Source organism: Methyloradius palustris, from assembly GCF_019703875.1.
Classification (GTDB): domain Bacteria; phylum Pseudomonadota; class Gammaproteobacteria; order Burkholderiales; family Methylophilaceae; genus Methyloradius; species Methyloradius palustris.
In genome coordinates, this window is record NZ_AP024110.1 from 286267 (window position 1) to 747639 (window position 461373).

The 461373-nt window shown below is 46.2% G+C and carries 433 protein-coding genes, 5 tRNA genes and 1 pseudogene (2 of these 439 cut by a window edge); 247 read left to right on the plus strand and 192 right to left on the minus strand.

The genetic code is table 11. The features are described from left to right. From tuf to rplQ, 29 genes are all read left to right on the plus strand, one after another. Window positions 1–435: the end of an elongation factor Tu gene (gene tuf / locus ZMTM_RS01470; protein ID WP_221764568.1), read on the plus strand. It extends 756 nt beyond the left edge of the window; the window shows 435 of its 1191 coding nt (coding positions 757–1191); its start codon lies beyond the left edge, outside the window; the stop codon is at window positions 433–435. Window positions 436–516: 81 nt separating this feature from the next. Then, on the plus strand, window positions 517–825 hold the full coding sequence (gene rpsJ, locus ZMTM_RS01475; RefSeq protein WP_221764581.1) for a 30S ribosomal protein S10: 309 nt from the start codon (window positions 517–519) through the stop codon (window positions 823–825). Window positions 826–946: 121 nt separating this feature from the next. Next, window positions 947–1603 (plus strand): 50S ribosomal protein L3, encoded by a 657-nt coding sequence (gene rplC, locus ZMTM_RS01480; protein ID WP_221764582.1) that lies wholly within the window; start codon window positions 947–949, stop codon window positions 1601–1603. After that, window positions 1603–2229 carry a 50S ribosomal protein L4 gene (gene rplD, locus ZMTM_RS01485; RefSeq protein WP_221764583.1) on the plus strand — a complete coding sequence of 209 codons (627 nt, stop codon included), beginning with the start codon at window positions 1603–1605 and terminating at the stop codon, window positions 2227–2229. The genes rplC and rplD overlap by 1 nt, the downstream gene beginning before the upstream one ends. Continuing rightward, entirely contained in the window at window positions 2226–2537 is a 312-nt protein-coding gene (gene rplW / locus ZMTM_RS01490; RefSeq protein ID WP_221764584.1) for a 50S ribosomal protein L23, read from the plus strand. The genes rplD and rplW overlap by 4 nt, the downstream gene beginning before the upstream one ends. Window positions 2538–2545: 8 nt before the next feature. Beyond that, the gene (gene rplB, locus ZMTM_RS01495) at window positions 2546–3379 is read left to right on the plus strand and encodes a 50S ribosomal protein L2 (RefSeq protein ID WP_221764585.1); all 834 of its coding nucleotides are present in this window, start codon (window positions 2546–2548) and stop codon (window positions 3377–3379) included. A gap of 5 nt (window positions 3380–3384) precedes the next feature. Then, on the plus strand, window positions 3385–3660 hold the full coding sequence (rpsS, locus tag ZMTM_RS01500) for a 30S ribosomal protein S19 (RefSeq protein WP_221764586.1): 276 nt from the start codon (window positions 3385–3387) through the stop codon (window positions 3658–3660). Window positions 3661–3670: 10 nt separating this feature from the next. Further along, on the plus strand, window positions 3671–4000 hold the full coding sequence (rplV, locus tag ZMTM_RS01505; RefSeq protein WP_221764587.1) for a 50S ribosomal protein L22: 330 nt from the start codon (window positions 3671–3673) through the stop codon (window positions 3998–4000). Between the two features lie 10 nt (window positions 4001–4010). Further along, complete coding sequence (rpsC, locus tag ZMTM_RS01510) at window positions 4011–4724, plus strand: 30S ribosomal protein S3 (protein WP_221764588.1); 714 nt, start codon at window positions 4011–4013, stop codon at window positions 4722–4724. Continuing rightward, on the plus strand, window positions 4708–5124 hold the full coding sequence (gene rplP, locus ZMTM_RS01515; RefSeq protein ID WP_221764589.1) for a 50S ribosomal protein L16: 417 nt from the start codon (window positions 4708–4710) through the stop codon (window positions 5122–5124). Before rpsC ends, rplP begins: the two co-directional genes overlap by 17 nt. Window positions 5125–5126: 2 nt before the next feature. After that, the gene (gene rpmC / locus ZMTM_RS01520; protein WP_221764590.1) at window positions 5127–5327 is read left to right on the plus strand and encodes a 50S ribosomal protein L29; all 201 of its coding nucleotides are present in this window, start codon (window positions 5127–5129) and stop codon (window positions 5325–5327) included. After that, window positions 5324–5596: a 30S ribosomal protein S17 gene (gene rpsQ / locus ZMTM_RS01525; protein WP_221764591.1), complete on the plus strand. Its 273-nt coding sequence runs from the start codon at window positions 5324–5326 to the stop codon at window positions 5594–5596. The genes rpmC and rpsQ overlap by 4 nt, the downstream gene beginning before the upstream one ends. 183 nt (window positions 5597–5779) lie before the next feature. Then, entirely contained in the window at window positions 5780–6148 is a 369-nt protein-coding gene (rplN, locus tag ZMTM_RS01530; RefSeq protein ID WP_221764592.1) for a 50S ribosomal protein L14, read from the plus strand. Window positions 6149–6158: 10 nt separating this feature from the next. After that, complete coding sequence (gene rplX / locus ZMTM_RS01535) at window positions 6159–6476, plus strand: 50S ribosomal protein L24 (protein WP_221764593.1); 318 nt, start codon at window positions 6159–6161, stop codon at window positions 6474–6476. Between the two features lie 9 nt (window positions 6477–6485). Beyond that, window positions 6486–7025, plus strand: a complete 540-nt coding sequence (rplE, locus tag ZMTM_RS01540; protein ID WP_221764594.1) for a 50S ribosomal protein L5 — start codon at window positions 6486–6488, stop codon at window positions 7023–7025. A 7-nt stretch (window positions 7026–7032) separates the two neighbouring features. Next, window positions 7033–7338 carry a 30S ribosomal protein S14 gene (gene rpsN / locus ZMTM_RS01545; protein ID WP_221764595.1) on the plus strand — a complete coding sequence of 102 codons (306 nt, stop codon included), beginning with the start codon at window positions 7033–7035 and terminating at the stop codon, window positions 7336–7338. 14 nt (window positions 7339–7352) lie between these two features. Continuing rightward, window positions 7353–7748, plus strand: coding sequence for a 30S ribosomal protein S8 (gene rpsH, locus ZMTM_RS01550; RefSeq protein ID WP_221764596.1), 396 nt, complete (start codon window positions 7353–7355; stop codon window positions 7746–7748). Window positions 7749–7757: 9 nt separating this feature from the next. After that, window positions 7758–8291 (plus strand): 50S ribosomal protein L6, encoded by a 534-nt coding sequence (gene rplF, locus ZMTM_RS01555; protein WP_221764597.1) that lies wholly within the window; start codon window positions 7758–7760, stop codon window positions 8289–8291. A gap of 8 nt (window positions 8292–8299) precedes the next feature. Continuing rightward, the gene (gene rplR, locus ZMTM_RS01560) at window positions 8300–8665 is read left to right on the plus strand and encodes a 50S ribosomal protein L18 (protein WP_221764598.1); all 366 of its coding nucleotides are present in this window, start codon (window positions 8300–8302) and stop codon (window positions 8663–8665) included. A 31-nt stretch (window positions 8666–8696) separates the two neighbouring features. After that, window positions 8697–9203: a 30S ribosomal protein S5 gene (rpsE, locus tag ZMTM_RS01565; protein WP_221765529.1), complete on the plus strand. Its 507-nt coding sequence runs from the start codon at window positions 8697–8699 to the stop codon at window positions 9201–9203. Window positions 9204–9205: 2 nt separating this feature from the next. Next, window positions 9206–9412, plus strand: coding sequence for a 50S ribosomal protein L30 (gene rpmD / locus ZMTM_RS01570; protein ID WP_221764599.1), 207 nt, complete (start codon window positions 9206–9208; stop codon window positions 9410–9412). Then, window positions 9412–9846, plus strand: coding sequence for a 50S ribosomal protein L15 (rplO, locus tag ZMTM_RS01575; protein WP_221764600.1), 435 nt, complete (start codon window positions 9412–9414; stop codon window positions 9844–9846). The genes rpmD and rplO overlap by 1 nt, the downstream gene beginning before the upstream one ends. A 40-nt stretch (window positions 9847–9886) precedes the next feature. After that, entirely contained in the window at window positions 9887–11173 is a 1287-nt protein-coding gene (gene secY, locus ZMTM_RS01580; protein ID WP_404804701.1) for a preprotein translocase subunit SecY, read from the plus strand. Between the two features lie 11 nt (window positions 11174–11184). Further along, a complete protein-coding gene (gene infA / locus ZMTM_RS01585) occupies window positions 11185–11403 on the plus strand; it encodes a translation initiation factor IF-1 (RefSeq protein ID WP_221764602.1) in 219 nt (72 codons plus the stop codon). Between the two features lie 42 nt (window positions 11404–11445). After that, window positions 11446–11559, plus strand: a complete 114-nt coding sequence (gene rpmJ, locus ZMTM_RS01590) for a 50S ribosomal protein L36 (protein WP_019899738.1) — start codon at window positions 11446–11448, stop codon at window positions 11557–11559. 147 nt (window positions 11560–11706) lie between these two features. Next, window positions 11707–12069, plus strand: coding sequence for a 30S ribosomal protein S13 (rpsM, locus tag ZMTM_RS01595; RefSeq protein ID WP_221764603.1), 363 nt, complete (start codon window positions 11707–11709; stop codon window positions 12067–12069). Between the two features lie 26 nt (window positions 12070–12095). Next, window positions 12096–12485 carry a 30S ribosomal protein S11 gene (gene rpsK, locus ZMTM_RS01600; RefSeq protein ID WP_221764604.1) on the plus strand — a complete coding sequence of 130 codons (390 nt, stop codon included), beginning with the start codon at window positions 12096–12098 and terminating at the stop codon, window positions 12483–12485. 59 nt (window positions 12486–12544) lie between these two features. After that, entirely contained in the window at window positions 12545–13528 is a 984-nt protein-coding gene (locus ZMTM_RS01605) for a DNA-directed RNA polymerase subunit alpha (RefSeq protein ID WP_221764605.1), read from the plus strand. A gap of 43 nt (window positions 13529–13571) precedes the next feature. Continuing rightward, window positions 13572–13961 carry a 50S ribosomal protein L17 gene (gene rplQ / locus ZMTM_RS01610; RefSeq protein WP_221764606.1) on the plus strand — a complete coding sequence of 130 codons (390 nt, stop codon included), beginning with the start codon at window positions 13572–13574 and terminating at the stop codon, window positions 13959–13961. Window positions 13962–14026: 65 nt separating this feature from the next. Here rplQ and ZMTM_RS01615 read toward each other — a convergent pair whose 3' ends face one another. Next, window positions 14027–14266 carry a glutaredoxin family protein gene (locus ZMTM_RS01615; RefSeq protein ID WP_221764607.1) on the minus strand — a complete coding sequence of 80 codons (240 nt, stop codon included), beginning with the start codon at window positions 14264–14266 and terminating at the stop codon, window positions 14027–14029. A 191-nt stretch (window positions 14267–14457) separates the two neighbouring features. Here ZMTM_RS01615 and mgtE point away from each other — a divergent pair, with 191 nt between their 5' ends. From mgtE to ZMTM_RS01630, 3 genes are read left to right on the plus strand one after another with little or no spacing between them, the layout of a single operon-like run. Then, window positions 14458–15942, plus strand: a complete 1485-nt coding sequence (gene mgtE / locus ZMTM_RS01620; RefSeq protein ID WP_225907056.1) for a magnesium transporter — start codon at window positions 14458–14460, stop codon at window positions 15940–15942. A gap of 11 nt (window positions 15943–15953) precedes the next feature. Continuing rightward, window positions 15954–17246 carry a mechanosensitive ion channel family protein gene (locus ZMTM_RS01625; RefSeq protein WP_221764608.1) on the plus strand — a complete coding sequence of 431 codons (1293 nt, stop codon included), beginning with the start codon at window positions 15954–15956 and terminating at the stop codon, window positions 17244–17246. Window positions 17247–17272: 26 nt separating this feature from the next. Further along, window positions 17273–18463, plus strand: coding sequence for a DesA family fatty acid desaturase (locus ZMTM_RS01630; protein ID WP_221764609.1), 1191 nt, complete (start codon window positions 17273–17275; stop codon window positions 18461–18463). A 76-nt stretch (window positions 18464–18539) separates the two neighbouring features. Here ZMTM_RS01630 and rpmG read toward each other — a convergent pair whose 3' ends face one another. The 4 genes from rpmG to coaBC all read right to left on the minus strand — a co-directional run bounded on the left by rpmG (window position 18540) and on the right by coaBC (window position 20700). Next, window positions 18540–18695: a 50S ribosomal protein L33 gene (rpmG, locus tag ZMTM_RS01635; protein ID WP_011478679.1), complete on the minus strand. Its 156-nt coding sequence runs from the start codon at window positions 18693–18695 to the stop codon at window positions 18540–18542. 9 nt (window positions 18696–18704) lie between these two features. Beyond that, on the minus strand, window positions 18705–18941 hold the full coding sequence (gene rpmB / locus ZMTM_RS01640) for a 50S ribosomal protein L28 (RefSeq protein WP_221764610.1): 237 nt from the start codon (window positions 18939–18941) through the stop codon (window positions 18705–18707). A gap of 95 nt (window positions 18942–19036) precedes the next feature. After that, a complete protein-coding gene (gene dut, locus ZMTM_RS01645) occupies window positions 19037–19489 on the minus strand; it encodes a dUTP diphosphatase (RefSeq protein WP_221764611.1) in 453 nt (150 codons plus the stop codon). Between the two features lie 23 nt (window positions 19490–19512). Further along, window positions 19513–20700 (minus strand): bifunctional phosphopantothenoylcysteine decarboxylase/phosphopantothenate--cysteine ligase CoaBC, encoded by a 1188-nt coding sequence (coaBC, locus tag ZMTM_RS01650; RefSeq protein WP_221764612.1) that lies wholly within the window; start codon window positions 20698–20700, stop codon window positions 19513–19515. Between the two features lie 49 nt (window positions 20701–20749). Here coaBC and radC point away from each other — a divergent pair, with 49 nt between their 5' ends. After that, window positions 20750–21424, plus strand: coding sequence for a RadC family protein (gene radC / locus ZMTM_RS01655; RefSeq protein ID WP_221764613.1), 675 nt, complete (start codon window positions 20750–20752; stop codon window positions 21422–21424). 72 nt (window positions 21425–21496) lie between these two features. Here the strand turns inward: radC and ZMTM_RS01660 are convergent, their stop codons facing one another. Further along, a complete protein-coding gene (locus ZMTM_RS01660) occupies window positions 21497–21856 on the minus strand; it encodes a hypothetical protein (RefSeq protein WP_225907057.1) in 360 nt (119 codons plus the stop codon). A 183-nt stretch (window positions 21857–22039) separates the two neighbouring features. Between ZMTM_RS01660 and ZMTM_RS01665 the strand changes: the two genes are divergently transcribed. From ZMTM_RS01665 to ZMTM_RS01675, 3 genes are all read left to right on the plus strand, one after another. Then, complete coding sequence (locus ZMTM_RS01665) at window positions 22040–22261, plus strand: glycine zipper 2TM domain-containing protein (RefSeq protein ID WP_221764614.1); 222 nt, start codon at window positions 22040–22042, stop codon at window positions 22259–22261. A gap of 216 nt (window positions 22262–22477) precedes the next feature. Then, complete coding sequence (locus ZMTM_RS01670) at window positions 22478–24532, plus strand: carbon starvation CstA family protein (RefSeq protein ID WP_221764615.1); 2055 nt, start codon at window positions 22478–22480, stop codon at window positions 24530–24532. Between the two features lie 29 nt (window positions 24533–24561). Then, window positions 24562–24747 (plus strand): YbdD/YjiX family protein, encoded by a 186-nt coding sequence (locus ZMTM_RS01675; protein WP_221764616.1) that lies wholly within the window; start codon window positions 24562–24564, stop codon window positions 24745–24747. 21 nt (window positions 24748–24768) lie between these two features. Here ZMTM_RS01675 and ZMTM_RS01680 read toward each other — a convergent pair whose 3' ends face one another. Together ZMTM_RS01680 and lgt are read right to left on the minus strand one after the other, a co-directional pair. Further along, window positions 24769–24957 carry a hypothetical protein gene (locus tag ZMTM_RS01680; protein WP_221764617.1) on the minus strand — a complete coding sequence of 63 codons (189 nt, stop codon included), beginning with the start codon at window positions 24955–24957 and terminating at the stop codon, window positions 24769–24771. Window positions 24958–25158: 201 nt separating this feature from the next. Further along, window positions 25159–25947 (minus strand): prolipoprotein diacylglyceryl transferase, encoded by a 789-nt coding sequence (lgt, locus tag ZMTM_RS01685; RefSeq protein WP_221764618.1) that lies wholly within the window; start codon window positions 25945–25947, stop codon window positions 25159–25161. A 114-nt stretch (window positions 25948–26061) separates the two neighbouring features. On the opposite strand from lgt, the gene ilvD reads away from it, so the two are divergent. The 3 genes from ilvD to ZMTM_RS01700 are packed head-to-tail and all read left to right on the plus strand — an operon-like array spanning window position 26062 to window position 29249. Continuing rightward, window positions 26062–27912: a dihydroxy-acid dehydratase gene (gene ilvD / locus ZMTM_RS01690; protein ID WP_221764619.1), complete on the plus strand. Its 1851-nt coding sequence runs from the start codon at window positions 26062–26064 to the stop codon at window positions 27910–27912. A gap of 47 nt (window positions 27913–27959) precedes the next feature. After that, the gene (locus tag ZMTM_RS01695; protein WP_221764620.1) at window positions 27960–28895 is read left to right on the plus strand and encodes a D-hexose-6-phosphate mutarotase; all 936 of its coding nucleotides are present in this window, start codon (window positions 27960–27962) and stop codon (window positions 28893–28895) included. Window positions 28896–28922: 27 nt separating this feature from the next. After that, window positions 28923–29249 (plus strand): c-type cytochrome, encoded by a 327-nt coding sequence (locus ZMTM_RS01700; protein WP_221764621.1) that lies wholly within the window; start codon window positions 28923–28925, stop codon window positions 29247–29249. Between the two features lie 82 nt (window positions 29250–29331). On the opposite strand, the gene ZMTM_RS01705 is transcribed toward ZMTM_RS01700, so the two are convergent. Genes ZMTM_RS01705 through dusB form a run of 7 tightly spaced genes read right to left on the minus strand, consistent with a single transcriptional unit; the run spans window position 29332 to window position 36509 of the window. Beyond that, window positions 29332–30729 (minus strand): APC family permease, encoded by a 1398-nt coding sequence (locus ZMTM_RS01705; protein WP_221764622.1) that lies wholly within the window; start codon window positions 30727–30729, stop codon window positions 29332–29334. Window positions 30730–30785: 56 nt separating this feature from the next. Continuing rightward, the gene (gene hemF, locus ZMTM_RS01710; protein WP_221764623.1) at window positions 30786–31715 is read right to left on the minus strand and encodes an oxygen-dependent coproporphyrinogen oxidase; all 930 of its coding nucleotides are present in this window, start codon (window positions 31713–31715) and stop codon (window positions 30786–30788) included. Window positions 31716–31721: 6 nt separating this feature from the next. Beyond that, window positions 31722–32273, minus strand: a complete 552-nt coding sequence (locus ZMTM_RS01715) for an L-threonylcarbamoyladenylate synthase (protein WP_221764624.1) — start codon at window positions 32271–32273, stop codon at window positions 31722–31724. 10 nt (window positions 32274–32283) lie between these two features. Continuing rightward, entirely contained in the window at window positions 32284–33552 is a 1269-nt protein-coding gene (purD, locus tag ZMTM_RS01720; protein WP_221764625.1) for a phosphoribosylamine--glycine ligase, read from the minus strand. 15 nt (window positions 33553–33567) lie between these two features. After that, a complete protein-coding gene (gene purH, locus ZMTM_RS01725; RefSeq protein ID WP_221764626.1) occupies window positions 33568–35163 on the minus strand; it encodes a bifunctional phosphoribosylaminoimidazolecarboxamide formyltransferase/IMP cyclohydrolase in 1596 nt (531 codons plus the stop codon). A gap of 48 nt (window positions 35164–35211) precedes the next feature. Continuing rightward, on the minus strand, window positions 35212–35445 hold the full coding sequence (locus ZMTM_RS01730) for a Fis family transcriptional regulator (RefSeq protein WP_221764627.1): 234 nt from the start codon (window positions 35443–35445) through the stop codon (window positions 35212–35214). Window positions 35446–35477: 32 nt separating this feature from the next. Next, complete coding sequence (dusB, locus tag ZMTM_RS01735; RefSeq protein WP_221764628.1) at window positions 35478–36509, minus strand: tRNA dihydrouridine synthase DusB; 1032 nt, start codon at window positions 36507–36509, stop codon at window positions 35478–35480. A gap of 266 nt (window positions 36510–36775) precedes the next feature. On the opposite strand from dusB, the gene ZMTM_RS01740 reads away from it, so the two are divergent. Next, on the plus strand, window positions 36776–39067 hold the full coding sequence (locus ZMTM_RS01740; protein ID WP_221764629.1) for a putative bifunctional diguanylate cyclase/phosphodiesterase: 2292 nt from the start codon (window positions 36776–36778) through the stop codon (window positions 39065–39067). 27 nt (window positions 39068–39094) lie between these two features. Here ZMTM_RS01740 and ZMTM_RS01745 read toward each other — a convergent pair whose 3' ends face one another. From ZMTM_RS01745 to polA, 5 genes are all read right to left on the minus strand, one after another. Beyond that, complete coding sequence (locus tag ZMTM_RS01745; protein WP_221764630.1) at window positions 39095–39835, minus strand: competence/damage-inducible protein A; 741 nt, start codon at window positions 39833–39835, stop codon at window positions 39095–39097. A gap of 8 nt (window positions 39836–39843) precedes the next feature. After that, window positions 39844–40185 carry a HepT-like ribonuclease domain-containing protein gene (locus ZMTM_RS01750; protein ID WP_221764631.1) on the minus strand — a complete coding sequence of 114 codons (342 nt, stop codon included), beginning with the start codon at window positions 40183–40185 and terminating at the stop codon, window positions 39844–39846. Further along, window positions 40178–40468 (minus strand): nucleotidyltransferase family protein, encoded by a 291-nt coding sequence (locus tag ZMTM_RS01755; RefSeq protein WP_221764632.1) that lies wholly within the window; start codon window positions 40466–40468, stop codon window positions 40178–40180. Before ZMTM_RS01755 ends, ZMTM_RS01750 begins: the two co-directional genes overlap by 8 nt. Window positions 40469–40545: 77 nt before the next feature. Continuing rightward, window positions 40546–41592, minus strand: coding sequence for a nuclease-related domain-containing protein (locus ZMTM_RS01760; protein ID WP_221764633.1), 1047 nt, complete (start codon window positions 41590–41592; stop codon window positions 40546–40548). Window positions 41593–41618: 26 nt separating this feature from the next. Then, window positions 41619–44375, minus strand: a complete 2757-nt coding sequence (gene polA / locus ZMTM_RS01765) for a DNA polymerase I (RefSeq protein WP_221764634.1) — start codon at window positions 44373–44375, stop codon at window positions 41619–41621. 19 nt (window positions 44376–44394) lie between these two features. Here polA and ZMTM_RS01770 point away from each other — a divergent pair, with 19 nt between their 5' ends. The 4 genes from ZMTM_RS01770 (at window position 44395) to ZMTM_RS01785 (ending at window position 47407) form a co-directional block, all read left to right on the plus strand. Then, entirely contained in the window at window positions 44395–45129 is a 735-nt protein-coding gene (locus tag ZMTM_RS01770) for an LOG family protein (RefSeq protein WP_221764635.1), read from the plus strand. A 97-nt stretch (window positions 45130–45226) separates the two neighbouring features. Beyond that, entirely contained in the window at window positions 45227–45565 is a 339-nt protein-coding gene (locus ZMTM_RS01775; RefSeq protein WP_221764636.1) for a DUF2782 domain-containing protein, read from the plus strand. A 57-nt stretch (window positions 45566–45622) separates the two neighbouring features. Then, window positions 45623–46573: a homoserine kinase gene (gene thrB / locus ZMTM_RS01780; protein WP_221764637.1), complete on the plus strand. Its 951-nt coding sequence runs from the start codon at window positions 45623–45625 to the stop codon at window positions 46571–46573. A 36-nt stretch (window positions 46574–46609) separates the two neighbouring features. Continuing rightward, complete coding sequence (locus ZMTM_RS01785) at window positions 46610–47407, plus strand: BPSS1780 family membrane protein (RefSeq protein WP_221764638.1); 798 nt, start codon at window positions 46610–46612, stop codon at window positions 47405–47407. Window positions 47408–47434: 27 nt separating this feature from the next. On the opposite strand, the gene ZMTM_RS01790 is transcribed toward ZMTM_RS01785, so the two are convergent. The 6 genes from ZMTM_RS01790 to ZMTM_RS01815 all read right to left on the minus strand — a co-directional run bounded on the left by ZMTM_RS01790 (window position 47435) and on the right by ZMTM_RS01815 (window position 53802). Beyond that, window positions 47435–49645 carry a UvrD-helicase domain-containing protein gene (locus ZMTM_RS01790; protein ID WP_221764639.1) on the minus strand — a complete coding sequence of 737 codons (2211 nt, stop codon included), beginning with the start codon at window positions 49643–49645 and terminating at the stop codon, window positions 47435–47437. A 280-nt stretch (window positions 49646–49925) separates the two neighbouring features. Beyond that, window positions 49926–50432 (minus strand): DUF4124 domain-containing protein, encoded by a 507-nt coding sequence (locus ZMTM_RS01795; RefSeq protein ID WP_221764640.1) that lies wholly within the window; start codon window positions 50430–50432, stop codon window positions 49926–49928. Window positions 50433–50675: 243 nt separating this feature from the next. Further along, window positions 50676–52319, minus strand: a complete 1644-nt coding sequence (gene groL / locus ZMTM_RS01800; protein WP_221764641.1) for a chaperonin GroEL — start codon at window positions 52317–52319, stop codon at window positions 50676–50678. A 61-nt stretch (window positions 52320–52380) separates the two neighbouring features. Continuing rightward, window positions 52381–52671, minus strand: a complete 291-nt coding sequence (gene groES, locus ZMTM_RS01805; protein ID WP_221764642.1) for a co-chaperone GroES — start codon at window positions 52669–52671, stop codon at window positions 52381–52383. 124 nt (window positions 52672–52795) lie between these two features. Beyond that, the gene (locus tag ZMTM_RS01810) at window positions 52796–53371 is read right to left on the minus strand and encodes an alpha/beta hydrolase-fold protein (RefSeq protein ID WP_221764643.1); all 576 of its coding nucleotides are present in this window, start codon (window positions 53369–53371) and stop codon (window positions 52796–52798) included. A gap of 95 nt (window positions 53372–53466) precedes the next feature. Next, on the minus strand, window positions 53467–53802 hold the full coding sequence (locus tag ZMTM_RS01815; protein WP_221764644.1) for a hypothetical protein: 336 nt from the start codon (window positions 53800–53802) through the stop codon (window positions 53467–53469). A 217-nt stretch (window positions 53803–54019) separates the two neighbouring features. Here ZMTM_RS01815 and bioA point away from each other — a divergent pair, with 217 nt between their 5' ends. From bioA to ZMTM_RS01840, 5 genes are all read left to right on the plus strand, one after another. Continuing rightward, window positions 54020–55333 carry an adenosylmethionine--8-amino-7-oxononanoate transaminase gene (bioA, locus tag ZMTM_RS01820; protein ID WP_221764645.1) on the plus strand — a complete coding sequence of 438 codons (1314 nt, stop codon included), beginning with the start codon at window positions 54020–54022 and terminating at the stop codon, window positions 55331–55333. A 37-nt stretch (window positions 55334–55370) separates the two neighbouring features. Further along, the gene (gene dacB / locus ZMTM_RS01825; RefSeq protein WP_221764646.1) at window positions 55371–56768 is read left to right on the plus strand and encodes a D-alanyl-D-alanine carboxypeptidase/D-alanyl-D-alanine endopeptidase; all 1398 of its coding nucleotides are present in this window, start codon (window positions 55371–55373) and stop codon (window positions 56766–56768) included. A gap of 95 nt (window positions 56769–56863) precedes the next feature. After that, complete coding sequence (locus ZMTM_RS01830; RefSeq protein WP_225907058.1) at window positions 56864–57337, plus strand: FKBP-type peptidyl-prolyl cis-trans isomerase; 474 nt, start codon at window positions 56864–56866, stop codon at window positions 57335–57337. A gap of 27 nt (window positions 57338–57364) precedes the next feature. Continuing rightward, window positions 57365–57790: an OsmC family protein gene (locus ZMTM_RS01835; RefSeq protein ID WP_221764647.1), complete on the plus strand. Its 426-nt coding sequence runs from the start codon at window positions 57365–57367 to the stop codon at window positions 57788–57790. Next, a complete protein-coding gene (locus ZMTM_RS01840) occupies window positions 57790–58203 on the plus strand; it encodes a VOC family protein (RefSeq protein ID WP_225907059.1) in 414 nt (137 codons plus the stop codon). Before ZMTM_RS01835 ends, ZMTM_RS01840 begins: the two co-directional genes overlap by 1 nt. Before the next feature lie 10 nt (window positions 58204–58213). Here the strand turns inward: ZMTM_RS01840 and ZMTM_RS01845 are convergent, their stop codons facing one another. The 3 genes from ZMTM_RS01845 to ZMTM_RS01855 are packed head-to-tail and all read right to left on the minus strand — an operon-like array spanning window position 58214 to window position 60626. Continuing rightward, entirely contained in the window at window positions 58214–58567 is a 354-nt protein-coding gene (locus ZMTM_RS01845; protein ID WP_225907060.1) for a DUF2322 family protein, read from the minus strand. Beyond that, window positions 58564–59184 carry a 2-polyprenyl-3-methyl-6-methoxy-1,4-benzoquinone monooxygenase gene (gene coq7 / locus ZMTM_RS01850; RefSeq protein ID WP_221764648.1) on the minus strand — a complete coding sequence of 207 codons (621 nt, stop codon included), beginning with the start codon at window positions 59182–59184 and terminating at the stop codon, window positions 58564–58566. Before coq7 ends, ZMTM_RS01845 begins: the two co-directional genes overlap by 4 nt. A 5-nt stretch (window positions 59185–59189) precedes the next feature. Then, entirely contained in the window at window positions 59190–60626 is a 1437-nt protein-coding gene (locus ZMTM_RS01855) for a S41 family peptidase (RefSeq protein ID WP_221764649.1), read from the minus strand. Window positions 60627–60787: 161 nt separating this feature from the next. Between ZMTM_RS01855 and ZMTM_RS01860 the strand changes: the two genes are divergently transcribed. Further along, window positions 60788–61078: a SelT/SelW/SelH family protein gene (locus ZMTM_RS01860; RefSeq protein ID WP_221764650.1), complete on the plus strand. Its 291-nt coding sequence runs from the start codon at window positions 60788–60790 to the stop codon at window positions 61076–61078. Between the two features lie 129 nt (window positions 61079–61207). Then, window positions 61208–61678, plus strand: a complete 471-nt coding sequence (locus ZMTM_RS01865; protein ID WP_221764651.1) for a ferritin-like domain-containing protein — start codon at window positions 61208–61210, stop codon at window positions 61676–61678. Window positions 61679–61749: 71 nt separating this feature from the next. Here ZMTM_RS01865 and ZMTM_RS01870 read toward each other — a convergent pair whose 3' ends face one another. Continuing rightward, window positions 61750–62343 carry a C40 family peptidase gene (locus ZMTM_RS01870; RefSeq protein WP_404804682.1) on the minus strand — a complete coding sequence of 198 codons (594 nt, stop codon included), beginning with the start codon at window positions 62341–62343 and terminating at the stop codon, window positions 61750–61752. Window positions 62344–62532: 189 nt separating this feature from the next. On the opposite strand from ZMTM_RS01870, the gene ZMTM_RS01875 reads away from it, so the two are divergent. From ZMTM_RS01875 to ZMTM_RS01905, 7 genes are all read left to right on the plus strand, one after another. Further along, a complete protein-coding gene (locus ZMTM_RS01875; RefSeq protein WP_221764653.1) occupies window positions 62533–62868 on the plus strand; it encodes a hypothetical protein in 336 nt (111 codons plus the stop codon). 33 nt (window positions 62869–62901) lie between these two features. Continuing rightward, window positions 62902–64581 (plus strand): ABC1 kinase family protein, encoded by a 1680-nt coding sequence (locus ZMTM_RS01880; RefSeq protein WP_221764654.1) that lies wholly within the window; start codon window positions 62902–62904, stop codon window positions 64579–64581. A 159-nt stretch (window positions 64582–64740) separates the two neighbouring features. Next, entirely contained in the window at window positions 64741–66165 is a 1425-nt protein-coding gene (locus tag ZMTM_RS01885; protein WP_221764655.1) for a circularly permuted type 2 ATP-grasp protein, read from the plus strand. Between the two features lie 29 nt (window positions 66166–66194). After that, on the plus strand, window positions 66195–67142 hold the full coding sequence (locus tag ZMTM_RS01890) for an alpha-E domain-containing protein (protein WP_221764656.1): 948 nt from the start codon (window positions 66195–66197) through the stop codon (window positions 67140–67142). A gap of 87 nt (window positions 67143–67229) precedes the next feature. Continuing rightward, window positions 67230–67397: a hypothetical protein gene (locus tag ZMTM_RS01895; RefSeq protein WP_221764657.1), complete on the plus strand. Its 168-nt coding sequence runs from the start codon at window positions 67230–67232 to the stop codon at window positions 67395–67397. A gap of 44 nt (window positions 67398–67441) precedes the next feature. Continuing rightward, window positions 67442–68674, plus strand: a complete 1233-nt coding sequence (locus ZMTM_RS01900) for a hypothetical protein (protein WP_221764658.1) — start codon at window positions 67442–67444, stop codon at window positions 68672–68674. A gap of 21 nt (window positions 68675–68695) precedes the next feature. Next, a complete protein-coding gene (locus ZMTM_RS01905) occupies window positions 68696–69433 on the plus strand; it encodes a proteasome-type protease (RefSeq protein ID WP_221764659.1) in 738 nt (245 codons plus the stop codon). Between the two features lie 97 nt (window positions 69434–69530). Here ZMTM_RS01905 and ZMTM_RS01910 read toward each other — a convergent pair whose 3' ends face one another. The 7 genes from ZMTM_RS01910 to ZMTM_RS01940 form a co-directional block, all read right to left on the minus strand. After that, window positions 69531–70388 carry an SMP-30/gluconolactonase/LRE family protein gene (locus ZMTM_RS01910; protein WP_221764660.1) on the minus strand — a complete coding sequence of 286 codons (858 nt, stop codon included), beginning with the start codon at window positions 70386–70388 and terminating at the stop codon, window positions 69531–69533. 93 nt (window positions 70389–70481) lie between these two features. Then, on the minus strand, window positions 70482–71813 hold the full coding sequence (locus ZMTM_RS01915) for a PQQ-dependent sugar dehydrogenase (RefSeq protein ID WP_221764661.1): 1332 nt from the start codon (window positions 71811–71813) through the stop codon (window positions 70482–70484). A gap of 234 nt (window positions 71814–72047) precedes the next feature. Beyond that, window positions 72048–72383 (minus strand): hypothetical protein, encoded by a 336-nt coding sequence (locus ZMTM_RS01920; protein ID WP_221764662.1) that lies wholly within the window; start codon window positions 72381–72383, stop codon window positions 72048–72050. Window positions 72384–72465: 82 nt separating this feature from the next. Continuing rightward, a complete protein-coding gene (locus ZMTM_RS01925; protein WP_221764663.1) occupies window positions 72466–73380 on the minus strand; it encodes a prohibitin family protein in 915 nt (304 codons plus the stop codon). Between the two features lie 143 nt (window positions 73381–73523). Beyond that, window positions 73524–74405, minus strand: coding sequence for a transglutaminase family protein (locus ZMTM_RS01930; protein ID WP_221764664.1), 882 nt, complete (start codon window positions 74403–74405; stop codon window positions 73524–73526). Between the two features lie 15 nt (window positions 74406–74420). Next, on the minus strand, window positions 74421–77030 hold the full coding sequence (locus ZMTM_RS01935; RefSeq protein ID WP_221764665.1) for a circularly permuted type 2 ATP-grasp protein: 2610 nt from the start codon (window positions 77028–77030) through the stop codon (window positions 74421–74423). Between the two features lie 160 nt (window positions 77031–77190). After that, window positions 77191–80487 carry a transglutaminase family protein gene (locus ZMTM_RS01940; RefSeq protein WP_221764666.1) on the minus strand — a complete coding sequence of 1099 codons (3297 nt, stop codon included), beginning with the start codon at window positions 80485–80487 and terminating at the stop codon, window positions 77191–77193. A 184-nt stretch (window positions 80488–80671) separates the two neighbouring features. Here ZMTM_RS01940 and ZMTM_RS01945 point away from each other — a divergent pair, with 184 nt between their 5' ends. The 8 genes from ZMTM_RS01945 (at window position 80672) to ZMTM_RS01980 (ending at window position 88717) form a co-directional block, all read left to right on the plus strand. Beyond that, the gene (locus ZMTM_RS01945; protein WP_221764667.1) at window positions 80672–82615 is read left to right on the plus strand and encodes an ATP-dependent DNA helicase; all 1944 of its coding nucleotides are present in this window, start codon (window positions 80672–80674) and stop codon (window positions 82613–82615) included. Between the two features lie 45 nt (window positions 82616–82660). Then, window positions 82661–83557, plus strand: a complete 897-nt coding sequence (locus ZMTM_RS01950) for an NAD(P)-dependent oxidoreductase (protein ID WP_221764668.1) — start codon at window positions 82661–82663, stop codon at window positions 83555–83557. Window positions 83558–83569: 12 nt separating this feature from the next. Continuing rightward, complete coding sequence (tsaB, locus tag ZMTM_RS01955) at window positions 83570–84259, plus strand: tRNA (adenosine(37)-N6)-threonylcarbamoyltransferase complex dimerization subunit type 1 TsaB (protein ID WP_221764669.1); 690 nt, start codon at window positions 83570–83572, stop codon at window positions 84257–84259. A 10-nt stretch (window positions 84260–84269) separates the two neighbouring features. Then, window positions 84270–84734 (plus strand): ribosomal protein S18-alanine N-acetyltransferase, encoded by a 465-nt coding sequence (rimI, locus tag ZMTM_RS01960; protein WP_221764670.1) that lies wholly within the window; start codon window positions 84270–84272, stop codon window positions 84732–84734. 10 nt (window positions 84735–84744) lie between these two features. Continuing rightward, window positions 84745–85593, plus strand: a complete 849-nt coding sequence (locus ZMTM_RS01965; protein WP_221764671.1) for a uracil-DNA glycosylase — start codon at window positions 84745–84747, stop codon at window positions 85591–85593. An 86-nt stretch (window positions 85594–85679) separates the two neighbouring features. Further along, window positions 85680–87407, plus strand: a complete 1728-nt coding sequence (locus ZMTM_RS01970) for a proline--tRNA ligase (RefSeq protein ID WP_221764672.1) — start codon at window positions 85680–85682, stop codon at window positions 87405–87407. Further along, the gene (locus tag ZMTM_RS01975) at window positions 87407–88012 is read left to right on the plus strand and encodes a lytic transglycosylase domain-containing protein (RefSeq protein ID WP_221764673.1); all 606 of its coding nucleotides are present in this window, start codon (window positions 87407–87409) and stop codon (window positions 88010–88012) included. The genes ZMTM_RS01970 and ZMTM_RS01975 overlap by 1 nt, the downstream gene beginning before the upstream one ends. A 183-nt stretch (window positions 88013–88195) precedes the next feature. Beyond that, window positions 88196–88717, plus strand: coding sequence for a DUF1097 domain-containing protein (locus ZMTM_RS01980; protein WP_221764674.1), 522 nt, complete (start codon window positions 88196–88198; stop codon window positions 88715–88717). Between the two features lie 65 nt (window positions 88718–88782). On the opposite strand, the gene ZMTM_RS01985 is transcribed toward ZMTM_RS01980, so the two are convergent. Then, window positions 88783–89667, minus strand: coding sequence for a hypothetical protein (locus tag ZMTM_RS01985; RefSeq protein WP_221764675.1), 885 nt, complete (start codon window positions 89665–89667; stop codon window positions 88783–88785). Between the two features lie 94 nt (window positions 89668–89761). After that, window positions 89762–90793, minus strand: a complete 1032-nt coding sequence (queA, locus tag ZMTM_RS01990) for a tRNA preQ1(34) S-adenosylmethionine ribosyltransferase-isomerase QueA (RefSeq protein ID WP_221764676.1) — start codon at window positions 90791–90793, stop codon at window positions 89762–89764. 34 nt (window positions 90794–90827) lie between these two features. On the opposite strand from queA, the gene ZMTM_RS01995 reads away from it, so the two are divergent. Beyond that, window positions 90828–90914 (plus strand) — tRNA-Leu (locus ZMTM_RS01995). Between the two features lie 86 nt (window positions 90915–91000). On the opposite strand, the gene ZMTM_RS02000 is transcribed toward ZMTM_RS01995, so the two are convergent. Both ZMTM_RS02000 and ZMTM_RS02005 read right to left on the minus strand, forming a co-directional pair. Then, window positions 91001–94072 (minus strand): efflux RND transporter permease subunit, encoded by a 3072-nt coding sequence (locus tag ZMTM_RS02000; RefSeq protein WP_221764677.1) that lies wholly within the window; start codon window positions 94070–94072, stop codon window positions 91001–91003. Then, window positions 94069–95361 (minus strand): efflux RND transporter periplasmic adaptor subunit, encoded by a 1293-nt coding sequence (locus tag ZMTM_RS02005; protein WP_221764678.1) that lies wholly within the window; start codon window positions 95359–95361, stop codon window positions 94069–94071. Before ZMTM_RS02005 ends, ZMTM_RS02000 begins: the two co-directional genes overlap by 4 nt. A 170-nt stretch (window positions 95362–95531) precedes the next feature. Here ZMTM_RS02005 and ZMTM_RS02010 point away from each other — a divergent pair, with 170 nt between their 5' ends. Both ZMTM_RS02010 and ZMTM_RS02015 read left to right on the plus strand, forming a co-directional pair. Then, complete coding sequence (locus ZMTM_RS02010; RefSeq protein ID WP_225907124.1) at window positions 95532–95846, plus strand: DUF4144 domain-containing protein; 315 nt, start codon at window positions 95532–95534, stop codon at window positions 95844–95846. Further along, on the plus strand, window positions 95839–96099 hold the full coding sequence (locus ZMTM_RS02015) for a GIY-YIG nuclease family protein (protein ID WP_221764680.1): 261 nt from the start codon (window positions 95839–95841) through the stop codon (window positions 96097–96099). The genes ZMTM_RS02010 and ZMTM_RS02015 overlap by 8 nt, the downstream gene beginning before the upstream one ends. Before the next feature lie 26 nt (window positions 96100–96125). Here ZMTM_RS02015 and ZMTM_RS02020 read toward each other — a convergent pair whose 3' ends face one another. Both ZMTM_RS02020 and ZMTM_RS02025 read right to left on the minus strand, forming a co-directional pair. Next, window positions 96126–96626 carry an arsenate reductase ArsC gene (locus ZMTM_RS02020; RefSeq protein ID WP_221764681.1) on the minus strand — a complete coding sequence of 167 codons (501 nt, stop codon included), beginning with the start codon at window positions 96624–96626 and terminating at the stop codon, window positions 96126–96128. Continuing rightward, window positions 96627–96980, minus strand: a complete 354-nt coding sequence (locus ZMTM_RS02025) for an ArsR/SmtB family transcription factor (protein ID WP_221764682.1) — start codon at window positions 96978–96980, stop codon at window positions 96627–96629. It lies immediately after the preceding gene. Window positions 96981–97080: 100 nt separating this feature from the next. On the opposite strand from ZMTM_RS02025, the gene arsB reads away from it, so the two are divergent. After that, window positions 97081–98151 carry an ACR3 family arsenite efflux transporter gene (arsB, locus tag ZMTM_RS02030; protein ID WP_221764683.1) on the plus strand — a complete coding sequence of 357 codons (1071 nt, stop codon included), beginning with the start codon at window positions 97081–97083 and terminating at the stop codon, window positions 98149–98151. A 77-nt stretch (window positions 98152–98228) separates the two neighbouring features. Here the strand turns inward: arsB and ZMTM_RS02035 are convergent, their stop codons facing one another. From ZMTM_RS02035 to ZMTM_RS02045, 3 genes are all read right to left on the minus strand, one after another. Next, window positions 98229–98585 (minus strand): hypothetical protein, encoded by a 357-nt coding sequence (locus ZMTM_RS02035; RefSeq protein WP_225907061.1) that lies wholly within the window; start codon window positions 98583–98585, stop codon window positions 98229–98231. A gap of 141 nt (window positions 98586–98726) precedes the next feature. Further along, entirely contained in the window at window positions 98727–99266 is a 540-nt protein-coding gene (locus ZMTM_RS02040; RefSeq protein ID WP_221764684.1) for a lipocalin family protein, read from the minus strand. A 137-nt stretch (window positions 99267–99403) separates the two neighbouring features. Beyond that, window positions 99404–99607, minus strand: coding sequence for a cold-shock protein (locus ZMTM_RS02045; protein ID WP_221764685.1), 204 nt, complete (start codon window positions 99605–99607; stop codon window positions 99404–99406). Between the two features lie 337 nt (window positions 99608–99944). On the opposite strand from ZMTM_RS02045, the gene infA (ZMTM_RS02050) reads away from it, so the two are divergent. Further along, window positions 99945–100202 carry a translation initiation factor IF-1 gene (infA, locus tag ZMTM_RS02050; RefSeq protein ID WP_221764686.1) on the plus strand — a complete coding sequence of 86 codons (258 nt, stop codon included), beginning with the start codon at window positions 99945–99947 and terminating at the stop codon, window positions 100200–100202. A 114-nt stretch (window positions 100203–100316) separates the two neighbouring features. Here the strand turns inward: infA (ZMTM_RS02050) and ZMTM_RS02055 are convergent, their stop codons facing one another. Then, entirely contained in the window at window positions 100317–100829 is a 513-nt protein-coding gene (locus tag ZMTM_RS02055; protein WP_221764687.1) for a PepSY domain-containing protein, read from the minus strand. Between the two features lie 422 nt (window positions 100830–101251). Here ZMTM_RS02055 and ZMTM_RS02060 point away from each other — a divergent pair, with 422 nt between their 5' ends. From ZMTM_RS02060 to ZMTM_RS02100, 9 genes are all read left to right on the plus strand, one after another. Next, entirely contained in the window at window positions 101252–101827 is a 576-nt protein-coding gene (locus ZMTM_RS02060) for an ANTAR domain-containing response regulator (protein WP_221764688.1), read from the plus strand. A 219-nt stretch (window positions 101828–102046) separates the two neighbouring features. Beyond that, window positions 102047–103348, plus strand: coding sequence for a CmpA/NrtA family ABC transporter substrate-binding protein (locus ZMTM_RS02065; protein ID WP_221764689.1), 1302 nt, complete (start codon window positions 102047–102049; stop codon window positions 103346–103348). A 27-nt stretch (window positions 103349–103375) separates the two neighbouring features. Continuing rightward, entirely contained in the window at window positions 103376–104293 is a 918-nt protein-coding gene (gene ntrB, locus ZMTM_RS02070) for a nitrate ABC transporter permease (RefSeq protein ID WP_221764690.1), read from the plus strand. A 10-nt stretch (window positions 104294–104303) separates the two neighbouring features. Further along, window positions 104304–105140, plus strand: a complete 837-nt coding sequence (locus ZMTM_RS02075; RefSeq protein ID WP_221764691.1) for an ABC transporter ATP-binding protein — start codon at window positions 104304–104306, stop codon at window positions 105138–105140. 105 nt (window positions 105141–105245) lie between these two features. Continuing rightward, window positions 105246–106643, plus strand: a complete 1398-nt coding sequence (locus tag ZMTM_RS02080) for a porin (RefSeq protein WP_221764692.1) — start codon at window positions 105246–105248, stop codon at window positions 106641–106643. Window positions 106644–106674: 31 nt separating this feature from the next. Next, window positions 106675–107439: a uroporphyrinogen-III C-methyltransferase gene (cobA, locus tag ZMTM_RS02085; RefSeq protein WP_221764693.1), complete on the plus strand. Its 765-nt coding sequence runs from the start codon at window positions 106675–106677 to the stop codon at window positions 107437–107439. A 48-nt stretch (window positions 107440–107487) separates the two neighbouring features. Further along, window positions 107488–109935 (plus strand): nitrite reductase large subunit NirB, encoded by a 2448-nt coding sequence (nirB, locus tag ZMTM_RS02090; protein ID WP_221764694.1) that lies wholly within the window; start codon window positions 107488–107490, stop codon window positions 109933–109935. Window positions 109936–109975: 40 nt separating this feature from the next. Then, window positions 109976–110284: a nitrite reductase small subunit NirD gene (nirD, locus tag ZMTM_RS02095; protein WP_221764695.1), complete on the plus strand. Its 309-nt coding sequence runs from the start codon at window positions 109976–109978 to the stop codon at window positions 110282–110284. Window positions 110285–110299: 15 nt separating this feature from the next. After that, the gene (locus ZMTM_RS02100; protein WP_225907062.1) at window positions 110300–113035 is read left to right on the plus strand and encodes a nitrate reductase; all 2736 of its coding nucleotides are present in this window, start codon (window positions 110300–110302) and stop codon (window positions 113033–113035) included. Here ZMTM_RS02100 and ZMTM_RS02105 read toward each other — a convergent pair. After that, the gene (locus ZMTM_RS02105; RefSeq protein ID WP_221765536.1) at window positions 113025–113942 is read right to left on the minus strand and encodes a LysR family transcriptional regulator; all 918 of its coding nucleotides are present in this window, start codon (window positions 113940–113942) and stop codon (window positions 113025–113027) included. The two genes, ZMTM_RS02100 and ZMTM_RS02105, sit on opposite strands and share 11 nt — an antisense overlap. 98 nt (window positions 113943–114040) lie before the next feature. Between ZMTM_RS02105 and metE the strand changes: the two genes are divergently transcribed. After that, complete coding sequence (gene metE, locus ZMTM_RS02110; RefSeq protein WP_221764696.1) at window positions 114041–116311, plus strand: 5-methyltetrahydropteroyltriglutamate--homocysteine S-methyltransferase; 2271 nt, start codon at window positions 114041–114043, stop codon at window positions 116309–116311. Window positions 116312–116326: 15 nt separating this feature from the next. Here the strand turns inward: metE and ZMTM_RS02115 are convergent, their stop codons facing one another. Continuing rightward, window positions 116327–116650, minus strand: a complete 324-nt coding sequence (locus ZMTM_RS02115; protein ID WP_221764697.1) for a FlxA-like family protein — start codon at window positions 116648–116650, stop codon at window positions 116327–116329. Window positions 116651–117027: 377 nt separating this feature from the next. On the opposite strand from ZMTM_RS02115, the gene ZMTM_RS02120 reads away from it, so the two are divergent. Both ZMTM_RS02120 and ZMTM_RS02125 read left to right on the plus strand, forming a co-directional pair. Beyond that, window positions 117028–117369 (plus strand): four-helix bundle copper-binding protein, encoded by a 342-nt coding sequence (locus ZMTM_RS02120; RefSeq protein WP_221764698.1) that lies wholly within the window; start codon window positions 117028–117030, stop codon window positions 117367–117369. Window positions 117370–117462: 93 nt separating this feature from the next. Next, entirely contained in the window at window positions 117463–117726 is a 264-nt protein-coding gene (locus ZMTM_RS02125) for a UBP-type zinc finger domain-containing protein (protein WP_221764699.1), read from the plus strand. 57 nt (window positions 117727–117783) lie between these two features. Here the strand turns inward: ZMTM_RS02125 and ZMTM_RS02130 are convergent, their stop codons facing one another. Further along, complete coding sequence (locus ZMTM_RS02130) at window positions 117784–118173, minus strand: hypothetical protein (RefSeq protein ID WP_221764700.1); 390 nt, start codon at window positions 118171–118173, stop codon at window positions 117784–117786. Window positions 118174–118457: 284 nt separating this feature from the next. Beyond that, window positions 118458–118718, minus strand: a complete 261-nt coding sequence (locus tag ZMTM_RS02135; protein ID WP_221764701.1) for an ArsR family transcriptional regulator — start codon at window positions 118716–118718, stop codon at window positions 118458–118460. A gap of 227 nt (window positions 118719–118945) precedes the next feature. Here ZMTM_RS02135 and ZMTM_RS02140 point away from each other — a divergent pair, with 227 nt between their 5' ends. From ZMTM_RS02140 to ZMTM_RS02160, 5 genes are all read left to right on the plus strand, one after another. Then, window positions 118946–119983, plus strand: a complete 1038-nt coding sequence (locus tag ZMTM_RS02140) for an LLM class flavin-dependent oxidoreductase (protein ID WP_221764702.1) — start codon at window positions 118946–118948, stop codon at window positions 119981–119983. Window positions 119984–120130: 147 nt separating this feature from the next. Continuing rightward, window positions 120131–121918 carry an adenylyl cyclase gene (locus ZMTM_RS02145; protein WP_221764703.1) on the plus strand — a complete coding sequence of 596 codons (1788 nt, stop codon included), beginning with the start codon at window positions 120131–120133 and terminating at the stop codon, window positions 121916–121918. Window positions 121919–122085: 167 nt separating this feature from the next. After that, the gene (locus ZMTM_RS02150; RefSeq protein WP_221764704.1) at window positions 122086–123228 is read left to right on the plus strand and encodes a recombinase family protein; all 1143 of its coding nucleotides are present in this window, start codon (window positions 122086–122088) and stop codon (window positions 123226–123228) included. A 138-nt stretch (window positions 123229–123366) separates the two neighbouring features. Continuing rightward, window positions 123367–124290 carry a type IV toxin-antitoxin system AbiEi family antitoxin domain-containing protein gene (locus ZMTM_RS02155; RefSeq protein WP_221764705.1) on the plus strand — a complete coding sequence of 308 codons (924 nt, stop codon included), beginning with the start codon at window positions 123367–123369 and terminating at the stop codon, window positions 124288–124290. Then, the gene (locus ZMTM_RS02160) at window positions 124280–125143 is read left to right on the plus strand and encodes a nucleotidyl transferase AbiEii/AbiGii toxin family protein (protein ID WP_221764706.1); all 864 of its coding nucleotides are present in this window, start codon (window positions 124280–124282) and stop codon (window positions 125141–125143) included. The genes ZMTM_RS02155 and ZMTM_RS02160 overlap by 11 nt, the downstream gene beginning before the upstream one ends. Window positions 125144–125201: 58 nt before the next feature. Here the strand turns inward: ZMTM_RS02160 and ZMTM_RS02165 are convergent, their stop codons facing one another. From ZMTM_RS02165 to ZMTM_RS02180, 4 genes are all read right to left on the minus strand, one after another. Continuing rightward, window positions 125202–126389: a TniB family NTP-binding protein gene (locus ZMTM_RS02165; protein WP_221764707.1), complete on the minus strand. Its 1188-nt coding sequence runs from the start codon at window positions 126387–126389 to the stop codon at window positions 125202–125204. A gap of 2 nt (window positions 126390–126391) precedes the next feature. After that, entirely contained in the window at window positions 126392–129046 is a 2655-nt protein-coding gene (locus ZMTM_RS02170; RefSeq protein WP_221764708.1) for a Mu transposase C-terminal domain-containing protein, read from the minus strand. 76 nt (window positions 129047–129122) lie between these two features. Beyond that, window positions 129123–129266, minus strand: coding sequence for a hypothetical protein (locus ZMTM_RS02175; protein WP_221764709.1), 144 nt, complete (start codon window positions 129264–129266; stop codon window positions 129123–129125). Between the two features lie 480 nt (window positions 129267–129746). Continuing rightward, the gene (locus tag ZMTM_RS02180) at window positions 129747–130475 is read right to left on the minus strand and encodes a SprT-like domain-containing protein (RefSeq protein ID WP_221764710.1); all 729 of its coding nucleotides are present in this window, start codon (window positions 130473–130475) and stop codon (window positions 129747–129749) included. Window positions 130476–130553: 78 nt separating this feature from the next. On the opposite strand from ZMTM_RS02180, the gene ZMTM_RS02185 reads away from it, so the two are divergent. Further along, window positions 130554–131798, plus strand: coding sequence for a DNA cytosine methyltransferase (locus ZMTM_RS02185; protein ID WP_221764711.1), 1245 nt, complete (start codon window positions 130554–130556; stop codon window positions 131796–131798). On the opposite strand, the gene ZMTM_RS02190 is transcribed toward ZMTM_RS02185, so the two are convergent. The 3 genes from ZMTM_RS02190 to ZMTM_RS02200 form a co-directional block, all read right to left on the minus strand. Continuing rightward, the gene (locus tag ZMTM_RS02190) at window positions 131784–133883 is read right to left on the minus strand and encodes an ATP-binding protein (RefSeq protein ID WP_221764712.1); all 2100 of its coding nucleotides are present in this window, start codon (window positions 133881–133883) and stop codon (window positions 131784–131786) included. The two genes, ZMTM_RS02185 and ZMTM_RS02190, sit on opposite strands and share 15 nt — an antisense overlap. Before the next feature lie 228 nt (window positions 133884–134111). Next, window positions 134112–135104, minus strand: a complete 993-nt coding sequence (locus ZMTM_RS02195) for a nuclease-related domain-containing protein (protein ID WP_225907063.1) — start codon at window positions 135102–135104, stop codon at window positions 134112–134114. A 146-nt stretch (window positions 135105–135250) separates the two neighbouring features. Continuing rightward, window positions 135251–135327 (minus strand) — tRNA-Arg (locus ZMTM_RS02200). Window positions 135328–135440: 113 nt separating this feature from the next. Here ZMTM_RS02200 and ZMTM_RS02205 point away from each other — a divergent pair. Together ZMTM_RS02205 and ZMTM_RS02210 are read left to right on the plus strand one after the other, a co-directional pair. Then, window positions 135441–136406, plus strand: coding sequence for a c-type cytochrome (locus ZMTM_RS02205; RefSeq protein ID WP_221764713.1), 966 nt, complete (start codon window positions 135441–135443; stop codon window positions 136404–136406). A 41-nt stretch (window positions 136407–136447) separates the two neighbouring features. Further along, the gene (locus tag ZMTM_RS02210; RefSeq protein ID WP_221764714.1) at window positions 136448–137281 is read left to right on the plus strand and encodes a symmetrical bis(5'-nucleosyl)-tetraphosphatase; all 834 of its coding nucleotides are present in this window, start codon (window positions 136448–136450) and stop codon (window positions 137279–137281) included. A 14-nt stretch (window positions 137282–137295) separates the two neighbouring features. Here the strand turns inward: ZMTM_RS02210 and ZMTM_RS02215 are convergent, their stop codons facing one another. The 8 genes from ZMTM_RS02215 to ZMTM_RS02250 form a co-directional block, all read right to left on the minus strand. Beyond that, complete coding sequence (locus tag ZMTM_RS02215; protein ID WP_221764715.1) at window positions 137296–138093, minus strand: lysophospholipid acyltransferase family protein; 798 nt, start codon at window positions 138091–138093, stop codon at window positions 137296–137298. 17 nt (window positions 138094–138110) lie between these two features. Beyond that, window positions 138111–138860: a GNAT family N-acetyltransferase gene (locus ZMTM_RS02220; protein ID WP_221764716.1), complete on the minus strand. Its 750-nt coding sequence runs from the start codon at window positions 138858–138860 to the stop codon at window positions 138111–138113. 177 nt (window positions 138861–139037) lie between these two features. Beyond that, on the minus strand, window positions 139038–139490 hold the full coding sequence (locus ZMTM_RS02225; protein WP_221764717.1) for an outer membrane lipoprotein: 453 nt from the start codon (window positions 139488–139490) through the stop codon (window positions 139038–139040). Window positions 139491–139523: 33 nt separating this feature from the next. Next, the gene (locus ZMTM_RS02230; protein WP_221764718.1) at window positions 139524–140465 is read right to left on the minus strand and encodes a carbohydrate kinase family protein; all 942 of its coding nucleotides are present in this window, start codon (window positions 140463–140465) and stop codon (window positions 139524–139526) included. A gap of 64 nt (window positions 140466–140529) precedes the next feature. Continuing rightward, a complete protein-coding gene (locus ZMTM_RS02235) occupies window positions 140530–141093 on the minus strand; it encodes a TetR/AcrR family transcriptional regulator (RefSeq protein ID WP_221764719.1) in 564 nt (187 codons plus the stop codon). Window positions 141094–141317: 224 nt separating this feature from the next. Further along, window positions 141318–142097, minus strand: coding sequence for a hypothetical protein (locus tag ZMTM_RS02240; RefSeq protein WP_221764720.1), 780 nt, complete (start codon window positions 142095–142097; stop codon window positions 141318–141320). Window positions 142098–142115: 18 nt separating this feature from the next. After that, window positions 142116–142529 carry a protoporphyrinogen oxidase HemJ gene (hemJ, locus tag ZMTM_RS02245; protein WP_221764721.1) on the minus strand — a complete coding sequence of 138 codons (414 nt, stop codon included), beginning with the start codon at window positions 142527–142529 and terminating at the stop codon, window positions 142116–142118. A 9-nt stretch (window positions 142530–142538) separates the two neighbouring features. Then, on the minus strand, window positions 142539–143075 hold the full coding sequence (locus tag ZMTM_RS02250; RefSeq protein WP_221764722.1) for a peroxiredoxin family protein: 537 nt from the start codon (window positions 143073–143075) through the stop codon (window positions 142539–142541). Between the two features lie 282 nt (window positions 143076–143357). Between ZMTM_RS02250 and ZMTM_RS02255 the strand changes: the two genes are divergently transcribed. The 3 genes from ZMTM_RS02255 (at window position 143358) to ZMTM_RS02265 (ending at window position 148492) form a co-directional block, all read left to right on the plus strand. After that, the gene (locus ZMTM_RS02255) at window positions 143358–147200 is read left to right on the plus strand and encodes a DUF3683 domain-containing protein (protein WP_221764723.1); all 3843 of its coding nucleotides are present in this window, start codon (window positions 143358–143360) and stop codon (window positions 147198–147200) included. Window positions 147201–147250: 50 nt separating this feature from the next. Then, window positions 147251–147526, plus strand: a complete 276-nt coding sequence (locus ZMTM_RS02260; protein WP_221764724.1) for a hypothetical protein — start codon at window positions 147251–147253, stop codon at window positions 147524–147526. A gap of 537 nt (window positions 147527–148063) precedes the next feature. Further along, window positions 148064–148492 carry a hypothetical protein gene (locus ZMTM_RS02265; RefSeq protein WP_221764725.1) on the plus strand — a complete coding sequence of 143 codons (429 nt, stop codon included), beginning with the start codon at window positions 148064–148066 and terminating at the stop codon, window positions 148490–148492. Window position 148493: 1 nt separating this feature from the next. On the opposite strand, the gene phoR is transcribed toward ZMTM_RS02265, so the two are convergent. Further along, entirely contained in the window at window positions 148494–149816 is a 1323-nt protein-coding gene (phoR, locus tag ZMTM_RS02270) for a phosphate regulon sensor histidine kinase PhoR (protein ID WP_221764726.1), read from the minus strand. A gap of 38 nt (window positions 149817–149854) precedes the next feature. Beyond that, window positions 149855–150541, minus strand: coding sequence for a phosphate regulon transcriptional regulator PhoB (gene phoB, locus ZMTM_RS02275; protein ID WP_221764727.1), 687 nt, complete (start codon window positions 150539–150541; stop codon window positions 149855–149857). 242 nt (window positions 150542–150783) lie between these two features. Between phoB and ZMTM_RS02280 the strand changes: the two genes are divergently transcribed. From ZMTM_RS02280 to ZMTM_RS02320, 9 genes are all read left to right on the plus strand, one after another. After that, window positions 150784–152442 (plus strand): OFA family MFS transporter, encoded by a 1659-nt coding sequence (locus ZMTM_RS02280; RefSeq protein WP_221764728.1) that lies wholly within the window; start codon window positions 150784–150786, stop codon window positions 152440–152442. Beyond that, window positions 152443–153009 (plus strand): DNA-3-methyladenine glycosylase I, encoded by a 567-nt coding sequence (locus tag ZMTM_RS02285; protein WP_221764729.1) that lies wholly within the window; start codon window positions 152443–152445, stop codon window positions 153007–153009. It begins immediately after the preceding gene. A gap of 134 nt (window positions 153010–153143) precedes the next feature. Next, entirely contained in the window at window positions 153144–153593 is a 450-nt protein-coding gene (gene ribH / locus ZMTM_RS02290; RefSeq protein ID WP_221764730.1) for a 6,7-dimethyl-8-ribityllumazine synthase, read from the plus strand. After that, on the plus strand, window positions 153590–154075 hold the full coding sequence (gene nusB, locus ZMTM_RS02295; protein ID WP_221764731.1) for a transcription antitermination factor NusB: 486 nt from the start codon (window positions 153590–153592) through the stop codon (window positions 154073–154075). Before ribH ends, nusB begins: the two co-directional genes overlap by 4 nt. A gap of 214 nt (window positions 154076–154289) precedes the next feature. Then, window positions 154290–156815, plus strand: coding sequence for a CHASE2 domain-containing serine/threonine-protein kinase (locus tag ZMTM_RS02300; protein WP_221764732.1), 2526 nt, complete (start codon window positions 154290–154292; stop codon window positions 156813–156815). Window positions 156816–156818: 3 nt separating this feature from the next. Next, a complete protein-coding gene (locus tag ZMTM_RS02305; RefSeq protein WP_221764733.1) occupies window positions 156819–157643 on the plus strand; it encodes a Stp1/IreP family PP2C-type Ser/Thr phosphatase in 825 nt (274 codons plus the stop codon). 11 nt (window positions 157644–157654) lie between these two features. Next, a complete protein-coding gene (locus tag ZMTM_RS02310; protein WP_221764734.1) occupies window positions 157655–158371 on the plus strand; it encodes an FHA domain-containing protein in 717 nt (238 codons plus the stop codon). A gap of 110 nt (window positions 158372–158481) precedes the next feature. Next, the gene (locus ZMTM_RS02315; protein WP_221764735.1) at window positions 158482–160113 is read left to right on the plus strand and encodes a GAF and HD-GYP domain-containing protein; all 1632 of its coding nucleotides are present in this window, start codon (window positions 158482–158484) and stop codon (window positions 160111–160113) included. 33 nt (window positions 160114–160146) lie between these two features. Further along, the gene (locus ZMTM_RS02320) at window positions 160147–160719 is read left to right on the plus strand and encodes a hypothetical protein (RefSeq protein WP_221764736.1); all 573 of its coding nucleotides are present in this window, start codon (window positions 160147–160149) and stop codon (window positions 160717–160719) included. A 17-nt stretch (window positions 160720–160736) separates the two neighbouring features. Here ZMTM_RS02320 and ZMTM_RS02325 read toward each other — a convergent pair whose 3' ends face one another. The 6 genes from ZMTM_RS02325 to ZMTM_RS02350 all read right to left on the minus strand — a co-directional run bounded on the left by ZMTM_RS02325 (window position 160737) and on the right by ZMTM_RS02350 (window position 165420). Further along, on the minus strand, window positions 160737–161024 hold the full coding sequence (locus ZMTM_RS02325) for a (2Fe-2S) ferredoxin domain-containing protein (RefSeq protein WP_221764737.1): 288 nt from the start codon (window positions 161022–161024) through the stop codon (window positions 160737–160739). Window positions 161025–161039: 15 nt separating this feature from the next. Next, window positions 161040–161792, minus strand: a complete 753-nt coding sequence (locus ZMTM_RS02330; protein WP_221764738.1) for a UDP-2,3-diacylglucosamine diphosphatase — start codon at window positions 161790–161792, stop codon at window positions 161040–161042. A gap of 15 nt (window positions 161793–161807) precedes the next feature. Next, a complete protein-coding gene (locus ZMTM_RS02335) occupies window positions 161808–162299 on the minus strand; it encodes a peptidylprolyl isomerase (RefSeq protein ID WP_221764739.1) in 492 nt (163 codons plus the stop codon). Next, the gene (locus tag ZMTM_RS02340) at window positions 162292–162978 is read right to left on the minus strand and encodes a peptidylprolyl isomerase (RefSeq protein ID WP_318840521.1); all 687 of its coding nucleotides are present in this window, start codon (window positions 162976–162978) and stop codon (window positions 162292–162294) included. Before ZMTM_RS02340 ends, ZMTM_RS02335 begins: the two co-directional genes overlap by 8 nt. 66 nt (window positions 162979–163044) lie before the next feature. After that, window positions 163045–164265: a L,D-transpeptidase family protein gene (locus ZMTM_RS02345; protein WP_221764740.1), complete on the minus strand. Its 1221-nt coding sequence runs from the start codon at window positions 164263–164265 to the stop codon at window positions 163045–163047. A gap of 21 nt (window positions 164266–164286) precedes the next feature. Beyond that, entirely contained in the window at window positions 164287–165420 is a 1134-nt protein-coding gene (locus tag ZMTM_RS02350; protein WP_221764741.1) for a L,D-transpeptidase Cds6 family protein, read from the minus strand. Window positions 165421–165611: 191 nt separating this feature from the next. Here ZMTM_RS02350 and cysS point away from each other — a divergent pair, with 191 nt between their 5' ends. From cysS to ZMTM_RS02390, 8 genes are all read left to right on the plus strand, one after another. After that, window positions 165612–167000 carry a cysteine--tRNA ligase gene (cysS, locus tag ZMTM_RS02355; RefSeq protein ID WP_221764742.1) on the plus strand — a complete coding sequence of 463 codons (1389 nt, stop codon included), beginning with the start codon at window positions 165612–165614 and terminating at the stop codon, window positions 166998–167000. A gap of 101 nt (window positions 167001–167101) precedes the next feature. Then, window positions 167102–167392, plus strand: coding sequence for a hypothetical protein (locus ZMTM_RS02360; protein ID WP_221764743.1), 291 nt, complete (start codon window positions 167102–167104; stop codon window positions 167390–167392). 262 nt (window positions 167393–167654) lie between these two features. Then, window positions 167655–168872 carry a TolC family protein gene (locus ZMTM_RS02365; RefSeq protein ID WP_225907064.1) on the plus strand — a complete coding sequence of 406 codons (1218 nt, stop codon included), beginning with the start codon at window positions 167655–167657 and terminating at the stop codon, window positions 168870–168872. After that, window positions 168872–170056 carry an efflux RND transporter periplasmic adaptor subunit gene (locus ZMTM_RS02370; RefSeq protein WP_318840522.1) on the plus strand — a complete coding sequence of 395 codons (1185 nt, stop codon included), beginning with the start codon at window positions 168872–168874 and terminating at the stop codon, window positions 170054–170056. The genes ZMTM_RS02365 and ZMTM_RS02370 overlap by 1 nt, the downstream gene beginning before the upstream one ends. 3 nt (window positions 170057–170059) lie before the next feature. Beyond that, window positions 170060–173161 (plus strand): efflux RND transporter permease subunit, encoded by a 3102-nt coding sequence (locus ZMTM_RS02375; RefSeq protein WP_221764744.1) that lies wholly within the window; start codon window positions 170060–170062, stop codon window positions 173159–173161. Window positions 173162–173206: 45 nt separating this feature from the next. After that, window positions 173207–173542: a P-II family nitrogen regulator gene (locus tag ZMTM_RS02380; protein WP_221764745.1), complete on the plus strand. Its 336-nt coding sequence runs from the start codon at window positions 173207–173209 to the stop codon at window positions 173540–173542. 132 nt (window positions 173543–173674) lie between these two features. After that, a complete protein-coding gene (locus ZMTM_RS02385; RefSeq protein ID WP_225907065.1) occupies window positions 173675–174913 on the plus strand; it encodes a glycosyltransferase family 4 protein in 1239 nt (412 codons plus the stop codon). A 53-nt stretch (window positions 174914–174966) separates the two neighbouring features. Beyond that, on the plus strand, window positions 174967–175983 hold the full coding sequence (locus ZMTM_RS02390; RefSeq protein WP_221764746.1) for a quinone-dependent dihydroorotate dehydrogenase: 1017 nt from the start codon (window positions 174967–174969) through the stop codon (window positions 175981–175983). A 16-nt stretch (window positions 175984–175999) separates the two neighbouring features. On the opposite strand, the gene ZMTM_RS02395 is transcribed toward ZMTM_RS02390, so the two are convergent. After that, entirely contained in the window at window positions 176000–176665 is a 666-nt protein-coding gene (locus ZMTM_RS02395) for a histidinol-phosphatase (protein WP_221764747.1), read from the minus strand. Window positions 176666–176746: 81 nt separating this feature from the next. Here ZMTM_RS02395 and ZMTM_RS02400 point away from each other — a divergent pair, with 81 nt between their 5' ends. Continuing rightward, complete coding sequence (locus tag ZMTM_RS02400) at window positions 176747–177415, plus strand: energy-coupling factor ABC transporter permease (RefSeq protein WP_221764748.1); 669 nt, start codon at window positions 176747–176749, stop codon at window positions 177413–177415. Window positions 177416–177467: 52 nt separating this feature from the next. On the opposite strand, the gene ZMTM_RS02405 is transcribed toward ZMTM_RS02400, so the two are convergent. Together ZMTM_RS02405 and pssA are read right to left on the minus strand one after the other, a co-directional pair. Further along, on the minus strand, window positions 177468–179018 hold the full coding sequence (locus ZMTM_RS02405; RefSeq protein ID WP_221764749.1) for a 2-isopropylmalate synthase: 1551 nt from the start codon (window positions 179016–179018) through the stop codon (window positions 177468–177470). Between the two features lie 318 nt (window positions 179019–179336). Continuing rightward, entirely contained in the window at window positions 179337–180140 is an 804-nt protein-coding gene (gene pssA / locus ZMTM_RS02410; RefSeq protein ID WP_221764750.1) for a CDP-diacylglycerol--serine O-phosphatidyltransferase, read from the minus strand. Between the two features lie 179 nt (window positions 180141–180319). Here pssA and tgt point away from each other — a divergent pair, with 179 nt between their 5' ends. From tgt to clpA, 7 genes are all read left to right on the plus strand, one after another. Continuing rightward, on the plus strand, window positions 180320–181429 hold the full coding sequence (gene tgt, locus ZMTM_RS02415) for a tRNA guanosine(34) transglycosylase Tgt (protein WP_221764751.1): 1110 nt from the start codon (window positions 180320–180322) through the stop codon (window positions 181427–181429). Between the two features lie 83 nt (window positions 181430–181512). Continuing rightward, entirely contained in the window at window positions 181513–181827 is a 315-nt protein-coding gene (gene yajC / locus ZMTM_RS02420; protein ID WP_221764752.1) for a preprotein translocase subunit YajC, read from the plus strand. Between the two features lie 77 nt (window positions 181828–181904). Beyond that, window positions 181905–183734 carry a protein translocase subunit SecD gene (gene secD / locus ZMTM_RS02425; protein ID WP_221764753.1) on the plus strand — a complete coding sequence of 610 codons (1830 nt, stop codon included), beginning with the start codon at window positions 181905–181907 and terminating at the stop codon, window positions 183732–183734. A 77-nt stretch (window positions 183735–183811) separates the two neighbouring features. Then, window positions 183812–184747 carry a protein translocase subunit SecF gene (secF, locus tag ZMTM_RS02430; protein WP_221764754.1) on the plus strand — a complete coding sequence of 312 codons (936 nt, stop codon included), beginning with the start codon at window positions 183812–183814 and terminating at the stop codon, window positions 184745–184747. A 78-nt stretch (window positions 184748–184825) separates the two neighbouring features. Continuing rightward, complete coding sequence (locus ZMTM_RS02435; RefSeq protein ID WP_221765542.1) at window positions 184826–186064, plus strand: HlyC/CorC family transporter; 1239 nt, start codon at window positions 184826–184828, stop codon at window positions 186062–186064. A gap of 118 nt (window positions 186065–186182) precedes the next feature. After that, entirely contained in the window at window positions 186183–186494 is a 312-nt protein-coding gene (gene clpS, locus ZMTM_RS02440; RefSeq protein WP_221764755.1) for an ATP-dependent Clp protease adapter ClpS, read from the plus strand. 13 nt (window positions 186495–186507) lie between these two features. Continuing rightward, window positions 186508–188799: an ATP-dependent Clp protease ATP-binding subunit ClpA gene (gene clpA, locus ZMTM_RS02445; protein WP_221764756.1), complete on the plus strand. Its 2292-nt coding sequence runs from the start codon at window positions 186508–186510 to the stop codon at window positions 188797–188799. 61 nt (window positions 188800–188860) lie between these two features. Here clpA and ZMTM_RS02450 read toward each other — a convergent pair whose 3' ends face one another. Next, window positions 188861–189466 carry a glutathione S-transferase gene (locus ZMTM_RS02450; RefSeq protein WP_221764757.1) on the minus strand — a complete coding sequence of 202 codons (606 nt, stop codon included), beginning with the start codon at window positions 189464–189466 and terminating at the stop codon, window positions 188861–188863. Window positions 189467–189495: 29 nt separating this feature from the next. Further along, window positions 189496–190302, minus strand: coding sequence for a cytochrome C assembly family protein (locus ZMTM_RS02455; protein WP_221764758.1), 807 nt, complete (start codon window positions 190300–190302; stop codon window positions 189496–189498). Between the two features lie 134 nt (window positions 190303–190436). Between ZMTM_RS02455 and ffh the strand changes: the two genes are divergently transcribed. From ffh to ZMTM_RS02470, 3 genes are all read left to right on the plus strand, one after another. Further along, the gene (gene ffh / locus ZMTM_RS02460; protein WP_221764759.1) at window positions 190437–191789 is read left to right on the plus strand and encodes a signal recognition particle protein; all 1353 of its coding nucleotides are present in this window, start codon (window positions 190437–190439) and stop codon (window positions 191787–191789) included. A 119-nt stretch (window positions 191790–191908) separates the two neighbouring features. Continuing rightward, window positions 191909–191984 (plus strand) — tRNA-Lys (locus tag ZMTM_RS02465). Between the two features lie 135 nt (window positions 191985–192119). Then, complete coding sequence (locus ZMTM_RS02470; protein WP_221764760.1) at window positions 192120–192341, plus strand: hypothetical protein; 222 nt, start codon at window positions 192120–192122, stop codon at window positions 192339–192341. A 120-nt stretch (window positions 192342–192461) separates the two neighbouring features. Here ZMTM_RS02470 and ZMTM_RS02475 read toward each other — a convergent pair whose 3' ends face one another. After that, complete coding sequence (locus ZMTM_RS02475; RefSeq protein ID WP_221764761.1) at window positions 192462–193772, minus strand: hypothetical protein; 1311 nt, start codon at window positions 193770–193772, stop codon at window positions 192462–192464. A gap of 491 nt (window positions 193773–194263) precedes the next feature. Next, the gene (gene pepN / locus ZMTM_RS02480) at window positions 194264–196885 is read right to left on the minus strand and encodes an aminopeptidase N (protein ID WP_221764762.1); all 2622 of its coding nucleotides are present in this window, start codon (window positions 196883–196885) and stop codon (window positions 194264–194266) included. A gap of 269 nt (window positions 196886–197154) precedes the next feature. Between pepN and ZMTM_RS02485 the strand changes: the two genes are divergently transcribed. From ZMTM_RS02485 to pqqA, 4 genes are all read left to right on the plus strand, one after another. Then, window positions 197155–197826, plus strand: a complete 672-nt coding sequence (locus ZMTM_RS02485; protein ID WP_221764763.1) for a PEP-CTERM sorting domain-containing protein — start codon at window positions 197155–197157, stop codon at window positions 197824–197826. A gap of 320 nt (window positions 197827–198146) precedes the next feature. Next, the gene (locus ZMTM_RS02490; RefSeq protein ID WP_221764764.1) at window positions 198147–198671 is read left to right on the plus strand and encodes a peroxiredoxin; all 525 of its coding nucleotides are present in this window, start codon (window positions 198147–198149) and stop codon (window positions 198669–198671) included. 98 nt (window positions 198672–198769) lie between these two features. Further along, entirely contained in the window at window positions 198770–200122 is a 1353-nt protein-coding gene (gene gorA, locus ZMTM_RS02495) for a glutathione-disulfide reductase (protein WP_221764765.1), read from the plus strand. A 158-nt stretch (window positions 200123–200280) separates the two neighbouring features. Continuing rightward, complete coding sequence (gene pqqA / locus ZMTM_RS02500) at window positions 200281–200352, plus strand: pyrroloquinoline quinone precursor peptide PqqA (RefSeq protein WP_081774944.1); 72 nt, start codon at window positions 200281–200283, stop codon at window positions 200350–200352. Window positions 200353–200442: 90 nt separating this feature from the next. Here pqqA and ZMTM_RS02505 read toward each other — a convergent pair whose 3' ends face one another. Then, window positions 200443–201366, minus strand: coding sequence for a LysR family transcriptional regulator (locus ZMTM_RS02505; RefSeq protein WP_221764766.1), 924 nt, complete (start codon window positions 201364–201366; stop codon window positions 200443–200445). A 175-nt stretch (window positions 201367–201541) separates the two neighbouring features. On the opposite strand from ZMTM_RS02505, the gene ZMTM_RS02510 reads away from it, so the two are divergent. The 9 genes from ZMTM_RS02510 (at window position 201542) to ZMTM_RS02550 (ending at window position 213433) form a co-directional block, all read left to right on the plus strand. Next, window positions 201542–202297: an SDR family NAD(P)-dependent oxidoreductase gene (locus tag ZMTM_RS02510; protein ID WP_221764767.1), complete on the plus strand. Its 756-nt coding sequence runs from the start codon at window positions 201542–201544 to the stop codon at window positions 202295–202297. 36 nt (window positions 202298–202333) lie between these two features. Further along, window positions 202334–202969, plus strand: coding sequence for a glutathione S-transferase family protein (locus ZMTM_RS02515; RefSeq protein ID WP_221764768.1), 636 nt, complete (start codon window positions 202334–202336; stop codon window positions 202967–202969). Between the two features lie 18 nt (window positions 202970–202987). Further along, window positions 202988–203782: an alpha/beta hydrolase gene (locus ZMTM_RS02520; protein WP_221764769.1), complete on the plus strand. Its 795-nt coding sequence runs from the start codon at window positions 202988–202990 to the stop codon at window positions 203780–203782. A 53-nt stretch (window positions 203783–203835) separates the two neighbouring features. Next, window positions 203836–205080, plus strand: coding sequence for an efflux RND transporter periplasmic adaptor subunit (locus tag ZMTM_RS02525; RefSeq protein WP_221764770.1), 1245 nt, complete (start codon window positions 203836–203838; stop codon window positions 205078–205080). Window positions 205081–205115: 35 nt separating this feature from the next. Next, a complete protein-coding gene (locus ZMTM_RS02530; RefSeq protein ID WP_225907066.1) occupies window positions 205116–208322 on the plus strand; it encodes an efflux RND transporter permease subunit in 3207 nt (1068 codons plus the stop codon). Between the two features lie 2 nt (window positions 208323–208324). Next, window positions 208325–209728: an efflux transporter outer membrane subunit gene (locus tag ZMTM_RS02535; RefSeq protein WP_221764771.1), complete on the plus strand. Its 1404-nt coding sequence runs from the start codon at window positions 208325–208327 to the stop codon at window positions 209726–209728. 223 nt (window positions 209729–209951) lie between these two features. After that, complete coding sequence (locus ZMTM_RS02540) at window positions 209952–210194, plus strand: hypothetical protein (RefSeq protein ID WP_221764772.1); 243 nt, start codon at window positions 209952–209954, stop codon at window positions 210192–210194. A 190-nt stretch (window positions 210195–210384) separates the two neighbouring features. Next, window positions 210385–211050, plus strand: coding sequence for a chemoreceptor glutamine deamidase CheD (cheD, locus tag ZMTM_RS02545; RefSeq protein ID WP_221764773.1), 666 nt, complete (start codon window positions 210385–210387; stop codon window positions 211048–211050). Between the two features lie 112 nt (window positions 211051–211162). After that, window positions 211163–213433 carry a diguanylate cyclase gene (locus tag ZMTM_RS02550; RefSeq protein WP_221764774.1) on the plus strand — a complete coding sequence of 757 codons (2271 nt, stop codon included), beginning with the start codon at window positions 211163–211165 and terminating at the stop codon, window positions 213431–213433. 39 nt (window positions 213434–213472) lie between these two features. Here the strand turns inward: ZMTM_RS02550 and ZMTM_RS02555 are convergent, their stop codons facing one another. Further along, complete coding sequence (locus tag ZMTM_RS02555; RefSeq protein ID WP_221764775.1) at window positions 213473–214000, minus strand: hypothetical protein; 528 nt, start codon at window positions 213998–214000, stop codon at window positions 213473–213475. A 417-nt stretch (window positions 214001–214417) separates the two neighbouring features. Here ZMTM_RS02555 and ppsA point away from each other — a divergent pair, with 417 nt between their 5' ends. Together ppsA and ppsR are read left to right on the plus strand one after the other, a co-directional pair. After that, a complete protein-coding gene (gene ppsA / locus ZMTM_RS02560; RefSeq protein ID WP_221764776.1) occupies window positions 214418–216778 on the plus strand; it encodes a phosphoenolpyruvate synthase in 2361 nt (786 codons plus the stop codon). Between the two features lie 127 nt (window positions 216779–216905). Continuing rightward, a complete protein-coding gene (gene ppsR, locus ZMTM_RS02565; protein ID WP_221764777.1) occupies window positions 216906–217718 on the plus strand; it encodes a posphoenolpyruvate synthetase regulatory kinase/phosphorylase PpsR in 813 nt (270 codons plus the stop codon). A gap of 43 nt (window positions 217719–217761) precedes the next feature. On the opposite strand, the gene ZMTM_RS02570 is transcribed toward ppsR, so the two are convergent. From ZMTM_RS02570 to epsA, 5 genes are all read right to left on the minus strand, one after another. Further along, the gene (locus ZMTM_RS02570) at window positions 217762–218142 is read right to left on the minus strand and encodes a VanZ family protein (protein WP_221764778.1); all 381 of its coding nucleotides are present in this window, start codon (window positions 218140–218142) and stop codon (window positions 217762–217764) included. Next, window positions 218132–219547: an undecaprenyl-phosphate glucose phosphotransferase gene (locus ZMTM_RS02575; RefSeq protein ID WP_225907067.1), complete on the minus strand. Its 1416-nt coding sequence runs from the start codon at window positions 219545–219547 to the stop codon at window positions 218132–218134. Before ZMTM_RS02575 ends, ZMTM_RS02570 begins: the two co-directional genes overlap by 11 nt. 495 nt (window positions 219548–220042) lie before the next feature. Continuing rightward, window positions 220043–220510: an FxDxF family PEP-CTERM protein gene (locus ZMTM_RS02580; RefSeq protein WP_221764779.1), complete on the minus strand. Its 468-nt coding sequence runs from the start codon at window positions 220508–220510 to the stop codon at window positions 220043–220045. 117 nt (window positions 220511–220627) lie between these two features. Next, complete coding sequence (locus tag ZMTM_RS02585) at window positions 220628–222040, minus strand: undecaprenyl-phosphate glucose phosphotransferase (RefSeq protein WP_221764780.1); 1413 nt, start codon at window positions 222038–222040, stop codon at window positions 220628–220630. After that, window positions 222037–222825, minus strand: a complete 789-nt coding sequence (gene epsA / locus ZMTM_RS02590; RefSeq protein ID WP_221764781.1) for an XrtB/PEP-CTERM-associated transcriptional regulator EpsA — start codon at window positions 222823–222825, stop codon at window positions 222037–222039. Before epsA ends, ZMTM_RS02585 begins: the two co-directional genes overlap by 4 nt. Before the next feature lie 406 nt (window positions 222826–223231). Here epsA and ZMTM_RS02595 point away from each other — a divergent pair, with 406 nt between their 5' ends. The 14 genes from ZMTM_RS02595 to ZMTM_RS02660 all read left to right on the plus strand — a co-directional run bounded on the left by ZMTM_RS02595 (window position 223232) and on the right by ZMTM_RS02660 (window position 237995). Further along, window positions 223232–223738: a cyclic nucleotide-binding domain-containing protein gene (locus tag ZMTM_RS02595; RefSeq protein WP_221764782.1), complete on the plus strand. Its 507-nt coding sequence runs from the start codon at window positions 223232–223234 to the stop codon at window positions 223736–223738. 22 nt (window positions 223739–223760) lie between these two features. Beyond that, window positions 223761–224987 carry an XrtB/PEP-CTERM-associated polysaccharide biosynthesis outer membrane protein EpsL gene (epsL, locus tag ZMTM_RS02600; protein ID WP_221764783.1) on the plus strand — a complete coding sequence of 409 codons (1227 nt, stop codon included), beginning with the start codon at window positions 223761–223763 and terminating at the stop codon, window positions 224985–224987. A gap of 100 nt (window positions 224988–225087) precedes the next feature. After that, a complete protein-coding gene (locus ZMTM_RS02605) occupies window positions 225088–225984 on the plus strand; it encodes an EpsD family peptidyl-prolyl cis-trans isomerase (protein WP_221764784.1) in 897 nt (298 codons plus the stop codon). Between the two features lie 43 nt (window positions 225985–226027). Next, entirely contained in the window at window positions 226028–226828 is an 801-nt protein-coding gene (gene epsE, locus ZMTM_RS02610; RefSeq protein ID WP_225907068.1) for a polysaccharide export protein EpsE, read from the plus strand. 24 nt (window positions 226829–226852) lie between these two features. Continuing rightward, window positions 226853–228262 carry a chain length determinant protein EpsF gene (gene epsF / locus ZMTM_RS02615; protein WP_221764785.1) on the plus strand — a complete coding sequence of 470 codons (1410 nt, stop codon included), beginning with the start codon at window positions 226853–226855 and terminating at the stop codon, window positions 228260–228262. A gap of 1 nt (window position 228263) precedes the next feature. Beyond that, window positions 228264–229145, plus strand: a complete 882-nt coding sequence (gene epsG / locus ZMTM_RS02620; protein WP_221764786.1) for a chain length determinant protein tyrosine kinase EpsG — start codon at window positions 228264–228266, stop codon at window positions 229143–229145. Window positions 229146–229240: 95 nt separating this feature from the next. After that, window positions 229241–230128, plus strand: a complete 888-nt coding sequence (xrtB, locus tag ZMTM_RS02625) for an exosortase B (protein WP_221764787.1) — start codon at window positions 229241–229243, stop codon at window positions 230126–230128. Continuing rightward, the gene (gene epsI / locus ZMTM_RS02630; RefSeq protein ID WP_221764788.1) at window positions 230128–230841 is read left to right on the plus strand and encodes an exosortase-associated protein EpsI, B-type; all 714 of its coding nucleotides are present in this window, start codon (window positions 230128–230130) and stop codon (window positions 230839–230841) included. Before xrtB ends, epsI begins: the two co-directional genes overlap by 1 nt. A 50-nt stretch (window positions 230842–230891) precedes the next feature. Continuing rightward, window positions 230892–232304, plus strand: coding sequence for a lipopolysaccharide biosynthesis protein (locus ZMTM_RS02635; protein ID WP_221764789.1), 1413 nt, complete (start codon window positions 230892–230894; stop codon window positions 232302–232304). 6 nt (window positions 232305–232310) lie between these two features. After that, window positions 232311–233621, plus strand: coding sequence for a capsular polysaccharide export protein, LipB/KpsS family (locus ZMTM_RS02640; protein ID WP_221764790.1), 1311 nt, complete (start codon window positions 232311–232313; stop codon window positions 233619–233621). A gap of 49 nt (window positions 233622–233670) precedes the next feature. Beyond that, window positions 233671–234510: a 3-deoxy-8-phosphooctulonate synthase gene (gene kdsA, locus ZMTM_RS02645; RefSeq protein WP_221764791.1), complete on the plus strand. Its 840-nt coding sequence runs from the start codon at window positions 233671–233673 to the stop codon at window positions 234508–234510. A 10-nt stretch (window positions 234511–234520) separates the two neighbouring features. After that, window positions 234521–235804, plus strand: a complete 1284-nt coding sequence (kdsB, locus tag ZMTM_RS02650) for a 3-deoxy-manno-octulosonate cytidylyltransferase (protein ID WP_221764792.1) — start codon at window positions 234521–234523, stop codon at window positions 235802–235804. Window positions 235805–235858: 54 nt separating this feature from the next. After that, the gene (locus tag ZMTM_RS02655) at window positions 235859–236932 is read left to right on the plus strand and encodes an acyltransferase family protein (protein ID WP_221764793.1); all 1074 of its coding nucleotides are present in this window, start codon (window positions 235859–235861) and stop codon (window positions 236930–236932) included. Window positions 236933–236975: 43 nt separating this feature from the next. Further along, window positions 236976–237995, plus strand: a complete 1020-nt coding sequence (locus tag ZMTM_RS02660) for a polysaccharide deacetylase family protein (RefSeq protein WP_221764794.1) — start codon at window positions 236976–236978, stop codon at window positions 237993–237995. 52 nt (window positions 237996–238047) lie between these two features. Here the strand turns inward: ZMTM_RS02660 and ZMTM_RS02665 are convergent, their stop codons facing one another. Then, the gene (locus ZMTM_RS02665; RefSeq protein ID WP_221764795.1) at window positions 238048–238998 is read right to left on the minus strand and encodes a KpsF/GutQ family sugar-phosphate isomerase; all 951 of its coding nucleotides are present in this window, start codon (window positions 238996–238998) and stop codon (window positions 238048–238050) included. A 335-nt stretch (window positions 238999–239333) separates the two neighbouring features. Between ZMTM_RS02665 and ZMTM_RS02670 the strand changes: the two genes are divergently transcribed. The 13 genes from ZMTM_RS02670 (at window position 239334) to rfbC (ending at window position 253367) form a co-directional block, all read left to right on the plus strand. Next, on the plus strand, window positions 239334–240755 hold the full coding sequence (locus ZMTM_RS02670; RefSeq protein WP_221764796.1) for an O-antigen ligase family protein: 1422 nt from the start codon (window positions 239334–239336) through the stop codon (window positions 240753–240755). Beyond that, window positions 240752–241276: a serine O-acetyltransferase gene (locus tag ZMTM_RS02675; protein ID WP_221764797.1), complete on the plus strand. Its 525-nt coding sequence runs from the start codon at window positions 240752–240754 to the stop codon at window positions 241274–241276. The genes ZMTM_RS02670 and ZMTM_RS02675 overlap by 4 nt, the downstream gene beginning before the upstream one ends. A gap of 54 nt (window positions 241277–241330) precedes the next feature. Then, the gene (locus ZMTM_RS02680) at window positions 241331–242560 is read left to right on the plus strand and encodes a glycosyltransferase family 4 protein (RefSeq protein WP_225907069.1); all 1230 of its coding nucleotides are present in this window, start codon (window positions 241331–241333) and stop codon (window positions 242558–242560) included. Continuing rightward, window positions 242544–243746 (plus strand): glycosyltransferase family 2 protein, encoded by a 1203-nt coding sequence (locus ZMTM_RS02685; protein ID WP_225907070.1) that lies wholly within the window; start codon window positions 242544–242546, stop codon window positions 243744–243746. Before ZMTM_RS02680 ends, ZMTM_RS02685 begins: the two co-directional genes overlap by 17 nt. A 49-nt stretch (window positions 243747–243795) precedes the next feature. Continuing rightward, a complete protein-coding gene (locus tag ZMTM_RS02690) occupies window positions 243796–244791 on the plus strand; it encodes an acyltransferase family protein (RefSeq protein ID WP_221764798.1) in 996 nt (331 codons plus the stop codon). A 50-nt stretch (window positions 244792–244841) separates the two neighbouring features. Beyond that, the gene (locus ZMTM_RS02695; RefSeq protein ID WP_221764799.1) at window positions 244842–246287 is read left to right on the plus strand and encodes an Atrophin-1 multi-domain protein; all 1446 of its coding nucleotides are present in this window, start codon (window positions 244842–244844) and stop codon (window positions 246285–246287) included. 87 nt (window positions 246288–246374) lie between these two features. After that, complete coding sequence (locus ZMTM_RS02700) at window positions 246375–247412, plus strand: glycosyltransferase family 4 protein (protein ID WP_221764800.1); 1038 nt, start codon at window positions 246375–246377, stop codon at window positions 247410–247412. Between the two features lie 227 nt (window positions 247413–247639). Further along, window positions 247640–248407 carry a WecB/TagA/CpsF family glycosyltransferase gene (locus tag ZMTM_RS02705; protein WP_221764801.1) on the plus strand — a complete coding sequence of 256 codons (768 nt, stop codon included), beginning with the start codon at window positions 247640–247642 and terminating at the stop codon, window positions 248405–248407. A gap of 30 nt (window positions 248408–248437) precedes the next feature. Beyond that, on the plus strand, window positions 248438–249862 hold the full coding sequence (locus ZMTM_RS02710; protein ID WP_221764802.1) for a mannose-1-phosphate guanylyltransferase/mannose-6-phosphate isomerase: 1425 nt from the start codon (window positions 248438–248440) through the stop codon (window positions 249860–249862). 47 nt (window positions 249863–249909) lie between these two features. Then, complete coding sequence (gene rfbB, locus ZMTM_RS02715) at window positions 249910–250974, plus strand: dTDP-glucose 4,6-dehydratase (RefSeq protein ID WP_221765547.1); 1065 nt, start codon at window positions 249910–249912, stop codon at window positions 250972–250974. Window positions 250975–250995: 21 nt separating this feature from the next. Beyond that, window positions 250996–251889, plus strand: coding sequence for a dTDP-4-dehydrorhamnose reductase (gene rfbD / locus ZMTM_RS02720; RefSeq protein ID WP_221764803.1), 894 nt, complete (start codon window positions 250996–250998; stop codon window positions 251887–251889). Between the two features lie 33 nt (window positions 251890–251922). After that, the gene (gene rfbA / locus ZMTM_RS02725) at window positions 251923–252822 is read left to right on the plus strand and encodes a glucose-1-phosphate thymidylyltransferase RfbA (protein ID WP_221764804.1); all 900 of its coding nucleotides are present in this window, start codon (window positions 251923–251925) and stop codon (window positions 252820–252822) included. Next, a complete protein-coding gene (gene rfbC / locus ZMTM_RS02730; protein WP_221764805.1) occupies window positions 252822–253367 on the plus strand; it encodes a dTDP-4-dehydrorhamnose 3,5-epimerase in 546 nt (181 codons plus the stop codon). The genes rfbA and rfbC overlap by 1 nt, the downstream gene beginning before the upstream one ends. 26 nt (window positions 253368–253393) lie before the next feature. Here rfbC and galE read toward each other — a convergent pair whose 3' ends face one another. Then, a complete protein-coding gene (galE, locus tag ZMTM_RS02735; RefSeq protein ID WP_221764806.1) occupies window positions 253394–254371 on the minus strand; it encodes a UDP-glucose 4-epimerase GalE in 978 nt (325 codons plus the stop codon). A 154-nt stretch (window positions 254372–254525) separates the two neighbouring features. Between galE and ZMTM_RS02740 the strand changes: the two genes are divergently transcribed. The 3 genes from ZMTM_RS02740 (at window position 254526) to galU (ending at window position 258581) form a co-directional block, all read left to right on the plus strand. After that, on the plus strand, window positions 254526–256013 hold the full coding sequence (locus ZMTM_RS02740) for a phosphomannomutase (protein ID WP_221764807.1): 1488 nt from the start codon (window positions 254526–254528) through the stop codon (window positions 256011–256013). A 75-nt stretch (window positions 256014–256088) separates the two neighbouring features. Then, window positions 256089–257264 carry a nucleotide sugar dehydrogenase gene (locus tag ZMTM_RS02745; protein ID WP_221764808.1) on the plus strand — a complete coding sequence of 392 codons (1176 nt, stop codon included), beginning with the start codon at window positions 256089–256091 and terminating at the stop codon, window positions 257262–257264. A gap of 375 nt (window positions 257265–257639) precedes the next feature. Next, window positions 257640–258581, plus strand: coding sequence for a UTP--glucose-1-phosphate uridylyltransferase GalU (gene galU / locus ZMTM_RS02750; RefSeq protein ID WP_221764809.1), 942 nt, complete (start codon window positions 257640–257642; stop codon window positions 258579–258581). 28 nt (window positions 258582–258609) lie between these two features. Here galU and ZMTM_RS02755 read toward each other — a convergent pair whose 3' ends face one another. Continuing rightward, the gene (locus tag ZMTM_RS02755) at window positions 258610–259500 is read right to left on the minus strand and encodes a DMT family transporter (protein ID WP_221764810.1); all 891 of its coding nucleotides are present in this window, start codon (window positions 259498–259500) and stop codon (window positions 258610–258612) included. Window positions 259501–259637: 137 nt separating this feature from the next. Here ZMTM_RS02755 and ZMTM_RS02760 point away from each other — a divergent pair, with 137 nt between their 5' ends. Together ZMTM_RS02760 and ZMTM_RS02765 are read left to right on the plus strand one after the other, a co-directional pair. After that, a complete protein-coding gene (locus ZMTM_RS02760; RefSeq protein ID WP_221764811.1) occupies window positions 259638–260843 on the plus strand; it encodes a cytochrome P450 in 1206 nt (401 codons plus the stop codon). After that, window positions 260840–262237 (plus strand): phenylacetate--CoA ligase family protein, encoded by a 1398-nt coding sequence (locus ZMTM_RS02765; RefSeq protein WP_221764812.1) that lies wholly within the window; start codon window positions 260840–260842, stop codon window positions 262235–262237. Before ZMTM_RS02760 ends, ZMTM_RS02765 begins: the two co-directional genes overlap by 4 nt. 3 nt (window positions 262238–262240) lie before the next feature. On the opposite strand, the gene ZMTM_RS02770 is transcribed toward ZMTM_RS02765, so the two are convergent. Next, window positions 262241–262888, minus strand: a complete 648-nt coding sequence (locus ZMTM_RS02770; RefSeq protein WP_221764813.1) for a hypothetical protein — start codon at window positions 262886–262888, stop codon at window positions 262241–262243. Between the two features lie 103 nt (window positions 262889–262991). Between ZMTM_RS02770 and ZMTM_RS02775 the strand changes: the two genes are divergently transcribed. Continuing rightward, on the plus strand, window positions 262992–263819 hold the full coding sequence (locus ZMTM_RS02775) for an alpha/beta fold hydrolase (protein ID WP_221764814.1): 828 nt from the start codon (window positions 262992–262994) through the stop codon (window positions 263817–263819). 30 nt (window positions 263820–263849) lie between these two features. On the opposite strand, the gene ZMTM_RS02780 is transcribed toward ZMTM_RS02775, so the two are convergent. The 4 genes from ZMTM_RS02780 to ZMTM_RS02795 are packed head-to-tail and all read right to left on the minus strand — an operon-like array spanning window position 263850 to window position 268763. Next, complete coding sequence (locus ZMTM_RS02780; RefSeq protein ID WP_221764815.1) at window positions 263850–265412, minus strand: DHA2 family efflux MFS transporter permease subunit; 1563 nt, start codon at window positions 265410–265412, stop codon at window positions 263850–263852. A gap of 18 nt (window positions 265413–265430) precedes the next feature. Further along, the gene (locus ZMTM_RS02785) at window positions 265431–266702 is read right to left on the minus strand and encodes an HlyD family secretion protein (protein ID WP_221764816.1); all 1272 of its coding nucleotides are present in this window, start codon (window positions 266700–266702) and stop codon (window positions 265431–265433) included. 54 nt (window positions 266703–266756) lie between these two features. Continuing rightward, window positions 266757–268220, minus strand: coding sequence for an efflux transporter outer membrane subunit (locus ZMTM_RS02790; protein ID WP_221764817.1), 1464 nt, complete (start codon window positions 268218–268220; stop codon window positions 266757–266759). A gap of 6 nt (window positions 268221–268226) precedes the next feature. Continuing rightward, window positions 268227–268763 carry a MarR family winged helix-turn-helix transcriptional regulator gene (locus ZMTM_RS02795; protein WP_221764818.1) on the minus strand — a complete coding sequence of 179 codons (537 nt, stop codon included), beginning with the start codon at window positions 268761–268763 and terminating at the stop codon, window positions 268227–268229. Window positions 268764–268994: 231 nt separating this feature from the next. On the opposite strand from ZMTM_RS02795, the gene ZMTM_RS02800 reads away from it, so the two are divergent. From ZMTM_RS02800 to ZMTM_RS02810, 3 genes are read left to right on the plus strand one after another with little or no spacing between them, the layout of a single operon-like run. Continuing rightward, window positions 268995–272201 (plus strand): efflux RND transporter permease subunit, encoded by a 3207-nt coding sequence (locus ZMTM_RS02800; RefSeq protein ID WP_221764819.1) that lies wholly within the window; start codon window positions 268995–268997, stop codon window positions 272199–272201. After that, window positions 272191–273363 (plus strand): efflux RND transporter periplasmic adaptor subunit, encoded by a 1173-nt coding sequence (locus ZMTM_RS02805; protein ID WP_221764820.1) that lies wholly within the window; start codon window positions 272191–272193, stop codon window positions 273361–273363. The genes ZMTM_RS02800 and ZMTM_RS02805 overlap by 11 nt, the downstream gene beginning before the upstream one ends. A 4-nt stretch (window positions 273364–273367) precedes the next feature. Then, entirely contained in the window at window positions 273368–274804 is a 1437-nt protein-coding gene (locus ZMTM_RS02810; protein ID WP_221764821.1) for an efflux transporter outer membrane subunit, read from the plus strand. A gap of 215 nt (window positions 274805–275019) precedes the next feature. Here ZMTM_RS02810 and ZMTM_RS02815 read toward each other — a convergent pair whose 3' ends face one another. Continuing rightward, window positions 275020–275895 carry a PA4780 family RIO1-like protein kinase gene (locus ZMTM_RS02815; RefSeq protein WP_221764822.1) on the minus strand — a complete coding sequence of 292 codons (876 nt, stop codon included), beginning with the start codon at window positions 275893–275895 and terminating at the stop codon, window positions 275020–275022. A gap of 175 nt (window positions 275896–276070) precedes the next feature. Between ZMTM_RS02815 and ZMTM_RS02820 the strand changes: the two genes are divergently transcribed. Then, on the plus strand, window positions 276071–279064 hold the full coding sequence (locus tag ZMTM_RS02820; RefSeq protein ID WP_221764823.1) for a bifunctional diguanylate cyclase/phosphodiesterase: 2994 nt from the start codon (window positions 276071–276073) through the stop codon (window positions 279062–279064). Between the two features lie 238 nt (window positions 279065–279302). Beyond that, window positions 279303–281453, plus strand: a complete 2151-nt coding sequence (locus ZMTM_RS02825; RefSeq protein ID WP_318840523.1) for a carboxy terminal-processing peptidase — start codon at window positions 279303–279305, stop codon at window positions 281451–281453. Window positions 281454–281486: 33 nt separating this feature from the next. Here the strand turns inward: ZMTM_RS02825 and ZMTM_RS02830 are convergent, their stop codons facing one another. Continuing rightward, a complete protein-coding gene (locus ZMTM_RS02830; RefSeq protein ID WP_221764825.1) occupies window positions 281487–282758 on the minus strand; it encodes a sensor domain-containing diguanylate cyclase in 1272 nt (423 codons plus the stop codon). A gap of 218 nt (window positions 282759–282976) precedes the next feature. Here ZMTM_RS02830 and ZMTM_RS02835 point away from each other — a divergent pair, with 218 nt between their 5' ends. Then, entirely contained in the window at window positions 282977–283666 is a 690-nt protein-coding gene (locus tag ZMTM_RS02835; protein WP_221764826.1) for an OmpW/AlkL family protein, read from the plus strand. Between the two features lie 91 nt (window positions 283667–283757). Here the strand turns inward: ZMTM_RS02835 and hemN are convergent, their stop codons facing one another. After that, window positions 283758–285170, minus strand: a complete 1413-nt coding sequence (gene hemN / locus ZMTM_RS02840) for an oxygen-independent coproporphyrinogen III oxidase (RefSeq protein WP_221764827.1) — start codon at window positions 285168–285170, stop codon at window positions 283758–283760. 140 nt (window positions 285171–285310) lie between these two features. Between hemN and fnr the strand changes: the two are divergent. The 5 genes and pseudogenes from fnr to cydX all read left to right on the plus strand — a co-directional run. Beyond that, window positions 285311–286051: pseudogene (fnr, locus tag ZMTM_RS02845) on the plus strand (fumarate/nitrate reduction transcriptional regulator Fnr); the annotation flags it as partial. A 183-nt stretch (window positions 286052–286234) separates the two neighbouring features. Beyond that, window positions 286235–286459 (plus strand): hypothetical protein, encoded by a 225-nt coding sequence (locus tag ZMTM_RS02850; protein ID WP_221764829.1) that lies wholly within the window; start codon window positions 286235–286237, stop codon window positions 286457–286459. An 11-nt stretch (window positions 286460–286470) separates the two neighbouring features. Next, on the plus strand, window positions 286471–288036 hold the full coding sequence (locus ZMTM_RS02855) for a cytochrome ubiquinol oxidase subunit I (protein ID WP_221764830.1): 1566 nt from the start codon (window positions 286471–286473) through the stop codon (window positions 288034–288036). Further along, entirely contained in the window at window positions 288033–289175 is a 1143-nt protein-coding gene (cydB, locus tag ZMTM_RS02860) for a cytochrome d ubiquinol oxidase subunit II (RefSeq protein ID WP_221764831.1), read from the plus strand. The genes ZMTM_RS02855 and cydB overlap by 4 nt, the downstream gene beginning before the upstream one ends. Before the next feature lie 9 nt (window positions 289176–289184). Next, window positions 289185–289289 carry a cytochrome bd-I oxidase subunit CydX gene (cydX, locus tag ZMTM_RS02865; RefSeq protein ID WP_221764832.1) on the plus strand — a complete coding sequence of 35 codons (105 nt, stop codon included), beginning with the start codon at window positions 289185–289187 and terminating at the stop codon, window positions 289287–289289. Window positions 289290–289370: 81 nt separating this feature from the next. Here cydX and ZMTM_RS02870 read toward each other — a convergent pair whose 3' ends face one another. Further along, complete coding sequence (locus tag ZMTM_RS02870; RefSeq protein WP_221764833.1) at window positions 289371–294464, minus strand: sulfotransferase; 5094 nt, start codon at window positions 294462–294464, stop codon at window positions 289371–289373. Window positions 294465–294520: 56 nt separating this feature from the next. Further along, a complete protein-coding gene (locus ZMTM_RS02875) occupies window positions 294521–295606 on the minus strand; it encodes a helix-turn-helix domain-containing protein (RefSeq protein ID WP_221764834.1) in 1086 nt (361 codons plus the stop codon). 305 nt (window positions 295607–295911) lie between these two features. On the opposite strand from ZMTM_RS02875, the gene ZMTM_RS02880 reads away from it, so the two are divergent. Further along, on the plus strand, window positions 295912–299643 hold the full coding sequence (locus tag ZMTM_RS02880) for an autotransporter domain-containing protein (RefSeq protein ID WP_221764835.1): 3732 nt from the start codon (window positions 295912–295914) through the stop codon (window positions 299641–299643). 149 nt (window positions 299644–299792) lie between these two features. Next, the gene (gene cysC / locus ZMTM_RS02885; protein WP_221764836.1) at window positions 299793–300395 is read left to right on the plus strand and encodes an adenylyl-sulfate kinase; all 603 of its coding nucleotides are present in this window, start codon (window positions 299793–299795) and stop codon (window positions 300393–300395) included. A 152-nt stretch (window positions 300396–300547) separates the two neighbouring features. Here the strand turns inward: cysC and ZMTM_RS02890 are convergent, their stop codons facing one another. Together ZMTM_RS02890 and ZMTM_RS02895 are read right to left on the minus strand one after the other, a co-directional pair. Further along, window positions 300548–304732 (minus strand): OmpA family protein, encoded by a 4185-nt coding sequence (locus ZMTM_RS02890; RefSeq protein WP_221764837.1) that lies wholly within the window; start codon window positions 304730–304732, stop codon window positions 300548–300550. Continuing rightward, the gene (locus tag ZMTM_RS02895) at window positions 304729–310146 is read right to left on the minus strand and encodes a beta strand repeat-containing protein (RefSeq protein ID WP_221764838.1); all 5418 of its coding nucleotides are present in this window, start codon (window positions 310144–310146) and stop codon (window positions 304729–304731) included. The genes ZMTM_RS02890 and ZMTM_RS02895 overlap by 4 nt, the downstream gene beginning before the upstream one ends. 366 nt (window positions 310147–310512) lie before the next feature. On the opposite strand from ZMTM_RS02895, the gene ZMTM_RS02900 reads away from it, so the two are divergent. The 3 genes from ZMTM_RS02900 (at window position 310513) to ZMTM_RS02910 (ending at window position 315239) form a co-directional block, all read left to right on the plus strand. Beyond that, on the plus strand, window positions 310513–311199 hold the full coding sequence (locus ZMTM_RS02900) for a response regulator transcription factor (protein WP_221764839.1): 687 nt from the start codon (window positions 310513–310515) through the stop codon (window positions 311197–311199). A gap of 47 nt (window positions 311200–311246) precedes the next feature. Beyond that, window positions 311247–312863: a FecR domain-containing protein gene (locus ZMTM_RS02905; RefSeq protein ID WP_221764840.1), complete on the plus strand. Its 1617-nt coding sequence runs from the start codon at window positions 311247–311249 to the stop codon at window positions 312861–312863. Window positions 312864–312935: 72 nt separating this feature from the next. Continuing rightward, window positions 312936–315239 carry a CHASE2 domain-containing protein gene (locus tag ZMTM_RS02910; RefSeq protein WP_221764841.1) on the plus strand — a complete coding sequence of 768 codons (2304 nt, stop codon included), beginning with the start codon at window positions 312936–312938 and terminating at the stop codon, window positions 315237–315239. Here the strand turns inward: ZMTM_RS02910 and ZMTM_RS02915 are convergent. Then, the gene (locus tag ZMTM_RS02915; RefSeq protein ID WP_221764842.1) at window positions 315236–315748 is read right to left on the minus strand and encodes a DJ-1/PfpI family protein; all 513 of its coding nucleotides are present in this window, start codon (window positions 315746–315748) and stop codon (window positions 315236–315238) included. The two genes, ZMTM_RS02910 and ZMTM_RS02915, sit on opposite strands and share 4 nt — an antisense overlap. Before the next feature lie 350 nt (window positions 315749–316098). On the opposite strand from ZMTM_RS02915, the gene ZMTM_RS02920 reads away from it, so the two are divergent. Beyond that, a complete protein-coding gene (locus tag ZMTM_RS02920; protein WP_221764843.1) occupies window positions 316099–316278 on the plus strand; it encodes a hypothetical protein in 180 nt (59 codons plus the stop codon). A gap of 29 nt (window positions 316279–316307) precedes the next feature. Here ZMTM_RS02920 and ZMTM_RS02925 read toward each other — a convergent pair whose 3' ends face one another. The 4 genes from ZMTM_RS02925 to ZMTM_RS02940 all read right to left on the minus strand — a co-directional run bounded on the left by ZMTM_RS02925 (window position 316308) and on the right by ZMTM_RS02940 (window position 321650). Continuing rightward, entirely contained in the window at window positions 316308–317015 is a 708-nt protein-coding gene (locus ZMTM_RS02925) for a Crp/Fnr family transcriptional regulator (protein ID WP_221764844.1), read from the minus strand. A gap of 38 nt (window positions 317016–317053) precedes the next feature. Beyond that, a complete protein-coding gene (gene glgX, locus ZMTM_RS02930) occupies window positions 317054–319117 on the minus strand; it encodes a glycogen debranching protein GlgX (protein WP_221764845.1) in 2064 nt (687 codons plus the stop codon). Between the two features lie 122 nt (window positions 319118–319239). After that, window positions 319240–319890 (minus strand): DUF1345 domain-containing protein, encoded by a 651-nt coding sequence (locus ZMTM_RS02935; RefSeq protein WP_225907071.1) that lies wholly within the window; start codon window positions 319888–319890, stop codon window positions 319240–319242. Between the two features lie 8 nt (window positions 319891–319898). Next, on the minus strand, window positions 319899–321650 hold the full coding sequence (locus ZMTM_RS02940) for an ABC transporter transmembrane domain-containing protein (protein WP_221764847.1): 1752 nt from the start codon (window positions 321648–321650) through the stop codon (window positions 319899–319901). A gap of 197 nt (window positions 321651–321847) precedes the next feature. Here ZMTM_RS02940 and ZMTM_RS02945 point away from each other — a divergent pair, with 197 nt between their 5' ends. Together ZMTM_RS02945 and ZMTM_RS02950 are read left to right on the plus strand one after the other, a co-directional pair. Then, complete coding sequence (locus ZMTM_RS02945; protein ID WP_221764848.1) at window positions 321848–322039, plus strand: YjfB family protein; 192 nt, start codon at window positions 321848–321850, stop codon at window positions 322037–322039. Window positions 322040–322148: 109 nt separating this feature from the next. Further along, the gene (locus tag ZMTM_RS02950) at window positions 322149–322610 is read left to right on the plus strand and encodes a hypothetical protein (RefSeq protein WP_221764849.1); all 462 of its coding nucleotides are present in this window, start codon (window positions 322149–322151) and stop codon (window positions 322608–322610) included. A gap of 59 nt (window positions 322611–322669) precedes the next feature. Here ZMTM_RS02950 and ZMTM_RS02955 read toward each other — a convergent pair whose 3' ends face one another. Further along, window positions 322670–323371, minus strand: a complete 702-nt coding sequence (locus ZMTM_RS02955) for a PEP-CTERM sorting domain-containing protein (RefSeq protein WP_221764850.1) — start codon at window positions 323369–323371, stop codon at window positions 322670–322672. A gap of 305 nt (window positions 323372–323676) precedes the next feature. Beyond that, on the minus strand, window positions 323677–324378 hold the full coding sequence (locus ZMTM_RS02960) for a pirin family protein (protein WP_221764851.1): 702 nt from the start codon (window positions 324376–324378) through the stop codon (window positions 323677–323679). Window positions 324379–324551: 173 nt separating this feature from the next. On the opposite strand from ZMTM_RS02960, the gene ZMTM_RS02965 reads away from it, so the two are divergent. Next, window positions 324552–325466, plus strand: coding sequence for a LysR substrate-binding domain-containing protein (locus ZMTM_RS02965; RefSeq protein ID WP_221764852.1), 915 nt, complete (start codon window positions 324552–324554; stop codon window positions 325464–325466). Between the two features lie 83 nt (window positions 325467–325549). Beyond that, window positions 325550–326425 carry a FecR domain-containing protein gene (locus tag ZMTM_RS02970; protein WP_221764853.1) on the plus strand — a complete coding sequence of 292 codons (876 nt, stop codon included), beginning with the start codon at window positions 325550–325552 and terminating at the stop codon, window positions 326423–326425. Between the two features lie 507 nt (window positions 326426–326932). Here the strand turns inward: ZMTM_RS02970 and ZMTM_RS02975 are convergent. The 5 genes from ZMTM_RS02975 to ZMTM_RS02995 form a co-directional block, all read right to left on the minus strand. Then, entirely contained in the window at window positions 326933–327169 is a 237-nt protein-coding gene (locus tag ZMTM_RS02975; RefSeq protein ID WP_221764854.1) for a hypothetical protein, read from the minus strand. A gap of 499 nt (window positions 327170–327668) precedes the next feature. Further along, window positions 327669–328670 (minus strand): transporter, encoded by a 1002-nt coding sequence (locus ZMTM_RS02980; RefSeq protein ID WP_221764855.1) that lies wholly within the window; start codon window positions 328668–328670, stop codon window positions 327669–327671. Between the two features lie 73 nt (window positions 328671–328743). After that, a complete protein-coding gene (locus ZMTM_RS02985) occupies window positions 328744–330339 on the minus strand; it encodes an inorganic phosphate transporter (RefSeq protein WP_221764856.1) in 1596 nt (531 codons plus the stop codon). A 271-nt stretch (window positions 330340–330610) separates the two neighbouring features. Further along, window positions 330611–331003, minus strand: coding sequence for a nuclear transport factor 2 family protein (locus tag ZMTM_RS02990; protein WP_221764857.1), 393 nt, complete (start codon window positions 331001–331003; stop codon window positions 330611–330613). 85 nt (window positions 331004–331088) lie between these two features. Further along, window positions 331089–331490, minus strand: a complete 402-nt coding sequence (locus tag ZMTM_RS02995; RefSeq protein WP_221764858.1) for a winged helix-turn-helix transcriptional regulator — start codon at window positions 331488–331490, stop codon at window positions 331089–331091. An 83-nt stretch (window positions 331491–331573) separates the two neighbouring features. Here ZMTM_RS02995 and ZMTM_RS03000 point away from each other — a divergent pair, with 83 nt between their 5' ends. The 6 genes from ZMTM_RS03000 (at window position 331574) to ZMTM_RS03025 (ending at window position 336449) form a co-directional block, all read left to right on the plus strand. After that, window positions 331574–332419 (plus strand): pirin family protein, encoded by an 846-nt coding sequence (locus ZMTM_RS03000; protein WP_221764859.1) that lies wholly within the window; start codon window positions 331574–331576, stop codon window positions 332417–332419. A 27-nt stretch (window positions 332420–332446) separates the two neighbouring features. Then, window positions 332447–333574 carry an NAD(P)/FAD-dependent oxidoreductase gene (locus ZMTM_RS03005; protein WP_221764860.1) on the plus strand — a complete coding sequence of 376 codons (1128 nt, stop codon included), beginning with the start codon at window positions 332447–332449 and terminating at the stop codon, window positions 333572–333574. A gap of 274 nt (window positions 333575–333848) precedes the next feature. Continuing rightward, the gene (locus ZMTM_RS03010) at window positions 333849–335090 is read left to right on the plus strand and encodes an MFS transporter (RefSeq protein WP_221764861.1); all 1242 of its coding nucleotides are present in this window, start codon (window positions 333849–333851) and stop codon (window positions 335088–335090) included. Window positions 335091–335536: 446 nt separating this feature from the next. Continuing rightward, window positions 335537–335878: a hypothetical protein gene (locus ZMTM_RS03015; RefSeq protein ID WP_221764862.1), complete on the plus strand. Its 342-nt coding sequence runs from the start codon at window positions 335537–335539 to the stop codon at window positions 335876–335878. A gap of 87 nt (window positions 335879–335965) precedes the next feature. Beyond that, entirely contained in the window at window positions 335966–336217 is a 252-nt protein-coding gene (locus ZMTM_RS03020; protein WP_221764863.1) for a hypothetical protein, read from the plus strand. 22 nt (window positions 336218–336239) lie between these two features. Beyond that, entirely contained in the window at window positions 336240–336449 is a 210-nt protein-coding gene (locus ZMTM_RS03025) for a hypothetical protein (protein ID WP_221764864.1), read from the plus strand. Window positions 336450–336732: 283 nt separating this feature from the next. Here ZMTM_RS03025 and ZMTM_RS03030 read toward each other — a convergent pair whose 3' ends face one another. Together ZMTM_RS03030 and ZMTM_RS03035 are read right to left on the minus strand one after the other, a co-directional pair. Then, window positions 336733–337047, minus strand: coding sequence for a helix-turn-helix domain-containing protein (locus ZMTM_RS03030; protein WP_221764865.1), 315 nt, complete (start codon window positions 337045–337047; stop codon window positions 336733–336735). Between the two features lie 147 nt (window positions 337048–337194). Further along, on the minus strand, window positions 337195–337452 hold the full coding sequence (locus tag ZMTM_RS03035; RefSeq protein ID WP_221764866.1) for a hypothetical protein: 258 nt from the start codon (window positions 337450–337452) through the stop codon (window positions 337195–337197). 97 nt (window positions 337453–337549) lie between these two features. Between ZMTM_RS03035 and ZMTM_RS03040 the strand changes: the two genes are divergently transcribed. Next, window positions 337550–338062 (plus strand): hypothetical protein, encoded by a 513-nt coding sequence (locus tag ZMTM_RS03040; RefSeq protein ID WP_221764867.1) that lies wholly within the window; start codon window positions 337550–337552, stop codon window positions 338060–338062. 254 nt (window positions 338063–338316) lie between these two features. Here ZMTM_RS03040 and ZMTM_RS03045 read toward each other — a convergent pair whose 3' ends face one another. The 4 genes from ZMTM_RS03045 to ZMTM_RS03060 all read right to left on the minus strand — a co-directional run bounded on the left by ZMTM_RS03045 (window position 338317) and on the right by ZMTM_RS03060 (window position 342212). Continuing rightward, the gene (locus ZMTM_RS03045) at window positions 338317–339492 is read right to left on the minus strand and encodes an LLM class flavin-dependent oxidoreductase (protein WP_221764868.1); all 1176 of its coding nucleotides are present in this window, start codon (window positions 339490–339492) and stop codon (window positions 338317–338319) included. 18 nt (window positions 339493–339510) lie between these two features. Then, the gene (locus ZMTM_RS03050) at window positions 339511–340575 is read right to left on the minus strand and encodes an LLM class flavin-dependent oxidoreductase (protein ID WP_221764869.1); all 1065 of its coding nucleotides are present in this window, start codon (window positions 340573–340575) and stop codon (window positions 339511–339513) included. A 245-nt stretch (window positions 340576–340820) separates the two neighbouring features. Continuing rightward, complete coding sequence (locus ZMTM_RS03055; protein WP_221764870.1) at window positions 340821–341423, minus strand: nitroreductase family protein; 603 nt, start codon at window positions 341421–341423, stop codon at window positions 340821–340823. A 99-nt stretch (window positions 341424–341522) separates the two neighbouring features. After that, a complete protein-coding gene (locus tag ZMTM_RS03060) occupies window positions 341523–342212 on the minus strand; it encodes a class II aldolase/adducin family protein (protein ID WP_221764871.1) in 690 nt (229 codons plus the stop codon). A gap of 513 nt (window positions 342213–342725) precedes the next feature. Between ZMTM_RS03060 and ZMTM_RS03065 the strand changes: the two genes are divergently transcribed. The 5 genes from ZMTM_RS03065 (at window position 342726) to ZMTM_RS03085 (ending at window position 351047) form a co-directional block, all read left to right on the plus strand. Then, a complete protein-coding gene (locus tag ZMTM_RS03065) occupies window positions 342726–345146 on the plus strand; it encodes a TonB-dependent receptor (protein ID WP_221764872.1) in 2421 nt (806 codons plus the stop codon). 171 nt (window positions 345147–345317) lie between these two features. Beyond that, the gene (locus ZMTM_RS03070; RefSeq protein WP_221764873.1) at window positions 345318–347099 is read left to right on the plus strand and encodes an ABC transporter ATP-binding protein; all 1782 of its coding nucleotides are present in this window, start codon (window positions 345318–345320) and stop codon (window positions 347097–347099) included. Next, on the plus strand, window positions 347089–348933 hold the full coding sequence (locus tag ZMTM_RS03075) for an ABC transporter ATP-binding protein (RefSeq protein ID WP_221764874.1): 1845 nt from the start codon (window positions 347089–347091) through the stop codon (window positions 348931–348933). Before ZMTM_RS03070 ends, ZMTM_RS03075 begins: the two co-directional genes overlap by 11 nt. A gap of 247 nt (window positions 348934–349180) precedes the next feature. Then, window positions 349181–350212, plus strand: coding sequence for an ABC transporter substrate-binding protein (locus ZMTM_RS03080; RefSeq protein ID WP_221764875.1), 1032 nt, complete (start codon window positions 349181–349183; stop codon window positions 350210–350212). Between the two features lie 283 nt (window positions 350213–350495). Continuing rightward, the gene (locus ZMTM_RS03085) at window positions 350496–351047 is read left to right on the plus strand and encodes an NAD(P)H-dependent oxidoreductase (RefSeq protein WP_221764876.1); all 552 of its coding nucleotides are present in this window, start codon (window positions 350496–350498) and stop codon (window positions 351045–351047) included. Between the two features lie 84 nt (window positions 351048–351131). On the opposite strand, the gene ZMTM_RS03090 is transcribed toward ZMTM_RS03085, so the two are convergent. After that, the gene (locus ZMTM_RS03090) at window positions 351132–352331 is read right to left on the minus strand and encodes a sigma-54 interaction domain-containing protein (protein WP_221764877.1); all 1200 of its coding nucleotides are present in this window, start codon (window positions 352329–352331) and stop codon (window positions 351132–351134) included. A 307-nt stretch (window positions 352332–352638) separates the two neighbouring features. On the opposite strand from ZMTM_RS03090, the gene ZMTM_RS03095 reads away from it, so the two are divergent. The 11 genes from ZMTM_RS03095 to ZMTM_RS03145 all read left to right on the plus strand — a co-directional run bounded on the left by ZMTM_RS03095 (window position 352639) and on the right by ZMTM_RS03145 (window position 361978). Beyond that, a complete protein-coding gene (locus ZMTM_RS03095; protein WP_221764878.1) occupies window positions 352639–353358 on the plus strand; it encodes a class II aldolase/adducin family protein in 720 nt (239 codons plus the stop codon). Between the two features lie 24 nt (window positions 353359–353382). Next, window positions 353383–354432, plus strand: coding sequence for an ABC transporter substrate-binding protein (locus ZMTM_RS03100; RefSeq protein WP_221764879.1), 1050 nt, complete (start codon window positions 353383–353385; stop codon window positions 354430–354432). 64 nt (window positions 354433–354496) lie between these two features. Then, window positions 354497–355567 carry an ABC transporter substrate-binding protein gene (locus tag ZMTM_RS03105; RefSeq protein ID WP_221764880.1) on the plus strand — a complete coding sequence of 357 codons (1071 nt, stop codon included), beginning with the start codon at window positions 354497–354499 and terminating at the stop codon, window positions 355565–355567. A gap of 300 nt (window positions 355568–355867) precedes the next feature. Beyond that, entirely contained in the window at window positions 355868–356761 is an 894-nt protein-coding gene (locus tag ZMTM_RS03110; RefSeq protein ID WP_221764881.1) for an ABC transporter ATP-binding protein, read from the plus strand. A gap of 45 nt (window positions 356762–356806) precedes the next feature. Beyond that, window positions 356807–357616, plus strand: a complete 810-nt coding sequence (locus ZMTM_RS03115; protein WP_225907072.1) for an energy transducer TonB — start codon at window positions 356807–356809, stop codon at window positions 357614–357616. A gap of 47 nt (window positions 357617–357663) precedes the next feature. After that, a complete protein-coding gene (locus ZMTM_RS03120) occupies window positions 357664–358422 on the plus strand; it encodes a MotA/TolQ/ExbB proton channel family protein (protein ID WP_221764882.1) in 759 nt (252 codons plus the stop codon). Beyond that, on the plus strand, window positions 358422–358829 hold the full coding sequence (locus tag ZMTM_RS03125) for an ExbD/TolR family protein (protein WP_221764883.1): 408 nt from the start codon (window positions 358422–358424) through the stop codon (window positions 358827–358829). Before ZMTM_RS03120 ends, ZMTM_RS03125 begins: the two co-directional genes overlap by 1 nt. A 65-nt stretch (window positions 358830–358894) precedes the next feature. Continuing rightward, on the plus strand, window positions 358895–359659 hold the full coding sequence (locus ZMTM_RS03130) for an ABC transporter permease (protein ID WP_225907073.1): 765 nt from the start codon (window positions 358895–358897) through the stop codon (window positions 359657–359659). A gap of 25 nt (window positions 359660–359684) precedes the next feature. Beyond that, window positions 359685–360470, plus strand: a complete 786-nt coding sequence (locus ZMTM_RS03135) for an ABC transporter permease (RefSeq protein WP_221764884.1) — start codon at window positions 359685–359687, stop codon at window positions 360468–360470. Window positions 360471–360502: 32 nt separating this feature from the next. After that, entirely contained in the window at window positions 360503–361552 is a 1050-nt protein-coding gene (locus tag ZMTM_RS03140) for an ABC transporter substrate-binding protein (protein ID WP_221764885.1), read from the plus strand. 156 nt (window positions 361553–361708) lie between these two features. Then, complete coding sequence (locus ZMTM_RS03145) at window positions 361709–361978, plus strand: HU family DNA-binding protein (RefSeq protein WP_221764886.1); 270 nt, start codon at window positions 361709–361711, stop codon at window positions 361976–361978. Between the two features lie 204 nt (window positions 361979–362182). Here ZMTM_RS03145 and ZMTM_RS03150 read toward each other — a convergent pair. The 3 genes from ZMTM_RS03150 to ZMTM_RS03160 form a co-directional block, all read right to left on the minus strand. Then, window positions 362183–362259, minus strand: a tRNA-Arg gene (locus ZMTM_RS03150). A 262-nt stretch (window positions 362260–362521) separates the two neighbouring features. Continuing rightward, a complete protein-coding gene (locus ZMTM_RS03155) occupies window positions 362522–362863 on the minus strand; it encodes a hypothetical protein (RefSeq protein ID WP_221764887.1) in 342 nt (113 codons plus the stop codon). 114 nt (window positions 362864–362977) lie between these two features. Continuing rightward, a complete protein-coding gene (locus ZMTM_RS03160; protein WP_221765550.1) occupies window positions 362978–363196 on the minus strand; it encodes a helix-turn-helix domain-containing protein in 219 nt (72 codons plus the stop codon). A gap of 116 nt (window positions 363197–363312) precedes the next feature. On the opposite strand from ZMTM_RS03160, the gene ZMTM_RS03165 reads away from it, so the two are divergent. The 5 genes from ZMTM_RS03165 (at window position 363313) to ZMTM_RS03185 (ending at window position 365925) form a co-directional block, all read left to right on the plus strand. Further along, the gene (locus ZMTM_RS03165; RefSeq protein WP_221764888.1) at window positions 363313–363819 is read left to right on the plus strand and encodes a hypothetical protein; all 507 of its coding nucleotides are present in this window, start codon (window positions 363313–363315) and stop codon (window positions 363817–363819) included. Window positions 363820–363902: 83 nt separating this feature from the next. Next, window positions 363903–364619, plus strand: a complete 717-nt coding sequence (locus ZMTM_RS03170) for a hypothetical protein (RefSeq protein ID WP_221764889.1) — start codon at window positions 363903–363905, stop codon at window positions 364617–364619. Continuing rightward, complete coding sequence (locus tag ZMTM_RS03175) at window positions 364609–365055, plus strand: DUF488 domain-containing protein (protein WP_221764890.1); 447 nt, start codon at window positions 364609–364611, stop codon at window positions 365053–365055. Before ZMTM_RS03170 ends, ZMTM_RS03175 begins: the two co-directional genes overlap by 11 nt. Then, a complete protein-coding gene (locus ZMTM_RS03180) occupies window positions 365048–365668 on the plus strand; it encodes a DUF4326 domain-containing protein (RefSeq protein WP_221764891.1) in 621 nt (206 codons plus the stop codon). Before ZMTM_RS03175 ends, ZMTM_RS03180 begins: the two co-directional genes overlap by 8 nt. A gap of 35 nt (window positions 365669–365703) precedes the next feature. Continuing rightward, window positions 365704–365925 (plus strand): hypothetical protein, encoded by a 222-nt coding sequence (locus tag ZMTM_RS03185; protein WP_221764892.1) that lies wholly within the window; start codon window positions 365704–365706, stop codon window positions 365923–365925. Here the strand turns inward: ZMTM_RS03185 and ZMTM_RS03190 are convergent. The 8 genes from ZMTM_RS03190 to recA all read right to left on the minus strand — a co-directional run bounded on the left by ZMTM_RS03190 (window position 365922) and on the right by recA (window position 374648). After that, window positions 365922–366125, minus strand: coding sequence for a hypothetical protein (locus ZMTM_RS03190; protein WP_221764893.1), 204 nt, complete (start codon window positions 366123–366125; stop codon window positions 365922–365924). The genes ZMTM_RS03185 and ZMTM_RS03190 overlap by 4 nt on opposite strands. Before the next feature lie 187 nt (window positions 366126–366312). Then, the gene (locus tag ZMTM_RS03195) at window positions 366313–367338 is read right to left on the minus strand and encodes a plasmid recombination protein (protein WP_221764894.1); all 1026 of its coding nucleotides are present in this window, start codon (window positions 367336–367338) and stop codon (window positions 366313–366315) included. A gap of 321 nt (window positions 367339–367659) precedes the next feature. Then, window positions 367660–368757: a tyrosine-type recombinase/integrase gene (locus ZMTM_RS03200; RefSeq protein ID WP_221764895.1), complete on the minus strand. Its 1098-nt coding sequence runs from the start codon at window positions 368755–368757 to the stop codon at window positions 367660–367662. A 223-nt stretch (window positions 368758–368980) separates the two neighbouring features. Next, window positions 368981–369074: transfer RNA gene (locus ZMTM_RS03205), tRNA-Ser, on the minus strand. An 89-nt stretch (window positions 369075–369163) separates the two neighbouring features. After that, window positions 369164–370390, minus strand: a complete 1227-nt coding sequence (locus ZMTM_RS03210; protein ID WP_221764896.1) for an aspartate kinase — start codon at window positions 370388–370390, stop codon at window positions 369164–369166. Between the two features lie 46 nt (window positions 370391–370436). Further along, on the minus strand, window positions 370437–373073 hold the full coding sequence (gene alaS / locus ZMTM_RS03215; RefSeq protein WP_221764897.1) for an alanine--tRNA ligase: 2637 nt from the start codon (window positions 373071–373073) through the stop codon (window positions 370437–370439). A 17-nt stretch (window positions 373074–373090) separates the two neighbouring features. Beyond that, entirely contained in the window at window positions 373091–373627 is a 537-nt protein-coding gene (locus ZMTM_RS03220) for a regulatory protein RecX (RefSeq protein WP_221764898.1), read from the minus strand. Beyond that, a complete protein-coding gene (gene recA / locus ZMTM_RS03225; RefSeq protein WP_221764899.1) occupies window positions 373611–374648 on the minus strand; it encodes a recombinase RecA in 1038 nt (345 codons plus the stop codon). Before recA ends, ZMTM_RS03220 begins: the two co-directional genes overlap by 17 nt. A gap of 266 nt (window positions 374649–374914) precedes the next feature. Here recA and ZMTM_RS03230 point away from each other — a divergent pair, with 266 nt between their 5' ends. Continuing rightward, window positions 374915–375235 carry a hypothetical protein gene (locus tag ZMTM_RS03230; RefSeq protein WP_221764900.1) on the plus strand — a complete coding sequence of 107 codons (321 nt, stop codon included), beginning with the start codon at window positions 374915–374917 and terminating at the stop codon, window positions 375233–375235. 63 nt (window positions 375236–375298) lie between these two features. Here the strand turns inward: ZMTM_RS03230 and ZMTM_RS03235 are convergent, their stop codons facing one another. Genes ZMTM_RS03235 through mog form a run of 4 tightly spaced genes read right to left on the minus strand, consistent with a single transcriptional unit; the run spans window position 375299 to window position 377814 of the window. Then, the gene (locus tag ZMTM_RS03235; protein WP_221764901.1) at window positions 375299–375793 is read right to left on the minus strand and encodes a CinA family protein; all 495 of its coding nucleotides are present in this window, start codon (window positions 375791–375793) and stop codon (window positions 375299–375301) included. Next, window positions 375772–376260 (minus strand): phosphatidylglycerophosphatase A family protein, encoded by a 489-nt coding sequence (locus ZMTM_RS03240; RefSeq protein WP_221764902.1) that lies wholly within the window; start codon window positions 376258–376260, stop codon window positions 375772–375774. Before ZMTM_RS03240 ends, ZMTM_RS03235 begins: the two co-directional genes overlap by 22 nt. Next, entirely contained in the window at window positions 376244–377212 is a 969-nt protein-coding gene (gene thiL, locus ZMTM_RS03245) for a thiamine-phosphate kinase (RefSeq protein WP_221764903.1), read from the minus strand. The genes ZMTM_RS03240 and thiL overlap by 17 nt, the downstream gene beginning before the upstream one ends. Further along, a complete protein-coding gene (gene mog / locus ZMTM_RS03250; protein WP_221764904.1) occupies window positions 377212–377814 on the minus strand; it encodes a molybdopterin adenylyltransferase in 603 nt (200 codons plus the stop codon). Before mog ends, thiL begins: the two co-directional genes overlap by 1 nt. Window positions 377815–377956: 142 nt before the next feature. Between mog and ZMTM_RS03255 the strand changes: the two genes are divergently transcribed. After that, window positions 377957–378778: a PDZ domain-containing protein gene (locus ZMTM_RS03255; RefSeq protein ID WP_221764905.1), complete on the plus strand. Its 822-nt coding sequence runs from the start codon at window positions 377957–377959 to the stop codon at window positions 378776–378778. Between the two features lie 147 nt (window positions 378779–378925). After that, a complete protein-coding gene (locus ZMTM_RS03260) occupies window positions 378926–380929 on the plus strand; it encodes a site-specific recombinase (protein ID WP_221764906.1) in 2004 nt (667 codons plus the stop codon). On the opposite strand, the gene ZMTM_RS03265 is transcribed toward ZMTM_RS03260, so the two are convergent. Both ZMTM_RS03265 and yjgA read right to left on the minus strand, forming a co-directional pair. Beyond that, the gene (locus ZMTM_RS03265) at window positions 380926–382179 is read right to left on the minus strand and encodes a putative Na+/H+ antiporter (protein ID WP_221764907.1); all 1254 of its coding nucleotides are present in this window, start codon (window positions 382177–382179) and stop codon (window positions 380926–380928) included. The genes ZMTM_RS03260 and ZMTM_RS03265 overlap by 4 nt on opposite strands. Beyond that, window positions 382176–382739 carry a ribosome biogenesis factor YjgA gene (yjgA, locus tag ZMTM_RS03270; RefSeq protein ID WP_221764908.1) on the minus strand — a complete coding sequence of 188 codons (564 nt, stop codon included), beginning with the start codon at window positions 382737–382739 and terminating at the stop codon, window positions 382176–382178. The genes ZMTM_RS03265 and yjgA overlap by 4 nt, the downstream gene beginning before the upstream one ends. A gap of 101 nt (window positions 382740–382840) precedes the next feature. Here yjgA and pmbA point away from each other — a divergent pair, with 101 nt between their 5' ends. Further along, window positions 382841–384139 carry a metalloprotease PmbA gene (pmbA, locus tag ZMTM_RS03275; protein WP_221765551.1) on the plus strand — a complete coding sequence of 433 codons (1299 nt, stop codon included), beginning with the start codon at window positions 382841–382843 and terminating at the stop codon, window positions 384137–384139. Between the two features lie 109 nt (window positions 384140–384248). On the opposite strand, the gene ZMTM_RS03280 is transcribed toward pmbA, so the two are convergent. After that, window positions 384249–385001, minus strand: coding sequence for an MlaA family lipoprotein (locus ZMTM_RS03280; RefSeq protein ID WP_221764909.1), 753 nt, complete (start codon window positions 384999–385001; stop codon window positions 384249–384251). Between the two features lie 200 nt (window positions 385002–385201). Here ZMTM_RS03280 and ZMTM_RS03285 point away from each other — a divergent pair, with 200 nt between their 5' ends. After that, window positions 385202–386221: a class 1 fructose-bisphosphatase gene (locus ZMTM_RS03285; RefSeq protein WP_221764910.1), complete on the plus strand. Its 1020-nt coding sequence runs from the start codon at window positions 385202–385204 to the stop codon at window positions 386219–386221. 31 nt (window positions 386222–386252) lie between these two features. On the opposite strand, the gene ZMTM_RS03290 is transcribed toward ZMTM_RS03285, so the two are convergent. The 5 genes from ZMTM_RS03290 to panD form a co-directional block, all read right to left on the minus strand. Continuing rightward, a complete protein-coding gene (locus tag ZMTM_RS03290) occupies window positions 386253–387095 on the minus strand; it encodes a DUF6279 family lipoprotein (RefSeq protein WP_221764911.1) in 843 nt (280 codons plus the stop codon). A 50-nt stretch (window positions 387096–387145) separates the two neighbouring features. Continuing rightward, window positions 387146–388576 carry a cryptochrome/photolyase family protein gene (locus ZMTM_RS03295; protein WP_221764912.1) on the minus strand — a complete coding sequence of 477 codons (1431 nt, stop codon included), beginning with the start codon at window positions 388574–388576 and terminating at the stop codon, window positions 387146–387148. 8 nt (window positions 388577–388584) lie between these two features. Then, entirely contained in the window at window positions 388585–389052 is a 468-nt protein-coding gene (gene rlmH / locus ZMTM_RS03300; protein ID WP_221764913.1) for a 23S rRNA (pseudouridine(1915)-N(3))-methyltransferase RlmH, read from the minus strand. A 22-nt stretch (window positions 389053–389074) separates the two neighbouring features. Next, window positions 389075–389416, minus strand: a complete 342-nt coding sequence (gene rsfS, locus ZMTM_RS03305) for a ribosome silencing factor (protein ID WP_221764914.1) — start codon at window positions 389414–389416, stop codon at window positions 389075–389077. A gap of 65 nt (window positions 389417–389481) precedes the next feature. Continuing rightward, entirely contained in the window at window positions 389482–389865 is a 384-nt protein-coding gene (gene panD, locus ZMTM_RS03310; protein ID WP_221764915.1) for an aspartate 1-decarboxylase, read from the minus strand. Window positions 389866–389989: 124 nt separating this feature from the next. On the opposite strand from panD, the gene ZMTM_RS03315 reads away from it, so the two are divergent. Next, window positions 389990–391738 (plus strand): DUF4153 domain-containing protein, encoded by a 1749-nt coding sequence (locus ZMTM_RS03315; protein WP_221764916.1) that lies wholly within the window; start codon window positions 389990–389992, stop codon window positions 391736–391738. An 8-nt stretch (window positions 391739–391746) separates the two neighbouring features. Here ZMTM_RS03315 and panC read toward each other — a convergent pair whose 3' ends face one another. From panC to cysT, 11 genes are all read right to left on the minus strand, one after another. After that, on the minus strand, window positions 391747–392580 hold the full coding sequence (gene panC, locus ZMTM_RS03320) for a pantoate--beta-alanine ligase (protein ID WP_221764917.1): 834 nt from the start codon (window positions 392578–392580) through the stop codon (window positions 391747–391749). Window positions 392581–392603: 23 nt separating this feature from the next. Further along, window positions 392604–393389 (minus strand): 3-methyl-2-oxobutanoate hydroxymethyltransferase, encoded by a 786-nt coding sequence (gene panB, locus ZMTM_RS03325; RefSeq protein WP_221764918.1) that lies wholly within the window; start codon window positions 393387–393389, stop codon window positions 392604–392606. An 11-nt stretch (window positions 393390–393400) separates the two neighbouring features. Further along, window positions 393401–394048 (minus strand): deoxynucleoside kinase, encoded by a 648-nt coding sequence (locus ZMTM_RS03330; protein WP_221764919.1) that lies wholly within the window; start codon window positions 394046–394048, stop codon window positions 393401–393403. Continuing rightward, on the minus strand, window positions 394045–394548 hold the full coding sequence (gene folK / locus ZMTM_RS03335; protein WP_221764920.1) for a 2-amino-4-hydroxy-6-hydroxymethyldihydropteridine diphosphokinase: 504 nt from the start codon (window positions 394546–394548) through the stop codon (window positions 394045–394047). The genes ZMTM_RS03330 and folK overlap by 4 nt, the downstream gene beginning before the upstream one ends. Window positions 394549–394568: 20 nt before the next feature. Continuing rightward, a complete protein-coding gene (gene pcnB / locus ZMTM_RS03340; protein ID WP_221764921.1) occupies window positions 394569–395975 on the minus strand; it encodes a polynucleotide adenylyltransferase PcnB in 1407 nt (468 codons plus the stop codon). Between the two features lie 126 nt (window positions 395976–396101). Further along, window positions 396102–396518: a DUF6691 family protein gene (locus ZMTM_RS03345; protein WP_221764922.1), complete on the minus strand. Its 417-nt coding sequence runs from the start codon at window positions 396516–396518 to the stop codon at window positions 396102–396104. Window positions 396519–396526: 8 nt separating this feature from the next. Further along, entirely contained in the window at window positions 396527–396952 is a 426-nt protein-coding gene (locus ZMTM_RS03350; RefSeq protein WP_221764923.1) for a YeeE/YedE family protein, read from the minus strand. A 49-nt stretch (window positions 396953–397001) separates the two neighbouring features. Next, window positions 397002–398249 (minus strand): OmpP1/FadL family transporter, encoded by a 1248-nt coding sequence (locus tag ZMTM_RS03355; protein ID WP_221764924.1) that lies wholly within the window; start codon window positions 398247–398249, stop codon window positions 397002–397004. Window positions 398250–398352: 103 nt separating this feature from the next. Continuing rightward, a complete protein-coding gene (locus tag ZMTM_RS03360; RefSeq protein WP_221764925.1) occupies window positions 398353–399420 on the minus strand; it encodes a sulfate/molybdate ABC transporter ATP-binding protein in 1068 nt (355 codons plus the stop codon). Window positions 399421–399477: 57 nt separating this feature from the next. Next, window positions 399478–400383, minus strand: coding sequence for a sulfate ABC transporter permease subunit CysW (gene cysW, locus ZMTM_RS03365; protein ID WP_221764926.1), 906 nt, complete (start codon window positions 400381–400383; stop codon window positions 399478–399480). 24 nt (window positions 400384–400407) lie between these two features. Then, on the minus strand, window positions 400408–401253 hold the full coding sequence (gene cysT, locus ZMTM_RS03370; RefSeq protein ID WP_221764927.1) for a sulfate ABC transporter permease subunit CysT: 846 nt from the start codon (window positions 401251–401253) through the stop codon (window positions 400408–400410). A gap of 314 nt (window positions 401254–401567) precedes the next feature. On the opposite strand from cysT, the gene ZMTM_RS03375 reads away from it, so the two are divergent. Then, window positions 401568–402842: a PQQ-dependent sugar dehydrogenase gene (locus ZMTM_RS03375; protein ID WP_225907075.1), complete on the plus strand. Its 1275-nt coding sequence runs from the start codon at window positions 401568–401570 to the stop codon at window positions 402840–402842. On the opposite strand, the gene ZMTM_RS03380 is transcribed toward ZMTM_RS03375, so the two are convergent. The 6 genes from ZMTM_RS03380 to ZMTM_RS03405 all read right to left on the minus strand — a co-directional run bounded on the left by ZMTM_RS03380 (window position 402839) and on the right by ZMTM_RS03405 (window position 411017). Continuing rightward, window positions 402839–403705: an EAL domain-containing protein gene (locus ZMTM_RS03380; RefSeq protein ID WP_221764928.1), complete on the minus strand. Its 867-nt coding sequence runs from the start codon at window positions 403703–403705 to the stop codon at window positions 402839–402841. The genes ZMTM_RS03375 and ZMTM_RS03380 overlap by 4 nt on opposite strands. A 25-nt stretch (window positions 403706–403730) precedes the next feature. Beyond that, on the minus strand, window positions 403731–404735 hold the full coding sequence (locus ZMTM_RS03385) for a sulfate ABC transporter substrate-binding protein (protein WP_318840527.1): 1005 nt from the start codon (window positions 404733–404735) through the stop codon (window positions 403731–403733). A 184-nt stretch (window positions 404736–404919) separates the two neighbouring features. After that, window positions 404920–405252: a copper-binding protein gene (locus ZMTM_RS03390; RefSeq protein WP_221764929.1), complete on the minus strand. Its 333-nt coding sequence runs from the start codon at window positions 405250–405252 to the stop codon at window positions 404920–404922. A gap of 40 nt (window positions 405253–405292) precedes the next feature. Continuing rightward, window positions 405293–408430 carry an efflux RND transporter permease subunit gene (locus ZMTM_RS03395; protein WP_221764930.1) on the minus strand — a complete coding sequence of 1046 codons (3138 nt, stop codon included), beginning with the start codon at window positions 408428–408430 and terminating at the stop codon, window positions 405293–405295. After that, window positions 408427–409746: an efflux RND transporter periplasmic adaptor subunit gene (locus tag ZMTM_RS03400; protein WP_221764931.1), complete on the minus strand. Its 1320-nt coding sequence runs from the start codon at window positions 409744–409746 to the stop codon at window positions 408427–408429. The genes ZMTM_RS03395 and ZMTM_RS03400 overlap by 4 nt, the downstream gene beginning before the upstream one ends. After that, window positions 409743–411017: a TolC family protein gene (locus tag ZMTM_RS03405; protein ID WP_221764932.1), complete on the minus strand. Its 1275-nt coding sequence runs from the start codon at window positions 411015–411017 to the stop codon at window positions 409743–409745. The genes ZMTM_RS03400 and ZMTM_RS03405 overlap by 4 nt, the downstream gene beginning before the upstream one ends. 764 nt (window positions 411018–411781) lie before the next feature. On the opposite strand from ZMTM_RS03405, the gene epsC reads away from it, so the two are divergent. The 3 genes from epsC to ZMTM_RS03420 all read left to right on the plus strand — a co-directional run bounded on the left by epsC (window position 411782) and on the right by ZMTM_RS03420 (window position 415613). Next, window positions 411782–412765, plus strand: a complete 984-nt coding sequence (gene epsC, locus ZMTM_RS03410; RefSeq protein WP_221764933.1) for a serine O-acetyltransferase EpsC — start codon at window positions 411782–411784, stop codon at window positions 412763–412765. Between the two features lie 63 nt (window positions 412766–412828). Beyond that, window positions 412829–413746, plus strand: coding sequence for a family 2A encapsulin nanocompartment shell protein (locus tag ZMTM_RS03415; RefSeq protein WP_221764934.1), 918 nt, complete (start codon window positions 412829–412831; stop codon window positions 413744–413746). Further along, window positions 413733–415613, plus strand: coding sequence for a family 2A encapsulin nanocompartment cargo protein cysteine desulfurase (locus ZMTM_RS03420; RefSeq protein ID WP_221764935.1), 1881 nt, complete (start codon window positions 413733–413735; stop codon window positions 415611–415613). Before ZMTM_RS03415 ends, ZMTM_RS03420 begins: the two co-directional genes overlap by 14 nt. Window positions 415614–415776: 163 nt before the next feature. On the opposite strand, the gene ZMTM_RS03425 is transcribed toward ZMTM_RS03420, so the two are convergent. From ZMTM_RS03425 to ZMTM_RS03445, 5 genes are all read right to left on the minus strand, one after another. Next, window positions 415777–416145: a DUF2325 domain-containing protein gene (locus ZMTM_RS03425; RefSeq protein ID WP_221764936.1), complete on the minus strand. Its 369-nt coding sequence runs from the start codon at window positions 416143–416145 to the stop codon at window positions 415777–415779. A 78-nt stretch (window positions 416146–416223) separates the two neighbouring features. Beyond that, complete coding sequence (locus ZMTM_RS03430) at window positions 416224–417234, minus strand: sulfate ABC transporter substrate-binding protein (RefSeq protein WP_221764937.1); 1011 nt, start codon at window positions 417232–417234, stop codon at window positions 416224–416226. A 35-nt stretch (window positions 417235–417269) separates the two neighbouring features. Then, on the minus strand, window positions 417270–418793 hold the full coding sequence (locus ZMTM_RS03435; protein WP_221764938.1) for an OprO/OprP family phosphate-selective porin: 1524 nt from the start codon (window positions 418791–418793) through the stop codon (window positions 417270–417272). A gap of 82 nt (window positions 418794–418875) precedes the next feature. Further along, on the minus strand, window positions 418876–419070 hold the full coding sequence (locus ZMTM_RS03440) for a YezD family protein (RefSeq protein WP_221764939.1): 195 nt from the start codon (window positions 419068–419070) through the stop codon (window positions 418876–418878). Window positions 419071–419425: 355 nt separating this feature from the next. Continuing rightward, window positions 419426–419971: a cob(I)yrinic acid a,c-diamide adenosyltransferase gene (locus tag ZMTM_RS03445; RefSeq protein ID WP_221765554.1), complete on the minus strand. Its 546-nt coding sequence runs from the start codon at window positions 419969–419971 to the stop codon at window positions 419426–419428. A gap of 120 nt (window positions 419972–420091) precedes the next feature. On the opposite strand from ZMTM_RS03445, the gene murI reads away from it, so the two are divergent. Then, a complete protein-coding gene (murI, locus tag ZMTM_RS03450; RefSeq protein ID WP_221765555.1) occupies window positions 420092–420922 on the plus strand; it encodes a glutamate racemase in 831 nt (276 codons plus the stop codon). A gap of 46 nt (window positions 420923–420968) precedes the next feature. On the opposite strand, the gene ZMTM_RS03455 is transcribed toward murI, so the two are convergent. Together ZMTM_RS03455 and ZMTM_RS03460 are read right to left on the minus strand one after the other, a co-directional pair. Continuing rightward, a complete protein-coding gene (locus ZMTM_RS03455) occupies window positions 420969–421172 on the minus strand; it encodes a zinc-finger domain-containing protein (protein WP_221765556.1) in 204 nt (67 codons plus the stop codon). Between the two features lie 31 nt (window positions 421173–421203). Continuing rightward, the gene (locus ZMTM_RS03460; RefSeq protein WP_221765557.1) at window positions 421204–422118 is read right to left on the minus strand and encodes a branched-chain amino acid transaminase; all 915 of its coding nucleotides are present in this window, start codon (window positions 422116–422118) and stop codon (window positions 421204–421206) included. 208 nt (window positions 422119–422326) lie between these two features. On the opposite strand from ZMTM_RS03460, the gene ZMTM_RS03465 reads away from it, so the two are divergent. The 8 genes from ZMTM_RS03465 (at window position 422327) to ZMTM_RS03500 (ending at window position 431412) form a co-directional block, all read left to right on the plus strand. Next, the gene (locus ZMTM_RS03465; protein ID WP_221764940.1) at window positions 422327–422899 is read left to right on the plus strand and encodes an SCO family protein; all 573 of its coding nucleotides are present in this window, start codon (window positions 422327–422329) and stop codon (window positions 422897–422899) included. Window positions 422900–423046: 147 nt separating this feature from the next. Next, the gene (ccoN, locus tag ZMTM_RS03470; RefSeq protein ID WP_225907077.1) at window positions 423047–424552 is read left to right on the plus strand and encodes a cytochrome-c oxidase, cbb3-type subunit I; all 1506 of its coding nucleotides are present in this window, start codon (window positions 423047–423049) and stop codon (window positions 424550–424552) included. A gap of 35 nt (window positions 424553–424587) precedes the next feature. Next, window positions 424588–425328 carry a cytochrome-c oxidase, cbb3-type subunit II gene (ccoO, locus tag ZMTM_RS03475; RefSeq protein ID WP_221764941.1) on the plus strand — a complete coding sequence of 247 codons (741 nt, stop codon included), beginning with the start codon at window positions 424588–424590 and terminating at the stop codon, window positions 425326–425328. A gap of 32 nt (window positions 425329–425360) precedes the next feature. Further along, window positions 425361–425528 carry a cbb3-type cytochrome c oxidase subunit 3 gene (locus tag ZMTM_RS03480; protein ID WP_318840528.1) on the plus strand — a complete coding sequence of 56 codons (168 nt, stop codon included), beginning with the start codon at window positions 425361–425363 and terminating at the stop codon, window positions 425526–425528. Between the two features lie 36 nt (window positions 425529–425564). Next, window positions 425565–426503 (plus strand): c-type cytochrome, encoded by a 939-nt coding sequence (locus tag ZMTM_RS03485; RefSeq protein ID WP_221764942.1) that lies wholly within the window; start codon window positions 425565–425567, stop codon window positions 426501–426503. A 148-nt stretch (window positions 426504–426651) separates the two neighbouring features. Beyond that, complete coding sequence (gene ccoG, locus ZMTM_RS03490) at window positions 426652–428082, plus strand: cytochrome c oxidase accessory protein CcoG (RefSeq protein ID WP_221764943.1); 1431 nt, start codon at window positions 426652–426654, stop codon at window positions 428080–428082. A gap of 46 nt (window positions 428083–428128) precedes the next feature. After that, window positions 428129–428923: a FixH family protein gene (locus ZMTM_RS03495; protein ID WP_225907078.1), complete on the plus strand. Its 795-nt coding sequence runs from the start codon at window positions 428129–428131 to the stop codon at window positions 428921–428923. A gap of 26 nt (window positions 428924–428949) precedes the next feature. Continuing rightward, window positions 428950–431412 carry a heavy metal translocating P-type ATPase gene (locus tag ZMTM_RS03500; RefSeq protein WP_221764944.1) on the plus strand — a complete coding sequence of 821 codons (2463 nt, stop codon included), beginning with the start codon at window positions 428950–428952 and terminating at the stop codon, window positions 431410–431412. Between the two features lie 13 nt (window positions 431413–431425). Here the strand turns inward: ZMTM_RS03500 and ZMTM_RS03505 are convergent, their stop codons facing one another. The 6 genes from ZMTM_RS03505 to lnt all read right to left on the minus strand — a co-directional run bounded on the left by ZMTM_RS03505 (window position 431426) and on the right by lnt (window position 438027). After that, window positions 431426–432142, minus strand: coding sequence for a M48 family metallopeptidase (locus tag ZMTM_RS03505; protein ID WP_221764945.1), 717 nt, complete (start codon window positions 432140–432142; stop codon window positions 431426–431428). Then, window positions 432139–432849 carry a lysophospholipid acyltransferase family protein gene (locus ZMTM_RS03510; protein ID WP_221764946.1) on the minus strand — a complete coding sequence of 237 codons (711 nt, stop codon included), beginning with the start codon at window positions 432847–432849 and terminating at the stop codon, window positions 432139–432141. Before ZMTM_RS03510 ends, ZMTM_RS03505 begins: the two co-directional genes overlap by 4 nt. Before the next feature lie 10 nt (window positions 432850–432859). Beyond that, entirely contained in the window at window positions 432860–433402 is a 543-nt protein-coding gene (gmhB, locus tag ZMTM_RS03515; RefSeq protein WP_221764947.1) for a D-glycero-beta-D-manno-heptose 1,7-bisphosphate 7-phosphatase, read from the minus strand. Window positions 433403–433425: 23 nt separating this feature from the next. Continuing rightward, the gene (glyS, locus tag ZMTM_RS03520) at window positions 433426–435519 is read right to left on the minus strand and encodes a glycine--tRNA ligase subunit beta (protein ID WP_221764948.1); all 2094 of its coding nucleotides are present in this window, start codon (window positions 435517–435519) and stop codon (window positions 433426–433428) included. Continuing rightward, entirely contained in the window at window positions 435516–436448 is a 933-nt protein-coding gene (gene glyQ / locus ZMTM_RS03525; RefSeq protein WP_221764949.1) for a glycine--tRNA ligase subunit alpha, read from the minus strand. Before glyQ ends, glyS begins: the two co-directional genes overlap by 4 nt. A gap of 91 nt (window positions 436449–436539) precedes the next feature. After that, the gene (gene lnt, locus ZMTM_RS03530; RefSeq protein WP_318840529.1) at window positions 436540–438027 is read right to left on the minus strand and encodes an apolipoprotein N-acyltransferase; all 1488 of its coding nucleotides are present in this window, start codon (window positions 438025–438027) and stop codon (window positions 436540–436542) included. A 108-nt stretch (window positions 438028–438135) separates the two neighbouring features. Between lnt and mscL the strand changes: the two genes are divergently transcribed. After that, window positions 438136–438552, plus strand: a complete 417-nt coding sequence (mscL, locus tag ZMTM_RS03535) for a large conductance mechanosensitive channel protein MscL (protein WP_221764951.1) — start codon at window positions 438136–438138, stop codon at window positions 438550–438552. 75 nt (window positions 438553–438627) lie between these two features. Here mscL and ZMTM_RS03540 read toward each other — a convergent pair whose 3' ends face one another. From ZMTM_RS03540 to ZMTM_RS03595, 12 genes are all read right to left on the minus strand, one after another. Beyond that, window positions 438628–439035, minus strand: a complete 408-nt coding sequence (locus ZMTM_RS03540; RefSeq protein ID WP_225907079.1) for a hypothetical protein — start codon at window positions 439033–439035, stop codon at window positions 438628–438630. A gap of 114 nt (window positions 439036–439149) precedes the next feature. Then, window positions 439150–439992, minus strand: a complete 843-nt coding sequence (locus ZMTM_RS03545) for an HlyC/CorC family transporter (RefSeq protein WP_221764952.1) — start codon at window positions 439990–439992, stop codon at window positions 439150–439152. Between the two features lies 1 nt (window position 439993). Continuing rightward, window positions 439994–440452: an rRNA maturation RNase YbeY gene (ybeY, locus tag ZMTM_RS03550; RefSeq protein ID WP_221764953.1), complete on the minus strand. Its 459-nt coding sequence runs from the start codon at window positions 440450–440452 to the stop codon at window positions 439994–439996. After that, window positions 440453–440938: a hypothetical protein gene (locus tag ZMTM_RS03555; RefSeq protein ID WP_221764954.1), complete on the minus strand. Its 486-nt coding sequence runs from the start codon at window positions 440936–440938 to the stop codon at window positions 440453–440455. An 82-nt stretch (window positions 440939–441020) separates the two neighbouring features. Continuing rightward, a complete protein-coding gene (locus ZMTM_RS03560; protein ID WP_221764955.1) occupies window positions 441021–441992 on the minus strand; it encodes a PhoH family protein in 972 nt (323 codons plus the stop codon). Window positions 441993–441997: 5 nt separating this feature from the next. Beyond that, complete coding sequence (gene miaB / locus ZMTM_RS03565) at window positions 441998–443380, minus strand: tRNA (N6-isopentenyl adenosine(37)-C2)-methylthiotransferase MiaB (protein WP_221764956.1); 1383 nt, start codon at window positions 443378–443380, stop codon at window positions 441998–442000. A gap of 179 nt (window positions 443381–443559) precedes the next feature. Continuing rightward, window positions 443560–444531, minus strand: coding sequence for a vWA domain-containing protein (locus tag ZMTM_RS03570; protein WP_221764957.1), 972 nt, complete (start codon window positions 444529–444531; stop codon window positions 443560–443562). Then, on the minus strand, window positions 444528–445064 hold the full coding sequence (locus tag ZMTM_RS03575; protein ID WP_221764958.1) for a hypothetical protein: 537 nt from the start codon (window positions 445062–445064) through the stop codon (window positions 444528–444530). Before ZMTM_RS03575 ends, ZMTM_RS03570 begins: the two co-directional genes overlap by 4 nt. Next, on the minus strand, window positions 445049–446029 hold the full coding sequence (locus ZMTM_RS03580; protein WP_221764959.1) for a vWA domain-containing protein: 981 nt from the start codon (window positions 446027–446029) through the stop codon (window positions 445049–445051). The genes ZMTM_RS03575 and ZMTM_RS03580 overlap by 16 nt, the downstream gene beginning before the upstream one ends. After that, window positions 446029–446928, minus strand: a complete 900-nt coding sequence (locus tag ZMTM_RS03585) for a nonribosomal peptide synthetase MxaA (protein ID WP_221764960.1) — start codon at window positions 446926–446928, stop codon at window positions 446029–446031. Before ZMTM_RS03585 ends, ZMTM_RS03580 begins: the two co-directional genes overlap by 1 nt. Before the next feature lie 8 nt (window positions 446929–446936). Further along, the gene (locus ZMTM_RS03590) at window positions 446937–447800 is read right to left on the minus strand and encodes a DUF58 domain-containing protein (protein WP_221764961.1); all 864 of its coding nucleotides are present in this window, start codon (window positions 447798–447800) and stop codon (window positions 446937–446939) included. 5 nt (window positions 447801–447805) lie between these two features. Further along, the gene (locus tag ZMTM_RS03595; protein ID WP_221764962.1) at window positions 447806–448843 is read right to left on the minus strand and encodes an AAA family ATPase; all 1038 of its coding nucleotides are present in this window, start codon (window positions 448841–448843) and stop codon (window positions 447806–447808) included. 207 nt (window positions 448844–449050) lie between these two features. Between ZMTM_RS03595 and ZMTM_RS03600 the strand changes: the two genes are divergently transcribed. Both ZMTM_RS03600 and ZMTM_RS03605 read left to right on the plus strand, forming a co-directional pair. Beyond that, window positions 449051–449776, plus strand: coding sequence for a hypothetical protein (locus ZMTM_RS03600; RefSeq protein WP_221764963.1), 726 nt, complete (start codon window positions 449051–449053; stop codon window positions 449774–449776). A 33-nt stretch (window positions 449777–449809) separates the two neighbouring features. Continuing rightward, window positions 449810–450376, plus strand: coding sequence for a TetR/AcrR family transcriptional regulator (locus tag ZMTM_RS03605; protein WP_221764964.1), 567 nt, complete (start codon window positions 449810–449812; stop codon window positions 450374–450376). Window positions 450377–450392: 16 nt separating this feature from the next. Here ZMTM_RS03605 and ZMTM_RS03610 read toward each other — a convergent pair whose 3' ends face one another. After that, entirely contained in the window at window positions 450393–450830 is a 438-nt protein-coding gene (locus ZMTM_RS03610; protein ID WP_221764965.1) for a hypothetical protein, read from the minus strand. Window positions 450831–450999: 169 nt separating this feature from the next. Here ZMTM_RS03610 and ZMTM_RS03615 point away from each other — a divergent pair, with 169 nt between their 5' ends. Next, the gene (locus ZMTM_RS03615; RefSeq protein ID WP_225907080.1) at window positions 451000–451989 is read left to right on the plus strand and encodes an AraC-like ligand-binding domain-containing protein; all 990 of its coding nucleotides are present in this window, start codon (window positions 451000–451002) and stop codon (window positions 451987–451989) included. Between the two features lie 35 nt (window positions 451990–452024). Continuing rightward, window positions 452025–453413, plus strand: coding sequence for a siroheme synthase CysG (gene cysG, locus ZMTM_RS03620; RefSeq protein WP_221764966.1), 1389 nt, complete (start codon window positions 452025–452027; stop codon window positions 453411–453413). Window positions 453414–453430: 17 nt separating this feature from the next. Here cysG and ZMTM_RS03625 read toward each other — a convergent pair whose 3' ends face one another. After that, on the minus strand, window positions 453431–454738 hold the full coding sequence (locus ZMTM_RS03625) for an ATP-binding protein (protein WP_318840530.1): 1308 nt from the start codon (window positions 454736–454738) through the stop codon (window positions 453431–453433). Window positions 454739–454837: 99 nt separating this feature from the next. Beyond that, window positions 454838–455566, minus strand: a complete 729-nt coding sequence (ompR, locus tag ZMTM_RS03630; protein ID WP_221764967.1) for an osmolarity response regulator transcription factor OmpR — start codon at window positions 455564–455566, stop codon at window positions 454838–454840. 439 nt (window positions 455567–456005) lie between these two features. Between ompR and ZMTM_RS03635 the strand changes: the two genes are divergently transcribed. Further along, on the plus strand, window positions 456006–456626 hold the full coding sequence (locus tag ZMTM_RS03635) for an EF-hand domain-containing protein (RefSeq protein ID WP_221764968.1): 621 nt from the start codon (window positions 456006–456008) through the stop codon (window positions 456624–456626). Between the two features lie 67 nt (window positions 456627–456693). Here the strand turns inward: ZMTM_RS03635 and ZMTM_RS03640 are convergent, their stop codons facing one another. After that, on the minus strand, window positions 456694–458343 hold the full coding sequence (locus tag ZMTM_RS03640) for an electron transfer flavoprotein-ubiquinone oxidoreductase (protein ID WP_221764969.1): 1650 nt from the start codon (window positions 458341–458343) through the stop codon (window positions 456694–456696). 23 nt (window positions 458344–458366) lie between these two features. Further along, window positions 458367–459278, minus strand: coding sequence for a LysR family transcriptional regulator (locus ZMTM_RS03645; protein WP_221764970.1), 912 nt, complete (start codon window positions 459276–459278; stop codon window positions 458367–458369). A gap of 122 nt (window positions 459279–459400) precedes the next feature. Here ZMTM_RS03645 and ZMTM_RS03650 point away from each other — a divergent pair, with 122 nt between their 5' ends. The 3 genes in view from ZMTM_RS03650 to ZMTM_RS03660 are tightly spaced (at most 37 nt apart) and all read left to right on the plus strand, a layout consistent with a single transcriptional unit that may run on beyond the window. Then, window positions 459401–460150, plus strand: coding sequence for an electron transfer flavoprotein subunit beta/FixA family protein (locus tag ZMTM_RS03650; RefSeq protein WP_221764971.1), 750 nt, complete (start codon window positions 459401–459403; stop codon window positions 460148–460150). Beyond that, the gene (locus ZMTM_RS03655) at window positions 460147–461073 is read left to right on the plus strand and encodes an electron transfer flavoprotein subunit alpha/FixB family protein (protein ID WP_221764972.1); all 927 of its coding nucleotides are present in this window, start codon (window positions 460147–460149) and stop codon (window positions 461071–461073) included. Before ZMTM_RS03650 ends, ZMTM_RS03655 begins: the two co-directional genes overlap by 4 nt. 37 nt (window positions 461074–461110) lie before the next feature. Continuing rightward, window positions 461111–461373 carry the 5' portion of a ferredoxin--NADP reductase gene (locus ZMTM_RS03660; protein WP_221764973.1) on the plus strand. 514 nt of this gene lie beyond the right edge of the window, so the window shows 263 of its 777 coding nt (coding positions 1–263); the start codon lies at window positions 461111–461113; its stop codon lies off the right edge, out of view.

Below are 461373 nucleotides of genomic sequence, written 5' to 3' on the forward strand. Positions count from 1 at the left end.
ACCCTCAAAACCACCTGTACTGGTGTTGAAATGTTCCGCAAACTGCTAGACCAAGGTCAAGCAGGTGACAACGTAGGTGTTCTGCTACGCGGTACCAAGCGTGAAGAAGTTGAACGTGGCCAAGTATTGGCTAAATCAGGTTCAATCAAGCCACACACCAAGTTCGCAGCTGAGATCTATGTGTTAGGTAAAGATGAAGGTGGTCGTCATACCCCATTCTTCAATGGTTACCGCCCTCAGTTCTACTTCCGTACGACAGACGTGACTGGCGCAGTTGAATTGCCAGCAGGTACTGAAATGGTGATGCCAGGTGATAACGTGTCCATCACTGTTGCATTGATTGCCCCTATCGCCATGGAAGACGGCTTACGCTTCGCGATTCGTGAAGGTGGTCGTACCGTTGGTGCTGGTGTCGTCGCTAAGATTATTGAATAATTTGTAGTAATTTAAAACGGCAGGTGGTTTTTAACCCCTGCCGTTTCGTTCTTTGGTAAATCGCTCTTTAAGGAAATAAAAATGGCAGCTCAGAAAATTCGTATTCGCCTCAAAGCATTTGACTATCGTTTGATCGATCAGTCAGCTTTGGAAATCGTAGAAACTGCAAAGCGTACAGGCGCTGTTGTAAAGGGCCCGATCCCATTGCCAACACGTATTGAACGTTTTGACATTCTGCGTTCACCACACGTGAACAAAACTTCACGTGACCAGTTCGAGATTCGTACCCATTTACGTTTAATGGACATCGTTGATCCTACAGATAAAACAGTTGATGCGTTGATGAAGCTTGATCTTCCAGCAGGCGTGGATGTAGAAATTAAGTTGTAATTAGTAAGTTGTACTGAAAGTCTAGTTGTAAAAGTAATGAGTGTTCGGTATAATCCGCCCCTCGTATGAAAACAGGTCGGTCAATTGTAATCGACCCTTTAATTATTATAAGGAAATGATCATGAGCTTAGGGCTTATTGGTCGCAAGGTGGGCATGACCCGCATTTTTACTGATGAAGGCGAAAGCATTCCAGTAACCGTGCTTGAGGTTGTACCTAACCGCGTGACGCAGGTGAAAACACTTGCAACTGACGGCTACTCTGGCCTTCAACTCGCGCATGGCACACGCCGTGCGAGCCGTGTCACTAAAGCACTTGCCGGGCATTATGCCAAGGCTGGCGCTGTGGCTGGTTCAGGTATTCAAGAATTCCCAGTTTCTGAAGGCGAAGCTGTTAACTATGCAGCTGGTGCCCAATTAACCGTAGAATTGTTCCAAGAAGGTCAAATTGTTGACGTGACTGGTACATCTATTGGTAAGGGTTTCGCAGGCGCTATCAAGCGTCACAACTTCAGTTCAAATCGTGCATCTCATGGTAACTCCAAGTCACACAATGTGCCTGGGTCTATCGGTATGGCGCAAGATCCAGGTCGTGTATTCCCTGGTAAGCGTATGCCTGGCCATTTGGGCGCAATCAAAACCACTGTGCAAAATCTGCAAATAATACGCGTTGATGTTGAGCGTAACCTTTTGTTGATTAAAGGTGCAATTCCAGGCTCTAAGGGTGGCGACGTTGTTGTACGTCCTGCTGTTAAAGTCCGCGTTAAGGCAGGTGCATAATGGAACTCAAATTAATTGATCAAAACGGTAAGCCAGCTAAAAGTGGTTTAGAAGTTTCAGAAATCACGTTTGGTCGTGAATTCAATGAAGCGCTAGTCCATCAAGTTGTTGTTGCTTATCAAGCAAATGCTCGTACAGCTACACGTGCCCAGTTGGGTCGTGGCAATGTAAGCCACACGACACACAAGCCATGGAATCAAAAAGGTACTGGTCGTGCACGTGCTGGTATGAGTTCTAGCCCAATCTGGCGTGGAGGCGGTCGCGCTTTCCCTAATAGCCCAGATGAAAATTTCAGCCATAAAGTAAACCGTAAGGTTTACCGTGCTGGTTTACGTTCTATCCTTTCTGAGTTGGTTCGTCAGGAACGTTTGAGCGTGGTTGCCGAATTCAGTGTTGAATCACCAAAGACAAAATTACTGGTTGAGAAAATCAAGGGTTTTGGCTACACAGATGGCGTATTGGTCCTGGTGGATGGTTTTGATGAAAATCTTTACCTATCATCACGTAACCTGACCAATGTGTTAGTGATTGAAGCGCAATATGTTGATCCAGTCAGCCTTGTTCGTTTCCCTAATGTGATTGCAACCACAGGTGCAGTTAAGAAACTTGAGGAGTTGCTAGCATGAGCGCATTAACAGCAAGTCAAGATCGTTTGTTGCAAGTCATTCTTGCTCCACAAATTACAGAAAAAGCCACTCGTATTGCTGACAAAAATCAGCAAATCGCATTCAAGGTGCGTACTGATGCAACAAAGCCAGAAATTAAGGCGGCCGTTGAGTTGGTATTTAAGGTTGAAGTTGAAGCCGTTACCGTTGCGAACGTGAAGGGTAAGGTTAAACGTGCGGGCCGTGTATTGGGTCGCCGTAAGGACTGGAAGAAAGCTTATGTAAGCTTGAAGCCAGGTCAAGAAATTAACTTTGCAGCGGGCGAATAGGAGAAATCATGGCACTAGTTAAAGTAAAGCCAACTTCACCTGGCCGTCGCGCCGTAGTGAAAGTTGTAACACCTGATTTATATAAAGGTAAGCCACATGCGCCTTTGCTGGAAAAGCAAAGCAAAAAGGCTGGCCGTAATCACAATGGTCACATTACCATTCGCCATCAAGGCGGTGGTCATAAGCAGCATTATCGTCTGGTGGATTTCCGCCGCAATAAAGATGGTATTCCAGCTAAAGTTGAGCATATTGAATACGATCCAAACCGCAGCGCACACATTGCATTGTTGGTTTATGCGGATGGTGAGCGTCGTTACATCATTGCTCCACGTGGCGTTGCCGCTGGTGCGCAACTGGTAAGTGGTTCTGATGCGCCTATCAAGGCAGGTAACGCATTGCCGTTACGTAACATCCCAGTGGGTAGCACTATTCATTGTATCGAGTTGCAGCCTGGTAAAGGTGCGCAAGTTGCTCGTTCAGCAGGTACTTCAGTGCAGCTGTTAGCACGTGAAGGCAGCTACGCTCAATTGCGTTTGCGTTCTGGTGAAGTGCGTCGCGTACATGTGGATTGCAAAGCAACCATCGGTGAAGTGGGTAATGAAGAGCATTCATTGCGCTCAATCGGTAAAGCTGGTGCGATGCGCTGGCGTGGTGTTCGTCCAACCGTTCGCGGTGTGGTAATGAACCCAGTAGATCACCCGCACGGTGGTGGTGAAGGTAAGACTGCTGCTGGTATGAATCCAGTTAGCCCATGGGGTACGCCAACCAAGGGTTATCGTACACGTCGCAACAAGCGCACAGATAACATGCGTGTTGCTCGTCGTCCTGCGAATAAGAGGTAATCAATATGGCACGTTCAGTTAAAAAAGGTCCATTTATCGATGGTCACTTGGCTAAAAAAGTAGAAGTTGCTGCTGCAGCGAGAGATCGCAAACCAATTAAGACTTGGTCACGCCGTTCTACCATTTTGCCTGATTTTATCGGTTTGACGATCGCGATTCACAACGGTAAGCAGCACATTCCAGTGCTGATTTCAGAAAACATGGTTGGCCACAAACTCGGCGAATTTGCTTTGACTCGTACTTTTAAGGGTCATGCAGCCGACAAGAAGGCTAAGAAGTAGGAGTATGACGATGAAAGTATCTGCAGTATTAAAAGGTGTTCATCTGTCTCCGCAGAAAGCACGTCTGGTCGCCGATTTGGTGCGTGGTAAGAAAGTTGATTACGCGCTGAATATTCTGAATTTCTCACCTACCAAAGGTGCTGAGATTATCAAGAAGGTTGTTGAATCAGCGATTGCTAATGCCGAGCATAATGAAGGTGCTGATATCGATGAGTTGAAAGTGCTTTCAATTTATGTTGATAAAGGTGTTGTCCTCAAGCGTATTCGTGCTCGTGCTAAAGGTCGCGCAGGCAAGATTATTAAACCAACCAGTCACATCACTGTGACAGTCGGTAACTAAAGGAATCGATATGGGTCAAAAAATACATCCGTTTGGTTTCCGTCTGAGTGTCCAGAAAAACTGGTCATCACGTTGGTATGCCAATAGTAAAAATTTCCCGGCAATGCTGAATGGCGATATCAAGGTTCGCGAGTTTCTTAAGAAGAAGCTTTCACATGCCGCAGTAAGCAAGATCATTATTGAGCGTCCTGCCAAGAATGCAAAAATTACGATTTACAGTGCGCGTCCTGGCATTGTGATTGGTAAGAAGGGTGAAGACATCGAGTCTTTACGCTCAACTCTGCAAGGTTTGATGGGTGTGCCAGTACATCTGAACATCGAAGAAGTGCGCAAGCCTGAAATCGATGCAACGTTGATCGCTGAAAGTATTGCTCAACAGCTTGAAAAGCGTGTGATGTTCCGTCGTGCAATGAAGCGTGCAATGCAAAATGCAATGCGTTTAGGTGCGCAAGGTATCAAGATCATGAGCGCAGGCCGTTTGAACGGTATTGAAATCGCTCGTACAGAATGGTATCGCGAAGGCCGTGTGCCATTGCATACACTCCGTGCTGATATTGATTATGGCGTAGCTGAAGCTAAAACCACCTACGGTATTATTGGTATCAAAGTTTGGGTATTTAAGGGTGAAGTGTTTGGTAACAAGGCTGAATTGCCTGCTGTTGCTGCCGCCGAGCCGGAAAAGAAAGTAAGAAAGCCAGGGGCGAAAAATGCTGCAGCCAGCTAGACAAAAATATCGGAAGATGCAAAAGGGCCGTAACAAAGGCATTGCAACAACCGGCAACAAAGTAAGTTTTGGTGAATACGGCCTTAAAGCGATTGGGCGTGGTCGTTTGACTGCGCGCCAAATCGAAGCTGCGCGTCGTGTGATGACACGTCACATCAAGCGTGGTGGTCGTATCTGGATTCGTATTTTTCCTGATCAGCCGATTTCTAAGAAGCCAGCTGAAGTGCGTATGGGTAATGGTAAAGGTAGTACCGAGTACTACGTTGCTCAGATCCAGCCAGGAAAAATGTTATATGAAATGGACGGCGTGAGCGAAGAGCTTGCGCGTGAAGCGTTCCGTTTGGCAGCTGCGAAATTGCCAATCGAAACTACTTTCACTACCCGTCATATTGGGAGCTGAACATGAAAGCAACCGAATTAAGAAATAAGTCTGTAGATGAATTGAATGGCGAATTGATTGAGTTGCGCCGTGCGCAATTTTCTCTTCGTATGCAATTGGCTACACAGCAACTAAACAAAGTGGATCAAGTAAAGAAGACTCGTCGCGATATCGCTCGTGTACGTACTGTGCTTGCTGAAAAATCCAAGGAACAAGCCAAATGAGTGAAAATCAAACAGCTAAAGTCGTACGCTCGTTGAGCGGACGTGTTGTCAGTGACAAGATGGATAAAACCGTCACAGTGCTTGTTGAGCGTAAAGTAAAACACCCATTGATCGGTAAGGTTGTGCGTCGTTCTAATAAGTTTCATGCGCATGACGAAACAAACGAATGCAAAGAAGGTGATTTGGTTGTTATTGAAGAAAGCCGTCCGCTTTCAAAGACCAAAACTTGGCGTGTAAGCAAGATCGTAGAAAAAGCACGTGTTATCTAATAAGCATTGCGTTGTTGGTTTAATGCAATTATAATATTGGACTTTTCGGCGCCCTTGTAATTGACTGGTTCTAGTAATTAGTTGAAAGCAAATAAAGCTGGCGCCCCAATACTGACCGTGGTCTATCGGCCGTATTTATAACGGCTGGTGTTGGTTTAACGGATTAAGTTGGAGATTATTCTCATGATTCAAATGCAATCTCGGCTAGATGTTGCCGACAATACTGGTGCGCGTTCTGTTATGTGCATTAAGGTGTTGGGTGGCTCAAAGCGTCGCTACGCTGGTATCGGTGATGTCATTAAAGTGACTATTAAAGATGCTGCTCCACGTGGCCGCGTTAAAAAAGGCGAAGTCTATAGCGCAGTTGTTGTTCGTACTGTAAAAGGTGTTCGTCGTCCAGACGGCTCTTTGGTTAAGTTCGACGGCAACGCAGCAGTCTTGTTAAACAATAAGCTAGAACCGATTGGTACCCGTATTTTCGGGCCAGTGACACGTGAGCTTCGCGGCGAGCGTTTCATGAAGATCGTTTCTTTGGCCCCTGAAGTATTGTAAGGAGCTTTAGATGAGTAAGATTCGCAAGGGCGATGAAGTCGTCCTCAATACTGGTAAAGATAAAGGTAAGCGCGGCACCGTGTTGCGTGTACTAGAAACTGGCCATGTATTGGTTGAGGGTGTCAACGTTGTTAAGAAACATGCTAAGCCAAACCCTATGAAGGGTGTAACTGGCGGCATTATCAATAAAGAAATGCCTGTTGATGTTTCTAATGTTGCTTTGTTTAACCGTGCCACCCAAAAAGGTGACCGCGTAGGCTTCAAAACGCTAGATGATGGACGCAAAGTTCGCGTGTTCAAATCAAGCGATGAAGTTGTTGACGCTTAAGGACTAATCATGGCTCGTTTAAAAGATTTTTATAATGAAACTGTGGTCAAGAATTTGACTGAGCAGTTTGGTTACACATCAGTAATGCAAGTGCCACGTATTGAAAAAATTACCCTGAACATGGGTGTTGGCGAAGCGGTTGCTGATAAGAAAGTAATGGAAAATGCAGTTGGTGATATGGAAAAGATTGCTGGTCAAAAAGCAATTGTAACCAAGGCTAAGAAGTCTATCGCTGCATTTAAGATTCGTGATGATTATCCTGTAGGTTGCAAGGTGACATTACGTCGTGAACGTATGTACGAGTTCTTGGACAGGCTGGTAACAGTGGCTATTCCACGTATTCGTGACTTCCGTGGTATTTCCGCTAAGTCTTTTGATGGGCGCGGCAATTACAACATGGGTGTAAAAGAGCAGATTATTTTCCCTGAAATCGAATACGACAAGATTGATGTATTGCGTGGGATGAATATCACTATTACAACTACCGCTAAAACTGACGAAGAAGCCCGTGCTTTGCTTGCTGCGTTTAGTTTCCCGTTTAGGAACTGAGGGTCTTATGGCTAAATTATGCCTGATTGAGCGCGAGCAAAAGCGTCGCGACACAGTAAAAAAATATGCAGCTAAACGTCTTGCGTTAACCGCAATCGTTAATGATGTAAATGCTTCTTCAGAAGATCGCCGTGATGCGCGTTCGAAGTTGCAAAGTTTGCCACGTAATTCAAGCCCAGTGCGTTTGCGTAATCGCTGCGCACTGACAGGCCGTCCACGTGGTGTATTCAGTAAATTTGGTATTGCGCGTAGCAAGTTGCGCGAGTTGATGATGCGTGGCGAAGTGCCAGGCGTCACCAAAGCTAGCTGGTAACGGAGGGTTAAACGATGAGTATGAGTGATCCGATTGCCGATATGCTAACCCGCATTCGTAATGCGCAAAGCACCAACAAGCCAGCAGTTTCAATGCCTGCATCTAAAGTAAAGCTTGCTATTGCAGCTGTACTTAAAGATGAGGGTTACATTGATGATTTTGCTGTGCAAGATGTTGAAGGTAAACCGCAATTAAATATCAGCCTTAAGTACTATGCTGGTCGTCCTGTTATTGAGAAGATTGAGCGCATTAGCCGCCCAGGTCTACGTGTATACAGAGGCAACCAAGATATTCCTAAGGTAATGAATGGGCTTGGCGTGACCATTGTGTCTACGTCCAAGGGTGTAATGACTGATCGTAAAGCGCAGGCTGCCGGTGTCGGCGGTGAGTTGCTTTGCGTTGTGGCTTAAGGAGCAACTATGTCTCGTGTAGCTAAAAATCCAGTCGCCATTCCTGCAAAAGTTGAAGTGGTTTTAAACGCTGGCAATATTTCTGTAAGCGGCCCATTAGGTAAGTTGACTCATCCACTAACTGGCGTTGTAAAGCTGGCGCGTGAGGGTGAAACAATTACATTCGTGGCTGAAAATGATAGCCAGCATTCACGTGCAATGTCTGGCACTCTGCGCGCACTAGTGGCCAATATGGTTCATGGTGTATCGCAAGGCTTTAGCCGCAAGCTTACTTTGGTAGGTGTTGGTTATAAGGCGCAAGCGCAAGGCACCACATTGAATTTAGAGTTGGGTTATTCACATCCGATCAATCACAAAATGCCTGAAGGCGTGACTGTGCAAACACCAACGCAAACAGAAGTATTGTTGACTGGTGTTGATAAGCAGGTGATAGGTCAGGTGGCCGCGCAAATTCGTTCGTATCGTGCTCCAGAGCCATATAAGGGCAAGGGTGTACGTTATTCAGACGAAGTGGTCATCATTAAAGAAACCAAGAAGAAATAGGTTCAGTCATGACTAATAACGTAAATAATGTAAACCCGCGCTTACGTCGTGCACGTAAGACCCGCGCCAAGATTGCCGAACTCAAGGTTACCCGCCTGAGCGTGCATCGCAGTAACGGTCATATCTATGCTCAGATCATTGCTGAAACCGGTGATAAGGTCTTGGCAAGTGCTTCTACTGTTGAAGTTGAAGTACGTAAAGACATTAAAAATGGTGGCAACATTGCTGCTGCTGCTGCGATTGGTAAGCGTATTGCTGAAAAAGCAAAGGCTGCAGGTATTACTCAAGTGGCTTTTGACCGTTCAGGCTACAAGTACCATGGTCGTATTAAAGCGTTGGCAGATGCTGCACGCGAAAACGGCTTGACCTTTTAACTGACGGCATTGCTAATAGACAGGGTTAATGATGGCAAAAGAAATTGAACAACAGCAGACCGATGGTCTGCGTGAAAAAATGATTGCAGTAAACCGTGTGACCAAGGTTGTTAAAGGTGGTCGCATTATGAGTTTTGCTGCATTGAGCGTAGTTGGTGATGGCGATGGAGCTGTTGGCATGGGTAAAGGTAAAGCGCGTGAAGTTCCAGTCGCTGTACAAAAAGCCATGGATGAAGCGCGTCGCGGCATGGTTAAGGTAAACCTGAATAACGGTACATTGCATCACGCAGTCACTGGTGTTCACGGCGCTGCTAAAGTGTTCATCCAGCCTGCATCTGAAGGTACTGGCATTATCGCTGGTGGCGCAATGCGTGCGATTTTTGAAGTGATGGGCATTACTAACGTGTTGGCTAAGTGCATTGGTTCTACCAATCCTTACAACGTAGTACGTGCAACACTCAATGGTTTGCAATCAATGAATACACCTTCTGAAGTTGCTGCTAAACGTGGCAAAACTATTGAAGAAATCAGAGGCTAATCATGGCTAAGGCAAAAAAAGAAGTAGAAGCAGTTGGTACCGTTAAAGTGACTTTGGTTAAAAGCACGATTGGCCGTATTGCATCTCACAAAGCAAGTGTTGCTGGCCTCGGTTTACGCCGTATGCATCACACAGTTGAAGTGAAAGATACACCAGAAAACCGCGGCATGATCAATGCTGTGAACTATCTATTGAAGGTAGAAGCATAATGAAATTGAATTCTATTAAACCAGCCGAAGGTGCAAAGCACGCTAAGCGTCGCGTTGGCCGTGGTATTGGTTCAGGTTTGGGTAAGACTGCTGGCCGTGGTCATAAAGGTCAGAAGTCTCGCACAGGTGGCTTCCACAAGGTTGGTTTTGAAGGCGGTCAAATGCCTTTGCAACGCCGTTTGCCTAAGCGTGGTTTCGTATCATTGACTAAAGCAGATACTGCACATGTACGTACTAGCGAGTTGTTGCAAGTGACATCAGATGTGATTGATTTGTTGGCGTTGAAAGAAGCGAAAGTAGTTCCAGCTTCTGCGAAGTCAGTAAAAGTATATTTGTCAGGTGATTTGACGCGTGCTGTCAGTGTTCAAGGCTTGTTACTAAGCAAGGGTGCACGTGCAGCGGTAGAAGCAGCTGGCGGCAAGATCGTAGAGTAAACAGTTGGCTAACGATAGTATTTTTGGTGCATTTGGTAAGATGAGCGAGCTTAAAGGCCGCTTGTTATTTGTGTTAGGTGCTTTGGTAGTCTATCGCTTAGGCGCACATATTCCTGTGCCTGGCATAGACCCTGATATCTTGGCGAAGCTGTTCGAATCTAACAACAATGGCATTCTGGGTATGTTTAACATGTTCTCAGGTGGTGCGTTGTCCCGATTCACAGTGTTTGCGCTAGGTATCATGCCCTACATTTCAGCCTCTATTATTATGCAGTTGCTGACAGTAGTTTCCCCGAAAATGGAACAGCTGAAAAAAGAAGGCGAAGCAGGCCGTCGCCAGATTACTAAGTACACACGCTATGGCACTGTATTTTTAGCTACTTTTCAAGCCTTAGGTATTGCGATTGCGCTAGAAGGTCAGGCTGGTCTGGTGATTGATCCAGGTTTGATGTTCCGTTTTACTGCTGTCATCACTTTGGTGAGCGGCACAATGTTTTTGATGTGGTTGGGTGAGCAGATTACCGAACGTGGTATCGGTAACGGTATATCAATCATTATTTTTGCAGGTATCGTTGCAGGTTTGCCGCATGCAGTATTTGGTACGCTTGAGTTAGCTAGAACAGGTGCTTTCTCAATTCCGTTAGTGCTGGGTTTATTTGTAGCAACAGTAGGTGTTGTGTACTTCGTGGTTTTTGTTGAACGTGGCCAACGTAAGATCACCGTGAATTATGCTAAGCGTCAAGTAGGTCGCAAAGTATTTGGTGGTCAAACTAGTCACTTGCCTTTGAAGCTGAATATGGCGGGTGTAATTCCTCCGATTTTTGCTTCAAGTATTATTTTGTTTCCAGCGACATTGGCTGGTTGGTTTGGCAGCAATGAACATATGACATGGTTGAAGGATATTGGGTCTACTTTATCTCCTGGTCAGCCGCTGTACATCATATTGTTTGCTACTGCGATTATATTCTTTTGCTTTTTTTACACTGCATTAGTGTTTAACCCAAAAGAGACCGCAGACAATTTGAAGAAGAGTGGTGCATTTGTTCCTGGGATTCGTCCTGGTGAGCAAACAGCTAAGTACATAGATAAGATTACTGGTCGTTTGACCATGATAGGTGCGATTTACATTACGTTGGTTTGTTTATTGCCCGAGTTTTTGATTTTGAAGTTTAATGTGCCATTTTACTTTGGTGGTACTTCGTTGCTGATTATCGTGGTTGTGACCATGGATTTCATGACACAAGTGCAAGCCCACCTGATGTCTAGCCAGTATGAAGGCTTGTTGAAAAAAGCTAACTTTAAAGGTAGTGCGGTCAGCACACGTTGATCGGGTAAAGTATGGCGAAAGAAGATTCAATAGAAATGCAGGGTGTAGTGTTGGAGAATTTACCTAACGCTACATTTAGAGTGAAGCTGGAAAATGATTACGTTGTATTAGGTCATATCTCAGGAAAGATGCGTAAGAACTACATTCGTATCCTACCTGGTGACAAGGTCACAGTGGAAATGACCCCATATGATTTATCCCGTGCGCGTATTATATTCCGCGTGAAATAATAGTTTTTAAAGCTTAGCAATAAGCGGTTAAGAGGTGAAAAAATGAGAGTTCGTGCATCTGTTAAGGCTTTATGCCGTCACTGTAAGGTTGTCCGCCGTCGTGGAGTGGTACGTATCATTTGTACAGACCCACGCCATAAGCAACGCCAAGGTTAATTGGAATAAGCAAGAAGTTGTGAGTAGATAGTCAGTTCAAATGCTAATTGTTAAAAACGGCATAAACTGTTAAAATTTTGGGCTTTTTTGGCGATTTGATTAAGCCATTTAATTCAAATCATTGCGCCATCATTTTGGAGTAAATACATGGCTCGTATAGCTGGGGTAAATATCCCCAATCATAAACATACTGAAATCGCATTAACATCTATCTATGGTGTTGGTCGTAACACAGCTAAACAAATCTGTTTGGCAGCTGGCGTGTTATCAACCACCAAGATCAAAGATCTGAATGATGCTGAAGTTGAAAAGTTACGTGACGAAATCGCTAAGTTAAAAGTTGAAGGTGACTTGCGTCGTGAAGTAACCATGAATATCAAGCGTTTGATGGATTTGGGTTGCTATCGTGGCGTGCGTCATCGTCGCGGTTTGCCAGTTCGTGGTCAACGTACCAAAACCAATGCGAGAACTCGCAAAGGCCCAATCAAGCCAATTAAGTCGTCTAAGTAATACATCCTAGTTAAGGAATAAGTAACATGGCTAAAGCTAACGTCCGCGTACGTAAAAAAGTTAAAAAGAATATTGCCGAGGGCATCGCCCACGTACATGCTTCATTTAACAACACAATTATTACTATTACTGATCGTCAGGGTAATGCGCTTTCATGGGCAACTTCTGGCGGTGCTGGTTTCAAAGGTTCACGTAAAAGTACACCATTTGCAGCTCAAGTTGCTGCAGAGGCTGCAGGTAAAGCCGCTCAAGAATGTGGTGTTAAGAATCTTGAAGTTCGCATCAAAGGTCCAGGCCCAGGTCGTGAGTCAGCCGTTCGTGCACTTAATGCGCTAGGTTTAAAAATTACCAGTATTTCTGATGTGACGCCCGTGCCACATAACGGTTGCCGTCCACCTAAAAAGCGTCGTATCTAATCACTTTACGTGTTTAGTAACGAACAATTTTAAGCAATCAGATCACACAAGGATAGGCTATGCAAAACAGTCCGACCGAATATTTAAAGCCACGTGTAGTGGATGTTGAAGTTATTTCACCAGTAAGAGCGCGTGTAACTCTAGAGCCTATGGAGCGCGGTTTTGGCTATACATTAGGTAATGCGTTGCGCCGCGTATTGTTATCTTCAATTCCTGGCTTTGCAATTACTGAAGTGAAGATTGATGGTGTTGTGCATGAATACTCAACGATTGATGGGGTTCAAGAAGATGTGGTTGATATTCTACTGAATCTAAAAGGCGTTGCACTTAAACTGAACAGCAAAAGTGAAACCACTTTGATTCTGAATAAGTCTGTTGAAGGTGTTGTAACCGCTGCTGACTTTGAAACGGGTCACGATGCTGAAATTGCTAACCCGAATCATGTGATTGCTCACCTGACCAAGGGTGGTAAGCTGAATCTTGAAGTTAAAGTGCAAATGGGTCGTGGCTACCAGCCAGTTCCAGCACGTTTAAAGTCTGATGAAGACCGTGTACTGGGCTTCATTCAGGTGGATGCTTCTTTCAGCCCAATCAGCAAGGTAAGTTACCACGTTGAGAGTGCACGCGTTGAGCAACGTACCGACTTAGACAAGCTTGTAATGGATGTTGAGACCAACGGTGTTGTTGAACCTGAACAAGCGATTCGTGATGCAGCTCGTATCTTGATGGGTCAATTAGCTGTTTTCGCTGATCTTGAAGGTGCACCTACAGAAATCGAAGTAAAGAATGCACCACAGGTTGATCCTATCCTGTTGCGTCCAGTTGATGATCTTGAATTGACTGTGCGTTCTGCAAACTGCCTGAAAGCTGAAAACATCTACTACATTGGTGATTTGATCCAACGTGGTGAGAATGAGTTGTTAAAAGCGCCGAATCTTGGCCGTAAATCTCTGAACGAGATTAAAGATGTATTGGCTTCAAAAGGTCTTACATTGGGCATGAAGCTGGAAAACTGGCCACCAGTTGGTCTTGAGAAGATTTAAAGAAAAACCTAAAAGTATATTAGCAAAGGTGTGAGGTATCACTATGCGTCATCGTAACAGTAATCGAAAATTAAACCGCACAAGCAGCCATCGTCAAGCGATGTTCCGCAATATGGCGACTTCACTATTGCGTCATGAAATCATTAAGACGACATTGCCTAAGGCAAAAGAGTTGCGTCGTGTTGCTGAGCCTTTAATTACGCTTGGTAAAACACCTACTCTCGCTAATCGTCGTTTAGCTTTTGCGCGTCTTCGTGACCGTGATATTGTTGGTAAGTTATTTGCTGAATTGGGCCCTCGTTATCAAACACGCAATGGTGGTTATTTGCGTATTCTGAAATGCGGTTTCCGTTTAGGCGATAATGCACCAATGGCGTTGATTGAATTGGTTGATCGCCCTGATTTAACTGCAGAACCAGTAGTTGCTGAATAAGTATTAATTTAATGAAAAAGCCGGCTATATGCCGGCTTTTTCATTGGTAAGAAAATATGAACAGATCAGTTTTCTTTTAACCACACTCTTAAATCGTTTTCGTTAAATGGCCACGATAGCTCTGATTTATCGGTATTGATAAGTACTGGTATTCTGATGCCATAGGCTTCAACAAGAGATTCATCGTCTGCAATATCAACTAGCTGAAGAGTGATTGGGTACTCATCTTCTAATCTGCCAAGTAAGGCTTCTGCTTCTTCACAAAGATGACAGCCTGATGTTCCATACAATATAAGGTTAATCATGAAGTTTGCTAATTCGTTTATTTCTCAATTCTAGTATTGCAACAATATTAAGGTTTTCTATACTGCCAAAAACGGCCATAATATGAGGCTGTAGCTACACCATATTGGCTAGCACTCCAAAGCCATGCAAATCAAATTCAGAGGTTATTATTTGCTTATTGTAAGCCAGACTGTTTCAGCGAGCCTAATAAATGACCACTGACCACAAAAAAACTATAGCCAAGGACGATATTTCCGAAGAGTCTGCTTTTCAAGAGGCAAAGGAAAGTCTTCAGGAAAGTTTGCAGCAGGTCATCACGCTGCTTAATAAGCATAAGCTCGTCGAGAATCTGGTACATAAACAGGATATGGCTAAACACCAGCTTGTAGAAACGCTGGTACACAAGCAAAACCTAGTCGAGCTGCAGAAGAAGCTCGATGCACTTCACCCCGCAGACGTTGCCTATATTCTTGAGGCGCTGCCACTAGAGCAACGCTTGGATGTATGGGAACTGGTAAAGGCAGAACGCGATGGTGAGATTCTGCTGGAAGTATCTGATGCCGTTCGGCAAACCCTTATTGCCGACATGGATAGTGAAGAGTTGCTGGCAGCAGCAGAGCAGCTCGATACGGACGAACTGGCTGACTTAGCACCAGATCTACCAAAAGATGTTTTGCAAGACTTGCTGGAAAGTCTTGATATCCAGAATCGTGAACGTCTGCAATCGGCTCTTGGTTATGATGAAGATGATGTTGGCGCATTGATGGATTTTGATATTGTCACCATCCGCGAAGATATTACTCTTGAAGTTGCGCTACGCTATCTACGCCGTATAGGCAGCCTCCCTGACCATACTGATAAGTTGTTCGTCGTTGATCGTAACAATATTCTACTTGGAGTTTTGCCACTTAAACGTATGGTGGTGAATGATCTTGACGCAGAAGTATTGGACATCATGGCTGAAGACACGGTGACCTTTCATCCTGATGATAAAGCAGACGAAGCAGCCAAGGCATTTGAGCGTTATGACTTGGTAACCGCGCCAGTTGTTGATGAAAATAATAAACTGGTTGGTCGCTTAACCGTTGATACGGTCATGGACTTTATTCGTGATGAAGCGGAAAGCGACATGCTCTCTATGGCAGGTTTGCGTGAAGAAGAGGATTTATTCTCTTCAGTGTGGAAGTCTGTGCAAAACCGTTGGACCTGGCTGGCAGTGAATCTTGTGACTGCATTTGTAGCATCTCGCGTTATTGGCTTGTTTGAGGGCTCTATTGAAAAAATCGTGGCATTGGCAGCTTTAATGCCAATTGTGGCTGGCATAGGCGGTAACTCTGGCAATCAAACAACCACCATGATTGTGCGCGGTTTAGCCCTCGGCCAGATCGCCTCACACAACATGAAATCGTTACTTATTAAAGAATTAGGCGTCGCCTTGCTGAATGGCATCATATGGGGTGGCGTATTGGGTATTGCCTCATATCTGCTCTACAAGAATGTAACACTTGGTTTAGTGATGACAAGTGCAATGACCCTTAATCTATTGCTTGCAGCCATTATGGGTGTATTGATTCCGTTAGTGATGACTAAGGCTGGTCGCGACCCCGCCGTAGGCTCCAGCGTGCTCATTACCGCTATGACAGATAGCGGTGGGTTTTTTATTTTTCTAGGCCTAGCGACTATTTTTCTAGTATGAGTAATGACTAAATGAATGAAGAAATAAGCCTGCTGATGCAGGATTTGTTCACCGATACCGCGAGCCCGGTCATTTTGTGGCAGCTTGGTGTGATTGTGGTGGCATTAGGCCTTGCGTGGTCAATAAATGGCCTGTTGAAAAATTACATCATGCAGCATGCGCCTGAGACATGGAAAGTCGGGATAGGCGGTATCAAGCGCGTGCTCTTCCCTTTGAGTTCACTCCTGATTGTGTACGCAGGCCAACTAGCGCTTAAGCAATGGCAGCATGTAAGCATGCTCAAGCTTGCTGCAACGCTCTTAATCGCGATGGCGGTCATCAGGCTTGTTGTGTATGCATTACGTTATATTTTCGCACCTGGCGGCTGGGTAAGGGCGCTTGAGAGTGTAATAGCTAGTGTTGTATGGTTAATATTGGCTTTACATCTCACGGGCTTGTTACCTGATTTATTGCAAACCTTGGAAGATGTCAATTTCAAAGTAGGTAAAACCAATGCCAATCTTTTGATTGTGCTGCAAGGCGCATTCACGATCATCATCACCTTGTTTATTGCCTTGTGGCTCAGTCGTTTGTTAGAAAACAGGCTGATGCAGGCGCAGCAAATAAATATGAATATGCGCGTGGTGCTGACAAAGCTACTGCGGATATTACTTTCATTGATCGCTGTATTGGTTGGCCTGTCAGCGGTAGGCTTGGATATCACTTTGCTCTCGGTTTTTGGCGGTGCTATCGGTATAGGCTTGGGCTTTGGCTTGCAGAAGATTACGAGTAACTATGTCAGTGGTTTTATTATCCTGATGGATAAGTCCATGCAGATTGGTGATGTGGTGACTATCGAAACTCACTACGGTATCGTCGGCGATTTACGTTCACGCTATTTGGTGCTTAATAAGCTAGATGGTACACAGGTGATTATCCCTAATGAGACATTGATCACTAGCATGGTCATTAACCACTCATTAACAGACAGAAAATCGCGCGTGCAGCTACCAATACAAATTAGCTACGATAGTGACCTGGAAAAAGCCATGAATATCATGCGAGATATCGCGGTGAAACATCCGCGGGTGATACAAGACCCAGCGCCATCCGCCTATATATTAGCGTTTGGTGAAAGTGGCATAGACCTCAATCTGAATTGCTGGATTATTGATCCAGAAGAAGGCTCATCCAATTTGAAATCAGCGATTTATCTAGAGATATGGCGTGCATTCCAAGCGAGTGGTATTGTTATTCCTTACCCGCAACGTGAAGTACGTGTGCTGGGTGAGGTAGCGATGAATAACAAGAATAGTGCTACTTAATTTAAGTTAAAAGTGGGGAATACGAAATGAATAATAATCTGTGGTTAATTGATTTACCTTGGTGGGGATACATTGTCGTTGCGCTGGCGTTCACGCATATCACGATAGCGGCTGTCACTATTTACCTGCACCGTTGCCAGGCACATCGTGCATTAGAATTACACCCTATTGTTAGCCATTTTTTCAGGTTCTGGCTGTGGATGAGCTCGGGAATGGTGACTAAGGAATGGGCAGCTATCCACCGTAAGCACCATGCAAAATGCGAGACTGAAGATGATCCGCATAGTCCACAAGTGCTAGGCATTCAAAAGGTTTTGCGCGAGGGAGCGGAGCTTTATCGTGCTGAAGCCAAAAACCTGGAAACTTTGGAGAAATATGGTTCAGGCACCCCTGATGACTGGATGGAGCGTAATGTTTATACCAAGCATAGTGGTGTTGGTTTACGCATGATGTTGATCATCAATGTTGTATTGTTTGGCCCACTAGGCTTGACCATCTGGGCTGTACAAATGGCCTGGATACCTATTACTGCTGCTGGTGTGATCAACGGTATTGGCCATTATTGGGGTTATCGTAATTTTGCAGCAGATGATGCAAGTACCAATATTATTCCTTGGGGAATTCTGATCGGTGGCGAAGAGTTGCATAATAACCACCACTCCTATGCAAGCTCTGCCAAGCTATCAAGCAAATGGTATGAGTTCGATATCGGCTGGATGTATATTCGCCTCATGCAAATGGTCAGTCTTGCTAAAGTGAAAAAGATCGCACCGAAAGTACATTTCGACTGGGCGAAAACGCGTTGTGATCTTGATACTTTACAAGCTGTGATTACCCACCGATTTGACGTGATGGGTAAATATGGCGCTATGCTGAAAACTGCATACAAACAGGAGTTAGATAAAATCCATCATGCTTATGAGCAGCGTAGCCATGAGCGAGTGTCAATTGAGCGTATCAAGCATTGGTTGCATCTGGATGCGATTCACCTGCAAGATAAAGAAAAGCAGGAGTTACATAATGCCTTGCAGCATACGCATCAACTGCAAAAAATCTATGATTTGAAACAAGAGTTGATGGCAATCTGGTCGCGCTCAACAGTCACGCAAGAGCAGCTATTAAAGAGCCTTGAAGACTGGTGCCACCGTGCTGAGGCATCAGGTATTGAGGCGCTTGAAGAGTTCTCGCGTCGCCTGCGTTGCTACAAAATGGCATAACCAGCACAGATTAGATAATTAACAGCAATAAAAAAGCCCGCATCGCGGGCTTTTTTATTGCTGAATAAGCAAAAGCTTATTTCAGTTTGGTTTCTTTATAAAGTACATGCTTACGAGCAACTGGATCAAACTTCTTGATTTCCATTTTCTCTGGCATGGTACGTTTGTTCTTGGTGGTGGTATAGAAATGACCTGTACCAGCACTTGACTCTAATTTGATTTTTTCACGCATGATTGTTCCTTAAATCTTCTCACCGCTTGCACGCATACCAGCTAGAACAGCATCAATGCCGTTTTTGTCGATTGTACGCAGTGCGGCGTTTGTAATACGCATACTAACCCAACGATTTTCGCTCTCAACCCAGAATTTGCGATTTTGCAAATTAGGTAAAAAACGACGTTTGGTTTTATTGTTTGCGTGGGAAACGTTATTTCCTACCATCGGCTTTTTGCCGGTTACCTGACATACGCGTGCCATGGTTTACTCCAAATTCGAAAAGACCGCATTTATACCATAAAAATGGCAGGTTCTTCAAGTGAATTAGCTTAATTCATCATATTTAAGCTAAAAAACTAGTGTTTGCCTGTGCTACCAAACCCACCTTCGCCACGTTCGCTCGCCGCAAATTCATCCACTACACTAAAATCAGCCTGTATGACGGGCACAATGATCAGTTGGGCAATGCGTTCCATCGGGTTGAGCATAAAAGGCTCACGACCTCTGTTCCAGCACGATACGAGCAATTGTCCCTGATAGTCAGAGTCAATCAGGCCGACAAGGTTACCTAATACGATGCCATGTTTGTGCCCAAGCCCTGAACGGGGCAGTATCATGGCTGCATAGTTTGGGTCACGCAGATATATGGCCATTCCAGTGGGTATTAATGTCGTTTCACCTGGGTTAAGCGTTTGTGTGTGCTCCAGGCATGCGCGTAAATCAAGGCCAGCTGACCCTGGCGTGGCATAGCTAGGTAGATGATTTCGCAGGCGCTCATCCAGAATTTTAAGCTCGACTTTTAATGACATGTGATGGCCTTTATTTAGGTGAATTAAATGTTCATTATGTTGGCGATATGTTGCAGTAGCGTAGCAGCAAGCTCAGCTTTTGGTGCATAAGAAAATGTGTGAGTACCTTCATCGTCCAGCAATACAATAGATGCATCGTCTTTACCCATAGTGTCACTGGCAATATTGGCCACGACTAAAGGGAGTTTTTTGCGCTGCCTTTTTTCTTCGGCATGCTTAAGTAAATCGTCACTTTCAGCTGCGAATCCTACGCAAAAAGGTGCATTGGGCATGGCTGCAACTTCAGCAATAATATCCCTATTTGGTATTAACTCTAAGGTAAGCGGTTGCCCACTTTTCTTGATTTTTTTCGCACTGTATTCTGCGGGGCGATAGTCGGCCACCGCAGCAACACCAATAAAAATATCCTGTTGGGCAATTGCATACATGACAGCCTGGTACATTTCCTCAGCACTCGTCACGGATTCAAAATGGCTGACTAATGGCGTTGTGAGTGAAGTTGGCCCGCTCACTAGCGTGACTTCAGCGCCCATCGCCTGTGCTACCCGCGCAATGCTGTAACCCATTTTTCCAGAACTAAAATTGGTTAACGCACGTACAGGGTCAATCGATTCTAGAGTCGGCCCTGCAGTGACTAAAATACGTTTACCTTTGAAAATTTTTGGTAAAAAGGCCGTACTTAACCACTCTGCAATCTCTGCTGGTTCAAGCATGCGCCCCAAACCGACCTCACCACAGGCTTGCTCGCCGGCATCTGGACCGATAACTTTTATGTCATCAGCTTGCAATTGCTGGATATTGCGTTGCGTTGCCGGATTTTCCCACATTTGCTTATTCATGGCGGGCGCAACAATCAGCGGGCAGTCTCTTGCCAGGCAAAGTGTGCTTAATAGGTCATCAGCGCTACCATGCACGAGTTTGGATAAAAAGTTAGCGCTTGCTGGCGCAATCAAAATCGCGTCAGCACTGCGTGATAGCTCGATATGCGGCATGCCATTGGCAATGCTGCCATCCCACATTTCACTGAATACTGGCTTACCAGACAGCGCCTGCAAAGTGATAGGCGTGATGAACTCGCAGGCAGATTTAGTCATGACTACCTGAACGTCTATGCCTTGTTTAACGAGTAGTCGTACAAGTTCAGCCGCTTTGTAGGCTGCAATGCCGCCAGTGATGCCAAGTACCAGTTTTTTAATGGGAGAATACGTCATAATAATCAATGGTTTTATATCAGTCGATTTTACATGAAAGGCAACAGGCATGGCGATTACAGATTGGCCAGAGGGTGAGCGTCCCAGAGAAAAGTTGTTGGCGAATGGCGTCGCAGTGTTGTCAGATGCAGAACTATTGGCCATATTTTTACGGGTAGGTGTCACAGGCAAGAGTGCTGTGGATTTAGCACGTGATTTGCTCAACGCATTCGGTAGCTTGAACGGTATTTTCTCTGCATCGCTTGCTGAGATCACTGCTATTAATGGCATGGGTGATAGCAAATTCGCACAGCTACAGGCGATTTTTGAAATGAGTCGTCGTGCCTTGCAAGAAGATATGCAAAGCCGTGATGTATTGAGCTCACCCAAGCAAGTGAGGGATTACTTATGCCTGAAATTAGGTAGTTTGAATCGTGAGGTATTTCTCGTCTTGTTTCTCGATGCGCAAAACCGTGTGCTGGCTCAAGAAAGCATGTTTGAGGGAACGCTTACCCAAACCAGTGTGTATCCGCGAGAAATAGTGAAGCGAGCATTACATCACAACGCAGCTTCGGTGATTTTCGCTCATAACCATCCATCGGGTATTGCTCAGCAGAGCCGTGCGGACGAGATGCTGACTAAAGCACTCAAGGATGCCTTGGCATTGGTTGATGTGCGCGTGCTAGACCACTTTGTTGTTGCGGGAAACCAGACGCTATCGTTTGCTGAACGCGGCCTGCTTTAGTTACTTTATTCACTTATAGAGGCCTGACTTAAAGATATCCAGCCTAACTTTAAGCCTAGTTCAGCCTAAATATCACTTGGGGTTGAGTGTGCCGCGGTTAAAGTCTTTATCTCCAGGTTTAATGCATCGACCAACACCAAGGCCAAAAAATCCGCCCTGAGTACCATTAGGGCAGCCCTGGTTTTCCACATACTGTTTGGAGATTTTTTCAGCTACAACAGCTTTTTCTTTTTCTACAAATTTCCAGCGCCCATTCGGCTGCAAAATCACTTTATCGCCACTGGCGGTGACTGCTTCAATATCGCTGCCAGCATCTTCAGCTGCTGCGTAGCTCATTGATAGGGATGCGGCAAATAACATTGAAAGAACTGCTAGGGTGGTGGTTTTCTTCATGTATTCAGGGCTTTCATTCGGGTGAAAAGTAATTGCCATAACCCTAACATAAATCAAGCAGAGCATGAAGTAGCATTGCCTGAAAGCATGCAGACGTATGCTGGTGTAGAGTCGGCAGTGTCCTACAGTCAAATCAGCTTATTCAGGCTGCTGAGTGATGTATTGAATCTCTAATATAGAAATGCATCAAAGAATTCCAAAAGATTTTTCAGGAGAAATAAAATGAATCGAGCATCTAAATTTTTCACAGTGAGTTTGTTAACGTTTACCTTATTGAGCTTGAGCGCTTGTAGCGGCATGACAAAGCGCGATAAGAATACCGCCGTAGGCGCAGGTGTTGGTGCTGTTGCTGGTGCGGTTTTAACTGGCGGCAGTGCTATCGGTACTGTAGGTGGTGCAGCCGTGGGTGGCGTGATTGGTAATCAGGTAGGTAAACACAAATAAAGTCTCTATGTAGTCTAATAGTTATTGATTTAGCGCTATCAAAAGCCCTTGTTACTTGAAATAACAAGGGCTTTTTTGCGCCTTTATTTTTTTGGCGAGGCCAATTCCTTTGTGGATTAGCTACAGTTACATATTCTATTCAGCAAGGCCTGATTTATACTATGACTCTTGTTAACAAACTCAAGTTAAACGAGTCACAAGCACTGGCGAATAAAAATGAATCATGTATTTAAAAAAATAGGGTGGATTTTAGTCGCTTTGCTAGGCGCTACCGCAGTGAGCGCCATTGCGACGCATCGTGGTGAAAGCATCAATGCTTTGTGGTTTATTACTGCGGCGCTGTGTATTTATGCGATTGCCTATCGTTTTTACGCGGCATGGATTATCGCAAAAGTATTAACGGTCGATGAAACGCGTGCAACGCCCGCCGAACGCATGGATAACGGCCGCGATTTTGTACCTACTAATAAATGGGTGGTATTTGGTCACCATTTTGCTGCAATCGCAGGGCCTGGCCCACTGGTTGGGCCAACGCTTGCTGCCCAGTTTGGTTACTTGCCTGGCACGCTCTGGATATTAATCGGTGCAGTGCTTGGTGGTTGTGTGCAAGATACCGTGACATTGTTTTTATCTACGCGGCGCAATGGCAAGAGCTTGGGGCAGATGGCGCGTGATGAGTTGGGTCCGATTGGTGGTTCTGCCGCGTTGATAGGTACCTTTGCCATCATGATTATCTTGATTGCTGTGCTCGGCTTAGTAGTCGTAAATGCGATGAAGCATAGCCCGTGGGCAACATCTACTGTGGCTGCGACTATTCCTATCGCCATGATTGTTGGGCTTTACATGCGTCATTTCAGGCCAGGCCAAGTGCTTGAGGCTTCAGCGTTGGGTGTTGCCTTGCTTTTGCTTGCAGTATTTATGGGCGGGTTTGTTGACCATCATCCTACATTACGTGTCATTTTTGATCATGATGGATTGACGCTGGCATGGTGGGTGATTGCCTATGGCCTAGCCGCCGCAGTCTTGCCTGTATGGCTGTTGCTTGCACCTAGAGATTATCTTTCTACCTTTATGAAGCTGGGCACGGTCATTGTGCTAGCACTGGCCATATTCATCTGGCGCCCCGATGTGCAGATGCCAGCTTTGACCAAGTTTATTGATGGCACAGGCCCTATATTTGGCGGGTCTTTATTCCCGTTTGTCTTTATTACCATTGCTTGCGGTGCGGTATCTGGTTTTCATGCCTTGATTGCTTCTGGCACAACGCCAAAGTTGATTGCTAATGAACGCGACATCCGCATGATTGCTTATGGTGGCATGTTGCTCGAATCGTTCGTTGCGATTATGGCCATGGTTGCAGCTACAGTGCTTGAGCCTGGCGTGTTTTTCGCCATCAATAGCCCAGCAGGTGTTGTGGGTAAAGAGGCGGCAGACGCAGTTGCCATGATTTCTTCTTGGGGTTTCCCCGTGACTGTGGAGCAAATGCAGAGTTTGGCGACTGACATGGGCGAATCAACCTTGTTCGCACGCACGGGCGGGGCGCCATCACTTGCAGTAGGCATGGCCACTATATTTGGCAAAGCCTTTGGCCAGGGACTACTTGCTTTGTGGTACCACTTTGCCATTATGTTTGAGGCTATTTTTATATTGACCACGCTAGATGCAGGTACGCGCGTTGGTCGATTCATGCTGCAAGATATGTTGAGCAATATTTGGCCAAAAATGGGTCAAACCTCATGGTATCCCTCAGTGATTTTAACCAGTGGGCTGGTGGTCGCTGGTTGGGGATATTTTCTTTATATCGGAGTGATTGACCCAAATGGTGGCGTCAATATTCTGTGGCCGATGTTTGGCATTGCTAACCAGATGTTGGCAGCTATCGCTTTGAGCGTTGGTACGGGCATTCTGATTAAAAATGGCAAACTAAAGTATGCGTGGGTCACAGGTTTGCCACTGGTTTGGCTGGTCACACTGACCACAAGTGCCGCATGGGAGAAAATTACCAGCCCTGATGTTCGCGTAGGCTTTTTTGCTGCTGCTAATGATTTAGCCAGCAAACTAGCTGCAGGACTGTTACCACCAGAAAAAGCGGCGGTTGCACCACAACTAATCCTTAACCAACGCCTAGATGCTTGGCTCACGCTTTTCTTTGTAGTAATGCTCTGGATAGTGGTGCTGGATATGTTGCGGGTATGTGTGCGTTATCTTGCGGGTAAATCTGTGCGGCCGAATACTGAAACACCTTATGTGGCCACCCAACTGGTTAATTAAATTGAGCCAGTAATCTAAAGGAGGATCGTGTGATTAAGAGACTAAAAGCATTTTGGCGTCTTGTACGCCGACTCTCTGGCGATGACGCTTATGAGCAATATCTGGCACATTTTGCAGCGCACCATGATGCGGTAGATGAGTTGCCATTAAGCAAGGAAGCGTTTTTCAAGCAATGGCAAAACAATAAATGGACGGGTATCAAGCGCTGCTGCTAAGCAACGCTAAGTTGTTTGGTGTTATTTCCCGCCCATAATCCTTGCAACATCTTCAAAGCTTAGCTCTTGCACTTCTATGCCGTGGTTGTTTGAGCTAGAAGGCGCAATCTTTAATTCATCCCTCGGCTTTTCATTGGCTTGCAAAGGCAAGCTGCTGTCAGCCTTTGTGCCTGTGTTTTTATCGAACATTGATTGAATTAGGCTTATCATTTTTATCTCCTTAAAACTTGATCCACGTATTCAATAATGCAAATCGTGTACCAATAGATTTAAGAGATATATCACTTCTATAACTCTATGATTTTTATGAGTTAGTCATTTTCCGCTGAATAGAAGACGGCTAAAACGTTAAAGAGTAATGTCGAATTCATCACAACTGTATGGTTAATCGTCAGATTTTCAGCAATATGATTAGCGGGTAAATTTATTGGCGAGTGCGCTTCTAAGCATCCATATACCTACTAGCACCATAGGCAAACTCAACCATTGGCCCATGCTCATTCCCAATGCCAGAAAACCTAGGAAACTATCTGGCTGACGCGTAAATTCTACTAAAAAGCGGAACGTGCCATAGCCTATCAAAAATAGACCAGAAATCGCACCGACAGGTCGTGGTTTGGCCGAGTATGTCCACAGAATAATAAACAGCAGTATGCCCTCTAACCCAAACTCATAAAGCTGAGATGGGTGACGAGGCACATTATCTACGCGCGGAAATACCATTCCCCAAGGCAGGTTGGTTGCGCGCCCCCATAATTCACCGTTGATGAAATTACCCATACGACCAGCGGCCAAGCCTATCGGCACAAGTGGCGCGACAAAATCCATGATGCTGAGCCACTGTTTACCTGTTTTACGGGCAAAGAAGAACATCGCGGTTAATACACCTAGGAAGCCGCCATGAAAAGACATACCGCCTTGCCATAGAAAAAATATCTCTAAAGGGTGGCTAATAAAATAAGTAGGTTGGTAGAACACTACATAACCCAAACGCCCACCAAAAATGACGCCCATAGCGCCATAAAACAAGATGTCATCAAGGTCAGTTTCAGTCCAGCCGCGTTCTGGATATTTGCGAGCTCGCCATTTGCCTAGAAACAGCAAACTCATGAATCCAAAGAGATACATCAAGCCATACCAGTGAATGCCGAGCGGGCCAAGATGAATTGCAACAGGGTCAAATTCTGGATGTATGAGCATGAGTGTGTGACGGGATTGAGTTAGAATATTGAATTATACGTTTTAATCGGTTTACGCTGGATTACATACTGCAAATAAACGAGTCTGCAGTTGCATCACCATTAAGGAATTTTTATGCCTGAATATCGTTCAAGAACTACCACTCACGGCCGCAACATGGCGGGTGCCCGCGCACTATGGCGCGCTACGGGCATGAAAGACGGCGATTTTGATAAGCCTATCATCGCCATTTCTAATTCATTCACGCAGTTTGTGCCAGGCCATGTACATTTAAAAGACTTAGGCCAACTGGTGGCGCGTGAGATTGAGCGTGCTGGCGGCGTGGCAAAAGAATTCAATACCATTGCCGTGGATGACGGTATTGCGATGGGTCATGCTGGTATGTTGTACAGCTTACCGAGCCGCGACTTGATTGCTGATAGCGTGGAATACATGGTCAACGCACACTGTGCTGATGCGTTGGTATGTATATCGAATTGCGACAAGATTACACCGGGCATGCTGATGGCTGCATTGCGCCTGAATATTCCGGTTGTATTCGTGTCTGGCGGCCCGATGGAAGCGGGTAAGGTGAATTGGCAAGGTAAAGAACATAAGCTCGACCTGGTTGATGCCATGGTAGCAGCGGCGGATAGCCGTGTATCGGATGCTGAGTCTGATGCGATTGAGCGCTCGGCCTGCCCGACCTGCGGCTCTTGCTCAGGCATGTTTACTGCCAATTCAATGAACTGTTTGACTGAGGCATTGGGTTTGAGTTTGCCCGGTAATGGCTCGACATTGGCGACACACGGCGCGCGCAAGGAATTATTCCTCAAGGCTGGCCGTACCATTGTGGAGTTGGCCAAGCGTTATTACGAACAGGATGATGATTCGGTATTGCCACGTTCAATTGCCAATATGCAGGCTTTTGAAAATGCCATGAGCCTCGATGTAGCTATGGGTGGTTCAACGAACACCGTTCTGCATTTGCTTGCGGCGGCGCACGAGGCTGGTATTGATTTTACAATGGCCGATATTGATCGTATTTCACGCGGCGTACCTTGTATCTGCAAGGTGGCGCCGGCAACGGCTAAGTATCATATGGAAGATGTGCACCATGCTGGTGGCGTAATGGGTATTTTGAGTGAGTTGAGCCGTGGTGGATTGATTCACCGTGATACGCCAACAGTACACAGCCCAACCATGGGTGATGCTCTGGATAAATGGGACATCACGACCACACAAGATGAGGATGTGAAAAAGTTTTTCCGTGCGGCACCAGGTGGTATTGCAACTACGATTGCATTTAGTCAGTCTATGTTATTCCCAACGTTAGACGATGACCGTGCTGAAGGCTGTATTCGCGACATTGAGCATGCTTACTCAAAAGACGGCGGCCTGGCTGTGCTTTACGGCAATATTGCGCTAGATGGTTGTATCGTCAAAACAGCAGGCGTTGATGACAGTATTTTGAAGTTCACAGGTCGTGCGCGCATTTTTGAGAGCCAAGATGCTGCAGTTGAGGCGATTCTGGCCGATACAGTAGTAGCGGGCGATGTAGTGGTGATTCGTTATGAAGGCCCACGCGGCGGCCCTGGTATGCAAGAGATGTTGTATCCAACCAGCTATTTGAAATCAAAAGACTTGGGTAAGGTGTGTGCTTTGCTTACAGATGGCAGGTTCTCTGGAGGTACGTCTGGTTTGAGTATTGGCCATGCCTCGCCTGAGGCGGCTGAAGGTGGCGCGATTGGTTTGGTGGAAGAGGGTGATACCATCGAAATTGATATTCCTAACCGCACCATCCACTTGGCCATTAGTGATGAAATCATGGCGCACAGACGTGCAACAATGGAAGCAAAAGGCAAAGCTGCATGGAAGCCACTGAATCGTAATCGCGTCGTTTCGCCAGCGTTACGTGCTTATGCCGCAATGAGTACCAGTGCCGCGCGCGGTGCGGTACGGGATGTGTCTCAAATAGAAAAATAGTCGTTTAATTGTGTCATGAATTTTAGCTGTATAAGCAGCGGGGAACTATGGATACCAGCCAATCAGCAACAAAAGAGTACGAAAGCAAATATCCATCATCGCATGTCGCTGAGGATCAGGTTCGCTTTACCAAAGATGAAGCTGGGCTGGATTACATAGAGATCGAGAATCGCCATGCTACGGCCAAACTGGCCTTGCAAGGCGCACATTTGATGCATTGGCACCCCAAACACACTGCGCAACCAGTGTTATGGATGTCAGAACAATCCCGCTTTGAGCCTGGCCGTTCTATCCGCGGTGGTATTCCGCTTTGCTGGCCTTGGTTTGGCGCACATCCTACTGACAGCTCACTCTGTATGCATGGTTTCGCCCGCGTGACGCCGTTCTCGGTGATTGATATTGGGCAGATGTACAACGGCAATACACGTGTGATTTTGCAGATGAAGCAAACCGAGAATTCGCAACGTCAGCTTTCATATCCTTATACCTTAACGATGACGATTGAAATTGGTGCTACTTTATCCATCAAACTTTCAACGACCAATCGCGCTACCCAGCCATTCTTTATGGGTGAGGCTTTTCATACCTATTTCAATGTGAGCGATGTTGAAAAGGTCAGCGTTTCTGGCCTCGATAACACTGAGTATGCCGATAAACTGCTTGATTACTGGCGTGGCACACAAGAGGGTGATCTCACCTTTAATCAGGAGTTTGACCGTGTGTATGTCAGTACCAAAACGGCTGTGAAAATTCATGATCCAGCGTTTAATCGCGATATTGTCATCAATAAAAAAGGTAGTAGCACCACAGTGGTGTGGACGCCTTGGCAGAAAAAAGCGCATCAGATGGCTGACATGGCAAAAGACGATAGCTGGCGCAAAATGTTATGCGTTGAAACTGCCAATGCCATGGAAAATCTGGTCATGATTAACCCTGGCTATACACACATACTCGCCGTAGAGTACAGTGTTGAAAGCGTTTAAATAGTGATTGCTACCAAGGAGTTAAACATGAAAGCATTGTTTATATTAGCCGCAGCAGCTAGTAGCTTGTTACTGGCAGGCCAAGCGGCCGCAGTCGATGCTGGTGCTGCCGAAGCGCTTGCACAGAAAAGTGGTTGCTTGGCATGCCATAGCGTTGCCAACAAGATCGTAGGCCCAGCTTATAAAGATGTCGCAGCAAAATATAGGGGCGATAAAACCGCCGAAGCCAAACTGATTGCCAAAGTAAAAGCCGGTGGAAGTGGTGTGTGGGGCCCGATTCCCATGCCGGCTAACAGTCCACATGTAAAGGACGAAGACATCAAAACTATCGTCCAGTGGGTGCTGACCCTGTAACCAACTTTACAGCAGGCATAAAGAAAGCCAGTCCAAAAGACTGGCTTTTCGCATTACTGGTTCGGTATTGATAGTGATTAGATCAGGATTTCAACTTACTGTGATGCATAGAGTAAGCAAAGTAAATTACAACGCCCACAGCTATCCAGATGAAGAAGCGATGCCAGGTTTCCGCTGGCAAGAATGCCGTCAATGCACCGCAAGTGATAATGCCAAGCACTGGAATGAGTGGATTCCATGGATTCTTGAATGGTCGCTTCAGATTCGGTTGCCGAATACGCAATACAATCACACCTACACATACCATGATAAAGCTAGCTAGCGTGCCTATATTCACGGTCTCTGCCAACTCGCCCAGTGGTATAAAGCCAGCAATAATCGAGATAACAAACCCACATAGCAAGATGATGCGCACGGGGGTTTGTCGTTCTGGATTAATGGCTGAGAAGAACGGAGAAATGAGTCCGTCACGGCTCATGGCATAAAGAATTCTGGTTAGTCCGTATAGCAACACCAGAAGCACGGTAATCAGACCCGCCAGTACGCCAGTTGCGACTAATGTCGATGCCCAGGTATAGCCAATCTTGGTCAGGGCAAAAGCGACTGGCGAAGACGTGTTGAGCTCAGTATAAGAAACGATACCCGTTAAAAAACCTGAAACCAGAATGTAGATTATTGTGCAAAACGTGACTGAGGCAATCAGCCCGATGGGCAGATCACGTTGTGGGTTCTTCGCTTCATCTGCCGCCGTAGAGACAGCATCAAAACCAAAGTAAGCAAAGAATACCAGCGATGCGCCAGCCAGCACGCCTATGGTTTTGCCATTATCTAGTGTATCGAACCAGCCAAACGGCATGAATGGGTGCCAGTTTTCTGAATGCAGATTCATGCCGGCAAGTACCAAAAAGATGGCAATCGTCGATAACTTGATGGCAACCATGATGTTATTGACCTGTGCACTTTGTTTAACGCCGCTGATCAGCAGCAATGTCAGAACCCAGATAATGGAGAATGCAGGCAGATTGATAATACCTCCCATACTTGGCGCTTTTGTGTAAAGCTCGGGCATGCTCAAGCCGAAATTGGTGAGTGTGCGAATAAAGTAGCCTGCCCAGCCATTGGCCACTGCGGCAGCACCCACGCCGTATTCAAGCAATAATATCCAGCCAATCACCCAGGCAAAAAATTCACCAAAAGCTACGTAGCTATAACCGTATGCACTGCCCGAACCACCGACTGAGGCTGATAATTCCGCATATGAGAGTGCAGCAAAAGCAGAAGCAACGCCGGCGATGATGAATGAAATAATGACAGCAGGGCCTGCCTGGGTTGCGGCTGCTAGCCCTGTGAGTACAAAGATGCCAGTGCCGATTGCACCGCCAATGCCGAGAAGCGCAAGATCAAACGCACTCAGGCATTTTTTCAGCCCACTATGGGTTTCAGTGGCAATCGCTTTGGTGCGGAACAGTTGAGCAAGCATTCGGTATCCCCTTTGTTATTATTTTCTAAGTATGCACGAAATATGCCTGCTACAGCCTAATTAGCTGGTGGCAGCCAATCCCTGTGTTTGAGGAATTGACTATATAGTTTGGCTTCTTCGCTACCGTCAGCTGGTTTCCAGTCATAACGCCATTTCACGATTGGTGGCATGGAGAGCAGGATAGATTCGGTGCGTCCATTCGACTGTAGACCAAAAAGCGTGCCGCGGTCGTAGACCAGATTGAATTCTACATAGCGGCCGCGACGATAGGCCTGAAAGTCTCGCTGCTGGTCGCCATAGGGCGTATCTTTGCGACGCTGGGCAATCGGCAAGTAGGCTTGTAAGAAAGCTTCGCCCACGGCCTTGAGCATGGCAAAGCTATCGACAAATCCAAGCTCGTTAAAATCATCAAAGAAAATACCACCTATGCCGCGTGGCTCATTACGGTGCTTGAGGAAGAAGTAATCATCGCAGTGTTTTTTGAATCGGGGATAAAGTGAGTCGCCGAACGGTGCTAGTGCATCGCGGCAGGTGCGATGGAAGTGAATGACGTCCTCATCGAAACCGTAGTAAGGCGTCAAATCCATCCCGCCACCAAACCACCAAATATCTGGAGTATCTTCATGTTTAGGCGCTTTGGCCACAAAAAAGCGCACATTCATGTGCACGGTTGGAATGTAGGGATTGCGTGGATGAAATACAAGCGATACACCCATGGCTTCCCAGCTACGTCCAGCCGCTTCTGGGTGGGCAATGGTGGCTGCTGGTGGTAGTTTATTGCCGAGTACATGTGAGAAACCAACGCCAGCACGTTCGAATACATTGCCTTCTTCTAGCATGCATGATGTACCGCCACCACCTTCAGGTCGTTGCCAGCTATCGTGCAGAAAGGTTTTGCCATCCACCATTTCAATGGCTTCGATAATCCGGCTCTGCAAGCCTGAGAGGTAGTCAAATACGGCGTTGGCGTTAATTTCAGTGGACATCAATCATTACTTCCTGAGGATCTTACCTGTTAGCAGGTCTTGAATCGTAGATGGTTTTTTAGCACCTGCTGTCATGCCTGGCAATATGCGCGTTTGACCTGAGAATAGCTTATAACACTGCCTGCTAGTCTTGGCTGGTTGGTGGCCGCTTTTATTAGCGCTGGTAGATACTAACGCCATGCCGAGCTGTTTGCACAAGCGTTTTGAGAATGCATGCTGGGTGACGCGAATGGCGATGGTTTTATGCTTGCCACTTAGCCATTTTGGACAATCTTTAGCAGCAGGTACCAGCCAAGTGTGAGGGGCTTTACCTAACCAGCTGTGCTGCATGGAGGCAATCTGGCTGGCAGTGAGCGGGGCTATATACCGTTGAAATGCTGAGAAACGGTCGGCCAGCAGAATAAGGCCCTTATGCTTTGGCCGTTGTTTGATGCGTAGTATGCGCTGCACCGCGAGTCGATTATCTGGGTCGCAACCAAGGCCAAAGATGGATTCAGTCGGGTAGGCGATCACACCACCTGAGCGTAAGTAACTGCGTAATCCACGCGCTTGGGTCACAAGTCAGGCCTTAGTGTTTTAAAGCCTTGTAGCCAATATCCGTGCGCATCTGGCTGCCGTCAAACTTGATTTCTTCGGCAATCTGGTAAGCCCGTAGTTGAGCGTATTTAACGGTTTCACCCAATGCAGTGACACACAAAACACGGCCGCCGCTGGTCAATACTTTGCCATCGGTCAGGGTAGTGCCAGCATGGAAAACGTGCGCTTCCTGCAAGTCTTTTGGCAGGCCAGTGATCTGATCGCCAGTTCTTGGGGTGTCTGGATAATTAGCCGAAGCCATCACTACGCCTAGTGCGTAACGTCTATCCCAATCGACAGTCACTTGGTCTAGCGTGCCTTCTACTGCATGTTCAAGCAGGCTAACAAAATCTGTTTTCAGTCGCAGCATGATAGGCTGGGTTTCAGGGTCGCCCATGCGGCAGTTGAATTCCAGCGTTTTGACCGTGCCATCAGGGCTAATCATTAAACCAGCGTAAAGAAAGCCAGTATAGGGAATGCCATCTTTTGCCATGCCTTCAACGGTAGGTTTGATGATTTCACGCATGACTTTGGCATGTATGTCTGGTGTCACTACTGGCGCTGGTGAGTATGCACCCATGCCCCCTGTATTCGGGCCGAGATCGCCATCCAGCAGGCGTTTGTGGTCTTGGCTGGTGGCTAAGGCCAGTATGTTTTTGCCATCGACCATCACGATAAAACTGGCTTCTTCACCAGTGAGAAATTCTTCGATGACTACCCGTGCGCCAGCACTGCCGAGTTTGTTGTCTGAGAGCATGGAATCAATGGCTTCATGTGCTTCTGCTTCATCCATCGCAACCACTACGCCTTTACCTGCGGCCAAGCCATCAGCTTTGATGACGATAGGTGCGCCTTGTTGTGTCACATAATCATGTGCTGCGGCTGCATCGGTAAATGTTGCATAAGCCGCCGTTGGAATGCTGTGGCGTATCATTAATGCCTTAGCAAAATCCTTAGAGCTTTCCAATTGTGCCGCAGCTTTGGTTGGGCCGAACACTTTTAACCCAGCGGCACGGAAAGCATCAACAACGCCTTGAGATAGCGGAGCTTCAGGGCCAACGACGGTCAAGGCGATTTTTTCATTCAAGGCAAATTCAACGAGTTCAGGCACACCAGTAATCGGTACATTGATCATGTCTGGGTTCAATGCGGTGCCCGCATTACCCGGTGCCACATAAACGCGGCTGATGTTCTGGTTCTTGGCTATTTGCCATGCCAGCGCATGCTCACGACCACCACTTCCTATTACAAGTACCTTCATAGATGCCTTTAATGTTTAGTGACGGAAATGGCGAATGCCAGTGAGGATCATTGCCAAGCCATGCTCATCTGCTGCAGCGATGACTTCATCATCGCGTATGCTACCACCTGGCTGAATCACGCAGGCAGCACCAGCTTTTGCCAGCACGTCAACCCCATCGCGGAACGGGAAGAACGCATCAGAAGCCACCGCTGAATTCTTAAGCGATAACCCTGCATTTTGTGCCTTGATAGCGGCGATCTTGGTACTGTCAACGCGGCTCATCTGGCCAGCGCCTACACCTAATGTCATGCCATCGCCACAGAATACGATGGCGTTGGATTTCACATATTTGGCTACGCGCCAGGCAAACAGCAGGTCTTGCAGTTGTTCTGGTGTTGGTTGTTTCTTGGTGACAATCTTGAGATCGCTCATGCTGATTTGATGGTTGTCTGCTGTCTGGATCAGCAGGCCAGAACCCACACGTTTGGTGTCGTGCGAATTACGGCCTTTTTGCCAGGCAGTCTCACCCCCAGCAGGCAGGGCGATCTTCAGTACGCGTACATTGGCTTTGGCTTTAAAAATAGCCAAGGCATCTGCCGTAAAGTCTGGCGCAATCAGCACTTCTACGAATTGTTTAGCGACAGCTTCAGCTGCCGCTGCATCAACCGTTGCATTGAAAGCGATGATACCGCCAAAGGCTGAAGTCGGGTCTGTCTTGAAAGCCTTGCTATAGGCTTCTAGCGCGTTGATGCCAACGGCTACACCACATGGGTTGGCATGTTTGACGATGACGCAGGCGGCAGTATTGAGTGAGCTATCAAAACTCTTGACGCATTCCCAGGCCGCATCGGCATCGGCGATATTATTATATGAAAGCTCTTTGCCCTGCAGTTGCTCTGCTGTTACTAGTGAGCCAGGTGCGGGATATAAGTCACGATAAAACGCGGCTTGTTGATGAGGATTCTCGCCGTAGCGGAGATCTTGCAATTTAACGAAGCGCCCATTGGTTTGGGCAGGAAAATCATTGCGCGTGCCATCGGCATTAAACGATGACAGGTAATCGCTAATGGCACCATCGTAATTGCTGATGCGGTTGAAAGCGGCTACTGATAATGCAAAGCGTGTTGCCTGACTGGTCGCGCCGCCCGTGCTCTTCATCTCGGCAATGACCCCTGCATATTGCGAAGCATCGGTGACTACAGCGACATCTTTCCAGTTTTTGGCGGCGGAGCGCACCATCGCTGGGCCACCAATGTCGATGTTCTCAATCGCGTCTTCCAGCGTACAGTCAGCTTTGGCTACTGTCGCTTCAAACGGGTAAAGATTAACGACCACCATATCGATATTGGGAATCGCAGCTTCATTCATTGCAGTGACATGCTCAGGCAGATCACGTCTACCCAAAATGCCGCCGTGTACTTTAGGGTGCAGCGTCTTCACGCGACCATCCAGCATTTCAGGGAAGCCAGTGTAATCACTGACTTCGATGACGGGAATATTGTTATCGCGGAATAGTTTTGCAGTGCCGCCAGTAGACAGTATCTCTACGCCAAAGCTGCTCAGGTCTTTTGCAAATTCAAGTATGCCTTGTTTATCGGAAACACTAATGAGAGCTCGTTTGATAGCCATAATGGGAAAACTTATCGAAAGGTTGAGTTATAAGGTGTCTGAATGGAATTACTGAATTTTGTACTGCTGGAGTTTTTTGCGCAGGGTGTTACGGTTCAGGCCAAGTATTTCTGCTGTTTTGCTTTGGTTGCCGCCCGCACGATTAAGTACGTATTCCAGCAACGGTTTCTCCACACACTGCAATACCATGTCATAGACAGCGTGCGGCGGTTGTCCATCAAGGTCTTTAAAGTATTCGTCTAATGCTGCGCGAACACAATCGCCTATTTGTTGATTGCTCATTTTTATAATTGTCCCTGGGTCGTACTGCTTTGCTAGGCTGCCAGCGCTTCGGCCAGTGCTTCGTCTGTGTCATCCGCATATTGCAAATGCTGGTTTTGTTGTTTCAACTGCTCAAAAAACGTATTGATAGCAGCTTGTTGTTCATCTATCGTTTGCAACTGGTTCATCATGTGGCGGAAATTCGCTGAGTCTTTTAGCCCCTTGGTGTACCAGGAGATATGTTTTCTAGCAACACGCATGCCAGCCAACTCGCCGTAGAACCCGTACAAGTCGTTCACATGCTCCAGCATCACGCTGTGGATTTCTGACACTTCGGGTGGCAACATGTGTTCGCCAGTAGCCAAGTAATGCGCAATTTCGCGGAATATCCATGGGCGGCCTTGTGCGGCGCGACCTATCATCACGGCATCGGCACCAGTGTATTCCAGTACATACTTGGCTTTTTCAGGGGTGGTGATATCGCCATTGGCGATGAGCGGAATCTTGATTGCTTGTTTGACTGCGGCAATCGTGTCGTATTCCGCATCGCCCATATACAGGCAAGCGCGGGTACGGCCATGCATGGCCAGCGCTTGGATGCCAATATCTTCGGCCATTCTGGCCACGGCGATTGCATTGCGGTTTTGTTTATCCCAGCCAGTACGAATCTTCAGGGTGACGGGTACTTCCACTGCATTAACCACAGCTTTAAGAATCTGTGACACGAGTGGTTCGTCTTTCAATAAGGCTGAACCCGCCATCACATTACAGATTTTCTTGGCTGGACAACCCATGTTGATATCAATGATCTGCGCGCCGTTGTCTACGTTGTACTTAGCGGCCTCTGCCATCATTTTGGGGTCTGCGCCTGCAATCTGCACCGAAATGGGGTCTACTTCGCCTTCGTGGTTGGCGCGACGCAAGGTTTTTGTGCTTCCATACAGTAATGAATTGGATGTCACCATTTCAGAAACCGCCAACCCAGCGCCCAGCTTTTTACACAGAATGCGGAAAGGCCTGTCCGTAACGCCAGCCATGGGCGCGACAACCAGGTTATTCTTTAATTTGTATGGACCGATTTGCACTAGATTGCTTTTTGCGATGACTGCGGAAAAGCTGCCTATTTTATACGCAAATGCTGTTACAGAAAACTTAAATATTGTGATTCTAACTATCTTTGCAAAATGCAATTTTTTGGCACAAGAGGTGCTACAGAGTATTAATAAATAACAGTTTTTTGCTATCAGGGTGTTTAATTACTATAGCTTGCTTATTAGCTAAGCGAAGTTGCATGAGAAATACTTAAAAAATAAAAAAGTTGTGCTGCAGGAATTTGATCGGGGACTACGTAATGAGTCGTTCTGTAAAAACCATTTTATGGCCGAGCTTGGCAATTATGCTGGCCATTATGATTGCCTCCCAGTATGTCTCCCCGCAATGGTTACCGCTTCTTGATAATCTACATTGGACTTTAAGCAGCGGCGCTTCCGCTTGCTTCGCCTGGATAGGGTTTCGTAACGGTAGCCTGGAGGAAAAAAGACCCAGAGGCTGGTTCTTGTTAGGGATTGCCTCTTATTTCGTTGGGCAGCTACTGTGGGATGTGCAGCAATACTTTCATTGGAACGCGTTTCCAGCCCCGGCAGATGTGTTCTATTTGCTACTTGGTCCCTTCTGCCTGATTGGCTTGCTCCAGGTGCTCAATGCAAAACTGGAAGGCGCAAAGAAAATCGCCGCATGGATAGATCTATCCACAATCAGTATTTCTGTCATTGGTTTGGTGCTGGCACTTTACCTCTCGAATGATACAGACCGACGCCTTCCACAAATGCTTGCCGTCATTTCTTACCCTATTGGTTTATTAAGTGCCGCCAGTGTTGCCTTGTTGATAAATCTCTTCCTCAGGTTAAAGCCGTGCTGGCCAAATTACCTCTTCTTCCTCGCTTTTATGATCGAAGGCTCGATCTGGATGCAGTGGAATCTGGATGTGCTGGATACCCAAATTGAGCAAGGCCAGTTACTCAAGAATATGTTCTCGGTGGCAGATATTCTCATTGGCCTCAGCGCCATGGGTTGGCGCGCTGAAGTGTCTGATAGCCTGAAGCAAATTGCCATCAGTCGTTTCATCCAGCGTCTTATCCCTGTAGCTTCCATGTTTATCAGTGTGCTCACGATTATTGTTATTTTCTTTGATACCGTTGTGCCTATCGCCAAGTTTGTTGCGCTCATCTCTGCGCTGCTCATTATCGTGCTGGCCATGATGCGGCAGAGTCTTTTGTTAGTGGATAGCGAAAGATTGCTTGAGGCCGATAGATTGATTAACGAGGCCAATCTGCGTTACGAGTATCTGGCCAATCATGATGTGCTCACAGGCTTGCCTAACCGCAGGCTGTTTCAGGATAGATTGACCCATGCCATTGCCATGGCGAATCGACATCACTATGAATTAGCGTTGCTGTTTATCGATATTGACCGATTTAAAGACGTGAACGACAGCCTGGGGCACATTCAAGGCGATATGTTGCTGGTGGAATTGGTGAGCCGATTGAAGGGCAGGCTACGTGAGCAAGACACCTTTGCCCGTATTGGTGGGGATGAATTCGTGGTGTTGATGGAGAATATAGAATCAAAAAATCAGGCAGCCGTCATCGCGCAAACCATCATTGACTTATTAGAGGCGCCATTTACGCTTAAGAATAATCAGCAAGTCGTGGTGGGCGCCAGTATTGGTATCAGCCTGTTCCCTTACGATGCAGAAAATGATGTGCAACTGATCAGAAACGCGGATTCAGCCATGTACCGTGCAAAAGAAAGTGGTCGCAATAACCACCAGTTTTATACCGCTGAATTGACTAAGATCGCCCATGCCAGATTTACGCTTGATACCCAATTGCGCCAAGGCATAGAGGCCAAACAGTTCGTGCTTTTCTACCAGCCGATTGTTGAATACGACAAAGACACCAAGCTCACTAAAGTAGTCGGTGTAGAAGCCCTCATCCGCTGGTACCGCAATGGTAATGAGCTGGTAATGCCGAATGACTTTATCCCGTTTGCAGAAGATACAGGCTTGATTGTCCCTATAGGCAAGTGGGTGCTACAACAAGCCTGTAAGCAGTTAGTGGAATGGGATGCGCTAGGATTGAGCGATCTCAAGCTTGCCGTCAATATCTCTCCCAGGCAATTTCACGACGCTAATTTCATCAATTCCATTGAATCCGTCCTCAACGAATCAGGGCTTAGCGCTAATAGATTGACGCTTGAGATTACAGAGGGCGCAATTATGGAGCAGGAAGACATGGCTGTAGAGATACTGCTAGCCCTAAAAGCGTTGGGTTTGCGCATTGCGATTGATGATTTTGGTACTGGGCATTCGTCACTATCTAAGCTCAGGTTTTTGCCGCTGGATGAGCTCAAGATTGACCGTGCTTTTGTACGCAACATTCCAGAGAACAGTGACGATATGCATATTGCAACCACCATTCTTGCCATGGCTAAGGGGCTAAGGTTGCATGTGGTAGCGGAGGGCATTGAGACAGAAGAGCAACTAGCTTTTTTTGCACACAGCGGCTGCGAGCAATATCAGGGTTATAAGTTCTCACGGCCTTTACCAGCCGCTGATCTGCCAGCATTTATACAGAATATATAGTTTCTTGATGCTGGTTAAATTTAACGGCTATATGGGCGACCACGGAAAGCCCAATGCTGTTATAGCCTGTTTAATATCACTAATAGCTGCTTCAACTTGGCTCGCAGAACCTTTCACACCCAACTCTATGGTTCTGCGGGTATCCAGTTTGGGCAGGCTAAATAGTTTGGTTTCCGGATGATTGCTTACAATCTGGTTCATCAGGTCTAGTAATTGGCTTTCGCCGGCATCCATCACCAGAATCGAAGCTTCAATGGTTACCTGCTGATTGAACAGATGACTGTAATGCGTATCCAGCGCCCACTCCATCATCGGGTGTGCCATCTCAGGAAAGCCAGGTAAAAAGTAATGTTGGTTGATGGAAAAACCTGCAACGCGGTTCACTGGGTTTGGTACCAATTCCGCGCCCTTGGGGAAATCGGCCATCAATATTCTTTTGGGGTAAGTTGCTTCACCAAAACGTGCCTCGAGTTCAGCCACTGCACCAGCATGCCGCTCAATCGATACACCAGCAGCCTCAGCCGCGCATACGCGGGTGAAGTCATCAGGCGTTGCTCCTATTCCCCCAAACGAAAACACAATATCGCCGCGCGCCATGCTGGCCTTGAGTGAGGTGGTGATTTGCTCGGGGATATCACCAAGATAATTCGCCCAAGCCAAGCTCAGTCCGCGTGCTTTTAGTAGGCTTATGGCTTTGGTCAGGTGTGCATCTTGGCGTTTACCTGAGAGGATTTCATCGCCAATGATGTAGATGCCGAAATTTTGCATCAATTGGCCTACTTGATTAATTGCAATTGGCTGAGCAATTCAGGTATGTCTGATTGAATAATGCTCCATAACGTATCGTTATCAATGCCTAAATAACCATGAATTAGTTTGTTGCGGGTAGCGATTACCAAACGCCATGGAATGTCGGCATATTGTTCGCGGACTTCTTGTGGAATACGTGTGGCTGCCTCACCTATCAACTCTAGGTTGCGCAAAGTGGCATCGTAGGTAATGCCGCTATTGACGAACCTATCTAGCTCAAATCCATCGGTATAACTGATGACATTCTCAGCAAAAGTAACCATATCTGTGATGTAGAACCGCCATTCTCTAGCTGGTTTATCAGACATTAATTGCCTCACGTTCAATGTAAGGCCTTAGCTCTGTACGCAAAGCTTTTTCAGTGACTAAATCAACTGAGCAGCCTAGCAAATCTTCGAGATAGAACTGCACACCAAAATAGCGCTGAGAGGTCGCAATTCCGTCAAAATTTACCAAAATATCAATATCACTTTTATCGGTTGCATTATCGCGTGCCGTTGAGCCGAACAGAGCCAGGCGTGTTACGCCAAAGCGACGTACAAGTTCTGCTTTACTGTTCGTAAGAGATTGAATGGCTTGTTGTTTTTTCATAGGGGCTAGTTTAGCAAAAATGTGAATTTTTTAGGTAATTAACATTCTTCAGAATTTGAATTGACTGCACACGCTACCTAATTTCGATAACTAGTGAACTTGCACTTCGGATATTGCGAACATCCAAGAAACTCAGTTTTTGCCTTACGGCCGACTAGCGTTCCATTTTTGCATCTAGGGCATGTGTCATGCTCTTTATGCTCTTCTTTCTCAGTTTCTAATTTTTCTGGTTTATTAAGCGTTTTTGCCACAGCAACTAAGGCAAAAATTGCTTTGCATTCTTTTGGGTAGGCTGCGCAAGCCAAAAAGTCAGTTTCTGTATTATCGCTTCTAGTCACACTTTTTCGGATGAGTTTGTGGTTTCCACATTCGGGGCAAATAGCACCAGCTTTTGGCACAAAACCTTTCGCGGTCTCGTTTTTAGATGCGGTTTTGTATTCAGCCACTTCCTGCTTTGCTGGCAAAGATTTATTTGTCGGTTTTGGTTGATGCTGACTTAGCAAAAACTCAGCGACTATTTTTACCTCAGATAACTCCATCTCCCACGGCAGACTGAGCGACAACGAAAGAGGGTTATTTTTCTTTTTTAGTGACTCCAGTTCAGTCAGTATTTGTTTGCTAATCTGATCGGCTTTGAATAATTCGGGGACTTCTTTTTTTCTATCAATAATTCCACTATCAGATATAGCCACATAGACAAATACAGGGCAATTCAAGAACCCTTTTTGGACTTTACCAAATATCACTTTGCCGAGTAGTTGCTCTTTATGAGCTTTTAAAAGTTCTTTTAATACAGAGCCTTGTGCCTCCGCCTGTAAGACTGGAGAGGGCATGCCTTCGGCTACTTTATTGAAAGTACGTGACCATTCGTTAAATTCATTAATGGTGATTTTGCCATGCACACTTTTTGACTCAATAATGAATAAACCAAATTGAGTGACGATTAGATGGTCTACTTGAGCGGTGTCCCCGCTATGAGTAACTCTTAAATCATTTAACACAAAGCAGTCATTTTTCTTCGCAAAAGCTCTTTGTAGGTAAAAAGCCATTTGTTTCTCCGCATCTTCACCTGCGCGAAGTCTAGGGTCTCGAGAGTTTCCTGGCTGCTTTTCTTTTAATATCATTTTGATGTCTTTAATCTCAGATGGATTTAATGAGCTGCTTCCCAGTTACTGCCTACCCCCACCTCTGCCAACAAAGGCACATCCAGTTTCGCTACGTTTTGCATAAGTTCTGGTAGCTTTTCCTTAATCAGTGCCAGCTCGTTTTCTGGCACTTCCAGCACTAGCTCATCGTGTACTTGCATAATCAATTTGGTCGCTAGTTTTCCGCTGACTAGCCAGTTTTGTACCGCAATCATGGCGAGTTTAATGAGGTCAGCGGCGGTGCCTTGCATTGGGGCGTTGATGGCGGCACGTTCAGCGCCCGCTCTCCTCATGCCGTTGGGGCTGTTGATCTCTGGTACCCATAGACGGCGGCCGAAATAGGTTTCTACATAGCCATTCTGTTTTGCGATTTCGCGGGTGTTTTGCATGTATTGTCGTACGCCCGGATAGCGCGCGAAGTAGCGTTCAATATAGGTGGCTGCGGCGCTTCGTTCGATGTTCAGATTCTGCGCTAAACCAAATGCGCTCATGCCGTAGATCAGGCCGAAATTGATGACTTTGGCATAGCGGCGTTGTTCGTTGCTGACAGCTTCGCGCTCAACGCCAAAAATCTCGGCAGCGGTGGCGCGGTGGATATCTTCATTGTTAGCAAAGGCTTGCAGCATGCCTTCATCTTGCGACAAGTGCGCCATGATGCGCAGTTCAATTTGCGAATAATCGGCAGAGACAATCACACTGCCTGCTGGTGCAATAAAGGCTTCGCGGATACGGCGGCCTTCGGTGCTGCGCACTGGAATATTCTGCAGATTGGGGTCTGAACTGGCCAGGCGCCCTGTAATTGCGACTGCCTGGTTGTAGCTGGTGTGCACGCGACCAGTTTGTGCGTTGATCATCTTGGGTAGTTTGTCGGTGTAGGTCGATTTGAGTTTTGCTAATCCGCGATATTCCAATAACACTTTGGGCAGTGGGTGATCTAGCGCCAACTCCTGCAACACATCTTCATCGGTAGATGGTGCGCCGCTTGGCGTTTTCTTGGTGGATTTTATGCCCAGTTTATCGAACAGGATTTCCTGCAACTGTTTAGGTGAGCCTAGGTTAAATGGCTGCCCAGCAAGTTCATAAGCCTGTCTTTCCAACTCCATCAACTTTAGGCCGATTTCGTTGCTTTGCTTGTTCAGCATGTTACTGTCTATCAATACGCCGTTGCGCTCGATGGCGAATAAAATCTCCATTGATGGCATTTCAATCTGGCTATAAATGAAGTCTAGCTTGGCATCTGGCTTAATTTGAGGATACAAACTTTCATGCAATTGCAGTGTAATGTCGGCATCTTCTGCGGCGTATTCGCTGGCTTGTTCCAGCGCGACCTGTGAAAAACCAACAGACTTTGCGCCTTTGCCTGCGATTTCTGCATAGGTGATGGTTTGTACGCCAAGGTGCCGCATGGCAAGGTCATCCATGCCGTGGCTGCGGTGGCTTTCCAATACATAGGATTGCAGCAAAGTATCGTGGGTGATGCCGTTTAATTCAATATTCAGGTTAGCGAGCACATGTTTGTCGTATTTAAGGTTTTGTCCGACTTTTTTAATGGCGGCATTTTCCAGCAACGGTTTGATGCGAGCCAGCGTCGCTTCAAACGGCAATTGGTCAGGTGCACCCGGGTAATCATGCTTGAGTGGTAAATAAGCCGCCTCGCCAGCGATGGTGGCGAATGACATGCCGACCAGTTTTGCTGTCATCGGGTCAAGTGATGTAGTTTCAGTATCGAAACAAACGAGTTCTGCCTGGCTGATTTTATCCAGCCATTTGCTTAAATCTTGCTCGGTAAGAATGGTTTCATAATGACGGCTATGTACAGCGGCAGCCGCGAATAAATCGCCAGAAGCATGAGTAGAGGCGGGTGCAGGTGTTGCAGTAGGCATATTTGCTGGAGCAGCAGGTAAATCAAGTTCACGTCGCCAAGTCTTGAAGTCGAAGCGGTCAAATAACTCCGCGAGTTTGGCTCTGTCTTGTGGCTGCGGGGCAAGGTCAGCCAAGTTTTCCTGTATGCCGACATCACAGCGAATGGTGATGAGTTCGCGTGCTGTTGGTAGCCAAGATAAAGCCTTGCGCAGGTTTTCACCGACTACGCCTGTGATTTCATCGGCATGGGCAACAATATTATCCAGAGAACCATATTGCTTAAGCCATTTCACAGCGGTCTTTGGGCCAACTTTTTCTACACCTGGTACGTTGTCTGATGTGTCGCCAATCAAGACCAGATAATCAATCATCAGGCTGGGTGGTATGCCGAATTTGTTTTCTACGCCTGCGACATCCAGCACTTCATCGGTTTTCCTAAAGGCATCGCGCATGGTATTGACGACGGTGACATGCTCATTCACTAGTTGTGAGATGTCTTTGTCCCCTGTGGAGATGATTACCCGCACACCTTCGCGTTCTGCTTGCTTGGCAAGCGCGCCAATCACATCGTCAGCTTCCACGCCATCTTCTACAATCAGCGGCCAGCCCATGGCTCTAATCGCCTCATGCAATGGGGCAATCTGTGGGCGCAAGTCATCCGGCATGGCGGCACGGTTGGCCTTGTATTCTGGATAAATATCGTCACGGAAGGTTTTGCCTTTGGCGTCAAAAATACACGCGCTATAATCGGCTGGGTAATCTTTGTGCAAACGGCGTAGCATATTGAGTACGCCTTGTATCGCGCCAGTGGGCTCATTGGCTTTGTTACGCAAATCTGGCATGGCGTGAAATGCGCGGTACAGGTAGGACGAGCCATCCACTAATAACAACGTTTTCATCTTGATTTAGGTATCCGTTATGTCGATATTTACTACAAAAAAACTTCCCAAGATTACTGATCAGGCGGTGCCTGAAAGCGAGAGCACCTCGCATGAGTCATGGCATGCGTTTGAGATTATGGCAGAATTCGTGGACGCGACCGAGCGGCTTAAGCAAATCACGCCAGCAGTCTCTATCTTTGGGAGCGCACGTACAAAGCCAGATAGTCCGTATTATCAGCTGACCGAAGAAATTGCCCGCCAGTTATCCGATGCTGGTTTCAGTGTGATTTCTGGGGGTGGCCCTGGCATCATGGAGGCCGCTAACAAAGGCGCTTTTGCGGGTAAGTCGCCCAGTATCGGCCTCAATATCGAGTTGCCTTTTGAGCAAAAGGGTAATGCCTTTCAGGATATCGGCATCAATTTCCAGCATTTTTTCATGCGCAAGGTGATGTTTGTTAAATACGCCTCGGCTTATGTGGTCATGCCAGGCGGATTTGGTACGCTGGACGAATTGATGGAAGCAATGACGCTGGTGCAAACAGGCAAGACCCGAAAAATCCCGATTATTCTGGTGTGTGAACCATTCTGGCGTGGTCTGGTGGATTGGTTCAAAAATACGCTGGTGGCAGAGGGCGTGGTATCGGCTGGCGATATTGATTTGGTGCAGATGATTGATGACCCCAAGGATATTGTTGAGGCAATCTTCAAGCATTATGAGGCGCGAGGCTTTGAGCTTTCGGCGGCTGAAAAGCAAGTTCAGCTTTATCTGTAGTAATGGCTACAGATTTTTGCGCTGAACTGGCAATCGCTTCACCGCGCCAATGCGCTTTTTGCTAGAATTAGCTTATATTTTTAAGCCAGAGGTTACCATGCGCTTGTTTCGATACTGTTTACTGTTGATTCTACTATTGCCTGTACTGGCAAAGGCTGCGGGTCAGCCTGATAATCTGCAACCACTTCCAGATGCGCTACCTCCACCACCAGGGGTTACAGACGCTAATGAAGAGCCTGAAATCACCATCACTAAAAAAGGTGAGAATACGGTCGAAGAATATCGCATCCACGGCGAACTCTACATGCAGAAAATCACCCCTGCTCATGGCGTGCCTTATTACCTGATGAAAGAAGATCAAGAGGGTGGCTGGTCGCGCTCCGATGGCCCAACCGCGCCATTAGCTGTGCCTAAATGGATACTGTTCCGCTTCTAAATCTCCAACAAAAAGAGGGCGTTTTAGCCCTCTTCACCTATCTGCACTGAATCTTTTATGTCTGTATTTACCACGGTTACGCCACAACAGCTCAGCGAATGGTTGAAAGCTTATCCGTTGGGTGAACTGCTAGATTTGCAGGGCATAGCCTCTGGTATTACCAACACCAATTACTTTGTGACAACAAGTACAGGACGTTATGTCCTGACTCTGTTTGAGGCGAATACAGCTGAGGAACTCCCTTATTTTCTCGACCTGATGGCGCATCTTGCGCAACATCAAGTACTTTGCCCATCGCCAGTGCGTAATATTGCTGGCAATAGTTTGGGCGAGCTCAATGGTAAGCCTGCCGCCTTGGTCAGTTGCCTCAAGGGGCGCTCACTTGAAGTGCCAAGCGCTGTGCATTGTGCAGAAGTTGGGCGAGTATTGGCCGCGATGCATATTGCAGGCGAGTCTTTCACCGCCAATATGGAAAATCCGCGCGGTGCCAATTGGCGGCTCACAACTGGCAATAAGTTGATTGATTTATTGACTGCTCAAGATCGTGCGCTGCTTGAAAGCGCGCTGAGTGCGGAGGCCAATCAATCGCTTGATGGCCTGCCACAAGGGGTGATTCACGCGGATTTGTTCCGCGATAACGTGTTGTTCGATGGCGAACAAATGGGCGGCGTGATCGATTTTTACTATGCCTGTAATGATGTACTGTTATATGACGTAGCGATTGCGGTGAATGATTGGTGCACAAATGAAGATGGTAGCTTGAATGCTGAGCTGACAGTCGCTTTGCTAAAAGCCTACCATGCTGTACGTCCGCTTACCGAGCTTGAGCATCAAGCCTGGCCAAACCAACTAATGAGTGCAGCGCTACGGTTCTGGTTGTCGCGCCTATATGATTTTCACTTTCCTAATGTGGGTGAATTAACGCACGCCAAAGACCCTGCGCACTTTCAAAAGATTTTACAAAAACGGATCAATGAGCAAGCTAGTTTGGCTACATTGTGGGTATAACAGTATCAATAAAAGTATCGGAATTCAGGGGAAACTATGTTTAAAGACAGTATGAAAGAAGGCTTGCTCTGGATAAAAGATAGCGTAGCCTTGTTTAGAAAAAAGCCTGCCATGTGCATGCTGGTGGCGCTCTCTTATGTATTTCTGTTTATCGTCACCCCTGCGATACAAGGCATGCCAACCCTGCTCAAGCTGATGATTATGTTGGCATGGCCAGCTTACATGGTGCTAGTGATTACGTTTTTTCTTGAGCTTGATAAGTCTCAGCCATTCAAGCTTGAAACACTCATCAAATACATACAGCCTTATATCGCCAAGTTGGTGTTGCTCGGTGCGATTTGTCTGCTTTATGGTGTATTGGTAAGTGGATTTACCAGTGGCGACTTAAATACCTTAAATGCCATGATCAAAGCCGGCGATCAGAATGAAGCGATTGCGACCAAAGTATTGCCTTTGATGCTCAAAATATTACTTTTGTTGGCGCCATTATTGATGGCTACCTGGTTTGCGCCGATGCTGATAGTGCACCACAATTTTTCAGTATTCCGCGCCATCAAATCCAGTATCGCTGGCTCACTATATAGCGCCTTGTCACTGGGGTTTGCCTGGCTGTTTCTCACGCTGGCATTTTCAGTGGCTATGATGTTGATTGGCGTGGTCGTGGGCATTGTTGCGGCCATTTCGCAACCTTTTGCGCTAGTGTTGGCATCACTGACTTTGCTTAACTGTTTCCTAGTCGCCACTGCAATGATGCTGGCATTTCAATACGTCAGCTATCGAGATGTGTTCGCGAAAAAATTCGCGAATGTGGCAAAAATCGATACTACGGCATAGTCATCAGCGGAAGAGCTAGGCTTTAGTTTAGAGCGCTTCAAGCTTCGCATATTCCAGCGCCAGCCATTTCATGCCCTCTTTGCCGAAATTGATTTGTATGCGCAAATCATCGGCATTGCCTTCATAGCTCACCACCACGCCTTGCCCAAACTTGCCATGGCCGACTTGCTGGCCGATCTTCCAAGGCATGGCGCTTTTTTGTTCGCTACTGCTGCTGGCAGTCTGGAAGAATGGTTTTGCTACAGGTTTCGCGTTCAGGCGTTTTAATAGTTCTTCAGGGATTTCATCAAGAAAGCGTGAAGGAATGCCATAGCGTACTTGGCCATGCAACATACGGCTTTGCGCATGGCTCAAATACAGTCTTTCACGTGCACGCGTGACTGCCACATACATCAGCCGGCGCTCTTCTTCCAACCCATTCGCCTCATACAAACTTTGCTCGTGCGGGCACAAGCCTTCTTCTAGCCCGCTGATAAATACTGCTTTGAACTCAAGGCCTTTGGCGGCATGCACCGTCATGAGTTGCAGTGCATCACGCCCGACATCTGCCTGGTGTTCGCCTGCCTCAAGGCTTGCGTGGCCTAAAAACTGGGTGAGTAACGATTGTACAATTTCGCCATTTTCATCGACATCACTTTGCTCAATGCGCAGGCCAAGGTCTTGATTCATGAATGCAGTAGCAGCGGAGACGAGTTCTTCCAAGTTTGCGATACGGTCCTCGCCCTCTTTTTCACCTTGATAAAAAGTTTTCAAGCCCGATAAGGTGGTGGCTAGTTCAGCCACTTCTGGCAAGCTAATGCCAATAGATTCTTCCTGCATTTGCTTGATGAGGGTGACAAAGCTGCCAATTTTCCCTGTGTTGAGCAAGGCCGCTTCCCACAAGCTGGTGTCATTCTGACGGGCAACTTCTTGCAGTTGTTCTAGGCTGCGTGCGCCTATGCCACGTGTGGGAAAGTTAATGACACGTAGTAGCGCAGTATCGTCATTTGGATTGGCCATCAAGCGCATATAAGCCAGTGCGTGTTTGATTTCGGCGCGCTCAAAAAAGCGTAAGCCACCATATACACGGTAAGGTAACCCGACTGAGAAAAGCGCATGTTCAATGACGCGCGATTGCGCGTTCGAGCGGTAGAGCATGGCAATGTCGCTTAAATCAACACCATCGCGATGCAGAGACTGGATTTCTTCCACGATGAAATTTGCTTCATCAATGTCGTTATAAGCTTGATACACGCGCACGGGTTCGCCAGCGCCAGCGGACGTCCATAAGTTCTTGCCCAAGCGATTACGGTTGTGCGTGATGATGGCATTGGCGGCATCGAGAATATTGCTGTGAGAACGGTAGTTCTGCTCCAGTTTTACGATATTCTCAATCGCGAAATCCTGCTCAAAGTCGCGCATATTGCCAACGCGCGCACCACGGAATGCATAGATGGATTGGTCATCATCGCCCACCGCAAATATGCAGTTACGCTGATTACCTTGTGCGTGACCAGCAAGTAGTTTGAGCCACTGGTATTGCAAACGATTGGTATCTTGAAACTCATCCACCAACACGTATTTAAAGCGGTTCTGGTAATGCTGGCGGATATTGGCGTCACGTTCCAGCAGTTCATAACAGCGCAAAAGCAGCTCGGCAAAATCAGCTACACCTTCGCGTTGGCATTGCTTATCGTATTCTTCAAAGATTTCACGTAGCTTTTGCGAGTGTGGGTCGTAGGCATCCACGCTATGCGCGCGCATGCCTTCATCCTTGCAGCTATTGATGTAGCCTTGCACCTGCTTGGGTGGAAATTTCTCATCATCCACGTTCATCAATTTCATCACGCGCTTGATGGCAGAGAGTTGATCCGCGGTATCCAGAATCTGGAAAGTGGCTGGCAATAAGGCTTCGCGATGATGTGCACGCAATAAACGATTGCACAAGCCATGAAAAGTGCCCACCCACATACCGCGGGTATTGATCGGCAACATGGTCGTTAGTCGCGTCAACATTTCTTTAGCGGCTTTATTGGTAAAAGTTACCGCTAGCAAACCGTTTGGTGAAATCTGTCCAGTCTGGATCAACCACGCAATACGTGTTGTTAGTACACGTGTTTTGCCACTACCAGCCCCTGCCAAGATCAGTGCGGATTGGTTTGGCAGCGTAACTGCTTCAAGTTGTTTGTTGTTTAGGCCAGCAAGTAGAGAGTCGCTACTGGTTGCGTATGTGTGGGGTGCAGTGGTTTGATCTGTCATGCCTAATTATCGCAGGTCATGCATGGCTTGAGAACATTTAGTAACAGATTTGGTCTTGAATGTGAAGGTTTGTAAGACTATGTAAAGTGGGGAATTTTTATGAACTATAGGGTAATACGAACGTCTTACTTGCAGATGAGAAATCGTCTCCCGCTTCTCCTCCCTGAGCGGGAAGCCTTATCTTATAAGGCTTTACTATGCCCCCGATTTTACTCCCCTTTAATCGGGGGTTTTTTTGTCCGCAAGATATGCAGCGCTCACTAAAACTAGATTTTATTGGCTAAGGTGTTGCGGCTGGAGCGGCAGGTGCAGCCAAAGGCGTATAACCAGAATAATTGCCATAACCTGTATAGCCTGCTGCGTCTGGTTTAAGGTAGCCTGGATCTTTTGGGTCAAGAGTTAACCCAGCATTTGCATTCCCTTGCGCAGCATCATTTTCTGCCTTTTTAGCCGCTTCTTTTGCTGCAAGTTTTGCGGCGGCAGCTGCTGCTTTTTTATCTGCAGCTTCTTTTGCTGCTTTTTCATCTTGCTGCTGCTGTTCCAGTTGGCGTTTTTTGCGCCCTTCTTCAATCACATTCTGGTAAGACTGCAACTTTTTCTGAGCATCAGGTGCAACGGGTATTGGGTCTTCAATAGTGATATTGGTTGCTTTTACATTTTTTGGGGCAGGTTGGTCTGAGTAGTGCACTTTGCCATCGGCGTCTGTCCATTTGGTAATGCCAGCGTGGGCATATGAGCTAGCAAGCAAAAGCCCTAGCATGATGATGATTGGTTTGATTGATCGCATATTGATATCTCAGTGCGTAAATAAATGATGGTACTCTTTTTAGATTCCACCTAACAAATAGATTGTTATCCTTGATTGATAGTTCAAAGCCTTATTAGGTATCCAATTCTATTATTCATGCACAAACAAAAAGCCCCGCATTGCGGGGCTTTTTGTTTACGACTTTCTCTTTCGATAATTGTCGAAAATTACATCATACCGCGCCTTCTTTTGGATGGTCGGCATGCTGCAATGATTCAAAAACTACATCATACCGCCCATGCCACTCATACCGCCCATATCACCGCCACCCATAGAAGGTGCGTCATCCTTAGGCAGTTCTGCTACCAATGCATCGGTAGTCAGGATCAGTGAAGCAACTGAAGCTGCATTTTGCAATGCTGAACGAGTTACCTTAGCTGGATCAAGTACGCCAAGTTCAACCAAGTCACCATAGGTGCCGTTGGCCGCGTTGTAACCATAGTTGCCTGTACCTTCAAGTACTTTGTTAACCACTACTGATGGTTCGTCACCAGCGTTGGCAACGATTTGGCGCAAAGGCTCTTCAATCGCGCGCAATACGATCTTGATGCCAGCATCTTGATCAGGATTGTCGCCTTTGAGTTCCTTGATAGCTGAACGGGCGCGTAACAGGGCAACACCGCCGCCTGGAACAATACCTTCTTCAACTGCTGCACGTGTTGCATGCAATGCATCTTCAACGCGGGCTTTCTTTTCCTTCATTTCGATTTCGGTAGCAGCGCCAACCTTGATCACAGCAACGCCACCAGCCAACTTGGCTACGCGTTCTTGCAGTTTTTCACGGTCATAATCGCTGCTAGCTTCTTCGATTTGCTTCTTGATTTGGTCGATACGTACTTTGATGTTGTTTTCAACGCCAGCGCCATCAATGATGATGGTGTTGTCTTTGTTCACTTCAATACGTTTTGCCTGGCCCAAGTCTTCCAGCTTCACATTCTCAAGCTTCAAGCCAAGTTCTTCAGCAATCACTGTACCGCCGGTCAAGATAGCTATATCTTCCAGCATGGCTTTGCGACGGTCACCGAAACCAGGTGCCTTAACAGCAACAGTCTTCAGAATGCCGCGGATGTTGTTCACAACCAGGGTTGCCAAAGCTTCGCCTTCGATATCTTCAGCGATGATCAGCAATGGACGGCCAGACTTAGCGACTTGTTCTAGTGTCGGCAGTAAATCACGGATGTTTGAGATTTTCTTGTCGAACAATAGTACGAATGGGTTTTCCAGCAAAGCGATTTGACGCTCTGGGTTGTTGATGAAGTATGGTGATAGGTAACCGCGGTCAAACTGCATACCTTCAACTACGTCCAGTTCATTTTCCAGACCTGAACCATCTTCAACAGTAATCACACCTTCTTTACCTACTTTGTCCATGGCATCAGCAATGATCTGGCCGATATGGAAATCAGAGTTGGCTGAAATGCTACCAACTTGAGCGATTTCTTTGCTGGTGGTTGTTGGTTTTGAAATCTTTTTGATTTCTTCAACGATGGCAATCACAGCCTTATCAATACCGCGCTTCAAGTCGGCTGGGTTAAAACCTGCAGCTACGTACTTGAAACCTTCACGAACGATAGCTTGAGCCAATACAGTAGCGGTAGTGGTGCCGTCACCTGCGTTGTCAGAAGTTTTAGAAGCAACTTCCTTAACCAGTTGCGCGCCCATGTTTTCAAGGCGGTCTTTTAATTCAATTTCTTTAGCCACTGAAACGCCATCTTTTGTCACGGTTGGGGCGCCGAAAGAACGCTCCAACACTACGTTACGGCCTTTAGGGCCCAGTGTTACTTTAACGGCGTTAGCCAGAATGTTCACACCATTAACGATTTTGGCACGTGCCTCATCGCCGAAAATTACTTGTTTTGCTGACATGTGGATCTCCTAAATTCTTAACTTATGGATAACTGCTATGGATTAAGTCCGTTGAAAGCGCTTAGGCTTCAACAACACCCAAGATGTCTTCTTCACGCAGTACTAATACTTCTTCGCCATTCACTTTGACGGATTGGCCTGCGTATTTGCCGAACAATACCTTGTCGCCAACTTTTACATCAAGCGCGATAGGTTTGCCGTTATCATCTTTTTTGCCTGGACCAACAGCAAGAATTTCGCCTTGATCAGGTTTTTCGGTGGCTGTGTCAGGGATCACAATGCCAGATGCGGTGGTGCGTTCTTCTTCCAGGCGCTTTACAATAACGCGGTCATGCAATGGACGAATTGCCATGAGTACTCTCCTTGTTGGTTAGTTTTAACATCAAATTTTAATTACGAATTCTTTGTTGCCATGCTTATTTTTGAATAAAAAATTAAGCAGACAACACAGTTTTAGCACTCTAGTGCTTAGAGTGCTAATAATAAGGGCAACACCCTGAGTTTTCAAGTCCTAATAGACAATTTTCGAGCGCGGCCAAAGAATGGCTGACTGGCATCACATTGTCTTCTTGCCCATGAAATAGATGTAATTGGGTGAATGCTGGCGCCTTTGTTGGTAGCTTGGTAAAGCGGCCTGAAAACGCCAATATGTTCCCCACCATGTCATCATGCGCAACACTATATTCAAGGGACATAATCGCCCCCTGAGAAAATCCACCCAGCACTGTGTTTTGTTGGTTCACCTTGAATCGCTCTTGTGCAGCAACCACAAGCTCATGGAGTGCTGGTAGCGCATTCTCAACGCGGGTATAGCGGTTTTCTTCAGTCACTTCTTTAATAGAAAACCATTGCCGACCTGAACCACCACCATCAAAAGGATAAGTGCCTTCTGGTAAAAGGAATGCTGCGGAAGAATATACATCTCTTAATTTGTTCACGAGAGGCATCAAATTAGCTGGCGAACCGCCAACGCCATGCATCAGGATAAATAGCTGCTCTACTTCACCTGATTTAGGTAAGCGCTCAATCCCACTGAAATTGAAGTTTTCCATTAAATTTCTCATCTAGTTTTGAGGGGCTGTTGGTAAGTTGTTTTTAGGGGTAGCTACTTATCAGACATTTATTTTTCGTAATATTAAAAATTTATTCATTTTTTATTTATCAATTTTTTGTCTAACAAAGCATTTAATATTTTGGTCGACTTGCCCCCATCTGTTATAGCAGCAGCCCGACCCTCCCAACATGATTTCATGCGTTCGGCATTGCCAGATTCATTCTCTGCTTTACATTTTGGGAGTAAATAGGCCATAAGCTCTTTTTCTTCACTATCCCAATCAGCAGGTTCACCAATCAATGACGAAACCAATGGATACTGGGTTTCTAATTTTTTCTTTCCTACATAGTGCCCAAGCTGCATAAACATATAAAAAATAGAACAAGCTAGAACGAAGAAAATCACAATAGATTTAATATTTTTTGGCACAGAATTCCTTGATTTACGGAAGTTAATAATTAATGGCTCGATTCCCCGATAGCGGACATTCTGCGGAAAAGTACTCTTAAAGACTAGTTATCTTAGTTTCCGACGGTAAGCATAAATCTAAAGTGTGATTCCAAACAACAAATGCCCTGTAGAATTCATTTAACTGTCACTAATCGCACGATGTAATTGCCTCTTAAAAGTAAATGAACAAACCGCAATGAAGAATCAGGATTTATTAAATAGAAGTCTTGCCTCGGTCTGGCACCCTTGTACCCAGATGAAAGCGCATGAAACGCAGCCGTTGGTGCCAATTGCGCGTGGCGAAGGCACGTGGTTGTACGATGTGGATGGCAAGCGTTATCTTGATGCAGTCAGCTCATGGTGGGTGAATCTGTTTGGGCACAATAATCCCAAAATCAAAGATGCTATCAAGCAGCAATTGGATACCCTGGAGCATGTGATACTTGCTGGCTTCACGCATGAGCCAGTGGTGGAGTTATCGGAGCGCTTATCGAAATTAACAGGTCTTGGGCATTGTTTCTATGCGTCTGATGGCGCTTCTGCGACTGAGATTGCCCTGAAAATGAGTTTTCATTATTGGCGTAATGTTGGTAAAGCGGGCAAGACTAAATTCATCAGCCTGCAAAACAGTTACCACGGTGAAACATTGGGTGCGCTATCCGTGACGGATGTAGCGATTTTCAAAGACACCTATGCGCCATTATTGATACAAAGTACGCAAATGCCATCGCCTGACTGGCGTTTATCAGAGGCCGGTGAGAGCGCAGAAGCCTATGCTTTAAGGTGCGCGGCTGAGCTGGAAGTTTATATTTCAGAGCATCACGCCGAATTGGCCGCCTTGATCGTTGAGCCTTTGATTCAATGCGCTGCAGGCATGGGTATGTATCACGCCATCTATCTGCAACGTGCGCGAGAAATATGTACAAAATATGAAGTGCATCTAATCGCAGATGAAATCGCAGTGGGTTTTGGCCGGACAGGCACTATGTTTGCGATGGAGCAGGCTGAGGTTTTGCCTGATTTTATGTGCCTGTCAAAAGGCATTACTGGCGGCTATTTGCCTTTGTCAGTCACGCTAACGACAGACCTTATTTATCAAGCCTTTTACGATGACAGTATTGCGCGAGGGTTTTTGCATTCGCATAGTTACACAGGTAATCCGCTGGCTTGCAGTGCCGCTTTGGCAACGCTGGATATTTTTGAGCAAGAACAAGTGCTGCAGAGTAATCGCTTAAAGGCGCAATACCTGAATACCCAACTTGGTAAGTTTGTAGATTTGCCTATCAAGCACATGCGCCATCGCGGCATGGTTTGGGCATTTGATACAGATTATGCGCCTGAAAAACAGGTGCTGTTCAGGCAGCATTTTTATACGCAGGCGCTTCAAAGCGGTCTGCTACTGAGGCCAATAGGCAATACCGTTTACTGGATGCCACCGTACACGATTAGCGAAGAAGAAATTGACTATATGCTGACTCACACACAAGCGGCGTTACAAAATTTTGTTTAATCAGAGCGCTCCTCGTTTTGCTTACCTAGAAACCATCATGCGCATATTCACTCTGTTTTTACTTTTTGCTGCAATTTCTGCACAGGCCGCTTTGCCTGACAGCGTTGCAGATGCACTGCAAAAAGCGGGTGTTCCACAAGATCACGTCTCCGTGATTGTGCAGCGTGTTGATATGACTGCACCCCTTATCAGCAATCAGGCAGACCAACCGCTGAACCCAGCCTCCACAATGAAATTACTAACCACTTATGCGGGGCTTAGCTTGCTCGGCCCAGCTTATCGTTGGCATACCGATGTTTATATGGATGGCACATTAAGTAATGGTGTATTGCAGGGTAATCTGATTCTTAAGGGCTATGGCGACCCTGCTTTTATGGCAGAAGATTTATGGCGTCTGCTCAATAATCTGCGCCAGATGGGCATTAAAGATATCCGCGGTGATTTATTGCTGGATGCTTCTTACTTCTCGCCCAATATTGCCAATAGTGCCGATTTTGATGGTGAGGCCTACCGTGCTTATAACGCCTTACCCAATGGCTTGTTGCTTAATTTAAAAGCCAGCAGTTTTAAATTCCAGACGATTAGTTTGGGCAGTAACCCGCAGGTGTTGATCACGATGGAGCCGAACCTGCCAGAGGTTAAAGTAGTTAACCGTGTGCAGTTGAAACCAGGCGATTGTGGTGAATGGAAAAATAAAGTCAGTTACCAGATAGAAAAAACCACGGTGACTTTCAGTGGTAGCTATGCCAGTAGCTGCGGTGAAAAATATATGGAATTGAGTTTGCTGGATGATGCGCATTATACTTTTGGCCTGTTTCGTGCGATTTGGCAGCAGCTAGGTGGCAAGATTCAGGGTGATGTCAAACAGATTACTGTGCCAGTGACGGCTAATAAAATCGCACAGGCAGATTCGCCTGCACTGGCCGATGTGATTCGACGCATCAATAAATACAGCAATAACCTGATGGCGCGTCAATTATTCCTGACGCTAGGCGCAGAGCAGCAGGGCGCACCAGCTGAGGCAGCGAAGAGCGATAAAACTATTCGTGACTGGCTCGCTACTAAAAGCCTGGTGTTTAATGAACTGGTACTGGAGAACGGTGCTGGATTATCGCGCAATGAGCGCATTACGGCGCGCCATATGGCAGCTTTACTACTCGATGCTTATGCTAGCCCAGTGATGCCAGAGTTGATGTCGTCATTACCTATATTATCGGTAGATGGCACTGTGGCTAAGCGGCTGAAAGATAGCCCCGCAGTTGGCCGAGCGCATCTTAAAACAGGGTCGCTTAACGGGGTGGGCGCGATTTCAGGTTATGTGCTGGATAGCAAAGGCCGATATTGGGTATTGGTATTTATGGCAAACGATATGCAAGCCGCTGCAAGTAAAGCTGCGCAGGATGCCTTGATTGACTGGGTGTATCAACAGCAATAATCACCGATCTCTAACCATCATTCGCAGAAACACTGCTCGAGTATTATAATCTTGGGCTTGATTCAATCATTTAACCATCATTGTTGGAGTGCGCATTGAAACACCTTACGCTTATTACCAGTGCATTGCTGATGGCAGTTTTTGCCGCCAGTGGATGCAGCGCAGACTCTAAAACTAACACCTCTTCATCTCAACAGGAAAAAATCGCAATGAGCACGAACATCACCGAACTAACAAAAATCGATCAAGTCGTTGGCGAAGGCCGCGAAGCAGAAGCTGGACTTAACGTGACCGTACATTACACAGGTTGGCTTTACGACCCAGCACAGCCAGAAGGTAAGGGCAAAAAATTTGATAGCTCGGTTGATCGTGGCGACCCATTCAACTTCTTTTTAGGCGGCGGCCAAGTGATTCGCGGTTGGGATGAAGGCGTAGTCGGCATGAAAATCGGCGGCAAGCGCACACTGCTTATCCCATCAGAATATGGCTATGGCGCACGTGGTGCTGGTGGCGTGATTCCACCGAACGCTACGTTAGTGTTTGATGTCGAACTACTGGGCGTAAAGTAATCACACAAAGTCATTATCGGAGTCGTAATGAAAGCACGTATCAAATGGGTTGAAAATGTTTGCTTTGTAGGCGAATCAGAAACTGGCCATGCGGTCGTGCTTGATGGCGCGCCTGATTCAGGTGGCCGTAATCTTGGCATGCGCCCGATGGAAATGCTGTTGATTGGCATGGGCGCTTGCACTTCGTTTGATGTGGTCACGATTCTTAAAAAATCACGTCAGCCAATCACCGATTGCGTGGCTGAGATGCACGCTGATCGTGCTGATGAGATTCCCAAGGTATTCACCAATATCCATGTGCATTTTATTGTGACTGGCAACGGTTTGAATCCAATGCAGGTAGAGCGTGCTGTGAAGTTATCCGCAGAGAAATATTGCTCAGCTTCTATCATGCTGAGCAAGTCAGTCAACATTACCCACGATTTTGAAATCGTTGAAACGAGCGCAACATAATGGTTAGCCAGGCAATCACAAATCCACCCAAAGGCATGATAGGCATACGCCATGTGGCTTTGTTTATCAAAGAGCTTGAAGTTGCGGTGGATTTTTACGTCAATGTGATGGGTATGCAGATTGAGTGGCAACCCGATCCTGATAATGTCTATTTGACCAACCAAGGTGATGTGTTTGCACTACACCGGGTTGATTATGTGGCGTCGGGGACACAACGCTTGGATCATATTGGCTTCGTATTAAAAACCCCTGAAGACGTAGACCAATGGCATGCATATTTTGTGGAGCACGGTATTAAGATCACCGAAAGTCCCAAGACGCATCGAGATGGCTCGCGTGGCTTTTACTGCCTTGACCCAGTTGGGCACTTACTGGAACTCATATATCACCCACCAATTTCAGACCAAAAATAGTCTGAATTGATTAGGCTCTAAGCAAACCTGCATGGTCATATAGTTTTACGGCCAAGCTGCTATTGTTTTCAATCAGCGCTAGCAAGCGATCGATATTTGGGTGCTTGCCAGCGTTGAGTTTTGCATCTTCTGTATGTTCCGCGTAAATCCCCAAGCCCTCATTCGCAGCCTCAACGCTGATTTCGCCATATTTTTTATATAGATGGTGATACACCTTGATAGAGCCTTGGCTTCCAGGCTTGTTTTCAATCACGGCTGTTGTTTCACCATCTAGCGCTATAAGCTCTATTTTTTGTACATGTTCTGCGGCGGGCAGGGCCGCCAGCTGTTCGCTAAATGGTTTGATGCTAGATTCTTTGCTCATAGGTAATAGCTAGTTTTGGTCATTAGTTTTGAAATCAATTGCATACCTGATTTGATCGGTTTTGGTAACTCTGCGGCGCCATGTTCATAAGCTGTTGCTGCGTGCTTGGCTTCATCAGTTTGCATTTGTTCGACAATGACTCGGCTCTTCGTGTCTTGTTCAGGCAGACTGTCCAAATGGCTTTTCAAATGCTTTTCAACTTGTAGTTCGGTTTCTGCTAAAAAGCCTAGATTCCATTTGTCGCCAAGCGCCCCAGCAATCGCGCCCATGGTAAATGAACCCGCATACCATAGCGGGTTGAGCGCGCTGGTTCTTCCACCTAGCGATTTAATGCGCTCTTCACACCAGGCTAAGTGCTCAGTTTCTTCTTTTGCCGCTTGTTTCAGTGCTTCTACCGTAGCAGGGTTCTTGGCAGTGAGCGATTGTCCACTGTACAAAGCCTGGGCGCAGACTTCACCGCTATGGTTTACGCGCATCAATGCAGCAGCATGCTTCTTTTCTGCACTTTCCAGCGTTGCTTCAGCGAAGTCATGATCAGGATGTTGACGAGCGCTATGGGCTTCCGCTAACAGCGTACGCAGTCCTTTATCAAACTCTATGATTAGTCGATCTAGCATCTTGCTTATTTGCGTTGCAGAATCTGCGCGCCCTTAAGTAGATTCAAGGCCTGATTAAACTGATAGTCAGATTTGCTACCAGGCTCTGGTGGTGCCTTATCGCTGGTTTTGTCAGCAGGCGCTTTGTCTTTATCCACTGGCGCAGGGGTTGCAGCATCTGGTGTTTTTACAGGCGTGGCAGGTGTATTTGCGCTCGCATCTTTAGGGTTGGATAAATGATTCGATAAATCAGCTTCGCGCAGATTAAGGCCTGATGAATCAGAGCTGCTTAGCGTGGCATCTTCAACAGTAATATCGGGCACAATGCCTTTCGCTTGGATAGAGCGGCCGTTAGGTGTGAAGTATCGCGCTGTTGTTAGTTTAATTGCTGTTCCGTTATTCATTGGCAATATTGTTTGCACGGAGCCTTTGCCAAAGCTTTGTGTGCCCATGATAACTGCACGTTTTTGGTCTTGTAGAGCGCCCGCCACAATCTCCGAGGCCGAAGCTGAGCCACCATTGACAATCACAGCCATCGGCACTGTTTTCAGTTCTGGCGATGCGTTGCGCAAGTAATCAGCACTGCCTCTGACGTAGTTTTCAGGATTGGCAGTCAGGTTCATTTTTGCATCTTCAGTACGGCCTTCGGTGTACACGACTAAATCACCTTTGGGGATGAACGCAGCAACAACGCCTACAGCCGCATTCAGCAAGCCGCCTGGGTTATTACGTAAATCCAGTATCAAGCCTTTAAACGGTTCTTTATTTTGATCGCGCAGGGTTTGCAGTGCTTTTGCTAAATCTTCACCAGTATGTTCCTGGAATTGTGTGATGCGAACGTAGGCATAGCCAGGCTCGACTAATTTGTATTTAACACTTTGGGTTTTGATGGCTGCACGTTTTAAGGTGATGACTAAAGGTTTAGGCTCGCCTTTGCGCAATATCGTTAGCGTGATTGGGGTGTCTGGCTTACCGCGCATCATTTTTACTGCGTCACTCAGGGTCAGTCCTTTAACTGCGGTGTCATCAAGTTTTATAATCAGGTCGCCACTTTTAATGCCTGCTTTATATGCGGGCGTGTCTTCAATCGGCGAGACAACTTTCACAAATCCATCTTCCATTCCCACCTCAATACCCAAGCCGCCAAACTCGCCTTGCGTACCTGCCTGCAAGTCTTTAAAGCCATCAGCATCCAAGTAGTCTGAGTGTGGGTCTAGGCCTGATACCATGCCTTTGATTGCTTCAGTAATGAGTTTTTTGTCATCGACTGGTTCTACATAGTCTGTCTTGATTTTGCCGAACACTTCAGCAAATGTGCGCAGTTCGTCCAGTGGTAATTGTGGCTGTGATTTGGCATCTTTATCAGTGCTTTTATCGGCAATCGCAGAATATGTCAGGCTGAGCATGAAGCCCATGGCGATACTGACAACGATTAAGCCAAATTTATTGAGTTGTGCACGCATGTGGAAACTGTTCCTTAATGGAAGGTAAAGTATTAGATTGAGGTAGAGTTAAATATTGAGTAATGCAAATATAAATCGAACAATAGCTTATTTTCCGCTATTTACCATGTATTTGCATAGTAGCCAGCTATTTTGTGGCATAAATTAAAAGGTTTTCCCCAATGAACCAAAAAAATCTAACGGATATTGAAATCGAGTATTGCACCCAATGTCGCTGGCTATTGCGCGCTGCATGGATGGCACAGGAGCTACTTGTTACCTTCGAATACGACATTACCCGCGTGAGCCTAGTTCCTGGGACTGGTGGCATTTTTGAAGTGCGCCTGAATGGGCAGGTGCTATTTTCACGCAAAGAAAAAGGTCGTTTTCCAGAGTCTAAAGAACTGAAGCAATTGATTCGTGATGTTATTGATCCAGACCGCCCCTTGGGACATAGCGATAAAGTCGAATAATAGTCGGGCGAAGACTAAACCCATTTGAGATTCAAAATGTGAACTATTCGCAGTTCTGCAAGATTCTTTTAAAGCGATTAGACTCGGGTTTTCAATCAACGCTTTTAAACCAAACTAGTGAGGTGACACATGGCTAAAAAACCAAAACACGATGAACACAATTCCCCCGTCATCAAGGCGCTCAACCTGATTCTTGAGATGGAGCTGGCTGGTGTGGTGCGCTATACGCACTATGCGCTGATGGTCTATGGATATACGCGCATACCGATTGTTTCATGGCTACGGGGGCAAGCCACGGAATCTCTCGACCACGCTAACAAAGCTGGTGAATTGATTACGCATCTTGGCGGGCATCCTTCATTGTCTATAGGCCCACTGCTTGAAACGCATAACCACGACATTGGCGATATTTTGCGTGAATCGCTCGAGCATGAAAATGCTTCACTCAATTGTTATCGCAAACTGCTGAAGTTAGTAGAAGGTGATTCAGTGATGCTGGAAGAATATGCGCGTGAAATGATTTATGCAGAAGAGTTGCATATCGGCGAAGTTGATAAAATGTTGCGCAAACCTGGCGATGTAGGTGTGTTTTACAAGTAATAAATAGCCAAGTCTGAATAAACTAAAAGCGGCCATTTAAGCCGCTTTTAGTTTAATTTGGATCGCGCGAGTTACTCACTCATTTGATTGCTGGCCGCGCTAATGGCCGCTGCATCCTTAGGGGATATCAGTTTTTCATCTAGCCGTTTTGCGCCATTAAACCGTTTTACCCAGTAACTATCATCCATATCCACCACGCTAATGCCGCCGCCTGTGCTGGGTGCGTGAATAAATCGATGCCCGCCAATATAAATGCCGACGTGAGAAAACGCTGTTTTTAGTGTGTTGAAGAACACTAGGTCGCCTGGTTGCAACTCATCTATTGAGACGGATTGCCCTAACTGGCTGATGGCGCGCGCGCTGTGAGGTAAAGTCAGGCTGGCTGCCTGTTGAAATACATAACGTACAAAGCCGCTGCAATCAAAGCCTGTATCTGGATTTTTGCCACCATAGGTATAGCGTATGCCAGTCAGGCTTAATGCATTCATCATGACTTCTTGCACAGTGTCAGACCATCTAGATGCGCTGGCTTGGCCGTTTTGATCGTTATTTACTGAATCACTGTTGTTAGCGGCCATTCCATTGGGAACCATAGTGCGATCCGCAGCATGAGCTTGCAAACTCAGGCTGAGTAATATGGCCAGTAAAGTAGGGCGTATTAACATGAAATGCATTCTAAAAGCGTTGAGTACTATTTGTAAACCCTTATTTTTGTTCATGAATTTTAGCTGTAACTGAATTCAACGCCCAAGGCAGCAACAAGTGCAACAATCTATGGTGTAGAATCAAACTAGATAAATTCTGAACCATGAGGTCAATCGATGCGCAAACATCAATCTCTGACGGGGCTAAATTTGAGAGTAAACGCAAGTAAAGCAGTGCATGCGGTGCTGAATAAAGTGATCCACCAGGCTGATCATGGCCATGAAACGCTGGCCGAGCATGCGCAGCAGATAGGCACTTCAGCAAAGCATAGAATGAGGCTGGTTGCCAAAGGGTTCGCTCAGGAAATACATAGTTCTATCATGCATGTGCGAGATACAAGTAAACAAATGACTGGCCAAATGACAAGTAAGGCAAAGCGTAAAATTGCATTGCTTGCCAGCCGCAAACTCAATGAAATCGCCAACAAAATTGAACAAAAAGCCAATGCCATTCATCTCAGTGCCACTAAATCTGCCAGCCGTTAATAGCGCAGACAATACCAAAAGCAACACATACTAATGATTCGTCAAACCATTTCTGTCTTTCGTGACTTAGGCCGCATACGCGAGATTACTGGCGTGCTCATGCGCTATGGTTGGGATGATATTGCCAAGCGTCTGGGCAAGCGCAGCTTTATTGGCTGGGCTGGCAAAGCATTAAGCGCCGATGTACCGCCAGAGATCATGAATTTGCCGCCAGAAGTCAGAGTGCGTTTAGCGATTCAAGATTTAGGCCCTACGTTTGTCAAACTTGGGCAGGTACTTGCGACCAGACCAGATATTTTCCCACCGCACTGGATTACTGAGTTCTCTAAGTTGCAGGATCAAGTGCCGCCTGTGCCTTTTGAAGAGTTACTGCCCGAGCTTGAGAAAGCCTTTGGTAAATCGCCTTTTGAAGTCTTCAAGGATTTTCAGGAAGTGCCAATCGCGGGTGCTTCAATTGCCCAAGTACACCGCGCGAAATTGCAGGATGGTACCGATGTCGTGGTTAAAATTCGGCGCCCGAATGTACAAGAAAGTATCGATGCCGATTTACGCCTGTTGTCTCACTTAGGCCGACTGATTGAATCTGAAGTTGAGGAAGTCAGGCGTTTTCAACCAGGCAAGATCATTGCCCAATTTTCAAAATCGCTTAAGCGTGAGCTGGATTTGGGCTTGGAAGGCAGAAGCACCGAACGCTTTGCCAGAAATTTTGCAACCGATGAAAATGTAAAGTTTGCCCAAATCTATTGGGATTACTGTGCCGATGGCGTGCTGGTAATGGAGCACATTAATGGCATATCTGGCCATGCGATTGAAGAAGCAAAAATAGCTGGTCTGGATCTAAAGCTTTTAGCAGAGCTCGGTGCAAAAACTGTATTGAAGATGGTGCTGATCGATGGGTTTTTTCATGCAGACCCACACCCAGGTAACCTTTTTTACCTGCCTGGAAACCGCATCGCGATTATTGATTGCGGCATGGTGGGGCGCATTACGCTTGATAGGCGCGGCGAAATTGCAGATTTGTTGGCGGCACTGGTTTCACGAGATATCGACGCCTTACGCGATATTCTGATTGTGTGGTCTGGTGACGCCAACGTGGACGAAGCCAAACTGGGCGCAGATGTGGATGAGTTTATTTGTAATTATGATAATGCGCCACTCAAGCATGTACGTTTCAGTGCATTGCTGAATGACCTCACTACTATCATGCGTGAGAACCATCTTGCGGTTCCGCCAGATTTAACTATGTTGTTCAAGGCCTTAATTACCCTGGAAGGGCTTGGTCGCCAGCTAGATCCAGACTTTCAGATTGTCAGCTTTTTAACCCCATTCGTTAAAAAAATCATTATTGATCGCTATATGCCAAGCGCGTTGTTTAAGCGCGGCAAGCGCGGCGCAAGTAGCTTGTTTGATTCGATTACAGGATTGCCTGGTGATGTATCCATGTTGCTGCGAGAAGCAGGCCGTGGCAGGCTTAAAATCAATCTCGATCTCAAGCGGCTTGATCACTTTGGGCACCAACTTGATCACAGCACCAATAGGCTTACCATGGCTATGATAGTGGCAGCCTTGATTATCGGTTCTTCTATTGTCATGACCGTGAAAGGTGGGCCTACTATACTGGGCTTGCCAGCCTTTGGCTTTATTGGGTTTTTCTTTGCGTTTTGTATCGGATTTTTACTGGTGATCTCTATTTGGCGATCAGGTCGAGACTGATCAACAGCTGATATATGTTGAGGATTGTTTTGGGGCAGAGAAATTATTAACCCGCACTAAATAAGTGCGGGTTAATCATGTTGTAAACTTGATTTTACCTAACATGATGATTCATTTTGATATTTAACTACTGGCATGCGCTTTGCGTGGAACTAGGCTATGGATACTGCAAATAAACGCCCTTTTGATGAAATGCAGCTAGCCAACGATACGGTACGTGATATTTACGCACTCTATGCTGAATGGCTGCGCGATGTTCCACTTGCTCAACTTGAGAGCAAACGGTTAGAAGCCGAACTCCTGTTTCGCCGAGTTGGCATTACCTTTAACGTGTATGGCGAAACAGCAGGTGCCGAGCGCCTGATTCCATTTGATGTGGTGCCGCGAATACTGGCGGCTGACGAATGGAGCAAACTTTCTGACGGCGCTATCCAGCGCGTTAAAGCACTGAATATGTTTCTGCATGATATTTATCATGACCAGGAAATCATCAAGGCTGGCATTGTGCCCGCTTCTGTATTGACCAATTCGCAATACCGCCCCGAGATGCAAGGCATAGATGTGCCAAACAATATTTATGCGCATATCGCGGGTATTGATATTGTGCGCACTGGCGAGAATGATTTTTACGTGCTGGAAGACAATCTGCGCACACCTTCAGGCGTGTCGTACATGCTTGAAGACCGCAAGATGATGATGCGGCTTTTCCCTGATTTGTTCAGGCGCTATTCCATCGCCCCAGTGGAGCATTACCCACAAGTCTTGCTGAATAACCTGCGCGCTGTGGCTCAACCGGGCGTAACAGACCCAGTGGTTGCACTGATGACCCCTGGCGCCTATAACAGCGCCTACTTTGAGCACGCTTTTCTCGCCCAGCAGATGGGCATTGAACTGGTTGAAGGGCAAGATTTATTCGTCCGTGAAAACGCTGTGTACATGCGCACGACAGAGGGCCCGAAAAAAGTCGATGTGATTTATCGTCGTATTGATGATGATTTCATTGATCCACTGGCATTCAAGGCAGACTCTATGCTGGGTGTTCCTGGGTTGTTATCGGTCTATCAGAATGGCGGCGTCACACTTGCCAATGCTGTTGGTACAGGCGTGGCGGATGACAAAGCTATCTACATCTATGTGCCAGAGATGATTCGTTATTATCTTGGTGAAGAACCTATCCTTGCCAACGTGCCGACTTATCAACTGAGTAAAGAGGATGATTTGAAGTATGTATTGGCGCACTTGCCTGAGCTTGTCGTGAAAGAAGTACAAGGCTCGGGCGGCTACGGCATGCTGGTTGGCCCTGCTGCCACGAAAGCTGAGATTAAAGAATTTACTTTGCGTATTGTTTCTAACCCTTCTAATTATATTGCGCAACCCACATTGGCTTTATCTACCTGCCCTACGTTGGTGGAGTCGGGGTTAGCGCCGCGCCATGTTGATTTGCGACCATTTGTGCTGTCTGGAAAAGCAGTCACACTAGTGCCTGGCGCCCTGTGTCGTGTAGCTTTGCGTGATGGTTCGTTGGTGGTTAATTCATCGCAAGGCGGTGGTACCAAAGATACATGGGTGCTTAACCATGCCTAAATACTTATGTATGTGTAGAGGTTTTAATAATGTTAAGTAGAACCGCTGATCACCTTTACTGGATGGCACGCTATATTGAGCGTGCCGAGAATATGGCGCGCGTGCTTGATGTGACGGCGAATATGTCCCTCATTACTAACCCTGCAGACCAGACTGAAGCTGCTTTGTGGCGTCCGGCTTTGCAGATTTGTGGTGATGTTGTCGCTTATGAAGAAGCGTATGGCGAATGCACTGCTGCTAATGTCATCAAGTTTCTGACGATGGATGACAATAACCCATCCAGCATCTACAGCACACTTCGTAGCGCGCGTGAAAATGCACGTGCAGTGCGTGTTGCCATGACCTCTGAAACGTGGGAAAGCATCAATACCCTTTGGCTGGAATTCAGCCAGTTCATCGGCGCTGACTTTTCAAAGAATGGTCTGCATGAGTTCTGTGAATGGGTGAAAGCCCGCTCTCACCTGTTCCGAGGCGTTTCTTTCGGTACGATGTTGCGTGATGACTCTTTCCGTTTCTTGCGTTTGGGTTCGTTCATTGAACGTGCTGACAATACTGCCAGAATCCTCGATGTGAAATATCATATTTTGCAGCCGATAGATGAAGAAACGGGTGGTGTTGACTACTACGCCTGGAGTGCGGTATTGCGCTCTGTGTCTTCGTTCCAAGCCTATCAAAAAGTGTTTAGGGATACCATTGACCCGCAAAAAGTAGCTGAAATGATGGTATTGAGAAGTGATATGCCACGCTCCTTGCATGCTTGTTATGAGGAGATCGTGTCTATCGTCCAACAACTTTCCGACCGCCGCCCCACAGAATGCAAGCGTCTTTCAGGGCAGTTGTTGTCGTCATTGCGCTACGGCAAAATGGAAACTATTTTCGAGCAAGGCCTGCATGAGTTTTTGGCTGACTTTCTGAGAAGTAACAATAGGCTCGGTGGCGAGATTCAACGCACCTTCTTCAATGCAGCCGAAGTTTAAGGCGCTAGTATCAGCGACTGGTATTACTAACTATTAAGTACCAATTGCTGATACTGAATAGAAAATAGCTTAAGCGAATTCAAAGTAATGACCAGCAAGCCCAAAAATCCGCCTGACTCACCTCTAAAAAAGACTGTGCATCATCCCGACAGTAGGGATACACTGCCAGAAAAACAAATACAAACGCGCGTGCAACCTGCGTATCCTAGTAGCAAAGCCAAAATACGTCAGATAGAAGAAGCACAGCAGCAATAACGCAGACGCAAACTCCAAATATACGTAATTAAAAGTTAACTAATATGAACGCAACCGCTATTGATTCATTACGCTTTACCCGCCATGGCGATAAACAGAACTCTGCTTTTTTTGAGGAATATCTGGTACATATTCTCAAAGAGCGTGATCTACTTGGCCTGACGGCGTTGATTCATGAGATTGATGCATTGATGATCACGGTCGATCCTGGGCATTCTATCCAGTACATCGCCGAACTATCACTGATGACGTCATATCACTATCTGGTAACCTTGGAGAGTGAATCGCACTGGACGCATATTTTGCGTATCGATCTTAACTCGCCTGACATCTTGTTGCGTGAAGTCAAAGACCCGAATTTGCGTGGTATTTTCCGCTCATTGAACGAGGTGTATCCGGTAGGTGCTAAAAAGCCGAACAGCCGCTATATGGGTGAGATCATCCGCGTGAGTAATTTGCACGATGTGGTCAAACTGCAGCAAGCGCGCGAATTCCGTTTTTTCTCACAAGATGAAGTGCGCAAGATGGAGTTCCCTGGCAATATTGCTGTGAGTAAGCCCTCACCTTATACCCATAATATTGTTGGCTATCTTGAGCGTAAGCCTAATGAATTGCGCGTTTATGCGCTTGGCATGAGCGTGATTAACCCTGAAGTGCAGGCCGCTTATGAAACCTCGAAGAATCTGCAGAAAAAATTGCATATCGACGAATTGTTATTACCGATTGATCACTTGGCAACCCGCGTCTATAGCCAAAATCGTGAAGTGGCCATCTTGGAGTATTTGTCATTGACCAGCTATCACTTCTGGGGTGCCTATAATATTTTTGACCAGAACTCCTCTACCAATGTCACCAAAAGTGTCCACGGGATACCAGAGTCAAAAAGCCCAGCCAAAGTATTTACGGCAAATAACACGCCTTATTTTGTGAGCCATATAGAGAAATTGCCATCGCCAACCGAGACCTTTGTGCGTAACTACGGACCGCGCCTGCACCACATGGCAATTGCGGTCAAAGATGGCGAGAGTGGTGGATTAGAGAATATTGAGTTTGTAGTTAATGCCATTTCTGAGCAGGGGCAGGGTTTCTTGTTGGATGTGATTGGCTCGAAAGAAGAGGGCCTGAAGCAGATATTCTCGAATGCCTCAGAACACTCATCACTCATTATTGAATACGTGCAACGTTTTGGCGATTTCGACGGTTTCTTCACACAAGACAACGTGGCTAAGCTGACAGAAGCCGCTGGGCATGAAGAATCGCTAAACTATGCTGTTTAGCTCATATAAAAAGTAAAAATCATGACCTATTGCGTTGCCATATTATTGCCAGAAGGTTTGGTGCTTGCCTCTGACACCCGCACCAATGCTGGGGTTGACCAAGTTGCTGTGTTCCCCAAAATGCATGTGTTTGAAGTGCCGGGCGAAAGAGTCATTACGCTGCTGACTTCAGGTAACCTTGCTATCACGCAATCGGTAGTTAACCGCTTACGTGAGGCGGTGCGCACAGGCGCAGACAAGACTTTAGAAACAGCTGCCAGCATGTTTGAGGCTGCAACATTGGTGGGCGATGAAATCCGTGCTGCATTTGAGCGTGATGCCTCGCACCTTAAGAACCAGAACTCAGAATTCAGCGCCAATATCCTGCTCTCAGGCCAAATCAAAGGCGAGGCGCCGAGGCTGTTTCATATTTACTCAGCAGGTAATTTTATTGAGAGTAGTGACGAAACTCCATACTTTCAGATTGGCGAAACCAAATACGGCAAGCCGATTATTGATCGCGTAGTGAACCACAAGAGCGATATGATGGATGCAGTGAAATGTGTATTGATTTCGTTTGATTCAACTATCCGCAGTAATTTGTCAGTCGCTGCACCGATAGACCTTATGCTGTATCACACCGATAGTTTCAATGCCGATTCGCGCCAGCGGATTACAGAAAAGGACGAGTATTACACTACTATCCGTCAGGGTTGGTCTGATGGTTTGAAGAAGGTCTTTAGTGCTTTGCCAAACCCGACTTGGACGTTTGATAAGTAGTTTCTATATTGACTTAAGGGATTGTTGATTTATTCTAATTCGTCATCTCCGCTTGCACGAAGATGACGAAAAAATTAGCGATTTCTTAATAATCAGGTTATTTCTTTAGCGGCAACCAGACAAGCTCACCAGCCTTCATGTCAGGTACTAACAGAGACTTTTCATCCGGAGTAAGTCCTATATCAGCTGAGGCTTTAAACCCAGACTTGATCAAAGTTGTCTTGCCATGGCGCACTTCAAACACTTTGCCATTTTTCCAGTCGCTCACGTAAATAACGCCAGATTTTGTGCGTACCAAACCATCGCCACCACCAAAACCTTCAGCTTGCTCGGTAAGCGCTTTGGTATTTAAGTCCACGCTATATAAGACGCCTGAGAAGAAATCAACATACAGCAGGCTCTTGCCGTCATCGTTCACAATAATGCCATTTGGGCCGAGCACACGTGGGTCATCGCTAGCATTGAGGGTAAACGTCACCTTGCCTTGAGGATTAATGCGGTAAATAGCGCCACCACTGCCTTTTTCAGTATCTCCTGTTTCACTGACATACAGATTGCCTTCGTCATCTGATGCAAGATCATTCAGGAAAAGCGGTATCACTGGGAATTCTTCAGCGGCAGTGAATACTGACCATTTGCCATCTGACGTGATTTTCAAGATTCGAGTTTTGTCGGCAACGTAAATATCCTTGCCAATCAGTGCCATTCCTTTAGGGTCATCCAGACCTGTGGCGAATACCTTTACCTTGCCGTCTTTAGTGATTTCGCTGATTTGGCCATCGCCATCTTTGCCGAAACCGTTGATCTCAGAGACAAACATACGCCCATCTTTAAATACGAGTACCGACTCAGGCGTCTTGAAGCCATCAATCTTTTTAAGCGCTGCATCGGCTGCAAATGCAGAACTTATAATAGGGGCTAAGGTTGCTGCCAATAATAGATTTTTCCAGTTCATATAGTCTCCAATGTTCGTTTTATATTGTTTTACTGTCTTGATTAAAAAAATCATTTAAACCAGTTAGTCTAAGCTTATCTGTTTTATCGCCATTTAGTTGCTTTTAACCAGTGGTTTCTCTGCAGTAACACGCCAGATTTTATTGCCGACATCATCTGCAACCAGCAACGCACCTTGTTTATCAATCATGACGCCAACAGGCCTACCTTGCGCTTCGCCTTTACTGTTAAGAAAATCAGTTAAGACGTCTACAGGTTGACCTGCCGGTTTATCGCCATTAAATGGGACGAAAATCACCTTATAACCACTGCGCGGGTTGCGATTCCAAGACCCATGCTGGCCTATAAACATCCCCGTTTTATATTCATTTGGCAGGGTGTTGCCCTTGGATGATGCTAAGCCCAAAGAGGCTGTGTGTGGCCCTAAGGCGTAGTCAGGGGCAATCGCACTAGCGACTAAATCTGGATTTTGTGGGTCTACGCGCTTATCAACATGTTGCCCGTAATAGCTGTATGGCCAGCCATAGAATGCCCCATCTTTTACAGAGGTGATGTAGTCCGGCACTAAATCACTGCCAATTTCATCCCTTTCGTTTACTGCAGTCCAAAGTGTGCCACTGGATGGCTCCCAGGCCATACCGTTAGGGTTGCGCAAACCAGAAGCAAAAATTCTATGCTCACCAGTTTTAGGGTCTACTTCCCAAATCGCAGCTCTACCTGACTCGTTATCCATGCCGCGTTCTGCAACATTACTATTAGAGCCTACGGTGACATAAAGCTTGCTACCGTCCTGATTTGCGATAATATTTTTAGTCCAGTGATGATTAATCGCACCGCCCGGTAAATCTACTACGTTAGTGCCAGTGCCAGTAATCTCAGTTTGCCCTGTTTCATAATGAAAGCGTACTACAGCATCGGTATTGGCCACATAGAAGTCATTACCAATAAGTGCCATACCAAAGGGAGAATTAAGGCCCTGTAGAAATACCTTACGTTCATCGGCCACGCCATCACCATTCGTATCACGTAGCAAGGTGATGCGATTAGCTGTGGCCACACCAGCGCCTGCATTCGCCATCACTTTGCCCATAATCCATCCACGAATCCCCTTACCATCCTCTGGCTTGGGTGGGGAATTGGTTTCAGCAACTAATACATCTCCATTCGGTAGTTCGTATAACCATCGTGGATGATCCAGCCCTTCAGCAAAATCATTCACTGCCAAGCCGCTAGCAACGGTTGGTTTGGCTCCGGCGAGCCAGCCCACAGCTTTTGCTGTGTTTACAGTGGTAATCAGCGATTTATTAGGAGGTGGCAGATTGGGCTTTGCTCCAATACCATCAGATACCTGCAGTGTGGCTTTATCACCACAGGCGGCAAGCGTCATTGCAATTAAACTAGGCAATACATAATGAGATATGCGCATAAGATTTCCTTTGTTAGCGGTTGATAGACATCTATACCACTATGTTAATTCAAGAAAATTATGCTGGTATGTTCAGAAACTGTATGTAAGTAAATACATGGTTATTCTGTAGGTTAAAACGAAACTAGTTGACTAATGGTGGGTTAGAAGCATTTTTAAATGCTCGAGAGAACTCGCTTCGAGTTCAAATTATCAATCTAAAGCAGGCATTTATCTAGTTAACTCAAACGCCAATCATTTTTTATTTTGCAATTGCTTGTCCAGTAAAGCATTCAATGTTTTTGCAGAGTTCCCTCCATCTGGTATGGCTGCAGCCCGACCCTCCCAACATGATTTCATGCGCTCGGTATTGCCAGACTCATTCTCTGCTTTACATTTGGGAAGTAAATAGGCCATCAACTCTTTTTCTTTACTATCCCAAGTAGCAGGTTCACCAATCAATGAAGAAACCAATGGATACTGAGATTCTAATTTTTTCTTTCCTACATATTGACCCAACTGCATAAACATATAAAAAATTGAACAAGCTAGAACGAAGAAAATAACAATAGATTTAATATTTTTTAGCACATAATTCCTTGATTCATAGCATTTCTAGTTACTACGGCCTTTATGCAAATTTAATATCTTAAAGCAACCCATACGGACATTCTTACTTAGAACCACCGCCAATATTCAGAAATGGAATTGGGGCAGATGCATAAATGTTTTGAGGTAACTTTCCATCCCATTTTTCTGCCTTTATCTTCTCGACTTCAATTCGGCGTAACTCAAGAACTTCCTTACTTTGAGCCAGTGCAGCATTCTGAACTTTGAGAGCATCGGCTTGTGCTGTAGCAATCTTTAGATTTGCATAGGCCTCTCCATCAGCTTGAGCGCGAGTAGCATCAGCTTCGGCTTGTGCGATGGCTACTTTTTGCTTTTGTTCAGCTTCTACTGTTTTCAGCTTGTTCTCTGCAACTAAGCGCAACTGCTCTTGAGTCACTTTTTGGTTAATTGCCTGCATATAGCTCTCACCAAAAGAGAAATTGCGCATATCTATATTGATTACATTTGCACCGTATATTTCTAATTTCTTCTTTAATGCTGCATTGATGTCATTGGAAACTGTTTGGCGCTGTGCAATCAAATCAGGTGCAGTATATTTTGCGGTCACTGCCTTAAATACTTCTTGAGTAGCTGTTTGAACGTATGAGCTGAGATTGCCATCATGCGAGTACTTCTCATAGACCTCTGATACTTTATCGGGGGAAATGCTGTACCGCACAGTTAAACTCACTTTTACGGGTTGAGTATCACTTGTGCTTCCATCTGCTTCATCTACCTGAGCCTCTTCTGCACGAATATTAAATATAGTTAGGCTTTGCCAAGGCGGTAGAATTACCATGCCTTCTGCTTCTATACCTTTTATTGCGCCGAATTGAGTCACAACTCCCCTGGAACCAGTTGGCACTGTTTGAAATGGATTGACCCAGGCGAACAAAATCAGCATTGCACCAACAATGATTACGTCTCGTAGTAATGCTAAAAAGTTTATGCCACCTTTACCATCAGAATATCGATTCATTATTTCCCCTTTTGTTGCCACAATTCAATTGGTAGTTTTATAAATAACTCAATAATAGGTTTTATTAACTTATTAAATTGATTGTAAATTAAGAATCAAAATTGGTGGGATTTTTGGGGAAATCCCAAATGAACAGATGAATGCTATTGACTGCTGATCTTTATAACCGAAACCTCAACATCCAGTGTATGTGAGCCACCTCCAAGTACTATGCCGTGCATAGGGGATACGTCACTGAAATCGCGGCCCCAGGCTACGGTGATATGCTCGTTTTGCACCAAGCAGTTATTGGTGGGGTCGAAGTCTATCCACCCATAAAACGGGCAGTAAACTGATACCCAGGCGTGTGAAGCATCCGCGCCCACCATATCTTCTTGCCCTGGAGCCCGATGAGTCAGGATATAGCCACTGACATAGCGGCAAGATAATCCAAGGCTACGCAGGCAGCCTATCATCAGGTGTGAAAAGTCTTGGCACACGCCGTGTTTGTTTTCTAATACTTCGCTCAGCGGGGTATCGATATGTGTAGCATCTGGGTCAAAATCGAACTCATTGTAAATGCGTTGTGTGAGGTCAAACGCGGCTTGCAGTAGCGGTTTGTTGGGAGTGAAGCTTAATCGTGCATAGTCGGCTAGCGCATCGCTGCAAGCCACGTAAGGTGAGCCGAATAAAAACGTCTGTGCCTCTTGGTTTTGGCCATTCAACATACGCAAATTGTCTCTAACTGGTTCCCAAGAGGGACTTTGATGCAAATCTTCAAGCTTGAGCCGTGGCATCAGCTGCACTTCAAAGCTTGAATTAACCGCGAGCTCGCGATGCGGTGTGGCCATGGCAAAATAATCAGTGATATTGCCAAAGTAGTCATGTTTTTTTAATGATTCACTGGGCGGTGGCGTGATCTCAAGCGTGTGGGTCAGGCAGGTCTGTGCATAAAAATCACGCGGTGACATGTGCAGCAATTGCTGCGAGAGCATCACTGGGCCTTCATAATAGTAGTGGGTGTTGTGTAAAACGCGATAACGCATGGGTGTTATTTGTGCCTAAAAATTGAATATCTCTTGCTGCGATATTTCTTGAGCCGAGAGCTCTTGCAGTTGCCCAGAGTAACTGAAAAAACGGTGGCTGAGGCTGTCAGAGAGCGCAATGCTGGCATTGTAGGTTTCATCCAGCCATGCAATCAGTTCTGCATTACCTTGGCGGAACACCACATCAGGGTCAAACAGGCGCAATGCTGCTAAACGACCGATAAACTGGCCTTCGCCGCCACTGCCGTAGGTGGCAGTGATTTGGGCGAGATATTTAATCAGGCCTTTGAGCTGGAATACCATGGCATTCGGGTTGTTCTCATCCATCAGGATTAGATCCAGCATCGGCAACCATTCGGCTTGTGATGAGTATCGATAACGATAGGTCACAATGCTGTCTGTCAGTTCTAGTACCCAGTCCAGATTACTTTCGGCAGGCATTTTCAATGCACGGCTTAACAGGGTACACAAAAACTGCAAACGCTCGATACGGCGGCCAATCGACATGAAGCGCCAGCCTTGGTCACGTGTCATGCCATCCAGCGTGAAGCCTGATAATGTCACGAGGGATGCCGTGGTTTCATCCAGTATCAACAGACCCTCACTGAGGGTGGCTGATTCGGGGCTATCGGTGAAACGCTGTGCCATCTGGTTAATGTTGCGCCAGCAATCACTGGAGAGCCGTTCGCGCAGGTTAAATGCGAGGGTTTGGAAGCCTTGAATATGGCTGGCCAAGCTAGGCGAATCGGATGAAAATATTCCAGAAACCAGCAGTGATTCGATTAGCTCATCACTGAGTTCGGGTTCTGCTAAAGAGCCTAATGCTTCACTAGATTTAATCCGTGGATTTTCTTCATTATCCGCAGACATCAGCCCATACCAGTTGCAAAGCCCCTGTATCGTTGGCCATTCCATTGCGCGATGCTCGGTGGTGAATTCCATAAAGCAATGAATCGCTGTGCGTAACAATCTTGAGAAGTGGTGATTGCGCACCGCATAGCGACCAAACCAGAACAGGTTTTCTACCATGCGGCTGGAGAGGTTGGCATTACCTTTGACCAAGTCGCGGCTAGATGAAGTCTTGCGTAACAGACTGCGATAGCTAGTCACGTAAGGTGCTGTTACCCAGGTATCTTTGCTGGTGCCGCCATTTTGCATGGTGATCACGCGCTCATCTTGACCACTAGCAACACGGGTTAAGCCGCCTGGCATGACAACATAGCCTTGTGGTGTTGCACAGGCGTAAACGCGCAGGCCTACAGCGAGTGAGCCAAGTGCAGGTTCATCTTTGCCAGTTTCTGCGTTCCAAACTGGGGCCTGCGAGATTTTCACCTGCTCTTGCGCCACATAGTTTTGTGGGTTGGCACAGAGTTTTGCAATGAGCGCATCGCGCTCAGTATGGTTCAGGTCTTCACCAAAAATAGGTTGTTCGTTAATCTGTGGGAATGCAGGTTTGATGACTAAGGTGTGTAGATTTTCAATCACCGTTTCAAGCGCATGCGGCTCACCACACCACCATGTGGCGACGGATGGCATCAATAGCGATTCGCCAAGCAAACGACGGCATAGGCTAGGTAGGAAGCCGAGCAAAGCGCCTGTCTGTAATAAGTTAGAACCCAGACTATTGGCAATCAGCACATTGCCGCGGCGTGCCACTTCCGTCAGGCCTGCGATACCTAGTACGGAGATGGAATTGAGTTCTAGTGGATCACAGAAGTCATCATCCAGACGCCGCAATATGGTGTGCACAGGTTTGAGGCCAGACAGTGTTTTAAGCCAGACCACCCCATTGCGCACGGTGAGATCATTACCTTGTACCAGTGGAAAACCCAGATAACCAGCAAGATAAGATTGCTCGTGATAGGTTTCGTTGTAAGGGCCTGGCGTGAGCAGTACAGTGAGTGGTTGCTCACCTTCGCCCAGCGCTTTTATTTTTGGGTTGCTGCGCGACTGATTGGCGGCACAGACTCTACCCCAATAGGCGAGGCTATCGCGCATGGTGGCAAAAAATCCGCTCAGGCGTTGTACGTTGAGATCGCGGAACAACTCGGGGAATGCACTAGAGATAATCAGGCGGTTTTCCAGCGCATAACCTGCGCCAGAGGGTGCTTGTGTGCGGTCTGCCACTACCCACCAGCGGCCATCGGGCGAGCGTGCCAGATCAACGGCATACGTGTGTAGGGAATAATTATCTGGGTACTTAATGCCATGACACGGCCGCAAAAATCCAGCGTGGCCATGAATCAGGGCTGGTGGAAGAATGCCTTCTTTTAGCAGGTTTTGGTCGCTATACACATCGTTGAGTAAGGCGTTGAGCAGGGTAGCGCGCTGGATAACAGCTGCTTCTATTCCCGCCCATTCTTCATGCGGTAGGATAAATGGAAGTACATCAAGTCCCCAAGGCCGTTGCAAGCCTTTGGTGTCTGCATACACATTATAGGTGACACCATTTTCACGTACTTGGCGTTGGATAGATTCTACGCGCTCGCGCATTTGCGCAGGGCTCACTTGCTCAAGCGTGCTAATCAGCTCTTGCCAGTGCGGGCGTGGCTTGCCTGATGACTCAAGCAATTCATCATGACGGTCTTGATGGCTTGGATAACTATTCAAAATCGATTCCAACATTCCTCAGCGCACCTTTACTACCCTCAATGCTCAGTCCATGAACTCTTTAGAATTCTGGCTATATTTATAGATGAGCTTTTATATTTATCAGGCAAAGCCTGAAGTGTTAAGTGCATATAGGTTAAAAAAGTTAACCTATATGCAACTTTATTGCCCTATATTAAACATCTTGCCATCGCAGGTCTAGCGTAAAAGGAAAACGGGGGTTCCGTTGTTCTTCTTCAATTTGCCTTGGCCCTGGTGTATGACCATGCCCCCAGAAGCGCGTAAATCGGCGTGCTTCAGCCTCTAGTGCATTGACGGGGAAGGTCGCGTAATTGCGGCCACCAGGATGTGACACATGATAAGTACAGCCACCAATCGCGCGGCCACTCCAGGTATCGACCAAGTCAAACACCAGCGGTGTATGCGGTTTGATAGTGGGGTGCAGTGCAGACCATGGATCCCATGCGCGGAAGCGCACGCCTGTCACATATTCACCAGCAACACCTGTTGGCTGTAGTGGCAACGGGCGGCCATTACAGGTGACAATGTGGCGCGTATCAGTAAGTCCACGCACGCGTAATTGCATGCGTTCAACAGAAGAATCTACATAGCGCGCAGTACCGCCGCCCGCCATTTCTTCGCCCAGCACATTCCAAGGTTCAATCGCCTGCCTAAGTTCAAGCTCCACACCTTCATAAGCCACAGTGCCGTAGCGCGGAAAGCGGAATTCGATGAATGGGTCAAACCAACGTTTTTCAAATTTATAACCCGAGCGGTTTAAGTCTTTAACTACATCAGCCATATCTTGCGCAATGAAGTGCGGCAGCATCCAGCGGTCATGTAGCTCAGTACCCCAATGGATGAGCTTGCCTTGATATGGCTCATGCCAGAAACGTGCAACGAGTGCACGCAGTAGCAGCATCTGCAGCAAGCTCATGCGGGCATGCGGTGGCATTTCGAAGGCACGGAATTCAACTAGGCCAAGCCGTCCAGTAGGACCATCAGGTGAATACAATTTGTCGATGGAGAATTCAGCGCGGTGGGTATTGCCGGTCAGGTCAACGAGTAGGTTACGTAGCAACCTATCAACCAGCCACGGCCGTTCGCTTTCTGCGGTATCTGGCAGCACTTTATCCATTTGCTGAAAGGCAATTGCCAGTTCATAGAGGTTGTCATCACGCGCTTCATCTACTCGTGGTGATTGGCTGGTCGGGCCGATAAACGTGCCAGAAAACAGGTAAGACAGCGCAGGGTGGTTCTGCCAATAAGTAATCAGGCTTTTCAGCACATCAGGGCGGCGTAACATCGGGCTATCCGCCGCGGTTGCTCCGCCCAGTGTGGCATGATTGCCGCCACCGGTGCCAGTATGGCGACCATCCAGCATGAATTTCTCTGTACCGAGTCGTGTTTGCCGGGCTTCTTCATAGAGGATGGTCATTTTATCGACCAGCTCACGCCAAGTGCTAGATGGGTGGATATTCACTTCAATCACGCCCGGGTCAGGTGTAACGCTCAACACCTTGATGCGCGCATCGCGCGGTGGGGTGTAGCCCTCAATCCATAATTTCAGGTTGAGCTCAGCCGCAGTTTGCTCAACCGTGGCAATCAGCGCCAGATAATCCTCAATGCGCACAACGGGTGGCATAAAGACATGCAGGCGACCATCACGCACTTGAACGCAAAGTGCTGTAAACACCACTTCGCGCGGTAACGGTTTTTCCTTGAGTGTTCTTTTGGCGACTATGCCTAGCGCACTGGCATCAGGTAATTCCGCCAGCTCTGCAAACGGGTCTACAGGGAACGCAGGGTCTATATCTTCAGGTAGCAGCTCTGGGAGCGAGGCAAGCGGCAGCCGCAAGCCCATAGGTGAATCACCAGCCAGCAAATACAGGTGCTCACGCTTAAGTGGCCACTTACTTGTGAGCCAGTTGCTAACATTCTTTTTGCGAGTCTCCTCTGGTTTGATAGGCATGACGTAGCCAACAATTTCATTGAGGCCAACCTCCAGCAGTTTTGCCAGCCTGCGGCGTTCTTCGCTATCTTTTAAATTCGCTTTGAGCGGATCCACATTTTCTGGCAGACGTAATTCCATCACCGATTGCTGCAATACATCCTCATAAGCAGGAATCAGGCAAGCAGTTGGTAATCCTAAATTGCTGGCGAGTTTTGCCGAGAACTGTTCGGCATGCTCAGCCGTATAATTATCTGATATTTTTTCATCAGAAAAAAGCGAGAAATCCTGCCATATTGGTTTGCCATCCACACGCCAGTAGATATTGATGGCCCAGCGCGGTAACGGCTCGCCCGGGTACCACTTGCCTTGCCCGTAATGCAGCAAACCACCAGGCGCAAAATGCTGTTTGAGTTTGAGTGAAAGCTCACCTGCCATCTCGCGTTTTTTGGCACCGTGCGCAGCTACATTCCACTCGGCACCTTCCATGTCGTCAATCGAAACAAAAGTCGGTTCGCCACCTTGCGTCAAACGCACGTCTTGTTTCTTGAGGTCGACATCTACTTTCTGGCCTAGCTTATCGATTTTCAGCCAGTCCTCTTCGGTATATGGCTTGGTAACGCGAGGGTCTTCATGAATGCGAGTGACTGACATTTCATGGGTGAAAATTACCTCTGCTCGGTCTGTCATGCCCGTGACAGGCGCAGCAGAAGAAGGCGTTGCGGTACAGGCCAGCGGAATATGGCCTTCACCTGCCATTAGACCTGACGTTGCATCCAGACCTATCCAGCCTGCACCTGGAATATAAACCTCAGCCCAGGCATGTAAATCAGTGAAATCTACCGCTGTGCCGCTAGGACCATCAAGTGATTTGATGTCAGCCGCTAACTGGATCAAATAGCCAGACACGAAGCGCGCTGCCAACCCAAAATGACGCATGATCTGCACCAATAGCCATGCGCTGTCACGGCAGGAGCCCGTGCGGTTGTTCAGCGTTTCTTCTGGCGTTTGTACACCGGGCTCCATGCGCACCAGATAGCCGATATCGCCCTGAACCATCTGGTTAAGTGCCACTAGGAAATCACCAATGCCAAGATTTTGGGTGGCGAATTTCTGCTCTGCAGCATTCAGCCAGTTTTGCAGTAAGGGGCCAATCGGGTCAGCCTTTAAATATGGGCTGAGTTCATGTTCGAGTTGTTCTGTATATTTGAACGGATAAGTCTCGGCATATTTTTCAACGAAAAAATCAAACGGGTTGATCACAGTCATGTCTGCCACCAGATCGACCGTGAATTCAAGCTCACGCACCTTTTCAGGGAATACAAAGCGTGCGATGTAATTGCCGTAAGGGTCTTGCTGCCAGTTAATAAAATGCTTTTCGGGAATGACTGAAAGGGAGTATGACAATATCGGCGTGCGCGCATGCGCTGCGGGCTTTAACCTGACTTCATGCGGTGAGAGGCTGACTAGGCGATCAAACTGGTAACTGGTTTTATGGTGCAACGCGACACGAATCGCCATAACATTCCTTCAGTATTTTGCGAGTATTGCTCAAGGTCTTTTGCGGGCTAGCGGCTGTATTTTCTAGCCTAGCTCTTTGATATACAGCACATGCAGCAAGTTTTATTCCGAACTTGCCATACCTAGATATATGCCTGAATTATGCCCGTATCATGGGATAATTGATGAAATAATTGCAAAACTCATGAATTCATCCAATCTCGATCATATTTTCTCTGAACAAGGCCCGCTGGCGGAGACCATTCCTGGTTACCGCATCCGTCGCCAGCAGCTTGAAATGGCGCAGGCGATAGAAGCGGCCATCAAGGGCAACCAGCAATTGGTGGCCGAGGCGGGCACAGGCACAGGCAAGACCTTCGCCTACCTCATACCTGCCTTGCTCTCTGGCGGCAAAGTGATTATTTCCACTGGCACCAAGACACTGCAAGACCAGCTATTCAATCGAGATTTACCAGCCGTGCGCGATGCGCTCAAGGTGCCAATCACCGTCGCCATGCTGAAAGGACGCGCCAATTACGTCTGCCATTTTCATCTTGAACGGGCGATGAACGAAGGCCGCTTTATCTCGCGTGAAGATGCCAACTATGTGCACAAGATCAAGGCGTTTGCCGAGAACAGCAGCACGGGTGATAAAAGTGAACTGACCGATGTGCCTGAAAACGCGACCATCTGGCCAGCCGTCACCTCAACGCGCGATAACTGCATGGGCCAAGATTGCGCCTATTACAAAGACTGCTTTGTGATGGATGCACGTAAGCGAGCACTTGCTGCCGATGTCATCGTGGTCAATCACCACCTATTTTTTGCTGATGTCATGCTGCGAGATGAAGGCGTGGCCGAGTTGCTGCCCTCTGCCAATACCGTGATTTTTGATGAAGCGCATCAACTACCCGAAGTCGCAGGTTTGTTCTTTGGCGATGATGTATCAACGAGCCAGTTAATGGAGCTAGCGCGCGATGCCCATGCTGAATTCATCACTACCGCTAAAGATTGTCTCGCCCTGCCTGATGCCACCGCTGGGCTAGAGAAAGCCGTGCGCGATTTCAGGCTGATATTCACTTACGAAGGCTCGCGCATGCCTGTGCAAAAAGCCTTGGGCTTAACCAACTTTTTGCCGGCTTATGCGCTGATGCAAGAAAAGCTCAAAGCATTAAGTGATGTGCTTGAGAGCCAGGCGGAGCGTGACCCTGCCATTGAAAACTGCTGGCAACGCGGTTTAGCACTGCAACAGAAACTCAACACCTGGCAAGCCGCAGACAACGCCAATCTGGTGCGCTGGGTAGAGGTTTTTACTCAATCTGTGCAGCTACATGCCACGCCTTTGTCAGTGGCGGAAGGCTTTGGCAAACAGCTCAACGCACAACCCAGGTCTTGGATATTTACCTCTGCCACGCTAGCGGTCAAAAGCGATTTCAGCCATTACCTCAGCCAGATGGGTTTAGAACAAGCCACCACAGGCTACTGGAATAGCCCGTTTGATTATGATCAGCAAGCGCTACTCTATGTGCCACAAGGCATGCCTGAGCCCAGCAGCAGTATTTACACCGCATCTGTCGCTGCTGCTGCTTTGCCCGTGATTCAAGCCAGTGGCGGCCGTGCCTTTGTTTTATGTACGTCATTGCGCGCCATGCGAGAAGTGCACAGCCTGCTCAAAGACGCTTTTGAAACGAATGGCCTTGAATACCCGCTACTCATGCAAGGCGATAACTCACGCACTGAATTGCTGGAACGCTTCCGCAAGCTCGGCAATGCCGTACTGGTCGGCTCGCAAAGTTTCTGGGAAGGCGTGGATGTGCGCGGCGAAGCCCTGTCAGCTGTGATCATTGATAAACTCCCATTCGCGCCGCCAGATGACCCCGTGCTCGCTGCCCGTATTGATAAAATGAACAGCGAAGGCAAAAATGCCTTTATGGAATACCAGCTACCTTACGCAGTGATCACCCTAAAGCAGGGCGCTGGCAGATTGATTCGTGATGAAGCTGATCGCGGTGTACTCATGATTTGCGACCCAAGATTGATCAGCAAACATTACGGTAAGCGCATCTGGCAAAGTTTGCCGCCATTTAAGCGTACGAGAGAATTAGCGGATGTTGAGTCATTTTTTGAGCGGAACGTTCTGGCCGAGTAGCATTCAAATGTCGGTGATTAACTGAATAATTGAAGGAGAAGTTAGATGGCAACGATAGGATTTATAGGTCTAGGTGCAATGGGCGAGGGCATGGCGAGCAATCTGCTAGCAGCTGGTTACGCGGTGCAGGTGTATAACCGCAGCGCCGAAAAAATCGCGCCATTATTGAGCAAAGGCGCTAACGCAACTGCTACGCCAAAGCTGGCGGCTACTGGTGCTGATTTTGTGATCACCATGCTTTCAAATGATGCAGTGCTTGAAAGTGTGACATTGGGCGATGATGGTCTGCTGGCTGGCATGAAAGAGGGCGCGATTCATTTATCGATGAGTACTGTTTCGCCCGATATTTCGCGTCAATTAAGTGAAATCCACGCCCGGCATAAAACGCATTATGTGACTTCTCCCGTATTTGGCCGCCCTGAGATGGCGGCTACGAAAAAGCTGTGGATTTGCACTTCTGGCAATCCCGCTGCTTTGGCAAAAGCCAAGCCAGTGCAGGAGGCTATGAGCCAAGGTATATTTGAATTCGGTGAAGATGCTGGTGCGGCAAATATCGTTAAACTCAGCGGTAATTTCATGATTGCCTCATGTATGGAAGTATTGGGCGAAGTTGCCACACTCGCTGAGAAAAATGGCATATCGCCAGAAGCCGTTTTGGGAATGTTGAGCTCGACTATTTTTGCATGCCCCATGTATCAGCGTTATAGCGACATTGTCCTGAAGCAGGATTTTGAGCCTGGCTTCAAGATGGAGCTGGCATTCAAGGATATGAATCTGGCACAAACCGTAGCGCTTAAAAGTGCAACGCCTATGCCATTCCTCAGCATTGTGCAGCAGCGCATGTTGAGTGGCATTGCAGAAGGTCGTGCACAAAATGATTGGTCAGCACTTTCGCTCTCGGCCAGGCGTGATGCGGGCTTGCCACTTTCACGGTTTGCTTAATCTATATTGCCCATGAAAATACTGGCTCTCGATACCTCCACTGAATACCTGTCGCTCGCTTTATCGATAGATGGCAATATATTCGTGCGCGAATTACTTGCGGGGCAAAGCCATTCGCAGCGCATATTGCCACTGTTACGTGAGCTGCTGGATGAAGCTGGTGTTGAATTGACTGAACTGGATGGCATCGCCTTTGGTGCAGGGCCTGGCTCATTTACGGGTTTGCGCATTGGCTGTGGTGTTGCACAAGGCTTGGCGTTTGGCGCGAATTTGCCTGTGGTTGGTGTGAGTACATTGCTGGCGCTTGCACAGGCCAGTGGGGCTGATCATGTGATTGCCTGCCTAGATGCGCGTATGGGCGAGGTTTACCATGCCGTGTATGTGAGAGAGGGCCATGGTTGGCAAACCCTGAATGAGCCTGGCTTATATAAACCAGAGGCTGTACCAGATGTAGAAGGCGATGACTGGGTGGGCGTCGGTAGCGGCTGGGTAGCCTATCAGCCAGCATTAACGAAGTGTTATGCCTACCAGTTCAAGGATATTTCTGGCGATATGTTTCCACATGCGAAAGCCATCGCCGAGCTTGCAATCCCTATGTTTGTTGCAGGGCTAGGTTTGCCTGCGGCAGAAGCTGCGCCTGTGTATATCCGCAATAAAGTCGCGTTGAAAACTGCAGAGCGACTCGCGGCTAAAATTCAGTAAAATGGTGGTTATGACCAAATCAGATACATTATCTAGGTTGGCATTCCGCCCCATGCAGATGGCAGATGTGGATGCCATCATGGCGATTGAGCCTACGATATTTCCCTACCCGTGGTCACGCGGTAATTTTACGGACTCGCTGAATTCTGGCTATAGCTGTTGGGTGACTGAGCATGATGGAAAAATCATGGGGTATGCCGTGCTCATGATGGTGCTGGATGAAGCACACATTCTCAATATCAGCATCGCCAAACCCTATCAAGGGCAGGGATTTGGCCGTGATTTATTGATGCACATGATAGACATTGCGCGCCAACGTAATGCGCTCAATATGTTCCTGGAAGTGCGGCCATCCAACCAGTCTGCAATCGGCTTGTACGAAAGTATAGGTTTTAACGAAATGGCGATACGCCGTAACTATTATCCCGCCGCAAATGGTCGTGAAGATGCGGTGCTGATGGGCCTCGCACTATGAGAACCGTACTATGAGCTTAACGCGTGATGATATGTTGCGTGAGCTGGAGCTATTACCTGCTTGGCAGTTGCGTCAGCCAGTAACTAAGTCTGCGCCGCATGAGGTTATAGAAATGCCGAAGCTGTCAGCAATCGCTGAACCAGAAGTCAAAGCTATTCCTGCGCAGTTTGAGGAATTACCAGCTGCAGAGCAGATCGAAGCTGTATCTATTCCAGAGGCTGTAGAAACCAGCCTGCCAGCGTTGGATGTAACACTCGGCCAAGGCCGTCGCGAAGCTATCATGCAGCTTGAGTGGCAAGGCGTGCAAGACTGTGTGGCCAATTGCCAGGCTTGTGATCTGGCTAAAACACGCACGCAAACCGTCTTTGGCGTAGGTGACCCTAATGCCGATTGGCTGATTGTGGGCGAGGCGCCAGGGTCGGAAGAAGACCGTAAAGGCGAGCCTTTTGTCGGTCAGGCAGGCAAGTTGCTCGACAACATGCTGGCGGCTATCAAACTTAAACGCGGGCAGAATGTGTTCATTGCCAATGTACTGAAATGTCGCCCGCCAGAAAACCGTAATCCACATGCGGACGAAGTTGCAATGTGCGATCCATTTTTAAAACGACAAGTCGAGTTAATTAAGCCCAAGCTGATTATCGCGTTGGGTAAGTTTGCTGCGCAGTCACTCCTGGGCTCCGAAGACACGATTTCGTCCATGCGTGGCAAGCTACATGATTTTCATGGCGTGCCTGTTGTGGTGACGTACCACCCCGCCTATTTATTGCGTAGCTTGCCTGAGAAGGCCAAAGCGTGGGAAGACCTTTGCTTTGCCAATAAAACCATGGCTGGATTGACCACATCTGCCAAGCAGCCGTAAGCCTTTAAGGCAGAATCGGCTGACTTAGTCCGTTTTTCTCTATAAAATCCAACCCTTAACTTTTCTGACAGATTAAAAGAGTACTCATGCGAGCATCCCAATTTTTTCTCAATACACAAAAAGAAGCACCACAAGAAGCTGAGTTGATCAGCCATAGACTGATGCTGCGTGCTGGCCTGATCAAGCGCCTGGGTTCTGGTTTATATACCTGGATGCCGCTTGGGCTTCGCGTCTTGCGCAAAGTTGAAGCGATTGTGCGTGAGGAAATGAATAATGCCGGTGCGCTTGAGCTCTTGATGCCGGCAGTGCAACCAAAAGAACTCTGGGAAGAGACGGGTCGTTGGGCAGTGTTTGGCCCACAAATGCTCAAGATCAAAGACAGGCACGATAGGGATTTCTGTTTCGGCCCTACGCATGAAGAAGTGATTACTGACTTGGTGCGCCGTGAGATCAAAAGCTACAAACAGCTACCACTGAATTTTTACCAGATACAAACCAAGTTTCGCGACGAGATACGCCCACGTTTTGGCGTGATGCGCGCGCGTGAATTCATGATGAAAGATGCTTACTCTTTCCACACTGATTTGGCATCGCTGGAACAGACCTACGAAGCCATGTATCAGGCCTACAGCAATGTATTCACTCGCCTTGGTTTGAAATTCCGCGCCGTGCGTGCCGATACAGGGGCAATTGGTGGCGATGGTTCACACGAGTTTCATGTGCTGGCAGATTCTGGCGAAGATGCATTGGCGTATTGCCCAACATCAGATTATGCAGCGAATGTGGAATTGGCTGAAGGCTTGCCACCTATAGAGCCTCGCCAAGCACCATCAATGGAGATGGTTAAAATTGCTACTCCTCATGTAAAAACAATTTCCGAAATTTCCGAGTTTTTTGGTATATCTAAATCAAAAGTAGTGAAATCAATTGCAGTAATGAGAAAGCAACAGCCTTCTACTAATCCAGAGCTCGAGCAATTTTGTCTTGTGCTTATCAGGGGCGATCACGAGTTAAATGAGATAAAACTAGAAAAGGCTATAGGCTCATTCCGTTTTGCAAATGAAGCTGAAATTGAGCGTCATATAAATTCTAGTTCTGGTTATATTGGCCCTGTAAATTTACACCCATCAGTAGCTGTTATATCTGATTACTCAGTAAAAAATATGAGTGATTTTGTTTGTGGAGCCAATGAGTTAGGTCAGCATTTGAAAGGTGTAAATTTTTCCCGAGACTTATCTGAGCCAGCAATGATTGAAGATATAAGGAATGTTGTGGAAGGTGATCCAAGCCCAGATGGTAAAGGTACATTAACCCTTTGTCGCGGCATCGAAGTCGGCCATATTTTCCAGCTACGTACTAAATATGCACAAGCAATGGATGCGACGTATCTTGATGAAAATGGGAAAAAACAAGTGCTTGAAATGGGCTGCTACGGCATTGGTGTCTCCCGTATTGTTGGCGCTGCAATTGAGCAGGGTAATGATGAGCGCGGCATTATCTTCCCTGCCAGCATGGCGCCATTTCAGGTGGCGATTGCGCCTATCGGCTGGGAAAAAAGTGAAGAAGTGAAAACTGCTGCGCTCAATTTATATGAAGCCTTGCAGGCAGCGGGGGTTGATGTGCTCCTGGATGACCGTGGTGAACGCCCTGGCGTGATGTTTGCCGATATGGAGTTGGTGGGCATCCCACACCGCGTGGTGATTGGTGACCGTGGCCTGAAAGAAGGTAATGTGGAATATCAGGGAAGGACTGATGCATCTGCACAAACTGTCGCTTTAAAAGATATCGTGAGCAAACTCCAAACATTATTGTGATGCGCAGGTTTTCTAATTTCTTTCTAGTTTTAGCGGCATTGGTATTCACTCATGCCGCATTTGCTGGTGGGCAAAAAGAAGAGCCTTTGTCCAACAGCGTAAAAGCACTGATGCAAAAATCGATCAGTGATCAAGCCACGCCCAAGACCATATTTGCCAGTGAAGTAGAAGGCCAAATATGGCTGAAAGAAATGTCCAATCGCCTGAAAATACGTATGCCCGACCAGGATATGCGCGAGGATTTCTTGCGCACGGTCTATTACGAAGCCACTCGCGCAGGCTTGGACCCGCAGCTGGTGCTAGGTTTGATTCAAGTGGAAAGTGGTTTTAAAAAGTACGCAGTATCATCAGTCGGCGCCCGTGGCTACATGCAGGTGATGCCATTTTGGGTGAATAGCATCGGCGCGCCCGACCACAATCTGTTCCATTTAAAACTCAATCTGCGTTATGGATGCACCATTTTGCGGCACTATATTGATATGGAAAATGGTGATCTGTATCGCGCACTGGGCCGCTACAACGGCAGTCTTGGTCAGCCTGAATACCCGACGATGGTCGTTGGCGCCTGGAAGAAAAACTGGAGCTATGGCTCCCTGACGTTTTAATCCTCCTTTCCATTCCGCACTTTGGTGGTGCATATGTATTCCCTTATGCACCATTCCATACTAGTATCTCCTTGTAGCCTGATTCAAGTTGGGTATTCTAATAATCTTTACCATCTTGGTCTGGTTATCGTTGTGCCATAAGACTTATCAATAATATTTATATAAATTATAGAGGAGCTACATATGTCAAAATTATCCGCACTATCTCTCAGTATTGCTTTGCTTGGTGGAGTCTGGGCCTATCTTGCGCTTGGGCCGCTCTCTGGTTTTGTATTGGTATGGGCTGGTTTTATCGCTTGGGGATGTTACTTTCATACAGGCGCTGATAATGCCGCTTTACAAAAAACCATTGCTGGCACTATCTACGGCGCCGTGCTTGCCTGGGTAGCATTACTGTTGGTTGTGCATAATCCAACTGGATTGCCAGCACCACTGTGGCCAGCCATCGTCGTTGCTGTGACCGTATTTTTTCTGGTCATTGTGGCAAGCATCAATCTGCTCTCTGTAGTGCCAGCGAATGTATATGGCTATGCGGCAACCGTTGCATATTCACTGCAAACGCCAACAGCAGATGGTGTAGGCCCATTAGCTAGCTTGACCGTGGTGAATTTTGCTAATCCACTCATCTTGCTTTCTGTTTCATTCGTGGTGGGGGCGATATTTGGTTTGGCGTCAGGCAAGCTTTCTGGCGTGCTGGCAAAATAAGCTGGGCTAGATAAATAAAAAACCGCCTACGGGCGGTTTTTTATTTATTACTTAGTCATCAGGAGTCACTTTACCTGGTCAGAAAATTTAAAACCGTAGTAAGTACCAAATTCCCCTAGCGTTTCGTAATACACAAACATCAGTCCATTAGCATAGCCCAAACCGTTGTAGTGGTTCTTAGCGCGTAATTTGAGGTCTGTCGGTAACGTACTCTTGCCGACAAACTGTCCATTTTTATCAAATACCAAAATGGCTTTATGGTCGACATCAAGTACCGCGAGCTCCTCACCTGCAAGCCCCGTATAGGCAACATAATGGTCGCTGATGTCATCAGGTTTAGCGCCTGCTGCGCTTAAATCAAGTTTCAGTTCACCGACTTTTTCTCGGCTTTTTAAGTCCACTATGCGTACTACATTGCTGCGTTCCTGTTTAGCGTAATACAGCTTATTTGCAGTATCGTAAGTCGGCATGGTGGCAGCATCGCCAAAGGCCGGGTTATAGGCAAACACGTCTTTGGAACTGCCAAGCAGGTTGCCTTTATCATCGAGATCCAAGCTGAAAATGCCTGTGTTAGGCGCAAATCCAGCATCGCTTGAGATGTTATACGTAATAGTTTCCAATTGATTGGAATTAGGGTTGAAATAAAGTGAACGGTTGTTATAGCCAGGGCTGGAAGTCTGTAGATGTACGCCATCCGCACTATACACATGGACTTGCGATTTGGAGTTTGTGTCGTCTTCCCCCGGCACTGGGCCGAGGCCGCCATCGGCAACGTAATAGCGATTATATTGTGCGATATAGGCAACGGTCATTGGCCTGGAGGTAGGCTCACTAACCAGCGGCATTTTGATAGCCAGCACAGCTTCTGGCAACACTTGGGCATTAGCGAGTGGTATGTGCAGTAGCCATAAAGACATAGTCGCGCTGGCAATGATATTGGTGAATCGCATGGCTTAAGCCTCTTTAAAATTATTATGTGGAAAATTATTATCTAGTTGAGTGTTGCTAGGTTGGTGCTGTTTTGTATAACAGAGTTCCCACGCACTATTCATCTAATCTGTTCAGCAGCATGGCGTCACCATAGCTGAAGAAGCTGTATTTTTCTGAAATTGCATGGGCGTAAGCTTGCCTGATGTTGTTAAAGCCAGCAAAAGCCGAGACCAGCATGAGCAAAGTGCTTTTTGGTAAATGGAAGTTGGTGAGTAGCTGCTCTACTACTTTAAATTTGTAACCTGGCGTGATGAAAATATCCGTTTCGCCCATACCTGCTACGAGTTCACCAGAGCGTGCAGCACTTTCAAGCGCGCGCATCGCAGTAGTGCCGATAGCGGTTACCTTACGGCCAGCGGCCTGCGTTTGCTTAATCAGTTTTACAGTCTCTTCTGGCACCGAATACAACTCACTATGCATTTTATGTTCGGCAATATTTTCTACACGTACAGGCTGAAAAGTACCTGCGCCTACATGCAGGGTGACATAGGCGAATTGGATGCCTTGTTGTTTGAGCAGGGCGAGCATTACATCATCAAAATGTAACCCCGCAGTAGGGGCGGCAACCGCGCCCAGATGCTTTGCATAGACTGTCTGATAGCGTTCTTCATCGGTATTGTCGGCATCATGACTGATATAAGGTGGCAAGGGCAGTGCACCGTACTGTTCCAGCAAATCCAGCAAAGGTGTTTCAGACAAGAACTTCAGCAGGAACAAGTCATCCTGGCGCTCAATGATTTCCACTTCTATTTCCTCTGCCAGTAACAATCTGCTACCAGGTTTGGGTGAACGAGAGGCGCGAACGTGTGCTAGGGCGTGATGTTGGTCAATCACTCTTTCAATCATGGCTTCAACTGCGCCACCAGATTGTTTGTGACCATGCAGTCGTGCCTTAATCACACGCGTATCGTTGAAAACCAATAAATCCCCAGCCTGTAAGAAGTTTGGGAGATCACGAAATAGTTGGTCATGGATGTTCCCATTCGAGGAATCAAGCCTCAACAAGCGGCTGCCGCTGCGTTCTTGCGTGGGAAATTGTGCAATTAATGCATCAGGTAAATCAAAATCAAAATCAGTGGTTCGCATAAATGCCAGTGTTTGTTATAATCTCGCCTCTGCAGCCGGGGTGGCGGAATTGGTAGACGCACTGGACTCAAAATCCAGCGAGGGCAACTTCATGGGGGTTCGATTCCCCCCCCCGGCACCAGATTGCTTTATTTCAATTATCCAGATGCAAAATCTGGCTCCGTATTGCTACTAGTACTTCAACTCAATTGTTCCATTTTAGTGCTATTACTCAATTTTGTTGATGCCAAGTAATCTCTGCATTTTTGGTTTAATCCAAGTTTCAAAGTCATCCAGAAACACATAAATCACAGGCACAAAAATCAGGCTAAGCGCTGTGGATGTGATCAGGCCGCCTATGACTGTGGTGGCCATAGGCACGCGAAACGCAGTACCTGCCCCTATGCCCAGCATCACCGGCATCATGCCTGCAATCATAGCGACTGTAGTCATGAGTATGGGTTTAGCGCGTTGCTGGCTAGCTTGCATGATGGCATCTAATCTTGCTAGCCCCTGTCGGCGTTGTTCGATGATGGCGTCGACCAGCAGAATACCGTTTTTACCCACAATGCCCATGAGCATAAGCATGCCAATCACTGCAGGTAAAGATAAGGTTGCGTGACTAATAAGTAGCGCCAGTAATGCGCCGCCTATGGATAATGGTAATGCCGCCATGATAGTGATGGGTTGCACGATAGTGCGGAATAATAATACCAGTACTGCAAATACCAGTAGTACCCCTGTGACCATCGCCACTGAAAATGAACTGAACATCTCGGTTAGCAACTCGGCATCGCCAGTATCGTAGCGCTTAACCCCCTCTGGTAGATGCTTGATTGCAGGGAGTGCTTCAATGGCGCTCAAGGCATCGCCGAGCCTTGCAGTGCCATTCAGATTGGCTTCGAGAGTAATTTGGCGCTGGCGATCATAGCGGTCTATGCTGGTGGGGCCTGCATTCAGGCTGAAGTCAGCAACTGATGATAATGGCACTGTATGCCCATCTTCCGTGGCGACTAATAGCGCCCCTATTGCGGCTGTGTTGTTGCGGGTGCTTGCATCCATCATGACTCGTATGGGGATTTCTCTTTGACCGATTTTGATGCGTGCAAGATTGGCGCCGAGATCGCCCAAAGTTGCAATGCGCAGGGTATCCGCAATATTTTCCGTGCTCACACCGAGCTTGGCTGCTTGCTCTTGGCGTGGCGTAATGACAAGCTCAGTGCGCGCTAATGGCGCTGTGGAGCTGACATTGCTTAATTGCACTAATCCACGCATTTCAGTTTCAATCTGGGAAGCCGTCTTTTGTAATAGCTCAGGATTGTCGCTGGTGAGCGAGAAAGTCACTGCTTTGCTGCCATTTTCGTTAAGAAAGCTGGTGCGTACATTAGGGATGTCTGCCAGCGCTTTCAGCATGCTCTGCTCAAATGCATTGACATCCAGTTTCCGTTCTTTACGAGGGATAAGCTGGATATTCACCAGGGCGCGGCGTACTTCACCTTCAATATTGGTGTCGCTATCTGGTGCGCCGACAATCGCATAAGCTGTTTTAACTTCTGGTCGTTTCAACAGCATATTCGTAATAGTTGAAACAACTTGATCAGTCTTGTTGAGGTTAGAGCCTGGCGGCAATTCCACTTGCAGGCTGGAGGCCGATTTGTCCTCTGCTGGCATGAAGTCGGTGGGCAGTTGAGTCCCGATTGCGATTGATCCAAACACAACCGCACCGCCAATTAACAACATGGTTTTACGGTAATGCAATGCGCTATTGAGTAGCTTGCTGTAATAGATAAGCCAGCCTCCCGATGTATTGGACTGGTGATGTAGCGGTTTGAGCAAATAAGCCGCCATCACAGGGGTAATAAAACGCGCGACTAACAAGGAGAAAATGGTTGCAACCGCTACAGTGAGGCCGAACTGGATAAAGTATTGGCCGACAACACCACCCATGAAGCTGACGGGAATAAATACCGCGACGATGACTAAAGTCGTGGCCAGCACCGCAAGCCCAATCTGATCCGCCGCCAGCATAGAGGCGCGATATGGCGATGCCTCAGTTTTCATGTGGCGCATGATATTTTCAATCTCGACGATGGCATCGTCCACCAAAATGCCTGACACCAGTGATAGCGCCAGCAAGCTCACCATATTGAGTGAAAATCCGAGTAGTTGCATGACGAAAAATGTAGGAATGACTGATAGTGGAATCACCACCGCAGAAATGAATGTGGCACGCCAACTGCGTAAAAACAGAAACACCACTGCTGCCGCCAGCAGCGCGCCTTCAATAAATGACCACAGCGCTGAGTGGTAACTCTCTTTGCTGAAATCGACCAATGACTGAATTTGAACAAAGTCAATATCAGGGTTGGATACTTTAAGTCCTCGCAGGGCTTTTTGTACGTCACGTTCCACGCTGATTTCGCTGGCAGATTTTGTGCGGTAGATGGCAAAGCCAGTCACAGGTTGTTGATTCAACCTCGCAAGTTGCCGTGGTTGATTGCTGCCATCTTGCACGCTACCTAAATCCTTCAGTCTTGCAACACGGCCATTGCCTAATGGGATGTAAAGGTTAGCCAGCGATTCAACATCCACAGGCGCGCCCATGGTGCGGATTAAGGTTTCCTGGGTATTGCTATCTACTCGTCCTGCAGGCCAATTGAGCGCAATCTGGCGTAATTGCTCATTGATTAAACTCGCGGTGACTCCGTAGGCCTGCATACGCGCAGGGTCGAGTTGCACCAGAATCTGCCGCTCAACTCCGCCCTGGCGTTGTATTTTGGCAATGCCCTTGATGGCTAGCAGCGAACGCATTACCTGATCATCCACAAACCATGAGGCTTCTTGCAGTGATCGTTTAGGTGCGTTGAGCGTATAGGTGAGTATCGGCAGCGCATCTGCATCTACGCGCTGAATCAGCGGCTCTTCAGCCCCGCGAGGAAAGGAGGCGCGGATCGCGATGATCTGGTCGCGGATTTTAGATAAAGCAAGATTCGTATTGGTGCCGAGTTGAAACTCAATCTGCGTGCTGGAAACGCCATCAGTAATAGTCGAAGATAGGTGCTTGATATCACCTACGCCAGCCACCGCAGCTTCAATCCGACTGGTGACCTGGGTTTCAATCTCGCTCGGCGCGGCGCCAGGAATCACCACCGATACATTGATAATCGGGATATCCACATTCGGCATGTTGTTTACGGGCAATTTGTAATAAGCCATGATGCCCATCACCAACAAGCCAGCGAATACCATAAACGGCGCAAGCGGGCGCTTGATCGCCCAGGATGAAATGCCAATACTCATGCCTGCGGGCCGTTTTCTTTGTGTGAGGTTCCCGCATCGCTGCCGCGCATAGGGGCAACTTTTACAGCATCGCCATCATGCAGATAGGCGGCAAAGCCATCCACGACGGGCATACCCTCAGTCACGCCTTCCAGTATTTCAGCCTGCCCAGACAAGCGCTCACCGACTTTTACAGGAACGCGCACCGCTTGATTGTTACGCACGATAAAAACAAAAGCGGCGTTGCCCTCAAAAAATAAGGCACTATCTGGCAGATAGATGCCTGATTTTGCAGGTAGATTGATGCTTACTTTAGTTGATTGCCCTGGAATCAGGCTCGGTGTTTTATCTGGGCTTGTTTTATCAAAGCTTACCCTGACGTTGGCTGTTTGATCCTGTAAGTTAATAGATAAGGCAGCGCGGCGCACTTTGCCAGTATAATTTTGCTGGCTATTGATGCCTTGGATTGTCACAGGCATGCCATTTTTGAGCTTCTCAGTATCGTCGGATGCAACACTCACTAATAACTCCAATGTACCGTCACGGATCAACACAAATAGTGGCTCAGTTTGCTGGCTTAGCGATAAACCAATCTGGGCGTTTCGTTTCACAATAAGCCCAGAAACTGGAGCGATAACATTGCTCTGGTTCAGGTGTAGCGTAGTTTCGGCAATTTGAGCATTGGCCAGCTGCACATCTGCCTTGGCCATTTCAAGTTCACTTTTAGCGGCTTTTACCTGAATCTCGGCAATATGCTCGGCGCTGGTACGTTGCTCAATCAATGCGGCTTTATCAGATTCAGTGACGTCAGGTGAGTTGACCGCTTTACTGCGTTTGGTTTCATTTTTGGCTTGTGCGTGCTGCGCTTCAGCCTCTTGCACTCTAGCTTCTTGTTGAGCCAGTGCTGCATTTGCACGCTGTAATACTGCATTTTGTTGTGTTTGCTGAACGCGCACGCCAGCATCGTCAGTCACTGCAAGAATCTGGCCTGCTTTTACATATTGGCCTTCGTCCACCAACACTTTACTGATGCGACCCTGGGGCAAATCAGCATACACAGCCACTTCTTCTCGCCCAATCACCACGCCAGATAATGCTAATGATCTGGGAATGGATTTTTTTTCAGCGTTAATTACAGATACCGTGACGGCACCTGTATCGTTAACTGCTACAGACTCAGCCTCGCTGCGCGCCAACCAGCCTAAGCTGCTGAATAAGCCAGCTATGATAAAAACCCCGAATAATGCAAAGCGATTTCTGGCTGTGGTCGGCACTGATGCGACAGGCCGTGTTTTTTTGAAAAATTGCATAAAACCTCTTGATTGGTTCCAATCTTATTTTAATAAATAGATTATAAATTTTTCTCGGCAATTAAGCTGTAGCATCCGCTATATATGTCTGATATTTATGTGCATTTAACGAGCGCAGAGCAATGAACAACATTGAAATCAATCCACCAGAACCTATTTGACCAGCCATTATTCATTACCATGGACAGGCCGAATTAGCATTGATCGCTGATCAGAGCACATGGGAGAGCGGCGAATACCTACAGGCGATTCGTTATCATGCATCAGATGCATTAATTGATGCCGAGGGTTCGTTATATCAAATTCTGAATACAGCGAATGGGGAGGTCAGCCTCCAAAGACTGAATAAAAAAGCATCGTTGCAAGCGGTGATTGAGATGGTCAGAGCGCATGCCGCAGAATTAGGGGCATGTTGCGTTGCCAAGTTTTCCGCGACATCGATTCAAGAAGCCATTAGCAGCATAGCGAATTCTGCTGATGTCTGAGGAGTTAAAATCTGAGTGGTGTTTGTATTTGCTTGAGTGTAAAAACGGTAGCTATTACAGCGGTATTACCAACAATCTTGAAGCACGCTATGCAACCCATTTGGCAGGTAAGGGCGCCAAATATACACGTGCAAACCCGCCAGTGAGAGTGCTTGCCAGCAAGGCCTATCCTGATCGCTCTACTGCATCTATGGCAGAAGCAGTTCTTAAGAAATTGCCAAGAGCAGAAAAGTTGGGATTTTTTACTGAGTAGTTTTATTTAGCATGACTTGCTTAATATCAGTCTTTAATCTTGCCGATGCTATCAATTTCTTCCTTGATTTTCATGTTGTCCAGCTTCTCAATAGGCAGCGCCGCAAACAGTTTGATGCGATTTTCAAGATAGCCTGCAATCTTGCGGAAAGCAGCTAGTTTCTCTTCATCTGTACCTTCTACAGCCGCTGGGTCTTCAACACCCCAATGGGCTGTCATCGGTTGCCCAGGCCAGTATGGGCAAACTTCTCCAGCAGCGTTATCACATACGGTAAAAACAAAGTCTAGAAAGGGTGCGCCTTCAACTGCGAATTCATCCCAGCTTTTGCTGCGCAAGCTCTCAATTGATAAGCCTCTGGCTTCAAGTAATTTAAGCGCAAATGGATTCACCTTGCCATTTGGGTGGCTGCCAGCACTGTAAGTTTTAAATTTGCCTTTACCCCAGTGCCCCATGAGTTTTTCAGCCAGAATGCTGCGCGCAGAGTTGCCAGTGCAAAGAAAAAGTACGTTGTAGATTTTTTGTTCCATTTATGCGGATTCCTGAGTTTGATTTGCTGCGGGAGGACAGCAGAGTTTTTGAGTGACACAATCATCACTAGAGTTCTGGCAGCAGTTCTCAGTCAGGTAGCCAATTAATCCATTCATCATGTTGTAATTAGCTTTGTACAAAATGGTGGTGCCTTTACGCTCTGTAGTTGCTAAATCTGCATGGCGCAACTGCTGTAGATGAAATGAGAGCGTGGCATTGGGGACACCCAGCTTTTCGCCAACAGCGCCAGCAGCCATGCCTGCCGCCCCTGCCTGTACTAGCAGGCGAAATATATCCAGGCGTGTTTCTTGTGCAAGCGCATCTAGCGCTGCAACAGCAATCAATTTTTCCAAATCTAACTCCTTTTGCTTGTATTAATTATTTGTCTTTCTATATTTCCATATTTATGGAAATATATGCACTTGTCAAATTAAATTTTGTTGAAAGTGAATAATGAGTGCGCAATGTGAAGTAATAGTAAAAGGGGCGAGCAATCAAAACATTGGCTTTTTTGAGCGCTATCTCACGGTTTGGGTATTTATCTGTATTGCCGTTGGTATTGCATTGGGTCATTACATGCCAAAGGCTTTTGTTGTCTTGGGGGAGATGAAAGTCGCTGAGGTTAATTTGCCAGTAGCAGTTTTAATCTGGCTGATGATTATCCCCATGCTGCTTAAAATTGATTTTCACGCGCTTTCAGGTGTAAAGCAGCATTGGAAGGGCATAGGGGTGACGCTTTTTATCAACTGGGCAGTTAAGCCTTTCTCAATGGCATTCTTGGGCTGGTTATTTATTCGTGTGATTTTTCATGATTGGTTACCAGTCGAGCAGATTGATTCATACATTGCCGGCTTGATATTGTTAGCTGCCGCACCATGCACTGCCATGGTGTTTGTCTGGAGTAACTTGACTGACGGCGAGCCACATTTCACGCTTAGCCAGGTGGCGCTCAATGATTTGATTATGGTGTTTGCGTTCGCGCCAATTGTCGCCTTGCTGCTCGGTTTGTCATCAATCACGGTGCCGTGGGAAACCTTGTTTTTATCAGTGCTGCTTTACATCGTGATCCCTATTGTGATGAGCCAACTACTGCGTGCGCTATTAATTTCACAAGGTAATGAGGATGCCCTTAAGCCCCTACTTAAGGTGTTACAACCGCTATCACTGAGTGCCTTACTCGCTACTTTGGTTTTGCTTTTTGGCTTTCAAGGGAAACAAATTATTGGCCAGCCTGCAGTCATTGCAATGTTGGCTGTGCCGATTTTGATACAGGTCTATTTCAACTCAGGTTTGGCATACTGGCTAAATCGAAAGTTTGGCGTGGCGCATTGTGTAGCCGGCCCATCTGCCTTGATTGGCGCCAGCAATTTCTTTGAGCTTGCAGTTGCCGCGGCTGTTAGTCTGTTTGGCCTGAACTCAGGGGCAGCTTTAGCCACGGTGGTAGGGGTTTTGATTGAGGTACCAGTGATGCTATCGGTCGTTAAAATAGTCAACCAATCCAAAGGATGGTATGAAAAAGCATGATGGAATTGAGGTGATAACCTGGCCGAAAATAAAAAAGGCCATCACAAATCTGTGATGGCCTTTTTATACGGCTGAATCTAGCTTTTGGCTTTAGCTGTTTTTGGCTTGGCCTTTGTGGCTGATACCACTTCAACTTTTACTTCTGCAGTTTTCTTTATTGCGGGTGTTTTAGCAGCAGGTTTATCTTCTACTTTTTTACCCTTCGCTTTTTTACCTGCACTATCTTTTTCTTTAATGGCATGCATTTTTTTACGCCATTCTTGCAGATTTCCATCTTCAATCTCTAGCTGTATGGCCAGTGCTAGATCAACACTTACCTTGTCTTTCTCAAGCCTGCGCGGTAATTTCCCACCCATTCTTGATAAGAGACGTTCTTTCTCTTCTTCTGATAGCGTTTTAATCTTGTCTAAATATTCTGGATTGCTTAGTTTCATTCTCAAACCCCGAAACACAATGTTGTGAACACGTGAGTTTATAGCAATATGTTTTTTTTATGCATGACCTTTTTGTGACAAAAATATTGCTGTTTTTACTTTCACAAATTTAAGCCGTCTAAAGCTGAATATAGGCCAAGATTATTCCTTGTTAACAGCGCTGCCATGCTTGGTAAATTTTAGCTGCTTGAGGTCGTAGCCCTGAGTTTTTGCAACTGCCATGGCACGTTCTAATTCAGTTTTATTTAAATCTGGTGTTCTTGAAAGTATCCACAGATATTTGCGGTTGGGGTTAGCCACCACTGCCCATTGATAATCTTCATCTAAGCCGATTACCCAATAGTCGGCGCGAAAAGGCCAGAAGAAAGATACCTTGAGTTGCGATGTGCTGATTGGGCTAGCTTGCCAAGTTTTGCCTTTCGCTTGGTCAAATCCATCTTTGGTTCTGCAGCGATTCGTGACGTCAATTTCACCCTTAGTATCTAGCGAATATTCTGCCGTGGTGTCACCAATACAATTTCTCTGGAAAAACATCGGAAATGCAGCTATTTCATACCACTTTCCTACATAGCGATTAATATCGAGGGTGGTTACGCTGGTGACATCTGGCTGATCTGCCCGAGCTAAACAGCAGCAAAAGACAATTGCAAAGAAACTGAGCAGATGTGGGATGGGTTTCATATGAAATAGATGCTTAACCAAGTTTTGGTTGATTCTGTTTTGATCGCTAAGGGCTCACACAAATAAAAATGGCCCAATTAAGGGCCATTTTATGGGATTCTGTTAGTTGCTAAGCTACAGCAATATCAGATAAGCAATTAAGCCTTCTGGATATTAGAAGCTTGTTTACCTTTAGCACCCTCTGTCACGTCAAAAGTAACGCGTTCATTTTCTTTCAAACTCTTGTAACCGCTATCAACGATTGCAGAGAAATGTGCGAATAAATCGTCACCACCACCATCAGGAGTAATGAAACCAAAACCTTTAGAATCATTAAACCATTTAACTATACCTGTTGCCATTATATTACTTTCATACTTTTAAAAGGGAGGCACCCTGAAAGTCTGCTTACCAAATTCATAAGCCCATAGACTTAAAAACTGAAATAACCAAACGCCTTATTGGCTTTGTACGTACAAATCAACACAAAGTCAAGCATTATTATGCTGATTGCTTAATTAAACTTGCGCGCCTATACTGCGCGGACGTCTAAATTGCATTGACCTAATTCAAATAATGCAAAACATGCACTACTGGTCTTGTGTATTCCGCACTGAATTCCCTCTGATTTACTACACCTCAAAACTCTATGAGATTGTTGCTTCATCATGGTAACAAAAACTTATTGGAGAAATATCCTTGGCAAAAGAAGAGCTTATAGAAATGAATGGTGTGGTGATGGAAGTGCTGCCCGATTCGCGCTTTCGAGTGACCTTGGATAACGGTCACAATCTGGTTGCATATACGGGTGGCAAGATGCGTAAAAACCATATCCGAATTTTAGCGGGTGATAAGGTTACTTTGGAGTTGTCACCTTATGACATCAACAATGGCCGTATTACTTTCAGGCACATTGAATCAAAAGCTGCTTTTACTCCGAGACGTCGAACTTACTGATTATGAGTGTTTGTAATTAAGTAATGCTCGTTAATTGATAAAAAGGGCTCACTCAATATATTGAGTGAGCCCTTTTTAGTGGGTGGCTAAGTTAAATTCAGCCTGAGTCTGATCTTAGTCTAGACCAATCTGGTAAACCTCTTCCTGATTACCCACCACTTTGCCAGTCACAGCATCTACTTCTACTTCCCACTCTTTGCCATCTTTTGTCTTGATGTCGAATTCGTAAGAAGGGTCGCCATCAGCTTCTATCTTGAATTCGCTTTCTACAACTTCACCAGCGTGTAATGCCAGCGCAATCTTTTTTGCCTCTTCAACAGTGATTTTTGCTTTGGCTTTAAATGCAGGGTCGCTTGCATCTACAACTTCAAGATTTATCTCTAGTATCTTTCCTGTTTTGGCATCTACTTCCACTTCCCATTCTTTGCCGTCAGCACCTTTGATATCGAACTCGTAAATAGCCTTGCCATTATCCAACTCGGCTTCAAGAGAGATCACGTCGCCTGGGTACTTCGCTAAAGCAGCTTTCATGGCGGTTTCTAACTTTCCTGTGAATTTTTCAGCTGCAAAAGCTGGGTTTATCACAAATAAACCGGCAATAATTGCTGCGATTGATGTTTTATACATGGCAATATCCTATCTTGTGGTTTAAAAATTGGCTGGCATTATCTATAAATGCCCAATGAGGCTATTCTAGGTTTTGCCCGGTAAATTGTAAATAAAGTGTTGATTATTATAGGTAATTAATTTTAATTTTGGCTGCATGTAACCAGTGTTGGTTGTCGACAGCCAATACTGTGGGAAAAATGCAGTACCTAATGGCGGTAGAAATAACTTGTCGATATATCAAATACCCATAAACTGAATAGATAAAGTTTCATAATGGTGCACGCGCACCACAACTAAGTGAACATTGACGTTTTTTATGGTGGCAATTGAAAATGATTCTGAAGTTTAATTTAATTATTTCATGGCATTAACGAATTTTATTTCTCAATGGCATAGCTATTGCTTTTGCCTGTAAAGCGTAATGTTAACTTGAGTCAATTATGCTCCGAGTTTTACTGGTAGATAACCATGCGGAGCGTGCAGCTCCACTCACTCAATTGTTATCAGATGCAGGGTATAACGTGATTGGGCGTTTGTCTGATACGGCAAACTTACATGATGCAGTGAGTGCCTTGCAGCCCGATGTAGTGATTATAGATACAGAGTCGCCCAGCAGAGATACGCTGGAGCACTTGATTGTGATGAATTCGAATGCACCGCGGCCGATTGTGATGTTTACGCATGATGGCGATAGAGACAAGATTCGAGAGGCTACAAAAGCAGGTGTAAGTGCTTATGTGGTCGGTGGTTTAGCAGGTGATCGGTTGAGGCCGATTATGGATGCGGCGATAGCAAGATTTGAAGAATTTAAAAGTTTGCGTCTTGAGTTAAATGAGGCAAACAGCAAGCTGAGTGAGCGCAAGGTGGTAGAAAAAGCCAAAGGCTTACTCATGAAGCAGCGTGGCATTAGCGAAGATGAAGCATATGGCATGTTGCGAAATATGGCGATGAAACAGAACATACGCTTGGCAACGTTAGCCGAGCAAGTGGTACAAGCAGCAAAGTTGCTGTTTTAAGATTTAGAAGTTTGGAACGGTGATCTCTACCCAACGGCGGGAGAAGAAATCACAGCAAAGAAATAATTAAAATTTTAGTAATTAGTAATAAAGAACTAGTAGTACACAAGCAATAACGAGCCAGTGCTGGCTCACCGGACAAAGGCGTCCTTGCTGCGAAATTTATTTCGTAAGCAGGACGCCTTTTTTATTTTGTGTTTTGAGACTTAGGAGTAACACATGAGTACCAATGAAAAAGATGTAGCGCAAAAAAGCTTTGCTACCGAAAAAGTGGTAACCCCTGATAACAGCCGCCGCAATTTTTTCCGTGCAAGTGCTGGCGCATTGGGTGCCTCTGTTTTGATGGGCATGGTGCCTGAGCAGGTTCGCAATAATGCATGGGCCGCAGGCACTGATGCCCCTGAAATCAAAGAAGTGAAAATTGGCTTTATCCCGTTAACTGACTGTGCGCCAATTGTTGTCGCTGCCGAAATGGGCTTCGACCAGAAATACGGCATCAAGATTGTGCCTTCAAAAGAAGCTTCGTGGGCAGGTGTTCGCGACAAAGTAGTCAACGGTGAATTGCACGCAGCCCACGTTCTGTATGGCCTGGTGTACGGCGTGCAAATGGGCATTGGTGGCATGCAAAAAGACATGGCCGTGCTCATGAGCCTGAATAATAACGGTCAAGGCATTACGCTAGCCAATCAGATAAAAGACAAGGGCGTGGTCGATGGCCCAACGCTTAAACGTCTACTGGATAATGAAAACCGCGACTTTACTTTCGCGCAGACTTTTCCTACTGGTACCCATGCCATGTGGCTTTATTACTGGCTGGCCGCAAATGGCATTAACGCCATTAAAGATGTCAAAACCATTGTAGTGCCACCACCACAGATGGTTGCCAATATGCGTATCGGCAATATGGATGGCTACTGTGTGGGTGAGCCATGGGGTGCACGTGCAATTTACGACAAAGTGGGCTTCACTGTCGCAACTTCACAAGACATTTGGGTCGATCACCCAGAAAAAGTACTAGGCACAACCGCCGAGTTTGTCGCTAAGAACCCGAATACTACCCGCGCCATGATGTTGGCTGTGCTTGAAGCTTGCCGCTACATTGAAGCGACTGCCAACCGTCCAGCTGTTGCCAAGCTGATTGCTGGTAAATCTTATGTTAATGCGCCTGAAGAGGTGATTGAAGGCCGTTTCCTCGGTCATTACGACAATGGCAATGGTAAAAAATGGGAAGACTCTAACTTCATGAAATTCTTCAACGATGGCAAGGTGAATTTCCCTTACCTCTCAGACGGCATGTGGTTCCTTACCCAGCATAAACGCTGGGGTCTGTTGAAAGACGACCCAGACTATTTGGCGATTGCTAAAAAAGTAAACCAGATCGACCTATACACCCAAGTCGCTAGCCAACTTGGCATCAGCGTGCCTAAAGACCCAATGCGTAGCAGTAAGTTGATGGATGGCGTTGTTTGGGATGGCAAAAATCCAAAAGCTTATGCAGCTGGCTTCAAGATTAAAGCCTGAGTCTCATCTTAATAAGGAAATTAAACGATGACTACTATTTCACTCAATCAAGAAAGTGTGGCAACGCTCATGCAAGCTGATGATGCAAAGCTTGAGTCTGTGATTCAAGCTTCCGTAAAAGCTGAAGTCAAGACTCCAGTGCCAACAACGCCTAAAAAACCAGGCATGCTGGCGCTAAAAAGCAGGGAGTTTTTTCAGTGGATTATTCCGCCAATGTTTGGCATCGGGCTCTTATTGGTTGTCTGGACGGTGATTGCGCACCAATCGCCCAATCTGCCTGGCCCAGTGTCTACATGGCATTCAGCAGTTCAATTGTTCAGCCATCCGTTTTATGACAATGGTCCTAATGACAAAGGCATAGGCTGGAATATCGTGGCCTCACTAGAGCGTGTTGGCCTAGGTTTTGGTCTCGCAGCGTTGGTCGGGATTCCCATGGGTTTCATCCTCGGCCGCTTTGAATTCATGTCTCGCATGGCAGCCCCGATTATTGGCCTGCTACGTCCAGTCTCGCCTTTAGCTTGGCTGCCGATTGGCCTGCTGGTATTCAAGATGGCTAACCCTGCGGCAATCTGGGTGATTTTCATTTCTGCCATCTGGCCGATGATTATCAATACCGCAGTTGGTGTAAGCAAGGTACCGCAAGACTATATGAATGTGGCCAAGGTGCTCAATCTCTCAGAATGGAAGATCGTGACCAAGATTCTGTTCCCTTTCGTATTGCCTTACATGATGACTGGTGTACGTCTTTCTATCGGTGTGGCCTGGCTGGTGATTGTGGCAGCTGAGATGCTCACAGGCGGCGTAGGCATTGGCTTCTGGGTGTGGGATGAATGGAACAACCTGAATGTTGAGCACATCATCATCGCCATTTTTGTAGTGGGTATTGTCGGCTTCATGCTTGAGTTCCTGCTGCTATCAATCGCTAAACGCTTTAGTTACGAATAAGGAGCACACCATGGAAAACAAGACACAAGACACTCCTGTCACTACAAAACCAGTGGCTGAGAGATATGTCCAGCTTGAAAACGTCAACATGACTTTCGTCACTAAAAAAGGCACGTTTGAAGCGCTGCGCAATGTCGATTTCAGCATTCAGGAAGGCGAATTCATCTCGATTATTGGCCATTCTGGATGCGGTAAATCTACCGTTCTGAACCTGATTGCGGGCTTACTAAATCCAACTGATGGCAATATTTTCTGTGCTGGTCGTGAAGTGGCAGGCCCAGGGCCAGAGCGCGCAGTAGTGTTTCAGAACCATTCTTTACTGCCATGGTTGAGTTGCTTTGAGAATGTCTATCTTGCCGTTGAGCGTGTATTTGGCGCGACTGAAAAGAAAGAGGCTTTGACCGCAAGAACCAAAGCCGTGCTTGAGTTGGTCGGTTTAACACACGCCATCGACAAGCGCCCCAACGAAATTTCAGGTGGTATGAAGCAGCGTGTGGGTATTGCCCGTGCCTTGGCAATGGAACCTAAAGTATTGCTGCTGGACGAGCCATTTGGCGCGCTGGATGCCTTGACGCGTGCCCATCTGCAAGATGAGTTGATGGGCATCATGGCGAAATCTGGCTGTACCGCAGTGATGGTGACACATGATGTAGATGAGGCAGTTTTACTCTCGGACCGCATCGTCATGATGACCAATGGCCCAGCCGCCACAGTCGGTGAAATCCTCAGTGTTGATCTGGCGCGCCCAAGAAAACGTCTGGAGCTGGCTGAAGATCGTGATTACAACCATCTACGCAGTGAAGTGCTCAAGTTCTTGTATGAGCGCCACGCAAAAAAGGCAGCATAAAAAGTAAAAAGGCCCGTCGGTCAGGACGGGCCCGCAACTCAATGTAGCAATAAAGATACACCAAATTACTAGTCACCCTTAATCGCTAAAAAAAGGAGTAACACCGTGCAAGCTAATATGAGATTTACCCTACGTCAAGTGACATTGTCTTTGCTGATTGGCACCGCTGTAGTGAGTGCCAGTGTTCATGCGGAAGAGAGTGCCCCCTTACCTGAGTACACGTTTATGGATGCCATCAAAACTGGTAAGAATCTAACCAGCTTCAGGCTGCGTTATGAGAATGTGCAGCAAGATGGTAATGCGCCAGCACCTTTTGCTACCAGACCGCTTGAAGATGCTAATGCATTTACCTTGCGCAGTTTGATTGGCTGGCAGACCGCGCCTTATCATAACTTCAGTTTTGCTGCGCAGATTATCAACGTAGCAAAACTGGATGATGACTTTAACGACAGCACCAACGGCACGCTGATCAATGCTGCATCTAACCAGCCTAACAAGGCGCAGTACGCCAAAGTGGTAGATCCAGACATCACCGACATCAACCAGCTTTATGTCGATTGGACTGGCATTAGAAATAATCGCGTACGTGCAGGTCGTCAGCAGATTATCTTGGATAACTCACGCTTTATTGGTGACATTGGTTTCCGTCAGGATATGCAGGTATTCGACGGCGTATCTGTGCTCAGCAAATCAATTCCAGACACTGAAGTGTATGTAGCTCATCTTGAATCGGTTCGGCAAATCAATACAAAAACCCGCACTGATGGTGCGCTCGAAGTTGCTAACGTTCGCTATCGTATTTCTCCTACCGAGTTCCTAATTGGCTACGGATACTTTTCAAGTTTTGATGATCTGGGTATGGGCAATGCATGGTTTGGCGCAGGTGCTTTGAATAATGCGGGCAAGCCTAATATCGCAGCTAATCAATCCAACAAAGTATTGGGTGTGCGTCTGGATGGTATCCATCCATTCAACCCAAACCTAAGAGCGCTGTACACCGCAGAATATGCCAAGCAGGACAACTACTCTGGCGGCGATTCACGGATTGATGCGGATTACTACAAACTGGGCGGCGGCGTGGGCATTGATAACTTTTCGATTCGTCTCGATCAAGAATTACTCTCTAGCAACAATGGCCTGTACGCATTTCAAACCCCATTTGGTACCAACCATTTATTCCAAGGCTGGGTAGATAAATTCCTGGCAACACCTAAAGAAGGCATTAAAGACACCTTTATCACCGGTACATACAAATACGGCGATTTCCTGTTTTTCGCTGATTACCACGTCTTCAATTCTGATGTCGATTTCGTCAAAGCCACTGGCGGCAAGGGTGACCGCTACGGTACGGAGTGGAATGCGGCTGCTACTTATAATTACAGCAAAAACATCATGACCAAGCTCGAATACGGCGAATATTCAGAAGATGACCAATATCTAGCCACCGCTAGTCGTATTCGCGATACCAAGAAGCTTTGGCTCACTGCGATGTATACATTCTAAGTCACGCCCAGAAGATGAACGGAGCTCCCTCATGAACAAAGGTAAGGTTTATTTAATAGGCGCTGGCCCTGGTGATACAGAGCTGATCACCATCAAAGCGGTGAATGCATTGGCATTAGCGCAAGTGGTACTGATTGATGATCTGGTCAATCGTGCACTGCTGGCTTATGCGCCTAATGCCCGCGTGATAGAGGTGGGCAAGCGTGGCGGATGTAAATCAACACCGCAGCACTTTATCAACCGCATGATGATTGCGCTGGCGGAACAAGGCCAGGTTGTCGCAAGACTTAAAGGTGGCGATCCGTTTCTGTTTGGCCGTGGTGGTGAAGAGATGCTGGCGCTGCAAGGCGCTGGTATTGCTGTAGAGATCGTGCCTGGCATCACCAGTGGTATTGCCGTGCCCGCCAGTATCGGTATTCCTGTCACTCACCGTGAATATACGCATGGCGTGACTTTCGTGACTGGCCATACACAAGATGAAGAAAGCCCGAATTGGTCTGCATTGGCGGCTACAGGCACAACGCTAGTGATTTATATGGGCATCAAGCATTTGCCAGAAATCGTGAGCGATTTATTGAAAGCAGGAATGCCCGCCAATACTCCAGTCGCGGCGATCCAGCATGGCACGCTGCCCGAGCAGCAGCATATTGTCAGCACACTAGACATGTTACCGATGGCCGTGAAGCAAGCTGGTTTAGCTAGCCCTGCCATTATCGTGGTGGGCGATGTCGTCAGATTAGCAAAGGCTAATCACCAAGAGATAGAGACACAATTCGCTGAACATCTCGCGGCTTAAATCCAAGCAAATAAAGAGATATTTATGAAAGAAAAGCTGGAGTAGAACATGCAAAAAATGAAATTAGTGGTAGTTGGCAATGGCATGGCAGGTATGCGAGTGGTTGAAGAGCTGCTCAAAATAGCGCCTGACCTCTATGACATCACCGTCTTTGGCGATGAGCCGTACCCGAATTACAACCGCATTATGCTGTCGCCCGTGTTGGCGAATGAACAGACGATAGACGACATTATCCTCAATACGCGTGAGTGGTATGCCGAACACAATATCACCCTGCATACCAATGCGCGCGTAGATAGAATTTATCGTGAAAGCCGCGTGGTATATGCCGAAGACGGCACCAGCGCACCTTATGATCGCCTGCTCATTGCCACTGGTTCCAAGCCATTTATGCTGCCTATCCCGGGTGCTGAGCTAACAGGTGTGATTGGCTATCGTGATATTAAAGATACCAACGATATGATCGCAACCGCCAAAAAGCACAAGCATGCAGTAATCATCGGCGGTGGCTTGCTAGGGCTTGAAGCGGCCAATGGGCTCAAGATTCAAGGCATGGAAGTTACAGTCATCCACAAAAATGACTGGCTGCTCGAACGCCAACTCGACAAAACCGCAGGCAAGATGCTGCAACTTTCCTTAGAAGCTAAAGGCCTTAAATTTGTGCTGAATGCCAATACCAAACAGCTGATTGGGCATGAGTCAGGCGAAGATCAGGGACGTGTGAAAGCCGTTCAACTAGATGATGGCACTGAGCTGTCAGCAGACTTAGTAGTGATGGCAGTTGGTATTCGGCCCAATTATGCACTAGCCGAATCAGCAGGCATTTATTGCAATCGCGGCATTGTGGTGAATGACACCATGCAGACCTATGATCCGCGTGTTTATGCTGTGGGCGAATGTGTTTCGCATCGCGGCACTTCATATGGCTTGGTTGCGCCATTATTTGAGATGGCCAAGGTTTGCGCGACCCATCTCGCGAACTTTGGCATTGGCCTATACAAGGGTTCTGTCACTTCCACCAAGCTTAAAGTTACAGGCATTGATCTTTTCTCCGCGGGCGACTTTAGCGGCGGCGAAGACACTGAAGAAATCGTATTGCACGATGCTGTCGGTGGCGTCTATAAAAAGCTCATCATCAAAGACGACAAGATCATCGGTAGCGTGCTGTATGGTGATACTGCGGATGGTGCCTGGTATTTCCAGATGCTGCGCGACCGCAAGCCGATTCATGAAATTCGCGACATGCTGATGTTTGGTGAAGATAGTCTGGGTAATACAGGGCACTCAGGGCAAGACAAAGCTGCGGCGATGACTGATGAGATGGAAGTCTGCGGCTGTAACGGCGTATGCAAAGGCACGATTGTTAAAGCCATTAAAGAAAAGGGCCTGTTCACGATTGATGATGTGAAGAAACAGACCAAAGCGGCTTCAAGTTGCGGTTCTTGCACTGGTTTGGTTGAGCAGATTCTGGCTTCAACCCTGGGTGGCGGCTATGCACCGCCATCCACCAGTAAAGTCGTGTGTGGCTGCACCGATAAAAACCACGAAGAAGTGCGTGCAGAAATCCGCCAGCACAAATACCTGAATATTCCAGATGCGATGAAAGGCATGAGTTGGCGCACGCCTAACGGTTGTGCCACTTGCCGACCAGCCCTTAACTACTATTTGCTTTCCACCTGGCCGCACGAAGCGGTGGATGATCCGCAATCACGGTTCATCAATGAGCGTGTACACGCCAATATCCAGAAAGATGGTACTTACTCGGTGATTCCCCGCATGTATGGCGGCGTTACGACGCCAGACCAGTTACGCAAGATCGCTGATGTGGCAGATAAATATGCGGTGCCTATGGTGAAAGTCACAGGCGGTCAACGTATCGACTTGCTGGGTGTTAAAAAGGAAGACTTGACCAGCATGTGGGCTGATCTGGATATGCCTTCTGGCTATGCCTATGCCAAAGGTTTGCGGACCGTAAAAACTTGCGTTGGCTCTGAATTTTGCCGCTTTGGTACGCAAGATTCCACCAAGCTAGGTATCGAAATCGAAAAAGCCTTTGACCACATGTGGGCACCGCACAAAGTTAAATTCGCAGTCTCAGGTTGCCCACGTAATTGTGCTGAATCAGGTATCAAGGATGTGGGCATCATCGGCGTTGATTCAGGCTGGGAGCTTTATGTAGGTGGCAACGGCGGTATCAAAACTGAAGTAGCGCAATTTCTCTGCAAAGTAAAAACGGCGGAAGAAGTCATTGAGTATTCTGGCGCGTTTATCCAGATTTATCGTGAAGAAGCGCGCTATCTAGACCGCACCGTGCACTGGATACATCGCGTTGGTCTGGATTACGTCAAACAACGTGTACTGGACGATGCTGAAGGTCGCAAAGCTGCATTTGAACGCTTGTTGTATGCGCTTCAAGGCGCTACCAACCCTTGGGCTGAGCGTGTGGAAAAACGCAGCGAGCACAAAGAATTCGACATCATTTCAGTCACGGCTTGAACAGACCAGCTTAACGAGAAAAATGTAATGAGGAATCAATATGAGTAGCTGGATAAAAATTGTCCCACTTGGCGACATCCCAAAACTGGGTTCGCGTGTCGTACGCAGTAGCAAAGGCGATATTGCCGTATTCCGCACAGAAGATGACAAGGTGTTCGCCTTGCACGATAAATGCCCGCACAAGGGTGGGCCACTTTCGCAAGGCATTGTCTATGGCGATAAAGTCGCTTGCCCGCTACATTCGTGGCAAATTCACCTGGCTGATGGCCATGCCGTGGAGCCTGATGAAGGCCAAACTGCCTGCTTTGCCGTGAAGGTAGAAGATGGCAGTGTGTACCTTGAGATTTAAGTGTTAGGAATATCAGTGTCGGCAATACCAATTCAAGCAAAAGAAGTTAAATCCACCTGCTGTTACTGCGGTGTTGGTTGCGGTGTGCTGATTCAAACCGAGCAGGGCAGAATCACTGGGGTGCGCGGCGACCCCGATCACCCAGCCAACTTCGGGCGTTTATGTACCAAGGGTTCCACGCTACACCTATCTACCAGACCTGAAGCACGCTTGCTTTATCCTGAGCTACGTCGCAACCGTACTGACGTGAGGCAACGTGCAAGTTGGGATGAGTCGCTGGATTACGTCGCTGAACGGTTTGCGGCCATCATCCGCGAGCATGGCCCAGATGCGGTGGCTTTCTATATTTCAGGCCAGCTGCTGACCGAAGATTACTATGTGTTCAACAAGCTGGCGAAAGGCTTGATTGGCACGAACAACGTCGATACCAACTCCCGCCTTTGCATGTCATCCGCGGTCAGTGGTTATAAGGCCACATTAGGCGCGGATGCGCCACCTGCCTGTTATGAAGATATCGACCATGCGGCCTGCTTGTTTATCGCTGGCTCAAATACAGCCTACGCGCACCCGATTTTGTATCGCAGGATTGAAGACGCCAAAGCCAAAAACCCAGAGATGAAGATCATCGTGGTTGACCCACGGCTGACTGACACTGCGCAATCGGCGGATTTACATCTAGCCATTCTGCCCGGCACCGATGTCGCGCTCTTCAACGGCATGCTGCATGTCATGCTGTGGGAAGGCTTGCTGGATATGGCTTACATCAATGCCCATACAGAAGGCTTTGAGGCGCTGAAAAACACAGTCCGCGAATACACCCCAAAGATGGTGGCTGATATTTGCGGCATCAAAGAAGCAGACATCATTACCGCTTCCAAATGGTTTGGCGCTGGTCCTACGCTTTCTATGTACTGCCAGGGGCTGAATCAATCCACCAGCGGCACTGACAAGAATGCTGCGCTAATCAATCTCCATCTGGCGACAGGGCAGATCGGCAAGCCAGGCGCAGGCCCATTCTCCTTGACTGGTCAGCCCAATGCCATGGGTGGACGCGAAGTTGGCGGCATGGCTAATCTGCTTTCAGGCCATCGCGATCTGGCTAACCCCGAGCACCGCGCTGAGGTGGCGAAGTTATGGGGCATAGAAAGCGTGCCCGAGCAGCCAGGCAAAACCGCGGTAGAAATCTTCAAGGCTATTGGCGATGGCAGTATTAAAGCAGTCTGGATTGCCTGTACCAATCCAGCACAATCAATGCCAGATTTAAGCAGTGTTTTAGCGGCATTGGACAAAGCCGAGTTAGTCGTGCTGCAAGAAGCGTTTCAGGGCACAGAAACTACAAGTTATGCTGATGTCATATTGCCTGCCAGTAGCTGGGGGGAAAAAGAAGGCACGGTGACTAATTCCGAGCGCCGTATTACGCACTTGAATCCAGCAGTAACGCCACCTGTTGAGGCACGTCATGATTGGGAAATCGCCACCGACTTTGCCCTCAGGTTAGGCCGCTTGCTCGACACAACCAAAGATGCAGCCAAGCTATTCCCCTATACCCGTCCAGAACATATTTTTAACGAACACCGCGAAACAACGCGTGGTCGTGACCTTGATATTACGGGCATCAGCTATGGCTTGTTAGATGAATCTGGGCCGCAGCTATGGCCGTTTCCCGAAGGCAGTGATACTGGTGTGAAGCGCCTGTATACCGATGGCATATTTCAGAAAGAAAACGGTAAAGCGCAGTTTGTTAACACCATTTATAAATCTACCGCTGAAAAAACCGATGCACGACATCCTTTGCATTTGACCACTGGCAGGCTGCGTGACCAGTGGCATGGCATGAGCCGCACAGGCACAGTAGCGCAGTTGTTTAACCATGCGGAAGAACCCATTATTTCCATGAATCTGGGCGATATGAAACGTCGCTCGATTGAAGCTGGCAGCTTGGTAAAAGTCAGCAATAAACGAGGTAGTTTGATATTGCGAGCGCAGCCATCAGACGAAATGATGCCAGCCCAAACCTTTATCCCCATGCACTGGGGCAGCCAGTTTATGAATTGCCTTGGCAGTAATGCGCTCATGCCTAGTGCATTTGATAAAACTTCGAAACAGCCCGAGCTAAAACATGCGGCCATCAAGATTGAAAAGGTCGAGCTACCATGGCAAATGATGGTGATGCGCGTTTGCCATGATCTGCATCTGCTACAAAATATCCGCACATTGCTCAAGCACTTTGACTACGCCAGCTGTGGTCTCTATGGCCGTGGCGATGGCATGGTGATTCTACGCGCCAGCCACAATGTCACTCCAGATGACGGCATTATTCAGCAACTGGATGAAATGCTGGGCATGACAGAAGGTATGCCGATGCTTAATTACAACGATTCCAAACGTGGTATTTCCAAGCGCATTCTGGTAGAAAATAAACAGGTGACGGGTGTGCGTTTGATTGGTGAAATCCTCGCTGCAGAATGGCTACGCGAAGTGATGACCCAAGGTGAGTTCACTGAGCAGTTACACCTCTGGGCACTTGCACCGCTAAGTACTCCGCCAACTGGCAATGGCAGTCGCGGCAAGATTATCTGCAATTGCGTGGACGTTGCAGAAAATACAATTGTCGACAATATCGCTCGTGGCGCTGATTTGATTACCTTGAAAAACAAACTCAAATGCGGCACTGAATGCGGCTCATGCGTACCAGAGTTGAATCGGCTAATTAAATTACATGCGCCAGCAATATCAAAATTTAATGATTGAACAGTTTGATCCCTGCCAGCTTAGCTAAACAGGTTTCGCGGATGATCTTCACTAGATCCTGTGCGTATGGCTGGGTGATGGTTTCCTGCTTGCCAACGGCGTAGAGCCTGGACCACAGGCCTTTTTTAGTGATGGCTTTTTCGATCACATATTCATGTTCCACATAACTTTGTATACCCCAGCTCGGCAAGGCAGCGATGCCTCGGTGGCTGGCGACAAGCTGCATGATGGCCACAGTCAGTTCCGACGTGCGTCGTTTGAATGCAATCTCGGCGGGCTTCAATACATGGCGTATGACATCAATACGTTCTTCTGGCACTGGATAGGTAATCAAGGTTTCATTGGCAAAGTCTTTGGCCTGCAGATAGGGCTTGGCATGTAGTGGATGATCTGGAGCCAGCACTGCCATAATCTCAAATTCGAACAGGGGCGCATGGTGCAGCTCCTGCATGTTTTGCGGCAAGCCGCCGATGACAAAATCGGCTTTGGCTTCATGCAATAAACGCCATGGGTCGCTGTGGAAGCCAGCGACTAAATCAATCTCGATTTCGGGCCATGCTCGCCGAAAGCTATCCATCACTGGCGTCAGCCAATCAAAACAAGTATGGCATTCCAATACGATACGCAGCTCGCCAGACTGACTAGCTTTGAGACGCTCCAAGTCACGCTCAGCCTGTGCCGTGGCTTCAAGCACCAGATCAGCCAGCTTCAGTAATCGTTCACCCGCTGGTGTGAAGCGCAGACCATGAGCAGTGCGTAGGAATAGCTTGATCTGGTAATCCTCTTCCACTGCACGTATCTGATGCGACAGCGCAGATTGCGTGAGGTGCACGCGCGCAGCGGCAGTACCGAGCTTGCCAGTTTCTGCGATTGCCTTGAGGGATTTAAGTTGCCGTATGTCTATCATGATATTAATTTTATTCAAGTAAACTGTAAAAAAACTCGCTTTATTAATTAAAGCATAGCATGCAAACTGCGCCATCTTAATTTTAGATGGATAGAATCATGGCAATTGCACACATATTGGGTTACCCGCGCATCGGCGAGAAACGCGAATTAAAATTTACGCTGGAGTCTTTCTGGAAAAACGAAAGCAGCGAACTGGTATTGCATCAAACAGGTTGCGAGTTGCGCAAAACCAACTGGCAGAAACAGCAAGATGCAGGGCTGGAATTTATCAGTGCTGGTGACTTTTCTTACTACGACCATGTGTTGGATCACAGCGTTTTATTTAGCGCTACCCCAACTCGTTTTGGATTTAAAGGTAAAGCTTTAACGCAACAAGATTACTTTGCGTTAGCCCGCGGCAATGCTGACCAGCCAGCGCAGGAAATGACCAAATGGTTTGATACCAATTACCATTACCTAGTACCAGAATTTGGGCCAGAAACCGAGTTTCTGATCAATGCTCATGAATTTCTCTCACAGATAGATGAAGCGATTGCCACAGGCGCAAAAGTCAAACCCAATTTGCTAGGGCCAGTCTCGTTTCTCTATCTTGGAAAAAGCCGTGCCGCAGATTTTGACCGACTTAGCCTGCTACCAGCTTTGTGTGCGGAGTATGCAGTGTTGCTCAACGAACTTACTTATCGCGGTATTGAATGGGTACAAATTGATGAGCCTGCACTGGGACTGGATCTAGACCAGCAATGGCTAGATGCGTACAAAGATGCCTATGCCCGCATTCGTAACAATCGCCCCAAGCTGTTGCTGACCACTTATTTTGAAAGTGTGGCGCGTTACGCCCCCAACATTACCGCGCTGCCTGTGGATGGCATTCATATCGACTTGGTACGCGCGCCAGAACAGCTCGGTGTTTGGCTGGCAGTCTTACCATCGCATTGGGTGCTTTCAGCGGGTGTTATAGACGGACGCAACATCTGGCGCAACGATCTGGAAAATACGCTGGAGACATTAATTCCCGTTGAAAAAAAGTTGGCTGATCGCCTGTGGATTGCTCCCTCATGTTCTCTCGTTCATGTGCCCGTCACGCTAACGCATGAGCAAAATCTGGATGCTGAGATTAAGCCATGGCTGGCGTTTTCTGATGAAAAACTGCAGGAGCTGAATGTATTGCAGCAGGCATTAACGCATGGAAAAGAAAGTGTTAAAGAGTCGCTTGCAGCATCAAGTAATGCAATTTTATCTAGACGACTTTCAACGCGGGTACATGATAAAAAAGTGAGCGAACGACTCAGCAAGATTAATACAATATCGCCTGAAAGAACCAGCAGTTTTGTGCAACGCAGCACTCTGCAAAAACAGCGTCTTAATTTGCCTTTGCTACCAACTACCACCATAGGCTCATTCCCGCAGACTACGGACATTCGTGCTTCACGCTCAGCATTCCGCCGCAGTGAAATCAGCGCATCCGATTACCAAGCCATCATCCAGAAAAACATCCGCAATGCCATCGAACAGCAATTGCAGTTGGATATTGATGTGCTGGTGCATGGCGAGGCCGAACGCAACGACATGGTGGAATATTTCGGTGAGCAGCTTGCAGGCTATACATTCAGCCAAAATGGCTGGGTACAAAGCTATGGCTCACGCTGCGTGAAACCGCCGATTATTTATGGTGATGTTTATCGTCCTGCTGCAATGACCGTTGAAGAAGCGCGCTATGCACAATCACTTACCACGCGGCCTGTGAAAGGCATGCTGACGGGGCCTGTGACCATGCTGCAATGGTCATTCGTACGCGATGACCAGCCGCGTGATCAAACCGCACTGCAACTGGCTTTGGCTATTCGGGACGAAGTGGATGATCTGCAAAAAGCAGGTATTGCAATTATTCAGATCGATGAGCCAGCACTGCGTGAAGGCTTGCCTTTGCAGGCGGGAAAGTGGGCAGATTATCTGGCTTGGGCGGTGCGCGCTTTCAAGTTGTCGGCCAGCGTGGCAGACGACAGCACGCAGATACATACCCACATGTGCTATGCCGAGTTCAACGACATTCTGCCCTCTATCGCCAACATGGATGCAGACGTGATTACCATTGAGACTTCGCGTTCAGCAATGGAACTACTTGATGGCTTTGGTGAGTTTAAATATCCGAATGAGATTGGGCCAGGCGTCTATGACATTCATTCGCCCAGAGTACCTTCGGTTGAAGCCATGGAGAAACTCATGGAGCGGGCTTTGCAGGTGATTCCAGCAGACAGGCTCTGGGTAAACCCCGACTGCGGCCTGAAAACGCGCGGCTGGCCAGAAACGATAGAGGCTCTAAAAAACATGGTGCAAACAGCCAAAAATCTGAGGTTGAAGCTCGTATAAACTTAGCATGGTCTGCTAGGCATATATGTCTACATTGTTACCTAGGTTTGAGTCCGAGCTGGATTTTTGGGTGGATGGGTTCGACTCAGTGTTATCAGCGGCAGGTTTAGTGCTGGATGAATTTTTAGGCTGACTCAACTGGGCAATTTGAGCTTCTAACGAAGCAATCCTGGCTTGAATGATCTGTGCCTGTGTAGTGGCAACCTTGGCATCTTGAGATTTTACGGCTGCCGCTAATTGTTTTTGTGCTTCAGCCAGTTGTTTTTGCAATTCTGCAATTTGAGACGCCGAGCCGCCACCAGATGAAGTGGAGCTTGTATTGCTTATGGATGAAATCATGATATTTATCCTACAGTTAATCTTGTTTAATCTATATCGGCAATAGAAGCTCCTTTATTGAGTTCGGATAACTTAGCTAATAAAATATCAAAGATATATATGGTTTAAATAGCTATATTATTCAATGAGGTATTGATTAATTTCATACATTTTGTGCTCTGAGTCTTTACCTAGTTTTACATTGGGTAAGCTAAAATTGATCCAAGTGATTACTTTTAAGCCTGAATTTAAAGTGAAGCCAAACTAATAAAGCCGAGCATAAGAATTTATCTGCAATCTCTTTTGGGGAGCGATAGCAATGGGAATGACAACTTTAGTTGGTGCTATGCTAGGAGTTGTTGCTTGATAAAACCAATTACTTTTCTAAGGAGTTACCTATGGCAACTGGACAATATGATCTTTGTATAGATTTATGTAATAAATCCGCTCAAGCCTGTGATGCCTGCGTCGTAGCATGCCTAGGCGAAGAAAATGCGGCTTATCTGCGTGATGCCATTCTTGCAGCCACTGACTGTGCGGCGTTTTGTCGGCTAGCAGCTGGATTTATGGCGCGGGATAGCCAGATGCTTCAATTGATCTGTGAGGATTGTGCAGAAATCTGCATGGCATGCGCAGAGGAATGTGCCCAGCACCCAGCAGAACATTGCCAAGCGTGTGCAACAGCCTGTCGGAAATGTGCAGAGGAATGCTTGAAAATAGGTACAGCAAACCTCAGTTGATAAGCTCGTTAGATTTACTTAATTACCTGCTATAGCTCGGTGGCAGGCTGCAAAAAAGGCTTTAATAAACTGGATGTATAACAGGAGGTTAATATGAGCAGTTGTGACCATATCAATCAAATTGTGACGCGAACGCCCAATTCGGAGGGCTGCGAAGAATGCACAAAGATAGGCGATACGTGGGTACATTTAAGAACTTGCCTGGTCTGCGGGCATGTTGGGTGCTGTGACTCATCCAAAAATAAACACGCCACACGCCACTTCATGCAAACCCAGCATCCCATCATGGCATCAAAGGAACCTGGAGAGACTTGGGGATGGTGTTATGTAGACCAGAAATTATTCGATCCAATCTAGTTTGATAACTGGATTATTTTCTGTCGAAACAAACTCCATCAACCACTGCTAAACACGCTAATTGTTAGCCGCTAGATGTGTTGGTTGCCTCATGACGCTCACATCATCCATGCCAGAGTTGTTACCTTTCACCGTCACAATGTATTGAATATTCTGTTTTTCGCAATTGTGTACATTCCAACGCTCAACCACTTTGCCTGAAACCAGGCGGCCATCCACCAGTTTGGCATCATAGGAGCGGGAGATTAAAGAGGTCTGGATGTTCGAGAGATCAATGGTGCACTGACTGACCGTATCGTCGCCCATTTGCATCATCACTTCTTCCGCATAGCCTCCGCGGATGTAAGATGCATTTTTCTGAATAAGTTGCTGCTGGGAGCATGCTGATAATAGACCCGCAAGCACCAACAGACCCGTAGGTAATAGTGGAACAATTATGTTTTTCATTTCTAAGCTTTTCTGCAATGGGTGATTCGTGAATAGTCCTTTATGCTGAACTATTGGGTTTCATAAGATTCACGCATCGTTCTCCCATGATTGAATAACGCAGGAACCCAGACACAGGTTTACTTCAGCAATGATGTATTACTGAACGCGATATGCGGAAGAAGGCTTAAAAATAGCCAAGACCCACCTAAATCAAGACTCAGCTAAATATAAATGAGTTGGTTTAAGTGGGCCCAAGTGTCTGTTCACGGCCGTTAGCAGACATAAAATGTGATGACTTTGAGCTATGAACTTTCAATAGCTGTTTCAGTTTTTGGTTTTCTTCCAGGGCTTGGTTGTGGGATAGAGCCAGATACTCTGCTGCTAATCCCCTCAATTTTCACTCCCTCTACGAATCTCGTCACATTGCAGCTGATGACTGCGCCGCTTAATGAAAGGTCTCGAAGCTTGGACTTGACTGCAGCTAGAGAAAGTCCCGTTGCGGCAGCAATATCAATGTCCATCTTTTCGCCATTCTTGTTCAGGTATTCCAAGATTGTTTTCATACAAGACTCCGTTATTTAATCAATAGACCTCTGTGTTGAAGTCTTAGGCTTTGTTAAATAGTGCTACTACTATATGAGGCTAAGTATGGTTTTAACAAGAACCTCTTGATAAATTAGCGCCATTACCTATTGATTTCTTGCAAATCCAAGGCCGATACTCCTTTATGAAAGTCAGCAATTTGCACTTGCGAATGAACTAGCGCCCAGTTTGCAGTCCAACTTCTATCATGACCAACACAAAAAATAGCCTAGCTCCCCGTTTTTCGGTTCTCGATCTTTCCCCAATTGCAGAAGGCAGCACTGCTACACAATCTTTCAAGAATACCTTAGATCTCGCGCAGCATGCTGAACGTTGGGGTTACCATCGTTTCTGGCTTGCTGAACATCATGGCATGCCAGGCATTGCCAGCGCCGCGACATCCATCCTGATTGGTCATGTAGCAGCAGGCACAACTACTATTCGAGTGGGTGCTGGTGGAATCATGCTGCCTAACCACTCTCCATTGGTGATTGCGGAACAATTCGGTACTCTTGAATCCTTGTTTCCTGGGCGTATTGATCTCGGGCTTGGCCGTGCGCCAGGCTCAGACCAGATTACCGCACAGGCCTTACGACGTAACTTGGCATCGGATTCAGATGCATTCCCTCATGATGTCATGGAGTTGCTGGACTACTTCTCGCCTAATCCAAAGGGGCAAGTTAAAGCTGTGCCTGGCACAGGCCTGAATGTCCCGATATGGATACTTGGCTCTAGCCTGTATGGGGCTCAACTGGCAGCAGCGATGGGGCTACCTTATGCATTTGCCTCACATTTCGCGCCTGCCCAGATGATGCAAGCAATCGAGGTCTATCGTGAGACATTCCGCCCATCACAATATTTGGCTAAGCCACACGTTATGCTGGGTTTCAATGTGTTTGCGGCTGATACGGATGACGAAGCAGAGTTTCTGGCCTCATCAATGCAGCAGGCATTTATCAATCTACGCACTGGGCGCCCTTCAAAGCTACCGCCACCCATCTCAAATTTCTGGAACCAGATTGGCGGCGCAGAGCGTGCATTATTGAACCAGGTACTGTCGTGCTCTGCTATAGGTGCTAAAGAAAAAGTATTGGATGAGATCGCTGCCTTTGTTAACAGAACAGAGGCCGATGAATTGATGATTACGTCGCAGATATTCGATCATGCAGCACGCTTGCATTCTTACGAGATCACGGCGAAAGTCGCTACAGAAATGAGCGGGCAGGGCAATTCTGTTAAAGTTTAATAGCACTTGGAGTGACACAAGCCCGATACAATTTTAACAATGTTGGCTTGCTGAACAACTTAAAAATTCAGCATAATGACTAGCGTTGTGAACTGAATGAGATAGGGGCAAGGTCTCCATCCAGAGAGTATGAAGAAAGAGATTTTGATGCACTTGTTCCACCTTTCACGAACCCGTTATGCCTTTGCCATGTTGATATTTGGCATGTGCTTGCAAAGTGGTTACGCAGTATCCAGCACAAACTCGCCACCAGACTTTGGCAGCAATGTGGTTATTCTTGATCCATCCATGTCGGCTTCTGCCGTGCAAAGCAAGGTGGACAGCATATTCAGCCAGCAACAGAGTAATCAATTTGGCAGCAACCGTTACGCCATTCTGTTTAAGCCAGGCACTTACAATAACAGCGTCAATGTAGGGTTTTATACTCAACTCTTGGGGCTCGGCCAGACGCCAGACGCGGTAACCATCAATGGTGGTGTGCAGGTAGATGCAGCATGGTTTGATAGAGATGCCACGCAGAATTTCTGGCGCGGAGCAGAGAATCTGGCAGTGATTCCTTCTAGCGGCACCATGAAGTGGGCAGTGGCCCAAGCGTCGCCATTACGTCGCGTGCACGTCCGCGGCAGTATGGTACTGGATGATAACGGCTGGTCTAGCGGTGGCTTTATATCAGATAGCCTGATCGATAATGAAATTAACTCTGGTATGCAGCAACAGTGGTTGTCGCGTAATTCTCGCTGGGGTGGCTGGAAAGGCTCTAACTGGAATATTGTGTTTGTGGGTGATGATAACGCACCCTCTGGATTCAATTGGCCTAATCAATCTTATACAGTGATTGAACATACGCCAGTAGCGCGGGAGAAACCATTCCTCACTATTGATAAAAAAGGCAAATACAGTGTGTTTGTACCTAAGCTCACCAATGGTAGCCAAGGAATCACTTGGGGGAATGGTGCAGCGGCAGGGCAATCAATCCCAATCAACAAGTTCTATATTGCCAAAGCGGGTTTAGATACGGCCACTACAATCAACCGAGCCTTGGCTAAGGGCAAGCACCTACTATTGACCCCAGGGGTCTATAAGCTGAATGATACGCTGCGAGTGACCACCGCCAATACCATCGTACTTGGATTGGGTATCGCCACCCTACAACCTATCAGCGGACTATCAGCCATGGAAGTGGGCGATGTAGATGGGGTAAAACTGGCAGGTATTCTGTTTGATGCTGGTGTGATCAATTCTTCAGTCCTGCTCCAAGTTGGGCCGACTGGTAGTAGTGCCAGCCATTCTGAAAATCCCACATCATTGCACGATGTATTTTTCCGCGTGGGCGGAGCGGGAGTGGGTAATGCTACCGTCAGTCTGCGAATCAACAGTAACAACGTGATAGGTGATGACCTCTGGTTGTGGCGAGCGGACCATGGTGATGGCATAGGATGGAGCACTAACACGACGACCAACGGGCTTGAAGTGAACGGCGATAACGTCACCATTTACGGGCTGGCCGTAGAGCATTATCACCAGTATCAGACCGTGTGGAATGGCAATGGCGGCGCCGTGTATTTCTATCAGAGCGAAGCGCCCTATGACGTACCAGATCAAGCAAGCTGGATGAATGGCAGCGTGAATGGCTATGCCTCTTACAAGGTTGCAGATAAAGTTACCAGCCACCAAGCCTGGGGTGTGGGTGTTTACTGCTTTTTTGACACCAACCCCGAAGTGAAATTACATAGCGCGATTGAAGTGCCCAATAGCAATGTCGAGTTGAATGGCATTGTATTTCATGATGTGACTACTGTTTCGCTGGGAGGCACAGGGGAAATAACCCATGTGATTGGCGGATTGGGTGAGGCCGCCAACCCAACTTATCAAGTCATACGTGTCGGAGGATTCATAAATGACGCCACTAGCGGAATCATATCCTCGCCCAAATAATTTGAATTCAGGGTTTAATCGATTGATGGTTCAATTCTGCATGAACCATATCCCTGCATATTTATAAAATCGGAATCATATAGGTGTTCGATTTCTTTTAACTGTCATTCAACGGTCATTTGCTAATGAAACGATAGCCACTATTCTTAGGAATCTTAGGGGTAGTGGTGGCAGCTTCATCTGAGCAAATTAATGTAGAAGATATCGCGGACATAGAAATACCAGTCGCTCAGTACGTTCGCATGTCGACTGAGCACCAACGCTATTCCACCGAAAACCAACAACTCGCTATCGCCGATTACGCTGCTATCCATGGCATGCGTATTGTTAAAACCTATGCCGACTCTGGTAAGAGTGGTCTTAATATCGGTGGGCGACTTGAGCTTCAGCAATTACTAGCAGATGTGCAAAAACCAGATGTTGAGTTTCGCGCCATCCTGGTTTATGACGTAAGTCGCTGGGGTCGATTCCCCGACCCAGATGAAGCTGCCATGTATGAGCAGACCTGTAAAAAGCGAGGCATCCAGGTCATCTATTGTGCTGAACAATTCAGTAATGACGGCTCATTGCAATCCACCATCATTAAAAACATCAAACGCAGTATGGCGGCTGAGTATGCCCGTGAACTGTCAGTCAAAGTTTTCGCGGGCCAGAAAACACTCATCAAGAAGGGCTATCGCCAGGGTGGTACACCAGGCTATGGACTGCGACGACAGCTGATCGATGAACACCACAACATCAAAGGCATTCTGAAGCGTGGTGAGCATAAGAGTATTCAAACAGACCGCGTACTACTTATTCCAGGACCGCCTGATGAGATCGCTACAGTGAATCTCATTTATCAGCTTTTCTTGAAAGATGGGATGCTGGAAAGGGGGATAGCCAATGTGCTTAATGATAAGCGCATTGAATCAGAGACTGGTCGACCGTGGACGCGTGGCCTGGTCCATCAGATCCTCACCAATGAGAAGTACATCGGCAATAACGTTTTCAACCGCACTTCCTTCAAGCTCAAAATCAAACATCAACGCAATGATCCGGCAGATTGGGTTCGCAAAGACGGCGCCTTCGAAGCCATCGTTTCCGTTGATCTGTTTATGCAGGCCCGGGCCATCATTGAGAACCGGTCCAGGCATCTGGATGAAGACCAGATGCTGGAATTGCTAAAGCAGATACTGACCCGACGCGGCATATTGTCTGGCATTATTATCGACGAAGAAGATGGCGCACCTTCCAGTTCTGTTTATCGCAGCCGCTTTGGAAGGGGCTTATACGCTGATAGGACTCAATTCGCGCTGTATCCACTGTGATAACTTACGTCCTAAGGACGTAAGTTATCACAGTGGAGTCACCATGTCAAATAATATCGCGAAAGATTGTTGTTGTTATTTTGATATTGATTAACGTATAATAAACGTCCTCAGGACGTTTATTATACGTTAATCCCTATGCAAATAAAACCATCTCTCTTAAAAGCGTTGGCCAATGAGCTCGCTAGACTACCTCAGCCAGTCATCACGTCTTACCAGCTTGGGCGTCTTATTTTTGACGCCTATCTCACCAACTCCATTGGTGAAGAGAAACTAAGTCTTAAGAAGAATATTCCCGAAAAGACTCAATACAATAATGTTTTAAACAGCATGCTAGGTACAGGAGTGCTTTCGAAAGTTTCTGGCTTGCCAGGTAACTTTTTTAAGATATTAGGGAAGCCTGAAGTCGATGCAGATGAGGTCATTTGCTCAATAGATCCTTTTTGTTATATCTCTCATCTAAGTGCCATGGAGTACCATGGCATAACAGACCGTTTACCTAGAATAGTCTTTGTTTCTACTCCCCCACCTTCGAATTGGAGGGGTTATGCTATGGAGCAGATGCATAAAGATTTAAAGGAAAATCTGAATATTTATATTGAACAGCGCTTTCCTCTGTTAACGCGCCCTCATCCGAAGAAAATTTCAGGAAAGCTTGTGGAGTATAAAAACAATTCCCATATGGGGGCATATAAGATAGTACATGGTCGCTCTTTGCGGGTATCCACTATTGGGAGGACTTTCTTGGATATGCTCAGAGAACCAGAGCTTTGCGGTGGAATTCAGCATGTGATAGATGTATATAAAGAACACTCAAAACAGTATCTCCGTTTAATTTTAGATGAGCTTGATTTACACGGGAAGGATATAGAAAAGGTACGTGCTGGATATATTCTGGAAGATCAGGTCGGTATAAGCAATCCACGAATCGATGCATGGCAGGGAAGTGTTCAAAGAGGAGGTTCCAGAAAATTGGACCCTAACAACGAATATAGCTCATTTTTTTCTGAACGCTGGGCTCTCTCATTAAATCTTCCATCAGTAATATCTAATGCAGATTAATTGGGAGAAGTGGGTAAAAGATGGGGGAGATACTAAATGGCAGCCACTCCGGCAGGCCATTCATATCGTACTTATTTCAGTGGAAAAATGTGACAGCTTGAAAAACCAAATGATGCTAAAAGGGGGAATTTTAATGGCCCTTTGTTACGATAGCTCACGTTATACAAAAGACATAGATTTCTCACAAACCGTAAAATATGAAGCTGGAGATGAGGGAAAGCTCTTGGCCGAATTGGAATCCGCTATACAGGATACCGTCCAAGACATGGATTATGGCTTAGATTGCCGAATCCAAAGCAGTGAGTTAAAACCCCGCAACCTTCTTAATCCAACATTTCCAGTTTTAAATTTGAAAATAGGTTATGCATATAATCATGATACAAGGCAGCATCGTCGATTATTAGAAGGACAAGTACCAACAGTTGTTGAAATAGATTTTAGTTTTAATGAAACAACAAAATCTGTTGAAGAGTTCCAAATCGCGGAAGGGAAAACCCTATTAAGGTATAGTCTCATTGATCTTGTTGCAGAAAAATTCCGCGCGTTATTACAACAAGAAGTTCGAAATAGATATCGAAGGCAAGATTTATACGACTTACATTTGTTAATTAACCAAATTCCAGAGCAATTAAATCCTTTGAGGTCGGAGATACTTTCCGCCTTACAAGAGTCTTGTAAATCTAAAGAATTGGAAATTTCGCAAAACTCAATGAATGGCGAAGTAATTCGTACAAGGACTCATGAAGCTTATGAGCTTTTGGCGGCAGAAGTCGAGGAGGGAACTTTAGTTGAGTTTGATTTGGCATATGAAAAAGTCATGAGTTTCTATAAGTCATTACCTTGGTATTCATAATTGCCTATGACTGAGAGCAGACGTAGCTATTCGTCTGCTCTCAGTTTCAATATACATCTTAGAATCCTAGTCCACTTTGCATACCTCCTACCGGGTCACGTTTAGGATTACGTTTCCCAACCTGCTTCTGTACACCTTTACCGGAAGCTGCTTTGGTTGATTTGCTTTCGGTTTCGGATGATTCAGTAGATTGGCCAGTCTGGATCTTGTGGTGATCTTTCAGGAGTTTCCGGAGGTCGGCTGTACTGATATCCTTAAGTTTAGTCTCACCATTGGTCGCTTCTTCCAGGATGGTTTTAACATCCTTATTAGGTAGCGCATGTGGTTCAATATCCTCCCAGGAAAGCGTATTCTTACCGGACTCCAGCCCATACTGCACTGCGATATCGAGCCATTTCTTGAGTATTCCGATGCAGCCTGCAGACCGTAGATAGAACTTATCGAAATGCACCATGATGTCAGGCGTGACTTCGAATGGCATATGCAGGCGAAATGTATTGAGAGCGCTTCTAAAGGCTTTTTTATCATCAGCAATATAGTCATTGTAGCGAGACATATGAACGACACGGCTACGTCGAACAAGCTGAGCGCTCTGCTGCAATATTTGCAGCAAATCATATGTACCAATCAGGATGATGGTTGTATTGCAGTGCTGAGACAGGGATTTGATAGTCTCGAATTGTTGCCTGAGATACCTGCTGTCGAGCAACAGCATATGGTTTGCTTCATCAATGATCATCACACTGGTCTGGCGCATCCTCATGGTTTTTTCAGAAGCGCGTTTGAGAGCAGCAGGAGTATTCATCGCATAATGTTGCGAAATAGGCTGTTCCATATAGATGTAATCCTGAAAGAGTTGCTTCTGCGCAATGCACGGTTCATTGAACTGCTGAAGCAATCGCGTATGAAAATCCTTCCAGTCGAACTTATGTTTTTCATCAGGGGGCACGGCATCAACTTTTATCACAGGCATGAATGACCTATCTGTGGCCATGCGGTCACTATAGTGCTCCAGGATATTGTTTTCTATCTTGCCAGCAAGGGTGGTTTTACCCACCCCAGTGGGGCCAGTGACAATAATGATGTCAGGACCCGATGCCTGCTCTATCAGCGTCAGGATATCGTCCCTGGCTTTTGTGAGCCTAGGATGACCGATGGTTTTATCGAAGAAATACGCTTGCCTGGCTTCAACTGTGTTCTGTAAAAGCTCTCTTGGGAAACCTTGATGTTCAGGGATGTTTTGCATGATCAGAAATCCTCATACACTTGCAGATCAGCCGCATCAGCTTCGACTTCGTTCTCAATGACTGTACCTTCACTGTCATCACCAACTAATATTGGCTCAGATGGATTCGCTCCAAGCTGTTCCTGATCTCGCCACATCTGTCGCTGTGCCTTGCCTTCTGCCTCAGCGTATTGGATGAAATGGGCGATGCGTTCTGCTGTAATAGATTGCTTCCGGCCCATCATTCTGTCTTTTGATCGCATCTGTTTGGTGATGAGGTCGATCTGTTTGACTGAACGTCTGCTGAAAATAGCGGCTAATGGTGATATGCACTCCATCCAACGACCATTGATATATAGATAAACTACTGAAGCATCATCCGGGTCATAGCGCACGGGGACATCTTTCCCCTGCAACTGTGGATCACGGAATTCTGCACACCAATAAGTCAGGTAGTTGACTGTGACGCCTTTGACAATGTCGATCTTCACTGTTTTCTTGCGTGTGGTCGGCATGCATAGCAGTTTGAATCCTTCGCTATAGCTGATGCGTTTGTGTTCACGGGCACCGCTGTCCAGGAGTCCAATCGCAAACGCATCCGCTGGGCTGATGCCCAGTGTTTTGTGCGGATTGCTCTCATAAACGTCTTGGATCCATTTTGCAAAAAGATCAGTGAAGCTCTCTAGTGTCCAAACACTATGGACGCGCGGGTCATGGGTTGCTGTGCATAGGCGTGCAGTTCGGGTTGCCTGGGTATTGCCCGCTAAATTATGAATTAACTGGTCATTGGTCGTACCAAAGAACCGTTCCATCACTGAGCCATATCGGGCTTTGGACTTGGCACGTGATTTTTTCTGGATTTTTAAGTAAGCGACTAAAGTCTCGAAGTATTCCCCATCGAACTCGGATCCACCATCGACGACAATCACTCTGGGCACTCGGCCATGTTCACGTACACAATTCTTGATCACCATCATGCAGCTGCGATAACTGGGCTCATCAAAGCTGATCCAGAAGGCAAGGACTTTTCTGGTATAGGCATCGAGCATGATGCTGAGCCATGGCCGTTCATAGGTGAGACCTGTTAGTCGATCTGTCAGCTGGATGTCGACCTGGGTGTGATCGATATGGGCAATATCGAATGGGCGTTCACCATGCCGTGGGATCTCCATACTGAGTCGCCAGTAGAATTCTTCATGCACATAGGCTGCACGCTTACCCGATCTGGCAAGCACGACATCGTAAGGGCTTCTTTTCCTGATCTCGGCACTTAAAGCCTTGATGCTTGGGGGTAGAAAACCACTATCCTTACAACGATTTCTGAGTTCACCATAGACACCATTCAGTTTAGGTTTGGTCGCTACAAGATACTTCTCATCAATCACCGCTTGGATGAGTTCGAGCACTGTGTCATCAATCTTGCGGTTTCGGTTGCCACGTTTATGAATCTCAGGAAACAGACCAATGAGTCCGTTACCATAAAGAAATTCTGCCTGGCGAAATTTCCGTCGATAATCTTTTAGAGATCGTTTCGATATGGGGCAGTTACTATCAGCACTATCTGCATCAATATATTGGAAACGATGTAAGGCGACTTTCATTGTTTCAGGGCCAGCCTGGCAGATTTTCTCGTAAGTCCGATCCTGCATTTCCTGTTGCAGATCTGTCGGTAAGCCAGTGATCTTGCCCTCCCTGAAATAGTTGTCGAAATCAATCAGGCTCAGATCACTGCCATGACCATCATGGTTCCTGAGAAAGAGACTCTTTTTGCCAACATTCTCGATCTTCCAGGGTGAGCCATCCCAGACTAATTTTTGCCCTGGGGTAAGGTCGATGATGCTGGTCAAATTTACGCCATTGAATGCGGATACGCTCGTTGACTCCTTTTTGTAAAACTCAGCAGAGATATCATCACGGTACACCATGGCATATTCAGGTCCTGAAATCGGCCCTGAATACATCGGAAAATGCAGATCACCATCGACAATCAGTTTGTAGATCGCATCTGCATTCAACTGCTTATCGGCATGCAAAAGGTCAAGCAAAAGCATCCATGGTTTTTGCTTAAAAAGTGCTTGTGCAATATTTTGTTGCAACTCTGTTGGGCGAGGGCAATCTGCGTCCATGTAGTCTGATAGGAATATCAGATTGCGTAATAGCGTCCAATCATTTTCTTCCGATGATCGCAATTTGTAACCAAGTCCAAGCGATGATGCGTAGGCTTCACCAGGTGGGCAGCGCCAGTTTCCCTGCTCATCCTTGGTATACCGTTCAGGATGGCTTTCGGCCAGTCTGATTAAATGCTCTTCAGATTTGCACTCTATCCAGCCGGTATAGCCATCAGCCAGAATGAAGTAATCAGGGGTGTGAAGTGAAGAGATCAGCCGGTTGTCGCTGACCCTGCGATACTCTAGTTTGATCCTAGGCGGCTGATCATAAAATTCGTGGGTTTCCAGATCATGATCCCACAGATAGACGGCAGCCAATTCACCGCTACTGCTTTCCGCCTGGATGATGACGCCCATTTTTTTGCTTGGGTGTCGAATGGCAGTGCTTCTGGGGCCACTTGAAGTCCTCCGTGAAGGGTCCGACTGGCGGACATTGGCGATGACTAGCCTAGCTTCCTCCGATAAGTGTTCGTTTTCAAAATAAGCTTCTAATTCCGATTGATTTAACATTTTTTGTATTCCTGTGCGTAGTGGTTTCAGGAATCGCTTGGAAATATGGGCGTGAAGCGGCCTATCCCGCTGAGCATCACTCAATGGGTTCGGGATATAGAATGCTGTACTGGTATTGCAGGCTATTGACACTTAGCACTGCTGCAGTAGAATGGTGTCGTACTTGTTCTATCAAGACACCCATCGCCTTGAGTTCTCGCAAAACTTGGGGCGATTGCATTTTCAGTCCCGCAAGACTGTTACCTCATACTCTGTATTTACCTAGCTCATCCCTTTCATAAAAATGGCAGCCTTACGGCTCCCGTCTCTTCATGTACGCCAGACAAAATTATTTACTGTCTGGTGACATAAAATCCAAATTAGCACAGGTTTTTGATCGCGCAAGTTTGGGCGAAACCATATATTAGTAGGCCAAAATTAGAATTTATGCAAGGAATATTATTTGTAAGTTATTGATTTGTAACTGGTAGTTGCAAAATAGAACAAAAAGTTGCGAGAGATCCTACTTAAATCAGGACTGGGCAGAAAATTATTTTTTTTGCTATTTTTCTAAACTTATTTAGATATTGATGCGGAATTCGCTAGTGATTTTATGATGATAAAACAAGAGTTGCGGGAATTGGATTCTGTGATAATAAGCCTTGATAGCACAGTGACATTTATGATGTTCTAAAGTGGAACCTAATAACGAATGATTAATTTAATCTGAGATGCAGTAAAGAAGGATAACTTTGCAATCAATGCATTGAATATTTAAGCCTGATTTTCCCCACACATTCATTCCACATTGTATGCAGTGATATTTCACCTTACTTTTCTTTGGTTTAATTTGGTACTCAAAATTAGTAAATATCTTTGATAAAGGTGTGTAGAGAAATTCTTCGGAAGTTGTTGCTATGTAAGTACGTGCTATAAATCCCTCATCTAATTTCTTGGCGGGCTGCCGATCTATCCAGTTAATTAAATACCCAGTATCTATAAGTTCTAAGCATGCACTCATAAATATTCCATTTTTTTCTGGGTAGTCGGCCATTTTTTGGCCAACTACATTTCCATTAGGTTGGCCGGTGTCACTAGGTATTAAGCCAACAGACTTCATTTTTCTGGCCCATTCTTGATTGTGATAACCGAATCGACTTGGCTGGCCATGTTCAAATTGCCACAAATGACACTGTTCATGCACTAAGGTCTGGAAAATTTCAATCAGATTTTTACTTAGAAAATAAGTGGGATTTAAAGAAATTTCATGTGCATGATTCCCCTTTAAATTTCGCCAGCGAGTAGGAGAGAAAAACCCCATGGTATTTTTCTCTCTTTGTATTGTTATGATGCAATTGGAGAGCTGGTTAGCAAATAAACGCTCATTAAAAAATGAATATGCAAGCTGCAATTGTTCATAAAACTCAATTGTAGGATTTGGTAAGTTCATATTTAAAAATGTATCGTACGAAACATTTTTATGTCAAACTATAAATGAATTATTTTGATTGTTTAAGGGAAATCGCCAGTGAACTTTAAAAGGTTTATTAAGAATCCGCGGAGGCTAGCAGGCAATAATCAGTTTAATTATGTGAGTTTATTCTCAGGCGCAGGATTGGGTGATTATGGATTAAAGCTTGCTGGGGGGAACTGCTTGGCAGCTGTAGAAATTGATCCAAATCGTGCAGCCGTGCATAAATTCAATATAAAAGCGAGAATGTGGGGAAATATTCGCTCGGAAAAAGATACTCTAATTCAAGAGCTTGAAGGTCAAGACATTGATCTTGTGGTGGCGACGCCCCCTTGCCAAAGCTTTTCGACTGCTAATGCAAAGCGAGGCTCTAGAGAAGATCCTGAACATGCCTCACGTGATGCACGCAATCATTTATTTTTTGAGGCTTTGTATGTAATACGAGGTTTGAAACCAAAAGTAGTGTTATTTGAAAATGTGCCAAATTTTTTAAGTAGGAAAGTAAAAAGTAGTAATGGAAGTGTAACTGGATCTGTTCATGACTTTATCTCTGCATCACTTAGCGACTATCAACAATGGGCTAATGTTTTATGTTTTTCAACATTAGGGGTACCACAAAGAAGAAAAAGGTCATTGGCAATTTTTGTGAGAAAGGATGTTGCGAATGAAAGTGGGAGTTTCCCAGATTTGTTAAAGCCAGAATCATGGCCAAATTATCCAACTAATCCCCCCTCTAATATACTGCAAGCATTAGCAGACTCAGAGCCATTAGACTCAGAAACTGAGACGAAGTCTCTTTCAAATAGCGATTTTTTACACCAAGTACCGACACATTCCAGCTTCCATTACAATTGGATAAAAGCGATACCTCCAAACAGCGGAAAAAGTGCATGGCATAACCCATGCCATGTATGTAATGACGATTCGGCTCCTTTCGGAAGTATTCAATGCGAGAAATGTGGAGCCGTAATGATTAACCGACCACATATTTTTGATACAAAAGGCCCGCGTGCCATAAAAGGCTTTACTACTAGTTATAAACGTATGTTGCCAAACGAAATTGCACCGACTATTACAACAGCGAGCGGTGCGTTCAGCAGTGATTTAAAACTACATCCAGTAGAAAATCGCGTTCTAAGTGTGCGCGAGTGTGCCAAGTTGCAGACCATTCCATATTCGTTCAAATGGCCTGCCGAGTTAAACCATAAAAAAGGTAGTTTATTCAGGGAAATGATAGGGGAAGCTGTTCCGCCATTAGTTACTTACCGCTTCGGATGTGCGCTATCCTCACTTCTGAGGTGACAGTTTATCCATAATTAGTGCCAATTGCGGTGTGTGTTGACTCATCGCAATAAGGAATTCTTCTACTGGTTTCCCGCCTAGTTGACATATTTGCTGCACTCTTGCATCTTGCTTGTCTGTCTCAGATCCTGCTAAGAGTGCTGCTAACAGCTCCATATGGTCACGACGAGATCTTTTTAACACATCTTCCCAACGTACATATTCAACTGCAACACTCGCTGTTTTGTAAAGTACCTCATCAAAGTTTCCAGAAACTAAAATCCCATTTACATTTGAACCTGGGAATCTTGATTGAAGATATCGTACATAAGAATTCAATTGTTCATCTTGCCCATAAGATGCTGTGATTTCAGGCCCTTTAAGTTCTACTATAACCATATTGTTTTGATTTGCATCTTCAAAAAATACAAAATCAGGTTGTGTCGCAGCGCCATCTAATGGATGAGTAGTCCGACGAGGAAATATCCCAGATGCCTCTGCTTCGTCACATATTGTTTTTAGAGAATTACGAGGAATATATTTTTCATAATCATTTTTAAGAATCCATGGAAATTGCTCAATCAAAGCTTGAAGTTGGGTCTCCTTGCCTAACATAATATGATTGTGTAGTTGAGTTAAAGCATAAACTCTCTGCGAAAATACTACCGCAAGCGATAGACTTTCAGGTATTAATTGTTCAGATAACTTACCAACAATAATAGAGAATTTATCTGCATCAAATTCAGCAGCTTCTTCCCAAAGTTTTTTTATTAGTTTTCGAGCAGGTTCATGTACCCAAGCTTTAACGGTGGCTTCCACTAACTTTTCTTTGTTAGCTTCTTCTTTTCCCAATCTTGGAGTAACTTCAGCAAGTAAGTCAGCGAGATGGTCTTTCTCAGACTCCCTTAATCCTAAATTTTCATTTTTCTTTAAGACCTGTGTAACTATTTCAATATTTTCAGTTTTAGCTACGGCCTTTCGGTGAGCCGTATATACCTGAATCCACCCCCGAATATTTAGGCTTCCCCATTCATGTAGTTTAGTAAAGTCGTCGTTGTCCCAGTCTATTGATGTGCGATCTGTTGAGATCGCATCATTTTCAAGTTCATCAATCCAATCGGCTTCAACAACCGCATAGAGGTAGCGCGTGAAGATTTCGTTGCCCTTGTTACCAAAGAAAAATGGACGATCTTGAGCAATTTTTCCATGAGCATAAATACCGACGCCTGCTTGATCATGAGACCAGGTAGCTTCTTTAACAAATCCAACCCAATAGCTTATTTCTTTATTGCCTATTGGTGTTTCAACAGTAGCCTTGAGGGAGCCCGAATCAGGTATGCGAATTTCCCATTCAGGAAATACATGTTTTTCAGTGACTTCAGTGTCATTCACTTTAACTTTAAAGTCAGGTCTTGCTAATGTAACTGTAAACCTGCGACCTAAAGACTCCAGCATTGCACTTGGTGAGATAGGTCGTCTCAGTGTTAAATGGTGAGCCCATATGATAGTGCCGCGCCCTGTGCCCGCAATATTATTAAGTAACGGTTTAATTATCTCAGCTAAGGATGCTTCTGATAAAAGACTTGCAATTTCTTTGTTATCCGCAATAACCTCTGGTTCATATTCAGCTAAAGAAGCGCCTTCATGATCAGCAGCCGTCATTTTTTGGTAATCAAATTTAAGCCATGTCGCTTTATTATTTTGTACTGTAATTAGTTCAACAATTTGAGCAACACCAAATGGTGCGAGTTTGCCAATCCCTTTTCTGCCCATTAGCATACGGCCATCGATACTAGTTTCGTTAGGGTTCCCTTTAGCTCTTTTTGCTTTTCCTACAACTAGATATTTTTGAACGAGAGCCGTTTGATCCATTCCCCTTCCATCATCAGCAACAATAATACTTTTTGGGCTTCCATCGGTGTTTGTAATAAGATTTATCCAGATATTGTTTGCATCCGCATCCCATGAGTTCGAAACTAATTCAGCTATAACATTCGTAGGTTTGTTTTGATAAAGTTTTAATCCTAAATGCTCAATTATATTATGTGAGAAGCGGAGGACATATTTGGGTTGTTGGCTACTTGCTGACTCATTTGTATTACTCATATCTTCCCCTTTAAAGTTCTTCCGAAGATTTAAATTGTTAAATACATTATGTAATTATTTTATTGGAGATAATGTAGTGAATCGAATAATAACCTTTGGGTTTAAAGATGGGTATAAATATAGAAGTATGAGAATTTTTTAGATCACTCTTCTTTAATCTAGTCATGGTGCTGCCCTTTTCTGTAAGCGTGTCAGGAAATACTAATAACGGAGCGATACTATTATCACTTATTGCTTTGCAGTGGGACTAAGGGCGAGGGGCTTTACTGTACGACAGCGATGATCTAGTTGATGGGCAATTTGCTTAATGAGCTTATCTGGTAACAGATTGCTGTTAGTTTTAAATAGTATTTGAGCCGCGTTCTTGCCATTAAACACAGTTATGCCATTGCGCCCCGTACGTTTGATAAACCAACCAGGTAAAGCAAGCCCGGGAATTACACTAACACTTTCCCCAACAGCACCCGACAGATATTGCTGTAGCCATTTGGCTTGGCGCTGTGCCTGCTCGATAGGCTTGGTTTCTTGCCACCCAGGAAAATTCAATGTTTTGCCATCATAATTGACGTTCCAGTCGGCTTTACCATCTTTCATTATTGGTTTGGCCCGGCCTTTCGTTTCAATAGCATATATACCTGAAGGGCCAACCAGCACATGGTCAATATTAAAACCTTCGGCAGGGATGTCGTGAAACACCCAATAACTATGATGTGCTAGCAAATTCAACTCCTGGGCAACCGCTAATTCAGCATCGAGTCCTAATGAGAGCTTGTTCTTCTTGTTTGCTAGTTGATACATTTTGCGGCCCGAATACAAAGTGGCGCCTAATCCGACTAACGTATAAAAAACGATGGAAAATAAATCGCCCCATTTGATGTTACCGAACACGACATTACTTAAGTATCCGCTATAAAGAATTAAGGGGATAAGCGGTGTCACAGCCATATTTAACATCAAATCAACGGACACATCATCTAATTCGATGCGAAGGGATTCACCAGGGCTTCTTAACAAGTCCCTTGTGATTGGATTGCGTCGTTTTGCTACATTACGTTTCTTAAAGAATACCAGTCCATAGACAATAGCAATCATTGGCACAAGGCAAAGCAAGGGAATTAGGCTAATCAACATCGCAAAATTTCTAATATTCACATAGAGGGAAGCATGCAACAAAAATGCTGATAGAGCAAAATATACCACTTCTGTAAGAGTGATTTTCAAGTACAGAGTTGATATTAAAAACGTGACAATTTTAAGATGCGATAATCGGAAGCATAAAATTGCTGTAGCAAATCGGAAGCATATAACTGTCTTTGGGACATAGTTATGCTTCCTCTGACAAATACGTCTTGCGAAGTAAAATTCTGTGGCGCGCCCGACAGGAGTCGAACCTGTGACCTTTGGCTTCGGAAACCAACACTCTATCCAACTGAGCTACGGGCGCGTGTGTGGCGTGGAAGCACGATTATAGCAAATGGGTACTAGCTTGTCCTTTTAAGCCGCGCCGCTTATCAGTATAATCAACATCTTTACCTACGCTTTTAGGATTTAACGGTCATGAGCGATTCAGATCACGATTTCCCCAAAACCACAGCGAAGCAAGTCATCCTTGCAACATTAGGTGGATTAATCCCGCCTCTGTTGGTTATTTTTCTGGTTGTTAAATTATTGATGGGGATTCAGGCATCGCATATTCCTGATGCTGATCCGGCTATAGAAAGCGCTTTGGTTGCAGAGCGCATCAAGCCTGTAGCCACGATTGATCTGGCAGTAGTGGAGTCAGGTCCACACGTTGATAAAACAGGCGAGGCCGTTGTTGGCGCAGTCTGTTCTGCCTGTCATGCCGTTGGCGCTTTAGGCTCACCTAAGATTGGCGATGCTGCTGCTTGGGGTCCACGTATCAAGCAGGGTTATGAAACACTGATTTCGCATGCGATCAATGGTATTCGCCAAATGCCCGCACGTGGTGGTAACCCAGATTTAACAGATAATGAAATTGCTAACGCGGTCGCTTATATGGCAAATAAAGGTGGCGCGAGCTTCAAAGCGCCTGAAGCTGGTGGGGCAGTTGGTGGTGCTTCTGCACCAGCCGCCGCTGCAACTCCAGCGCCTGTGGCTGAAGCCCCTGTAGCGCAAGCAAAGCCTGCTACTCCAGCAGAGCCGAAAAAGGTTGCAGCAGCACCTGCCGCTAAACCTGAAGCTACAGAAAAACCTGCAGCGCCTCCTGCGGCATCTGAAGTAGTTGCCACTAAAGAAGCCGCACCTGCTGGTAAGAGCGGTGAGCAGGTATATAACAGTGTATGTACCATGTGCCATTCTGTAGGTTTGATGGGCGCCCCAAAGTTTGGTGATAAAGATGCCTGGGCTCCACGCATTGCGCAGGGCTATGACACCTTGGTGCAGCATGCACTTAAAGGCATACGTATGATGCCAGCCAAAGGCGGTAATCCAGCGTTAAGCGATACTGAAGTCGCTGGCGCTGTGGCTTATATGGCCAATAACGGTGGTGCAAATTTCAAGTAATGATTCTACTCACAGCACGATTTTCTGATCGGGCGTAACTGATGGCAACCTACGCAATTGGCGATATTCAAGGTTGCCATTTTTCTTTTCAGCATCTGCTGTCTGAAATTCAATTCAATCCAAGTAGAGACCGCCTCTGGCTAGTGGGCGATATCGTCAATCGCGGTGCAGGTTCGCTTGAAGTCTTGCGCTGGGTTTACCAACATAGGGCTGTAATCAACTTGGTGCTCGGTAATCATGATTTGCATGCGATCACGGTGGCTGAAGGTTTTGCCAAGGCACACCGAGGCGATACCCTGCAAGCCATACTGGATGCGCCTGACAGAGATGTGCTGCTTGGCTGGTTGCGCTGCCAGCCATTGATACATGATGGCGGCGAATATGTGATGGTGCATGCTGGCCTGTTACCACAATGGACTATTCAGGCTGCAACCAGCCTTGCCGCTGAAGTATCACAGGCATTATGCAGTGATGATTATCGTGACTTTCTCGCCCAGATGTATGGCAACCAACCAGCCACCTGGAGTGATGAGCTTGAGGGAATGGATCGCTTGCGCGTCATCACCAACGCGTTTACGCGTTTACGAATTTGTAATGATGCTGGTGAGATGGATTTCAAGTTCAAAGGCGAATTATCTGATATTCCCCAAGGCTACCAACCCTGGTTTGATATTGCAGGCCGCCAATCTAAAGACGCAACAATCATCTTTGGTCATTGGTCAGCACTGGGTTTGCAGCAGCGTGACAAGCTTTTTGCGTTGGATACAGGTTGCTTGTGGGGTGGGCAGCTCACAGCGCTAAGGCTTGAAGATCGCGCCTTATTTCAGGTGCCTTGCAGTCTGGAAGACGCACCGCAGCTTATTACACCAGACTAAGTAGCCAGATTAAACTAAGCGGCTAAGTTAAGTTTTTCGGCAATTTCCTGGCGCGTGAGATTGGCTAAATCTCTGCGGTCATGCTCTTGTGGATTGATCGGCGTCAGAAAATCCATCACGACCACTGGCGTGCGTTGCGCGATGATCATTTTCATTGATTCAAAAAAACTGATGTCTCCCCAGTACGCCATTTCAAGATTTGGTTTGCCGTCAGGCAAAGGATAGCTAATGGCAAATGGCCATACTTGTGAATTCGCATTGATCGCTGCTTGAATCAGGCTGCTTTTGAATGGCTTGATTTCAGTACCATCCGTGGTCGTGCCTTCAGGGAAGTAACACAGGCAATCATTTGATTTAAGGCTTTCCGTTGCTACCTTGACCATGCGCCCAGCATCTTGTTTGCGTTCACGTTCAGTGAATAAAGTATTCACCTTCATTGCAAACCAGCCGATTAAAGGCCAGTGCCTGATCTCTGATTTGGCAACGAAACGTACGGTACGCACGCTGTTTAACGCGTGAATATCAACCCATGAGATATGGTTAGCGATAAACATCACATTGGTCACGTCATTGGCAGGCACTTTGCCCGTGACGACAATCTTGATATTGAGTACACCCAGTAATTTGCGCGACCAGCGGCTGATGATCAATTCACGGTTTCTGGCACTTACTCTAGGCAAGACAGTACTCGCCACCACCACACCGTACAGGGTGTGGATGATGAGGCGAATGCTGCGGTAGATGCGCGTGACGAGTGAAGAGTGTTGCGGCAAAATGGTGGGTGCAAAACTACCTAAAGTGATTGAAGACATATTAGCCAGTAATCATATTACTTGAAGAAATGCGCGGCGTAACGTCTGTTAATTCTTGATAAAGGTAGCATAACTAGCATGTCTGCGGTATTAAAATCAGGGTCCCATGCTGGCTCGCCGCATATATAAGCACCTAAACGCAAATAGCCTTTGATGAGTGCCGGGGTTTGAACTTCAATGTCTTTTTTCAGGGTTTCCATCGGTAACGGGCAGCGTGGGAATACGCGGTACTCAGGCGGCGATAGGTAGTCATTTTGCAGCTTGTGATACAAGCTTGCTGCAACATGGCCGCCGTCTGCCATACCAACACTGCCGCAACCGATCATGAATTCATAACGATTGGCTTGCATGTATTTAGCTAACCCAGCCCACAGCATGGTGATGGTGGCACCACTTCTGAAATCAGGATGTACGCAAGCACGGCCGACTTCAACGGTACGATCTGACAAGTGGCTCAAGCGGCTAAGGTCAAATTCGCCAGCTGAATAATAACCACCAGCTTCACTGACCATCATTGGGCTAAGGATGCGGTAAGTGCCTACTACCTTGCCAGTATTGTTATCACGCACCAGCAAATGTTCGCAGAAGTCATCAAAGCCATCACGGTCTAAACCATCTTTACTGGCTAGGTTGGCGCCCATTTCTTCGGCAAATATTTTATACCGTAAGCGCTGTGCTTCTTCGATGTCAGAAGCATTACGGGCAAAGCTGACGGTTAAATTCTGAGGTTCTTGCTGTAAGACTCGTCCAGAGTGCTTTTCGAGCATTTGTCATCCCTTAATTGGTTTTAAACAATTAGGAATTTACGAATTTTAGATGACAGAACGGTGACTGAATATTTAAGGTTGTGTGAATCAGGTGACATTAAAAAATAAAGCGCTGGATGAGTCTTGCTCATCCAGCGCTTATTGTGAAATCTAAACTTAGTTACACATAAATCTGGTTTAGTGGCTAACGCGAGTGGTGCTGCCGCTTTCAACCAGGCGTACTCTTTCGCCAGGTTGAAACGCTTCATCGGCTTCTTGCACAATGGCAACCAAGGCGCCGCTATCCAGTTTAACGGTAATCTCCAGGCCATTTTTGCGCGTTACGCCTTCTTCAAGCGCGCTACCTGCAACACCGCCAGCAATTGCACCAATTACCGCCGCAATGGCTGAACCTTTGCCGCCGCCGATAGTGCTACCGGCGACACCACCAACAACTGCGCCGCCTACAGTACCTACTGGAGATTTTGTGCCTTCAAGTTTTACCTGACGCACGCTTTCAACCACACCCATTTTGATCGTTTGCACTTTACGTGCTTCATCCCGGCTGTATACGTCGCCTGAGTTTGAGCTGGCACAAGCAGCCAATAATACTGAAATCATTAAAACGGCTAATATTTTTACGCTACGCATATTGCACTCCTTCGTTAATTAATCTTCTTAAACTCAATTCAGTTGAATACTACTACCAAACGCATCTTGGTATAAATCTGCAATCGCAGACTTGCTCGGCTTATGATTCTGTCCGCCACGGCTAGCGATTTTGATTGCACCCATTACCGCAGCCAGTTGACCAGATTCTTTCCAGCCCCAACCTTGGTTGATGCCATACAACAAACCTGCGCGGTAGGCATCGCCACAGCCAGTGGGGTCCAGTATCTCAGTAGCTTTAACGCAGGGTATTTCTATGCGTTGACCATCGACCATAATCACAGAGCCATCAGCGCCTTTGGTCACGATGAGGGCTTTTACTTTTAACGCGATGTCTTCCAGTGATAGACCCGTTTTCTCTTGTAAAAGTTGCCCTTCGTAATCGTTGACGGCAACGTAGTCAGCCATCTCAATAAAGTACAGCAGCTCTTCACCATTGAACATCGGCAAGCCTTGGCCTGGGTCAAACAAATAGGGGATGCCTGCTTCATGGCATTCACGCGCATGCTGGAACATGCCGTCACGGCCATCTGGGGCGATAATCGCCACGCTGACATCTTTAGTATGGTTCACGCTATTTTCATGCGAGTGATTCATGGCGCCTGGGTGAAACGCGGTGATCTGGTTATCACTCATATCCGTGGTGATGAACGCTTGTGCGGTAAAGCTATTGCTGATGGGTTTGATGTGAGTCTGCTTGATTTCATTGCTATCCAGCCAAGTGCGATAACTGGCAAAATCAACGCCGACCGTGGCCATGATCAAGGGGTTACCACCCAATAACTGCAGGTTGTAAGCGATATTGCCAGCCGTACCGCCAAATTCACGCCGCATTTCTGGTACCAGAAATGCAACATTCAGCATGTGGATTTTGTCGGGTAGGATGTGGTTTTTGAAATGGTCAGGGAAGACCATAATGGTGTCGTAAGCGAGTGAGCCAGAGATGAGCGTATGCATGAGGATTTCTTAAGTGGGTAAACCACTTATTATCCTAAGCCCCGCGCACTGTCGCAAGCGAAAATTAAGCTTTCAGGCTGATATCAATCAATTGTTTGGCGGCTTTTTTGGCGTATTTAATCGCACCAGAGCCACGTTTCATTTGCTCTGCCTGCATCGCACCTTCAATCAGCAGTGATAATTGCAGAGAGAGACCTTCGGCATCTTTAACGCCAGCCTCAGCTGCTAGATCAGAAAGATACTGCTTGAACTGGCGTGACTGCTCGGCTGACAAGCGATGGATCGGGTTTTCTTCATTAGGGAATTCAGCCGATGCCTTGATAAATGCCATGCCACGAAAATCAGGTGCGGTCATCCATTCTTCGATGAGATCGAACAGTTTTTGCAGTTTTTCATGCGGCTTTTTGGAAGACGCATCCAGCTTTTCAGTGAGCCAGCTTTGAAAATCGTGATGGCCTTTTTGCAATACTTCCAGAATCAGCTCTTCTTTGCTGTGGAAGTATTTGTACAGCGTCATTTTGGTTGTACCAGCCACGGCCACGATCATGTCCACGCCCGTAGAGTTGATGCCTCGGGTTTGAAAAAGCTCCGTAGCCACATGCAATATTTTAGCTCTTAGTGCAGACATAGCTCGACTTCTCCAAACTGTTATCAACAAACTATCTGATTGTATATCAATCAATCGTCAATATACAACAGGGTATATGGTGATCATTAAGCTATGCTCTGGTCGGCTTGTTTGGTGGGCTTGATTGCGTAGTTTGATGATTGAAAATATACATCACTGTATTTTTTTTGATTTTTACAGCAGAGCGTGGCTTCAAGTTGCTACGGAAGGCTTGTTTGTCTGCTTTAGCCCCTGGAGTTTTTCATTAGCATAGGCGTGTAGTCGCAATCCACTTTACCCATCAGTTCGCGTGCTGTTTTCTGGTCGCTGGCTTTATTAGATACTTGCCCAGCAATCACGTTTTGCAGGTAAACCTCTTGCTGTGCTGTTGGCAGTTGCAGCGCTTCAATGTAACGACAGCGGCCATCGCGCATTTTTTCTATTGCTGAATACATTTCTGCGGTATCGCCCGGGCTGGCCATGCTTGTATCGATGTTTGCGTTTTGTGTCGTGCCTGCCTGAGCTTCTGTTATCGCGACTATCTGGTTGGCCGCATTAGCGTGTTTTGCCTGGTATCCAAGTAAAACACCTGCACCAAGCAGCACAAAAACACTGGCTGCCAAGCCATATTGAAATGGCTTAACGTTTAAATAATGTTGAGTGGTTTGTAGCCAGTCAGGTTTGCGCTGGACTTGCATCAAGGCTGATGCTACCTGTTTTGCATGGCCTAGCGCATTACTGGCTGGGTTGGCTTGTTGCTGAATGAGCGCGTTGTTTGCCATGTGGTAAATCTGTTGTGCGAACAACTCTGGCGCTTGCAAGCCAGCTTTTTTGGCCTGTTGATTCAGGTAAGCCAATAACTCAGTACGTGCTGATAATGCATTTTCTGCTTCTGAATTTTCAACAAAATCCGCTTGCGCTTGCATTTCTGAAAGCACTTCGAAGACTGCAAGCAAGCTCTGCTCAGGCTTGTTTTCATTAGCCTTTAGCTTATTTAAAAACCAGCTTGTATCAATCATCGACATTTGATTCTAAATATCCGCTTAAAAAGGCTGAACCACAACCAATATCACAATGGCGATCAATGCTATGACTGGAATCTCATTAAACCAGCGGTAATACACATGGCTATGCTTGTTGCGATCATGTTTGAAATCCAATAGCAGTTTGCCGCAGTAGATATGGTAGATGACCAATAAAGCCACTAGCGTCACTTTGGCATGTATCCATGCGCCGCTCGCCCCATAGCCGAGCCAAAGCCACATGCCGAAAAATATCGTCAGCACAGCGCCCGGTGTCATGATGCCGAAAAACAGTTTGCGCTCCATAATCTTGAAGCGGGCGATGCTCGCAGCGTCTTCAGACATGCTGTGGTAAACAAACAGGCGTGGCAGATAAAACAGCCCAGCGAACCACGTCACCATAAAAATAATGTGCCAAGCTTTAATCCAGAGCATTGTTTTTCCTTAACTGCCTTTTGCTGAGTTTGCCAATTGTGCATCCAGTAATTGATGCAAAGCGGCGAAGTTAATCTCACCTACGATTTTACTAATGACACGCCCTTGCTGATCCAGAATAAAACTGGTCGGTGTGACACGAACATCTTGAAATTTGCTGGAAAGCGCGCCGCTGTCGTCATGCGTAATGATGAAGGGCAGATTGTTTTTCTTGCTGTAGTTTTTGACTTGATCGATTGGATCATAAGGCATGGAGACTGCCAACACCTCAAACCCTTGTGCCTGATATTTTTCATGGGTTTTGATCAATTCAGGCATCTCGGCAATACAGCCAGGGCAGTCTGTTGCCCAGAAATTGACCAATACAATTTTGCCATCCAGAGCGGCGGTATTCATCTTTTTGCCATCTATCGTAGTAAAGCTGATGTCAGGCATTTTGGCTTTTTGCGTGAGAGAAAAAGCCAATGCCCCAATCAATATGATGATCGCAACAGGCACGATAAACTTTTTCAAGCGGCTGTTAAAGGTTGTAGTAGTTGAATTCATGTGAGGCTGGGCTCTAAAAAAGGCAGAAATCTAAAATGGGCTGAAAATCGGCTCAAGCAAATGAATCAGGCAAGTAAATATTGTGGTGCTTTTCAAGGGCTTTGTCATGCAAATAATGCGCTTTCAATATAGAACTTAAGCTTCTTGGGCCAACTCTTACTGGCACACGAAATAAGTTGTGATAAAAATTACAAATCTTCATATCAATAGCCACATCTGCAAAGGCGTTTTTAGTGCCTCATCAACATGATAGAATTACACTTTTAGCCCCGCAGTCTATTCATGATCGCTCAGCCAATGACTCTTGAAACCGCAACGCCTCGCTTACGCGAAATACCTTATAACTACACTTCATTCTCAGACCGCGAAATCGTCATAAGATTCCTCGGCGAAGAAGTCTGGCATGTGTTGAATGAGTTACGTGGTGAGCGTAAAACAGGCCGTTCTGCCCGCATGCTGTTTGAGGTGCTGGGTGATCTGTGGGTGGTGAGCCGCAATCCTTACTTGCAGGATGATTTGCTGCAGAACAAAAAACGCCGCAAAGCGTTGATTGATGCGCTTTACCACCGCATTAAGGCGATTGAAGAGCGTAGCAGCGGCAACCCCAAAGTATTGAAAATGGTGATTGCAGCGCGTCAGGCCGTCAACGAGTTTGAAAACGACTTCCGCCTTACCGAAAACCTGCGCAAAAAAGCGCTGACCAAACTCGGCAAATATACCCGTAAAGACAATATCCAGTTTGATGGTCTGGCACGTGTGTCTCATGTGACCGACGCTACCGACTGGCGTGTTGAATACCCATTTGTGGTGATTAACCCGGACACCGAGCAAGAGATTGCGGCACTGGTGCGCATTTGTATCGAGTTGGGGCTTACTATCATCCCGCGTGGCGGTGGTACTGGATATACAGGCGGTGCGATTCCGTTGACCAAGCTGTCAGCCGTCATCAATACCGAGAAGCTGGACAGATATAGCGAAGTGGAAATGACTGCTTTGCCTGGCCTCGAGAAAAAAGTACCAACCATCCATTGTGGCGCTGGTGTCGTGACGCGCCGCGTGATGGAGGCCGCCACATCTGCTGGTCTTGAATTCGCCGTTGACCCGACCTCAGCTGATGCTTCATGCATAGGCGGTAATGTCGCCATGAATGCAGGTGGCAAAAAGGCTGTGCTCTGGGGCACGGCTCTGGATAATCTTGCCTCATGGAGAATGGTCACGCCAGATGCCACTTGGCTTGAAGTTGAGCGACTAGACCACAACTTGGGCAAAATCCACGATATCGCCATGGCGCGTTTCCGTATTACGCGTTACGAAGAAGATGGCAAAACCTTGCAAGGTGAGCCTGAAATCCTTGAGATTCCAGGCCCCAGCTTTCGCACAGTTGGCCTTGGTAAAGACGTCACCGATAAATTCCTTTCTGGTTTGCCTGGCATCCAGAAAGAGGGTTGTGATGGCCTGATTACGTCAGCGCGCTTCATCCTGCATCGCATGCCCAAGCATGTGCGTACTGTCTGTCTAGAGTTCTTTGGCCACGTTGCGCTGGCTGTACCTGCAATTGTTGAGGTGAAAGATTATCTGGATGGTAACCCCAAGGTGATTCTTGCGGGTCTGGAGCACATGGATGAACGCTATGTGAAAGCCGTTGGTTATGCCACCAAGGCCAACCGTTCAGAGCGCCCAAAGATGGTGCTGATCGCCGACATCGCCAGTGATGATGAAAACGCAGTGGGCGATGCCGCCTCGCAGATCGTGCGCCTGTGTAATGCGCGCGGTGGAGAAGGGTTCACTGCCGTTTCATCTGAAGCGCGCAAAAAATTCTGGCTTGATCGTGGCCGCACAGCCGCGATTGCCAAGCACACCAATGCCTTTAAGATTAACGAGGATGTGGTGATTCCATTGCCACGCCTGGGCGATTACTCAGACGGGATCGAGCGCATCAATATCGAGCTTTCAATCGATAACAAACTCAAGCTGGTGGATGCGCTGAATGCGTTTATCTCTGGCAATTTGCCCTTGCTGGAAGACGACGATACGCAAGCCGACCCAGAAATGCTGCTAAACAAGCAAAAAATGGCGATGGAGTTATTGAACGAAAAGCACCGCTTCTGGACCAGCGTGCTGGAAAATCTGGATGCACCTATTGCTTCAATTGGTGCTGAGTATGCTGATCTGGCTGCTGAAAATGTGTTCCGCGCCGTGCAATCGCATCAGGTGCGTATCTCATGGAAGCGCGATATCAAGAAAGCGCTGCACCAGATTTTCACTGGCCGTGAATATACGAAGATTCTTGAGCGTTGCGATGAAATCCACAAGCAGGTGCTTAAAGGCCGCGTATTTGTTGCTTTGCACATGCACGCGGGTGATGGCAATGTGCACACCAACATCCCCGTCAATTCTGACGACTATGTGATGATGCAGGCTGCGCATACCGCGGTTGCCCGCATCATGAAACTGGCTGTTGGCCTGGGCGGCGTGATTTCTGGGGAGCATGGTATCGGCATCACCAAGATGGAGTTTCTGGAAGATAAAGCCATTGAGACATTTGCCAAGTACAAGCAGAAAGTTGATCCTGAAGGCCGTTTTAACAAGGGCAAGTTGATGGCGGGTGGCGATTTACGCCATGCCTACACGCCTTCATTCTCGCTGATGGAAGCCGAATCCATCATCATGGAGCAATCTGCGATAGGCGAGATTGCTGATTCAATCAGCGATTGCCTGCGTTGTGGTAAATGCAAACCAGTTTGCACGACCCATGTGCCGCGTGCCAATCTGCTGTATTCACCGCGTAACAAAATTCTCGGTACTTCGCTGCTGATTGAGGCTTTCCTCTATGAAGAGCAAACCCGACGCGGTATTTCGCTCAAACACTTTGATGAGTTCAACGATGTGGCCGACCATTGCACGGTTTGCCATAAGTGCCTGAATCCGTGCCCGGTGGATATTGATTTCGGTGATGTGTCGGTGGCCATGCGCAACTTCCTGCGTGAGCAGGGCAAAAAGCACTTTAACCCTGGCACAGCCGCATCCATGGCATTCCTGAATGCCAAAGACCCTGCAACCATCAAGATGCTGCGCACGGGTATGCTGCAGTTTGGTTTTAAAGCACAGCGATTCGCGCATCAGATTGCCAAAAAGTTAGGCCTGCTCGCCAGCTTCAAAAAGCATCCGCCAGCGACAGTTGGCAAGCCTGAAGTCAAAGCGCAGGTGATTCACTTCCTGAATCGACCTATGCCTAAAGCCCTGCCGACCAAGACTTCACGGGCTTTGCTTGGGGTTGAAGATGACACCATGATCCCGGTGATCCGCAATCCGCAAAAGACCACGGAAGATTCAGATGCCGTGTTCTATTTCCCTGGATGCGGATCTGAGCGCCTGTTTTCGAATGTGGGCTTGGCAACGCAAGCCATGCTGTATGAGATTGGTGCGATTACCGTCTTGCCACCGGGCTATCTCTGCTGCGGCTATCCGCAGACTTCCAGCGGTAACCACGACAAAGGCCAGGAGATCATCACCGATAACCGCGTGCAGTTCCATCGCATCGCCAATACGCTAAATTATCTCGACATCAAGACCGTGATCGTCTCGTGCGGAACGTGTATGGATCAGCTCCAAAAATACGAGTTCGAGAAAATATTCCCAGGTTGCCGCCTGCTGGACATCCACGAATATCTCATGGAAAAAGGGCTCAAGCTCGAGGGCGTCTCAGGTACCCGCTATATGTATCACGACCCTTGCCATAGCCCTATGAAGACCTATGCGCCGCTCAAGGTGACGAACGCCCTGATGGGTCAGGATGTCGCCCTGAATGATCGTTGCTGCGGTGAGTCTGGTACCTTTGCTGTGGCTCGCCCTGACATTGCCACCCAAGTCAAAATGCGCAAGCAAGAAGAACTGGAAAAAGGCATGCGCAAGCTTGGCCTCACACCAGGTAAGCCGGAGCAGGATGTGAAGATTCTGACTTCTTGCCCATCATGCTTGCAAGGGTTGTCACGTTATGGGGAAGATACGGGCATCACGGCGGATTACATTGTGGTTGAGATGGCGAAGCATCTGCTGGGTGAGGGGTGGATGGAGGATTATGTGGAGAAGGCGAATAATGGTGGGATAGAGAAGGTATTGCTCTAAATGCAATTATCTGAGTTACCTTTTGAAAGTTAATACAACTTTCAGGAGTAATGATGATTAGTCTTTATCAAGAAAATTGCCCTCTTTGTAGCGAACCATCTGAATATGAGCAATGCGATAGAAAAAAGAGGCAACTTTTTTATTGCAAGAAATGCAAGCAGCTACTCATTACTGATAGAGCCAAAAGAGAGTTAGTTGGTAAAAATATCAGGCATCAGAGCTTATCTGACCTTTCTGGAAGCTTGACCAGTAATGAAATTCTTCACATTTCTTTTGAAGAGCGCGAATTGAAATGTGTTGTGGAAGATTACACCTTTTGGCGATAAATCTGTTCTAAAAGAAGTGGCGATTGAGGGGCAATAACTAAAAGGTATTGCGCAGTATTCATCATTTCTTTTCGCCTCTAGGCGAGTTTCTTTCTTTTGCTCAGCCAAAAGAAAGAAACCAAAGAAAAAGCTGCCCCACTACCGCTTATTCCCTGTGCTGCTCGTCCTTATGGGCGGCTTGCGCAACTCGCCCTAACAAGCCACACAACCCGTGGCTTGTCGCGGAACTCAAACAGTGCGCGCCGAAAACTCCCATGACGACTGCGCTGCTCGGCGCGATAGAGGGGGAGTTAAGGTCAACTTCAAAATCCAAACTACCTTGAGTTCGTCATTCCCGTGGAAACGGGAATCCATTTTAAGTATCGTTAGGCGGGATTTAGTTAAATCTAGACAAAGTGGATGCTCTGGGAGCCGCATGGATATTGCCTCTCAGGGCATCTGTTTTTGCGTGTGGAGTGACTTAAACTCAAGATCAGAGGCGGTTTGGTGTGCTTTTTCAAGATTGCTGAACTTGAATCAAAAGACTAAGGTAGTGCAATGCGTACTTTATTTATTTTGATGGGATGTCTGGTTTCTTTGTCTGCTTGGGCAGATGACGATGCTGGCTTGGGTTATAGCTCAGGGTTGTCGGGCGATGTGCCGAATACGGCTACTGTGTTGCCAGCGCCCGGTTCTCGGCCTAGCGTGCCGAATGGGGTGCGCATTTATGTGCCGCCTAAAAATCTGGAGCCACGTACTTTGGTGGTGCCTTTGCCTAATGAAAAGTCGCCTGTGGTGATTTATCGTAGTGATTCAGTGGAGACTGTGCCGAGTTTGTATCCGCCATTGCCGCAAAACTCAGTCGCTAAACCTGAGCCTAAGAAGAAAAAAGGTAGTAAGTTAAAAGCTGAAGATGCTGAAACAGAAGCGCCAGCAAATCCTTACATTCTCAAAACCAAGCCACTGGAGCCGATTATCAGCCAGTGAGTTATTGGTTATTAGCTAGCGCAGGGGTTTTTCGGGTTAGTCTTGATTTAGGGAATACTGCGCTGAATGTGCTGCCATTGCCGAGTTCGCTTTCGATCTCAAGTCTAGCCTGGTGGCGGGTGAGGATGTGTTTGATGATGGATAAGCCTAGGCCCGTGCCGCCAGTTTCGCGGCTGCGGCTGCGGTCTACGCGGTAAAAGCGTTCGGTGAGTCTATCAATGTGTTTTTGTTCTATGCCTATGCCTGAGTCGTGCACGCTGAATGCGGCATCGGTGCCGCGCATTTTCCACACCATGTGAATCTCCCCACCTTCTGGCGTGTAGCGCACTGCATTGCTGACCAGGTTACCAAATGCGCTGTGTAGTTCTTCAGCGGCTCCTGTCAGGCCTAACGAGGCATCAGCCTCAAGCGTGATGTGGTGTTTGCCGTTGCTTAGGCTTTGCGCCTCGTGCATGACCATGTTGAGTAGTGAATTCACATCAATCTCGGTGTCTGGCGGAATATTCTGGCCGCTTTCGAGTTGCGATAAGGTCAGCAAATCTTCAATCAGGCGGCGCATGCGGCCAGTTTGCTCCTGCATCATGCCAAAGTAGCCGCGGGTGCTTTCTGGCACGGCACCTTCCATATCCATCAGTGTTTCCAGAAATCCACCAACCACAGTCAGTGGCGTGCGAAGTTCGTGCGATACATTGGCAATAAAGTCGCGGCGCATGTGTTCCAGCTTTTCCAGTTGGCTGACATCGCGGCCAATCAACAATTTCTGGTTATCACCAAATGGTACTAATTGCAGTTCAAGCGTGACTGATGGATCGCGCCAGGAAATGAGTTTGATGGGGTCTGCATAATCTTTCAGCTGCAGATATTCGATAAATTCGGTGTGACGCATCAGGTAATTGATGGGCTGGCCGGAGTCTGATTTTAATGCCAGACCTAGCAATTTTTCAGCGCTGGGGTTGCACCATTCAATAATGTCTCGCGCATCAAGCAACACCACGGCGTCGGGCAGGGCGCTGGCAGCGTGTTGAAAGCGGTCTAGTACTGAGCTGAGTTGGCTTTGGCTACGGTTGTGGCGGCGTTGCTCGTGATAAATGGTGGCGAAAATGTCTTCCCAAGTGCCTGAGCCTGCAGGGATAGAGGCTAAATCTGGTTTTTTGTACCACTCTGAAAGTCGATACAGCCAGTAAAGGTGGCTGGCAAGGTAAGCCAAGGTGCCGAGCGTAAAAATGCCCAAGGCAAGCGTGAAATTTTCAAACGCCCAGATAATCAGGCTGATGAGTAAAAGAGAAAAAAAGAGCCAGAAGGCTCTCCAGCGAATATCTAGCACGCGGCGAAATCCCTAACGTTAAGGGTGCGTATTATGAGCTAGTGCGCAGAGAAACGATAGCCAACACCACGCACTGTTTGCACTAAATCTTCATGACCAGAGTTTGCCAGTGCCAAGCGTAAACGGCGGATGTGAACATCGACGGTGCGATCTTCAACGAATACGCGGTCACCCCACACGCGGTCCAGCACCTGGGTTCTGGAATGTACGCGTTCTGGGTTAGACATGAAGTAGTGCAACAATCTGAATTCGGTCGGGCCTAAGTCCAGCACATCGCCATTGCCAGTGACGCGGTGTGTGACTGGGTCAAGCCGCAGGCCTTTGACTTCAATCGGGTCATCCGTCATTTGTGGCGCGCGGCGGCGCAGCACGGCTTTGATGCGGGCATTTAATTCGCGTGGGCTGAATGGCTTGGTGACGTAGTCATCCGCACCAATTTCCAGGCCGCGCACTTTATCAATTTCTTCACCGCGCGCGGTAAGCATAATGATAGGAATCGTTTTGGTGAGTTCGTCTGATTTTAATTTGCGCGCAAATTCAATACCGCTCATGCCTGGTAACATCCAGTCAAGAATGATCAAATCTGGCAAAGCTTCGCGTATCAGCAATTGTGCTTGCTCAACGCTGAGTGCACGCAGCGGGTTGTGCCCTGCTTGCGTGAGATTGAGCGCAAGTAACTCTTGAATGGCTGGTTCGTCTTCAACGATTAATATATTAGCTGGCATGTTAGTTTCCTCTTTTGCGGATGCAGTTTCAGCCTACTATATGACGTTAATATGACATATTAATGACAAAGCGTAAAAGCTTTTAAGTCATTGCTTTTTTGCCTATTTAAATTGGCAATCCTAAGGTAACATTCTGTTACAAGTGTTCAGTATTAGACCTAAATCTAATATTCTGATTTGAACCGCGAACCCTAAAAAATAAGGCAACTCACCTAATTTGGTTGCCCATAATGGAGAGAGTAATGGCATCATTTTTATCCAAAGAACGCATCACTGCATCCCCCAATTTTAATCGCTGGTTAATTCCCCCCGCTGCATTGGCTTTGCACCTATGTATCGGCATGGCCTATGGTTTTTCAGTATTCTGGAAACCGCTGGGCAACGTGCTACTTGGTGCCGATGGTAAAGCTCTGGCTACCTGTGCCGCTGGTGCGAGCACTTTTGGGGACAAGCTTGCGGGAACATTAAGGGCTTTGACCGCCACAGATTGTAACTGGACGCAGTTTGACCTGGGCTGGATGTACACCCTGTTTTTTGTTGTGCTCGGTTGTTCCGCCGCGCTTTGGGGCGGCTGGCTGGAGCGTGCAGGTCCGCGTAAAGCTGGCTTGGTCTCTACTTTGTGCTGGTGTGGCGGTTTGCTGATCTCGGCTTACGGTATATATGTGCATCAGCTATGGATGATGTGGCTGGGCTCGGGCGTGATTGGTGGCATCGGTTTGGGGCTAGGATATATCTCCCCAGTATCTACCCTGATTAAATGGTTTCCAGACAAGCGCGGTATGGCGACTGGTATGGCCATTATGGGTTTTGGCGGTGGTGCGATGATAGGCTCACCGCTCGCTACCAAGCTGATGGCGCACTTTGCTGCGCCAGGTTCTGCTGGCATCTGGCAGACATTTGTATCTCTCGCGGTGATTTATACTGTATTTATGTTGCTGGGCTCACTCAGCTATCGCGTGCCGCCATCTGGCTGGAAACCAGCTAACTGGACGCCACCAGCGACTAGCAGTAACAGCATGATTGCGCAAAACCATGTGCATCTTAAAAACGCGCATCGCACGCCACAGTTCTGGTTGTTATGGCTGGTGTTGTGCATGAATGTATCTGCGAGTATCGGTATTATCGGTGCCGCTGCACCCATGTTGCAGGAGACTTTCGGTGGCGCCTTGATTAATCAGCCAGACGTTGGGTTTGCCGACATTAAGAAAGATGAAGGCATGACAGCGGCTGCAGCTGCAGTGGGAGCAGGGTTTGTCGGGCTGATCTCATTATTCAATATTTTCGGCCGTATCGCCTGGGCATCATCATCTGACAAACTTGGCCGCAAGCAGACTTACTTCATTTTCTTTGTGCTCGGTGCTGTGCTCTACACGGCGCTTGCGTTCGCTGCTGGGGCGAAGTCGCTGGCCTTGTTTGGGGCATGTATCTGCATTATCGCTTCCATGTACGGCGGCGGATTTGCGACGATTCCGGCTTACCTTGCCGACCTGTTCGGTACACAGTTTGTTGGCGCGATTCATGGTCGCCTGCTTACTGCATGGTCAACAGCTGGCGTACTCGGGCCAGTAGTCGTCAACTATATGCATGATGTTCGACTTGAGAAAGGCGTGCCATTCGACCAGGTTTATTCTTCAGTGTTTTATGTGCTCGCAGGCATGCTGGTGGTCGGTTTTATCGCCAACTTGTTAGTCAAGCCTGTTGCTGCTAAATACTTCATGTCAGCGCAAGAACTGGCGGAAGAAAAGAAAATCGCCCATGAGAAAGTGGTCGTCGCTGGTGAAGCTGGGGCAAGTACAGGTGGCGGTAAATCAGTGGCGGTCATCATGTGGCTGCTAGTGCTGATTCCCATAAGCTTTGGTATCTGGAGCACCTTGCAAAAAGCCTGGATACTTTTTCATTAAATGACAACACGTTGTGCATGGCCAAAATCCCCGCTTGATATTGTTTATCACGATACCGAGTGGGGTGTGCCAGTGCATGACGACCGCAAGCTGTTTGAGTTTTTGATTCTTGAAGGCGCACAGGCAGGGTTAAGTTGGTCAACCATCCTTAAAAAGCGCGAACATTATCGGTTGGTGTTTGATGATTTTGAGCCTGCAGTAGTCGCTCAATATACCGATGATAAAAGCCAAGCCTTACTCACGGATGCGGGCATTGTGCGCAATCGCCTGAAGATCGCTTCAACTATTAATAATGCGCAAAAATTTTTGCAAATACAGGCCGAGTTTGGCAGTTTTGATGCCTATCTTTGGCGATTTTTGGATGGCAAGCCAATCCAGAGTCATTGGCAGGCACATACGCAACTACCTGCCAGGACTGTAATTTCAGACCAACTCTCAAAAGACTTGTTAAAGCGTGGATTCAAATTTGTGGGAACGACGATTTGTTATGCTTTTATGCAGGCAGTTGGTATGGTGAACGACCACTCGGTTGATTGTTTTCGCTACAAAGAATTAATGCCGATTTAAGCGCTGAATAATCGCTCAATCACCTCAATAAATCGCTTCATTTCAAAGCAATGCCCAGTCGGCTATAATCTCGCCTTATTCTCGGATTAACAATCCAGTCCCTATGGGCGCATCAAGCAAATAATGGAGTACAAGTGAGAGAAATTCCCCAAGATTTAAATGGTAGTGGTTTGCGCATAGGTATCGTACTTTCGCGCTTTAACAGCGAAATAGGTGAAGGCTTGTTGGCAGCATGTGAGGCCGAATTAATCAAGCTAGGTGTTGCTGAAGAAGATATTACATTGGTAACTGTGCCGGGCGCTCTGGAAACACCTCTTGCGCTGCAGCAATTGGCTGATACTGAAGATTATGATGGCCTGATTGCACTAGGCGCGATTATTCGTGGTGAGACTTATCATTTTGAAGTGGTTTCAAACGAATCTGCGCGGGGCATTTCAGAGGTGCAACTCAATACTGGCGTACCAGTAGCGAATGCAATCTTGACGACCCAAAATGATGAGCAAGCGATCGAACGTATGGCCGTAAAAGGTGCAGAAGCCGCTACAGTGGCGATTGAAATGGTTAACCTGTTGAAACAGCTATGAGTGAACTAGACAAAAAAGCAGCGGACGCAAAGCCGGCAAAGCCCAAACAGGCGAGCAAAAGCCGTCGTAAATCCCGTGAATTGGCGCTCAAAGGCTTGTATCGTAGTTTTCTAAACCAGACGCCAATTCGTCATGTGTTCCTGGATCTGGCAGATGACCCTGACCTGGCAAAAGCTGATGAAGCCTACTTCCATCAATTGTTAGAAGGCGTGACTGAAAAGCTTGCTGAGCTTGATCATCGAGTGTCAGAATTTCTTGATCGTCCGCTGGTTGAGTTAAGCCCGGTTGAACATGCGGTATTGTGTATCTCAGGCTATGAACTGATTTTCGACCCGAGCATTCCCTACCGTGTAGCGATTAATGAAGGTGTTGAGCTTGCCAAAATGTATGGCGGTACAGATGGTCACAAATATGTGAATGGCGTGCTCGATAAATTAGCGGCTGCCGCGCGCCCTGACGAATTTAGGCACAATGGCAGGTAATTGGTATCCTGAAACCTCGTTAATGCTTGAATTACAATAAAATATTGTATCTTTTGGTGCAATATCTTCTTTTTGAAAAAAATCGCGTGTAATATCAGGCATCTAATGAACAGATGCAAAATGAATAAATAAGTAAGAAGCAGAATAACTGTTCAATAGTATTTATCAGCATACGTTTTATATATTTTAGGGCGTACATTTAAGGGGAGCGGGTTTGAAAAAGACCTTCTGGAAATCTGATTGGTTTGCGGGGTTAGTCATCTCCCTGCTGTTCTTATTCGCTGGCGGTACCGCCATTTTACAAAGCTTGGAGCGTAAAGCTTACGACTTGGGTGTTGAGGCCTCATCTCGAAACCCAGGTGACAAAATCGCGATTATTGCGATTGATGATCAGAGCATCGCCAATATCGGTCGTTGGCCTTGGTCACGCGAAGTACATGCCAAAATGATTGATCTGTTGGCAGGTGCGCATGCCAAAGTCATTGGTAATACCGTATTTTTCATAGAACCACAAATCGACCCAGGCTTAAGTTATATCAACAAGCTGGCTGAAGTTGTTGCCAATGCACCTGAGATATCAGCATTACCACAGTCAGCCGAGCTGAATTCCATCCTCAAAGATGCGCAAGCCAACCTGAATACAGATGCAACGCTCGCTGCCAGTATCAAGGCGGCTGATAGCGTGGTCATTGCTATGCCATTTGTTGTCGGTGAGCCTCGTGGCAACCCAGACAAACCTTTACCTGACTATGTGCTGAAAAATGGCCTCTCGAAGATTATTGATAAGGTCGGCGCAGAAGAGTCGGGATTGTTGCCTTTACCAACCATCAACGCATTATCACCAGTGGCTATCATCGGCGAAAGTGCCGCTGCTATTGGCCACCTTAATGCAAATCCTGATGTTGATGGTGCTATTCGTTCTGAGCCGCTGGTGCTGGCTTACTACGATCAATTTTACCCATCGTTGTCATTGCAGATTGCTGCAAAATATCTGAACCTGAAAGATACTGACATTCAGGTGAAGCTGGGTGAGGGCATTAAACTGGGTAAGCTCAATATTGCTACCGATGGTTTTCTGCAAATGAATACATTTTTCTATGCTAACCATGATGGTCATACCGCTTTCCCTATAGACTCTTTTTATGATGTCATCAGCGGCAAAATCCCCGTTGAAAAATATAAAGACAAAATTGTTTTAATCGGCGCAACAGCAGGTGGCATCGGCGATAGCCAAGTAACACCGATTTCATCTAGCATGACCCCAATTGAGACGCTTGCCCACTCGGTTGCAAGCATCTTGAACGAAGATTTTTTCGTTGCGCCAAGCTGGGCATTTTGGGTCGAGAAGACTGCATGGTTACTCATCAGCCTTTATCTGATTTTACTTCTGCCGCGACTAAAAGCTGGTATGGCGGCTGGCATTACTGCGGCATTATTTGCCTTGTTAGTCGCTACACATTTCTACCTGATGACTCAGCAAGCCCTCTGGCTGCAGTTGATGATCCCTGCAACACTGCTTGTAGTTGGCCACGCATTGTTAACTACTAAACGCTTCCTCATGACCGAGCGCGGCAAAGAGAAATCTGAAGCGGATTCTGCCGAAAGCAATCGCAATCTCGCACTGATGTTCCAGAGCCAAGGTCAGCTGGATATGGCGTTTGATCGCCTGCGCAAATGCCCGATGGAAGAAAGCGTAATGGATGCCTTGTATAGCTTGGCGCTAGATTTTGAGCGCAAGCGCCAGTTCAATAAGGCTGAAAATGTGTTCGCCTATATGGCTGAGTACAACCCCAAATACAAAGACCTTGAACAGCGTTTGTCACGTTCACGGGCGATGGCGGAAACAGTTATTCTGGGCGGCACTGGTGGCGGTCGTACCAACACAAGTATCTTGCAAGATGGCAGTGTAGAGAAACCTATGCTTGGTCGTTACCAGATCGAGAAAGAGCTGGGCAAGGGCGCAATGGGCGTGGTGTATTTGGGTAAAGACCCGAAAATTGGCCGTGTAGTCGCAATCAAAACTATGGCGCTTGCAGAAGAGTTTGAGCCAGATGAGCTGGAGGAAGTAAAAGAGCGCTTCTTCCGCGAAGCTGAGACGGCTGGTCGTCTGAATCACCCGAACATTGTCACTATGTACGATGCAGGTGAAGAGCATGACCTAGCGTTTATCGCCATGGAATTCCTCAAAGGTAAAGACCTTGCCCCTTATACCAAGCCAGATAATTTGCTGCCTTTGTTGAAGGTGATGGATATCGTCGCTAAAACCGCAGATGCGCTGGATTATGCGCATACGCAAAACGTGGTGCATCGCGATATCAAGCCCGCCAACATCATGTATGAGCTTGAAACCAGTAGCGTAAAAGTGACCGACTTTGGTATTGCCCGCATTACCGATTCATCCAAAACCAAAACTGGCATGGTGCTCGGTACGCCCAGCTATATGTCTCCAGAGCAATTGGCAGGTAAAAAAGTGGATGGTCGTTCAGACTTGTTCTCGCTTGGCGTGATGCTCTATCAAATGGCTACTGGGCAACTGCCGTTCAAGGGTGATTCCATGGCTGCCTTGATGTATAAAATTGCCAATGAACCACATGAAAGCGTTAAAACGCTTAATCCCGAATTACCACAATGTCTGAGTGACATCATTGACAAGATGTTAGATAAGGATATGGATAAACGCTATCCACGCGGTGCTGAGATTGCAGCAGAGATTCGTCAGTGCATGAATGAGGCAGGTTAAATCATGAATATGACGGAGTTTTTAGAGATTGTGCGCCTCACCGACGTGGGTCAACGACGCGACCATAATGAAGATACCATTGCCAGCGATATCGAGCTTGGCCTGGTGGTCTTGGCTGATGGTATGGGCGGCTATAAAGCAGGTGAAGTGGCCAGTGAAATTGCCACGCTAACGATTGTTGCCGAGCTAAAAGAGAGCATGCTCTCTTTGGAGCCTGGTCTAGTAGATGCGGTTTCAGAAATGCAGGCTGAAAGCCAGTTGGTGATTGATGCCGTTGCTAAAGCCAACGAGTCTATCTATAGCGTTTCGCAAAGCCAACCGCAATGTGCTGGTATGGGTACTACCTTAGTGGTTGGTTTGTTTACCAATAACAAACTGCTTGCAGGCCATATTGGTGATTCACGCATGTATCGTTTGCGTCAGGGTGAGCTTGTGCAAATCACTGAGGATCATTCCCTGCTGCAAGAGCAACTGAACTCAGGGCTGATTACACCTGAGCAGGCGAAGTTTTCGAATAACAAAAATCTGGTGACGCGTGCCTTAGGCATAGATCCAGAGGTTGAGCTCGAATTACATGAGCATGATGTGCTGCCAGACGATATTTACCTGCTGTGCTCTGATGGTTTGAGCGATTTAGTCCCAGATGAAGAAATTAGTGAAACGCTTGGCACGTTAAGTGCTAATCTCGAACTGGCGGCTAATCAATTGATTCAGATGGCAAATGATAACGGCGGTAAAGACAACATATCAGTCATACTGGTAAAAGTGCTGAAGCCTTTTCCCGTTGAGCGCACATGGTATAACAACTTTTTTAATTGGTTAAAATAGTAAGGTAAAACATGGCAAAGCTGATTTTTTCACTGGACGGGGCTTTTCTGGGTGAATTTCCTCTAGACAAGGACAAAATCACCGTGGGGAGGCGTGCGACTAACGATATTCATATTGATAACCTCGCGGTTAGCGGTGAGCATGCAACCATTGTCACAATAGGGAACGACTCTTTCCTTGAAGATTTGGGTAGTACCAACGGTACCTTGGTGAATGGAAAAACAATCAAAAAGCATGTGTTACAGCATGCAGACCTGATTGAGTTCGGTAAATATCAGCTCAAATACATTAATGAATCAGCTATTCCCACAGGGTTGGGCGGTTCAGATGATTTTGAAAAAACCATGATCATCAGGCCAATGAAAGCAGCTGCACTGCAAGAGGCTGCCAAACCTCAGGCCGCACCTGCTGCTCCAGCCCCGGCAGCGCCTATCGTCCCTCCTCCTGTAGCTGAACCAACCATTGTTGGTCGCGTACAGGTATTGAATGGGCCGAGCCAAGGTAAAGAACTGGTGCTTAACAAGGCGCTGACTACTTTGGGCAAGCCTGGCGTACAGGTGGCAGTGATTACCAAGCGTCCTCAAGGCTACTTTATTACCCATGTGGAAGGTGCAACACATCCTGTGGTTAATGGGCAATCAGTAGGGGCGCAGGCCCACTCTTTGAGTGATCATGATGTGATTGAGATTGCCAGTGTGAAAATGGAATTCTATCTAGGCGCAGCTTGATAGCAGCTTGAATTTGATATTTAAGTTTTAATTAAGGTTGCTTGTCTTTACCTTAGAGTCTTCACCCTAAAATAAGACAATAGTAATTTCACAGTTATTCTGGAAATCTAATGACTGAGCAGCAAGAGCTACTTAAGCGATTAGAGCGACTCAACGCTATTGGAATCGCACTATCTGCTGAACGCAATAATAAGCGTTTGCTTGAGATGATATTGCTCGGCGCTAAAGAAATTACCAACGCAGATGGCGGTACGCTCTATACCGTCACTGATGATCGCCGACTCAAATTTGAGATTATGCGCACCATGACATTAGGTATCGTCATGGGCGGCACTACAGGCAACGATATCCCATTTCCGCCATTGCCACTATATCTTGAGGACGGCATCCCCAATCTGAATATGGTTGCGGCCTATACGGTGCTCAATGACCGTACCGTGAATATTGAAGATGCTTATGAAGCCGACGGCTTCGACTTTTCTGGCACACGTAAATTTGACCAGAGTATGGGCTACCGTTCTAAATCATTCCTCACTATCCCGATGAAGAATCACGAGAACGAGATCATCGGTGTACTTCAATTGATCAATGCGATTGACCCTGTGACTAGCGAAATAGTACCGTTTTCTGCTGAAAATCAGCAGTTAGTGGAGTCTCTTGCTTCTCAAGCCGCTGTGGCGCTCACCAATCATAATTTGATCGAAGGCTTGAAAAACCTGTTTGAGTCTTTCATTGAGCTGATTGCAGATGCCATTGATGAAAAATCCCCTTATACAGGTGGACATTGCCAGCGCGTGCCTGAATTGACCATGATGCTGGCCAACGCAGCTTGCAAAACCCAAGTGGGTCCGTTACGTGAATTCAACCTGACGGAAAAAGAAATCTACGAGTTACGCATTGCCGCTTGGCTGCATGACTGCGGTAAAGTGACTACGCCTGAATCGGTCATGGATAAACCTACCAAACTTTCTTGCATATTTGACCGTATCAATTTGGTCGATCAGCGTTTTGAGTTATTGAAAAAGCAAGCCGAAACCGAAATGCTGCGTAAACAGCTAGCGCTATTGAAAGCTGGTGCTGCAGCTGACTTTGATATTCTAGAGTCTGAACTAAATGCATTTAAGAAAAGCTTGGATGAAGATAAAGAGTTTCTGCATAACGCCAATCTAGGCGGCGAATTCATGACGCCTGAAGACCAGCAGCGCGTCATCAATATTGGTGCTTACGAACTTTATTCTGCAGAAGGCGAGCGTATTCCGTTCCTGAATGAAGACGAAATATATAACCTGAATATCGCACGCGGCACTTTGACCAATGAAGAGCGTACTGTGATCAATAACCATATTGATGTCACCATCAATATGCTTGAATCATTGCCATACCCCAAAGACTTGCAACGCGTTCCAGAGTACGCAGGCGGCCATCATGAGCGTATGGATGGTAAAGGCTATCCACGTGGCTTGAAGCGTGAACAAATGTCGGTACCCGCCCGCATTATGGGCATTGCTGACATTTTCGAGGCGCTGACTTCACGTGACCGCCCCTACAAGAAAATCAAAACGCTTTCCGAATCACTGTTTATTCTTGGCAAGATGAAGCTTGATAATCATATAGACCCCGATTTATTTGATCTTTTCATACGCGATAAAATCTATCTGCAATATGCACAGCAGTTTCTGGAGCCAGACCAGATTGACGAGGTAAATGAGCAGACAATCCCCGGTTATGCAGTCCCTGCCTGAACCATCACCATATCTAGGTCATCGTTGTAATTCATGAGTAAAACACAAAAGATATTAGTCGCACTGTCCGCCATTAATCTTGTGATTGTGTTTTTGTTTCCACCCTATGACGATCACTCGGTGAGTAGTCATGGAGCATCCATTTTCGCTGGATTTTTGTTCGCGTTATCTCACAAAACATTGAATCTGGTGGTTAACGATAATCTGCTCTATCTAGAAGTCACCGTTGTATTGGTGAATTTAGGCGTGTTGTGGTTGCTGACGCTTGAGAACGAAAGGCGTAACGCCAAAAAGAAATTCAGCTTCCGTAAAGCCGCTATGATCTTAGTTGTGGTCAATCTACTAGGTGTTTTTCTGTTTCCGCCATTTGAGTATATTTCCAACATGACCAATGCAGTGATCCCTACTTTCGAAGGGTTCTACTGTATTTTTTCACCACCACCATATCGCGCGATTGTGACCCCAATACTGTATTTAGAAGTGATGTTTATATTGATGAATGGTGGGCTCATGTTGCTGGCATTCAAGCAGCCCAAGGATGAAACCTACAGCGCAGAGCAGACTATCGCCTACATGGCTAAACAACAAAGTGCGCGCAGGCGATAACTGAATGGTTTTTGGTATTAGTGAGCTGGATTCGCAAAGTTTTCCAAGGCTATTGCAAGCTCATCCAGATTTTCCAGCGTCAAGCCATGCAAAAATGGCCCCTCAGGCACTAGCTTGATATTGATGCCTTGATCACAACATCCTAAGCATTTAAAGCGCTCTACACTCAGCATTAAGCCCTTTGCTATAATCATCTGTTCGATCTGTTTCGCCAAGGCCTCGCTGCCTTTTGCTGCGCAAGAGGGCTGGTGAGCACTGGTTCTATGCTTGATGCAGACAATCACTTTTTTATCTAACGCCATCATCAGCCTATTTTTGAGCTACTGGAGATGTAGGATCACATTGCTGCATCCTGCCGCATCAAGTCTTAAACAGCTACCTTGATCGTACCAGTCACCCAGTACCCAGCGCTCACAATGATGGCTATCTATCTCCAGTACATGTTTAGCTGGGCGATGGGTATGGCCATGTATGAGTAAATCTGGGTAGGCATATGCTTTAAACAATGCTTGCACAGCGCCATCATTCACATCCATGATGGCTTCGCTTTTTTGCGATTTTTCTGTTTCGCTGCGCATTCTCAAAGCTTCTATCTGCGACTTTCTGGATGATAGTGGTTGAGCCATAAATTGTTGCTGCCATGCAGGGTTTCTTACCTGAGTACGAAATGCCTGATAGGCCAAGTCATCCGTGCATAGCTCATCGCCATGGCTGATTAGTAGGCGTTTTCCATAAACTTCTAGCAAAGTTGGGTCAGCTAATAATGTAATATTGGAGGCATTGGCAAAGCCATGGCTGATTAAAAAATCACGGTTGCCGTGAATGAAATAGACAGGAGTTGTGGCGGCTAATACCTTGATCGCACCAATTACTTGCTGATGATGTGGGTCGTCAATATCGTCGTCACCTGCCCAATACTCAAACAGGTCACCAAGGATATAGAGTGACTTTGCCTGTGTTGCCTGAGATTGCAGAAACTCAATAAATAAAGCGGTAATAGCAGGGCGTGTATGACACAAATGCAAATCGGAGATGAACAAACTAAAGTCTGCCTCATCTCCGATGATGTTCATGCTAAACGAAATCGCCTAAACGACTTCGGCGCGTTCAATAATCACGGGCTCAACGGGTACATCCTGATGCCCGTTTTTGCTGCCTGTTTTCACTTTCCTGATTTGATCTACTACTTCAATACCTGCAGATACTTTACCAAACACGGCATAGCCCCAGCCTTGTGAAGTAGGGGCAGTAAAATTGAGGAAATCGTTGTCAGCAATGTTGATAAAGAACTGGCTGCTGGCTGAATCAGGGCTTGGTGTACGCGCCATGGCAACCGTATATTTTTTATTCAGCAGACCGTTATTAGCCTCATTTTTAATGACTGCATTAGTTGGTTTCTGTGACATGTTAGGCTCAAAACCACCGCCTTGAATCATGAAGCCATCAATCACACGGTGAAATATGGTATTGCTATAGAAACCACTTTCAACGTATTCAAGAAAATTAGCGACGGTAATAGGTGCTTTTTCAGCATCTAGTTCAAGCGTAATTTCGCCATAATTTGTATGTAGTTTAACCACGTTTTTTTCCTTTAGCTTTTGGTTTAGTTATCTCAGTTGGAGTCGGTTTGCTGCTTTGGGATTCTGGCATTACAGGCATATCTAAAAGCCTTGTATGTTCCACAATCACTGGGTCAATTGGTACATTTTTGTTAAGACCAATGACTTGGGTCGGTGTTGCAGAGATAGCTTGCAATACATCTAGCCCCTTAATCACTTTGCCAAATACTGCATAACCGATGTAATGCGGATCTGGTTTATAAAAGTTCAGGTACTTGTTGTCTGTCAGATTAATAAAAAACTGTGACGTTGCAGAGTCAGGGTCAAAAGCGCGTGCCATGGCAATCGTGCCAGGCTCATTCTTCAAGCCATTATTCGACTCATTCACAATCGGTGAATAGGTGGATTTTTGCAGCATATCTGCGGTTAATCCACCACCTTGAACGACGAAATTCTTAATGGTGCGGTGAAATATCGTGCCGTCGTAAAAGCCAAGCTCGATGTATTTCAAGAAATTAGCCACACTGGCAGGGGCTTTATCTGGATACAGCTCAACGACAAAAATGCCACGATTGGTTTGAAACTCAACCTGTGGTTTGCCTGAAATGACTTCTTCCGCGCTAGCGACTGATGCAAATAACATCGCGCTAATAAATGCGGAAAATAAAAAACTACGTATTAACAATCGGCTTGAGAGCATTACTTTCTCCGGTCAGTCTTTGGACTGTAGAGGCGCTTAACTTGATGGGATATTTAAATCGCCAGCTTAAGCCGCGCCCTCATATAGTATTTTCCAGCGTTGGTTTTCAAATATCCAATATTGGCGTTTACGCATCTTGCTGTCGAGATTATCGCTCTTGTAATCCTGGTCAAAATTCACGACAGCCATTTGTTGCTGGCTATTAGGATAGCGGAACATGCTGACATTGGATAGTTGGATTTCCACATGCATTTTATACGCTTGAATGCGGCGCTTTTCTTTAGACCAACCATCGAGGTTGGTTGATTGCGTGAAAAACTGATTTGAATAATGGGATAAATAAGCTTCTGTATCCTGCGATTCCCAGTCTTTACGCCAATCTTCAACCGCCTTTGTTAACCCCATTTTTTGTGTGGCTGCTTGATCTGGGCTTACCCATTGCATATTGTTGGCCACAATAAAAAGCGTCTTGCCTTTTTGCATGATGGGGCCGATGGCTTTTAAATCTGGGTTAGACAACACCACACAGCCATCACTAGCACGGGGAGGGCGGCTATAGGTGTCACTGGGCGTGCCATGTAGCCAGATGCCATGGCCGTTCTTTCCTTGATGCCTGTCCCACTCGTTCGGGTAGTTAAGCGGGTAAGCAGCGTTACCATAGAAGTCAGGTAATTTTTTGATCAACTGGCTATCTGCGTAATACACCCCCACAGGTGTACGTTTGTCACCCTCGCTGCTTTTTTCACTGCCATTTCGGCCCACCGTTACGTAATAATCTGCTACATATTGTGGTTGGTTATTCACGTTGCGATACAGATACAATCTTGATTTATCGGCATCCACCACAATCACGTATTGCTGGCTGGCATCAATTTGCCACAATGGCTCAGGGATGCTGCTGGGTGCTTGTTTGGCCAGGTAATGCTCTAGCCGCATGCGTGCTTCAGCACGAAAGTCTGAAACCTTGTCTGGATTACTTTCAGGGGCGCTACCAAATGATTGCAGTTGCTGCGCGCGTGCCATGAGTAAATCCCCACGCACCAAATAAGCAAGCTTGAAATTGGGAGCGGTTTGTATCACTTGGTCTATGGTCTGCGATGCCTGCTGTAATTGGCCTTGGGTGATCTGCAGCAGGCTCCTGACAAGCAGGCTCTCGGTGTAGTTGGCGGCAAAGTTGTTATTGCCATTGAATTTCACCTGTTCAAGGTGATCAATGGCGGTGGCATTCCACGGCAGCAGAGCGCTGCCTATGAGTAGGGAAACAGATAATACTTTTAAGATTTGCATGAGCGATTAATTGTCCGGCGCTCAGCGATCGGTCAGCTCCTGCTGAATCAACCAGGTGTTGCGCACTTTTTGTAAGACTAAGGTTTTAGATGTTCTTTTGGTGACAGCGCCAGCGCGATAATTCTGCTTAAAGCTCACTTTGGCTTTGTTGGCACTTTCAAAGCTAACGCGAGGATTGAGAACCTCAACGTTAATAGCCGCGGCCTTGCCGATGATGCCACGGCGGCTGGCTTCCCACTCTTTGCGAGATTGACCCGCTGGTGTTTGAAACGAATCAGCATAACTTGCCAGATACTGATCAACATTTTTGTTTGACCAAGCCTTTGCCCATAGCTTCACCGCGTTCATCACGTTGTTTTCGTCATTGCCATCTTTTTCTGCAGGCTTGGCAATTTCTGCGTTTGGTTTTTCCACCACCACTGGTTTTGCAGGTTCAGCAGGTTTAATGATCTCTGCTGGTTTTACTTCAATAGGTTTAACGGGCTCAGCAGGCTTGACTGGTTCGGTTGGTTTGATTGGCTCTACTGGTTTAACTGATTCAACTGGCTTTGCAACATCTGCAGGTTTGACCACGGGCTTGGTATTGTCAGCAGGTTTGCTGTTATCTGCCAGCATGGTTGGTTTGCCAGTAGTGCTGAATAACTCTTTAATCAACGACAGCTTGTTTTGCGCGCGCGCATTGCTGTTATCAAGCTGCAGGGCTTTGTCATAGGCTTCAGAGGCCATTCTGGCGTAGATGTCACCCAGGTTCTCATGCGCAGTTGCATAGCTGGGGTGGGTTTTAATCGCAGTTTCAAGTGCGATTCTGGCTTTATCGTATTGACCCTGATCCGCATACAACACAGCGAGATTGTTGTATGGTTCGGGCAGGTTAGGGTATTTGGCTGTAATGTCAGTAAATGTCTTGATAGCGTCATCACGCTTATTCAACTCTGCCAGCAATACGCCTTTAATGAAGAGCGCCTGTACGTCTTTTGGGTTATCGCTCAGATAACTGTTCACTTTAGTTAAAGCAGCAGCTTGTTGCCCCTGATTCGCTAGCTGGGTGATTTCTTTAAGGTCGTCAGCAGGGGCAGCACTAGCTGATGTTGAAAATGCGGCAGAAAGTGGAAGAGATAGTAGGAGGGCGGTCAGGACAACGCGCAATACAGGCATTATGATATACTTTTCTGCAATTAATTTTATCAACGCAATTCTATCAACAAGCCTATGTAACCTCCAATAGCCGATGCTGTTTTTAGGGGATTTATTTGGTCGAGTTGGTCAATAAAATCAAATAGCGCTGTAAATCCAACATATTTCCCAAAATCAGACCTCTGACGACCAGGCAACCTTCATCATTTTCCATGCTTAAAATCTACAATACCCTCGCGCGCGAAAAACAACTGTTTGTCCCTATTGTTGCTGGCAAAGTCAGTATGTATGTATGCGGGATGACAGTCTATGACTATTGCCATTTGGGCCATGGCCGCGTGATGGTGGTATTTGACATGGTCAATCGCTGGTTACGCGCTTCAGGGTTTGATGTTACCTATGTGCGCAACATTACTGATATTGATGACAAGATCATCAAGCGTGCGAACGAGAATAACGAAACCATTGGCGAGTTAACCGCTAGATTTATTACGGCAATGGATGAAGACGCAGCCAAACTTGGCGTAATGCGCCCAGATATCGAGCCGCGTGCAACAGATTATATCGGTGGCATGGTGAGCATGATCGTAGCCTTGATTGCCAACGGCAATGCCTACGCAGCAGACAATGGCGATGTATTTTATTCGGTGAATAGCTTTGCCAACTACGGCAAGTTATCAGGTAAATCTCTTGAAGACTTGCGTGCGGGCGAACGTGTAGAGATTGATGCCTTCAAGCGTGACCCCATGGATTTTGTATTGTGGAAGTCCGCCAAGCCTAACGAACCAAGCTGGGATTCACCTTGGGGTAAAGGCCGTCCAGGCTGGCATATCGAATGCTCAGTGATGGGCGAACATCATTTAGGCAAGCATTTTGATATTCACGGCGGCGGCCAGGATTTGCAGTTCCCGCATCATGAAAACGAGATCGCCCAATCTGAGGCAGCCCATCACTGCACCTTTGTGAACTACTGGATGCACAACGGTTTTATCCGTGTGGTGAATGAAAAAGATGGGCTGGATGAAAAGATGTCCAAGTCCCTCGGTAATTTTTTCACTATTCGTGATGTACTGAAAAAATATGATGCCGAGACAGTACGCTTTTTCATATTACGCGCCCAATATCGTAGCCCGCTCAATTACTCGAGTGTCCATCTTGATGACGCTAAAGCAGCATTATCGCGCCTATATACCTCGTTACGAGGTTTGGATGTTGCAGATATTGAAATTGATTGGCATCAACCAGCCGCCGCGACCTTTAAAACTGCAATGGATGATGACTTTAATACGCCAGAAGCTATCGCAGTATTATTCGATCTAGCGAACCAAGTAAATAAGGCAGGGTCATTAAAAGAAGCTGGCTTGCTTAAAAAATTGGCCAGCATTTTAGGCTTGTTACAGAGAAATCCTGAAAGCTATCTACAAGGCGAAGTCGAAGTTGGCGGTATATCTCAAGAGCTGATTTGGATGCTTATCAATCAACGGCTAGATGCAAAAAAAAATAAGGACTTTGCTTTGGCTGACAGTATTCGTAAGGAATTGCTTGAAGCGGGTATTGTGCTTGAGGATCATTCATCTGGTACTAGCTGGCGTAGAGTTTAATATTCCATCATTTAATATTTATGCATGTGATTCCTGACTTTTTTGGCTATACTCAATCTATGCTTATCAATTCATGTTTATGTAAGCGCAATTAAATAATCATGCTGCTTAAAAAATCCTTTGTTGTTTTATTGAGCTTAGTTCTGTATTTCAGCCTGCTTGCCCAGCAGACGCATCAGACCTATGCCGAGGATTTTGACGTGCCTACATTGATGGATATTCCGCATGTTGAGGCGGATAGCAAGGTGGATAGTAATGAGCCTATGCTGTTCTCGCAGTCCTTGACTCCATCCAAAAGCATTCCTCGTAACGCTGATAGTCTTTTCCATACCCAATATCACCAGCCTGAATTCGCCCTGATTTTACGGCCTCCCAAAGCTATTTCTATCTAGTTTTAATCAGGTTGGCCTAACACTTGCTACGCTTTATACCGTTTGCTTGTTAATGTGTTTGAGCCAACTTGTATTGATTCCTTCTGGCTTACCCATGCTTTGTCATGCACGGCAGCAAGCCAGTTTCATTAAATCAATGAATAGAGTGAGAATGAATAGTCTTGTTAAGTGGTACTCAGGCTCAAATGAGCTTGATCCTGGCGTCAGTCATATTAGATTTCCCCGAATGCTGTTGATGCACTGTAAGCGACTAATAGCAGCGATGCTGTCAGTTTTCGCGCTTTCAGTTTCTCCTGCACAAGCCGCCCCTGTCTTTACGCTGCAACAAGTGCTGGATAGCGCCATGCAGCAAAACCCTGCAATCGCCATTATCCGCGCACAAGAAGATGCAGCACAGGCTACAGTCACGACGGCTAAATCTTTTGCCAACCCAGAGATAGATGCAGGTATGGGACCAACCCGCTTTCGCACCACCAACCAATCCGATAGCAGAAACTGGGGTGTTGGATTATCCCAGCCACTGGAGTTTTCTGATGTTAGAACTGCACGTCGCGAAATTGCTGAGTCGAATGTGAAGGCTGTGGGATTCAACTCTGAATTAACGCGGATTGAATTGCGCAGTCGAGTAAAAAGTGTCTTTTACGAAGTATTACAACGGCAAGCCGTATTAAAGCTGGTGGAAGACGACCGCAATTCGCTCAAGCAGATTCGTGAGCGTGTGAAACTGCGTACTGATGTAGGTGAATCGCCACGCTATGAGCTGATTAAGGCCGATACAGAAGCTTTAGCAGCTGAGCGCGACTATCAGTCTGCGATTGTGCGGGTGACAGAAGCCAAGGCTTATTTGCGCGGTTTGATAGGCAATTCAATGCCAGCCGATTATGAGTTGGCAGGCGAGTTGCCGCTGGTGGATACCTTGCCAGACCTCATCACACTGCGCGACAAAATTGATCAAAGCCCATTGTTGCAGCAAATCCGTGCACAGAAAGAAACCGCAGAAGCCAAGCTCAGGCTGGAAGAAAGCTTGCGCAACCCTGGGCTCACGCTCAAAGCTGGCATAGATCAAGACCCAGACCTGACAAGCCTGCGTTTTGGCCTAGCAATTCCTTTACCTTTATGGAACCAGCGTCAGGGCCAGATTGCGGAGGCTTCTGCTAATGTCATGCAAGCACAGGCACATGTCAGTGATCGTGAGCTGGCCTTACAGCGTGATATTGAGTCTTCGTATCAACGCTATTTGATTGCGCAAGGGCAAGTCGCTGCTTTTGAAAATGGCTTACTGAGCCAGGCTGAATCAGTGTTGAAAGTTGCAGAATCAGCTTATCGATTTGGTGAGCGCGGCATACTGGATTATCTAGATGCGCAACGTACCTATCGCAGTGTAAGAAAAGACTATCTCGCAGCACGCTATGACTATATCAACGCGATGCTGGAAATTGAGCGCTTGCTCGGTACCGAACTTTTGGAGGTTAAATCGTAATGGCTGTTTATTTAAATACTAACAACATGATGTTGAACAAATCGAATGTCATCAAACCACTCTTAATTAGCCTTTTAATTGCATTCTGTCTCGTTGGCTGTAAAGCCAAAGAAGAGGCAAAGCCAAAACAAGAAGCGGTTGATCCCAATATTGTCCAATTGACGCCATTACTCGAAAATGAAGTCAAATTGGTGACAGCCAGCATGTCTGATGTTCGCGAAGTATTGCGAATTCCTGGCAGCATACAGGTGGAAGATCGTCGTATGGCTCGGATTGGCGCATCGGTCACTGGGCGTATTACAGATATTGATGTGGTGCTGGGCCAAGAAGTAAAACAGGGGCAAGTTTTGGCAACGCTCAACAGTACAGAACTCGGACAAAATCAGCTGGTTTACATCAAGGCACAACAGCAGATTAGCTTGCAGAGTCGTGCTGTAGATCGAGCAAAGCTGCTGCTGGAGTCCGACGTCATTGGTGCTGCAGAATTGCAACGCCGCGAAGCTGAATTAAGCGCAGCGCAAGCTGATCTGAATGCGGCAGGTGACCAACTAGAAGTATTAGGCATGTCTAAAACGGCAATTGCTCAGCTTGCAAAAAGTTCGCAAATCCATTCTTTCAGCAGCGTATCAGCACGACTTGCAGGCACAGTTATTGAACGTAAGGTGAACCTTGGGCAAGTTGTTCAGCCTGCTGAGCAACTCTTTACAGTAGCTGATTTGTCGCATGTATGGGCAGTGGCAGAAGTGCCCGAACAGCAGGCTGAGCTGATTCAAGAGGGTGAGGAAGTGAATATAGAAATTCCTGCGCTTAGTAACAAACAGTTTACTGGCAAGCTCATCTATGTAGCGGATGTGGTGAATCCGCAAACACGTACAGTGACAGTGCGAACCGATATGGAAAATCATGAGCGCGCTATCAAGCCAGAGATGTTAGTTTCAATGCTGGTGCAGTCTAAACCAGTACCCAAACTCACAGTGCCTATGCAATCGATTGTGCGTGAGGATAATAAAGACCATGTGTTCGTGCAAATCGCACCCAGAAAATTCCGCCTGCGCGAAGTAACGCTAGGTTCGGAATATGAAGGGATGGTCACTATCGAGAGCGGTGTCAGTGAAGGCGAGATTCTAGTCGGCGAAGGCGCATTTCATGTCAATAACGAGCGCAAACGCAAAGAATTGGAGTAGGCCATGATTGAGTCACTGATTCGCGCTGCGCTCAAGCAGCGCTTGATTGTTGTCGTCCTCGCCATTGCATTGATGGCGGCTGGTTTGTTCGCAGTAAAAAAACTGTCGGTAGATGCATTTCCTGATGTCACCAACGTACAGGTATTAATTGCCACACAGGCGACTGGTAAATCACCAGAAGAAGTCGAGCGCTTCATCACGGTACCGCTGGAAATTTCCATGACGGGTTTGCCTGGCTTGACTGAGATGCGCTCGCTCAATAAAAACGGCTTGTCGCTGATCACCTTGGTGTTTACTGACGATACCGATGTGTTCTTTTCGCGCCAACTGGTGATGGAGCGCCTAATGGAGGTGATGGACCGCATGCCAGCGGGGGTTACGCCTATTCTTGGCCCAGTATCTACGGGCCTAGGTGAGGTTTACCAGTACACGCTGGATAAACCTACAGATGGAAGTAGCGAACTTAGCCAAGCTGACCTTACCGAGCGTCGGTCTATTCAGGATTGGGTGGTTCGCCCAATGCTGCGTGGTATTCCCGGTGTGGCTGAAATCAATTCACAGGGTGGCTATGTCAAGCAGTATCAGGCGCTTGTGAACCCTGATCGTATGAATCACTACGGACTTAAACTGCAAGATGTTTATACCGCACTTGCCCGTAATAATGCCAACAGTGGCGGTGGAGTGTTGCCGCACTATGCCGAGCAATACCTGATTCGTGGCGTGGGCTTGATTCAAAACGTGGAAGACATTCGCGCCATTGTGCTTAAAGAGCAAAACGGTGTGCCTGTTTATATGCGCGATGTCGCTGAAGTGCAGATTGGTAACGAGGTGCGTGTAGGTACTGTGGTCAAAAATGGCTATACCGAGTCAGTCGGCGGTGTGGTTATCATGATGCGTGGTGGTAACGCCAAAGAGGTGGTCAGCCGCGTTAAAGAGCGGGTACAAGAGATTAATGACAAAGGGATGCTGCCAGAAAAGCTGCAGATCATTCCATATTATGATCGAAGCGAACTGGTGGATGCTGCGCTACATACAGTAGTAAAAGTGCTGATTGAAGGCATTATTCTTGTCGTCATTATCTTGTTCTTATTCTTGGGTGACGTGCGTTCCAGCTTGATTGTGGTCACTACCTTGGTGCTCACTCCACTTATTACTTTTATCGCGATGAATTATCTCGGTATTTCTGCGAATCTGATGTCGCTCGGTGGTTTGGCGATTGCGATTGGTTTGATGGTAGATGGCTCGGTGGTGGTGGTAGAAAATACTTTTCACCAATTAGGCCATAGACCTGGTGAGAGCAAGATACGCGTGGTACTGGAAGCAGCTTCAGAAGTAGGTACGCCTGTATTGTTTGGTGTCGGTATCATCGTGCTGGTATTCCTGCCCTTGATGACACTCGAAGGCATGGAGGGCAAGATGTTTGCACCTCTTGCCATGACAATTGCGATTGCCTTACTGGTATCGCTAGTGTTGTCTCTCACTTTGTCGCCAGTGCTTTGTTCTTATATGCTCAAAGGCGGTAGCGGTGAAGATACCAGGATGATCCAGGCCATCAAACGGCCTTATTTGTCTATGCTCAACTGGGCATTGAATAATGACAAAAAAACGATCGGCCTGGCAACGGCGGTATTTGTGGTATCCGTTATGATTGTGCCGTTATTGGGGACATCATTTATTCCCGAAATGAAAGAAGGCTCAATCGTTCCAGGCATTAACCGTGTGCCTAATATCTCGCTTGAAGAATCAACCAAGATGGAAATGAAGGCCATGAAGTTGATCATGGAGCAAGTACCAGGTGTGAAATCAGCAGTCTCAGGTGTTGGTCGTGGCGAAAGCCCTGCTGATCCGCAAAGCCAGAATGAGTCCACGCCTATTATCAGTTTGAAACCGCGTAGCGAGTGGCCTAAAGGTTGGACGCAGGATGACATTGCCGCCAAGATGAGCCAAGTGTTGGAAGATGGTTTGCCAGGTATTCAAGTGGTGATGGCGCAGCCGATTTCAGACCGTGTGGATGAGTTGCTGACTGGTGTACGTTCTGATGTGGCAGTGAAAATATTTGGTGATGATATGGGCTTGCTCAAGGCAAAAGCCGATGAAATTGCCAAAATTGCAGGCACTGTTCGCGGCGCAGTTGATCTACGTGTAGAGAAGGTTTCGGGTCAGCAATATCTCAATATTGTGATTGATAGGCAAGCTATTGCCCGTCAGGGTATCAATGCCTCAGACATTCACGACATCATTGAAACGGCAGTAGGCGGCAAGGTGGCGACTGACATTTACGAAGGTCAACGTCGCTTTAGTGCTGCGGTGCGTTACCCAGAAAGCTTCCGCGATAATGTGACTGCGATAGGCAATATTCTGGTGACTTCGCCCAATGGCTCGCGCGTAGCTTTGCATGATCTGGCAAAAATCGAGATTCGTGATGGTCCTGCGCAAATCAGTCGTGAGTTGGCTAAACGCCGTATTGTGATTGGTGTTAACGTAAAAGACCGCGATCTGGGTGGTTTTGTGGCTGAGTTGAAACAGGTGCTAGATAAGCAGCTAAAATTACCAGATGGCTATTATCTTGAGTACGGTGGCCAGTTCCAGAATATGGAGCGTGCACTGGGTCATTTGATGGTGATTATCCCGATTACGATCGCGGCAATCTTCTTCCTGCTATTCCTGCTGTTTAATTCGGTACGCTATGCCACCATGATTATCATGGTGCTGCCGTTTGCCTCGATTGGCGGCATCTTCGGCCTGTTTGTGACGGGTGAATACCTATCTGTACCCGCATCGGTGGGCTTTATCGCGCTGTGGGGTATTGCCGTATTGAATGGTGTGGTGCTGGTGTCATACATCCGCACCCTACGAGATGAAGGCATGAGTCAGGCAGAAGCCATCATTCATGGCTGTAAACAGCGGTTCAGGCCGGTGATGATGACAGCAACGGTGGCCATGCTGGCACTCGTTCCTTTCCTGTTTGCGACCGGCCCAGGCTCGGAAATTCAGCGGCCATTAGCGATTGTGGTGATCGGGGGCTTGATCACTTCAACCTTGCTAACGCTAGTCGTGGTGCCTACGCTGTATCGTAAATTTGAAGAATCAAGAATCGAGGCTTGAGATGAATAATCGTGACATATCAAGACTATGTTTAAGGAGTGATAGATGAAAGAAATCAAAGCAGTTGTACAGCCGCATCGGCTAGCCAAAATTCGCTCTGCGTTGCGCAATATCAAGGGTTTTCCTGGCATGACTGTGAGCAAGGTGGACGGTTGTGGCCACCACCTTGCCAAGCCATCACACGGCATAAGGGAAGAGCTGACTGACTACAGTCCCAAAGTGCATATAGAAATGGTCGCTCCCGATGACTTAGTTGAGGGCATCTTGCAGATACTGGTAGAAGTAGGACACACAGGCCAGGCAGGTGATGGCATTGTCTGGGTGACGCCAGTAGAACGCATGATCAGGCTTTCTGAGCAGATCACGGTGCTTGATTGCTAGCATTTTAATAACAAGATTTGTTCTTAAAACAGGCGCTTTTAGCGCCTGTTTTTTATTTGGCTTTTACTCGCATTCTTGAATTCTTAATTGAAGCATCACAGATGTTTCATATTTCAAATCAAGAATCGCATCATGAATACTCTCCATACGCATGTCGATCCGCAACCTGATTCTTCATTCACGCACTACATGGCCTTGGTCACTGAAACTTGGCCGCCAGAGATCAATGGTGTGGCCATGACTTTGCAGCGCTTGATCCATGGCATGCTGGCTAAGGGCTGGCAAGTCCAAGTAGTCAGGCCAAGGCAAAAAAGTGATGGCCGTAAGTCTGATGTGCATGTTGAGCTGCAACATGGCATAAGGCATGTTTTGGTGCCTGGCTTGCCGATTCCTGGATATAACGGTTTGCGCTTTGGTATGCCGATGCTAGCTAAATTGCGCGAGCAGTGGAAAAGGAACAGGCCAGATGTTGTGCACATTGCTACAGAAGGCCCACTCGGCTGGGCGGCGCTCAAAGTGGCGAAAAATCTGGGCATTCCAGTCACCAGTAGTTTCCATACGAATTTTCATAGTTACTGTAAGTATTACCGCATGGGCTGGCTGCGCGGCATGGTCATGCGTCATTTGCGCGTGTTTCATAATCAATCCAGCCTCACCATGGTACCTAATGCCATATTGAGCGATATGTTACTTGAGGAAAATTATCGTAATGTCGTGGTGCTGGGCCGCGGGGTTGATAGCGGATTATTCTCTGCGCATAGACGAAGTGCTGCGTTAAGGGCTGAATGGGGTGTTGAAGACGATGCTCTCGCAGTCATTTATGTAGGCCGGATGGCAGCGGAAAAGAACCTGCATGTAGTGGTAAAAGCTTTCACGGCTATTCAGCAAAATAACCCAAAAGCTCGCATGATCTGGGTTGGCGATGGCCCCGCTTTGAAGAAGTTACTCAAGAAACACCCTGACCACATATTCTGCGGCGCACAGTTGGGTGAATCGCTGGCCGAGCATTACGCCTCTGGCGACTTATTCCTGTTCCCCAGCATGACAGAGACTTTTGGCAATGTGGTCACAGAGGCAATGGCAAGCGGCTTGGCGGTGGTTGCTTATGACTATGCTGCGGCTGAGATTTTTATCAAGCACAACAAGAATGGGTTGATTATGCCTTTCGGCGATCAAACTGGCTTTATTCAGGCCGCGATTGATATTGCTAATGACATACCGCAATTAAAAAAACTCGGCCAATCTGCGCATCTGGCTGTGGCTGATTACTCATGGGATAAAATCTTCAACCATTTTGATGCTTATCTCAAGCATGCGGTGGCACAGAAATCGGCGATTGAGCCTAGTGAATTAATCACAGAAGAAGTTTAATCCATCGCAAACAGGGCAACATTGCCTGTTTGGTTTTACGGTAAAATCCAACTATGGATATCTACCAACTCGCAAAACCATTGCTGTTCAAGCTTGATGCCGAAAAGGCACATGACCTCACGTTAAAGTCTCTGAACTTAGCCGAAAAATCAGGCTTGTTGGGCTTGTTGCCCAAGCCACCAGCTTGCCAGCCAAGAACCGTGATGGGCGTTACATTCCCTAATCCAGTGGGGTTAGCCGCAGGGCTGGATAAAAATGCCGCCTACATTGACGGCCTCGCCGCATTGGGTTTTGGTTTTATAGAAGTAGGTACCGTCACGCCGCGCCCGCAGCCTGGCAATCCCAAGCCCAGATTGTTCCGGGTGACGGAAGCAGAAGGCATCATCAACCGTTTTGGCTTTAACAATGCAGGGGTAGATGCGCTGGTCGAGAAGGTGCAAGCTGCAAAACTCAAGGGAGTGCTAGGCATCAATATCGGTAAGAACTTTGATACGCCGAATGAACGAGCTGTCAATGATTACCTGTACTGCATGGCCAAAGTCTATGCCCATGCGACCTATATAACCGTCAATATCTCTTCACCCAACACCAAGAATTTACGCCAGTTACAGGAAAAAGAAGCCTTGTCGGCTTTACTTGGCACGCTCAAGCAAGAGCAATTACGGCTAGCTGAGCAACACGGACGCTATGTGCCAATCGCCCTGAAAATCGCGCCAGATTTAGAGGCTGAGCAGGTGAAAGAAATCGCTGATTTATTGCTGGCACACAAAATTGATGGCGTTATCGCCACTAATACGACTTTAGCTCGAGATCCTGTTGTCGGCCTTAAAAATGCCGAAGAGACAGGTGGGCTTTCAGGCGCACCTGTGCGCGATAAATCGACATTGGTCATCAAGCAACTTGCCCAACGCCTACAAGGCCAGATACCGATTATCGGTGTGGGCGGCATACTCAGTGGGCAAGATGCGCTTGATAAAATCAAGGCAGGTGCTAGCTTGGTTCAAGTCTATAGCGGGCTGATCTATCGCGGTACAGGGCTTGTGCGAGACATTTGTTATCGCCTTGGCTGATTAAGCTAGCTTTATATCAACTACGTAGGCTGATAATCGGCCATCCCTGCGTTTTCGCGTAATCTTCCAATACGGGGTCAGGATCTACTGCGATCGGTTTATCTACCAGTTTCATCAGCGGCAGATCATTGTGTGAATCGCTGTAAAACCACGTAGTTTCAAAATCAGCTAGTGTTTTGCCTTGCTCTGCCAGCCAAGCGTGCAGGCGTGTGACTTTGCCTTCTTGAAAACTAGGGATGCCAGTTGCTTTGCCAGTGAATTTCCCATCGATTTCTTCTGGCGTGGTGCCAATCAGATTATCGATACCAAAGGCCGTTGCGATGGGCTTGGTGACAAAGCTGTTGGTGGCGGTGATGATCATGAGTAAGTCACCATTCTGGCGGTGCTTTTCCACGAGTGCTTTGGATTTCTTCGTCATCATTGGCAGGATCTTTTTCTGCATGTATTGCGCATGCCATGTATCCAGTTGTTCGCGGGAGTGCAGGCTTAATACCTTGAGTTGGAATTCGAGGAAGGCGTAGATATCGAGTTTGCCATCTTTGTAATCCTGATAGAACTGGTCGTTAACGGTTTGCTGTATCGCGCGGTCTAGCACGCCGATTTCTATAAGGAATTGCCCCCACTGGTAATCGCTGTCGCCAGCAAGCAGGGTGTTGTCTAAGTCAAATAACGCAAGCTGCAAAATACTCTCCGAAATTTAAAGATGTTGAAGTCGATGGAATGCTGTGCGAACCTAAAGTGCATATTCAAGGTCATTTTAACTATGAACTTCCCTGATGGTTTACTTCCTGCAACTTTATTATGGACAGCCAATATTCTGGCGGTGTTCATTCTTTACCTCGCGGTCAGAACAGCCGATTGGCGATTGCTCAAAAATGAAACTTGGCAACATGTGTTTTTGGGGTCATCGGCCACACTTATTCTCTTATGGAGCATTAAAGCAGGTATCAAGCCCGCGCTGGATTTCCACATGTTGGGTGCAACTTTACTTAGCCTGATGTTCGGCTGGCAGTTTGCCTTGATGGCTTTATCGCTGGTGTTGCTCGGTATCACGGTTTTTGGCATGGCAGGCTGGGAATCTTTAGGCCTTAATTTTATGCTGATGGGCATCATCCCCGCGCTATTCAGCTATAACTTTTTCCGTTGGGTAGATCGTAAACTGCCTAACCATTTTTTTATCTATGTGTACGTCACCAGCTTTGCTTCGGCCGCCTTGGCGATCACGCTGTGTGGAATAGCTGCAATATTGGTGCTTAGTCTATTTGGTGTTTATACAGACCATTATTTGACACAAAACTATCTGCCATATTTCATCTTAATGGCATGGTCTGAAGCCTTGCTGACAGGTATGGCGGTCACCATGATGGCCGTTTACAGGCCAGAGTGGCTGGTCACATTTAGCGATAAACGCTATCTGGATAACGAAGATTGAATATGGCATCACGAGTTAAAAAGCCGCCAAATTCATGGCGGCTTTTTAACTACTATACAAGTTGCGGGTGTGCCCGCTCTTTGGTATGAAGCTTGTTCAAGCCGTTGAGGTAAGCTTTTGCCGAGGCAATCACAATATCAGTATCAGCACCCTGGCCATTCACAATGCGCCCGCCTTTTGCCAAACGTACAGTGACTTCGCCTTGTGCATCCGTACCGCTAGTGATGTTATTCACTGAATACAAAAGCAACTCTGTTCCGCTGGAGACTATGTTCTCAATCGCCTTGAAAGAGGCATCCACTGGGCCGCCGCCATCAGATTCAGCACGTTTTTCAACGCCATTATCCAAAATAGTAATGATGGCATGCGGTGTTTCACCCGTTTGTGAGCAAACTTGCAAATAGGCGAGTTTGTAATTTTCGGTGGCTTCATTCAAGACTTCATCGCTAACCAAAGCCTGTAAATCTTCATCAAAAATCTCAGACTTTTTATCAGCCAAGGTTTTGAAGCGTGCAAACGCTGCATTTAATGCATCTTCGCTATCCAAGGTAATACCGATCTCGGTCAAGCGTGTGCGGAAAGCGTTACGACCAGACAATTTACCTAATGTGAGCTTGTTTGCGCCCCAGCCGACATCTTCGGCACGCATGATTTCATAGGTCTCGCGGTGTTTGAGTACGCCATCTTGGTGGATGCCAGACTCGTGGGAGAAGGCGTTAGCGCCAACAATCGCCTTGTTTGGCTGTACCGGGTAACCCGTAATGCTGGAGACAAGTTTCGATGTCGCCACAATCTGCGTGGTATCGATGCTGGTTTCTAATTGGAATATATCTCGGCGGGTTTTCACCGACATGACTATCTCTTCTAAACTAGCGTTGCCAGCACGTTCGCCTAAGCCATTGATCGTACATTCCACTTGGCGGGCACCATTCATAACTGCTGCAAGGCTATTGGCGACTGCCATCCCGAGATCGTTATGGCAGTGCGTTGCCCAGACGACTTTGTCTGAGTTCGGCACGCGTTCGATCAATTGCTTCATGCGCTCACCCCAGTGGGCAGGAATCGAGTAGCCGACGGTGTCAGGCACGTTCAGTGTGGTAGCGCCTGCCTGAATAACTGCATCGTAAATTCGGACAAGAAAATCCATGTCTGAACGCACGGCATCTTCGGCTGAAAACTCTACGTCATCGGTATATTCTAAAGCCCATTTCACGGCCTGCACGGCACGTTCCAAAACTTGGTCCGGCGTCATGCGTAACTTGTTTTCCATATGGATGGGCGAGGTCGCAATAAAAGTATGAATGCGTCCTTTTTTTGCTGGCTTGATCGCTTCACCAGCACGACGGATATCATTTTCATTAGCACGTGCAAGTGAGCAGACCGTAGAGTTTGTAATCACTTCTGCAATCGAGTGAATCGCATCAAAATCACCTGGGCTCGCAGCGGCAAAGCCAGCCTCAATGACATTCACGCCTAATTTCTCAAGCTGGCGTGCAATGCGGATTTTCTCTTCTTTAGTCATCGATGCGCCAGGGCTTTGCTCACCATCGCGCAATGTCGTATCAAAAATAATTAATTGATTGTTTTTGGTTGCGGTATTCATTTTATTTGTTCCTAAATTCTGCCTTCGGATTGTATGTCAAATTAGCACAAGTTTTCCGCAGGTCTTTATTCGGTATGCTGATTTTTAAGCATACATTCACTCGTCATAAGCTGCTATGGCGAACATGGGTACTACCAGATTGTGTGTGGGATATTTAGCGCGCGCAGCGCAGCAGACGGTCAGCCAAGAGTAGGCTGGTCTGTGAAGATGAAACTGAAATGTAGTGTTTTGAGCACATAGTGACGTGAATATAATATTTTTTATCTTGCTACGCAAGCCATCTTGGTGAGAATCATGGATTTGCGTAGCTGCTAATCTTTAGACTTCTTGTGATGCTGAAGCTGCTTTTTTGCCTAATCGCCCAATTGACCATAGTGCATAGGCAGACAAGCCATAAGCCACCGAGACCATAAACAGGACTTCTGGTGGGCTATATGAGATCAACACAAAACCAAGCACGATAAGTAGTATCACCACAAATGGCACGCTGCTGCGTAAATTGATGTCTTTGCCACTGTAATAGCGCAAATCGCTCACCATGGAGAGCCCCGCAAATACGGTAATGCCCCAGGCCAGCCATTTCATTTTTATCCAGCCAAAGAATATTTCATCGCCGACAATGCCGTTATCAAATGATACCCAGACTAAGCCTGCCAATAGAGCCGCTGCGGCGGGGCTGGGCAAGCCCTGAAAATAGCGTTTATCGCTCTCGTCCAGCTTGGTATTAAACCGAGCGAGCCGTAATGCCGCACAAGCACAATAGATGAATGCTGCAATCCAGCCTAATTTACCCATGGGTTTTAATGCCCATACATAGAGTATCAGTGCTGGCGCAACACCAAACGACACCATATCTGACAGGCTGTCATATTCAGCACCGAATGCGCTTTGGGTATTGGTGAGGCGAGCTACACGACCATCCAGGCCATCCATCACCATGGCAATAAAGATGGCGATGGCTGAGCGCTCAAATTCACCACTCATGGCCTGTACAATTGCATAAAACCCTGCGAACAAAGCCGCGGTAGTAAAGAGGTTAGGCAACAGATAAATGCTGCGCTCACGCAAGCCTGATTGTATGAGTGGTTTTTTGCGACGCGGGCGCGGTGTGGCTTCAGCCATATCGAACATCTCTTTAAGTTTATTGTTTGAATGTAGCAAGTTTGATTTTGCTTAGTATATCAAAGCTGGATAGATTGACTATGGTAGTATCGCGGCTTAATTTTTAGTCTTAATTTTAAACAAAAGTGCGTCACTAATATTTTGATTAAGTCACGCTTTAATAAGTAACCTTAACACGTATGAAATTTAATCTAATCAAACAAGATGGTGCTGCCAGGCGAGGCCTTGTGAGCTTGGCGCATGGCGATGTGCAGACGCCTGCCTTTATGCCAGTCGGCACTTATGGCTCAGTGAAATCACTCTCGCCTATAGAAGTAAAAGAAATCGGTGCGCACATCTTGCTCGGCAATACTTTCCATTTGTGGTTACGGCCAGGGTTGGATGTGATTGAGGCGCATGGCGGCTTGCATCAGTTTATGGGCTGGGATGGCCCCATACTAACCGACTCTGGCGGTTTTCAGGTGTGGAGTCTGGGCGCGCTACGTAAAATTTCTGAAGAAGGCGTTAAGTTTCGTTCCCCCATCAATGGTGACAGCTGTTTCCTGACGCCTGAAGAATCCATGCGCATCCAGCGTGTATTGAACTCCGACATCGTGATGGTGTTTGATGAATGCACGCCTTACCCCGCTACGCATCAGGAAGCCAATGACTCGATGCAGCTTAGCCTGCGCTGGGCCAAGCGTAGCAAGGCCGCACATGAAGGTAACGCTAACGCCCTGTTTGGCATTATCCAGGGCGGCATGCATGAAGATTTGCGTAATGAATCTCTCGCAGGTCTTGAAGAGATTGGGTTTGATGGTTACGCGATTGGCGGCTTGTCGGTCGGCGAGCCGAAAGAAGATATGTTGCGCATTCTTACCCATACCGCGCCGCAGATGCCGAAAAATAAGCCGCGTTATCTAATGGGGGTGGGCACGCCAGAAGATTTAGTGGCTGCCGTTTCGCAAGGCATTGATATGTTTGACTGCGTGATGCCAACACGCAATGCACGCAATGGATGGCTATTCACGCGACACGGCGACATCAAGCTCAAAAATGCGCGCTATAAATTAGATACTAGCCCGTTGGATGCTGAGTGCACTTGCTACACCTGCCGTAATTTCAGCCGCGCCTACTTGCATCATCTGCACAGGCTTGGCGAAATATTGGGTTCACGCCTTAATACCATCCACAATCTACATTATTACCAAGAGCTCATGGCTGGCATGCGCAAGGCGATTGAAGAAGGTAACTTTGCCAGTTTTAAAGAAGAATTCGCTAGAAACCGGGCAATTCACGTTAAGGCTTAGTAGTGTATGGGCACTCTATGCTAAAATTTTTCGTTTTACTCTAACCAACTTAAGCAATATTAAAGTTACAGAAAAGGTCACTCATGTTTATTAGTAACGCATATGCAGCCACAGGTGGCGCTCCAGAATATACCCAATTCCTTTTTCCAATCGCGATTGTAGTATTGTTTTATTTCATGCTGATTCGTCCACAGATGAAACAGGCGAAAGAACAACGCAAGATGATTGAAGCTTTGCAAAAAGGTGATGAAGTCAGCACATCAGGCGGCATCATCGGTACAGTAAGTAAAGTGGGTGATAGTTTTGTCGCGATTGAAATCGCCGCTGGCGTGATTATTAATGTACAAAAACCGACCATCCAGACTTTGCTGCCTAAAGGCACCATTAAGTCTATTTAGCCAAGTCTTTTTAATCAGTCAGTTCAAACCATAAATCAACTTCTAATCTCTTAGACACATCATTTGCGAGCCGCATCATGAACCGCTATCCATTATGGAAAAACCTGCTAGTGATATTTGCCTTGGTATTCGGCATTGTGTATTCCTTGCCAAATATCTTCGGTGAATCGCCTGCAGTCCAAATCTCGCCGAATAAAAATACGGTCAAAATTGAGCCGGCATTGCTGGATCAGGTGGAGAATGCTTTAAAAGCGCAAAACATCAAGTTTGACCATTTGACGCTGGAGCCAAGTGGCATCAAGGTGCGCTTTGATGATACGGATACCCAACTTAAAGCTAAAGATGTATTGCAGAAGAGTCTGGGTGATGATTACGTCGTAGCACTCAACCTACTGACGCGTTCGCCGTCATGGCTGGCCAGCATTGGCGCATTGCCGATGTACCTTGGTCTGGATTTGCGCGGTGGTGTGCATTTCTTGCTGCAAGTGGACATGAAAGCCGCGCTGGATAAAGCGACTGATCGTTATGTGGGTGATTTCCGCTCTTCACTACGCAATGAACGTGTGGCTTATCTTGGGATATCACGCGAGGGTCAATCTGTGCAGATTCGTTTCAGTCAGTCGGCTGAACTTGAGAAAGCCAGAAAAATCATTGCCAAGGATTCCCCAGATTTAACGCTCAAAGACAGCGATACTGGCACTGAAAAACTGTTGATTGCAACGCTCAATCCCCAAGCACAAAAACGCATTCAGGATTTTGCGCTCAAGCAAAACATTCAAACCCTGCACAACCGTATTAACGAGCTGGGTGTTGCCGAGCCGATTATCCAGCAACAAGGCTCAGATCGCGTAGTCGTGCAGTTGCCAGGTGTGCAGGACACGGCCAAGGCGAAAGAGATACTTGGTCGCACAGCAACGCTTGAGATACGCCTTGTAGATGAGGAAAAGAGTGATGCCAGTACATTGGATGCTGCGAGCAAAGGTCAAGTGCCTTTTGGCGACGAATATTATGTTGGCCGAAATGGACAGCCCATTCTGGTGAAAAAGAGTGTGGTGCTCACTGGGGAATATATTACTGATGCTGGTCCAGGCTTAGATTCGCAGAATGGCGAATCTGTGGTGCATGTCACATTTGATGGCCGTGGTGCGCGTATTTTCAAGCAAGTGACCAAAGATAACGTTGGCAAGCGCATGGCTATTCTACTGGTTGAAAAAGGTAAGGCAGAAGTGATTACTGCCCCAGTGATTCGTGAGGAAATCGGCGGCGGCCGCGTGCAAATCTCAGGTATGGCCAGCGTACAAGAAGCTACGGATGTTTCGCTGCTGTTAAGGGCTGGTGCTCTTGCCGCGCCTATGGAGATTGTTGAAGAACGCACCGTTGGGCCAAGTATGGGTGAAGAAAACATTAAGCGCGGTGTGCATTCTACGTTATGGGGTTTCCTTGCAATTGCGGTATTCATGGCTATTTACTATATGGCCTTTGGCACAGTCTCAGTGCTTGCCTTGGCAATCAATCTATTGTTCCTGTTGGCATTACTTTCAATCCTGCAAGCGACCTTGACCTTGCCAGGCCTTGCCGCGATTGCGCTTACACTCGGTATGGCGATTGACGCCAACGTGCTGATCAACGAACGTATCCGTGAAGAGTTGCGCAATGGCAATACGCCACAGGCTTCTATACACGCAGGCTATGACCGCGCATTTGATACCATTTTGGACTCAAACGTGACGACGTTTATTGTGGGTTTGATGCTGTTCAGTTTTGGCTCAGGCCCAATTAAAGGGTTTGCCGTCGTGCATATGCTGGGGATTTTGACCTCAATGTTTAGCGCTGTGGTGGTATCAAGAGCCATCGTGAATCTGCTTTACGGCTATCGCCGCAAAGTTACTAAACTCGCAATTGGTTAATTGGCTCCAGTGCATACAAACCAGACGCTTTATCAAGAATGATGCGTTACTAAAATAAACGAGATGAATTAAAGATTATGGAAATTTTCAAGATCAAAAAAGATATTCCCTTCATGAGTTATGGCCGTCTCACAACGGCTATTTCTCTGATCACCTTTATTCTGGCGATATTCTTTCTAGCGCACCGCGGCCTGAATCTGGGAGTAGATTTCACTGGCGGTACGATCATCGAGGTGAGCTATCCAGAAACGGCTGATCTGGGCAAGATTCGTGAAGTGGTTGATACCTTGGGGCACAAAGAAGCAACCGTGCAGAACTTCGGTAGCAGTCACGATGTGTTGATTCGGTTGCCACTAAAAGAAGGTGTGACCAAAGCCCAATTGTCAGAGCAAGTATTGGCCGCATTGACCGAGAAAACGCCTGGTGTAGAAATGCGCCGCGTGGAGTTGGTGGGTTCGCAAGTTGGCCAAGAGCTCTATGAAAACGGCGCACTGGCCTTGTTATTGGTTTCAGTCGGTATCGTTGCCTACTTGGCTTTACGTTTTGAGTGGCGTTTTGCGGTAGCCGCGATTGTTGCCAATATGCATGACGTGGTGATCATTCTTGGCTTCTTCGCATTCTTTCAGTGGGAATTTAATTTGACCGTGCTTGCGGCGATTCTGGCCGTGCTAGGTTACTCGGTGAATGAGTCTGTGGTGGTGTTTGACCGTGTGCGTGAAAACTTCCGCAAGATGCGTAAGGCTAGCGTGCCAGATGTCATCAATAATGCAATCACAGCTACCATGTCACGTACCGTGATTACGCACGCCATGACGCAAACAATGGTCTGCTCAATGCTACTATTTGGTGGCGAAGTGCTGCACAATTTTGCGCTGGCACTGACTATTGGTATTTTGTTCGGTATCTATTCTTCAGTGCTGGTGGCGAGCCCTGTTGCTATGTGGTTAGGTGTTTCGCGTGCAAACTTGATGGGCAATACTGAAAAGAAATCTGACGTAGAAGCAATGCCTTGACACTATTACCGCCCAGCGCGGTAAACTAGTGTTCACCCACTACATTTTCAAACCTCTTTGGACGTTATCTCCCTGCCCATGCAGTATGGCGTACTTGCCATACTGCTCATGATTTCTGGCCTGTTTTCAATCGCTGAAACCAGTTTGATGTCGCTCAACCGTTATCGCCTGCGTAAGCTAGTGGACGAAGGCCATCGTGGCGCTCGGCTCGCCACAAAATTACTCAATAAAACAGATAAATTATTAGGCGTCATTCTGCTTGGCAATAACTTCGCCAATGCTTGCTCAGTGACACTAGTTGCCGTGATTAGCGTTGAGTTATATGGTGAAGATAAGTCTGCCTTGATGGTCGGCACTATCCTCATTACCGTGGCTACGCTCATTTTTAGCGAAATGTTACCTCGAGTATTTGCAGCCCGTTTTCCCGAAAGAATAGCCTTCGCCAGTAGTTATGTGCTGACACCATTACTTAAACTTCTCTATCCCATCGTCTGGCTAATCAATGCGTTGGTCAACGTCATTGCGCGATTATTTGGCATCAAAGTGAATTTTACTGAAAATGGCCATGCGCTTTCCATGGATGAACTACGCCATATCGTGCTGGATGCGGGCAGCTATATCCCCAAAAAACACCGTGCCATCTTGTTGAATCTTTTTGATCTTGAAAAGAGCACGGTGGATGACGTGATGACGGCACACACCAATATTGAAGTGATTGATTTTGATGAGCCGATTGAAGAGATCATCAAGCAATTATCGTCCAGTCAGCACACACGGTTGCCGGTGCGCCAAGGCGCGAATGAAGAAATCGTCGGCATATTGCATATACGCAAAGTGATGAACCATTTGCGTGATGGCGAACTGGATCTTGAGATACTGCGGGAAATCATCTCTGACCCTTACTTTATCCCTTCTGGAACTCCGCTCTATATGCAGATGCAGCAGTTCCAGGAGAACAAGCAGCGTATTGCGCTGGTGGTTGATGAATACGGTGAACTCAAAGGCTTGGTGACACTCGAAGATATACTTGAGGAAATCATCGGCGATTTCACTACCCAATCACCTTCGCTTTCTGGGGCATATCATCAGGATGAAGATGGCAGTTGGTTAGTGGATGGTATTAGTCCATTGCGTGATCTCAATAAAAAACTTGCGCTATCATTACCATTAGATGGTCCGCGCACACTGAATGGCTTGGTGCTGGAGCATTTTGAGGATATTCCGGAGCCTGGCACCAGTTTCAAGATTGCAGGGCATACCCTTGAGATTGTCCAGACGCAGGACAAAGTCGTTAAAAGCGTACGCATTTTTCCCTGAAAATCCGCGCTGAATCAGCGATCTTGCAAGTGTAGGCGCCAAGATTGGAACAAAGATGATTAACCACACTTGTTTCAGGCTTGAATTATTCTAAATTCGGTTCAATATAGGTACCACGATGGCAAGTATTAAAAATCAGGAAAATACTGTCCTAGAGAAAAAGGCGGTTAAAACTAAACCGCCAGCGATGTATAAAGTATTACTGTTAAATGACGATTACACTCCTATGGAGTTTGTGGTTGATGTGATACAGCGGTTTTTTAGTAAAAGTCGTGAACAAGCAACGCAAATCATGCTCAAAGTACATACCGAGGGCGCTGGAGTGTGTGGGGTTTACCCACACGGCATTGCAGAAACAAAAGTAAACCAGGTTTTAGAATACGCTCGCGAACATCAACACCCATTGCAATGCGCAATGGAAGAAGTCTGAGGAAACGCAAATTATGATAGCCCAGGAATTAGAAGTCTCCCTACACATGGCATTTATGGATGCTCGGCAGAAACGCCATGAGCTGATCACGGTTGAGCATCTATTGCTCGCCATGATTGATAATCCAACTGCGGCTGAAGTACTTAGGTCATGCGGCGCTAATCTCGATAATCTGCGTAGCGAACTTAATCACTACATTGAAGAACACACCCCAACTGTAGAAGGCGATGAAGAGGTCGATACACAGCCAACGTTAGGCTTTCAACGCGTAATTCAGCGTGCGATTTTGCATGTGCAATCATCAGGTAAAAAAGAAGTGACAGGCGCTAACGTACTTGTTGCGATTTATGGTGAAAAAGATTCGCATGCTGTGTTCTTCTTGCATCAGCAATCTGTGACTCGCCTTGATGTTGTTAACTTCATCTCACATGGCGTTGCTAAGGTGGCTGATGGCGCTAACAAACGTGCCGAAACAGAGCAAGAGGCTGAAACAGAAGCCGCACCTGCTGGCGCGCTTGAAAACTACACACTGAATTTAAACCAGCAAGTATTGGCTGGAAAGATAGATCCACTTATTGGCCGCGATAGCGAAATTGAACGTGTCATCCAAACCCTTTGCCGCCGTCGTAAAAACAACCCATTATTGGTGGGTGAGGCAGGAGTTGGTAAAACTGCTATTGCAGAAGGATTAGCACGCCGTATCGTTGAAGGTAACGTGCCTGAAGTCTTATCCAAGGCTGTAATCTATTCGCTAGATATGGGCGCGCTGTTAGCTGGTACGAAATACCGTGGTGATTTTGAGCAACGCCTAAAAGCCGTCATGAAGAAACTTGCTGAAAGCCCAAACTCAGTCTTGTTTGTGGATGAAATCCATACCTTGATTGGTGCTGGCGCTGCCAGTGGTGGCACATTGGATGCCTCTAATTTGCTCAAGCCTGCGCTTTCAAACGGCTCGCTCAAATGCATAGGCGCAACTACTTATCAGGAATATCGTGGCATCTTTGAAAAAGACCACGCACTTTCACGTCGCTTCCAGAAAGTGGATGTTTCTGAGCCTAGCGTTTCTGAAACCATTGAAATACTTAAGGGCTTGAAATCACGTTTTGAACAGCATCATGGCGTGAAATACAGCGCATCTGCTTTGAGCACTGCGGCTGAGCTTTCTGCTAAATACATCAACGATCGCCATTTGCCAGACAAGGCGATTGACGTGATTGATGAGGCTGGCGCTGCGCAACGTATCTTGCCTAAATCCAAGCAGAAGAAAGTGATCAGCAACAAGGAGATTGAAGACATCATCGCCAAGATTGCGCGGATTCCGCCCAAGAATATTTCAAGTGACGATCGCAATGCGCTTAAAACGCTGGATCGTGATTTGAAGGCGACTGTGTTTGGTCAAGATAAGGCCATAGAATCGCTGTCAGCCGCCATTAAAATGGCGCGTAGTGGTTTGGGTAGCCAAGATAAACCAATCGGCTCATTCCTGTTCTCTGGCCCTACTGGGGTTGGTAAAACAGAAGTGGCAAAACAGTTGGCTTACACATTGGGTATCGAGCTGATTCGTTTTGATATGTCTGAATACATGGAGCGTCATGCGGTGTCTCGCTTGATTGGCGCACCTCCAGGCTATGTTGGTTTTGAGCAGGGTGGGTTGATGACAGAAGCCATCACCAAGCATCCATATTGCGTATTGTTGTTAGATGAGATTGAAAAAGCCCATCCAGACATTTTCAATATCTTGCTACAGGTAATGGATCACGGCACACTGACTGATAACAATGGTCGTAAGGCTGATTTCCGCAATGTCACGATTATCATGACTACCAATGCTGGTGCTGAAGCCATATCTAAAACAGGTATCGGCTTCAATCTGCCTAGCAAGGTGAATGATGACTTGGCTGAAATCAAGCGTATGTTCAGCCCTGAGTTCCGCAATCGTCTTGATGCGACTGTGTCGTTTGCACCATTGACGCAAGAGATCATCATGCGCGTAGTGGATAAATTCTTGATGCAGCTTGAAGATCAGTTGCACGAGAAAAAGGTTGAAGTCAGCTTCAGTGATGAACTAAAAGCTTATCTCGGCAAGAATGGCTTTGATCCATTGATGGGCGCAAGGCCGATGTCGCGATTGATCCAAGACACTATCCGCAGAGCCTTGGCAGACGAGTTATTGTTCGGTCGCTTGGCGAATGGTGGTAGCGTTAAAGTGGATATTGACGATAAAGACCAAGTCAAACTGGTATTTGATGAAGAGCCAACCAGCAAGCCAAGCAAACCATCAAAACTGGAAGTTGATCTAGCTTAAGCAATCGTTATTAGTTATTGCTTCCCCGTGGGTTGATGCGCTAGTCGTGTCAGCCCATTTTTTATTTTTGCATAATGCTAATAAAGAGCGGTGAATTAACCCATTCATTCAGCCATGCGCGGACTTTTGGGTAGGGCGCTTGTGAGAACCATGGCTCATCTACGCCCGCAAATTGGCGAACAAATGGAAAGATGGCGATGTCTGCAATCGAACAATTGCTACCTAACAAATAATGATGTTGGACGAGTAGCGCTTCTAGCTTGCTGACAAATACCTCACATTGTTGTCGATACTCTTCTTGTGAGTGCTCGGGAAAGCGCACGGCATATTTATAGCGGTCTAGCGCCTGTTTGAATGTGCCATCATTTTCTGAAATCAGCCGATTAGCATCAATTGCCAGTTCACTTGCGCTGTTTGATAGCCAATCGTCTTTATCTTGCTGCAACAACGCCCATTGCATGATCTCCAGGCTTTGTTCAATCACCTTGCCATCTGGTAACGCAAGTACAGGCACCGTGGCTTTGGGCGAGACTTCTAATAGATGCTGCGGTTTATCTCTAAGTGAAATCTCGATAATTTCAACCGTAATGTCGCTATATCGCAACGCCATACGGGCGCGCATGGCATAAGGGCAACGACGATAAGAGTAGAGGATGGGAATGCTCATTGATGATACGTGCCGCTAGAAATTCAGCGTTATCTGTGCAACAAAATCTCTAATACGAATTTGCTGCCAATATAGGCGAGAAACAATAGGGCAAAGCCGCTCAGTGTCCAGCGGATAGCTTTGCGGCCACGCCAGCCATACTGAAACCTACCTAGCAATAATCCACCAAACACCAGCCATGAAACGATGGTGAATATATTTTTATGGTTAAACCTGAGTGCCTGGTGGAACATGGCTTCGGAGAACAGCATGCCGCTGATCAAAGTCAACGTGAGCAATATGAAGCCTAGGCCTATCATTCTGAACAGCAATGTTTCCATCACCATCAGCGGCGGGAAATCTGGCAGTTTGATGAGTGTAGGTTTTTGGTGCAGGCTGCGCTCCGCAGCCATCATCAATAAAGCATGCAGCGCCGCAAAGGTGAAGAGGCTATAGGCCAGCATGGAGATAACCAGGTGGGTCATGAATAAGGGCTGCTTGGCATAAGGCAGCAAATGCGCTTCTGGCAGCAGGTACTGTAACAACACAAAGAAAGCCGCAGGCGGTAATACAAAGGCCTGCAGGCTGTTCAAATGATGCTTGAGGTCAGTCAGCCAGTAAATCAGTACAGTCAGCCAGAATATGGCAGAGAGTGCGTTTGAAAGCCCTAAGTTAAGCCCGCCTGTGAACAGTGATTTGTATAACAAGCATGCATGCAATATCAATCCAACCGCAATCAGGTGTGGATGCCAGCGCGAGATTTTGAGCGAAGGTTTTGCTGAGGCATCTAGCCAAAAATCAGCAGCCACTAAAGCGTAAATCAAAGCCGTGATGAAATAGGGAGCAAACTCAATCATGTGTATGTGTATAGGTGACTTGGGTTAAAATTAGTATTTATTCAATACTATAACATGGTGTAAATCAGGCGCTAACGCCTGCGCCTTTACAAAAACCCATGGTGATAGGTTTAAGCAACGCTGGAAAATATAAAATGTTTGAAAACTTAAGTGGAAGACTGCAAGGCGTCATCAAGAATCTACGTGGCCAAGCACGGCTGACGGAAGATAACATTGCCGATGCCTTGCGCGAAGTGCGTATGGCGCTGCTAGAGGCCGATGTTGCTTTGCCAGTCGTTAAAGACTTTATCGCCCAAGTAAAAGAACGTGCACAAGGCCGTGAAGTGCTGCAAAGCCTCACGCCAGGCCAAGCCGTCATTCAGGTGGTGCATGAAGAGCTCACCAAGCTGATGGGCACAGATAATGCGGCGCTTAACTTGGCCGCCGTACCGCCCGCAATTATCCTCATGGCAGGTTTGCAGGGCTCTGGTAAAACCACCACTTCAGCCAAACTCGCGCGCTTGCTCAAAGCACAGAAAAAGAAAGTGTTGCTGACCAGCGCGGATATTTATCGCCCAGCGGCTATCGAGCAATTAAGAACTCTGGCCAAAAGTCTGGATGTCGATTTCTTTGAATCCGATATTTCGCAAAAACCAGAAACAATCGCCACCAATGTACTAGACCACGCCAAACGCCATTTCTACGATGTGGTGATCTTCGATACCGCAGGTCGCCTGGGTATTGATGAAGCCATGATGGCCGAGATCAAGGCGCTGCACACGCTGTTAAACCCAATCGAAACCTTGTTTGTGGTTGATGCCATGCAGGGCCAAGATGCCATCAACACTGCGCGTGCCTTTGGCGAAACTTTACCGTTAACGGGCGTTGTACTCACCAAGCTAGATGGCGATGCACGTGGCGGTGCTGCACTCTCAGTGCGCCACATTACTGGCAAGCCCATCAAGTTTATCGGTGTCAGCGAAAAGGTCGATGGCCTCGAACCCTTCCACCCAGAGCGCATGGCCTCACGCATACTCGGCATGGGCGATGTGCTCTCGCTCATTGAGCATGCTCAAAAGAATGTCGATCTGGACGAAGCCAAAAAACTGGCCGACAAAGTTAAATCAGGCAAAAACTTTGACCTTGAAGACTACAAATCCCAGATACAGCAAATGCGTAACATGGGCGGCATGGGTGCGCTCATGGATAAGCTCCCCGCACAAATGGCGGGCATGGCAGGCCAGATGAGCGGAGAAGCAGGCGATAAAGCCGTGCGCCGTATGGAAGGCATCATCAACTCCATGACGCCATTAGAGCGCCGCAAGCCAGAGCTCATCAAAGCCACCCGCAAGCGCCGTATCGCACTCGGCGCAGGCGTGCAGGTGCAAGAGGTCAATCGACTGCTCAACCAGTTTGAAGACGTGCAAAAAATGATGAAGATGTTCGCCAAAGGCGGCATGACCAAAATGATGCGCGCCATGCAAGGCAGATTCCCAGGATTAAAGTAAACCCAGCCAATCAGCCATTTAATTTGCGCCAAGCGTGATTTAAAGCGTATTTCAGGTTGACGGCATAGGCGCTTTTCGGGATAATTGCGCCCTTTCCGATGTAACTAAAAATACATCATGGGTTGTTAGCTCAGCTGGTAGAGCAGCGGACTTTTAATCCGTTTGTCGTGGGTTCGATCCCCGCACAGCCCACCAATAAAAACAAGGGGTTACGAGCAATCGTGACCCCTTTGTTATTCAAAAGTGTCAACCGAATAAATCTCTTCAGCAACACAGTAGTTTGCCATCGTAAGTACTTTCGCAGTAATCACTAGAAAAGGAACGGATAAGATGGAAATTTACAATGACATTGGCTCGGATTCAGGCGTGGTCTCTTTTCAAACAGCGGCTGATTCAATCAGTATTAAATTCAAGAAGTCAGACCAAGTCTATAAATATACCTATGCATCTGCTGGGGCCAAGAACATTGAAGCCATGAAGCTACGGGCAATATCTGGGGATGGTTTGAATAGTTATATTCTAAGAAACGTACAGAACAAGTTCGTAAAGTAATTTATCCGAGCTTTTTCAGAGGATTCAAGGTTCGTGCTTCCTGAAGGTGGTCTGGTGACAGATGTGCATAATACATCGTCAGATTGCTATGACCCAATAATCTCTGCAGCACCAATATATTTATTTGCTGCTTTTATTCGCATGCTGCAGTATGTCTTTTGCTTTAACCAAAACGTAACCAGGCTTCGAAATGGCTTTATTTACTTCACTGTGATCTTTTTTAAGATTTGTGTGGATGAGTCCTAGCGTAGCCATTAATGTTGTTAAGCCTAATGCTGGATTGCCAGTTGCAGCACTATAAATTGATATAGTCATCCCAAGAATGCCACCCATATTATGGAAGTTTTTTTCTGAATTAATGTCTATAGAGCTAAGCTCAGCTCTAACTTCTTCAGCCTGCGTTCTCATCTCAGTTAATAGCTCAGAAGATTTTGATTCGTTATCTGACATAGACAAATTCTCTTGCGTAAGACTTTTAAGCATAAGTTCTCTAAATTGAGGCAAAGCTTTATCAGCAGAATTTCTGAGCTCGACTACTTGCTGAGGTGTTAAATCTTTAATCCATGGCAGATTTGTGTCTCTGGAATTTTCCCAATTTAGATGGTTGTATACATTTCGATCGTTACCTTCCAGTTTCTTCAAAGTTTTTAACCCAATTCTTGAATTGGAAAAAATGGTTGAATTCATCGATTCTGTAGTATTCATTGTGAACAATAATTCGTGAATTTCTTCCCATATAATTTCCCCAAACATCTGTCTTGCCATAGTTTTCATTGTTTTTCTATTTTTCAAAGCTGGATCTATAAATTTACTAAGCATCAATGAAGGAACATGCAAGTTATTGGTATCCAGTACAAGATGGTCATTAGATTTATGGTGCGAAACCCCATGCCAAAACTCCTGAATTGCCTCATCGGTAAAATTATCTACATTGTCATATAATTTTTCTAAACAACCTGCGCAATAACTTCTAACTGGGCTCGTGAATTGAATTATTCCTGCTTCTATTAAAGGACGAAGAACTTGAAGCACAGTAGCTTCTTTGATGAGTTCTAGAACTTGATCATCTGTCCAACTCAAATCTTTATTGCCATCGTCAATAAATTTTGTTGTAAAAGGATCAGGGAGGTAGATTACTTCACTGTACAAACCGATTGTTCTTGAAAAATTCAAAGCCATGCTAATTCGGCAGTCGAAACCCGAACATTTGCCGAAGTCTCCAAACGGATTCATACCGCTAACAGGACTTACGTTGAATTTTGTAAGATCGTTAGGCTGATTATCAACATACGTATGATTTGACAATGTCCATTCTGCTTGCTGTGTTATATCGGGGATTAATTTTTTAGCTGACTTCAAAATCCCCTTAATATCCTTGTCGATAAAATTTACGCTGTTTAGTAATTCTAAGACAGGGGGTAGATTACTCATCTCTTTATGCCTTTTAATTTCATGCCAAAATTGATCACGAAATGATTACGCTTCATAAATAATCTCCTTCTTGCCAAACCAGATATTCGACTCTCTTGTGAGTAACCAATAAATTTCAAGTGCTGGGAGGAAGATTGTTACCCATGAAGCGATGTCTACATACCGTTTGGTAGTAGGAGGGCTCCAAAAGAAACTTAAAAGACTCAATGAGCTGAGTGCTAGCCAGGTATATCTGGAAGGGTTGCTACGTCTGTACAACTTGTAGGGGAGAATGGCTAAGACAATGTAGATAATTAATTCTATTGCGAATTGTCTGGATGGAATCTTGCCCGTGGACCAATCTATTATTGTCAGTACAAGACCCACAGATAATTCCGCAAATATCGCTATCAAGGCATAGCGCACTGATTTCGGCATAAATACTTCCCCTATTTAAACCATTTGAATTACTTCTCGAGAGATTAACTCACCATTTCTATTCTATCAATTGACTAACCATTCAAACTTTTACTTACCACCTCAAACACATCACTGGAAAGATTGCCTGAATCCATAATCGCTTGCAGCGCATCTTTCATCTTGGCTTGTAGCTCTGGTGTATAGCGTTTCCATTCCCGAAATGGTGTGACCTGACGAGCGGCAATTTGTGGGTTAATCGCGTTCAATTCAATAATCGCATCTCTTAATATTGCATAGCCTTGGCCGCTTGGGTCATGGAACTTCACGGGGTTATTGATTGCAAATGCGGAATAGAGCGAGCGCACGCGATTTGGGTTTTTGATATTGAATTCCGCATGGTTTCGTAGCTTTGCGAAATCATCGAATATCTCATCCCGGTTGGCGATAGCTTGCAGCGAAAACCATTTATCAACGACCAATTGATAGTCTTTAAATCGGTGATAGAAATCGGTGAATACTTCTTCACGCTCTGGTTGTGTGCTGTCGGATAAGCAGGCTAATGCAGCGACACGGTCGGTCATATTATCGGCATGGTCATAATGTGCCTTGGCCAGAGCCGCGCATCCGCTGCCATTAGTCACGGTCAATAATTCAAGCACGGTGTTTTTTAGTGACCTCCGCCCCATTGCTTCAGGGGAGATAGAGAACTCGCCCATGCTGAGATTATCTTTATATAGACGTAGCAAGGCATCTTTGTGCGTGCGTTTAATGGCTTTGAGTATATGCGTGCGGGCACTGTCAATGGCCGCTGGGTCAATCACATCCTGCGTTTGTGCAATTACTGCGATGGCGGGCAGGGATAGGGCTCTCGCCAGAAGGGCTTTATCGCCTTTATTGTTAAGGCCTTGCTGAATCATGATCCCAATATCATCAATAAATTGAGATATATCGACTTCGCTGTCAGCCATTACCCGTTCAATAGTGCGCAGTGCGATGGTTTGGCCCGCCTCCCATTTGTTGAAGCCGTCAGTATCGCTGAGTTGTAGCAGACGAAGGTTATCGTCACTCAAGTCAGTGGTTAATTTCACAGGTGCAGAAAAGCCGCGCAAGATTGATGGTACAGGGCGTGTTTTGACGTTATCGAAGGTGAAGCTTTGTTCACGTTCGGTCATTTCAAGCACTTGTGTTGGGTGCGTCTCAATGCCTTGCTCGTTGAGTAAGCCAACTGCCACAGGGATAAGCAGTGGCTTTTTATTTGTTTGGCCTGGTGTATCAGCTTGCGATTGTTTTAGGGTGAGGGTGAATTGCTTTTGTTCTTCATCATATTGGCTGGAAGCGATTAAGGACGGTGTGCCAGCCTGTTTGTACCATAAGAAGAATTGCGACATATCGCGACCAGAGGCATCTGCCATGCATTGCACAAAATCATCGCAGGTGACGGCATGGCCATCGTAGCGATCAAAGTAAAGGTCAGTTGCTTTACGGTAGGTGTCTTCGCCCAGCAGGGTCTGTTGCATGCGAATGAGCTCTGAGCCTTTTTCATACACGGTCATGGTGTAGAAATTGCTGATCTCGATGAAATTATCGGGTTGCACCGCATGGGCAAGTGGGCTGGCATCTTCCGAGAATTGAAAGCGACGCAAGTGATCAACGTCATCAATACGCTGCACGGAACGAGAGTTCATGTCAGCGCTGAATTCGTGATCCCTGAACACGGTCAGGCCTTCTTTGAGTGACAGTTGGAACCAATCGCGGCAAGTCACGCGGTTGCCAGTCCAGTTGTGGAAGTATTCGTGGGCGATCACACCTTCAACACTCATGAAGTCAGTATCGGTGGCCGTTTCTTGGTGAGCGAGTACTAGCTTGGTGTTAAAGATGTTGAGCGAGGTGTTTTCCATCGCGCCCATATTGAAGTCACTCACGGCCACGATGTTGAACAGATCAAGCTCGTATTCACGGCCGTATTTCTCTTCGTCCCATTGCATGGATTTTTTGAGGGATTGCATGGCGTGGTCACATTGGCCTTCATCACCAGAACGAACGTAGATATGCAGGTCTACATTGCGGCCCGACATAGTTTTAAAGGTATCTTCAATGCGGACAAGGTCGCCAGCCACCAATGCGAAAAGGTAGCAAGGCTTAGGAAATGGGTCATTCCATGCGGTGAAATGGCGCCCGTTAGCTAATTCTCCAGATTCCACCAAGTTGCCGTTAGAGAGCAGCACTGGATACTTGCTTTTATCTGCCTCAATACGGACAGAGAAGATGCTCAGTACATCCGGCCTATCCTGGAAGTAGGTAATGCGGCGAAAACCTTCGGCCTCGCACTGTGTGCAATAGGTGCCTTGAGATTTATACAGTCCTTCGAGCGCCGTGTTGGTTTCGGGGTGAATTTCAGAGGTGATAGTGAGCGTGAATTTTTCGCCTGCCTCATTGATGGTTATTTGATTATCAGCCAGCATGTAGCCAGTGAAGGCTACGCCGTCGATCTCAACGGAGAGGATGGTTTGATCCTGCCCATTTAAGATCAGCGTACTTGAATTGCCATCAGGGTTCTTAATGTATAAAACCTCTGACCTAACGATTGTCTTGTCTTCAAATAACTCAAAGACGAGATTGATATGCGAGGCCTTGTATGGAGCCGGGGCATAGTCTTTCAGGTAAATCGTCTTAGGTTTGATTATATTGGACCCAACTTCAGTATCTGGTGACATGAGCAATAATTTCTTTAGTTTGTATTGTTAAACAGTATAAGAGAGATTTTGTTAGCTGCTTTTATGAATTTTCAACACACGTGTTAGCAATTCAGTCAGCCTGCCTTGGATTGTCTGTTCCCAATACTTAAAGCCTTAACGATGCATAAGGAGAATTTACATTATTAATCAATTAGATATTAGATATTTGGAATTGCCCATTTCTATATTTCCCATATTGGCACTTAAGTTGCTGATATAGAGACAGAAATCTTAAATGGGAGTTTTAAATGAATTTTGTGAATATTTTCAAGAAGACTGCGTTAGTGGCTTCATTAACGATGTTGGTGAGTTTCTCAGCATCCGCGAATACATTGCTTTGGAATACAGGCGTTACCGATAGTGGCAAAGGCGCTGAAGGTAGCGTTGATCAACACTACACTTTAGGTGGCGGTGCTGCTTCATATGTTGGAATTGGTGTTAATGGCGCATGGTTGGCTGATAGTGCTAGCAATGCTTCTGCCTGGATTACCCCAACTGCAAATGCTAATGATGGCAGTCTGGATCCATTTACTAACGGTACTTATACATTCAGCCAAACTTTTGACTTGTCTGGCTACGATGCAAGCAAGACCAGCTTTAGCGCAATGTGGGCTGCAGACAATAATGCATCTGTGTATTTGAACGGTAGTTTGCTCTCTAGCATTACAGGCGGTACTTATTCTAACTTCAATAGCTTTAGCTCTTTCTCTGCCAATAGTGGTTTTGTGAGTGGTTTGAACACCTTGAGTTTTGTGGTGACTAATTTGGCGCAAAACGGCGGCAACCCAAGTGGTTTAAGGGTTGAGTTCTCTAACGTTAATGTAGCTGCAGTGCCAGAGCCTAAAACTAATGCGATGCTGCTTTCAGGTTTAGCATTGATGGGTTTGGTAGTTAGACGTCGTAAGGCACTTGAGTCTTAATCTGAAATAACAATATTTAGTCGGCCTTGTATCTTCAGGCCGTCAATAAAAAGCCCCTTACTCTGAATAGAGAAGGGGCTTTTTATTGCGTATTGGTCATTAATGAGATTGTATGTAATCTGCATGGTATTGATTAAGTGGCCTCAAGCCTTATATTTGAATTTAATCAGTAAACGCTGGTCATTATCATTGATACATAAAATCTATTGAAACAATAAAAACAATTCATTTAACAAATCGATGGCAACGCTTTAACATGCAGTTGTGCTTAACAAGCAGCAGTTTTTAACTTTTCACTAACACACAATGAAGGAATGAAAATGGTCACTACAGTGCCTAATATTGTATTTAAAACACGAGTTCGCGATGAGAGCGTTGGCGGAGAAAACCCTTTCCGTTGGCAAGATGTAACAACCGCAGATATTTTCAAGGGTAAAAAAATCGTCATCGTGGCCTTGCCAGGTGCTTTCACCCCAACTTGCTCTAGCACTCACTTGCCAGGCTTTGATGCGAAGTACCAAGAGTTTATTGCTCAAGGTATTGATGAAATCTACTGTCTGAGCGTGAACGATGCATTCACCATGTTCCAATGGGGTAAGAACCTTGGCGTGAAGCATGTAAAAATGTTGCCTGATGGTAATGGCGATTTCACCCGCATGATGGGTATGTTGGTGAAGAAAGAGAATTTGGGCTTTGGTGATCGTTCATGGCGTTACTCAATGTTGGTGGATGACCAAAAAATCGTGAAGATTTTTGAAGAACCAGGTAAGGCTGATAACTTCGGTGCAGACCCATTTGAAGTGAGTGATGCTGATACCATTCTCAATTTCATTAAACAAAAGTAATCTAACAGGCATTAAATAGTTAGCAATAGGAGGGCGATGCTAACGTTGCATCGCCCTTTGTTTTTCTGATTGATCCATATTTAAAAGCGAGAACTGAATTGACTACCTACGACTATGACTTATTTGTAATTGGCGCTGGCTCTGGTGGCGTACGTGCGGCACGCATGGCGGCGGGTCTTGGTGTGCGCGTGGCGATTGCTGAAGATCGTTATTTTGGCGGCACTTGCGTTAACGTGGGCTGTGTACCGAAAAAGTTGTACGTGTACGCATCTCAATTCAGTGAGAGCTTTACTGGCTCGGTCGGATTTGGCTGGAAAGGCCAGACGCCTGACTTTGACTGGCCAACATTGGTCGCTAACAAATCCAAAGAAATCGACAGATTGCAGGGCGTGTATGACCGCTTGTTGCAAGAGAGTGGCGTGTCTATCTTTAATGGCAGAGCCGAATTGCAAGATGCCCATACCGTGGTGGTCAATGGTAAAAGCTACACCGCTGAGCGCATTCTGGTCGCCACAGGCGGCTGGCCTTATGTGCCAGAAGTCATCGGCAAAGAATTTATTGTGACCTCTAACGAGATATTTAATCTCCCCGCTTTGCCTAAGCGCTTACTGATTGTCGGTGGTGGTTATATTGCCGTTGAATTCGCAGGCATCATGCATGGGTTGGGCGTAGAAGTCAGCATTCTTGAACGTGGCAACAAAGTGTTAAAAGGCTTTGATGAAGACATCCGCGACTTTTTGATTGAGCAAATGACCAATAAAGGCATCAAGTTCTATTTCAATACCAGCGTAGATCGCATCAAGCAGCATGAAGGCGCTTATGCGGTGCATACCATGGATGGTAATTTGATCGATGCTGATCTGGTGATGTATGCCACTGGTCGCGTACCCAATACCAAAGACATTGGGCTTGAGGCCTTGGGTGTGGAGTTGGATGGTGTTGGCGCGATCAAGGTGAATGATGATTACCAGACCAATGTGGCTTCTATCTATGCTTTGGGGGATGTAACCAATCGTGTGAACCTCACGCCTGTTGCAACGGCTGAGGGTATGGCCTTGGTGAATAAGTTGTATGCCAACAAAACAGGCAAGGTGGATTACGACAATATTCCGACTGCCGTATTCAGTCAGCCGAATATCGCAACGGTTGGGCTTACCGAGGCGCAGGCGCGAGAAAAGTACCCAGACATTGATATTTATAAATCAGTGTTCAAGCCCATGAAAAATACATTGTCTGGCATCAATGAAAGAACCTTGATGAAGATGATTGTTGTCCGCAGCTCAGACAAAGTGGTCGGTATGCACATGGTAGGGCCAGATGCGGGTGAGATTATCCAGGGCATGGCCGTGGCGATTCGCGCGGGTGCAACCAAAGCTATTTTTGATAGCACCATCGGCATACACCCGACTGCGGCTGAAGAGTTTGTGACGATGCGCAAGCCTGTGGCCTAATATCGCCAAAGATTGATGCAAAGACTCATGAAAATCATTAGGCCTCAATCATGAACATGCACACGGGTTTTGACGAACATGTGTCTATTATGATGAGTCATACATTCAAGCAACACAAATTGCTGAATTCCTAAATAACTTAATAAAGGACATACATCATGTGGACAAAACCAGAAGTTACAGAAATGCGTTTCGGCTTTGAAGTAACAATGTACGTTTGCAATCGTTAATATTGCAAACGCAATTTAAGGTCAATCGTTAAGATTGTAATTAATAAAAAAGGCACCTCAGGGTGCCTTTTTATTGTCTGGATTTTAGGGTTATCGCAGGGTGGTTCTTGATTGCAACAGGTCACTATTTGCAAATAGCTCAGCCACCCAATCCACAAATGCGCGCACTTTAGATGATAGATGTCGGTTTTGCGGATACATCACGAATATCGGCACATCTTCAGACAGATATTCACCAAGCACTATTTCTAATTTACCAGTAGCGATTAAATCCTGTACCAGAAAACTAGCAGTTTGCATGATACCCACCCCTGCAAGCCCCGCTGCAAGACTGGCATCAGTGTCATTGATAGCAATGCTACGCTGGCCTGTCACCAAGCTGGTGATGCCATCTTTACTGTAATCAAATTCATAAATCTTGCCAGTTTTGGATGACATGTAGTTGATGGTGGAGTGGCGCTCAATATCCTCGGGCGTTTGCGGAATACCTGCTTTGCGCAGGTAGTCTGGTGTCGCGCAAGACACTATACGAATAGAGCCTATACGGCGCGCTACCATGGATTGATCTAACAACTCGCCGCCACGAATCACGCAATCCACACCTTCTTGCAGTAAATCTACAGGGCGGTCGCTGCAACCTATCTCAAGCTCGATTTCAGGATAACGGTCAAAGAACTCTTTAATTGCGGGCATCACAACTTGCCTGCCAAGCGAGGCGGGGAGATCGATGCGCAACCTGCCTTTGGGTTTTGTGGTGAACTGGCGTACGGAGGCTTCGGTATCATCAAGCTCATTAAGCAATCTGATCGCCCGCTCATAATAAGCCGCACCGTCAGTGGTCACGCTGACATGCCGCGTAGTGCGATTCAGTAGTTTGACCGCCAGTCTTTTTTCTAGCGCGACGACCTGTGCCGATACGGTGGTTTTAGGCAGGTTGAGTGAGTGCGCGGCCTTAGTGAAGCTGGCTAGCTCTACTACCCGCGTGAATGCAAGCATTGTATCGAAGCGATCCATTCCTAATTCAACCTCTCGTTTGAGTTCTATTTCTTAGATTCACTCTATATTGTGCAATAAAACAATACAGTGATTCCTATTTTAATCCATTTATCTTGTATTTAACTCACTATAAAGTGCATTCAACGGTAACACAACGTTGCTTATTTGAATGTTTACTCTAAGGAGAACGATCATGGCTAAGAAATTAGAAGGTAAAGTTGCAGTAGTCACAGGTGCATCAAAAGGTATCGGCGCTTCAATCGCCAAGCATTACGCAGCAGAAGGTGCTTCAGTTGTCGTTAACTACTCCTCAAGCAAAGAGGGCGCAGAAAAAGTCGTTGTCGAGATCGTGGCTGCAGGCGGCAAGGCAGTAGCAGTGCATGCTAACGTTGCCAAACAGGCTGACATTGAGCGCTTATTCGCTGAAACGCTAAAGGCCTACGGCAAGCTGGATATTCTGGTGAATAATGCAGGTATCTACGAATTCTCACCACTTGAAAGTATCACCGAGGAGCATTTCCACAAGCAGTTCAACCTGAATGTGCTGGGCTTGATCCTCACCACGCAAGAAGGCGTTAAGCACTTTGGCGCAGAGGGCGGAAGCATCATCAATCTCAGCTCGATTGTTTCCAGCACTTTTGCTCCAGCCAATGCGGCTGTGTACAGCGCGACTAAAGGTGCAGTCGATGCACTTACCCACTCATTATCCAAAGAACTTGGCCCACGTAATATCCGTGTGAATGCGATTAACCCAGGAATGGTAGAAACCGAAGGCGTTCACACTGCAGGCATGGCCGAGAGTGATATGCGTAAATTCATTGAGGCGCAGACTCCACTAGGCCGTATCGGTCAGCCACAAGATATCGCTCCAGCTGCGGTATTCCTGGCATCTGCTGATTCTTCATGGATCAGTGGTGAAACCTTGTTTATCGCTGGTGGCTTGCGCTAATCGCGTTCAAATTAAGAAAGAAGCAAAAGGAACATCATGATCAACTTATACACATGGGCTACACCCAACGGCCGCAAGGTCGCCATCATGCTGGAAGAGCTTGGTGTTCCTTATGCAGTTCATCCCGTTAATCTCCGCAAGAATGAACAGTTTTCAGCAGAGTTTCTTGCTATCTCGCCTAACAACAAAATCCCTGCGATCGTTGATGACGAAGCTGAGGGTGGCCCGCTGACAATTTTTGAAAGCGGCGCCATTCTTACTTATCTGGCCGAAAAGAGTGGTCAGTTCCTGGCAGTATCAGGCCATGAGCGCTACAAGGCGCTGGAGTGGTTGCATTGGCAGATTGGCGGTCTCGGCCCGATGTTTGGGCAGTTGAGTTATTTTGCCATTCGCGCAGAGCAAAAATGCCCCGAAGCTATTGAGCGCTTTAAACAAGAGTCCGAGCGCTTATTAGGTGTCCTGGAGCGGCGCTTGACCGCAACGCCTTATCTTGCTGGAGAGCATTATTCCATCGCGGATATGGCGGCCTATCCCTGGACAGTAAGCGCGACTAGCTTCATGAAAGATGTACTGGGTGAATATCTATCGACGACACCTGCCATCCATGACTGGCTCAAACGCATAGCAGCAAGGCCAGGTGTGCAGCGTGGCATGGCTGTACCCAACATTTAACAGGTATCACAACACACTATGAGTACCTTAAATACCAATCACCACTTTCAGGAGGCTTCGTTTCATAGCGAAGCCAGTGCTGGCGATATCGCTCTGCGAGTCTATGACAAGCGCGCCACGAGCTCTGCAACCCCGCTAGTTCTGTATTTCCATGGAGGTTTGTTTAACTGTGGAAAGATGGATGATGCCGATGCTATAGCTTCAGTGCTTGCAGAGAATACTGTGGTGGTTTGTGTAGACTATCCATTGGCCCCGAAATTACATTTCCCCACTACGGTGGAAGTGGCTTTTGAAGCTTTATTGTGGGCTGGCAAGCATGCAACTAAATATGGTGCGCAAGCCAGCAAGCTCATCGTAGCGGGGGATCAAGCAGGGGGCAATCTGGCGGCAGCCGTTGCCATGATGGCTCGTGACCGCGGTTTGGCTGGCAAAGCTAAACTGATTGCCCAGGTATTGATCAACCCTATGCTGGATCCCAATCAGTCAACACTTTCCATGCAGCTGGCTGAAGACTGCCCGTGTCGTAAAGCTTGGGCTGATTACCTGCCAGTATCAAGCGATGCGATGCATCCATATGCAGCACCGTTACTCTCTCGTCGATTACAGAGTCTAGCTTCGGCATTGATTATCACGGCAGATCAGGACCCACTGCGCGATGAGGCTGAGCAATATGCCGCCAAGCTCATTACCTCGGGTGTGCCTGTGCAAATGCGCAGATTGCGTGCAGCAAAAACTAGTCTAGCTAATCCCGCTTGTGTTTCTTTCCAAGAAGCTGCAGGCATCGTGAGCCAGTTCATTACCGATTTTTCTTAACTATATTTTTCACTATTTCGATTTTTACTACTTCGTTTAAAGGGGCTTTTACCATGAAGACTGCATCACAGATATTCAGCCGTAAATTCATACTGATCGCACTGGGCATAGGCCTGATAGGCGGCGGTGTCATTTCACATAACAGCCAGGTCAAAGCTGCAGCAGTCGCGGCAATGCCGCCTGCAGCAGTGACGGTTGAATCCGTCATAGAGAAACCAGTGATCGAGTGGGATGATTTTTCCGGTCGTGTAGAGGCTGTGGAATATGTTGAGATTCGGCCACGTGTCTCCGGCACCATCGATGTCATTCATTTCAGCGAAGGTCAACTGGTGAAAAAGGGTGACCTGCTATTCACCATCGACCCACGTCCATTCCAGGCTGAAGTCGCGCGTGCTGATGCGCAAAAATCGGCTGCCGCAGCTGCCGTTGAGTTGGCGAAAACTGAGCTTGAACGTACCCGTCATCTACTTGAAGACCATGCGGTTGCGCAACGTGAGCTGGATGAACGCAACAATACTTACCTCAATGCCAATGCCCAGTTAAAAGCAGCCGAAGCTGCCTTGATGACGGCGCAGCTTAACCTGCAATACACCGCTATTACCGCGCCAGTCAGTGGCCGTGTATCACGTGCTGAGATTACTGTCGGCAATCTGGTAGGTGTTGGCACTAATACTCCAGCGTTGACTACATTGGTTTCTGTATCTCCTGTTTATGTCAATTTTGAACTGGATGAGCAGACCTATGGCCGTTATCTGGCAAATGGAGCGGCTGGCAATACCAATGTTGACCATATTCCAGTATCTATCGGCTTGACCAGTGAAGAGGGCTATCCGCATCAGGGTTATATCAAGTCTTTTGATAACCGCATGGACACTGCCTCTGGCACGATCCGCGTGAGAGCTGTGTTTGACAACAAGGACAACAGCCTGACACCGGGCATGTATGCCAAGGTGCGCACAGGTGGCGGCGGTATGAAGCCTGCCTTGCTGATTGATGATAAAGCCGTAGGAACTGACCAAGACAAGAAATTCGTCATGGTGGTGGGTGCTGACAACAAGGCAACCTATCGCGTGATCGTGCTTGGTCCTATGGTTGATGGCATGCGCATCGTGCGTTCAGGGCTGGAAAAAGGTGAGCAGATCATCGTCGATGGTTTACAGCGTGTAAGGCCAAATGATGTCGTAGCGCCAAGCGTGGTTGCAAATCCGGCAGAGGCAACGAGCGCAACAGAGCGCACCGAGAAGACCGCCTCGAATATCCAGCAGAACCTAAAATACCACAAGAAAACCGTGATCTGAGCCAGTCTTGATCACCATCTGCGGGAGCAAACAATATGAATATATCTAAGTTTTTCGTCGATCGCCCGATCTTTGCGGGCGTTCTTTCTGTCATCATTTTTATCGGTGGGCTGATCTCCATGTTCAACCTGCCGATCTCCGAATATCCAGAGGTCGTACCACCTTCTGTGATCGTCAAGGCACAATTTCCTGGAGCTAATCCACAGACCATCGCTGAGACAGTCGCCACCCCGATTGAGGAACAGATCAACGGTGTGGAAGGCATGCTGTATATGGCATCGCAGGCGACATCAGATGGCCTGATGACACTGACCATCACTTTCAAACTAGGTACTCCGCCTGATCTGGCGCAGCAATTAGTGCAAAACCGTGTGAATCAGGCTCTTCCACGCTTGCCAGAAGAAGTGCAACGCCTGGGTGTGACCACGGTGAAAAGCTCACCTGACCTGACCATGGTCGTGCACTTGCTGTCACCTAACGGTCGTTATGACATGACTTATCTGCGTAACTACGCCTTGCTCAACGTAAAAGATCGTTTGGCACGTATCGAAGGTGTTGGTCAGGTTGAGTTGTTTGGCGCTGGTGATTATTCCATGCGCATCTGGCTAGATCCACGCAAGGTAGCTGAGCGTAAGCTTACCGCCAATGATGTGGTCACTGCGATACGCCAGCAAAACGTCGATGTGGCAGCTGGTGTGATCGGTTCCTCACCTTCAGTGCCGGGCACGGATTACCAGATCTCGGTCAATGCCCGCGGTCGTCTGGTATCTGTAGAAGAGTTTGAAAATGTGGTCATTCGCACCTCCAGTGATGGCGTGGTTACTCGCTTGAAGGACGTTGCCCGTGTTGAGCTGGGGGCAAGTGAGTATGCACTCCGTTCATTGCTGGATAACAAATCAGCAGTGGCCATCCCGATCTTCCAGGCGCCTGGTTCTAACGCTTTGCAGATTTCGGACAACGTACGCAAGACCATGGCTGAGCTGCAAAAAGACATGCCTGAAGGTCTGGAATATCACATCGTCTATGACCCAACCCAGTTCGTAAAATCGTCTATCCATGCCGTGATTCATACCCTGTTGATCGCCGTTCTGCTGGTGGTGTTGGTCGTGATCGTATTCCTGCAAACCTGGCGTGCTTCCATCATTCCATTACTGGCAGTGCCTGTATCAGTCATTGGTACCTTTGCTGTGATGATGGGTCTGGGCTTTTCAATCAACACGCTCAGCTTGTTCGGTCTGGTACTCGCCATTGGTATCGTGGTCGATGATGCCATCGTGGTAGTGGAGAACGTAGAACGTAATATCGAGAACGGACTTACGCCGAAAGAGGCAACTTATAAAGCCATGCGTGAAGTGTCGGGCCCGATTGTAGCGATTGCCCTTACCTTGTCAGCGGTGTTTGTGCCGTTGGCATTCGTCAGTGGCCTCACTGGTGAGTTCTTTAAGCAGTTTGCGCTTACTATCGCTATTTCTACGGTGATCTCTGCTTTCAATTCACTGACATTGTCTCCTGCGCTTGCATCCATACTGCTAAAGAGCCATGGCGCTAAAAAGGATATTTTCCAGCGCACCATTGATCGTTTATTTGGCTGGTTCTTCAAACGCTTTAACCAGGTATTTCGTCGTGGCTCCAACTCTTATGGCGCTGGCGTGACTGGGGTACTGAAGCGTAAGAGCCTGATGCTGGTGATCTATGCAGTCTTGATCGCCGCGATCGTTGCATTGATCCATATCGTACCTAGTGGCTTTATTCCTGGGCAGGATAAACAGTACCTGGTGAGCTTTGCCCAGTTGCCAGATGCTGCGTCATTGGATCGTACTGAAGGTGTGATCCGTGAGATGAGTGATATCGCGCTTAAACATCCAGGCGTGGAATCAGCGGTGGCGTTCCCTGGTCTTTCGATCAACGGGTTCACCAATAGTCCAAACTCCGGCATTGTGTTCGTCACCCTGAAACCGTTCGAAGAACGTACTGGTAAAGACCAGACTGGCTTTGCCATCGCCCAGCAACTGAACCAGAAATACGGCAGCATCAAGGGCGCATTCATCGCTGTGTTCCCGCCGCCGCCAGTGCAGGGCTTGGGTACTATCGGTGGCTTCAAGTTCCAGATACAGGATAGAGCCGCCCTTGGTAATGTGGCGCTGAACGATGCACTGCAAGCCTTTATGGCAAAAGCACGTGCAGCACCTGAACTAGCTGGCATGTTTTCAAGCTACCAGATCAATGTGCCGCAACTATATGCCGATGTTGATCGTACCCATGCACAGCAGTTGGGTGTGTCGATCCCTGATGTATTCGATACCTTGCAGATTTACCTGGGCTCGCTCTACGTCAACGACTTCAACAAGTTCGGTCGAACATACCAAGTACGTGTGCAGGCAGATGCGCAGTTCCGCGCGCATGCTGAAGACATCGGCTTGTTGAAAACGCGCAATAACAAAGGCGATATGGTGCCGCTGTCATCTATGTTGAAAATGACCCAGAGCTATGGTCCTGACCGTGCGATGCGCTATAACGGCTTCCCAGCTGCTGACGTCAATGGTGGTGCAGCGCCTGGCTACAGCACAGGCGAGGCGCAGGCTGCCGTGGAGCGTATCGCGGCAGAGACCCTGCCACGTGGCATCGGCTACGAATGGACTGAGCTGACCTATCAGGAAAAGATCGCTGGCAATACCTTGTTCATCATCTTGCCACTGTCAGTGCTACTGGTGTTCCTAGTGCTTGCTGCGCAGTATGAAAGCCTGACCCTACCACTGGCCGTGCTATTGATCGTGCCTATGGGCTTGATGTCAGCGCTGGCTGGTGTATGGCTCACTGGTGGCGATAACAACATCTTTACCCAGGTCAGTCTGGTGGTGTTGATCGGGCTAGCGTGCAAAAACGCGATTCTGATTGTCGAGTTTGCCCGTGAGCTGGAGTTTGAAGGCCGCAAGATCTATGAGGCCGCGATTGAAGCTGCGCGTATGCGGTTACGTCCTATCCTCATGACCTCAATCGCCTTTATTGCAGGTGTGGTGCCATTGGTGCTTTCAACTGGGGCTGGGTCTGAGATGCGTCATGCGATGGGTATCGCGGTATTCGCCGGCATGATAGGCGTGACCATATTTGGCTTGTTCCTTACACCGGTCTTCTACGTGCTGATCCGCACCATGGCCAGCAAGTTTGGGAATTCAGTGCTGAAAGATCATGCGCACCCAGGCACTGCAGCGCATGCCGCGCCTGAAATAAAGGAAGGAATTTAATCATGAAAACACTAAACCTTAGTTTGACTACATTAGCGGCAGCCATGCTGCTGGTGGGTTGCTCTACCACCAAGCCGCCAGAGCGCGTTGATCTGCAGTTGCCTAGCCAGTATCGCGAAGCAGCTAGTCTGGATGGTGCGTGGCAGGTTGCCAAACCATCCGATGATGCAGATCGCGGCCAATGGTGGAAGGTGTTCAACGAGCCAGAACTGAGTAACCTGATTGATGCTGCTACCGATAACAGCCCCAATCTGGCAATCGCACTGGCAAGAGTAAAAGAAGCCCGCGCCAATGCTGGTGTCGTGGATGCAGCTCGCAAGTTTCAGCTGAATGGGGGCTTTGGGCCAACCCGCCAGCGTGACAACAATACTGAACTTAATACGCAATGGCGCGCGCAGGTGAATGCCTCATATGAAGTTGACTTAATTGGTCGGCTGTCAGACCAGAGCCGCGCTGCCAGGCTAGATGCACAGGCCCAAGAAGCCGCTTACCGATCAGTGTTGCTGGCGTTGCAGGCCGATGTTGCGCAGCAGTATTTCACGATTCGTTCGCTAGATTCCGAACAGGAAATTCTGCAAAAGACCATCGCCTTGCGCAAGGACGAATTGCGCTTGGTGCAGCATCGCTATGATGTGGGTGATACCAGTGAGCTTGATCTGGCGAAGGCGCGTACGGAGCTATCGGTAGTGCAAGCAGAAGAAGAGGGCGTCAAGCGCTCTCGCGCGCAGCAAGACCATGCGCTGGCGATATTGCTAGGTAAGGCGCCTGCCGAGTTCACCTTGGCGCCTGCCCCATTGCGAGCCACTACGGTGATCGTGCCCGCAGGTCTGCCATCTGATTTGCTGGAGCGTCGCCCTGACATTGCACAGGCACAGCGCCAATTAGCTGCTGCCAGTGCGCGTGTTGGTGCTGCTAAGGCTGCTTTCTTTCCTAAGTTGGTGCTTACTGGCACCGCAGGCTACCAGTCGAATCAGTTAGAAGATTTATTCAAATGGTCGAGCCGTAGCTGGCTATTGGGCCCGTTGGTCGGCACAGCATTGACCTTGCCGATATTTGATGGCGGTCTGAATAAATCAAATCTGGCGCGTGCGGATGCTGGCTACGAGTTGCAAGTGGCTAATTACAGGCAGCAGGTACTCGTCGGCTTTCAGGAAGTCGAAAATAACTTGAGCGCCTTGCGCACGCTGGATAGCCAGATCGGGTTCTTGAATGCTGGGATAGATTCTTCAAAAGTTGCAGAGCACTTGGCGGATGTGCGCTACAAAAATGGATCGGCAAGCTATTTTGAGGTGATAGATGCCCAACGTACCCGTCTCTCAGCTGAACGCTCACAGATACAAAGTGCTGGTGAACGTTCTGTAGCCTCAGTCGGATTGATTCGTGCTCTGGGCGGTGGTTGGCAGTAAATAATATTTGTTGTTAAAGCTCGTGCAATAACCCCCAACGATGGCTGCTTATCGTTGGGGGGTTATTGCATTCCACGATTGCTTTATCAGTCATGGAATGCACCGTTTTAAGACAAAAATATCAAATCTGCACGCATTTAGCGTGAGTAAAAAAAGCTGTAGCTGAAGTGCAATTCGGGATAAAGTAGAGGCATATTTACTCACCGAAAATTTGCTAGTTTTCATGCGCCTATTACAGACCATCGCTCTAACTTCTTCTCTACTGTTTTTGCTTGCCGGCTGCTCCGGCCACTACCATCCCTTAGCCCTTGATAAAAAAGTAAAACTGGTCGCTGAACTGATTGATCATGCACCAGAGTGCCAGGCATTTAAAGATCGCCTGGCCGACCCATCGATTGATGATGATGGTGTTGATGCTGTTTTTGCCGAAGCTACCAAGGCACATTGCATTCAAAAGCATGTATAGGCTTAACAGCCGCTATTTAAGTTGTGCCCGATTCTTGCTAGCTTTTATTGAGCGCAATGCTTAATTGGTTAAATAGAACAATAAAACGTGTCTTTTTCAGGTGTTGGCCACTAATGGTTAGCGCTTACTATAAAACTGGGAATTTAAAAATAACCGTCAATATCCATCAAATCATCACTGGGGTCTTACTATGACTGCTCATGCGAATAAAGACATCACCAGGCCGAACGTCTATTTTGATAGCCGATTTGGTCTTGATGCCGCCAAAATTCTGCCAGGCCAGTATTACGCCACCCAGAGAAATATGTTGTTGGTCACCGTGACAGGGGCATGTATCACCGCCTGTATTCGAGATAAAGTAAGTGGAATAGGGGGCATGAACAATTACATGCTGCCTGATGAAGATACCGTGAATTTTAAGAGTGAGGTCTATGGCATCAAGGCCATGGATACACTGATTAATGATCTTATTCAGATGGGCGCAGCCCCAGAAAACCTTGAAGCCAAGGTGTTTGGTGCAAGCAACATGCTGAATGATGCCCAATCCATTGCCGCCGCCGCGCGCAATACCCAGTTTGTATTTGATTACCTCAAAACCAGAAACATCCAGGTGGTTGCTACAGATGTGCAGGATGTATATCCCCGCAAGATCTATTTCTTTGTTAATACGGGCAAGGTCATGGTTAAGAAACTGCGCAACATGCATAACGAAACTATTATCAACCGTGAATCTGAATACACACAGCGCTTTGCCTTAGCGCAATTTAATCGTGCTGAGCATCTGCTTGCGCACACTCCGTCACAGCATGAGGTTTTTGATATCCAATTTGATACCATTGACGCAGAAGTCATGTAAAGTCTTGTTTTGTTGAGCTGAACTATTGTTACCAAGCGATTTGAATGAGTAGAGCAACACTCTGGCTTTGAAGTCATTAAATCATCCATCGTAACGTGAGATCACAGGCTGAATGAAATTCCCAGATATCCCAAGTAACGAAGTGGAAAGACTAGCAGCGCTAAAAAGAATGGATATTCTTGATAGTGCGTCAGAGGTTGGCTTTGACTTGTTGACAGAAATGGCAGCAGAACTGCTTCAGTTGCCTATTGCGCTCGTTACCATCGTTGATAGCAAACGTAACTGGTTTAAGTCTCGAGTCGGCATAGAAGGTTCGGAAGCGCCGCGTGATGTCTCTTTTTGCGCCCATGCTATCTTACAGACATCCCCCATGATTATTGAAGATGCTTTGCTCGACGAGCGGTTTTCAGATAATCCATCAGTGACAGCAGCACCGCATGTCCGGTTTTATGCTGGATTTCCTCTGGCCTCAGTTGAAGGCCATAACGTCGGGACGTTCTGTGTTGTTGATAATCACCCGCGCACTTTAAGTGCATCAGAGCTCCGCCAGATGGTCCGATTAGCGCAACTTGCTCAAGTTGCCTTGCAAACACGTGAGCTTGCCAGCAAAAATCTAGCTTTGAACACGTCTATATTAGAAACCTTCTCTCTGTTTGAGAATACTTTTAATCTCGCTGCGGTAGGTTTGATTCATACCGCACCTACAGGCCAGTTACTTCGTGTTAACCCTAAAGCTTGTGAAATATTGGGCTATGACTCCGACACTCTCACGCATATTAACTTTCAGGACATCACCCATCCCGACGATTTGGATAAAGATTTGGAGTTGTTCGAACGCACATTGAATGGCGAAATTCCTGGCTACCACATGGAAAAGCGATACCTCCATGCAGCAGGCCATTATCTATGGGCGAGTCTTTCTGTGAGGCTGAATCGCGATGCATCTGGTGAACCGCTCTACTTCGTTGCATCCATCGAAGATATTTCACATGTTAAGCGGCTTGAGGCGCGGATTATCGAAGAGCGTGATGCGCTACAGGATGAGGTCAAAATCCAGATTAAAGGCTTGCAGGAAGCTAATCGCCAATTAGTGCAAGATGCAAAGTTGCTGACTGCTGCAAAAGAATTGATTGATCTCAGTGAGCAACGCATCAAACTGATTATTGATAATGTGCCTGCCAGGATTGGATTTTGGGATAAAAAACTGATTAATCAGTTTGCCAACAAGGTCTATGAAGACTGGTTTAATTTGCCCGCCCCCGATATTTATGGCAAACACCTGCGTGACTTTATGGATGAAGATACTTACAAGCAGAGGCAGCCCTATATCAAGGCGGTGCTTAAAGGTAAGCCGCAGCACTTTGATGATGCCACTCCAGGTCGAGATGGCAATCTACTCTATAGCGAAATTTCCTATATTCCGGCACTTGAGAAGGGTGAAGTCACAGGTTTCTTTCTCTTTGGGCAGGATGTAACCGCACGTAAACGTGCTGAAGAAGCCATGCGGCAAAGTGAGCAGCATTATCGCCAGCTCTTTCAGAACATGCTTGGCGGCTACGCCTATTGCCAGATGTTATTTGAAGACGGTAAGCCCGTCGATTTCGTCTATATCAATATCAACGATAAATTTGAGCCGCTCACAGGCTTAAAGGATGTAGTCGGGCGCAAAGTAAGTGAGTTGGTGCCTGGCATCCGCGAATCAAGCCCCGAAATATTCGAGACTTATGGTCGTGTTATCAAAACTAAAGTTGCTGAGCGTTTCGATGTATATATTGATGCGATGGACATGTGGTTCTCAGTGTCAGTCCATAGTACGGAAGGCGATTACTTTGTCACAGTCTTCGAGAACATTACCGAACGAAAAATACTTGATGAGAAGCTGCGACATCAAGCCAACGTTGATTACCTGACCAATATAGCGAATCGTCGTGCCTTTATCAGGCAAGGTGAGGTAGAGGTTGCCCGTGCCTTGCGCTATGGCAACCCACTTTCTGTCGCCATGCTGGATATCGATTACTTTAAAAAAGTGAACGATACCTACGGCCACAAAACAGGCGATCTGGTATTACAAGAGTTGAGTCGGATATGTGTAGAAACCTTGCGAGAAACCGATATGGTTGCGCGCATGGGTGGGGAAGAGTTTGCGATTCTGTTCCCTGAAACCGATGCACAACATGCTTTTGAAGTGGCCGAACGATTGCGCGATAAAATCGAAAAGAATGAGCTATCGCTTGAATCAGGCATGCCACTCACGTTTACAATATCGATTGGTGTCATCACGCTGACCAAGAAAAACGTGAATATCGACATGCTGCTACACCTTGCAGACAAGGCACTGTATGAGGCTAAAAATACTGGGCGAAATAAAGTCTGTACGCTCTGACCTCAAGGCCTTTGCTTGAGGTCTTTACTGGGCGTTGGGTTATTCCAGATAGTTTTTTCTGATTTTCTGTTTGATCAAATCTCTGATCGTTTGCAGATAGTTTTCATAACTACCAAAAAAGCGGGAAACCATGCTTTTGCAACTTGGGCAGGTGACCATTTTTTCAGGGTATTCGCCATCCACCACTTTTAAGTCGTGCTTGCAGTTGACACAATGCGGTTGCAAATCCGTAATCTGATCAAAGGCTTCCTGATATTTCCAGGTCCAGCGCGCGCCATGAAATTCATCAGTGAGATAACTCATCCATTTAGGGGTGTCATCGCCCAAGTAATTCAATAACAGCTTGGCAAGCACACCTACTAAAATCACGCTATCAATCACCAACAACGTGAATAAGGCATTGCTGTAATCGCCCTTTGATATCAGCCAATGACCAGCTTCAGTGAAAGTCACCAGTAAACCGATGATGATCAAAAGCACGGGTAAAATCAGCTTCCAGTATTGTAAAAACAATACCTGTAGTTTTTCAGGATATTTAGATAGGGAAGCGTAATCTGAGCGTTTCATAGGCTCACCATTCTTTTGAAGTTCTCAAGCATTTAATTCTCCATTGAATTCATCATAAATAATGAATTTCTTATATTATTCGGCAAAGATGTCACCATAAAAATCAGCTAAATAGAGAGTGTTTGCTGTATTTCATGGATTTTACTTGGCGCATGATTTATTATTTCGTACTTACAACTTGCATACACTTACTAACCAATCAGTTTACCAAAAATTGGCCTTAAATAACAAATACTTGCTTGTCTTGTTCCAACTTCGGGGTAATTCATTATTACAACATTCACAATCCAGTCCATTCGGACTATGTGAAACTATTTAAGTTGCCTGCATAGTCTTGTGCTTAAGGCTATGATTGGCTGAATTTAGACGATTTAAAATTAAAGGTTTGCGCATTTTGCGCAAATGAACGAGGAAGATATGTCCGACTACGTCATTGCTTTTGAGAAACTTCGTATTGATGATGTGCCAGCCGTTGGCGGCAAAAATGCATCACTAGGTGAGATGATCAGCCAGTTAACTGCCAAGGGTGTGCGCGTGCCTACAGGCTTTGCTACTACAGCACATGCCTATCGTGAGTTTCTGGCGCAAGATGGGCTTGATGATCGTATCAATGCAGAGCTTGATCGTTTGGATGTAGAAGATGTCACGGCATTAGCTGTTTGTGGCAATAAAATCCGTGAGTGGATTATGACAGCCAACTTCCCTAAAGCTTTATTAGATGGTATTGCTGAGCATTATCAAACCCTGACGACACAAATGGGCGATAGCGTGAGTTTCGCTGTGCGTTCATCTGCCACAGCGGAAGATTTGCCTGATGCCTCATTCGCAGGTCAGCAAGAGAGTTTTCTGAATATTCGTGGTCTCGACAATATCTTGCACGCCATCAAAGAAGTATTCGCTTCACTGTATAACGACCGTGCGATTTCATACCGAGTGCACAAAGGCTTTATCCATGCGGACGTTGCTTTATCGGCAGGTGTTCAGCGCATGGTGCGCAGTGATATAGGTAGCTCAGGTGTGATGTTCACTATGGATACCGAATCTGGTTTTGATGAAGTCGTATTTATTACCTCAGCCTATGGCTTGGGCGAAACCGTGGTGCAGGGTGCCGTTAACCCAGATGAGTTCTATGTGCACAAACCATTGTTGGCTGAGGGCTTCCCAGCGATTATCCGTCGTTCACTTGGCTCAAAAATGATCAAAATGGTATTTACCGATGCCAATCAAGCGGGTAAAAGCACCATCACAGTGCCTGTTGATACAGTCCAAAGCACACAGTTCTCGCTGACAAATGAAGAGATTCTTGAGCTTGCACGCTATGCCATGATTATTGAAAAACACTATGAACGCCCGATGGATATCGAGTGGGGTAAAGATGGCGTTGATGGTAAGTTGTACATCTTGCAGGCTCGTCCAGAGACAGTTAAGTCTCAGGCTGGCAACTCGGTAGAGAAGTTCCAGCTGATTGGCACAGGTACTCCATTAGTCACTGGCCGTGCTGTGACACAAAAGATTGGTGTAGGTCCTGTACGTATCGTTAAAGACGCGTCAGAAATGCATACTGTGCAACCTGGCGATGTGCTTGTGGCCGACATGACGGACCCGAACTGGGAACCAGTCATGAAGCGCGCCTCAGCATTGGTGACTAACCGTGGTGGTCGTACCTGTCATGCTGCCATTATTGCGCGTGAATTGGGCATCCCTGCGATTGTTGGCTGTGTGAATGCCACTGAGCTTCTAAAAGAAGGCGACATTGTGACCGTATCGTGTGCCGAAGGTGAAACAGGCCACGTATATGCGGGTGCTTTGGACTATAAACAGACCACAGAGACCGCTACCGCGTTGAAAATGGCTCCTGTCAAAATCATGATGAACGTTGGTAATCCAGATATGGCGTTTAGCTTTGCCCAGATTCCTAATCATGGCGTAGGCCTTGCCCGCCTAGAATTTGTGATCAATAACATGATCGGCATACACCCTAAGGCCATTCTCAACTTCGACAAAGTGCCAGCCGACATGCAGGCTGAGATTACTCGTCGTGCCAATGGCTACGCCAGCCCACGTCAGTTCTATATTGATAAACTGGCTGAAGGTGTTGCAACCATTGCAGCTTCTTTCTGGGGCAAGCCAGTGATTGTGCGTTTGTCTGATTTCAAGTCAAACGAATACAAGAAACTGGTCGGTGGTGATATTTATGAGCCAGATGAAGAAAACCCGATGCTTGGTTTCCGCGGTGCAGCGCGCTACATTGCAAAAGATTTCAGAGATTGTTTCGAGCTTGAATGCCTGGCGATGCGCAAGGTACGTGAAGAGTTAGGCCTGACTAACGTTGAATTGATGATTCCGTTTGTACGCACCTTGGAAGAAGCACGCCAAGTCGAAGAAATTCTTGCTGAATATGGACTCAAGCGCGGCGTAAATGGCTTGCGTTTAATCATGATGTGCGAGATTCCATCGAATGCGCTATTGGCGGAAGAGTTCCTCAAATACTTTGATGGTTTCTCAATCGGCTCTAACGATTTGACACAACTGACTTTAGGGATGGATCGTGACTCAGGTTTGATGGCACATGGTTTTGACGAGCGCGACGCTGCGGTCAAGGTATTATTGAAGATGGCGATTGATACCTGTAACCGACTAAATAAATATGTGGGTATTTGCGGTCAAGGCCCATCAGACCATCCTGACTTTGCTGAGTGGCTGGTTGAAAAGGGCATACAGTCTGTTTCGTTGAATCCTGATACGGTTGTGAGCACCTGGCAACGACTGACAAAGTAAATATAGACACAAAATAAGCTTGGCTTTATATACACTGACCACATCATTTGTTGATAACATCTGATGTGGTTTTTTATTTTAAGCGCTGCATTCAGGTGCAAAAATAGGTTGAACGGGGAGAGTAAGCATGCAACAACGTACGGTTTTCTTTGTGTCAGACAGCACAGGCATCACAGCTGAGTCTTTAGGGCATTTGCTCGCACACTTCCCTGAAGTGAAGTTTCGCCAGTTTCGTTATCCATTTATCGACTCAATTCAAAAGATTGAGGGAGTACTGCAACGCATAGCTCAGGCAAGGGAGGAGGATGGCGTCCGCCCAGTGATTATGATGACCCTGGTTGACCCTGATTACCGTGCGCTCGTAAAGCAGGCAGATGCATTATGTCTGGATATGTTTGGCGCAATCATTGATCCACTCTCGGCCGAATTAAATATGCAACCATCGCTTGGTGTGGGTATCAGCCACGGCGTGCTTGGGCATAGCTACCATGAACGTATGGATGCCATTAATTTTTCGCTCGGGCATGATGATGGGCAGACCAATCATGGTCTGGATGAAGCGCAGGTGATTTTGATTGGTGTTTCTCGTTGCGGCAAAACACCTACCAGTCTTTACCTTGCTATGCAGTTTGGTATTAAAGCGGCCAATTATCCGTTGATCCCTGAAGACTTTGAACGTATGACTTTGCCTTCTATATTGGATAAATATCCAGAAAAGCTTTATGGCCTGACAATTCAGCCAGAGCGTCTGCATTCAGTTCGTAGCGAGCGTCGCCCAGATAGCTTTTATGCTTCATTGGCCAATTGCAAAGAAGAAGTACGTCTGGCGGAGTCATTGATGGAGCGCGCACATGTGCCTTGGATTGATTCAACCAGCCGCTCTATTGAAGAGCTATCAACGACTATTTTGCAAAAGATTAAAGTTAAGCAGTATGCTTAATTTGTGCTGGAAACTGAGGCCAGCATAGGAAAATTGCATAAGTCTATACCATCGGATAGAGCGCTGATCTTAGTTTGCTAATGATTGGTAATGCCGCTAATCCTCCGATTAAATCGGCACTTAGGTCGTCTAGCCCAGCATGTCTGCCAGGGATGTATATTTGGTGAAATTCATCTGCAGCCCCAATGAGCACTACGAGTATTAAGATCAAAGCCAAGGGTTTGGATTTTAATATCATCCCCAGAAAGATGCCGATACTGCCGTAGGCGATGAAGTGCACCAGCTTATCCCATGGCGATGGGAACAGGCTCCCTGCACCAGATGCTTCACCGCCAATGAATATGCCCAATAGCATGACAACTAAGCAAATGAGTGCCAACTGCTGAATAGCCACTGCTCTATAGCGGGAAGCTTTAATAGGCACCGCTTTCCTTTTTAAGAACAACAAGTATCGTTTTTACTACAATATACATATCTAATTTAGGGCTCCAATTACGCAGATAATCAATGTCGTAATCAATACGCTCTTTCATTTTATCCAGTGTTTCGGTTTCGCCTCTCAAACCATTCACTTGCGCCCAGCCTGTGATGCCTGGTTTTACTTTATGCCTGATCATATAGCCAGTAATCATTTTCCTGTACATTTCATTATGTACCACGGCATGGGGGCGAGGGCCGACTATACTCATGCGCCCCTGCAGTACGTTGATGAACTGAGGCAACTCATCCAGAGATGTTTTGCGCAGAAATGCGCCTAAGGGTGTGATGCGGCTATCAGTCTTTGTAGCCTGTTTTACCTCTGTACCATCTTCGCAAACGGTCATTGACCTGAATTTATATACGGTAATTTCATCGCCATATAAACCGTATCGGCGTTGCTTGAATATAACAGGTCCAGGCGAGGTGGATTTTATAGCAATGGCGATGCAAGCCAATACTGGCGAAATCAATATTAATGTGACTAGCGAGAATAAGATGTCTGCAACTCGCTTAATCATCCCGTTAAACCCAGTGAATGGTGTTTCAATTAGCGCGACTAAAGGTATGCCATTCATTTCACCAATGCTGCCTTGTATCAATTCCGTCTGAAATATGTCTGGGACAAAATAAACTGACACTGTCGTGTCTTTTAGCTTGTTCAGGAGTTTGACCATGCGCGACTGGTCTGCGACTGGTAAGCATAGATAAATACTGTCTATTCGATTTTCTTTAACGTAACTAGCGACAGAGCTGATCGCACCAAGATGACTAGTGTTGCTAGGTAATTTCGGTACGCGATCTAATTCTCGGTCTTCAAAAAAGCCTATTAGCTTGGTGGTGCTGTATTGATCTTTTGCGATGCTCGCTGCAAGGGCTAAGCCCTGTTCGTTAATGCCAACAATTACACTGCGTTTTGCAGGCCCTTGTAGCTTGATAATGATTGGAGCCGCGAGTCTTAGCAGTAGGATTGCAAACAGTTGGAACACTGGGGTCACCAATAGCCAGCAGACAATTGCTTTGACTGAGAACAGTCCTATGTACTCAGTGAACCATCCAAACACTAATATAAATCCAGCAATGCTGAACCAACTGATCAATACATTGCTGATGGACTCTAAATCGGGGTCATGAATATTGGAGTGCGCAGGAAAATTCAGTAAGAAAAGAATAAGTGATAAGGTCAGGCACAAGGGAGTTAATTCACCATAAAAGTGATAATAGAGCCCCCATAGTGCAAGCACGATAGTGACTGGCTGCAAGAACGCCTCAATGATAAAGAGTATATTATCTCGGGCAATCGATATGCCCAATTTATCCCCTATGATTGACTGTGCGCGTGATTGCTTCATTAATCTTTAAACCCTCTGTCTGTTGTGATTGTCAAAAATGCTTTATGGAGACAGTTCATCGACAGTTGCTTCCAATAAGCTAAGTGAATATAGGCAAAGAATATGCCATGGGAAGTAAGTAACCGATCGATACAGCGCCTAAAACTTATGAATATCATGGTAAGGAAAAGACATTGTTGTTTAATTTCGTCTTGATAAAGATGCCGAGATTAGATGCGCTCAACGATTTAATCTATTTAAGAAATAATTGTCTCTTAAAGGAGACAGTGACATATCTAATATAATCAGGACCTTCAGGTGGGACTGATTTGCTGAGTCGCTATGTCACGACAACTTTGACTATTTTATTCTGGATTTTCTAGTATTCATTGGCTTTGATGAAAACATCAGTCTACATTCTATTGCTAGTAGCCAATAAAAAAGCCCAACAGCAATTAAGCGATGGGCTTTTAAACAAATTGCTCTAATTACTTAGCGCAATTTATAACATGTTTATTAAATCAAAGACTTTCTACGGCTAGCAATGAAACCAATAATACCTAAACCAGCTAAGAACATGCCACTTGTCTTAGGTTCTGGTACAGCAGAAACTGTATATTCTGCACCAATCAGTGCCGTTCCAAACTTATTACCAACTTTGCTAGTAATGCCACTAATTAGCAACTCGTAGTCACCAGCGACTACATTTTTGAAACTAAAGGTATCGCCAGAAAAAGTGCTCGATCCGAAACTACCGCCTGAAAATGTTGCGGGAACAAGGCTATAAACTTTATTGAATAGAGTTGCAGATCCAGTGCCGTAAAGAATACTTCCAGTAATATCAGAAAGACTTGATATTGAAATAGTGCCCAAAGATAAATCAGTGAAACTACCTTTGACAATTACTGGATCAGTTGTATCCGCAAATGAAGCCATCGAACATATTGATAAAACAAATGCTAGTAGAAACATCTTAATCTTCATTTGGTGCCCCTAAGTTTAAATACATAAAATACAGTTTTGCTTAATTATCAAATAGTACTTCTTCTCTTCGGTTTCGATTATCCTTTTTCTCGCAATATCCTCAATAGCCCGAATGGTCTAATAGGCTGAATTCTGACCTTTAAATATGACAGAAATTGTTTTTATAACAATATACATATCCAGTTTCGGGCTGTAATTCCTGAGGTAGTCGATATCATAGTCGATGCGTGCCTGCATTTTTTCCAAAGTATCGGTTTCTCCCCTAAATCCATTTACTTGTGCCCAGCCTGTAATGCCGGGTTTGACCTTGTGGCGAATCATGTAACCTTTAATAAGCTTCCTATACATTTCATTGTGTGAGATCGCATGCGGACGTGGTCCTACTACGCTCATCCGACCCTGCAGTACATTGATGAATTGAGGAAGTTCATCCAGTGAAGTCCTTCTGAGAAACGCACCTAGTTTAGTAATTCTTTGATCACCTAGTTTTGCTTGAGTTAGGTCGTGGCCATCTTCACATACCGACATAGACCTAAATTTGTAGACGAGTATTTCTTTACCATCTAACCCGTACCTCCTTTGTTTAAAGATGATAGGGCCAGGCGTGCTTAGCTTTACGGCAATTGCAATTAAAATAAGTAGTGGCGATATGAATACAAGTGCAAACATGGCAAAAAGAAAATCTGCAGCCCTTTTTATTATTCCGTCGTAGCCAGTAAAGGGAGATTCGCGAACTGCGACTACGGGTATTCCATCTACTGCATTCATGCGGCCCTGAATGAGGTCTGTAATAAAAATATCTGGTACAAAATAGATAGATGCTGTGGTGTCTTTAAGATCGTCGAGTAAAGCGACTATTCTTGGCTGTCGAGCCATAGGGAGGGACAGATAAATGGTATTGACGTCATTTTCTTGAACGAAATTGGTTAATTCGGATAACTTTCCTAAGATTGGATATTCTTTTTGGCCCTCTAAACGTTCAATTTGACGATCTTCGAAAAACCCCAATAAGTTCATCGAATGATAGTTGCTATTAATTAACCGGTCAGCGATTGCTAACCCCTGAGAATTCATCCCTGCAATCACAGCAATCTTTGTGGGGCCTTGTATTTTGATGATTAAGTCAGAAAGAAATCTTAATCCAAGTGTAGAAAGAATTAAAACGATAGGGGTAATCATGACCCACAAATACAAGGTTTTCTCATTAAACGCACTTATGAAGTCGGTAGTGATAACAAAAGTCAGTAATAGACTTATTAATACCAGCCAAGACACAATTACATTCGTGATTATTTTTAGAGTTGAAAATCCGAGTTTTGGGCTGCTAGGGAATGTGACCGAAAACAGAATCACGCATACGATGATATATATAGAATCTATATCCCCCTCATTAAAATAACAAACAGCCAGTAAGCTAACTATGATGAGTAATGGGTCAAGGAAGGCTTCAATCAGGTAAAGTATATTGTCTCGAGCAAAAGTAATTCCAGTAACTTTTCTCCCGATGGTGTTCCCGATCAGTTCTTTCATTTATTCGGATACATTTCTTTGAAATTAGTCACAGCTTGAGCACGATTCAAGACATCCAGTTTTTTGAATATTCTTTGCAGATGATTTTTAACGGTAAAGAAGCTGATATCTAATATCATGGCAATCTCTTGATTTGTCTTCCCGCTTCTTACCCATTTCATGATTTCAATTTCTCGTTCAGAGAGGCTACCAGTAAACTCTTCAGGCATTTCTTCTTCGATGGGAGCAGGTTCTTTTAGTTGTGCGGGCAAGTGTTCTAGTTGACGCAATGAAAAGTCGATGTAAGGTAATACGGATTCAAGCATTTTTCGCGATGATTTTTGCGTGCTGGTGGATTCACTGAGAAACACATACAAACAATCATGGTGACCACGATAGTCTTTTATGGCATGTACCAGAGCAGACTTCATTTTATCAAAACTTTTACTGACGTCGCTTAATTCAATATTATCCTCTTTAAAAATACCTTCCTGAATATTAAGCGTAAAAGGGCCTTTTCCATGTTGTAGCCAGTAACTGAATAGCCTTTTAAGCAAAGGCGTCAAGTTACTATTAGGTATTTTTGTGGTCCTTACTCCAGGAATTGCGGATACTACATCAAAATAGATCAGCCCTAAAGAAAAGTCTCCCCATGCTGCAATCATGATGTCATGAGGGATAAATCTTTGTAGGTTACCTTGAAACCACATAAAAAACTCAAAGTGTGTTTTTACGCGTAATGATTCATGTATTAACTCAACAAAGTGAGCAAGATCATTCTTATCAAGGTTTGAATTTAACGACATAGTTATGCTTTGTTTTTTCTTGGTGAGTTAACTATTCAAATTACTTATTTGTTGAAAATTCAACATTTCTATTCTTTTTAAAGCAAGAATTCGTCACTTAAAGTTAAGACCTGATTTTTCTTTGGACCATGCAATTTACGCTGCTTGTAGTACTTATGGCTCATTGCGCAAGGGTATTGAGCCTTTTAAGTTCTGATTTGAAATGATTGAAATCAGACCGTTAATTATAGAATCAGCAGAAATTGTGCCAAACGATAAATTGGCATTCGGATGTTAAATAGCGGAGGCGGCGAAATTTGAGTGAGGATCATAATGCTTAATTGTTGAGCCTAAATGGTAATTCCTGAAGTGAGAACAAAGCATGATGTATACTTTTCAGTTAAGTGATACATAAGAGTGCAACTAAATGTATGAAAACATAACGAATCTAGGTAAGGCTGAGGCTTTTGTAGACGAGATATTGGAAATAATTGATCACATCAAACTACTGGATCATTTCAGTGTTGATGAGATAAAAATTCTTTGTCATTACATGCAATGTTTTGCTGCGCCAAGAGATTACACCCTCATTCAAGAGGGTGATAAAGGAGATTTCCTTATTTTGGTTTTAAGTGGCGCGGTAGATGTCCAGAAAGATATTCCCAAAATTGGGATCAAAAAAATTGCAGAAGTGGGTGCAGGTGTTACCCTTGGAGAGATGTCGTTAATAGACTCTCAAACGCGTTTTGCTAGTTGTGTTACTTCAGCCCCAACAGATTTTGCTGTTTTCACGAGAGAATCACTAAATGAGGTATTAATTGAAATGCCAAGACTTGGAAACAAATTTCTTTTAGTTTTGCTTCAGTTGATGGCACAAAGATTGCGTGATACTTGCGACAGATTCCTGCCTAGCGTTTTTGGTGTTCCAATTTAGAGTCGCATATAAATAATATTTGATGGTAAATACTAAAAAAAAACTTTTCCAGACAATTAGGTTCGGATTTGCTGTTGTACTTACTTTTCTAAATGCATCTGTTGCCTGTGCTGATGATGAGGATGTTTTTAATCTGGTTGTTGGGACAAATTATTATTACGATAGTAACCTTTTTAAACTTCCGTCCGGTACGACACCAATTCTATCAACTGGGAAATCTAATCGCTCCGACATACTAACTAGTACGGATGCTCTATTAAGTATTGATAAACATTATTCTTTGCAGGAATTTAGCTTAACGTATCAATTGACGTCAAATAAGTATCAGACTTTTAATTTTCTAGATTTTGTTTCTAATGAGTATAAATTAAACTGGCTTTGGGCAATCAGTCCGGATTTGACAGGGACTTTATATACTGAGAAAAAGGAGACGTTGGCCAGTTTTGTAGATTTTAGAGCGCTAGGTAAGCAAAATATTATCACAGTAGAAACCAAGAATTTTGATTTTGATTATTCACCTTATATGAACTGGCATCTGATCGGTGGCTACTCTAAGGTGACTTCGCAAAATAGCCAAGTATTTATTCAACAAACCAGTTTTGAAAGTGATAGGTTCAATGCAGGTCTGAAATATGTTTTTAATTCGTTAAGTAGCCTTTCGTTCATAGCTCGGGATAGCACAGGTACTTATCTGAACCAACCTTTGGATGCAGTAAATCTGTTAGATACTGGCTTTAATGACAAATCGGAAGAACTAAGAGGTATTTGGCTTATTTCAGGAAAGTCAAAATTAGATTTAAAAATAGGATATCTCGAAAGGCAAAGTAACAATTTCTCTCAGCGCAGCTTTTCAGGAAATACTGGTACCTTGGTTTATCAGTGGGATGCACTTCCTAAAACTTCGCTAATATTTAAACTGAGTAGAAGATTAGACGGGTACACCGACAGTACTTCAAGTTATGCAGTTCTGGATTCCTTTGATTTTGAACCGACTTGGACCATTTCGCCGAAGCTGATGGTTAAGGGGAATGCTGAGATTAGTCGTAGAAGTTTTTTGGGGGATGGCCCGCAAATTGCGTCAAGCAGAAGAGAGGATCAGTCTTCAAGTTATGGTGTGAGTGCAACATGGACTCCTCGGGACTCAATAAAGACCATCATTCAGATAGGACATGAGAATAGAAATTCTACTAATAATAGTTTTGACTACGTAAGTGATAGTGCATCAATAAGTGCTCAGTTAGACTTTTAGTGTATTTTGCAAGTCACAATATGCCGTAACCAAGAATGCTCTGGGAATTAATTGCTCCAGTATTACATAATTCAAAATATAGGAATTTACAGAATAAATTATGCTTAAACGTAATGTTTCCACTACAGTTTCACTATTAACAATGTTGAGTTGTGCTTTATTGCTGGGATGCAGTAAAAGCGAAAATAACCAAACGTCCACTCAGGTGGCAGCCCGAGTTAATGGCGCAGAAATATCAATTCACCAAGTGAACCAATTTCTTAAAAATAGCCCTGGGATAACGGCTGATAATCTTTCTGCGGCCCGTAAACAAATATTGGATAAGCTGATTGATGAACAACTTGCCGTTGAGCAGGCAGGCAAAGACAATATTGACCGAACCCCTGATGTGCAAATGCAAATTGAAGCAGCAAAGCGTCAAATTATAGCGAGTGCATACATTAAGAAAGTCACTCTGGAATCAGTCAAAATATCCGATGAAGATACAAAAACGTATTATCAAGAACATCCAGCTTTATTCTCTGATCGCAAAATATATACCTTGCAAGACATAGGTGTACAAAGAAGTGATGATATCAATTCTATTCTGACGGATGATTTTATCAAACAGAAATCCAAACAGGATCTAGAAGATTGGCTTAAATCCCACCATGCTAATTTTTCTATCGAGAGTTACGTAAGGCCCGCCGAGCAGGTGCCGCTAGATATGTTGACCAAGCTTGCTAAGTTGAATGCTGGGGATGTAACAATTCTGGATTTGAATGATATAAAACATGTCATTTTTGTCATCAATACTAAGCAGGCTCCAGTAGCATATAGTGACTCAGCAGCTCTAATTAAGACTTTTTTATTCAACACAAAAGCTAAACCAGCTGCAATCGATAATTTAAAAAAATTGCGTGAACAATCCAATATTCAGTATTTCGGTGAGTTTGATCCTAAGTCTGCCTCTGATAGCAAGCTCGATATCAGTAAGGGTGTTGCCGGATTAAAATAGATAGTTCGAGAAATTAGCTAGTTTTAAAATAAGGAAATTAACTATGCCCGTGTTCAGATTTAAATTTCTATTAATGATTTATTTTTTGATTCATGCATGTATATCATTTGCAGAGGATAAAAATGATTTTGTATTGGGCGCTGGCGACTCGATTCATATTACTGTATTCCAGAATCCTGATTTAACCTTGGATACTCGAATGCCAGAGAGCGGCAATATAACTTACCCCCTGATAGGGCTAGTTAATATAGGCGGCTTAACGATTGCGGATGCTGAACGGAAAATTGCTCGTGCTTTGAAGGATGGGGGATTTTTTCAGCAGCCTCAAGTCAATATTGTCTTGGTTACACCAGGAAACCAGATATCAATACTTGGACAAGTAAGTCGCCCAGGCCGTTATGCCTTAGATACCCCTAAAATGAGAATTTCTGATGCACTGGCGCTGGCAGGTGGTGCATCTCCCACAGGTTCAGATACCGCAGTAGTCATTGGCACTCGTGAAAATAAACCATTTAGAAAAGTGATTGATATTGCATCTATATTTCTTGATGACAAACAGGATGACAATATTCAGGTGATAGCAGGAGACGAGATATATGTTCATCGTCCCCCAGTATTTTATATTTATGGAGAAGTGCAACGCCCAGGGTCTTATCGGGTTGAGAGAAGCATGACCGTGATTCAAGCATTGGCAGAAGGCGGTGGCCCGACAACGCGAGGAACGCAAAGAAGTATTAAATTATACCGCAGAAATTCAGCAGGGGAAGTTGTTGAGTCAACACCTAGCATAACTCAACCGATTCAAGCGGATGACGTACTTTACGTTCGCGAAAGTCTTTTCTAATTAAGTATTAATAAAGGAAGACTTATGAATTTCTCTCAATTTTTAATTATATTAAAAGTTCGTATTAAGATTTTTATTATTGCCATATTTGTTACCGTTTTGACGGCTACTGTTGTGAGTTTTTTATTGCCTAAAACTTACACAGCGACAGCTACACTTGTGCTTAATTATAAAGGTACAGATCCGGTTACTGGAGTTGTTGTGCCTGGGCAGCTAATGCCTGGATACCTGGCAACCCAAGTAGACATTGTACAAAGTGAAAATGTGGCACTTAAAGTGGTTGATATGCTTAAGCTTGCCGAAAGTGAAGATGCTAAACAAAATTTTTATAATGCCACTGCAGGTCGTGGAGATATACATGACTGGTTAGCTGCATTGTTGTTAAAAAAACTCGCGGTTACTCCTTCCAAAGAGAGTAGTGTTTTAGAAATAACCTTCAAAGGACAGGAGCCTAACTTTGTAGCTGCTGTAGCTAATGCATTTGCTGAGGCTTACCAACAAACTAGTATTCAATTGAGAGTAGAACCTGCACAAAAGGGTGCAATTTACTTTGGACAGCAAACAAAAATATTCAGAGATCGATTAGAAGAGGCGCAAGCCAAAGTTTCTAAATTTCAACAAGAAAATGCAATTACAAATGCAGACGGCCAGTTAGACGTTGAGACAAATCGCTTGAATGAGCTGACTACTCAACTGGTTTCTGTTCAATCACAAGCGATAGAATCTAATTCACGTCAGCAAAATACGCTTGGAAGTGCTGAGAACTCACCTGATGTAGCATTGAACCCAGTCATACAGAGTTTAAAAGTAGATGCATCGCGTTCCGAGGCCAAGCTCGCGGACATTGCTCAGCGCGTTGGTAAGAATCATCCTGATTATCAGTCAGGCTTGGCTGAGCTAAATAAAATTAATGCGCAGATACAGAATGAAACCAGAAGGACGGCGCTAAGTGTTGGCGGGACAGCAAGTATTAACCGGCAACGTGAAGCAGAGCTTAGAACCGAAGTCGCGAGCCAAAAATTAAAGGTACTTCAGTTAAACCACTTAAGAGACCAACTTGCTTTGCTTAAACAAGATGTGGATACTGCAGGACGTGATCTCGGTGTTGTTACTCAGCGCTTTAGCGAAACTAACATTGATGCTCAATCCAATCAGAGCGATATAGCTATTCTAAATTTGGCCAAACCGCCGATTTCTCCTGCAGGGCCCAAAATTTTACTGAATATTCTTTTATCAATATTTGTTGGTGGTATGGTGGGAGTAGGTTGTTCTTTAATGGCGGAAATATTAGATCGTAGAATTCGATCTAGTGAAGATATTATGAATATACTGGACACCAAAGTTCTTGCAGTGATCAGTCCGAAATATGGGAATAAAAAATCAAAGCCTGTAATAGGTGTGGCTGGTACTTTTAATCGGCTACTTAAGGATTAACATGCAGAATAGCCCTATAAATCCTGGTTCTCAACCAATCAGTCATGATGCTAAATTAGAGCCCAGCATTGGCAAGCTATTACTCGACTTAGGAAAGTTAAATCCTGACCAAGCTGAGAAAGTACTTAGGCTCCAAAAACTGGAGAGTATCCGGTTTGGGGATGCAGCAATAAAACTCGGCTTCATTACAGATGCTGATGTACAGCAAGCCTTGTCAGTTCAATTTGACTACCCTTATTTGCAGCCTAATCAAGGTAATTTCCGCAAAGACTTGGTTTCAGCATATGAGCCGTTCTCAGCGCAGGTAGAGGCATTAAGAGCACTGCGTAGCCAGTTAATACTGCGCTGGTTTAATGAAGGCAACAAAGCATTGGCATTAGTTGCAGCCAACTCAGGAGAGGGCTGTAGTTACCTTGCATCAAATTTGGCAATCGTGTTTTCTCAGCTCGGCGAGCAAACATTGCTAGTAGATGCCAATCTTAGAAATCCTGTTCAACATAAGAACTTCAATCTAACTGAGACAAGAGGCTTATCTGACATACTGATAGGCAGAGCAGGGGTTGAAATTATTACTAAAGTTGATTCATTTATGGATCTTTCCATACTCGGAGCAGGAACGGTTCCACCAAACCCGCAAGAATTATTGAGCAAGTTGAGTTTTGTTGAACTGATGAATGATTTAACACATCAATACGATGTGGTTATTATTGACACTGCACCAGCTTCTCAAACCTTTGATGCACAGTCTGTTGCAGGCTTATGTGGTGGGGCACTAGTTATATCTCGGCTTAATGAAACCAGTCACAAAGATATACAGAACTTGAAAGAGCAGCTAAATGGGGTAGGTGCTCAAATAGTTGGTGCCGTGATAAATGATTTCTGAGTGAATATTAACAACGTTGTTTTACTACTAAAGTTTTACCTAAATCCTAGTTTATTAAATCTCAAATACCGATGAAAACGGCTTCATTTAAGAACATGATGGAGTTTATTCATCAAAAAACGATCATCCCATGGCTAATTCTCGCTGCCGGGCTATCTTTGATGTATGTGCCCAGTTTCATCAATATATTCAAAAATGTATGGAATACTGATCGCCAAGCTCATGGCCCCATAGTACTTTTAATTACTTTATGGTTTTTCTATTTCAAGATAAAGCAGATCAAAGACCAGGATATTGAATATAAGCCTTCGGGATTTTCTGGCTGGATTATGCTGTTTTTGGGTTTGATACTCTATATTCTCGGTAGGTCGCAAAATATCCTCATGTTTGATATAGGGTCATTAATACTCGTACTTATCAGTCTAATACTTATACTGCTTGGAAGAAAAATTGTTCAGTATTTATGGTTTGCTTTCTTTTTCATGATGTTCATTATTCCATTGCCAGCTTCGTGGGTCGATGTGGTAACCCAGCCTATGAAAATAGCGGTGTCTTATTCTGTGGAACACATTCTTTATTCCTTTAATTATCCGGTAGCGAGATCAGGCGTCATTCTTTTTGTTGGTCAATATCAATTGCTGGTAGCAGATGCGTGTGCTGGATTAAACTCACTTTTTACGCTTGAAGCACTAGGGCTACTTTATCTAAATGTTACCCGACATGAGTCACCTCTGCGCAATATTGTCTTGGCTATCCTGATCGTGCCTATTTCATTTGCATCCAACATCACTCGCGTGATCATATTGTCTTTAATTACATATTATTTTGGAGATGCAGCAGGCCAAGGTTTTGTTCATGAGTTTTCCGGCGTTGTACTGTTCATGACAGCGTTGCTGTTAATTATCGGAACAGATTCATTGTTAAGAATGATCTCTTCAATATCTATTCGGCATTCCCAATTAAAATCTAAGAAACCTGTTTAATGGAAACAATCTTTAACGGGTTCCCAAGAATATCGCTTATCAGAAGCTGCATAATCCTCGGATTATTTATACTTGCGTTTACTACCGCATTATTACTAACTCCAAAACTCCAATCTAACGATTCGGCACCAGAGTTTGATCAAACTATTCCCAGCGAGTTTGGTGGTTGGAAAGCTATCCCTGATCCATTTATACAAGTCAGTCTGACAACCGATAAAAATTACTCGGTTAATCTTCTATATGATCAAGTCTTAATGCGAACCTACGTTAACCAAGAAGGCGGCCGCATCATGCTGGCAATAGCATATGCCCGCGAACAGAGACAGGATGTAAAAATTCATAGACCAGAGGTCTGCTATGTCGCACAGGGTTTCCAGCTGATTAGCCATAACGATAAAGTGCTCAATCTGCCGAGTTCAAAAAAGCCAGTGATGGCACACCAGTTGCTTATGCAGAACGATAGTCGCTATGAAGCCATAAGCTATTGGATAAGAATTGGCGATGAATATCCAAGTAATGGTATCCAGGCAAGGCTCAAAATATTCAAGGATGGTTTGCACGGGAAAGTTTTGGATGGCGTTCTTGTAAGAGTCTCCACCTCGCTAAATGATCAAAGTAGCCTCACGGAAGCCTACCAAAAACAAGAAAAATTTATTTTAGATTTGACCAGCGCACTTAATAAACCGACTGAAGCATTGCTTGTAGCTCATTAGATCACAACACCCTAATAAATCTGTAATGAGAAGGTACTGATATTTTGCAAATGAATGCAGCATCCAATGCCAAATGGGTAGCGGTTGGACAATCCGCAAGGATTATTTCCCAATTAGGCAATATGTTCATTCTGGCACGCATACTTCCACCATCAGATTATGGTTTGATGGCGATGGCTGGGGTTGCGACGAATCTGGCAATACTTTTGCGTGATATGGGAACTGCTGCCGCAGTCATTCAAAAACATGAGCTCAGCCATGAGATAACAAATGCAGTGTTTTGGTTGAATGTCTGTATGGGGCTAGCAATTGGCCTTGTTCTATTGGCTACATCTCCATTGATAGCTAAAGCTTTCAGAACGCCTGAGTTGATGGGTGTTTTATGTTTTCTTTCTATGACATATCCGATATCAAGCACCTCGGCAGTGCATCAGGCATTACATGAGCGAAAATCAAGATTCAGACGCATAGCAATGATTGATATTAGCTGTACAGTTATTTCCTTAGCTTCAGCAATCATTGCTGCTATCAATGGAATGGGTGTTTATAGTCTCGTGATTCAAACCATTGTAACTACAACCCTAAGTACTGTACTTTTGTGGATTTCGTCAGATTGGCGGCCAACTCGATCTGTTGATTTTTCTAGCCTTAAAGAACTGTTCAGATTCAGTAGCAATATGGCTGGCTACCAGCTAGTCAGTTATTTTTTCAGAAATGCTGACAGTATGGTTATTGGTCGCATATTGGGCTCTACCCTTCTGGGTTTGTATTCCATGGCATCAAAAATAATGATGATTCCCGTGCAGAATATCACTTGGGTCTCGGCACGAGCGCTCTTCCCAGTGATGAGCAGACTGCAACATGATATTCCAGAGATGGCAAAACTTTACCTGAATTCAATAAAAACAATTTCATTCTTAACTGCGCCAATTATGACGGGCTTATTTATTATGCGTTATGAGTTCATAGACTTTTCACTTGGAAGCCGATGGACTTTAGTTGCAACTTTGCTAGGTATTCTTGCTCCTGTAGGTTTTATGCAAGCTATCGGCGGAGCTACGGGTCCAGTTTTTATGGCACAGGGTAAAACTTCTTTACTACTAAAATTTGGTATTTTCAGCACCGTTATATATGTCCTCGCATTTATTTTGGGTAGCAGTTGGGGAGTTGTCGGAGTGGCAATTGGTTATTTAATTGCATGCGTCTTTGTAACTATTCCAACTATTTACCTTGCACAAAAGTCACTCGGGCTTGCATATCTTGCTACGTATAAAAGTATTTTTCCGTCTGTATTATGGGCATTACTGGCCGCAGCTTTTGTAAGCCTGATTAAGGAATACTTTTTGCTATCAAAGGTTATGTTCATTGATTTGACACTGCAAACTTTAATAGGCGGCAGCGTATATTTGATTGCTATGTTTTATCTGGCCAAGCCTTACTTTATTAATATTATGAAACGTTAGTCGATCATGCGGACCAATGTACTGTATTTTGTAATTACTGAAGTTTTCTCCCCTTTCTTTTTAAACATATCGAGAGCTCTTGAGCAGAATTATGCATACAAACCATATTTGGTTTCTTTTCTCCCTACTGACCATGCATTTCTAAAGAAGAATAGTCAGCATATTTATCCAAAATCCCTAGATGAAATTGAAAATCAAGTTATAGATGACCACATTTATTCCGATACGGAGATATTGGAAATGTGCAGCTTCATTAAAAATAAATTTGGTGGAGATTTAAAAGATTGGCGTATTCGGTTGCTTAAAATTACTGCATACGTGATTCGCTTAATAGAAGAAAAAGAAATTAATTTAATTGTGATGTGGAATGGGCAAGATTTTGTCGCGCGCACTATTAGTGAAATTGCCAGAAAAAGAAACATCAAATGTATTTATATGGAAAACGGATATTTTCCAGGCACACTGCAAGCAGATACTGAGGGCGTAAATTCTGCAGCGTCGGTTGCCAAGCTTGATTTTGATGAGATCAAAGAGATTCAAAATACAGCAGCTAGTGCGGTAAGTAATGATTTGAAGGTGGAATTGATCCGCAGTACCCCTCTTACTAAGAGTGAGTTAGTGCCAAACTCACTTAGGCGGATATTAAATCCTAATTTTTATAAGACTTACCCGGAGTTAAGAGGATCTTCATTGTTATGGGGAAAATTTCTGAATGAACGCAGAAAACGTATACCCTTTGATCAAATAGAACTACCACAACAATTTGCTTTTATACCGCTACAGGTGCATGACGATACTCAGATACTCCTGAACTCCCCCCTGTTTGATAACCCCAAAGATTTTATTATTCATTGCTATACCGCTATTCGTGAGGCTTTAGGTAGTGACTATCCAATCGTTGTTAAAGAGCATCCTGAAGATATATTTAGGTATTCATATGATGATATTAGGCAAAAATTTCCAGATATTATTTGGATAAAAAATTTTCCTATAGACGATATCGTAAGTAAGTCTACATTCATTATGGTTGTGAATTCTTCAGTGGGTTTGCAAGCAATTAAATTACTTAAGCCAACAATAGTATTTGGCGAATCAATCTACTCTAAACCAGAAATTTGTTATTACATCTCAGATAAATCAGAAACCAAAGAAAAAATACTAAAAGCAGTTTCTAGGATGGATGATGAAATGGAAAGCAATATTAAGCTATACATTAATTTCATTGAGAATAAGTTCTTTTTCAGAGGGTCTTGGAAATTGTTATCACACGATAATCTTGTCTCATGCATCAATAAGATACATAACTTATCTTTGTAATCCATTCGAAGCTTGTCAATATTGTTTAACTAAATTATTAAGGAATAAGATGAATATCTATAAAGGCATCGATCTAGACAACCAAAAAAGCTTTGTACTTTTTGGTGGTATTAATGTGCTTGAGGATTTAGACAGTACGCTTCGCGCATGTGAAGAGTATGTAAAAGTGACTACAAAACTCAAAATACCCTTTGTTTTTAAGGCCTCATTTGATAAAGCAAACCGCTCATCTATTCATTCTCATCGCGGCCCTGGTCTTGAAGAGGGGCTCCGTTTATTTGAAAAAGTAAAAGCAGCTTTTGGCGTGCCATTAATTACTGATGTTCATGAACCATGGCAGGCTGCCCCAGTTGCTGAAGTGATTGATATTTTGCAACTGCCGGCATTTTTAGCTAGACAGACTGATTTGGTTGTGGCCTTGGCAAAAACAGGTAAACCTGTAAATGTGAAAAAACCACAGTTTTTAAGCCCACATCAAATGCTTAATATTGTTGATAAATTCAAAGAAGCTGGTAATGACCGCGCGATCCTTTGCGAACGTGGGTCATCCTTTGGCTATGACAATCTCGTCGTAGACATGCTTGGCTTCGGTGTAATGAAGAAGGTATGTAAAGGCGTCCCAATTATTTTTGATGTTACGCATGCTTTGCAGCAGCGAGAAGCACTTGGTGCTGCATCTGGAGGTAGGCGTGAGCAAGTTGTAGATCTTGCTCGGGCAGGTATGGCTGTTGGTCTGGCTGGGTTGTTCCTTGAGTCTCACCCTAATCCTAAAGAAGCTAAATGTGATGGCCCAAGTGCCTTACCACTTGATCAACTAGAGCCATTTCTAACCCAGATAAAAGCCATTGATGATTTAGTTAAATCATTCTCACCACTTGAAATTGCATAGGGATATGACAATGGCTCGTGTTGTAATAGTGATTCCAGCACGCTATGCATCCACTAGGCTGCCAGGGAAACCTCTGCTTGATATCGTTGGTAAACCCATGATTCAACATGTAGTAGAGCGTGCGCTTGAAGTAAAAGGTGTGGATGCAGTCGTTGTGGCTACTGATGATCAACGTGTGGCAGATGTTGTTAAAGCCTTTGGAGGCAAAGCGCTAATGACGTCTCCAGATCATCAATCGGGAACGGATCGCCTTGTAGAAGTGATGCATCAATTCCCTGCTGATATTTATTTGAATTTGCAGGGTGATGAGCCATTGGTAAGGCCTGAAGATCTTTCAGCATTAGTTGAGGCCATGAAAGATAAAAGCACACAGGTAAGCACGCTTTGCCATAAGATCGATATTCATGAGGCAACCAATCCTAATTGCGTTAAGGTAATTCTTGATAGTAAGCAACAAGCCATATACTTCAGCCGTTCACCTATCCCATATCCACGCGAAAGCAGTGCAGCCAAATACTTTAAGCACATTGGTGTATATGCCTACGCACGCGAGGTGTTAGAAAAATATTCAGAACTACCAAGGCCAATGATTGAAATATCAGAATCGCTGGAGCAGCTAAGGCTATTAAACGCTGATATTGCCATTAAAGTAATAGAGGTTGAGCCTACGGGCCCAGGTGTGGATACGCCAGCCGATCTTGAGTTGGTACGTGCAATTTTAGGTGGTATCAATATCCCTCCAGCACTTACAGAAACTGAATTATTAGCAAATATTAAACTGGTCATTACCGATGTAGATGGTGTGCTTACCGATGGCGGCATCTACTATGACGCAACAGGCGAATGCCTCAAGCGTTTCCATGTGCGAGATGGCTTAGGTATCAAAATGTTAGAAGAATGTGGAGTTCGTGTAGCCATACTATCAGGGCGAGATTCCCCTACTCTCCGCAAGCGTGTATCGGATTTAGGGGTTACCCTGTCGAGTTTTGGCGTTAAAGACAAAGCCGCAGCCTGCAAGGCAATCATGGCTGAGGTGAATGTAAGTCCAGAGCAAACTGCTTGTATTGGTGACGATAGTATTGATTTGCCAGCTTTCGAAGTCTGCGGCTTAGCCTATGCGGTTGCAGACGCTGCGGATTACGTAAAGCAACAGGCTTATAAAACGCTCTCTTTACCTGGTGGAAGTGGGGCGTTTCGAGAGCTATCAGATGCAATATTAAAAGCGCAAGGAAATGCTGCAGTTTTGGACTCTGCAAAAGGCTTCTCTAGTGTGATGGATCGGATGGTTCAGTAACAGTATCTAAATAAAATTTATGGGGAAACTGAAAAAGTATACAGAGAGATTAATGTGACAAATAGAGTCAACGAAATTGACATTTTAAGATTTATTGCTGCTATGGCGGTGATGATTTTTCACTATAGCTTCAGAGGATTTTCTGAAGGTAATATGACAGTTATGTCTTATGGCTATATAACGGCATTCTCAAAATATGGCTTTCTTGGGGTAGAGCTTTTCTTCATGATTAGCGGTTTTGTGATTCTGCTTAGTGCGAAAAGTGAGAATCTGAGTAAGTTTTTAATTTCCAGAGTTATCAGACTTTACCCTGCATTTTGGATATGTTGCACACTTACTTTCATAATTACAGTTGCTATTGGAGCACCACGCTATCATGCGACATTTATGCAATATTTAGCGAATATGACAATGATAAGTGGCTTTTCTCATGTGCCATACATTGATGGTGTGTACTGGTCTTTACTTGTGGAAATTAAGTTTTATGTATTAATAGCTTTGATTTTAGCCTTAAAGAAGCTCAGACATATTCAGCTTTATATAACATGCTGGTTCATATTGACTGTAATCCTTCAATTTTTTTCTTTTGGTAAAATTCATAATCTGTTGATATCTGATTACGCCACATACTTTATCGCTGGATCGACTTTTTATTTAATTTATAGAGACGGCATATCCGAAAGCAAAATAATTTTGCTTATTTCTTCATGGGTCCTAGCCCTATTTCAAAGTTATAAGTTAAGCCATTTATTACAGATAACGTATAAAACGGAATTCGATTTTTTAGTTATTTCAGCTGTGCTAACAGTTTTTTATATCATTATGCTTATGGTATCGCTTAGAAAAACTGGCTCTATAGCCAGCCACAGTTGGGTAACAATTGGTGCGATAACCTATCCTTTATATCTTATTCATCAAAATATTGGATATATGATATTTAATCTAGCTTATCCATATATTAACTTGCATGTTCTTTTTTGGACTGTAGTGATAACTATTACATTTTTTTCTTACCTAATAAATCGGTTCTTGGAAAGCAAGCTTCAAAATTTTTTATATAGATTAAATTCACATATTCAAAGTAAATTTACTTCCAATAATCAGCTTAATAAAGTCACTGAGTCGTAATTTATGCAGAGTATTAAATATATTTAGATACTAGGACAAAAATATGCGAAATATCTTTCTCCGAATTTTCTTAGTCATTAGCTTAGCAAGCCCAATAATAGACGCACTTGCTGACGATAACTTTTTAATAGGAGATACGCATGTCGCATATTGGAAAGATAATAAGTCCGCAGCATTTTTATTAATGTTCGATGATAGTTGGCCAAGCCATTGGCAAGTGGTTGCCCCTGAATTGCTAAAACGCGGCATGATTGCTACGTTTTATATTAATCCTGGCAAAGGGGAATATCAAAAGTTTTCTGATGAGTGGGAAAATAAGCTCTGGCGGCAGGGCATGGTGTATGGAGACCATACCATGACGCATACTGGCGTTAAAGATATGCAGAATGCTGAATGGGAAATAGGTGAGTGCGCTCGAATTATCAGACAGATAAGCCCAGGAAAAGAAAACCGGTTGGTTTCTTATGGACAACCTGGAGGCACAGGTAACTGGCACATTAGTCAAGACCAATTGGATGCGTTGTTGCAAGAGCATCACCTAATAAATCGTCCAACATTTGATAAGCATGGTGCTGTCTATTTCTTTAAAACAACTGAAGATATGCTTGCCCTTGCAGACAAAGCGATCGCCCAAAAAGGCATGGAATACTTAATCATTCATGGTGTTGAGCGTATAGGCCCCAATGTTACTTATCAGGATATGTGGGCGCTAAAGCAGGATATATTTCTCCCGCTTCTTGATGGCCTTAAAGCGCGAAGCGACAAAGGGAATCTATGGATTACGGATCATATATCAGAGCACCAATACCAAACCGAACGAGATAATGCTGAAGTACGCAAACTCAGTGTGGATCAAAACTTGATTCGGCTGGAATTAGCTGCCCATGTAGATGCTAATTTGTATGATTACCCTCTTACCCTTATGACCAACGTTCCAGCTAGCTGGAGCACAGCACTTGTTACGCAAGGCGATATTTTAAAAGTATCGCCCGTTAAAAATGGGATTATCCAATTTGATGCCATCCCCAATGCGGGCCTTATAAATATCAGGGAAGCTCAGTAATTATCGCTCTGATAGCCTTCAATTAGCTCTTGTCGCTTACAAAGTCTGCAAGCTAGCTATTGTAAATTTGTAAAATACCGACTACTTTTCTCTCTTCCCCAAGTACTACCATTGAATTGATTCTGGATGCCAGCATTTGTGCTTCGGCGGTCGCAAACATTTCATTTTGATCAATTGTTTTGGGTGATTTTGTCATGAACTCATATGCTTGAAGTGTTGTTGGGTTTTGATGTGCATTAAGTGCTCTACGTAAATCGCCATCTGTAATGATTCCTTGTAATTGATCTTCATCTATTACCAGGGCTAATCCTAACCTGCCAGTATTCATGGTTGATACCACCTCACGGAAGTTTGATTCAGGTTCACAAAATGGCAGATTTTTTGTTTGCATGACTTCATGAACGCGGGTTAGTAGTTTTTTGCCTAAGCTTCCGCCAGGATGAAACCTAGCAAAGTCTTCTGGTTGAAAATCTTTAAGTGTAGACAAGCTAATGGCAAAAGCATCCCCCATGACTAAGGCCGCAGTGGTTGAGTTTGTTGGGGCAAGATTATTGTTACAAGCTTCACGATCTACGGATATATCCAAAACTGCATCAGCATGTTTAGCCAATGATGAATTTAGATTGCCCGTCATTGCGATAATTTTATTTTTTTGCCAGTGTAGAAATGGAATGATTCTAATGATCTCTTCAGTTTCTCCACTATTTGAAATTAAGAGGGCTACATCTTTAGGTTCTATCATTCCCAAATCACCGTGAAACGCTTCTCCAGGATGAACAAAAAATGCAGGGGTGCCTGTTGAGGCAAGCGTCGCAGCTATTTTTCTGCCAATTATTCCTGATTTACCCATTCCGATCATAACAACTCGGCCTTCATTATTCTGGACAATAGCAATTGCTTTAAGAAATTCGTTATCCAGCCTTTCTGACATACTTAACAAGCTTGAAATTTCAGATGTAATCACTTGTTTTGCAATTGTGAGTATTTCTCCGCGATCAGGCATTTTTTTCAGAAACTCCGGCAATATTTAGGTGGTGTAGATAAAGAGTCTATCTTCATGAAACAGATACATATTTGAAATGAATCCTTAAATCAATTTATGGCTAAAAACAAATTAAATTTAGGTAAAAGCCATAAAACTAAAGCAATAATATATTTATACTATCTGTAATTAAATGGTTAACTATTTAATTTATCTGGAAAAGTACTATGTATGCATACAAAGCAATTTAAATGCCTGGCTCGATTTTTGCACGTGAGTAATGATTAGTCAGGGCAGATACAGCGTAGAATCAAATGGTAGCTTTTAATAATTGAATCCAAGTATTCCAGACCCTTATGAATTTAAAATTAATGTTGTACGGCTTAGGCTTGATCGGAGTTTCGTTCATAGCTGGATTATTCGCCGTTGTATATTCCTCGCTTGCCGGAGAAAAGATTCTACTTTTAGCTGGTTTGCCTGCATTGTTGGCTCTAGGGGTATTTCTTGCCTTAGATAAGACTAAATTGTTCATTTTGATTCTTTTCTTCAGGTCGGCAGCCGACATCATATTTGCAACTGCTTCATTTGGTTCATTTGGTATAGGCGGGCTAATCAATCTGCTGGTAATTGTAATTGCACTGATGTTTGTATTAGAGCGCCCCAGCGGGTTTACTAAGCTAATGGCTTCTATATGGCTGCCATTGTTGTTTATTGCTATTCTTTCAATTAGTTACACGCCTGATATTGGGGGCGCGCTTAAAACATTGAATGCGCTCTTGACCTATTTTTCCGTTTTTGTGATTGCTTTTTATTTGGTAAAAGATAAATCTGATTACAAATACTTTATTAATCTGATTTTGCTTTCTTCGATATTACCTGTACTTTATGCCTTTGTTGATATCGGCCTGCATTTTGGCCATATGGGTAATGGCGATAATCGATTAAAAAGCACATTTGGGCATGCGAATATTTTTGCTTTTTACTTAGTGCTAGTGATATCACTTCTGTTTTACAAGATAAAAAGCACTGCGATGGAATTGAGCCAATTTATTAAAATTGGTTTTTTCTTTTATATGTTAGTTTTAATGGGTCTTCTATTACTTACCCAAACACGCAGTGCTTGGGGAGCCTGTCTATTCACATTCGCGATCTATGGCCTAATTTTTGAGCGTAGATATCTGGTTTATTTAATGTTAAGTGGTTTTTTTGCGCTATTGATTCCCAGTGTCAGGGATCGCGTATTGGATTTGGGCGCCGGAAATGAATATGTGCAATACGCCAAACTAAATTCATTTGCTTGGCGCAAACTGCTCTGGCAATCAGCACTTGATTGGATGGAGCCTGTGCGATATGTGTTCGGTTATGGATTGGAATCATTTAAGTACCGATGTACTGATTTTTTCCCTGGCGGTATAAGCTTTGGGGCGCATAGTATTTTTATTCAATGGTTTTTCGAAACTGGCATAGTTGGTATTCTGACTGCGGTTTGGATGTACTTCAAAATGATATTTACTCTTAAAGATGGATTGAAGTCTGATCGCGTTGGGACAGTGATTACACTTCTGATTATTGCTGGCTATATGATGGAAGCATACTCAGACAATATATTGGTTTATCTTTCTTTCAATTGGTACTTCTGGTTTTTTATGGGTGCTAGCTGCGCTTTAGTTATATCAGAACGAAATAAAATTGCTCCTACTAACGATGACTCAGGCGTTTCAGACTCTGCGGCACCTGAGAAAAAGAATAGATTTTCAACGCGTGGGTTGGCACGATGATTCAGGATATGGACTGGGAAGCTGATTTAGCCCGTTACTCTTCTTCAAAACCTTTTTCTCACGAGCAATCTATCTGGGCTATCTGGGTCTATCGCTTTGGCCGTCGTACTGGTGAATTGCAGCCGGGCTTGCGCCAACGCTGCTATACCAAAATATATTGGTTATTGTTCAGAATAGTAGAGACTATCACTGGTATCAGTTTACCAAAGTCATGCAAAATTGGGCCCGGTCTTCGCATCTGGCATTTTGGCAATATTTTCATACATCCAGAATCTGTTATTGGAGCAAACTGCACATTGAGGCAGGGTGTGACAATTGGTAACCGTGTTGAAAATGGTGCGGCACCAGTCATTGGCAATAATGTTGATTTCGGGGCTTATGCGCAGATACTGGGTGGTATCACGATAGGCAATAATTGCAAAATTGGTGCAATGTCTGTGGTCTTATGTGATGTACCTGATGGAGCAACAGCAGTAGGGGCACCTGCTCGTATCATTCATGCCAAGTCCGAGAGTATTTAATTAGCTGCACTTGGCGGCATTCAAATTTCAAAAGTTCTCAGAAAGGCTAGTGCAGTGAGCCAGTATCCAATCGCTTATTTTATTAACCAGTATCCCAAGGTAAGTCATAGTTTTATTCGAAGAGAAATATTGGCCTTAGAAAAGCAGGGGTTTAATATTTTAAGAATATCTCTGCGCGGTTGGGATACCGAGGTGGTAGATCCGGAAGACAAGCTAGAGCGCGAGCGTACAAAGTACGTATTGCAATCAGGATTGTTAGGTTTAATAGTCCCTGTGATAAGAACGTTTTTTCAACATCCGTTTAAATTTATATCAACGCTTAAACTGGCTATCAAAATGGGTTTACATGCAGATCGTGCATGGCCATTTCACCTTATTTATTTTGCAGAGGCTTGTAAACTTTTGCCTTGGTTGCAGGATTTTAATGCCAAGCATGTGCATGTGCATTTTGGCAGTAACTCAACTGAAGTCATCATGTTGGCACATGAGCTTGGTGGTCCTCCGTATAGTTTTACCGTGCACGGCCCAGAAGAGTTCGATAAACCTGAATTTTTGAAACTTGGCGAGAAAATTAAACGTTCTGTATTTGTGGTGGCAATTACTTCTTACTGTCGTAGCCAATTATATCGATGGGCGGATTATAAGGATTGGTACAAAGTGAAAGTAGTGCATTGTGGTTTAGAAGAGGCTTTTTATAATGTATCTGCCCCCCTTATTCCAGAAGCCCCTCGTCTGGTTTGTGTCGGACGCCTTTGCGAGCAAAAGGGGCAACTTTTATTGATTGATGCATGTAGGTTGATTGCAGATAAAGGAATAGATTTTGAATTGGTATTAGCGGGCGATGGAGAGATGCGTAAAGAAATTGAAGCGCTGATTGCCAAATACGATTTGCAATCCAAGGTAAGAATTACAGGCTGGATTAGTAGCAATCAAGTTCGTGATGAAATTCTTGCAGCTCGAGCACTTATATTGCCGAGTTTTGCTGAGGGCTTGCCGGTTGTGATCATGGAAGCAATGGCTTTAAAACGTCCTGTATTAACTACCTATGTAGCGGGAATACCTGAGCTAGTGATTGCTGATGATACAGGATGGTTATTCCCCGCTGGCGATGTGGATGGATTGGTCACGGTGTTGGAGGATTTCTTGAACACCTCAAAAGAGAGACTTGCTGCAATGGGCGAGGCTGGATATAAGCGCGTTTTAGAGCGACATTCCGTAGATGTCGAGGCTGGAAAGTTGGCAAAGTATTTTAAAGCCTTGCCAACTCATGACTCAAATAAGTGATGGCATATTTATGTATCTAATCCAGTGTCTTTTTTCTTTGATCATCATCATTCTGGCCATTCCCGTTTTGTTGTTTTTTGTACAAATCTTATTCTCTTTATTCCCGTTGAGCAGTCGCCAAATAACAACCAATCGCAGTTCAATCGCAGTTTTGGTACCTGCACACAATGAGTCGAATGGAATAATTGCGACAATTACGTCAATAAAGGCACAACTCAATACAGGAGATCGATTGTTGGTCGTTGCTGATAACTGTGATGACGATACTGCAGAAATCGCAAAAGCGAACGGTGTGGAGGTTATTCAGCGCACAAGTGAGAATCAGCGTGGAAAAGGCTATGCCTTAGATTTCGGTGTGCGATATCTGGAGGCTGATCCTCCTGATATCGTTATTATTGTGGATGCTGATTGTATCGTTCATGATGATGCATTAAATCGGTTAGCATTTGAGTGTATAAGCCTAGGAAGGCCCATACAGGCTTTGTATTTGATGAACTCTCCTGGAAATGATGGTTTGAAAACAAAGGTGGCAGAGTTTGCCTGGGTGGTAAAAAACTGGGTAAGGCCATTAGGTTTTCTGAGGCTGAATTTGCCATGCCAGCTGATGGGTACGGGTATGGCTTTCCCTTGGCTGTTATTGAAAGAGGCTGACTTATCCAGCGGGCACATCGTCGAAGACATGAAGTTGGGTATTGATTTTGCAAGATTATCTAAAGCGCCCCATTTCTGTCCCGATGCGTTGGTCACTAGTACTTTCCCAATAAATGCGGAAGGCGTTAAATCTCAACGTACACGCTGGGAGCACGGTCACTTGGGTATGATTGTTAAGGAAGGCCCTGCATTATTGCGAGAAAGTTTGGTGAAGGCTAATCTAGAACAGCTCTTTATGACTTTAGATATGTGCGTGCCGCCTTTGGCAATGCTCATTATTCTAATATTCGCCATGTCACTACTAGGCGCAGTTCTTGCTCTATTTAATCATCAGTTATATCCGTGGTTATACGTCTGGAGTTTGCTAGTAACTATGGCGATTTCAGTGATATTAGCTTGGCTCAAATATGGGCGAAATATTTTGTCGATTAGCCATTTAATTTATATACCCTTTTATGTGCTCAGCAAAATACCTTTGTATGTGAAGTTTGTGGTGAAAAGACAGGTTGAGTGGGTGCGTTCACGTCGAGACTAATGTTTTCTGATGAGTTGTTCCTAAGTCGTAATATCTAGAAATAATAAATATGATTAATAAGAGGTTTGGCGTATTAGATGGATGGAGGGGTATCGCCATTATCCTTGTTCTATTGGCCCATTTATTTCCACTAGGGCCAAGTAATGGTCATTTGAATGTAGCATCTGGTATCGCAGGCATGGCCATTTTTTTCTGTCTATCTGGCTTCTTGATGACCCATCATTTGATTAATCGGCCAAATGTTGTTGATTTTCTTATACGTAGATTTTTCAGAATTTTGCCATTAGCTTGGCTATATATGGGCTTTGTCTTGTGGTTACACCCAGTAACTTATGACGTGTGGCTAGCTCACATATTTTTATATGCAAATTACCCTCCAAAGCCATTAATTTCTACTACAGATCATATGTGGAGTTTATGTGTAGAAATGCATTTTTATCTTGGGATTGCATTACTAGCAGGCTTGTTGAAGAGGAATGGGTTACTGATGATTCCTATTCTCTGTGTTCTATTTACATTGCTAAGAGTTTTTTATGGCATGCATCATTCTGTGATTTCTCACTTTCGTGTGGATGAAATTCTGGTAGGTGGAATATTGGCACTGATTTTTAATAATCAATTTATTAATACTGACATCAGTAATTACTTAAAAACGTTTTTATCAAAAATTAATCTGCTGCTGATTCTTATTATGTTTTTAATTAGTTGCCACCCAGCTATCGGATGGATGGAGTATGTAAGACCATATCTTGCAGCTTTGCTAGTTGGATCTACATTATTTAATCTGGATAGTGGTTTGAAGAAGCTATTGAACCACCGTGTTTTGGGCTACATCGCAACAATCTCATTTGCTTTGTATGTGTTGCATCCGTTGCTGGCGAGTACATGGCTAGGAAGCGGTGATTTAATCGAAAAATATGCAAAAAGGCCCTTGCTTCTTGCCGCTGTATTGATAGCAGCACATGTTTCTACTTTTTATTATGAAAAGCGATGGATAAATTTTGGCAAATATATTTCTGAACTTATCTCACACAGAACGCAGTAATAAACCTTTCATAAGTTAAGTTGAATATTCAGCCATATAACAAAGGGACTATGATGCGTGCCAATCCGCGGATTTATATTGTAGTTTTTCTATTACTGCTTTCGACAGAGTCTGCTTATTCAGCAGACTTTCACTGTGTTGATGGTTCAGGCCAGGAAATATATATAAGCGACTCATCACTTTGCGGTAATAAAAAAAATAAAAAAGTGGTATCTCCATCTCCATTAACTGGAAATAATTCAAATTATGGCACGTATCTGAAGCCATTTTCTGCAAGAAGCCCTTGGAATTCTAGGCCACATATCTATACCTTAGGTGGTGATGTGATTCCTCCAGATGCATACGAAGCGGCAATTGCCTCAGGTTCTTTTTCGACCTCATTTTTTACAGCATCAGCCAGTGATGCCCCCGTTACTATTTACGGAGTTTACGATCAGGACTCAGAAATGGTTAGGGATCTGGTTTTACCACACTGGCCCGATAATGTTAGCTCAGCAAATGGTTCTGATGGCCATATTGACGTTTTAGATACTACGACAGGAATAATACATAGCTTCTGGATCGCTAGGCTGAATGATGGTAAATGGAGTGCGAAGCTATATGCATGGTCAAGGATTGATGATTCTGGTTTCGGTGACCCCGCCCATTATTATAAAGGGGCGAGGGCTGCAGCTGTGCCAACCAGTGCAGGTATTATTCGTGTGAATGAGATTGATGACGGTAAAGATCAGTATGATCATGCATTGGCTATGTCGCTCACCTACTCAGCATTATCACCTGTACCTCCTGGGTATATTTATCCTGCAACTTCGGCAGACTCGAGCTATCAGGCTAACAGAGGCACTATTCCAGAAGGCGCATTAATGATGCTGCCTAGCAATTTTGATTTATCAAAAATTGCTAGCTCAGCGATCCGTAAGATCGCTAAAACTTTAATGAGTTATGGTGCATATGTTGTAGATCGTAATACAGGTACGCCATTTGTAATTTATCAGGAGATTGGCACTGCTCCAATTGCTCAGTGGCGGCAAAGTGCTGATACTAGATTGATTCGGACTGCATTGAGGCAAGCAACTGTCTCTGAGTATTTAGACGCTAATGGAATCCCATACGCACCAACTACCAAGCAAAATATTTTATCAATGCGAGGTATATATCAGTTGCAAATGGGTAAAGTAAAAAGTACTTATGATACCTATAATCAGAAACGTACATGGAGCAAAACATCTGAGGTGTCTAGAGAGTTTATATATCCATTTAGTAAAGTTGAGTGGTCAAAACCTGTAGCAGGTGATACATATGAAGTCGTTGCTAATACTGAGGGTGGAGCTAAGTTAGAGTTGCAAGTTAAAGGAGATCAGAATTTTGATTCTGGTCCTCTGAAAGATGGGGAAAGCAAGACCTTTCAATGGCCAGAGGAAGGCCATATGGTCATTATTATATATAGTGGGATTGCTGAGAGCTCTAGCGTGTCAGGCACGCTAATTAAGAAGTAGTAGGTATCTTTTTCATATTTTTATTTAGATTATTATGAGCCGATTGAAAAGTATAAATTCACTTACACTAAGTTTGAAAGCACCCAAATGCGTTGGATAGTACTATCCCCGTTTACACATTCAGAAGATCCAAAATGGATATTTGAATATATTGACCCAAAACTTCATACCGTTGAAGCTGTGCCATCAACCTACTATCATGATCGATCAAGAAAAAGCTCATCCGCGTCTGACTGGCTAGATTATTTTGTGCATGGTTTTAAGGGGTTTTTAGCGTCGTTTGGGAGATCAAATTCCACTGGAATTATTACAGCATTTCCACAACTAGCACTCGTTATTGCTTTATTAAAAAAATTATCTGGACGTAAGAGTCTTCCCCTAATAGCCTGGTGCTTTAACTTGGGGCGACCATATCAGGGAATAAAAGGTAAAGTCGCGAGATTTTGTCTTTCCTCAGTCGATATTTTTGTGGTTCACTCAACTGCGGAAATTGAGATTTATAGTAAGTGGCTCAATTTGCCTTCTTCAAGATTTTTTTTCGTACACTTGAGTGCAGAGCCTCCCAAGAGTGAGCCTTGGCTCGAGGAGGGTGAGCCTTATGTTGTGGCTCTTGGTACAGCAAACAGAGATTATTCTCTACTTACAGAAGCCTTGGTTCAGTTAGGTTACAAGGCGGTTATAGTTTCTGGAAAGTATGCCATTGAACATTTGAATGCCCCTGAGGCCATCAGTTTTAAATCCGATTTATCCTTAGATGAATGCCATCGCCTAGCAATACATTCTCGTATCAATGTGATTCCGATTGCAGATATTGATTCTCCATCTGGCCAAGTTACTGTTATTGAATCAATGATGTTAGGCGTTCCGCTTATTGCAACCGAATGTGCAGGAACAACGGATTACATTGAGAATGATGTTGACGGCATATTGGTAAAGCCAAAAGATGTCGAGTCGATGAGGAATGCGCTGGAGAAGTTATGGAATGACAAGGCGTTGAGATTAAATCTTGCATTGAATGCGAAAAAAACTGCAACGGAAAAATTTACTTTTAAGGCAGCATCTAAAAGCCTTCTGATAGTTATGAACCAACTAGAAATAATATATATGAAGTCAAATACTAAATAAACATGAGCTTTTATATACTCAATTTAAATTTCAGTCGATCAATAGACTACTCTTAGCCTGTAAATATGATGCTGGTTTCTGGCACTAAACTTGCTCACTTCATATGTACATTATTCCAATATAGTTTTTCATCTAATTCGCGCTATGCAAATTCAAACATGCATAACAGACAAGAAGTGAAATTAAAAATCTAAAAAGTTAAATTAAGAAAATATACTGACCTATTAATGAAAAACAAACGAGTCAAACTTTTTGGCATATTAATCGATGCGCTTGATATGCATGATACGGTTGGCGTTCTGAAGGATTGGCTGATCAGCGATTCAAGGCAGTGTCGTTATGTTGTAACACCCAACGTCGATCATCTGGTAAAGCTTGATAAAAATGAGATATTTAGAGTGGCATATCAAAATGCTTCGCTTGTTGTGGCAGATGGGAGGCCTGTAGTGGCAGTTGCTTCAATGTTTGGAGATCCTTTACCGGGGACTGTTCCTGGCAGTGATTTGGTGCCTGAAATCTTTGAACGCTTCCAAAAAGAAAAAACGCCATTGAAGGTTTTTTTGCTTGGTGCAATGCCAGGTGTAGCAGATAGCGCAGCTAAATTAATTGAGTCAAAATGGCCTATGGTGAGTATTGTTGGAACTTTGAGTCCTGTATTTGGCTTTGAAAAAGATGTTGATGCCTGCATAAAAATTTGCCAATCCATCAATGCTAGTAATGCTGAATTGCTAGTTTTAGGGCTGGGAGCTCCTAAGCAGGAATTGTGGGTCTATCAATATGCTAGCCAATTATCGGTGAAAGTTGCGCTTTGTGTAGGTGCGACCATTGATTTTCTAGCTGGAGAAAAGCCTCGTGCGCCAGCTTGGATGCGAAAATTTGCGATTGAATGGTTGCACCGCATGGCATCAGAGCCAAAGCGGCTAGCTGGGCGTTATTTTAATGATGCACTGGTATTCCCAAGACTAATAATTAAAGAATGGTTATCAAGAAGATGAGAGCGTTATTTTCAAAAAGCTGGGGTTGCTATGACTAGTATTATTCCGGTGGTTCTTTCGGGCGGTTCTGGTACACGTTTATGGCCATTGTCTAGAGCTTTATTACCTAAGCAGCTACTTCCTTTGGTATCAGAAAAATCAATGTTGCAAGAGACTCTCGCTCGCTTGTCATCATGGACAGCAGTTGAGGTGTTATCGCCAATCATTGTGTGCGGTAACGATCATCGATTTTTGGTGGCAGAGCAATTGCGTGAAATGGATATAAAGCCAAGATCTATCATGCTTGAGCCTGTCGGACGAAATACGGCTCCGGCTATTGCAGCAGCGGCAAATAGCCTAAGTGATATGAATGGCGCACTCATACTAGTTTTGCCAGCAGATCATGTCATTCGTGATATTAATGCTTTTGAAGCTGCAGTCAAAACCGCAGCTATTGCAGCTGAGGCAGGTCGACTTGTGACTTTCGGTATTCGTCCAGACAGCCCTGAAACTGGTTACGGATATATTAAGTTGGGCGATACTTTGAGCCTTGCGGATGGGTGTTTCGAAGTGGGTGAATTTGTTGAAAAGCCTGATCTGGCCACTGCAAAAAGCTATCTAGAATCTGATGATTATTTCTGGAATAGCGGTATGTTTTTATTTAAAGCTGCCGTCTATCTAGATGAACTCAAGAAATTTAAACCGGAGATTGCAGAACAAGTACGTTTGTCTTTTGACGGAAGTTATAAAGATCTGGATTTCTGTCGTTTGGAAGAAAATTCATTTGCGGCATCGCCATCTGATTCTATTGATTATGCGGTGATGGAACAGACGACACTAGCTGCTATGGTTCCTGTTAATATGGGCTGGAATGACGTTGGTTCATGGACTGCCTTATGGGACGTCCAAAGTAAGGATGCGGATGGAAATGTGGTTCGCGGAGATACGTACATTCATGATGTAAGTAATTCACTTATTCGCAGTGAAAGTCGCTTAGTTGCAGTAGTCGGAGTTGAAAATCTGCTGGTCATTGAAACATCGGATGCCGTATTGGTTACTCACAAAGACCGCGCCCAAGACGTCAAGAAAATCGTTGATCACCTCAAGTCAGAGAAAAGAAAAGAACATGAAGTTCATGCACGCGCTTATAGGCCTTGGGGCTGGTATGAAGGTATTGATGCGGGCGAGCGTTTTCAGGTAAAGCGAATCATGGTGAAGCCCGGAGAAAAATTATCTTTGCAGATGCATCATCATCGTGCAGAGCATTGGGTAGTGGTCAGCGGCTCTGCCATGATTACGGTTGATGACAAGACAAATCTTTTCAGTGAAAACGAATCTGCCTATATACCAATAGGCTCAACCCATAGACTTGAAAACCCAGGTAAGTTGCCTTTGCATTTAATAGAAGTGCAATCGGGAAGTTATCTGGGTGAAGACGATATCGTCAGATTTAATGATTCTTATGGGCGTACATAAAGCTTGCAGTTTTGTTGTGTTCGACTTGATTGATTTGGAGTGAAATGTTGAGCAATGTGATTTTAGTGACAGGTGGTGCTGGATTTATCGGATCTAACTTCGTCCTTGATTGGGTGCAAGGTGGTTTTGGCAAAGTAATTAATCTAGATGCACTTACCTACGCGGGTAATCTCGAGAATCTTGCAGCTATTGAGAATGATGCTAACCATGTATTTGTTAAAGGGGATATTGGCGATCGAGCTTTAGTGGCCAAACTATTAATGGAGTATCAGCCTGATGCTATATTGAACTTTGCCGCTGAAAGTCACGTAGATCGATCCATTCATAGCCCTGGGGACTTTATTCAGACAAATGTTGTGGGGACTTTTCATTTGCTTGAAGAAGTACGCAGCTATTGGAGCAACTTGGCTGATGAAGAGAAGCTGAAATTCAGATTTTTGCATGTTTCAACGGATGAGGTATACGGCACTTTAAGCCTGACAGACCCTGCCTTTACTGAAAATAATCCTTACGCACCCAATAGTCCTTATTCTGCTTCTAAGGCAGCTTCAGACCATCTGGTTCGTGCATATCGCCATACATATGGTTTGCCTGTCTTAACCACGAATTGTTCTAATAATTACGGCCCATATCATTTCCCGGAAAAACTGATTCCTTTATGTTTACTTAATGCCATTGCAGCGAAACCATTGCCCATTTATGGAGATGGCCAGCAAATCAGGGACTGGTTGTATGTAAAAGACCATTGCAGTGCTATACGTCGCGTTCTTGAAGCAGGCCAGTTGGGTGAAACCTACAATGTAGGTGGATGGAATGAAAAATCTAATTTGGATGTGGTCAACATACTGTGTGAGATTCTTGATGAATTAAAACCTCGCACTGATAGTGCTAGCTACAAGACTCAGATTACCTTTGTTAAAGATAGGCCTGGGCATGACAGGCGTTATGCCATTGATGCTACCAAACTGGGGAGAGAGTTGGGTTGGAAGCCTAAGGAAACATTTGAAACTGGGATTCGCAAGACAGTCCAATGGTATCTGGAAAATCAGGTATGGGTTAAGAATGTGACCAGTGGCGAATATCGAAACTGGGTAACCAAACAATATACATAGATTAGGTCTGGCAGCTATCGAATGAAAAAAATATTATTAATTGGTAAAGATGGTCAAGTTGGCTGGGAATTGCAGCGTGCATTAATTCTTTTGGGTGAAATCAAGGCTGTAGATGTTGCTGATTGTGATTTAACCAATCCAGATCAACTTAAGTCATTGATTCGCACATATAACCCAAATGTCATTGTAAACGCAGCAGCCTATACAGCGGTCGACAAAGCTGAGTCAGATGAGCAAGTAGCAAATGCTGTCAATGCTATAGCCCCCCAAATCATGGCTGAAGAGGCTGCTTTGTCAGGTGCTTTGCTTATTCATTATTCAACGGACTATGTTTTTGATGGGACTAAGGCGGGGTTTTATGCTGAAGATGATGTTACTCATCCCCTTAGTGTTTATGGCGCAACCAAACTAGCTGGTGAAATTGCAATCCAAAAATCAGGTTGTGAGCATTTAATATTCAGAACCAGTTGGGTATTTGCTGCTCGAGGTGCTAATTTTGCAAAGACCATGCTAAAACTGGCAAAACAACGTGAAGAATTAAAGGTTGTCGGGGATCAATTTGGAGCACCCACCTCCGCTGAATTATTAGCAGATGTTACCGCTCTCTGTATAAGGCAAAAATTACAGGCGCCTTCAGAGTCTCCGGATGGTGTCTATCATTTGGTGGCGAACGGAGAAACAACATGGCATGCCTATGCACGATATGTCATTAAAACGGCGATTGATATCGGGCAGGATTTGAAATGTCTCCCTGAGAACGTCATTTCTATACCAGCTTCTGATTACCCCGTACCAGCAAAGCGACCGCAAAATTCAAAGTTGAATACCAGTAAGATCAGAATAACTTTCGGAATTAACCTGCCAGATTGGCAATATCATGCACACCGTATGCTCAGCGAAATTCTAGCAAATTAAGTAAACCGATAATAATCATAATCAGGACTATATATGACCTACTCCCCAGAGATTAAAAGAAAAGGCATTATTCTTGCCGGAGGCTCCGGTACTAGGCTTTACCCAGTGACACAAGTTGTGTCAAAACAATTATTGCCTGTGTATGACAAACCAATGGTTTACTACCCTCTTTCAACATTGATGTTAGCGGGCATAACAGAAATATTACTGATCTCCACTCCACAAGATATTCCAAGATTTGAACAATTGTTAGGAGATGGCCATCAGTGGGGATTGAGCATATCTTATGCAGTTCAGCCATCACCTGATGGGCTAGCGCAGGCTTTTATTATTGGCAAAGACTTTATTGGCAATGACCCCAGTGCATTAGTCCTCGGGGATAACATTTTTTATGGACATGATCTAACTGCTGGCCTGGATCAGGCCTCAGCAGAAAATGGTGGGGCCACTGTATTTGCTTATCCAGTAAATGATCCTGAGCGCTATGGGGTGGTCGAATTTGATGATACTGGACGAGCAATCAGTCTGGAAGAAAAACCAGAAAACCCGAAGTCTCGATATGCTGTGACAGGCCTATATTTTTATGACAATCAGGTACTAGACATTGCGAAAAATCTGAAGCCTTCGCCTCGTGGTGAACTCGAGATTACAGATGTAAATAAGTTTTATCTCGAACAAGGTAATTTACATGTAGAGGTGATGGGACGCGGCCATGCATGGCTTGATACAGGTACGCACGAATCTTTGTTAGAGGCATCCTTATTTATCCAAACAATTGAAAAAAGGCAGGGCTTGAAAATTGCATGCCCTGAAGAAATTGCCTATCGTAAGGGTTACATTACGGCAGAACAATTGCGCATATTCTCAAAGAAATATGCAAAAAATGGGTATGGCCAATACCTTAAACAAATATTGGAAGAGAGAATATTTTAATGAATATAATCAAGACAGATATTCCTGATGTGCTTATTTTTGAGCCCAAAGTATTTGGTGATGCACGCGGTTTTTTCTTTGAGAGCTTCAATGAGAACGTATTTGCTGAAGCTATTGGCAGCCGTCCAAGATTCGTACAAGATAACCATTCTAAATCATCTAAAAATGTATTACGTGGACTGCATTACCAGATCAAGCAACCGCAAGGGAAGCTGGTTCGAGTGACTGCTGGTGAAGTATTTGATGTTGCCGTTGATCTAAGAAAGTCATCACCTACATTTGGGCAATGGGTAGGTGAGTTTTTGTCAGTGGAGAACAGGCGTATTTTGTGGGTGCCTCCAGGATTTGGTCATGGGTTTGTAACGCTGTCAGAAACAGCAGAGTTCTTGTATAAAACAACCGACTTCTATGCGCCTGAGCACGAGCGATGTGTGATGTGGAATGATCCCGATTTGAATGTTGATTGGCATATCCAGGATGAGCCGGCATTATCAGCTAAAGATAAATTGGGCTTACTGCTGAAAGATGCAGATCTGTTTGACTAATAGCCTGAGGCAATCTGAGGGTTCATTTAAGTATTTATTTGTTTGAGTTCCCACTGCCATGCATGAGTCATAATGGTTTCCAAATCTACATACTTCGGTGACCAAGCTAGATATTGCTTGGCGAGTGATGCATCAGCAACCAACCTTGCAGGATCGCCTTCCCGTTTTGGCCCTTCAATAACAGTCACTTTTTTCTTGGTTACCTGCTCTGCCACCGAAATTACCTCTTGAACTGAAAAGCCAGCACCGTTACCAAGATTGAAACGCATGCTTTGCTTGTCTTTTAACAACTTATTGAGAGCGAGTAAATGAGCTGAGCATAAATCCACAATATGGATATAGTCGCGAATACAGGTGCCATCAGGCGTATCATAGTTTCTACCAAAAACGGTAATATCTTTTTTTCTACCGGAGATCGCTTGTAATACTAATGGAATTAAATGGGTTTCTGGGTAGTGTCTTTCCCCTAGTAAGCCTGATGGATCAGCGCCTGCCGCATTGAAATATCTAAGGCAAATTGATTGAAGCCCATAAGCACGTTCATAATCCAGCAAGACTTCTTCTACCATCCATTTAGATCTTCCATACGGATTTAATGGAATTCTTGGATGGGCTTCATCAATAGGTATATAGACTGGCTCACCAAAAACAGCTGCAGTAGAAGAAAAAATGAAATTCTTTACATCACATCGAATCATTGAGTTCAGCAGATTCATGGTGTTTGTGAAATTATTTAAATAGTATTTATCGGGATGTTTTACTGATTCACCAACCTGGATATAAGATGCAAAGTGCATGACAGCATCCGGTTGGTATTTTGTTAATGCCATATCAATGGCAGCGATATCAGCAAGATCGCCTAATATGAACTCACCCCCTAATACTGCATCTTGGTAGCCTGAGGAAAGGTTGTCGAACGTGATTGCATCATGGCCAGAGTCGATTAACATCTTGACCATGTGAGAGCCAATATAACCAGCCCCACCTACTACCAATATTTTCAATCTGAGCTCCATTAATAAGGTGTTACAACTGATAGTTGCAGAACTGCAAACCAATACTTAGATATCAAAAAATCTTAGGGTTTTAGTTTAGATTAGAATTGTTTTAATTCAAGCACAGCAGACTAATTATATATAGTTTATAAATTGGTGAGTAATGTGTGGTTTAGTTACTGAAAATGAAATTTATTTAAATCGGATTAACGAAGTGAAATTAAACACACTAAAACATTATGTCGAAAAAAGCGGTGTTGGCTTTGGTACCAGCGGCGCTCGTGGTTTGGTTACTGCCTTAACAGAAGAGATATGTGTTGCTTATACTTCTGCTTTTTTGAAGATTGTTGCAAAGTTGTTTGATTTCGAGCGAGTTGCTATTGGTGTTGACCTCAGGCCAAGCAGCATAGATATCGCTGGCAGTTGTGCTAAAGCGATTCAAAATATGGGCTATCAGGTTGATTTTTGTGGTGATGTTTCTACCCCCACGTTGGCTTTGTATGCGCAACAGAAAAGCATGCCTGCCATTATGGTTACGGGCAGTCACATCCCCTTTGACCGGAATGGATTGAAGTTCTACCGACCAGATGGAGAAATAACTAAAGCTGATGAACTGGCGATGCTGGCAGCAGAAATCGAGCCTTTGAATGATATTGATTATTTAGGATTACCTTCAGTTAATCCTGATGCGGTTTTAGCCTATGAACAGCGATATCTAGAATTTTTCCCTAAAGATGTTTTACAGGGACTTAACTTGGGATTGTACGAACACTCGAGCGTTGCAAGGGATAGTCTAAAACGAATTCTTGAGCGATTAGGTGCGCAAGTGACAAGCTTGGGTCGTACGGATATATTTGTGCCTATTGATACAGAAGCCGTATCTGCAGAAGATGTAGTGCGTGGGCAGAACTGGTCGAGGCAATACGGGTTCGATTCGATTATCTCAACTGATGGAGATGGTGATCGTCCGTTAATGAGTGATGAGTTTGGTAATTGGTTAAGAGGGGATATTGTCGGCCTGTTAACTGCCCGATATCTAGGCGCCAAAAACCTTGCGGTACCTGTGAGCTGTAACACGGCTATTGAATTATCTGGTGCTTTTGATCAAGTAGTGAGAACCAGAATTGGATCTCCCTACGTGATTGCAGCTATGCAGAAACTTGAAAATGAAACCAACGATATTGCAGGGTTTGAAGCAAATGGTGGATTTTTGCTTGGCTCAAAATTGATTATGAATCATAGGGCTATATCAGCTTTGCCGACTCGCGATTGTGTCTTACCTATATTAGCCGTACTAGCTGCATCACGGCAATCGGAAAACAAGATTTCGTATTTAGTCAGGGATATTCCTCAACGTTATACAGCTAGCGATAGAATCCAAGAATTTTCTACCGAAACTAGTCGATTGTTCATCGGAAAATGGGCAAAAAATCCTGCTCTGTTTATGGCAGAAGTACTTGATGATTATGGATTGCCAGTGAATCAAGACGAAACAGATGGATTAAGATTTACTTTTGCCAATGGCTTAGTTATACATCTGCGACCCTCTGGTAATGCTCCGGAATTAAGGTGCTATTGTGAATCGTCCACTGCGCAAGAAGTAGAGAGTGTTACCCAAATAGTGTTATTAAAAATCAAAGAACTTCAATAACCTTAGGCAATATTTTATATTCTGAATCGTAATATTTATGTTTGAATTAAATTCCAAAACTCAAGGTTTAGTTAAATGAACAAAAAAAAAATGGGGGTAGCAGGCACTGGCTATGTCGGACTATCTCTTTCGGTATTGTTGGCAGGCAAACACGAGGTGGTTGCATTAGATATCGTCCCTGAAAAAGTAGAGATGCTGAACAAAAGGCAATCACCTATTGCTGACCATGAAATCGAGGAGTACCTAGCAACAAAAGAACTTAATTTCAGGGCAACGCTTGATAAGCACGATGCCTACAAAGACGCTGATTTTGTGGTGATTGCAACGCCAACTGACTACGATGTACAAACCAACTACTTTAATACGCGCTCAGTTGAGGCAGTGATTCAGGATGTGATCGCTATCAATCCCAATGCCACTATGGTGATTAAATCTACGGTGCCTGTGGGTTTTACTCAAAGCGTGCGAGAAAAATACCAGACTGAAAACATTATGTTCTCGCCAGAGTTCTTACGCGAAGGCAAGGCACTTTACGATAACCTTTATCCCTCACGTATTGTGGTGGGCGAGAAGTCCGAGCGTGCTCAGGCATTTGCAGATTTGCTGAAGGAGGGCGCCATCAAGCAGGATATCCCTGTCTTGCTCACCGATAGCACTGAGGCTGAAGCCATCAAGCTATTCTCAAATACTTATCTTGCGATGCGAGTTGCATATTTCAATGAATTAGATACATATTCTGCATCCCATGGCCTTGATACCAGACAGATCATTGATGGCGTCTGTTTAGACCCTCGTATCGGGCAACACTACAATAATCCTTCATTCGGTTACGGTGGTTATTGTCTGCCAAAGGATACTAAGCAGTTGCTGGCTAACTATGAGAACGTGCCGCAAACCTTGATTCGCGCAATTGTGGATGCCAATTCAACGCGCAAGGATTTTATCGCGCAGGATGTGGTCAAACATAATCCAACCGTGGTCGGTATTTATCGACTGATCATGAAGGCTGGTTCAGATAATTTCAGGGCATCAAGTATTCAGGGCATCATGAAGCGGATTAAAGCCAAGGGCATACAGGTGATTGTCTATGAGCCAGAGATCAAAGAGGCGGATTTTTTCAAATCACCAGTGGTGAATGATCTTGCGGAATTTAAAAAGCGTTCGGAGATTATTATCGCTAATCGTATCACCGAGGATTTGAGTGACGTGTTGGACAAGATTTACACTCGAGACCTGTTCTCAAAAGATTAAATCGTATGTTTTTGTATTAGTTTTGCTTAAATATTTGTCTGTTAGTGTCGTCAAAAATAGACAATTAATTCAATGCTGCAATAACTCATTGAATATTAAAATCTATTGTTGTCATTAAGGCACGACAAACGTCCTTTAGCCGTTTTATCCTCAGTATTATCTCTGCATGACGGTGTTTCAATGCAATCACCGTCATCTATCTAGTTAGTTTTTTAAAAACCACCATCACACTCAGACGTCCCATGGCTATTGGCATTGGGGCACGTTTGTTTGTCGCTGTCGATTTTGTCTCATAGCGATACCAGCTAGCTTCACTTGGTGCGAAATTTGCTCATTATTAAATATATCAATTTGCTAACCAAGAGAAATCCACATATGAGAAAAGTAACCAAAGCAGTTTTCCCTGTAGCAGGTTTAGGCACCAGATTTTTGCCAGCTACCAAAGCTAACCCTAAAGAAATGCTACCTATTGTTGATAAACCATTAATTCAATATGCGGTAGAGGAGGCTGTTGCTGCAGGCATTACCGACTTGATTTTTATCACAGGCCGAAACAAGCGTTCGATCTCAGACCATTTTGATATGGCGTATGAGTTAGAGAATGAACTGGAGCGCAAAGGCAATAAGGCGCTGCTGGCCTTGGTGCAGAACATCGTGCCTAAACATGTGAATTGTATTTATATACGTCAGACCAGCGCTCTAGGATTAGGTCACGCCATTCTGTTGGCGAAACCAGTCATCAATGATGATGCATTCGCAGTGCTGCTGGCAGATGACTTACTTGATGGCGATGTGCCTATCATGAAACAAATGGTCGATGCCTATGATTATTACCGTTGCTCATTGCTGGGCGTGCAGGAAGTCCCACGTGCACAGACTAAAAGTTACGGCATTGTTGCTACTCGCCCTGTTAGCGAGAGTATTGAACAAGTATCTGCCATAGTGGAAAAGCCAAAGCCTGAAGATGCACCTTCTACTTTAGGCGTTGTTGGTCGTTATATCCTGACACCGCGAATTTTTCACCATTTGCAGAATATAAAGCCAGGTTCTGGCGGCGAGATTCAACTCACCGACGGCATCTCACAATTGCTGAGTGAAGAGCAGGTACTTGCTTATCGCTTTAACGGCGTGCGTTATGACTGCGGCTCAAAAGCTGGTTATCTGGAAGCAACAGTAAAATTAGGGCTCAAGCATCAGGAATGTGGCGCGGAATTCCGTGCCTTGCTTGAATCCATGTTTGCCCAGCCAGCAATAAAAGTGGAAGAACGGCTTTTAGAAAAACATCCTGAACTTGTTGTGGTAGGTGCCAAGAAATAGCGGATAGCTTACTGAGGCTTGGTTACTTTTACAGCGGGTCACTGAGCAAGGGCTTATGGGCATTCTTTCTTTGACTCCATGCCATAATCAGTCCGCTGATGCAGATGATCGTGATGCCAAGTAGGGCATATCTGTCAGGGATATGCCCAAATAACAGATAGCCAATCAATCCAGCAAAAATCAGCTGACCATAAGTGAATGGTGCCAGTGTCGAGGGCTGGGCATAATCATAGGCGCGGGTCATGAATAGATGGCTGGCCAGCGCTGAAATGCCTAACCCGACCATCAATATGCCATGCCAAAGATCGGCGGGCATTTTCCAGTAGAACGGCAATATCGCCGTGGTCACCAGACTACTAATCACACCACTGATGAAGTTGCTGGTGGTGGAGCTATCGACACCACTGAGTTTTCGTGTCACCAATTGATACAGGCTGAAGCTGAGTGCTGCACCCAGCGCTAGCAAAGCCACTGGTGTAAATAATACGCCGCCTGGCCGCACTATAATGAGCACCCCCACAAACCCAATCCATACAGCAATCCATTGTGCCTGGCTTACCCTTTCACCAAGAAATGGCCAAGATAAGGCAGTGACGACCAGAGGTGCGATGTAGATAATCGCTGTACCTTCTGCCAGCGGAATGAAGTGCAGTGCCGAGATGAATAGCAGGTTGGTACTGACCATACATATGCCGCGAATGATTTGTAAATCCAGTCGTTTAGTCTTAATCAGCGAAAACCCAGACTTTGGTACAAATGCTGTCATCATCAGGCCGCTATGAACTACATAGCGTACCCAAAGCACCATGACCACTGGGTAGAATTGGGTGAGGTATTTTGAGAGTGCGTCACTGCCTGCGAATAAAAATACAGCGCAGCAAATGAGACCTATGCCTTTGAATGGGTGATCCGAATTCATTTAGATGAAAAATTGAAGTTAAGGGTAGATGTTGGCGTGTTCAGGTTTACGATAAATATCACATATTTGAGTCATGCCGATGCTGTTGTGACAGGTAGATTTTCTCATGTAAATGGATTTACGTATAATCTACTTCAATGAATATTCAGCCACATCAATTAACACCACATTTCCATTCTCAGGCATTTCAAGAGAATCTATACACTAATTATCGACAGTACCTTGAATTTACTCCTGTTTTCAGAAGTGCCGAGAATGTCATCTATTTAACACGTTATGAAGACTGCATTAAGTTATTAAGCAGTGAAAATTTTAAGCGCATAGCACCTTCAGGAGGTAGTAACCCTCTCAATCAACTATCTAATGAACAGACTCCTCTCGAGATGATGATAACAAGTTGGATGCTATTTATGGATCCGCCACGTCATGATTTAGTGAGGAAGGCCTTCAGCCCCCCATTCTTGGTGGGTGCACTTAAGCAGCTTGAACCATTTATACGCGAACAGCTACAAAGCTTATTTGCGAGTATGCCTCGTAGTGGTGAAGTTGAGATACTGGATGCTTTGGCATTCCCTCTTCCTGTTATTGTGATAACTGAAATTCTTGGAGTACCAAAAAGTGACATTGAAATGTTTCGCCTATGGTCTTTAGAGCTGACGAAGGCACTGGATAGCGGAAATGACTTGGAGATACGAAATGGCACTGCAGCTGCCTTGCAGCTAAAAGCATATTTTACTGATTTGCTAAAACGCCCCAAATTTCTATTAGGCCATGGGTTGATCAATACTATTCTTAATAGTAATGAATATTCACTTACCGTTGATGAGCTGTTATATGGGGCGATTTTCATACTCTGGGCTGGGCATGAAACAACAAAAAACTTGATTTCAAGCGGATTTCATACACTTTCGCAATATCCTGAAGTGGTTAGAGATTTACAAGCCCATCCTGTACTAATCGAGGCGGCTATAGAGGAAATGTTGCGGTACGAAACCCCGGTTCAGAAAATTAGCCGATGGGCACATTCACATGAACAATTTGGAGAGTATGTTGTTCCCAAGTCCACCTTGGTGACAGCTTTGCTAGGTGCTGCCAATAGAGATGGCGCAATTTTCGAGCAGCCTGATGTATTTGATTTAAGGCGCAAGAAGAACCGGCATATTGCATTTGGTACTGGTATTCATCATTGCCTGGGAGCCTTGCTTGCAAGGATGGAGGGGCGCATTGTTTTTGGTGAGCTTATTCCACAATTGGTTAAGCTGGAGCCCGTAAGCCATGAGTGGCGAATTTACTCTGCATTTCGCAGCCTTGACTCATTGCGTCTAGATGTGAAATTTAAATGAAGTTGAATATACCCTTCATTCAAACTCCAAAATCAAGAGTGGATGGACTGGTTTTTCCTGCCATCCCCGACCAACAAGCGTGTTTGCAACTGGCAATCCAGTATCAGTTGGAGCACTCGCAATGGTGGACACCTGAACAAATCAGTAATAGTCAATTGAGGCAATTGCAGGTGGCTCTCAGGCATGCTTTTACGACTGTGCCGTATTATCAGGAGCTATTGAAAAAGCATGAAATTGGCTTACCTGAACAAATTACACATGAATTTATTCAGAAAATACCAATATCAACTAGATTGGATGTTCAGGCCGCAGAGGTGGATTTCGCAAGCATCAATATTCCCAATGACCACGGTAGGCCTGAATATGCAAAGACTTCTGGATCAACAGGGCGCCCCATTAAATTTGCTAGAACAATGCTGACACATACCTTCTGGTTGGCTATGGCCTTGCGTGATCATCTTTGGCATGCCAGAGACTTCAGCGGAAAGTTATGCGCAATACGCTGGTTCCCGCGAGGGGTAGCAGAAAGTCCTGCTGGAGCTCATCAGCCTACGTGGGGTAATATCACCGCCCCAATTTTTCAGACAGGGCCTTCTGCAACTCTTAACGTGGTAGCGCCATTGGCTGAGCAAATTGATTGGTTGATACATGAGAAGCCAGACTATTTAATCTCGTTGCCATCCAATTTGATTGCTTTAGTGCAATATGCAAAAGAACACGAGATAGTACTGCCTAAAGTAAAAGAAATTCGTACGGTTGGTGAGACCGTTACGAGTGCTAGCAGGAATTTTATAGAGACTTACTGGCAGACTAAAGTAGTCGACATCTATACCTGTGAAGAAGCTGGCTACCTTGCGCTACAGTGCCCTGAAACAGGCAATTATCATGTGCAGTCAGAAAGCATATTTCTTGAAATCGTTAATAAGGATGGTAATCCCTGTGCCGTTGGTGAGGTTGGGCAAGTGTTGATTACAACTTTACATAATTTTGTGACGCCACTGATTCGATATGAAGTGGGAGATATGGCTGAATTTGGAGAGCTATGCAGTTGTGGCAGAGGCTTATCCGTTATCCGCAAGATTCATGGCCGAAAACGGAATCGATTGATGTTACCAGACGGTCAAAGTTTGTTTCCATACCTGGGTGAACATGGTGATATAGCCAGACTTACAGGCGTTAAAGTCCGGCAGTTTCAGTGCATCCAGCATACCTTGGAAGATATTGAACTCAAGCTAGTCGTGGAACGTGACTTGAACAGCAAAGAACAGGCTGCAGTGACAAAAAAGATGCAAAATAATCTTGGTTATCCGTTTAATATCCGATTCAGTTTTCATGATGACATACCACGTGGGCCAACAGGTAAGTTTGAAGAGTTCATGAGTAACATTAGTTAATGTCTAGAGAGGTTTTAGTAAGTCTCTGACCACAAGTGCGGCAAAATTTCTACTGGCATCGTCGGGATAATACTCAGCAATTACATGGCTCTCATCGGGCACCGAGAAACCAATCGCTTCATACATAGAAAGCAGGGGGTCAACAAGGTGTTTGCCCCGCCTTCTTCTACAGTAGTCGAAGGCAGATATTTCAGTAATTGCATCGTAGAATTTTTTATAACCAGGAATCACTGCACCTGCTAACACGTAGCGTTTACCTAGCGATTCTGCTAAAGCAACTTCACTTAATATCATAGGCGAAAAAATATTTCCTCCACGGTATTCGCTATCAATTACACCAGAAACGATATATATCGCATTGCAGTCATTTAGATTAAAAGTGGGGATATAGCCATTTTGTGTTACTGCATCCCAGCTTTTAAATTCCATCATGGCTGATGGATTGTAGTGTAGTGGCATGGCTGTAACCGTCGCAATAATTCTTTCTATACCACTTTCATTCGGTATACATGCAAGGAAAAACCCTTGGGGGAATTTTTTGAGGCGTGCGATAAATTTATCTTCGCTTGCACGGCCACCCTCAGGCCAGCTTTGTTCAACCTGCAATATGCCTGCTAGATCATCTTCTGTAGCTTGTCTGATTGAAATCATGGTGTTATTTTGAATTCGCTTAATTTTTAAGAAACTCTACTCAGGAAGTTAGCAGATTAAAATGTATTTTACTTTATGTATTTCTTTGTGTGCCCGAAAGAGCTTGCTGATCATATTAGTCATATGTTTAATTTCTGCTTGTGCTTTGAATAGTCCTGAGTTGCGCCGCGAACAATCTACAAAATTGGCTATTGATGCTGGCTGGCAAAGCGTCACACTAAATACAGGCAGTTTTTATCTTGCGGCTTTTGTACCTCCGACTCTCCAGCATGCAGAAACATTGACGATTTACATTGAAGGAGATGGTATGGCCTGGGTCGATCGCTCTACACCTTCATTTGACCCTACCCCGCGAGACCCATTGGCTTTAAAACTGGCCTTGAGTGACCCCATAAAGAATGCCGTCTATCTCGCTCGGCCATGCCAGTATGTGATCGGGGCAGATCAACAGAACTGTGGGCAAAAATATTGGACGGACAGTAGGTTTGCGCCAGAAGTGATTGCAGCCAGTAATCAGGCGATCAGCCAATTGAAGTCACGCTATCAAGCCAAGCATATAAGACTGGTTGGCTATTCTGGCGGAGCTGCCGTGGCGACATTGGTGGCTGCGCAACGAGATGATATTGAGATGCTGGTGACGGTAGCAGGTAACCTGGATACAGCATTTTGGACTGAGGCTAATCACCTTTCTCCATTAACAGGCTCGCTCAATCCAGCGGACGCTTGGCAAAGCCTGCAAGTCATCAAACAGCGCCATTATGTGGGTGGTCAAGATAAAGTGATTGGTGTGTCTGTTGCCCGTAGCTATACAGATCGATTCGATAGTGGACACCAGCCACCAATTACCGTGATTGCTGATTTCGACCACCATTGTTGCTGGGTTGATAGATGGCCGCAAATTGTTAAGAGTAATTTCTCAGACGCACATTAAAGCGCGTTTATCGACAGGCCTATTTAGCCGTTAGTGCGCGACTACGTCTTTGGATGACGATATTATCTTCTCAGGCCTTGCCAACCATAGAATGCCTATCATCACCAAGCAGATAAACGACGAAACATAAAAGATATCATCCGCTGAAAAGGTGAAGGCTTGTTGATTGATGAGCTGATTGATCTGGGTCTTGGCCTGTTCGAATGAAAGCCCACTCTGCTGCATTTTATTGATGGTATCCGTCGCAACTGCATCATAAGGGGTGATGTGCTCAATCAGTTGTGCATGGTGCAGCGTCGCGCGGTTATCCCATACAGTGGTCGCGATTGAAGTGCCGAATGCACCTGCGGTAATCCGCACGAAATTGGATAAGCCTGAAGCTGCAGGTATCTGGTCTGGGCGTAAGCCAGATAGCGTTAAACTGACCAGCGGGATGAAGAAAAATGCCATTGCAATTCCCTGGATAATCGTGGGCGTGAGCATGGCATATACATCAGTTTGCGTAGTGAAGTTTGAGCGCATCCAGAACACCAGTGCAAATACCAAAAAGGCTACGCTTGCCAATATTCGCGGGTCTACTTTCCCCACGCTTTTACCAACAATAGGCGAGAATACAATGGCAAGAATACCTACTGGCGCAGTGACCAAACCAGCCCATGTGGCGGTGTAGCCCATGTATTGTTGCAGCCAGAGCGGCAGCAGCACGACATTGCCGAAGAACACGCCATAACCTAACGACAGCGTAATCACGCCAATACTGAAATTGCGTTTTTGAAACAGACGCAGGTTGACTACTGGGTGTTTGTCCGTCAATTCCCAGATCAAAAATAATATAAATCCAACCACTGCTGTGGCACTTAATCCAATAATTAGCGGAGAAGTGAACCAGTCCAGTTCTTTGCCCTTATCCAGCGCGACTTGCAGTGAGCCTACCCAGATCACCAATAAGCTTAGGCCGACAAAGTCGACGGGTAATTTACGTATCGGCGTTTCGCGTTTGCGGTAAATGATCCACGTCACCCATGCCGAGGCGATGCCAATCGGTATGTTGATGTAAAAAATCCAGGGCCAGGAGAAGTTGTCGGTAATGTAGCCGCCAAGCAAAGGCCCCATGATAGGGGCAACCAATGTCGTCAGCGACCACATGGCGAGTGCGGTGCCAGACTTGCTAGACGGATAGCTGGATAACAACAGCGATTGAGAGAGCGGAATCATCGGCCCAGCGACAGCACCTTGAATGATTCGAAAGAAAATCAGCATGCCGATAGACGGCGCAAATCCACATAACAACGAGGCCAGCGAGAATAAGAGCACCGACCATGTGAATAGCTTAACTGCCCCAAACCGCATGGTGAGCCAGCCTGTGAGCGGAATCGAAATGGCATTGGCGACAGCAAACGAGGTGATCACCCATGTCGCTTGGTTGGGTGAAACACCCAAGTTACCTGCAATCGCAGGCAGCGACACATTGGCGATGGAGGTATCCAGCACATTCATGAACGTCGCCAGTGAAAGTACCAGCGTGCCAAGTGCTAGCTGCCCACCCTTTAATGGGGCGGGTTGGCTGGTTGCCAGATTGCTATCTTGAGCCATTTGATTATCTACAGACTGCTATGACTTTGTGCCGTGATGAGTACGTGAAACTGATTTTTCAATCGCGCCAGTTTCAGAAGCGTTGCCGCTATTCTTGCTGATGATGTTTTTCACCAATGCATCAGCGGCAGCTACCTGTGCATTCATCTGAACTGTCGTCGATACTGGTGTGGTTCTTGATACATCAGCGAGCAGTTTGCCACTGCTATCACTAGTGTCTACTTTTGCATCAATTGATAGCCCGATGCGTAAAGGATGCGTTTTCAGTTGATCCTTATCCAGCTCGATACGCACAGGGATACGTTGCACGATTTTGATCCAGTTACCTGTGGCATTCTGTGCTGGCAGCAATGAAAAGGCAGCGCCAGTGCCAGCGCCCAAGCCAGCGATATGGCCTGTGTATTCCACCTTACTGCCATAAATGTCCGCATAGACTTCTACAGGCTGGCCGATGCGCATGCCTTTTAGCTGGCCTTCCTTAAAATTGGCATCCACCCAAAGTTGATCGAGTGGGATGATTGCCATCAGTGGCGAGCCTGTCTGTATATGTTGCCCGATTTGTACGCTGCGTTTTGCTAACTGGCCAGCGGCGGGGGCAGTAATATCGCACCGTTCTCTTGCTAGATAAGCTTCGCGCACATGTGCTGCTGCAGCCTCTACATTCGGGTGGGTTTCAACGGTTGTGCCTTCAGTTTGCGCATGGCTTGAAGTGAGTTGTTCTTGCGCGCCGATCAGGCTGGACTGGGCTGATGACATAGCGCTGAGTGCATTATTCAGTGTGGTTTGCGCGTGTTCGACTTCTTCTTTAGAAACCGCTCCTGTGGATACGACCGCCTGCCGGCGTTGTAAGTCTTCTCTCGCTTTATCTACATCTGTTTTGGTTCTGGCCAGGTCGGCTTTACGCTCATTCAGGCTCGCAGAAACAATCGCGTTATTAGCATACAGAGTGCGAGCTTGGCGCACCGCTTGTGCAAGCTCGGCTTCTGATTGTTTTAGTGCTACTTCTGCGTCATTAGGGTCAAGTCTGAGCAATACTTTGCCTGCAGTCACATAATCGGTATCGTCGGCATTGATCTCCACCACCGTGCCATTCACTTGCGGCGTGATCTGGATCACATTACCTGCCACATAGGCATCATCTGTCGATTGGTAATGGCTTGCGACCAAATACCAGTAGAAGCCCCAGATGGTTACTGCAACTAGCGCGATGATCGCAACGACAATCAGCATCAGCTTTCTTTTGCCATTGCCGTTTGTTTCTGAAGGAATTGTTTGATTAGACTCACTCATGTTGGAAGTCGCCTTGAAGATATTAAAAGATTAAGAAGTTGGCTAAATGTCGTTCTATGACGGGTGATTGCTATCAGTCGTTACTGTGTTGGGCTTGCTATAACCGCCACCCAGACTTCTGATAAGGGCGATATTGAGGTTCAGTGTACGAGCCTGTAGATTCACCGAGCGGCTACGCTCACGTATCAATGCGTCTTCTGCAGTCAATACTGTGAGGTAATTGGTCAGGCCTGCCTCATAGCGTATGGTCGATAGTTTGTAGGCAGACTCAGTAGCATTGAGCGCAGCTTGCTGGTCTGCGGATTGCAGGCGAATATTCTGGATGGATGTCATCTGGTCTGCAATATCATGGATTGCTTCTACCAGTACCTGGTTGTAGCTGGCGATGGCAATATCAAGGTCAGTGTTCTTGATTTGCAACTGGGCACGTAACTTACCTGCGTCAAATATAGGCAGATGGATGGCAGGGCCAACACCCAAAACTGTACTGCCTGATTCAAGGAACTTGGATAAGCCAAATGATGAAAGACCGATCATGGCTGACAGACTCACATTCGGATAAAAATCGGCATGTGTTACTGCAATATCAGCTGTAGCGGCGTTGACTCGGGCATTTGCTGCAGCCAGATCTGGGCGGCGAGCGATCAGGTCTATAGGGATGTCATCAGGGAATGCTTGTAGAGTAATGGCAGGTAGTGCTGGCTCAAGTGTATTCAGGGTTTGTGGTGCCTGAAGTGTCAATGCAGCCAGAGCGTTACGGCTTAGTTCAACAGATTCAGTGGCAGTCTGAACATCAACGCGCGCTGAAGCTAGGTTACCTTTGCCTTGTTGCAGTTCAACATTGGTATCTAGTCCAGTCTTGATTCTTGCGTTGACCAGACTTAACTCTTGCTCGCGCTGCTTGAGTGTTTGTATGGCAAGTTTTTGCTGTTCCACTTGCTGCGCAAGCTGATAATAGGTTTGTGCGACGGCCGTTGATATCATCAATTTTGCAGCAGCAATCTCAGCTTGTGCGGCTTCAGTCTGCGACAGTGCAGATTGTAGTGCGCTGCGATTCTTGCCCCAGAAATCCAGATCCCATGAGGCGTTGAGCGAGCCGTTGGCGATGTTCTGATAAGAACCGCCGTAAGGTGGTGGGTAGAAAGAGTTCTCAGAAAGGCGTTGGCGGCTAATATCAACACTACCATTCACTTGTGGGTAGATCGCAGATCTAGCAGCATTCGCATATGCACTCGCGCTTTCCATGCGTTTGGCGGCAATCACCACGTTAGGGTTATCGCGCAGCGCTTGTTCGATCAGTTGATTAAGCATGGGGTCATTGAAGCTTTGCCACCATTCAGTGACTGGCCATTGATTAAACTTTCCCTGCGCCCCAAGCGTTTTTGCCTCACGCTGCGATTGGTCATGCTGTATGCCCTGTGTGCTGATACAGCCCGTCATAACGCTGAGTATCAGAGCTGAGGCCAGTATTTTTCTGCTCAGGCCATACTGCTTATATGTATGAATATTAGTCGGCATATTGACCTAACTTTCTTCGTTCGCTTTGATGCGCCTGAGTAGCGACTTCAGTGTATTCACTTCCTCATTGGTGAAGCCGCGTAAATGATGGTTAAAGCTTTCCGCAATCACATAAGGGACTTTGGCTGCGAATTCTTTACCAGTGTCAGTGAGTTCGAGATAGATGATTCGTCTGTCTTTCTCGCAGCGGTTGCGGCAGATCAAGCCTTTGGATTCAAGCCTGTCTAGCATGCGTGTCATAGTGCTGGTATCTACACCAGAGCATCTTGAAAGCTCAGCTGCTGTGCGCCCTTTACCATGGGCAATCAGTAAGAGCGGGGCCCACTGCAAGGCAGTTAAATCGATACCTGCCATTTTTGTATCAATGGTGCGATTCAGTGCCAGCTGTGCATGCTTGATCAAATAGCCGATCGATTCCTCAATTACGTAGTTGTGTCCGTTGTAGAACTCTAGTGGGCCGACAGCAGCTAAGCCAGCATCATTGACCTCGACATCACTTGAATTCAGATCAGAATCAAAAGGTGTTGTTTTATTAATCATCATGGGTATATAATACTGCATATGCAGCAATTGTCAATGCAGTAATTGGTGGAGCAGTGATTAACAATAAGTTCTGTATCAATCGTATGTAGTAACAATATGTAGCAGTCATTGTTTTGCAAATCATTCGTGGCATATTAGAAACAGAATAAGACGCGCATACATCAGCTACAACAAATAAATTTTTGACTAGATTTACTCAACCTTAGATTCACGAAATACAGGGAAATTTGCATGATCGGTATCGTCAGCATTGCCTTAAAACGGCCTTATACCTTTGTGGTGATGGCTTTGCTCATGTTGATTGTGGGTGTGTTATCGGCACTGCGTACGCCCGTTGATATTTTCCCTGAGATCAGAATCCCCGTCATTGCCGTAGTTTGGCAATACACAGGCTTACCACCAGATGAGATGGCTGGCCGCATTACCACCTTATACGAGCGCGTACTCACGACCACGGTCAATGATATTGAGCATATCGAAGCTAATTCCTATACAGGTTTTGGTATCGTCAAAATCTATTTCCAGCCTGGGGTCAATATCGCAACAGCGAATGCCCAAGTGACTGCTGTTTCACAAGTGGTCACAAGGCAGATGCCGACTGGCACTACGCCTCCACTGATTCTTAACTACAGTGCTTCTACGGTGCCGATTCTGCAGATAGCATTGTCAGGTAAGGGCTTGTCAGAACAGGCGCTAGGCGATCTAGGCTTAAATACCATACGTACACGGCTGGTAACAGTGCCTGGGGCTGCTGTTCCTTACCCATTTGGAGGGAAAACCCGCCAAGTGCAAATCGACCTGAACCCGCAAGCGATGCAGGCGCGTGGGCTTTCTGCGCAGGATATTTCTTCTGCTTTGGCAGCACAGAATCTTATCCTGCCTGTTGGTACGCAGAAGATTGGCAGTTACGAGTACAGCATGCGACTCAATAATTCTGCCAAAGATATTGAGCAACTCAATAACCTGCCGATTAAGACGGTGAATGGCGCAACGATCTATATGCGTGACGTTGCTACCGTGCGTGATGGTAACCCTCCACAAACCAATATCGTGCATGTGGATGGCGGTCGTTCTGTATTGATGTCTGTGTTGAAAAATGGTGCTACTTCAACGCTGGATATTGTTTCTGGTATCAAGGCCAAGTTGGATGAGATCAAGCCTACCTTGCCTGAAGCCTTAGTGGTTTCGCCGATAAACGATCAGTCTTTATTCGTCCGTGCTGCCATTACTGGCGTAGGGGTTGAGGGTGTGATTGCTGCGGCCTTAACTAGCCTGATGATCTTGTTGTTCCTTGGTAGCTGGCGCTCTACAGTCATTATTGCAATTTCCATCCCGCTTTCTATTCTCGGCGCAATCATCGGCTTGTCTATGATAGGCGAGACCCTGAATATCATGACCTTGGGCGGCCTTGCGCTTGCAGTAGGTATTTTGGTGGATGATGCGACAGTGACAATCGAGAGTATTGAATGGCATCTGGAGCATGGTAAAGAGGTGGAGACAGCCATCATGGATGGTGCAGCTCAGATCGTTACCCCAGCCTTCGTCTCGCTGCTTTGTATCTGTATCGTGTTTGTGCCGATGTTCTTCCTGGATGGTATCGCCCGCTTTTTATTCGTGCCGATGGCCGAAGCGGTGATGTTTGCCATGGTGACCTCGTTTATCCTATCACGTACTCTAGTGCCTACCATGGCGAAATATCTGCTCAAGAAGCATGATCAATCACATGGTGATGGCGAAAAAGCTGCTTCAAGCAATCCGTTTGTAAATTTTCAGCGTGGCTTTGAGAGGCACTTTGAGCATGTGCGTGCTGGCTACAGAGAACTGCTTGAGATGGCGATTGATCATCGCAGGATTTTTGTGTTCTTATTTATGGCATTCGTTTTGCTGTCGTCGGCGCTCATTCCATTCCTTGGTCGTAACTTTTTCCCTGCCGTAGACAGTGGGCAGATACTGATGCATGCACGGGTGCCTGTTGGTACCCGTGTTGAAGAAACTGCCTCAAGGTTCGCTGCGATACAAGATGCGATCAAGCAGGTGATTCCCGCGGACCAAATTACCACCATGGTTGATAATATTGGTATGCCAGTCAGTGGTATCAACATGACTTACAACAACACTGGTCTGATCGGTTCGCAGGACGGCGATATACAGATCGCGCTGAAAGAGGGGCATAGACCAACGGCTGAGTACGTTAAAGAGTTGCGTGAGCGTTTGCCGCGCGAATTCCCAGGCACTACTTTTTCATTCCCGCCAGCTGATATTGTCAGCCAGATTCTGAATTTTGGCTCACCTGCACCGATTGATCTGCAGATTCGTGGCGGTAAGCTGGATGCTGATTTTGATTATGCCAATAAGCTCATTGGCAAGATTCGGCTGGTACCAGGTGTGGCTGATGTACGTATTCAGCAGTCGCGCAAAAGCCCGCTGTTTGAGATCAATGTTGACCGCACACGCGCCCAACAAGTGGGCGTTTCTACCCGTGATGTGACGAACAATTTGGTGGTGAATCTGGCGGGTAGCTCACAAGTCTCGCCTACCTTCTGGCTCAACCCGACCAACGGCGTGTCTTACCCTATCGTGATACAAACGCCACAATATCGTATGGATACGCTGTCTGCCTTATCAAGCTTACCAATCAGTGGCACCAATGCTAGTGGCGACGATATCAGCAGCCCGCAAACACTTGGTGGAATCGCCAGCTTTAAGCGCGGCATCACCAATGCTGTGGTGAGCCAATACGATATTCAATCGATGGTGCAGATTAATGCCACTACGCAAGGGCGAGATCTTGGCGCAGTCGCAAAAGACATTAGGCAGATTATCGATGACACTGCTGACCAAGTGCCTAAAGGCGCTAAAGTCGAGTTGCTCGGCCAGGTAAAAACCATGAATAGTGCTTTCTCTGGGCTGCTGTTTGGCCTGCTAGGCGCGATCGTATTGATTTACCTCTTGATCGTTGTCAACTTCCAGTCATGGAGTGATCCATTCGTCATCATCACGGCATTGCCGGCGGCATTGGCAGGTATTGTTTGGATGTTGTTTATCACTTACACACCGCTTTCAGTACCCGCATTAACTGGGGCGATCATGTGTATGGGCGTAGCCACAGCCAATAGTGTGCTGGTGATTAGCTTTGCCCGCGAAAAACTGGATGAACTTGGCGATGCCACCAAAGCAGCACTTGAGGCAGGTTTTGTGCGCTTCCGTCCAGTATTGATGACAGCACTCGCCATGATGATTGGTATGGGCCCAATGGCCCTAGGCCTAGGCGATGGTGGTGAGCAAAATGCACCGCTTGGTCGTGCCGTGATTGGTGGTTTGCTGTTTGCGACTATCGCCACCCTGATTTTTGTACCCGTTGTGTTCAGCATTGTGCATCGCAACTATAAGAAACCTATTGCAACACCGAATACTCTTGGAGAGCCACATGCCATCTAATCAAACTCATTTAAGTCCGCATCGTACGTTACGTATCAGCGCCATCGTCGCTGTACTGGTCGCAGCAGGGCTCGTTGCATTTGGGATAGCCAGCCGCGCCAATAGCGATGAAAAGCTCAAACAATGGACCAATGAGCGCGCGGTTCCATCTGTGAGCTTGGTGAGCCCTGACAATCAAGGGGCATTATCTACGCTGGATCTTCCAGGCCGTTTTGTGGCCTATGCCCATGCGCCTATCTATGCACGTGTCAGCGGGTATCTCAAAAGCTGGAATGTCGATATTGGCGGCCAAGTGAAAGCAGGGCAGCTGCTGGCAGAAATTGAAACCCCAGACCTTGACCAGCAATTGCTGCAAGCCCGTGCCGATTTAGCAAGCGCCGAGGCCAATGTGGCGCTTGCTCGCACCACTGCAAAGCGCTGGCAGGGCATGCTTGAGAGCGACTCTGTTTCACGTCAGGAAGTAGACGATAGAACAGGCGATCTCGCCAGCAAGGAAGCCATGCTCAAAGCGTCACAAGCTAATCTGGATAGGCTCATTGCCACCAAGCGCTTTGCCCGCATTGTTGCGCCATTTAACGGCACAGTGACTGCACGTACTACCGATAACGGTGCACTCATTACTGAAGGCGGCTCTGGTTCGGCGCTGTTTGAGGTTTCAGATACGCACAAGCTCAGGCTGTATGTGAATGTACCGCAAAATTTCGTCAACAATATCAAGCCTGGTACCAAGGCTGATATCAATGTGCCTGAACGTCCAGATAAGACCTACACAGCCATAGTTGAATCAACTTCTGGCGCTGTAGATGTCGCTTCAGGCGCAACACTAGTTCAGCTTGTGGTGGATAACACTGCGGGCGAGTTACTGCCTGGCGGTTATGCCAATGTGAGTTTGCATCAGGCGGGTTCCACGGCCACCTTTAGTATTCCAGCCAGCGCGCTGATTTTTGACCAATCTGGTTTGCGTGTGGCAACCGTCAATGCTGATAACAAAGCTAGTTTGAAAACGGTGACGATTGCACGCGATTTAGGTAAGGTCATTCAACTTGCATCAGGGGTTGAAGCCACTGATCGCGTGATTGAAAGCCCACCAGACGGGATTGCCGATGGAGATGTTGTGAATGTCGTCGAAACACCTGCCAAGCCAACAGACAAGAAAAGCTAACATCATGAACCGCCTAAATCAGGCCATTGTAACGGCCTTCGGTATTACCTTGATGCTAGAGGCTTGTTCAATGGCGCCAGCCATGAAAACGCCAGAGGTGCCTGTCGCTGCGAACTACAAAGAAACACCTGCATGGATGGTAGGCACGGATGGCATGGTGGCAAAGCCCGCTGATGAGTTGCCTCGCGGCGCATGGTGGAAAGTGTATGGAGACGCAGAGCTAGATGCGCTTGAAGAGCGTCTGATTGCCAACAACCCAGATTTGGCTGCTGCCGTGGCGCATTATGCGCAGGCCGAGGCATTCAGTCGTCAGTTGCGCTCCAGCTTATTCCCCAGCCTAGATGGCACGGCCAATGCGCAGCGTTTACGCCAATCAGAAAACCGTCCATTGCGCAGTGCAACCAGCCCTAATGAATACAATGATTATTCAATCGGCGTGCAGGCCAGTTATGAAGTTGACCTGTGGGGGCGTGTCAGCAATCTGGTGAAATCAGGCAAAGCCACGGCGCAGGCCGAAAAGGCTGATCTTGAATCTACGCGCCTGAGCTTGCAAGCCCAGCTCGCACAAAACTACATCGCCTTACGCGGTATAGACCAACAAGTTGCATTATTAGGCGATACGGTCGCAGCCTATCGTAAGGCGCTGGATCTCACCAAGGTGCGCCATGATAATGGCATTGCGCCTGGCCTTGATGTCGCCCGCGCTGAAACGCAATACCAAACAGCGCAATCGCAAGTTGAGCAATCCCTTGCCCAGAGAGCGCTTGCAGAGCACGCTATTGCTGCCTTGGTAGGCGCTTCAGTTTCAGAGTTTTCGATTGCCAGTCGAGTGGATGAAATCGCGGTGCCTGCAATACCGCTGGGTGTGCCATCAACACTCTTGCAACGCCGCCCGGACATTGCTTCTGCCCAGCGCCGTGTTGAATCTGCTAATGCCAGTGTTGGTGTCGCGAAAGCTGCATTTTTCCCCAGCCTGACATTAGGTGCTGGACTAGGTTTAGAGAGTGCATCAGCCAGTAACTGGCTGACCGCGCCCAGTACTTTCTGGGCGATAGGCCCGTCAGTGCTACTGAATTTATTTGATGCAGGTAAGCGTAAAGCACAGGTAGTGCAGGCTCAAGCCGTGCTGGATGAGACTGGTGCGAATTATCGAGGTGTTGTTATCGGTGCTTTCCAGCAAGTAGAAGACAACCTTGCCTTGCTCAACCATTACACTAAAGCGGCTGAATCACAGCAATCTGCTGCTGCCGCAGCCAAACAGTCGGAAGACTTCTCCATCAGCCGCTACCGCCAGGGCGCTGCCAGTTATCTCGAAGTTACCGCTTCGCAAACAGCAGCCTTGCAGACACAACGTGATCTGCTTGACCTCAATACACGCAGGCTACAAGCCAGCGTGCAGTTGATACGCGCCTTAGGTGGTGGATGGGCTGATCCATCATGAATTAAGCCTGACTTCGTCGCTATGCTTCGTTACTCACATAAATTTTTTCCTTACATATAAAACATATGCAGCGTCAAAATTTTATGTTCGCGCCTCGCCTAGCTTATCGCACCAATCTTAGTGCTTTAGTGCTTATATTGGTGGTGATACCCCTTGCGAGTAGAATTCAAACTTAATTAGAGTTTCGCAAGGTTAAGTTTGAATCTTAACTAAGGCTAGAAATTATCTGGCTTAGCAGGTGGGTTCTTGAGATCTTTCAGATAAAGCTGTCGCGCCTCTTCTTCCCTGCGTACGCGTTCGATCTCGCGCATCACGGTGCGCACATCAGCTGGCCTATTATCTACTTCAATCTTCCCCGTCAGCGGGGTTTCTGGGGTGAGTTGACCTGCTTTATATAGATTCCAGATTTCTTTGCCATATTGCGTATCAGCTAATTGCGGCGCAAACGTGCTGAAAAATGTCGTCAGGTTATCCACATCACGCTCAAGCATCACTTGCGCGCTATTGTTGCCAGCGGCATCTACGGCTTGGGGCAGGTCGATAATCACAGGGCCATGTTCATCAACAAGAATATTGTATTCAGACAAGTCACCATGAATCATCCCCGCGCATAACATCAGCACTACCTGATGTAGCAGAAAAGCGTGATATTCAAGTGCCAGTTTTTCATCCCACTCTACTTCCTGTAGACGCGGAGCAACATCCCCATTTACATCGGTGACCAAATCCATGAGCAGTACGCCTTCATAGCAACCATAGGCCTGCGGCACACGCACACCTGCTCTGGCCAGCCTGAATAACGCATCAGCTTCAGCTGTTTGCCACACTTCTTCCTGCATTTTGCGGCCGTAGCGTGAACCTTTTTCCATGGCACGCGCTTGGCGGCTATTTTTTACCTTACGGCCTTCTTGGTATACAACTGCATTTCTGAAGTTACGTTGATTCGCTTCTTTATAGACTTTGGCGCAGCGAACCTGATCCCCACAGCGCACGACATACACAGTGGCCTCTTTGCCACTCATGAGTTGGCGGATGACTTCATCCACCAAGCCTTCTTCAACCAGTGGTTGGATTCTTTTTGGTGTTTTCATTCGTGTTGGATTAATTATCTTTAATGTATATTTAAATTGTTGATTTTGCTTATATTCAGGAATACATTGCTAAAAAATAGGTTAAGAAATTATTGCTGATTCATCCCATTAGTCTCTTTATAACCTAAAAATAAGCTGCTAACAGCCTAATAATAAAGTAGTAGAGGGGTGAGTGATGAAAAATGATGAGGTTGATCATTCTGAAGTTGCAAAGTACCTGAAGCCTGTAATAAGTGAACAGGCTCGCCTAGATGCACTCTATCGGTATCGTGTTCTTGATACCGCACCCGAAAAATCTTTCGATCACATCACGCTGTTAGCCACGCAATTATTCAAATTACCTATAGCACTCATCAGTTTTGTCGATCAATCCAGAATTTGGTTCAAGTCCAAACAAGGTGTGGATTTTGACCAGATTGCGATAGACGCGAGTTTCTGTGCAACGGCAATACATAGTGATGAGCCTTACATCCTCAATGATGCGCGCTATGACGTCAGGTCGAAAAGCAATCATTTAGTAACGAGCGAATACGGACTGCGATTTTACGCGGGTATTCCCTTGAAAACGGCAGATGGTCAAAATATTGGGGTTCTCAGTATAGTAGATTTTGAACCTAGGGAATTTTCTCAGCGAGACATCAATCTTTTGCAGGCACTTGCAAAAATTGTCATGGATCAGCTCGAACTTAATCTCTCCATTGTTATTCTTAATGAGGTGCATCAGGCAGATAACAAATTTCGCCTGACATTTGAGAAGCTTGCAGACCCCATGCTTTTGCTTGATCCTAATTCTGGCCATTTTGTTGACTGGAACCCAGCGGCAATCAAGATGCTCGCTTTTCCCAATAAGCATGATCTGCAAATCTTAAGGCCTGCCGATATTTCCCCTCCCTTGCAACCTGATGGCAGGTCTTCAGAGGAAAAAGCGAATGAGATGATGGCAATTGCATTGGCGAATGGCAGCCACCGTTTTGAGTGGGTTCATTGCAGTGAATACCGCAAGCCTTTTCCTGTTGAAGTTTTACTCACTCTGATTCAGATTAATGAGCGCCCCATGTTTATTGCAAGCTGGCGTGATATTACCAAGCAGAAGCAGGCGCAAGAAGAATTACTAGAAAGTGAACTACGCTTGAAATTCGCTCTTGAAGGCGCTGGTGACGGGGTGTGGGATTGGGACATCGCTCATTCTAAGGTGAGCTTTTCACTGGCATGGAAATCCATGCTGGGTTACGAAGAGGAAGATATTGAGGACAGTTTTGATGAATGGAGTCGGCGAGTTCATCCGGATGACATTGAAAAAGCCTTGTGTGATATAGAAAAGCATCTACATGGATTAACTTCTTCATACGTTAGTCAGTATCGGCTTTTATGCAAAGATGGCAGCTATAAATGGATACTCGATCGAGGCAAGTCAGTTAGTTTTGATGAAACAGGAAAGCCTGTGAGAGCCGTTGGTATTCATACTGACATCACGGACCATAAAAATGCATTGGAGGCGCTAAAAGCTGCTGAACAAAATAATAACGCATTGTTATCCGCCATGGTGGATGGTGTCTTTGTTGCACAGAGGCAATGCTTCATTTTTGCCAATGAGGCCATGGCCGCCATGCTTGGCTATACGCATGCGGAATTTATCGGGCTGCATTTTGATAAAGTAGTCGCCCCCGATTTTCTGGATATATGGACAACTCGCTATAAACAACGCTTAGACCCAAGTAAGCAGCCAGCCCGACAATACGAGGTAAGATTCTTGAAAAAAGGGGGTACCGAGGCTCTTTGGGTAGAAGTGATTGCATCCAGGGTAGTTTATAAAGGCGAAAGCAGTGTACTAGGCATTATTCGTAACATTACAGAAAAGAAGCGTGCAGAAAAGATGATCTGGAGTCAGGCCAATTTTGACTTTTTAACTGGGCTGCCTAATCGTCATTTTTTCCTGGATAAATTGGATGTTGAGGTCAAGAAATCAAACCGGCTTAAAGCTAAGATGGCAGTCATGTTTATTGACTTGGATCATTTCAAGGAAATCAATGACAGCCTCGGGCACGATGCTGGTGACGCTGTCTTAAAAGAGGCATCTGTAAGATTGCAACGATGTGTACGAGATACTGACATGGTTTCACGGCTGGGCGGTGATGAATTCACCATTATTTTGACTGACTTGGATGAGTCAAACGTATCTGACCAAAGAGCACAGTCCATATTAAAAGCGATGGAAGAGCCATTTAATTTTAATAATGAACTGGTCTATATTTCTGCATCTATAGGCATTACGGTTTATCCGGATGATACACAGCAGGCTGAGCATTTGCTTAAATTTGCTGACCAGGCAATGTACCACGCCAAAAAACTTGGGCGTAACCGTTTCAGTTATTACGCGCCTTCGATGCAGGAGGCTGCAGTTTCCAAAATGCATATGATTTCGGATATGCATCAAGCCATCAAAAATAAAGAGTTCTACTTGCTGTACCAACCTATTATTGATCTCGAGTCAGGCAAGGCACACAAAGCGGAAAGTCTGATACGCTGGAATCACCCGAAGCTTGGAATAATAAGTCCTGCAGACTTTATTCCTCTCGCTGAAGAGACTGGATTGATTAATGAAATCGGCCAATGGGTACTTAAGGAGAGCGTTCGTTGCGCGCAACATTTAAGAGCAGAGTTTGATAAGACGTTTCAGATTAGTGTTAATACGTCTCCTGTGCAGTATCGTAATGAAGATCGGGCTTACCCCCCATTTGAAAAGCTTATTCAGCCTATGAATGCTGACGGTAGTCTGATCGTCATTGAAATTACTGAAAGTATGTTGATGGATGCTGAAGACTCAATCAACACAAAACTATATGCACTCCGGGATGCTGGGATACAAGTCGCACTGGATGATTTTGGTACTGGTTATTCTTCTTTGTCATATCTCAAAAGATTTGATATTGATTACCTAAAGATTGATCAGTCTTTTGTGAGGGGCATGAAAGGTGGTTCCAGCGACCATGCCCTATGTGAGGCTATTATTGTAATGGCACATAAACTGGGGATGAAAGTGATTGCAGAAGGTGTGGAAACAGAAGAGCAAAAAGCTTTGTTGGTAGCAGCAGGTTGCGATTATGGTCAAGGCTACTTGTTTGCAAAGCCACTTTCAATGGCAGATCTCGAGAATTTTATTCATCATTAAGCTAAAAATTACCAGAAAAATTGAGAGTTAAATTGAACTCCATCCTTTCATGAGGCTCTCTCTCATATGGGTTTTAATCACTTAACCAGTTCTTTTTCCAAAAGCTAGAGGTTATGATGTGCACATCATTTAAAGGCTTTTGCATCTATGCTGTTTCAAAATCAATTGCTTCATTTCTTTAGTATTATTTAATATTTCCCCGATATACAAATTCAAGGTACTTATGAAAGAAATCTCTGTGAAAAAAATCACGATTCTAGTCTTACTCGCGTTTGCTATTATTACACAAGCTGCCACCATGGATTCGGCGGCACAATTCCAGGAACTGAAGCCGACGACTGATCAGGCGCGCGCGGCACACCTTTCAGCTGAAGTCTTAACCCGCTACCACTATAGTGCGATCCCACTGGATGATGAAGCTTCCAAAAAAATATTTGATGCTTATATCAAGTCGCTGGATGGCGAAAAAATGTTTTTTACGCAACAAGATATTGATCAGTTGAGTGAGGCGAGAACACATCTGGATGATGCCATCCTGAATGAGAATCTAAGCATTCCGTTTGCCATCTTCAATTTATATAAACTGCGCTTGAATGATCGCTTGAGCTATGCCAAAACTCTACTCAATAAGGGGTTTGATTTCACCGCTAAAGAGAGCTATCAATATGAGCGTGAGAATGAGCCTTGGGTAAGTAATGAGGCTGATATGCAAGAGCTTTGGCGTAAGCGCGTTAAAAACGATTGGTTGCGTTTAAAACTTGCAGGTAAAGACGATAAGACCATTGTTGATGTATTGACTAAGCGATATGACAGCAATCTTAAAAGCGTGACTAAACTAAAAGGCGAAGACGTATTCCAGTCATTCATGAATGCCTATGCGATGGCGATAGACCCGCACTCCAACTATTTTGGCGTTCGCGCTTCTGAAGACTTTGATATTTCGATGCGGTTGTCGCTTGATGGCATAGGCGCAGTGCTTGAAGACAAGGATGAATACACTACCATTCGTGAGCTGGTGCCAGGCGGGCCTGCAGCGCTCTCAGGCAAGCTGAAAACAGGTGACCGCATTCTTGGCGTAGGCCAGGGCAAGAATGCGCCTGTGGTTGATGTTACAGGCTGGCGTTTAGATGACACCGTGGCGCTTATTCGTGGCGCCACAGACTCTGAAGTGGTGCTTGAGATATTGCCGGCCGAGGCAGGCGCAGATGGTAAGCATACGTTTATTTCACTGATACGCAAAAAAATCAGCCTTGAGAAACAAGACGCCAAAAAATCCGTTATAGAAGTTAAAGATGGCAGCATCACCCGCAAAATAGGCGTGATTACGTTGCCTGTGTTCTATCAGGATTTTGGTGCGCGCGGCAAAGGTGATAAAGACTACAAAAGCGCCTCACGTGACGTAGCTACACTGATCGACAGCCTGAAAAAAGACAACATAGATAGTTTGCTGATTGATTTGCGCAACAACGGCGGCGGTTCACTGGATGAAGCAATCAAGCTCACAGGCCTGTTTATTGACCAAGGCCCTGTTTTGCAAGAGCGCGACTCTAAAGGCAATGTGCAGGTCGATGCAGACAAAGACACGGGTGTGTTATGGGATAAACCGATGGGCGTATTGATTAATCGCTCATCAGCCTCTGCCTCTGAAATTTTCGCGGCTGCTATTCAGGATTATGGTCGTGGCATTATTATTGGCGAGACCAGTTTTGGCAAAGGTACGGTACAGACTGTAGTAAATCTGGACGAAATCGCTAAAAATAAAGATCCACAGTTTGGCGAGCTCAAAATGACCGTGGCGCAGTTCTTCCGCATCAATGGCGGCACTACGCAATTGAAGGGTGTAACGCCTGATATTACCTTGCCTACCATTACTGACCCAGATACTTATGGTGAATCCAGCTTTAAAAACGCGTTGCCATGGACGCAAATCAAACCTGCGGATTACCAAGTATCGACTGAAGCTAAAGCCATCGTGCCTGCATTGATTGCCAGCCATGATGCGCGTATTGCGCAAGACAAAGATTTTCAATATCTCAAGGATGATATTGCTGACCTCAACGTTGAGCGCAAAAAGAATAGCATCTCACTCAATTTGGCTGAACGCCAAAAACAGCGTGATGATAAGAATGCAAAACTGGCTGCGCGTGAAGGCTCAAATGGCCTGGATAAAACAGGCAAAGTCAGGGGCAGAAAAGAGGCCATCATTTCTCAGAATGCTTCTGCCCAAGATGACGGCCTGCAATCTAACGAACGCAATATCAAAGATGATCTGGCAATTGAAAAAGCTCAGAAAGATGCCAAGGATGTATTACTGAGCGAGTCTGCTCATATTTTGAGTGATGAAATTGGCCTGTTGAAAACGAGTAAAAATGCATCTGTCCAAAACTAAGTAAATTATTTTTTTGAGGATGATGGGGGAAAGCTAGTTCAGATAATAACTGAACTGGTTTTTCCCCTGTTTTTTTGATTGGTACATCGCAGTATCCGCCCCCTTGATTAAACTATCAGCATCATCTGCATCTTGCAGATAAAAGATCACGCCAATACTCGCCGAGATATGCATGGTTTCATTGGCAATATAAAACGGCTTGAAGATAGACTCAACCAGCGATTGAGCAATCTTGGCTGCGTCTGATGATTCATTTAACTCGGACAAGATGACCATAAACTCATCTCCACCTAGTCTAGCAACGGTATCTGAAGCACGAACTACGGCAATCAGCCGATTGGCGACTTGTATCAACAACTCGTCACCAACCTGATGCCCGAATTGGTCATTTACTTCCTTGAAGTGATCCAGGTCTATAAATAATAGCGCCAGCGTTTTTTCGGTTCGCTTGATTCTTGCCATGGCTTGGTTCAAGCGGTCATAAAACAGGCGGCGGTTTGGTAATCGCGTTAGGGCGTCATAATTGGCATGCTCCCAAATCTTATCGGCTGCTTGCCTTTTTTTGGTGACATCCGAAAAGAGCGCAACATAGTTTTGCACTTTCCCTATCTCGTCTTTTACTGCACTGATAGATAACCATTCAGCGTAGATTTCACCAGACTTTTTTCTGTTCCAGATATCACCTTCCCAATGCCCGTCTGATTCTATGGTTTTCCACATCTCTGCATAAAAATCCTTGCTTTGCCTGCCTGAAGAGAGCATCTGCGGCGTCTTGTTCATCACCTCTTCAGTGCTGTAACCAGTTAAGGCTGTAAACGCAGGATTGGTGGCTACGATACGATTTTGTACGTCAGTCACCATCATGGCCTGCATGCTTGAGTTATAGACCGTGGCGGCCAAGCGTAATTGATCTTCGAATAACCTGCGCGCAGAGATGTCTTGCACTTGGCCGATGTAGTTGTATGGGTTGCCAGCATCGTCGCGCAAGACCGAAATAGTCAGGCTCGTCCAAACTGATATGCCAGCTTTTGAGAGGTATCTTTTTTCAAGCTGATACCCGTCAACTTTACCTTTTATTAATCTATCCAAATGGAGCAAGCTGACTGCCTTGTCGTCAGGGTGGGTAATGTCCATGGGTGTTAGGCTGCTAAGTTCCCATTTGCTATAGCCGAGCATGTCACAAAACGCCTTATTCACCAGCTCGAATTGATACCCTTTATTTAGCACACACATGCCAATAGGGGCGTGCTCGATGATTGAGAGGAATAGCTTTTCGTCATTTGAAATCAGTTGGTTCGTTGTCATTAAATATCCCATTCGCCACTTCACTTGTATTGCCGATGCTATTTAATGTCGATTCTCAACGGGGCTTTTTGACCTATATCAAGGCCGTCTAAATGAATTGTTCAATCAGCTCGCTATTGTTTGATTTAAGTCAAAGTGCGGCTGAAGTCTAGTTACTAGAATGCACTCAGTATTTTTAATTTGTATGTTTCGTGAATATTGAGAAAGCAGAGAACAACATGAAAAAAACCTTAGTAGCTTTAGCCCTTGCAAGCACAATTACTCCATTGATGGCACATGCAGAAGCGGGCGATTGGGTCGTGCGCGCACGCGTGGTGGATGTATCACCGAATACTGGCAGTGAACTCGGTAAAACAGTCAATGCCAATGTTGCGCCACTGATGTCGCCAGGTGCTCAGCTGGAGGTAGATAGCAATGTGATCCCTGAAGTGGATATTTCTTATTACTTCACCAAACATATCGCTGCAGAGCTTATTTTGGCGATAGGTACACGGCATGATGTCAGTATCAAAGGGGATTCATTAGCCACTGTTGGTAACCAGAATCTGGGCAGTGTGAATGCGTTGCCGCCAACGCTTACACTTCAGTGGCACTTTAACCCTGATCAAACCATCGACCCTTATGTCGGTGCTGGTATCAACTACACCGCCATGCTGGATAGAAAATTACAGTTTAGCAGTGGTGCACTGGCCGGCACTGACATCAAGGTGGATAACAATACTTTTGGCTATGCCTTGCAGGCGGGTGTTGATATCAACCTGAAAGATGGCTGGTTGATCAACGCTGATGTTAAATATGTAGATATGAATACAGATGTGAAAATGAATAATGGCGGTAGCTGGACCAAGATTGATTCGCTGGACATCAACCCTTGGTTATTCGGTGTGGGTGTCGGTAAACGTTTCTAGAAAACTAATCATCTCCGATTATTTTCTCTACTCTGCCAGAAGTCTTGGCAGAGTTTTTTATTGTCAGTTTTTGATGGCTAAGTGGTAGGGCTTAAATAATCTTTGAGAACGTTGCTCGTGTTTTATCTGTTTGCAGATAACGGTCAAATATCATGGCTATACCACGCACAAAGAACCAGCCTAGTGCGGTGACTTGGATGCTGTTTTCGGTTATTTCTACTAAGCCATCATTTTGTAAGAATCTTAGAGACTTGAGCTCTTGAGCGAAATAGGTATTAAAGGTGATGAGGTAGGCGAGTTCAATTGACTCAAATTGCACATTGCCCTGACACATGAGCGCCATAATCACAGCCCGTCTTACCAAGTCATCACGCGACATGGCCAGCCCCCGAGTGATGGGCAAATGGCCTCTATTTAAGTGGTCATAATATTCATCCAATGTCTTGGCATTTTGGCTGTACGAAGCGCCTAAACGGCCAATAGCAGAAATGCCAAGTGCGATCAAATCGCAGTCAGGTTGGGTGCTATAGCCCTGGAAATTGCGGTGCAGTCGCCCCTGACGTTTCGCAATCGCCAAGGCATCATCTGGCAGCGCGAAGTGGTCCATGCCCACATACACATAGCCAGCAGCCAGAAATATCGAGATGGCAGATGACAGCATTTCGAGTTTTGCTTGGGCGGTAGGGAGTTCAGATTCATTGATGTAGCGTTGCGGTTTGAACCTTGCTGGCAGGTGGGCATAGGCATAGAGCGCAATGCGGTCTGGTCTTAATTGTGTGACTTTATTCAGGGTACGCTCAAAGGACTTCAATGTTTGCTTAGGCAAACCATAGATCAGGTCAATGTTGATTGAGGTGAACCCAAGTTGCCGTGACGCTTCCACCAGATTAAATGCCTGGGCCTCATCTTGAATGCGGTGTACTGACTTTTGCACTTCGTGATCAAAGTCCTGCACACCAAAACTGATGCGATTAAAACCAAGCTTGGCCAAGTGTTCCAACCTTGATTGATTGACCGTGCGCGGATCAACTTCAATCGAATACTCCCCGCCAGGTTTTAAAACGAAGTGTCGATGCAATGAAAGCATCAAGTCTGATAGCTCGGTATCACTCAAAAAGGTTGGCGAGCCGCCTCCAAGATGCAACTGCGTGATGCTCTGGCCAGAGCCTATATGGGCTGCATGTAATTCGATCTCACGATTGAGATACCATAAATATTCTGCACCTCGCTGGTGGCGCTTAGTGACCACTTTGTTGCAGGCACAGTAAAAGCACAGCGATTCGCAGAATGGGATATGTATATATACAGATAATGGCAAGGCAAAGCCGCCAACTCGGCGTTGCTCCAAGGTTTGTATATATTCACCCTCCCCAAAGGCCTCTACAAATCGGTCTGCCGTTGGGTAAGAGGTATAACGTGGCCCTGCGATATCAAACCGCTTGAGTATTTCTGGGCTGATTTTGGGATTTAATTCGGCAGTGTCTTTAATCTCTCTGACATTCATGCAATGACGCTCCTGATTTTTGCCTACTTTGCCTGAATCAGCAGTGACCTATCTTGATATACATCAACTATTCATGAGCGCAGCATTAGCGAATAAAAAGCCATCTACTTATGTCCGCATAAAAGCGTTATGCTTGTCTTGATGAAACCGATTGTAAGAATATGACACCAGATGCCATTAAAGTAGCCTGCTCAAACTGCAACCTGCGCGAGTTGTGTATGCCCGTGGGTTTTGACCTGGCTGACTTGGCGCGCCTGGATGAAGTGGTCGCGACCCGTCGTAAGATTAAACAAGGCCAAACCCTATTTAATTCTGGTGAAGTGTTTACTTCTTTATATGCCATTCGTACTGGTTTTTTTAAAACATCGGTATCCACTGAAGATGGCCGTGAGCAAGTCACAGGCTTTCAGATGGCGGGCGAGATTATGGGTTTGGATGGCATCGTCAATGATCACCACAGCTGTAACGCTATTGCGCTTGAAGATGCTGAAGTCTGTGTAATGCCATTCTCGAATATTGAAGATTTATCGCGTGAATTCCCTGTACTGCAAAGGCATGTGCATAAAATCATGAGCCGTGAAATCGTGCGTGAAAACAGTGTGATGTTACTACTCGGCAATATGCGTGCTGAAGAGCGCCTTGCAGCTTTTCTGCTCAATCTTGTCCAGCGTTTGCATGCGCGGGGATTCTCTAAATCCGAGTTTGTCTTGCGCATGACACGAGAAGAAATTGGCAGTTATCTAGGTATGAAGCTAGAGACAGTTAGCCGTACTTTTTCTAAGTTCTCTGAAGAAGGCGTTATTGAGGTCAAACAACGTTATGTGCGCATTCTTGACCCTGATGCATTGCAAAAAATATTTAATCCTCAACCCTGCATTTAAGCTTCTGGATGCTGATTTCATCAGCATTTATCCGTAATTCCCCACAGCATCGATTCTCTGCTTCGCTATTGCTCACCTGTTTGATGTAAATCAAACCGTCTAATTTCTTCTGCTGTTAGATTGATCTCTCCAGTGTTTCCGCATTGCTATGCGTGATGCCTAACAGGTGATGAGGTCAATCTAATGCGTACGATTTCCACAAAGCTATTGAGTATAAGAGCTAGTCTTGCCAAGGGTTTTGCGCCTAGATTGTGGGCAAAGAATCCAAAAGCATTCAAGTGGGAAATCATCGCCATACTCTTGATCAAACTCATCATGCTCTATGGCGTGTGGACTTTATTTTTCGCACATCCACTCTCCAAAAGCGAACGTCTGGAAAACCTCTCTCGTGTCATTTTAAATAAATAGAAAGTCTGGTCATGCTACCTTCCGCCGAAGTTGTTGATCTCTCCCGCTTGCAGTTTGGCGCCACTGCGCTTTATCACTTTTTGTTCGTACCGCTCACGCTCGGCATGTCCTGGATACTGGTCATCATGGAGTCGGTCTATGTAATGACGGGCAAGCAGGTTTATAAGGACATGACGCGGTTCTGGGGCAAGTTGTTTGGTATCAACTTTGCCATGGGCGTTACAACGGGCATCACCATGGAGTTCCAGTTTGGCACTAACTGGGCCTATTACTCACACTATGTGGGCGACATTTTCGGCGCACCGCTTGCCATTGAGGGTTTGATGGCGTTTTTTCTGGAATCTACCTTTGTCGGGCTTTTCTTTTTTGGATGGGATCGCTTATCCAAAGAAAAGCATTTGATGGTCACATTCCTAGTGGCTATAGGTTCAAATCTATCAGCACTCTGGATATTGATTGCCAACGGCTGGATGCAAAATCCAGTAGGTGCTGAATTCAACTATGAAACCATGCGTATGGAGATGACGAATTTCAGTGCCTTGCTGTTTAACCCGGTCGCACAGGTCAAGTTTGTACATACTGTGGCGGCAGGCTATGTCACAGCTTCTATGTTTGTGCTGGGTATTTCGAGTTGGTATTTATTGAAGAAACGTGACACAGGCTTTGCCTTGCGCTCAATCGCCGTGGCATCAGGTTTTGGCTTGGCCTCGGTACTCTCAGTGATTGTACTGGGTGATGAGTCTGGCTATACCACTGGTGAAGTGCAAAAGGTGAAACTTGCTGCCATTGAAGCCGAGTGGCACACGGAGGAGGCACCTGCTGCATTTACGCTCTTTGGCTGGCCTAATCAGGCTGAAGAGCGCACCGACTATGCAATCAAGATTCCATATGCCTTAGGCCTGATTGCTACGCGGTCTACCGATGAGACTGTGACTGGCCTCAGCGATATCAGGCAAGATAATGAGCAACATATTCGCGATGGCATGCTGGCCTACGAGGCACTGATTCGCTTGAAATCTGGCGACCAGAGCGCCAAAGAGACTTTTGATCAGTACAAGAACCAATTGGGATATGGCTTGTTGCTCAAGAAATACACCCCGAACGTGACGGATGCGAGTGAGAGCCAGATCAAGCAGGCCGCGCAAGATACCATACCAAAAGTGTTGCCACTGTTCTGGACATTCAGATTCATGGTGGCGCTGGGCTTCTTGTTCCTGTTCATTTTTGCCAGTGCCTTTTATTACTCAGCACGCCGCAAGATACAAGATAAACCCTGGCTGCTTAAATTGGCGGTGGTGGCGATTCCGTTACCTTGGCTGGCTTGTGAACTCGGCTGGTTTGTCGCTGAATATGGCCGTCAGCCCTGGACGATCTCGGGGATTCTACCGACGCATCTATCCAGTTCATCACTATCTACAGGCGATTTGTATTTCAGCCTGATTGGCTTCATTGGCTTCTACACTGTTCTGCTGGTGACTGAGCTGTACCTAATGTTCAAATACGCCCGCCTCGGGCCATCAAGCCTGTTCAGCGGTAAATATCACTTTGAGCAAGCCAACCAACAGGGAGTAGCATGATATTTGATTATGAAAGCCTTAAATTAATCTGGTGGCTATTTATCGGCGTGCTCCTGATTGGTTTTGCCGTGACCGATGGGTTTGATATGGGAGTGGCTGCGTGGCTGCCATTTCTAGGGAAAAATGATGATGAACGCCGCGTGATTATCAACAGCGTAGGGGCGGTGTGGGAGGGCAACCAGACTTGGCTGATTACCGCTGGGGGCGCGATTTTTGCGGCGTGGCCTTTTGTTTATGCAGCCGCCTTTTCAGGCTTGTATGTCGCTCTGCTGCTTGTGCTTTTCGCCCTCTTTTTTCGACCAGTAGGGTTTGATTACCGCAGTAAGATCGCGGATAAAAGATGGCGTAGTTTCTGGGATTGGGCCTTGTTTGCTGGGGGCGCAGTCCCCGCGCTGGTGTTCGGCGTGGCTTTTGGCAATCTGTTAGAAGGTTTGCCATTTTATTTTGATGATACGTTGCGCGTGTTTTACACAGGTAGTTTCTGGGCGCTGCTCAACCCATTTGCCTTATTGTGCGGCGTGGTCAGCCTCTCCATGTTGATGATGCATGGGGCGATTTATCTGCAGGTGCGCACCGAGGGCATTATCAGGCAGCGTGCAAGCAAAGCTGCTTTGGTGGCAGGTTTTGTCTGTGCGATTACTTTCGCGTTAGCTGGTATTTGGGTGGCGGTGGGCATCGATGGGTATCGCATACTCAGCATGCCTGATGCAAATAGCGTATTTAGCCCACTCTCTAAGATTGCCGATAAATCTACTGGTGCGTGGTTCAGTAATTACCATCAGTATCCATTAACGATGATTGCGCCAGTACTGGGCTTTTTAGGAGTCGCGCTTGCGTTATGGCAGGCAAGTGCAAGACGCGAGTTGCTTGCTTTTTTGTTCAGCTCACTTGCGCTTGCAGGCATTATCTTCACTGCAGGCATTTCCATGTTTCCGTTCATCATGCCTTCATCAATCGATGCAAACAGCAGTTTGACGGTTTGGGATGCAGTTTCCAGCAAGAAAACGCTCGGCATCATGTTTTTCGTGACTATCATTTTTCTACCCATCATCCTGCTTTACACCTCCTGGGTGTACCGCGTGTTGCGCGGAAAAGTGACTGTGCAATCCATTCAAGACAACACGCACACAGCGTATTAGGAGATCATCATGTGGTATTTCAACTGGGTACTGGGTATTGGTCTAGCGTTGGCATTCGGTATTATCAATGCCATGTGGCTGGAAAATGAGATGACTGATATTGAAGACCATTAATCAGCCAAGGTAGAAAAGCAGGCGACTTCCTTTAGCTATGAACGTCCGCTTTCTACACTTGCTGTGTATCTGTATCTGTATCTATGGCGCTAAATCACCAAGCGCCTCCAGTAGTGGCGTTAAATAAGCTTCATATAAGCGCCAGCGCTCAACTGACGAGCTATAAATAGGTTGCCGAACCTGCGCTAGGCTTGCGGTGCGGATGGTGCGGTTTGTGTTGTAGAAACTCAAACAGGCGTCATTCCACTCTAGGCCGCAATAGGCAATCAGGCGGCGTGCCTCTGCCTCTTGATTTGCCACAATGTCTTCATAGTTCACCTCCAGAAAAGCGCCCGCGGGTAGTACCTTGCGCCAATGTTGCATCAGCCGTGCATAGTCGGCATAGTGCTGGCCAAGCTCAGCCAGATCATAAGTGGAATGCTGCTTGCGCTGGAATAACCTGGTAAAGCAGGAGACGCAGGTATCTACTGGATTGCGATTGACGTGGATGATTTTAGCCTGGGGCAGCATAAGGTGTATCAAGCCGACTGCATAAAAATTGGCAGGCATTTTGTCGGTAATGTAACGCGAACTAGGCGCTCGTTTTTCTAGGCGCGATAGATATTCCGCCGCCAACTGGGGAATTCTTTCTGAGGTTAAATTGACTAGATTGTATGGAAAGCCCAAACCTTTACCGTCGGCATCGTGCTGTAAGATTTCCATTAAATCGGGCAATTCACCAGCGCCATATACTTCTGGGTGGCTGGCGATAATCTGCTCGGTGAGCGTTGTACCAGAGCGCGGCATGCCTAGTACAAAAATCGGTGTTGTAGATGAGTTCTGTAATGAATTTCCCACGCTGCGTAAGCGGTCTAAAGTCGATTGATCAAACATCTGCATCAGGTTGATAAACTGCTGGTGATTTTGCGCTGCGTCATACTCAAAGCTTGCACGCTTCAGGCGGCAGCCTTCAATAAAATGGGGAAACGCCTGCTCATAGTTTTTGTTATCTTCATAACATTTACCAAGTGCAAAATGCAGCGAGATGGCTTTGCTATTGGGCAGGCTATCTTCACTTTCTGACATTTTCAATTTTTTTGCAGTTTGAATCAGGGCGGCAAAATTGGCATCGTCAGCACTCACTTTTTTTACTTGCGTGAGATGAAAGCGCGCACCAATATTGTCTGGATCTATGGCGACAGCCTGCCGAAAAAGATTTTCAGCGCGCACCATGTCGCCGTTCTCCATGCACAGATTGCCCAAGCCTACCAAAGCATCTGTGTGTTCAGGCTCAAGCGCCAGGGCTCGTTGATATTGGGCTTCGGCATCACGCCCCATTTCGGTATACAGTGTGCCGAGCAGGCTAAACCCATCCGCATTATCTGGCGCAAGTGCTATGGCCTGCAACGCATGTTGTTCAGCTGCTTCCCACTTTTCCTGTGATTGCAACACTCTCGCCAAGCCGCTATGGGCTTCTGGGTAATCTGGTCGAAAATGTAATGCTTGCTGCAATAGCTCAAACGCCGTGCCGTCATCATCAAGATGGTGCCTTATCAGCCCCAGATTACATAGCGCATCGGCATTTTGTGGGTTGATGTCTAGTGCCTGATTGAGCGGGAAGAGAGCCTCTTCAAAAAGCTCTTCTTCTAGCAACACTGCGCCCAGATTATTCAGCGGCTCAAAGTAGTTCGGATTAGCAACAATTGCTTTGCGATACCAGGCAATCGCTGCTGGAATGTTTTTGCGTGCCCGTTCAATACTGCCTAGATTATTGAGTGAAGGTGCGAATTGGTCAGTAATCGCCAGAGCACGCTGGTGGCAAGTTTCGGCTAGTGCGTAATCCTTGCGGTCAAAGTAGGCAACGCCAAGATTGCCATGGGCTGAAACCATAGTTGTATCTAGCATTACTGCCTGTTCGCCAAACATGATGGCTTCATCCAGCCGTTTTTGCTGGCGCAACATTTCACTCAGATTGGCATGGAATAATGCGACGTTATTGTTAATTTGGATGGCTTTTTCGATCAAGTTAATCGCCAGACTTGATTGCCCCACCAGATGAGCGATTACACCCAGCAAATGCAGCGCAAAAGCGTTATCAGGTTGCGCCTGCAAGATTTGTTGTAGCCATTGTTCTGATTCCTGCAATCTACCCTGTGCTTGTAATTGCGAAGCCAGTTCCAGCATCTGCTCTATTGACATGGCTGGCGCGGCTTTAGAGATTGACGCAGGTATCTTATTTTTGCGTGTTTTTGATGTTGCTGGTTTATCAGGTAATGCCTGCAATGCGGTGGCAACATTAGCTACCACACTTGCCCAGTCTCCCAGTGCTGGCTGCCTGAAAATGCGCATGGATGGATACCACACACTATCTTCGCGGTTACGCATCCAGCGCCATTCGTTGTCAAAGCGGTTCATCATCCACACGGGTTTGTTCAGGGCACCTGCCAGATGTGCCATTGCTGAATCAATCGTAATCACGTAATCCAGCGCAGTAATCAATGCTGCACTATCGGCAAAATCATTCAGCTCGTTAGTCCAGTCTAGCCAGCGGTCATTATCTGGCGGAACAACATTAGTTTTATCCCACTTTTGCAAGCTGACCCAGATAAAACGGTCGTCTTCAAATAGGGGGGGCAATTGAGCTAGCGACATGCTACGGCGGGCATCGTACACATGTGTTTTGCGCCCAGCCCAAGCAAGTCCGATGGTGATTCGGCCGTCGCTGGCATCATCCAGACGTTGTTGCCAGCTGCTTTGTTCTGCCTTGGGTACAGCAAGATAAGGTGTGTGATTCGGCACATTATCAGGGCGGGTAGCAAATGCACGCGGTAAGGACATGAGCGGACATTGTCTATCCCAGTCTGTGCTTGTGGTGGGAATATGCCCAAACAACTTAATCGAGCCACCAAATGACCATTCCATCAAGCGGCGCACTGGCGCGCTACATACCAGCCCAACACGGGCAAAACGCTTGGTAGCTAAAGCCAGATAGCGTGCCATCAGAAAGAGATCCCCGAACCCTTGTTCACAGATCACCAATAGCCCAAGCTGGGCTGTGTCGGATTCAGTCTCGGTTTCGCTCGACCATGATGGCAAAGCACATTGAATCGGCTGAAACACGCCAGCCGCAGACTCTGCCGAGCCAATCCAGCGTGCTTCGTAATGCTCCCAGCCTTCTGTCCAATTGCCTAATTTGAGCTGCACCATGCCAAGATTAAGCCGCGCCATGGCGTAATCGGGTGCGAGCTTTAGCGCCAACTCATAGCAGCTACGCGCCTCTTCCAGCTTATCCAGGTCTTGCAAGGCATAGCCCAGACTGTTGAGCGCAATTGCAAAGCCGGGTTTAAGTGCCAGCGCTTGTCGATAGAGAACAACAGCAGCCTCAACCTGTCCGCTCTGATAAAGACTGACTCCCTGTAGATGCAACTCTTCGGCGCTGTTGCTAAAAAGGGGCGCAGCTGATGGCGGCAGTGTCGTCGTGTCTGGGTTGGCATAATCGGTGGCCTGCACCATTTGCAGCAGCGGCTGCAAATGGGCCTCAAAGCGCTGCCAACGTGCAACAGATGTTTTGTAGATTGGCTTGCGTACCTGCGCCACACTGGCGGTTTTAACATGGCGCTTGTTCTGGTGAAACGCCAGGCAGTTGTCATCCCACGGCAAGCCCACAAAGTCTAGTATTCTTCTTGCCTGGCCTTCAGTATCCGCCACCAGTTCTTCATAACGTAAATCGAGAATACGGCCTTTTGGCAACACGGCATGCCAGTGTCGCATCAGCTCCATATAGCGTACATAGTAGCGTCCCAGTGTGCCTTGGTCGTAGGCGAATTCCATGGTGTCATTGAAAAGCCGTGAGTAGCATGAAAAGCACGAGTCCATCGGGTCGCGCATGGCATGAATAATCCTGGCGTTTGGCAGCATCAGGTGGATCATGCCCAGGTAGAAAAAATTGGCAGGCATTTTATCGGTGATATGTTTGGCGTCGGGCGCCAGTTTCCATACACGCTCTGCATACTCCGCACCCAGTCTGGCGAAGTCTTGTGGATGCATGTTGGGAACCAGGCTAGGGAAGCGCTGTTCAGCTTTGTTCATATTGCCGCCAGCACGCATCAATACCTCGTGCATATCCAGCAGCTCACCTGCGCCATGCACAGCGGGGTGGCTGGATAAAATCTGCTCAAGTAGCGTAGTGCCAGAGCGTGGCATGCCAACGATGAAGATGGGTGCTTGATCACTACCGGGCACTTGGGCATGCGTCTCAAAAAACACGGAGTTAAACACGGCCTTAATCTCTGCCACCATTTCATCTGCGCGCGCCTCATCGCAAGGCAGTAAGCTATGTTGCAGTCTGTTGCCCGCCTCATATGCGGCAAATGCTTCATCGAACCGCGCGACATCCTCATAGGCTTTACCAAGCGCAAACCAGTAGCGTATCTGCGCCTGGGTTTTCATGGACGGCACCTGTGAGCGATGGCGTTCCAGCATGGTGAGATGCGGGTCAGTTTCGGTATAGGTTTTGAGTGAGCTCAGGTTGAAATGCGGCTCAATGAAATCGGGCGCGGCCTCAATGGATGCATCAAAACATCGACAGGCATCTTCCAGCCGCCCTTGCTCGCTGTAGAGCGCGCCCAGGTTATTTTGTGCCTCGCTATGTCCGGGATTAATCGCCACCGCCTTGGCATAGGCGACCTCGGCTTCAGCCAGGTTTCCCTGTTTTTCCAGCGCGGCGCCCAGGTTATTCCATGACAATCCATGCTGTGGATTCAGCGCCAGCGCCTGGCGGTATGCAGTGATGGATTCCGCCCAGGCACATTGGTCGGTGAGTGCCAGGCCCAGGTTGTAATGCGCATCTAGCTCTTTTGGGGTCAATGTTGAGGCGCGTTTCCCTGCCGCTACTGCTTCATCCAGCCGCCCTAGTCGACGGCACATTTCGCCCATATCGCGGTAATAAAGGCCGATATTCGGGTCAATCGCAATAGCCTGCGCAATCAGTTCCACCGCTAGCGGTAGTTTGCCAACTTCATACGCAATCAACCCCAGCGTATGGTAAGCGGGGGGGAACTGCGGCGCGATGGCAAGAATCTGGCGCAATACATGTTCCGCCTCATTCAGGCGTCCAGCGGCCTTGTGGTTTTCCGCAATCATGTGCGCTTCAATCGGGGTTAGCGGTGAGCGCGCCTCTGGTTCAAATACATTCACAATATGGCCTTCTGGTTTAAAGCTGTTCTAAAGAGAATGGGTGGGGTGACTCAGCTTTAAGAGGCTGAGTCAAAAGTATCAATATCCAGCGCAAGTGCCCGAAAATCCAGTGGCGTCATGCCGTATGCGCGGCGAAAAGCGCGCGTAAAATCCGAAGCACTGTTGAAGGATAGCCCGTAAGCAATCTCAATGATGGCCATCTGCGGAAACCTGACCAGATCATGGGCAGCTTCGCGTAGCCGACAGTTGCGTATGTATGTCCCGAGCCCGCCTTCGTGCTCGAACATCCGATACAAGGTAGCACGCGGCAATTGAAATACCTGCTGAACAGCCTCAGGCGAAAGATCATTTCGATAAAGATTGGCCTGTATATAGCGTTGAACTTCTGCACGTATGGCGACATGGGCAGTCGTACGTGCACTGTCGCTCAGGCGAGCCTGTTTGCTGAAAGCCGCGATGATCAGATGGGCGCAGGTCTGGATCGTATTCTCCGCTTTTACTTCATCCATCATCGGCAACTGATGACAGAGCGTAAGTAGATGATTGAGGATCAGGCGAGTCAGGGGAGATGTATAAGCCACCATGCGTCCATGAATCGACTCTGCATCCGGGATCGCTGATTCCACCATAGTCCGCGGTAAAAAAAAGGCAAGTACCCTAGCGTAGGCAGGCCGCACCATATGCATGGTCTGGTTCATGTCCAGCGCCAGAATGCCTGGCACAAACTGGGCTGATTTTCGCTTTGAAAACGAGCCTGTCACGGTTTCGATGATGCCCTCTACCGCCACATGGAAAACGTAATCCCGCACGCCATCCCTGGAAATGCGCGCTGCCGTACGTGTTTGAGTAACGGGGTCGGTGCGGCTATCCAGATAAATCATATCTTTGAGCACATAGGTATCGATTTCGCCCAAGAATCCATTGGCAAGCTGTGTGCGCGAAACCGAAACGTCGAGTATGCGGCCAACGTAATCCCTCCAGGCTTGGGCCTGCAAGGCGACTGCTTCGTTCGTCACCGTGAAATTCTGATGAATGATGCGGGGTTGGGCGGAGGGGGCAGCAGTATCCTCAGCTGGATAGGCATAGCGTTGCTCTTGCGCGGCAATGATCTGGCTGACAGTTTTTGAATAGGCTTTAGGCATGCTTGATATGCGCCATGAAATGTTTCTGAATGCTCACTTTTTGCCATGTGAACAAAGCACATAAGGGCAATTAATTACATCGTTTACTGGCTATCTTATCCCAAAAATAAGGTCAAAAAACATTTTGAAAAAGTGAGACATACGGTCAAGAGTCATCAACTTTCTCTAGGAAAATAACAGGAGATTCGGTCTTTGAGAGTCAAAGAATAAGTGCTTGGTACTGCACTTTAGCTTGGCCGTCAGAGCAATCAGATGCTTATAAAACTCAAGACTCAGGCATAGACAAAAACAGGGAATGAAAAACAATGAACCGTAGCCACCGCATTATCTGGAATGAAACCCGCAAAGCCTTTGTGGTTGCCTCAGAAGGCGCAAAAGCCAAAGGTAAACCATCATCCACCCGTAAAGCGATCACTGTTGCAGTGGTGGGTGCGTTGGGCGCACTTGCTGGCATGCCTGCGTTGGCGGCTTCGAGTTGCCCGGGCGGTGGATCATTAGTGACGATTAGCACGGCAGAAACATCAACTTGCCAATTGAATGCAGGCGACAGCCTTACCGTAACCAATGCTGGGTCGATCACTTCAACTTTTAATGGCATCCTGGTTCAAAGTGTCGCTGGAGTAGGTAGCATCAGCAACAGCGGCAGTATTTCTGGCAATAACAATGGCATCCTGCTCATGGCTCAGAGCACCATTGCTGGCAATATCACTAACAATACAGGCGGTACGATTTCAGGCGGCACTGATGGTATACAGCTCAGCCTCACTAGCGTCAGTGGCAGCATCATCAACAGCGGCAGCATTGCTGCCACTGTTGGAGGTCGTTCTGCTATCTATGTTGGCGATAGTACTGTCAGCGGCAGCATTACCAACAATACAGGCGGTACGATTTCAGGCGGCAATGAGGGTGTTTGGCTCAACCATGCTACCGTCAGTGGTGGTATCACCAACAGCGGCAGTATTTCTGGTGTCAACCACGGCATCATCTCTTTCAGCGGCAGCGAGGCTGGCAGTATCACTAACAATACAAATGGTGCGATTTCTGGTGGCAATACTGGCATCTCGCTCAGCCATAGTACCGTCAGCGGTAGCATTAGCAATAGCGGCAGTATTTCTGGTACAGGCCAGTCGGGCATTTGGATTAACGGCAGTACTCTGGGGAGTATCATCAACAGCGGCAATGTTTCTGGAGGCAATGTTGGTTTTGGAATCGCTGGAAGTACCATAAGTGGTATCACCAATAATGCGGGAGCTAGTATTTCAGGGGCGGGCTCTCATGGCATTTTTCTAAGTCAGAGCATCGTCAGTGGTGGAATCCTCAACAGCGGCAGTATTTCTGGTGGCAATAATGGCATATTGCTCACCAACAGCACCATCAGCGGTAGCATCACTAACAATGCAGGCGGCACGATATCTGGTGACAATGGTAATGGCATCATGGTCAACTACAGCACCGTCAGTGGTGGTATCAGCAACAGTGGAAGTATTTCTGGCCACAACTTTGGCATTGATCTCAATTACAGCAGTGCTAGCAACATCAGCAACAGCGGCAGTATTTCTGGTGCGGGTCAGGCTGGTATGATCATCTACGCCAGTAGTGTTGGGGATTTCAGCAACAGCGGTACGATTTCTGGTGGCAATGCTGGTTTTGGGATATTGAGCGCTTTAGTCAGTAGTATCACCAACAACGCTGGTGGCACGATTTCTGGCGGGACGTATGGCATTGCCCTCACCTACGGCAGCGTCAGCGGTAGCATCACCAATAGTGGAAATATTTCTGGTGGCAATGTGGGCGCGATAGGCATTAGTCTTAGCCATATGAACGTCGGTAGCATTACCAACAACGCTGGTGGCACGATTTCTGGCGGGACGTATGGCATCAAGCTCGATAACAGCAGTGTCGGCAGCATCAGCAACAGCAGCACTATTTCTGGGGGGAGCTATGTTGGTATCTACGCCACTAACAGCACAATCAGCGGTAACATCACCAACAATGCAGGCGGTTTGATTTCTGGCGGCAGTGCTGGCATATACCTCATCAACGGTAGCGTCAGCGGTAGCATCACCAATAGTGGAAATATTTTTGGTGGCAATTCGGGCTCGGGCATTAGTCTTAGCCATATCAGCGTCGGTAGCATCACCAACAACGCTGGTGGCAGTATTTCTGGCGGCTATGTTGGTATCAATCTCAGCAACACCACTATCAGTGGCAGTATCACCAACCATGCTGGTGGCCTTATATCTGGAGGCGTTACTGGCATATACCTCAGCAACAGCAGTGTCGGCAGCCTGATCAACAGCGGCACAATTTCTGGTGGTAATTACGCCGTTTATTTGGAGTCCAACAGCACGCTCCCCACCATCGACATCACAGGTAACAACACTGCCCGCTTTATTGGCGATGTGAAGGCATGGACTACCGATGTGAATGTTAAAGCGGGTGCCACCTTCACCAACGACAATGCCTTTAGTGTGCTAAGTTTTACCATTGAACATGGTGGCATCTTCAATATGGGTGCTGGCACAAGCACTAGCGGCATGGCAAATGGAGTTGAGACTGGCTCTGGCTTTACCAACGCTGGTAGGCTTAATGTTGCTGAAGGCGTCACTGCAACGATTACGGGCGACTACTCCCAGACCGCTGCTGGTATCTTCCAGACCGCCGCCAGCAGCGATACCAGCTATGGAAAACTGGTGGTGAGTGGCACTGCAACACTGGCGGCTGGCACTGGTATTAATGTCAATGTTGCCAGTGTCAATACGCTGGCCAATGGCAACATCCTGAGCAGTGTGATCAGTGCTGGTACGCTCTCAGCCAGCACTTTCAGTATCACCGACAACAGTGCCTTATTTGACTTTAGCGCCGTACTCAACGGCAATGCCGTTGACCTGCTCACCAATAAAGCTGCGGCTGGTGTGCTTACCAGCGTCGTTGCTACTGGCTTCACCCCAGGCGTGGGCGCTGCTAACGTACTAGACGGCTTTGTCGGCGGCGGTACCACTGGCACCGACACCGACAACATTGTCACCGCGCTGGGCCAACTAGGTACGCAGAAACAAGTCACCGATGCCGTGCAACAAACCTTACCCCTCATGACTGGCAGCATGGCGGAATCGACGAAGTCCACCCTCGCCAGCATCAACCGCGTGATCGAATCCCGTCAGCATGCCAACCGTGGCTCCTCATCGGGTGACGATTTCTATGGCGATAAACAAGTCTGGATCAAACCCCTCGGAGCCTGGACCAATCAGGATGACCGTAAAGGGGTGACTGGCTATAGCGCCAACACCTACGGACTCGTTGGCGGTATTGATGGCGAGATCTCCGACACCACCCGTGTCGGTGTGGCACTGGCTTACGCCCACACCAATGTCGACAGTAATTCATCCGCCGCACCACAAAGTGCAGACATCGACAACTACCAAGCTATTCTCTACGGTAGCCATAGCCTAGATGAACGTACCACGCTCAGCCTGCAAGGTAACCTTGGCACAAACACGACCAAAGGCGACCGTGTCATCAACTTTGGTGGTCTTAACCGAATCGCCAGTAGCGAATACGACAGCTGGAGCGGTCACATCGGCGCAGGCTTAAGTCGCAGCTATGCCATTAACCCGCAAACCACGCTCGCCCCAGGTATCCGCATTGACTACACCAAGCTACATGCACAGGGATACACCGAGACTGGGGCTGGGGCTTTGAACCTCAACGTAGGCAGCAGCAACGCTGAAGAACTCATCCTGCTCGCAGAAAGCCGCGTGGCCTATCAAGTGACTGACCATGCCACCTTGATCGGCAACCTTGGTCTTGGCTATGACGCACTGGCTAGCCGTAACTCCATTACGGCGGCATACACTGGCGGTGGTGCTTCATTCATCACCCAAGGCATAGACCCTTCACCATTCCTCATGCGTGGTGGTGCGGGTTATGTGGTGACTAACAGTAATGCAATAGAAGTCACGGCACGGCTAGACTTTGAAGTAAGGGAGCACTTTGATAATGAGACGGCTTCAGTCAAGGTCAAAGTACCATTCTAATAAAGTGCGATTCTAAAGAGTATTGATTCGGGCTAAGCTACGCTTGCCTTGACTTGAAAGCCCACTTAAACCTAGCCCTGTAACTGGGGCTAGGTTTAAGTATTTTTACATCTAATATAATCAGAATAAATGTAGATTAAGAATTCATCATGGCAGAAAACAACATCCATTGGCATCAAGCCCTGATCAGCCGTTCAGACCGTGAACTACGGCATGGACACAAAAGCGTTATTCTCTGGTTTACTGGGCTTTCTGGCGCAGGTAAATCGACGTTGGCCCACGCGATTGAGCGACGACTATTTGAAAAGCATTGTGCAACTTTTGTATTCGATGGCGACAATGTACGCCACGGTTTATGTTCTGATCTTGGCTTTACACAGGGAGACCGGGAAGAAAATATCCGCCGCGTCGGTGAAATGGCCAAGCTGTTTACTGAGGCTGGCGTAATCGCGATTACTGCATTTATCTCTCCTTTTAGCGCTGACAGAGAGCGGGTGCGCTCACTTGTGGCTACAAATGATTTTATCGAAATATACTGCCGTTGCACGATAGATGTTTGTGAACAACGGGATGTTAAGGGTCTGTACGCCAAAGCAAGGCAAGGGCTTATCCCTAACTTCACTGGTATTTCTTCCCCTTACGAAATCCCCCAGAACCCTGAGTTAACTGTTGATACAGGCAAACTCAGCCTGGATGAGTGCGTTGAGCAGGTGTTAGCCTATTTGAAGTTGCAACGGGTGATTGTCTATTAGTGATAGGTGCTGGAGCAGGAAAGGGTAATTCGGCAGTTTTGAAATGTAACTCTCAAGGAACAAGGTTCCTTGAGAGTTCATGCAACTAATATCAACAACAAGTTTGAACAACTCGCACTTGAAGTGAGCCTTTTGTTTTTTACTAGAATATCTTAGAAGGTTCCGAGTACGTTCACAAACCAGCCATTGCTGCGGTATGAGAGGTTGGTCAGGTCGTCTGAGTAATTGGTGAAATTGTAGCCCACGCCAGCTTTTACTCCCTTCGCCATGTGGCGATAAATCGCGAGCAAGGTTCCAGCTCTTGAATCTTGTGCTTCTGTAGCACGTAGATTGCGCAATTCGGCTACTGCATCCCACTCTTTTACAAAATGCCAGTCTGCGCGCAGTATCAGCAAATCTGCCTGGCTGGAGAACCACTCGCCATTGACCTTGTTGTCTTTGAGCTCGCCAATACGGAATGCGTACTTGGCGCCCAACGATAGCCATGGGCGTACATCGTAAATGGTATCGACAGAGAATACTTGGCTGCGCTGTGCGTAATCTGCAGTGATGCCGCTAGGCGATAATTGCCCAGGTGAGGGCAGGTTATAGAAATTGGTGTACTTGAATAGCGTATTCCAACGGTCATTGGTCACTGGGCGATAAGCTGCGCCACTTACAATCTCGTGGTAATCGCCGTCATAAAATGCACCTTGCGTATTATTGGACACAGACCAGTTAAGCTTACCTAACAGACGCCATTCCTTAGTAGCTTGATAGCCCAGCGTGTTACGCAATAACCAGGTGGTACGTTCACCGGATATATTGCTTTTTTCATCGCGCAATTCAATATTGCCGCTGTACTTGGTGGTGTCCTTTTTATACGCGGCAGAGAAGCTGCCTGCGGTGCGTTTCAGGTCGCCAGCAAGTGGGTCGGATACTGTGCCCATCTCGCCTTTAGCTCCCAAATTCCAGTAATCATTGGCCGCAAAATCCAGACCAAAAGCGTTGATCAGGCTTTGTGGCCCAGCGCCTTGTGTGGAGCGGGTTTCGCCGAACACACGCATTTCATCTGTTACGCGGTAGGAAGAACCAGAGACCCATGTGCCTTGTCTGCCTACATAGGCGCTATCTGGACGTTCACTTTCAATGATGTAGCTGGCATATGCATTGTGGCGGTCTGACAGGCGGTAATCTGTACCCAGTTTTACCCCTGGGCCCATATTGCCTTCAGAAGCTTCAGCCAGCATCTTGATGCGGTCAGTGATGCGCCAGCTCATGCCTAGACCAGCACGATTGTTTTCATTCCGTGTACCATCTGCGGCCAGTGTGCCCTGAACATAACCATAGCCATTCCAGTCTTTTTTCTCGCCCGGCATGCCGTCATCTTTTAGCGGCGTGTAATCCAGCCTGATCTGTGCATCGGTGCGGTTACCTGTTTGCGAAAGTATCTGGCTGGCATTGGGGATATTCACATCGCGATTATCCTGCCGCAAGCCAACGCCTACCTGCCAGGTTGGGTCGAGTTGTTCACGCACCGCGACTTCAGCTACCTGGCTGCTCAGTGAAGTCGCATCACGAATATCAGCCTTGGCTTCAAGTTGGGTTTTATCCGTGATCTGGATGCTGGCTTTCAATCCTTCTTGCGTGACTTGCTCACCATTGGTCGTGATCTGGCCAGGGGCTGAGAATCCAGCCTCGCGTTGTTGCGCATAGGCGCTGATTTTGCCTTTGCTGTCTTTGGTCACTTCTGCCAGGTCAACAGCACCTGTTACGCTGTAGGCTGAAGCCGGCCCACCTGTGGCAGTAAGCGTGCTAAAGCCGAAACCACCATCCAGCGAGGTTTGGGCGCCATCTCCAGCACCGTCTGAGTGTGCGGTTTCCAGTTTGATATAGGTGCCTGGTTTATAGCGCAGCGTGGTATCAATGCCCTGCAGGCTTTGCTTGTTGGTATCTTCTCCCTGCTTGTAACCTGTCAGGCCGATCTGGAAATTGTCATTGACCCACTCGCTGACACGGCCCCCAGTGGAAAAGTTGCTCACTGAAGTCAGCCCGGGGACATATTCGTATGTGGTTACCAGATACAGGGCATTACCATTCAGCGTAGATGTCGTGATCAGACCAGGTGCCGAACCTGTCGAATTGAGTGGCACTTGTAATGTAATGCGACCTTGCAGGTAATTGATTTCGTAGTCCTGCGCGGGTGACAGCAGTTTGCGGTCTATTACCAGGCCAGAGTCACGGTCACGCGTTTCTACCCAGATGCGCTCAGAGCCAAGCGTAATATCCTGGTGGCGCATATAATAGAGCGAGCCGCCTGTGCCACGGAATTCATCGCGTGAACCCAGGGTGCCTGGGTCGGCGGCAAATGCATCCACTTGTGTCTTTTTCTCGCCATAGCTGGTGGTCGTTTCTGAGCGATAACGCGCATTCGCACCATAGAGGCCACGCGAATATTGCAATAGCTCGGTTCCGCTCCATGAGGTCTTGAAATTACCCCACATCACATGAGAGTCACCACGTGCCAGTTTGACGTAGAACTTGCCTTGCGTAGGCGCGTCGTCCACCGTGGTGCTGTCATCGCCATATACTGGATAATACAGGTCAGGGTTGATATTGCGCAGCAGATACTGCGGGTCTTTTGCCGCGAAGTTGGAGAACAAATGCTCTAATGGCTGTTCTCGTGTATCCGCAGAGGCAGTCAGCAGGTACTCGCCCTTGACCTTGCCTTTGAGGTAGAACGCGCCGCGCCCATCAACATAAGTTGAGCCATCGTAATGCTGGGTATCGCCAGTCACCAGTTGTGCAGGGCCGCTCACGCTGTTTTTACCAGCGGTGAGGTCACCCATGGCTACGTAAAACCAGTCGTCTTCGGCTATCGTCAGGTTACGGCGGAAGGTGGTGGATTCACCACTAGGCTCAGTGAGTTTAACTTCTACCGTATTAGGCCCGCCCGGCATGATCTGTTTCATGGCGAACTTGCCTTTTGAATCCACCGGGATATTGAGCCCAAATGCCTCAATGGTTTGGCCTGGTTGCAAGTTCTTGCCATTTACCGTCACCGTACCGCCTTTGACTGGGATGTTGCGCAAACTTAAGCTGTTCTCACCATAGCCAATCAGCGATTCATTTTTGTCTGGACGTAAATCGCTATGTGCGGTTGTGTGCGTCACTAACTCTAGTGGCTTCAGCACGCTTTCATCATAACGGCCTTCATTATCATAAACGCGCAACAGGAACATGACCTGGTCTGGCCCATCAATCGGTGCCTGCCAGCTGGTGACGCCATTCCAGCTGACTGGTAGCACGGCCAGCGGATTTTCCTGCGTGAGTTGCCCTGGTTTAAACAGGCGCAATTCTGCTTTCTTGATCCACGGCAGGTAATTGGCCCAGGCACGGAACTCCACTTTCTCACCGCGAACTACAGCATTCGGTGTTGCCCATGCATTCATCTGTGGCAGGTTGGTCAGGTTGTCGTAACGTACCTGGATATCTGCTTTCTCAAGCGCAACATCGGTACAACGCTGGCGATCGGCTTCCAGTGGTTGGTCATCCAATGCGACAGGTTCGCCATCCACACTGATGCGGAAAGGCGCGTTGCTACGCTTGCTAGCTATGGCCGCACAATCTGCACGTGGTACTGGCGGTACAACCACTACTGGCTCGGGGATGACTTCATCAAACCAAATCTTGATTTCCACACGGCGGTTTTGCAGCATGCCAGCAGGCGTATCATTGCTGGCCAGTGGACGACTTTCACCATAGCCTTTAAGTGCCAGCTGCCCATCTTTAAGGCTCAGCTTGTTCTTGAGGTAACTGGCAACCGCCAAGGCGCGTGCTTCTGACAGGCCCTGGTTGTTACCAAAAATCTTGCGACTGTTAGCAGATAGATGCTGGTTATCGGTGTGCCCAGACACATCAATACGAATGCCAGTCTTGCCTCTGAGCGATTCGGCCAAATTATCCAGGTAAATCTGTGAAGCTGTTGTAAGCTCGGCTTTACCAGAGTTGAATTGGGCATCGCCAGAGTTATCCAGTAGCTTGGTGACGACCTCGGCCTGGCGAGTCGGCAAAGTATCAACTCCAGCTTTCATGGTTGCCAACATCTGGCGGGTGACACCAGACGGTAGCGGATAATCAATCGTACTCTCGACTTCAGCTGGATGTGGCAAGCCGTTCACTTCTACCCGCGCATTATCTACACGTTTACCTGTTTCATTGGCAAAGTCTGGGATGGTCTGGCTGCGCAAGGGCTGATCTGGCGCTGTTGGGTTCTGCATCGTCGGGTCAGCATAAACGCCATGCGCGCAAATAGAGCCGATGAGTGCAATTGCTAGTGGGATGGCACGTGTTTTCATTGTTGTGCCTCCACTGCTGTTTCAATTACAAGTGGGTAGAGCGGCGCGTTCGCCCCCCCTCCTTTTTGTTTATCTTTCCATAACTTATCCATCTTCTTAGCCACTGCTTCCAGGCGTTTTTTGCATAAAGCAGGATCATCACTGCCTGAGTTATACGCGATACGTAAAACAGAAGGGCGGGATGCCAAGCGGTCTGGCATGCCTTCAAGCGCTTGCTGCCACTCGGGTAACAATTCAGTCTGGTTAGGCGCAAATGCTGCACCATTCAAATCCAACCTGACGACACGATGTACGGTAGCGCCAAAGTTCAGCTTGACCATCTTGCCGCGTGTTACGCGTACATCTCTTGGGTTTTCTGTAGTCAGGCGGTAACCAGAAGGCAGGGTGCGTTCATCCAGCTTCATCACGAAATTAGCGCCGTGATCAGCTTGTGGAATATCAGCACAGGCTACATGGAAACGGCCTTCAGGATCTGTCGTCACCAGTAAACCACGCACTGTGACTACACGAACGTTAGCAATACCTGGCTCGCCTTCATCCTGGTAACCATTGGCATTCTGGTCATCAAATACCTTGCCAATGATGTCTGAGCAATCAAAGGTCGGATCTGGAGTGACGCGAACGGTGGCAGCGGCGACATTGGAAAGCAACGTCCCTGTAGCGCCATTCAATGCCCAAGCTTGATTAATGTACTCACCTTCACCCACACCTGTACCCACAATCAAGATCAGCTTGTAAGTTTTGGTTTCACCAGCAGTGAATGACTGGTTGACCCAAGTTAAGTCACGTCCTGCTGCTGTCGGCTCTATCGCCACGCCATTGACTGTAGCTGAGCCAGTACGATACTTAAAGCCAGGCGGAATGCGGTCTTGTACGTTAATGACTGTCGCAAGGCTATTTTTTACAGTGATGGTGTAAGGTACCAGATCGCCTTTAGTGACATTTACCAACGGTGTGGTTTTGGTCACGATGACCGAACCGCCCAAAATTGGATCGATTGGAATGTTGTTATTGACTACATTGCTCGATGCCGAAGTCAGGTTAAATGTGAAGTAGTACCTTGTGGTAACAAGCCCAGAGCCATTTGCGAATGTTGAGTCCGTCGAAACAGCACACGTTGCTGGATTATCAATCACGCTTGTAGTCGGTGGGCTGGCACTCTGTTGAACGAGTGCAACAGATGGAATGCTACCAACATTTAGTGGGACGCTAGTATTACAAACAGGGATGATGGTAGATGGAGCAGCAGCGAACCCAGAAGGCACGCTTGTCACCGTAATTGTATATACACCGTCAGGAGCTCCTTGATCTCCTGGAACGGGTACTTTGGGGATGAGTAGAAAGGTATAACGGCCATCAATACCAGTCGTCTGTGTCTGATTGGCAATGCCGCCAACCAATCCCGTGGCAGCATCGAATCCTGCTGGGCCACTAATTGTAACCACTGCACCGGCCACAGGTAAGCGTGTCACTGAGTTGTAAACGAGACCAGATGGATCTAATGGCAAGCTTTGTTGTACCAAGTCTTGCCCAGGAGCAAGCGTTATATCATTCAGTGTTCCATCTCTAGTATTAGCACTGCCAGGATTGTTACCATTAGCGTCTTCGTTAGTTACTGGACGACCATAAAGAACGCCTGTGTTTGGATTGCGGAAACGTACCTGGTATCCAGTACCTGGGGCAAGTCCTGTGAATGAGTAGGATCCAATATCGTTGCCACTAGTCTCAGTGGTGGTGGACGTTACCAATGTATTGTTAAGCAATAGCTCAACGATCCAGCCACTTTGTGCAGTATCTGTTGATGTATCAAACTTACGATCGTGGTTGTTATCCAGCCATACATGCCCACTAATGCTGGCAAAACCACCAGCGGGTGTGCTTTCACCGAAATTGTAACCACTGCCACTAATTGCGCCCGTCAAAGCGACAATAAAACTGTCAGTACCAGCATTAATGATGGTACCAGCCGTTCTTGTTGGGGTAATACTACCTAAGCTGCCTACTTGGTCTTTACCATCGGTATAGCCACTAGGTTGTGACTCCACCAGTCTATAGCCTGTGGCGTTTGAAGTCGGTAAACCAGTAAATATATAACTACCATCTCCTGCTGTTTGGACTGTACAAGTTATTAACGTACACACATCAACACCAGTTGATGTGGTGCCAGAGAGCGTAATCGTTACTCCAGAAATGCCGACTTCGCCAGTGTTCTGGATGCCATTATCATTAGGGTCGATAAATACTTTGCCTGACAGTGATAAATTATTTGGCGCAATATCACTACGTACTGTTGTGGTTTCGGTTTCCGTGTTGTTGCTGGAGTTGCTATCTGTTTCATTGGCGAACACGGTGGCAATACTGTTCTCAATATCACCACCAGATGCTGGAGTTGAAAGCATGCGTACTGAGAGGTAACGATTTCTGCTCGCACCATTGTCCAGGTTGCTGTCTGTCCCCGTATACACACAACTGATGGTAAGCGTATTAGGGCCAGTCACTTCACTGCCAATATTGTTACAAATGCTTCCCGATGGAGGGCCAGCCACTGCGCTATCGCCAAGGAAACGAACGGTTTTGCCTGTGGCAGGCGTAATGGCGTAGGTGAAGCGTACCCCCGTGGCAAGCGATGGGCCATTGTTGACCGTGTTGATGGTATATATCACGTCATTCTGAGCGTTATTGCCGCTGTTGCTTGCGTCATAACCCAGCGGGTCAACGTTGTCGTTATTATTGATTAACAGATCAACTGACGCTGCTTGCACAGTCAGCAGAGCGGTTTTGCTGTTGTTGCCGCCATCTGTGCCGTTAATGTTTTCAGCAGTGCTAGTGGTAATGCTGGCAGTGTTGGGAATTGTCCAATCTGCACTCTGACCACTTTTCCAGTTAGGTCTAACCACTATCTGTACCGTACGCTGTTCGCCACTATTAAGAGTGGTGCCAGTGCAAGTGAGTGTTGGCGTGCTACCAGCGCCGTAGCTTTGCCCAGCCGTTAAGCCAGTACATGTTGGTGCACCAGAAGTCCAATTGGTTGGGGTGATGGAAATCACTGTAAAACCAGGGTCAGCGGCTGCTACGGTAAAGGTATCTGTTACAGAGACATTGGCTGCTTGTGAGGGGCCGTTATTGCGGAACGTAAGAACGTAGGTAGCATCGGTGCCAGCTTTTGTAGTGGATGGCGTTAATATTTTGGAAACCATTTCTACATCCGCGATTGGGGCAATCTGTACTGCTACGGAAGCGCTATTATTGGAGGTGTTTGTGTCGCCTTGAGTGGTCGAGGTAGCAGTGGCGGTATTAGTAAATGAACCGCTATTGAGATTGCGACTGACGGGGATGGTGAAGGTAACAGTATCTCCGTTTTTTAGTACGCCAGAGTTTTGCGTACATACTAGTACCGTAGTCTGTGATGCGTCCATCGCACAAGTGAATGCAGCAGTGGAGCCTTGGGTGTAATTTGTTGCGATGATGGTTGCAGCAGCTGCGCTAGGTGTATCACTACGGTAACCAGGAATCGGGTCGCGAATCACAATATCCTGTGCATCAACCGTGGTGCTATTGTTTCTTAGCACTACGGTATATGTCATTGTCGATTCGTTAGACTCTAGCGAGGCATTAGTCCCGCCTGTTGTGCTGACTGTTTTAGTTACAGCAAGATCAACGGAGTTGGTTGCTTGAGTTACGCTGACGTTTGCGCTGGTGGTTTGGCCACCAGGGAACCAGCACTGAGAACCAGCAACGCAAGAAACTCCAGCGTTATTAGTTGCTGTATAAGCGGCACCCTTGACCAGCGATTTAGTGATAATAGTAAGGGTGGCATTCGCGCCACTTGCTAAAGGATTCTTATATGTACAAGTAACTGTTGTTGCTGCTGGATTCAGAGTGTTAGGCGGAGTCACTACATTGTCACAACTCCAGTCAGTAGTAGTTGAGAAACTAACAAAATTCTCATCAGCTGTATTGATAGTATCGGTGACTTCAATCGTGTTAGCACTCGCAGGTAATGGCCCCTGATTTCCAACCCGGATTGTGCTGGTAATGTTTTGGCCTTCAGCAACCGGGTTAGGCGTACGTGACTTGTTTAAAGTCAGGCCTGCCCCATTTGGTGAAACATTTAAATTGATGCTGGCTGTGTTGTTGCTGCTGACAGGGTCAGCTGGATTACCAGCATTGTGCGCAATGGTTGCCTGGATATTATTGAATGTCTGGACACTTGTTACAGTGGGCGCTGTGGCTACAATAGAGATACTGTCGGTAAGCCCAACAGTGTAGTTGCCTGTATTTACGCAAGTGACCAGATTGCTGCCAGAAACCGTGCAAGCATTCCAATTGGCGCCAGTTGGCGTAGCTGAGACAAACGTAAATGCTGCGGGTAACTGGTAAGTAACGGTAATGCCATTGGTCGCATCACTAGGCCCCTGATTGGTAGCTTGCACGCTGAAAGTGACATCTGTGTTTGATATAGCAGGTGATTGGCTAGGTGTGCCTTGGGTAATCTGCAAGTCAGCACCAGGGCTAATGGCAACAGAACCAGTTAAACTATTATTGTTTGGGTTGGGGTCAGCCACTGTAGAACTAATGAGTGGAGTAATCGCTGCATTACCTGAGCCTGCGGTTACTTTAGTGACTAGGTTAAGACCACTGAAAGTATCGCCATTCGCCAATACTGGGCCTGTACAAGTAACATCTTGACCTGCTGCTGAACAGCTAAAGCCGCCGCCACTTCCCGAAACAAACGATAGCGAGCCAGGGAGTGTTACTTTGACCGTGGAGTTTGTTGCATCATTAGGCCCTTGATTGCCACCTGCAATCGCCCAGGTAATATTGCTGCCGCCATTCACTGGGTCGGGCGTGCCATTAAGTGAGGTTAAGCGTAAATCAGCCCCATTGTTAATGGTTGTATTTTGGGTGGAGGTGTTATTGCCTGAGTTGCTTTCTGCGGTGGATGTAGCCGCCGTTGCTGACATATTGATGGTATTGCCAGTCGTGGCAGTTGTGGCAACGAGCAAAGAGATATTAGTGTTGCTTCCGCTACCCGCCAGATTGCCAGTGAGTGTACATACGATATCGTTACCCGCTGTTACAGTACCAGCTGCTGGGCATGTACCGCCACTCATGGTGGCACCCTCATAAGTGGTGGTAAGTGGTAGTGGGATCGTAACGGTGACGTTGCTTGCTGGGTCGCTACCATTATTACTGGCAACGATGGTGTAAGTGATGGTGCCGCCGCGTGCCGCGGGGTCTGGTGAATCAGTGAATGTGGAAATTAGTAGGTCAGTTGCTGCGTAAGCAGGTAAAGCAACCAAAGCCAACAAGCCTAATAATATGAATCGACTGGCTTTTATGGTGAGCGATTGTAATAACCATTTTGAACGCGCACGGGTTGATTGATCAACTGAAGGTCGACTTATATTCACTTACATTCCCCTTATCGTATTGCAATATGCAATACGTACTTAAACTAAAAATATGCTAAAAATTGCGGTGTTATGGCATTGAAGCCCACCTTATTATTAATTTACAACCTTCTCCTCGGGCGAGAATTTAACATGAAATAATTTTATCTCATGAAAAATTACATTCACCGCGTCGATATTGCCTTCTAGGCAAGTTACGCATGGATTTTATGGCATCTTTTGCAAATAAATTGTTAACAATTGTCAATTGCGGCATTTTCTTATCGGAATGTGCTAAAAAACAACGCATTATCAGCAAAACGCCTACATACAAGAGGCGCGGTGCCTGCGCAAAATACTCATTGATTTGAATAGAAGGAGATACTCATGCGGATTGCCGCACTAGACGACAATATTGATGAATTGGATTTAGTCAGAAAAACCATGTTGTCTATTGGGCATGAATGCCATGTATTCAGTAAGGGCGAGGCTTTGTTGCGCGCTCTGGGGCGAGAGAGTTTCGACCTTATTTTATTGGATTGGGAGTTGCCTGATATATCTGGTCCAGAAATTGTGGAATGGATCCGCACTAATATTGCCGATCCCATCCCCGTGTTGATGCTCACCAACCGCAGTGAAGAAGTTGATGTGGTGCATGCACTGTCTATTGGCGCAGATGATTTCATGACCAAGCCTATTCGCGCAAAGGAGTTGACGGCGAGGGTACAGGCGATATTACGTCGGCTATATCCACCGCAAGAAAAGGCGGAATACATCTGGGGTAAATATCGTTTTGTGACTTCAAGCCAGCAGTTGGAGTTTGATGGCCAGCCCGTTGTATTAAAAACCAAAGAATATGAGTTGGCATTGTTCCTGTTTAGAAATCTGGGACGATTGCTCTCACGCCAATATTTAAAAGAGCAGCTATGGGGAATAAAAGCTGCTGAATTGAATTCACGCTCGCTAGACACCCACGTATCTTCCGTTCGCAACAAACTTGGACTAAATCCACAAAATGGCTTTCGATTAACTTCAGTCTATGGTTTCGGGTATAGGCTAGAAATCGCCGAATAAAGATATTCATAGTAAGATTGATTGAATTCTTTTTGGTCAGTCTAGCGATGAACACAAACTATCTACTTAGCTCTGCATTATTCATATTAATTACTGGTGTTACACCACCACTTTATGCGGCGACCGATACGCATAAAGTGGTTAAAGGCGATACGCTTTATCAATTATCAAAACAGTATTTAGGCAACTCTAATGCCTGGCATGCATTTTTGCGCGTGAATACTATTAAAAACCCTCGTCAGTTAGTGCCCGGTTCCACGCTGGTTATTCCCACTATTGATACTCAACTCGTGACTATTGTGTATGTGCAAGGAGATGTCGAGCTGCTCTCTAGTGAGGGTGTTGCTGGCAAAGCCTTACAGATGGAAGATGTGCTGGCAGCAGGTGCGCAAGTGAGGGTTGGGAAAAATAGTTATGTCAGCTTTCAGTTTAAAGATGGCTCAATTGCACGCGTCCTTTCCGAGTCTGTCATTCGTTTGAGCCAGTTGCCAGCGGTGAACGCCAAGCTACGCAAAAATACTTTATTGAAGCTGGATAAAGGCGTGGTCGATATCTCAGTCATTCCGCGTATCAATAAAAAAGCTCCTTTTGAAGTGACTACGCCTATGGCTGCGGCAGCAGTCCGGGGCACACGTTTTGGCGTGTCCGTGTCTGAGCAAGACCAGACATCCAGTGATGTCACGCATGGTGTGGTGGCATTTAGCACATTAACTGTCACTAAAAATGCCAAAACGCGCAGTGCGGCCTTGCATGCGGGTGAGGGAGCTGCAGTGAGTGCCGATGGGCGATTGGGACAGGTGCATCCACTACTTGCAGCACCTGATGTCTCTATTTTGCCCGAGGTGATCAGTGATGAAGGTTTTATCCATTTTGATGTGCCACCGTTAAGCGGGGCGAGCATTTATCGTGCGCGCATAGCCAAAGATTCAGCGTTGGAGCAAGTTGTACAGAATGCTGAATTTACGACTTCTGATATTCGTTTTTCAGCCTTGGCAGATGGTGATTACACACTGGGATTGCGTGGGGTAGATGGAGAAGGCATTTTGGGCTATGAGGCGACTCGCCACTTTAAAGTAAAAGCCACGCCTGCTTACCCTTTTTACATCAAACCTTCACTGGGCGAAGTCGTAGCGAGCGATGTGAAATTCAACTGCACCAATGTTGCTGGCGCCAGCAGTTATCATCTGCAAGTGGCCACTGATATGGCATTCAGCACGCTGGAATTAGATGCGCCCAACCTAGAGAGTTGTGCCTATGATGCAAGTGCATTGAAACTAGGGGAATATTTCTGGCGCATTTCATCGACTGTAGTCAATTCAGACAAGCAGACTGAAGAAGGCCCTTTTAGCAGCCCAAGCAGCTTTGTTGTCAGCGACAGCAATTTAACTCAATTACCCACCACCATTTACTGGATAGCAGAACCTGAACTTAGCTATACGTTGCAAATCAGCAAGGATGCACAGTTCGCGGAGATGCTTGATCAAGAGCTGTTAAGTAAGCCTGAATTTGGAATCGAGAATTTACCAGGGGGTAGCTATTTTGTGCGCTTGCAGCCTAAATCTAAAGAGGGATTAACAGGCCCAGTTTCAACGGTAAGAACATTCAATATCAAGCTGCCTGAGCAACCTGCCACCGAGCGTACTTGGATGGATAAAGCGAAATAATGCGTTATTAGCTTAACCACTATTTTGAGCATTACCTCACCAAGCCAGTTACCACATTTTTTGCGCTACCGCATGAGTTGGCTAGCTATCGCCTTTTGCATCGTTCTGATGGTTGGCTGGCTATCTGCGCAAACCACCTTGGTGCAGATGAACCGCCTGATTCAAGACTTTGTCATCGCAATGCAAGGCCATGCACTGCAAGATAAAGTTGTCATTGTAGCTATCGACGACACCAGTATTGCCACGCTTGGTAGATGGCCATGGCGGCGGGCCTTGCATGCCGAACTGTTGCATCGCTTGCATGCCGATCAGGCAAAAGTCGTGGGCCTGGATATACTTTTTACTGAGCCCGACAAGCGATATCCAATAGACGATGCCACACTCGCTGCTGCAATCAAACAAAACTCGCCAGTCGTGCTGCCACTCTTGGTTCAAAGCCAGAATGGCTTTGCCATAGCTACACAGCCACTCAAAGATTACGCCGAAGCTGCTACAGCAATCGGCCATGTCCAATTGAAAGTGGATAGCGATGGCATAGTACGTAGCGTTTCTCTGCAAGAACAAGTGGACAATATTTCCCAGCCTAATTTTGCACTCTCGCTATTAAACGCAGGCGGTGAGACCATCGAACAGGGCAGTGCTATCAATGCCAATACATCTGGCAATCTCCAACATCAAGCCCCCACGCTGATTCCTTATGCTGGTGGAGCGGGGTATTTTCCGCGTATATCTTACCTTGATGTGCTTCAGGGTAATGTGCCCAAGGGTACTTTTTCTGGCAAATATGTCATTGTTGGCGCAACCGCTGCAGGTATAGGCGACCAGTATGCAACGCCAACCACGAATAAAGATCAGTTAATGCCCGGTGTTGAAATCCTCGCCAACATTACCGATGCACTACTGCGCAACACGCCACTCAACTCAGCCACAGCCTTGCAGAATATAGGCTTGAATGTCTGTTTCGTCATACTCGCGTTGATTGGGTTTGCGCTACTAGAGCCACTGCGTGCTTTGTTATTGACGGTAGTGCTTGGTATTCTGCTTGTGGCGACTACGTACTTAGCTGGAAATGCGATTGGAATTCTATTTGCGCCATCTGCTGGCATTCTGGGTTTGGTGTTTGTGTATCCGCTTTGGAGTTGGCATCGTCTGGATGCGGCAACAAGATTTCTCACTGACGAATACAACGCACTGCAGAACGATACAGATAGTTTTTATGCACGCACTGCCCAATTGGGCGCTAAAGACTTTTTAGATAAGCGTATCGCCGCACTCGATGGGGCAACCAGGCAATTGCGCAATCTACACCGCTTTATCAGCGATAGTGTGAACGCCTTGCCAGATGCCACTTTGATTTGTGGTGTGGATGGCAAGGTGCGGATTGCAAACTCTGCTGCTCACCGCCATTTTGCATCATTGAATTTACCTGATTTAGTGGCTTGTGATCTGCATATGCTGGTGAAAGACGTACTTTCTACTGAAAATCACTTGCCTATTATCACGCAGGATATGCTGTATATGCCCAGCCATATTGAAGGCGAAGGCAGAGATGGCCGCGGTCGTGATTTACTGGTGAAATGCGTGCCCTGTTTTAATGCAGAAGAACAACATATCGGCTGGATACTAAGCTTGGTCGATGTCACTCAATTGTGGCAAGCCGAACGTGATCGCGACGAAGCTTTCCGCTTTATCACGCACGACATTCGCTCGCCAATCTCTTCAATCATCTCTTTGCTTGAATTGCAAAGGCTGGATAAAAATGAGCCTGCATCCAAGTCGATATTGGTAGATCACTTACTTGATAAGATTGAACAGCAAGCCACTAATGCACTTGATCTTACCGAGAGCTTTGTCACGTTATCGCGAGCCAAATCCAGCCAATACCAACTGGTGCAACTTGATTTGGTGGACTTGTTAAATGAGGTGGTCGATGACGCTTGGGCACAGGCAAAAATTCGCGCAATCACGATTAAGATTATTGCGTTTCCCGAAGATGCGTGGGTGATGGCGGATCGTGAAATGATGAAACGGTCGCTGATAAATGTGCTGGGTAACGCCATCAAATTTAGCCCAGATAGTGCGCTGGTGACCTGCAGTATTAGTAGTGTTTTCAGGCAAGCTAATCATGAATTTTGGGATATTGCCATTACTGACGAGGGGCTAGGTATTCCATTAGAAAAGCAGGATGATTTGTTTCAACCCTTTAAAAGGTTGCACAACACAAGCCACCCCGAAATCACAGGCACAGGCTTAGGCTTGGCTTTTGCCTATGCCGTAGTGCAGAGGCATGGTGGTGAAATAACCGTGAGCAATGGCGCAACTGCGGGTGCAACTTTTCATATTGTTTTGCCACGGTTGATGGACTTGAACATTTAATTGGCAATAAAATCTTTATCAGGCCGATTGAATGATTGCATATCAGTGATGGCAGCCAAAAATCGTTTTAAGAAATTGGTGTCATTGTCTGATTGTGAAATCACGCCTTCACCAACAAACGCACCGTTGGGCATTTTTGCTGATTGTGCCGCTTTAATCACTAATTTCTCTCCGCCTTCCGAAGAGGCGACGAGCTTGCCGTTTTTATAGGCATTGCGCACAAACGATATGGTATTTTCATCATCGCACAGGTGATCGATGCCGATGCCGCCAGGGATAAATACTCCGTCATAGTTGATTGAGTTTACCTCGGCGAGGTTGCTATCAACTTCTATATTAACGCCTTGTACGCTTCTCACAACACCAGCATTACACCCTACAATTAGGCTAGAAATGCCGCTATCCTTGAGTGCTCTGCGCACCGCCACTATCGCATCCAAATCAACGCCATCAGACGCGAGTATCGCAATATTTAAATTTTTGATGCTGTCCTGCTGGGTGGTTTTCATAATGAGTACCCTTTCGATACAGAGCAAAATAGAGGGGTATTAATATTGATTTGTGTTGGCATATCCAAGGCTCTTTCACAGTAAATTCATATAGAAAATACCTGTTTGCTAGCCAAGTATGGAAAGCATGTTTGCATAATTAAATCACTCCATCTGTCCGTTATCGTACATATGGAGTGATTTATTTTTGGGCTGGTTTGTTGCTTAAGGTTGGCTATATAAGATTAGCTAGATTCGATACTTAAGTCTTCGTAGGAGTGCGCTGACTAAAAGTTAAACCTTATGCCGACTGTGAGCGTGATTGCAAAAGCCTATAGTAAATCATTGATTTTTGATTCGAGGTATAACAAATGGCATACGTATATTCATACAAACTGTACGACGAAGTGACTGATGATTTTGAGACTCAGCCTTTTAAAGCAACGCTGGAGGAGATTCAACGCCAGGTGGGTTTGCCTATCATGCGCACCAAGGAGTTTATCCCTGACTATGCGGTGATAGATGGCAGGTACCATCTACTTGCGGCATGAAATGAACATGCGCTATGAGAGATGGATGCTTATTCTTTTAACAGCGTATCGGTCTCAGATTTGACCACTTGGTAACACTCACACACCTCATTCTCTAGGCCTTTTCGGTCAAGAATCGTCACACAGCCACGGTGGTATTTAATATAAGCCGCATCGGCTAATTTTGCGGAAGCTTCAGATACGCTGGCACGCCTGACTCCCAGTAAATCCGCCACACGCTGGTGGGTAAGGCTGATGCGATTAGAGTTCCAGCGGTCGAGGCAACTCAATAAAAATCGACATAGTTGTTGTTCAATACTGTGATAACGGTTGCATGCTGCAATCTGTATCGATTGGCTCATCAGCAGGTGCACATAACGTAGCGTTAAGTCTCTGAATTCAATATCGCTATCGAAAAGTTTTTTGATCAAATCCGCTTTAATCCTGTAGCCAAACCCAGCGCTTTGCACAATAAACTTGGTGGTTGGTGATTGCACTCCCAAAAGCAGGTTAGTGCCTATCAAGCCGTCATTGCCGATAGCAGCTACTTCAGGTGATGTACCGTCTTGCAGTACATTGACCATGGCAACAATACTGGTGACGGGGAAGTAGATATAATCAATCACGCCAGTGTGGTGATATAAATCGCCGTCGCGAATAAAAGCTACCAACTCCAGATCAGGTAAAAGCTGCTCATAGGTGGCAGTATTTAATTTGGCAAGAAATCGGTTTTTATCTGGGCTGCGGCGGTTGCTCAATCTCGGCTCTCAAAAAGATTACAGGTTCGTGGTTATCATTATGTAGGCGTATTGCTTTCGTAAATACGCAACGACCTAGGGGCTAGCTTAATGGCAGTTTGAGCGGTTGTGTCGGCCTCACTCAAAGTACTGTCAATTAACTGCTTCCACTTATGCTGATCATCATCAGGTAATTTTGCTTCTACTTCAACGTGAGATGCATTGATGCAGACTAACACAGCACATTCATTTTTATCTTTAGACACAAATTTGACCACCACCGCCTTGTTATTGGGGTCGTTCCACTGCTCATCAGACATTGCCTCGCCATTCACATTAAACCAGCTTACATCTGAGTTGCCTTGTTCATTAAGCTTGCCTGTGAGAAATTCGGCTCTGGATATTGCATTGTGTTCTTTGCGCAGTGCAGCGAGGTCACCCACAAAATCAATCAAGCTATCGTCTGCTTTATCCCAATTCACCCAGCCAATCTCGTTATCTTGGCAATAAGTGTTGTTATTGCCAGATTGCGAGTTATTGAGCTCATCGCCCGCCAATAGCATGGGGATACCTTGAGATAGAAATAGCGTCGCAAGAAAATTGCGTTTTTGCTGACTTCTTAAGGCATTGATCTCGGTTGAATCAGTTTCACCTTCGGCTCCACAATTCCAGCTGCGGTTATCGTTAGCGCCATCATTGCTATCTTCACCATTCGCATCGTTGTGTTTTTCGTTATATGAAACCAGGTCGTGCAGGGTGAAGCCATCATGCGCTGTAATAAAGTTAACGCTAGACCAAGGCCTGCGGTGCTGTTCATTAAACAGATCGCTTGATGCAGCAAAGCGGTTGGCAAATTTGGACAATGTGCCTTCTTTACCCGTCCAGAATTCTCGTGTGACATCACGGTAATCACCGTTCCACTCTGAAAATCCAGGCGGGAATGATCCAAGTTGAAAACCACCTGGGCCCACATCCCAAGGTTCAGCAATGAGTTTGCATTTGGTGAGTATCGGGTCTTGTAGCATGGCATGAAATAATGCGTGATCTCTGCTGAAGCCATTTTCATTACGCCCCAGCGTGAGCGCCAAGTCGAACCTGAAGCCATCAATGCCATATACGGTTGCCCACATGCGTAAGCTATCCATCACCATTTGCAGCACTTTAGGGTGGCTGGTATTTAAGGCATTGCCACAGCCCGTCAGGTTGTCGTAATACCTTGGGTTACCTGGCAACTCTCTGTAGTAGCTCAGGTTATCAATGCCTTTGAATGACAAAGTAGGGCCTAGATGATTACCCTCACAGGTATGGTTATAGACCACATCCAAAATCACTTCGATCCCCGCTTGGTGGAGTGTATCTACCGTTTTTGCAATTTCTTCCAATTCGCCTGAGTTCATATAGTCAGGTTCAGGGGCAAAAAAGGAGAGTGTGTTATAGCCCCAGTAGTTGGCTAGATTTTTCTCAAGCAAGTGGCGATCTTGGCTAAAGGCGTGAATGGGTAACAACTCAATCGCAGTAATCCCGATTTTTTGCAGATGGCTGATAAGGGCTGAATCACTAAGCGCTGCAAATGTGCCACGAATATCATGGGGGATCAGCGGATGCTGCATGGTCAAGCCTTTGACATGCGCCTCATAAATGATGGTTTTTGGCCAGCGTATATTAGGCTTTTTGCTTTTAACTAGCGTCGCTGGGTCAATCACGATGGCCTTGGGCATAAAGCTGGCGCTGTCACGCTCATCCATCGTTAAATCAGCATCTGCAGCATCGCTAATGGTATATCCGTATAGTGAATCATCCCATTTAATAGCGCCTGATAGCTTTCTGGCATATGGGTCTAGCAGCAACTTGTTTTGATTGAATCGCTGACCTTCTGTGGGTGCCCATGAGCCATCTACACGGTAACCATATAGTTGGCCAGGCTTGATATCATCCAGATAGCCATGCCATACGCCATTAGTACATTCTTTTAGCTGTATACGCTCGGTCTCTGAGCTACCATCTTTATTGAAAAGACACAAAGTGACGCTGCTTGCATGGTCTGAAAACAATGCAAAATTTGTCCCCTTACCATCAAAACTAGCGCCTCTAGGGTAAGGTGATCCTTCTTTGATTGTTCTCATGGCTCGTCACTCTGTTTTTAAGATTTAGTTGATTAAGTACCCATCAATGAATTTAATAAAAGTGACGACTCTCATCTATAGGTAGAGCGGAGAATTGAATGTAGGGCTATTCCTACGCGGGCTTAATGACTGCCAATGATGCCTGCTGCGATATTGATCAAAAGCCCAATCACTGCCGCATTAAAGAGAAAGCTCAGGATGGACTGCGCTGTGACTGCTTTACGGGCTGAGCTTGTCATCACGCTGACATCAGAGGTTTGCGCGGCTGCTGCAATGGTGAACGCCAAATAGAGAAAATCCCAATAATCGGGGTTGGATTTTTTATCAGGGAACATGAATGCGCGTTTTGTTTTGTCTGACAGATAAAACGTATGCGCATAATGAAACGTAAAAATAATCCCCACCAGCAACCAAGAGCTTAGAACAGTAATGATCGTCAAAATATAGTGGCTAATACGTTCATGCGTTGCAAGATTACTTACTGAAGCCAATTCAAAACCGATGGCGGCCAGGCTGAATACCGCCGAAAGTGACATGATGGCCAATACCGCAATTGCGCCTTTATCTTCTTGCGCCGAGATTCGCTGTATTTGTGCATGGTCTGCTTTGGTGATTAACCAACCCATGAGCGCCAGATAAGACCAAACGCCTGCATTCCACCCGGTTAATATTCGGGTGACTAAACTCCAGTCGTGCGGTAAAACCATCGCAATCATGATGCCTGCCACAAGGGCGATCAGAAGGCGCGGTCGTTTGGGCAGCGAGGTAAGCATGGTTAATTTCATTTAAATTGCAAACTCGCCAGCCGCGCGTAAAGTCCACTTTGTTTTAATAAATCGGCTGGTGTGCCTGTTTCCACGATTTTGCCTTGTTCTAGTACGACTATGCGATCTACCTTTTGTACAGTTGCCAGACGGTGGGCAATCACAATTGTCGTACGGTCTTTGATTGCAGCATTCAGGCCTTCTTGTACTAGCAATTCGGACTCTGCATCTAGCGCGCTAGTTGCTTCATCAAGCAGAAGTAGGGGTGCATTCTTCAAGATGGCTCGCGCGATAGCAATCCGCTGGCGTTGACCGCCCGAGAGCCTAGTGCCACGCTCACCTAAGAATGTCTGATAGCCGTTTGGTAATCTGCTGATGAATTCATCTACCTGAGCGGCTTTTGCCGCTTTTAACACTTCTTCATCACTGGCTTCAGGCCTGCCATAGCGAATGTTTTCAATAGCGTTAGCCGAGAATATGACTGGGTCTTGCGAGACGATGGCGATATACCTGCGGAAATCTTGTAGGGAAAGTTGCCGCAGATCGACGCCGTTCAACAAAATGCTACCTTGTGTGACATCGTAAAATCGCAATATGAGTTGAAAGAATGTGGTTTTCCCTGCGCCAGAAGGGCCGACTAAGGCAATACTCTCACCCGATTTAATCTCTAGGTTGACATGCTCCAGCGCCTGCGATTTCAAGCGAGATGGATAGCTGAAGCTGACATCCTTGAACTCGATGCTCACATTATTTGGGGTGGGAATTAATTCTGGATTTGAAGCTACAATGATGGAGGGCTTTGCATTTAGCAATTCAAGCAGTCGCTCTGTAGCGCCTGCCGCACGCATGATGTCGCCCCATACTTCAGACATGGTGCCCACGCCACCTGCCACCAATAAGGCATAGAGCACAAACGAAGCCAGTTGCCCGCCTGACATGCTGCCATGCCGCACTTCATTTGCTCCAACCCACAGTACAAAGATGATGGCACCCATGACTGCAGTAATAATCAGTGCCGTAAGAGCCGAGCGTACTTTGGTGCGGCGAATAGCCGTGAGAAAGCTTAATTCGGCACGATCAGAAAACCGTTTCTGTTCATGCCGCTCTTGCGTGTAAGACTGCACAGTAGGCACTGCATTTAGAATCTCACCCGCCAATGCAGATGCATCGGCAATTTTGTCTTGTGACTCTTTTGAGAGTTTTTTAACTTTTCTGCCGACAGCAATAATCGGGAGCATCACCATGACTAGCAAACCAAGATTCAGCGAGAACAGATAGAAGCTGGTGACTGCCAACATGACCATTCCACCCAGGAATTGAAACAGGCTACGCAAGCCCATTGAGACGGAGCTACCTACTACAGTCTGAATGAGCGTGGTGTCACCAGTGAGTCGTGATAAGACTTCACCCGTTTGCAAAGTCTCAAAGAATTCTGGTGATTGCGAGAGCACCCTTGAATACACAGCACTACGTAAATCTGCGGTGACGCGTTCACCTACCCATGAAACGGTATAAAACCGTGCTGAAACAGTCAGCCCCCACAGTGCAGCTAGGGCGAACAGAGCAACAAAATGTCCGTTCAAACTCAATGACCCTAGTAAGCCTTTGCCAGTGTTGGTTTGCTGGCCGAAACCAAAATCAATTAAATCCCTGAACGCTAGGGGGACGACCAGAATGGTGGCTGAGCCTAAGCACAGCAGTATAAAAGCCAAAAAAATCCTGAGGCGGTAAGGCTTCAGAAACGGCCATAAATCAGTCAATGAGTTCAATGTTTATCCAATGGATTTTTAGGTGTAAGCGTGGCGATTATGCCACTCGTAAGAAGCTTTATTGAGTATTCGATATCTAGGACAAATAGTCTCATGCTTAGGTTCTGGATTGTAGGGTAATCAATTTATGTCACATATCAACATAATCTCATCATTAGGCCATGACAAATTGATGTGGCAGGTATAAATTAACGACTATGAGTTCTACAAACTTAATACCCACAAATACGCAAATGGTCAGCCAGAAATTTAGCAATAATTCTGGCTACACACCATTGAATAAAGCTGCTGATTCGCAAGCTCGCTCAGCGCTTGCGTTGATTAGTGCGATTCAAAATGTGCAAAACCTGCCATCCCATCTCGGTCAGAACATCAATACAACCGCTTAGTCCGTATATTCGCCAAATAAACTTTGTCTTAATCGTAAATTGAATTAATCCAATGAGCGATACTCTTATCAATCAGATTTAGCTAATAAAGATTGAGGAGGCATTTAAAATGAGAATATTTTTCGCTATATGCAGTCTATTGCTGCTTGGTTCTACATCTATGTCAGCGCAAGCGGCAGAGCCAAACTATTTCAAAGGTACTTCGCTGTATTTGGCAGAGCATCTCAGCAACCTGAATAATCTGGCCAACGAAATGTCAGGCATATCCGTGCTCACAGACAGATTGGCGGTGGATAACCTCATCTACGATTTTAACCAGCTGAATTATGATGTGACCAATTTATATCAGCTCAGTCTGATACGTGCGTCAATGGTGAATACCAAAGACAAAAAAGTGATTGATGAATTTATCGGTATTGCGAAAAATCGATTTAGTAAGGATTGTGATTTTGGGGTGCCTGACATCAACCAACTATTGGCCTCAGTGCAATACCCTGCAGCGCTCGCTGAGAGTAAGCTATTGCGAGATAAGGTTGTTGAAGCTTGTGACTACGTTAAAGCCGCGAAGTAAGATTGGTAGATAAACAAAAACCCTGCTAAGGCAGGGTTTTCTTTTTACTGAATAATTCGTTATGCAGCTGTACGACGTTTTACCTTGAATCCAATCAGACCAATGCCAGCTAACATCATCAGGCCAGTTGCTGGTTCTGGCACAGGGAGTGCGGTAAAGGTAACGAGGTCTTGAGTCGTCGTGCCGCCAGCACCTGTGTAGCTATTATCGTAGAGATAGCTAATGGCATATTTATGTGGGGCTACAGTACTCAGGCCGCTCAAATAAGAGCTAGCAAGACTGCTTACACTTGAGTCTAGGCCAGTAGCGGTGAATGTTCCACTTGCAAAGCTGTAAGTCCCAGCACTTTCGGTGCCATACAGTATGCTCCATGTAGCTACTTGGAATGCAGCAGAGCTGGTGGTGCTATTGACGCTACCATAAAAATTGTCAGCCAAACTCTGAAGGCTATTTACTCTAGACGTACTAAAGCCACCAGCTGATAGCATGTCTGATGTGCCGCCAATGTTATAGGTGAATGCACTTGAGCTGAGCCAATGAAGTGGATCTACACACCATGCAACGAATGAGCCGCCTACGCTGGCGAAATCTGTGCTGGTTGGGGATAAGTTGGTCATCTGAAACCCACCCACGTAGACATAAGCGCTGGTTGATGCGCCATATGGGCTCGGTGTGATATGGCCCGTGCTATAACCATACGCAGAACCAGTTTCTTTTAAGTCAATCGTATCTGCAAACGCAGCATTAACATTTAATAACATTGTGGCTAAAACAAACATCCCCGACAATTTAGCCAACCCCAGTTTAAATTTAGATTTTATTGTTAGCATTGCAAGCTGCCTTTTATGAATTAGAATTTTTAAAATCAACTATTTAGTAGATTTAGATATAACGGTACGCAAGATAACATTCTGTGAAATTTAGACAATAGCCCGTTAGAGCTAGTCCTATGAAGTCAGCTTCAAACTTTGGGCAGCACACAAACAGAAAGGGCTAGCTTAGGCGCTAGCCCTTTCTGTTTTTACTTCGCTGCTATGCATAAGGTAAATACATAAACCCTTTTAACTTAGTAAGGCAGATCAAATAACAAGAATTCTGCATCGCTGGCGTTCTTGAATTCGATATGCGTTACATCGCTTAGCTTTAATGCATCACCAGCGCTCAATTTCTGACCATTAATTTCCACTGTGCCACGAATCACATGCACATATCCCAGGCGTTTTTCTGCCATGGCATATTCAAGGTGATCATCACCATTCATGATTGAGGCATAAATGCTGGCATCTTGATGAATCAATACCGAACCATCTTTACCATCTGGAGATGCAATCAGTCTCAACTTGCCAGTTTTTGAAGCTACTTCGAAATGCTTTTCTTCGTAGCTGGGTGGTATGCCTTTTACATTTGGCTCAATCCAAATTTGTAGGAAGTGCACACGATCATCCTGTGAATGATTAAATTCACTATGACGAACTCCAGTGCCAGCGCTCATCCGTTGTACATCACCGTAGCGAATAACTGAGCCCGTACCCAGGCTGTCTTTATGTTCCAGTGCACCATTCAAGACGTAGGAAATAATTTCCATGTCCTCATGGCCGTGGGTGCCGAAACCTTTACCAGGTTGAACGCGATCTTCATTGATCACGACTAATGGGCCAAACCCCATTTGCTCAGGGTTGTAATAATGACCAAATGAAAATGTATGGTTAGATTGCAGCCAGCCATGGTCTGCAGCACCGCGTTGGTTACTTTTGTGTACTTGTAACATGATCTTTCCTTTCATTCGATTCGGTATCCCCACCGTCACCAAGTTTAATATGCGATAATTTCGAACGGAATTTTTTGCTAAATATTGCCTTCCATCAGGATTAAATGCAGTATGAACCTAAATTATGTAGATGAAAAACGGAAATATTATGAACAAATCATCGAAAAATTCGAATGTTTAAAATTAGCCTAGATGGATTATTGATTCTTGATGCAATCGACAGGCTTGGATCTTTTGCATCGGCAGGCAATGAATTACATAAAGTCCCATCGACGATTTCATATTCTGTCGCCAAGCTCGAGCAAGATTTAGGTGTTCAGCTATATGAGCGCTCAGGCCCAAAAGTTGAGTTGACCATAGCAGGTATGGAATTGCTGAGTGAAGGTCGATATCTTTTAAAAGCAGCAGTAGACCTAGAAAATAGAGTTCGGCGTGTTGCTTCCGGTTGGGAGACCGAACTTACCATTTGCATGGACTCAATTTTCCCGCTTCGATCTCTTACAGGTGATATCCAGGAGTTTTACAAAATTGCTGATAAAACAAGATTACGGATCATCAAGGAGTCGCTGTCTGGCACATGGGAAGCCTTGCTGGATGGGCGCGCGGACATCCTGATAGGCGCTGCTGGTGAAGGCCCATCTGGAGGCGGTTACAATTCTGCTGTTATTGGGTTCATGGAGTTCGTGTTTGCGGTCTCGCCTGGTCATCCCCTCGCAAAAATCGATAAGCTTTTAGGTAAAGAGGACTTGCATCCCTACAAAGCGATTACAGTAAGTGACTCAGTCAGAAAGATGGCACCAAGAACAATTGGATTGCTGTTTGGGCAAGATACGCTCGCGGTGCCTGACATGCACACAAAACTGGATTACCAGATTGCGGGGCTTGGCTTTGGTTTTCTGCCCAAGCCATTCGCAATACAGGCTTTAAATCAGGGTTTGCTTGTTGAGAAGCAGGTTAAAGAACCTCGCCAACCCGAGGCTATTTCTTTAGTTTGGAGGACGAGTGAATCGGGACAGGCCGCAAAATGGTGGATTAAGCAAATGAAGCACCCAGGAATATTTGAGAAAATGTGTGTGGATATTCAATAATTAAATGAATTTTCAATAACAAGTTTTGCATCCAATTATTAAGCGCCTTCGTATAACTATCAATCATTGAATCGGAAAACAGAATGTTAAAAAAATATGTATTGCTAGGTTGGTTGTTGGGGATTATGCAGGTCAATGCAGGTGAAATCGGGGTGGTGGATAATGTGGAGGCGCCAGCATGGCTGCAGCGTGGAAACCTGACCAAGCCTTTGGTATCGGGTCTCCAGCTACAGAATAATGATCGCATTTTAACGGGAAGCCAGGCGCGAGTATCGCTCAAGCTGGCTGAGGGCAGCACTGTTAAACTAGGTCAAAATGCGACTTTCGCATTACAGGACGTCGATGCGGGAATTGATAAAGATAACGTGTATCGTGGAATATTGAATGTGGTCAAAGGTGCATTCCGATTTACCACAAGCGTATTAAGTAAATCCAGTAATCATCGCGAAATCAATGTGAAGTTAGGCACGATTACCGCGGGCATTCGCGGTACCGACATTTGGGGAATAGTGGATGACCAGGAAGACCTGGTAGCGTTACTGGAGGGAACGATTGAAGTCACTCACACCAGCGGGGCAACTGAAGTAATCGCTGAGCCGCTCTCTGTGTATGCAGCCAATATTAACCAACTGCCGTCACCATTAAGCCATCTGACGCAGCCTACAGTGAATGCGCTAGCTAAAGAAACGGACTTGATTGAAAACGCTGGCGCTACAAATCCTGATGGCATTTGGCATGTGAATCTTGGGGCATATAATAGCCGGCAAGCGGCTGAGCGTGCAGGCAGCATGTATCGCGAACAAGGTTACGATATTCAAACGCGTGAATTTACATACAACCACCACAAGCGCTACCAGCTGCATCTTGATCATTTTGTCAGCAAGGCAGAGGCGCGAGGCGCTACAGACTTATTGACACAAAAATATGGGCTAGAAGTGGCACGGGTTACTAAAAACTAAGCAATGAAATTAGAGTGGCACTAAAAAGTAGCAAGAACGTATCGCAAAAAAACGAGTTAAGCCTTTATCAGCTTAACTCGTTTTTTTATATGGTGCGCCCGAAGAGATTCGAACTCCTGACCCCTTGGTTCGTAGCCAAGTCCTCATTAATAAAAAATTATCAATTTATACAATAATTTAGATGTAAAAACTCGTGCTATATAAATACATGATGTTAGCAATTAACCCATTGATTATTAAATGGCTCAACAATATCCATAGCACATATTTTAGCCAATTAATTTCCGTATGAAAGTCCTAATCTGGACAGCTGCGTATTACTGTGAAACCTGACACCTATAACTTTCCAAGCAGGCCACCAACCGTTATTCAAAGTGGTCATCTATAATTATCAAAAGTTGTCAGCTTCCGCTATCGGCCAATAGCGGCCATTCATTCTTACTCTTGATATCTGTTGATTGCCCAGTTTTATTCAGGCAGTTCATTGTTATTGGGCAATTCTTAAAGTTATAACTTACTTTTTTTCTTAATATCAAATTCCTTGATCAGAGTCATCTTGGCTCGCCACTCGTTCAGTTGGTCTTCTTCGATCTCCATCTGAATCCCAATGATTTCTTCAGTAGTAAGGTCTTCTAAACGCTTAAGCGTTTTCTGAGACATTCGGGAAAGTAGCCTTTCAGTCTCTTCCTTACTCAATTTTTGAGCTTTTAATAAGTACTCTTCTTTACAGGATTTAATCTTCATCGCGCTTATTTCCTAGGGTAAGTTTTAGGCAATCTACATTGATTTGTAGGCTGATGCTATTTTTGTGACAATGACAAAATAGAATATGGCTATTTATTGGCACTAATTAGTGAGAAAATGAAGCCGCTTTACCTAACTGATTATTGTCAGGATGAATGCAATATCAGCTCTCACAAATCTGCATGGAGTAGATAAGCTGTTCAGATTCAAATATTTTAAATACTAGGTACGTCAATGCTTGTTCAACAAGGTACTTTGTTTGGGAAATTCAAAGGCTTTCGTAATCAAAGTACCATGTTCTTTTTTGCGGACGGCTCAATCTGGCGTCAGAATGAAAATAAACAGTTTGATCATGTCGCGTACATGCCCTATGCCAGAATAATGAATCAGGAGGGTCGACATTATATCGAGGTGGAAGATGTAGATGTTTCAGTTGAAGTAGTGTGGGTTGGAGTATCTAGGGCTATAGGTAACCTAAGTATTTCACACATCCTTCAGACTAGCGATTCTTAAAAGCAATACCTACTGCCAAAACTGTAAACGTCACGACGATGCCCACGATTGTGATAAAACCATGCGGGCTATCAGCCAGAGGGATACCACCGACATTCATGCCTAGCAAACCTGCAATGATGTTGATAGGCAAAGCTAGCACTGTCACTATGGTCAACGTGAACAAATTGCGATTCGTGTGTTCACTGATCTGCGCGCCCATTTCCTCTTGCAATAATTTGATGCGTTCCTGTAAAGCTGACATGTCACGAATGACCACAGAGAATTCTTCTGTTCCTTGCCTGAGTTCATTGAGATCATCTTCCTTTATCCAGTTTGGTGAATGCTGTAGTAATCGGAATAAGGCTGCTGGCTCTGGTGCTAACAAGCGTTGAAGCCTGACTAGAACGCGTCGCAACTTCCCAAGATCAGCGCGTTGGGTTTTCAAAGTATCTTTCAATAATTCATCTTCTATATCATCCACTTTTTGGGTGGCTTCCCTCGCTATCTTGACGAGAGCATCACCCTGGTCATGCATCAGGTGAATCAGTAATGCCATCGGCGAATTAAATTTCTCTTCATTTTTTACGGCTAATCGCAGTTCATTGATGGAATGCAATGGATGGGTTCGAGCGCTGATGAGTGCCACCCTATTAACGTTCATCCATAAAGTGGCGATTTCTGATGGCTCGAAGGAGAATTTGAATGCGACGTCATTCACTATCGCGATCAGATTTTCTTCTACATCTTCAATACGCGTGGAACGAGACTCATCATTAAGGGTTTCATAAAACTCCACAGGTAACTTAAGGTTAGCGTGCATCCAACGTTCAGCAGTTTGATCGGCTAAATTGAAATGCATCCATATGAATTCTTGGGTATCTATCTGAACGTTATTCAGCCAAGCCATCGCAGTGTCCAGATCAATAGGCTTACCTAGCCCATTACTAGTAAATAGGAATGCACATATCAGGCAATTTTGCTCCTGGAAATAATCGGGTGACTGCATAGGTATATCCAATATCGGAATAAAAAAAAGCCCATGCTTTATTCAAACATGGGCAAATTGCTGAGGAGCAAAACTAGAATAAGCGGGTAAATAACCAATACAGAGAACCCGATAAAAGCATCGCCATAGGCAATGTTAGAACCCAGGCGGTTAACAAACTCTTAATCGTTGACCATTGCAGCCCTGATTTATTGGCAGCCATCGTACCTGCCACGCCAGAAGACAATACGTGTGTTGTCGAGACAGGTAAGCCGTACATATCTGCAGCACCAATCATCGTCATAGCAACTAACTCTGCAGATGCGCCTTGTGCATAGGTTAGATGAGTCTTGCCGATCTTCTCTCCCACAGTCACTACAATGCGCTTCCAGCCAACCATCGTACCTAAACCAAGGGCAATCGCCACTGCGACTTTGACCCATAGCGGAATGAACTTGGTAGATGAGTCGATCTCTTTCTTAAAGGCATCCACATTCTTCTTTGTATCATCATCAAAGCTTACTGCTTTATCTTTACCAATAAGTCGAATGGCTTCTGAAGCAAGGTACATATCGTTACGTACGTTACCTACACTTTCACTAGGAACATGGTCAAATGAACCATACTGTTTTACTTGGCTACCGATCTTCCCAGTAAGTGCTGCCAGAGAGGGCACTACATTAGCGTTATATTCTTTAGTACGAATATAGTCTGAGATAGCTTGTCGTGGTTCTGCAGAGGCAGCACCAGGAACAGACTTCACTAAGGATTGTTGTGTCACTTGTGCCACAGCGACGAACTGAGTCATTTGATCTACAGGCATGGCCCTGTTTAGCGCATAAGCCATGGGTACAGTACCCACTAGTATTAGCATGATTAAGCCCATACCTTTTTGACCGTCATTGGAGCCATGCGCAAACGATACGCCTGTGCAGGTCAGTATCAATAATCCACGAATCCAGATGGGCGGCGCCTTCTTACCTTTTGGCTCTGCATACAGTTCTTTATTCTTTACGAATGCTTTTAATGCCAGTAATAACAGTGCAGCAAATACGAATCCGATCAGTGGGGACAACAGTAGTGAATAACCAACTTTGGTGGCTTGCGCCCAATCGACACCACTTGTTCCTGTGCGGCCATGCATCAATGCATTGGCAACGCCCACACCAATGATAGAACCTATTAATGTGTGTGAAGAAGAAGCTGGCAAACCTAATAACCATGTACCTAGATTCCAAATGATGGCTGCAATAAGAAGCGCAAACACCATTGCAAACCCCGCACCTGAACCGACCTGCAGAATCAGTTCAACTGGCAGCAATGAAATAATGCCGAAGGCTACTGCGCCGCTAGAAAACAGCACACCTAGAAAATTGAAAAATCCTGACCAGAGCACAGCGAAATTAGGCGGAAGAGAGTGCGTATAAATAACGGTGGCTACGGCGTTCGCTGTATCGTGAAAACCGTTTACGAATTCAAAGCCAAGCGCAATTAGCAGCGCAACCCCCAGCAAAATATAAGGCAATATGGTAGTGGCCTTCACGCCTGTATCCGTGACATCGTGCATCAGACTGAATGCTGTAAATGCTAATCCGCCTATCAATAGCGCGATAAATATAATCGCTGTCATTAAGCCCGGTTTTTTATCGAAACTTGGCTTCTCAGAGGAATGGATGCTGATGGCGCTCATATTGATTTCCTGAAGGATGGATTGTTGCCATTCTTCGCCAATTTAGTGTCAATTTGATGACAAAATCCTCCTCATCCCATTGCAGAATACATTACCTCAAGATTCACAGAGCATTCAAATGTCATGACATCCCTCATGAAAGCCAGGGAATAAAAGGTTAGGACTAGATATTTTTACCAAAGGCGGCCTTATTGATAACTCCCCCGCACGGCAAGTAGGGTTGATAAAGACAATTAAAGGTATTGGTATCCAGGTTGGAGACCAAAGAGAACTAGAATACCGTGTTTGAATTCGCGCTCTGAACTGGCACTACTTGCAGTACATCCCAGTGTTCAACTATCTTTCCCATTTCGTCAAAGCGGAAGATGTCGATGCCCGCCCAGTCCTTATTTGCGTCACTGGGCCAGTACTGGTGGCAGTGTAGAACAACCAGACTTCCCTCAGCGATCGAGCGTTTGAAAGAAACGCGCTTACCTGGGTAGTCTTTGGCCATACGCTCAAAATACTCGATAAAGGCTTTCTTCCCATCTGCTACGTGTGGATTGTGCTGGGTATAACTGTCACCTGCATAGCGCTCAATTGCTTCTGCAGGTTTGCACTCATTGAACATCAGTTCATAAAATGCCATCGCGTTTTGTTTGTTCAGTTCCAGAGCTTCACTCATGTTCAAATCTCCAGGATATGACAGCTTATGTGCTTTTTGTGGCTATTCATCATTTAAACCTTCACACCTTCACACCTTCACACCTTCACACCTTACCCTTCTGTTGTTTATCAAACTTTTCTCTTGCCTCCAGAACAGCTGGCACATTAGAGAAAGTCCAGTTTCCAAGTGCCTCTATTGGCACGCGCAGTGAATGCCCGAGTTCGGTTAACTCGTAATCGACGCGCGGCGGAACTGTTGGAGTCACTGTACGCGTAACGACACCGTCACGCTCTAGCCCACGCAACGTAAGCGCGAGCATGCGTTGGGAAATACCACCGATCATCCTTTTGAGTTCATTGAAGCGTTTGGGTCCTGCTACGAGCAGCATGATTGTCAATACTGTCCACTTGTCGCCAATGCGCGAAAGGATAGAAGCAACTATTTGACACTCACCAGGCAGATGTTTGCGGATATCAGAGGTTACAGGTTTGTTATCTAGTTTCAATAATGTGCCTCCTTGTGGGCTTCTATTAGTATTGTATATAGTTCTGGTAACAAAAGAATACTACATGACAAAGGAATACTAGCATGAAAAATCAGAAACTTCTCGTTGAGTCTTCTCGCGCTATCGTCCACCGAACGAAGGGAGACAGGCATGGCTTTATTACACGTTTTATAAGCCCTGACGATTTAGGGCACGCCACCAAGCCTTTTGTCTTTCTTGATCTCTTCGAGGCTGAAAATTTTCAGGGACGCGGCTTCCCGCCTCACCCACATTCAGGAATTGCAACCCTTACGGTAACTCTGGAGGGAAGCATGACTTACGCTGACACTTCAGGAAAATCGGGTTCGCTATCTGCAGGTTCTATTGAATGGATGCGCGCTGGTGCAGGTGTCTGGCATGCAGGTACCCCGACCCAAGGACAAGCCATGCGTGGTTATCAGTTGTGGCTTGCGCTACCGCCGGAACTAGAACTTGAGCCAGCCGAAAGTCTATACCTCGAATCTCATCATATTGAAAGCGACGGCCCAGCGCGCATTCTGCTCGGGCAGTATTCGCGCAAATCCAGTCCTTTCTACCTGCCGATGTCAATTAACTACCTGCATGTTCAATTGAAAGACGGTCAGCTATGGACTTATACCCCGAATGCCGACCACAACATCGCTTGGCTAGCACTCAACAAGGGCAAGCTACACACAAGTGGCGTCACGCTAGAGCGTGAAATGGCGATTTTTGCCAACGGAAATGATCCGATTCATCTGGCTGCCGAAGGCGATGTTGAACTTGTCATCGGGTCAGCCGCTAAGCACCCCTATCCCCTCGTGATGGGTGCTTATTCTGTGCATACCAGTCCTGCTGCCTTGGATGAGGGCGAGCGTAATATAGCCGATCTCAGAAAAACCCCTGCCGCAGCAGCTCTTATCCATTACTAAAACCCAACTCAGAATAGGAAAAAATTCATGAATAGAAAAAAATTAGTTGTTGTAGGCGGTGGTGCTGCCGGTCATAAGATTGCTCATGATCTCAGCGCTATTATGGAGGTCACTCTAATTGACCCCAAGACTTACTGGGAAGTCCCCATGGCGCTCCCTCGGTTGCTAGTACAGCCAGACGAGTTACCGGCTAGAATGACGTTCAAGAGTTTTTTACCTGACGCTCGACATGTACAGGGATACGCGACACGCATTGCGAACAACAGCGTAATAGTGGAGACTTCAAACGGCAGCGAAACCATCCCATTTGACTATGCGGTTATTTCGACTGGCTCACGTTATATCGACCCTCTCATAAAAGCTGAAAAGGCTACAGAACTGGAACGTATCGCAGAAATCGAAGTTGCCCATCAAAGATTGAAAGCTGCCCGCAGAATTGTGGTTATTGGTGGCGGTCCCGTCGGAGTGGAGATTACAGCGGAGCTGCGTGAGACATTTCCAAAAATACCCGTCACATTGGTTCATGCTGCAGATAGGTTGCTAGAAAACGCTCCTGATAAATTCCCAGAATGGGCAAAAAAAGACCTCGAATCGAAAGGTGTGACCATCATTCTTAAAGACTTGGTGGTTGAACCCAAACTTGGCGAACAGCCGGTTGATGGCAAGATAAAATTGAAAAGCGGTCGTGTTCTCGATGCCGATACCGTAGTGTGGGCCGCAGGCGCAAAACCACTGACAGATTTTGTTAAAACATCATGGCCAGAGTTAGTTGAAGCTAACGGCCTCATCAAGACAGATAGTTATTTAAGGCTTGAACAGCATCCCAATATTTTTGTCGCGGGTGATGTAACCAATCTACCGGAGGGACGGCTTGCGATCACAGCATCATTCCATGTTGTGAGCATTGTTGAAAATCTGAAGGCGCTTGCCTCTAAATCCTTTGCGAAGGACACAAAGCTCAAGCCTTATGCACCAAAAGTTCCAGGCAAAGGGCTTGGCAAGTTGATGATACTCACGCTAGGTCGCAATGATGGCCTCAGTTCTCTGCCATTCGGTCAACTCCGCTTCTCATTTATTGCCAGAAATATGAAATCTCAGAACATGTTCGTAGGCAAATATCGTAAGGATCTCGGACTGAATCCCACTAAAACCTGAATTCACTGAAGCAAGTTGCATAAGCATTGCGGCGGAGCGAAGGACAAACCTTCGCTCCGCACACAGAAAAGAAGATGTTATCAAAAATGGCGATAACTAAAGCCGCGCGAGGCTAAAGGCCGATGGGGACAATCAATTCATTAAACACAGGCAATGTTTTAACAAGTAGAACCAAAATGGTATAGTTGCCCGCCTTAAGTTAATCATAGATAAGCACCGAGACAGGTGCTTGCAGAATACTCTTGCAGAATACTCTTGCAGAATACTAAAGTATATGTCCCCTAGTTCTACTCAAAGCAGCAAGTTTTCTTCTTACCAAAAATTAGTCGTAGGTTTGTTGGCATTCTTGCAGTTTTCCATCATCCTGGATTTCATGATTATTGCTCCATTAGGCGCCTTGATCATGCCTGCAATGGTGATTACTACTAAGCAGTTTTCAATGATAGTGTCAGCTTATGCTTTTAGTGCCGGATTGAGCGGTCTATTAGTTGCAGGCTTTGCTGATCGATACGATCGTAAGAAGCTTTTGCTTTTCTTCTACACGGGATTTGTGCTTAGTACCCTTTGGTGTGGGCTTGCACAAACTTTCCCAATGCTTCTTTTAGCACGCATCGTCACAGGAATATTTGGTGGAGTCATAGGCTCAATCGTTCTGGCGATTGCCACTGATTTATTCGCGGTTCAACTTCGTGGGAGAGTGATGGGGCTGATTCAAACTGCCTTTGGCGCCAGTCAGATTCTTGGCTTGCCTGTCGGCTTGTACCTTTCAAGTCGATGGAACTGGCATGCACCATTTCTGGTTATGGTCATTTTTGGTCTTGCGGGAGGCTTAGTTATGCTATTTAAGTTGCGGCCAATCGTTGACCACCTTGCAGCTCCTCCAGAAAGAAGTGCATTTCACCACCTGCTAAGCACAATTAAAGATCCACGTTATTTATCAGCATTCGCTACCACCGCGTTGTTGACTACGGGCGGGTTCATGTTGATGCCTTTTAGTAGTGCTTTCACGGTTAATAACATAGGCATCAAAATTGAACATCTCCCGACCATCTATTTTCTGACAGGTATATTTACAATTTTTGTGGGTCCTTTGGTTGGCAAGGCTGCGGATGCCTTTGGAAAATTACCGGTATTCATTCTGGGAAGTTTCGTCACTGTGGTAATGGTATTAATCTATACCCACTTAGGTAATGTCCCGCTTACGACAGTGATTTTAGTGAATGTTTTGATGTTCACTGGCATATTTTCCCGCTTGATACCATTTCAGGCTTTGGTGTCCTCCGTGCCTGAGCAGACCAAACGTGGTTCTTTTAATGCAGTCAGCGCTTCCATTCAGCAGTTCTCTGGTGGTATTGCCTCGGTAATAGCTGGGCACATTGTTTCATTTGGGACTGATGGAAAATTGCAACATTTCCCAGTCGTTGGATATGTCATGATCGTAACCGTCATGATTTCTGCAGTGTTAGTTTTGCGCATTCAGCAAGAACTATCCCAACGAGCAATCGCGAATGCATAATTAAGATTAGCAATCTTGCTGAATGTGTTTTTAGGTCACTACTACGCGATTTCGCATCATCTTCTAATGCAAAAAATGCATATTGCTTTTTTACGTAGACCTTCAATCTTTTATGCCTCGAAAGAGAAAGTGAGCTAGATCGAATATTTAATCTCTGGCTTTGCTGGGCTGCTGCCTGTGAGTTAAACGGGATACCTAAATGACCGCTTTGGGTCGATAGCGGAAACTGGCTACTTTAAATAATTATCAGTGGCAGATTTCACCGTAATACACAGCTTAGAAATGCCGGAAGCACAATTTAGCTGATTAACTCCCCCAAGTCTTCTATTCTAGACAACCTTGCAATTTCACAGAAATCCGTAGACTGGTTTCACATCCCTGATGTTTTAGTTCTTTGTTTGGTTCTGTTTCTTCAGGGGATGGATTCTCAACTCTACAAGGATCTTATGATGCAAGAAATTTCCAATATCAAAGCCTCGCAAGCCAAGGCTTATCACCTTTTTCTCTTATCCATCTCCCCCTTAGGTCTTATCGGCATTCCCCGGCTATTGGCGGGTAAAGACATGGAGACCTGGGCCGCCATCTTCCAGCTCTATCTATTTATCGCCTTTGGGCTGAGTTGTGTACATCCCATGCTCAATCACTTCCTACTGTGGTCGTTGACTGGTTTCGACTTCGCCATGAAATTGATGCTGGGCCTTGGTGCAATAGCCCATGTCGGCCTGGTCGTTGAGGATGCATCAATGTTTTATCGCATAGACCAGCATCTGCGTAAACGACTCAGTTGAGTCTGTGAGGCTGTGTTTCTCAGCTGATTCATTTCATCTCTCTATCTTTATTTTCTCTATTAACGCTCTCTTGATATCGGAGTCCCAATGCCCCCATTAGCCATGGTAATGGCCATGCTCATGCTGATTTTCATGATGCTGGTCAATCACTACCTGCACTTCGGGTTGATCGCAGCCCTGTTCATAGTCGTTGCCGCAGTATATGTCTTGCTGACCCTCATCGTGCTCTACCTCTATTTCCGGATAGGAGACTGGACACTCATCTATCAGTTGTTCCGGGAATCTTTCACCCAGGCATGGAAAGAGATAGAGGCCTATTTCAGAAATCCATCCAAATAACTTGACCCTGCAAAGGATGTGTATGGCGATCATACGATTAGGTCACCGGTTAAGACTGACTGGTGGAGATGCAGCGAACTATCTGAAGGAGACTGGGCGTAGTCAATTACCCAGAACGGTGAATGAATATAACCAAGCCTTCATTGAAGCCGCTGCAAGCTGGGCACTGACGGATACTCCCGAAGGGATGTTGATGTCTGCCGTCCTCCTGAGCTTCCTCTTAGAGGAATAACTCGCACTTCTGGCTTTGCCCAGATGAATCCAAGCTAAGTCAGCAAAGCTACTTTTTGGGCTGACTTGATTAATTTTAAATACATGGAGAATAAGGGTGATCACTACTTGATCACCCCCTCTATACAAGGAGACTTAAAGCATGACTCTTTCGATTCGATTTGCATTTAACCGTCTGCTCTACCAGATTATTGGGAGCGTAATGATCACCGTATTGGCTAGCAGCTATATGACTTTACCTGACCTACAGGTGAAACAGCATCTCGACGCTAAATCAGCTTTATCTATTTCGAAGCAGACACGAGCTTAACCAGATGCTCGACCTGTTCGATATCCAGTCGGTCGATCTCAAGCAACAGTTTGGCCATACGGTCATCCCGGCAATAGAAATAGACAGTAGGAATCTTGAGCACCTTAGCCAGCAGCTCAGCGATCTCATAGGACGGGACATGCGTACCTGTCTCATATCGAGAGATACGAGCACTACTGGCCAGTTCGTCGATCCCGATCATGGCACCCAGCTTGTCCTGGGCGATGCCAGTCAGGAGACGGGCTTCACGAAGTCTGGTACCGAACAGAGTTTGTGGGGGTTTTGACATTCTACGATGGTCGTAGAATAATCCAGTCAATGCTCTACGTTATGCGTAGTAATCACAACAACAAAGTCCTACGCATCCATGGGGTGGAGAGAGCTTCACCGAAACGCAATGCGCAAGCTTAATCCATCATCAACAACCATTTAAAAGTTAACTTTGGAAGGAAACACTATGGATCACATTCAATGCACCAGTTGCAATAAACAGATTGTACCGAGACTCTGGCATTACCGTCGCTGGTTCCTGCCCAGTCTGCATCACATGCGGACCCAGTTCCTCTGCCCATTCTGCGGCGTAGTGTTCTACGAGCGCGGAGGCAAGCTCACTGGGACGGGTAAGTTCGTGCTCGGCTTCATAGCCCTCTGCCTCGTCTACATGTTTCTGGGGCTGTTTGCATCGATACGTCACTAATCAGGTATGGCTGATCCGGTAAATACTCTGGAGCAGTTACGCTCAACACATTCGAATCTTCCAACATATTCAAACAAATGAAAGAGAGTTACTCATGAGAAATTTCAAAGGATTGCTATTCATCAGCATTACGCTGCTAGCTTTAAGTGCCTGTGGCAGCATTAACACAGTCATCAAGAATCAGAACAACAATCTTCATAGCGGTTCAGTGTATGGCATACATAGCACTGATTTGGATGCTCAAGGTTCAGTGAAATACATCTGTGACAAAACGGGCAATAAAGATGCAAGATGCTCACATCAGGATGATTACAAAGCTGTATTTGTGCTATCAGCATTTGGTTATGCAGATGGCGCTATTGGGGTCGTCGCATTAGCTCCAAAAGAGATGACACTATCCGAAAACTGTCTTACAGGTTCAGACAAATGCAGCTATCTAAAAGCGAGTGTAGAAGCAGGGAAACTTGGCACAGTCGAAGGAATAGCCTCTGTCCCAGGAGATAAGAAATGTCATTGGTCTGGAATGCCGAGAATAGGTGGCGTAGTCTGCCCAGCATACAGCTGGGATTACAGAAAAGATAATGTGGGCAATAGCTCTCATTTTTAAAATTAGAGAACTGCCATTCAAGAATGGCGGTTCTCCGCCTTGAATGAAACGCTTCATACAATCGCTCCAACGGATTCCGTTGAGTGATTATACCAAAAGGAAAGGGGACGTTTTTACACAGTCTGGGCCAATAGCCGACACTCAAAACCAAAATACATTATCCCTGATACACACCCATTATTAGATTGTCAGAGTTCAAAAAGAACCTTTCACCCATATTAGATAATTGGCTCATCTTGATTTCTGCTCTGAGTTTAGCCAGCAGCCCTGAGTTCAATCACTCTTTCGTCATGTCCACGGACTAGAGGCAAGACCTCTTCGCCAACACGATAGGCTTCTTCGAGATGTGGTGTGCTAGCGAGGATGAAAGCATCTGCGCCAAGTTGAACTAGGTCATCCAGACGTTCTGCCACCTGTTCATAACTGCCGACAATTCCCTGTGTTTGCCCGCCACGTAGCAGGCTGAAGCCAGACCAGATATTGCGATGTGTAATGAATTCCTCATAGCTCTTGAACTCTTTAGGCGTAGCACTGCGTTGACGGTTTGCGCCTACAGAATCTCCAGACATGCCGACAAAAGCTTTGTAGCGCGCGATTGCTTCACTATCCAGACTTTCAAAGCCACGGCGCACTTCACGCCAGGCTTCTTCTTCTGTAGCTCTGGCAATGATATCTACGCGAACAGCGCATTTAATCTTGCGACCAAGTGCATCGGTACGTTCTTTTACGCGATTGAATTTATCGCGGAGTTGATCGAAAGGCTCAAGCCATGAAAGATAGTATTCAGCATGTTTGGAGGCTGAAGCTAAGGCCGCATCAGATGAACCTGAGAAGTAAATCTCAGGGAATTCTTGGCCTAACAATGCTTCTGGCAAACCACCATCTTCAATATGGTAGAACTTGCCATGGTGCGAGAATGAACCGCCTTTCCATAGGCCGCGCAGCACATCAAGAAACTCGGTTGTACGGGCATAGCGATCATCATGCGGCGCAACATCGCCCCACCATAATTGAGCAGGGCCACCACCGCCAGTAATCACGTTATATAAAGCACGTCCGCCAGTTGCGCGTTGCAGGCTGGCTGTCATGCGCGCTGCTACAACTGGATTAAGGAAGCCAGGCTGAAAGGCGATCATGAAACGGAAAGTCTTGGTCTCACGTGCAAGGAATGAAGAGATAGCCCAAGGCTCATCCGTCATCGGGAATGATGGTATAAGACCACCATGAAAGCCTGAAATTTCGGCCGCTCTGGCGACTTCTGCAATGTAGTCGAGTGAATTGAATCCATCGTCACCACCACCTGCGACTAAGCCTCTATGCACTACATGGTCGCCCTGCTGTTGTGACCAATCACCTCTATGCTGTAGTTTGTTGCGTAGTGAGCTAGGCTCGCCATGGGTAGGAATACGCCAAAAAATATCGATTGCCATTGTTAACTCCTGACTTGATTAGGCAGCACGCTGTTGCGTGGCTTGAATATGGGCATGCAGCGCTGGCAGCACGTTTTCGCCTATGCGATAAGCTTCTTCCAGGCTGGGGATGGCAGACAGAATAAAGCTGCTGACGCCTGCATCCAGATAAGCAATGAGCTGCTCGGCCACTTGTTCGAAACTACCAACCAGTGTCGCCTTAGCACCATTCTGTTTGGTGGTCAGGCCATTCCATAATGCTGAGTTGCCGAAAGCACGCTGGCCGCCGCTTTGTTCCAGATAGCGCCTGGCATCGAATTCGGCCTCTTCTTGGGTTTCGCGAGCAAGCAGGTCAATTCGCAGACCTATGCGTAACTGGCGGCCTTCAGCCGCTGCTAGAGTATGTAGCCTGGAGGCATCCGCCCGCACCAGATCAAGATGACCCGCGTCCAGCACGTGCACATCGGCTTGTCTCGCTGACAGCGCATAAGAATCTGCCGTATTGCCAGCCAGATAGACTGTAGGTACTTTTTGATTGGATAAAGGCCCTTTGAAACCACCTTCCAGCACTTCAAAGAAACGGCCCTTGAAGCTATATGAAGTCTGCGTAATTACGTTACGGGCTACCGTCAAAAACTCTTCAATCCGTGGATTGATATCGGCCTCATCCACAAAATCACCATCGCGATGGCGCTGCTTTTCATCGCCGCCAGTAGAAATCTGCCAGGCAAAGCGGCTATTGCTGAAACGCTGGTAACTCACCGCATTTTTTGCCGCATAGACGGCTGAACCGCGTGAAGCATCAAACTCAGTCAGCACGGTAAGGTTCTTGGTACTGCGCGTCAGATAACCAGCGACTATCCAGCTTTCATCGCCTTCAGGATCATTGTGTACCTGTATGCCATCAAAATGCGCCAACTCTGCCGCCTTGGCAATCTGGTGTAAATGGTCAAAGTAGTTATATTGTGTCCCGCGTGGATCTGTCACGCCTTGACCAAAATACGCTGCACCGCCTTTATCGCGCTCGCCGCGCTTATGGCTTTTTGCATCTGCGTAACGACCATCGCCAGCGGTTGGCAATTGCCAGAAAAATTCTATCGTCATTACCCTGCTCCTCAGGCTTTTACATATCAGATGAATGGCAGAATTCGTGCCACCAGCTAAAAGAGAGTCGAAAATGAACGATATAAATAATTAAATTATTGAATTTATTAACTTTTATTAAAAAATATTAGGAGTAAGGAAACATGGCTGGCTAGATGTAAATAAGCAGGAAATGTTGCTTGAGAAACACTAGCTCTGTAGAAATTCTCGGCAAATGTTTCTGCAGCAACTTTTCTCAGAGAGTGTTATTCCCTGAAACTGAAACTGCCTTCAGCAACAAACTGACTGAGTGACTGCCTTGGCGTTGGTTGTTCCCTGGCCTGCAAGTCAGCAGGCAGGCTATCACGCTCGGCCTGCTTGCCGATGGCAATGAGTATCTCGATATGAAAGCCCTCTGGGATAGAGAGTACCTCTCTCGCTTTTTCACGATCAAAGCTACCAATGGCGTGTGTCGCCAACCCAGCATACAAGGCTTGTAAAGCCAGACTGGTCCATGCAGCCCCTGCATCCAGTGAGTGATTTCGCAATGGGCTAGGCTCGGTTTCACCATTACGGATATGGCTAGTCTTGGATATCAACGCAACGATAGCACCCGCTTTGGCAGCCCAGCGTTGATTGTTTTCATTGGTCAAGCCTAGCAATGCGTGCCAATGTGCCGAATCTCGCTTAGCATAGATAAAGCGCCATGGCTGTGAGTTATTGGCAGAAGGTGCCCAGCGGGCAGCTTCAAACAGGCTAAACAGCAACGATTCATCAATGGCCTCGCCAGTAAAGGCACGCGGTGACCAGCGCTGGATGAAAATCGGGTTGATATCGTATTCGGTAATGCGTTGATTGCTATCGGACATAATGCGGCCTCGGTGTATTTAATATAGGAACTGTGTTGTTACACATAAAAAGTCGGGCATTTAGCCCGACCTGAACAAACGTGAGAATTAGCCAAAGAATCAGACTAAATCTTCAAGATAACGCCCACTGTAAGCTTTGGCTTTCTCCAGCAGGCCAGTGCGTTTCCACTGCACTTCTAGCGCGCCTGGCGTGTAGTGTTGCGCGCCGCCTATTTGCTCGGCGATTGCCTGATAGCGTGCTGCCTCTTCCACAAAGAGAATCAGTTCAGCAGTCCTAATAATGCCCTTACCCCAAAAATTCACACCACCGTTTGATTCAAGCAATGCAGGGGGTGGTGCTAATTCAGGATGCTTATCCAGACGTTCAGTAATGACATCAAGGACACTACGGGTACGATCTAAGTGATTAGGAATCTCACGTGCCAACAAGTGGCGTGCTGCCGCTACATAAAGAATAGGAAACGGCTTGTGTGCCAATGACCAGGCTGAGAGGAAGTTGGTGTGGATATGAATGGCGGTATCCGCATCCAGACGGGTTTCATTAAGGATGTGATTCTTTTCGTCTGAAAAGTTGGTAATGCTGATTGTCGGTGTTTGGTCTCGTGCTAGGCCGCCAGGAAAGCGGATGGTTAATAGCTTATCGTGGCCGGGTACTTTATGGCTGACGTGAAAAGTAAGGCTAGCGGACAAGGTGCCGTTATCGCGCAATACGTTAAAGGCATGAATAGCATCCGCCTTGGCTTCATCTACATAGGAAATCAGGTCAATCTCTGATAATTGTGTGCTCATGAATACTCTCCTGTTATGTGTTAATAGTGACAGGAGGCATAGCGCAAGCTGCATGCCAAGGTCAATTGAGGAGTTACTTGCCAGTAAGCTACACATAAAACTCACACAATAAACAATGTTAATTGTTTGTTTCTATTCATTAATAACTAAAAAAATAAAGTTAGTGATGAGCGCTCGCTGAAACAACCCCCAGAAAAAATATTGCTCCTACAACAACATAAACTGTTGCTCAACCAACAATCAGATATGAGCATACGCAAAGAAGAAATTACTGTATCCATGTGTTGTTTTAGCAACATAAGTTATAAAACCACACAATCAATTGTTGTAGGAAAAACACTATCACCTCAGTTAACAATCAGCCGACTTAGTCACCAACTCATAAAAAGTATTTAATAATCAAAGTATTAAATTTATAAATCGCCAATTTATAAATTTGGCATGGAACCTGCCATTTAAAGACGTCAACACCTGAAGGTGTGGAGAAGTCTTTATAAAATTACAGGGAAAACCATGTCTAAAATTCGTACAGATAAAAAAGATGCTGCAAGTGTTGCATCCATTTTCATTAAAAAGCCCATAGCCACAGCAATTATCGGCGCGCTGGCAGGCACACTATTTACCACCCAGCTCTATGCAGCGGATGATGTGAAAGATAAGCCTGCCACAGAAGAGCAAAAGAGCGGCACCGATAGCGCAACAGCAGATAGCTCAAGCAGTGCCAGTAAGCCTGCTGCCCAGGATGAAAACCGCTTAAGCAGCGTAGTCGTCACTGCGCAAAAACGTGAAGAAAGTGCGCAAAATGTTGCCACTTCTATCAGCGTACTGGATGGTAAAGAGTTGTTGGATAAAGGCATAGGCCGCTCTGCTAGTGAAGTGTTGAACTACGTACCGAATGCGTCAGCTGGTACACAACAGCATGGCCGACCACGTTGGTGGATTCGTGGTGTTGGCGCTGGTCAGCAACAAATTGACTTCCCGAACCCCGTTGGTTTTTACCAGGATGATGTGTATATCAGTAATGCCAGTGCTACGGGCTTCCCATTATTTGATATCGACCGTGTAGAAGTATTGCGTGGTCCACAGGGCACGTTGTGGGGCAAAAATACAACTGGCGGCGCGATTAACGTACTTGCCAAAAAACCAACTTTCTCAGGCGACGACAACTACTTCAAGACCGACTATGGCACCTACAATGACAAAATCATCGAAGGGGCAATCGGCGGTAGCATTATTGATGAACGCATTGCTGGCCGCCTATCTGTGCATGATGAAAATCAGGATGGTCGTTTTACCAATGTCTTCAAAAACCAGAAAGACGGATCACTGACCGACTCAGCGATTCGCGGTCAATTACTGTTTGAATTAACACCTGATCTTGAGGCTTTGTTAAACGTGCATTACCGCAACTACAAAACAAATGGGGCAATTACAACTGTCACTGGCACAGGGGTGGGTGGCGCTTATATCAATGGCTATATTCCGAGCACCAATATCAATGATGTCAGCACCAATGCGCCTGACACCAGCAAAACGACACAAAACGGCGTTTCACTAAACTTGAAGTGGCAACTTGGTCAATATGCACTGACCTCGATCACTGGCTATGAAGATTTCGGTAACGTTGCACAAGCTGACTCTGACTTCACACCGCTAGAAATTGGTCGGACTTATAACGATGCTAAAAGCCGCCAGATTTCACAAGAGTTCCGCTTGGCATCACCACGTGAAGATCGCTTGAATTGGCTGACAGGCTTTCACTTCTTTAAAGAAGATATTGACTCCTATTCTGCTAGTGCAAGACTACCCAATGGCACTGTTCCTGCCCAAGCTGGAAGCACCGCGCCAACTGCCTACAGCCTGACCACGTTCAATCACAAGACTGAAAGTTATGCGATTTTTGGTAGTAGCACCTATAACTTTACTGAACAGTTCAATACCACACTGGGTTTGCGCTGGACAACTGAAGAAAAGAAACTTGACCTGAACCGATTGAATAATGCTGCTGGCGGTGCGAGCTGGAGCAATCTTGCATCATGGTGGAATTCATACACGGGTACCTATGGCAATCCAATCGTAGGGCAGACCAGTACTTTTACTGACACCGAGACTAAAAGATGGGATGCACTCACTTATGATCTAACACCTGAATACAAATTGACCCCAACAGACCGTGTGTATTTCAAATTTGCACACGGTGTTAAATCGGGTGGTTTCAATACGGCAGCGACTACTTCTGCGGCACTCAATACATTGAGCCCAGAAAACCTGAACTCTTATGAGTTAGGTTATAAATCTGAATGGCTGGATGGTCGTTTGAATTTCAATGCTAACGTCTTCCATTACGACTATAAAAATGCGCAAGTAAATATTGTTGGCGCACTTGCAGGCAGTCCTACTCCTGTTTCTTACCTTCAGAACGTGACCAGTTCACATGTAAATGGTGCTGAGTTTGAAGTAGAAGCCCTACCTACCAATAACTTGCACATCAACGCCAATATCGGGCTGTTGGAAACCAAGTTTGATGACTTCGACATCTTAAACGGTGGCGGTAATCGTGACGGTAACCAGTTTGTTCGTTCACCGCATTTCAGCAGCCTGCTTGCCGCCGATTATAAGATTCCTTTGGATAATGGTCGCAAAGTAGTCGTTGGAGGTGATTGGCGTTACCTAGGCGATCAGTTCTATTTTGTTGATCCACAAAATAACCCACTGTTGAATCAGGAAGCTTATTCCATCGTCAATGCCCGCGTGACATATAGCACAGCAAAAGATCGCATTGCTGTCACTGGTTATGTGAACAACCTGACGGATGAGAATTACCACAACCATGCATTGCCTGGTGCAAGAGCTGGCGCAGTTGCAGCAACGGGAGCCGCTACTTATTGGGCAAACCCAAGAACTGCTGGCATTTCAGTGACCTTACGCTTCTAACTGGCAATACACTAACCCACCATAGAAAAGTGCTGCAAACGCAAACAGTACATTCAATATTGGTGGTTAGTTACTCAAGAAACAACCTGACATTTAGCGCGCTATCTGTCAGGTTGTTTATGTTTTTAGCGTTGCTTTATGTGCTGACGCACAATCTTTGATTGATTGAATATGTCGAAAAACCCCTTATTACGTTGTCTGGCGCTCTATCGTTACATGCCATACAAATTCTCTATCACCGCGCTGCTGTTCGTTCTGGTGAATGTCGGCATGGCTTGGCAGTTATGGTTGGTGGGCAAGATTATTCATGATGTGCAAACAGGAAAAATGATTAGCCGTGCGGCAGATGGTAGCCTGGATTTAAGCCTGGCTAAATACTGGCTGGTGTTGATGGTAGTGGTCGCGATTGGTCGCAGTGTTGTGCAATATCTAGGCGGCGTGATGTCGCTGATTATCGGCCAGCAACTGCTCTACATTTTGCGTGAGCGCATCATGCTGCAAGTGCAACGGCTTGACCTTGCTTACCACTGGCAACACGGCATGGGCGAAATCGTCACCCGCACTACACGTGATGCCGACAAGGTTCGTGATGCACTGATTAATTTCTGGCGACAGGTATTTGAAGCCAGCTTGTGGGTGCTGGTCTCTGTTGGGCTATTGAGTTGGTATCACTCGTGGTTAGGCTTAGGTACCTTATTTTTCACCTTATCTGGCATTAGTATTTTCGTCCTGCAAACCAATAAATTGGTTGAGCTGGATCGCGTTGTGGGTTCAGCCTATGACAAAGTGAACCAGGAACTCAGCGAAGGCGTGAACGGCGTGCGCGTGATCAAGTCTTTCGGTCTTGAGCAACAACGCATAGCTGTGTTTACTACGAGCGTGCAGGATTTTATTGACCATGCTCGAACAGCCCTGGCATTTGCCTCGTCCCGCATCCCGTTGCCACAGATCGTGGTGGCGATGAGCCACGTATGGATACTGGTAATTGGCGCCTTACTGGTACAACAAGGCCACCTGAATGTGGGCGAATTAGTCTCGTCCTTATTGGTCGCCAACACATTGGTATTCCGAATTGAAGGTATCGGTCGCGTGATGCAGGTATTCGCTGATGCACGTTCTTCCGCTGCCCGTATTTGGGAACTGCTGGATGAAGACCCTAAGATATTCTCAGGCGAAAAAACCATTGCAGAAGGTGCTTTGGGTTTGCGTTTAAGCAAAGTCTCAGTCAAAACGCCAGGCAGTGATAACACTATTTTGCATGATTGTGATTTTGAAGTATCTCCGGGCGAAGTCGTCGCCATTGTCGGTACTACGGGCTCAGGCAAAAGCACGCTGGCTGGTTTATTGCCGAGACTGTTAGATGTAGATGGCGGCAAAGTGCTGATAGGCTCGGCATGGGCTGGCTGGCAAAACCTGAAAGACTTGAAACTCGATACCTTGCGGAAAAAAGTGCATGTCGTGCCACAAGAGACGTTTTTATTCTCAGACACGCTAGAGGCCAACCTCAAACTTGCCCAACCCAGCGCATCACACGAAGATTTACTTGAGGCCATCGAACTGGCTTCTGCAACTGAGGTGCTGGAAAAAATCTCGGATGGCCTTCAAACCAAAATTGGCGACCGCGGCATCACGTTATCAGGCGGTCAACGCCAGCGTATCAGCCTTGCACGGGCCTTCCTCGCAAAGCCTTCCATTCTGGTTCTGGATGATGCCACCAGCGCGCTGGATGCGATTACCGAGCGCCGCGTACTTGAGAATATCCGCAAACTGCGCAGTACTGTGGGGCAACAAATCACTGTTGTGTTGATTGCCAGCAAACTCTCAACCATCTTGCTGGCAGACCGCGTCGCCATGCTGCATCAAGGCAAGATTGTCGCTGAAGGCACACATGACAACTTAGTGGCAAATAACGCGGAATATCGCGACCTGGTAGGAGTAGAACATGGCAAATAGTTTTCGTGGTGATAGTGCGCTCAATGATATTGAGCTGGAACAAATGCTGGCTAAAAAGAAGCTGGACCGCAATATGTTTGGGCGCTTGCTACCTTTACTCAAACAGGTAAAAGGCCGAATTGCGGCAGTGATTTTGCTTGAAGCGCTACTGGTCGGTGTGATATTCATCCGCCCCTGGTTTTTACGTGAAGTGATTGACCATGGGTTCATTCAAACAGCGCAAGGAATATTACTCAATAAGCATTTGTTGACGTGGATGGCTATTGGTATGGGGATTACCTGGGTCGTGCGTTTTGGCGTATCTGGCTTATCACAGTATTTATCGGGCTCTGCAGCCATCGCCATATTGAATAACCTGCGTATCAAAGTATTCACGCATATACAGGCATTAAGCGTTCGCTACTTTGACCAGACCAAGGCAGGGCGGATTATTTCACGTGCCGATCGCGACATCGATACGCTCGAGCCTTTATTGATTCAAGGGCCGCCTGAGTTGCTTTCAGCGGTTTTGCGTTTCGTGGTCGCCAGCTTTGCTTTATGGTGGATTTCGCCCAAGTTGCTCTATGCCATGCTCACCATCGTGCCATTTTTAGTGGTCGGCACTTGGCTGTTCAAGCGTATCTCGCAGAAAAACTGGGCAAAAGTAGCGGAAGCGCGCGCGAGATTTACTGCACACCTGGTGGAAACGGTGTCCGGCGTGCGCATGATCAAGCAAAGCGTGAGCGAGGATAAAAACGCTGATCACTATCGTTCATTGATCTGGGATTTCAACCGCACCCTGATTCGCGGCAATATCTATGCAAGCTGGTTTTTACCGCTGACACAGGTGCTGAGCGCGGCAGGCATGGCGTTGCTATTGCTCTCTGGCGGCATTGGGATTGCCGAGCATGAAATGACGGTGGGTCAACTGGCACAAAGCCTATTCTACGTGCAGTTATTTCTTGGGCCACTACAGGAATTGAATGAACTGTTTGAGCGCTATTCTTCTGGCGCATCCTCTGCACAACGCATCTTCCTGCTACTGGATACAGAACCTGAAATCATTGACCCCTTGTTGCCCTTGCAACCCAAACAACGGAATGGCGAAGTTGAGTTTAGCAATGTGGTATTCAGCTACGATAAAAATGCCAGAAAACCTGTCATCGATAATCTCAGTCTGCATATCCCAGCTGGTCAGGTGCTGGCGATTGTGGGGCCTACAGGGCATGGCAAGAGTACGCTGGTACAACTACTAACGCGTTTTTACGAGGTGGAATCTGGTAGCGTCAAGGTAGATGGGCAAGATGTGCGTGATTACGCGCAGCAAGACTTACGCCGCAAAGTGGGCGTGGTATTGCAAGATAATGTGCTGTTCTCGGGCTCTGTAATACACAACCTTAGAATGGGTGCGCCAGAAGCAAGTGATGAAGCCTTAATTGCTGCAGCAAGAGAATTGGGTGCAGATGAAGTGCTAGAGCGCTTGCCTGCTGGCTATTACACCGAAGTCGGGCCTTTGGGAGCATTTCTCAGTCATGGTCAACGGCAACTGGTTTGTCTGGTTCGTGCTTACCTTGCCAACCCTTCTGTGCTGGTGCTGGATGAAGCCACTTCTGCCGTTGATATCCATACCGAGCGCCGCATACAAAATGCTTTCCGGCGCCTGTGCGAAGGCCGCACGGCCATCATCATCGCGCATAGATTAGCTACTATTCGCGATGCCGACCGTATTGCCGTCATATGGAATGGAGAAGTTACCGAGCTTGGTAACCATCAGGCGCTGATTCGCCAGGGCGGTCATTACTCGGCCTTATACAAAGCTTACGAAGAAGCTTCCGTGGCTGAATTAACAGCGTAATAAATAGACGCTTTGGTGCTGGTATGGCAACAGCCAGTTCAGGTATCGATGTTGCCATACCAGCACCAGTCATTACAGAGTTATTTCCAGTCACCAATTGGTTTAAGTAAGCCATTGAAATAAAACAAATAAATAATTTACTTTTGCGTCGATAAGACTGGCACAGAAGATGCCAATACCTACATACGAGGATATTGCGCAATCAATGCTTTGCCAGTACATCGCTTACCCATACAAGGAGAACCACATGTCTGAAAAAACAAAAATCGATACCATCTGGTACACACGCTGCCCAGTGCCTACACCGCTAGGCCTAGCGGCTCGCGAAGGCTGGATCAACAAGGAGTTTGCAGCCGATGGTATTACCATCAACACCCTGCAAGATACGCAAGACCCTGATATCCGTGAATCGCACTACGATCACCGTTTGCCACACTCATTCCGCCAGGGCGGCAATGTGCCTGCCATATGGGCGCGTGCTAATGGTACAGATACCCGCGTCATCGGCCTCAACTGGGTGAATGAAGCACAATTGATTCTTGCATTACCATCTTCAGGTATTTCACGTCCAGAAGATTTAAAAGGTAAAAAGATCGCACTACCACGCAATGCCATCAGTATTGATCATCAACGTGCCAGCGCATTGCGCGGCATTATCGTGACGCTAGAAACAGCGGGCTTGACCGATAAAGATGTTGAAATCATTGATTTTGATACCCCTGTGAGACCTACTGGCCGCGGCTGGGCACTGACAGATCGCGTGGATTACGAGACTGAATTCAATGCGCTAAATAGTGGTGCCGTGGATGCAATCTTTGTCAAAGGTGCGCGCGGCTATGCGGCTGCCATACATCATGGCGCTACCATTGTGTATGACGTACGCAACCATCCTGACCCAAAAGTACGTGCCAACAACGGCGCACCCCGCCCAATCACGGTGGATGGTGCACTACTGCGTGAAAGACCTGACTTAGTCGTGCGCTTCTTGCGCCAAGTGCTTTCAGTCGGCGACTGGGCAGCCAGCCATGAAGCTGAAACCGTCGCTTATATTGCCCGCGAATCAGGCTCTACCGATGAATGGGTACGCAAAGCCTACGGCAACGACATTCACCTGCATCAGGGTACTGATCTCAACCCTGAATCCATCGCCGCTTTATCTGGCTACAAGGATTTCTTGTTGAAATGGGGCTTCATCAAGGCAGATTTTGATGTAAATGCCTGGATAGACCCAAATCCATTAAGGGAAGTATTGCAGTCATTGGAAAAGAAAGCAGCTTAAGCATAAGCAGACTGTAAAAAAGCAGGGGTTATTTAGTGGCTCCTGCTTTTTATTTGGCGCGAAAGTAGTCATAAGTTGCCCATCAATACTCTGCTATCTGCCACAAAGTGTTGTTGCTGCAACATTGCATCAACATTTGATGTATTGATATCTGACTTATTCTATTAAATATACCCTTATAAATTAATTAGTCATTGATTATAAAAGATATTATTTAATGGCATTGCTTTTGCAAGTATGACCCCATCTATCTTTTATAACCAATTTGAACAAGGCTTAATGTATGGCAAAAATAGTCGGAATTTCGGGGAGCATTACCCAACCATCACGCACCAAGAATTTGGTGGAGGTGATCGTGAACAAGGCATCACAAAAGCTGCATGCGCATGCTGAGGTGATTGATATTGCGCAGATCGCAACGGTACTGGGCAGCACAGTTTCTTATAACCAGTTTCCTGATGCTTTGGCGGCTGAGTATAAAAAGCTGGATGAAGCAGATTTGATTGTGATTGCTAGCCCAGTCTATAAGGCTTCTTATACTGGCTTGCTAAAGCATTTCTTTGATTTGCTAGACCCAAAGCGGTTGGCAGGTAAAGTCGCGATTCTAGCGGCTACTGGGGGTAGTGACCAGCATGCGCTGGTGCTGGACTACCAACTACGAACACTCGCCAGCTTTTTCGGCGTCTATACCGTGCCTACGGCGATATATGCCAAAGATACTGAGTTCGTGAATTATGAGTTAACAAGCGATGCAATCAAGCAGCGGATTGATGTTGCGGTAGATCAGGCAGTATTTCTCTTGCAGCAGGAGAATTTGCAGGCGCTCGTTGCTTAGAAATTACAATTTGATAGTCGCCATTCAGAAATGAATAGGGCCGAAATTATCGGCCCTGTTTTTTTATCGTTTAACAGCTATAGATCAGGCGATTAGTCCAAGTTCTTTCAGTCGTGCGCGCAAAATATTGCGGCTGATGCCTAGCAACTTGGCGGTATGTACCTGATTCTTGTTGCTAAACTCATAAGCCTTGGCAACGGTAACGCCGTTGATCAAGTCATAGAGATTATCAGGTGCTTTTTCAAATAGCTCGTTGAGGGTTCTCTCCAGCGCATCTGTACCGCTATCGGCTATGTAGGATGTGCTTGTATAACCTACAGATTGAAGCTCTGGCTTTTGATAACCCTGATCTTTCAGATCCAGACTATGCGCATGAATAGCTGGCAGGTTCAGGTCTTTGGGTTGTAGCGACGACGATGTGGATACCAGCAAGGCGCGGTGAATCACATTCTCTAGCTCGCGAATATTGCCAGGCCAGGGGTAATCGAGCATGAGTCGTATGGTCTCTGGTGCCAGTTGTGGGGTAGCAGTCTGCAAGCGGTTTTTATACACATTCAGAAAGTGCTCAACCAGCGGCAATATGTCGCCACGGCGCTCACGCAATGGCGGCAAGTCGATTGGTACTACCTTGATGCGGTAATACAAATCTTCGCGGAAGCGGCCAGCGCGCACGGCTTCTTCCAGATTTACGTTGGTGGCGGCAATCAGGCGCACATCAATCGGTGTGGGTTTGCGTGAGCCTACCCTTACTACTTCACGTTCCTGTAGCACACGTAGCAGTTTTACTTGAGTGGATTGCGGCAAATCGCCTATTTCATCCAGAAACAGGGTGCCGCCATTGGCGGTTTCAAACCAGCCTATCTTGGATGTATTGGCACCAGTAAATGCACCACGCTCGTAGCCAAATAGCTCGCTTTCAACAAGCGTCTCGGAGAATGCGCCGCAATTGATGGCCTGAAATGGCCCGTTCTTGCGGTTGCTCAAGGCGTGAATATGACGTGCAATCAGCTCCTTGCCGGTACCCGTTTCACCAATGATCAATGCGGTCGCGTTACTGGCAGCAATCTTCTCAATCAGGCTCAGCAGGCTTTGCGACTTTGGGTCGCTGAATACCAGAGCGCTGGCACGGATAGATAAACTAACCGCAGACGGATTAGGGTGAGTGATTACATGATCAGCGGCTTCCACCGACCGTTCAACGGAATCTCGGCGGTGTTCTAAGCTTGGGCTGCTGCCCGAGCGATCATTTCCAGGTAAATCATAGTGCCATGGTTGTGTGCGCATTCTTGTGCTCACTCTCTGCTAATGAATGGCGTGAATATACTTAATAGTTATTAAAATGTATATGAATAATAAATAATATCAATATAACTATAAAGAATTAAAGGTTAAATGAACTCTAAAGTGTTTGCTAGGCAACAGCTACTGTTCTATTCAGATCAATTGTTGAAATCAGCACATCAGATCATTTCGTATTAATTCTTAATTAAATTAATAATATCAATAACTTGTATTTATTATTGGATCTTGGCACAGCTATTGCGCTTATGTCGCAGTGAGTTGTATTCAACGTTCAATAAAGGATATGAAAATGAGTGTAGTAGCCATAGAAACAAAAACAGATATTGATGCTTTTGTCGCCAAAGTGCTGGTCGAGGCACAGCTGGCATTTGATGTGTTTCGTGAAACGGGCACTATCACCGCTAACGGCACGGTTGGCTTTGTCGAGCGTGTGCCTGGTGAAGATAAGATTGTGATAGTCAATGATCCAGGCCCATTCAATCGTGGCAAAAAGCTGGAAGCAACAGTGGCCGGTTTTGACGGCACGGTTTATCAAGGCAAGGCTGGTGGTGTAGGTCGCTATACCAAGATATTCCAGCAGCATCCTGATATCACTACCGTATCCCATGTGCATTCTCCATATCTCGGCGCATGGGCACAAACCCATCGCACTTTACCGATTCGCTATGTGCCAGTGCAGCGCTTCAAGCTGATTCGTGAATTGCCGGTCTATATTGACCGCCGTCAGCAAGAGGTAGATTACATTCTCGACCAAATCAAGCTCAATCCCCACACTCCAGCTATTCTCGAAGCCAACGGTGGATCAACCGTATGGGGCAAGGAAGGCTTGCGCAAAACAGCCGAATTCATCCTGCTGCTAGAAGAAGGTGCTCAGATTCAGCTGCTAGCAGAGTCTCTCGGTGGTTCTCGTGATTACGGCCCTGGCGTATTGGCGCAGCAATGGAAGATGGCCAAGATATTCGAACAGGCCAAGACAGAAGGTTTGGTGCCCGTGACGGATTTGGGCTAAGCGTAGAGAAATGAGAGAAAAGATATGAGCACGCAGAATATCGACCAGATATGGTTCACCCGTTGCCCAGTTCCTACAGCCACTGGCCTTGCGTATAAGCTAGGTTGGCTAGATGAGGAGTTTGCACAGGATGGCATCAAGGTTTCTACATTACAGGATGCGCCACGTGAGTTACAGCGCCATCACTACGATCACCAGCTGCCAACCCTGATCCGCGAAGGTGGCAACTTGTTGGCTCTTGCAGCCAGGGCACAAGGAGCAGCTACAAAACTGATAGGGTTGACGTGGATAGAAGAATGGCAAGCCATATTAGTAAGGCCTGATTCTGGCATCACCAAGCCTGAGCATCTGCGTGGCAAGCGCTTAGCACTGCCAGCTTTCATTGACCATCCAATTAAGGATCACATTCGTGGCAGTAGTATTGCCCGTGGCATGAGCCTGCATGGTTATAAGGGCGCGTTGTCTATTGCTGGTTTGACTCTGGATGATGTCAAACTGGTGGAGGTTGCTTCTGGTTGGGGCAACACTGGCAACCGCGGTGAGCGACTTGGTGATCTGTGGTCTGGCTTGCAGGATCTGATTGATGGCAATGTCGATGCTGTATATGTCAAAGGCGCTTCCGCTGTTGATGCCGCCAAACGTTTGGGCGCAGTAGTAGGTATCAATCTGGATAGCTACGCAGACCTTAAGACGCGTGTGAATAACGGCACGCCTAGGCCAATCACTGTGCATGAAGATTTTCTGGAAAACCATGGCGATCTCGTTGCACGTTTTCTTTACCAAACCCTGCGTGCCGCTGATTGGGCCAAAACCAATATCAATGGCGTGCGCGATATTCTGAAAAGCGAAACGCGTTCAGGCAATGATGGCGTTGAGACAGCCTATGGCGATGATTTTCATTTATCGCTAGTGCCCTCACTCTCTGCAGAACGTATCGAGTTATTCCGCCAGCAGAAAGATTTCATGCTCGTGCATGGTCTGCTGGATCGCGATATTGATCTCGATGCATGGGTTGATTTCCGCCCCCTGGCTGAGGCCGAGAAATGGCTGCATGAAAAAGCTAAGGCCGCTTAACACTGTATCTGTATATAGAGCTGTATAAATGGCAGCTTTGTACCTGAAATTATTTGGAGTTGTCATGTTGAAAAAAAGTATCAAGTTGTTGTTATCTGGATTAACTGTCATGGCGTTTGCATCGTCCTTGGCAGTTGCTGAAGATTTACCGAAGACTGTCCGCATCTCTGTAGTGGCTTATAACATTGCAGGCAAGACTACTTTTATGGGGCAGGAAGTATTGCTCGAACAGGGCGGTCTCGGTGATGCACTAGCAAAAAAAGGCATCAAGATCGAGTGGGTGCCTGCAGCAACAGCGCAAACAGGCCCAATCATCAATGAAGGTTTTGCTAACGGCTCAATTGATTTTGCCTCGTATGGCGACCTGCCACCGATTATTTTGAACTCTGCGCAATCCATCAGCCAGTTGGTGGTGCCTTGGGGACGTAGCAGCAATACCTATCTGGTAGTGCCTGCCAATTCCACAGCCAAGACAATTCAAGACCTCAAGGGCAAGCGCATTGCCTTGCATCGTGGGCGCCCATGGGAGATTGCTTTTGCCAATTTGGCGGAATCACAAGGCCTGACACTGAAAGACTTCAAGATTGTTAACGTAAATCCACAAGTGGGCGCTGCATCACTGGCAAGTGGCTCTGTAGACGCATTTGTGAGCCTGACCGACGCTTATAACCTTGAAGATAAAAAAGTCGGCAAGATCATCTGGTCAACCAAGAACTCGCCAGCAGACTGGAAGCTTTTTGGCGGTTTGTGGGGCAGCAATGAGTTCGTGCAGAAATATCCTGAAATTACACAGATTATCGCTAACTCTTATGTGAGGGCGAGTTACTGGATATCGCAGGATAAGAACCGCGAACAATATATCAAAGAGTATGCGAGCCAAGTCCAGCCTGAAAGCGTGATTCGCCGTGATTACGATAACGACAGCGTAAGCTGGAAGGATCGCTGGTCACCATTGTATGACCAAGCGCTAACTGAGCACTATCGCCGTTCTGTGGCCTATGCCCGTGAGTCTGGCCTGATCCAGAATGATATTGATCTTGGCAAGTTGTTGAACCCCAGATTCGTCAATCAGGCAATCAAAGACCTGAAGATCGATAATTACTGGATTAACACCACTTTTCAGGCAAAGAATTAGCCTGAATTAAAACCCGTTCGACCCCTTAGACCTCTATTCTCTGGTGATGGAATAGAGGTTTTTTCATTCTTAGAAGCTGTGTTGCTCAGGCAACAGTCATGCAGTTTCTGGTGTTCTAGCAACAGCAAAACTTCCAAGTTTCTTTACAGTAAAAATCATAAACTATTGATAGTTAATGACATTTAATTTTATTTTAAGATTGGCATAGCGATTGCGTATATAGCTAATGAGTTTAATGATGTATCACTATATTCAGTTGCGCATAGAGTATATGCACTTCAAATTTGGAGATTAAGTAGTATGAGTTCAATTAATACGGTGCTCAATTTCACCGCCCACAAACCACATGTCAATGCTGAGTCGGCTGCAGATGCATCAAGAGCATCGGCCAAGGCTGGTGTATTGCATCAATTGCCTGTGCATAGCGAGGTTGCAAAGCCGCTAGTACCGAAACCGATAGTGCTCAAGATTAGCCAAGTGGCTAAAGAGTACGTGCTGGGTGGCAAGCAGTTGAAAGTGTTGGAAGGCATTGACCTGGAAGTACGCCAGGGCGAATTCGTCTCTATCGTCGGCGCTAGTGGATGCGGTAAGTCAACGTTGCTACGCTTGATCGCTGGTTTAGATGCTGGCTATGATGGCAATATCGTCTACCTCGGCCAAACTGTGCGTGAGACTGACCTCAGCCGCGGCATTGTATTCCAGGAACACCGTTTATTCCCCTGGCTGACGGTTGAAGAAAACATATTGCTGGCTTTTTCGGCTACCGATGTGCCCAAGGCCGAACGCAAGGCCCGCGTAAAAGCGCAGATTGAAGTTGTTGGCCTTAGTGGTTTTGAAAAAGCCTATCCGCACCAGATTTCAGGCGGCATGTCACAACGCGTGGCCATTGCCCGTGCATTGATATTACGTCCCAAACTGCTGTTGCTTGATGAGCCTTTTGCGGCATTAGATGCCTTGACACGCCTCAAGCTACAACAGGAGCTAGTGCGTCTGTGGGAGCAAGAAGACCTGACTACCATCCTCGTGACCCACGATGTAGAAGAGGCGGTCTTTCTTGGCGACAGTGTTGTCGTCATGGAATCCCATCCAGGTCGCATTAAACGCATCGTCCCAGTCAATCTACCAAGGCCACATGTGCGTGCCGATCTTGAGTTTCAGCGCATCAAGGAAGATGTGCTGCAGGACTTTGTTTAGAACGCATGACTGAATTTCATATGAGCTATCAAAAGGAGGTGTCAAGTGTCTAGTGCCTTGAATTCATCGATTGCATTACCGCAGGCCGATTTTGTGCCAGTAAGGGAGGCTCTTGCAAAAAGCCTGTCGAGCGCCAGTGAGCGTTTCGATTCTTTTCGCTTTGCGCAGCTGTTGCGAACTGAAGAAAAGCCGCGCAGCCTCACGCGCAAGGATTACCTAATACTCGGTTTGCTGGTGGTCGCTGCTCACCTTGCTGGGGTTGAAGGCTATTTGCATTCCCTAGCGACTCCCAGCATTATCAAGCCGCAAAAGAATGAGGTTGAAGTCTTGTTGATCAGGCCAGTTGTGGTTCCACCACAGCAAATAGAGCCGCCTAAGCCGATTCCGCCCCAGCCAAAAATTGAGCCCAAGCCACAGCCAGCCCGACCAACGCCAGCATTACGCACAGCACCTGCTGAGCAGAATATTGCACCGGACGATTTGACTGTGCCTGAGAACACCACTGCGCCTAAAACCACAGAGCCTGTTGCTGCTGTGCCGACTCCGCCGCCTACACCTAAAGAAGAACCAGTCACTGAAGCTTCAGGCTATGCGGGATACCTAAATAATCCGCCACCAGAATATCCAGCGTTTGCCCAACGCCAGGGCTGGGAAGGCAAGGTGATTCTGCGCGTGCATGTGCAAGCCAATGGCAAAGCTAGCAGCGTAGAGGTCAAGCAGACCAGCGGTCGCAAGACGCTCGATGATGCGGCTCTGGAAGTGGTTAAAACCTGGACATTTGCGCCAGCCAAACGCGGCACTACACCAGTAGATGGCTGGGCCACAGTGCCTATCGAATTCAAGCTTGCAAAGTAGTACCCAATTAAATACACACCAATATTATTTATATTAAGGAAATCAATATGTTAAACGTATCTTCATCAACATCGCTAGTGGTACAGGGCGTGCTCTGGACCCTGGTTATATTCTCTGTTGTGACCTGGACATTGTTACTGGTTAAAGGCATACAAAATCTGCGTGCCAGCAACCAGAACAAGAAATACAAAGCGGCTTTCTGGAGCGCATCCAGCCTGTTGGCTGCCTCTGAAGTCACCGAATTCAATGGCCCAACTTCAAGAGTCGCCACTGCAGGTTTCAATGCGTTGCGTGATGCTGACAATCATGAATCGCACGATCTGGAACATAGCGGCGACAGGCAAGACCTGCTGGAACGTACATTGCGCCAGCAAATTCAGAAAGAACGCCGTAGCCTGGAAACTGGCCTAGCTATACTTGCCAGTATCGGTAGCACTTCACCATTCGTCGGGCTGTTCGGTACGGTGTGGGGCATCATGCATGCACTGACGGATATCAGCAAGCTAGGCTCAGCGAGCCTTGAAGTTGTTGCTGGGCCTATCGGTGAGGCATTGATTGCTACTGGTTTCGGTATCGCCGTTGCTGTGCCTGCGGTACTGGCTTACAACTTCTTTCTGCGTCGTTTGAAAACCACTACTGGTGACCTGGATGACTTCGCTGCTGACTTGATCAACCTGTCACGCAAAGTGAGTTTCCGTGGCAAAACTGAGAGTATCAGCAGCAAGGCCGCCAATAGCGATGCGCATGGCAGCCATGCCAACAATCCATCATCTGTGGTTAACCTGAAAAAAGAGGCATACGCATAATGGCTTTCTCATCCAATACTGATGGCGATGAAGTTCTGAGCGAGATCAACATCACACCGCTGGTGGATGTGATGTTGGTATTGCTGGTGGCTTTCATCGTCACTGCACCGCTGCTGAATAATGCAGTCCACGTTAACCTGCCGAAAACGGCGGCTACCCATCCACCTGAACCAGCTAAGCCAGTGACTGTGAGTGTGAATGCAGAAGGTAAGGTCTATGTGGATAAAACAGAATATCCACTTACTGGTTTGGAGCTTGAACTGAAGAGTTTGCATGACGCCAACCCTGATTTGACCCTGCACCTGAGTTCAGATGAATCCGTGAATTACGGTACGGTAGCCAAGGTGATGGCGTCAATAGAACGTGCTGGCATTACCAAGCTCGCAGTGCTGACGCAGGCTGATTGAAAGCCATGAAGAGTAAAACCAGTTCAGCAGCATCATTGTTTAAAAAGTAAATAGAGGATCAAGCAGTGCAACATCATAAAAGACACCCCTGGCTGGCAAGGCTATCGCCTATCGTACTTTTGCTAGTCTGGGCTTGGGTGGCGCATATCGAGCTGATATCGCCGCGGCTGCTCTCTTCACCATTGCGTGTTTACCAGACGTTTCTTGAGTTATTAAGCTCAGGGGAATTACAGGATAACCTGCTGAAAACCATGTACCGCCTCACGCTTGGTTTTGGTATAGGTGCTGTTAGCGGCCTGTTATTTGGGATAGTGATGGCCGTATCGCGCAATGCAGAAGATTTCTTTGCGCCTGTGTTCCATGCGATTCGGCAGATCCCCACGATTGCCTTGTTGCCGATTTTTATCCTGATATTTGGCATTGATGAAAGCTTCAAGATTGCAATTGTAGTGATGTTGACATTCTTCTCGGTGGCGCTGGCTTCTTACGAGGCAACCAAAGGCGTATCGCAGAACTATTTCGAGGTAGCACAGATATATCGGCTACCGACGGTAACTGTGTATCGCAAGCTGATTCTGCCGGCCATATTGCTGCCGACCTTCACTGGTTTGCGCATTGCCTTTACTCGCTCCTGGACGATATTGATCGCTTCAGAGTTGTTAGTGGCAGATAGCGGTATAGGCCAGATGATGCAAGCGGGCAGGGATATGTTCAGGCTGGATATTGTATTAGTCGGTGTTGTGGTGACTGGACTGATTGGTTTTGCGATAGACCGTATATTCAAGCTAGGCGAGAAATACCTTATTCCATGGCGTGTCGCGCACAACTAATTATCAGCTTCAGGCAAATTCTTAAATGACAAATTTTTATAGTAACGACCAGATAATCAGAATATCAAAGGGCTGGGTTGTGCCTATTCTTATCCTGCTAGTCTGGGAATACATGGCACACCAGGATCCTTCCCACGCTTATGCATTCGCTTCAATAGAAGACATGATTAAAGCTACCAAGGAAACCTGGGCAACTGGCGAATTGCCGCAAAGCCTGAATGCGAGTATTTCAAGAGCTGTGATTGGTCTGCTGATTGGCGGTAGTATCGGTTTTATCCTAGGTACGCTGATGTCAGTGTCGCGTCTGGTGGATAGCATATTCGGCCCTATCTACCATCTTTTACGCCAAGTGCCCTTGCTGGGCCTGACCCCATTATTAAGCCTTTGGCTGGGTAATGGCGACCCTGCTAAGTTGTTTGTAGTCTGCTTATCTGCGTTCTATCCATTGGTGCTGGCAACTTATGAAAGCCTTAACCAGGTTGAAGCTAAATATCGCGAAGTGGGTAACGTTTACAAGCTGAGCCGCAGTGCCACTTTCTTCCGTATTTTGTTGCCTGCCGCCTTGCCGAATATCTTTACCGGACTTTCGTTTGCGCTGGCTTTTGCTTGGCTGGCGACTATCGGTAGCGAGATACTGTTCAATGCTGGGGCTGGTTTGGGCAATATGATGATGAATGCGCAAGGCCTCGCGCGCATGGATATATTGATTGTGGTGACAATATTGATAGGCCTGCTGGGGTTTGGCATGAATTTCGTGATCAACCGGCTGGGCGATTATCTGTTTCGCTGGCGCAATACGCATAAAGCTTAACAATAAAAAGATAGACGAAAGGGTTCAGCAACATGAGTCAACACCAGGAAAATAAGAACAATCAATTCTGGTATACACGTTCACCTGTACCAACAGCGTTGGGTATCGCCATCCAGTTAGGCTGGCTCGAAGAAGAGTTCAGCAATGACCCAATATCCATCAAGTCATTGAAAGAGTCAGACAAACCTTCGGAGTTGTTCTCACACTTTGATCACCATCTGCCTAACTCATTCCGCCAGGGCGGCAATACGCCTGCAATCTGGGCGCGCGCTCAGGGGCGCGAAACCCGTGTTATTGGCTTAAGCTGGACGGATGAATACCAAGTGATCATTAGCCTATCGCAGTCTGGCGTAAACAGTATTCGCGACTTGCGTGGGCGCAAGGTCGGCATTCCCAAGCATGAGATTGCTACTGATTACAACCGAGCCGCTGCGTTGCGTGCATTCGAAGTATCGCTGCAATATGAAGGCTTGAACCTGCAAGATATTGAGCTGGTTGATTTGCCAGACTCAGCCTATATCTCGGTGAACCAGAGCGATAATGTTGGTGGCTTTGGTCAAGCACGTCACGGCTACGTTAATGAAGTCTATGCGCTGGTGCGTGGCGAAGTTGATGCCATTTACGTCAAGGATGTACGTGGTGCGGAGATCACCCATCTGCTGGGCGCCCAAGTAATTTTTGATTTGGGTTTTCACCCTGACCCTTACATTCGCATCAGTAACTGCGCGCCGCGTACTATTACAGTCAATGTTGATACCATAGAAAAACATCCAGATATCGTCACCCGATTTCTTAAACGAGTAGCAGAAGCGGGCGAGTGGGCCAAACGTCATCCGGCCGAGACTCTCTCTTATATCTCGCGTGAGACTGGTTCATCAGAAGCCTGGGTAAGTAAAGTCTATGGCTCGCATCTGCATCAGCGCTTGTCAGTTAACCTAGATGAACCGTCGATTAAAGGCTTAGAAACAGCCAAGGATTTTCTGTTGAAACACGGCTTTATTAATTACAATTTTTCGGTTAATGACTGGATCGATACCCGGCCGCTAAAAGCAGTACGCTCAAACGTCAGAAAAATCGCTTAATTTTCTTGAATTGAGGTTTGTTTTTTTGAATGCTAATGTCGTTGGCGGATACTGAAATTAGCACTATGCCGCTTTAGGTTGTTAGTAGACTAGCCCAGTTAATGTAAGACTATCTCCGTATTGACCAAGAAAGCTTATCTGCCATAAGCTCTTGATATGACGCGATCAGAACTAATAACCCAACTCTCAATCAAATTTCCAAAGCTGACTCAAGCGGACATTAAAAATTGTGTTGAGTCTATCCTCGACAGCATAGGAGACAGCCTTGCCAATGCTGGCCGCACTGAAATTCGTGGGTTTGGTAGTTTCTCTCGGCACACTAGGGGTGCCAGAATAGGTCGCAACCCAAAGATTGGTGTGCTTGTAGCAGTTTCTAGCAAAGCCTCACCACACTTTAAGTTCTCTAAGGATTTGTTGCAGGCCTGAAGCTAGGATGAATAAGAAGCTTTAACTAAAGCGGACATTGTCGTTCTGAACAAGTGGTGATTTAGGGTGAGATCATATGTTCGAAATAAGGATTCGAACTTTTCTGTTTAATGACATCTTCAGCCGTTTTAGTCGCTAGTTCGGTGGTTGGCTGATTGAATAGCACAAATGGAAAAGGCTTGCATCGCTGCAAGCCTTTATTTATGGTGCGCCCGAAGAGATTCGAACTCCTGACCCCTTGGTTCGTAGCCAAGTACTCTATCCAGCTGAGCTACGGGCGCGTGAGGCGTGCATTATACTTGAACTTAAGTTTAATTCCAGAAAACTTACCAGAATAATCAAACCTAATTAGTTTAACTTACGCTTTAAAACTTGGCGGAGAACGAGGGACTGTACTTCACCAAATTCAATGTAATGCAGTATCAATAACTTAGTAGCTTAAGATTATTGAATTGGTAGCAAAAACTCGATACCACTTTTGCTACCACTAAAAATAGAATTATAACATGCCCCAAAATTCTAACAAAATCGTTTTGAGATAGCCTACAAACGGAGTTTGGAGGTATTGGATTTTATAGGTTGTGATTTTTTTCTGATATTCATGATATTGATTTTTACCTTAGCTATCCCAAAATCCCATGCTTCTGAATCAATCAACATGTCATGAGTAAATTCTTCTTTAACTTCAATTGTGGGTAACTCTTCCCTCAGTACATTTTTCTTTAAATCATCTGTTGCATAGACTAATTCTAATAATTCAAGCGATATAAGGAATTGAATAGCATTACGGTCTATTACAAGAATAATATTTTCACTAGTAATAATTGCATGCTGAACCCGCTTGGTATCAATCTTGCCATCTCGTTTGATTGGGATAAGTGCCATAGTTTTCTCCTGTTTTATTACACAGAAAATTTCTAAAGCTAGGATTGATAAACGAAAAATTTTTGTGCATTGATTTCAATATAGTAGAAAATTTATTGAAGTCAACGAGGTTGATTACAGATTGCTGAAAAGCTCACCTATAGAAATATTTAATGCTTTAGCTAGAATTTCTAATGCATTTAATGAGGGATTTCTTTTACCCCGTTCAATTCCACTAATGTAGGTTCTGTCTAATTCACATAAATCTGCAAAATCTTCTTGAGACAGCCCCTTGGACTTCCTTAATTCTTTAATACGAAGTCCAAACCTGATAGATAAATTGGTATTTTTCACCCCATAATTAAGCAATTATGAATACTAATTAACCACGGACTAATCATCACATTTTAGTTTACATTGTAGACTTATCATCACATAATTCATTATCACAAATTTTATGGGATGGGGTCATGCTTACAACAGTTACTAAACCAGATGGAACGATTGAACTGGATATTCAACCAGCTAAGAAGCCATTTCCTTACGGGTTATTTGTATTTGAATTACTTATAATTGGATTGGCTGGTTTGATATGGGATGCATTGTGGTTGCCAATTTTAGTGGCTGCAGGCTTCATAGGGTGGCACTTATTTAAAGTGAGCATGCGACCACAACAGAAAATAGAAATAAAAGGGGATGTGGTTAGCAATGGTACTGAAAGCTTTAATGGTCAATATGAGATTGATATAGTTAATGCATTAAAAAGACCCGAGTTTCTTCAAAAAGAAATGGGAAGCAGAACTGGAAATACAGGGTTTGCATTAGGTGCAGGTTATAAAGATCAGATGTATGAAGTTTCATACGAAATAAATGTTTTTGCCAATCTTAAAACTCTAAGAAAATTTGCCACCCATTTAGACTTTGAAACCGCTAATGAAATAAAGAGGGTAATTGAATATTCATTAGCAAAAAAATAAGTGCATAATTTTATTGATTTAATTGTTTTATAATTAAATATCTACTATTGTGAATCTGTTTGTAAACAATGGGGATTGTTAACATGACTAGAACAATAATTATTACAGATATAACACAATTTAAGCCAGACAAAGATTTGGTATGTATAGCAGGTTTGGACATAGCCAGCGGAGAATGTATAAGGCCACAACCTTACTACACATTGACCCAATGTAAACAGGATGGCATCCTCCCTGGATTTAAACTTCAAGGAGATTTTTCTCTGTCAGGCAGTGCTTCTGCACCACACCTTGAAGATTACAATCATACAAATACACATCATTTGGGAAATGCAACTACACAAGAATTTAAGCAGATTTTAATTAATAATGCTTCTCCATCCTTGCAAGCTGGATTTGGTGTACCTCTCCAAGCAAATCAAAAATTAATTTATGATTATGATGTTAATAATATTCTAGCTTCCATCATAACAATTCAAATAAATCCAACATCAGTTTATGTACATTTGGACGATAAAGGAAGATTGCGAATTAATTTTACTGACGGTTCAAATAATAGGTTTATAGATATTCCATTTAAAGACATTAGATATATTGATTACTATTTCCGTAAACAAACTCAAATTGCTTTAAGCCTTATAACTTTAAATGCATTTTTACGAGCTCAAGAACAGTTATTTATAAGAGTTGGAATTGGTAGAATTTGGGCAAGTAGCCAAAGCAGGGGCTATTGGTTTCAAGTGAATGGAGTTTATTCTTTCCCTCAATGTTGGCCACAAGTAATAGCATATGACCTCTAAAGTATTCACAATTGGTTTCACGCAAACAACAGCACAACAATTTTTTGGGAATATTTCAAAAAATCATGTCTCAAAAATTATTGATGTAAGATTAAATAATATTTCTCAGTTAGCAGGTTTTGCTAAACGAGATGATTTGAAGTATTTCTTAAAAGAAATTTGCAATGCAGAATATTTACATTTACCTGAATTAGCCCCCACAAAAGATATTTTAGATGCATACAAAAAAAGCAAAGGTTCATGGGAAATTTATGAAGATAAATTTATGAACTTAATGGAAAGAAGAAATATCGAAAATAACTTATCTCCTACAGTTTTTAATAATGCATGTTTGTTATGCAGTGAGAAAACCGCTCATTATTGCCACAGGAGGTTAGTTGTGGAGTATCTAAATAGTAAATGGGGAAACAAATTAGAGGTTAAGCATATTGGTTGATTTGGATATATTTCAAATTCAGGAAAATTTAGTTTTATTAGCTTACCCCAGTAATTTTGGAAGGGAATATAAGTTTAAAGCTGAGACTGAAAAATTCTTAAATGCATTTAAAGATTTTCTTCTCATATCTGTAGATGACTCTAAAGATTTTATTAAGGGTTATTACAAAGATCACATTGTTCAAAAAGTTAATGCATTTGATATTTCTGATAAAGAAGTGATTAAATTGGTTGATCAAGCCACACACCTACTTATTTTCTGGGATGGGACAGAACATACAAAGTTTATTTACCAAGCAATAGCGAGGAATAAACCACTCAAACTTATTCCAATTGAAACTACTAAAGTAGTAAATAGAAATCTAGAAGAGGACTTTGATTTATATATTGGTAGAAAAAGTCCTTGGGGCAATCCCTTTATTATTGATAAAGATGGGAATCGTGAAGAAGTTATTGCTAAATATAGAACACATTTCTACGAAACAATTTTAAAAGATGAAAGTAAAAGAAAAGCATTGCTTTCGCTTAAAGGAAAAAAGCTTGGTTGCCATTGCAAACCCCTTGCCTGTCATGGGGATGTAATTGCTGAATATTTAAATTCAATAGAAGACTAACATTAATTTACTTATCTAAATGCTAGGGAATAAATATGAAATTCGGAAATAGTAGTGCAGGGAAAAAATCCAAATCACCCACATATAAAGTTGTCACAATCACTACTAAAAATGATAAACCACCCCATGAAGAATTAACTCATTATGAACTTGAGCATATTGAATCTGGGACAAGGTTGGGAAAAGAATATGCCACTTTAGAAGCTGCTGAACTTGCATGTGAAGATATCAATGAGAAGGGCAATATTCCAGATTAATTAATCTTAGTTATCTTCAATATAGCATTCGTGGGTATCTCATCAAGTATTGGCGATTGAATGGAAATTGCTGTAATGGATTTATTATCATAAGCCAATAAAATGTGAATTTTGGCTTCAACAGGTTCTTGATGAATTAAATGCTTGTGTAGTTTTGCTTCTTCTGGAAAATCGTCTAATACTTCAATTAAAAATTTCATAATCTTTCCTTAAATTATAGATATATAAAATCTATATTTAAAAGTCAACTATGAAAAATTTAATAATATGAAGATATACATACTGCATTTATATGCCCGTAGGGGGAGATATTAACGATAGTTAATATCAGAGGCTCAGATTCAAAATATGTTCTTCTTAAGACCCATCAAAAATATATAAGCTAGATTAATTCTTCAATTTTAAATTGCTAGATGATTCATACTTCTTTCTTTGTTGCTCAATATTATATTGAACAACAAGATCTTTATGATGTTCACGAAAGTATTGAGCCATAGCTATATCTTTTAGCCCACCAGCAACTTGTTTTTGTTCCATTTCAACTTGGATTTGCATTTCAAGCACATTGGCAGTTTCTTGTTCTAACTCCAGCATCAATTGATTAAGCTCATCAGTTTGTATATTCAAATCTTCATTCTTTTTTCTTGTTTTTCTAATTGCTTTAGCTAATTGTCGTGTTACTTGTTTTCTTATTTTCCATTCAGTCCTCGTTAATCTTTGGACCTTCGGTCCAAGTCTGTCAAAACCACAGTAAATACTAACAGTGTTAAAAAAGTCATCTTGGAATTTTCGCATTGCTATTTTGTATGCTGATACCTGCTCTTTTTTTATAACAGGTCTGTTTTCTGCTTTTGCTTCTTTTTCTAATCTAATATTTTCAGCGAAGCCAGGATGCATTTCAGGGGTTGAAGCAATACGATTTTTATTAACTACATAAAAATGTAGGTGTGGATATTCCTCATCAGTATGTTCTAAAACACACAACAAGTTATCACCCCACTTATTTTTCATAAACTCAATAGATTGATCCTTAAACATTATGTAATTTTGTTTATCGTCACTATCCCAATTGTTTGCTAATCTTGGTTTTGGATAGGAAACTACCCCAGCAAGTAAAATATTTTTATCAGATTTTATTTTTCTACCTAAGCTATCTTTTTCATTTTCTACTTGAGCTAGAATTTCCTTATAGTGATCATCAAGACTAAGATTATTTTGACTATACAAATATGTTGGTGGGGCAGGGCTGTAGCCATCAGCCATGATATGGGAAGTAAAACCATTCGTTCTAATGGCTTCATTTATTACACCGACAGTGCTAGTTTTTCTGGCTTTACTACTCTGAATTATTGCACCTGTTCTTGAATACAATTCCAAATGCATGAATTGACTTTTTTGTTCTTTTTTTGCCATACATAATTTCTCCTGCTCTATATAGTTATCGCAGAAATTTTGGCAAAGTCAACTTACCCCTAGCGGGGTTAGCTGTATGAGATAGTTTTGTTTTTTATTTTCTGGGGGTATGTGTGTAATTGATACCTCTAGGTACAGACTAGGGGTATCTACGATACCCACATTCCAAAACTTCGTTTTTCCATTCAGCCTGCCAAAGAGGTGGCTATGCCCCTCTTATGGAATCTCCCCAAACCTTGGGATTACATCCCAAACCCTGTGCATCAAAAATAAAAAAAACCAGCATAGGGCTGGTTTGTTTTTTTCTGACGATGAATTGTATTAGGGATTGTATTTAATCATTTCCAAAATTTTATTCTGGACTGGATTAACTAGGGTAGCTAAATCCTGAATACTATATTCGTTTGCATAGGTGGTTTCATTCACATTGTCCAACTCATGCCCAAGCATCTGGCATCTTGCTTCTATTTGAACCTTGTTAGTTTTTAAAAAATTATTAAAATATTTGCGAAGGGAATGGAATACCAAGCCTTCCCTCATCACACCTATTTTTCCCATATGTCGTTTAAATTTTTGACTAACAGCATTACCAGAACCTTTACCTAATCTCTCAATATATTTAAAAGCTTTCCCCTTGGCTGGCAGGAAATTCTGAAGTTCATCATATATAGTTTGAGGAATAGGAACAGTGCGAATTCCAGCAACGGTTTTAGAATCAATAATATTAAGATGAGGAACAGGTTCAGCTTTAATTTGTGAAACCTGCAAAGAAGTAATTTCAGATATACGACAACCACTAATCAATCCAAGCAATATGCAATAGTAGAAATCTGGGTCTTTATCTTTATGTTGTTTAATAAGATGTGGCAGAAAAATGGAGTGTATTTCTATATCTTCAAAAATGGCATAACCTGATTTATCCCTATCTTTCTTGCTCATCAACTTCCTGCCTAGGGCAGGGTTGGCCTCAAAGTAATATTTTTGTGTAATAGCAAAACTAAATATGGCACTTAGATTCCCAATTTTATTATCTATGGTTCTGGTGTCATTAATTTTGGCAAGGTGTTCTTGGTAGCGGGTAATATCACTGCCACCAATTTCATGGATATAAGGGTTGCCCAGGAAGCCTGAAAACTCACTAGCTGCTTTTTTGTATGCTTGTGCAGTGGCAGGTTTCAATTGTTTCTTCAAATCAAATAGTTTTTCTACCAGTTCAGATAGTTTTAAACTTATTTTAGGAATTTCCCTATGCACCTGTGTTGATGGGGGTTGGGAGCTTGTGGGTTTTAATAAACCAAGTGTGCCAAGCTTATCTAATGCCCCCATCATATTTTGATAGTCTTCCGGCCCATCAGACTGATAGATGCCATTTTGAATATCAATATTAAAGGTTCTTAATTTCTTGGGATCAAGTGCCATATCAACTGCCGTAAGAATGGACAATGCCCTGATTCTAGCAGTATGTTTGCAATTTGTATGAAGGGATTTTTTGAACTGCCTTCCAGCAATTCTGGTGTGGATATAGTAGCTATTTCCACGAAGGTAAACGGGTATCTTGAGCATTTTTTTGTTACCAAAAATGCTACCAATTTCGATACTACATTTATTGAGAAACCCATTGGGTATGGGCTTCTAAAGTGTTTGGCGGAGAACGAGGGATTCGAACCCTCGATACAGGTTTAAGCCCGTATGCTTCCTTAGCAGGGAAGTGCCTTCGACCACTCGGCCAGCTCTCCGTTTTTAACTTGTACAGCGGGCGTAACAATACTTGATTACGCCTTAAAAATCAATGTAAGTCTGTGCTTATCTTTGCTATCCGGCCTTTTTAGGCTTCTTCTAGCTCGAACGCTTTATGCAACACGCGGACGGCTAACTCCATATATTTCTCGTCAATCACGACTGCAATTTTGATTTCAGAGGTGGAGATCATCTGGATATTGATGCCTTCTTCAGCGAGTGTGCGGAACATCTGACTGGCTACGCCAACATGCGAGCGCATGCCAACGCCAACGATGGAAACTTTGGCGATTTTGTCGTCACCTGAAATCTCGCGTGCGCCAATGTGGCCTTGCACTTTGTCTCTGAGAATATCGAGTGCCTTGTTCAGTTCATTTTTGTGAACGGTAAAGGTGAAGTCTGTGGTGCCGTCAGCGCCTGTATTCTGGATGATGATGTCCACATCAATGTTGGCATCGGCAATTGGGCCCAAGATTTGGTAAGCAATGCCTGGGCGGTCTGGCACGCCTAATACGGTGATTTTGGCTTCGTCGCGGTTGAAGGCGATGCCGGAGATGATGGGTTGTTCCATGTTGTCATTTTCCTCAAATGTAATCAGTGTGCCTTCGCCTTCTTCTTCAAAGCTTGAGAGCACACGCAGTTTGACTTTGTATTTGCCTGCAAACTCTACTGAGCGGATTTGCAGTACCTTTGAGCCTTGGCTGGCGAGTTCCAGCATCTCTTCAAAGGTAATGGATTTCAGACGGCGCGCGTTCGGTTCCACACGAGGGTCGGTGGTGTATACGCCATCCACATCGGTATAAATCTGGCATTCATCAGCTTTCAGTGCCGCTGCCAAGGCAACGCCAGTGGTATCTGAGCCACCACGGCCAAGGGTGGTGATATTACCTTGCTCATCCACACCTTGAAAGCCTGCTACCACAACCACATTGCCAGCATTCAAATCGGCACGGATGCGTTCTTCATCAATATGCAGGATGCGCGCTTTGGTGAACGCGCTATCGGTCACGATGCGAACTTGTGCACCTGTGTAGCTCTTGGCTTTAATGCCCAAATCCATCAGGGCCAATGCAGTCAAGCCAATGGTGACTTGCTCGCCTGTAGAAACCATCACATCCAGTTCACGTGGATCAGGATTCGGCATGATTTCTTTAGCCAGTGCGATCAGGCGATTGGTCTCGCCAGACATGGCTGAAACCACGACGACGATTTGATGGCCTAATGCTTTATAACGCGCCACGCGACGCGCAAGATTGCGGATGCGATCTGGGTTGGCGACTGAAGTGCCGCCGTATTTTTGTACGATAAGTGCCATATGTTTTAGCTATTGTGGTTGGGTAAATATTGGTTTGAAAAGTGCCTTAGCCAAGCTTTTGCTTAACCCAGTCGGTGACGTTGTTTAGTGCTTGAGGTAACTGGCTGGCATCGGTGCCACCTGCCATAGCCATGTCTGGCTTACCTCCGCCTTTGCCCCCTACTTGGTTGGCAACAAAGTTGACCAAATCACCAGCTTTGATCTTGGCGATCAGGTCAGGGGTTACACCTGCAGCCAGGCTGACTTTGCCATCGCTGACAGCAGCCAGCACGATGGCGGCGGATTTCAGTTTGTCTTTCAGCTTGTCCATGGTTTCGCGCAGGGCGTTTGCATCAGCACCTTCAAGCGTGGCAGCCAATACTTTTACGCCGCCTATTTCCACGGCTTGTGCAGCCAGGTCATCACCTTGTGATGAAGCCAGTTTTGATTTTAGGCGAGCCAGTTCTTTTTCGAGAGTTTTGACGTTATCCAATATCTGCGTGAGCTTAGTTGGTAATTCATATGCAGGTGCCTTGATCTCACGGGCCGCTAAATTGAGCAGGGCTTCTTGCGACTGCACCAGTTTCAGTGCGCCTTCACCAGTAGTGGCCTCCAGGCGTCGTACACCAGCGGCAACACCGCTTTCAGCAATGATCTTGAAAAAGCCTATATCACCCGTGCGCCTTACGTGTGTACCGCCACACAGCTCACGGCTGGTACCGATATCCAGTACGCGGACTTCATCGCCATATTTCTCGCCAAACAGCATCATAGCGCCTGTTTTCTGTGCAGATTCAATATCCATCACGCGCGCTTGTGTTGGCGTATTTTCAAGGATTTCGGCATTGACGATAGATTCTATGCGCTGAATTTCAGCATCGGTCACGGGTGCATTGTGCACGAAGTCAAAGCGGGTTTTTTCAGTATCTACCAGAGAGCCTTTTTGCTGCACATGCTCGCCCAGTACTTCGCGCAATGCCTTATGCATGATATGGGTCACAGAGTGGTTACGCATCGTGGCTTTTCGCGCCGTGATATTGACGCGTGCGCTGAGTACGTCACCCACAGCCAGTTTGCCAGTTTTCAGGACGCCATGGTGACCGAATACGCTGGCTTGTATCTTCAAGGTGTCTTCCACAGCAAAGATGCCGTCGCTACTGCGCAACTCACCACTGTCACCAATCTGGCCGCCAGATTCAGCGTAGAAAGGGGTAATGTCCAGTACAACTACGCCCAAGTCACCTTCACTCAGGCTCTCAACTGCTGTGTCTTCTTTATATAGGGCCAGTACCTTGGCGCTGGTTTCATGTTTTTCATAGCCGTGGAAGCTGGTGGCAATGCCATCGTATTCCAGATTTGTGGCCATCTTGAATTTGCCAGCGGCACGTGCCTGATCCTTCTGGCGCCTCATAGCGGCGTCGAAGGCAGCTGAATCGACAGCTACATTGCGTTCACGGCCGATATCCGCAGTTAGGTCGAGTGGAAAGCCGAAGGTGTCATGTAACTTGAATGCTAAATCACCATTGAATAAGGTATTGCCAGCCTTTTCCATAGAGGCAAGTTCTGTTTCAAGGATTTCCATACCGTTCTCGATAGTCTCGAAGAAACGGTCTTCTTCCTGTTTGAGAATATCGGCAATACGTTTTTGCTCGCTGATTAGCTCTGGATAGGCATCGCCCATCTCAGCTACTAAATCTGGCAGTATTTTGTGGAAGAATGCGCTACGAACACCTAACTTGTAGCCATGACGGATAGCGCGGCGGATGATGCGGCGCAGCACATAGCCACGGCCTTCGTTGCCAGGAATGACGCCATCTGCAATCAGGAATGAGCAGGCGCGAATGTGGTCGGCCAGTACTTTAAGTGAGGGGCTATCTAAATCTGTCGTTTTCGTTTCACGTGCAGCGGCTGCAATCAGTGTTTGGAATAAATCGATTTCATAATTAGCATGTACGCCTTGCAGCACGGCAGAGATGCGCTCCAAGCCCATGCCCGTATCAACCGACGGCTTCGGTAGCGGATGCATCACGCCAGCTTCATCGCGATTGAATTGCATGAACACGTTATTCCAGATTTCGATGAAGCGATCGCCATCTTCATCTGCACTACCTGGAGGGCCGCCCCAGATGTGGTCGCCATGGTCATAGAAAATCTCGGTACATGGGCCGCATGGGCCGGTATCGCCCATCATCCAGAAATTGTCTGAAGCGAAGCGCGCGCCTTTGTTATCGCCAATGCGGATGACTTTATTGGCAGGGACACCCATCTCTTTGGTCCAGATGTCATAGGCTTCGTCATCTTCGGCATAGACGGTGACCAGCAGTTTTTCTTTGGGTAGCTTGTAAACTTCAGTCAGTAACTCCCAAGCAAAGCTAATGGCATCGCGCTTGAAGTAATCGCCAAAGCTGAAATTGCCCAGCATCTCAAAGAACGTGTGATGGCGTGCGGTGTAGCCTACGTTTTCCAGGTCATTGTGCTTGCCGCCAGCGCGTACGCATTTCTGGCTGGTAGTGGCACGGGTGTAAGGACGTTTGTCAAAGCCGAGGAATACGTCCTTGAACTGGTTCATGCCAGCATTGGTAAAGAGCAGGGTAGGGTCGCCATGCGGCACCAGCGAACTGGATGCAACAATCTGGTGGCCTTTAGAGGCGAAGAAATCCAGGAAAGTCTGGCGTATGGCTTTACTGCTTGGTTTGTTGTTCATTCACTGTCTTCAATGTGCTATTCTTCAATTTCTTGGTCTTCAATATTTCGGTTACTTGCTTTGTAAATCACGACTTTTTTAATGATGTCGAAGCCAAAACCGCGGCTTTGCAGGAATCTCGCCTGTTTTGCCCATTCCTCGCGACTATTGGGTGGAGCATCATATTTCTTGCGGTAGATGACCAGGGCATTAGCCAAGTCATTAGTTTTGACTTCCGCCATCGCTTTATCGACCAGCTCTTCACCTATGCCGTGTTCGCGTAACTCGTTGGCGATTCTCACGCTGCCGAATTTGCGTTGCCGGGCATGGACGATCTGCTCTGTATAACGTTCTTCGGACAGCCAGCCACGCGCTTTAAAGTCATCCAGTAGCACATTGACTGCTTCATAATGTGCTTCCAGGTCAGGCTCTACATCTTCTTCAGTTACGGGCAAATATGCCCGTAACTTCTGCTTCAACTCTTTGTATGAATATTCCCGCATCGCCAAGTAGCCCATGGCTTTTTCTCGCAGGCTAGGCTTGGTGCGGCGTGATTTCTTAGTCGGCGTCGTCATCCGGGCCAGTGGTCTTTATGATGGCATCCAGGTTGCCCTTTGCATTGGCGCGGATTTTTGCGTCGATTTCGTTAGCGATTTCTGGATGCTCGCGCAGGTATTCACGGGCATTGTCTTTGCCTTGGCCGATTTTTTCGCCCTTGTAGCTATACCAGGCACCAGCTTTCTCAACCAGCTTGAGGTTGGCACCCATTTCAATGATTTCACCTTCGCGAGAGATGCCTTCGCCATACAGAATATCGAATTCAGCCTGTTTGAATGGCGGTGCAACCTTGTTCTTGACGATTTTGACGCGTGTTTCAGAGCCAATCACTTCGTCACCTCTTTTCAAGGCACCCGTGCGGCGAATGTCCAAACGAACAGAAGCGTAGAACTTGAGCGCGTTACCGCCGGTAGTGGTTTCAGGATTACCGAACATCACGCCGATCTTCATACGTATCTGGTTGATGAAAATGACCATGGTATTGGTGCGCTTGATGTTACCTGTCAGCTTGCGCAGCGCCTGGCTCATCAAACGGGCTTGCAGACCCATGTGTGAATCGCCCATTTCACCTTCGATTTCGGCTTTTGGTACCAAGGCGGCAACTGAGTCGATGACGACGATATCTACAGCACCTGATCGCACGAGTGAATCAGCGATTTCCAGTGCTTGCTCGCCAGTGTCTGGTTGTGAAATAAGTAGTTCAGAAACATTAACACCCAGTTTTTGTGCGTATTGTGGGTCTAGCGCATGCTCCGCATCAATAAAGGCTGCAGTACCGCCCAATTTTTGCATTTGAGCGATGACAGATAAAGTCAGCGTGGTTTTACCTGAAGATTCAGGGCCGTAGATTTCAATCACGCGGCCGCGTGGCAAGCCACCGATACCAAGGGCAATATCAAGACCCAGCGAGCCTGTGGAAACCGCTTGAACATCGCCCGCAATATCGGTATCGCCCATGCGCATGATGGAGCCTTTGCCGAATTGCTTTTCAATTTGCGACAGTGCGGCCGCCAGTGCTTTGCTTTTATTGTCGTCCATTATTTGCCTTTGATTAAATACGCCATAAAGCCTGTAATTATTTCATAAATCAGTACTTAACGTAAGCAAGAACTGCACTTAATGCTGCCTGATGGGCGTTAACTTGATTACCAGAATATTGAACTCAATAGGGTACTGCGTCGTCTCAATCTATAACCTTTAAACTTGATACATAGTGTTACGAAAATTATCTTAAAAATGTATCCGTTTGATTGCAGCATGCGTTATTGGATATACGGGGATTTATTGACCGATAGGAGATAATCATGAAAATAATACGTTCGATGTTAGTGGTAGCTGCAGTGGGTGTTGCTGGCATGTCTAGCGCATATGCCCATGATTCATTCAGTATAGGCTTGAACTTTGGCGCGCCGGCTTATTACGCCGCGCCACCAGTTCGCTATTACAGCGCACCGCCAGTGGTCTACGCACCACCACCTGCTGTGTACTATAGCGCACCGCCAGTTTATTACCGCCCAGCGCCTGCTGCCTACTTTAGATATGATGGTGGCCATTATTGGCACCATGATCGTGATGACTGGGGTCGTGGCGAATGGCGTGGTGGGCATGACCGTGGATGGCGTTAATCGATATATAAAACAATAAGAATATTGAGGTGAAACAGAAGGCTCAGCCGTTTGACTGAGCCTTTATTTTTGCTGTAATAAGCTGGTCAAGCCATGCAGAGCAATGTTTGCAGATTGCTCACGGATTTGCTGGCGGTTACCGCTAAAATGTTCAGTTTGGCTAATAGTTGGTAAACCCAAGCCTACCCAGGCAAAGCATACGGTGCCTACAGGTTTATCTGGCGATCCACCTGTGGGGCCTGCAATACCAGTGATGGATGCAGCGATATTCACGCGTCCATTTCTTAGGCAGCCCAATGCCATTTCAATCGCAGTTTGTTCGCTGACTGCGCCATAGGCTTCTAAAGTTGTTATCGATACGCCCAATACCTCAACCTTTGCCTGGTTGCTATACGTCACGTAGCCGCTATCGAACCATGCTGAACTGCCTGCAATCTCTGTAATCAGGCTGCTGCATAGGCCGCCCGTGCATGATTCAGCGAATGCCAGCATACGTTGTTCTGCTTTGAGCAACTTGCCAAGCTGGCTTGCTAGACTTAATAATGCATCGTCAGCCATAGCAGCGCTTTCAAGCTAATGATTGCGTAAATGGCCGCCAGCAAGTCATCAAACATCACACCAAACCCGCCTTTTAGTTTCTGGTCGCACAGGCGAATGGGGAATGGTTTCCAAACATCAAACAATCGAAATAGCAGGAAAGCGACTAGCCACCAAACCCATGAAAATGGGCTGAATTCGAGAACCAACATGAAGGCGACAATTTCATCCCACACAATACTGCCATGGTCTGATACGCCAAGGTTTTTACCAGCGATATGGCAAATGGGGATGCCAACCAGAAACAATAGGGCGATGATGGAGGAATGCAGAAACTCTGGCGCAGACATTAATAGAATAAACAGCGGTGCGCCAACAACAGTACCAAATGTCCCCGGCGCTTTCGGGCTAAGCCCGCTACCAAAGCCAAGCGCTATGAAGTGGGCAGGGTGCTGGAATAGGAATTTCAGGTTAGGCGAAGTGGTCAAAGCCAGTCTCTTTTATGTCGATGATTTGATGCTGCTGGTTATAGACGGTACTAGAAAAATCGCCGTCAGTGGCAGCAATAATATTGCCGATACAACTGATAGGTAAAGTAAGTTCCTGGCTGATTTCAAGAATCTTGGCATGTTGAGATTTGGGTGCAGTAAAACATAGCTCGTAGTCATCACCACCTGCCAACACCAGCTTATGTATTGGCTTTTCATGCAGGTGATGGCTCACATAATTGCAAGTTGGCAACTGCTCAAGATGAATGTGCGCAGCTACTTTTGAGCGCTTTAAAATATGACCAAGGTCTGCCAGTAAGCCATCGGATATATCAATCATGCTATTCGCAATGTCGCGCAGTGCGATGCCCAGATGTACTTTAGGTTCGGGCTGCTCTAATGCCAGACGATAAATGCTCATTTCACTTTCGCTCAAGGCTATTTTGTTTTGCAGCACGGCCAGTGCGAGCGCTGCTGTACCTAATTCCCCTGAGACCCAGATTTCGTCACCAATCTTGGCGTTATCACGCCTGATTGCTTTGCCTGCAGGCACTTCGCCCATAATCTGCACGCTTAAAGTAAGGGGCCCTCGCGTGGTGTCGCCGCCTATTAGGTCAACGCCAAAAGTTTCTGCACAGGCAAAAAATCCTTCAGAGAATTTGGCTAACCATTCTTCATTAATCTCTGGTAATGCAAGCCCCAGGGTTGCCCAGCGTGGCTTTGACCCCATTGCTGCCATGTCAGATAAATTGACAGCCAGTGTTTTCCAGCCCAATTTGTAAGCATCAGTATCAGCAAAAAAGTGTGTGCCAGCAACTAATATATCTGTTGAAATGGCCAGTTCCATTCCCGCTGACGGCTTGATGAGCGCTGCATCGTCGCCTACGCCAAGCAAGGCTTGCGGCGTATTGCGCGTAAAGTAGCGCTGAATTAGGTCGAATTCTGAAGCCATTAGGAAGCGCTGGGCTTAGTGGCACGAATGGCAGATTTTGGCCTAAAGCTTTTAACAATGGCCTCGTTGGTCTCAATGTAAGGCCCGCCAATCAGGTCTATGCAATAAGGCACGGCAGCGAATATGCCATTGACAATGATCTTGCCATCTTCGTCCTTCAGGCCTTCTAGCGTCTCAGCGATGGCTTTAGGTTGGCCTGGCAGGTTGATAATCAGACTTTGTTTGCGAATGACGGCTACTTGTCGTGAAAGAATGGCGGTCGGTACAAAGTACAGGCTAATCTGGCGCATTTGCTCGCCAAAACCTGGCATTTCTTTGTCTGCCACTGCTAATGTAGCTTCAGGCGTGACATCGCGTAAAGCAGGGCCAGTGCCGCCTGTGGTGAGTATCAGGTCACATTTTTCATGATCAACCAGATCAATTAAGTTAGTTTCGATTTCAGGTTGTTCATCGGGGATGATGCGTGCAATATGGTGCCATTCAGTGGTCAGCGTTTTATCCAGCCAAGCTTTTAGCATGGGGATGCCTTTATCTTCGTATTCGCCGCTGAATGCGCGGTCGCTGATAGAGACCAGGCCGATTTTAATGAATTCTTTTGTCATTATGGTTGTCAATAAGTCGTAGGTAAAAATGAATCACTAAAAAGAATTAAAAATTAAACTGCAGAAAATAATTTAATCATACCATTAGCCCGCTGCACTCAAGGTAAGCTTGTGCAGTGGGGAATGATGACAGGAGAGGCATATGACACGCATTACCTTTGCTTTAATCTTGCTGCTCGGCCTTGTTGGTTGTGCAAGCAACAGTAGTAAACCAGTGAGCAGCCAAACAGGCGCAGTAAGTGCAGATAAACCAAATGCTGCAAATGCAATATCTAAACCAGCGACTGGAAACCCCTACGCAGACACATTCGTGAGTCGCGATAGACCCACTGTAGCGCTCAAGCCTGATCCAGACGGCCCCAAAATATACGCTGGTGAATCTAAAGACGATGACTATCAGCGCATGCTGGAGCGTGGTTTCGATATGATCGGCTACTCAAGTTTTGATGGCATAGAGGTATCGCCAGATGCGCTTAAGGAGCAAGCCAAAAATATCAAGGCTGACGCAGTACTAGTTTATACAGAACGTGCAGACCCCAAGCAATTAACTGTCAATATGCAGCAGATACGCGACAAGATTGCAGCCAAAAAAGCAGCTGAAGGTAAACCTGTGGACGCGGATAAAGCGGTAAGCCAGCCTGCGCCAGAGGTAAAACCGCAATACACCTATTTCGCTTCTTATTGGGTAAGGTTGCAACCGCCTATGATAGGCGTGCACGTTACTGGTCCAACCAAAGATGCTGATGTTAAGGGCCTGACGATTGTGGCTGTTGTGGCCGGTTCACCTGCCTCTAAAGCTGGTTTGCAGGCGGATGATATATTGACCCAGATTGGTGATGTCGTGCTCGACAAGCCAGAGGAGCTGACCAAGTCTGCACACCTTTACGCAGGGCAAACCGCAAACGTGAATTATGTGCGCAATGGTACGTCAGCAAAAACAACCATCATGCTGAATAGGCCGTAGCCTTTCAGCGGCTCAAAGGCTAGCGTATGGCCTTTGAGCCATTCCAGGCATCTCATTTTTCTAGTTGTTTGCTGGTTTATTGGCACGTATGTGCTGAGCATGGTTAAATAAAGCCACTCATCATTACAGTAAAGCTAATATCAATCCATGATGGAACAAATACTCAGCGATTACGCTTTAGCACCAGACAGCCCCGCTAAGCTGCTGACAAGACTGGTCGCACAGATACGTCCAGCGGCTAAGCAAAATATCGAAGCGCAACACTTGTACGCCACGCATGCCATACAGGCGCTATGCCACGTGCTTGAAACGCAGCCAAACTACGCCACTATTTTGCGTACTGCTATCCTGGATTTGCTGGGTAAGCATAAGCCTGTGTCTTTGCTGGTGGATTCTGGCATACACCCTAGTAGCGGATTCTTTACTGAAATATTCAGACGCATTGGCCACAAGTTATTGCCCGATGCCGTTAATCCGCTCTACCTGAAAGACTTGTTTGCGCTGATTTTCCCTAATCGCCGTGATGAGGATTGGGTGATTGCCGTGCCCGATACGGTATGGCTAGAGCTCATGCAGGCATTGCATTTTGAGCAAGCTGAGAATGATATAGCAAAGGAATGCCAGCGCCGTTTGCTGGATGCCTTGCAAGTGCTTTCTTACCGTTTATCAGCCTCTGGTTTAGAGCCTGAGCTGATATTGAATCACCCAGAACTTGAAGATCACGCCTCACCTTTCATCGTGCAGAATATCGAGCTGGGTGACTTTTTGTCAGACCCCGATGAACAATCGCACGATATCAAACATATCCTGGTGATGCTGGACCAATGTCGCCAGGTGATTGCCAAAATCCGCCGCAATAGTTCTGTGACTGGTACTAGTATTCGCCTGACTTTCTTGTTGCAACGCATGTCGCAGCAAATTAAGCGTCTTGAAGACTTATTGAGCATTACCATCAGTTTGCGCGCTGGCGAAAGTGCTCACGCAGACTGCATCAAACTGTTCAAGGCGCTGGTTTCAGCAGAGTGCCACAAGAATGATGTGCGCAAACACTGGCGCGAAAATATGGAGATATTGGCACTGCGGGTGACTGAAAACGCCAGCCGTACGGGCGAACATTACATCACCGAATCACGCAGTGAGTATTTCAGCCTGATGCGTTCTGCCATGGGCGCGGGCATCATCATCGCAATCATGGCGATGATTAAAATCATCACGGCTAAACAGCACTATGCCCCGCTGACTGAGGGTATTTTGTTCAGCCTAAATTATGGCTTGGGCTTTGTCATCATTCATATCCTGCATTTCACTGTGGCTACTAAACAACCCGCGATGACGGCTGCTGCCATCGCCGCCAGCATTGACCATAGTGACGGTAAAAGCAAAGAGATGGATAGTCTGGTGAATATTATTGCGCAGACCATACGCAGCCAGACCATCGCCATTATCGGCAATATCTCGCTGGCAGTACCCGTTGCAGTATTGATTGGCTGGAGCATTCAGATGTGCCTTGGCCATCACTTTATTGATGTAGATAAAGCGCACAAACTTTTAAGTGACCTTGATTTTAGACATGGCGCACCGCTGATTTATGCAGGTATTGCGGGAGTTTGCTTATTCTTGTCTGGCTTGATTGCGGGTTACCACGACAATCTGGCGGTGTATAACAAGATTCCGCAGCGCCTGCGTGCTTTGGGCTGGTTAAAGAAATTGCTTGGGCAACCACGACTCGACAGAGTGGCTACCTATATAGAAAACAATCTGGGTGCGCTGGCGGGTAACTTCTATTTTGGCTGCTTGTTGGGCGGCATGTCTGCGCTTGGGGTTTTGCTCGGCTTGCCGATTGATATTCGCCATATTGCTTTTTCTTCAGCATTCGTTGGGTTTTCATTCATGGCGATGGATTTCAACATCACATGGCAATTGGTCGTAATTGCAACCTCAAGTGTGCTGCTCATTGGTACTGTGAACTTGCTAGTGAGTTTTAGCCTGGCGCTCTACGTGGCCATGAAGTCGAGAAAAGTGACGTTTGCACAGTGGCGGTACTTGCTCAAAAATATCTTGCTAAGACTATGGCGTAAGCCGGGAGATTTTTTCTTGCCGCCCAAAAAGTCACAGGCCAGTGAAGTTGCTGCTGATTCCAGCGGCCATTAAAGCAGTATAAAAAAGATCGCTGCCACAATCGTGGGCGGTAGCGCGCCCAGTAATAGTCCACCAGCGCTGATGGATTCATCCGCAAAGCCACGTTTTAACAGCGTTATCCCAGCAGGATTGGGCGCATTGGCAATCACGGTTAGCCCGCCACCAGTGACAGCGCCTGCCATTAACATGTATTTGGCTGGGTCAGACATGCCGGAAATCAATGAGCCTAGATAAGTCAGTGCAGCGTTATCGGTAATCGCTGTTAGTGCGGTTGCGCCGAAAAAGAGTTGTATCGGCTTGAGGGCAGAGACAATCGGTTGCAGCCACCACTGTTGCAAACCACCCAAGACAACTAGGCCTGCAAGGAAAAAGCCAACCAATAGGCCTTCTTTTAATATCAAGGGTGTTTGATAGCGCTCATAGGCCTGAGTAAAGCCGAGAAATAGCATGAACAGACCAATAAACACCACAGTGTGATGCGCAAATATCACCACGCTGGCCAAGAATGCCAGATGAATCAGGCTCACTGTTAATGGCGTTTTTAACGCAGCCACATCTGCTTTTGGCGCTTGCGTGAAGTATTTGCGCAATAAAAACGTGACTACAGTTGCGTTGATCGCCACGGCAATCGCCGCTTTGTAGCCAAAATTCTGCATCATGAACAGGCTATCCCATTGCCAGGTATTCGCGACCATCAACACAGGCGGTGCTGCGTAAGAGGTCAGGGTGCCGCCAATCGATATATTCACAAACAGTACACCAAGTGCTGCATATTTAAGCCATTCGGGGATGCCCTCGCGAAACACCAAGGGCGCGAGCATGAGGGCTGCCAATGTCATTGCGGCAGGTTCAGTGATGAGTGAGCCTATCAGTGGCACTAGAGCAAGGCTCAGCCATACTTGGCCTAATGTTGAATTCAGCGGTAGTACACTGGCCACGCCTTTAACCACTGATTTAACAAGTTGTAGCACAGGGTTGGATGCGGCCACTACCATGATCACAAATACAAACAAGGGCTCTGTGTAATGGCGCGACTCAACATACTCAAGCGCATGGCTACCGCCACTCACAAACGCCATCAAGCCGATCAGGATAAATGCCCAAAAGCCAAACACCACCTCAATCTCACCTAGCAGGTGGAAAAGCCCTGCATGTTTGGGGTGGCGATGCGCCATGACTTCAAAAGACTTGGCGGCAAACGTGTGTATCAGCGCCAGCGCAAAAATAATCGCTGCAATAACGCTGATCGTGTCTATTGTCACTCGGCTTCTCCAGCGACATCAGGGGCAGATGATTCGCTGTTTTCACGTAATAAGGCAAATAGTGCGCGGCTACTCTTTGGTGGCTTGTTGGCGGTTTGTTCACGCTGCGCATTGCGAATCAGTGCACGCATCTGCTGGCTATCAGTTTGTGGGTATTTGATCATCCATTCCGATATAAGGCTATCATCCGCAATCAGGCGGTCGCGCCAGCGTTCTAGTTGATGGAAATAGGCATTCTCCGCGCTATGTTTACCATCCCAGCGCTGTAGTTGATCAATAATCGGTGCTACCTCTACTTCGCGCATCAGGCTGCCGATATATTGTTTTTGGCGACGCGTCGCACCGTTGGCCGTGATGCGCTTAGCTTCATTAACGGCATCCAGCAATCTTTCAGGCAAATCCAGCTTAGCCAGCCTCTCTTTTGAGAGGCCGATCAACCGCACACCTATATCTTGCAGCTCATCCATTTCGGCTTTGCGTTTTGTTTTGCTGATGGGCTCATCGCCATCTTGGTCTTCATATTCATTCATATTGCTGTTGTATATCTCATTAGGTTTCATGCTGGGGTATGATAACAGTTTTTCGCAAAGAGCCCGCCGTGAGCCAGTCAGACACACATCAATCCCTAGGTTTTAACTACTCGCTGGACGACCTGAAAGCCATGAGCGCACAGGTGCTGCAACTAGCCAAAAGTGCTGGTGCAAGCGCTGCAGATGCAGAGATCAGCCTGGGCGTGGGTCAAAATGTCTCAGTCCGCATGGGCGAGACTGAAACCATAGAATACAACCGCGATAAAGGCATGTCAGTGACTGTCTATTTCGGCCAGCAACGCGGCAATGCCAGTACTTCAGACTTATCCCCTAAAGCGCTGCAAGACACCGTTGCCGCTGCCTGCAACATTGCCAAATATACGGCACAAGATGAATTCTGTGGCTTGGCCGATGCCGAGCTGATGGCAAAAGACTTTCCCGAGCTGGATTTGTATCACCCTTGGGCATTATCGGTGGAAGAAGCCATATTGCTCGCAAAAGAGTGTGAAGCTGCGGCGCTTGAAGTTGATAGCCGTATCCAGAATTCTGAAGGTGCATCAGTCTCAATTTCCGAAGGTCTATTTGCCTATGCCAATAGCCACGGCTTTGTTGGCGGTTACCCTACAAGCCGGCATGGCATTAGCTGCTCAGTCATTGCTGAAGAGGGCGAATCAATGCAGCGCGATTACTGGTATAGCTCAACGCGCTCAGCAGAAGATTTAGATAGCCCAGCCAATATCGGCCGCATTGCTGGTGACCGTGCTGTGCGCCGCTTGGGCAGCCGTGCCATCAAAACTGCACAAGTGCCAGTGTTGTTTGAAGCGCCCTTAGCATCAGGCCTCATTTCAAGTTTAATCTCTGCCATCTCTGGTGGTAGCTTGTATCGCAAATCTTCATTTTTGCTAGACAGCTTGGGTAAGCAGGTCATGTCGTCCAATATCAGTATTATCGAAACACCGCACTTGAAACGCGGCTTGGCGAGCGCGCCATTCGATAATGAAGGCGTCACTACTAGCCCGCGCACTTTGGTAAAAGACGGCATTCTTCAAGGTTATGTTTTGTCCACCTACTCTGCTCGCAAGCTTGGCATGAAAACCACAGGCAACGCAGGCGGAAACCATAACCTAATCATCAGCCATGGCGATCAAGACTTAAACGGACTGCTGAAAATCATGGGCACAGGATTGTTGGTTACTGAATTACTCGGCCACGGTTTGAATATGGTCACAGGCGACTATTCACGAGGTGCCGCAGGTTTCTGGGTGGAGAATGGTGTGATTGCTTATCCAGTTGAAGAGATCACTATCGCTGGCAATATGAAAGATATGCTGATGCAGATCGTGGCAGTGGGTAATGATGTGTTGGTACAAGGCTCCAAGCAGACAGGCTCAATTTTGATTGAGCGCATGACGGTAGCAGCAGGAGAATAAGCCAAGTTAAGAAATCGATCATATGCATTAAGTTGTATTGCACATAAAACAAAAGCCCCGAAAATCGGAGCTTTTGTTTTATTACTTATTCTTTAAAATTACTTGTTTTCTATTTGGTTTCTGGTGCAGGAGCCACTGTTGCTGGTTCACTACCATCATCACCATTGTTGAGCACTGTACCATCATTATCAGCAACTTGATTAGCACGACGTTCGAGGTAGGCATCACGCATGAAAGCATACGGATCAAGTGCTGCTTCATCCAGCAAATCGCTGGCAGGCAGGTATTGAGCACGTTTGTCTACAATATAGAGTAAGCGGCCAAGGTTGCGTGTTCTTGGATCATCTACGTAGCTAATTGGGTCAAATGCCAGCGTATCAACAACCAAACCAGTAGTATCGCGCACACTGCTTGGGCCGATGAACGGCAATACCAAGTAAGCGCCATCACCTACACCCCAGTAGCCCAATGTTTGGCCGAAATCTTCAGTGTGCTTAGGCACGTTATCCATAGAAGCAACATCAATGAAACCTGCAATACCGAAGGTACTATTGATGACGAAACGACCAGCTTCGCTGGTTGCATTAGCAATCTTGAATTGCAACAGATTATTGATTGCAGAAACAAACGTATTCAAGTTGCGGAAGAAGTTACCTACCCCCGTGCGCACTGGGCTTGGTAGTACTGCTTTGTATGCACCAGCGACTGGTTTGATAACTGCTTTGTCGGCAACGTCATTAAATTTATAAACGCCGCGGTTGAATCCTTCAATTGGGTCTTTGTTTGCTTGGGTGGCACAACCACTTAGTAATGAAGTGGTCAAAACGATGCTGGCAATCAAGCCTAAAGTGTTGATACGCATTAAATGTTCCAAACCTTTTTTTATTTATTCAAACTGATTGGCTTAAACTGCAAGCTATTAGGCCAGACTTTAACCGAGCCCCCGATTATTGTCTATCCTCGAACCGTGATATTGCTGTTTTGTTGTAAAAAAGTAACACATTTTGACACTATATTTTGCAAGTCCATTCAGCCCATTATGATCTACCAGAAAGGCAGCATATGCCCGCTACATCACTTTCAGAATATTTGATCGAAAAACAGAAAAAGCTAGCCCATCTGAATGATGGCTTAGTCAGTGTGTTAGTGGACCTTGCAGAGGCCTGTAAAAAAACCGCGCACGCCGTAAATCAGGGTGCGTTGACGCATTCGCTCGAAAGCCTGGATTCAATCAATGTACAGGGTGAAAAGCAGCAGGCACTGGATGTGATCAGTAATGATATTTTTCTGGCGTTTGCTGATCAAAACAAGCATGTGGCTGGTCTGGTTTCAGAAGAGTTGCCAGATGTTTATTTTCCACATCATCTTCAGTCAGATGCCGATCAATTCCCAGCGCAGCGATATTTGCTTGCGTTTGATCCTCTTGATGGCTCCTCTAACGTGAGCCTGAATATTTCAGTTGGGTCTATCTTTTCAGTACTGCCATGTCCTGATGCAGTTCAACAACCTCAGGCGCAAGCCTTTTTGCAGGCTGGCAAGCATCAAGTGTGTGCTGGCTATGCGATGTATGGGTTCTCTACTATGCTGGTCATCACGCTGGGCGATGGGGTCGATTGTTTTACACTCGATGAAACTACGGATGAATTTGTACTGACATCACCAGAGATGAAAATCCCACAAGATGCGAATGAATTCGCTATCAATATGTCGCATCAGCGCTTTTGGGAGCCAGCAATGCAGCGCTATGTAGGTGAATGCTTGCAAGGTGTTGAGGGTGTGCGAAAAAAGGATTTCAACATGCGCTGGGTCGCTTCTATGGTGGCAGAGGTGCACCGTATTTTGGTGCGTGGTGGAGTCTTTATGTATCCAACGGATAGCAAGATTAAGAAACAGGGTGGAAAATTACGTTTGCTATACGAAGCCAATCCAATGAGTTTTATCGTTGAACAAGCAGGTGGGGCTTCAAGCACTGCTTATGAACGGATATTGGACATAATCCCCGATCATATACACCAGCGCGTTGGCGTGGTGTTAGGTGCTAAGCATGAAGTTGAGTTAGTGAACGCTTATCACAATCGCTAATGATCAATAGACCGTATTGGCCTGATTTAGCTTATGGTTGCTGCAAGCTCATCAGCACATTGAGGTCGTTCAGATAACCTTTTAAGTTTTCTTGAAGGGTTTTTCGTTGTTTGGGCGTGGCGCTTTTATGCAAACTGGCTATAGTTTGACAAGATTCAGTGGCTAGCTGGTCGATATAAGCGCTGTATTCTGGGTCTTCAGGCTCTGTCATCTCATGCATAAAGCTTTGTATCTTGCTGTTGGCTTGTGTGCCAGATAATCTACCTTGCTCTATCCCACGCAGTATCAACATGATTGCCTGCTGCTTTTCCAATCTTCTTTGATAGCTAACCTCGGGTTTAAAGCTTGAGGTTTGAATGCTTTTCAGTAGCAGCTCTTTCTGATCGCTATTGATGCTGCCATAGAATGATTCTGCTCGATCAATTGCATCATCCAGCCGTTTTTTCTCACGCTTATCAAGATTCTCGTCCATCCATTTGTCGCGCCATTTTTCGTTGTCGACACCAAACTTCTTTTCTATGTGCGCTAATTGCTTTACAGATAAATCTGGCGCAATAGATTCAATAATCGGGGCAATCTCCAGGTTGAGTTGCTCAATATGGGTTTTGGCTGAATCAAACACACTACACACTTGCTGCGGGGTAACGTCACGCTGCATCAAATTAGCCGTGTTTTGCATTAATTCAGCGTATTTTGGTAGTTCGTTATGGCGATGCCATTGCTGTAATTGATTGAGCTCTTGTTTGATTAATGGCTTTTGTTTGGCTGAAAAATCTACATAACCATCCAGCCACCAATAAAGCAGATCAGGTGCATTGTTATAAGTCAGTTTCAAGGCGCTGCAACTGGCAAGAAAACAGAAAATGCACGCCATAACAATGAATGCTAATGGCTTATTTAGGTTTAATGAGCGGGTTATCTGCATTATTTGGCTGATTTATAGAGCGCAAGTGCCAGTGCGCGTTGCGTGCCATGATCGACAATTGGCAGCGTATACTCGTGACCAATCTCTATATTTAAAGCCTGTTGGCGTAATGGCGGAATGAGCCAAGGCGCGTGAATTTCTTTATCGTTACATTGTTTGAGTTCAGGCACATATTTGCGAATGAATTTGCCTTGTGCATCAAACTTTTCACTCTGTGAAATTGGATTGAATATTCTGAAATAAGGCTGTGCATCGCATCCAGTGGAGGATGCCCATTGCCAACCGCCGTTGTTGGCACTGAAATCAAAATCGATCAGCTTTTCAGCGAAATATTGTTCGCCCCAGCGCCAGTCTATGAGTAAATCTTTCACCAGAAAACTTGCCGCGACCATGCGCAGACGGTTATGCATCCAGCCTGTTTGATTCAGCTGGCGCATGGCGGCATCGACCAATGGATAACCTGTTTTCCCATCGCACCAGGCTTTAAACAGGTTTTCATTATTGGGGAAAGGTAGAGCTTCATACTCTGGTTTAAAAGATCTGCCATCTGCAACGCCAGGGTTGTGATGCAGAATCTGGAAGTAGAAATCACGCCAAATCAGTTCATTGAGCCAGCCTTCGGCACCTGTTCCTCCCATCTGCCATGCGGTTCTTGCTAGATGACGTACGGAGACTGTACCAAACCGCAAGTGCACTGAAAGGTAGGAGGGGCCTTTAACCGCAGGAAAGTCACGCGCTGCTTTGTATTGTTGAATGCGATCTGTGAAGTCATTGAAGAGAGTTGCACCGCCAGACATGCCTGTCGGTAGTTTCATGGTTTTTAGATTGGTACGTTGAAAGCCCATGCTCTCTAATGAAATATCGGGAAAACTCTTTTCAGGTTTTGCGAAATAATTGCTGTAGCGATCAACTGGATAGGCGCTTAGGTAAAAGTCGTTCAGCTTTTTAAGATGCGCATTTTTGTAGGGCGTGAATACGCTATATGGCTTGCTCGCAAGGGAAAGTACTTCGTCCTGCTCAAAAATTACTTGGTCTTTGAATTGGTGGAAGGCAATATTTTCTTCGCCTGCAGCCTTTGCAACGTAGGCATCACGGGTAATAGCGGCAGGCTCATAATCTCGATTTGAATAAATCGACTCTACACCTAGTGATTTTGCCAGTTTGGGTATTTCATCTCGGGCGTTGCCGTGAAGCACAATCAGGTCGCCGCCTTTTGCTAGCAAGGCAGCCTTAAGTTCTTGCAAGCTTTCCCAAATGAACTCAACACGGCGATCTGCTTTGTCGGTCAGTTTGTCTAAAATTTCGGTATCAAAGACGAACGCGCAATACACTTGGGTTGAATCTTTGAGCGCATGATAAAGCGCAGCATGGTCAAAGTCGCGCAGATCGCGGCGAAACCATACTAGGGATTTAGTCGCGGCTTGGGTCATTAAATAGTTTATTCGCGATGATAAGGATGTCCATTAATGACAGACCATGCGCGATAAAGTTGCTCAGATAACAATACGCGCACCATGCCGTGCGGTAGCGTGAGTGCCGATAGACTCCAGAGCCAGTCTGCGCGGGCCTTAACATCTGCATGTAAGCCATCAGCACCACCGATAACCAGCGACACATCGCGGCCGCCCGTTAGCCAGGTTTTCATGCGATCTGCTAATTGTAAGGTAGTGACGGAAGCGCCGCGCTCATCGAGCGCAACCAGGTAATCCTTACCTGCGGCTTCCAGGATGCGCTTGGCTTCTGCTTCTTGAACCTGTGGGGATTGTTTGCCTGCTGCGCGTTTGTCGGGTTTGATTTCGACCATTTCGATTGTCATTTCTCGCGGCATGCGCTTGATATATTCGGCGCATGCAGTCTCAACCCAGGCGGGCATTTTGTGACCAACAGAAATAATGCGTAATTTCAATCAGCCGACTTTGCTAAAAATCTTACTCAGCGGTCTTGATATGTCCGCGGCGTGTTTCGGCCTCACCCCAGAGTTGCTCTAGGTTGTAATAGGCGCGAGTGGCTGGCAACATGATGTGGACGATAATATCGCCTAGATCGACCAATACCCATTCACCTTCTTTTTCGCCTTCGGTACCGCGGATATCAGCGCCTAGTTCTTTCAGCTTTTCACGTACGCTGTTAGCCAAGGCTTTAGCCTGGCGACTGGAGGTGGCGTTAGCGATGATCATATAACTCGCCATGGAGGTCAGCTTACGCACGTCCATCACGGTAATATCAAAAGCTTTAATATCTTCAAGCGCGTCGATGACGGCTTTTTTCATGGTTTCTAAATCCATTGCAACCTTAGTATGAGATGTGAGTGGTGGTGAATTGGCAGGCGAAAGGATTAACTTGCAGCCTGCAAAGGAATGTCGCGGCGTTGATCAAGGATGTCATTCTTGCCGTCAACATAGACTAGTTGTGGTTTGAGTTTTTCAAGCTCAATTTCGTTGTATATCGCGTAGCTGGCAATAATCAGTAGATCACCAGGGCTGGCTTTACGTGCTGCAGCGCCGTTGACTGAAATAATCCCTGAATGACGCTCAGCGCGAATGGCGTACGTGCTAAAACGTTCGCCATTGTTGATGTTGTAGATATCAATCTGCTGATATTCGCGGATGTCAGCTGCCTCTAAAAGCACTTCATCAATCGCGCAAGAGCCCTCGTAGTCCAGCTCTGAATGCGTGACGTGCACTCGATGTAACTTGGATTTGAGCATGGTTCTTTGCATGGCTTATTGATGTTCTGTGCGGTGATAAAGATATGATTATAAAGTAAACTGCCTCATCAATAAATGTAGTGGATACAGATAGCTTTGCCGCAGTAAGAAATCACATTAGAAATAAGGGCGAAAAATGATAAAAACTGAAAGAACTTGGTTATTGGCTTGGGCTGCGATGCAAGGTTTTTGCTTGTTAATGTTGCACAACTGGATTGATTCCATGGCCAGTACCGGCCCTTATTTTTATTTGATCTGGCCCCTATATGTAGTAGCACTGGCTTTTCCACTTTCAATGCAAATGCTATCAAGCTTTCGTGAGCGGAATTTGTTGTGGCAACTATGTCTGGCATACACCATGTTGACCGCAATATGTGCCGGTTATGCAGGGAAAGTTGCTTGGGTTGATGGACTGCCAGCTTATATTTATTCAGGTCAGATATTTTTGTTAGGGTGGGTCGTTTTTATTAGCTGGTTTATCCTAAATCCTTTTGCCGAACACCGTTTAAGGCAGGGGGCTTGGTCTGGTGACTATGCAATGCTGTGCTCAGCGACATGGCGTAACCTTTTAAAATTATTGTCTGCGGGTCTTTTTGTCGGAATCTTCTGGGCTTTATTAGGTTTGTGGGCGGGGTTGTTTAGGGTGCTTGGGATCAAGTTCTTTGAAGATTTGTTTACAAATCGGAATTTTATTTATCCTGTCACTGCAATCTGTTTCGGCATCGGTTTATTACTCTATTCTGCAAGGGAGGAGGCTCTGGTTAATTTATACCGTGCCACATTAAACCTACTTGGCTGGTTGCTTCCGTTGGTATCGGTCATTATGTTGTTGTTTCTTCTGGTAATACCTGTGCAGGGCGTCAGTCACTTATGGAAAACAGGTTATGCCACAGCATTGATGTTGAGTCTGCTTGGCTTGATGGTATTTTTATTTAATGCTGCTTGGCAGAATGGGGCAGATGGACTGAAGTTACCAGCATGGTTGCGTATTTTAGTGAATCTAGCATTGTTTTCTATGCCAGTTTTTATTGCTTTGTCTGCTTACGCTATGAATTTACGTGTTGTTCAATATGGCTGGACTGTAGAGCGTGTCTGGGCTGCGATTATTATTGGTTTGACCAGCTTATATGCTGTTGGATACGCTATTTCTGTGTTTTTTCGTAGCAATGGATGGATGCATCATGCTTCCAAGGTCAATGTAATTGCTGCTTGGTTAATTGCATTGGTGTTACTGTTGACCCACACTCCTGTCTTAGATCCAATCAGAATAAGTGTTGATAGCCAAGTACAACGCTTACTAACAAAAGTAACTCCAGTTCAGTCTTTTGATTTTGAATATCTGCGATTTCAGGGCGGATATTATGGTAATGGGGCTTTAAATAAACTGGTTATCTTGAGAGATCACCCGCAGTTTAGCGAAATTAATCAAAAAGCCACGCAGGCACTTGTTGCTAAATATAAGACTTATGGGGCAACTAATCATAATGAGCCAGAGAATCAAGCCGATTTAGTAAAGTTGCTGCATATTTACCCATCAGGTAGTCAAGTTCCTGCTGAGTTACTAACTTATTTGTGGGGCGAAACACAGAGCAAGAGCTATTGGATTAATTGCTTGAGGATCTCTTCAGGTTGCCAAGCTTTACTCATAGACCTTAATGGAGATGCCGAGAATGAGCTTGTTATTTTTGATGGCTACAACACCGTGGTGTTTAGTCAGCAAGATAGGCAGTGGAAAAGGGCTGGACATCTTCGAGGGAGAAACTGGCACCAACTTGAAGCCGCCGAAGTAGAAAAAGCATTGAAGGCTGGGAGCGTGGCAGTGGTTGATAGCAAATGGCGGGAACTAAAGGTATTGCAGGACACTTATACTTTAGAGCCTCAGTAACTCGATGATTAGCCCAAGTCGAACTCAATATTGTCGATTAAGCGGGTACGACCAAGGCGCGCTGCCCCAAGTGCTACCAGTTTCTGATTGTCAGTGCTTGCTGGTAGCAAGGTATCCTGATTTCTGATGCTGATGTAATCCACTATCCAGCCTAGCTGGGTCAGATATTGTGTGGTTTGGGATTCAATCTCGGTAAACCCCAGTTTTTTCTTCTTAACAGCATCTACTACTAGTTTTAACGCACGACTCAGACGCTGTGCTTCTAGTCGTTCTGCCGGGTTCAGGTAGCCATTTCGTGAACTCATGGCTAATCCGTCTTCTTCACGTATGGTCTCGCCCGCGACAATTTCAATCGGCAGGTTAAATTGGCTGACGAGCTGGCGAATTATAAATAGCTGCTGAAAATCCTTTTTGCCAAACACAGCAACATCCGGTCGTACGATATTAAATAGCTTTGATACCACGGTGGCTACACCAGCGAAATGGCCAGGGCGGCTTGCGCCACAAAGCTCTTCAGCGATTGCTGGTGGCAAAATGGTCATGGTTTGCGGTGTTGGATAAACTTCACTTTCACTGGGGGCAAATACTATATCTACGCCAGCGGCTTCAAGTTTTTTACAGTCTGCATCCAGTGTGCGTGGGTAGGCGGCAAGATCTTCATTCACCCCAAATTGCAGAGGGTTAACGAAAATGCTGACCACTATGCAATCACTTTGCTGTTTTGCCAGGTTCACTAAATGAATATGGCCTGCATGCAAGTTGCCCATGGTAGTGACCAAGCCAATGTTTTTCTGTGATGCCAACCTGAGCCGTAACTCGGCAATCGTATAGATAATCTGCATTATTGATAACTGGAAAGGGAATATTAAAAGCTATGTTTAGCTGCGGGGAATGTTTTGTCTTTTACTGCGAGCACATAAGTTGCAACTGCTTCTTGTATGCTCGTTGCACCTTGCATGAAGTTACGCACAAAGCGTGGTGACTTGCCATGATAGATGCCCAGCATGTCTTGCAATACCAAGACTTGTCCTGAACAATCCACCCCTGCGCCGATGCCGATGGTTGGGATATGGATGCTGCTGGTGATAGTTTTTGCCAAGCTGGCGGGTAGCATTTCAAGCACGATCATGCCTGCACCAGCATTCTCTAATGCTTGTGCATCGCTTACTAGTTGTTGCGCCGATGCATCATCTTTCCCTTGCACACGATACCCACCAAGCTGATGTACTGATTGTGGCGTTAGCCCCAAGTGGCCGCAGACAGGGATGCCGCGCTCAACCAGAAATCTGACGGTTTCAACCATCACCGTTCCACCCTCAAGCTTGACCATGTGCGCGCCAGCAGCCATTAAGCGGCTGGCATTGCGCAAGGCTTGTTCGGGGCTTTGCTGGTAACTGCCAAACGGCATATCACTGACGATATAGGCTTTTTTTGTTCCTGCTGCTACCGCACGGGTATGGTAAACCATTTGCGATAAGGTGACAGAAAGCGTGCTGCTATTGCCTTGGAGCACCATGCCGAGTGAATCGCCGACCAGCAAGACGTCAACGCCTGCGCTTTCACACAGGCTGGCAAAACTGGCATCGTAGCAAGTCAGGACAGCAATCTTTTCGCCGTCTTGAGCTAACTGTTGTAGTTTAACTAGATTCATTAGCGCTATTTTTATTCAAAATTTGGATTAAAGAATTCGCGTTGCCCACGAATCTGCATAATGCGCTCAATCAGCAGCTTGAGCGATTCGTCGCTGGCTGCGGTATCCAGTTTTTCATTATTCACAATCAGGATCGGTGAAGAATCGTACTGGTGAAAATACTCGCTGTAGGCATCGGCCAAGCGTTGTAAGTATTCACGAGGAATATCCTGCTCATAACGAATCTTGCGTTGGTTCACACGCTCAACAAGCGCATCCACAGGGGTTTGCAGGTAGATCACCAAATCTGGTTTCGGTATCTGCAATTGCAGGTGCTGGTACATCTGGCGATAGAGAGAGAACTCCTCATCGTCTAGATTCAGCCTGGCAAATAATGGATCTTTTTCCAGGAAAAAATCGGCGATGATGGCATGGTGAAACATGTCGCGCTGAGTTAAATCACGGATCTGCTCTGCGCGCTGAAACAAAAAGAAAATCTGTGTGGGCAAGGCATAACGCGGCGCATCTTGATAAAAGCGGGGCAGGAATGGATTAGCCTCGGCATTTTCCAACAGCAGGTTCACTGGATATTGATCGGCCAACCGATTGACTAGCGTAGTTTTACCGCTGCCTATAGGCCCTTCAACCACAATGTATGGAAATTTATCGAAAATACTCATGCTTTTTTCTTGTCAGGGTTCACTATTTCAACGGACTGGCCTGCATAACTAACTGCAATGTCGCTGACTTTTCCAATATTCGGAATGATAACGTCTGGCGCGATTTCCACCAAAGGTTGCATGACAAAGCCACGTAAATGCATGCGAGGGTGCGGCAATGTCAATATGCTTGTTTGCATCGATACATCATCGAAAAGCAGTAAATCTAAATCCAGCACCCTGGGCGCATTGGGGAATGGACGTTCACGCCCATGCGAGTTTTCCAGGGCCAGCAAAGCATCCAATAATTCAGGTGCGTTTAGTGCAGTTTCTACTTCGGCCACGGCGTTAATAAAATCTGGCTGATTATCGTAGCCTACGGGTGACGTTTTGTAGAGCGACGATGCTTTAATCAGCGTGGTTTGCGGTAATTCATTCAATTCGTTGATGGCATTGCCAACCTGTAACTCTGGGTTTTGTAAATTGCTCCCCAGCGCGACAAATGCGCGATGTTTCTGCATGCTAATCATTCGTAGCTGAACTAGATACCAGTGCTTGAAGCAGCAGTTGAAGTTTTTTTACGTGAGCGACGACGGCGTTTTTTTGGCTCAGTATCTGGTAACAGCATGGCTTGACGTTTTTCACCCTCGGCGCTGGCAAAATCTGTCCACCATTTACCCAACTCGATTGGTAATTCGCCTGACTCACAACGCAGTAGCAGAAAGTCATAAGCCGCACGATAACGTGGGTGCTCAAGCAGGCTGTAGGGACGTTTACCTGCGCGTTGTTCAAAGCGTACTTGTAAGCCCCAGATTTCTTTCATGGTCACACTGAAGCGTTTATGAATCGCTAGTTTTTCGGCCTGTGTATCAATGATTTCGTTCATTGCCAGATGCAGTGCAGGGATGCTGTTTTCTCCCAGGTCTTTATATTTTTTCCAGGCCACGAGCACTTCATGCCAAAGCAGGGTCGCAAATAAAAAGCTGGGTGAAACAGGTTTTTCGGCCAGTACACGGTCATCGGTATTTTTGAGCGCCAATTTAACAAAACGCTCACCCATCGGCTGTTCAAGCACTACATCAAGCATGGGTAGCAAGCCATGGTGCAAGCCGTGATGGCGTAAAGCATTCACACTTTCAAGTGCGTGACCCGATAAAAACAGTTTGAGCATTTCATCAAACAAGCGCGATGGTGGGACATCGCCCAACGCATCAGCTAGTTTGGGAATAGGCGCTTCGGTTGCTTGTTCGATTTTTAAGCCAAGTTTCGCAGACAGCCTGATGGCACGCAGCATGCGCACAGGGTCTTCACGATAGCGGGTGACGGGGTCACCAATCATGCGTAAAACGCCTGCCTGAATGTCGGCAACACCATCATGAAAATCCAGAATCTCTTCATTGGATGGGTCGTAATACAGGGCATTGGCGGTGAAGTCGCGTCGTAGGGCATCTTCAACCTGGTTGCCAAATACGTTGTCGCGCAAAATACGGCCACTGTCGGCTACCTTGGCGTCATTCTGTTCGCTATCAGCCAAGTGGCTGCCGCGGAAGGTTGAAACCTCTACGGTTTCATCGCCATACATGACATGCACTAGGCGGAAACGGCGGCCGATAATGCGGGAACGGCGAAATACACGATTCACTTCTTCTGGCGTTGCGTCGGTCGCAATATCAAAATCTTTGGGGCGTTTCTTCAGCAGTAAATCGCGCACTGCACCGCCAACCACGTAAGCCTCAAAACCAGCTTTCTGCAAGCCTTCTGTAGTTTTGATTGCGCCTATGCTTAATAGGCTACGGTCTATACGATGGGTTTTTTTGAGGATGCGCTTTGCATTCAGATCAGACTTGCGCTTGGTCTTTTTGTTGGGCGTTGATGTAACGGCCGAAACAGTTTCAGCAGTTTTCTTACTTTTTGAATTGAAAACGCGTTGCAGCAGTTTTTTGATCATTAATGGAATCTAGTTGCACTGGAGAATAAATCGTAATGGCTCAATTATATACGATTAGCCAAGGCACTTGCCGATTCCAATCAACTGCTTGCTGTCACTTTTATCTGAAGCGATAAGTCTGAAAGATTAAGTCTGCTTGGATTGAAAGATTTTATAGAGTCCGATACCTGCCAACATACCTAATGTGAATATCACGGGTTGCAGGCCGGCGCTGAGTAATGAGGCAATCGCAGGCCCAGGGCAGTAGCCTGCCAACCCCCAGCCTACGCCAAAGATCAATGCCCCAATGACCAGTTTTCGGTCTATCTGCTTATCGTCTGGTAGCGAGATACTTTCACCAAGGATAGTCTGGCCACGCTTTTTGGCGAGTGCAAATGCAAATACACCAACCAGAATAGCGCCGCCCATCACAAAAGCTAATGAGGGATCCCACAGGCCAGTAATATCAAGAAAACCTTTGACTTTGGCTGGGTTGGTCATGCCAGACAAGATGAGACCAAGCCCAAAAATAATGCCAGAAAGACCTGCGAAAATTAGTTGCATGATGATAATTAACCGATGAGGTGGCGCACGATGAATACTGCAACAAAGCCAGCAAACATAAATGACAGGGTTGCCACCAGTGAACGCAGCGAGCCACGAGAAAGGCCGCAGACGCCATGCCCGCTGGTGCAGCCAGACGAGGCTGTAGTGCCGATGCCTACTAACACTCCTGCAATCAGCAGCACTAATAAGCTGGTCTGGTTTTCAGTGCTTGGAAGCGGCTGTACTAGGCCATAAATAAAAGGCGAAATGACTAGCCCAATAATAAATACCCAGCGCCAAGCGGCTTGTTGTTTTGCGATAAGCCCGCCCAATATACCGCTCACGCCTGCAATTTTTCCATTGAACAGTACCAAGATGGCGGCAGCCAAGCCTATTAGTGCACCGCCAGCGAGTGAAGCCAGCGGTGTGAAGTGTGCCCAGTCGATGATCATGATGTTTTATTTGCGCGGTTAATTAAAACGAGACAGCTAGTTTAACCATTTATAGCGCCCAACCATAGGCAACGCCTACTGAATCTTGGCGCATTTTGAGGTTCACTTCTCCGCCACCAAAAAGGCCAGGGATTGAGCCGCTGCCATTAACGGTATTTTCAAACGCATGCAAATAGCTGAATGATAGCTCGCTCTTGTTTTCAAATTTCCAGGTAGAGCCAAAGGTCAAGTGGTTTTGCACAACAGCTGGCGCGAGTATGTTGAATAAAGTTTCGCTATTAGGGATAGGTTGGTCGGAATGGTTGTAACCAGCGCGCAGGGTGAGTTTGTCATCATAGGCATAGATTGCTCCCAGTTTATAAACCGTGACGTCTTTCCAGCCAAAACCGGGGCCGTTGTTGGAGCCTAGTTGGTTGCCAGTAAAGAAATTCGCCAATGAATTGCCGACTGAATCTACGTCACTGTATTGAATGCGTTGAACATCTCCCGCAATCGTCAGGGCTGGTGTCGCTTTTACAGCAATACCAGCACCAAACGTGGCTGGTACATCAAAGCTGCCTTGTTCCGCAAACAAGCCTTTATATTTATCAAACTTGCTGGTGTAGGTCTTGGTTTGGTAGCTCGCACCAAGCGACACATAATCACCGAATTGCCCTAACCAGCCAACATGCAGACCTGCGCCATATGATTGGTCAAAGCCTTTATTGGTGACATCGTTTGGCGATTGCGAAGATGGATTGGCAAAGTTTTCTAGCCCTTTGGCAGCAAACCGCTGGTAGGCAAGATTTAAAGTAACGCCCAGAGATTGCGTTGGTGTGATTTTCCAGGCAATAGTCGGCGCGACAAAGACCTGTACAAAATCAATTTTTGCCGGAGATGACCCTAACAAAGGCACAGCCCGGTCGTAATTGGCATTCATACCACCATTGCCATAAACGGCAACGCCCAGCGATAGCTGTGGTGACACCTGTTTGCTATAACCAAACTCAGGGATGATGAAATTCTTCTGGTCATTAGCATCGTAAGTACCGTTGAATCCAGGTGCTGGGCTACCCGTAATCTCGGACTCGCGGATTGGGCGGAACCAGGTCGCGCCTATATCGATTCTGTCACCGATCCAGGCTAATCCGGCTGGGTTGGTTGCTACAGTTAAAGTGTCTTGGGGCAAGGCATAGCCAACACCACCAGCGCCCTGTGATTTAACGCCGTATCCAGGGGCGAAGTAGCCATCGGTTGCGTGTGCTTGGCTACCGGCGAGCAAAGTGGCTAGCGTTAAGAGTTTGTAGTGAAATTTCATGTTGAGTCCTTATTTCTAAATGAGCGATTTGCAAATAAAAAAAGAGGCTAGTGCGTTTGCACTAGCCTCCAGTTGTCAGGTTGGCTTAAATTAAAGTTGGTATTTATGTAGCTTGATTTAGAAACACCCGCACGTTTCTTGGCCTGATGAATACGTGTTCACCTTCGCTAATGGCAAGTTCGCGGAAGCGTTCTTTAGTTAGCTCGGCTTCGATGATTTCTGTATCGTCTTTCCGCTGCAGTTCCAGCCTGACCAGCGGACCAATCGCGTGGATATAATTTACAACGGCTTCAAATGAGGCTTCACCGTTCTGCTCTTTATGTACTTCAATATCATGTGGGCGAACATAGGCAAAGGCGGCGCTGTCTTTGGTGTCTTCATGCGCATTGAGTTTGAGTTCAATATCACCAATCTTCGCCAAACCATCATTCACGCGGCTATGGAATAGATTCACATTGCCCAAGAATTGATACACAAAAGGCGATGCAGGGAAGTCATAGACTTCTTGCGGGGAGCCAATTTGTTCGATCTTGCCTTGGTTCATGACCACGATGCGGTCAGCGACTTCTAGCGCTTCCTCCTGATCGTGCGTCACGAATACGCTGGTGATGTGTAGTTCGTCATGCAAGCGGCGTAACCAGCGGCGTAAATCTTTACGCACTTTTGCATCTAGCGCGCCAAACGGCTCATCCAGCAGCAACACTTTTGGTTCTACAGCCAGCGCACGTGCCAATGCAATACGCTGACGCTGCCCACCAGAAAGCTGCGGTGGATAACGGTCTGCCAGCCAGTCAAGTTGGACTAGTTCCAGTAGTTTGTGTACGCGTCTGTGAATTTCAGCATTGGTCGGGCGAGTGGCTTTTGGACGCACACGCAAACCAAACGCGACATTCTCAAATACTGACATATGGCGGAACAACGCATAGTGCTGGAATACAAACCCTACTTCGCGGTCACGCACGCTGCGGTCTGTGGCGTTGTTGCCATGGAATAATATGCTGCCTGAGTCTGGTGCTTCCAGCCCGGCAATAATGCGTAGCAAGGTGGTTTTGCCGCAACCAGAAGGGCCAAGTAGCGCAACCAATTCCCCATTCGGCACATCCAGGCTGATGTCTTTCAGCGCTTGGAAGCTACCAAAGCCTTTTACAATATTACGAATCTCAATACTCATTATTAAGCCTTTATTTTATTGACTGCTGTTCATGCGTTAATCTGATGCCAGATTTCATTACTCATTCGCTGCCGCAAGCTTTCCACTTTTTTCTGCACCGTAATCTGTTCTCCATTCAATGAAGCTCTTCAATGCCAGTGTGACCAGCGCAAGCAATGCTAATAGAGATGCCACTGCGAAAGCTGCAGAGTAGTTGTATTCGTTATAGAGGATTTCCACATGCAAAGGCATGGTGTTGGTAAGCCCACGGATATGGCCAGAAACCACTGATACCGCGCCAAATTCGCCCATGGCACGGGCATTGGTTAGAATCACGCCATAGAGCAAGCCCCATTTGATATTAGGCAGGGTAACTCGCCAAAGCATTTGCCAGCCAGATGCGCCGAGCACTAACGCAGCTTCTTCTTCCTCTTTACCTTGTGCTTGCATCAGCGGAATCAATTCACGTGCCACAAAGGGAAAGGTGACGAATATCGTAGCTAAGACGATGCCAGGAATAGCAAAAATCACTTTGTAATCATGGTCGATAATCCATGAGCCAAACCAGCCTTGCAGCCCAAATATCAACACATAGATCAAGCCTGCAATTACAGGCGATACTGCAAACGGCAGGTCAATCAGCGTAATCAGAATGCTCTTGCCACGAAATTCAAATTTGGCAATCGCCCAGGCGGCAGCAACGCCGAATACCAGATTAAGCGGTACTGAGATCGCAGCAGCAATCAGCGTGAGCTTGATTGAAGATAAAGCGTCTTCATCGACCAGTGCTGCGAAGTAGGCACCGAAACCTTTACGCAAAGCCTCAGTAAATACGGCGGCTAAAGGCACAAACAGGAACAGGCTTAAAAATACCAGGGTAACTGCAATCAGTAACCAACGTATCCATGCGGGTTCTGAGGTCGCACGACTACGGGCCACTTTGGCGTTGTATTTCCCTAATTGTGTAATTGCAACTGCGGACATATTGACCTTTAGTATTTTCTAATTTTAACGGGATTCTGTAATGCGCTTATTCGTCCACCACTGCAGCCCATTGATGGCGAACAGTAAGATGAATGAAACAACCAGCATCACCACTGCCACAGCGGTCGCGCCTACATAGTCATATTGTTCAAGCTTGGTGATGATGATCAGTGGGGTGATTTCAGACACCATCGGCATGTTGCCCGCAATAAAGATCACCGAGCCGTATTCACCAATAGCGCGCGCGAAAGCCAGTGCAAAGCCTGTGAGCAGGGCCGGCCAAATGGCGGGCAAGATAATCTTGCTGAATGTCTGCCAACGGTTTGCACCAAGGCTGGCAGCAGCTTCTTCAGTTTCTGCTTCTAAATCTGCCAGTACGGGTTGTACTGTACGCACTACGAAAGGCAAGCCAATAAAGGTTAGTGCAACTACAACGCCTAATGGTTTGAATGCCACCTGAATGCCATGAGGTTCAATAATGCTGCCTATCCAGCCGTTCGAGGCATAGACGGCGGTGAGCGCGATACCAGCCACTGCTGTCGGCAATGCGAAAGGTAGGTCAACCAGGGCGTCCACGAATTTTTTGCCTGGGAATGTGTAGCGCGTGAGCACCCATGCGGTCAACAGGCCAAATACTGCGTTGATTAAAGCAGCAATCAGCGAAGCGCCAAACGTGAGTTTGTAGGAGGCCATGACGCGCGGCGCGGTGACCACATGCCAGAACTCTTCAAAGGTAAATGCGGTGGTTTTGATAAACGCGGCAGACAGCGGAATCAGAACAATCAGGCTTAAATATAAAAGCGTATAGCCAAGTGAGAGGCCAAAGCCAGGTAAAACATTATGCTGCTTACTTTTTTTAAATAGGGGCATGGGCGATGGCTTAATAAATAATGGCTTAGTGAGAGTTCAAAGGTAATTCGATTCGCGAGTCGTAATGTAACAGTGCTCGTTATAACTTAAAAATAATATGTTTTTATATTGATATAACTTAATCGGCTAATGAGTCGCCTTAATTTCTATCACAATCCAGTGCTTGATACATTTTGATACTTGCAACTGCCTGTTTAGCGCATGGAAAATCAAAAACGGTATTTCTTTGGCATAGTCATTCCCATGTTTTATAGAACTATTTTTATCAAATGGAACTCAGTATTTTTACTGAGCATTTTATGGCGCGATTTTTTATGAATAATCCATTACTTCGATTGATGAATGTTTTGATAGTCAGCGTAGTTATGCTGCTCTCACTATCTACATTTGCAGCTGAAGATTCAGGCTCAATACCTAGCAAGCCCAGCTCGCCTTATCCAGCGGTGCTTGATGCCAGCGCGAATAGCAATGGTGATGTAGAGCCTATCAAGATCGCTTCAGTGTATGGCACGCTGGCGCTTAAGGAATATAAGCTGCCCTTCGAGGATGCTTATCCCTCTGGCTCGTTTGAAAAATTGAATAAAAACCAGTTTATATTTATTAGCAAATGTGGCGACGTGTATTTCAGTAATCTTGATTTCACTAAGCCTGATGGTGAGTTGGTGCTGGTTAAGCCTGCCAAAGCTTTATCCAAATACACTCCAGGTAGCGATGAATCCACTGATGAAAGTAGTAGTAAAAAAGTAGTTTATTGCAAAGATTTATCTGGTGTTAAGGATTCATTAATTGTTAAGAACTCACTGTTTGTTGCCTATACCACTTGGGATGAGCAGAACAACGGTGCGCGTTTGGCTGTATCTGAGTTTGATCTTGATCTGGTTAATTCGGAAGTGACTTTCAAACGGGAAATCTATTTAAGCCGCCCCGCGATTAAAGAGCCATTTTTGGGTCACCAAGTTGGTGGGAAAATGGCCTTGGGCGAAAACGAAAATACTTTGTATCTGGCGATTGGTGATTTTTCCAAACCTGACAAAGTGCAGGATAAAACTACTTCACTAGGTAAAGTCATCAAGATCGATCTCAAAAGCCTGAGTGCTGAAGTCTATGCGACTGGTTTCAGGTCGCCCAATGGCGGCTTGTTTTATGATCATGAAACCAATGAACTATGGCTGGATGATCATGGGCCTCGAGGCGGGGATGAGATCAATCTAGTCAAACGAGGCAAGAACTATGGCTGGCCTATAGTGAGCTACGGCACAATTTATGAACGTGATGGCATTGGCGGCTACTACGGTAATAAATTCAATAATCATGAGGGTTACGAAAAACCTGCGATGACCTTTGTGCCCTCTATTGGCATTGGTCCCATCGCCAAATACGCGAGCACAGGCAAAAACGACTACTGGGATAACGATTACTTTGTTGCGGGTATGGGTTCAATGACCTTGCTGCGCATCAGAAAAGAGGGTACTAATCTGGTTTATGCCGAACCAGTACTAACTGGCTATCGCATACGCGCTATCAAGATTGACCCAGATGGCACCTTCTATTTAAAGACTGATCACAATCAGTTGCTTATTTCTGATTAAACGCGGTTTGACGTTGCTGGGAAATAACGCTTTTCTTGTAGTGCATCGGCAGTTGCAGGTTTGCCAAGAAAGTTACCCTGTATCAGCTCGCCGCCACTGGCAAAGGCAATATCCAGTTGCAGCTGTGTTTCTATGCCTGTGAATATTGGCTTGGCACCTGAATCTTTTACCAAGCGTACCAAGGCAGGCAATATCTGGTGTACACGGCTGTTCTTCTGCGCAGCCTGAATGACGCTTAAATCAAACTTTACGTATTCAGGCGTAAATTTCCATAGGCGATCGATGTTCGAGCGGTCACTGCCAAAGTTATCCAGCGCAATCTTATAGCCACGGTCTCGGTAATTCTCGATGGCTTCCAGTAATTGTTTGTCCTGCTCAACCAGCGCTTCTTTAATCTCAATTACCACACGGTCGGTGGCAACAGAGTTTGAGTGCAATATGCGTTCAAATACCTTGCCATGGCCATTCACGCTGATGAGTAGCTTGGGGTGTACATTCAAAAATAGCAGCCCGTTTTCATCATATATCTGACGGAAATTCAGTACATGCAATGTGCGGCTTACGCGGTCAAATTGCACCAATTTGCCAGACTGCTCGGCATAGCTAAATGCAAACTCTGGGCTGCTCGGTAATTCGCCGCCCAATGATGGTCGTAGAAAAGCCTCATGGCCATGTAGTTCACCCGCAGCACTGTCATAGATTGGCTGGAAAGCACTATTCAGTTGCACGCCCAAATAAGTGCTATTGAACTCGCCCGTGGTTTGTTCTTGAAGGCCATATTCATCAAAATCGAGGAATAAGGAGTCATGCAACTGTTGCCTGAGCTTTTCCAGATGTGATGATGAGATTGCAGTTTTTGCCATGAGATTTCCTGATACTTACTTAAAATTATTTAATGTAAATCTGATCAAAATTTGCGCCGTCTGCAAAATGTACTTTTTGCACATTAGCCCAACCGCCAAAGGTGTCATCCACGGTAAAGAACTGGACTGGTTTAAAGTCAGCTTTATGTTTTGCCGCGCTGGCTTCTACTTGAGGTCGTAAAGAGTGCTTCACTGCCAACTCTTGACCAATGTCTGAATAATGGAATTCAAGATATGCTTGTGCTACTTTGCGCGTGCCGTGCTTATCTACAACGCGGTCAACCAGGCTGATTGGGTTCTCAGCAAGAATACTGATGGATGGATATACAACTTCAAACTGGTCACCACCAAGCTCTTTTTTGATTAGTGCAACTTCGTTTTCAAATGTTAATAATGCATCGCCAATGTCGCGTTGAACAAATGTTGTTGTTGCGCCGCGACCACCTGTATCTAGTACAGGGACATTTTTGAATAGTTTGGTCACAAACTCTTTGGCTTGGGCATCAGTACCACCTTTTTTAAGCACAGAGCCCCATGCTGCGAGATAAGCATAGCGACCATTACCAGAGGTTTTAGGGTTGGCGATGACTACATCAATGCCAGACTTAATCAAATCATCAAAGTCCTTGATGTGTTTTGGGTTGCCTTTACGTACCAGTATCACTGTGGTTGAGGCAGTCGGTGAGCTGTTGTTAGGCAGGCGCTTTTGCCAGTCTTTAGGAATCAAGCGTGCGCGTTCGTAAAGAATATCAATGTCGGTAGGCTGGTTCATCGAAATCACATCTGCTTCAAGGCCATCAACAACAGAACGCGCTTGCTTGCTGGAGCCGCCATGCGATTGATTGATCGTTACAGTTTCGCCTGTTTTTTCTTTCCAGTATTTGGCAAATGCTGGGTTGAAGTCTTTATAGAATTCGCGGGTGACATCGTATGAAACATTCAGAATTGCAGTGTCAGCGGATGCAATATTCGGCAATGAAATAATAAATAAAAACCCAAGAACAACCCCTGAAATTAAACGCTTAAGCATTAGGTACTCCCTTTTTGTTTTGATATTACTGATAAATTAATCAGTGTGGAATATAGGGATTTACCAAAATAATGTAAAAGAATATATAAATATAATGATAGTTATATTTATTATTTAGGGGCTCGAGTTTTTCTCATTAACGTCAAACTCGATTGGGCGGGTTGCCCCGCCCGTGTTAAGGGTTTTACTTTATATCGGTGATGATGTAATTCGCACCATCTTTTTCCAAGGTGAAATCAACCTTGTCGCCACTTTTGGTTTTATCCAACAGCATCTTGTCTTTCACCTTGAAGCTCATAGTCATTGCTGGCCAGCTAATTGCAGCAATAGCATCATGTTTCAAGATGACACTGCTATCGGCTTTATTAACCGAGACGACAGTACCTTTGCCAGTAATCGCTTTTGCTGGTGCTGCCATTTTGCTAGAAGGCATTTTCATGTCCTTCATATCATCCGCATTTGCATTGCCAGCCAATAGACCGAGGCTCATTAATAGGGTAAATGTGAGTGTTTTCATGGGTGTTCCTTTCAGAGATTATTTAGTTGGTGGGTTAAATCTACTCGTGCTTAAATCTAAAAATCAGTAAATATGCTGCGGGTAGTACAAACAAAGACAGCAATGGCGCAGTCAACATGCCGCCTACCATGGGCGCCGCAATGCTGCTCATGGCTTCCGAACCAGTACCAGTACCGATCAGAATAGGTATTAGCCCGGCCAGTATCACAGCCACAGTCATAGCTTTTGGTCGGACTCTCAGCGCTGCACCTTCAATCAATGCGGCGGTTAAATCTTCATGATTGTTCAGCTTGCCTTGCTCTCTGTATCGTTTGATTGCGTCATCCAGATAAGTCAGCATGATGATGCCGAATTCAGCGGAGAGCCCAGCCAGCGCGATCATGCCGACACCACTGGCAATGGAGAAGTGATGCCCCAGAAGATAGAGAAACCAGATGGCACCCACCAGGGCGAACGGCAAGCTCCCAAGGATCAGCAAGGCGGGCGTGATACGCTTGAATGCCATGAACAACAGGATGAAAATAATGGCGAGTGTCATGGGAACCACATAGCTCAAACGCTTGGCAGCCCGCTCGAAATATTCGAACTGACCCGACCAGGCAATGGAGTAGCCTGCTGGCAGCTGTAGCTCCTGATCAATTTTGGCTTTTGCATCTTTTACAAAGCCACCAAGATCGCGGTCATGGATATCTACATAGACCCAGACATTCGGCCGCGCATTTTCACTTTTGATCATGGGCGGGCCGTCGGTGATCTTGATCTCAGCTACCGCACCCAAAGGCACTGTCGCCCCTTTTTCTGTAATCATAGGCAAGGACTTCAGTTTTTCTACCGAATCACGAAGTTCTCGCGGAAAGCGGACATTGATTGGGTATCGTGCCAAGCCATCAACTTTTTCAGCAACATTGTCACCACCAATGGCAGTCGAAACAAAGGCCTGAACATCGGCCATGCTTAAGCCATAACGGGCAGCTTGCAGTCTATCTATCCTGATATCTACATAGCGTCCGCCAGTTACACGCTCGGCAATGACTGAGCTTGCTCCTGGAACTGTTTTAATGATGCGCTCTACCTGTTCACCAAGTTTTTCTAGAGTGGCCAGGTCAGGGCCACCGATCTTGATGCCGACTGGGCTCTTGATACCCGTGGATAACATATCGATACGGTTACGAATGGGCTGCACCCAGACATTGGCCATGCCAGGAATCTTGAGGCGGCTATCTAGTTCATCGATCAGTTTCTGTGGTGTCATGCCTGGTCGCCATTCCGAACGTGGCTTCAGCTGAATCGTAGTTTCAAGCATCTCCAGTGGAGCTGGATCAGTGGCACTTTCAGCACGTCCTGATTTGCCAAATACGGTTTTCACTTCCGGCACAGTTTTGATCAGGCGATCAGTCAGTTGCAATATCTCGGCAGCTTTTGATACCGATAAACCTGACAGTGCCGTCGGCATATAGAGCAAATCACCTTCATCCAGCGGCGGCATGAATTCACTGCCTATCCTGTCCAGTGGCCATAGACTGACTAGGACTAATAAGAGTGCAATCACTAGGGTCAGCTTGGGATGCCTCAGCACGCTTGCTAATAATGGCCGATAGGCATTGATCAGCCAGCGGTTGAGCGGATTCTCCTGTTCTGAACGAATGCGACCACGGATAAACAAGGTCATCAGTACTGGTACCAATGTCACCGACAAACCAGCGGCAGCTGCCATGGCATAGGTCTTGGTAAACGCCAGCGGCGCGAACAGTTTGCCTTCCTGCGCTTCCAGTGTGAATACTGGGATGAAGGATAAAGTAATGATGAGTAGTGAGAAGAACAGCGCTGGACCAACTTCGCGTGCAGCCTCGATGATCAAAGCAATTTGCTGAGCTCGATCTGGTGGGCCAAGCTTATTACTATATTGCTGGTGGCTATATTGCTCCAGCTTGCGATGCGCATTTTCGATCATGACAATCGCCGCATCCACCATTGCGCCGATAGCGATGGCGATACCGCCCAGCGACATGATATTGGCGTTGATACCCTGGTAGTACATGACAATAAAGCTGACCAAAATACCCAATGGCAGCGCCACGATGGCTACTAATGCAGAACGCAAATGCCAGAGAAAAACGGCACATACCAACGCGACTACGATGAATTCCTCAATCAATTTATGACTAAGGTTATCCACCGCGCGGCGTATCAATTGCGAGCGGTCGTAGGTCGTCACGATCTCAACGCCTTCGGGCAGGCTTTTTTTCAGACTGGCGAGCTTTGCCTTGACCGTATCAATCGCTTCCAGCGCATTCTGCCCAGCACGCATCACAATCACGCCGCCGGTAACTTCACCTTCGCCATTGAGTTCAGTGACGCCACGTCGTAACTCTGGCCCAATCTGAATCTGCGCCACGTCGGAAAGCAGGATGGGCGTACCACTATCACTGACGGAAATTGGAATGTGTCTAAAATCATCCAGTGATTCCAGATAGCCATGAGCACGCACCATGTATTCCGCTTCACCACTTTCAATCACTGCGCCGCCCGTTTCCTGATTGGCGGATTGCAGCGCAGTCACCACCTTGGATAAGGGGATGCGGTAATTACGTAATTTATCCGGGTCAACCTGTACCTGATATTGCCGCACCATGCCGCCTAGCGTGGCGACCTCTGCAACCCCAGGGATGGTCTTCAATTCGAACTTGAGGAACCAGTCCTGCAAGGCGCGCAGTTCACCCAGGTCGTGTTTGCCAGTACGGTCAACCAGCGCATATTCATACACCCAGCCAACACCCGTGGCATCTGGCCCCAAACTCGGATTCACGCCCTTGGGCAGGCGTGAAGAAATCTGGCTCAAATATTCCAGTACCCGCGAGCGTGCCCAGTATTGATCGGTGCCATCGTTAAACAGGATATAAACAAAGGAATCGCCAAAGAAAGAATAACCACGCACAGTCTTCACGCCAGGCACTGAGAGCATGGTGGTCGTCAGCGGATAGGTCAGCTGATTCTCGACAATCTGTGGTGCTTGGCCTGGCCATTGAGTACGTATAATTACCTGGGTATCAGAGAGATCAGGGATAGCATCAAGTGGCGTTCGCAGCATGGCGAACACGCCCCAGGCAGCAATAAGCAATATACCCAGTATGACCAGCAAGCGATTGCTGGCGGACCAGCTAATGACGCGCGCAATCATGGTTTTTCACCTTTCATGCTGTCATGCGACATGTCCATACCCTTCATGTCATCTTGCATGTTGGCTGGAGGAGTCGCATCCTGCTTCGATAGTCTTGCCAAAACCCCAGACAACGAGGCTTCTGAATCAATCAGGAATTGACCTGAACTGACGACTTGTTCGCCTTCGCTCAAACCTTGGGTGATTTCGGTGTGACCGTGACTTTCTTGCCCGGTAATTACCTCAACAGGTCGGAAACCATGAGTTTCTTTAACGATGACGACCTTGCGCTGACCAGTTGAAATCACACTCTCACTTGGCACGGCCAAGGCTGAATGCGACATGCCACTCAGTCGCACATCGGCGTACATGCCAGGCCGTAATTGATTGCCAGAATTAGCCAGTTCAATACGGACGCGCAAGGTTCGCGAGGTATCATCCAGCATTGGATACAAGTAGCCAACTTTACCTTTGAGTACCTGATTTGATGAAGCTTGCAGTCTTACCTCAGCAGCACTGCCAAGTATTACCCTTGAAGCATCACGTTCAGGGATTTCTGCAATCAGCCAGACCGTCGACAGGTCATTGATCTGCATGAGCGGTGTGCCCATCATCGATTGCGCTCCTTCCTTGACTGAAAGCTCGGTTACGACACCTGAGGCTGGCGCATAGACGCCAAAGCGTGGGCTTGATTGATGGTTTTTGCTGATTGTGGCGATCTCACCTTCTGTCATTCCCAACAGTTTCAGTCGATTTCGGGCTGCCTGCTTCAATACCTCACCTTCTGCAATCGGCTCAAGGTCTGATAGCGCTAGATATTCTTGCTGAGCCGCGAGCAATTCCGGGGCATATATCTCGGCAATCTTCTGGCCTTTACGCACGGGGTCACCTACTGCACGGACTAAAAGGCGCTCAACAAAGCCAGGAATCCGGGTTTGTACTGCGTAATAACCACGCTCATCTGGCTCGACTCGACCAACAGCAGTGAGATCATCACCGAAATCCATCATGATTACTGACTCTATGCGCATCCCCAGGTTTTGCTGGGTATTGGATGGGATGGAAACGCCGTTATCCGAGCCAGCATCTTCAGCATATTTGGGGATCAGTTGCATATCCATAAACGGTGATTTGCCTGGTTTGTCGAATTTCTGTTCAGGTACCATCGGGTCATACCAATAGCGAACCGTTTTACCTGAGTCATCCTGCACTATCCCACCAACGGCGGGATTGGCAGGCGTCGTCATATTGCTCATGGGCTTGTTCATGCTGTACCAAGCTGCAGTGGCCACTACAGCCAAAATGATGACGATCAATATCAAATGAATGCGTTTCATGGCTGGCTCCAGCTATATAGATTGGTGTTGTTAAGCAGGTAGCCGAGCTTGACGGCGGCACGTTGCATGTCTGTCATGATGACCCAGTGCTCCATCTCTACCTCGAGGAGTGCACGACGGGCATCCCACACTTCAGAGAGGTTTCCTTTGCCAGCTTCATAGCCTGCTTGTGTGACACTTAGTCTTGATTCAGCGGCAGGGATCAAGCGTTGTTGATGTTCTTCCTCGCGCGCTTTTGCGGTGTCTGCATCTGCTTCCGCACTTTCCAGTTCTGCATTCAACTCACGTCGACGGTCTTCGGTCAGCTGGCGTGCTTTCTCCACTAAAATTAACTTCTCAGCAGCACGTTTGTCCTGACGATTGGCGCGATCCCAAGGTAGATCAACCGCCACCTGAAAGGTCACCATATCGCTGAGATCAGAACGCCGCCTGCCATACATCACTTCCCAGCTCCAGTTGAGCTCATGTTCAGCTTTGGCCTGATCTGCCTCTGACTGGGCAACGGCCTCCATTTGCTCGGCGTTTTGCAGTAGTGGGTGATGTTCGATTTCGGTAGCGCTGGATTCAGGACTGGTATTGATGCTAAAGACTGGCAACTCATTTGCCATAGGGCGTTGCGCAGCTGAACCTATCCACCGACTCAATGTTGCTCGAGCTTTGCGCTCAGCCAGAATTGCAGTGAGCTTTTTATCATTGGACATAGAAAGTTCGGCATCCAGCTTCAGCACTTCTGTAGATGATACGGCGCCAGAGCTAATACGGCTTAGCATCACCTTGCGCTCGGCAACCATTTCCTGGCTGATACGCTGATATAACTCGCTTCTGCGCTGTGCCTCATATACGTCCAGCCAGGCAAGCGCGACATCGCGCTGGATACTGCGTGCAGTGACAGATTTTTCGGTCTGGTATTGTTCAGCCGCTGCTTCTCCAGCATGAAAGGCTGCTTCACGCTTGGCCGCTGGCACCATTTCCTGCATCACGCCGACTGTCGACATGGTCATGTCGTCGCGGTTAAAACGCGCAGTATCGTTTCCCGTGATTGGTAGATTGACCACACCAACCTTCAAACGCGGGTCAGGTAGCTGGCTCGCAGCTATAGCCGCTTCACGCGAGGCAGCGGAAGCTTGATCATAAGACTGAAGCAGCGGCTGGTTCTGGGTAGCAAGCCGAATGGCTTCATCCAAAGATAAAACGGGTTCTGCACGAACAGCAGACGAGCATAACAATACAAAGCTCGCAAACAGGCTTAAAGCCTTGGTATGGGTAGTCATAAAACACTCCTGTACTTAAATTGACGACACAGGTAACTGGCAAATGCGCCTTTACCTTGAATAGTCAGCTCAAGCGGGAGGTTTTAGTGGGGGACTCAAGTCGGCAGAAATGCCGAGGGGATTGAAATAGATGGGGGTTAAATAGCTGAAATCAGCAGTAAGTGTTTTTGGTATATCAGTGAACGGTAAGGTTTGTGCAAAATGGCAACCAGCCATTGAGCAGCTATTGTGTGATGGAGATTGATGATCCTGATCTGAATTTTGTGTGGATTTTGGGCAATCATCACAATGCATATCTGGCATTGTCATTTGATCATTGGCTGCACTCATTGCGGGTGTCTGAGACATGCAAGATATTGAACAACCCGCAGCCAAAGCTGGCCCAGCGGCTAAGGCCAGAATCAGAGCTATAACAATGTGGCGGCTAAATTTAATCACGTTTTGACTTTATCACTCTTCATCAGAATCAACAATCATTCGAGCTGTGTGAGATAGTGATCAGATAAATGGTTCCAAAATAAATATTATGTTTTTTACCTAGCTTTAATATTTTGGTAAGACTTTAAATATATGATCCTTTAAAGATTGTTGAGAATAATACTTTACACATATAAGTAAAAAGAATTAACATATCACACTTAGTTATATAGTGTTTAAAGCCTGCTGACCGGACAACCGGAAGCCAATTCAAGCCTTGTTTGAATTGGCTTTTTTATTTTCTAGCTTTGTAAAAAAGCTTAGGTTGCTCTTGAGGTGCTTGTTTTATGGTCGATAACTCTAAAAATTTTGCTGAAACTATTGATGGTTCTGCAACTATTTTGAATGTTGCGCAAATTGTTGCCGATTTACGCAATGTGCGAGTTTCATCGCTCGAAGATCGCAAACGTCGCAATAAACCACCAAAATTACCCTCACGTAAAGTACTTGCCGAGATTGTTGAGGGCATCGCCGCTGCACTGTTCCCGAATCGACTTGGCCTGCCAGACTTAACTGAAGATGGCATTGATTATTTTGTTGGTCATACATTAGATACCGCATTGAGAGAGTTAACCGCTCAAGTTCGGCTGGAATTGGATTTCTCTGCCAGCCTTGATCTAGCTACTCCTCACATATCAAAAGACTCAGCCGCTGCTGAGAAACATACAGAACAGCAAATAGCAGAGGCCAGAAAAGTAGTTAAAAAATTCGCTGAAACTTTGCCTTCTATTCGCATATTGCTGGATAGCGATATTCTCGCTGCTTATGAAGGCGATCCAGCTGCCAGAAGCATAGATGAAGTGCTGGTTTGCTATCCCGGCATTACTGCCATTACGCATTACAGAATTGCTCATGTTTTACACAAGCTCGGCATGCCACTGATTGCACGAATTATTTCCGAAATCGCGCATTCATCAACAGGTATTGATATTCATCCTGGCGCGCAGATTCATGAACGCTTTTTTATTGATCATGGCACAGGTGTGGTGATTGGCGAGACGACGATTATCGGCAAAAACGTGCGGGTTTATCAGGCTGTCACCTTGGGCGCTAAGCGCTTCCCTACAGATGAAAGTGGCATGTTAATTAAAGGCAATGAGCGTCACCCGATTGTTGAGGATGACGTAGTGATTTACGCAGGTGCAACTATTCTTGGGCGTATCACCATTGGCCGTGCTTCAGCCATTGGTGGCAATGTCTGGCTAACCCACAGCGTGCCGCCAGAAAGCAATATCAGTCAGGCGCAGATGCGCGCAAACCAATCGCAGTAAGTAATTTAGCAAGCAGTAACACTTAACCAGCAGCAATAATTTTAATTATCAATGGAGACTTAAATGGCCGAAAATAACCAGTCACAAACCGCATTGGGCGATGTCGCAGCACGGACGCTTGCCAATGCCACCAAAACCGTCCCTATGCTCAGCACCATCAGCCCGCGTTGGCTGGTGCATCTAATGCAATGGGTGCCTGTAGAAGCGGGTATCTACCGTGTGAACAAAGCTAAAAATCCAGGTGCTATTGAAGTGGATTGTTCAGCAAAAGATGAGCGTGAATTGCCAGCAACATTCGTTGATTACGAAGAATGGGGCCGTGAGTATGTATTGAATGCGGTGAATACCGTGGTGGATGTGCATACCCGTGTTTCTGACCTGTATAGCAGCCCTCATAACCAGATTCGTGAGCAATTGCGTTTGACCATTGAAACAGTCAAAGAACGCCAAGAGAGCGAACTGATTAACAACCCTGAGTACGGTTTGTTGAACAATGTAGCAGCCTCACAAAAAGTGAAGTCACGCACTGGTGCACCAACACCAGATGATTTTGATGAACTGATCGCAAAAGTCTGGAAAGAGCCAGCATTCTTCCTATTGCATCCACAAGCAATTGCTGCTTTTGGTCGCGAATGCACTCGTCGTGGTGTTCCACCGCCAACCGTAGCGATGTTCGGTTCACAGTTCCTCACTTGGCGCGGTATTCCACTGATTCCTTGCGACAAGCTTAAAGTCACCAAAGGCAAAACCAATGTGCTGCTGTTGCGCACAGGTGAAAGCCGTCAAGGTGTGGTTGGTTTGTATCAGCCTAATCTGCCAGGTCAACAAAGCATGGGTCTTTCAGTACGTTTCATGGGCATCAACCACAAGGCGATTGCTTCATACCTGGTTTCCCTCTATTGCTCATTGGCTGTGCTTACAGATGATGCGATTGCCGTGCTCGAAAATGTCGATGTAGGCAACTACTATGACTACAAGTAATTTGAACGACTTATCATCATTTGAGCCAGAAGCGATCCTCGCAACGCTGCCAGGCGATCATCCAAAAATGGCTGCCGCGTTGGCGATTGGCCGCGAGGCTAGCGAAACAGGGCATTTGGATGTGGCTGAGTTGTCACGGATTGCAAACGAGATCTATGCGCAGGGCTTTCCTGTGGGGAGTCCGTTCGCGAGTGCTGGTGCGCCAGAGATACCATCTACAGCTTCATTTCCAGAAGCAAAAGCACCAAGTAGCTTGCCTGGCGCTGGCGTAACGCCAACAGCCTACATCCCAACATTTTCACCTGTGGTGTCTGACGGCATAACGTTGGGTGGTGTATCACCAACATTGCCTGGCTTGCCTGTGGCTGCAGTTGTGCCGGGGGATACGCAGATTGGACATTTACAGCAAGTTCCAGGTCTATCGGAGCAGTTGCAGGTGTCATCGTTAGTGCTAGGTACTGATATACCGCAAGGCGATGAGTTGAATGCTTTGCTAAGTGGTTTTGGGGTTGGCTCGGCCTCTTCATTGGGATTCCCCGCCGCTGCCTCAGCGCCGACAAGCGCTGGCTCAAGCTCACCCTTTTACTTCTTAGGTGGGCATCAATCACCACAAACTGCAGCTGCTATTGCTCCATCGGCACATCCGCAGTTTGATGCTAATTTAATCCGCAAAGACTTTCCAATTTTGCGTGAATTGGTCAATGGCCGTCCATTGATATGGTTCGATAATGCAGCGACCACGCAAAAGCCACAGTCGGTGATTGATCGGGTTTCATACTTTTACGAGCATGAGAACTCGAATATTCACCGTGCAGCCCATGAGTTGGCAGCGCGCGCTACTGATGCGTATGAAGGTGCGCGTGAAACGGTGCGCCGTTTCATCAATGCGCCTTCGGTGAACAACGTGATTTTTGTGCGCGGTACGACTGAAGCGATTAACCTCGTGGCAAAAACATGGGGTAAAAAGCATATCGGTGAGGGTGATGAGATTCTGATTACCCATCTTGAGCACCACGCCAATATAGTGCCTTGGCAGCAATTATGTGCTGAAACAGGTGCCAAGCTTAAAGTGTCGCCAGTGGATGATAATGGTCAGGTATTGCTGGATGAATACCAGAAGCTATTGACGTCAAAAACCAAGCTGGTGTCATTTACGCAAGTCTCCAATGCGTTGGGTACGATTACACCAGCACATGAGATGATCCAGATGGCGCATCGTGCAGGCGCTAAAGTATTGTTGGATGGCGCGCAGTCTGTATCTCACATTAAAGCTGATGTGCAAGCGCTGGATTGTGATTTCTTCGTGTTCTCAGGCCACAAGGTATTCGGTCCAACAGGCATTGGCGCGCTCTACGGCAAGCCAGAGATTTTGGCCGATATGCCAGCTTGGCAAGGCGGCGGTAACATGATTCAGGACGTGACGTTTGAGCGAACTGTCTATCATGAAGCGCCTAACAAGTTTGAGGCTGGCACGGGCAATATTGCCGATGCGGTAGGTTTGGGCGCAGCGCTTGAATATGTGGAGCGTATTGGCATTAGCAATATTGAGCGATATGAACATGAGTTGCTGCAATATGGTTTGGCTGCATTGCAAAAAGTACCAGGTTTACGTTTGATTGGTACTGCACAAGAAAAAGCCAGCGTGATGTCTTTTACGCTCAAGGGTTATCAGAGTGAAGAAGTGGGCGTAGCTTTGAACAAAGAGGGTATTGCCGTGCGTTCAGGCCACCATTGCGCGCAGCCTATATTGCGGCGATTTGGGGTTGAGACCACGGTAAGACCATCGCTTGCACTTTACAACACTTATGCTGAAATCGATGTGTTACAGCAAGCATTGTTGCGCTTGGCTTCAGGTAAAACTCTCTAAACCAGTATCGCAAAAAAAGCGACAAGCTTCGTGAGAAGACTTGTCGCATAACGAGGAGACTGCAGTTTAGGAGGTAAGACTAAGTTGTAGTGTTGCTCGGTTTAAAAGCCAGTCATTCATCTGACTGGCTTTTTGTTTATTTGGAATGAATACGTGAGATTTTTTAAGCGGCTAATCGAAGCGCTTGTTGGCCGCTGTTTTCTTGTGAGTAATTCTGGTTCGTCCGACAATCAGTCTCCTGCGCGGTATCTTGTTTGATACGCGCTAATCTGGAGCGTAATGCAGCTGGTCCATTAGGCGTATACACAATACGCACCCCACGTTTTGCTGCGCTTTGTTTAATCTTATGTGTGAATGTATGGCTGATCCAGTCTGTGATCAGCACAATCAATTCTGTGTCATGCGGAATAATACGTTTGCCATCGCCTACTTTGCGGCCAGACCAATGGTTAATGTGTTGAATGCCAAAATTGGCCAGTTCCTGTTTGATTCCATCTATCTGGTCACCACCTACTATTAAAGCTGTACTCATTTTGCGAGCCTCCGAGGTTGAGTGGTGAGGTTAGATTTTGTCCAACCCCACCAATTTCTTTCAAATATTGACGATTAACTATTTAGCGTAAATCTCGTCAAAAGTACCGCCATCAGCAAAGTGCGTTTTTTGCGCTTTTTGCCATCCACCAAACTCTTGATCTACTGTCACCAGATTTAACTTTGGGAATACCTTTTCATATTTCTTGGCAACAGATTCCAAACGTGGACGGTAATAGTTCTTGGCAGCGATTTCCTGGCCTTCTTCAGAGTACAAGTACTCTAAGTAAGCCGTCGCTACTGCACGAGTCTTATGCTTATCAACTACTTTATCAACCACAGTCACAGGTGGCTCAGCCAGGATAGAGAGTGATGGAACCACTATCTCAAACTTATCTGGACCAAGTTCTTTCTGTGCAAGGAATGCTTCGTTTTCCCATGAGATCGCTACGTCGCCAATGCCACGTTCTACGAAAGTGGTGGTAGATCCACGAGCGCCAGAATCCAGCACAGGTACGTTCTTGAATAACTTGGCCAAAAACTGCTTGGTTTTGGCTTCATCATTGCCGTCATGCTTTTGTGCATAAGCCCATGCTGCCAAATAATTCCAGCGTGCACCGCCAGAAGTCTTAGGGTTAGGCGTAATCACAGAAACACCAGGTTTGATCAAGTCATCCCAATCCTTAATCCCTTTTGGGTTGCCTTTACGCACCAAAAATACGATGGTAGAGGTATAAGGCGTGCTGTTATTTGGCAATCGAGTCTGCCAGTTTTGCGGGATCAAACGTGCTTTGTCATACAAGGCGTCAATGTCATAAGCCAATGCAAGTGTTGCTACATCCGCTTCAAGACCGTCAATAATTGAACGACCTTGTTTGCCTGAGCCGCCATGTGAAACCTTGATGGTGACGTTATCGCCTGTTTTTGCTTTCCAATACTTGGCAAAAGCAGCGTTATAGTCTTGGTAAAGCTCACGGGTTGGGTCATAAGAGACATTAAGTAGTGTAATGTCGCTCGCTACCGCTGTAAGCGTAGTTGTAAGTGCGAATGCAGCGAGGATCAGCTGAGATTTTAATTTATTGAAAGTCATGATTTTCTATCGGTTCCTTGATTAAATTGTGCTGCCTAGAAATCGAATTGGCCGCGCAGAGTAAGGGCTTTTTCGCCGTTCGTTAAGCCAACCCCGGTACCTTGATCGTTCTTCACTAAAATAGAGCCACCCTCAAATCTGGTGTCAATATAGTTGAGTAATAGTCGAGTATTAGGATTCAGTATCCAAGTTGCCGCGCCAGTCCATGCATGTGATCCGGTTGGTTGGTTTGATGCATAAGGTGCAGCATTCTTTGCTGGAGCACCTACTCCAGTTGCGAAGTCGCTCGCATCATATTCTGAATATCTCAGCCCCAGCACAATTGCGCCTATACCAGTGCCAGTCAGGCCAAAGTTCTGTCTTGGCTTGATTCGACCCCATGTGCCATCAGGAAGGTAGCTACTTGCATAACTTTCACCAGTGACCAACCAATTGGCAGATACATACCAAGCATCGATATCTTTGTCGAATGGACCAACAAAACCAGTTGTGGTTGAAACACCACTGTAGTTATGCGTGACATACTCAGATTGGAGCTTAACTGGACCATATGCTATGGCTGCTTCAGCACCTAAGCGAGTTCTTTCAATGTCATTACCCGCTCCGATGCCAAGCCCAGTTGGTGTAAAAAAGGTAATTCCATTTCCTTCAGTCTTAGATGAGGCATTGCCTTGTCCAACCAAGAAGCTGTTAGTTGTCAGTGTATTGTTGTTAGTGGACTGGTTACCAGATATGTAGCCATGCGAGAAACTGCCGCCAAGGTGGATAACGGTGTCATCAAGTTTGGCAAATTTCGCAAGGTTGATAATGCCACGGCCAATGACTTCTGGCCCATCTACTTGTGTGTCGAGATTGTCGGCATTTTTGCCGCGGCCAGTAGATAGCGCTAAGCCGTAGTAAGTACCTTCAATCGGTACCCCATGAACCATGGCCCCGCGCTCCTTGCTCGGAGTTAATGCTTCAGTCACAGCGCGCTCACTGAAATCGTTAAAGAGGTCGCTAGTGTAGTTTTCCAGACCAAAAGGCATATTGAATTGACCAAATCTAAATTTGGCCTCTTTCCACCAGTTGATGCCAAAATAGGCCTCATCCAAAATGGTTTTGGTGGAACTTGTGGTGACAGAGGGAGTGAAATTATTCTGCTGAGCAAAATCACCTGTGACTTTAAAGTCATAGTCGCCATTAACCTTGCCTTGAATGGTCAAGTAGGCGCGACGTAAATCGAAAGAGTCGGCATTTTGCGCATCTGATTTACCGTAGGCATGGTAATCAGCTTGGACGCGACCATTTAAGTAGATAGCATTTTTGCCATCACCTGACTGAAAGCCAAAACCTTCAGAACCTGTTTTGATGACAGGTGTAGTTTTTTTATCTTCGACGGCTTTCTCATCTGCGAGCTCGTTTTTACGTTCGAGTATCTTGATTTTTTGGTCAAGCTCATGAATGGTTTCCTTCAGTGCTTGTAAATCTGAAGCATCATCCGCGAGTGCTACATTTGTATTAAGTAAAACGCCGCCTGCGATAAGTGCAAAAGTGATGGTTTTTAATTTGAATTGCATCTTGAACCCCTTAAAGTATTGATGCATCTGGTAGTCCAGTCAGCGCATTGATTTTTTTAACTCTAGAATTTGGCCGCTGCTTTTACAGTAGGCTTGATACGTTGCTTTTATTACGTGAGTTGTCTTGCTGAAAGCGTACTTTTTCGCGCTTTTCAATTTGTGTAACGCGACCTTCATGTACTGTGATTTCGATTGAACCAAAGCGCAGCTGTGTGATGGCGCGCAATATTTCCTCAACTACTTCACTGCTCACTATGGCTTGTTGTTCATTCGGCATGGTGCAATCTCTCTATCTACGTACGCTGTTTTTGTGCAATCAGACAATTGTTAAATTTCAAACACGACGAAGATTAGCAATGCTTATTAATAATTAAAAATAATATTTATAAATATGTATATAACAATAAAGAATTATGATGTTTGATGATTAGGCTATGACGAAAAATGGCGCTATATAGCGCCATTTCAGAGATGAGTTGTAGTAAAAAGTAGGTTTCTAAGAGAAAGAAAGTTGATACCTAGTGTGTAGCATTTTTGCAACACACTAGGTGAAAATTCATCGTTGGTGGTTAATGCTATCCAAGAACATCATTAATTTGCTTGGTTGGATTATGCATTTGAAATGCCTATATTCAGGCTTCGTTTTTCCAAAGCACATCGGGGACTTGCGCATGTTGGTTGATACTTCTGCAAATCACAAAGAGTAAATCCGATAAGCGATTGAGGTATTGCAAGGCAATTGGGCTAACTTCTTCTTCCCTCTGCAAACGAATCAGTTGCCTTTCCGCACGGCGGCAAACAGTGCGTGCCAAGTGACAATAAGCAGCACCGCGCGTACCACCAGGCAATATGAATTCTTTAAGAGGAGTTAGCTCGTCATTGAGCGTATCTAATGTGTTTTCAAGCGCATCAATGCGGCTTGCTTTGAGTTTTATATAACCTGGTATGCAGACCTCGCCACCAATATCAAAAAGGTCATGTTGCACTTGGGTCAGGGTTTTTTGAATAATCTCGCCAACAGGCTCTGTTAATAATATGCCGATGACTGCATTGAGTTCGTCCACATCGCCCATAGCTTCAACTCTTAGACTGTCTTTATTCGTACGAGTGCCATCACCCAAACCAGTAGTGCCGTCGTCACCTGTGCGAGTATAAATTTTACTTAATCGATTGCCCATCATCATCTCCGTTTAATCCAATATTGTAACGTACTAGATAGCCTTGCTCATGGTGATGGATGGCGACTTACGCTAAACTGTTTTTCATAAAATCAATACAAGCCTTTAACCCATATCGTGATTCAAGAAGAAAACTTTTCAACAGTAATTGCTACCAATCACAACGCGCCTATTGGTGTTTTTGATTCAGGGGTGGGTGGCATTTCGGTACTCAAACATATACGCAAAGCGTTGCCTGACGAGAGCGTGACCTATTACGCAGATTCGCACTATGCGCCGTATGGCAATCAATCTCCTGAATTCATTATTGAACGTGCTCGCTACCTGACTGATTTCTTGATTTCAGAAGGGGCGAAAGCCATCGTGGTTGCTTGTAATACTGCTACTGCCGCCGCCGTGGCTACTTTACGCCAGCATTATCAATTGCCGATTATCGGTATGGAGCCGGCAGTAAAGCCGGCAGTGGCGATTACAAAGACTGGTGTCATAGGCGTACTGGCAACCAGCGGAACCCTTAAGAGTGCACAGTTTGCTGCTTTACTTGAACACTACGGGCATCACGTACAAGTGGTTACACAGGCTTGTCACGGCCTAGTCGAGGCGATAGAGCGTGGCGAGATTGACGCTCCATCTACCATCACATTGCTTCGAAATTACTTGCAGCCGTTGTTGGATGCTAATTCAGATGTGATTGTGCTCGGCTGTACCCATTACCCATTTGTTAAAACGCAGATTGAATCAATTGTCGCTGGCAAAGCTGCATTAATTGATACAGGGGAGGCGGTAGCGCGCCAATTAAAAAAACGCTTGGCTGAAGAGGGCTTGCTCACCTCATCTAATGAGTCTAGTTTAACTTTTTGGTCTAACAGTCAATCGCCAGACGCCAAGCAAGTCATCGCTAGGCTTTGGCAGCAGCCCCAAAGCACATGGCAATTAATTGCTGATGTTTAGGCAATAAAAAAGGCGCATATGCGCCTTTTTTATTGATACATCTATTTCAATGATGCGAAATGACTTCACCCGCTTTTAACGCATATTTCGTTCCGCAATAAGGGCATGATGCTTTGCCTGTGGCAGCCATATCCAGAAAAACTCGCGGATGTGAGCACCACAGTGCCACTTCGTTAGTTGGACAATGCAGGGGTAAATCTTTTGCGCTGACTTCGATTACGGCTGTTTGTTTTGCTGTTTCATTCGTCATCATTACCCCTGCGTGTTCAACATTTACCTATTTAAACCAGACTCAACCAGTGTGCATGCTTGGCTGATTTACCAGTCACAGCATCAAAGTACATGGTTTGCAATTGCTCTGTGATTGGTCCGCGCTTACCTTCACCGATGCTGCGATTATCCAACTCGCGAATAGGGGTGACTTCAGCTGCGGTACCAGTAAAGAACGCCTCATCAGCCGAATAGACTTCATCACGCGTGATGCGTTTTTCAACTACTTGCAAACCAATTTCACCTGCCAGTTGTACGATGGTGTCGCGAGTAATACCTTCCAGTGCGCTAGTAAGGTCAGGGGTGATGAGCTTGCCATTACGTACGATGAATATATTCTCGCCTGAGCCTTCAGCAACAAAACCATCAACATCCAACAACAAGGCTTCATCATAGCCATCAATAGCAGCTTCCTGATGCGCCAGAATGGAGTTCATGTAATTACCGTTAGCCTTGGCTTTACACATGGTCACATTGACATGGTGGCGTGAGAAAGACGATGTCTTAACGCGAATGCCGTGTTTAAGGGCATCTTCACCCATGTAAGCGCCCCATTTCCAAGCGCCAACAATCAAGTGCGTCGATAAGGTTTTCGCAGAAATCCCCATCGCTTCAGCACCGTAAAAAGCCATGGGGCGAATGTAGGCTGATTCCAGGTTGTTTTCACGCACAGCCGCTTTTTGAGCAGCAGCGACAGTAGCCCTATCAAAAGGCATTTTCATACCGAGAATGTGTGCTGAACGGAACAAGCGATCTGTATGCTCTTGCAAGCGGAAGATCGCAGTGCCTTTATCAGTCTTGTAAGCGCGCACACCCTCAAATACGCCCATGCCGTAATGCAGGGTGTGGGTCAGTACATGTGTGGTAGCTTCGCGCCAAGGGACCATCTTACCGTCGTACCAGATAACCCCATCGCGATCAGCCATTGTGGTGGCAATTGCCATCTTGTTTCTCCATCAGGCAAAGCCTTAATTGTAAACGCAAGCGGCTATATTTGAACAGGCGAATTAGATTTGAACAGCTAAAATAGTAAAAACTACTTAATTAGCGATAGGGCACTGATTCATTTCATCTTCATCAGTCGCTCCATGCTACGATTTTAAATCTTTATTAGTGAATATTAGGCGAGTTGCCATGAGGCGTTATTTATATCTCGGTTTGATCTGTTTAGTTTGCGTCGCTTGCAGTCGTAACCCTGACGATACAGCGCTCTACGGGACTGATATTACTGCTGCGGCAATCAAGCCAGCATTTAACCTGATAGATCACCAAGGAAAACCACAGAAAATAGAAAACTTTGCAGGCAAAGTAGTGGTCATAAACTTCGGTTATACCCACTGCCCAGATGTTTGCCCAACTACCTTGCTAGATTTAGCTAATGCATTGAAATTGATGGGGTCGTCTGCCGAGCAAGTGCAGGTGTTATTTGTCACGGTTGATCCCGCACGCGATACGGAGGAAGTGCTCGCACAGTATGTGCCGTCATTCAACCCCACATTTATTGGTTTACGGGGCGATGACAAGCAACTGGATGCAGTAGTAAAAAGCTTCAAGGCTTATTACGCTAAAGCTGATGACAAAAAAAACTATACGGTTGATCACAGTGCGGGTTCGTATGTGCTTGATAAAAATGGCAATGTGAGGATATATATCCAGTTTGGCGAAAAATCAGCGCATATCGCACATGATTTACAAAGCTTGCTTTGATGTAGATCAAGTAAGCACGCGTGAATTCACGCTATTATTTTTCGATGTTTAAGCTAATAGATGTAAGGGTTTTGATTGTCCTGACATGGTGATACAGAATATAATCCATACTTTCCCGATATTGTTTTTGGTTTAGGAGACATAGTAATGTCCACGGCGAGCGTCGCAAATCCCAGCACCATCGATTTAAATGCTAAAGATTCAAGCGCTACGGTTTCTAGTAGCGCAGTCAGCGAGCAATACAATTACGAGATTATTCGTAAATTCACCATCATGACCCTGGTTTGGGGTGCAATTGGCATGTTTGTTGGTGTTTATATTGCTTCTGAATTGGCATTCCCGTTTCTGAATTTTGATATTCCCTACATCACTTTTGGTCGTTTGCGCCCTGTACATACTGGTTCAGTGATTTTTGGTTTTGGTGGTAGTGCATTGTTCGCTACTTCTTACTATGTCGTTCAGCGTACCTGTCAGGCACGCTTGTTCAGTGATGGCATGGCAAGCTTCACGTTCTGGGGCTGGCAAGCAGTCATCGTCTGTGCGGCACTCGGCAATATGTTTGGTTACAGCCAAGGTCGTGAATATGCCGAAATGGAATGGCCGATCGATATTCTGATTGAAGTGGTTTGGGTGACATATCTGATTGTATTCGTTGCTACCCTGATGAAGCGTAAACAACCGCATATCTACGTTGCTAACTGGTTCTACCTAGCCTTTATCCTAGCAACAGCTTTACTGCATACATTTAATAACCTAGCGATACCTATCAGCCTGTTCTCAATGAAGTCTTACAGCCTGTTCTCGGGCGCACAAGATGCCATGACACAGTGGTGGTATGGCCACAATGCTGTTGGTTTCTTCTTGACCGCCGCATTCTTGGGCATGATGTATTACTTTGTGCCTAAACAAGCGGGCAAACCTGTTTACTCATATCGCTTATCTGTTCTGCACTTCTGGGCGATTATTTTCCTATATATGTGGGCTGGCGCTCACCACTTGCACTGGACTGCTATTCCTGACTGGACTGGTACCCTGGCTGCAACATTCTCTATCATGTTATTGCTACCTTCATGGGGTGGCATGATCAACGGCATTCTGACTTTGTCTGGTGCTTGGGACAAATTGCGCACTGACCCTATCATGCGTTTCCTGATTGTTGCACTGTCTTTCTACGGCATGTCCACGTTTGAAGGCCCGATGATGTCACTAAAAGATGTTAATGCGCTTTCACACTACACAGACTGGACTATCGGTCACGTGCACTCTGGCGCTCTAGGTTGGGTAGCCATGATTACGTTCGGCAGCTTGTACCACTTGGTACCACGTTTGTGGAATACGCCTATGCATAGCCAAAAACTGATCAATGTGCATTTCTGGTTGGCTACAGTCGGCATCTTGCTCTACATCGTTGCCATGTGGATCTCAGGCATCATGCAAGGCCTCATGTGGCGTGCTTTTGATGACTTTGGCAATTTGCAATATTCATTTGTTGAAGCTGTTGCCCGTGCGCACCCATATTATGTGATGCGTGCCATCGGTGGTGCATCGTTCCTCGCAGGCATGTTAGTGATGTGCTACAACATGTTTAGAACTATGCGTGCAGGCAGCACCGAAGTGCATGCACAGCAGTACGCTACCGCATCAGCGCATTAATGCCTGAAAAAGATTAAGGATACTGGAGTCTTAACATGAAATTGAAGCACGATAATATTGAACGCAACCTGGGTCTGTTGTTGATTCTGACCATGTTGGCGATCAGTGCTGGTGGTCTGGTTGAAATCGTACCCTTGTTTTTTATCAAGGAAACGGTAGAAAAAGTAGAAGGCGTGCGCCCTTACAGCCCGTTGGAATTACGTGGTCGCGATATCTATGTGCGTGAAGGCTGCTACTTGTGCCACTCACAAATGATCCGTCCTTTCCGTGATGAGGCTTTGCGCTATGGCCATTATTCACTTGCTGCAGAGTCTAAATATGATCACCCGTTTCAATGGGGTTCAAAACGTACAGGCCCAGATTTGGCGCGTGTAGGCGGCAAGTATTCTAATGAGTGGCATGCACAGCATTTAACTGCGCCTCGCTCATTAGTGCCGCAATCCATCATGCCTAATTACCCTTGGCTGGGTAAAAATAATCTTGATTACTCTGATATCACTTTGCGTATGAAAGCCCTGCGTACAACGGGCGTGCCTTATTCAGAAAGCAAAGCTGAGTATGAGCAGAACGTAAAAGAGTTTGGTGAAGATGTTGCCAAGACTTTAGTGATAGCTGACGCAGAGAAAAATCTGGTTACACAGGCGCAGCTTGGTAATTACGATAGTAATGCAGGCAATGTTAGTGAGTTGGACGCAGTGATCGCTTACCTGCAAGTGCTCGGTACCATGGTAGATTTCAAGAAGTATGATGACGACTACTTTGTGAAATTCCGCTAATTAGCCAATTTAAAAGCTGAGTCGAGAATCAAATGATGGACTTTTTAATGTGGTTTACCAAGTTTGAAAACACTAAGCCTGTTTCGTTGGTGATTTTCTTTACTATGTTTTGTGGCGTATTGATTTATCTATACGGAAGCAAATCGCGTGGGCAAGAGCTTGAAGACTACAAAAATATCCCATTGGACGATGATAAGTAATCTGTTCTAAACATCAGAACACGTGTTAGGAAGAAAATGAGCGACAAAAAGAAATTTACCCCCACGACCACAGGCCACACCTGGGATGGTGATTTGCAGGAGTTGAATAACCCACTACCAACTTGGTGGATATGGGGTTTTTACATCACCTTTGCATTTACTATTATCTACTGGATGCTTTATCCAGCATGGCCTATCGGTAAACACTTCACAACGGGTATTCCTGGCCTGAACACGATTACTTACACAGCTAAAACTGTTGATGGCAAAGAGGTTGAAAAAACGACCCACTGGAACATGCGTTCCAAACTAATGCATGAAATGAACGAGCAAGAAGCTTTCCAGAAGCAGTATTTTGATAAAGTAGCTTCTACATCCTATGCAGACGTGTCTAAAGATGCTGAGTTGATGCAGTTCGTAAACTCCGCAGGTAAAACACTGTTCTCAGACAATTGTGCTGCGTGCCATCAATCTGGTGGTGGTGGCAAGATTGGGTTCGCGCCTAATCTGACTGATGATTACTGGCAGTACGGTGGCAAATATGAACAGATCAACACTACGATCACAGGCGGCCGCCGTGGTTACATGCCACCATTCAAAGAAGTCTTGAATGATGAGCAGATCACCCAACTTGCAAACTATGTACTGTTGATGTCTGGTGAGCCTCATGACGAAGCCGCCGCAAAAGCAGGTGACGTATTGTTCCATAGTGAAACAGCCGCTTGCTACTATTGCCATGGTGCCGAAGGTAAAGGTAAAGAACTCATGGGCTCTGCTAACCTGACAGATAAAATCTGGTTATGGGTCAACGTACCAGGTGAAACAGAAGCGACTGCTAAATTGAACGATGTAAAAGGTGTCATTTATGGCGGCCTTGCCAAAGGTGTGATGCCAAACTGGAATCAACGTTTGAGCCCAGAACAAATCAAGTTACTCACCGTATATGTACATGACGGTTTAGGCGGCGGTAACTAAATCAAGCTGCTTTCGGATAAAGGCTCGCTCAAAGTGGGCCTTTATCCTTTCTGGAACTGCTAAACAATTAATGCCAAGCAACGATTCGCTTTGCTACTAGTCTTACTTACACACATCAAATTCTCAGGGTCAGCGTACTAGCCAAACCATGCAAGCAGGTTCAGCCAAGCAATCTACACTGCTACACAAAACCATACCGATTGTGGTGACGCGATCAGTTAAGGGTAAATTTCGTAATTTCAAAACAGCCGTGATGGTGCTGGCGTATAGCATTTATTTCTCTTTACCTTGGCTGCCTTGGGCAAGGTTCAGTGGTGATAATCAGGCAGTCATGTTTGATTTGGCTACGCGTCGGTTTTTTATCTTTGACCTGATTGTTTACCCGCAAGATATATTCTGGCTTGCCATGCTCTTGTTCATTGCTGCCGCCTTACTGTTTTTTACAACAGGGCTGATAGGTCGCGCTTGGTGTGGGTTTTTCTGCTTCCAGACCTTATGGACAGACTTATTCATTCTGATTGAGCAAACCATTCAGGGCGAACGTAATGCACGACTTCGCCTGAAAAAACAGCCATGGAACTTGGAAAAAATCATCAAAGTCGGTGGCTCGCACTTTCTGATGATTGCCATTTCTTTCTGGACGGCCGTTACTTTTGCCGCCTACTTCACGCATGCCCCACAATTTGTTAGAGACCTCTTTACTGGCCATGCCGCAGATGCAGGCTATATCACCGTACTAGCCCTCACAATCACGACTTATGCCGCAGCTGGTTTGCTGCGTGAGCATATTTGCACACTGGCTTGCCCTTATGCGCGCTTTCAAGGGGTGATGTACGAATCTGATACCTTGGCAGTAAGCTATGACACACGCCGCGGTGAGGGTGAAAAAGGCCGTACTATCCCAATCGTGGGTTTACGCACCCACGAAGAACGGCAAGCGCAAGGGCATGGCGATTGTATTGATTGTGGTTTTTGCGTGCAGGTTTGTCCAACAGGCATTGATATCCGCGATGGTTTGCAATATCAGTGTATCTCTTGCGGTTTATGTATTGATGCTTGCAACAATATTATGGACTCTGTGGGTTACCCACGTGGGTTGATTCGCTACGATTCAGAATCTAACCTGAATAATCCTATCCCTAAAAAACCAAAGCTGGAGTGGATGCGGCTTAAAGTGTTGGGCTACGCCGCCGCCTTACTATTGATGTCTGGCTTGTTGTTTTACAACATTGGTACACGTGCGCAAACTGAAATCACTGTGCAGCAAGTGCGCCAACCTCTATACACCGTTTTATCCGATGGCAATATCAGAAACCGTTATCAGATTCATATTGTTAACAAGACCGAGCATGCAGAAACATACACGCTTAGTGCAGAGGGCATTCCTGATTCCGCCATTGATCTCGGTAACCTGCCAGCGATTAAAGTCCGCGCCGCCAAAGATCTCACGCTCAATCTTAAAATCAATTTAAGCCCTGAAGCTGCCAGAAAAACCCAGGAGTTTGATCTCATTATTACGCCTGCAACGCAAGGTGCTGAACCCATTAAGATCGAGACTAATTTTAGTAGTCCAAAGTAGCTAACGCTTAGCCTCAATAGTGTCGCCTCACAGAAAGTAGCTTGATATGTTGCTCCTCCCTCAAATCGCCATGAGTGAAACGCTGTTCGGCGGATTACTTGCTGCAGCGTTTATATTCTTTACAACGCGCGCACTTGGATTATCTAATTTCTGGGCGGGCATCTTAAGTGGCTTGTTGCCGTTCTTGGCCTATCTATATTACGCAGACCAGCACTGGGCTGGTGGTGATGTCATGGCGATTCACTTTGCCTTGTATCTGGCAAATGCAGGGCTGCTGATTGTCTTTGGCGGAATGCAGCGCAAGCAGCAAACCATGCATTGGGGGCCCAGACTGATTATTGGTTTCTTTATTACACTGGTCCTGCTCAATATCACGTTCCTGTCAATTTCTACCCGTGGCCTACCGAACTGGTTTACTACCATGTTTTTGCCCAATCCTGATAACGAGCAAGTCCACACAGCCTTTCCTGGTGTGATTCCACATGACCGCAATCAGCTTTATGCGCCGCACCTTGACCAAATGGAGCAACAGAAGCAGCTTGGCTGGCAAGTCAGCTTGACTGGAATCGACAAGCTTAAAAGCAAAGTTCCGCATACCGTATTTGTGCATGTATTGGATGCCAAGAAGCAACCTGTGCAAAATGCAGAAGTTACTTTGGCGTTCTGGCGCATGGCCAACAGCTTTGATGACCAGAAGCTGGTACTGAAAGAGGCTGAGCCTGGTGTATATCAAGTCAACCTGGAATTGGTTGCGGAGGGCCGTTGGATCACCGAGCTTTATATCCATAAGGGTGAAGATGACTTCGTCAAACGGCAGTCACTGTATGTAGATGATCATTAGGCTGAAACCCAAAGGTCAGCAAAAGCATGGTCATCGAAGCTACAAGTAACACCCAATGTTATCACTGCGGTTTGCCCATTCCTGCAGGTGTAAGTTTCAAGGTAAGTATCTTCAACCAGCAGCGCGCAATGTGCTGCCATGGCTGTGAGGCAGTTGCAGAGTCTATCGTCGCCAATGGTTTGCAGGATTACTACAACTACCGCACCGAACTTCCGAAAACAGCCGAAGAACTCGTGCCTGACGAGCTACGCCAACTGGCTTTGTACGACCATCCAGAAGTGCAAAAAAGTTTTGTGCTTAACAGCGCTGAACAAAACCGAGATATCAAAGAAGCCGCCCTGATACTTGAGGGTATTACCTGCGCGGCCTGCATTTGGCTCAACGAACGGCATTTGAAACAACTCAAAGGGGTGCGCGAGGTTACTTTCAACTACGCCTCGCAACGTGCCCGTATTACGTGGGATGAGCGTGAGATCAAGCTGAGCCAGATTCTGGCCGAGATTCGTAAACTGGGCTATCACGCACATCCATTCAGTGCGCAGCAGCAAGATGCATTGCGGCAAAAGCAGCGCAAAGCGGATTTCAGGCGTTTAGCTGTCGCTGGGCTAACGGCAGGTCAGGTCATGATGATTGCGGTTGCATTGTATGCAGGTAAGGCGCAAGGCTTGGAACCCGCTACTGCCGCCATATTGCGTTGGTTTAGTTTGGTACTAAGCATCCCTGCTATGACCTATGCGGCTTGGCCTTTCTACAAATCAGCATGGCAAGGACTGACTAGTGGCCGTCTTGGTATGGATGTGCCGATTACATTAGGCTTGTTTACAGGGTTTCTGGGCAGTATCTGGGCAACACTGCAAGGTCATGGTTCCGTCTATTTTGATACGCTGACCATGCTGATTTTCTTTCTACTCGCCACGCGTTATCTTGAGCGTAACGCTCGTGAAAAATCGATAGAAGCTGCCGAAAACCTGCTGCGTTTAGCCCCGGCAATGGCAACTCGTATAGAAGGTGACTTGCAGAATATCGTGCCCGTTGTTGACCTTAAAATCGGTGATTTGATACTTGCCAGACCGGGTGAAACCATTGCAGCAGATGGCATCGTTGCAGAAGGTGAAAGCAGTGCGGATGAATCACTGCTCACAGGCGAAAGCCGTCCATTGGCTAAATTCCCAGGCAGTATTGTTTATACAGGAAGTATCAATTACCAGAATCCACTCGTGATAAAAGTCACGGGTATCGGTGAAAACACGATGCTGGCTGGCATATCCCGCCTATTAGACCGCGCCCAATCGCAAAAGCCATTAATGGCACAAACCGCCGAAAAAGTAGCCGCCTATTTTACTTATGCTTTGTTGGTGGTCGTAGCCATAGTCGCCCTTGTTTGGTGGCACTTAGACCCAAGCCGAATTGTTGAGATCGTCCTTACTGTGCTGGTGGTGAGTTGCCCCTGCGCATTGTCGCTTGCCGCACCCGCCGCTTTTGCAGCGGCAGGCTCGCACTTGATTAAACATGGCGTTTTGCTGACTCGCGGTCATGCGCTTGAAACCCTAGCTAAAGTCACCCATTTTGTTTTTGATAAAACAGGCACGCTGACGATAGGGCGGCCAGTGTTGGTACAGACCATTACTTTTGGCGATGCTAGCCAAGAACATTGCCTGGAAATCGCGGCGAGTCTTGAGCAGGCATCAGAGCACCCAATTGCTCATAGCTTTCTAGACCATTTCTCACAAGCCGAGAAAAATCAGCGACTTGTGACTGTGACTGATAGATCCAACATCGCAGGGCAAGGCCTGCTTGGTACCATAGATGGCAAACGCTATGCCATCGGCAATGTAAGATTGCATTCGCAACTTACAGCAGTGCATCAGCTTGATGTGATGACGTATCCACCAGGGGCAACGGTCATCTGGCTTAGCGATCAAGAACAAGTATTGGCGGCTTTTGTCATCGCAGATACGCTCAGGCCACAAGCCGCTGATCTGGTTAAAGGCTTAAAGGATAAGGCCTTAAACGTCACCATGCTGAGTGGCGATGCCACTGAAGCTGTTGCCCACCATGCTGCTACGCTCAAGATAAACCAATGGCAGGCTGGCATGTCGCCTGAACAAAAACTGCTCGCGCTGCAAACCTTGCAAGCTAATGGTGAGATCGTTGCGATGGTAGGCGATGGCATTAACGATGCCCCTGTGCTGGCTGGTGCGCAAGTCTCTATTGCGATGGGCAGTGGCACCCAGATGGCACAGGCTGCGGCCGATGTGGTGTTGCTCACAGAGAACTTACACGAGATCGAGCATGCCGTGGTCACCAGCCGTTTTGCCATGCGCATTATTCGGCAGAACTTTATCTGGGCAATCACCTATAACTTGGTGGCACTACCATTTGCCGCGGCAGGCTACTTATCGCCATGGATGGCGGCGATTGGCATGTCGGTAAGTTCTTTGATTGTGGTGCTGAATGCCTTGCGGCTGGTGAATGTTGAAACGGCTTAAGGCTTTATGTTGCTTACGCCATTGCATGTAGCTGGTTGGAAACAAGCTTAAGATCAGCCGTTATTTTTTTATAATCAGGGCAGAGTTTTTCCACAATCGCCCAAAATCTTGGGCTGTGGTTCATTTCTTTCAGATGCGCCAGTTCGTGCGCAACTACATAATGAATGATCAATGGATGTGCCTGTATCAGGCGCCAATTCAGGCGTATCTCACCACGTGAATTGCAGCTACCCCAACGGCTACGGGCGCTGGAGAGCATGACGGGTGGCATTTCTACTCCCAGTTTCTGGGCTAACAGAGCAGTGCGCCGCGTAAAGTCAGCCAAGGCTTGCTGCTTATACCATTGCACCACTTTCCGCCTGATGACATCACTATCATCGGGAGTACGTAAGCGCACATCCAATGTTGCACCATCAAACTCAATGGCCCGATTTTTAGCATCGGCGGCAAGATATAGCGATATCGGGTTGCCAAGCAATAATAATTTTTGGCCGTTTTCCCAAGCAATCTCTGGCAGGGTTTTAGCTTCTTGCTCAGCAAGTTTTTGCTGTATCCACGGCGTTTTGGATTGCAGCAAAGCATTTAGCTCGTGCAGGGTGATGCGTGGTGGTGCTGAGACAATCAGGCCGTCACTGCTGATTCGCAGGCCTATGCTACGGCGTCTGCTAGTGCGCTTTAAGGTGTAGGCAATCGTGCTGCCATCTTCTAGCAAAATGGCATTGGTGGTCATAGTTGGGGAAGTCTCAGCATTTCTTGCTCAATCCATGACTCTACTTGCTGATTGAGTGCATCAGGTTTTAAGCCTGTTGTCGCGATTGGCTTGCCTATACTCAATGTAATCAAGCCTGGTTTTTTGACAAACGCATTCTTGCCCCAGAATTCGCCTGCATTGTGCGCAACGGGCGTTACTTGTGTTTGGGTATGGGTAGCAAGCCAAGCGCCGCCGATATGATATTTGCCTTTTTCACCGGGGGATACACGCGTGCCTTCAGGGAATATCACCACAAAGAAGCCTTTTTTTAGGCGGTCTTTACCTTGTGACACCATCTGTTTCAATGCTTCACGCCCAGCGCTGCGCTGAATCGCAATGGGTGAAGTCATTGCTAAACCCCAGCCAAAGAAAGGCAGCCAGAGCAGCTCGCGCTTAAGCACCCAAACTTGTGGTGGAAATATCTGTTGTAGCGCCAGTGTTTCCCAAGCGGACTGATGCTTGCATAAGATGATGCTGGGTTCTGTGGGGATATTTTCTCGACCAATGACGCGGTAGCGAATGCCGCAGGTAACTCGCAGCCACCAAAGCATAGAGAGCGCCCATCCACTAATGATACGGTAGCGCGTGATCGGGGGAAGCGGGAAAGTCAGGATGGCAATACAGGCAAAGATGGGTGTGACTATCCACATGCCTAGCGTAAATAAAAAAGACCGTAGCCACAGCATATTCAGGTGCTTAGTCCTCTTCCGCAATGATCCGTTGCGCAGCTTCTGCCAAGTTAGCACAGACCCAAGTGTTATCTGGCAAACCACCAGCCGCAAGTGTAGTTTCGCCTTTGCCAGTCAGCACCAATATCGGCTGTGCACCTCGCGCTACGCTTGCTTGAAGATCACGCAGCGAATCGCCCACGCTCGGTACGCCTTTGATATCAACACCAAAACGCCGTGCGATTTCATCCACCATGCCAGATTTAGGCTTGCGGCATTCGCATTTAGCCTCAGCCGCATGCGGGCAATAGAACAACGCATCAATACGCCCGCCGACTTGCACCAATGCACGATACATCTTGTCGTGGATACTGTTGAGCGCAGCCATGTCAAACAGACCTCGACCAATGCCCGATTGATTGGTCGCCAGTGCTATGCGGTACCCATGTTGGTTCAGCAATGCAATCGCTTCCAAGCTGCCTGGAATAGGAATCCATTCATCAGGCGTCTTGATGAACTGGCTGCTATCTTTGTTGATCACACCATCACGGTCGAGGATAACGAGTTTCATGGGTTTCCTAGATGTTCCAACTGCTAGCTTGCCAACTTGGATAGGTCGGCAACGCGGTTCATGGCTTCGTGTAACTGCTTGAGTAAAGCAAGACGATTAGCTTTGATGGCGGGGTCATCTGAGTTCACCATTACATCGTCAAAGAAAGAATCTACAGGATCTTTTAATGTAGCTAATGATTGTAATGAGGCGGCGTAATCCCCTTCTTCAAACGCTGCATCAGCTTTTAGTTTTACGCTAACTAATGCTTGATTCAACCTAATTTCAGCGGCTTCTTTTAATAGAGAGTTACTAATATTAACCTCAATTAAAATTTCTGCTTTTTTCAGTATATTGCTTACGCGTTTATTTGCTGATGCTAAAGAGCTTGCCTCCGGCAGTTCAGCAAATGCTCTTACAGCGTCTAGTCGTTTCGGAATATCGCCTAGGTATGGTGGTTTTAGTGTCAGCACGGCATCAACCTCTTGTGCGGTATAACCTTTTTCTCTGAAAGAGATAGCTAATCTGTCATAAATAAACACCCCTAATTCACTAGGGCTTGGTAGCTCAGCAATTACTACTGCTTCGACTATTAATGAAATTATATCTAGAGGTAAGTTCTTTTCAACTAAGATGCGGATTACACCTAAAGCATGTCGTCTTAGTGCAAACGGATCTTTATCTCCTGTTGGAGTATTCCCAATTCCAAACATTCCTATGAGAGTTTCCAATTTGTCAGCTAAGGCAACACAAATCCCAACTTCATTTCTTGGCAATTCATCGCCTGAAAATCGTGGCTTATAGTGGTCTTCAATAGCATAAGCAATATCGTCAGATATATTCTCATATTGGGCGTAGTAGCGGCCCATAATGCCTTGCAGTTCTGGAAATTCACCTACCATATCGGTTAACAAATCAACTTTTGCTAATTGAGCGGCTTTGTCAGCTTTACCAGCTAAGAGGTCTCCACCAAGTTTCTGTCCGATAGCTTTTGCAATGGTACGTACTCGCTCAGTTCTTTCACCTTGAGTACCTAATTTGTTGTGATAAACCACTTTATCAAGTCCAGCCACACGTGATTCCAGCGTCTTTTTCCTATCTTGGTCAAAGAAGAATTTAGCATCCGCTAAGCGTGGTCGTACCACACGTTCATTACCGCCAATGACAGCACTTGGATCCGCTGGGCTGATATTGGAAACGATTAAGAATTTATTGGTGAGCTTGTTGTTGGTATCCAGCAACGGAAAGTATTTCTGGTTAGCCTTCATGGTCAGAATCAGACATTCCTGTGGTACTTCCAGATATACGGCTTCAAACTGTCCGAGTAATACATTCGGGCGTTCTACTAGGGCGGTTACTTCGTCCAGCAGGGCCTCATCGTCAATCGGTTTCAGGTTTTCTTTTGCGGCTGCTGCATTCAGTTGGCGCACAATTTCGTCGCGGCGCTCGTCAAAACTGGCAATCACTGCGCCTTCGGTCTTGAGTTGCTCGCTGTAGCTGTCGGCATCTTTCAGCGTTATGGTTTCTACTTTAGCTTCAAAGCGGTGGCCGTGAGTCGTATTGCCTGCCTGTAGGCCGAGTATATTGATTGCGACTACATCGCTACCATGCAGCGCTACCAAGCCATGTGCGGGGCGCACGAAATTGACGTTGCTCCAGCCATCAGCGAGTTGATAGGTCATGACTTTGGGGATAGGTAGTTTTGCTAATGTTTCATCTAGTGCTTTTTGCAGGCCTTCAGACAGTTGCGCGCCGGTTTGCACGATATCCAGAAACAATGATTCGGCCTTGCCATCGTTTTCACGTTTCAGCTTGGGGAGCGCAGATTCGTCAGTGCCCAATGCCGCAAGCCTTTTCAGAAGGGCGGGGGTGGCATTGCCAGCAGCATCAAAACCTACTGTTACTGGCATTAGCTTTTGCGAGAGCGCTTTATCAGCAGCCTGTGCAGGCACTTGCGTAATATGTGCAGCCAAGCGGCGCGGTGAGGCATAGGCGGTGACTTTAGAGTCATCCGCAGTCAGGCCTTGGGATTTAAGTGTTTCAAATAGTACGGAAGAAAAGGCTTCACCCAGTTTCCTCAATGCTTTCGGAGGTAGTTCTTCTACGAATAATTCGACTAATAGGTTCTTGGTACTCATACTGCGGCCTTCTTTTCAATCTGTGCCAATACTTCATCTGCCCAGGCTTTAGGTGCCATGGGGAAGCCAAGTCGGGCGCGGCTGTCCAAATAGCTGGCAGCTACTGACCTTGCCATGTTGCGGATGCGGCCTATGTAAGCGGCTCGCTCGGTAACCGAAATTGCGCCGCGAGCATCCAGCAGGTTGAAGGTGTGGGCTGCTTTCAATACTTGTTCATAAGCGGGTAGTGCCAATTTCTGTTCCATCAGGTACAGGGCTTCTTTCTCATGGCTGCCAAAAGCGCCGAGCAGGAATTCAACATCGCTATGCTCGAAATTATAGGCCGATTGTTCTTTTTCATTTTGCAGGAAGACATCGCCGTATTTCACCACGCTATTTTTATGCGATGAGTAGGTGAGGTCATAGACGTTATCCACACCTTGCAGATACATGGCCAGACGTTCCAGACCATAGGTGATTTCGCCTGTGATTGGCTTGCAATCAATGCCGCCAACTTGCTGGAAGTAGGTAAATTGGGTGACTTCCATACCGTTTAGCCAGACTTCCCAGCCCAGACCCCAAGCGCCTAGTGTTGGGTTTTCCCAGTCGTCTTCCACAAAGCGGATATCGTTCTGCTTAAGGTCAAAGCCCAAGGCTTCCAGAGAACCCAGATATAGCTCGAGAATATTGGCTGGCGCTGGTTTCAATACAACCTGAAATTGATAGTAATGCTGCAAGCGATTGGGGTTTTCACCATAGCGACCATCCTTTGGACGGCGGCTAGGTTGCACGTAGGCAGCTTTCCAGGGTTCTGGGCCGATGGCGCGCAGGAATGTGGCTGTATGTGAAGTGCCGGCACCGACTTCCATGTCGTATGGTTGAAGCAGCGTGCAGCCTTGTTTATCCCAATATTGTTGCAGGGTGAGAATGATTTGTTGAAATGTCAGCATGCTACCTCGGTAAACCTACTATTCAGCTTATCTGCTTGCCTTGATTTTTGTATTGCAAGCGATTGCGTTGGAATGTACAAAGGGCTTGATTTTACTTCTTTTTACGACCCCACAAAAGGGCAACCGACAGGAATAAAACGATTAAAGTCGGCCAGTTGCCGAATCGCACATAAGGCGTGGTGCCGATATAGCCTTGGGCTTGGCCTTGCAGTGTGCCGGTGGTGAAATGGGGTAGGGTTGCAACAATGCTGCCATCGCGGTTAATAATAGCTGTTGCACCTGTATTCGTGGCCCGCAACATCATGCGGCCAGTCTCCATTGCGCGCATTTGTGACATCTGCAAATGCTGGTAAGAGGCCAGCGATTGGCCATACCAGGCGTCATTGCTGGCATTCACTAGTAATGTGGCTGCTGGTAGCTGATGGATGATTTCTTCGCCAAATACATCTTCGTAGCAAATATCCACGGCGATTTTTTGCCCAGCGATATTCATTGGCTGCGGGTGACTGTCTCCGCGCGATAAATCGGTGAGCGGAATATTCAGCCAGTCACGGTATATCCAGCCAAAAACCTGTTTTAAGGGAATGAACTCGCCAAAAGGCACTAGGTGAAACTTGCGGTAACTTTGCGTTTGCTCTGAACCATAACTCAGCATGCTGTTGTAATACTGCTCGTTTTCATACTCAACAGCACCGATGAGCATGTCACCCTGATTATTCTGAGCATGGGTCTTTAGTAACTCAAGATAGTTGGGCGGTACTTCGTTGATGAGCATGGGGAGAGCAGTTTCAGGCATCACGATCAGTTTTGCACTAGATTGTGTGGCTAGTGAATAATACTGGTCTAGCGTACGCTGAACTTGAGCAGCATCCCATTTGATGTCTTGCGCGATGTTGCCTTGCAGCAGGGCCACGCTGATGGGCTCGCCGCTGGGTTGAGTCCACGGCACTAATTTGAGCAAACCACCGCTCACCCATAATACGAGCAATGCCAGCGCGGCTTTTTTGCGGGTGTTTTTATTAAGTAGTATTAATAAGAGGCTGGCAGATAGAGCCGTAACCAGCGATAAGCCGTAAGCACCAACGATAGGCGCAAAGCCAGCCAAGGGGCTGTGGGGCACTTGTGAGTAGCCTACATTAAGCCAAGGGAAACCAGTAAATATCCAGCTACGAACCCATTCAGCCAATATCCAGAATATAGGGGCGGCGATCAGCACATGCTTCGTTTTCTTACTGAGCCAACCACCTATTGTGGGAAATAAGGCGAGAAAAGCACAAAAAGTGAAGGTGGCAAAACCAGCCATCCAGAATGGCATGCCACCAAAGTCATGCAGGCTTACGTAAATCCAGGAGACACCCGTGCAAAAGAATCCGAGGCTAAAGCTATAGGTGACTAAGGCCGCTTGTTTGGGTGAGCTGGTTTTGTTAATTAAGTAAAAAAGGCCAGCGAGCGCCAATGGCGTAATAGGAAAAAGGTAAAACGGCGCGTAGCCAGCAATTGAGATACAACCTAGTAACAGCGCGATAAAGCAGCTCAGGGACAGCGCGCTATTGTTTGATTTTAAAAAAGGTAGTTGCAAAAATATCTCCATAGCCAGTATAAATAGGCCAACAGTCTTTGCGCATTATAGCGATTGCGATAAGCTTGCTGTGTTTCAGATTGATGTTCGATTAATTTTGGAGGAGTTATGTTTAAAGAATTTAAAGCGTTTGCCATGCGCGGCAATGTAGTGGATATGGCTGTGGGTATTATCATCGGTGCCTCATTCGGCACGATTGTGAAGTCATTAGTGGATGACATCATCATGCCTCCAATCGGTATGGTGCTAGGTAATGTGGATTTTAGTAACCTGTTTATTGTGCTGAAAGAAAGCGCAACCGTTGCAGGCCCTTATGCTTCAGTCGCCGCTGCCAAGGCTGCTGGCGCTGTTACCTTGAATTACGGCCTGTTCGTGAATTCATTAGTGAGTTTCACGATTGTTGCTTTCGCGGTATTCATGTTGATTCGCACCATTCAGCGATTGAAAATTGATGCAGGCCCAGCACCAGCAACTCCGGAAGATGTGCTCTTGTTGCGTGAGATTCGTGATTCACTAAAAAAATAACTGCTCATGCTCATTAGTTTGACCAAATAAAAAAGGCGGTTAATCCGCCTTTTTTATTTTTAGCTAAACACCCTGTTAGATTTGTGGGGTGAATGCTGGCAATGCTGGTTCGGCTTGTGGCTCAATCGGCACAGATTTAGACGTTGGCTGGTCAGTACCATCATGGTTCATGAAGACCACCATCACAACTTTGTCATCTATAAAATCAAGCTCCGTGGTTTCGTAGGTTTTGCCTTCTGGTGTTGTGTTGATGTTGTGATATTGCCAAATTGAGGCAACCACTTTGCCAGCATCTTCAATATCATCTTTCTTCGCTGGCTCACCAAATTGCGCAACAATCTTGGCTTTCTCAACGCCTGCGGTCATGGCATCAACAAATTCTTTTTCTACGGTGGGGATTTTGCTGCTAGAAGAAGGTTCGCTGGCATCGGCAATCGCAGTGCCAGACAACGCAATAAATAAGGCTAGTAATAACGGTTTCATAAGCTGCACTCCCCAATCAAATAAGTTGATGTAAACAAATCTATAATTGAGAGTAAGGCATTTAGGAATAGTTCCAGAGGCCTTGCCCTATGCTACTTCATCCATTATATGCGCTTAATCTTCAGGGGTGGAAATGTCTTCATCAGGCACTTCAACCAGCATGGAATGTAAGCGCCTGCTATCGGCGCGGAGCACGCTGAATTTGAGTTTATCTATACTAATCTCTTCGCCACGTTTGGGCAGGTGGCCAAATTTATTGACGACCAAGCCGCCAATGGTGGAAAACTCTTCATCGCTGAATTCAGTATTCAGAGCTTCATTGAAGTCGGCAATCTCAGTCAGTGCTTTGACGCGGTAGCGGCCTTGATCGTCACGAATGATATTGTCTTCAGTTTCATCAAAGTCATATTCGTCTTCAATATCGCCCACAATCTGTTCCAGCACGTCTTCAATCGTCAACATGCCAGCGACACCGCCATATTCGTCTACCACGATGGCAATATGGTTGCGGTTATTACGAAAATCCTTGAGCAGCACATTCAAACGTTTTGATTCTGGGATAAATACGGCAGGGCGCAACATGTCGCGCACTTCAAACTCTTCGCCTGCGTAATAGCGCAGTAAATCTTTGGCAAGCAATATGCCGATGACGTGGTTCTTGTCATCATCAATCACAGGGAAACGCGAGTGTGCTGTTTCGATCACAAAAGGGATGAATTTTTCTGGTGGGTCGGTAATGTCGATCACGTCCATTTGTGAACGCGGAATCATCACGTCACGCACTTGCAACTCGGAGACTTGTAGCACGCCTTCTATCATTGCCAGCGCATCTGCATCCAGTAGGTTTTTTTCAAATGAGCTGTGTAGTAGCTCGATGAGTTGTTCGCGATCTTCTGGCTCTCGCAGCAGGAAGTGGCTCAGGCGTTCTAGCCAGGGGGATTTTTCGGCTTCAGCCATTTCAGGTGTTCTCGCTCAGGCTATTGTCAGCCAAATAAGGGTCAGGATAGCCAAGTTTCATGACAATTTCAGTTTCTATACTTTCCATTAGTTCGGCTTGGGCGTCTATTTCGTGGTCGTACCCGTGCAGGTGTAATACCCCATGCACAGTCAAATGCGCAAAATGCGCCTTCAGTGCTTTATTCTGGCTGGCGGCTTCTGATGCCACTACTGGCGCGCAAATGACAATATCGCCGATTAAATGCGGTTCTTCGGACAGTGGAAAAGTGAGCACATTGGTCGCGTAATCTTTGCCGCGATAAGCTTTATTCAATTCGCGGCCTTCTGCTTCATCGACAATGCGTATTGTCGCCTCTGTATCCACACGGATTGTAGCTTTCACCCATTTTTTAAAATCAGCTTCACTTGGGATTTGTGATGTAACGCTTATATTTTGTACGGTTAAGTTTAGTTGCGGCATTTATGACTCAATATCTAAACTGAGATACCAGTTATCGCGAATTTTGATGTTTTTTGTACTGCAACAGTTTGTATTTCGGTCTTCGGGAATATTGCCGTCATCACGTTTATTGATAGCCGCGCCCCAGCCACCCATCATAGTCCCCGATCGGTAAACTAATATGTGAACCCCAGCATTAGCCATCTCTTGTGGACAATAAGTAACTCGTTCCGAGCCAGTTTTTTCAAAAAGTGTCACGTATTCTCTATAACGGGAACTGGTCATACCTACCTTATTCAAAACTTCGGAAAGCGTTTGTTTTGTTTCTTGCAATTGGGTACTAGACCAGTCACCTGCCGCCGAGGAATACCAGTAACTTCCAATATTATCGCTTCCTACTACTGTGCATCCATAGGATGGTGTAAGTGATTTGAATTCCTTCGCATCATTTTTAATCATATCTGCAAGCGCTTCATACGCTAGAGGTGCGCTTAAATATTTGGCCATTTGCTCTTCGCCTTTTGGCGGAGACCCGCAAGATACCAAAATCATGAAAGCGGGGAATAGGGCTAAAACCCTTGATGCAAATTTAGACGCGGCCATTATCGTGCGGTTGCGCATGCTTTTCAGCATCGTACTGTTCATATGCATTGATGATTTTTTGCACTAATGGATGACGTACAACGTCGGCAGAAAGGAAGTGTGTAAAGGCAATTCCACGCACATCTTTCAATATTTTTTGCGCCTCAATCAGGCCACTTTTTTGGCCGCGACCCAAGTCAATTTGCGTCACATCACCCGTGATCACTGCCTTGGTGCCAAAGCCGATGCGCGTGAGAAACATCTTCATCTGTTCAGGCGTGGTATTTTGTGCTTCGTCCAGAATGATAAAACTCTGGTTCAGTGTGCGGCCACGCATATAAGCCAACGGGGCAACTTCAATCGCGCCGCGTTCAAACATCTTGTTTACAGTGTCGTAGCCAGCCAGATCATAAAGCGCATCGTAGAGTGGACGCAGGTATGGGTCTACCTTTTGCGATAAATCACCAGGGAGAAATCCAAGTCGTTCACCAGCTTCAACCGCGGGGCGCACAAGCACAATTTTTTTGACCAGATCACGTGTCAATGCATCTACCGCGCTGGCAACAGCTAGATAAGTTTTGCCTGTACCTGCAGGCCCAATGCCAAAGGTAATGTCAAAATCCTGTACTTGTTGCAGATAGCTTACTTGGCGCGGAGTGCGTCCATGCAAATCCTGGCGGCGTGTCATTAGCACAGGCATGCTGGTGCTGATGATTTCATCGGGGTTGAGTTTATCCAGTTCCACTAGGCCTAGTTGAACTTCTTCCAGACTGATCGGTTTTTTCGAGCGTGCGTAGAAGCTTTCCAGTAACTGGGAGGCAAGCCGCATGTTTTGCGTATCACCAGATAGGCGGAAATGCGCACCACGTCGAGCAATACCTACATCCAGCGCATCTTCGATCTGCTTCAGGTTTTCATCCAGCGCACCGCAGAGATTCGCTAGGCGATTGTTATCTGCAGGTTTTAAGGTGATTTCCATAAGCTTTATTCAGCCAATGTGCCGCGCAGGCTGTGGCTGCGGGCTTCAGTAATGCTGACGTTTGCAAATTGGCCGATCAGTTTTTGATCACCAGCGAAATAGACAATGCGGTTATTCTCGGTGCGGCCAGCCAGCTCGTTGGCATCCTTGCTTGATACATGTTGCACTAGTACCCGCTGGGTGCTGCCTATCATGGACTCGCTGATTTTTTTGACTTGTGCTTCGTTAGCCCCTTGCAGGCGATTGAGTCGCGCTAGCTTGACCTCATCTGGCGTGTCGTCAGATAAGTACGAAGCCGGCGTGCCAGGGCGAGGGCTGTATAAAAAGCTGTAGCTCAAATCAAACCCAACATCCTCAACCAGTTTCATCGTAGCCTCAAAATCAGCATCAGTTTCGCCAGGAAAGCCTACGATAAAATCAGATGTGATGGAAATGTCTGGCCTGACTGCACGCAGTTTGCGTATGGTTGATTTGTATTGCAGCACCGTGTAATTGCGCTTCATGGCCATGAGTACACGATCAGAGCCGGCTTGTACTGGCAGATGCAGATGCGACACCAGCTTGGGCGTATGCGCAAAGCAATCAATCAGTGCTGCGCTCATTTCATTCGGATGCGATGTAGTGAAGCGGATGCGCTCAATAGCCTCAATTTCAGCAATATATTCAATCAGCAATGCCAAGTCAGCTTCGTCGCCATCTGGCGTTTCACTTCGATAGGCGTTTACATTCTGGCCGAGTAGTGTGATTTCCTTCACGCCTTGAGCAGCCAGTTGAGCGGCTTCGATTAATATATCCTGGAACGGCCGTGAAACCTCATCGCCACGGGTATAAGGCACCACGCAGAACGTACAATATTTGCTGCAACCTTCCATGATGGAAAGAAATGCCGCTGCACCTTCAACACGTGGTGGTGGCAGGTGGTCAAACTTCTCCACTTCAGGAAAACTGATATCTACTTGTGAAATGCCAGTGGATTGTTTGGTCTTGATCATCTCTGGCAGGCGATGAAGAGTCTGTGGCCCAAAGACGACATCCACATAAGGGGCACGAGCGATAATGTTCGCGCCTTCCTGGCTAGCGACACAGCCACCTACGCCGATGACCAAGCCAGGTTTGTTCTGCTTTAATGGAATAAAACGGCCAAGGTGGCTAAACACTTTTTCTTGCGCTTTTTCGCGCACCGAGCAGGTATTGAGCAGTATCACATCTGCATCTTCCACGTTCTCGGTAGTCTCCATACCATCGGTGGCATGCAGCATATCCATCATGCGGGAGGAGTCATACTCATTCATCTGGCAGCCAAAAGTCTTGATAAAGACTTTCTTGGGTGCTGTTTTGCCGGTACCTAACTTGACAACTAAATCGTCGATTTTATGATCAGTGCTCATGGCTAGATTAAAGCCATGAAGTGAGGGCGCAGATGGATGTTTAGATTAGGGCAGTGCGGGTAAGGGTGCAAAATATCTTTTAAAACAGAATGCTAAGTATCAATTGTAGCTTAGCTGCATGTAATTGCCAATTGTCCTTGCTTGGCTGTGACGTTAGGCAGCTGATTCTGTGTATTGAATCAAGCTCCAGTTTTTCTCATAAAAGCATACCTAAAAAGTATATTCGGTACATAAGTTAAAACAATCAAAGCCGCTGCGAGTAAGAGGAATAGCCAGCGTACGGAATAAGCCGTGACAAAACTGGCGGCTGGCTTCTGCTGTTGGACGTAGTTGTAGAAATCAGGCTTATCAGCACCTTCTATGTATTGACCGCCAATCTCAGTTGCCAATGACTTGAGATATTCGTCATCCAGTTGCGATAGATAGCGATCATATTCGGCATAGGCAACGACAGGGTCTGGGTCGTCTTTGCTGGTATCGCTATAAGTCACGCCTACTGCGCCAGCAGAGTTTTCCTTGGCGTCGGATGACCAGTAACCTACCCATTTGTCATTCGAGTTATAGCGTGGAATTGGTACAGGCTCATGACCGCCGATGCCGACAAAAGTGACGTTCTTGCCGATTTGCACCCCGCTTAAGTCGAGCTTGTTGATGGCATTGACCTTGGGTGCTTCATCACCATCGGTGAAGAACAGTAATTGCGCTGGTGCATTCAAGGAATCGAATACCGTACTGGCGGCCTTTACGCCAAAACTTAAACGGCTATTGCCGCGCCAGCCCATACGCCATTCTAAGTGGTCGATGGAATCATTGATAACATCATAATTAGCACAGACTTCCAGTGGCATGAATAGCAAAGCGACATCTTCGGCTGCGAAGACGCCGAGGCTGATATAGGTGCCACAGGGGGAAGTCTCCACGATTTTCTTCATCAACTGACGGGTATAGGCCATGCGGCTGACATTCTGTTTATTTATTCGCACATCTTCCGCATTCATACTCTGCGAAACATCAGCCAGCAACAGGTAGTTATGCACTTCCTGACGAAGCTGTATCTGCGGTTTGAAGATCGCCAACAATAACAGCAATACTGCGCCTAAGTAGAGCGCTGCTTCGTAGTTATCCTGCAGGAAAGCCAATACTTTTTTCATGGCAGGCCTACTGGAATATTGCTGAGCTCCATGCCAGATTGTTCTTTCTTGGCATTGACCATATTTTCTGGCAGTAATGAAAGTAGCAGGCTGAGATTAAACTTTGCCAATCGCGAATCTGGATTAAGGCGTAACGCTTGCTGGTAGGCCACTTTGGCCTGTGAAAAATCGTAACGCGCTTCATCTTTCAGTGTGCCGTCATCATTAATACGGCGATTAAGGCCAGACTGAAAGAGATTATTGCCGATATTGAACTGAATCTTGGCTTGGTCACTCTGTGATAGGCCGGTTTCCAGTAACTGGCTATAAGTCTGTACCGCGTGCTTGAAATCTTCGTGCAGACCTAACTGGTAAGCCGCAGTAAACTTCTGCTGCATAGGGTAAGCGTCACCACTGATCAGTTGGCCTTGTTGCAATGCATGATTGATACCTTCGATTTTTCGCAATTGATAAGCTTCATAAGCTGATCCAGTGATGCCGATAGCCAGCAGCAGTGCCAATACTATATTTTTCTGTTTTATGCGGCTTCCCATGAATGCACCCTTAGATTTTTGATGATTAATATGAATATGCTGCAGAGCAATGCGAACACAATCAGGTCGCGTGAATAGTCATGACCGGGGATGGCCACGCTGTACTGAATCAGGTTCTTTTCGCGTGCATCAATGTCCTGAATCGCAGATTGTAAGGCAGTTGGATTATCAGCCTCGTAAGCCTTGTACTTGATCTTCAGCGATTTAAAAAACAGGTCAAGCTCAACCGCGGCTGGAGCCATGCCTTCGGCGTATTCGTTCTTGGAGAAAATGCTGACATCGTCCGGTTCGCGCAGCACAATCCAGTAAAGGTTGAGGTGTTTCTTGGTCAGTTCTTCCTGGATTCTGACTTTGACTCTGGGGCTCAATTTGCCGGCGCCATCTGATAGCAAAATGATTGCCCTTGAGCCCGAGCTCTGGATATTATCGAACAGCACCACTGCTTCGGTAATGCCAGCGCCAATATTGGTCTGGTTGATACCAGAACTGGTGGCAGCATTGATGGCCGAATGGATAGCATCGCGATTCGGCGTAATCTTGATGCCATAAAGCGCCGAGTTGGTGAAAGCCACTACCCCCATCATGTCATCCGGGCGGGAATCGATGAATTTTGTAATCAGGCGTCTTGCTGCGGCCGACTTGATTTCAGCGGCACGCCCACTGGTGCTGTCGCCAGCGAATGGGTGATCCATACTGACGCTACGGTCTATCACCATCACCGTCTGTGCGCCTTTGCCGACTTTCATTACATTTTGGTCGGGTCCATGAGGTGCGGCTATGGCGAATACGATACTAGCCAGCAGTAAAGATGTGATGATCTTGATGGCAAGGTTGAAACGATCAGAGAACACATCTTCAGGAATCATCTCATTCCATGAATACATCTGCCCCTGATGGCTTTTGAGCCAGAACGGTATATAGGCGATAGGCAGCAATAAAAGCGCCCAAGGGTTAATAAAGCTCATCAGACGCCTCGCTCACAATCTCTTAATTGCTTGCTGAAGGTAAGTAGCTGCTGCAGATACGAGGCCTGGTCATTTTTCTGCTCAGTGAATAGGGATTTATTCGAGCTGTCGAAAAAGGCTTCTATGTCTTTTTTTAGGCTGGCATATTGCGGATGTTTGGCGATGAAGCGATCAATATCTGTCGAGAACAGGCTCGCACCATAGACTTTGTTGAATGCCTCATGCAGATGCAACAGCGCATTTTTCGAATTGGCTTTGGTTTTCGTGGCACGCTTGAGTTGGCGATAAGCCTGAGCAAACGCACCGCCCATATAAGGCAGCCAGCGTTTATCAGCATTGATATAAACAAGCCCGACCGCCGCTATCAACAGGCAGGCTACAAACAGTGCAAACCTGGTCTGGTGTTGGTTTGCATCAACCAGCGTTGGCTTTTGCTGCGGCTGTAGATTCTGTTTGGCAATATCAATTGTGCCTGCTACCAATGGTGCAAACCAGAAGCGCCATACGGGAAGGTTAATTGAGAGGGCGGCACTGCCCCCGCTAAAGGCAAAGCTTTCTATTGGTAGTTGCATGGCGGTTGGCGCTGTTGAGTGAGCAAACACCTGATAAGTCAGATCTATTTTGTATAGGGTTTTATCGCCGCTTTTACTATTGCTCACCTTGATCTCTGCTAGCTCAATACCATTGTTATTGCTGCCCTTCGTGGGTAGTGAGTTAGGCGAAAGCTGGTAAGGCTGACTGGCAACAAGCTCAATCTGCCTGTGTAATATGTCGCCGATATGGATACCTATTGAATGTGAAGGATTGCTGATTTTAAGCGTGCTAATAGGAGATTCTTCCTGTGCTTGCAAGCTGGTATTCAGCAGGCTGAGGCCAGTAAGAATAAAGAGTTTAATCATCAAGTTTTTCATAGGCTCATGTATTGCTCAAAATAGTGGGTCATAGTTTCTGGCTTGAATTCAGCATTCAGATAAAGCGCAGGACTGTCGAATTTTAGGAATAAATGTTCCAGTGCTTGCTTTCTGGCTTCAAAAGCGGCGATGAATTTGGCGCGGATTGATTCGCGGAAAAAAATACTACGGTTAAGGCCAGTTTCTGGGTCAACCAGGTTGCCGAAGCCGAACTTGGGTAACCTCGCATATTCCTTTTCATCCCAAAGAACGACTGGAACGATCTGGTGCTGCGACATCATATTCATTGCCTGCTCAATCAGCGCCAGTGGCATGTGGAAATCAGATACCCAGAACACCAATCCTTTGCTTTGGCTGAGGTATTGCGGTACTTGTAAAATACCCTCAGCGCCGATATTCATTTTCTTATGAGATTCGAGCGCAGCGATAATCTCAAATGCCTGATGCACATGCAGGCTCAAGGGCAGGGTCAGGTCTTCCAATACATGTTGATCGTAAGCAATAAAGCTGAAGACATCGCCAGCTTCATAAGCGGATGATGCAATGGATGCTGCCACCTGCATTACGGTATTCAGCTTGCGCTGCTGGCCGCTGAACTGCATGGAACTGGATAAATCGCAAACCGCAAATATTGGCGTAGTGTTGTCCTGATTGAACAGCTTGACCTGTACCTGCTCATAAGGATCAGTAAGCGTCTGCCGCAAGTCCATGCGGCGTGCATCGGGATAATCCACCAGAGGCACATTGCCGCGATATTCATAGCCTAATCCACGTTGCGTCCCTCTGTGGTCTCCAAAGTGGTAGCTATTGGATTTCCAGGGAATCTGGTAAGTGAACGGCTTGGCGTATGAGGGAAACATGGGAATTAATGCTTCGCCGGAACAGCCACGGTACTCAAGATTTGCGTGGTTAATTCACGTGCCAGTGCGGTTCTGCGGTTCTCGTACATCGAGTTAAATACCAGGCGATGAGCGATGATTTCGTGGAATACGGCGTGGATGTCTTCAGGGTAGAGATTCTCGCGATTCATCAACCAGGCATGCACACGGGCGGCTTTCAGCAACATGCCCATGCCGCGTGGGCTTGCGCCAGCTTGAATCAGGCGTTCGATATCAACACTGTCCAGCTTGATGCCGAACTTGGCTGGGTTCTGCGTGGCTTCCCATAAATCCAGCGCATATTCCTCTACCGTGTCGGTGGATTTGATATGGCTTTGCAAGAGGTCGGAGAAGGCATTGAGCTGGTCAAATTGAAGCACATTGGATTGCACTTGTTTAGTCAGCGCCTCGGCATGCTGGAACTTGGTATTGAACATTAGCGATTTTCTCAGCTCGCGGTCGGCTGGAATATCAATGCCGATTTCCATCATGAAGCGGTCGCGGGCGGCTGATGGAATCTCAAACGTTTCATTCTTTTCAACCTGGTTTCTATCGGCGAACACCACCATGTGCGGCAGGCGATATTCTTTCTTAAACGCATGCAGGCTGCGTTCTGCCATCACTCGCAGCATGAGTGCATGCACTTGCGGACGTGCGCGATTGATTTCGTTGAAAAAGAATACTGAGAGATTTTCACCAGCGCGTAGCAGCGGGCCTTCATCAATCTGCGGACGACCATCTGGGCCTAGAAAGGTGTGGTAAACCAGATCATTGGGCATCAAGTCAACAGTGCCTTCAATCCGCTCATAAGCACCGCCAATGCCGCGGGCTATCGATTGTAGCAGCGTGGTTTTACCAACCCCAACACCGCCTTCAAGCAACACATGGCCGCGGGCAAAGATGGCAATATTCATCAGGTGTATGGCTTTATCTTGGCCTACAATCACTTTCTTGACTTCGTTTTCCAGCGTCAGTACATGGGCGCGCCAGTCAGCTAGTTGAACATCGGTAGTTGCAATATCCATATCATTCCCTAACTAGAGTAACGTTTAAATTGAACCGAAATTAAAGCCAGTGTCGTGATTTAATTTCAGATTGAAGTCTGCAATTGATTACGGTAATATGCAGACAGGTCTGTTCATTTATTTTTAGTGTACTTGAATAATTCCTGAGCGTGCAAGCAAATTTTTATAACAATTGTGTGATGACTCAAAACAATAAGATTAATCGAGATGACTACAGACTTAGCTAGCTGGTTACAATCCAATGAAAAAATCCTGCAGCAAGGAGCTACGCCCCAAGCACGTCTGCTGGCGCTTTCCAGCCTGCTTAGCGATTGGAATAAACAGCGACAAAACGGCAGTGTTGCTGTCTCAGAAATAAAAGAGCTATCGATTGACGATGTGAATATCCTTAAGGAAATCATACACAGTGAGGTGGAAATTACATTGGGAAAAAATCCCGATGTAATTTCGGATCAAATCCTTTTTTTATTCATCGGTGCAATCCAGATGCAAACGCAAGCTCACTCAGATGATGCCTGGAAGCTAGTGCATCAATCGATACATAATTTTTTAGCGCCAGAGAAAAAATCTCCTGTTTTGTGGCTGGCTGCGGCTTCAATGCTGCTGGTAGTTGCTATCAGCGGTTTCTTGTTCTTTAAGCCAAAGCCCAATGATGTGGGGATGGTCGCAGCACTGAATAATTCGTCAGAATCAGCCAGCATAGGCTTGGCTGGGCCAGCTACCTTGAGTGTGTTATTGACTATCTATAACACGATGAAAGATGGTAGTTGTCAGTTGCCACAAGTCGCAATGCTGCCAATTGAGCAACGCGAAGCGTATCTTGCATTTATCAATGACGGCACGGTTGATGTAAGCAATGTTGAAAACCTGAAGCTGGCGCTGAGCCACGTACATTGTCTATACCCACAAAAATTGATGTACGCACCACTATGAGTTTGTAGTCATCGAGAACATGAGGAGATACACATGAACATGCGTGAAAAAATACTTTTTACTGCCACCAACTTATTTGAATCCAGGGGGATCAATGCCTCTGGCGTTGACACTATCATTGCTGAATCTGGCATTGCCAAGGCTACGCTGTACAAATATTTCCCTAGTAAAAACCTGTTGATTACGGCTTATCTCAGGGGTAAATCAGATCGATTTTATGAATGGCTGAATTCTAATTTAAGTTTTAAAAGAGCGAACTCGACTGATGTGTTGATTGAACTTTGCGAGTTGGTGGAACAATGGATTCTGACACCAGAATTTCACGGCCTGCCTTTTCACATCGCATCAGTTGAGTTTCCTGATCCTCAACATCCAATCAATCAATATTCAGCCGAGCTATCATTGGAGCTGCAAAACTATCTGTCACAGATGGCGAAAGAGGCGGGTATTAAAGAGCCGGAAACTCTGGGTCAACAGCTCACTATTATTTTTGAAGGCGCAGCGCTGGTAGAACGCTTAAGCCCTGGCATCGGTGCCGCTAAAAGGGCGAAAAGCGCTGCCGTAATGCTGATTAACGCCTCTGCAAAAAAGAAGAAATAGGATAACCTTTCAGTCTTTAATCGCTGCGTTTTAAGGTGGAGCGCAGAACTATTGCTGATGCTTTGCCAAATCCATAGCTTGTCGTAATCAGGCTGGCGAACAGGTAAATCTGAAATGCCAGCGGTGGCGGAACATTTGGGCTATCCAGCACAGGGAAAATCGCCATCAGCAGAAATAGGCTGGAGTTAGTAAAAGCGCCAGTGACCATCGTCCAGCGTACAGTCCACGGCAGTGGTACTTTTGCTGCATAAAAGCCCAGTATAAGAGCGCTCATCAGCAGAAAGTCGATATGTGCCTGCAATAAACGGGTGAATTTCCCAGCAAATATCAGCTTCAACGGTGTCACGCCGAAATTGATGCCCACCATGCACCAAGCAAGTAACAGCGCCATCAGTATCCATAAACTGGCACCGCGAATCAGCACAATATTACCTGCGTGTCTTGAGTCCTGCATAGTTTCATCCTCAAAATCATTATTTAGTTATGCGGTTATTATGTTCAGTAGTCATTTTTAAATAAATGCACAAAACGGAACATAAACTTGACTGAAACGGAGGTCGTGCTATTTACAACAAGGAGAATCCTCTTGAGAATCCATAAATAAAGGCATAACAAGGTGCACAATGAATCGCTCAATGCTGACAGCCAATATCCCAGAGCCGATTAAACCACTCAGGCTATCTACGGAAAACGTGGCAGCCCCGTATCGCCATGAATGGTTGCATGAAGTCATAGGCAAGCAATACGCAAATGTGCTGATTACGCCACCCAGCAATGGCGGCTTGCTGAATGAAATGACTATCTATCCTTGGGGAAACCTGCAGGTCTCCGTTATTCGCTCTAGTGGCATCACCATTGAACGGTTGTCGCATACTTCACCACTTAGCAGCCAAGATGCTTACTTTGCCGTCATCTTGCTTGATGGTGCTTATCAGCTGGAGCAAGGCGGTCGAGAGGTATTTCTGCAGCCTGGCGACATGACCATCTACGATGCCACCCGTCCGCACCGCATCTATTGCCCACAGAGTTTCAGCAAGCTGATTGTTTCTATCCCCCGTACTACCTTGAGGAATCGGCTGGCAGGAGTGGAAAGTTGCACCGCAATGCGCATCCCTGGCAATGCAGGTCTTGGTGAAGTAGCCAGTAGTTTTGTCCGTTCAGTTGCCACCAATATTGAACAATTCGCTATACCTGATTTGACTGCACTTTCAGCGCAGTCACTGGATCTAATCACCAGGGCAATAACATCCGTGCGACCGAGCAATTACCAGTTATCGCGCAGCCGTTCCACCTCGTTAACCAGCATCAAGGCGTATGTCGAGCTCAAGCTTTCTGACTCCAGTTTAAGTGCAGAAGCAATAGCGCATGGCGTTGGCTTGTCTTCACGCTATATCAATGAGTTGTTCAAAGACGAAGATACTTCGCTGATGCGCTATATCTGGCAACGACGGGCCGAACACTGCCGAAAGGAGCTTCAGGGAAGTAATTTGGCTGGCCAGCGTATATCGGATATTGCTTATCGCTGGGGGTTTAACGATATTTCGCATTTCAGCCGTTTTTTCAAACAACAGTTTGGCTGTTCTCCAAGAGAATATCGCGGACACAATCAGTAGCATCCTGCTACGCCATACAGAGTTAAAATAGCACCATGCATTCACTCCCCATATTTATGAAAATTGCAGGGCGCCGCTGTATGGTCATTGGCGGCGGAGAAGTCGCTACGCGTAAAGTCATGATGTTGTTGAAGGCGGATGCCGCTGTAGAGCTCATTTCACCTGAGTTAGGCCATGAGCTCGCTGATATGCTTGCTGCAGGAAAGATCAGTTATACCCAAGCACTTTTCTCCCCAGAACAACTTGATGGTGCGATGCTAGTGATTGCTGCTACAGACGATGAGGCGACTAATCTGGCCGTTTCTATTGCGGCAAAAGCGCGCAATATTCCTGTGAATGTGGTGGATGCGCCCGAGTTATGTACCTTCACCAGCCCTTCGATTGTAGATCGCTCACCTATCCTAATTGCGATTTCTAGCGGCGGTGCTTCGCCCGTTTTGGCGCGCATGATACGCGCCAAAATTGAAGCCTTAATCCCTGCTACTTATGGCCGTTTGTCTGCCTTGGCTGCAGATTTTCGTTATCGTGTAAAACAACGATTTTCAACAAGCCAATCACGACGGATTTTCTGGGAAAATATTTTCCAAAGTAATATTGCCGAGTTGGTGCTATCGGGTCAGGAGCCTGCAGCACGAACGGCATTGAGTGAGTTGATAGATAGCGACCAAGCGGAGACAAGTCATGGAGAAGTTTATCTCGTAGGCGGTGGCCCAGGAGACCCAGATTTGCTAACTTTCCGCGCTTTGCGTTTGATGCAGCAATCCGATGTTTGCGTCTATGACAAGCTGGTGAGTAAAGAAGTCATGGAGTTGGTGCGTCGAGATGCCGAGCTTATTTATGTGGGTAAAGCCCGTGATCAACATACGCTACCGCAGGATGAAATTAACGAACTGTTAGTAAGGTTAGCTAAAGAAGGCAAGCGTGTTCTACGGCTTAAAGGTGGCGATCCCTTTATTTTTGGGCGCGGTGGCGAAGAGATCGAAACACTGATGGAAAATGGTGTGCCATTTCAGGTGGTGCCTGGCATTACTGCAGCAAATGGTGTTTCAAGCTACGCGGGGATTCCGCTCACGCATAGAGACTACGCACAATCTTGTATCTTCACTACAGGGCATTTGAAAGATGGCACGGTTGAGTTGGATTGGCCTGCATTGGTGCGGCCGAAGCAGACGGTAGTGATTTACATGGGCTTGGTAGGCTTGGCCGAGATTTGCCGCCAACTGATTGCGCATGGATTGCCACCTACTATGCCAGCAGCCGTTATTCAGCAAGGGACAACTCAGAAACAACGTGTGGTTACTGCCAATTTAGCTACCCTGGCTGACAAAGTGGCGGATGCTGAAATGAAACCGCCTTGCCTGACGATTGTGGGTGAAGTGGTGCAATTACGTGAGAAGCTGGCTTGGTTTGAGCCTAAGGGTTAGGCGATTTTAAATTTAGCTTAAACATGTATCGGCAAGGCCAAGCTAGCTTCTAGCCCGCCTTCAGGCCTGTTTTTCAGCGATAACTCACCTTTGTGCAGCCTAGCTATGCGGTTTGCAATGGCAAGCCCCAAACCACTGCCACCCTCGTTGCCGCGTGCCGTATCTAGGCGTTCAAACGGGCGTAACAAGCGTTGCATTTGCGACTCTGGAATGCCTGGGCCTTTATCCAATACACTCAAAATAATTGAGCCTGCGGTAATGGTTGTGGTGACTGTGACTTCACCTTTGCTATAGGCAAACGCGTTATCGATCAGGTTATTGAGTAGTCGTTGCATGGCTAATGGGCGTAGCGGGATAAGATGCGTAGGGGAGAGCTTGAGCACCAGGTTGCGCCCTGCCCGAATATGTCGTTCATAAATCGATTTGAGTAACGAATTGATGTCTATCATCTGCGTGGGTTCGCCTTCGATACCCCTTACAAAATCGAGGAACTGGTGAATGATGTTGTCCATATCGGTGATGTCTTGCACCATGCCATCTCTTAAGCTACCCGATTGCTCATCAGGCAACATTTCAACCGCAAGCCTCAGTCTGGCAAGTGGCGTGCGCAAGTCATGTGAGATACCTGCTAGCAGCAAGGTGCGCTCTGCATCTAATCTTGTGAGCGCCTCTGACATTTGGTTAAAAGCGTGATTCACTGCACGTAATTCGTCCAAGCCCTCTTCAGGCAATGGTGGTGGTTGTTCGCCCATGCGCAGGCGGTCTGCCGCTTTTACCAGTAAATTGAGTGGGCGATTGATGCGTTCGGCAATCAGGAATGCGCTTGCGAGCGACAGCAAAATAACGATTGCGCCCCATCCCAGCCATTGCCATGGGAAAGGCCGCTCGACCTGAATGCGTGGAATCACGACCCAAAAATCATCTTGGCCTATGCTAAAGCTGACCCATAGCCCAGCCACACCAAAGTGATTAATGGCAACAATGGTATCTGCGCCCAGTTTTTCTTTGATTTTTTCAACAATCAGCTTGGTAAACGGGTCTTTAGGAAGTGGCTCGATTTCTTCAAGTAAATCAGCTGCGTAGATGCGCACACCTTCTTTGCCTGACATTTCTGAGAGCAATGCTAGTCGGCGATCTTCATGCGCGGCAAGTAATGAGGCTTTGGTGTAGTTGACGACGGTGATTGCTTGAAGTGCTGCGGCAAGGGCGCGGGGTTCACGCTCAAAGTAATCGAATAGTCTGATTGAGACCAACTGGCCGATGACCATGACGATGGCAATCAGCAACATGGCCCTGCCTAGCAGTGTGCGCGGGACTAGACTCAATTTAGTTGGCTTTATATGACGGTGACAAAAATCTAAGCTCTGAAACGAGCTGAATTAAAACTCTTGGCGAGCAAATCCAGGGCTCGCCTTTGCTAACTATTATCCTTTGATAGCTTCGCCATCTGGGATGAATACATAACCAAAGCCCCACATGGTTTGTAAGTAACGTGGATGCGCTGGGTCAGCTTCTATTAGTCTTCTTAACCGAGATACTTGCACGTCAATACTGCGGTCAAACACATCAAGTTCGCGTCCACGCGCAAGTTGCATCAGGCGATCACGTGATAATGGTTGTCTTGGATGATCTACAAACACCTTAAGTAAAGCGTACTCACCACTGGTGATGGTAATTGGCTCGCCATTTTTATGTAGTGTGCGAGTTGATAAATCAAAGACTAGGTCACCAAAAGTTACAGTTTCAGTTTGGCGACTAGGCGCTGCTGGCAGATTGCGCTCTTGCCTACGCATTACGGAGTTTATGCGTGCCAGCAACTCACGCGGATTAAACGGTTTTGGCAGATAATCGTCTGCGCCCATCTCAAGCCCGATGATTCTATCTACTTCATCACCACGCGCGGTGAGCATGATAATCGGCATGGTGTTACCCGCAGAACGTAAACGGCGGCAAATCGCCAAACCATCTTCACCCGGCAACATCAAATCAAGCACAAGAATATCAATGTGTTCCTGCAGCAGCGCGGCATTCATCTCCGTAGAATCAGACACCGCTTTTACGCTAAAGCCTTGTTCACCCAAGTAGCGCTGGAGCAGCTCACGCATCCGAAGATCGTCATCGACCATCAATATTTTTTTTACAGTTTCTTGCATGATGTTTTTTTTGTGATGAACCTGATAGTTGAAAGGTAAGTTCTTAATTTAACTTAGTCATAGTGCATGAATATTAACAAATTTTCATAACATCATTATACGGATAGTAATGCCTCTGTGTCTTTGTTACAAATTTTTACAATCACAGGCATTTGTGAAACATTCGATTTACATAGATGGGGCATTATTGCGCGTCTTACTGAGTACATTCCAAGTGCTAGCCAGCATTTTTAGCTAGAAACTTGGCAAGAAAAATTTGTTTTTTTGAGAACTGTCGATTTCAAAAAAGAGTCCTAACCTTCATATTAGCGACAAAGACATAAGCCACATGATGAATACATTAGCCCACACAGCTAAAATTGTTGACGCTTTAATTTCAGACACCGAGTTCTGCTTGGTGGCAAACGCTAGTCTAGTGTCCTTTTAGGCCAAATAGTTGATGCTGATTGCCAGATATCTTCAGATATTTCCCAAAAACGCCTTACTGACTTTGTGTATCCTTTTGTGTGGCATGGCCGCACCTATGGCCATCAAGCCGCTCATTGCTGCACCTTTACAAAATGCCAATCAAAATTCAGATGAGCAGGTCGCAAAGCCTGGTGATTTGGCTAATCAAGATAATAGCCTCTATGCAAGGCCTACTAAAAGCCTGATCAGTATTGAAGATAGTATCAAGCTACGCAACGATATTAACGAGTACTCCCGCACGGTTGACCCTGCCCATGTGCAGATTGAAGAGCGCCGCCGCATCATGCATGATCGCTTGAAGGCACGTTTTCAAGCTGCAGATATGGATAATAACAATGTGATTTCTCGTGATGAGGCAGAGCAGTTCATGCCCCAAATACTGCGCCATTTCAGTGATATTGATACTAATAATGACGGCGTAATTACTTTAGAAGAGCTCGAGGCGCTGCAGACCAAAATCGCGGAACGTCAGCGTCAAGAGCAAGAAAGAAAAGATGCAGAGCAAGCTGCCCAGCAAGTAGCTGCAGAGCAGGCCGCAAAGAAAAAGGCGACTTCTGATGCCAGCCTGAATAATAAAAAACGTTCAATGTAGGTTTGTAAGTCAGAGTTTCAAGCAGCGCACTATTTCAGTTACCCCAACCTAAACCCAAGGCTCAGCATTACATCCCAATATAATTTGGCCCGCCGCCGCCTTCAGGTGGTTGCCAGTTGATATTCTGCGTAGGGTCTTTAATATCACAAGCCTTGCAATGAATGCAGTTCGGCGCATTGATCTGTAAGCGTTCGTTACCTGAATCACCAATAATTTCATATACGCCAGCAGGGCAATAACGTTGCTCAGGGGCATCATATAAAGCCAGATTGATGTTAATCGGTATTGCGCTGTCTTTGAGCTTTAAGTGGCAGGGTTGGTCTTCTTCGTGCTGTACATTTGATAGAAATATGGATGACAAACGGTCGAAGGTGATGGAGTTGTCAGGCTTTGGATATGCAATCCTTTGGCTAGCAGATGCTGGTTTTAATGTTTCGTTATCTGCTTTGCCATGGTTAAGTGTCCACGGTAATCGGATTTCAAAGGCTTGCAGCCACATCTCAATACCACCATAAATACTGCCGAGCAGATTGCCGTATTTTGATAGGGCAGGTTTGATATTGCGAACCTGGTCAAGATCTTGCCATATCCATGAGGCACGTAATTTTTCAGGGTAGTTGCTAAGTTCGTCGTGTTGCCTACTTTCTTTCAATGCCTCAAAAGCCGCTTCTGCAGCCAACATGCCAGATTTCATGGCGTTATGGCTGCCTTTAATGCGGGGTAGGTTCACTAACCCAGCCGAGCAACCAATCAGTGCGCCACCAGCAAATACCAGTTTTGGCAGCGATTGTAGACCACCTTCATTGATCGTGCGTGCGCCGTAGGAAATACGCTTTGCATCCTTCAACATGGTACTTATGGTTGGGTGTGATTTGAATTTTTGGAATTCACCAAACGGACTCAAATATGGATTGCTGTAGTTTAAATGTACGACAAACCCAACAGCGGCCATATTGTTTTCAAGGTGGTAAACAAAAGAGCCGCCGCCAGTGGAGTTATCTAACGGCCAGCCTTGTGAATGCATGACCAGGCCTGCTTGGTGTTTCTCTGGTGTGAGCTGCCAGATTTCCTTGAAGCCCAGACCGTATTTCTGGGGTTCAGCATCGGCACGCAAGTTGAATTTTGCTTCTAGTTGTTTGGTGAGCGATCCGCGAGTGCCTTCGGCGATGAGTGTGTATTTGGCATGCAATTCCATGCCTGGTGCGAAGCCTGGTTTTTCATGACCATCACGACCTATGCCCATGTCGCCAGTCACTATTCCTTTGACTGCGCCATCTTCGTTGTAAAGTATTTCAAAACCGCTGAACCCTGGGTAAATTTCTACGCCCAATGCCTCGGCTTGTTCACCCAGCCAGCGGCATAGATTGCCTAGGCTGATGATGTAATTACCGTGATTACTCATCAGTGGTGGCAACAGAAACTCTGGAATCTTCCAGCTGTTCTTTTTACTGAGGATTAGAAAACGATCTTCCTGGACCTGGGTATTTAAAGGCGCGCCTTTTTCTTTCCAGTCAGGGATTAATTCGTTCAGCGCAATTGGGTCTATGACGGCGCCAGATAGTATATGCGCGCCGACTTCGCTGCCTTTTTCCAGTATGCAAATACTGATTTCCCGGTTTGCTTCAAGCGCTAGTTGCTTGAGTTTGATGGCTGCTGATAAGCCCGCAGGCCCAGCGCCTACAATCAATACGTCATATTCCATCACATCGCGTTGCATGTTGATCTCTTAAATAATAAAGATTACTGTATTTGGTTGGTATGGCTAACGTCGGATGTCTGTAATTTGCAGTGAGCCAGGAACGCCTGCATACTGGCAGTTTGATACTTTTTCTTGTGCCATACAAACATAAATTGCCGCTGCAAATCAAGCCAGGGCGTAGCGATTGCTACCAGATTCCCACGCTGTAAATAATCGCGCAGTGCAAGCCTTGATATGCAGCCGATGCCGAGGCCAGATTCTACCGCACCTTTGATCGCCTCTGTATGTTCAAGTACCAGCCTGATATTAAGGGCGGATAGATGATGGTGAAAAGCATGGTCAAAAGTCTCTCGTGTGCCAGAACCTGGCTCACGCAGCACCCAGGTTTCAGCGAGTAAATCGTCCATTGAAATCTTGGTTTTAAGTGCGAGTGGATGATTGGGTGCGCAGAACACAACAAGTTCATCATCCATCCATGGTTCTGCGACAAGATCAGGGTGCTGGCAATTGCCCTCAATCAAGCCTAAATCTAGGTCATAGTGGGCAATTTGTTGTAAAATCACGCTGGTGTTTTGTACGCGTAGTTGAATCTGGCAATCCTGGTGTTGTTTCATAAATGAACCAATCAGCGATGTGGCGATGTAGTTTCCTACCGTAAGCGTTGCGCCTACTTTTAGCAGACCTAAAGTGGCCTTGCCCTGCAGCATACTCTCGATTTCAGAAGCCTGATCCAGTAATGTTGTTGCCTTTGGCAACAGGCTGCGGCCTAGCTCGTTGAGCTTAAGGGTTTTGCCTATGCGGTCAAATAGCTGGCAATCGAATTGCTTTTCGAGCTCGGCCAATGCTGTACTGGTGGCGGATTGAGAGAGCGACAGGGCTTCTGCTGCTCGAGACACGTTATCCATGCGCGCAACGGCAATGAATACCTCTAGCTGTTTGAGTGTGTGTCGCATGAGCAGTTATCTATTATTTAGATATATATTATTTAAATAATCCATTTAATGGATATTGTAATGCCAATGTAAAATGTGCGGTTAACAAAATAGTTAGCATAAAAGAATTTAAGGGCTGGAATATGAAGGTTTTAGTAGCGGTCAAGCATGTGCTGGATTACAACATCATGCCGCGCATCAAGCAGGATGGTTCAGATGTTGATATTACTGGCAACAAGATGGGCATTAACCCATTCGATGAAATTGCGGTGGAAGAGGCTGTGCGCCTGAAAGAACGCGGTATCGTGAAAGAAATCATCGCAGTTTCAATCGGCGCTGAAAACAGTAAAGATACTCTGCGCCACGCTCTTGCAATGGGTGCAGACCGTGCTGTGTTGATACAAACAGATGCAGCATTGCAACCGCTTGGTGTTGCGAAGCTGTTAAAAGCGATTGTTGAAAAAGAACAGCCAGACCTGATTCTTCTCGGCAAGCAGGCGATTGATGATGACTCAGGCCAGACAGGGCAAATGCTTTCTGCCTTATTAGGCACTGGCCAGAGTACGTTTGCTTCCGCAATCAATATAAAAGATGGCGAGATTGAAGTGACACGTGAAGTGGATACAGGCAATGAAACCGTCAGCATCAAGTTGCCTGCCGTCGTTACCTCTGATCTACGTTTGAATGAACCGCGCTTTCTCAAGCTGCCAAACCTGATGATGGCAAAGAAAAAACCAATTGAAACGATTGTTGCAAGCGAGCTGGGTATAGATTTCAGCCCACGACTCAAGCAAACTAAAGTCGCTGAGCCACCAGTGCGTAAACCTGGTGTTCTAGTTGCCAGCGTTGCTGAGCTTGTCGAGAAACTCCGCATTGAGAAGGTATTGCCATGAGCATATTGATTTTAGCCGAACATGACGGCAAGCAACTTAAGCAATCTACGCGTCAGGCAGTTACTGCCGCCGCTGTTTGGCAATTGCCCATTCACATTCTGGTTGCAGCTGAACATGCGGATGTTGTTGCGAAAGAGGCGGCAAGTATTAGCAATGTAGCGCGTGTGATTAAGGTAGAAGCTGCGCATTTTAGTCATCCGCTTGCAGAAGATGTCTCTGCTGTTCTTATTAAGCTAGCACCAGAATACAAAGTTATCTTGGGTGGACATACGGCTTTGAGCAAAAGCGTATTGCCACGCGTCGCGGCTTTGCTGGATGTAGCAATGTTGTCTGATGTTATTCAAATTACAGCGCCCGCTACTTACGTTCGCCCTATTTATGCGGGCAACATATTTGCTACTGTTGAAAGTAGCGATAGTACACAAGTGCTAACCGTGCGGGGTACATCGTTTGAGGTAGCCGCAGATGGCGGCAATGCTGAGATTATCCGTATTGAAGCGCCAGCTGCGAATACCACCACACGTTGGATCAAAGAAGAGAAGAACGTATCAGACCGTCCAGAGCTTGCCTCAGCGCATGTGGTGATTTCTGGTGGCCGCAGTCTTGGTGAGCAGTTCAATAGCTTATTAGACCCAATTGCCCATAAGTTGAATGCTGCCGTTGGTGCTACTCGTGCTTGTGTGGATGCTGGCTTTGCCCCGAATGATATTCAGGTTGGTCAGACGGGTACTGTGGTCGCACCAGAGCTATATATCGCTGTTGGTATCTCTGGTGCCATGCAGCATATTGCGGGCATCAAGGATAGCAAGGTGATTGTCGCGATTAACCATGACCCAGATGCACCTATCTTCAAATATGCTGATTACGGCCTTGTGGCTGATTTGTTCAAAGCCCTGCCTGAATTGAATGCTGCACTTAACTAGTCTTTAATTAAACCCAATACTCGAAAGCTGAATTTATATGGCCGCCTACAACACAGAAAAAGTCTTATCAGTACAACACTGGAATGACAGTCTGTTCAGTTTTACCACCACCCGTGACGATGCGCTGCGTTTTGAAAATGGCCAGTTCGTGATGATCGGCCTTGAAGTGGAAGGCAAGCCGCTGATGCGTGCTTATAGTATCGTCAGCCCTAACTATGCTGAACACCTGGAGTTTTTCAGCATCAAGGTGCCCAATGGTCCGCTGACTTCACGTCTGCAGCATTTGAAAGTGGGTGACGA

What these genes read in the sequence shown, in the direction of transcription:
- rpsJ (WP_221764581.1), top strand. Translation starts at nt 517, where the DNA reads ATGGCAGCTCAGAAAATTCGTATTCGCCTCAAAGCATTTGACTATCGT.
- rplC (WP_221764582.1), top strand. Translation starts at nt 947, where the DNA reads ATGAGCTTAGGGCTTATTGGTCGCAAGGTGGGCATGACCCGCATTTTT.
- rplD (WP_221764583.1), top strand. Translation starts at nt 1,603, where the DNA reads ATGGAACTCAAATTAATTGATCAAAACGGTAAGCCAGCTAAAAGTGGT.
- rplW (WP_221764584.1), top strand. Translation starts at nt 2,226, where the DNA reads ATGAGCGCATTAACAGCAAGTCAAGATCGTTTGTTGCAAGTCATTCTT.
- rplB (WP_221764585.1), top strand. Translation starts at nt 2,546, where the DNA reads ATGGCACTAGTTAAAGTAAAGCCAACTTCACCTGGCCGTCGCGCCGTA.
- rpsS (WP_221764586.1), top strand. Translation starts at nt 3,385, where the DNA reads ATGGCACGTTCAGTTAAAAAAGGTCCATTTATCGATGGTCACTTGGCT.
- rplV (WP_221764587.1), top strand. Translation starts at nt 3,671, where the DNA reads ATGAAAGTATCTGCAGTATTAAAAGGTGTTCATCTGTCTCCGCAGAAA.
- rpsC (WP_221764588.1), top strand. Translation starts at nt 4,011, where the DNA reads ATGGGTCAAAAAATACATCCGTTTGGTTTCCGTCTGAGTGTCCAGAAA.
- rplP (WP_221764589.1), top strand. Translation starts at nt 4,708, where the DNA reads ATGCTGCAGCCAGCTAGACAAAAATATCGGAAGATGCAAAAGGGCCGT.
- rpmC (WP_221764590.1), top strand. Translation starts at nt 5,127, where the DNA reads ATGAAAGCAACCGAATTAAGAAATAAGTCTGTAGATGAATTGAATGGC.
- rpsQ (WP_221764591.1), top strand. Translation starts at nt 5,324, where the DNA reads ATGAGTGAAAATCAAACAGCTAAAGTCGTACGCTCGTTGAGCGGACGT.
- rplN (WP_221764592.1), top strand. Translation starts at nt 5,780, where the DNA reads ATGATTCAAATGCAATCTCGGCTAGATGTTGCCGACAATACTGGTGCG.
- rplX (WP_221764593.1), top strand. Translation starts at nt 6,159, where the DNA reads ATGAGTAAGATTCGCAAGGGCGATGAAGTCGTCCTCAATACTGGTAAA.
- rplE (WP_221764594.1), top strand. Translation starts at nt 6,486, where the DNA reads ATGGCTCGTTTAAAAGATTTTTATAATGAAACTGTGGTCAAGAATTTG.
- rpsN (WP_221764595.1), top strand. Translation starts at nt 7,033, where the DNA reads ATGGCTAAATTATGCCTGATTGAGCGCGAGCAAAAGCGTCGCGACACA.
- rpsH (WP_221764596.1), top strand. Translation starts at nt 7,353, where the DNA reads ATGAGTATGAGTGATCCGATTGCCGATATGCTAACCCGCATTCGTAAT.
- rplF (WP_221764597.1), top strand. Translation starts at nt 7,758, where the DNA reads ATGTCTCGTGTAGCTAAAAATCCAGTCGCCATTCCTGCAAAAGTTGAA.
- rplR (WP_221764598.1), top strand. Translation starts at nt 8,300, where the DNA reads ATGACTAATAACGTAAATAATGTAAACCCGCGCTTACGTCGTGCACGT.
- rpsE (WP_221765529.1), top strand. Translation starts at nt 8,697, where the DNA reads ATGGCAAAAGAAATTGAACAACAGCAGACCGATGGTCTGCGTGAAAAA.
- rpmD (WP_221764599.1), top strand. Translation starts at nt 9,206, where the DNA reads ATGGCTAAGGCAAAAAAAGAAGTAGAAGCAGTTGGTACCGTTAAAGTG.
- rplO (WP_221764600.1), top strand. Translation starts at nt 9,412, where the DNA reads ATGAAATTGAATTCTATTAAACCAGCCGAAGGTGCAAAGCACGCTAAG.
- secY (WP_404804701.1), top strand. Translation starts at nt 9,887, where the DNA reads ATGAGCGAGCTTAAAGGCCGCTTGTTATTTGTGTTAGGTGCTTTGGTA.
- infA (WP_221764602.1), top strand. Translation starts at nt 11,185, where the DNA reads ATGGCGAAAGAAGATTCAATAGAAATGCAGGGTGTAGTGTTGGAGAAT.
- rpmJ (WP_019899738.1), top strand. Translation starts at nt 11,446, where the DNA reads ATGAGAGTTCGTGCATCTGTTAAGGCTTTATGCCGTCACTGTAAGGTT.
- rpsM (WP_221764603.1), top strand. Translation starts at nt 11,707, where the DNA reads ATGGCTCGTATAGCTGGGGTAAATATCCCCAATCATAAACATACTGAA.
- rpsK (WP_221764604.1), top strand. Translation starts at nt 12,096, where the DNA reads ATGGCTAAAGCTAACGTCCGCGTACGTAAAAAAGTTAAAAAGAATATT.
- ZMTM_RS01605 (WP_221764605.1), top strand. Translation starts at nt 12,545, where the DNA reads ATGCAAAACAGTCCGACCGAATATTTAAAGCCACGTGTAGTGGATGTT.
- rplQ (WP_221764606.1), top strand. Translation starts at nt 13,572, where the DNA reads ATGCGTCATCGTAACAGTAATCGAAAATTAAACCGCACAAGCAGCCAT.
- ZMTM_RS01615 (WP_221764607.1), bottom strand. Translation starts at nt 14,266, where the DNA reads ATGATTAACCTTATATTGTATGGAACATCAGGCTGTCATCTTTGTGAA.
- mgtE (WP_225907056.1), top strand. Translation starts at nt 14,458, where the DNA reads ATGACCACTGACCACAAAAAAACTATAGCCAAGGACGATATTTCCGAA.
- ZMTM_RS01625 (WP_221764608.1), top strand. Translation starts at nt 15,954, where the DNA reads ATGAATGAAGAAATAAGCCTGCTGATGCAGGATTTGTTCACCGATACC.
- ZMTM_RS01630 (WP_221764609.1), top strand. Translation starts at nt 17,273, where the DNA reads ATGAATAATAATCTGTGGTTAATTGATTTACCTTGGTGGGGATACATT.
- rpmG (WP_011478679.1), bottom strand. Translation starts at nt 18,695, where the DNA reads ATGCGTGAAAAAATCAAATTAGAGTCAAGTGCTGGTACAGGTCATTTC.
- rpmB (WP_221764610.1), bottom strand. Translation starts at nt 18,941, where the DNA reads ATGGCACGCGTATGTCAGGTAACCGGCAAAAAGCCGATGGTAGGAAAT.
- dut (WP_221764611.1), bottom strand. Translation starts at nt 19,489, where the DNA reads ATGTCATTAAAAGTCGAGCTTAAAATTCTGGATGAGCGCCTGCGAAAT.
- coaBC (WP_221764612.1), bottom strand. Translation starts at nt 20,700, where the DNA reads ATGACGTATTCTCCCATTAAAAAACTGGTACTTGGCATCACTGGCGGC.
- radC (WP_221764613.1), top strand. Translation starts at nt 20,750, where the DNA reads ATGGCGATTACAGATTGGCCAGAGGGTGAGCGTCCCAGAGAAAAGTTG.
- ZMTM_RS01660 (WP_225907057.1), bottom strand. Translation starts at nt 21,856, where the DNA reads ATGGCAATTACTTTTCACCCGAATGAAAGCCCTGAATACATGAAGAAA.
- ZMTM_RS01665 (WP_221764614.1), top strand. Translation starts at nt 22,040, where the DNA reads ATGAATCGAGCATCTAAATTTTTCACAGTGAGTTTGTTAACGTTTACC.
- ZMTM_RS01670 (WP_221764615.1), top strand. Translation starts at nt 22,478, where the DNA reads ATGAATCATGTATTTAAAAAAATAGGGTGGATTTTAGTCGCTTTGCTA.
- ZMTM_RS01680 (WP_221764617.1), bottom strand. Translation starts at nt 24,957, where the DNA reads ATGATAAGCCTAATTCAATCAATGTTCGATAAAAACACAGGCACAAAG.
- lgt (WP_221764618.1), bottom strand. Translation starts at nt 25,947, where the DNA reads ATGCTCATACATCCAGAATTTGACCCTGTTGCAATTCATCTTGGCCCG.
- ilvD (WP_221764619.1), top strand. Translation starts at nt 26,062, where the DNA reads ATGCCTGAATATCGTTCAAGAACTACCACTCACGGCCGCAACATGGCG.
- ZMTM_RS01695 (WP_221764620.1), top strand. Translation starts at nt 27,960, where the DNA reads ATGGATACCAGCCAATCAGCAACAAAAGAGTACGAAAGCAAATATCCA.
- ZMTM_RS01700 (WP_221764621.1), top strand. Translation starts at nt 28,923, where the DNA reads ATGAAAGCATTGTTTATATTAGCCGCAGCAGCTAGTAGCTTGTTACTG.
- ZMTM_RS01705 (WP_221764622.1), bottom strand. Translation starts at nt 30,729, where the DNA reads ATGCTTGCTCAACTGTTCCGCACCAAAGCGATTGCCACTGAAACCCAT.
- hemF (WP_221764623.1), bottom strand. Translation starts at nt 31,715, where the DNA reads ATGTCCACTGAAATTAACGCCAACGCCGTATTTGACTACCTCTCAGGC.
- purD (WP_221764625.1), bottom strand. Translation starts at nt 33,552, where the DNA reads ATGAAGGTACTTGTAATAGGAAGTGGTGGTCGTGAGCATGCGCTGGCA.
- purH (WP_221764626.1), bottom strand. Translation starts at nt 35,163, where the DNA reads ATGGCTATCAAACGAGCTCTCATTAGTGTTTCCGATAAACAAGGCATA.
- ZMTM_RS01730 (WP_221764627.1), bottom strand. Translation starts at nt 35,445, where the DNA reads ATGAGCAATCAACAAATAGGCGATTGTGTTCGCGCAGCATTAGACGAA.
- ZMTM_RS01740 (WP_221764629.1), top strand. Translation starts at nt 36,776, where the DNA reads ATGAGTCGTTCTGTAAAAACCATTTTATGGCCGAGCTTGGCAATTATG.
- ZMTM_RS01745 (WP_221764630.1), bottom strand. Translation starts at nt 39,835, where the DNA reads ATGCAAAATTTCGGCATCTACATCATTGGCGATGAAATCCTCTCAGGT.
- ZMTM_RS01750 (WP_221764631.1), bottom strand. Translation starts at nt 40,185, where the DNA reads ATGTCTGATAAACCAGCTAGAGAATGGCGGTTCTACATCACAGATATG.
- ZMTM_RS01755 (WP_221764632.1), bottom strand. Translation starts at nt 40,468, where the DNA reads ATGAAAAAACAACAAGCCATTCAATCTCTTACGAACAGTAAAGCAGAA.
- ZMTM_RS01760 (WP_221764633.1), bottom strand. Translation starts at nt 41,592, where the DNA reads ATGATATTAAAAGAAAAGCAGCCAGGAAACTCTCGAGACCCTAGACTT.
- polA (WP_221764634.1), bottom strand. Translation starts at nt 44,375, where the DNA reads ATGAAAACGTTGTTATTAGTGGATGGCTCGTCCTACCTGTACCGCGCA.
- ZMTM_RS01770 (WP_221764635.1), top strand. Translation starts at nt 44,395, where the DNA reads ATGTCGATATTTACTACAAAAAAACTTCCCAAGATTACTGATCAGGCG.
- ZMTM_RS01775 (WP_221764636.1), top strand. Translation starts at nt 45,227, where the DNA reads ATGCGCTTGTTTCGATACTGTTTACTGTTGATTCTACTATTGCCTGTA.
- thrB (WP_221764637.1), top strand. Translation starts at nt 45,623, where the DNA reads ATGTCTGTATTTACCACGGTTACGCCACAACAGCTCAGCGAATGGTTG.
- ZMTM_RS01785 (WP_221764638.1), top strand. Translation starts at nt 46,610, where the DNA reads ATGTTTAAAGACAGTATGAAAGAAGGCTTGCTCTGGATAAAAGATAGC.
- ZMTM_RS01790 (WP_221764639.1), bottom strand. Translation starts at nt 49,645, where the DNA reads ATGACAGATCAAACCACTGCACCCCACACATACGCAACCAGTAGCGAC.
- ZMTM_RS01795 (WP_221764640.1), bottom strand. Translation starts at nt 50,432, where the DNA reads ATGCGATCAATCAAACCAATCATCATCATGCTAGGGCTTTTGCTTGCT.
- groL (WP_221764641.1), bottom strand. Translation starts at nt 52,319, where the DNA reads ATGTCAGCAAAACAAGTAATTTTCGGCGATGAGGCACGTGCCAAAATC.
- groES (WP_221764642.1), bottom strand. Translation starts at nt 52,671, where the DNA reads ATGGCAATTCGTCCATTGCATGACCGCGTTATTGTAAAGCGCCTGGAA.
- ZMTM_RS01810 (WP_221764643.1), bottom strand. Translation starts at nt 53,371, where the DNA reads ATGGAAAACTTCAATTTCAGTGGGATTGAGCGCTTACCTAAATCAGGT.
- bioA (WP_221764645.1), top strand. Translation starts at nt 54,020, where the DNA reads ATGAAGAATCAGGATTTATTAAATAGAAGTCTTGCCTCGGTCTGGCAC.
- dacB (WP_221764646.1), top strand. Translation starts at nt 55,371, where the DNA reads ATGCGCATATTCACTCTGTTTTTACTTTTTGCTGCAATTTCTGCACAG.
- ZMTM_RS01835 (WP_221764647.1), top strand. Translation starts at nt 57,365, where the DNA reads ATGAAAGCACGTATCAAATGGGTTGAAAATGTTTGCTTTGTAGGCGAA.
- ZMTM_RS01840 (WP_225907059.1), top strand. Translation starts at nt 57,790, where the DNA reads ATGGTTAGCCAGGCAATCACAAATCCACCCAAAGGCATGATAGGCATA.
- ZMTM_RS01845 (WP_225907060.1), bottom strand. Translation starts at nt 58,567, where the DNA reads ATGAGCAAAGAATCTAGCATCAAACCATTTAGCGAACAGCTGGCGGCC.
- coq7 (WP_221764648.1), bottom strand. Translation starts at nt 59,184, where the DNA reads ATGCTAGATCGACTAATCATAGAGTTTGATAAAGGACTGCGTACGCTG.
- ZMTM_RS01855 (WP_221764649.1), bottom strand. Translation starts at nt 60,626, where the DNA reads ATGCGTGCACAACTCAATAAATTTGGCTTAATCGTTGTCAGTATCGCC.
- ZMTM_RS01860 (WP_221764650.1), top strand. Translation starts at nt 60,788, where the DNA reads ATGAACCAAAAAAATCTAACGGATATTGAAATCGAGTATTGCACCCAA.
- ZMTM_RS01865 (WP_221764651.1), top strand. Translation starts at nt 61,208, where the DNA reads ATGGCTAAAAAACCAAAACACGATGAACACAATTCCCCCGTCATCAAG.
- ZMTM_RS01870 (WP_404804682.1), bottom strand. Translation starts at nt 62,343, where the DNA reads ATGTTAATACGCCCTACTTTACTGGCCATATTACTCAGCCTGAGTTTG.
- ZMTM_RS01880 (WP_221764654.1), top strand. Translation starts at nt 62,902, where the DNA reads ATGATTCGTCAAACCATTTCTGTCTTTCGTGACTTAGGCCGCATACGC.
- ZMTM_RS01885 (WP_221764655.1), top strand. Translation starts at nt 64,741, where the DNA reads ATGGATACTGCAAATAAACGCCCTTTTGATGAAATGCAGCTAGCCAAC.
- ZMTM_RS01890 (WP_221764656.1), top strand. Translation starts at nt 66,195, where the DNA reads ATGTTAAGTAGAACCGCTGATCACCTTTACTGGATGGCACGCTATATT.
- ZMTM_RS01895 (WP_221764657.1), top strand. Translation starts at nt 67,230, where the DNA reads ATGACCAGCAAGCCCAAAAATCCGCCTGACTCACCTCTAAAAAAGACT.
- ZMTM_RS01900 (WP_221764658.1), top strand. Translation starts at nt 67,442, where the DNA reads ATGAACGCAACCGCTATTGATTCATTACGCTTTACCCGCCATGGCGAT.
- ZMTM_RS01905 (WP_221764659.1), top strand. Translation starts at nt 68,696, where the DNA reads ATGACCTATTGCGTTGCCATATTATTGCCAGAAGGTTTGGTGCTTGCC.
- ZMTM_RS01910 (WP_221764660.1), bottom strand. Translation starts at nt 70,388, where the DNA reads ATGAACTGGAAAAATCTATTATTGGCAGCAACCTTAGCCCCTATTATA.
- ZMTM_RS01915 (WP_221764661.1), bottom strand. Translation starts at nt 71,813, where the DNA reads ATGCGCATATCTCATTATGTATTGCCTAGTTTAATTGCAATGACGCTT.
- ZMTM_RS01925 (WP_221764663.1), bottom strand. Translation starts at nt 73,380, where the DNA reads ATGAATCGATATTCTGATGGTAAAGGTGGCATAAACTTTTTAGCATTA.
- ZMTM_RS01930 (WP_221764664.1), bottom strand. Translation starts at nt 74,405, where the DNA reads ATGCGTTATCGCGTTTTACACAACACCCACTACTATTATGAAGGCCCA.
- ZMTM_RS01935 (WP_221764665.1), bottom strand. Translation starts at nt 77,030, where the DNA reads ATGTTGGAATCGATTTTGAATAGTTATCCAAGCCATCAAGACCGTCAT.
- ZMTM_RS01940 (WP_221764666.1), bottom strand. Translation starts at nt 80,487, where the DNA reads ATGGCGATTCGTGTCGCGTTGCACCATAAAACCAGTTACCAGTTTGAT.
- ZMTM_RS01945 (WP_221764667.1), top strand. Translation starts at nt 80,672, where the DNA reads ATGAATTCATCCAATCTCGATCATATTTTCTCTGAACAAGGCCCGCTG.
- ZMTM_RS01950 (WP_221764668.1), top strand. Translation starts at nt 82,661, where the DNA reads ATGGCAACGATAGGATTTATAGGTCTAGGTGCAATGGGCGAGGGCATG.
- tsaB (WP_221764669.1), top strand. Translation starts at nt 83,570, where the DNA reads ATGAAAATACTGGCTCTCGATACCTCCACTGAATACCTGTCGCTCGCT.
- rimI (WP_221764670.1), top strand. Translation starts at nt 84,270, where the DNA reads ATGACCAAATCAGATACATTATCTAGGTTGGCATTCCGCCCCATGCAG.
- ZMTM_RS01965 (WP_221764671.1), top strand. Translation starts at nt 84,745, where the DNA reads ATGAGCTTAACGCGTGATGATATGTTGCGTGAGCTGGAGCTATTACCT.
- ZMTM_RS01970 (WP_221764672.1), top strand. Translation starts at nt 85,680, where the DNA reads ATGCGAGCATCCCAATTTTTTCTCAATACACAAAAAGAAGCACCACAA.
- ZMTM_RS01975 (WP_221764673.1), top strand. Translation starts at nt 87,407, where the DNA reads ATGCGCAGGTTTTCTAATTTCTTTCTAGTTTTAGCGGCATTGGTATTC.
- ZMTM_RS01980 (WP_221764674.1), top strand. Translation starts at nt 88,196, where the DNA reads ATGTCAAAATTATCCGCACTATCTCTCAGTATTGCTTTGCTTGGTGGA.
- ZMTM_RS01985 (WP_221764675.1), bottom strand. Translation starts at nt 89,667, where the DNA reads ATGCGATTCACCAATATCATTGCCAGCGCGACTATGTCTTTATGGCTA.
- queA (WP_221764676.1), bottom strand. Translation starts at nt 90,793, where the DNA reads ATGCGAACCACTGATTTTGATTTTGATTTACCTGATGCATTAATTGCA.
- ZMTM_RS02000 (WP_221764677.1), bottom strand. Translation starts at nt 94,072, where the DNA reads ATGAGTATTGGCATTTCATCCTGGGCGATCAAGCGCCCGCTTGCGCCG.
- ZMTM_RS02005 (WP_221764678.1), bottom strand. Translation starts at nt 95,361, where the DNA reads ATGCAATTTTTCAAAAAAACACGGCCTGTCGCATCAGTGCCGACCACA.
- ZMTM_RS02015 (WP_221764680.1), top strand. Translation starts at nt 95,839, where the DNA reads ATGTCTGAGGAGTTAAAATCTGAGTGGTGTTTGTATTTGCTTGAGTGT.
- ZMTM_RS02020 (WP_221764681.1), bottom strand. Translation starts at nt 96,626, where the DNA reads ATGGAACAAAAAATCTACAACGTACTTTTTCTTTGCACTGGCAACTCT.
- arsB (WP_221764683.1), top strand. Translation starts at nt 97,081, where the DNA reads ATGAGTGCGCAATGTGAAGTAATAGTAAAAGGGGCGAGCAATCAAAAC.
- ZMTM_RS02035 (WP_225907061.1), bottom strand. Translation starts at nt 98,585, where the DNA reads ATGAAACTAAGCAATCCAGAATATTTAGACAAGATTAAAACGCTATCA.
- ZMTM_RS02040 (WP_221764684.1), bottom strand. Translation starts at nt 99,266, where the DNA reads ATGAAACCCATCCCACATCTGCTCAGTTTCTTTGCAATTGTCTTTTGC.
- ZMTM_RS02045 (WP_221764685.1), bottom strand. Translation starts at nt 99,607, where the DNA reads ATGGCAACAGGTATAGTTAAATGGTTTAATGATTCTAAAGGTTTTGGT.
- ZMTM_RS02055 (WP_221764687.1), bottom strand. Translation starts at nt 100,829, where the DNA reads ATGTATAAAACATCAATCGCAGCAATTATTGCCGGTTTATTTGTGATA.
- ZMTM_RS02060 (WP_221764688.1), top strand. Translation starts at nt 101,252, where the DNA reads ATGCTCCGAGTTTTACTGGTAGATAACCATGCGGAGCGTGCAGCTCCA.
- ZMTM_RS02065 (WP_221764689.1), top strand. Translation starts at nt 102,047, where the DNA reads ATGAGTACCAATGAAAAAGATGTAGCGCAAAAAAGCTTTGCTACCGAA.
- ntrB (WP_221764690.1), top strand. Translation starts at nt 103,376, where the DNA reads ATGACTACTATTTCACTCAATCAAGAAAGTGTGGCAACGCTCATGCAA.
- ZMTM_RS02075 (WP_221764691.1), top strand. Translation starts at nt 104,304, where the DNA reads ATGGAAAACAAGACACAAGACACTCCTGTCACTACAAAACCAGTGGCT.
- cobA (WP_221764693.1), top strand. Translation starts at nt 106,675, where the DNA reads ATGAACAAAGGTAAGGTTTATTTAATAGGCGCTGGCCCTGGTGATACA.
- nirB (WP_221764694.1), top strand. Translation starts at nt 107,488, where the DNA reads ATGCAAAAAATGAAATTAGTGGTAGTTGGCAATGGCATGGCAGGTATG.
- nirD (WP_221764695.1), top strand. Translation starts at nt 109,976, where the DNA reads ATGAGTAGCTGGATAAAAATTGTCCCACTTGGCGACATCCCAAAACTG.
- ZMTM_RS02105 (WP_221765536.1), bottom strand. Translation starts at nt 113,942, where the DNA reads ATGATAGACATACGGCAACTTAAATCCCTCAAGGCAATCGCAGAAACT.
- metE (WP_221764696.1), top strand. Translation starts at nt 114,041, where the DNA reads ATGGCAATTGCACACATATTGGGTTACCCGCGCATCGGCGAGAAACGC.
- ZMTM_RS02115 (WP_221764697.1), bottom strand. Translation starts at nt 116,650, where the DNA reads ATGATTTCATCCATAAGCAATACAAGCTCCACTTCATCTGGTGGCGGC.
- ZMTM_RS02120 (WP_221764698.1), top strand. Translation starts at nt 117,028, where the DNA reads ATGGCAACTGGACAATATGATCTTTGTATAGATTTATGTAATAAATCC.
- ZMTM_RS02125 (WP_221764699.1), top strand. Translation starts at nt 117,463, where the DNA reads ATGAGCAGTTGTGACCATATCAATCAAATTGTGACGCGAACGCCCAAT.
- ZMTM_RS02130 (WP_221764700.1), bottom strand. Translation starts at nt 118,173, where the DNA reads ATGAAAAACATAATTGTTCCACTATTACCTACGGGTCTGTTGGTGCTT.
- ZMTM_RS02135 (WP_221764701.1), bottom strand. Translation starts at nt 118,718, where the DNA reads ATGAAAACAATCTTGGAATACCTGAACAAGAATGGCGAAAAGATGGAC.
- ZMTM_RS02140 (WP_221764702.1), top strand. Translation starts at nt 118,946, where the DNA reads ATGACCAACACAAAAAATAGCCTAGCTCCCCGTTTTTCGGTTCTCGAT.
- ZMTM_RS02145 (WP_221764703.1), top strand. Translation starts at nt 120,131, where the DNA reads ATGCACTTGTTCCACCTTTCACGAACCCGTTATGCCTTTGCCATGTTG.
- ZMTM_RS02155 (WP_221764705.1), top strand. Translation starts at nt 123,367, where the DNA reads ATGCAAATAAAACCATCTCTCTTAAAAGCGTTGGCCAATGAGCTCGCT.
- ZMTM_RS02160 (WP_221764706.1), top strand. Translation starts at nt 124,280, where the DNA reads ATGCAGATTAATTGGGAGAAGTGGGTAAAAGATGGGGGAGATACTAAA.
- ZMTM_RS02165 (WP_221764707.1), bottom strand. Translation starts at nt 126,389, where the DNA reads ATGCAAAACATCCCTGAACATCAAGGTTTCCCAAGAGAGCTTTTACAG.
- ZMTM_RS02170 (WP_221764708.1), bottom strand. Translation starts at nt 129,046, where the DNA reads ATGTTAAATCAATCGGAATTAGAAGCTTATTTTGAAAACGAACACTTA.
- ZMTM_RS02175 (WP_221764709.1), bottom strand. Translation starts at nt 129,266, where the DNA reads ATGCAATCGCCCCAAGTTTTGCGAGAACTCAAGGCGATGGGTGTCTTG.
- ZMTM_RS02180 (WP_221764710.1), bottom strand. Translation starts at nt 130,475, where the DNA reads ATGAACTTACCAAATCCTACAATTGAGTTTTATGAACAATTGCAGCTT.
- ZMTM_RS02190 (WP_221764712.1), bottom strand. Translation starts at nt 133,883, where the DNA reads ATGAGTAATACAAATGAGTCAGCAAGTAGCCAACAACCCAAATATGTC.
- ZMTM_RS02205 (WP_221764713.1), top strand. Translation starts at nt 135,441, where the DNA reads ATGAGCGATTCAGATCACGATTTCCCCAAAACCACAGCGAAGCAAGTC.
- ZMTM_RS02210 (WP_221764714.1), top strand. Translation starts at nt 136,448, where the DNA reads ATGGCAACCTACGCAATTGGCGATATTCAAGGTTGCCATTTTTCTTTT.
- ZMTM_RS02215 (WP_221764715.1), bottom strand. Translation starts at nt 138,093, where the DNA reads ATGTCTTCAATCACTTTAGGTAGTTTTGCACCCACCATTTTGCCGCAA.
- ZMTM_RS02220 (WP_221764716.1), bottom strand. Translation starts at nt 138,860, where the DNA reads ATGCTCGAAAAGCACTCTGGACGAGTCTTACAGCAAGAACCTCAGAAT.
- ZMTM_RS02225 (WP_221764717.1), bottom strand. Translation starts at nt 139,490, where the DNA reads ATGCGTAGCGTAAAAATATTAGCCGTTTTAATGATTTCAGTATTATTG.
- ZMTM_RS02230 (WP_221764718.1), bottom strand. Translation starts at nt 140,465, where the DNA reads ATGCATACGCTCATCTCTGGCTCACTCGCTTACGACACCATTATGGTC.
- ZMTM_RS02235 (WP_221764719.1), bottom strand. Translation starts at nt 141,093, where the DNA reads ATGTCTGCACTAAGAGCTAAAATATTGCATGTGGCTACGGAGCTTTTT.
- ZMTM_RS02240 (WP_221764720.1), bottom strand. Translation starts at nt 142,097, where the DNA reads ATGTCGATGATTGATACAAGCTGGTTTTTAAATAAGCTAAAGGCTAAT.
- hemJ (WP_221764721.1), bottom strand. Translation starts at nt 142,529, where the DNA reads ATGCTCTGGATTAAAGCTTGGCACATTATTTTTATGGTGACGTGGTTC.
- ZMTM_RS02250 (WP_221764722.1), bottom strand. Translation starts at nt 143,075, where the DNA reads ATGAATTCAACTACTACAACCTTTAACAGCCGCTTGAAAAAGTTTATC.
- ZMTM_RS02255 (WP_221764723.1), top strand. Translation starts at nt 143,358, where the DNA reads ATGATCGCTCAGCCAATGACTCTTGAAACCGCAACGCCTCGCTTACGC.
- ZMTM_RS02260 (WP_221764724.1), top strand. Translation starts at nt 147,251, where the DNA reads ATGATGATTAGTCTTTATCAAGAAAATTGCCCTCTTTGTAGCGAACCA.
- ZMTM_RS02265 (WP_221764725.1), top strand. Translation starts at nt 148,064, where the DNA reads ATGCGTACTTTATTTATTTTGATGGGATGTCTGGTTTCTTTGTCTGCT.
- phoB (WP_221764727.1), bottom strand. Translation starts at nt 150,541, where the DNA reads ATGCCAGCTAATATATTAATCGTTGAAGACGAACCAGCCATTCAAGAG.
- ZMTM_RS02280 (WP_221764728.1), top strand. Translation starts at nt 150,784, where the DNA reads ATGGCATCATTTTTATCCAAAGAACGCATCACTGCATCCCCCAATTTT.
- ZMTM_RS02285 (WP_221764729.1), top strand. Translation starts at nt 152,443, where the DNA reads ATGACAACACGTTGTGCATGGCCAAAATCCCCGCTTGATATTGTTTAT.
- nusB (WP_221764731.1), top strand. Translation starts at nt 153,590, where the DNA reads ATGAGTGAACTAGACAAAAAAGCAGCGGACGCAAAGCCGGCAAAGCCC.
- ZMTM_RS02305 (WP_221764733.1), top strand. Translation starts at nt 156,819, where the DNA reads ATGAATATGACGGAGTTTTTAGAGATTGTGCGCCTCACCGACGTGGGT.
- ZMTM_RS02310 (WP_221764734.1), top strand. Translation starts at nt 157,655, where the DNA reads ATGGCAAAGCTGATTTTTTCACTGGACGGGGCTTTTCTGGGTGAATTT.
- ZMTM_RS02315 (WP_221764735.1), top strand. Translation starts at nt 158,482, where the DNA reads ATGACTGAGCAGCAAGAGCTACTTAAGCGATTAGAGCGACTCAACGCT.
- ZMTM_RS02320 (WP_221764736.1), top strand. Translation starts at nt 160,147, where the DNA reads ATGAGTAAAACACAAAAGATATTAGTCGCACTGTCCGCCATTAATCTT.
- ZMTM_RS02325 (WP_221764737.1), bottom strand. Translation starts at nt 161,024, where the DNA reads ATGATGGCGTTAGATAAAAAAGTGATTGTCTGCATCAAGCATAGAACC.
- ZMTM_RS02330 (WP_221764738.1), bottom strand. Translation starts at nt 161,792, where the DNA reads ATGAACATCATCGGAGATGAGGCAGACTTTAGTTTGTTCATCTCCGAT.
- ZMTM_RS02340 (WP_318840521.1), bottom strand. Translation starts at nt 162,978, where the DNA reads ATGCTCTCAAGCCGATTGTTAATACGTAGTTTTTTATTTTCCGCATTT.
- ZMTM_RS02345 (WP_221764740.1), bottom strand. Translation starts at nt 164,265, where the DNA reads ATGCAAATCTTAAAAGTATTATCTGTTTCCCTACTCATAGGCAGCGCT.
- ZMTM_RS02350 (WP_221764741.1), bottom strand. Translation starts at nt 165,420, where the DNA reads ATGCCTGTATTGCGCGTTGTCCTGACCGCCCTCCTACTATCTCTTCCA.
- cysS (WP_221764742.1), top strand. Translation starts at nt 165,612, where the DNA reads ATGCTTAAAATCTACAATACCCTCGCGCGCGAAAAACAACTGTTTGTC.
- ZMTM_RS02360 (WP_221764743.1), top strand. Translation starts at nt 167,102, where the DNA reads ATGCTGCTTAAAAAATCCTTTGTTGTTTTATTGAGCTTAGTTCTGTAT.
- ZMTM_RS02365 (WP_225907064.1), top strand. Translation starts at nt 167,655, where the DNA reads ATGCTGTCAGTTTTCGCGCTTTCAGTTTCTCCTGCACAAGCCGCCCCT.
- ZMTM_RS02370 (WP_318840522.1), top strand. Translation starts at nt 168,872, where the DNA reads ATGGCTGTTTATTTAAATACTAACAACATGATGTTGAACAAATCGAAT.
- ZMTM_RS02375 (WP_221764744.1), top strand. Translation starts at nt 170,060, where the DNA reads ATGATTGAGTCACTGATTCGCGCTGCGCTCAAGCAGCGCTTGATTGTT.
- ZMTM_RS02380 (WP_221764745.1), top strand. Translation starts at nt 173,207, where the DNA reads ATGAAAGAAATCAAAGCAGTTGTACAGCCGCATCGGCTAGCCAAAATT.
- ZMTM_RS02385 (WP_225907065.1), top strand. Translation starts at nt 173,675, where the DNA reads ATGAATACTCTCCATACGCATGTCGATCCGCAACCTGATTCTTCATTC.
- ZMTM_RS02390 (WP_221764746.1), top strand. Translation starts at nt 174,967, where the DNA reads ATGGATATCTACCAACTCGCAAAACCATTGCTGTTCAAGCTTGATGCC.
- ZMTM_RS02400 (WP_221764748.1), top strand. Translation starts at nt 176,747, where the DNA reads ATGAACTTCCCTGATGGTTTACTTCCTGCAACTTTATTATGGACAGCC.
- ZMTM_RS02405 (WP_221764749.1), bottom strand. Translation starts at nt 179,018, where the DNA reads ATGAATACCGCAACCAAAAACAATCAATTAATTATTTTTGATACGACA.
- pssA (WP_221764750.1), bottom strand. Translation starts at nt 180,140, where the DNA reads ATGGCTGAAGCCACACCGCGCCCGCGTCGCAAAAAACCACTCATACAA.
- tgt (WP_221764751.1), top strand. Translation starts at nt 180,320, where the DNA reads ATGAAATTTAATCTAATCAAACAAGATGGTGCTGCCAGGCGAGGCCTT.
- yajC (WP_221764752.1), top strand. Translation starts at nt 181,513, where the DNA reads ATGTTTATTAGTAACGCATATGCAGCCACAGGTGGCGCTCCAGAATAT.
- secD (WP_221764753.1), top strand. Translation starts at nt 181,905, where the DNA reads ATGAACCGCTATCCATTATGGAAAAACCTGCTAGTGATATTTGCCTTG.
- secF (WP_221764754.1), top strand. Translation starts at nt 183,812, where the DNA reads ATGGAAATTTTCAAGATCAAAAAAGATATTCCCTTCATGAGTTATGGC.
- ZMTM_RS02435 (WP_221765542.1), top strand. Translation starts at nt 184,826, where the DNA reads ATGCAGTATGGCGTACTTGCCATACTGCTCATGATTTCTGGCCTGTTT.
- clpS (WP_221764755.1), top strand. Translation starts at nt 186,183, where the DNA reads ATGGCAAGTATTAAAAATCAGGAAAATACTGTCCTAGAGAAAAAGGCG.
- clpA (WP_221764756.1), top strand. Translation starts at nt 186,508, where the DNA reads ATGATAGCCCAGGAATTAGAAGTCTCCCTACACATGGCATTTATGGAT.
- ZMTM_RS02450 (WP_221764757.1), bottom strand. Translation starts at nt 189,466, where the DNA reads ATGAGCATTCCCATCCTCTACTCTTATCGTCGTTGCCCTTATGCCATG.
- ZMTM_RS02455 (WP_221764758.1), bottom strand. Translation starts at nt 190,302, where the DNA reads ATGATTGAGTTTGCTCCCTATTTCATCACGGCTTTGATTTACGCTTTA.
- ffh (WP_221764759.1), top strand. Translation starts at nt 190,437, where the DNA reads ATGTTTGAAAACTTAAGTGGAAGACTGCAAGGCGTCATCAAGAATCTA.
- ZMTM_RS02470 (WP_221764760.1), top strand. Translation starts at nt 192,120, where the DNA reads ATGGAAATTTACAATGACATTGGCTCGGATTCAGGCGTGGTCTCTTTT.
- ZMTM_RS02475 (WP_221764761.1), bottom strand. Translation starts at nt 193,772, where the DNA reads ATGAGTAATCTACCCCCTGTCTTAGAATTACTAAACAGCGTAAATTTT.
- pepN (WP_221764762.1), bottom strand. Translation starts at nt 196,885, where the DNA reads ATGTCACCAGATACTGAAGTTGGGTCCAATATAATCAAACCTAAGACG.
- ZMTM_RS02485 (WP_221764763.1), top strand. Translation starts at nt 197,155, where the DNA reads ATGAATTTTGTGAATATTTTCAAGAAGACTGCGTTAGTGGCTTCATTA.
- ZMTM_RS02490 (WP_221764764.1), top strand. Translation starts at nt 198,147, where the DNA reads ATGGTCACTACAGTGCCTAATATTGTATTTAAAACACGAGTTCGCGAT.
- ZMTM_RS02505 (WP_221764766.1), bottom strand. Translation starts at nt 201,366, where the DNA reads ATGGATCGCTTCGATACAATGCTTGCATTCACGCGGGTAGTAGAGCTA.
- ZMTM_RS02510 (WP_221764767.1), top strand. Translation starts at nt 201,542, where the DNA reads ATGGCTAAGAAATTAGAAGGTAAAGTTGCAGTAGTCACAGGTGCATCA.
- ZMTM_RS02515 (WP_221764768.1), top strand. Translation starts at nt 202,334, where the DNA reads ATGATCAACTTATACACATGGGCTACACCCAACGGCCGCAAGGTCGCC.
- ZMTM_RS02520 (WP_221764769.1), top strand. Translation starts at nt 202,988, where the DNA reads ATGAGTACCTTAAATACCAATCACCACTTTCAGGAGGCTTCGTTTCAT.
- ZMTM_RS02525 (WP_221764770.1), top strand. Translation starts at nt 203,836, where the DNA reads ATGAAGACTGCATCACAGATATTCAGCCGTAAATTCATACTGATCGCA.
- ZMTM_RS02530 (WP_225907066.1), top strand. Translation starts at nt 205,116, where the DNA reads ATGAATATATCTAAGTTTTTCGTCGATCGCCCGATCTTTGCGGGCGTT.
- ZMTM_RS02535 (WP_221764771.1), top strand. Translation starts at nt 208,325, where the DNA reads ATGAAAACACTAAACCTTAGTTTGACTACATTAGCGGCAGCCATGCTG.
- ZMTM_RS02540 (WP_221764772.1), top strand. Translation starts at nt 209,952, where the DNA reads ATGCGCCTATTACAGACCATCGCTCTAACTTCTTCTCTACTGTTTTTG.
- cheD (WP_221764773.1), top strand. Translation starts at nt 210,385, where the DNA reads ATGACTGCTCATGCGAATAAAGACATCACCAGGCCGAACGTCTATTTT.
- ZMTM_RS02550 (WP_221764774.1), top strand. Translation starts at nt 211,163, where the DNA reads ATGAAATTCCCAGATATCCCAAGTAACGAAGTGGAAAGACTAGCAGCG.
- ZMTM_RS02555 (WP_221764775.1), bottom strand. Translation starts at nt 214,000, where the DNA reads ATGAAACGCTCAGATTACGCTTCCCTATCTAAATATCCTGAAAAACTA.
- ppsA (WP_221764776.1), top strand. Translation starts at nt 214,418, where the DNA reads ATGTCCGACTACGTCATTGCTTTTGAGAAACTTCGTATTGATGATGTG.
- ppsR (WP_221764777.1), top strand. Translation starts at nt 216,906, where the DNA reads ATGCAACAACGTACGGTTTTCTTTGTGTCAGACAGCACAGGCATCACA.
- ZMTM_RS02575 (WP_225907067.1), bottom strand. Translation starts at nt 219,547, where the DNA reads ATGAAGCAATCACGCGCACAGTCAATCATAGGGGATAAATTGGGCATA.
- ZMTM_RS02580 (WP_221764779.1), bottom strand. Translation starts at nt 220,510, where the DNA reads ATGAAGATTAAGATGTTTCTACTAGCATTTGTTTTATCAATATGTTCG.
- ZMTM_RS02585 (WP_221764780.1), bottom strand. Translation starts at nt 222,040, where the DNA reads ATGAAAGAACTGATCGGGAACACCATCGGGAGAAAAGTTACTGGAATT.
- epsA (WP_221764781.1), bottom strand. Translation starts at nt 222,825, where the DNA reads ATGTCGTTAAATTCAAACCTTGATAAGAATGATCTTGCTCACTTTGTT.
- ZMTM_RS02595 (WP_221764782.1), top strand. Translation starts at nt 223,232, where the DNA reads ATGTATGAAAACATAACGAATCTAGGTAAGGCTGAGGCTTTTGTAGAC.
- epsL (WP_221764783.1), top strand. Translation starts at nt 223,761, where the DNA reads ATGGTAAATACTAAAAAAAAACTTTTCCAGACAATTAGGTTCGGATTT.
- ZMTM_RS02605 (WP_221764784.1), top strand. Translation starts at nt 225,088, where the DNA reads ATGCTTAAACGTAATGTTTCCACTACAGTTTCACTATTAACAATGTTG.
- epsE (WP_225907068.1), top strand. Translation starts at nt 226,028, where the DNA reads ATGCCCGTGTTCAGATTTAAATTTCTATTAATGATTTATTTTTTGATT.
- epsF (WP_221764785.1), top strand. Translation starts at nt 226,853, where the DNA reads ATGAATTTCTCTCAATTTTTAATTATATTAAAAGTTCGTATTAAGATT.
- epsG (WP_221764786.1), top strand. Translation starts at nt 228,264, where the DNA reads ATGCAGAATAGCCCTATAAATCCTGGTTCTCAACCAATCAGTCATGAT.
- xrtB (WP_221764787.1), top strand. Translation starts at nt 229,241, where the DNA reads ATGATGGAGTTTATTCATCAAAAAACGATCATCCCATGGCTAATTCTC.
- epsI (WP_221764788.1), top strand. Translation starts at nt 230,128, where the DNA reads ATGGAAACAATCTTTAACGGGTTCCCAAGAATATCGCTTATCAGAAGC.
- ZMTM_RS02635 (WP_221764789.1), top strand. Translation starts at nt 230,892, where the DNA reads ATGAATGCAGCATCCAATGCCAAATGGGTAGCGGTTGGACAATCCGCA.
- ZMTM_RS02640 (WP_221764790.1), top strand. Translation starts at nt 232,311, where the DNA reads ATGCGGACCAATGTACTGTATTTTGTAATTACTGAAGTTTTCTCCCCT.
- kdsA (WP_221764791.1), top strand. Translation starts at nt 233,671, where the DNA reads ATGAATATCTATAAAGGCATCGATCTAGACAACCAAAAAAGCTTTGTA.
- kdsB (WP_221764792.1), top strand. Translation starts at nt 234,521, where the DNA reads ATGGCTCGTGTTGTAATAGTGATTCCAGCACGCTATGCATCCACTAGG.
- ZMTM_RS02660 (WP_221764794.1), top strand. Translation starts at nt 236,976, where the DNA reads ATGCGAAATATCTTTCTCCGAATTTTCTTAGTCATTAGCTTAGCAAGC.
- ZMTM_RS02665 (WP_221764795.1), bottom strand. Translation starts at nt 238,998, where the DNA reads ATGCCTGATCGCGGAGAAATACTCACAATTGCAAAACAAGTGATTACA.
- ZMTM_RS02670 (WP_221764796.1), top strand. Translation starts at nt 239,334, where the DNA reads ATGAATTTAAAATTAATGTTGTACGGCTTAGGCTTGATCGGAGTTTCG.
- ZMTM_RS02675 (WP_221764797.1), top strand. Translation starts at nt 240,752, where the DNA reads ATGATTCAGGATATGGACTGGGAAGCTGATTTAGCCCGTTACTCTTCT.
- ZMTM_RS02685 (WP_225907070.1), top strand. Translation starts at nt 242,544, where the DNA reads ATGACTCAAATAAGTGATGGCATATTTATGTATCTAATCCAGTGTCTT.
- ZMTM_RS02690 (WP_221764798.1), top strand. Translation starts at nt 243,796, where the DNA reads ATGATTAATAAGAGGTTTGGCGTATTAGATGGATGGAGGGGTATCGCC.
- ZMTM_RS02695 (WP_221764799.1), top strand. Translation starts at nt 244,842, where the DNA reads ATGATGCGTGCCAATCCGCGGATTTATATTGTAGTTTTTCTATTACTG.
- ZMTM_RS02700 (WP_221764800.1), top strand. Translation starts at nt 246,375, where the DNA reads ATGCGTTGGATAGTACTATCCCCGTTTACACATTCAGAAGATCCAAAA.
- ZMTM_RS02705 (WP_221764801.1), top strand. Translation starts at nt 247,640, where the DNA reads ATGAAAAACAAACGAGTCAAACTTTTTGGCATATTAATCGATGCGCTT.
- ZMTM_RS02710 (WP_221764802.1), top strand. Translation starts at nt 248,438, where the DNA reads ATGACTAGTATTATTCCGGTGGTTCTTTCGGGCGGTTCTGGTACACGT.
- rfbD (WP_221764803.1), top strand. Translation starts at nt 250,996, where the DNA reads ATGAAAAAAATATTATTAATTGGTAAAGATGGTCAAGTTGGCTGGGAA.
- rfbA (WP_221764804.1), top strand. Translation starts at nt 251,923, where the DNA reads ATGACCTACTCCCCAGAGATTAAAAGAAAAGGCATTATTCTTGCCGGA.
- rfbC (WP_221764805.1), top strand. Translation starts at nt 252,822, where the DNA reads ATGAATATAATCAAGACAGATATTCCTGATGTGCTTATTTTTGAGCCC.
- ZMTM_RS02740 (WP_221764807.1), top strand. Translation starts at nt 254,526, where the DNA reads ATGTGTGGTTTAGTTACTGAAAATGAAATTTATTTAAATCGGATTAAC.
- ZMTM_RS02745 (WP_221764808.1), top strand. Translation starts at nt 256,089, where the DNA reads ATGAACAAAAAAAAAATGGGGGTAGCAGGCACTGGCTATGTCGGACTA.
- galU (WP_221764809.1), top strand. Translation starts at nt 257,640, where the DNA reads ATGAGAAAAGTAACCAAAGCAGTTTTCCCTGTAGCAGGTTTAGGCACC.
- ZMTM_RS02755 (WP_221764810.1), bottom strand. Translation starts at nt 259,500, where the DNA reads ATGAATTCGGATCACCCATTCAAAGGCATAGGTCTCATTTGCTGCGCT.
- ZMTM_RS02760 (WP_221764811.1), top strand. Translation starts at nt 259,638, where the DNA reads ATGAATATTCAGCCACATCAATTAACACCACATTTCCATTCTCAGGCA.
- ZMTM_RS02765 (WP_221764812.1), top strand. Translation starts at nt 260,840, where the DNA reads ATGAAGTTGAATATACCCTTCATTCAAACTCCAAAATCAAGAGTGGAT.
- ZMTM_RS02770 (WP_221764813.1), bottom strand. Translation starts at nt 262,888, where the DNA reads ATGATTTCAATCAGACAAGCTACAGAAGATGATCTAGCAGGCATATTG.
- ZMTM_RS02780 (WP_221764815.1), bottom strand. Translation starts at nt 265,412, where the DNA reads ATGGCTCAAGATAGCAATCTGGCAACCAGCCAACCCGCCCCATTAAAG.
- ZMTM_RS02785 (WP_221764816.1), bottom strand. Translation starts at nt 266,702, where the DNA reads ATGAGTGAGTCTAATCAAACAATTCCTTCAGAAACAAACGGCAATGGC.
- ZMTM_RS02790 (WP_221764817.1), bottom strand. Translation starts at nt 268,220, where the DNA reads ATGCCGACTAATATTCATACATATAAGCAGTATGGCCTGAGCAGAAAA.
- ZMTM_RS02795 (WP_221764818.1), bottom strand. Translation starts at nt 268,763, where the DNA reads ATGATGATTAATAAAACAACACCTTTTGATTCTGATCTGAATTCAAGT.
- ZMTM_RS02800 (WP_221764819.1), top strand. Translation starts at nt 268,995, where the DNA reads ATGATCGGTATCGTCAGCATTGCCTTAAAACGGCCTTATACCTTTGTG.
- ZMTM_RS02805 (WP_221764820.1), top strand. Translation starts at nt 272,191, where the DNA reads ATGCCATCTAATCAAACTCATTTAAGTCCGCATCGTACGTTACGTATC.
- ZMTM_RS02810 (WP_221764821.1), top strand. Translation starts at nt 273,368, where the DNA reads ATGAACCGCCTAAATCAGGCCATTGTAACGGCCTTCGGTATTACCTTG.
- ZMTM_RS02815 (WP_221764822.1), bottom strand. Translation starts at nt 275,895, where the DNA reads ATGAAAACACCAAAAAGAATCCAACCACTGGTTGAAGAAGGCTTGGTG.
- ZMTM_RS02820 (WP_221764823.1), top strand. Translation starts at nt 276,071, where the DNA reads ATGAAAAATGATGAGGTTGATCATTCTGAAGTTGCAAAGTACCTGAAG.
- ZMTM_RS02830 (WP_221764825.1), bottom strand. Translation starts at nt 282,758, where the DNA reads ATGACAACGAACCAACTGATTTCAAATGACGAAAAGCTATTCCTCTCA.
- ZMTM_RS02835 (WP_221764826.1), top strand. Translation starts at nt 282,977, where the DNA reads ATGAAAAAAACCTTAGTAGCTTTAGCCCTTGCAAGCACAATTACTCCA.
- hemN (WP_221764827.1), bottom strand. Translation starts at nt 285,170, where the DNA reads ATGAATGTCAGAGAGATTAAAGACACTGCCGAATTAAATCCCAAAATC.
- ZMTM_RS02850 (WP_221764829.1), top strand. Translation starts at nt 286,235, where the DNA reads ATGCGTACGATTTCCACAAAGCTATTGAGTATAAGAGCTAGTCTTGCC.
- ZMTM_RS02855 (WP_221764830.1), top strand. Translation starts at nt 286,471, where the DNA reads ATGCTACCTTCCGCCGAAGTTGTTGATCTCTCCCGCTTGCAGTTTGGC.
- cydB (WP_221764831.1), top strand. Translation starts at nt 288,033, where the DNA reads ATGATATTTGATTATGAAAGCCTTAAATTAATCTGGTGGCTATTTATC.
- cydX (WP_221764832.1), top strand. Translation starts at nt 289,185, where the DNA reads ATGTGGTATTTCAACTGGGTACTGGGTATTGGTCTAGCGTTGGCATTC.
- ZMTM_RS02875 (WP_221764834.1), bottom strand. Translation starts at nt 295,606, where the DNA reads ATGCCTAAAGCCTATTCAAAAACTGTCAGCCAGATCATTGCCGCGCAA.
- ZMTM_RS02880 (WP_221764835.1), top strand. Translation starts at nt 295,912, where the DNA reads ATGAACCGTAGCCACCGCATTATCTGGAATGAAACCCGCAAAGCCTTT.
- cysC (WP_221764836.1), top strand. Translation starts at nt 299,793, where the DNA reads ATGGCAGAAAACAACATCCATTGGCATCAAGCCCTGATCAGCCGTTCA.
- ZMTM_RS02890 (WP_221764837.1), bottom strand. Translation starts at nt 304,732, where the DNA reads ATGAAAACACGTGCCATCCCACTAGCAATTGCACTCATCGGCTCTATT.
- ZMTM_RS02900 (WP_221764839.1), top strand. Translation starts at nt 310,513, where the DNA reads ATGCGGATTGCCGCACTAGACGACAATATTGATGAATTGGATTTAGTC.
- ZMTM_RS02905 (WP_221764840.1), top strand. Translation starts at nt 311,247, where the DNA reads ATGAACACAAACTATCTACTTAGCTCTGCATTATTCATATTAATTACT.
- ZMTM_RS02910 (WP_221764841.1), top strand. Translation starts at nt 312,936, where the DNA reads ATGAGTTGGCTAGCTATCGCCTTTTGCATCGTTCTGATGGTTGGCTGG.
- ZMTM_RS02915 (WP_221764842.1), bottom strand. Translation starts at nt 315,748, where the DNA reads ATGAAAACCACCCAGCAGGACAGCATCAAAAATTTAAATATTGCGATA.
- ZMTM_RS02920 (WP_221764843.1), top strand. Translation starts at nt 316,099, where the DNA reads ATGGCATACGTATATTCATACAAACTGTACGACGAAGTGACTGATGAT.
- glgX (WP_221764845.1), bottom strand. Translation starts at nt 319,117, where the DNA reads ATGAGAACAATCAAAGAAGGATCACCTTACCCTAGAGGCGCTAGTTTT.
- ZMTM_RS02935 (WP_225907071.1), bottom strand. Translation starts at nt 319,890, where the DNA reads ATGCTTACCTCGCTGCCCAAACGACCGCGCCTTCTGATCGCCCTTGTG.
- ZMTM_RS02945 (WP_221764848.1), top strand. Translation starts at nt 321,848, where the DNA reads ATGAGTTCTACAAACTTAATACCCACAAATACGCAAATGGTCAGCCAG.
- ZMTM_RS02950 (WP_221764849.1), top strand. Translation starts at nt 322,149, where the DNA reads ATGAGAATATTTTTCGCTATATGCAGTCTATTGCTGCTTGGTTCTACA.
- ZMTM_RS02955 (WP_221764850.1), bottom strand. Translation starts at nt 323,371, where the DNA reads ATGTTATTAAATGTTAATGCTGCGTTTGCAGATACGATTGACTTAAAA.
- ZMTM_RS02960 (WP_221764851.1), bottom strand. Translation starts at nt 324,378, where the DNA reads ATGTTACAAGTACACAAAAGTAACCAACGCGGTGCTGCAGACCATGGC.
- ZMTM_RS02965 (WP_221764852.1), top strand. Translation starts at nt 324,552, where the DNA reads ATGTTTAAAATTAGCCTAGATGGATTATTGATTCTTGATGCAATCGAC.
- ZMTM_RS02970 (WP_221764853.1), top strand. Translation starts at nt 325,550, where the DNA reads ATGTTAAAAAAATATGTATTGCTAGGTTGGTTGTTGGGGATTATGCAG.
- ZMTM_RS02975 (WP_221764854.1), bottom strand. Translation starts at nt 327,169, where the DNA reads ATGAAGATTAAATCCTGTAAAGAAGAGTACTTATTAAAAGCTCAAAAA.
- ZMTM_RS02980 (WP_221764855.1), bottom strand. Translation starts at nt 328,670, where the DNA reads ATGCAGTCACCCGATTATTTCCAGGAGCAAAATTGCCTGATATGTGCA.
- ZMTM_RS02985 (WP_221764856.1), bottom strand. Translation starts at nt 330,339, where the DNA reads ATGAGCGCCATCAGCATCCATTCCTCTGAGAAGCCAAGTTTCGATAAA.
- ZMTM_RS02990 (WP_221764857.1), bottom strand. Translation starts at nt 331,003, where the DNA reads ATGAGTGAAGCTCTGGAACTGAACAAACAAAACGCGATGGCATTTTAT.
- ZMTM_RS03000 (WP_221764859.1), top strand. Translation starts at nt 331,574, where the DNA reads ATGAAAAATCAGAAACTTCTCGTTGAGTCTTCTCGCGCTATCGTCCAC.
- ZMTM_RS03005 (WP_221764860.1), top strand. Translation starts at nt 332,447, where the DNA reads ATGAATAGAAAAAAATTAGTTGTTGTAGGCGGTGGTGCTGCCGGTCAT.
- ZMTM_RS03010 (WP_221764861.1), top strand. Translation starts at nt 333,849, where the DNA reads ATGTCCCCTAGTTCTACTCAAAGCAGCAAGTTTTCTTCTTACCAAAAA.
- ZMTM_RS03015 (WP_221764862.1), top strand. Translation starts at nt 335,537, where the DNA reads ATGATGCAAGAAATTTCCAATATCAAAGCCTCGCAAGCCAAGGCTTAT.
- ZMTM_RS03020 (WP_221764863.1), top strand. Translation starts at nt 335,966, where the DNA reads ATGCCCCCATTAGCCATGGTAATGGCCATGCTCATGCTGATTTTCATG.
- ZMTM_RS03025 (WP_221764864.1), top strand. Translation starts at nt 336,240, where the DNA reads ATGGCGATCATACGATTAGGTCACCGGTTAAGACTGACTGGTGGAGAT.
- ZMTM_RS03030 (WP_221764865.1), bottom strand. Translation starts at nt 337,047, where the DNA reads ATGTCAAAACCCCCACAAACTCTGTTCGGTACCAGACTTCGTGAAGCC.
- ZMTM_RS03040 (WP_221764867.1), top strand. Translation starts at nt 337,550, where the DNA reads ATGAGAAATTTCAAAGGATTGCTATTCATCAGCATTACGCTGCTAGCT.
- ZMTM_RS03045 (WP_221764868.1), bottom strand. Translation starts at nt 339,492, where the DNA reads ATGGCAATCGATATTTTTTGGCGTATTCCTACCCATGGCGAGCCTAGC.
- ZMTM_RS03050 (WP_221764869.1), bottom strand. Translation starts at nt 340,575, where the DNA reads ATGACGATAGAATTTTTCTGGCAATTGCCAACCGCTGGCGATGGTCGT.
- ZMTM_RS03055 (WP_221764870.1), bottom strand. Translation starts at nt 341,423, where the DNA reads ATGTCCGATAGCAATCAACGCATTACCGAATACGATATCAACCCGATT.
- ZMTM_RS03060 (WP_221764871.1), bottom strand. Translation starts at nt 342,212, where the DNA reads ATGAGCACACAATTATCAGAGATTGACCTGATTTCCTATGTAGATGAA.
- ZMTM_RS03065 (WP_221764872.1), top strand. Translation starts at nt 342,726, where the DNA reads ATGTCTAAAATTCGTACAGATAAAAAAGATGCTGCAAGTGTTGCATCC.
- ZMTM_RS03070 (WP_221764873.1), top strand. Translation starts at nt 345,318, where the DNA reads ATGTCGAAAAACCCCTTATTACGTTGTCTGGCGCTCTATCGTTACATG.
- ZMTM_RS03075 (WP_221764874.1), top strand. Translation starts at nt 347,089, where the DNA reads ATGGCAAATAGTTTTCGTGGTGATAGTGCGCTCAATGATATTGAGCTG.
- ZMTM_RS03080 (WP_221764875.1), top strand. Translation starts at nt 349,181, where the DNA reads ATGTCTGAAAAAACAAAAATCGATACCATCTGGTACACACGCTGCCCA.
- ZMTM_RS03085 (WP_221764876.1), top strand. Translation starts at nt 350,496, where the DNA reads ATGGCAAAAATAGTCGGAATTTCGGGGAGCATTACCCAACCATCACGC.
- ZMTM_RS03090 (WP_221764877.1), bottom strand. Translation starts at nt 352,331, where the DNA reads ATGCGCACACAACCATGGCACTATGATTTACCTGGAAATGATCGCTCG.
- ZMTM_RS03095 (WP_221764878.1), top strand. Translation starts at nt 352,639, where the DNA reads ATGAGTGTAGTAGCCATAGAAACAAAAACAGATATTGATGCTTTTGTC.
- ZMTM_RS03100 (WP_221764879.1), top strand. Translation starts at nt 353,383, where the DNA reads ATGAGCACGCAGAATATCGACCAGATATGGTTCACCCGTTGCCCAGTT.
- ZMTM_RS03105 (WP_221764880.1), top strand. Translation starts at nt 354,497, where the DNA reads ATGTTGAAAAAAAGTATCAAGTTGTTGTTATCTGGATTAACTGTCATG.
- ZMTM_RS03110 (WP_221764881.1), top strand. Translation starts at nt 355,868, where the DNA reads ATGAGTTCAATTAATACGGTGCTCAATTTCACCGCCCACAAACCACAT.
- ZMTM_RS03120 (WP_221764882.1), top strand. Translation starts at nt 357,664, where the DNA reads ATGTTAAACGTATCTTCATCAACATCGCTAGTGGTACAGGGCGTGCTC.
- ZMTM_RS03125 (WP_221764883.1), top strand. Translation starts at nt 358,422, where the DNA reads ATGGCTTTCTCATCCAATACTGATGGCGATGAAGTTCTGAGCGAGATC.
- ZMTM_RS03135 (WP_221764884.1), top strand. Translation starts at nt 359,685, where the DNA reads ATGACAAATTTTTATAGTAACGACCAGATAATCAGAATATCAAAGGGC.
- ZMTM_RS03140 (WP_221764885.1), top strand. Translation starts at nt 360,503, where the DNA reads ATGAGTCAACACCAGGAAAATAAGAACAATCAATTCTGGTATACACGT.
- ZMTM_RS03145 (WP_221764886.1), top strand. Translation starts at nt 361,709, where the DNA reads ATGACGCGATCAGAACTAATAACCCAACTCTCAATCAAATTTCCAAAG.
- ZMTM_RS03155 (WP_221764887.1), bottom strand. Translation starts at nt 362,863, where the DNA reads ATGGCACTTATCCCAATCAAACGAGATGGCAAGATTGATACCAAGCGG.
- ZMTM_RS03165 (WP_221764888.1), top strand. Translation starts at nt 363,313, where the DNA reads ATGCTTACAACAGTTACTAAACCAGATGGAACGATTGAACTGGATATT.
- ZMTM_RS03170 (WP_221764889.1), top strand. Translation starts at nt 363,903, where the DNA reads ATGACTAGAACAATAATTATTACAGATATAACACAATTTAAGCCAGAC.
- ZMTM_RS03175 (WP_221764890.1), top strand. Translation starts at nt 364,609, where the DNA reads ATGACCTCTAAAGTATTCACAATTGGTTTCACGCAAACAACAGCACAA.
- ZMTM_RS03185 (WP_221764892.1), top strand. Translation starts at nt 365,704, where the DNA reads ATGAAATTCGGAAATAGTAGTGCAGGGAAAAAATCCAAATCACCCACA.
- ZMTM_RS03190 (WP_221764893.1), bottom strand. Translation starts at nt 366,125, where the DNA reads ATGAAATTTTTAATTGAAGTATTAGACGATTTTCCAGAAGAAGCAAAA.
- ZMTM_RS03195 (WP_221764894.1), bottom strand. Translation starts at nt 367,338, where the DNA reads ATGGCAAAAAAAGAACAAAAAAGTCAATTCATGCATTTGGAATTGTAT.
- ZMTM_RS03200 (WP_221764895.1), bottom strand. Translation starts at nt 368,757, where the DNA reads ATGGCACTTGATCCCAAGAAATTAAGAACCTTTAATATTGATATTCAA.
- ZMTM_RS03210 (WP_221764896.1), bottom strand. Translation starts at nt 370,390, where the DNA reads ATGGCACTTATCGTACAAAAATACGGCGGCACTTCAGTCGCCAACCCA.
- alaS (WP_221764897.1), bottom strand. Translation starts at nt 373,073, where the DNA reads ATGAACAACAAACCAAGCAGTAAAGCCATACGCCAGACTTTCCTGGAT.
- ZMTM_RS03220 (WP_221764898.1), bottom strand. Translation starts at nt 373,627, where the DNA reads ATGACGACGCCGACTAAGAAATCACGCCGCACCAAGCCTAGCCTGCGA.
- recA (WP_221764899.1), bottom strand. Translation starts at nt 374,648, where the DNA reads ATGGACGACAATAAAAGCAAAGCACTGGCGGCCGCACTGTCGCAAATT.
- ZMTM_RS03230 (WP_221764900.1), top strand. Translation starts at nt 374,915, where the DNA reads ATGAAAATAATACGTTCGATGTTAGTGGTAGCTGCAGTGGGTGTTGCT.
- ZMTM_RS03235 (WP_221764901.1), bottom strand. Translation starts at nt 375,793, where the DNA reads ATGGCTGACGATGCATTATTAAGTCTAGCAAGCCAGCTTGGCAAGTTG.
- thiL (WP_221764903.1), bottom strand. Translation starts at nt 377,212, where the DNA reads ATGGCTTCAGAATTCGACCTAATTCAGCGCTACTTTACGCGCAATACG.
- mog (WP_221764904.1), bottom strand. Translation starts at nt 377,814, where the DNA reads ATGACAAAAGAATTCATTAAAATCGGCCTGGTCTCTATCAGCGACCGC.
- ZMTM_RS03255 (WP_221764905.1), top strand. Translation starts at nt 377,957, where the DNA reads ATGACACGCATTACCTTTGCTTTAATCTTGCTGCTCGGCCTTGTTGGT.
- ZMTM_RS03260 (WP_221764906.1), top strand. Translation starts at nt 378,926, where the DNA reads ATGATGGAACAAATACTCAGCGATTACGCTTTAGCACCAGACAGCCCC.
- yjgA (WP_221764908.1), bottom strand. Translation starts at nt 382,739, where the DNA reads ATGAAACCTAATGAGATATACAACAGCAATATGAATGAATATGAAGAC.
- pmbA (WP_221765551.1), top strand. Translation starts at nt 382,841, where the DNA reads ATGAGCGCACAGGTGCTGCAACTAGCCAAAAGTGCTGGTGCAAGCGCT.
- ZMTM_RS03280 (WP_221764909.1), bottom strand. Translation starts at nt 385,001, where the DNA reads ATGCGTATCAACACTTTAGGCTTGATTGCCAGCATCGTTTTGACCACT.
- ZMTM_RS03285 (WP_221764910.1), top strand. Translation starts at nt 385,202, where the DNA reads ATGCCCGCTACATCACTTTCAGAATATTTGATCGAAAAACAGAAAAAG.
- ZMTM_RS03290 (WP_221764911.1), bottom strand. Translation starts at nt 387,095, where the DNA reads ATGGCGTGCATTTTCTGTTTTCTTGCCAGTTGCAGCGCCTTGAAACTG.
- ZMTM_RS03295 (WP_221764912.1), bottom strand. Translation starts at nt 388,576, where the DNA reads ATGACCCAAGCCGCGACTAAATCCCTAGTATGGTTTCGCCGCGATCTG.
- rsfS (WP_221764914.1), bottom strand. Translation starts at nt 389,416, where the DNA reads ATGAAAAAAGCCGTCATCGACGCGCTTGAAGATATTAAAGCTTTTGAT.
- panD (WP_221764915.1), bottom strand. Translation starts at nt 389,865, where the DNA reads ATGCAAAGAACCATGCTCAAATCCAAGTTACATCGAGTGCACGTCACG.
- ZMTM_RS03315 (WP_221764916.1), top strand. Translation starts at nt 389,990, where the DNA reads ATGATAAAAACTGAAAGAACTTGGTTATTGGCTTGGGCTGCGATGCAA.
- panC (WP_221764917.1), bottom strand. Translation starts at nt 392,580, where the DNA reads ATGCAGATTATCTATACGATTGCCGAGTTACGGCTCAGGTTGGCATCA.
- panB (WP_221764918.1), bottom strand. Translation starts at nt 393,389, where the DNA reads ATGAATCTAGTTAAACTACAACAGTTAGCTCAAGACGGCGAAAAGATT.
- ZMTM_RS03330 (WP_221764919.1), bottom strand. Translation starts at nt 394,048, where the DNA reads ATGAGTATTTTCGATAAATTTCCATACATTGTGGTTGAAGGGCCTATA.
- folK (WP_221764920.1), bottom strand. Translation starts at nt 394,548, where the DNA reads ATGCAGAAACATCGCGCATTTGTCGCGCTGGGGAGCAATTTACAAAAC.
- pcnB (WP_221764921.1), bottom strand. Translation starts at nt 395,975, where the DNA reads ATGATCAAAAAACTGCTGCAACGCGTTTTCAATTCAAAAAGTAAGAAA.
- ZMTM_RS03345 (WP_221764922.1), bottom strand. Translation starts at nt 396,518, where the DNA reads ATGCAACTAATTTTCGCAGGTCTTTCTGGCATTATTTTTGGGCTTGGT.
- ZMTM_RS03350 (WP_221764923.1), bottom strand. Translation starts at nt 396,952, where the DNA reads ATGATCATCGACTGGGCACACTTCACACCGCTGGCTTCACTCGCTGGC.
- ZMTM_RS03355 (WP_221764924.1), bottom strand. Translation starts at nt 398,249, where the DNA reads ATGAAATTTCACTACAAACTCTTAACGCTAGCCACTTTGCTCGCCGGT.
- ZMTM_RS03360 (WP_221764925.1), bottom strand. Translation starts at nt 399,420, where the DNA reads ATGAGTATTGAGATTCGTAATATTGTAAAAGGCTTTGGTAGCTTCCAA.
- cysW (WP_221764926.1), bottom strand. Translation starts at nt 400,383, where the DNA reads ATGTCCGCAGTTGCAATTACACAATTAGGGAAATACAACGCCAAAGTG.
- cysT (WP_221764927.1), bottom strand. Translation starts at nt 401,253, where the DNA reads ATGCCCCTATTTAAAAAAAGTAAGCAGCATAATGTTTTACCTGGCTTT.
- ZMTM_RS03375 (WP_225907075.1), top strand. Translation starts at nt 401,568, where the DNA reads ATGAATAATCCATTACTTCGATTGATGAATGTTTTGATAGTCAGCGTA.
- ZMTM_RS03380 (WP_221764928.1), bottom strand. Translation starts at nt 403,705, where the DNA reads ATGGCAAAAACTGCAATCTCATCATCACATCTGGAAAAGCTCAGGCAA.
- ZMTM_RS03385 (WP_318840527.1), bottom strand. Translation starts at nt 404,735, where the DNA reads ATGCTTAAGCGTTTAATTTCAGGGGTTGTTCTTGGGTTTTTATTTATT.
- ZMTM_RS03390 (WP_221764929.1), bottom strand. Translation starts at nt 405,252, where the DNA reads ATGAAAACACTCACATTTACCCTATTAATGAGCCTCGGTCTATTGGCT.
- ZMTM_RS03395 (WP_221764930.1), bottom strand. Translation starts at nt 408,430, where the DNA reads ATGATTGCGCGCGTCATTAGCTGGTCCGCCAGCAATCGCTTGCTGGTC.
- ZMTM_RS03400 (WP_221764931.1), bottom strand. Translation starts at nt 409,746, where the DNA reads ATGAAACGCATTCATTTGATATTGATCGTCATCATTTTGGCTGTAGTG.
- ZMTM_RS03405 (WP_221764932.1), bottom strand. Translation starts at nt 411,017, where the DNA reads ATGACTACCCATACCAAGGCTTTAAGCCTGTTTGCGAGCTTTGTATTG.
- epsC (WP_221764933.1), top strand. Translation starts at nt 411,782, where the DNA reads ATGGTCGATAACTCTAAAAATTTTGCTGAAACTATTGATGGTTCTGCA.
- ZMTM_RS03415 (WP_221764934.1), top strand. Translation starts at nt 412,829, where the DNA reads ATGGCCGAAAATAACCAGTCACAAACCGCATTGGGCGATGTCGCAGCA.
- ZMTM_RS03420 (WP_221764935.1), top strand. Translation starts at nt 413,733, where the DNA reads ATGACTACAAGTAATTTGAACGACTTATCATCATTTGAGCCAGAAGCG.
- ZMTM_RS03425 (WP_221764936.1), bottom strand. Translation starts at nt 416,145, where the DNA reads ATGAGTACAGCTTTAATAGTAGGTGGTGACCAGATAGATGGAATCAAA.
- ZMTM_RS03430 (WP_221764937.1), bottom strand. Translation starts at nt 417,234, where the DNA reads ATGACTTTCAATAAATTAAAATCTCAGCTGATCCTCGCTGCATTCGCA.
- ZMTM_RS03435 (WP_221764938.1), bottom strand. Translation starts at nt 418,793, where the DNA reads ATGCAATTCAAATTAAAAACCATCACTTTTGCACTTATCGCAGGCGGC.
- ZMTM_RS03440 (WP_221764939.1), bottom strand. Translation starts at nt 419,070, where the DNA reads ATGCCGAATGAACAACAAGCCATAGTGAGCAGTGAAGTAGTTGAGGAA.
- ZMTM_RS03445 (WP_221765554.1), bottom strand. Translation starts at nt 419,971, where the DNA reads ATGGGCAATCGATTAAGTAAAATTTATACTCGCACAGGTGACGACGGC.
- ZMTM_RS03455 (WP_221765556.1), bottom strand. Translation starts at nt 421,172, where the DNA reads ATGACGAATGAAACAGCAAAACAAACAGCCGTAATCGAAGTCAGCGCA.
- ZMTM_RS03460 (WP_221765557.1), bottom strand. Translation starts at nt 422,118, where the DNA reads ATGGCTGATCGCGATGGGGTTATCTGGTACGACGGTAAGATGGTCCCT.
- ZMTM_RS03465 (WP_221764940.1), top strand. Translation starts at nt 422,327, where the DNA reads ATGAGGCGTTATTTATATCTCGGTTTGATCTGTTTAGTTTGCGTCGCT.
- ccoN (WP_225907077.1), top strand. Translation starts at nt 423,047, where the DNA reads ATGTCCACGGCGAGCGTCGCAAATCCCAGCACCATCGATTTAAATGCT.
- ccoO (WP_221764941.1), top strand. Translation starts at nt 424,588, where the DNA reads ATGAAATTGAAGCACGATAATATTGAACGCAACCTGGGTCTGTTGTTG.
- ZMTM_RS03480 (WP_318840528.1), top strand. Translation starts at nt 425,361, where the DNA reads ATGATGGACTTTTTAATGTGGTTTACCAAGTTTGAAAACACTAAGCCT.
- ZMTM_RS03485 (WP_221764942.1), top strand. Translation starts at nt 425,565, where the DNA reads ATGAGCGACAAAAAGAAATTTACCCCCACGACCACAGGCCACACCTGG.
- ccoG (WP_221764943.1), top strand. Translation starts at nt 426,652, where the DNA reads ATGCAAGCAGGTTCAGCCAAGCAATCTACACTGCTACACAAAACCATA.
- ZMTM_RS03495 (WP_225907078.1), top strand. Translation starts at nt 428,129, where the DNA reads ATGTTGCTCCTCCCTCAAATCGCCATGAGTGAAACGCTGTTCGGCGGA.
- ZMTM_RS03500 (WP_221764944.1), top strand. Translation starts at nt 428,950, where the DNA reads ATGGTCATCGAAGCTACAAGTAACACCCAATGTTATCACTGCGGTTTG.
- ZMTM_RS03505 (WP_221764945.1), bottom strand. Translation starts at nt 432,142, where the DNA reads ATGACCACCAATGCCATTTTGCTAGAAGATGGCAGCACGATTGCCTAC.
- ZMTM_RS03510 (WP_221764946.1), bottom strand. Translation starts at nt 432,849, where the DNA reads ATGCTGTGGCTACGGTCTTTTTTATTTACGCTAGGCATGTGGATAGTC.
- gmhB (WP_221764947.1), bottom strand. Translation starts at nt 433,402, where the DNA reads ATGAAACTCGTTATCCTCGACCGTGATGGTGTGATCAACAAAGATAGC.
- glyS (WP_221764948.1), bottom strand. Translation starts at nt 435,519, where the DNA reads ATGAGTACCAAGAACCTATTAGTCGAATTATTCGTAGAAGAACTACCT.
- glyQ (WP_221764949.1), bottom strand. Translation starts at nt 436,448, where the DNA reads ATGCTGACATTTCAACAAATCATTCTCACCCTGCAACAATATTGGGAT.
- mscL (WP_221764951.1), top strand. Translation starts at nt 438,136, where the DNA reads ATGTTTAAAGAATTTAAAGCGTTTGCCATGCGCGGCAATGTAGTGGAT.
- ZMTM_RS03540 (WP_225907079.1), bottom strand. Translation starts at nt 439,035, where the DNA reads ATGAAACCGTTATTACTAGCCTTATTTATTGCGTTGTCTGGCACTGCG.
- ZMTM_RS03545 (WP_221764952.1), bottom strand. Translation starts at nt 439,992, where the DNA reads ATGGCTGAAGCCGAAAAATCCCCCTGGCTAGAACGCCTGAGCCACTTC.
- ybeY (WP_221764953.1), bottom strand. Translation starts at nt 440,452, where the DNA reads ATGCCGCAACTAAACTTAACCGTACAAAATATAAGCGTTACATCACAA.
- ZMTM_RS03555 (WP_221764954.1), bottom strand. Translation starts at nt 440,938, where the DNA reads ATGGCCAAATATTTAAGCGCACCTCTAGCGTATGAAGCGCTTGCAGAT.
- ZMTM_RS03560 (WP_221764955.1), bottom strand. Translation starts at nt 441,992, where the DNA reads ATGGAAATCACCTTAAAACCTGCAGATAACAATCGCCTAGCGAATCTC.
- miaB (WP_221764956.1), bottom strand. Translation starts at nt 443,380, where the DNA reads ATGAGCACTGATCATAAAATCGACGATTTAGTTGTCAAGTTAGGTACC.
- ZMTM_RS03570 (WP_221764957.1), bottom strand. Translation starts at nt 444,531, where the DNA reads ATGAAAAAAGTATTGGCTTTCCTGCAGGATAACTACGAAGCAGCGCTC.
- ZMTM_RS03575 (WP_221764958.1), bottom strand. Translation starts at nt 445,064, where the DNA reads ATGGGAAGCCGCATAAAACAGAAAAATATAGTATTGGCACTGCTGCTG.
- ZMTM_RS03580 (WP_221764959.1), bottom strand. Translation starts at nt 446,029, where the DNA reads ATGAGCTTTATTAACCCTTGGGCGCTTTTATTGCTGCCTATCGCCTAT.
- ZMTM_RS03585 (WP_221764960.1), bottom strand. Translation starts at nt 446,928, where the DNA reads ATGATTAAACTCTTTATTCTTACTGGCCTCAGCCTGCTGAATACCAGC.
- ZMTM_RS03590 (WP_221764961.1), bottom strand. Translation starts at nt 447,800, where the DNA reads ATGTTTCCCTCATACGCCAAGCCGTTCACTTACCAGATTCCCTGGAAA.
- ZMTM_RS03595 (WP_221764962.1), bottom strand. Translation starts at nt 448,843, where the DNA reads ATGGATATTGCAACTACCGATGTTCAACTAGCTGACTGGCGCGCCCAT.
- ZMTM_RS03600 (WP_221764963.1), top strand. Translation starts at nt 449,051, where the DNA reads ATGACTACAGACTTAGCTAGCTGGTTACAATCCAATGAAAAAATCCTG.
- ZMTM_RS03605 (WP_221764964.1), top strand. Translation starts at nt 449,810, where the DNA reads ATGAACATGCGTGAAAAAATACTTTTTACTGCCACCAACTTATTTGAA.
- ZMTM_RS03610 (WP_221764965.1), bottom strand. Translation starts at nt 450,830, where the DNA reads ATGCAGGACTCAAGACACGCAGGTAATATTGTGCTGATTCGCGGTGCC.
- ZMTM_RS03615 (WP_225907080.1), top strand. Translation starts at nt 451,000, where the DNA reads ATGAATCGCTCAATGCTGACAGCCAATATCCCAGAGCCGATTAAACCA.
- cysG (WP_221764966.1), top strand. Translation starts at nt 452,025, where the DNA reads ATGCATTCACTCCCCATATTTATGAAAATTGCAGGGCGCCGCTGTATG.
- ompR (WP_221764967.1), bottom strand. Translation starts at nt 455,566, where the DNA reads ATGCAAGAAACTGTAAAAAAAATATTGATGGTCGATGACGATCTTCGG.
- ZMTM_RS03635 (WP_221764968.1), top strand. Translation starts at nt 456,006, where the DNA reads ATGCTGATTGCCAGATATCTTCAGATATTTCCCAAAAACGCCTTACTG.
- ZMTM_RS03640 (WP_221764969.1), bottom strand. Translation starts at nt 458,343, where the DNA reads ATGCAACGCGATGTGATGGAATATGACGTATTGATTGTAGGCGCTGGG.
- ZMTM_RS03645 (WP_221764970.1), bottom strand. Translation starts at nt 459,278, where the DNA reads ATGCGACACACACTCAAACAGCTAGAGGTATTCATTGCCGTTGCGCGC.
- ZMTM_RS03650 (WP_221764971.1), top strand. Translation starts at nt 459,401, where the DNA reads ATGAAGGTTTTAGTAGCGGTCAAGCATGTGCTGGATTACAACATCATG.
- ZMTM_RS03655 (WP_221764972.1), top strand. Translation starts at nt 460,147, where the DNA reads ATGAGCATATTGATTTTAGCCGAACATGACGGCAAGCAACTTAAGCAA.